This window comes from Acinetobacter sp. DL27, assembly GCF_055810995.1.
Window position 1 is genome coordinate 1,499,458 of sequence record NZ_CM147947.1, and the last position, 461,373, is coordinate 1,960,830.

The 461,373-nt window shown below is 40.3% G+C and carries 429 protein-coding genes, 4 tRNA genes, 3 rRNA genes, 25 pseudogenes and 2 riboswitches (2 of these 463 cut by a window edge); of the genes and pseudogenes, 248 read left to right on the plus strand and 213 right to left on the minus strand.

What is annotated here, in order from left to right; genetic code table 11:
- The 4 genes in view from AC0KVP_RS07235 to AC0KVP_RS07250 are tightly spaced (at most 21 nt apart) and all read left to right on the plus strand, a layout consistent with a single transcriptional unit that may run on beyond the window.
- Positions 1-649 carry the 3' portion of an efflux RND transporter periplasmic adaptor subunit gene (locus tag AC0KVP_RS07235; protein WP_473339961.1) on the plus strand. It extends 560 nt beyond the left edge of the window, so 649 of the gene's 1,209 nt are visible here — the last part of the coding sequence; the start codon falls outside the window, past its left edge; the stop codon is at positions 647-649.
- Between the two features lie 3 nt (positions 650-652).
- Entirely contained in the window at positions 653-3,766 is a 3,114-nt protein-coding gene (locus AC0KVP_RS07240) for a multidrug efflux RND transporter permease subunit (protein ID WP_473339965.1), read from the plus strand.
- Positions 3,763-6,870: an efflux RND transporter permease subunit gene (locus tag AC0KVP_RS07245; protein ID WP_473339967.1), complete on the plus strand. Its 3,108-nt coding sequence runs from the start codon at positions 3,763-3,765 to the stop codon at positions 6,868-6,870. The genes AC0KVP_RS07240 and AC0KVP_RS07245 overlap by 4 nt, the downstream gene beginning before the upstream one ends.
- Positions 6,871-6,891: 21 nt before the next feature.
- A complete protein-coding gene (locus AC0KVP_RS07250) occupies positions 6,892-8,289 on the plus strand; it encodes an efflux transporter outer membrane subunit (RefSeq protein ID WP_473339969.1) in 1,398 nt (465 codons plus the stop codon).
- A gap of 147 nt (positions 8,290-8,436) precedes the next feature.
- On the opposite strand, the gene AC0KVP_RS07255 is transcribed toward AC0KVP_RS07250, so the two are convergent.
- Positions 8,437-8,952: a chromate transporter gene (locus tag AC0KVP_RS07255; protein ID WP_126036202.1), complete on the minus strand. Its 516-nt coding sequence runs from the start codon at positions 8,950-8,952 to the stop codon at positions 8,437-8,439.
- Complete coding sequence (locus tag AC0KVP_RS07260) at positions 8,949-9,524, minus strand: chromate transporter (protein WP_473339972.1); 576 nt, start codon at positions 9,522-9,524, stop codon at positions 8,949-8,951. The genes AC0KVP_RS07255 and AC0KVP_RS07260 overlap by 4 nt, the downstream gene beginning before the upstream one ends.
- Before the next feature lie 108 nt (positions 9,525-9,632).
- Between AC0KVP_RS07260 and AC0KVP_RS07265 the strand changes: the two genes are divergently transcribed.
- Positions 9,633-10,517, plus strand: a complete 885-nt coding sequence (locus AC0KVP_RS07265; RefSeq protein WP_010326540.1) for a LysR family transcriptional regulator — start codon at positions 9,633-9,635, stop codon at positions 10,515-10,517.
- Between the two features lie 153 nt (positions 10,518-10,670).
- Positions 10,671-12,425, plus strand: coding sequence for an amidohydrolase (locus tag AC0KVP_RS07270; protein WP_473339975.1), 1,755 nt, complete (start codon positions 10,671-10,673; stop codon positions 12,423-12,425).
- Here AC0KVP_RS07270 and AC0KVP_RS07275 read toward each other — a convergent pair.
- Positions 12,416-13,051 carry a TetR/AcrR family transcriptional regulator gene (locus AC0KVP_RS07275; protein ID WP_004693547.1) on the minus strand — a complete coding sequence of 212 codons (636 nt, stop codon included), beginning with the start codon at positions 13,049-13,051 and terminating at the stop codon, positions 12,416-12,418. The two genes, AC0KVP_RS07270 and AC0KVP_RS07275, sit on opposite strands and share 10 nt — an antisense overlap.
- A 110-nt stretch (positions 13,052-13,161) precedes the next feature.
- On the opposite strand from AC0KVP_RS07275, the gene AC0KVP_RS07280 reads away from it, so the two are divergent.
- The 8 genes from AC0KVP_RS07280 (at position 13,162) to AC0KVP_RS07315 (ending at position 23,464) form a co-directional block, all read left to right on the plus strand.
- Positions 13,162-14,184 carry an HlyD family secretion protein gene (locus AC0KVP_RS07280; protein ID WP_473339980.1) on the plus strand — a complete coding sequence of 341 codons (1,023 nt, stop codon included), beginning with the start codon at positions 13,162-13,164 and terminating at the stop codon, positions 14,182-14,184.
- 17 nt (positions 14,185-14,201) lie between these two features.
- Positions 14,202-16,013, plus strand: coding sequence for an ATP-binding cassette domain-containing protein (locus AC0KVP_RS07285; RefSeq protein ID WP_473340455.1), 1,812 nt, complete (start codon positions 14,202-14,204; stop codon positions 16,011-16,013).
- 10 nt (positions 16,014-16,023) lie between these two features.
- Positions 16,024-17,154: an ABC transporter permease gene (locus AC0KVP_RS07290; RefSeq protein WP_473339983.1), complete on the plus strand. Its 1,131-nt coding sequence runs from the start codon at positions 16,024-16,026 to the stop codon at positions 17,152-17,154.
- A 19-nt stretch (positions 17,155-17,173) separates the two neighbouring features.
- Positions 17,174-18,289 carry an ABC transporter permease gene (locus AC0KVP_RS07295; protein ID WP_473339986.1) on the plus strand — a complete coding sequence of 372 codons (1,116 nt, stop codon included), beginning with the start codon at positions 17,174-17,176 and terminating at the stop codon, positions 18,287-18,289.
- Between the two features lie 174 nt (positions 18,290-18,463).
- Positions 18,464-19,108, plus strand: coding sequence for an RluA family pseudouridine synthase (locus AC0KVP_RS07300; protein WP_473339989.1), 645 nt, complete (start codon positions 18,464-18,466; stop codon positions 19,106-19,108).
- 136 nt (positions 19,109-19,244) lie between these two features.
- On the plus strand, positions 19,245-22,082 hold the full coding sequence (rapA, locus tag AC0KVP_RS07305) for an RNA polymerase-associated protein RapA (RefSeq protein WP_473339991.1): 2,838 nt from the start codon (positions 19,245-19,247) through the stop codon (positions 22,080-22,082).
- A gap of 160 nt (positions 22,083-22,242) precedes the next feature.
- Positions 22,243-22,509, plus strand: coding sequence for a PAAR domain-containing protein (locus AC0KVP_RS07310; protein WP_005399638.1), 267 nt, complete (start codon positions 22,243-22,245; stop codon positions 22,507-22,509).
- 139 nt (positions 22,510-22,648) lie between these two features.
- The gene (locus tag AC0KVP_RS07315) at positions 22,649-23,464 is read left to right on the plus strand and encodes an alpha/beta fold hydrolase (protein WP_126036218.1); all 816 of its coding nucleotides are present in this window, start codon (positions 22,649-22,651) and stop codon (positions 23,462-23,464) included.
- A 38-nt stretch (positions 23,465-23,502) separates the two neighbouring features.
- Here the strand turns inward: AC0KVP_RS07315 and fabR are convergent, their stop codons facing one another.
- The gene (gene fabR, locus AC0KVP_RS07320; RefSeq protein ID WP_473340457.1) at positions 23,503-24,198 is read right to left on the minus strand and encodes an HTH-type transcriptional repressor FabR; all 696 of its coding nucleotides are present in this window, start codon (positions 24,196-24,198) and stop codon (positions 23,503-23,505) included.
- A gap of 140 nt (positions 24,199-24,338) precedes the next feature.
- On the opposite strand from fabR, the gene AC0KVP_RS07325 reads away from it, so the two are divergent.
- A complete protein-coding gene (locus AC0KVP_RS07325; RefSeq protein ID WP_473339995.1) occupies positions 24,339-25,406 on the plus strand; it encodes a flavin reductase family protein in 1,068 nt (355 codons plus the stop codon).
- Positions 25,407-25,420: 14 nt separating this feature from the next.
- Positions 25,421-26,515 carry a fatty acid desaturase family protein gene (locus tag AC0KVP_RS07330; protein WP_078389684.1) on the plus strand — a complete coding sequence of 365 codons (1,095 nt, stop codon included), beginning with the start codon at positions 25,421-25,423 and terminating at the stop codon, positions 26,513-26,515.
- Positions 26,516-26,551: 36 nt separating this feature from the next.
- Here the strand turns inward: AC0KVP_RS07330 and AC0KVP_RS07335 are convergent, their stop codons facing one another.
- The 3 genes from AC0KVP_RS07335 to AC0KVP_RS07345 all read right to left on the minus strand — a co-directional run bounded on the left by AC0KVP_RS07335 (position 26,552) and on the right by AC0KVP_RS07345 (position 28,741).
- Positions 26,552-26,752, minus strand: a complete 201-nt coding sequence (locus AC0KVP_RS07335; RefSeq protein WP_004693524.1) for a hypothetical protein — start codon at positions 26,750-26,752, stop codon at positions 26,552-26,554.
- A 160-nt stretch (positions 26,753-26,912) separates the two neighbouring features.
- Complete coding sequence (locus AC0KVP_RS07340; protein WP_125273362.1) at positions 26,913-27,569, minus strand: HAD-IB family hydrolase; 657 nt, start codon at positions 27,567-27,569, stop codon at positions 26,913-26,915.
- Positions 27,536-28,741 carry a DUF1615 family protein gene (locus tag AC0KVP_RS07345; protein WP_473339998.1) on the minus strand — a complete coding sequence of 402 codons (1,206 nt, stop codon included), beginning with the start codon at positions 28,739-28,741 and terminating at the stop codon, positions 27,536-27,538. The genes AC0KVP_RS07340 and AC0KVP_RS07345 overlap by 34 nt, the downstream gene beginning before the upstream one ends.
- 409 nt (positions 28,742-29,150) lie before the next feature.
- Here AC0KVP_RS07345 and AC0KVP_RS07350 point away from each other — a divergent pair, with 409 nt between their 5' ends.
- From AC0KVP_RS07350 to AC0KVP_RS07375, 6 genes are all read left to right on the plus strand, one after another.
- Positions 29,151-30,320: a type I restriction endonuclease gene (locus AC0KVP_RS07350; protein WP_473340000.1), complete on the plus strand. Its 1,170-nt coding sequence runs from the start codon at positions 29,151-29,153 to the stop codon at positions 30,318-30,320.
- A 226-nt stretch (positions 30,321-30,546) separates the two neighbouring features.
- Positions 30,547-30,762 (plus strand): hypothetical protein, encoded by a 216-nt coding sequence (locus AC0KVP_RS07355; RefSeq protein WP_004693517.1) that lies wholly within the window; start codon positions 30,547-30,549, stop codon positions 30,760-30,762.
- Positions 30,763-31,039: 277 nt separating this feature from the next.
- Positions 31,040-31,249: a cold-shock protein gene (locus tag AC0KVP_RS07360; RefSeq protein ID WP_004693516.1), complete on the plus strand. Its 210-nt coding sequence runs from the start codon at positions 31,040-31,042 to the stop codon at positions 31,247-31,249.
- Between the two features lie 143 nt (positions 31,250-31,392).
- Positions 31,393-31,881 (plus strand): GNAT family N-acetyltransferase, encoded by a 489-nt coding sequence (locus AC0KVP_RS07365; protein ID WP_473340003.1) that lies wholly within the window; start codon positions 31,393-31,395, stop codon positions 31,879-31,881.
- Positions 31,882-32,061: 180 nt separating this feature from the next.
- Positions 32,062-32,355 carry a head-tail connector protein gene (locus AC0KVP_RS07370; RefSeq protein WP_473340005.1) on the plus strand — a complete coding sequence of 98 codons (294 nt, stop codon included), beginning with the start codon at positions 32,062-32,064 and terminating at the stop codon, positions 32,353-32,355.
- Between the two features lie 259 nt (positions 32,356-32,614).
- On the plus strand, positions 32,615-32,884 hold the full coding sequence (locus AC0KVP_RS07375; protein WP_473340007.1) for a hypothetical protein: 270 nt from the start codon (positions 32,615-32,617) through the stop codon (positions 32,882-32,884).
- A gap of 199 nt (positions 32,885-33,083) precedes the next feature.
- On the opposite strand, the gene AC0KVP_RS07380 is transcribed toward AC0KVP_RS07375, so the two are convergent.
- Positions 33,084-34,016, minus strand: coding sequence for an IS5 family transposase (locus AC0KVP_RS07380; RefSeq protein ID WP_473336427.1), 933 nt, complete (start codon positions 34,014-34,016; stop codon positions 33,084-33,086).
- 29 nt (positions 34,017-34,045) lie between these two features.
- Between AC0KVP_RS07380 and AC0KVP_RS07385 the strand changes: the two genes are divergently transcribed.
- The 3 genes from AC0KVP_RS07385 to AC0KVP_RS07395 all read left to right on the plus strand — a co-directional run bounded on the left by AC0KVP_RS07385 (position 34,046) and on the right by AC0KVP_RS07395 (position 34,701).
- Positions 34,046-34,162: a hypothetical protein gene (locus AC0KVP_RS07385; RefSeq protein WP_473340459.1), complete on the plus strand. Its 117-nt coding sequence runs from the start codon at positions 34,046-34,048 to the stop codon at positions 34,160-34,162.
- Positions 34,163-34,239: 77 nt separating this feature from the next.
- Positions 34,240-34,527, plus strand: coding sequence for a hypothetical protein (locus AC0KVP_RS07390; protein WP_473340009.1), 288 nt, complete (start codon positions 34,240-34,242; stop codon positions 34,525-34,527).
- 97 nt (positions 34,528-34,624) lie between these two features.
- Positions 34,625-34,701: transfer RNA gene (locus AC0KVP_RS07395), tRNA-Met, on the plus strand.
- Between the two features lie 191 nt (positions 34,702-34,892).
- Here the strand turns inward: AC0KVP_RS07395 and AC0KVP_RS07400 are convergent.
- Positions 34,893-35,264, minus strand: coding sequence for a winged helix-turn-helix transcriptional regulator (locus AC0KVP_RS07400; protein ID WP_004693511.1), 372 nt, complete (start codon positions 35,262-35,264; stop codon positions 34,893-34,895).
- Between the two features lie 99 nt (positions 35,265-35,363).
- Between AC0KVP_RS07400 and AC0KVP_RS07405 the strand changes: the two genes are divergently transcribed.
- Complete coding sequence (locus AC0KVP_RS07405) at positions 35,364-36,365, plus strand: zinc-binding alcohol dehydrogenase family protein (RefSeq protein ID WP_473340012.1); 1,002 nt, start codon at positions 35,364-35,366, stop codon at positions 36,363-36,365.
- Positions 36,366-36,764: 399 nt separating this feature from the next.
- Here the strand turns inward: AC0KVP_RS07405 and AC0KVP_RS07410 are convergent, their stop codons facing one another.
- Positions 36,765-37,346: a hypothetical protein gene (locus AC0KVP_RS07410; protein WP_473340014.1), complete on the minus strand. Its 582-nt coding sequence runs from the start codon at positions 37,344-37,346 to the stop codon at positions 36,765-36,767.
- A gap of 434 nt (positions 37,347-37,780) precedes the next feature.
- Between AC0KVP_RS07410 and AC0KVP_RS07415 the strand changes: the two genes are divergently transcribed.
- From AC0KVP_RS07415 to AC0KVP_RS07430, 4 genes are all read left to right on the plus strand, one after another.
- Positions 37,781-37,990 carry a cold-shock protein gene (locus tag AC0KVP_RS07415; protein WP_004693506.1) on the plus strand — a complete coding sequence of 70 codons (210 nt, stop codon included), beginning with the start codon at positions 37,781-37,783 and terminating at the stop codon, positions 37,988-37,990.
- A gap of 106 nt (positions 37,991-38,096) precedes the next feature.
- The gene (locus AC0KVP_RS07420; protein ID WP_004980159.1) at positions 38,097-38,324 is read left to right on the plus strand and encodes a hypothetical protein; all 228 of its coding nucleotides are present in this window, start codon (positions 38,097-38,099) and stop codon (positions 38,322-38,324) included.
- 56 nt (positions 38,325-38,380) lie between these two features.
- Positions 38,381-38,578 carry a hypothetical protein gene (locus AC0KVP_RS07425; protein WP_005399626.1) on the plus strand — a complete coding sequence of 66 codons (198 nt, stop codon included), beginning with the start codon at positions 38,381-38,383 and terminating at the stop codon, positions 38,576-38,578.
- 635 nt (positions 38,579-39,213) lie between these two features.
- On the plus strand, positions 39,214-41,403 hold the full coding sequence (locus AC0KVP_RS07430; protein WP_473340017.1) for a TonB-dependent receptor: 2,190 nt from the start codon (positions 39,214-39,216) through the stop codon (positions 41,401-41,403).
- 295 nt (positions 41,404-41,698) lie between these two features.
- On the opposite strand, the gene AC0KVP_RS07435 is transcribed toward AC0KVP_RS07430, so the two are convergent.
- The gene (locus AC0KVP_RS07435; protein ID WP_473340021.1) at positions 41,699-42,727 is read right to left on the minus strand and encodes a sensor domain-containing diguanylate cyclase; all 1,029 of its coding nucleotides are present in this window, start codon (positions 42,725-42,727) and stop codon (positions 41,699-41,701) included.
- A 2-nt stretch (positions 42,728-42,729) separates the two neighbouring features.
- A complete protein-coding gene (locus tag AC0KVP_RS07440; protein ID WP_473340025.1) occupies positions 42,730-42,960 on the minus strand; it encodes a PAS domain-containing protein in 231 nt (76 codons plus the stop codon).
- Between the two features lie 518 nt (positions 42,961-43,478).
- Between AC0KVP_RS07440 and AC0KVP_RS07445 the strand changes: the two genes are divergently transcribed.
- Together AC0KVP_RS07445 and dusB are read left to right on the plus strand one after the other, a co-directional pair.
- Positions 43,479-43,985 carry a cytochrome b gene (locus tag AC0KVP_RS07445; protein WP_473340028.1) on the plus strand — a complete coding sequence of 169 codons (507 nt, stop codon included), beginning with the start codon at positions 43,479-43,481 and terminating at the stop codon, positions 43,983-43,985.
- Between the two features lie 150 nt (positions 43,986-44,135).
- Positions 44,136-45,161 carry a tRNA dihydrouridine synthase DusB gene (gene dusB / locus AC0KVP_RS07450; protein WP_473340030.1) on the plus strand — a complete coding sequence of 342 codons (1,026 nt, stop codon included), beginning with the start codon at positions 44,136-44,138 and terminating at the stop codon, positions 45,159-45,161.
- A 40-nt stretch (positions 45,162-45,201) separates the two neighbouring features.
- Here dusB and AC0KVP_RS07455 read toward each other — a convergent pair whose 3' ends face one another.
- Positions 45,202-46,254, minus strand: coding sequence for an NAD(P)H-dependent flavin oxidoreductase (locus AC0KVP_RS07455; RefSeq protein ID WP_473340032.1), 1,053 nt, complete (start codon positions 46,252-46,254; stop codon positions 45,202-45,204).
- 206 nt (positions 46,255-46,460) lie between these two features.
- Here AC0KVP_RS07455 and AC0KVP_RS07460 point away from each other — a divergent pair, with 206 nt between their 5' ends.
- Both AC0KVP_RS07460 and AC0KVP_RS07465 read left to right on the plus strand, forming a co-directional pair.
- Positions 46,461-47,720 (plus strand): putative DNA modification/repair radical SAM protein, encoded by a 1,260-nt coding sequence (locus tag AC0KVP_RS07460; protein WP_473340034.1) that lies wholly within the window; start codon positions 46,461-46,463, stop codon positions 47,718-47,720.
- 1 nt (position 47,721) lies between these two features.
- Complete coding sequence (locus AC0KVP_RS07465) at positions 47,722-48,498, plus strand: TIGR03915 family putative DNA repair protein (protein WP_234966171.1); 777 nt, start codon at positions 47,722-47,724, stop codon at positions 48,496-48,498.
- 287 nt (positions 48,499-48,785) lie between these two features.
- Here AC0KVP_RS07465 and AC0KVP_RS07470 read toward each other — a convergent pair whose 3' ends face one another.
- The 3 genes from AC0KVP_RS07470 to ahpF form a co-directional block, all read right to left on the minus strand.
- The gene (locus tag AC0KVP_RS07470; RefSeq protein WP_062032668.1) at positions 48,786-49,484 is read right to left on the minus strand and encodes a VIT1/CCC1 transporter family protein; all 699 of its coding nucleotides are present in this window, start codon (positions 49,482-49,484) and stop codon (positions 48,786-48,788) included.
- 119 nt (positions 49,485-49,603) lie between these two features.
- Positions 49,604-49,945 (minus strand): hypothetical protein, encoded by a 342-nt coding sequence (locus tag AC0KVP_RS07475; protein ID WP_010326567.1) that lies wholly within the window; start codon positions 49,943-49,945, stop codon positions 49,604-49,606.
- Between the two features lie 180 nt (positions 49,946-50,125).
- A complete protein-coding gene (gene ahpF, locus AC0KVP_RS07480) occupies positions 50,126-51,691 on the minus strand; it encodes an alkyl hydroperoxide reductase subunit F (RefSeq protein ID WP_473340039.1) in 1,566 nt (521 codons plus the stop codon).
- Between the two features lie 238 nt (positions 51,692-51,929).
- On the opposite strand from ahpF, the gene AC0KVP_RS07485 reads away from it, so the two are divergent.
- Both AC0KVP_RS07485 and AC0KVP_RS07490 read left to right on the plus strand, forming a co-directional pair.
- Positions 51,930-52,148, plus strand: coding sequence for a DUF1653 domain-containing protein (locus tag AC0KVP_RS07485; RefSeq protein WP_010326569.1), 219 nt, complete (start codon positions 51,930-51,932; stop codon positions 52,146-52,148).
- A 30-nt stretch (positions 52,149-52,178) separates the two neighbouring features.
- Positions 52,179-52,784 carry an O-methyltransferase gene (locus tag AC0KVP_RS07490; RefSeq protein ID WP_473340042.1) on the plus strand — a complete coding sequence of 202 codons (606 nt, stop codon included), beginning with the start codon at positions 52,179-52,181 and terminating at the stop codon, positions 52,782-52,784.
- 25 nt (positions 52,785-52,809) lie between these two features.
- Here AC0KVP_RS07490 and AC0KVP_RS07495 read toward each other — a convergent pair whose 3' ends face one another.
- A complete protein-coding gene (locus AC0KVP_RS07495) occupies positions 52,810-53,013 on the minus strand; it encodes a KTSC domain-containing protein (protein ID WP_004980128.1) in 204 nt (67 codons plus the stop codon).
- 140 nt (positions 53,014-53,153) lie between these two features.
- A complete protein-coding gene (locus tag AC0KVP_RS07500) occupies positions 53,154-54,584 on the minus strand; it encodes a pyridoxal phosphate-dependent aminotransferase (protein ID WP_473340045.1) in 1,431 nt (476 codons plus the stop codon).
- A 227-nt stretch (positions 54,585-54,811) separates the two neighbouring features.
- Between AC0KVP_RS07500 and msrB the strand changes: the two genes are divergently transcribed.
- Genes msrB through AC0KVP_RS07520 form a run of 4 tightly spaced genes read left to right on the plus strand, consistent with a single transcriptional unit; the run spans position 54,812 to position 57,245 of the window.
- Positions 54,812-55,231 (plus strand): peptide-methionine (R)-S-oxide reductase MsrB, encoded by a 420-nt coding sequence (gene msrB, locus AC0KVP_RS07505; RefSeq protein WP_005399615.1) that lies wholly within the window; start codon positions 54,812-54,814, stop codon positions 55,229-55,231.
- Positions 55,228-55,710 (plus strand): glutathione peroxidase, encoded by a 483-nt coding sequence (locus AC0KVP_RS07510; protein WP_004980122.1) that lies wholly within the window; start codon positions 55,228-55,230, stop codon positions 55,708-55,710. The genes msrB and AC0KVP_RS07510 overlap by 4 nt, the downstream gene beginning before the upstream one ends.
- 21 nt (positions 55,711-55,731) lie before the next feature.
- Positions 55,732-56,583, plus strand: coding sequence for an AraC family transcriptional regulator (locus tag AC0KVP_RS07515; RefSeq protein ID WP_473340461.1), 852 nt, complete (start codon positions 55,732-55,734; stop codon positions 56,581-56,583).
- 47 nt (positions 56,584-56,630) lie between these two features.
- On the plus strand, positions 56,631-57,245 hold the full coding sequence (locus AC0KVP_RS07520; protein ID WP_473340048.1) for a LysE family translocator: 615 nt from the start codon (positions 56,631-56,633) through the stop codon (positions 57,243-57,245).
- Positions 57,246-57,341: 96 nt separating this feature from the next.
- Here AC0KVP_RS07520 and dapC read toward each other — a convergent pair whose 3' ends face one another.
- The 5 genes from dapC to AC0KVP_RS07545 form a co-directional block, all read right to left on the minus strand.
- A complete protein-coding gene (dapC, locus tag AC0KVP_RS07525; RefSeq protein ID WP_473340050.1) occupies positions 57,342-58,511 on the minus strand; it encodes a succinyldiaminopimelate transaminase in 1,170 nt (389 codons plus the stop codon).
- A gap of 24 nt (positions 58,512-58,535) precedes the next feature.
- Positions 58,536-61,202, minus strand: coding sequence for a [protein-PII] uridylyltransferase (glnD, locus tag AC0KVP_RS07530; protein WP_317113369.1), 2,667 nt, complete (start codon positions 61,200-61,202; stop codon positions 58,536-58,538).
- A gap of 28 nt (positions 61,203-61,230) precedes the next feature.
- A complete protein-coding gene (purT, locus tag AC0KVP_RS07535; protein WP_473340055.1) occupies positions 61,231-62,445 on the minus strand; it encodes a formate-dependent phosphoribosylglycinamide formyltransferase in 1,215 nt (404 codons plus the stop codon).
- A 221-nt stretch (positions 62,446-62,666) separates the two neighbouring features.
- Positions 62,667-63,014, minus strand: a complete 348-nt coding sequence (gene ygaH, locus AC0KVP_RS07540; RefSeq protein ID WP_473340057.1) for an L-valine transporter subunit YgaH — start codon at positions 63,012-63,014, stop codon at positions 62,667-62,669.
- Positions 63,011-63,763: an AzlC family ABC transporter permease gene (locus AC0KVP_RS07545; protein ID WP_004693451.1), complete on the minus strand. Its 753-nt coding sequence runs from the start codon at positions 63,761-63,763 to the stop codon at positions 63,011-63,013. The genes ygaH and AC0KVP_RS07545 overlap by 4 nt, the downstream gene beginning before the upstream one ends.
- A gap of 101 nt (positions 63,764-63,864) precedes the next feature.
- Here AC0KVP_RS07545 and AC0KVP_RS07550 point away from each other — a divergent pair, with 101 nt between their 5' ends.
- Positions 63,865-64,347, plus strand: coding sequence for a hypothetical protein (locus tag AC0KVP_RS07550; RefSeq protein ID WP_004693449.1), 483 nt, complete (start codon positions 63,865-63,867; stop codon positions 64,345-64,347).
- A gap of 174 nt (positions 64,348-64,521) precedes the next feature.
- On the opposite strand, the gene AC0KVP_RS07555 is transcribed toward AC0KVP_RS07550, so the two are convergent.
- The gene (locus AC0KVP_RS07555) at positions 64,522-65,217 is read right to left on the minus strand and encodes a Crp/Fnr family transcriptional regulator (RefSeq protein WP_473340060.1); all 696 of its coding nucleotides are present in this window, start codon (positions 65,215-65,217) and stop codon (positions 64,522-64,524) included.
- 117 nt (positions 65,218-65,334) lie between these two features.
- Between AC0KVP_RS07555 and AC0KVP_RS07560 the strand changes: the two genes are divergently transcribed.
- A complete protein-coding gene (locus AC0KVP_RS07560) occupies positions 65,335-65,874 on the plus strand; it encodes an Mpo1 family 2-hydroxy fatty acid dioxygenase (protein ID WP_473340063.1) in 540 nt (179 codons plus the stop codon).
- A gap of 58 nt (positions 65,875-65,932) precedes the next feature.
- On the opposite strand, the gene AC0KVP_RS07565 is transcribed toward AC0KVP_RS07560, so the two are convergent.
- The 10 genes and pseudogenes from AC0KVP_RS07565 to AC0KVP_RS07610 form a co-directional block, all read right to left on the minus strand.
- A complete protein-coding gene (locus tag AC0KVP_RS07565; RefSeq protein ID WP_473340065.1) occupies positions 65,933-66,271 on the minus strand; it encodes a hypothetical protein in 339 nt (112 codons plus the stop codon).
- A 190-nt stretch (positions 66,272-66,461) separates the two neighbouring features.
- Positions 66,462-67,553, minus strand: a complete 1,092-nt coding sequence (ychF, locus tag AC0KVP_RS07570; RefSeq protein WP_004693442.1) for a redox-regulated ATPase YchF — start codon at positions 67,551-67,553, stop codon at positions 66,462-66,464.
- A 145-nt stretch (positions 67,554-67,698) separates the two neighbouring features.
- Complete coding sequence (locus AC0KVP_RS07575) at positions 67,699-68,409, minus strand: haloacid dehalogenase type II (protein WP_473340069.1); 711 nt, start codon at positions 68,407-68,409, stop codon at positions 67,699-67,701.
- Positions 68,410-68,666: 257 nt separating this feature from the next.
- Complete coding sequence (locus tag AC0KVP_RS07580) at positions 68,667-69,326, minus strand: methionine ABC transporter permease (RefSeq protein WP_004693438.1); 660 nt, start codon at positions 69,324-69,326, stop codon at positions 68,667-68,669.
- Positions 69,307-70,377, minus strand: coding sequence for a methionine ABC transporter ATP-binding protein (locus AC0KVP_RS07585; RefSeq protein ID WP_473340073.1), 1,071 nt, complete (start codon positions 70,375-70,377; stop codon positions 69,307-69,309). The genes AC0KVP_RS07580 and AC0KVP_RS07585 overlap by 20 nt, the downstream gene beginning before the upstream one ends.
- Positions 70,378-70,388: 11 nt before the next feature.
- Positions 70,389-70,832, minus strand: a pseudogene (locus AC0KVP_RS07590) (MetQ/NlpA family ABC transporter substrate-binding protein); the annotation flags it as partial.
- Positions 70,831-71,505: pseudogene (locus tag AC0KVP_RS07595) on the minus strand (MetQ/NlpA family ABC transporter substrate-binding protein); the annotation flags it as partial. The pseudogenes AC0KVP_RS07595 and AC0KVP_RS07590, both read right to left, overlap by 2 nt.
- A 22-nt stretch (positions 71,506-71,527) precedes the next feature.
- Positions 71,528-72,946 carry an LLM class flavin-dependent oxidoreductase gene (locus AC0KVP_RS07600; RefSeq protein WP_473340076.1) on the minus strand — a complete coding sequence of 473 codons (1,419 nt, stop codon included), beginning with the start codon at positions 72,944-72,946 and terminating at the stop codon, positions 71,528-71,530.
- On the minus strand, positions 72,946-74,169 hold the full coding sequence (locus AC0KVP_RS07605; RefSeq protein ID WP_473340080.1) for an SfnB family sulfur acquisition oxidoreductase: 1,224 nt from the start codon (positions 74,167-74,169) through the stop codon (positions 72,946-72,948). Before AC0KVP_RS07605 ends, AC0KVP_RS07600 begins: the two co-directional genes overlap by 1 nt.
- 10 nt (positions 74,170-74,179) lie before the next feature.
- Positions 74,180-75,382 carry an SfnB family sulfur acquisition oxidoreductase gene (locus AC0KVP_RS07610; protein ID WP_473340082.1) on the minus strand — a complete coding sequence of 401 codons (1,203 nt, stop codon included), beginning with the start codon at positions 75,380-75,382 and terminating at the stop codon, positions 74,180-74,182.
- Between the two features lie 380 nt (positions 75,383-75,762).
- Here AC0KVP_RS07610 and AC0KVP_RS07615 point away from each other — a divergent pair, with 380 nt between their 5' ends.
- Positions 75,763-76,527, plus strand: a complete 765-nt coding sequence (locus AC0KVP_RS07615) for a glutathione S-transferase family protein (RefSeq protein WP_473340084.1) — start codon at positions 75,763-75,765, stop codon at positions 76,525-76,527.
- A 279-nt stretch (positions 76,528-76,806) separates the two neighbouring features.
- Positions 76,807-77,277 carry an Lrp/AsnC family transcriptional regulator gene (locus AC0KVP_RS07620; RefSeq protein ID WP_004693423.1) on the plus strand — a complete coding sequence of 157 codons (471 nt, stop codon included), beginning with the start codon at positions 76,807-76,809 and terminating at the stop codon, positions 77,275-77,277.
- Positions 77,278-77,654: 377 nt separating this feature from the next.
- Here AC0KVP_RS07620 and AC0KVP_RS07625 read toward each other — a convergent pair whose 3' ends face one another.
- From AC0KVP_RS07625 to AC0KVP_RS07635, 3 genes are all read right to left on the minus strand, one after another.
- Positions 77,655-78,404, minus strand: coding sequence for a YebC/PmpR family DNA-binding transcriptional regulator (locus AC0KVP_RS07625; protein ID WP_004980080.1), 750 nt, complete (start codon positions 78,402-78,404; stop codon positions 77,655-77,657).
- A 261-nt stretch (positions 78,405-78,665) separates the two neighbouring features.
- Positions 78,666-79,238 carry a 1-acyl-sn-glycerol-3-phosphate acyltransferase gene (locus AC0KVP_RS07630; RefSeq protein WP_473340088.1) on the minus strand — a complete coding sequence of 191 codons (573 nt, stop codon included), beginning with the start codon at positions 79,236-79,238 and terminating at the stop codon, positions 78,666-78,668.
- 664 nt (positions 79,239-79,902) lie between these two features.
- Positions 79,903-80,835, minus strand: a complete 933-nt coding sequence (locus AC0KVP_RS07635; protein ID WP_473336427.1) for an IS5 family transposase — start codon at positions 80,833-80,835, stop codon at positions 79,903-79,905.
- A 405-nt stretch (positions 80,836-81,240) separates the two neighbouring features.
- Between AC0KVP_RS07635 and AC0KVP_RS07640 the strand changes: the two genes are divergently transcribed.
- Positions 81,241-81,447 (plus strand): hypothetical protein, encoded by a 207-nt coding sequence (locus AC0KVP_RS07640; protein ID WP_473340090.1) that lies wholly within the window; start codon positions 81,241-81,243, stop codon positions 81,445-81,447.
- 571 nt (positions 81,448-82,018) lie between these two features.
- Complete coding sequence (locus AC0KVP_RS07645; protein ID WP_473340094.1) at positions 82,019-82,168, plus strand: hypothetical protein; 150 nt, start codon at positions 82,019-82,021, stop codon at positions 82,166-82,168.
- Between the two features lie 409 nt (positions 82,169-82,577).
- On the opposite strand, the gene AC0KVP_RS07650 is transcribed toward AC0KVP_RS07645, so the two are convergent.
- Complete coding sequence (locus tag AC0KVP_RS07650) at positions 82,578-83,849, minus strand: tyrosine-type recombinase/integrase (RefSeq protein WP_473340097.1); 1,272 nt, start codon at positions 83,847-83,849, stop codon at positions 82,578-82,580.
- A gap of 160 nt (positions 83,850-84,009) precedes the next feature.
- Between AC0KVP_RS07650 and AC0KVP_RS07655 the strand changes: the two genes are divergently transcribed.
- Positions 84,010-84,086, plus strand: a tRNA-Ile gene (locus tag AC0KVP_RS07655).
- A gap of 88 nt (positions 84,087-84,174) precedes the next feature.
- Here AC0KVP_RS07655 and AC0KVP_RS07660 read toward each other — a convergent pair.
- On the minus strand, positions 84,175-84,969 hold the full coding sequence (locus tag AC0KVP_RS07660) for a hypothetical protein (RefSeq protein WP_473340100.1): 795 nt from the start codon (positions 84,967-84,969) through the stop codon (positions 84,175-84,177).
- Between the two features lie 100 nt (positions 84,970-85,069).
- Here AC0KVP_RS07660 and AC0KVP_RS07665 point away from each other — a divergent pair, with 100 nt between their 5' ends.
- The 4 genes from AC0KVP_RS07665 to AC0KVP_RS07680 are packed head-to-tail and all read left to right on the plus strand — an operon-like array spanning position 85,070 to position 91,648.
- On the plus strand, positions 85,070-85,309 hold the full coding sequence (locus AC0KVP_RS07665; RefSeq protein ID WP_473340104.1) for a helix-turn-helix domain-containing protein: 240 nt from the start codon (positions 85,070-85,072) through the stop codon (positions 85,307-85,309).
- A 51-nt stretch (positions 85,310-85,360) separates the two neighbouring features.
- Positions 85,361-85,813, plus strand: a complete 453-nt coding sequence (locus AC0KVP_RS07670; protein ID WP_004638703.1) for a hypothetical protein — start codon at positions 85,361-85,363, stop codon at positions 85,811-85,813.
- Between the two features lie 4 nt (positions 85,814-85,817).
- Complete coding sequence (locus AC0KVP_RS07675) at positions 85,818-88,133, plus strand: hypothetical protein (protein ID WP_473340109.1); 2,316 nt, start codon at positions 85,818-85,820, stop codon at positions 88,131-88,133.
- A gap of 11 nt (positions 88,134-88,144) precedes the next feature.
- On the plus strand, positions 88,145-91,648 hold the full coding sequence (locus tag AC0KVP_RS07680) for a hypothetical protein (RefSeq protein ID WP_473340113.1): 3,504 nt from the start codon (positions 88,145-88,147) through the stop codon (positions 91,646-91,648).
- Positions 91,649-92,212: 564 nt separating this feature from the next.
- On the opposite strand, the pseudogene AC0KVP_RS07685 reads toward AC0KVP_RS07680, so the two are convergent.
- Positions 92,213-92,322, minus strand: a pseudogene (locus AC0KVP_RS07685) (IS5/IS1182 family transposase); the annotation flags it as partial.
- Positions 92,323-92,784: 462 nt separating this feature from the next.
- On the opposite strand from AC0KVP_RS07685, the gene AC0KVP_RS07690 reads away from it, so the two are divergent.
- The 3 genes from AC0KVP_RS07690 to AC0KVP_RS07700 all read left to right on the plus strand — a co-directional run bounded on the left by AC0KVP_RS07690 (position 92,785) and on the right by AC0KVP_RS07700 (position 94,069).
- Positions 92,785-93,075: a hypothetical protein gene (locus AC0KVP_RS07690; protein ID WP_104794884.1), complete on the plus strand. Its 291-nt coding sequence runs from the start codon at positions 92,785-92,787 to the stop codon at positions 93,073-93,075.
- Between the two features lie 88 nt (positions 93,076-93,163).
- A complete protein-coding gene (locus AC0KVP_RS07695) occupies positions 93,164-93,472 on the plus strand; it encodes a hypothetical protein (protein ID WP_130145268.1) in 309 nt (102 codons plus the stop codon).
- A 339-nt stretch (positions 93,473-93,811) separates the two neighbouring features.
- Positions 93,812-94,069, plus strand: coding sequence for a hypothetical protein (locus AC0KVP_RS07700; RefSeq protein ID WP_262579347.1), 258 nt, complete (start codon positions 93,812-93,814; stop codon positions 94,067-94,069).
- A gap of 42 nt (positions 94,070-94,111) precedes the next feature.
- On the opposite strand, the gene AC0KVP_RS07705 is transcribed toward AC0KVP_RS07700, so the two are convergent.
- Both AC0KVP_RS07705 and AC0KVP_RS07710 read right to left on the minus strand, forming a co-directional pair.
- Positions 94,112-94,294 carry a hypothetical protein gene (locus AC0KVP_RS07705; RefSeq protein ID WP_005236300.1) on the minus strand — a complete coding sequence of 61 codons (183 nt, stop codon included), beginning with the start codon at positions 94,292-94,294 and terminating at the stop codon, positions 94,112-94,114.
- Between the two features lie 99 nt (positions 94,295-94,393).
- Complete coding sequence (locus AC0KVP_RS07710; protein ID WP_473340120.1) at positions 94,394-95,143, minus strand: metallophosphoesterase family protein; 750 nt, start codon at positions 95,141-95,143, stop codon at positions 94,394-94,396.
- 598 nt (positions 95,144-95,741) lie between these two features.
- Here AC0KVP_RS07710 and AC0KVP_RS07715 point away from each other — a divergent pair.
- The 22 genes and pseudogenes from AC0KVP_RS07715 (at position 95,742) to AC0KVP_RS07820 (ending at position 115,514) form a co-directional block, all read left to right on the plus strand.
- On the plus strand, positions 95,742-97,376 hold the full coding sequence (locus AC0KVP_RS07715) for an HNH endonuclease (RefSeq protein ID WP_473340122.1): 1,635 nt from the start codon (positions 95,742-95,744) through the stop codon (positions 97,374-97,376).
- Positions 97,377-97,454: 78 nt separating this feature from the next.
- A complete protein-coding gene (locus tag AC0KVP_RS07720; protein WP_473340124.1) occupies positions 97,455-98,039 on the plus strand; it encodes a class I SAM-dependent methyltransferase in 585 nt (194 codons plus the stop codon).
- Positions 98,032-99,051, plus strand: coding sequence for an HNH endonuclease domain-containing protein (locus AC0KVP_RS07725; RefSeq protein WP_473340465.1), 1,020 nt, complete (start codon positions 98,032-98,034; stop codon positions 99,049-99,051). The genes AC0KVP_RS07720 and AC0KVP_RS07725 overlap by 8 nt, the downstream gene beginning before the upstream one ends.
- Before the next feature lie 120 nt (positions 99,052-99,171).
- Positions 99,172-100,038, plus strand: a complete 867-nt coding sequence (locus AC0KVP_RS07730; protein ID WP_473340126.1) for a BrxR family helix-turn-helix transcriptional regulator — start codon at positions 99,172-99,174, stop codon at positions 100,036-100,038.
- Between the two features lie 10 nt (positions 100,039-100,048).
- Positions 100,049-100,660 carry a DUF1819 family protein gene (locus AC0KVP_RS07735; RefSeq protein ID WP_473340129.1) on the plus strand — a complete coding sequence of 204 codons (612 nt, stop codon included), beginning with the start codon at positions 100,049-100,051 and terminating at the stop codon, positions 100,658-100,660.
- A gap of 16 nt (positions 100,661-100,676) precedes the next feature.
- The gene (locus tag AC0KVP_RS07740) at positions 100,677-101,252 is read left to right on the plus strand and encodes a DUF1788 domain-containing protein (protein WP_065184484.1); all 576 of its coding nucleotides are present in this window, start codon (positions 100,677-100,679) and stop codon (positions 101,250-101,252) included.
- Positions 101,253-101,292: 40 nt separating this feature from the next.
- Positions 101,293-104,010: pseudogene (gene brxC / locus AC0KVP_RS07745) on the plus strand (BREX system P-loop protein BrxC); the annotation flags it as partial.
- A 91-nt stretch (positions 104,011-104,101) separates the two neighbouring features.
- On the plus strand, positions 104,102-104,272 hold the full coding sequence (locus AC0KVP_RS07750; protein WP_473340132.1) for a hypothetical protein: 171 nt from the start codon (positions 104,102-104,104) through the stop codon (positions 104,270-104,272).
- Positions 104,273-104,561: 289 nt separating this feature from the next.
- On the plus strand, positions 104,562-105,044 hold the full coding sequence (gene ureE, locus AC0KVP_RS07755; protein WP_005090807.1) for an urease accessory protein UreE: 483 nt from the start codon (positions 104,562-104,564) through the stop codon (positions 105,042-105,044).
- Positions 105,031-105,696, plus strand: a complete 666-nt coding sequence (locus AC0KVP_RS07760; RefSeq protein ID WP_473340134.1) for an urease accessory protein UreF — start codon at positions 105,031-105,033, stop codon at positions 105,694-105,696. The genes ureE and AC0KVP_RS07760 overlap by 14 nt, the downstream gene beginning before the upstream one ends.
- An 18-nt stretch (positions 105,697-105,714) precedes the next feature.
- Positions 105,715-106,329 carry an urease accessory protein UreG gene (gene ureG / locus AC0KVP_RS07765; protein ID WP_004778085.1) on the plus strand — a complete coding sequence of 205 codons (615 nt, stop codon included), beginning with the start codon at positions 105,715-105,717 and terminating at the stop codon, positions 106,327-106,329.
- Positions 106,330-106,341: 12 nt separating this feature from the next.
- Positions 106,342-106,914, plus strand: coding sequence for a HupE/UreJ family protein (locus AC0KVP_RS07770; protein ID WP_004778083.1), 573 nt, complete (start codon positions 106,342-106,344; stop codon positions 106,912-106,914).
- A gap of 34 nt (positions 106,915-106,948) precedes the next feature.
- Positions 106,949-107,851, plus strand: coding sequence for an urease accessory protein UreD (locus AC0KVP_RS07775; protein ID WP_004778080.1), 903 nt, complete (start codon positions 106,949-106,951; stop codon positions 107,849-107,851).
- A 159-nt stretch (positions 107,852-108,010) separates the two neighbouring features.
- Positions 108,011-108,313, plus strand: a complete 303-nt coding sequence (gene ureA, locus AC0KVP_RS07780) for an urease subunit gamma (RefSeq protein WP_004778079.1) — start codon at positions 108,011-108,013, stop codon at positions 108,311-108,313.
- 19 nt (positions 108,314-108,332) lie between these two features.
- Entirely contained in the window at positions 108,333-108,641 is a 309-nt protein-coding gene (locus tag AC0KVP_RS07785) for an urease subunit beta (protein WP_004778077.1), read from the plus strand.
- A gap of 89 nt (positions 108,642-108,730) precedes the next feature.
- Entirely contained in the window at positions 108,731-109,192 is a 462-nt protein-coding gene (locus AC0KVP_RS07790) for a GNAT family N-acetyltransferase (RefSeq protein ID WP_004778076.1), read from the plus strand.
- Between the two features lie 11 nt (positions 109,193-109,203).
- Positions 109,204-110,904, plus strand: a complete 1,701-nt coding sequence (gene ureC, locus AC0KVP_RS07795; RefSeq protein WP_004778074.1) for an urease subunit alpha — start codon at positions 109,204-109,206, stop codon at positions 110,902-110,904.
- 443 nt (positions 110,905-111,347) lie between these two features.
- On the plus strand, positions 111,348-112,310 hold the full coding sequence (gene puuE, locus AC0KVP_RS07800) for an allantoinase PuuE (RefSeq protein WP_000127611.1): 963 nt from the start codon (positions 111,348-111,350) through the stop codon (positions 112,308-112,310).
- A gap of 143 nt (positions 112,311-112,453) precedes the next feature.
- Positions 112,454-112,957 carry a 2-oxo-4-hydroxy-4-carboxy-5-ureidoimidazoline decarboxylase gene (gene uraD, locus AC0KVP_RS07805; protein WP_005265718.1) on the plus strand — a complete coding sequence of 168 codons (504 nt, stop codon included), beginning with the start codon at positions 112,454-112,456 and terminating at the stop codon, positions 112,955-112,957.
- The gene (uraH, locus tag AC0KVP_RS07810; RefSeq protein WP_000625767.1) at positions 112,954-113,274 is read left to right on the plus strand and encodes a hydroxyisourate hydrolase; all 321 of its coding nucleotides are present in this window, start codon (positions 112,954-112,956) and stop codon (positions 113,272-113,274) included. Before uraD ends, uraH begins: the two co-directional genes overlap by 4 nt.
- A gap of 35 nt (positions 113,275-113,309) precedes the next feature.
- Positions 113,310-114,671, plus strand: coding sequence for a nucleobase:cation symporter-2 family protein (locus AC0KVP_RS07815; RefSeq protein ID WP_000139429.1), 1,362 nt, complete (start codon positions 113,310-113,312; stop codon positions 114,669-114,671).
- 126 nt (positions 114,672-114,797) lie between these two features.
- Positions 114,798-115,514: an outer membrane protein OmpK gene (locus AC0KVP_RS07820; RefSeq protein WP_004778009.1), complete on the plus strand. Its 717-nt coding sequence runs from the start codon at positions 114,798-114,800 to the stop codon at positions 115,512-115,514.
- 125 nt (positions 115,515-115,639) lie between these two features.
- Here the strand turns inward: AC0KVP_RS07820 and AC0KVP_RS07825 are convergent, their stop codons facing one another.
- Together AC0KVP_RS07825 and alc are read right to left on the minus strand one after the other, a co-directional pair.
- Positions 115,640-116,140: an ureidoglycolate lyase gene (locus tag AC0KVP_RS07825; RefSeq protein ID WP_000250866.1), complete on the minus strand. Its 501-nt coding sequence runs from the start codon at positions 116,138-116,140 to the stop codon at positions 115,640-115,642.
- A gap of 96 nt (positions 116,141-116,236) precedes the next feature.
- Positions 116,237-117,244 carry an allantoicase gene (gene alc, locus AC0KVP_RS07830; protein ID WP_000212598.1) on the minus strand — a complete coding sequence of 336 codons (1,008 nt, stop codon included), beginning with the start codon at positions 117,242-117,244 and terminating at the stop codon, positions 116,237-116,239.
- A 210-nt stretch (positions 117,245-117,454) separates the two neighbouring features.
- Between alc and hpxO the strand changes: the two genes are divergently transcribed.
- On the plus strand, positions 117,455-118,612 hold the full coding sequence (gene hpxO / locus AC0KVP_RS07835; protein WP_000406591.1) for an FAD-dependent urate hydroxylase HpxO: 1,158 nt from the start codon (positions 117,455-117,457) through the stop codon (positions 118,610-118,612).
- Between the two features lie 123 nt (positions 118,613-118,735).
- Here hpxO and AC0KVP_RS07840 read toward each other — a convergent pair whose 3' ends face one another.
- A complete protein-coding gene (locus AC0KVP_RS07840; protein WP_005265716.1) occupies positions 118,736-119,662 on the minus strand; it encodes a LysR family transcriptional regulator in 927 nt (308 codons plus the stop codon).
- 245 nt (positions 119,663-119,907) lie between these two features.
- On the opposite strand from AC0KVP_RS07840, the gene AC0KVP_RS07845 reads away from it, so the two are divergent.
- Positions 119,908-120,963, plus strand: coding sequence for an aromatic ring-hydroxylating oxygenase subunit alpha (locus tag AC0KVP_RS07845; protein WP_005090794.1), 1,056 nt, complete (start codon positions 119,908-119,910; stop codon positions 120,961-120,963).
- Positions 120,964-121,019: 56 nt separating this feature from the next.
- On the opposite strand, the pseudogene AC0KVP_RS07850 reads toward AC0KVP_RS07845, so the two are convergent.
- From AC0KVP_RS07850 to AC0KVP_RS07870, 5 genes and pseudogenes are all read right to left on the minus strand, one after another.
- Positions 121,020-121,772: pseudogene (locus AC0KVP_RS07850) on the minus strand (IS5-like element ISAha2 family transposase); the annotation flags it as partial.
- A gap of 96 nt (positions 121,773-121,868) precedes the next feature.
- A complete protein-coding gene (locus AC0KVP_RS07855; RefSeq protein WP_000185581.1) occupies positions 121,869-123,173 on the minus strand; it encodes a nucleobase:cation symporter-2 family protein in 1,305 nt (434 codons plus the stop codon).
- 20 nt (positions 123,174-123,193) lie between these two features.
- Positions 123,194-123,985, minus strand: a complete 792-nt coding sequence (locus tag AC0KVP_RS07860; protein ID WP_005265715.1) for an outer membrane protein OmpK — start codon at positions 123,983-123,985, stop codon at positions 123,194-123,196.
- A gap of 17 nt (positions 123,986-124,002) precedes the next feature.
- Entirely contained in the window at positions 124,003-124,956 is a 954-nt protein-coding gene (locus tag AC0KVP_RS07865) for an isopenicillin N synthase family dioxygenase (protein WP_005090792.1), read from the minus strand.
- Positions 124,957-124,972: 16 nt separating this feature from the next.
- Positions 124,973-125,947 carry an isopenicillin N synthase family dioxygenase gene (locus AC0KVP_RS07870; RefSeq protein ID WP_005090791.1) on the minus strand — a complete coding sequence of 325 codons (975 nt, stop codon included), beginning with the start codon at positions 125,945-125,947 and terminating at the stop codon, positions 124,973-124,975.
- A gap of 306 nt (positions 125,948-126,253) precedes the next feature.
- On the opposite strand from AC0KVP_RS07870, the gene AC0KVP_RS07875 reads away from it, so the two are divergent.
- Positions 126,254-127,186 (plus strand): LysR family transcriptional regulator, encoded by a 933-nt coding sequence (locus AC0KVP_RS07875; protein WP_473340160.1) that lies wholly within the window; start codon positions 126,254-126,256, stop codon positions 127,184-127,186.
- Between the two features lie 70 nt (positions 127,187-127,256).
- Here the strand turns inward: AC0KVP_RS07875 and AC0KVP_RS07880 are convergent.
- The 3 genes and pseudogenes from AC0KVP_RS07880 to AC0KVP_RS07890 all read right to left on the minus strand — a co-directional run bounded on the left by AC0KVP_RS07880 (position 127,257) and on the right by AC0KVP_RS07890 (position 130,433).
- Positions 127,257-128,344, minus strand: a pseudogene (locus AC0KVP_RS07880) (BMP family ABC transporter substrate-binding protein).
- On the minus strand, positions 128,341-129,417 hold the full coding sequence (locus tag AC0KVP_RS07885) for an apurinic/apyrimidinic endonuclease family protein (protein ID WP_000738084.1): 1,077 nt from the start codon (positions 129,415-129,417) through the stop codon (positions 128,341-128,343). Before AC0KVP_RS07885 ends, AC0KVP_RS07880 begins: the two are co-directional and overlap by 4 nt.
- A gap of 26 nt (positions 129,418-129,443) precedes the next feature.
- Positions 129,444-130,433: an isopenicillin N synthase family dioxygenase gene (locus AC0KVP_RS07890; RefSeq protein WP_005090782.1), complete on the minus strand. Its 990-nt coding sequence runs from the start codon at positions 130,431-130,433 to the stop codon at positions 129,444-129,446.
- 344 nt (positions 130,434-130,777) lie between these two features.
- On the opposite strand from AC0KVP_RS07890, the gene AC0KVP_RS07895 reads away from it, so the two are divergent.
- Positions 130,778-131,833 (plus strand): aromatic ring-hydroxylating oxygenase subunit alpha, encoded by a 1,056-nt coding sequence (locus tag AC0KVP_RS07895; RefSeq protein WP_000991568.1) that lies wholly within the window; start codon positions 130,778-130,780, stop codon positions 131,831-131,833.
- A gap of 197 nt (positions 131,834-132,030) precedes the next feature.
- Complete coding sequence (locus AC0KVP_RS07900; protein WP_005265709.1) at positions 132,031-132,264, plus strand: hypothetical protein; 234 nt, start codon at positions 132,031-132,033, stop codon at positions 132,262-132,264.
- Between the two features lies 1 nt (position 132,265).
- Here the strand turns inward: AC0KVP_RS07900 and AC0KVP_RS07905 are convergent.
- Positions 132,266-132,580: pseudogene (locus AC0KVP_RS07905) on the minus strand (integrase core domain-containing protein); the annotation flags it as partial.
- Between the two features lie 29 nt (positions 132,581-132,609).
- Positions 132,610-133,136: pseudogene (locus tag AC0KVP_RS07910) on the minus strand (IS3-like element ISAba29 family transposase); the annotation flags it as partial.
- Between AC0KVP_RS07910 and AC0KVP_RS07915 the strand changes: the two are divergent.
- Positions 133,115-133,267, plus strand: a pseudogene (locus AC0KVP_RS07915) (IS30 family transposase); the annotation flags it as partial. The pseudogenes AC0KVP_RS07910 and AC0KVP_RS07915 overlap by 22 nt on opposite strands.
- A gap of 190 nt (positions 133,268-133,457) precedes the next feature.
- On the opposite strand, the gene AC0KVP_RS07920 reads toward AC0KVP_RS07915, so the two are convergent.
- The 9 genes and pseudogenes from AC0KVP_RS07920 to AC0KVP_RS07960 form a co-directional block, all read right to left on the minus strand.
- Positions 133,458-133,676, minus strand: a complete 219-nt coding sequence (locus AC0KVP_RS07920) for a hypothetical protein (RefSeq protein ID WP_148826182.1) — start codon at positions 133,674-133,676, stop codon at positions 133,458-133,460.
- Positions 133,677-133,680: 4 nt separating this feature from the next.
- A complete protein-coding gene (locus tag AC0KVP_RS07925; RefSeq protein ID WP_148826181.1) occupies positions 133,681-134,976 on the minus strand; it encodes a Y-family DNA polymerase in 1,296 nt (431 codons plus the stop codon).
- Between the two features lie 14 nt (positions 134,977-134,990).
- Positions 134,991-135,617 (minus strand): LexA family protein, encoded by a 627-nt coding sequence (locus tag AC0KVP_RS07930; protein WP_004986501.1) that lies wholly within the window; start codon positions 135,615-135,617, stop codon positions 134,991-134,993.
- 111 nt (positions 135,618-135,728) lie between these two features.
- Entirely contained in the window at positions 135,729-136,370 is a 642-nt protein-coding gene (locus tag AC0KVP_RS07935; RefSeq protein ID WP_473340166.1) for an SOS response-associated peptidase, read from the minus strand.
- Positions 136,371-136,553: 183 nt separating this feature from the next.
- Positions 136,554-136,661 (minus strand): annotated as a pseudogene (locus AC0KVP_RS07940) (IS30 family transposase); the annotation flags it as partial.
- A 10-nt stretch (positions 136,662-136,671) separates the two neighbouring features.
- Positions 136,672-136,917 (minus strand): transposase family protein, encoded by a 246-nt coding sequence (locus AC0KVP_RS07945; protein WP_034707160.1) that lies wholly within the window; start codon positions 136,915-136,917, stop codon positions 136,672-136,674.
- Positions 136,918-136,960: 43 nt separating this feature from the next.
- Positions 136,961-137,083: pseudogene (locus tag AC0KVP_RS07950) on the minus strand (hypothetical protein); the annotation flags it as partial.
- A 37-nt stretch (positions 137,084-137,120) separates the two neighbouring features.
- Entirely contained in the window at positions 137,121-137,525 is a 405-nt protein-coding gene (locus AC0KVP_RS07955) for a transposase family protein (protein WP_152872730.1), read from the minus strand.
- A gap of 47 nt (positions 137,526-137,572) precedes the next feature.
- Positions 137,573-137,740, minus strand: a pseudogene (locus AC0KVP_RS07960) (IS30 family transposase); the annotation flags it as partial.
- 1 nt (position 137,741) lies between these two features.
- On the opposite strand from AC0KVP_RS07960, the pseudogene AC0KVP_RS07965 reads away from it, so the two are divergent.
- The 8 genes and pseudogenes from AC0KVP_RS07965 to AC0KVP_RS08000 form a co-directional block, all read left to right on the plus strand.
- Positions 137,742-138,399, plus strand: a pseudogene (locus tag AC0KVP_RS07965) (DUF4011 domain-containing protein); the annotation flags it as partial.
- Between the two features lie 288 nt (positions 138,400-138,687).
- Complete coding sequence (locus AC0KVP_RS07970; RefSeq protein WP_078390477.1) at positions 138,688-138,978, plus strand: type II toxin-antitoxin system HigB family toxin; 291 nt, start codon at positions 138,688-138,690, stop codon at positions 138,976-138,978.
- 1 nt (position 138,979) lies between these two features.
- Positions 138,980-139,381: a helix-turn-helix domain-containing protein gene (locus AC0KVP_RS07975; RefSeq protein WP_078390476.1), complete on the plus strand. Its 402-nt coding sequence runs from the start codon at positions 138,980-138,982 to the stop codon at positions 139,379-139,381.
- A 72-nt stretch (positions 139,382-139,453) separates the two neighbouring features.
- A pseudogene (locus AC0KVP_RS07980) lies at positions 139,454-139,606 on the plus strand (IS3 family transposase); the annotation flags it as partial.
- Positions 139,607-139,715: 109 nt separating this feature from the next.
- A pseudogene (locus AC0KVP_RS07985) lies at positions 139,716-140,833 on the plus strand (IS3-like element ISAba22 family transposase).
- A 38-nt stretch (positions 140,834-140,871) separates the two neighbouring features.
- Positions 140,872-141,282: a transposase gene (locus AC0KVP_RS07990; RefSeq protein ID WP_473340467.1), complete on the plus strand. Its 411-nt coding sequence runs from the start codon at positions 140,872-140,874 to the stop codon at positions 141,280-141,282.
- Positions 141,283-141,306: 24 nt separating this feature from the next.
- The gene (locus AC0KVP_RS07995) at positions 141,307-141,642 is read left to right on the plus strand and encodes a hypothetical protein (RefSeq protein WP_004679046.1); all 336 of its coding nucleotides are present in this window, start codon (positions 141,307-141,309) and stop codon (positions 141,640-141,642) included.
- Positions 141,643-141,691: 49 nt separating this feature from the next.
- Entirely contained in the window at positions 141,692-141,871 is a 180-nt protein-coding gene (locus tag AC0KVP_RS08000; RefSeq protein WP_473340171.1) for a hypothetical protein, read from the plus strand.
- 27 nt (positions 141,872-141,898) lie between these two features.
- Here AC0KVP_RS08000 and AC0KVP_RS08005 read toward each other — a convergent pair whose 3' ends face one another.
- The 4 genes from AC0KVP_RS08005 to AC0KVP_RS08020 form a co-directional block, all read right to left on the minus strand.
- Positions 141,899-142,450, minus strand: coding sequence for a macro domain-containing protein (locus tag AC0KVP_RS08005; protein ID WP_114238013.1), 552 nt, complete (start codon positions 142,448-142,450; stop codon positions 141,899-141,901).
- A gap of 5 nt (positions 142,451-142,455) precedes the next feature.
- Positions 142,456-143,139 carry a hypothetical protein gene (locus AC0KVP_RS08010; protein ID WP_419263915.1) on the minus strand — a complete coding sequence of 228 codons (684 nt, stop codon included), beginning with the start codon at positions 143,137-143,139 and terminating at the stop codon, positions 142,456-142,458.
- A gap of 137 nt (positions 143,140-143,276) precedes the next feature.
- A complete protein-coding gene (locus tag AC0KVP_RS08015) occupies positions 143,277-143,978 on the minus strand; it encodes an IS1 family transposase (protein ID WP_004841207.1) in 702 nt (233 codons plus the stop codon).
- A gap of 112 nt (positions 143,979-144,090) precedes the next feature.
- On the minus strand, positions 144,091-144,978 hold the full coding sequence (locus AC0KVP_RS08020; RefSeq protein WP_473340175.1) for a hypothetical protein: 888 nt from the start codon (positions 144,976-144,978) through the stop codon (positions 144,091-144,093).
- Between the two features lie 123 nt (positions 144,979-145,101).
- On the opposite strand from AC0KVP_RS08020, the gene AC0KVP_RS08025 reads away from it, so the two are divergent.
- Positions 145,102-145,578 (plus strand): helix-turn-helix domain-containing protein, encoded by a 477-nt coding sequence (locus AC0KVP_RS08025; RefSeq protein WP_419263917.1) that lies wholly within the window; start codon positions 145,102-145,104, stop codon positions 145,576-145,578.
- Positions 145,547-145,777: a hypothetical protein gene (locus tag AC0KVP_RS08030; RefSeq protein ID WP_419263919.1), complete on the plus strand. Its 231-nt coding sequence runs from the start codon at positions 145,547-145,549 to the stop codon at positions 145,775-145,777. Before AC0KVP_RS08025 ends, AC0KVP_RS08030 begins: the two co-directional genes overlap by 32 nt.
- Before the next feature lie 213 nt (positions 145,778-145,990).
- On the opposite strand, the pseudogene AC0KVP_RS08035 reads toward AC0KVP_RS08030, so the two are convergent.
- Positions 145,991-146,423: pseudogene (locus AC0KVP_RS08035) on the minus strand (transposase); the annotation flags it as partial.
- Between the two features lie 275 nt (positions 146,424-146,698).
- Here AC0KVP_RS08035 and AC0KVP_RS08040 point away from each other — a divergent pair.
- From AC0KVP_RS08040 to AC0KVP_RS08055, 4 genes are read left to right on the plus strand one after another with little or no spacing between them, the layout of a single operon-like run.
- Positions 146,699-147,166, plus strand: coding sequence for a Csu type fimbrial protein (locus AC0KVP_RS08040; RefSeq protein ID WP_234964374.1), 468 nt, complete (start codon positions 146,699-146,701; stop codon positions 147,164-147,166).
- A 35-nt stretch (positions 147,167-147,201) separates the two neighbouring features.
- Complete coding sequence (locus AC0KVP_RS08045; protein ID WP_473340178.1) at positions 147,202-147,927, plus strand: fimbrial biogenesis chaperone; 726 nt, start codon at positions 147,202-147,204, stop codon at positions 147,925-147,927.
- Positions 147,928-147,933: 6 nt separating this feature from the next.
- Complete coding sequence (locus AC0KVP_RS08050; protein WP_473340180.1) at positions 147,934-150,315, plus strand: fimbria/pilus outer membrane usher protein; 2,382 nt, start codon at positions 147,934-147,936, stop codon at positions 150,313-150,315.
- Positions 150,315-151,313 carry a Csu type fimbrial protein gene (locus tag AC0KVP_RS08055; RefSeq protein ID WP_473340182.1) on the plus strand — a complete coding sequence of 333 codons (999 nt, stop codon included), beginning with the start codon at positions 150,315-150,317 and terminating at the stop codon, positions 151,311-151,313. Before AC0KVP_RS08050 ends, AC0KVP_RS08055 begins: the two co-directional genes overlap by 1 nt.
- Here the strand turns inward: AC0KVP_RS08055 and AC0KVP_RS08060 are convergent.
- Positions 151,310-151,789, minus strand: a complete 480-nt coding sequence (locus AC0KVP_RS08060; protein ID WP_473340184.1) for a Csu type fimbrial protein — start codon at positions 151,787-151,789, stop codon at positions 151,310-151,312. The genes AC0KVP_RS08055 and AC0KVP_RS08060 overlap by 4 nt on opposite strands.
- Positions 151,790-152,021: 232 nt before the next feature.
- On the opposite strand from AC0KVP_RS08060, the pseudogene AC0KVP_RS08065 reads away from it, so the two are divergent.
- Positions 152,022-152,969, plus strand: a pseudogene (locus AC0KVP_RS08065) (IS481 family transposase).
- Between the two features lie 200 nt (positions 152,970-153,169).
- Positions 153,170-153,598, plus strand: coding sequence for a replication initiation protein (locus AC0KVP_RS08070; RefSeq protein ID WP_473340469.1), 429 nt, complete (start codon positions 153,170-153,172; stop codon positions 153,596-153,598).
- Between the two features lie 140 nt (positions 153,599-153,738).
- On the opposite strand, the gene xseB is transcribed toward AC0KVP_RS08070, so the two are convergent.
- The 4 genes and pseudogenes from xseB to AC0KVP_RS08090 all read right to left on the minus strand — a co-directional run.
- Positions 153,739-153,936, minus strand: coding sequence for an exodeoxyribonuclease VII small subunit (gene xseB / locus AC0KVP_RS08075; RefSeq protein ID WP_473340186.1), 198 nt, complete (start codon positions 153,934-153,936; stop codon positions 153,739-153,741).
- Entirely contained in the window at positions 153,929-155,191 is a 1,263-nt protein-coding gene (xseA, locus tag AC0KVP_RS08080; protein WP_473340188.1) for an exodeoxyribonuclease VII large subunit, read from the minus strand. The genes xseB and xseA overlap by 8 nt, the downstream gene beginning before the upstream one ends.
- Before the next feature lie 500 nt (positions 155,192-155,691).
- The gene (locus AC0KVP_RS08085) at positions 155,692-156,624 is read right to left on the minus strand and encodes an IS5 family transposase (protein WP_473336427.1); all 933 of its coding nucleotides are present in this window, start codon (positions 156,622-156,624) and stop codon (positions 155,692-155,694) included.
- A 506-nt stretch (positions 156,625-157,130) separates the two neighbouring features.
- Positions 157,131-158,165, minus strand: a pseudogene (locus AC0KVP_RS08090) (MFS transporter); the annotation flags it as partial.
- A gap of 116 nt (positions 158,166-158,281) precedes the next feature.
- On the opposite strand from AC0KVP_RS08090, the gene AC0KVP_RS08095 reads away from it, so the two are divergent.
- From AC0KVP_RS08095 to AC0KVP_RS08130, 8 genes are all read left to right on the plus strand, one after another.
- Entirely contained in the window at positions 158,282-158,875 is a 594-nt protein-coding gene (locus tag AC0KVP_RS08095) for a TetR family transcriptional regulator (protein WP_473340190.1), read from the plus strand.
- A gap of 522 nt (positions 158,876-159,397) precedes the next feature.
- The gene (locus AC0KVP_RS08100) at positions 159,398-160,384 is read left to right on the plus strand and encodes a quinone oxidoreductase family protein (RefSeq protein ID WP_473340193.1); all 987 of its coding nucleotides are present in this window, start codon (positions 159,398-159,400) and stop codon (positions 160,382-160,384) included.
- A 24-nt stretch (positions 160,385-160,408) separates the two neighbouring features.
- A complete protein-coding gene (locus tag AC0KVP_RS08105; RefSeq protein WP_473340197.1) occupies positions 160,409-161,257 on the plus strand; it encodes a TauD/TfdA dioxygenase family protein in 849 nt (282 codons plus the stop codon).
- 60 nt (positions 161,258-161,317) lie between these two features.
- Complete coding sequence (locus tag AC0KVP_RS08110; protein WP_473340200.1) at positions 161,318-162,421, plus strand: beta-keto acid cleavage family enzyme; 1,104 nt, start codon at positions 161,318-161,320, stop codon at positions 162,419-162,421.
- 150 nt (positions 162,422-162,571) lie between these two features.
- A complete protein-coding gene (locus AC0KVP_RS08115; RefSeq protein ID WP_473340203.1) occupies positions 162,572-163,912 on the plus strand; it encodes an MFS transporter in 1,341 nt (446 codons plus the stop codon).
- Positions 163,909-164,565: a DsbA family oxidoreductase gene (locus AC0KVP_RS08120; protein ID WP_473340206.1), complete on the plus strand. Its 657-nt coding sequence runs from the start codon at positions 163,909-163,911 to the stop codon at positions 164,563-164,565. Before AC0KVP_RS08115 ends, AC0KVP_RS08120 begins: the two co-directional genes overlap by 4 nt.
- Positions 164,562-164,888, plus strand: a complete 327-nt coding sequence (locus AC0KVP_RS08125; protein WP_087014957.1) for a Rieske (2Fe-2S) protein — start codon at positions 164,562-164,564, stop codon at positions 164,886-164,888. The genes AC0KVP_RS08120 and AC0KVP_RS08125 overlap by 4 nt, the downstream gene beginning before the upstream one ends.
- On the plus strand, positions 164,881-165,909 hold the full coding sequence (locus tag AC0KVP_RS08130) for a YeiH family protein (RefSeq protein ID WP_473340208.1): 1,029 nt from the start codon (positions 164,881-164,883) through the stop codon (positions 165,907-165,909). The genes AC0KVP_RS08125 and AC0KVP_RS08130 overlap by 8 nt, the downstream gene beginning before the upstream one ends.
- 165 nt (positions 165,910-166,074) lie before the next feature.
- Here the strand turns inward: AC0KVP_RS08130 and AC0KVP_RS08135 are convergent, their stop codons facing one another.
- Together AC0KVP_RS08135 and AC0KVP_RS08140 are read right to left on the minus strand one after the other, a co-directional pair.
- Positions 166,075-167,091 (minus strand): AraC family transcriptional regulator, encoded by a 1,017-nt coding sequence (locus AC0KVP_RS08135; protein ID WP_473340210.1) that lies wholly within the window; start codon positions 167,089-167,091, stop codon positions 166,075-166,077.
- Positions 167,092-167,412: 321 nt separating this feature from the next.
- Complete coding sequence (locus tag AC0KVP_RS08140) at positions 167,413-168,513, minus strand: OmpW/AlkL family protein (protein ID WP_473340212.1); 1,101 nt, start codon at positions 168,511-168,513, stop codon at positions 167,413-167,415.
- A 344-nt stretch (positions 168,514-168,857) separates the two neighbouring features.
- Between AC0KVP_RS08140 and AC0KVP_RS08145 the strand changes: the two genes are divergently transcribed.
- From AC0KVP_RS08145 to prpC, 6 genes are all read left to right on the plus strand, one after another.
- Complete coding sequence (locus tag AC0KVP_RS08145) at positions 168,858-169,445, plus strand: RBBP9/YdeN family alpha/beta hydrolase (protein ID WP_473340214.1); 588 nt, start codon at positions 168,858-168,860, stop codon at positions 169,443-169,445.
- Between the two features lie 291 nt (positions 169,446-169,736).
- Positions 169,737-171,572, plus strand: coding sequence for a DUF1302 domain-containing protein (locus AC0KVP_RS08150; protein ID WP_473340217.1), 1,836 nt, complete (start codon positions 169,737-169,739; stop codon positions 171,570-171,572).
- Between the two features lie 205 nt (positions 171,573-171,777).
- Entirely contained in the window at positions 171,778-172,803 is a 1,026-nt protein-coding gene (locus AC0KVP_RS08155) for an AraC family transcriptional regulator (RefSeq protein ID WP_473340220.1), read from the plus strand.
- A gap of 710 nt (positions 172,804-173,513) precedes the next feature.
- Entirely contained in the window at positions 173,514-175,145 is a 1,632-nt protein-coding gene (locus AC0KVP_RS08160; protein ID WP_473340224.1) for a long-chain-fatty-acid--CoA ligase, read from the plus strand.
- 42 nt (positions 175,146-175,187) lie between these two features.
- Positions 175,188-176,072 carry a methylisocitrate lyase gene (prpB, locus tag AC0KVP_RS08165; RefSeq protein WP_183175501.1) on the plus strand — a complete coding sequence of 295 codons (885 nt, stop codon included), beginning with the start codon at positions 175,188-175,190 and terminating at the stop codon, positions 176,070-176,072.
- A 2-nt stretch (positions 176,073-176,074) separates the two neighbouring features.
- Entirely contained in the window at positions 176,075-177,211 is a 1,137-nt protein-coding gene (gene prpC / locus AC0KVP_RS08170) for a bifunctional 2-methylcitrate synthase/citrate synthase (protein ID WP_473340226.1), read from the plus strand.
- 360 nt (positions 177,212-177,571) lie between these two features.
- Here prpC and AC0KVP_RS08175 read toward each other — a convergent pair whose 3' ends face one another.
- From AC0KVP_RS08175 to AC0KVP_RS08185, 3 genes are all read right to left on the minus strand, one after another.
- Positions 177,572-178,198, minus strand: a complete 627-nt coding sequence (locus AC0KVP_RS08175; protein WP_473340229.1) for an aminotransferase — start codon at positions 178,196-178,198, stop codon at positions 177,572-177,574.
- A 78-nt stretch (positions 178,199-178,276) separates the two neighbouring features.
- Positions 178,277-178,759 (minus strand): CinA family protein, encoded by a 483-nt coding sequence (locus tag AC0KVP_RS08180; RefSeq protein WP_473340231.1) that lies wholly within the window; start codon positions 178,757-178,759, stop codon positions 178,277-178,279.
- 44 nt (positions 178,760-178,803) lie between these two features.
- Positions 178,804-179,454, minus strand: a complete 651-nt coding sequence (locus tag AC0KVP_RS08185; RefSeq protein WP_473340233.1) for an A1S_1983 family putative colistin resistance protein — start codon at positions 179,452-179,454, stop codon at positions 178,804-178,806.
- Positions 179,455-179,555: 101 nt separating this feature from the next.
- On the opposite strand from AC0KVP_RS08185, the gene ispF reads away from it, so the two are divergent.
- Positions 179,556-180,044, plus strand: a complete 489-nt coding sequence (ispF, locus tag AC0KVP_RS08190) for a 2-C-methyl-D-erythritol 2,4-cyclodiphosphate synthase (protein WP_473340235.1) — start codon at positions 179,556-179,558, stop codon at positions 180,042-180,044.
- Here ispF and AC0KVP_RS08195 read toward each other — a convergent pair.
- From AC0KVP_RS08195 to AC0KVP_RS08215, 5 genes are all read right to left on the minus strand, one after another.
- Positions 180,032-180,556: a protein tyrosine phosphatase family protein gene (locus tag AC0KVP_RS08195; RefSeq protein WP_005399562.1), complete on the minus strand. Its 525-nt coding sequence runs from the start codon at positions 180,554-180,556 to the stop codon at positions 180,032-180,034. The two genes, ispF and AC0KVP_RS08195, sit on opposite strands and share 13 nt — an antisense overlap.
- Before the next feature lie 56 nt (positions 180,557-180,612).
- On the minus strand, positions 180,613-181,704 hold the full coding sequence (locus AC0KVP_RS08200) for a 3-deoxy-7-phosphoheptulonate synthase (RefSeq protein ID WP_010326598.1): 1,092 nt from the start codon (positions 181,702-181,704) through the stop codon (positions 180,613-180,615).
- Positions 181,705-181,843: 139 nt separating this feature from the next.
- Entirely contained in the window at positions 181,844-182,740 is an 897-nt protein-coding gene (locus tag AC0KVP_RS08205) for a sulfite exporter TauE/SafE family protein (RefSeq protein ID WP_062034869.1), read from the minus strand.
- 900 nt (positions 182,741-183,640) lie between these two features.
- The gene (locus AC0KVP_RS08210) at positions 183,641-183,937 is read right to left on the minus strand and encodes a hypothetical protein (protein ID WP_148826167.1); all 297 of its coding nucleotides are present in this window, start codon (positions 183,935-183,937) and stop codon (positions 183,641-183,643) included.
- Positions 183,934-185,493: a PepSY-associated TM helix domain-containing protein gene (locus AC0KVP_RS08215; RefSeq protein WP_148826166.1), complete on the minus strand. Its 1,560-nt coding sequence runs from the start codon at positions 185,491-185,493 to the stop codon at positions 183,934-183,936. The genes AC0KVP_RS08210 and AC0KVP_RS08215 overlap by 4 nt, the downstream gene beginning before the upstream one ends.
- Before the next feature lie 683 nt (positions 185,494-186,176).
- Here AC0KVP_RS08215 and lpxB point away from each other — a divergent pair.
- Positions 186,177-187,349: a lipid-A-disaccharide synthase gene (gene lpxB / locus AC0KVP_RS08220; RefSeq protein WP_473340244.1), complete on the plus strand. Its 1,173-nt coding sequence runs from the start codon at positions 186,177-186,179 to the stop codon at positions 187,347-187,349.
- A gap of 70 nt (positions 187,350-187,419) precedes the next feature.
- Here lpxB and AC0KVP_RS08225 read toward each other — a convergent pair whose 3' ends face one another.
- The gene (locus tag AC0KVP_RS08225; protein ID WP_148826163.1) at positions 187,420-189,624 is read right to left on the minus strand and encodes an OsmC domain/YcaO domain-containing protein; all 2,205 of its coding nucleotides are present in this window, start codon (positions 189,622-189,624) and stop codon (positions 187,420-187,422) included.
- Positions 189,625-189,906: 282 nt separating this feature from the next.
- Positions 189,907-190,839, minus strand: a complete 933-nt coding sequence (locus tag AC0KVP_RS08230; protein WP_148826162.1) for a helix-turn-helix transcriptional regulator — start codon at positions 190,837-190,839, stop codon at positions 189,907-189,909.
- A gap of 169 nt (positions 190,840-191,008) precedes the next feature.
- Between AC0KVP_RS08230 and AC0KVP_RS08235 the strand changes: the two genes are divergently transcribed.
- From AC0KVP_RS08235 to AC0KVP_RS08280, 10 genes are all read left to right on the plus strand, one after another.
- A complete protein-coding gene (locus AC0KVP_RS08235; protein ID WP_148826161.1) occupies positions 191,009-192,205 on the plus strand; it encodes an alkane 1-monooxygenase in 1,197 nt (398 codons plus the stop codon).
- 167 nt (positions 192,206-192,372) lie between these two features.
- A complete protein-coding gene (gene ybaK / locus AC0KVP_RS08240) occupies positions 192,373-192,840 on the plus strand; it encodes a Cys-tRNA(Pro) deacylase (RefSeq protein ID WP_473340249.1) in 468 nt (155 codons plus the stop codon).
- Between the two features lie 418 nt (positions 192,841-193,258).
- The gene (locus tag AC0KVP_RS08245) at positions 193,259-195,043 is read left to right on the plus strand and encodes an IucA/IucC family protein (RefSeq protein ID WP_473340251.1); all 1,785 of its coding nucleotides are present in this window, start codon (positions 193,259-193,261) and stop codon (positions 195,041-195,043) included.
- Positions 195,036-196,487 carry a lysine N(6)-hydroxylase/L-ornithine N(5)-oxygenase family protein gene (locus AC0KVP_RS08250; protein WP_473340254.1) on the plus strand — a complete coding sequence of 484 codons (1,452 nt, stop codon included), beginning with the start codon at positions 195,036-195,038 and terminating at the stop codon, positions 196,485-196,487. The genes AC0KVP_RS08245 and AC0KVP_RS08250 overlap by 8 nt, the downstream gene beginning before the upstream one ends.
- Entirely contained in the window at positions 196,484-198,319 is a 1,836-nt protein-coding gene (locus AC0KVP_RS08255; protein ID WP_473340256.1) for an IucA/IucC family protein, read from the plus strand. Before AC0KVP_RS08250 ends, AC0KVP_RS08255 begins: the two co-directional genes overlap by 4 nt.
- Positions 198,320-198,346: 27 nt before the next feature.
- A complete protein-coding gene (locus tag AC0KVP_RS08260) occupies positions 198,347-198,991 on the plus strand; it encodes a GNAT family N-acetyltransferase (RefSeq protein ID WP_125280181.1) in 645 nt (214 codons plus the stop codon).
- Positions 198,988-199,368, plus strand: coding sequence for a hypothetical protein (locus AC0KVP_RS08265; RefSeq protein ID WP_234304890.1), 381 nt, complete (start codon positions 198,988-198,990; stop codon positions 199,366-199,368). The genes AC0KVP_RS08260 and AC0KVP_RS08265 overlap by 4 nt, the downstream gene beginning before the upstream one ends.
- Positions 199,356-200,615 carry an MFS transporter gene (locus AC0KVP_RS08270; protein ID WP_473340261.1) on the plus strand — a complete coding sequence of 420 codons (1,260 nt, stop codon included), beginning with the start codon at positions 199,356-199,358 and terminating at the stop codon, positions 200,613-200,615. Before AC0KVP_RS08265 ends, AC0KVP_RS08270 begins: the two co-directional genes overlap by 13 nt.
- A 15-nt stretch (positions 200,616-200,630) precedes the next feature.
- Positions 200,631-202,997, plus strand: coding sequence for a TonB-dependent receptor (locus tag AC0KVP_RS08275; protein ID WP_473340264.1), 2,367 nt, complete (start codon positions 200,631-200,633; stop codon positions 202,995-202,997).
- Between the two features lie 75 nt (positions 202,998-203,072).
- Positions 203,073-204,299: an MFS transporter gene (locus tag AC0KVP_RS08280; protein ID WP_279043723.1), complete on the plus strand. Its 1,227-nt coding sequence runs from the start codon at positions 203,073-203,075 to the stop codon at positions 204,297-204,299.
- Between the two features lie 19 nt (positions 204,300-204,318).
- Here the strand turns inward: AC0KVP_RS08280 and AC0KVP_RS08285 are convergent, their stop codons facing one another.
- Both AC0KVP_RS08285 and AC0KVP_RS08290 read right to left on the minus strand, forming a co-directional pair.
- Positions 204,319-205,020, minus strand: coding sequence for an LrgB family protein (locus AC0KVP_RS08285; protein WP_004693320.1), 702 nt, complete (start codon positions 205,018-205,020; stop codon positions 204,319-204,321).
- Positions 205,021-205,029: 9 nt separating this feature from the next.
- Positions 205,030-205,446, minus strand: a complete 417-nt coding sequence (locus AC0KVP_RS08290; RefSeq protein ID WP_473340270.1) for a CidA/LrgA family protein — start codon at positions 205,444-205,446, stop codon at positions 205,030-205,032.
- A gap of 100 nt (positions 205,447-205,546) precedes the next feature.
- Between AC0KVP_RS08290 and AC0KVP_RS08295 the strand changes: the two genes are divergently transcribed.
- The 3 genes from AC0KVP_RS08295 (at position 205,547) to AC0KVP_RS08305 (ending at position 209,415) form a co-directional block, all read left to right on the plus strand.
- Positions 205,547-206,446, plus strand: coding sequence for a LysR family transcriptional regulator (locus AC0KVP_RS08295; protein WP_473340274.1), 900 nt, complete (start codon positions 205,547-205,549; stop codon positions 206,444-206,446).
- Between the two features lie 205 nt (positions 206,447-206,651).
- A complete protein-coding gene (mtlD, locus tag AC0KVP_RS08300) occupies positions 206,652-208,793 on the plus strand; it encodes a bifunctional mannitol-1-phosphate dehydrogenase/phosphatase (protein ID WP_473340277.1) in 2,142 nt (713 codons plus the stop codon).
- 133 nt (positions 208,794-208,926) lie between these two features.
- Positions 208,927-209,415: a winged helix-turn-helix transcriptional regulator gene (locus tag AC0KVP_RS08305; protein WP_473340281.1), complete on the plus strand. Its 489-nt coding sequence runs from the start codon at positions 208,927-208,929 to the stop codon at positions 209,413-209,415.
- A 2-nt stretch (positions 209,416-209,417) separates the two neighbouring features.
- Here the strand turns inward: AC0KVP_RS08305 and AC0KVP_RS08310 are convergent, their stop codons facing one another.
- From AC0KVP_RS08310 to tusD, 4 genes are read right to left on the minus strand one after another with little or no spacing between them, the layout of a single operon-like run.
- Positions 209,418-209,729 carry a TusE/DsrC/DsvC family sulfur relay protein gene (locus AC0KVP_RS08310; protein ID WP_473340284.1) on the minus strand — a complete coding sequence of 104 codons (312 nt, stop codon included), beginning with the start codon at positions 209,727-209,729 and terminating at the stop codon, positions 209,418-209,420.
- A gap of 14 nt (positions 209,730-209,743) precedes the next feature.
- Positions 209,744-210,025 carry a DsrH/TusB family sulfur metabolism protein gene (locus tag AC0KVP_RS08315; RefSeq protein ID WP_428869671.1) on the minus strand — a complete coding sequence of 94 codons (282 nt, stop codon included), beginning with the start codon at positions 210,023-210,025 and terminating at the stop codon, positions 209,744-209,746.
- A gap of 10 nt (positions 210,026-210,035) precedes the next feature.
- Positions 210,036-210,386: a hypothetical protein gene (locus tag AC0KVP_RS08320; RefSeq protein ID WP_473340288.1), complete on the minus strand. Its 351-nt coding sequence runs from the start codon at positions 210,384-210,386 to the stop codon at positions 210,036-210,038.
- Positions 210,387-210,430: 44 nt separating this feature from the next.
- Complete coding sequence (gene tusD / locus AC0KVP_RS08325) at positions 210,431-210,799, minus strand: sulfurtransferase complex subunit TusD (protein ID WP_010326624.1); 369 nt, start codon at positions 210,797-210,799, stop codon at positions 210,431-210,433.
- A 71-nt stretch (positions 210,800-210,870) separates the two neighbouring features.
- Here tusD and AC0KVP_RS08330 point away from each other — a divergent pair, with 71 nt between their 5' ends.
- The 4 genes from AC0KVP_RS08330 to AC0KVP_RS08345 all read left to right on the plus strand — a co-directional run bounded on the left by AC0KVP_RS08330 (position 210,871) and on the right by AC0KVP_RS08345 (position 214,773).
- A complete protein-coding gene (locus tag AC0KVP_RS08330) occupies positions 210,871-211,878 on the plus strand; it encodes an NAD-dependent epimerase/dehydratase family protein (protein WP_473340290.1) in 1,008 nt (335 codons plus the stop codon).
- Between the two features lie 111 nt (positions 211,879-211,989).
- Positions 211,990-213,384: a class II fumarate hydratase gene (gene fumC, locus AC0KVP_RS08335; RefSeq protein WP_473340293.1), complete on the plus strand. Its 1,395-nt coding sequence runs from the start codon at positions 211,990-211,992 to the stop codon at positions 213,382-213,384.
- Between the two features lie 107 nt (positions 213,385-213,491).
- A complete protein-coding gene (locus AC0KVP_RS08340; RefSeq protein ID WP_473340296.1) occupies positions 213,492-213,983 on the plus strand; it encodes a hypothetical protein in 492 nt (163 codons plus the stop codon).
- 187 nt (positions 213,984-214,170) lie between these two features.
- Positions 214,171-214,773 carry a nitroreductase family protein gene (locus AC0KVP_RS08345; protein WP_473340298.1) on the plus strand — a complete coding sequence of 201 codons (603 nt, stop codon included), beginning with the start codon at positions 214,171-214,173 and terminating at the stop codon, positions 214,771-214,773.
- A 58-nt stretch (positions 214,774-214,831) separates the two neighbouring features.
- Here the strand turns inward: AC0KVP_RS08345 and AC0KVP_RS08350 are convergent, their stop codons facing one another.
- Together AC0KVP_RS08350 and AC0KVP_RS08355 are read right to left on the minus strand one after the other, a co-directional pair.
- A complete protein-coding gene (locus AC0KVP_RS08350) occupies positions 214,832-215,386 on the minus strand; it encodes a thermonuclease family protein (protein WP_183173381.1) in 555 nt (184 codons plus the stop codon).
- A 215-nt stretch (positions 215,387-215,601) separates the two neighbouring features.
- Entirely contained in the window at positions 215,602-216,519 is a 918-nt protein-coding gene (locus tag AC0KVP_RS08355; protein ID WP_184118525.1) for a LysR family transcriptional regulator, read from the minus strand.
- A 94-nt stretch (positions 216,520-216,613) separates the two neighbouring features.
- On the opposite strand from AC0KVP_RS08355, the gene AC0KVP_RS08360 reads away from it, so the two are divergent.
- The 7 genes from AC0KVP_RS08360 to AC0KVP_RS08390 all read left to right on the plus strand — a co-directional run bounded on the left by AC0KVP_RS08360 (position 216,614) and on the right by AC0KVP_RS08390 (position 222,516).
- Positions 216,614-217,855, plus strand: coding sequence for an acyl-CoA dehydrogenase family protein (locus AC0KVP_RS08360; protein ID WP_473340302.1), 1,242 nt, complete (start codon positions 216,614-216,616; stop codon positions 217,853-217,855).
- Between the two features lie 96 nt (positions 217,856-217,951).
- Positions 217,952-219,073, plus strand: a complete 1,122-nt coding sequence (locus tag AC0KVP_RS08365) for a phosphotransferase family protein (protein WP_473340305.1) — start codon at positions 217,952-217,954, stop codon at positions 219,071-219,073.
- On the plus strand, positions 219,070-219,768 hold the full coding sequence (locus AC0KVP_RS08370; protein ID WP_473340307.1) for a histidine phosphatase family protein: 699 nt from the start codon (positions 219,070-219,072) through the stop codon (positions 219,766-219,768). Before AC0KVP_RS08365 ends, AC0KVP_RS08370 begins: the two co-directional genes overlap by 4 nt.
- Positions 219,769-219,783: 15 nt before the next feature.
- Positions 219,784-220,527, plus strand: coding sequence for an SDR family oxidoreductase (locus AC0KVP_RS08375; protein ID WP_005399526.1), 744 nt, complete (start codon positions 219,784-219,786; stop codon positions 220,525-220,527).
- 151 nt (positions 220,528-220,678) lie between these two features.
- On the plus strand, positions 220,679-221,002 hold the full coding sequence (locus AC0KVP_RS08380) for a pyrimidine/purine nucleoside phosphorylase (RefSeq protein WP_004693265.1): 324 nt from the start codon (positions 220,679-220,681) through the stop codon (positions 221,000-221,002).
- A gap of 179 nt (positions 221,003-221,181) precedes the next feature.
- A complete protein-coding gene (locus tag AC0KVP_RS08385; RefSeq protein WP_473340314.1) occupies positions 221,182-221,892 on the plus strand; it encodes an SGNH/GDSL hydrolase family protein in 711 nt (236 codons plus the stop codon).
- Positions 221,893-221,922: 30 nt separating this feature from the next.
- Positions 221,923-222,516, plus strand: coding sequence for a uracil-DNA glycosylase family protein (locus AC0KVP_RS08390; protein WP_473340317.1), 594 nt, complete (start codon positions 221,923-221,925; stop codon positions 222,514-222,516).
- A 62-nt stretch (positions 222,517-222,578) separates the two neighbouring features.
- Here AC0KVP_RS08390 and AC0KVP_RS08395 read toward each other — a convergent pair whose 3' ends face one another.
- Complete coding sequence (locus tag AC0KVP_RS08395; RefSeq protein WP_473340320.1) at positions 222,579-223,016, minus strand: hypothetical protein; 438 nt, start codon at positions 223,014-223,016, stop codon at positions 222,579-222,581.
- Positions 223,017-223,273: 257 nt separating this feature from the next.
- On the minus strand, positions 223,274-224,827 hold the full coding sequence (locus tag AC0KVP_RS08400; RefSeq protein ID WP_473340322.1) for a phospholipase D family protein: 1,554 nt from the start codon (positions 224,825-224,827) through the stop codon (positions 223,274-223,276).
- Positions 224,828-224,945: 118 nt separating this feature from the next.
- Here AC0KVP_RS08400 and AC0KVP_RS08405 point away from each other — a divergent pair, with 118 nt between their 5' ends.
- From AC0KVP_RS08405 to AC0KVP_RS08420, 4 genes are all read left to right on the plus strand, one after another.
- On the plus strand, positions 224,946-226,061 hold the full coding sequence (locus AC0KVP_RS08405; RefSeq protein ID WP_087013053.1) for an S-(hydroxymethyl)glutathione dehydrogenase/class III alcohol dehydrogenase: 1,116 nt from the start codon (positions 224,946-224,948) through the stop codon (positions 226,059-226,061).
- A gap of 226 nt (positions 226,062-226,287) precedes the next feature.
- Positions 226,288-227,316 carry a flavin reductase family protein gene (locus AC0KVP_RS08410; RefSeq protein ID WP_473340325.1) on the plus strand — a complete coding sequence of 343 codons (1,029 nt, stop codon included), beginning with the start codon at positions 226,288-226,290 and terminating at the stop codon, positions 227,314-227,316.
- Between the two features lie 12 nt (positions 227,317-227,328).
- Positions 227,329-228,498 carry a fatty acid desaturase family protein gene (locus tag AC0KVP_RS08415; RefSeq protein ID WP_473340327.1) on the plus strand — a complete coding sequence of 390 codons (1,170 nt, stop codon included), beginning with the start codon at positions 227,329-227,331 and terminating at the stop codon, positions 228,496-228,498.
- A 477-nt stretch (positions 228,499-228,975) separates the two neighbouring features.
- Complete coding sequence (locus AC0KVP_RS08420; RefSeq protein WP_473340329.1) at positions 228,976-231,075, plus strand: EAL domain-containing protein; 2,100 nt, start codon at positions 228,976-228,978, stop codon at positions 231,073-231,075.
- 392 nt (positions 231,076-231,467) lie between these two features.
- Here AC0KVP_RS08420 and AC0KVP_RS08425 read toward each other — a convergent pair whose 3' ends face one another.
- Positions 231,468-231,614 carry a hypothetical protein gene (locus AC0KVP_RS08425; RefSeq protein ID WP_171254088.1) on the minus strand — a complete coding sequence of 49 codons (147 nt, stop codon included), beginning with the start codon at positions 231,612-231,614 and terminating at the stop codon, positions 231,468-231,470.
- On the opposite strand from AC0KVP_RS08425, the gene AC0KVP_RS08430 reads away from it, so the two are divergent.
- Positions 231,560-232,621 (plus strand): 3-deoxy-7-phosphoheptulonate synthase, encoded by a 1,062-nt coding sequence (locus AC0KVP_RS08430; protein ID WP_279678095.1) that lies wholly within the window; start codon positions 231,560-231,562, stop codon positions 232,619-232,621. The genes AC0KVP_RS08425 and AC0KVP_RS08430 overlap by 55 nt on opposite strands.
- A 237-nt stretch (positions 232,622-232,858) precedes the next feature.
- Positions 232,859-234,051, plus strand: a pseudogene (locus tag AC0KVP_RS08435) (PilT/PilU family type 4a pilus ATPase).
- Positions 234,052-234,098: 47 nt separating this feature from the next.
- On the opposite strand, the pseudogene AC0KVP_RS08440 reads toward AC0KVP_RS08435, so the two are convergent.
- The 11 genes and pseudogenes from AC0KVP_RS08440 to AC0KVP_RS08490 all read right to left on the minus strand — a co-directional run bounded on the left by AC0KVP_RS08440 (position 234,099) and on the right by AC0KVP_RS08490 (position 246,215).
- Positions 234,099-235,279: pseudogene (locus AC0KVP_RS08440) on the minus strand (MFS transporter).
- A gap of 261 nt (positions 235,280-235,540) precedes the next feature.
- A complete protein-coding gene (gcvH, locus tag AC0KVP_RS08445) occupies positions 235,541-235,915 on the minus strand; it encodes a glycine cleavage system protein GcvH (protein WP_473340332.1) in 375 nt (124 codons plus the stop codon).
- A gap of 71 nt (positions 235,916-235,986) precedes the next feature.
- Positions 235,987-237,015 carry an AraC family transcriptional regulator gene (locus tag AC0KVP_RS08450; protein ID WP_004979806.1) on the minus strand — a complete coding sequence of 343 codons (1,029 nt, stop codon included), beginning with the start codon at positions 237,013-237,015 and terminating at the stop codon, positions 235,987-235,989.
- 303 nt (positions 237,016-237,318) lie between these two features.
- Positions 237,319-239,169 carry an ABC transporter ATP-binding protein gene (locus tag AC0KVP_RS08455; protein WP_062034826.1) on the minus strand — a complete coding sequence of 617 codons (1,851 nt, stop codon included), beginning with the start codon at positions 239,167-239,169 and terminating at the stop codon, positions 237,319-237,321.
- A gap of 238 nt (positions 239,170-239,407) precedes the next feature.
- Entirely contained in the window at positions 239,408-239,590 is a 183-nt protein-coding gene (locus tag AC0KVP_RS08460) for a hypothetical protein (RefSeq protein WP_234966388.1), read from the minus strand.
- A gap of 279 nt (positions 239,591-239,869) precedes the next feature.
- Positions 239,870-241,108 carry a mechanosensitive ion channel family protein gene (locus AC0KVP_RS08465; protein WP_473340341.1) on the minus strand — a complete coding sequence of 413 codons (1,239 nt, stop codon included), beginning with the start codon at positions 241,106-241,108 and terminating at the stop codon, positions 239,870-239,872.
- A 262-nt stretch (positions 241,109-241,370) separates the two neighbouring features.
- A complete protein-coding gene (locus AC0KVP_RS08470; RefSeq protein WP_005399509.1) occupies positions 241,371-241,907 on the minus strand; it encodes a DUF2058 domain-containing protein in 537 nt (178 codons plus the stop codon).
- A 20-nt stretch (positions 241,908-241,927) separates the two neighbouring features.
- The gene (locus tag AC0KVP_RS08475) at positions 241,928-242,596 is read right to left on the minus strand and encodes a YoaK family protein (RefSeq protein ID WP_004693233.1); all 669 of its coding nucleotides are present in this window, start codon (positions 242,594-242,596) and stop codon (positions 241,928-241,930) included.
- Positions 242,597-242,635: 39 nt separating this feature from the next.
- Positions 242,636-243,829, minus strand: coding sequence for a serine/threonine transporter SstT (gene sstT / locus AC0KVP_RS08480; RefSeq protein WP_004979798.1), 1,194 nt, complete (start codon positions 243,827-243,829; stop codon positions 242,636-242,638).
- A 233-nt stretch (positions 243,830-244,062) separates the two neighbouring features.
- On the minus strand, positions 244,063-245,796 hold the full coding sequence (locus AC0KVP_RS08485) for a SulP family inorganic anion transporter (RefSeq protein ID WP_473340346.1): 1,734 nt from the start codon (positions 245,794-245,796) through the stop codon (positions 244,063-244,065).
- A gap of 101 nt (positions 245,797-245,897) precedes the next feature.
- Positions 245,898-246,215 (minus strand): ArsR/SmtB family transcription factor, encoded by a 318-nt coding sequence (locus AC0KVP_RS08490; protein WP_473340349.1) that lies wholly within the window; start codon positions 246,213-246,215, stop codon positions 245,898-245,900.
- A gap of 629 nt (positions 246,216-246,844) precedes the next feature.
- Here AC0KVP_RS08490 and cysK point away from each other — a divergent pair.
- The gene (gene cysK, locus AC0KVP_RS08495; protein WP_473340352.1) at positions 246,845-247,843 is read left to right on the plus strand and encodes a cysteine synthase A; all 999 of its coding nucleotides are present in this window, start codon (positions 246,845-246,847) and stop codon (positions 247,841-247,843) included.
- A gap of 61 nt (positions 247,844-247,904) precedes the next feature.
- Here cysK and AC0KVP_RS08500 read toward each other — a convergent pair whose 3' ends face one another.
- On the minus strand, positions 247,905-248,516 hold the full coding sequence (locus tag AC0KVP_RS08500; RefSeq protein WP_004693224.1) for a TetR/AcrR family transcriptional regulator: 612 nt from the start codon (positions 248,514-248,516) through the stop codon (positions 247,905-247,907).
- 526 nt (positions 248,517-249,042) lie between these two features.
- Between AC0KVP_RS08500 and AC0KVP_RS08505 the strand changes: the two genes are divergently transcribed.
- From AC0KVP_RS08505 to AC0KVP_RS08530, 6 genes are all read left to right on the plus strand, one after another.
- A complete protein-coding gene (locus AC0KVP_RS08505; protein ID WP_473340357.1) occupies positions 249,043-250,215 on the plus strand; it encodes a thiolase family protein in 1,173 nt (390 codons plus the stop codon).
- A 321-nt stretch (positions 250,216-250,536) separates the two neighbouring features.
- Positions 250,537-251,430, plus strand: coding sequence for a LysR family transcriptional regulator (locus AC0KVP_RS08510; protein ID WP_004979763.1), 894 nt, complete (start codon positions 250,537-250,539; stop codon positions 251,428-251,430).
- Between the two features lie 144 nt (positions 251,431-251,574).
- A riboswitch (guanidine-I (ykkC/yxkD leader) is annotated at positions 251,575-251,678 on the plus strand.
- Positions 251,679-251,705: 27 nt separating this feature from the next.
- Positions 251,706-252,446: an urea amidolyase associated protein UAAP1 gene (locus AC0KVP_RS08515; protein WP_473335985.1), complete on the plus strand. Its 741-nt coding sequence runs from the start codon at positions 251,706-251,708 to the stop codon at positions 252,444-252,446.
- 17 nt (positions 252,447-252,463) lie between these two features.
- Positions 252,464-253,111, plus strand: coding sequence for an urea amidolyase associated protein UAAP2 (locus AC0KVP_RS08520; RefSeq protein WP_473335987.1), 648 nt, complete (start codon positions 252,464-252,466; stop codon positions 253,109-253,111).
- 5 nt (positions 253,112-253,116) lie between these two features.
- Positions 253,117-256,722, plus strand: a complete 3,606-nt coding sequence (uca, locus tag AC0KVP_RS08525) for an urea carboxylase (protein ID WP_473335989.1) — start codon at positions 253,117-253,119, stop codon at positions 256,720-256,722.
- A gap of 212 nt (positions 256,723-256,934) precedes the next feature.
- The gene (locus tag AC0KVP_RS08530; protein ID WP_010326667.1) at positions 256,935-257,402 is read left to right on the plus strand and encodes a hypothetical protein; all 468 of its coding nucleotides are present in this window, start codon (positions 256,935-256,937) and stop codon (positions 257,400-257,402) included.
- A gap of 65 nt (positions 257,403-257,467) precedes the next feature.
- Here the strand turns inward: AC0KVP_RS08530 and accC are convergent, their stop codons facing one another.
- From accC to AC0KVP_RS08605, 15 genes are all read right to left on the minus strand, one after another.
- A complete protein-coding gene (gene accC, locus AC0KVP_RS08535) occupies positions 257,468-258,829 on the minus strand; it encodes an acetyl-CoA carboxylase biotin carboxylase subunit (RefSeq protein ID WP_062034809.1) in 1,362 nt (453 codons plus the stop codon).
- 16 nt (positions 258,830-258,845) lie between these two features.
- Positions 258,846-259,265 (minus strand): acetyl-CoA carboxylase biotin carboxyl carrier protein, encoded by a 420-nt coding sequence (accB, locus tag AC0KVP_RS08540; RefSeq protein ID WP_004979753.1) that lies wholly within the window; start codon positions 259,263-259,265, stop codon positions 258,846-258,848.
- Between the two features lie 16 nt (positions 259,266-259,281).
- Positions 259,282-259,737 carry a type II 3-dehydroquinate dehydratase gene (gene aroQ, locus AC0KVP_RS08545; RefSeq protein ID WP_473335992.1) on the minus strand — a complete coding sequence of 152 codons (456 nt, stop codon included), beginning with the start codon at positions 259,735-259,737 and terminating at the stop codon, positions 259,282-259,284.
- Positions 259,738-260,819: 1,082 nt separating this feature from the next.
- Positions 260,820-261,596, minus strand: coding sequence for a 3-oxoadipate enol-lactonase (gene pcaD / locus AC0KVP_RS08550; RefSeq protein ID WP_151837213.1), 777 nt, complete (start codon positions 261,594-261,596; stop codon positions 260,820-260,822).
- A 99-nt stretch (positions 261,597-261,695) separates the two neighbouring features.
- Complete coding sequence (gene pcaF, locus AC0KVP_RS08555) at positions 261,696-262,901, minus strand: 3-oxoadipyl-CoA thiolase (RefSeq protein WP_473335996.1); 1,206 nt, start codon at positions 262,899-262,901, stop codon at positions 261,696-261,698.
- Positions 262,902-263,152: 251 nt separating this feature from the next.
- Complete coding sequence (locus tag AC0KVP_RS08560) at positions 263,153-263,803, minus strand: 3-oxoacid CoA-transferase subunit B (RefSeq protein WP_473335998.1); 651 nt, start codon at positions 263,801-263,803, stop codon at positions 263,153-263,155.
- 13 nt (positions 263,804-263,816) lie between these two features.
- Positions 263,817-264,497, minus strand: a complete 681-nt coding sequence (locus tag AC0KVP_RS08565) for a 3-oxoacid CoA-transferase subunit A (protein ID WP_473336000.1) — start codon at positions 264,495-264,497, stop codon at positions 263,817-263,819.
- A gap of 27 nt (positions 264,498-264,524) precedes the next feature.
- Positions 264,525-265,745 (minus strand): benzoate/H(+) symporter BenE, encoded by a 1,221-nt coding sequence (gene benE, locus AC0KVP_RS08570; protein ID WP_473336002.1) that lies wholly within the window; start codon positions 265,743-265,745, stop codon positions 264,525-264,527.
- Positions 265,746-265,799: 54 nt separating this feature from the next.
- Positions 265,800-266,585 carry a benzoate diol dehydrogenase BenD gene (gene benD / locus AC0KVP_RS08575; RefSeq protein WP_473336004.1) on the minus strand — a complete coding sequence of 262 codons (786 nt, stop codon included), beginning with the start codon at positions 266,583-266,585 and terminating at the stop codon, positions 265,800-265,802.
- A gap of 289 nt (positions 266,586-266,874) precedes the next feature.
- A complete protein-coding gene (gene benC / locus AC0KVP_RS08580) occupies positions 266,875-267,891 on the minus strand; it encodes a benzoate 1,2-dioxygenase electron transfer component BenC (RefSeq protein WP_473336006.1) in 1,017 nt (338 codons plus the stop codon).
- 88 nt (positions 267,892-267,979) lie between these two features.
- A complete protein-coding gene (gene benB / locus AC0KVP_RS08585; protein WP_010326678.1) occupies positions 267,980-268,489 on the minus strand; it encodes a benzoate 1,2-dioxygenase small subunit in 510 nt (169 codons plus the stop codon).
- Positions 268,486-269,883 (minus strand): benzoate 1,2-dioxygenase large subunit, encoded by a 1,398-nt coding sequence (gene benA, locus AC0KVP_RS08590; RefSeq protein ID WP_110975457.1) that lies wholly within the window; start codon positions 269,881-269,883, stop codon positions 268,486-268,488. Before benA ends, benB begins: the two co-directional genes overlap by 4 nt.
- A 78-nt stretch (positions 269,884-269,961) precedes the next feature.
- Entirely contained in the window at positions 269,962-270,882 is a 921-nt protein-coding gene (gene catA, locus AC0KVP_RS08595; RefSeq protein WP_473336009.1) for a catechol 1,2-dioxygenase, read from the minus strand.
- Between the two features lie 145 nt (positions 270,883-271,027).
- On the minus strand, positions 271,028-271,318 hold the full coding sequence (catC, locus tag AC0KVP_RS08600) for a muconolactone Delta-isomerase (protein ID WP_005399484.1): 291 nt from the start codon (positions 271,316-271,318) through the stop codon (positions 271,028-271,030).
- A gap of 29 nt (positions 271,319-271,347) precedes the next feature.
- Positions 271,348-272,457 carry a muconate/chloromuconate family cycloisomerase gene (locus AC0KVP_RS08605; protein WP_473336012.1) on the minus strand — a complete coding sequence of 370 codons (1,110 nt, stop codon included), beginning with the start codon at positions 272,455-272,457 and terminating at the stop codon, positions 271,348-271,350.
- Positions 272,458-272,572: 115 nt separating this feature from the next.
- Between AC0KVP_RS08605 and AC0KVP_RS08610 the strand changes: the two genes are divergently transcribed.
- From AC0KVP_RS08610 to AC0KVP_RS08660, 11 genes are all read left to right on the plus strand, one after another.
- On the plus strand, positions 272,573-273,487 hold the full coding sequence (locus tag AC0KVP_RS08610) for a LysR family transcriptional regulator (RefSeq protein WP_005399482.1): 915 nt from the start codon (positions 272,573-272,575) through the stop codon (positions 273,485-273,487).
- Between the two features lie 280 nt (positions 273,488-273,767).
- Positions 273,768-275,135 carry an aromatic acid/H+ symport family MFS transporter gene (locus AC0KVP_RS08615; protein WP_473336015.1) on the plus strand — a complete coding sequence of 456 codons (1,368 nt, stop codon included), beginning with the start codon at positions 273,768-273,770 and terminating at the stop codon, positions 275,133-275,135.
- Positions 275,136-275,375: 240 nt separating this feature from the next.
- Entirely contained in the window at positions 275,376-276,653 is a 1,278-nt protein-coding gene (locus tag AC0KVP_RS08620) for a DcaP family trimeric outer membrane transporter (RefSeq protein ID WP_473336017.1), read from the plus strand.
- Between the two features lie 238 nt (positions 276,654-276,891).
- The gene (locus AC0KVP_RS08625) at positions 276,892-277,779 is read left to right on the plus strand and encodes a DMT family transporter (RefSeq protein WP_473336019.1); all 888 of its coding nucleotides are present in this window, start codon (positions 276,892-276,894) and stop codon (positions 277,777-277,779) included.
- Between the two features lie 755 nt (positions 277,780-278,534).
- Positions 278,535-279,371 (plus strand): SDR family NAD(P)-dependent oxidoreductase, encoded by an 837-nt coding sequence (locus AC0KVP_RS08630; protein ID WP_419271996.1) that lies wholly within the window; start codon positions 278,535-278,537, stop codon positions 279,369-279,371.
- A gap of 130 nt (positions 279,372-279,501) precedes the next feature.
- A complete protein-coding gene (locus tag AC0KVP_RS08635) occupies positions 279,502-280,410 on the plus strand; it encodes a cation diffusion facilitator family transporter (protein ID WP_004693172.1) in 909 nt (302 codons plus the stop codon).
- Positions 280,411-280,475: 65 nt separating this feature from the next.
- Entirely contained in the window at positions 280,476-280,904 is a 429-nt protein-coding gene (locus AC0KVP_RS08640; protein WP_473336025.1) for a cation efflux protein, CzcI-like, read from the plus strand.
- 47 nt (positions 280,905-280,951) lie between these two features.
- A complete protein-coding gene (locus tag AC0KVP_RS08645; RefSeq protein ID WP_087012978.1) occupies positions 280,952-282,274 on the plus strand; it encodes a TolC family protein in 1,323 nt (440 codons plus the stop codon).
- 1 nt (position 282,275) lies between these two features.
- Entirely contained in the window at positions 282,276-283,502 is a 1,227-nt protein-coding gene (locus tag AC0KVP_RS08650) for an efflux RND transporter periplasmic adaptor subunit (RefSeq protein WP_473336028.1), read from the plus strand.
- Positions 283,492-286,638 carry an efflux RND transporter permease subunit gene (locus AC0KVP_RS08655; protein WP_029575020.1) on the plus strand — a complete coding sequence of 1,049 codons (3,147 nt, stop codon included), beginning with the start codon at positions 283,492-283,494 and terminating at the stop codon, positions 286,636-286,638. The genes AC0KVP_RS08650 and AC0KVP_RS08655 overlap by 11 nt, the downstream gene beginning before the upstream one ends.
- 205 nt (positions 286,639-286,843) lie before the next feature.
- A complete protein-coding gene (locus tag AC0KVP_RS08660; protein WP_010326689.1) occupies positions 286,844-286,957 on the plus strand; it encodes a hypothetical protein in 114 nt (37 codons plus the stop codon).
- Positions 286,958-287,133: 176 nt separating this feature from the next.
- Here the strand turns inward: AC0KVP_RS08660 and AC0KVP_RS08665 are convergent, their stop codons facing one another.
- The gene (locus AC0KVP_RS08665; RefSeq protein ID WP_473336031.1) at positions 287,134-288,051 is read right to left on the minus strand and encodes a LysR family transcriptional regulator; all 918 of its coding nucleotides are present in this window, start codon (positions 288,049-288,051) and stop codon (positions 287,134-287,136) included.
- 101 nt (positions 288,052-288,152) lie between these two features.
- On the opposite strand from AC0KVP_RS08665, the gene aptA reads away from it, so the two are divergent.
- The 4 genes and pseudogenes from aptA (at position 288,153) to AC0KVP_RS08685 (ending at position 295,111) form a co-directional block, all read left to right on the plus strand.
- On the plus strand, positions 288,153-289,529 hold the full coding sequence (aptA, locus tag AC0KVP_RS08670; RefSeq protein WP_473336033.1) for an omega-aminotransferase AptA: 1,377 nt from the start codon (positions 288,153-288,155) through the stop codon (positions 289,527-289,529).
- Positions 289,530-289,590: 61 nt separating this feature from the next.
- Positions 289,591-291,153: pseudogene (locus tag AC0KVP_RS08675) on the plus strand (CoA-acylating methylmalonate-semialdehyde dehydrogenase).
- Positions 291,154-291,256: 103 nt separating this feature from the next.
- Complete coding sequence (locus AC0KVP_RS08680) at positions 291,257-292,648, plus strand: amino acid permease (protein ID WP_473336035.1); 1,392 nt, start codon at positions 291,257-291,259, stop codon at positions 292,646-292,648.
- Between the two features lie 276 nt (positions 292,649-292,924).
- On the plus strand, positions 292,925-295,111 hold the full coding sequence (locus AC0KVP_RS08685) for a TonB-dependent siderophore receptor (protein ID WP_473336037.1): 2,187 nt from the start codon (positions 292,925-292,927) through the stop codon (positions 295,109-295,111).
- A 62-nt stretch (positions 295,112-295,173) separates the two neighbouring features.
- Here AC0KVP_RS08685 and AC0KVP_RS08690 read toward each other — a convergent pair whose 3' ends face one another.
- Both AC0KVP_RS08690 and AC0KVP_RS08695 read right to left on the minus strand, forming a co-directional pair.
- A complete protein-coding gene (locus AC0KVP_RS08690) occupies positions 295,174-295,488 on the minus strand; it encodes an AzlD domain-containing protein (RefSeq protein WP_183173337.1) in 315 nt (104 codons plus the stop codon).
- On the minus strand, positions 295,485-296,195 hold the full coding sequence (locus AC0KVP_RS08695) for an AzlC family ABC transporter permease (RefSeq protein WP_473336040.1): 711 nt from the start codon (positions 296,193-296,195) through the stop codon (positions 295,485-295,487). The genes AC0KVP_RS08690 and AC0KVP_RS08695 overlap by 4 nt, the downstream gene beginning before the upstream one ends.
- Positions 296,196-296,411: 216 nt before the next feature.
- On the opposite strand from AC0KVP_RS08695, the gene AC0KVP_RS08700 reads away from it, so the two are divergent.
- Positions 296,412-297,224 (plus strand): LysR family transcriptional regulator, encoded by an 813-nt coding sequence (locus AC0KVP_RS08700; protein ID WP_473340473.1) that lies wholly within the window; start codon positions 296,412-296,414, stop codon positions 297,222-297,224.
- Between the two features lie 243 nt (positions 297,225-297,467).
- Positions 297,468-298,526: an asparaginase gene (locus AC0KVP_RS08705; RefSeq protein ID WP_473336044.1), complete on the plus strand. Its 1,059-nt coding sequence runs from the start codon at positions 297,468-297,470 to the stop codon at positions 298,524-298,526.
- Positions 298,527-298,646: 120 nt separating this feature from the next.
- On the opposite strand, the gene AC0KVP_RS08710 is transcribed toward AC0KVP_RS08705, so the two are convergent.
- Positions 298,647-299,345, minus strand: coding sequence for a DUF1826 domain-containing protein (locus AC0KVP_RS08710; protein WP_473336046.1), 699 nt, complete (start codon positions 299,343-299,345; stop codon positions 298,647-298,649).
- 264 nt (positions 299,346-299,609) lie between these two features.
- Here AC0KVP_RS08710 and AC0KVP_RS08715 point away from each other — a divergent pair, with 264 nt between their 5' ends.
- A complete protein-coding gene (locus AC0KVP_RS08715; RefSeq protein WP_473336048.1) occupies positions 299,610-300,383 on the plus strand; it encodes a DUF4145 domain-containing protein in 774 nt (257 codons plus the stop codon).
- A 200-nt stretch (positions 300,384-300,583) separates the two neighbouring features.
- Here AC0KVP_RS08715 and AC0KVP_RS08720 read toward each other — a convergent pair whose 3' ends face one another.
- On the minus strand, positions 300,584-304,063 hold the full coding sequence (locus tag AC0KVP_RS08720) for an indolepyruvate ferredoxin oxidoreductase family protein (protein ID WP_473336050.1): 3,480 nt from the start codon (positions 304,061-304,063) through the stop codon (positions 300,584-300,586).
- A gap of 203 nt (positions 304,064-304,266) precedes the next feature.
- Here AC0KVP_RS08720 and AC0KVP_RS08725 point away from each other — a divergent pair, with 203 nt between their 5' ends.
- A complete protein-coding gene (locus AC0KVP_RS08725; protein ID WP_473336051.1) occupies positions 304,267-305,205 on the plus strand; it encodes a LysR substrate-binding domain-containing protein in 939 nt (312 codons plus the stop codon).
- A gap of 26 nt (positions 305,206-305,231) precedes the next feature.
- On the opposite strand, the gene AC0KVP_RS08730 is transcribed toward AC0KVP_RS08725, so the two are convergent.
- On the minus strand, positions 305,232-306,161 hold the full coding sequence (locus AC0KVP_RS08730; protein ID WP_473336053.1) for a LysR substrate-binding domain-containing protein: 930 nt from the start codon (positions 306,159-306,161) through the stop codon (positions 305,232-305,234).
- 242 nt (positions 306,162-306,403) lie between these two features.
- Between AC0KVP_RS08730 and AC0KVP_RS08735 the strand changes: the two genes are divergently transcribed.
- The 4 genes and pseudogenes from AC0KVP_RS08735 to AC0KVP_RS08750 all read left to right on the plus strand — a co-directional run.
- A complete protein-coding gene (locus AC0KVP_RS08735) occupies positions 306,404-307,627 on the plus strand; it encodes an acyl-CoA dehydrogenase (protein ID WP_473336055.1) in 1,224 nt (407 codons plus the stop codon).
- A gap of 289 nt (positions 307,628-307,916) precedes the next feature.
- A complete protein-coding gene (locus tag AC0KVP_RS08740) occupies positions 307,917-309,323 on the plus strand; it encodes an MFS transporter (protein ID WP_473336057.1) in 1,407 nt (468 codons plus the stop codon).
- A 44-nt stretch (positions 309,324-309,367) separates the two neighbouring features.
- Complete coding sequence (locus tag AC0KVP_RS08745; protein ID WP_473336060.1) at positions 309,368-310,621, plus strand: CaiB/BaiF CoA transferase family protein; 1,254 nt, start codon at positions 309,368-309,370, stop codon at positions 310,619-310,621.
- Positions 310,622-310,793: 172 nt separating this feature from the next.
- Positions 310,794-310,928 (plus strand): annotated as a pseudogene (locus AC0KVP_RS08750) (efflux RND transporter permease subunit); the annotation flags it as partial.
- A gap of 17 nt (positions 310,929-310,945) precedes the next feature.
- Here the strand turns inward: AC0KVP_RS08750 and AC0KVP_RS08755 are convergent.
- A pseudogene (locus AC0KVP_RS08755) lies at positions 310,946-311,143 on the minus strand (IS3 family transposase); the annotation flags it as partial.
- 426 nt (positions 311,144-311,569) lie between these two features.
- On the opposite strand from AC0KVP_RS08755, the gene AC0KVP_RS08760 reads away from it, so the two are divergent.
- Both AC0KVP_RS08760 and AC0KVP_RS08765 read left to right on the plus strand, forming a co-directional pair.
- A complete protein-coding gene (locus AC0KVP_RS08760; protein ID WP_473336062.1) occupies positions 311,570-312,901 on the plus strand; it encodes a type II toxin-antitoxin system HipA family toxin in 1,332 nt (443 codons plus the stop codon).
- The gene (locus AC0KVP_RS08765) at positions 312,886-313,209 is read left to right on the plus strand and encodes a helix-turn-helix domain-containing protein (RefSeq protein ID WP_473336064.1); all 324 of its coding nucleotides are present in this window, start codon (positions 312,886-312,888) and stop codon (positions 313,207-313,209) included. Before AC0KVP_RS08760 ends, AC0KVP_RS08765 begins: the two co-directional genes overlap by 16 nt.
- Positions 313,210-313,399: 190 nt before the next feature.
- On the opposite strand, the gene AC0KVP_RS08770 is transcribed toward AC0KVP_RS08765, so the two are convergent.
- Complete coding sequence (locus AC0KVP_RS08770; protein WP_224469242.1) at positions 313,400-313,849, minus strand: hypothetical protein; 450 nt, start codon at positions 313,847-313,849, stop codon at positions 313,400-313,402.
- Positions 313,849-314,046, minus strand: coding sequence for a hypothetical protein (locus tag AC0KVP_RS08775; protein ID WP_058869613.1), 198 nt, complete (start codon positions 314,044-314,046; stop codon positions 313,849-313,851). Before AC0KVP_RS08775 ends, AC0KVP_RS08770 begins: the two co-directional genes overlap by 1 nt.
- A gap of 115 nt (positions 314,047-314,161) precedes the next feature.
- On the opposite strand from AC0KVP_RS08775, the gene AC0KVP_RS08780 reads away from it, so the two are divergent.
- Together AC0KVP_RS08780 and AC0KVP_RS08785 are read left to right on the plus strand one after the other, a co-directional pair.
- On the plus strand, positions 314,162-314,407 hold the full coding sequence (locus tag AC0KVP_RS08780; RefSeq protein ID WP_473336067.1) for a hypothetical protein: 246 nt from the start codon (positions 314,162-314,164) through the stop codon (positions 314,405-314,407).
- A gap of 325 nt (positions 314,408-314,732) precedes the next feature.
- Complete coding sequence (locus tag AC0KVP_RS08785) at positions 314,733-314,894, plus strand: hypothetical protein (protein ID WP_279693984.1); 162 nt, start codon at positions 314,733-314,735, stop codon at positions 314,892-314,894.
- 287 nt (positions 314,895-315,181) lie between these two features.
- On the opposite strand, the pseudogene AC0KVP_RS08790 reads toward AC0KVP_RS08785, so the two are convergent.
- A pseudogene (locus tag AC0KVP_RS08790) lies at positions 315,182-315,632 on the minus strand (hypothetical protein).
- Complete coding sequence (locus AC0KVP_RS08795; RefSeq protein ID WP_058869613.1) at positions 315,632-315,829, minus strand: hypothetical protein; 198 nt, start codon at positions 315,827-315,829, stop codon at positions 315,632-315,634. The pseudogene AC0KVP_RS08790 and the gene AC0KVP_RS08795 overlap by 1 nt, the downstream one beginning before the upstream one ends.
- A gap of 115 nt (positions 315,830-315,944) precedes the next feature.
- Here AC0KVP_RS08795 and AC0KVP_RS08800 point away from each other — a divergent pair, with 115 nt between their 5' ends.
- The 11 genes from AC0KVP_RS08800 to AC0KVP_RS08850 all read left to right on the plus strand — a co-directional run bounded on the left by AC0KVP_RS08800 (position 315,945) and on the right by AC0KVP_RS08850 (position 322,283).
- A complete protein-coding gene (locus AC0KVP_RS08800; RefSeq protein ID WP_473336067.1) occupies positions 315,945-316,190 on the plus strand; it encodes a hypothetical protein in 246 nt (81 codons plus the stop codon).
- 325 nt (positions 316,191-316,515) lie between these two features.
- Entirely contained in the window at positions 316,516-316,848 is a 333-nt protein-coding gene (locus AC0KVP_RS08805) for a hypothetical protein (RefSeq protein ID WP_473336069.1), read from the plus strand.
- A gap of 21 nt (positions 316,849-316,869) precedes the next feature.
- Entirely contained in the window at positions 316,870-317,892 is a 1,023-nt protein-coding gene (locus AC0KVP_RS08810; RefSeq protein WP_473336071.1) for a replication initiation factor domain-containing protein, read from the plus strand.
- The gene (locus AC0KVP_RS08815) at positions 317,882-318,181 is read left to right on the plus strand and encodes a hypothetical protein (protein WP_473336073.1); all 300 of its coding nucleotides are present in this window, start codon (positions 317,882-317,884) and stop codon (positions 318,179-318,181) included. The genes AC0KVP_RS08810 and AC0KVP_RS08815 overlap by 11 nt, the downstream gene beginning before the upstream one ends.
- 12 nt (positions 318,182-318,193) lie before the next feature.
- Complete coding sequence (locus AC0KVP_RS08820) at positions 318,194-318,382, plus strand: hypothetical protein (protein WP_473336075.1); 189 nt, start codon at positions 318,194-318,196, stop codon at positions 318,380-318,382.
- A gap of 17 nt (positions 318,383-318,399) precedes the next feature.
- Positions 318,400-318,666, plus strand: a complete 267-nt coding sequence (locus AC0KVP_RS08825) for a major capsid protein (RefSeq protein ID WP_473336078.1) — start codon at positions 318,400-318,402, stop codon at positions 318,664-318,666.
- Between the two features lie 292 nt (positions 318,667-318,958).
- A complete protein-coding gene (locus AC0KVP_RS08830) occupies positions 318,959-320,032 on the plus strand; it encodes a virulence factor TspB C-terminal domain-related protein (RefSeq protein ID WP_473336080.1) in 1,074 nt (357 codons plus the stop codon).
- Positions 320,025-320,306, plus strand: a complete 282-nt coding sequence (locus AC0KVP_RS08835; RefSeq protein ID WP_473336082.1) for a DUF2523 family protein — start codon at positions 320,025-320,027, stop codon at positions 320,304-320,306. The genes AC0KVP_RS08830 and AC0KVP_RS08835 overlap by 8 nt, the downstream gene beginning before the upstream one ends.
- 46 nt (positions 320,307-320,352) lie before the next feature.
- Positions 320,353-321,465 (plus strand): zonular occludens toxin domain-containing protein, encoded by a 1,113-nt coding sequence (locus AC0KVP_RS08840; RefSeq protein ID WP_473336085.1) that lies wholly within the window; start codon positions 320,353-320,355, stop codon positions 321,463-321,465.
- Positions 321,428-321,811 (plus strand): hypothetical protein, encoded by a 384-nt coding sequence (locus AC0KVP_RS08845; RefSeq protein WP_473336088.1) that lies wholly within the window; start codon positions 321,428-321,430, stop codon positions 321,809-321,811. The genes AC0KVP_RS08840 and AC0KVP_RS08845 overlap by 38 nt, the downstream gene beginning before the upstream one ends.
- Positions 321,812-322,067: 256 nt before the next feature.
- A complete protein-coding gene (locus AC0KVP_RS08850) occupies positions 322,068-322,283 on the plus strand; it encodes a hypothetical protein (RefSeq protein ID WP_473336090.1) in 216 nt (71 codons plus the stop codon).
- Positions 322,284-323,159: 876 nt separating this feature from the next.
- Here AC0KVP_RS08850 and AC0KVP_RS08855 read toward each other — a convergent pair.
- Together AC0KVP_RS08855 and lipA are read right to left on the minus strand one after the other, a co-directional pair.
- The gene (locus tag AC0KVP_RS08855) at positions 323,160-324,251 is read right to left on the minus strand and encodes a transcriptional regulator (RefSeq protein ID WP_279687945.1); all 1,092 of its coding nucleotides are present in this window, start codon (positions 324,249-324,251) and stop codon (positions 323,160-323,162) included.
- 233 nt (positions 324,252-324,484) lie between these two features.
- Positions 324,485-325,459, minus strand: a complete 975-nt coding sequence (gene lipA, locus AC0KVP_RS08860; protein WP_411370709.1) for a lipoyl synthase — start codon at positions 325,457-325,459, stop codon at positions 324,485-324,487.
- A 342-nt stretch (positions 325,460-325,801) separates the two neighbouring features.
- Between lipA and AC0KVP_RS08865 the strand changes: the two genes are divergently transcribed.
- The 6 genes from AC0KVP_RS08865 to AC0KVP_RS08890 are packed head-to-tail and all read left to right on the plus strand — an operon-like array spanning position 325,802 to position 332,625.
- Positions 325,802-326,764 carry a thiamine pyrophosphate-dependent dehydrogenase E1 component subunit alpha gene (locus AC0KVP_RS08865; protein WP_010326708.1) on the plus strand — a complete coding sequence of 321 codons (963 nt, stop codon included), beginning with the start codon at positions 325,802-325,804 and terminating at the stop codon, positions 326,762-326,764.
- A 15-nt stretch (positions 326,765-326,779) separates the two neighbouring features.
- Positions 326,780-327,799, plus strand: a complete 1,020-nt coding sequence (locus AC0KVP_RS08870) for an alpha-ketoacid dehydrogenase subunit beta (protein ID WP_004979604.1) — start codon at positions 326,780-326,782, stop codon at positions 327,797-327,799.
- Between the two features lies 1 nt (position 327,800).
- Positions 327,801-329,336 (plus strand): 2-oxo acid dehydrogenase subunit E2, encoded by a 1,536-nt coding sequence (locus tag AC0KVP_RS08875; protein WP_473336097.1) that lies wholly within the window; start codon positions 327,801-327,803, stop codon positions 329,334-329,336.
- An 11-nt stretch (positions 329,337-329,347) separates the two neighbouring features.
- Positions 329,348-330,748 (plus strand): dihydrolipoyl dehydrogenase, encoded by a 1,401-nt coding sequence (lpdA, locus tag AC0KVP_RS08880; RefSeq protein WP_473336099.1) that lies wholly within the window; start codon positions 329,348-329,350, stop codon positions 330,746-330,748.
- 11 nt (positions 330,749-330,759) lie between these two features.
- Entirely contained in the window at positions 330,760-331,545 is a 786-nt protein-coding gene (locus AC0KVP_RS08885; RefSeq protein WP_473336101.1) for an acetoin reductase, read from the plus strand.
- Positions 331,546-331,566: 21 nt separating this feature from the next.
- A complete protein-coding gene (locus AC0KVP_RS08890; protein WP_473336103.1) occupies positions 331,567-332,625 on the plus strand; it encodes a 2,3-butanediol dehydrogenase in 1,059 nt (352 codons plus the stop codon).
- 310 nt (positions 332,626-332,935) lie between these two features.
- On the opposite strand, the gene AC0KVP_RS08895 is transcribed toward AC0KVP_RS08890, so the two are convergent.
- From AC0KVP_RS08895 to AC0KVP_RS08905, 3 genes are all read right to left on the minus strand, one after another.
- Positions 332,936-333,172 (minus strand): VF530 family protein, encoded by a 237-nt coding sequence (locus AC0KVP_RS08895; protein WP_003651786.1) that lies wholly within the window; start codon positions 333,170-333,172, stop codon positions 332,936-332,938.
- 476 nt (positions 333,173-333,648) lie between these two features.
- Entirely contained in the window at positions 333,649-333,960 is a 312-nt protein-coding gene (locus AC0KVP_RS08900) for a hypothetical protein (protein ID WP_473336106.1), read from the minus strand.
- A 26-nt stretch (positions 333,961-333,986) separates the two neighbouring features.
- Positions 333,987-335,213, minus strand: a complete 1,227-nt coding sequence (locus AC0KVP_RS08905; RefSeq protein ID WP_473336108.1) for a phage/plasmid replication protein, II/X family — start codon at positions 335,211-335,213, stop codon at positions 333,987-333,989.
- A 139-nt stretch (positions 335,214-335,352) separates the two neighbouring features.
- On the opposite strand from AC0KVP_RS08905, the gene AC0KVP_RS08910 reads away from it, so the two are divergent.
- Positions 335,353-335,676 (plus strand): helix-turn-helix domain-containing protein, encoded by a 324-nt coding sequence (locus tag AC0KVP_RS08910; RefSeq protein ID WP_438331000.1) that lies wholly within the window; start codon positions 335,353-335,355, stop codon positions 335,674-335,676.
- Between the two features lie 476 nt (positions 335,677-336,152).
- Here AC0KVP_RS08910 and AC0KVP_RS08915 read toward each other — a convergent pair whose 3' ends face one another.
- On the minus strand, positions 336,153-336,464 hold the full coding sequence (locus AC0KVP_RS08915) for a hypothetical protein (protein WP_473336106.1): 312 nt from the start codon (positions 336,462-336,464) through the stop codon (positions 336,153-336,155).
- A 26-nt stretch (positions 336,465-336,490) separates the two neighbouring features.
- On the minus strand, positions 336,491-337,717 hold the full coding sequence (locus tag AC0KVP_RS08920; RefSeq protein WP_473336108.1) for a phage/plasmid replication protein, II/X family: 1,227 nt from the start codon (positions 337,715-337,717) through the stop codon (positions 336,491-336,493).
- A gap of 139 nt (positions 337,718-337,856) precedes the next feature.
- On the opposite strand from AC0KVP_RS08920, the gene AC0KVP_RS08925 reads away from it, so the two are divergent.
- Complete coding sequence (locus AC0KVP_RS08925) at positions 337,857-338,180, plus strand: helix-turn-helix domain-containing protein (protein WP_438331000.1); 324 nt, start codon at positions 337,857-337,859, stop codon at positions 338,178-338,180.
- Between the two features lie 406 nt (positions 338,181-338,586).
- Here the strand turns inward: AC0KVP_RS08925 and AC0KVP_RS08930 are convergent, their stop codons facing one another.
- From AC0KVP_RS08930 to AC0KVP_RS08980, 11 genes are all read right to left on the minus strand, one after another.
- A complete protein-coding gene (locus tag AC0KVP_RS08930; protein ID WP_473336111.1) occupies positions 338,587-339,351 on the minus strand; it encodes an OmpA family protein in 765 nt (254 codons plus the stop codon).
- 6 nt (positions 339,352-339,357) lie between these two features.
- Positions 339,358-340,314 carry a type VI secretion system-associated protein TagF gene (tagF, locus tag AC0KVP_RS08935; RefSeq protein ID WP_473336114.1) on the minus strand — a complete coding sequence of 319 codons (957 nt, stop codon included), beginning with the start codon at positions 340,312-340,314 and terminating at the stop codon, positions 339,358-339,360.
- A 36-nt stretch (positions 340,315-340,350) separates the two neighbouring features.
- Positions 340,351-344,109, minus strand: coding sequence for a type VI secretion system membrane subunit TssM (gene tssM / locus AC0KVP_RS08940; RefSeq protein ID WP_473340476.1), 3,759 nt, complete (start codon positions 344,107-344,109; stop codon positions 340,351-340,353).
- A gap of 90 nt (positions 344,110-344,199) precedes the next feature.
- The gene (locus AC0KVP_RS08945) at positions 344,200-345,627 is read right to left on the minus strand and encodes a hypothetical protein (protein WP_473336116.1); all 1,428 of its coding nucleotides are present in this window, start codon (positions 345,625-345,627) and stop codon (positions 344,200-344,202) included.
- Positions 345,620-346,621 carry a type VI secretion system baseplate subunit TssG gene (tssG, locus tag AC0KVP_RS08950; RefSeq protein ID WP_473336118.1) on the minus strand — a complete coding sequence of 334 codons (1,002 nt, stop codon included), beginning with the start codon at positions 346,619-346,621 and terminating at the stop codon, positions 345,620-345,622. The genes AC0KVP_RS08945 and tssG overlap by 8 nt, the downstream gene beginning before the upstream one ends.
- Complete coding sequence (gene tssF / locus AC0KVP_RS08955; RefSeq protein ID WP_473336120.1) at positions 346,585-348,393, minus strand: type VI secretion system baseplate subunit TssF; 1,809 nt, start codon at positions 348,391-348,393, stop codon at positions 346,585-346,587. The genes tssG and tssF overlap by 37 nt, the downstream gene beginning before the upstream one ends.
- Before the next feature lie 12 nt (positions 348,394-348,405).
- A complete protein-coding gene (tssE, locus tag AC0KVP_RS08960) occupies positions 348,406-348,882 on the minus strand; it encodes a type VI secretion system baseplate subunit TssE (protein ID WP_010326723.1) in 477 nt (158 codons plus the stop codon).
- A gap of 66 nt (positions 348,883-348,948) precedes the next feature.
- Positions 348,949-349,452, minus strand: a complete 504-nt coding sequence (locus tag AC0KVP_RS08965; RefSeq protein ID WP_004693082.1) for an Hcp family type VI secretion system effector — start codon at positions 349,450-349,452, stop codon at positions 348,949-348,951.
- A gap of 46 nt (positions 349,453-349,498) precedes the next feature.
- Positions 349,499-350,980, minus strand: a complete 1,482-nt coding sequence (gene tssC, locus AC0KVP_RS08970; protein WP_005399430.1) for a type VI secretion system contractile sheath large subunit — start codon at positions 350,978-350,980, stop codon at positions 349,499-349,501.
- Positions 350,973-351,476: a type VI secretion system contractile sheath small subunit gene (tssB, locus tag AC0KVP_RS08975; protein WP_005399429.1), complete on the minus strand. Its 504-nt coding sequence runs from the start codon at positions 351,474-351,476 to the stop codon at positions 350,973-350,975. The genes tssC and tssB overlap by 8 nt, the downstream gene beginning before the upstream one ends.
- A 40-nt stretch (positions 351,477-351,516) precedes the next feature.
- Entirely contained in the window at positions 351,517-352,167 is a 651-nt protein-coding gene (locus tag AC0KVP_RS08980; RefSeq protein ID WP_473336124.1) for a hypothetical protein, read from the minus strand.
- Positions 352,168-352,526: 359 nt separating this feature from the next.
- Here AC0KVP_RS08980 and tssH point away from each other — a divergent pair, with 359 nt between their 5' ends.
- Genes tssH through AC0KVP_RS09010 form a run of 6 tightly spaced genes read left to right on the plus strand, consistent with a single transcriptional unit; the run spans position 352,527 to position 360,123 of the window.
- Positions 352,527-355,214 (plus strand): type VI secretion system ATPase TssH, encoded by a 2,688-nt coding sequence (tssH, locus tag AC0KVP_RS08985; protein ID WP_473336126.1) that lies wholly within the window; start codon positions 352,527-352,529, stop codon positions 355,212-355,214.
- A gap of 23 nt (positions 355,215-355,237) precedes the next feature.
- On the plus strand, positions 355,238-356,368 hold the full coding sequence (gene tssA / locus AC0KVP_RS08990) for a type VI secretion system protein TssA (RefSeq protein ID WP_473336128.1): 1,131 nt from the start codon (positions 355,238-355,240) through the stop codon (positions 356,366-356,368).
- A gap of 5 nt (positions 356,369-356,373) precedes the next feature.
- The gene (gene tssK, locus AC0KVP_RS08995) at positions 356,374-357,738 is read left to right on the plus strand and encodes a type VI secretion system baseplate subunit TssK (RefSeq protein ID WP_078389292.1); all 1,365 of its coding nucleotides are present in this window, start codon (positions 356,374-356,376) and stop codon (positions 357,736-357,738) included.
- A gap of 11 nt (positions 357,739-357,749) precedes the next feature.
- The gene (icmH, locus tag AC0KVP_RS09000; RefSeq protein ID WP_348929192.1) at positions 357,750-358,547 is read left to right on the plus strand and encodes a type IVB secretion system protein IcmH/DotU; all 798 of its coding nucleotides are present in this window, start codon (positions 357,750-357,752) and stop codon (positions 358,545-358,547) included.
- An 11-nt stretch (positions 358,548-358,558) separates the two neighbouring features.
- Positions 358,559-359,158 (plus strand): hypothetical protein, encoded by a 600-nt coding sequence (locus AC0KVP_RS09005; RefSeq protein ID WP_058951972.1) that lies wholly within the window; start codon positions 358,559-358,561, stop codon positions 359,156-359,158.
- On the plus strand, positions 359,155-360,123 hold the full coding sequence (locus AC0KVP_RS09010) for a M15 family metallopeptidase (protein ID WP_125273823.1): 969 nt from the start codon (positions 359,155-359,157) through the stop codon (positions 360,121-360,123). Before AC0KVP_RS09005 ends, AC0KVP_RS09010 begins: the two co-directional genes overlap by 4 nt.
- Here the strand turns inward: AC0KVP_RS09010 and AC0KVP_RS09015 are convergent, their stop codons facing one another.
- The 8 genes from AC0KVP_RS09015 to AC0KVP_RS09050 all read right to left on the minus strand — a co-directional run bounded on the left by AC0KVP_RS09015 (position 360,124) and on the right by AC0KVP_RS09050 (position 365,226).
- Positions 360,124-360,897: an alpha/beta fold hydrolase gene (locus tag AC0KVP_RS09015; protein ID WP_473336133.1), complete on the minus strand. Its 774-nt coding sequence runs from the start codon at positions 360,895-360,897 to the stop codon at positions 360,124-360,126. It abuts the gene before it with no gap.
- Between the two features lie 214 nt (positions 360,898-361,111).
- Positions 361,112-361,981: an MBL fold metallo-hydrolase gene (locus AC0KVP_RS09020; protein ID WP_473336136.1), complete on the minus strand. Its 870-nt coding sequence runs from the start codon at positions 361,979-361,981 to the stop codon at positions 361,112-361,114.
- Positions 361,978-362,400, minus strand: a complete 423-nt coding sequence (locus tag AC0KVP_RS09025; protein WP_473336139.1) for a DUF6691 family protein — start codon at positions 362,398-362,400, stop codon at positions 361,978-361,980. The genes AC0KVP_RS09020 and AC0KVP_RS09025 overlap by 4 nt, the downstream gene beginning before the upstream one ends.
- Position 362,401: 1 nt before the next feature.
- Positions 362,402-362,818, minus strand: a complete 417-nt coding sequence (locus tag AC0KVP_RS09030; RefSeq protein ID WP_473336141.1) for a YeeE/YedE family protein — start codon at positions 362,816-362,818, stop codon at positions 362,402-362,404.
- Positions 362,819-363,290: 472 nt separating this feature from the next.
- Positions 363,291-364,016 carry a zeta toxin gene (locus AC0KVP_RS09035; RefSeq protein WP_473340478.1) on the minus strand — a complete coding sequence of 242 codons (726 nt, stop codon included), beginning with the start codon at positions 364,014-364,016 and terminating at the stop codon, positions 363,291-363,293.
- Between the two features lie 33 nt (positions 364,017-364,049).
- Positions 364,050-364,301, minus strand: a complete 252-nt coding sequence (locus AC0KVP_RS09040) for a hypothetical protein (RefSeq protein ID WP_279666523.1) — start codon at positions 364,299-364,301, stop codon at positions 364,050-364,052.
- Between the two features lie 127 nt (positions 364,302-364,428).
- Entirely contained in the window at positions 364,429-364,854 is a 426-nt protein-coding gene (locus AC0KVP_RS09045) for a hypothetical protein (protein ID WP_473336143.1), read from the minus strand.
- Positions 364,855-364,857: 3 nt separating this feature from the next.
- Positions 364,858-365,226, minus strand: a complete 369-nt coding sequence (locus AC0KVP_RS09050; protein ID WP_004979554.1) for an immunity protein Imm33 domain-containing protein — start codon at positions 365,224-365,226, stop codon at positions 364,858-364,860.
- A gap of 185 nt (positions 365,227-365,411) precedes the next feature.
- On the opposite strand from AC0KVP_RS09050, the gene AC0KVP_RS09055 reads away from it, so the two are divergent.
- The 5 genes from AC0KVP_RS09055 (at position 365,412) to AC0KVP_RS09075 (ending at position 369,562) form a co-directional block, all read left to right on the plus strand.
- Positions 365,412-366,356: an ABC transporter permease gene (locus tag AC0KVP_RS09055; RefSeq protein WP_473336145.1), complete on the plus strand. Its 945-nt coding sequence runs from the start codon at positions 365,412-365,414 to the stop codon at positions 366,354-366,356.
- Entirely contained in the window at positions 366,356-367,252 is an 897-nt protein-coding gene (locus tag AC0KVP_RS09060) for an ABC transporter ATP-binding protein (protein WP_473336147.1), read from the plus strand. Before AC0KVP_RS09055 ends, AC0KVP_RS09060 begins: the two co-directional genes overlap by 1 nt.
- A 71-nt stretch (positions 367,253-367,323) precedes the next feature.
- Positions 367,324-368,334 (plus strand): isopenicillin N synthase family dioxygenase, encoded by a 1,011-nt coding sequence (locus AC0KVP_RS09065; protein ID WP_473336150.1) that lies wholly within the window; start codon positions 367,324-367,326, stop codon positions 368,332-368,334.
- Entirely contained in the window at positions 368,331-369,215 is an 885-nt protein-coding gene (locus AC0KVP_RS09070; protein WP_473336152.1) for a hypothetical protein, read from the plus strand. The genes AC0KVP_RS09065 and AC0KVP_RS09070 overlap by 4 nt, the downstream gene beginning before the upstream one ends.
- Positions 369,216-369,232: 17 nt before the next feature.
- Positions 369,233-369,562, plus strand: a complete 330-nt coding sequence (locus AC0KVP_RS09075; protein WP_159128315.1) for a DMT family transporter — start codon at positions 369,233-369,235, stop codon at positions 369,560-369,562.
- A 111-nt stretch (positions 369,563-369,673) separates the two neighbouring features.
- Here the strand turns inward: AC0KVP_RS09075 and AC0KVP_RS09080 are convergent, their stop codons facing one another.
- The 4 genes from AC0KVP_RS09080 to AC0KVP_RS09095 form a co-directional block, all read right to left on the minus strand.
- A complete protein-coding gene (locus AC0KVP_RS09080) occupies positions 369,674-370,696 on the minus strand; it encodes an ABC transporter substrate-binding protein (protein WP_473336155.1) in 1,023 nt (340 codons plus the stop codon).
- A gap of 75 nt (positions 370,697-370,771) precedes the next feature.
- Positions 370,772-371,227 (minus strand): transcriptional regulator, encoded by a 456-nt coding sequence (locus AC0KVP_RS09085; protein WP_183174338.1) that lies wholly within the window; start codon positions 371,225-371,227, stop codon positions 370,772-370,774.
- 4 nt (positions 371,228-371,231) lie between these two features.
- Positions 371,232-371,354, minus strand: a complete 123-nt coding sequence (locus AC0KVP_RS09090) for a hypothetical protein (RefSeq protein WP_473336158.1) — start codon at positions 371,352-371,354, stop codon at positions 371,232-371,234.
- Positions 371,355-371,673: 319 nt separating this feature from the next.
- The gene (locus AC0KVP_RS09095; RefSeq protein WP_183174339.1) at positions 371,674-372,165 is read right to left on the minus strand and encodes a hypothetical protein; all 492 of its coding nucleotides are present in this window, start codon (positions 372,163-372,165) and stop codon (positions 371,674-371,676) included.
- Positions 372,166-372,494: 329 nt separating this feature from the next.
- On the opposite strand from AC0KVP_RS09095, the gene AC0KVP_RS09100 reads away from it, so the two are divergent.
- The 4 genes from AC0KVP_RS09100 (at position 372,495) to AC0KVP_RS09115 (ending at position 377,877) form a co-directional block, all read left to right on the plus strand.
- Positions 372,495-373,574 carry a putative zinc-binding metallopeptidase gene (locus AC0KVP_RS09100; protein ID WP_183174340.1) on the plus strand — a complete coding sequence of 360 codons (1,080 nt, stop codon included), beginning with the start codon at positions 372,495-372,497 and terminating at the stop codon, positions 373,572-373,574.
- A gap of 133 nt (positions 373,575-373,707) precedes the next feature.
- Complete coding sequence (locus AC0KVP_RS09105; protein ID WP_473336161.1) at positions 373,708-375,648, plus strand: esterase/lipase family protein; 1,941 nt, start codon at positions 373,708-373,710, stop codon at positions 375,646-375,648.
- Between the two features lie 171 nt (positions 375,649-375,819).
- Positions 375,820-376,581 carry a 3-oxoacyl-ACP reductase gene (locus AC0KVP_RS09110; RefSeq protein WP_473336163.1) on the plus strand — a complete coding sequence of 254 codons (762 nt, stop codon included), beginning with the start codon at positions 375,820-375,822 and terminating at the stop codon, positions 376,579-376,581.
- Between the two features lie 141 nt (positions 376,582-376,722).
- Positions 376,723-377,877 carry an MFS transporter gene (locus AC0KVP_RS09115; protein ID WP_473336165.1) on the plus strand — a complete coding sequence of 385 codons (1,155 nt, stop codon included), beginning with the start codon at positions 376,723-376,725 and terminating at the stop codon, positions 377,875-377,877.
- A 55-nt stretch (positions 377,878-377,932) separates the two neighbouring features.
- Here AC0KVP_RS09115 and AC0KVP_RS09120 read toward each other — a convergent pair whose 3' ends face one another.
- The 8 genes from AC0KVP_RS09120 to AC0KVP_RS09155 all read right to left on the minus strand — a co-directional run bounded on the left by AC0KVP_RS09120 (position 377,933) and on the right by AC0KVP_RS09155 (position 386,957).
- Positions 377,933-379,423 carry an amidase gene (locus tag AC0KVP_RS09120; protein WP_010326752.1) on the minus strand — a complete coding sequence of 497 codons (1,491 nt, stop codon included), beginning with the start codon at positions 379,421-379,423 and terminating at the stop codon, positions 377,933-377,935.
- A gap of 52 nt (positions 379,424-379,475) precedes the next feature.
- Positions 379,476-380,906, minus strand: coding sequence for a GGDEF domain-containing protein (locus AC0KVP_RS09125; RefSeq protein ID WP_473336168.1), 1,431 nt, complete (start codon positions 380,904-380,906; stop codon positions 379,476-379,478).
- A gap of 255 nt (positions 380,907-381,161) precedes the next feature.
- Positions 381,162-381,389, minus strand: coding sequence for a hypothetical protein (locus tag AC0KVP_RS09130; RefSeq protein ID WP_004693026.1), 228 nt, complete (start codon positions 381,387-381,389; stop codon positions 381,162-381,164).
- A 182-nt stretch (positions 381,390-381,571) separates the two neighbouring features.
- Positions 381,572-382,816 (minus strand): D-amino acid dehydrogenase, encoded by a 1,245-nt coding sequence (locus AC0KVP_RS09135; protein WP_473336172.1) that lies wholly within the window; start codon positions 382,814-382,816, stop codon positions 381,572-381,574.
- Between the two features lie 132 nt (positions 382,817-382,948).
- Positions 382,949-383,035: riboswitch (glycine riboswitch) on the minus strand.
- A 250-nt stretch (positions 383,036-383,285) separates the two neighbouring features.
- Entirely contained in the window at positions 383,286-384,086 is an 801-nt protein-coding gene (locus tag AC0KVP_RS09140; RefSeq protein ID WP_473336174.1) for a hypothetical protein, read from the minus strand.
- A gap of 258 nt (positions 384,087-384,344) precedes the next feature.
- Positions 384,345-385,436 carry a chorismate synthase gene (aroC, locus tag AC0KVP_RS09145; RefSeq protein WP_004979510.1) on the minus strand — a complete coding sequence of 364 codons (1,092 nt, stop codon included), beginning with the start codon at positions 385,434-385,436 and terminating at the stop codon, positions 384,345-384,347.
- Positions 385,437-385,451: 15 nt separating this feature from the next.
- The gene (gene prmB / locus AC0KVP_RS09150) at positions 385,452-386,462 is read right to left on the minus strand and encodes a 50S ribosomal protein L3 N(5)-glutamine methyltransferase (RefSeq protein WP_473340480.1); all 1,011 of its coding nucleotides are present in this window, start codon (positions 386,460-386,462) and stop codon (positions 385,452-385,454) included.
- Positions 386,463-386,567: 105 nt separating this feature from the next.
- Entirely contained in the window at positions 386,568-386,957 is a 390-nt protein-coding gene (locus AC0KVP_RS09155) for a lysozyme inhibitor LprI family protein (RefSeq protein WP_228254625.1), read from the minus strand.
- Positions 386,958-387,183: 226 nt separating this feature from the next.
- Between AC0KVP_RS09155 and AC0KVP_RS09160 the strand changes: the two genes are divergently transcribed.
- The 5 genes from AC0KVP_RS09160 to AC0KVP_RS09180 all read left to right on the plus strand — a co-directional run bounded on the left by AC0KVP_RS09160 (position 387,184) and on the right by AC0KVP_RS09180 (position 393,017).
- The gene (locus AC0KVP_RS09160; RefSeq protein ID WP_428853735.1) at positions 387,184-387,489 is read left to right on the plus strand and encodes a hypothetical protein; all 306 of its coding nucleotides are present in this window, start codon (positions 387,184-387,186) and stop codon (positions 387,487-387,489) included.
- A gap of 157 nt (positions 387,490-387,646) precedes the next feature.
- Positions 387,647-389,020 (plus strand): ABC1 kinase family protein, encoded by a 1,374-nt coding sequence (locus tag AC0KVP_RS09165; RefSeq protein ID WP_473336177.1) that lies wholly within the window; start codon positions 387,647-387,649, stop codon positions 389,018-389,020.
- Between the two features lie 222 nt (positions 389,021-389,242).
- Positions 389,243-390,538 (plus strand): acyl-CoA dehydrogenase family protein, encoded by a 1,296-nt coding sequence (locus AC0KVP_RS09170; protein WP_473336179.1) that lies wholly within the window; start codon positions 389,243-389,245, stop codon positions 390,536-390,538.
- A 17-nt stretch (positions 390,539-390,555) separates the two neighbouring features.
- Positions 390,556-391,755, plus strand: coding sequence for an acyl-CoA dehydrogenase family protein (locus AC0KVP_RS09175; RefSeq protein WP_473336181.1), 1,200 nt, complete (start codon positions 390,556-390,558; stop codon positions 391,753-391,755).
- A gap of 701 nt (positions 391,756-392,456) precedes the next feature.
- A complete protein-coding gene (locus AC0KVP_RS09180) occupies positions 392,457-393,017 on the plus strand; it encodes a lytic transglycosylase domain-containing protein (protein ID WP_473336183.1) in 561 nt (186 codons plus the stop codon).
- 138 nt (positions 393,018-393,155) lie between these two features.
- Here the strand turns inward: AC0KVP_RS09180 and rrf are convergent.
- The 9 genes from rrf to ftsY all read right to left on the minus strand — a co-directional run bounded on the left by rrf (position 393,156) and on the right by ftsY (position 402,532).
- Positions 393,156-393,270: ribosomal RNA gene (gene rrf / locus AC0KVP_RS09185) — 5S ribosomal RNA — on the minus strand.
- A gap of 179 nt (positions 393,271-393,449) precedes the next feature.
- A 23S ribosomal RNA gene (locus tag AC0KVP_RS09190) occupies positions 393,450-396,343 on the minus strand.
- A gap of 338 nt (positions 396,344-396,681) precedes the next feature.
- A tRNA-Ala gene (locus AC0KVP_RS09195) sits at positions 396,682-396,757 on the minus strand.
- 68 nt (positions 396,758-396,825) lie between these two features.
- Positions 396,826-396,902: transfer RNA gene (locus tag AC0KVP_RS09200), tRNA-Ile, on the minus strand.
- 61 nt (positions 396,903-396,963) lie between these two features.
- A 16S ribosomal RNA gene (locus AC0KVP_RS09205) occupies positions 396,964-398,501 on the minus strand.
- Together the 16S, 23S and 5S rRNA genes with 2 tRNA genes alongside form the textbook arrangement of a ribosomal RNA operon.
- Before the next feature lie 417 nt (positions 398,502-398,918).
- The gene (locus AC0KVP_RS09210) at positions 398,919-399,581 is read right to left on the minus strand and encodes a DUF2057 family protein (RefSeq protein ID WP_473336185.1); all 663 of its coding nucleotides are present in this window, start codon (positions 399,579-399,581) and stop codon (positions 398,919-398,921) included.
- A gap of 197 nt (positions 399,582-399,778) precedes the next feature.
- The gene (locus AC0KVP_RS09215; RefSeq protein ID WP_058951943.1) at positions 399,779-400,372 is read right to left on the minus strand and encodes a nitroreductase family protein; all 594 of its coding nucleotides are present in this window, start codon (positions 400,370-400,372) and stop codon (positions 399,779-399,781) included.
- Positions 400,373-400,545: 173 nt separating this feature from the next.
- Positions 400,546-401,232 (minus strand): nitroreductase family protein, encoded by a 687-nt coding sequence (locus AC0KVP_RS09220; RefSeq protein WP_473340482.1) that lies wholly within the window; start codon positions 401,230-401,232, stop codon positions 400,546-400,548.
- 193 nt (positions 401,233-401,425) lie between these two features.
- The gene (ftsY, locus tag AC0KVP_RS09225; protein WP_126036255.1) at positions 401,426-402,532 is read right to left on the minus strand and encodes a signal recognition particle-docking protein FtsY; all 1,107 of its coding nucleotides are present in this window, start codon (positions 402,530-402,532) and stop codon (positions 401,426-401,428) included.
- A gap of 195 nt (positions 402,533-402,727) precedes the next feature.
- Here ftsY and AC0KVP_RS09230 point away from each other — a divergent pair, with 195 nt between their 5' ends.
- Positions 402,728-404,107, plus strand: a complete 1,380-nt coding sequence (locus AC0KVP_RS09230) for a M16 family metallopeptidase (RefSeq protein WP_473336190.1) — start codon at positions 402,728-402,730, stop codon at positions 404,105-404,107.
- A complete protein-coding gene (locus AC0KVP_RS09235; protein ID WP_473336194.1) occupies positions 404,107-405,699 on the plus strand; it encodes a M16 family metallopeptidase in 1,593 nt (530 codons plus the stop codon). The genes AC0KVP_RS09230 and AC0KVP_RS09235 overlap by 1 nt, the downstream gene beginning before the upstream one ends.
- On the opposite strand, the gene AC0KVP_RS09240 is transcribed toward AC0KVP_RS09235, so the two are convergent.
- Positions 405,623-405,946: a hypothetical protein gene (locus AC0KVP_RS09240; RefSeq protein WP_473336197.1), complete on the minus strand. Its 324-nt coding sequence runs from the start codon at positions 405,944-405,946 to the stop codon at positions 405,623-405,625. The two genes, AC0KVP_RS09235 and AC0KVP_RS09240, sit on opposite strands and share 77 nt — an antisense overlap.
- A 129-nt stretch (positions 405,947-406,075) precedes the next feature.
- The gene (locus AC0KVP_RS09245; protein WP_004984633.1) at positions 406,076-406,435 is read right to left on the minus strand and encodes a hypothetical protein; all 360 of its coding nucleotides are present in this window, start codon (positions 406,433-406,435) and stop codon (positions 406,076-406,078) included.
- A gap of 217 nt (positions 406,436-406,652) precedes the next feature.
- On the opposite strand from AC0KVP_RS09245, the gene AC0KVP_RS09250 reads away from it, so the two are divergent.
- The 3 genes from AC0KVP_RS09250 to AC0KVP_RS09260 all read left to right on the plus strand — a co-directional run bounded on the left by AC0KVP_RS09250 (position 406,653) and on the right by AC0KVP_RS09260 (position 407,970).
- A complete protein-coding gene (locus AC0KVP_RS09250) occupies positions 406,653-406,886 on the plus strand; it encodes an SEL1-like repeat protein (RefSeq protein ID WP_004697075.1) in 234 nt (77 codons plus the stop codon).
- A 140-nt stretch (positions 406,887-407,026) separates the two neighbouring features.
- Positions 407,027-407,407 carry a DUF2750 domain-containing protein gene (locus AC0KVP_RS09255; protein ID WP_004984635.1) on the plus strand — a complete coding sequence of 127 codons (381 nt, stop codon included), beginning with the start codon at positions 407,027-407,029 and terminating at the stop codon, positions 407,405-407,407.
- A 131-nt stretch (positions 407,408-407,538) separates the two neighbouring features.
- Positions 407,539-407,970: a CBS domain-containing protein gene (locus AC0KVP_RS09260; RefSeq protein WP_168159194.1), complete on the plus strand. Its 432-nt coding sequence runs from the start codon at positions 407,539-407,541 to the stop codon at positions 407,968-407,970.
- 122 nt (positions 407,971-408,092) lie between these two features.
- Here AC0KVP_RS09260 and trpB read toward each other — a convergent pair whose 3' ends face one another.
- From trpB to AC0KVP_RS09305, 9 genes are all read right to left on the minus strand, one after another.
- The gene (gene trpB / locus AC0KVP_RS09265) at positions 408,093-409,301 is read right to left on the minus strand and encodes a tryptophan synthase subunit beta (RefSeq protein WP_473336207.1); all 1,209 of its coding nucleotides are present in this window, start codon (positions 409,299-409,301) and stop codon (positions 408,093-408,095) included.
- Positions 409,302-409,343: 42 nt separating this feature from the next.
- Positions 409,344-410,531: a vWA domain-containing protein gene (locus AC0KVP_RS09270; RefSeq protein ID WP_004984640.1), complete on the minus strand. Its 1,188-nt coding sequence runs from the start codon at positions 410,529-410,531 to the stop codon at positions 409,344-409,346.
- Between the two features lie 13 nt (positions 410,532-410,544).
- On the minus strand, positions 410,545-411,396 hold the full coding sequence (locus tag AC0KVP_RS09275; RefSeq protein WP_004697065.1) for an AAA family ATPase: 852 nt from the start codon (positions 411,394-411,396) through the stop codon (positions 410,545-410,547).
- A gap of 22 nt (positions 411,397-411,418) precedes the next feature.
- Positions 411,419-411,802 (minus strand): hypothetical protein, encoded by a 384-nt coding sequence (locus AC0KVP_RS09280; protein ID WP_004697064.1) that lies wholly within the window; start codon positions 411,800-411,802, stop codon positions 411,419-411,421.
- A gap of 22 nt (positions 411,803-411,824) precedes the next feature.
- Entirely contained in the window at positions 411,825-412,133 is a 309-nt protein-coding gene (locus AC0KVP_RS09285; protein ID WP_004984643.1) for a YcgL domain-containing protein, read from the minus strand.
- A gap of 129 nt (positions 412,134-412,262) precedes the next feature.
- Positions 412,263-413,405 (minus strand): ribonuclease D, encoded by a 1,143-nt coding sequence (locus tag AC0KVP_RS09290; RefSeq protein WP_473336213.1) that lies wholly within the window; start codon positions 413,403-413,405, stop codon positions 412,263-412,265.
- A gap of 206 nt (positions 413,406-413,611) precedes the next feature.
- Positions 413,612-414,208 (minus strand): recombination mediator RecR, encoded by a 597-nt coding sequence (gene recR / locus AC0KVP_RS09295; protein ID WP_005401228.1) that lies wholly within the window; start codon positions 414,206-414,208, stop codon positions 413,612-413,614.
- A gap of 16 nt (positions 414,209-414,224) precedes the next feature.
- On the minus strand, positions 414,225-414,554 hold the full coding sequence (locus AC0KVP_RS09300; RefSeq protein ID WP_004984648.1) for a YbaB/EbfC family nucleoid-associated protein: 330 nt from the start codon (positions 414,552-414,554) through the stop codon (positions 414,225-414,227).
- Between the two features lie 28 nt (positions 414,555-414,582).
- Positions 414,583-415,770, minus strand: coding sequence for an O-succinylhomoserine sulfhydrylase (locus AC0KVP_RS09305; protein ID WP_473336220.1), 1,188 nt, complete (start codon positions 415,768-415,770; stop codon positions 414,583-414,585).
- Between the two features lie 142 nt (positions 415,771-415,912).
- Between AC0KVP_RS09305 and AC0KVP_RS09310 the strand changes: the two genes are divergently transcribed.
- Both AC0KVP_RS09310 and AC0KVP_RS09315 read left to right on the plus strand, forming a co-directional pair.
- Positions 415,913-417,004 carry an alpha/beta fold hydrolase gene (locus AC0KVP_RS09310; RefSeq protein WP_473336223.1) on the plus strand — a complete coding sequence of 364 codons (1,092 nt, stop codon included), beginning with the start codon at positions 415,913-415,915 and terminating at the stop codon, positions 417,002-417,004.
- A gap of 15 nt (positions 417,005-417,019) precedes the next feature.
- Positions 417,020-417,892: an NAD(P)-dependent oxidoreductase gene (locus AC0KVP_RS09315; RefSeq protein WP_010326781.1), complete on the plus strand. Its 873-nt coding sequence runs from the start codon at positions 417,020-417,022 to the stop codon at positions 417,890-417,892.
- Between the two features lie 71 nt (positions 417,893-417,963).
- Here AC0KVP_RS09315 and AC0KVP_RS09320 read toward each other — a convergent pair whose 3' ends face one another.
- Positions 417,964-418,677: a transglutaminase-like domain-containing protein gene (locus AC0KVP_RS09320; protein WP_473336228.1), complete on the minus strand. Its 714-nt coding sequence runs from the start codon at positions 418,675-418,677 to the stop codon at positions 417,964-417,966.
- Positions 418,678-419,057: 380 nt separating this feature from the next.
- On the opposite strand from AC0KVP_RS09320, the gene AC0KVP_RS09325 reads away from it, so the two are divergent.
- The 3 genes from AC0KVP_RS09325 (at position 419,058) to AC0KVP_RS09335 (ending at position 421,141) form a co-directional block, all read left to right on the plus strand.
- Positions 419,058-419,327 (plus strand): YARHG domain-containing protein, encoded by a 270-nt coding sequence (locus AC0KVP_RS09325; protein ID WP_279681781.1) that lies wholly within the window; start codon positions 419,058-419,060, stop codon positions 419,325-419,327.
- 30 nt (positions 419,328-419,357) lie between these two features.
- Positions 419,358-419,771, plus strand: a complete 414-nt coding sequence (locus AC0KVP_RS09330; protein ID WP_004697031.1) for an HIT family protein — start codon at positions 419,358-419,360, stop codon at positions 419,769-419,771.
- A 272-nt stretch (positions 419,772-420,043) separates the two neighbouring features.
- Positions 420,044-421,141 carry a porin gene (locus AC0KVP_RS09335; protein WP_473336237.1) on the plus strand — a complete coding sequence of 366 codons (1,098 nt, stop codon included), beginning with the start codon at positions 420,044-420,046 and terminating at the stop codon, positions 421,139-421,141.
- A gap of 104 nt (positions 421,142-421,245) precedes the next feature.
- Here AC0KVP_RS09335 and AC0KVP_RS09340 read toward each other — a convergent pair whose 3' ends face one another.
- Together AC0KVP_RS09340 and AC0KVP_RS09345 are read right to left on the minus strand one after the other, a co-directional pair.
- Positions 421,246-421,866 (minus strand): YidB family protein, encoded by a 621-nt coding sequence (locus AC0KVP_RS09340; protein WP_473336240.1) that lies wholly within the window; start codon positions 421,864-421,866, stop codon positions 421,246-421,248.
- 108 nt (positions 421,867-421,974) lie between these two features.
- Complete coding sequence (locus AC0KVP_RS09345; protein WP_473336243.1) at positions 421,975-422,442, minus strand: DUF6231 family protein; 468 nt, start codon at positions 422,440-422,442, stop codon at positions 421,975-421,977.
- Positions 422,443-422,476: 34 nt separating this feature from the next.
- On the opposite strand from AC0KVP_RS09345, the gene AC0KVP_RS09350 reads away from it, so the two are divergent.
- Positions 422,477-423,346, plus strand: a complete 870-nt coding sequence (locus AC0KVP_RS09350) for a DUF2797 domain-containing protein (protein ID WP_473336246.1) — start codon at positions 422,477-422,479, stop codon at positions 423,344-423,346.
- Positions 423,347-423,428: 82 nt separating this feature from the next.
- Here the strand turns inward: AC0KVP_RS09350 and AC0KVP_RS09355 are convergent, their stop codons facing one another.
- From AC0KVP_RS09355 to AC0KVP_RS09365, 3 genes are all read right to left on the minus strand, one after another.
- A complete protein-coding gene (locus tag AC0KVP_RS09355; RefSeq protein ID WP_473336248.1) occupies positions 423,429-425,294 on the minus strand; it encodes a SurA N-terminal domain-containing protein in 1,866 nt (621 codons plus the stop codon).
- A gap of 131 nt (positions 425,295-425,425) precedes the next feature.
- Positions 425,426-425,698 carry an HU family DNA-binding protein gene (locus AC0KVP_RS09360; RefSeq protein ID WP_004697018.1) on the minus strand — a complete coding sequence of 91 codons (273 nt, stop codon included), beginning with the start codon at positions 425,696-425,698 and terminating at the stop codon, positions 425,426-425,428.
- A 168-nt stretch (positions 425,699-425,866) separates the two neighbouring features.
- Positions 425,867-426,334 carry a phasin family protein gene (locus tag AC0KVP_RS09365; RefSeq protein ID WP_004984677.1) on the minus strand — a complete coding sequence of 156 codons (468 nt, stop codon included), beginning with the start codon at positions 426,332-426,334 and terminating at the stop codon, positions 425,867-425,869.
- Between the two features lie 193 nt (positions 426,335-426,527).
- Between AC0KVP_RS09365 and AC0KVP_RS09370 the strand changes: the two genes are divergently transcribed.
- The 8 genes from AC0KVP_RS09370 (at position 426,528) to fdx (ending at position 432,716) form a co-directional block, all read left to right on the plus strand.
- Complete coding sequence (locus AC0KVP_RS09370; protein ID WP_473336250.1) at positions 426,528-427,175, plus strand: hypothetical protein; 648 nt, start codon at positions 426,528-426,530, stop codon at positions 427,173-427,175.
- Positions 427,176-427,288: 113 nt separating this feature from the next.
- Positions 427,289-427,762, plus strand: coding sequence for an Rrf2 family transcriptional regulator (locus tag AC0KVP_RS09375; RefSeq protein WP_004697011.1), 474 nt, complete (start codon positions 427,289-427,291; stop codon positions 427,760-427,762).
- Between the two features lies 1 nt (position 427,763).
- The gene (locus tag AC0KVP_RS09380; RefSeq protein ID WP_148826000.1) at positions 427,764-428,981 is read left to right on the plus strand and encodes an IscS subfamily cysteine desulfurase; all 1,218 of its coding nucleotides are present in this window, start codon (positions 427,764-427,766) and stop codon (positions 428,979-428,981) included.
- A gap of 104 nt (positions 428,982-429,085) precedes the next feature.
- Positions 429,086-429,472: a Fe-S cluster assembly scaffold IscU gene (gene iscU / locus AC0KVP_RS09385; protein WP_004697007.1), complete on the plus strand. Its 387-nt coding sequence runs from the start codon at positions 429,086-429,088 to the stop codon at positions 429,470-429,472.
- A 36-nt stretch (positions 429,473-429,508) separates the two neighbouring features.
- The gene (iscA, locus tag AC0KVP_RS09390) at positions 429,509-429,829 is read left to right on the plus strand and encodes an iron-sulfur cluster assembly protein IscA (protein WP_004697006.1); all 321 of its coding nucleotides are present in this window, start codon (positions 429,509-429,511) and stop codon (positions 429,827-429,829) included.
- Between the two features lie 119 nt (positions 429,830-429,948).
- Complete coding sequence (hscB, locus tag AC0KVP_RS09395) at positions 429,949-430,464, plus strand: Fe-S protein assembly co-chaperone HscB (RefSeq protein ID WP_473336255.1); 516 nt, start codon at positions 429,949-429,951, stop codon at positions 430,462-430,464.
- 37 nt (positions 430,465-430,501) lie between these two features.
- Positions 430,502-432,361, plus strand: a complete 1,860-nt coding sequence (gene hscA / locus AC0KVP_RS09400; RefSeq protein WP_473336257.1) for a Fe-S protein assembly chaperone HscA — start codon at positions 430,502-430,504, stop codon at positions 432,359-432,361.
- Positions 432,362-432,377: 16 nt separating this feature from the next.
- A complete protein-coding gene (gene fdx, locus AC0KVP_RS09405) occupies positions 432,378-432,716 on the plus strand; it encodes an ISC system 2Fe-2S type ferredoxin (RefSeq protein WP_004697000.1) in 339 nt (112 codons plus the stop codon).
- A 78-nt stretch (positions 432,717-432,794) separates the two neighbouring features.
- On the opposite strand, the gene AC0KVP_RS09410 is transcribed toward fdx, so the two are convergent.
- From AC0KVP_RS09410 to aspA, 5 genes and pseudogenes are all read right to left on the minus strand, one after another.
- On the minus strand, positions 432,795-434,258 hold the full coding sequence (locus tag AC0KVP_RS09410; protein WP_004984691.1) for an adenylate/guanylate cyclase domain-containing protein: 1,464 nt from the start codon (positions 434,256-434,258) through the stop codon (positions 432,795-432,797).
- A gap of 58 nt (positions 434,259-434,316) precedes the next feature.
- Positions 434,317-434,751, minus strand: a complete 435-nt coding sequence (locus AC0KVP_RS09415) for an HIT domain-containing protein (protein WP_004696995.1) — start codon at positions 434,749-434,751, stop codon at positions 434,317-434,319.
- Between the two features lie 231 nt (positions 434,752-434,982).
- Entirely contained in the window at positions 434,983-438,441 is a 3,459-nt protein-coding gene (mfd, locus tag AC0KVP_RS09420; protein ID WP_473340484.1) for a transcription-repair coupling factor, read from the minus strand.
- Between the two features lie 140 nt (positions 438,442-438,581).
- Positions 438,582-438,947 (minus strand): hypothetical protein, encoded by a 366-nt coding sequence (locus tag AC0KVP_RS09425; protein ID WP_473336263.1) that lies wholly within the window; start codon positions 438,945-438,947, stop codon positions 438,582-438,584.
- 456 nt (positions 438,948-439,403) lie between these two features.
- Positions 439,404-439,612: pseudogene (gene aspA / locus AC0KVP_RS09430) on the minus strand (aspartate ammonia-lyase); the annotation flags it as partial.
- A gap of 559 nt (positions 439,613-440,171) precedes the next feature.
- On the opposite strand from aspA, the gene putP reads away from it, so the two are divergent.
- Positions 440,172-441,695, plus strand: a complete 1,524-nt coding sequence (gene putP / locus AC0KVP_RS09435) for a sodium/proline symporter PutP (protein WP_078388843.1) — start codon at positions 440,172-440,174, stop codon at positions 441,693-441,695.
- Positions 441,696-441,758: 63 nt separating this feature from the next.
- On the opposite strand, the gene AC0KVP_RS09440 is transcribed toward putP, so the two are convergent.
- Positions 441,759-442,253, minus strand: coding sequence for an Lrp/AsnC ligand binding domain-containing protein (locus tag AC0KVP_RS09440; RefSeq protein WP_087528326.1), 495 nt, complete (start codon positions 442,251-442,253; stop codon positions 441,759-441,761).
- 117 nt (positions 442,254-442,370) lie between these two features.
- Between AC0KVP_RS09440 and putA the strand changes: the two genes are divergently transcribed.
- From putA to AC0KVP_RS09465, 5 genes are all read left to right on the plus strand, one after another.
- Positions 442,371-446,126 (plus strand): trifunctional transcriptional regulator/proline dehydrogenase/L-glutamate gamma-semialdehyde dehydrogenase, encoded by a 3,756-nt coding sequence (putA, locus tag AC0KVP_RS09445; RefSeq protein ID WP_473336267.1) that lies wholly within the window; start codon positions 442,371-442,373, stop codon positions 446,124-446,126.
- A 267-nt stretch (positions 446,127-446,393) separates the two neighbouring features.
- Positions 446,394-447,476, plus strand: a complete 1,083-nt coding sequence (trmA, locus tag AC0KVP_RS09450) for a tRNA (uridine(54)-C5)-methyltransferase TrmA (RefSeq protein ID WP_473336269.1) — start codon at positions 446,394-446,396, stop codon at positions 447,474-447,476.
- Positions 447,477-447,718: 242 nt separating this feature from the next.
- Positions 447,719-447,943, plus strand: a complete 225-nt coding sequence (locus AC0KVP_RS09455) for a hypothetical protein (protein WP_004984703.1) — start codon at positions 447,719-447,721, stop codon at positions 447,941-447,943.
- Between the two features lie 209 nt (positions 447,944-448,152).
- Positions 448,153-448,401, plus strand: a complete 249-nt coding sequence (locus AC0KVP_RS09460) for a hypothetical protein (RefSeq protein WP_078426558.1) — start codon at positions 448,153-448,155, stop codon at positions 448,399-448,401.
- Between the two features lie 197 nt (positions 448,402-448,598).
- Positions 448,599-449,138, plus strand: coding sequence for a lecithin retinol acyltransferase family protein (locus AC0KVP_RS09465; protein ID WP_078426565.1), 540 nt, complete (start codon positions 448,599-448,601; stop codon positions 449,136-449,138).
- On the opposite strand, the gene AC0KVP_RS09470 is transcribed toward AC0KVP_RS09465, so the two are convergent.
- From AC0KVP_RS09470 to AC0KVP_RS09480, 3 genes are all read right to left on the minus strand, one after another.
- The gene (locus AC0KVP_RS09470; RefSeq protein ID WP_004696977.1) at positions 449,132-449,593 is read right to left on the minus strand and encodes an SRPBCC domain-containing protein; all 462 of its coding nucleotides are present in this window, start codon (positions 449,591-449,593) and stop codon (positions 449,132-449,134) included. The two genes, AC0KVP_RS09465 and AC0KVP_RS09470, sit on opposite strands and share 7 nt — an antisense overlap.
- A 119-nt stretch (positions 449,594-449,712) precedes the next feature.
- Positions 449,713-450,624: a bestrophin family protein gene (locus tag AC0KVP_RS09475; RefSeq protein WP_473336272.1), complete on the minus strand. Its 912-nt coding sequence runs from the start codon at positions 450,622-450,624 to the stop codon at positions 449,713-449,715.
- Positions 450,625-450,706: 82 nt separating this feature from the next.
- The gene (locus AC0KVP_RS09480; RefSeq protein ID WP_473336274.1) at positions 450,707-452,425 is read right to left on the minus strand and encodes a glutamine--tRNA ligase/YqeY domain fusion protein; all 1,719 of its coding nucleotides are present in this window, start codon (positions 452,423-452,425) and stop codon (positions 450,707-450,709) included.
- 235 nt (positions 452,426-452,660) lie between these two features.
- Here AC0KVP_RS09480 and AC0KVP_RS09485 point away from each other — a divergent pair, with 235 nt between their 5' ends.
- Together AC0KVP_RS09485 and AC0KVP_RS09490 are read left to right on the plus strand one after the other, a co-directional pair.
- Positions 452,661-453,170 carry a peptidylprolyl isomerase gene (locus tag AC0KVP_RS09485; protein WP_473336276.1) on the plus strand — a complete coding sequence of 170 codons (510 nt, stop codon included), beginning with the start codon at positions 452,661-452,663 and terminating at the stop codon, positions 453,168-453,170.
- 118 nt (positions 453,171-453,288) lie between these two features.
- Entirely contained in the window at positions 453,289-454,008 is a 720-nt protein-coding gene (locus AC0KVP_RS09490) for a UDP-2,3-diacylglucosamine diphosphatase (protein WP_473336281.1), read from the plus strand.
- A gap of 61 nt (positions 454,009-454,069) precedes the next feature.
- On the opposite strand, the gene AC0KVP_RS09495 is transcribed toward AC0KVP_RS09490, so the two are convergent.
- Complete coding sequence (locus AC0KVP_RS09495; RefSeq protein ID WP_004696967.1) at positions 454,070-454,297, minus strand: hypothetical protein; 228 nt, start codon at positions 454,295-454,297, stop codon at positions 454,070-454,072.
- 417 nt (positions 454,298-454,714) lie between these two features.
- On the opposite strand from AC0KVP_RS09495, the gene nfsB reads away from it, so the two are divergent.
- Complete coding sequence (nfsB, locus tag AC0KVP_RS09500) at positions 454,715-455,368, plus strand: oxygen-insensitive NAD(P)H nitroreductase (protein ID WP_473336284.1); 654 nt, start codon at positions 454,715-454,717, stop codon at positions 455,366-455,368.
- Between the two features lie 294 nt (positions 455,369-455,662).
- On the opposite strand, the gene AC0KVP_RS09505 is transcribed toward nfsB, so the two are convergent.
- The 4 genes from AC0KVP_RS09505 to AC0KVP_RS09520 all read right to left on the minus strand — a co-directional run bounded on the left by AC0KVP_RS09505 (position 455,663) and on the right by AC0KVP_RS09520 (position 459,388).
- Positions 455,663-456,520, minus strand: coding sequence for an EamA family transporter (locus tag AC0KVP_RS09505; protein WP_473336286.1), 858 nt, complete (start codon positions 456,518-456,520; stop codon positions 455,663-455,665).
- A 93-nt stretch (positions 456,521-456,613) separates the two neighbouring features.
- Positions 456,614-457,651 (minus strand): class II fructose-bisphosphate aldolase, encoded by a 1,038-nt coding sequence (gene fba / locus AC0KVP_RS09510; protein ID WP_004984718.1) that lies wholly within the window; start codon positions 457,649-457,651, stop codon positions 456,614-456,616.
- Between the two features lie 121 nt (positions 457,652-457,772).
- The gene (locus AC0KVP_RS09515; RefSeq protein WP_218288470.1) at positions 457,773-458,048 is read right to left on the minus strand and encodes a hypothetical protein; all 276 of its coding nucleotides are present in this window, start codon (positions 458,046-458,048) and stop codon (positions 457,773-457,775) included.
- 149 nt (positions 458,049-458,197) lie between these two features.
- Positions 458,198-459,388, minus strand: coding sequence for a phosphoglycerate kinase (locus AC0KVP_RS09520; protein WP_242760485.1), 1,191 nt, complete (start codon positions 459,386-459,388; stop codon positions 458,198-458,200).
- Positions 459,389-459,527: 139 nt separating this feature from the next.
- Between AC0KVP_RS09520 and AC0KVP_RS09525 the strand changes: the two genes are divergently transcribed.
- The 3 genes from AC0KVP_RS09525 to AC0KVP_RS09535 form a co-directional block, all read left to right on the plus strand.
- On the plus strand, positions 459,528-459,914 hold the full coding sequence (locus AC0KVP_RS09525; protein WP_004696950.1) for a DUF2237 family protein: 387 nt from the start codon (positions 459,528-459,530) through the stop codon (positions 459,912-459,914).
- A complete protein-coding gene (locus AC0KVP_RS09530) occupies positions 459,911-460,504 on the plus strand; it encodes a Maf family protein (protein WP_126036723.1) in 594 nt (197 codons plus the stop codon). Before AC0KVP_RS09525 ends, AC0KVP_RS09530 begins: the two co-directional genes overlap by 4 nt.
- A gap of 730 nt (positions 460,505-461,234) precedes the next feature.
- Positions 461,235-461,373, plus strand: the beginning of a protein-coding gene (locus AC0KVP_RS09535; protein ID WP_004984732.1) for a ribosomal protein uL16 3-hydroxylase. It continues 1,028 nt past the right edge of the window; 139 of the gene's 1,167 nt are visible here — the first part of the coding sequence; the start codon lies at positions 461,235-461,237; the stop codon falls past the right edge of the window.

The window sequence follows — 461,373 nt, forward strand, 5'->3', positions numbered from 1 at the left end:
ACAATTGTCTTATACCAAAATTTATTCACCGATTAATGGTCGAGTTGGTTTTCAGCAGAAAGATGCAGGCAATTTAATTCAGGCCAATGATACGACAGGTTTGGTCAGCATCACCCAAGTTCACCCTATCTATGTGCAGTTTTCAGTTGCTGAACATGATTTGGCTCATTTGCGTGAAAACATGAAACAGGGACATCAAGTACCCGTTAAGACATGGGATAAAGCAGAACAAAAGCAACTTGCGGTTGGGCATGTACAGGCTTTGGATAACCAGATTGACGCCAATACAGGCACATTAAAGATCAAGGCAGTTTTTGATAATCGTGATGATGTTTTATTTCCCAATCAGTTTGTCAATGTTCGTTTAAATGTACATACCGTTCAAGATGCCATCAGTATTCCAAGTGACGCCGTGCAACATGGGGCCAAAGGCACCTATGTGTATATCGTCAATCCGCAGAAAAAAGCAGAAATTCGGATGCTCACTTTGGGTTTAAGTTCTAATGGTCAGATTCAAGTTTTAACAGGCTTAAACGGTACGGAACAGGTGGTTTTAGAAGGGATTGACCGACTTGCAGAAGGCAAAGAAGTTCAAATTGTCTCGGATCAACCTCAAGCCATGGCCACATCAAAACCTGCTGTTGGATAAGACATGAATATTTCAAAGTTCTTTATTGTCCGTCCAGTCGCAACTACGTTGTTGATGCTGGCTTTGCTGTTTAGTGGGTTATTGGTTTGGAGGCTTTTGCCAGTGTCGGCTTTACCACAGGTCGACTACCCCATTATTCAGGTCTATACCTTTCAGCCTGGGGCAAACCCCGACACGGTACAACGGACTATCACCGCACCGCTTGAACGAGAAATGGGCAAAATTGCGGGCTTAAAGCAAATGTCTTCGCAGAGTTCTGTCGGGGCATCTGTCATTACCTTACAGTTTGAGTTAAGTGCTGAACTGGGCGTAGTGGAGCAAGAAGTACAATCTGCACTAAGTACTGCCAGCAGTAAATTGCCAAGTGATTTGCCAACGCCAGCTGTATATCGAAAGGTCAATCCAGCCGATGTGCCTGTCATTACATTAGCGATAAGTTCAGAGACTTTACCCCTCACCACGGTTTATGACATGGTAGATACTCGGGTGGCACAAAAGCTTTCTCAACTCACGGGTGTGGGTATGGTGAGCCTTGCTGGTGGGCAACGACCAGCAATACGGGTGCAAATGAATCCTGCTGCGCTTGCCGCTTATAAAATGAGTGCCGAAGATGTCCGCACCGCAATCAATGCTGCCAATGCCAGTCAACCCAAAGGCAGTTTTGATGGGCCCTATCGCAGTACCATGCTGGATGCCAATGATCAAATTCGTTCAATTGACGACTATGAAAGCCTCATATTACGCTGGAATAACGGTGCGCCGATTCGATTAAAAGATGTGGCACAGGTGATTGAAGGCAGTGAAGACCGCTATATGGCGGCATGGGCAGACAGTCAAGCCGCCATTTTGGTGAATGTACAGCGTCAACCGAATGCCAACGTGATTCAAGTGGCCGATCAGATTAAACAGCTGTTGCCTGAGCTGCAAAAGAACTTACCTGAAAATGTCAAAATTCGAGTCCTGACCGACCGTACAGAGAGTATTCGTAGTTCAATCCACGATGTGCAAAAGGAATTGGTTTTTGCGGTCTGTTTAGTAGTCATGGTGACTTTTCTCTTTTTAAGAAATTTATCTGCCACCATTATTCCGAGTATTGCTGTTCCACTGTCGATCATTGGTACCTTTGTACTGATGTATTTTTTAGGTTTTTCAGTCAATAACCTGACCTTAATGGCGCTGACCATTGCCACAGGTTTTGTGGTGGATGATGCGATTGTGATGTTGGAAAATATTGCACGACATCGTGAAGCTGGTGAAAGCCTGATGCAAGCGGCACTCAAAGGGTCGAAGGAAATAGGTTTTACGCTCATTTCTTTAACCATTTCATTGATTGCTGTTCTCATTCCACTGTTGTTTATGGGCGATGTAGTCGGACGGTTATTCCATGAGTTTGCAGTGACTTTGGCGGCTGCAATAGCAATTTCTCTAGTGGTCTCTTTAACCTTAACGCCGATGATGTGCGCTTATTTGCTCAAAGGCAAAGCGTCATTAAAAGAAGCAGAGCATCAAATTTCAGCGAATAGATGGAGTCTGGATGGCATCATTCAGCAGTATGGAAAAGCTTTGCAATGGATATTTCAGCATCAAACCCTGACACTGGCCGTTATGCTCAGTACAGTGTTATTCGCAGGGTTCTTGTATTGGATGATTCCTAAAGGTTTTTTCCCTGTGCAGGACAGTGGCGTTATCCAAGTAGTGACAGAAGCCCCAGATGATATTTCATTTCAAGCCATGAGTGAGCGTCAGCAAGCACTAACGGCTGAAATTTTAAAAGATCCAGCAGTTGAAAGCCTATCTTCGTTTATTGGTATTGATGCCAATAACCCGAAACTTAGTAATGGCCGAATTCTTATTAACTTAAAGTCACATGCTGAACGAGAAGGTGCAGATCAAGTCATGGCACGTCTGCGTGGAGAGTTGGGTCATGTTCAGGGTATTCGTGCTTGGATGCAACCTGTGCAAGAGCTGAGTATTGAAGATAAAGTTAGTCGTACTCAATATCAGCTCAGTTTGACGTCAGCAAAAAACACAGACTTAGCGTTATGGACACCTGTTTTGGTAGATGCTTTACGCCAACAACCTGAGTTTGCAGAAGTGAGTAGCGAAGACGGTGGGCAAGGTTTACAGGCGTATATTAATGTCAATCGAGATGCAGCAGCGAGATTCGGCTTAACGGTAGAAGACATTAGTTTGGCTTTGCAAAATCTATTTGCACAGCGGCAAATTGCGACTCTATATACCCAGTCAAATCAGTACCGCATTGTCTTAGAACTTGCGCCAGACTTAACTCAAGGTATTCAATCTTTAGAGCAAACCTATATCCATAATGCCAGTGGAGAGCCGATTTTACTCAGTTCTGTGGCAAGCATTGTGCAAAAACGAGTCCCGATTATTTTACAGCAACAAGCACAGTTTCCTGCCAATGCTATCTCTTTCAATCTTGCAACAGACGTGGCCTTGGGAGATGCTATCCAAGCCATTCAACGTGTAGAGCAGCAGCTCAATTTACCTGCAGAAGTTAAGCTTCAGCTACAAGGGGCTGCTGCTGCATTTGAAAACTCGCAAAAGCATACCTTTTGGTTGGTGATCGCAGCGATTGTGACCATGTATATCGTGCTTGGGATGTTGTATGAGAGCTTTATTCATCCCATCACTATTCTTTCAACCTTACCATCTGCGGCAATAGGGGCTTTATTGGCGCTGTTTATGGTAGATCGACCACTCGATATGATTGCTTTAATCGGCATTATTTTATTGATTGGTTTGGTGAAGAAAAACGGCATCATGATGGTGGACTTTGCCTTGGCAGCACAGCGCCAAGATGGTCTTTCACCTCAGCAAGCGATTTATCAGGCGGCGTTGATGCGATTCCGCCCCATTTTAATGACGACATTGGCGGCATTGGTCGGTGCTATTCCACTCATGTTAGCATCAGGTTCTGGAGCTGAATTACGTCAGCCTCTGGGGATTGTCATGGTTGGTGGTTTGATTTTAAGTCAGGTGCTGACCTTATTTACCACGCCTGTGGTTTATTTGTTTTTTGATCGTTTACAGCATGCTTTTCAAAAGCCGACGTTGCCTTTCGTTGAACTTGATGAAACAAGGAGCGAGTTTTGAAGTTACTCTCCGCTTTGGTTCATCGTCCTGTTACTAGTGTGTTATTGGGCCTAGCGATTGTATTGCTTGGCGTATTGGCGTATTTCCGCTTACCCGTGGCATCCTTACCTCAGGCAGATATTCCGACCATCGTGGTGCGGGCCAGTTTACCTGGGGCAAGTCCTGAGAGTATGTCGGCGACCGTTGCAACACCTTTAGAACGGGCCATGATGGGCGTTTCTGGGGTAAAAGCGATTAATTCATCTAGTAGTCAAAATGCAACGCAAGTGACTTTGCACTTTGACTTAGATACCGATATCAATGAAGCAGCACGAGAAGTACAGGCCGCTATTAATGTTGCAATGTCGCAACTTCCATCAGGAATGCCTAGTCCACCTGAATATTTCAAGGTTAATCCAAGCCAAAGCCCAATTTTTTATTTGGCATTGAGTTCAGAGCATTTATCTGCGGGTAAATTATATGAAATTGCCAGCAATCAACTCCAGCCTAATCTTGCGCAGATGAGTGGAGTTGGTGAGGTTGAAATTGATGGCGCATCTATGCCTGCGGTGCGAATCACTTTAAATCCAAATGGGCTCATTGCACAGGGCGTTTCATTGGAACAAGTCCGTACTGCAATTGAAAAAAGTAATACAGTACAAGCGTTGGGCGTGGTTGAAACCGATCAACTTCGTTGGCAAGTTGCACTGTCGAATGATTTAAAACAAGCGCAAGATTTTGCCAACTTGGTGATTCATAGTAATGCTCAAGCAATCGTACGTTTAAAAGATGTGGCGGAGGTGCAAGACTCTGTTGAAAACCGCTACGTCAGTGGTTTTCATAATGGTCAACCTGCGGTGATTATCAAAATCAGCCGTCAACCCAATGCCAATACCGTGGCGACCATTGATCAAATCAAAGAAAAACTGCCTGAATTAAAATCACTCATACCCGCAGATGCACAATTGACTACGGTAATGGATGGTTCTGAAATCATTCGCGCAGGCTTAGCGGAAGCCCGAGATACACTGTTGTTTTCCATGCTGTTGGTCATTATTGTCGTTGCTTTAATGTTAGGGCGTATGCAAAGTGCTCTTGTGCCGAGTATTGCCATGTTGGTGACTTTGGTCGGGGCTTGTAGTTTGGTGTATTTGGCAGGCTTCTCGCTCAATAATCTCTCCATTATGGCGGTGATTGTCGCTATAGGATTGGTGGTGGATGATGCGATTGTGGTGCTGGAAAACATTGAGCGTCATATTGAGCAGGGAGACTCTCCTGTACAGGCTGCCATTAAAGGGATTCAGGAGGTGGGGCTGACTTTAGTGGCCATGAATTTGGCTTTGGTGGTAATTTTCATTTCAGTGCTGTTTATGGGCGGTGTGATTGAGCGACTGTTCCGCGAATTTTCACTGACCTTAGTTTTTATTGTGGTGTTATCCGTTTTTGTTTCTTTGGTGCTGACACCAAGCTTATCTGCTCGTTGTTTAAAACCGCTAGATAGCTACCAACATCAGCCTTTATATCAATTTAGCCATCGTTGCATGCAGCAGTTCAATCTTGCTTATTTAACATCTTTAAAATGGATGTTAGCACATGGCTATGTTGTGATTTTATTTTGGTTGGGTGCGATTGGGGCTTCATTCTATGTTTATCAGCACCTCCCTAAACGGGTATTGCCTGAGCAGGATACAGGACGGATTGAGGCTTTTATTCGTGGTGATGACGGGTTTTCTTTTCAAATTATGCAACCCAAAATTGCAGCCTTTAGTCAAAGCTTGTTGAGTGACCCTGCTGTAAAAGATGTGGTTGGAACATCAGGGGGAGCAGGCGGAACCACCAATTCCTTTTTCATGGTGAGTTTAAGACCCAAAGCAGAGCGTGAGGGGCAAAGCTCGCATGCCATTGTTGAGCGTATGAAACAAAATGTGCCGTGGCAGGCTGGGGCAATTTTCTCAGCCCGTGTGGAACAAGAATTAGAACTGGATGATCCTTTTTCAAGTGGCAGTGGGCAAGACTACATGCTGTTACTACAGTCGGATGATGTTGCTGAGTTACGAAAATGGGTGCCGAAAGTCGCGCAGGCCATGCAAAAACTGCCTGAACTTGAGGAAGTGGAAACCATGGGGGATGAAGGTGCACAGCATGTCACACTAGATGTAGACCGTGAAGTGGCACGTCGTTTGGGCGTCGATATTGAAAGCATTTCGAGTGTACTGAATAACTCATTTTCACAGCGCCAGATTTCAACCATTTATGATCAGACCCAACAGTTTCATGTGGTCATGGAAGTAGATAAGCACTTCACGGAACATCCTGAATCCTTAGCCAATGTACAAGTTCCTAATAAAGATGGGCAGGCTGTGCCATTACGTAACTTTGCGTCATGGTCCTATGGAATTACCAATGATCGAGTGTATAGACGTAATCAATATGCCGCGATGGGTATTGGTTATGTGGTGAAACAGGGCTATAGCTATGAACAGGCCGATGCCGCGATCCGATCTGTCTTAACTGAAGTGATGTTGCCAAACAACGTTTTTATGACCACGGATAAAGATGTAGAAGCAGAAAGTTTACAAGCGGGCTTAAGTACACCGTTACTAATTCTTGCGGTAATTTTGTTGATTTATATCGTGCTTGGGGTGACCTATGAAAGTGTGGTGCATCCGTTAACGATTTTATCGACTATACCCGCTGTGGCTTTGGGCGCACTGTTGACCTTATGGATATTTAACTTTGAGTTTACCCTGATTGCATTGTTGGGCATGTTTTTACTTATTGGTATCGTAGTGAAAAATGCCATTTTATTGATTGATTTTGCTTTATACGAACGGCGTGCAGGAAAGTCGGCATATCAAGCTGTATTGTCTGCGGCGGCTCTGCGTTTTCGCCCGATCTTAATGACCAATACCGCAGCATTATTGGGTGCAATTCCGCTGGCTTGTAGTTGGGGTGAGGGGGCTGAGTTACGTCAGCCTTTGGGTGTGGTCATTGTGGGCGGCTTAGCGCTTGGGCAGCTCTTAACTTTGTACACAACGCCTGTTTTGTATTTGCTCTTTGAAAAATGGGCTGAATCTTGTTCGAGATTTAAACGTAAATTTGTGCTTCAAAGCTTAGGCAAATAGATAAAGAAATAGGAAAATAGAATGTCAGGTTTGGTTTATAAAAATGTCTTCAGCCTAAGTTGTGTGTTGTTGTTGACTGCATGTAGTTCTACGGCGGTCGTACGTCCTCCCGAATATAAAACACTGCTAATTCAGGCGGATGAGCAATATAAATATGCTGCGCTCAATTGGACAGAAACAGCAGGCTTAAAAGGAGCGACAATCGCATGGTGGAATATTTATCAAGACCCTGTTTTAAGCCAACTGCTGCAACAGTTAAATACAGAAAACTTAAATTTGAAACAGGCCGAGGCACGTTATAGACAAGCAAATGCTTTACTTGAACAGCAAAAAGCCAGTCGTTCTGTTAGTTTAAGTTTAGAAGGTGCTGCTAAACGTAATGGAGTAAAGCATACTTCTCCAAACAGCCAGTATAGTACAGGGGTTCAGGCCAGCTGGATTCCCGATGTCTGGGGACGTGTGGCGAAAGCCATAGAAGGACAACAGGCAAATTTAGAAGCGGTGCAGGCGGATTTAGCCGCAGTAAAATTGAATCAACAGTTATTGGCGACAGAGGCTTATTGGAACATTCGTGTTTTGGATGCGCAACTTAATGTATTGCAGCAAACCCAAAAAAGTTACCTACGTTCAGTGCAAATTTTAAAAAACCAATATACAGCAGGGATGATTGCGCGGGCAGATGTGATACAGGCAGAAACACAGTTGAAACAAGTGCAAATACAGCAGATCGAAATGCAGCGTGAACGCAATTTACAGGAAAATGTGCTGGCAGTCTTGCAGGGTAAAAGTGTGGCTCAGTTTCAATTGGTAAAACGACAGCAAGGTTTGAGTATTCCTACTGTACCCGCGCAGCTACCAAGTCGTTTACTCATGCAACGTCCCGACGTGATTCGTGCAGAGCGGGAGCTTGCGAGTACACATGCACAGTTGGGTTTAGCGCAAACAGCTTGGTTGCCAGATATTAATATTGGTCTTAATGCGAGTTTAAATAGTCAAGTGTTGGGTCAGTTGTTCCAAGCCCCTACATATTTATGGTCTACGGGACTAGAAGCGGCTTCGGTTATTTTTGATGGTGGAAAACGTCAAGCTGAAATTGCCCAAGCGCAGGCAAGTTATGACGAAAAATTAGCAGTCTATAAGCAAGCCGTACTTACGGGCTGGAAGGAAGTCGATGATGCCTTAATGCAAACTTCAAGTTTGAAACAACAGCAACTGGAACAAGCTCAGTTACTGCAACTAACTAAAGAAAATGAACAAGTGGTGATGCGACGTTATAACGCAGGTTTAGTCAGTTATTTGGAAGTGGTCACGGCGCAGAATTTAAGGCTGCAAGCTGAACAGAGCACATTAGAGTTGCAACAAATCCAATTAAAAAATACAGCGCAATTAATGACTGCTTTGGGTGGAAATATTTCCTAAACACTTGCTTTCTTTTCACATGATTATTTGCCCAAACGAAATTAAGCCTTACATCTTGGGCACCAGATGTAAGGCTTAATTTCGTTTGAAGGTAACAATAAAATAGAAAGTATGTGTTATTGAACACTGACTTTTATGACACACCGTTTATAAAAACAGTGCGCCTGACATTGCTCCAAAGAGCATGACCCACAGTGGATGAATTTTTTTCACTAAACTTAAACCAGTAGCGACGATAACGATCGCGATAAGTAACCAGTTCTGAGCAGATGCAGCGGCAATAATATAGGCACTGACTAAAACCAAGCCAACGGTAATTGGTTTCAACGCCTTTTCAAACATGCTACGTAGCGGGTGATCCTTAAACTGATTCCAAAACTTGAGTGCAAATATAGTCAGTACAGAAGAGGGCCCAAACTTCGCCAATGAAGTCACGAACAGTCCAGCAGGTCCAGCCACATGCCAGCCGACCAAAGGTACAATCATCATATTGGGGCCCGGTGCCGCTTGAGCCATGGCAAACATGGTACTGAACTCTGTGGCAGTAAGCCAACGATGCACTTCGACCACTTGATGTTGCATTTCAGGCAAAATTGCATTGCCGCCACCAAAGGCCAATATAGAAAGCTGGGTAAAAACGATGGCTAAGGTGAGTAAAATCATGCGTTTTTTCCTCTTTTTTTCAAGCTTAAGACTGCGACATTGATGCTGACTGAGATCAGTAACGTTAATGCCAAAGGAATCTTAATAATCAGCATAAAGACAATGGTCAGCGCAATGGTAAAGATCGTGAGGTAACTTTTCAGAATGGGTTTCAGCATTTTTAGCCCCATGGCAAACAGTAAACCTGCTGTTGCCGCTGCCAGTCCCTGTATCATGTGCTGAATCATGGGGATACTTTGAAATTGGCTATAGAGCTGATACAGCAAAATCACAATCACCGTCGGTGCAAAAATCAACCCGAGAACAGCACTAATAGCACCTTTAACCCCCTGAAACTCATAACCAATGGCAACGGCCATATTAATGATGTTTCCACCAGGGAGGATCTGACAAACACCCAATAAGTGCGTGAACTCTTCCGTGTTGAGCCATTTTTGGTCTTCTACAACCATTTGGTGTGCAAGTGGTAGTACGCCACCAAAGCCCATGAGTCCCAGCTTCATAAAGCCTGCAAAAAGTTCCCGAGAAGTCGGGTGGCTTATTTGTTCAGCAGGGAGCACTTCAGTGTTCATGTCTTTCACCTTTTGTTGAATGAGCTCAGTATGAACCTGTAGAGATATGTTGAAAAATGCTATTTTTGACGTTATATATACTGAAAAAGTATGTTTAATGGGGCAGACATGATTGATATCCATAAACTCAGAGCATTTGTTGCAGTGGTAGAAGAAAGTAATATTTCGCATGCTGCTGTTCGTTTGAATATGCAACAACCACCGTTGACACGGATTATCAAAAGCTTGGAAGAAGAGTTGAATACTCAACTGCTAAAGCGTTTGCCGCGTGGTGTTGAGGTGACAGAAGCGGGCAAGGTTTTGTACAAAGAAGCCCTTGCGATATTAGCGCATGCACAGTTGATTCCTAAACGTGTGCAGGATATTTCTTTAGGGGTCGAAGGTCAGATTAATATTGGCTTTACCAACTCGGTTGGCTTACATCCATTTTTGCCAGCTTTGCTGCGTAACTTTCGGGAAACTTTTCCACGTGTTTCAATTCATCTGGAAGAAGATGGTAGTAGCTCGCTGATTGACTCCATTAGTAATGAAAAAAATGACATTGTGTTCTTACGCAAACCTGCACCCATTGGCCTTGGTTTAACCAGTCTACATGTACTAGATGAGCCGCTCATTGTGGCTTTACCAAATAATCATCCTTTGGCTGAACAAGCCGAACCGATTCATTTGCTGGATCTTGAACCGCATGATTTTGTGTTGTACCGACGTTTAGCTGGGCAAGATTTATTTGATAATATTTTGGCCAGTTGTTACCAAGCTGGATTTAGTCCCAAAATTGTACAAGAAGCGCCACGTTTAACCTCAAGCTTAAACTTGATTGCCGCGGGGATTGGCCTATCCATCGTGCCTGAGGCCATCCGTGACTTTTGGAATAAGCAGATTGTTTATAAAACGCTTAAGGCCAATAACCCATGTATTGCGCCGATTTATGCAGTGTATAAAGAAAATATAGACAATGTCCGTTTGCAACACATCTTAAAGTTATTGCAATAATCTGTTGAATATTGAGCACCTTATTCTGCCTGACAAGAGCCGGCTTAAAGTGCTAAGGTAGAGTGATGATGTGTTGTATTTAAAGTTTTATACCTATAACGAATGCTCGTATGGAGCAAAATATAATATTTAGCAATATGAGGTGTTTAACCCATGCTTTTTAATAAAGTTTCTTTTGTACTTACGGCTCTACTTTCTTCCTCTGTAGTACTGATGAGTGGTTGTACAACCAGTCCGTCTAGCACCGCTTCAAACACACAACAACAGACGCAAAATGCCTTATTGGTCTATGGTGGCCCCATTTTAACCATGCAAGGCATGCAGCCCAGCTATGTCGATGCCATGTTAATTCAAGATGGAAAGATCCGTTATACAGGCACATTGTCTGAGGCTGAAAAGCTTGCGCCACAGGCTAAACGCTTGAACTTGAATCACAAGACCGTCATCCCTGGCATCATTGATGCCCATAGCCATTTAAACTCTGTCGGTATGCAGCAAACTGTGGCAAATTTATATCCGCCGCCAGATGGCAAGGTGGTGAGTATTGCCACACTTATCCAAGAAATGAAGGCGTGGGCAAAGCAAAATCCAACTTTTGTCCAAGCGACTTCTGGCTGGATTATTGGCAATGGTTATGATGATGCCCAGCTACAAGAGAAAGCCCATCCGACAGCCACAGATTTAGATCAGATTTCAACGACTCAACCGGTGCTGATTTTGCATCAGTCAGGGCATTTGGCCTCTGTAAATCATAAAGCGTTAGAGTTGTTAGGCATTAATGAAAAAAGTAGTAACCCTAGTGGTGGGGTGATTCGACGCCTAGTCGGGACCAATATTCCGAATGGTGTACTGGAAGAAAGTGTTGTGATTGAGGCCATGTTACAGGCTTTTAAAACGGTTCCACCTGAAATGATGCAGCAGATGGCATTGACTGCGGTACAGACCTATATGAAAAATGGTTACACCACGGTACAAGAAGGACGAGCTGATCGTGGTACTTCAGAACTTTGGCGCAGTTTGGCCAATCAAAACAAATTAGCCATCGATGTTGTCTCTTATCCTGATATCAGTTCAGAACAGGCGTATATGCTTGAAAAAGGAGTAAGCAAAAACTATGTCAATCACTTTAGAATTGGTGGCGTGAAAATTAGCTTAGATGGTTCACCCCAAGGTAAAACAGCATGGTTAACTGAACCCTATGTGGTTCCGCCTGAAGGGAAAGATAAGAACTATCGTGGCTATCCTGCATTTCCAGAGCAAAAAAAAGTCCAGCACATGATTGATTTGGCTTTCGAGCAACAATGGCCAATTTTGGCACATGCCAATGGTGATGCCGCGATTGATCAATACCTTAATGTGATTGCCAATGCGCAAAAGAAATATGATGCCCCACAGCGACGAGATGTGATTATTCATGCGCAAACCATGCGAGAGGATCAACTGGATCGGGCGAAACAGCTTCACCTGATCCCCTCATTTTTTTCTTTGCATACCTACTACTGGGGCGACTGGCATGTAGCACAAACTTTAGGTGAAAAGCGTGCTGAACACATCTCACCAACAGGTTCAGCCTTAAGAAAAGGCATGATTTTCACCGAGCATCATGATGCCCCTGTTATCCCACCGAAAAGTATGATGGTGCTGGATGCAACCGTTAATCGCACCACGCGAACAGGCAAAGTTTTGGGTGAGGCACAAAAAGTTAGTCCGTATATCGCACTTAAAACGATGACGGACTGGGCTGCATATCAGTATTTTGAAGAAGACATCAAAGGCACATTAAGTACTGGGAAATACGGTGACTTTGTTGTTTTAAGTGACAATCCAATCACAATTGATCCGTCTAAAATCAAAGATATCAAAGTCCTTGCAACCTATAAGCAAGGACAGTTGGTTTATCAAAGATAAAGTTGTTTAGCGGCTTGTAAACCTGCGACTGAAAAGGTCATGAGATGTTTGACCAAAAGCGCAGGTTCAAGCTTGGAGACATTTTTAAGTGGGCTTGGTCCATTTGCATCTGCCAAAATCAACATCATACAGGGCGCAACTGTGCTGAGTACACAAGGTAAAAGTGCAGGGTGATTTTCATCAATCCCTGAAACTTGGCTAATAATTTTTTTAACCAAAAGAAACTTTCGCGCACCATCATTTTGCATAAACGTGTATAGGTGGGTAGTCGGTGAAAAAAGTTCACGAACAAATACTTTGCTATGCCAGACATCGGTTTCAACCAGTTTACCGATTAGGCTTTCAAAAAAAGCTTCCAGTTTTTCAGTGGGCGTTTTAGAGCTGTTAAGCAAGGTCAAGAGTTCTTGTTCATCAATATAATGCGTATGTGCTTCGGCGAGTACGGCACGATATAAGCCATCACGACCATCGAAGTGATAGTTAATGGCAGCTAAATCGACTTCGGCCAGCTTGGCAATAGCTTTACTCGTGGTTTTTGCAAAACCATCCTGAGCAATTAGGCGGCCAGCAGCATCCAAAATTTTCGATTTGGTTAAATCACCATCGCTACGTCCAGCTCTAGACATTATTTACTCTGCATCAAAATTTAGACTTGAAGTATATCTTTCTTAACTGAATTGTTATAGTTTAAATTAAATTTAAACTTGTATTAAAACTAAGCGAAGGTTTGGTGTGCATGAACAAAAGTAAGTTCATACTGCTGGTTGGGGTGTTGCTCATTGCAGTAGCGGCTGCATTGTTGTGGTTCAGTCGAGACAAAGCCGATCCCGATCATCTGGTGTTATATGGCAATGTTGATATTCGACAAGTCTCGCTGGCATTTGAAACGGCTGGACGTATTCAAAGCTTGGCTGTTCAAGAAGGCGATCGCGTTCAAAAAGGTCAGGTTCTTGCCGAACTGAATACTGACTCGCTTACTATACAAGCACAGCAAGCCCAAGCGCAGTTACACGTTCAACAGCAAACCTTAAATGAGCAAGCTGCGGGCAATCGACCTGAAGAGATTACCCAAGCGAAAGCGAAAGTACAGTCTGCCCAAGCCCAATTTGAAAATGCCGATAAACAATACCAACGTTTAAATGTCTTAAATCGGAGTACTGCGGGTCAAGCGGTGAGTAAGCAAGAGGTTGATGCTGCAAAAAGCAATATGAAAATGGCGGAAGCGGCCGTCGGTGAAACAAAAGCCAACCTAGAGCTACTTTTGAAAGGTGCGCGCACAGAAGATCGTGAAGCGGCTAAAGCACAATATGAGTCGACCAAGGCCAATCTTGATTTGATTGATTATCAAATTACGCAAAGTAAGCTGCTGGCACCTGTTAATGGCGTAATTCGTGCACGTTTACAAGAAGTCGGTGATATGACGACTTCAAACAAGTCCGTCTATACCATTGCCCTGATCCATCCTAAGTGGGTGCGTGTCTATGCCAGTGAAACGGATCTTGGGCATATCAACATGGGCGCAGCAGCCCAAGTCATTCGTGACTCACAACCAGATCAGCCCATCACAGGAAAAATTGGTTATATCTCGTCTGTTGCTGAATTTACCCCAAAAACGGTACAGACCGAAGATATACGCACAACGTTGGTCTATGAAGTCCGAATTTATGTTGATGACCCAAATGACCAGTTAAAAATGGGACAACCTGTAACGGTGAACATAGCCAAATCATCTTGTTCAACTGTCACGAACAATCCTTAAGGCAGGGGAGTATGTCGATGTCAGTAGAGAGCATTGTGATTGCCACAGATTTAAACAAAATATTTAAAGCAGAACAAAAAGGTTTGGATGATGTGCAGGCTTTGCAAGGCATAAATATACAGATCAAGGCAGGACAACTAACGGCTTTGGTTGGGCCTGATGGTGCAGGTAAAACCACATTTTTAAGATTGATCGCAGGTTTATATAAGCCAACTGCTGGAATCTTAGAGGTTTTAGGAATGGATTTCGCCAAAGATCCACAATCTGTGCAAGATAGTATCAGTTACATGCCGCAAAAGTTTGGTTTGTATGAAGACCTCAGTATTCAAGAAAATTTAGACTTGTATGCGGATTTGCATGGCGTGCCAATGGATGTTCGCAAGGAGCGTTTTGCACGTTTGCTCAAGATTACCGACTTGGCGCGCTTTACAGAGCGTCCCGCAGGAAAACTCTCTGGAGGCATGAAGCAGAAGTTAGGTTTGGCCTGCACTTTAGTCCGTTCACCTGAACTATTGCTGTTGGATGAACCAAGTGTTGGTGTCGATCCACTCTCGCGCCGTGATTTGTGGATCATCATTGAACAGTTGGTGAGGGAGGAGAACTTGAGTGTCATCCTCAGTACTGCGTATATGGATGAAGCTGAGCGCTGTCATCAGGTTTATGTCATGTTGGATGGGCAAGTCTTAAAGCAAGGTACACCCGACGAATTGACGGCTCAGGCACAGGGACAAACATGGCAAGTAAAACCCAGTCCTGACATGAAGGCGCGGGTGTTACAAGCACATTTACTTGATCATAAACATTATATTGCCGATGCAGTTCCTAAAGGAGATGTAGTGCGTTTTATTACGCGAACTGAAAGCCTCATACTTCCAGTAGATCTCTTGCCCAAAGGTGTTGTTGCGGAACAGAGGCCAGCAGAGTTAGAAGATGCATTTATGTTGCTTTTACATGAGGCGAAGCATATTCAAAAAACGGTATTGGCACAGGAAAATTTAGCTTTAGACCCTTCAATAACTTTGATAGAAAACCCTGATCCACCACAAGTGAAAACAAAGCAGGATGTAAAACAACAGCTCGAGAAACCTGTGATTGTGGTGAAGGATTTGGTACGCACTTTTGGCGACTTTACCGCCGTAGCCAGTACCTCGTTTGATGTATCTCGAGGCGAAATTTTTGGTTTACTTGGCCCCAATGGTGCAGGTAAGACCACGACGTTTCGTATGCTCTGTGGCTTACTGCCCGCCAGCAGTGGTGTGTTGGAAGTGGCAGGCATGAATTTGCGCACAGCTCGTGCACAGGCAAGGGCAAAAATTGGTTATGTATCGCAGAAGTTTGCCCTGTATGGCAATTTGAGCGTACTGGATAATCTAAAGTTTTTTGGTGGCGCTTATGGCTTATCGGGCAAACAGTTAAAGCAGCAAATTGATAAAGCATTGCTTCAGTTTGAACTTAAGCCACATGCTAAAAGCGGTGATCTACCAAATGGTTTTAAACAGCGTTTGTCGATGGCAGCAGCACTGTTACATCAGCCTGAAATTGTATTTTTGGATGAACCGACCAGTGGTATTGATCCATTAGCAAGGCGCTCTTTTTGGTACACCATTGGAGAGCTAGCGAACCAAGGCATGACTATTATTGTGACTACACACTTTATGGAAGAAGCTGAATATTGTGATCGGATTGCGATTCAAGATGCAGGGAAGTTGCTGGCGATTGGCACACCTCAACAGATTCGTGGGATGGCACAGTTAGAGGGTGTAAACGATATGAATGGCGCTTTTATTGCCATCGTTGAACAGTCCCGTGCAGACATGCAGGCTCACTGAGGAGCGTCAGATGAATCATTTCTCAGCTTTCTGGACACGACTGTTTGCCTTGACACGTAAAGAATCCAAACAGCTGCTTCGTGATAAAAGTAGTATGGCGATCGGTTTCATTTTACCGATTATTTTAATTTTGTTGTTTGGTTATGGGCTGTCTTTCGACTTAACCAACGGACGCGTCGGGGTGGTGGAGCAACAACCCACACCACAGAGTCAGCAACTGATGAGTGGGCTAAACGGCTCTAAATACATTACTGTCAAGCACTATCCAAGTTTTAGCCAAGCTGAAGCTGCAATAGGCAATGCGGAAATTGATGCCATCGTCAATATACCCAGCAACTTTGCGGAGCAATATGCAAAGGGAGTGGGTGCTGTTCAGGTCATTACGAATGGCCGTTCGACCAGTATTGCTTCGGCTTTGCAGGGTTATATTACCAGTGCGCTCAATACCACCAGCTTGATACAAGCAGACCGAACCAATGCAGCTTCGGTGGGTGGCATTATCACGGTTGAACAACGTATGTGGTTTAACGAGTCCGCCAATAGTACGTGGTTTTTAGTGCCGGGTTTAATTGTCTTGATTTTGACCTTGGTCGGCGCATTTTTAACAGGTTTACTGATTGCACGTGAGCGCGAGCGTGGCACTTTAGAAGCATTATATGTTACGCCCGTACGTCCTCTAGAAATTGTACTTTCAAAACTGGCGCCCTATATCGTGATTGGGATGATCGATATTGTGATGTGCTTAGTTGCAGCACATGTTCTGTTTGATGTACCCATTCGCGCATCACTGCTCTCTGTTATGAGTGCCTCTTTTTTATATTTAATGGTGTCGTTACTGCTGGGTCTGATGATTTCAGGTCTATCAAAAAGTCAGTTTCAAGCCAGTCAGATGGCACTGCTTGCCAGCTTTATGCCTGCTTTAATGCTTTCAGGTTTTGTGTTTGATACACGGAACTTACCGCTAATTGTGCAAATCATCAGCAATGTTTTACCTGCAACGCACTATATGACTTTGATTAAAACTCTATTACTCGGTGGTGATGATTGGTCTTTATGGTTCAAAGAATGTGGCATTTTATTGATTTATATCGTGCTATTCACAGCAATGACCGCGCGTACACTGAAAAAGCGCTTGGGCTAACGAAAGGAAAAATGGTGTTATGGCAACGTTAATGCGCTGGTTTCTTTATCTTTGGGTGCTGATCCGAAAAGAGTTTTTAGCCATTTTAGTCGATCCTGCCAATCGGGTGACCTTAATCGCGCCTGTATTTATCCAAGCGGTCTTGTTTGGTTATGCCGCAAGTTATGATGTGAATCATGTTGATTATGCCGTGCTGGATCAAAGCCGAAGCCAAAGCTCACAACAAGTTTTAGCGCATTTAGATGGTTCAGGAATTTTTAAACGAACAGCAGATTTGCAAAATAATCAACAAATCCAACAGGTGATTAATGATCGAACAGCCTTGGCCGTTATCACCATTCCTGCTGATTTTGAAGATAAGCTCAATAATCAAGAGGCTTCGCCGATTCAAGTGATTCTAGATGGGAGAAACTCATCGACCGCAAGTATGGCGGGCTCTTACATCAGTAGTGTGGTGGGGCAGGTCAATCAAGAACGATTGGGAACTAGCTTAGCGATTATGGTACAAGCGCGGACATGGTATAACCCGAATGTCGAGTCGAGATGGGGCATCATGCCATCTCTGATTGCAACTTTAAGTATGATGCAGACACTGTTACTTTCGGCACTTTCAGTAGCACGCGAGCGTGAACAAGGGACTTTTGATCAGCTATTAGTTACACCTTATACCCCGACGCAGATTATGATTGGTAAGGCCATTCCGCCGATTATTATTGGGGTTATTCAATCTTCCATTATTTTGGCGATTATTCTGTTCTGGTTCCAGATCCCGATGAATGGCTCCTTGACCTTACTTTATTTTGGATTATTTGCCTTTAATATTGCCGTTGTGGGTGTGGGACTGTCGATTTCAGCAATTGCACTGAATATGCAACAAGCCATGCTGTATACTTTCTTTTTGATCATGCCTTTGACACTTTTATCTGGTTTACTAACTCCTGTGCAAAATATGCCTGAAGTATTGAATTGGCTGACTTATGCCAACCCGTTACGCTTTGGCATAGACTTGGTACAACGGGTGTATTTGGAAGGTGCGAGTTTTGCGCAAGTGAAATGGGACTTTGTACCGATGTTGGTATTAGCCATAATTACCTTGCCTTTGGCTGCGTGGTTATTTCGAAATCGTTTGTCATAATAGATTGATATCTCTATGTATCGCTTATCGATACAGACTGTGATCAGGCATTTGACGTTAAATAATGCAATCAATATCGGTTCATGATTAAAAAAAACGATTTTTGCATTGTATTTCTTGCTTAAGCTTTTTATTATTGCCCGCTTGTTTTCGCGATCAGCTTGGAATGGAACCTTGAGTAATTTTCTAACCGAACACCTGATTCATCGAGATGAAGACTTTATGGTCATCCATAAGCCTGCAGGTATACTCACCGTTCCGGGGAAGACAGAAGACTTACAAGATTGTATGATCAATCGTTTAGTCAAACTAGAACCTAAAACTCTACTAATCCACCGTCTTGATCGCGATACCTCGGGTATCTTGGTTTTTGGTCTCAGCCGTTGGGGACAAAAAAACATTTCTCGTCAGTTTCAAGAGCGCCAAACCGATAAAACCTATCAAGCGATTGTGGCTGGTCATCTAGAGGGTCAGGGCACTGTTGATGTGCCTGTGATTTATGATCCATCCCGTCCACCGTTACATATTGCAGAGCCCAGTCATAACAAGCCTGCTGTGACTGAGTGGAAAGCCATTGAACAATTTGAAATACAGGGTCAGCCCGTGACTCGTGTGGCGCTCACCCCTATTACAGGGCGTTCACATCAACTTCGTGTACATATGCAGTTTTTAGGTCATCCTATCGTGGGAGATACGCTCTATGCTGCGCCTGACCAGCAAGATTTGATGCCGCGTTTGTGTTTACACGCAGAGCGTTTGAGTTTTCATCATCCCCAAACCAATGAACGTATCGAATTTATTTGTCCAGTACCATTTTAAGTACGTGGAATCATCAAATTTGCTCACTTTTTTAGTGAGCTTTATGTCAAAATATATTGCTTAAAGGTGTATAATTTTGCTCAAATATCAAACAATGTTTGAGCATTAAATTTGCAGTCCTAACTTGTAGATGAAGGTGGAAAAATTGCAGCAGTTTGCTATTGGTCAACGTTGGTTATCAGATACTGAAACGGAACTCGGTTTAGGAGTTCTTATTGATGTAGATGAGCGATCTGTCAGCATCTTATTCCCTAAAAGTGATGAAACACGTGTATATGCACGGAATAATGCACCTTTATCACGTATCATTTTTAACGTGAACGATGAATTACAAGATCAAGAAGGCACCAAGTGGACGGTTGAATCACATGAAGACCGTCATGGTGTGGTGCGTTATAATGTTGTTCGTCGCTTAGAAGATAGTACGGAAGAACGTAAATCACTGAATGAGACTCGCATTGGCGCTCAAATTCAGCTGTCTAAACCGCTTGATCGCTTATTGGCAAGCCAAATTGACTATAAAGAATGGTACGACTTACGTATTGAAGCAATGCTGATGCAAGCCAATATGAAGTCGAGCCCTTTACGTGGCATGGTCGGTTCACGTGTCGGTTTGATTCCTCATCAGTTGTATATTGCACACGAAGTGGGTCAGCGTTTTGCTCCCCGTGTCCTTTTAGCCGATGAAGTGGGCTTAGGTAAAACCATTGAAGCTGGATTAATCATCCATCAACAGCTTAAAACGGGTCGTTCAGAACGTATCCTGATTTTGGTACCCGATTCACTGCAATATCAGTGGATGATTGAAATGCGTCGTCGTTTCAATTTGAACTTCTCATTATTTGATTTAACCCGTACGGCTTCAATCAAAGAACATGATCCTGAACTGAATCCATTCCTGACTGAACAATGCATTATTGCGTCAATCGATTTGATGATTGACCATGATGACTTGCGTGAACAAGCCCTAGAAGCTGGTTTCGATCTGTTGGTGGTCGATGAAGCACATCACTTGATGTGGAATGAAGAAGATGGTGGTAATGACCGCTATGACTTGATCGAAGAGTTAGCAGAAAAAACACCGGGTGTTTTGCTATTAACGGCAACTCCTGAACAGCTGGGTGTGGAAAGTCACTTTGCGCGTTTACGTTTACTTGACCCACAACGTTTTAGCTCATTGGATCGTTTCTTGGATGAAGAAACCCAGTATCAACAAACTGCAAAAATTGCGGAAGTACTGATGTCAGATATGCCACTTGAAGAAGGGCATTTAGCTGCATTAGAAGGTTTGCTAGGACATCGTATTGAAGATGCACCCGAACAACGTTTCCGTGCCATTCATGAGCTTTTAGACCGTCATGGTACAGGGCGTATTTTGTTCCGTAACACCCGTGAGGCCATTCAAGGTTTCCCAGGTCGTGACTGTCAACCTGCGCCTTTGCCTGCACCAGAAAATTGGTCTAAAGACGGTAAATTGCGTGAACAAATGTGGCCAGAAGAAGCACAGCTTGACGGTGCGTGGATGGAAGCTGACCCGCGTGTCATGTGGCTCATGGAAAAACTACGTACAGACTTAAAACACAAAAAAGTGTTGCTTATTGCACGTACTGGTCCCGTGGTTGAAGCACTTGAAAACGTACTCCGTTTACATGCGGGTATTCGTACTGCAATGTTCCATGAAGGCATGAGTTTACTTGAGCGTGACCAAGCGTCGGCTTACTTTGCTGAAGAATCTTATGGTGCACAAATTTTACTGTGCTCTGAAATTGGTTCTGAAGGTCGTAACTTCCAGTTTGCTTCAGATTTGATTTTATTTGACTTGCCTGCGAACCCAGATGTACTTGAACAACGTATTGGTCGTTTAGATCGTATTGGTCAAGAAAATCGGATTCAAATTCATGTGCCGTATCTGATTGGTACAGCACAAGAACGTATGTTCCGTTGGTATAACGAAGCATTAAATATTTTCAGTAATATCTCGCCAACTGCTCAAACTTTACAAGAAAACTTTATTGTTGAATTGAAAGATTGTTTACTGACAGATAAAGGTCAGCAGTTTGATGACTTACTCGAAGCAGTTAGCGTACAACGTGAAGCCTTAGAAGCAGAGTTACAATCAGGTCGTGACCGTTTACTTGAATACAACTCTTGTCGTCCAATTGTGGCGCAAGAAATTGTACAAGCGCTTGAGTCTTATGATGACAACACCACTTTGCCAATGTTTATGAAGCGCTTTATGGCGTCGACAAACATTGATTTTGACGAGCAAAGCAACGGTACAGTCATCATTAAACCAACCGATCAAATGCAAGTTCAAGGTTTAACCTTGGACGAAGAAGGTATGACTGCGACATTCTACCGCGATCAAGCTCAGATACGTGAAGATGCTCAGTATTTAACCCTTGAACATCCATTTACTGAAAGTGTGATGGAAATGATCAACACTCAAGGTTTTGGTAGTACCAACGTTGCAGTGTTGAAGTCAGCGGCTTTACCACAAGGTTCTGTGTTGTTAGAAGTGTGGTTTAAGGTCGATGTAGTTGCACCGAAAGCTTTGAATTTGCCTTCAAGCTTACCGCAGCAGCTGGTTCGCGTTTTGTTGAGTGAAAAGGGTCAAGACCTGTCGCAGAAAATTGCACCTGAAATTTTAAAACCGTACTTGCATCATTTGGATGGTAATAGCTGTCGTCAAGTCGTGAAAGCCCGCCGTGAAGTGATTGAACAGCGTTATGTACAAGCTTTAGAGCTTGCACGCGCGGCTTTACCGAGCTTTGTGCAACAAGCGAAAGAAGTCTACGGCAGTAAGTGGCAATACGAAATTGACCGCCTGACTTACTTAAAGCAGTTTAATCCGAGTATTCGTGAAGATGAAATTTCACGTCTACAAAAACTGCAAAAAGAAGGTCTAGGTTTGCTCGATGGCCTAACGGTCACACCAGAAGCAATTCAAGTGATGGTTGTGGTTAAACCATAATTGGAATTGCTGTATGAAAAGCACCTTTGGGTGCTTTTTTAATGGATCCTTAAAAAAGGGATGTCTAAGTTGTATTTGAAAAGTAATTCATTGAAATTTTAAGCGCTTGCTTATGCTAGAATTTTCGCCATTAAAACTCTAATGTATCGAACAATAAATTATGTCTAAAGCTCTAGTAACAATGGGTTCAAAAACAACACATGGTGGCATAGTCACTGAGTGTGAAAACAGTTTTGTGATCAATGGTATTGCTGTGCATTTAAATGGAATGAAGCACTTTTGTCCAAAGTGTCGAATGGTGGTTTCTGCGATTGCAGCAGATCAGAGTACAACGGTCTTGGGGCGTGCTGTGGTGATTGCAGGAGACAAAACCAACTGTGGCGCTACTTTCTTAGGCAATCAAAATCTAACTGTTTCTGCAAAGTGATCTCAGATCTATCCCAGAATATTTTTAAAAATTGGCCGAAGTGATCAAAGTCCATGACTTAGGATTCATCCTGCGCCATTTCGTTTAGTTTGAAAAACGATTATGGTAAATAGGCTATAAAACAATAGATCTGAATGACATGAGCAAACCAGCCTTACACTTTACCCATGCAAACGGCATTCCCTCGGGCAGCTATCAAAAATTCTTCCAATTTTTAAATCAAGATTTTGATGTCAAAGCGATCCCGATGATTGGTCTAGATCCTCACTATCCCGTGGAATACCGTTGGGAAGCGTTGGTGGATCAAGTTATTTCAGATATTGAACAGCAGTTTCCACGGCAACAAGTGATTGGTTTAGGGCATTCTTTTGGCTCTTTACTCACACTTATGGCGGCCTATAAAAAACCACAGTTGTTTTCGCAAGTGATTATCATGGACCCACCGTTTGTGATCGGTTCCAAGGCCTTTTTATTTGAAGCGTTACAAAAGCTGGGATCAAAGTCCATTGAAAAACTTACCCCAGCTGCGGTGACCGTCAAACGGCGTGATCATTGGGAAAGTATTGAGCAGGCCAGTCAGGTGCTCAGACCGAATCGTATTTTTAAAGACTTTGATGAACAGTGTTTTGCAGACTTTATAGCGTGTGGTTTAAAAAGTGATCCGACTCGAAATGGGGTGACGCTAACCATTCCCAAACATACTGAAGCTGAGATCTTCAGGACAGTGCCTGCATGGTGGTGGCGTACCCCACGCAAAGCACCTGATATGCCGATTCATGTGTTGACTGCAAAAGATAGCCATTTCTATAAGCAAGGTTTACCCCAAGGGATGAAAAAAACCTATGCGATCGACTATAGTGTGCTTGAAGGCGGGCATATGTTTCCGCTTGAACAACCGAAACAGACCGCCGAATTTGTGCACCAGCTCATTAAAGAGCAACAGCGAAACAAATAATCAGATATTTCAGCGAATCTGTTGGGTGTAATCACAGGTTAGCGAATCATCGCTTCATCCAAATGACGTGAACCTTCCAAAATCATGCGAATCATGATCATGGTTTGCTCAGCCATTTTTTTACGCTCTACACTTGGCATATCAATCACTTTGGCACCCATATTGAAAACCAATTGGGTGATTGCCATGGACACCAATTCAGGGTGGAAGAGTTTGCTATTATTTAAACGTTCTAAACGAATTAAATCATCTTTGAGTTCTTGTTGAAAATAATTCAACTGTCTTTCGACCGCATTTTTATAAGATGCCGAACCCGTATATGCTTCGCGTAATAGCAGGCTTAAGTTGCCATCATCAGCATCGAGTTGTTCAATAAAAACTTCGACTGAGCTACGAATAATACTTTCTTGGCGAATGGCCTTAATCCGTGCTTCATGCAAAATTTGGCGTAGCACAAAACCTGCACGTTCAATTAACTCGATAGCTAGTTCATCGGTATCTTTAAAATGACGATAAAAACTATTCGGCGCAATGCCTGCTTCACGTGCGACTTCACGCAAGCTCAGGGATGCAATACTTTTTTCAGGACCAATCAAATTTAAAGCAGCTTGAAACAGTTCATCTTTTGTAATCGTTGCTTTTCGACCAACACTACGTGCAAGCACTGGTGCATGTTTTTTTGAAGCTTCATGCTCTGTGTTGGTTGTATGGGTTTGAATGGTGGTCGGTGTCATATTTATCAAGCAATTAAATCAATCGGTTCATTATAGCTCCACTGGTCGGCATTGTGAAACGAAACGAAACAATCAGAATATATATACAAATATATATACATGTGTATAATAATTCAAAATCTATGGCGTGGTCCTTTACTATGCAGATCCTTGAAAAAACTAAATCCCCTTTAACTGAGTATGCTGAGAGTGTTATAGACCGACACACAGCTAACTTTTGGCTTCAAAAAATCAACCCACTTTGGTCGATACACCAAGCTTTGGGTAAAGTGGTAAAAAAAGAGCAAATTGCACACGATATGGTGAGTTTGATGCTACAAACCAACCGTCACTTTCAAATGGGGCAAGCGGGACAGCACCATCCTGTATATGTCGTGGTTCAAGGCATACGTTATGAACGTACCTATAGTTTGACCCAGATTGATGCGCAACATGTCTTACTGAATGTGAAAAAAGTAGACCAAGGCAAGGCAAGTCATTGGCTATGTGAACAGGCTCAAATCGGCGATGTTTTAGAATTCGGTCAGCCTTATGGTGATATACAATTGACTGTAAATGATCAACAGTTAATTTTACTCGCTGCGGGCAGTGGTATTACCCCCATGCTGAGTTTACTGAAACGTTTAGAGAAGACCGCCAAACTTAAAAAGCAGCCTGTACATTTGATGTATTGGGTGAAAAAACATACTGATGCTGCGTTCAAAGCATATTTTGAGCAGTTGGTAGCGCAATACTCAAACTTCACATTCAGCATGTTTTATACCCAAGAGTCAGATGAAGGTGAGCGTTTAAATCAAAACCATATGTCTGGGCTGGATCAGATTGAAAATGCAACGGTATATGCATGCGGCCCTTCAGGTTTTGTGGCTACGGTTGAGCAGCTTTTTGCTCATGCCAACACCTTAAAAACTGAAGCGTTTAGCATGAGTCCATTTGCAAATGATGATGTTGGTTTCGTGAATATTACCTTAACAAAGTCGAAAAAGATTTTAAGCATTCCAAAAGGTCAATCCATTCTTGCAAGTTTAGAACAGCAAAATGTGAAACCTCAACATGGCTGCCGTATGGGAATCTGTAATAAATGTGCCTGTAACAAAGTGGAAGGTTCGACCAAAAACTTGGTCAATGGTGCACAAAATTCTGAGCCTGGAAATTTTCTAAAAATTTGTGTCAATACTGCACAAACTGATCTTGTTGTTGATTTATAAGGGGAATAAATACAATGAATATGCCTGTTAAAGTTGAATATTTTAAAAACCCGAAGAATCGTGAGTTAACTACATTTGAGTTAGATGAACTTGCACGTGAGCTAGATGCCATCAAGCAAGAAGTACTGGATGATATTGGCGAAAAAGATGCGCAATATATTCGTCGTGTCTATGCAGCGGTGCGTTATGCATCTATTGCAGGTCGTGCATGTTTATTTGCAGGTTGGTTCCCGCCTGCATGGGTGCTGGGCACGGGCTTGCTGAGTTTTGCCAAAATCATGGAAAACATGGAATTAGGTCATAACGTAATGCACGGTCAATATGACTGGATGAATGACCCTAAGTTTAATGGTCAAAACTATGAGTGGGACATCGTAGGTACAGCAGATAACTGGCGTCAGACCCATAACTACAAGCATCATACCTATACCAACATTAAAGGGATGGATGATGACATTGGCTACGGTTTGCTGCGATTATTCCCAGAACAACGTTGGAAACCGGGCTTTTTATTGCAACCGATTTATAGCATTCCATTTTGTTTGTTGTTCCAATGGGGCGTTGCGATCCAAAACTTGGAATTAGGCAAATACTTCAAGGGGCGTAAAAGCAAAGCGCAGACTTTAGCCGAATGGAAACCTATGCAGCGCAAAATTGGTAAACAATTGTTTAAAGATTATGTGTTTTTCCCACTCATTGCAGGACCTGCGGCGTTGCCTGTCTTTACAGGAAATTTGGTTGCAAATGGTATTCGTAATATGTGGACATTTAGTGTGATTTTTTGTGGTCACTTCACCAAAGATGTTGAAGTTTTCCCGAAAAAAGTACTGGAAAATGAAAGCCGTGGTCACTGGTACATGCGCCAAATTCGTGGTTCGTCGAATTTAACGGGTTCAGAAGCATTCCATATTTTGACGGGGCACTTAAGTCATCAAATTGAGCATCACTTATACCCAGATGTACCTGCGCGTCGTTACCGTAAAATGGCGCCGAAAGTACAAGCAGTGTGTGAAAAGTATGGCATTAACTATAACAATGCCAGCTTAGTAAAACAGTATGGTAGTGTCATCAAACGTATTGTGAAATATGCATTTCCCTTTAAAAAGTAAGTAAAAAAGCCACTTCATTTGAAGTGGCTTTTTTTGTTATTTACTAAATTGACGTAAGGTCTTTACCAGATGATGGTAATCACCTTGTTTGGCGATATTGAGCACATGTTCGATTTCGTGTTTTAACCATTTTTGTTTTGAAGCATTAAAAGCGAACTGCGCCAATAATACAAAGGGACTTTCACCGAATTTGATCGAAAGACCTTTGACATACTTGGGTGGAGATAACTGTTCCATACTGATGCCTTTTTATAATTTAAGTGGAATGGTTCTCAAAATATTTTTATTAGGCAAAATTTATCATAAATATATTTTTTGGTAAATAAAACATACTGAATTTTAATAATAAATATTTTAAAAAATTCAACATGATTAATTATCAATCTATTCTTAATAATTAGCTTATTTGACGATGATTTGATGTTTTTGACAAGTCGGGAAGGCTTAAATCTGTCCCTACCAAATAGCTAAAATCAGCCAAAGACAACATTTGTTTATCTTCAATGCTATTTCCATAAGCATAAACGGCATGATAGCTATCTAGCTCATATTTTTCTTGGATACGTTGAGCTTTGTATTCACAGCTACAGTCCGCAGTCAGATAGCGCCCTGTATAGCGTTGTTGGTCTTGTTCAACTCTGGTACAGATCAGTTCAATTGAGAGTATTTCACACACATATTTTAAATAGATATCAATTGAAGCAGAGACCAAAACCACATCATCGCCCAAACTTTGGTGTTGCTTTAGTTGGCTATACAGTGCTGGGTTGAGTCCTTTGATTAAAAGTTCTGCATAGCGTTTTGCATAAGCGTCAATTTCGCTCACTTCAGCTTGCTTAAACATCGCATGGAAGAGTTTAGAGCGCATATGATGGGCAGGATAAAAACCCAAATAATAACTTTGAATATAAGGCAGGACTTTTAAGCCTTGTAGGGCAATATGCCGTTTTGAATGTACATAGAAGATGAACCCCGTAAAACTGTCTTTGTCATACAGGGTGCCATCAAAGTCAAATAAGGCTAGATTTTTATGCGCTTTGCACGTTGCATGCATGTTTGATAACGTCCATTGACACGAGTGGCAAACCAGTTGGTATTGTAGTCACGGCTGAGTTTTGGACCAGAAATGACAACTTCTGGCATCATGGCATAGAAAGGTTCTTTTTTAGTGACTTCTTGATAAAGCTTAGCCACAGCGCGATAGGTTGCTGTGTCTTCAAATTTTTTCTCTTTCTCTTTTTTCAGGTCAGAGCGAATTTGACGCGGAGTAACCAAAATATTGTGCTGAGCAAAAACGCTGATTAACTCACGCTCTGATTGACTCTTTGCAGATTTGGGTGAGCCATCTTTGCCATAAAGTAACAAGTCACCATCTAAATCAAGTTCTGCTTCGGTTAAGTCATTCAACATACTTTGGAAAGCGGCATTTCGACTTGAGTACATGCCCGAGTTATAATCGGCAAAACGGTAGAGCGGTTTGTCATAGTCAGCAGGGTACATCATCAGTCGGTGAATGCCGTAATACAGACCACCATATTGACTATAGAGGTCGGTACGAAGGTCAGCCATGCTGCCACCTTCACGTTTATTGTCTTTGGCATAGCCGATATGCACTTGCATTGAACCCAACGTGGTAATCGGGTTCATTTTTTCGCCGACGTCTTGACCGACAAGCTTGGCTGCACCTGTGAGTGCACTGACGTGATAGTGCTTTGACATATAGTCAAAAATTTCACGGTACAGTTCATCCAGTTCACGTTCTGTTTTAACGCGGCGCATTTGACTTAAATAGTTATCTTCAGGACTCGGCTGCTCTTTTAAAACCCGTTGGAAGTAACCTGCGATGGTGCCACCAATGGCATCGCCGAGCTTATCTTTAAATTTTTCATCTAAGCGATCTTGGACTTCTTTAACCGCTTTTTCACCCAAACCATAAACTTGTGGATCTGCAACAAAATTAGACTCTTGATCAACCACGGCAATGATCGAACACATATTCTCTTTATTTTGAGGAATACCAAACTGCTCTGAAATATCGTAAATATCTTCAGCCCATGAACGGCGGTCATTTACGCGTCCGGGAATGATACGTGCGATTTGTTCAGCATTGAGCTTAGGCTCATCATCTGTCCACCATGAACGATCACCGCAGGCGGTTAAGCCTATAGATATGGCCAAGACACTTAGTGTTTTTAAACCAGAAGAAAGAAACAGCTTTTTATTCATAAACAGAGAACACATGATAAAAGGTGAGCCGAAACAGCAGGTGCAGTATACTATGTCGGTCGAAAAAGTGATGAATTTATATGTATATTGGTCGGTATCAACTGTCAAATCATTTGATTGTTGTTCCGATGGTAGGTGGGTTGAGTTGTTAAGACGAATGAATAGTATTCAGTCTGTTATCGGTTTTATTGTGGTGCAAAATTCGTGCAATAGATTGAGGGGAGCTTAACTCATGACACTTCCATTTTTTTTAAATTCTTTTTTAATAAATCAAACAGAAAATAGTTCAATGAATAGACTGTAATGACACTCTAAAAACAAATTTAAATTAATATTTGAAAAATAAAGTAAAAGGGTTAAGATCTAAAATTAGATCAAAAAATATACTTGCAATAATAATGAGGGGAATATGGAAAATTTTATTAATAGACTAAGAAGCCATATTGAGCATGTGAAAAAAGTAGGGGGCCACTGTACTACAGAAGAAACAACTAAACAGGCTTTAATCCTTCCTTTATTAGATATTTTAGGTTTTAGCCCTTATGACCCGACCAAGGTACTTGCAGAATTTGCAGCTGATTTTCCAGGTGTGAAATCTACAGAAAGAGTTGATTATGCACTTTACTGCAATGGGCAACCTGTAATGTTTATTGAAGCAAAACCTTATGTTGCTAATTTAACGAATCATGCTCCGCAGCTGTCTAGATATTTTAACAGTAGTTTAGGGGTGACGATTGGCGCGATCACAAATGGTAAAGAATGGAGATTTTTTACTGATTTAATTAATCCAAATGTGATGGATGATAAGCCATTTTTAACAGTTGATTTTACGAAGAACAAAGCCGAGGATTTGACACAGCTAGCTGAGTTTAAACATGATAATTTTCATGTAGAAAAGCTACGCTTTTTTGCTGAAGAAAATCAATATATCCAGCAGTTTAAAACTGTAATAAAAAGAAGTATTAATGAAGTTGATATTGATTTTGTTCGCTATGTGGCTCAACAAGCAAGTATTCCTCGTCAATTAAACACTAAATTTTTAGAGTCAATTCAGCCTTTTGTAAAGCAAGCTGTTGAGCAGTCAATTAGTGACACCGTTGTTAAAGGACTATCTTCGCCTACAATTATTACTGCCCAGCCAGTTGAACAAAAAGTAGAGGAGACTATTGAGATTGTGTCCGAAAGCTCAGCGCTAGCTGACATTGTTAACTCTGAAAATGAAAGAATTGTGACTACTGTTGATGAACAGGAATTAAGTCGTATTGTGACAGAGCTCTTTCCTGAAGTTGAATTGGTTGCTAAAGATACAGAAAGCTATTTTAGCGTGCTGTTTCAGAATAAAAATAATCGCTGGTTATTTAGATATGATGTGAATCGTAAGAGACCAACCATTCAGTTTGCAGTAGCAATTGATGACTATCGAAAAAAAGAGTTAGAGCGAGCAGGATTGGAAGTGCAAAATAATGGTCAAGTTTTTTTAGATAAACCTGAACACATATATAGAGCCGTAGGCATTTTAAAAGATTGCTTGGATTACTGTAGTAATGATGACAACTTTAAAAGAGCATCTAATTCCTAATAGAAAAACTTCATACTTGAGAGATAGGATAGATCTTATTTTGTCATTACAAGTCATTCTTGGACGTGACCATCGTGCAAAGATATCAAACGATGTTTCTAATTTTCGATCAACTAAGGTTTGTTGTATACAGCCAGAGGCTCGATAACAAGCCTAAAAAGCTTATCAAAAATTAGGCTCTTTTATTTGTGCTATAGTTCAATTGTTACTTAGCAGGCAGAACAATATGAATATCTGTATTGGTGGCGACTTGGATGGTCAAGTAGTGATTTTAAATAAAATGCGATTTAATGCAAAAGAGATAGATCAAAATAAATCATCAAGCTATATCAAACAAAAGTATGTTAAGGGCGATCAAGTCTTTAATTTTTGGCGACATGCAGAAATGAAAATATGGGATGTTACTCATCAAGTTGAGTTGATTTTAGGAAAGAAAAACTAGCTTGAAGCGGGTAAATAAGCTTTATTCGCCTTTAGTGAAGATTTTCTTATCAATATGGATAAAAATGCATTTTATGTGGAGTTGGTGGGAGCAATAAAATAATATGTTAAGGTCTATCTATTACACGCCAAAAAGCTTATAGTGATAGTGTATCTGAATTATTTATTTTATTGTATTTACTGAAGTTATTTCGCAATTGTTTCAACTCTGCGGTTTATCCGATGTATATGATTTAAAAGATTAATTCTTATATTTTTCAAAATTTAAGAGAATATTTATGTCAAACATTACAACTGGTACCGTTAAGTGGTTTAATGAAACTAAAGGCTTTGGTTTTATTTCTAGCGATACTGGAGAAGACGTTTTTGCACACTTTAGCGAAATCCAATCAAACGGTTTCAAAGTGTTGAATGAAGGTCAACGTGTTCAGTTTACGATTGTAGCTGGCAAGAAGGGCCCTCAAGCAAGCTCTATCACAGTAATCTAAGAATATTGTGAATTAAAAAACCCGCTTCAGTTAGCGGGTTTTTTAATGGCAGCTTATTTACTACTCGGTTGTAAAGGCGTTGTAATTCCGCTGCCTTTAGGGATTGATAGAATCTTCAGTTAAACAGATAACGATATGAATTCATGGAAAAATTAGTTAGAAAAGCACATCAAAATGATTTAACAGACATCTCAGAAATTCATCACAAATCATTTATACGTCAAGCAGATTCTAAGCAATGGATAGCATCAACACTTGCGGCTTATCCTCGGTTTTTTTGTCACGTAATCGTGTCTGATAAAACGGTTGGCTATATTTTTTGGGCTCAAAAGTCTGGCTTTCGAGAGGAAGTGATACTGGAACTAGATCAAATAGCGATCCATCCAGATTTTCAAGGTTTGGGATTAAGCAAAAAACTAATTATAGAGTCGCTTAAGGATGTTGAGAATGAATTATTGCAAAGAAATCAGAAGATAAAAAACGTACTGGTGACGACAGGCGTGAATAACTTCGCGAGAAAAATTTATGAAGATTTATTAAGTGCTCAAGAAGTTGCAATCATCTCTGATTTATATAGTGCACCTGAAGTTTATTTAAAAGCAAATCGAAAAGATTTAGTTTTTTTAGGTTGAATGATTCATTAAGAATAGTAGAAAAATCCCTAGATAAAGGGATTTCAATGAGGATGTAATTGAGATGAAAATGGGACTGAGGGTGACATAGTGATATTCGTTATGACACGGTAAAAAAGACTCTAGGAACGAGTTTAGTGATGAGAACTTTTAAGCTAACTCGGAAAAATGGAGTGATCTATGAGTATTGTTGACTTACATGAAGTGAAGCGTCACTTACACTATGCCGATGATAGCAATGATGTTTCATTAAAAAGCTTTATTGTTGCTGCTGACGCTATAATTAAAAATTACATTACAGATAATTTTGGATCGGAATATCCATCTGCCATTAAACAAGCTGCTTTATTATTAATCGAATACTGGGAACAGCACAGAAAAGATGGGGGAGAGGTTTCTGTGAATGGTAACTACTTGCCGATACCCGTACTCTCTTTGCTTAATCTATATCGCAAGCCCACTGTTGATAGATGATGTAGATAATAACACGTATCAATGTTTACCTTTAAGGCTGCTATATTTGAAATTAATATAATTACAATTGAGAATCATTTGCATTAAATGATTTTGTACGTTAGAATAAATTTCAAGAATAAAATAAAATTTAACAATGATGTTTCATTAACCCAGCTCTCTTGATTCTCCAGAGGCTGGGTTTTTTATCTACTTTAACAAAGAAAAAAATTAGGTTAAATTATACCGATTGTTAAAATAAATATGAGAAGAATAGAGCATGAATAAAAAATTTGAATTACATGTACTCAGCCAAATCTATGACTTTCTAATGGAAAGAGAAGGGTTCACTGCTCTGAATCTTCATTTTAAGGTTATGGAATTCTTTAGGGAATTACATGTGGGGGATAAGAGGGATTTTCTTGTTTTGGCACCAAATAAAATCTCAGGTAATTTTGGTGAGGTTACTCATATTCATTTATTAAATATTCCGCATTTCCATGAAAAGGACAAATTCATTCATTGGGCACATAAAGTTTTAAATCGCTAAGCGCCTAATCTGTAAAGAAAGAGAATAATATTGCTTCATAAATTAAACATTGAAATCTTTAGATTTTGATAAGTTATATTTTTAAATCGTGCTAGGCAAAAATGATGAAAATATTTGCAATAGTAAGTTTAGTTTTAATGCTGGGATGGCTTTGTTGCACAAAGATTTAAAAATTAAGATTTCCCATATCTACTCAAATTTAAGTGGCAACTTGGGTGTGAGGTCGGCCTAACTCTGTGAATTTATTTAATACTGCTACACGTGCATGCATCTCATTGACTTGGCTTTGAAAGTTTCTCGAACTGAGTTTATCCCCCAATAATTTGATGCAATGCATCTTAGTTTCGACCAAACTTCGCCGATGATAGCCTGACCATTTTTTCCATAGTGTCCTGCCTAAACGTTTAACTGTTCGAAGTAATTCATTTCGCTCTAGCGAGCTGATCTTTGTATCTTTCCAAGGTTTCGCATTTTTTCTTGGCGGAATCACCGCATGCGCTTGCCGATCTGCAATGACCTGACGGCATTGCTTGGTGTCATAAGCTCCATCGGTATAAACAGAGTCAATCTGATCATCTTGTGGAATCTGATCGAGTAAATCACCAAGCACTTGTGAATCACTCACATTATTTGTAGTGAGTTGAATAGCGCGTATTTGAAGGGTTTCAGCATCTATACCAATATGAAGTTTACGCCATTGGCGACGATATTCAGGTTGGTGTTTCTTACGCTTCCATTCACCTTCGCCTAGAAACTTTAAGCCAGTAGAATCGACGAGTAGCTGGAGACCATTACTGCTTTTTTGATAGTTAATTGCAATATCAATATGCTTTTGTCTTCTGCAGATGGTGGAATAGTCTGGTGCTGTCCAATCTAATCTACAAAGATGAATGAGACTTTGCACAAAGCCAGTGACCATGCGTAAAGACAATCGAAATAGGGATTTGATCATCAGACAGCATTGGATGGCTGTATCTGAATAAGTTTGATTTCGACCATGTTTACCTTTGGGTTGAGCGTACCATTGAGTCTTGGGATCGAACCAAATTGAGAGATTTCCTCGATTTATTAATGCACTGTTATAAGAAGACCAATTGGTTGTACGATAGATTTTAGGTGTGGGCTTATTCATTTGCGAATTATATTGCCGAATAAGACTTTATCGGTAGGTTTGTGCAACAAAGCCTGCTGGGATTAACGGCATGCCAAAAAAGAGATACAGATAAGAAAGAGCAGGATAAAACTACAACGCCACATTCCATGGATAAAGATCAGTAAGAAAAAGCTCGCCAAATGGTGGGCTTTTTCAAGAGTTAAAATGGTATAGTAGTGCTGTCATTTAAGTACTTTTTTCTATGTCTGAAACCTATAAATACATTTACACTCAAATGAGTACATTTGGTTCATTGCCTACACATAAAGTTTTTATAAGTAGTGTAGGAAGGAAGACAAAATTAGTTTTTGCTGATAATACTTTTGCATATAGTACAGTTTCTGATTGGGCTTTAAGTCATTCGGGTCTTGATTCAAGGAAATCAATATGGTCTGAAGAGCCTAAGTCATTTTTAGACAGTGAAAAAAGAAGATTAAGCATTTATAGAGCCTCACATCCAGCTTTTATCACTGAAGCAAGCATTGGTTAAACACTTGTATTTTGGATGCTGCTTATGTAATAACTGCTTATATTGCAAATAAAGTTTGCTTTGTGGGTGTTAAGGGCGTATAAAGCTAACTCGTTGGTGCGGGATGGAGCAGTCTGGTAGCTCGTCGGGCTCATAACCCGAAGGTCGTTGGTTCAAATCCAGCTCCCGCTACCAACGAAAAAAGATTTAAAGTTTATAGCCTAGTCTCCACAGATTAGGCTTTTTTTATGGCTGGTTAATTTCATTCGTATCGGTTTATAAGAACGTACTTTTTATACAAGTCACTGGAATGGTGTGTAAGCATTGAAACTACAGTATTTCTAGAAAACGTCGGAGCTGTAAGTGACGTAAAACAGGTTTAAGTCTTATTCTGATTCTAAAGGCATAATGGGTTTCCCAAATAAACCAATATTTTTATCCCCCCATTGTTTTAATGCAACCAAAATAGGTGCTAAAGAAGTGCCGAGTGTAGATAATCGATATTCTACTTTCGGAGGAACAACGGCATAAACCTTTCGTAGAATCAGTTGATCCTCCTCAAGTTCACGTAATTGTCTAGTGAGCATTTTTTGAGTGACATTTGGAATTTTCTTCCTTAGTTCATTAAACCTTAAAACGTCGTCTTCTAATAAATGCCATAAGATAATACTCTTCCATTTACCATCAAGTAAGCCTATGGCAGCTTCAACAGAACATCCTGGTGTGCAATCAAAACGCGAATGTTTTAGCTTACCCATTTCAATAGTATCCTTTTGGTAACTATAAGACGAATTTGTCTGTATAACTTAAAAAAGAATATTAAGTAAACTCAAATAACAAAACAAGAGGACAAGTGAATGAAGGCTATTTCTTATATTGACGGCATGGATCATGGATTTCAAAATCCATTGGTTGATATTGAAAAAGTGATGCCGAGCTTAAAAGATCGGGATTTGTTGGTTAGAGTCAAAGCGATCTCGGTTAACCCTGTCGATACTAAGGTTAGACGAAATCCTGTCGCAGCAGGCAATACGCGTATTTTGGGGTGGGATGCAGTGGCTGAGGTTATTGAAGTCGGTTCTGGTGTACAACATTTTAAAGTTGGAGATCAGGTCTGGTATGCGGGTGATTTAACTCGAGACGGGAGTAATGCCGAGTATCAAGCAGTCGATGAGCGTATTGTTAGCTTAAAACCTCAAAGCCTTAGTAATGCTGAAGCTGCTGCACTGCCATTAACCGCTATTACAGCGTGGGAAATGTTATTTGATCGTTTCAATGTTGATTTAGACAAATCTGATAATATTTTAGTGATTGGAGGGGCTGGAGGTGTAGGATCTATTGCAATTCAATTACTCAAAGCGAAGACAAATTTAAAAGTTATTGCTACAGCATCTAGGGAAGAGACTAAAGCATGGGTTAAGTCTTTAGGGGCTGACTATGTCATCGATCATACAGAAGATTTAAACACGCAAATCAAAGCATTGGGTTTAGATGCACCTCGATATATTTTTTCAACCAATCAAACAGAAACGTATCTTCATCAAATTTCTAAGCTTATTGCTCCACAAGGAAAGTTTGGCTTAATCGATGATCCGAAATCACTAGATATCGGTGAGTTTAAGTCTAAGTCGGTTTCTGTACATTGGGAGTTCATGTTTACACGTTCAATGTTCAATACAACAGATATTGAACAACAATCTCAGCTATTACATCAGGTTGCAGAACTGGTGGATAACCATAAAATTAAAACCACGCTTAGTCAGACTTTAGGCAAAATTAATGCACAAAATTTAAAACTAGCTCATGAGCTGATTGAATCTGGTCGAGCGAAAGGAAAAATTGTTTTGGAAGGCTTTTAATTATTTTTAAGCTCAGCTTAAATAAGTGGGTTAATTTTTAAGTTAAATACTTGAAATTATACATTTAGGATCAATATTCTGAGCAAGGCCATTCTAGGGTTCAGCGCACTAGGATGGCTTTCCTCTTTTTGAAATCTGTTTCACTCTCTTACACATATAACAAAGAGCCTTTAGAATAATTTTTTCAATTCACTTTATGTTATAACATTTTTTTTTAATGGGGTGAAAAAATGAAACACACAACGCTGATTTAATATATTATCCTCAGTATAAGTCTAGATAGAGCGCCATGTGGCGCTTTATTTTTATTTGAGTTAAATCAAAACAGTATTTTGCGAGTATTAAAAATCTTAGATGCGTGGGATTTCGTATAATTGTGATTATTTGAATACCCAAGTGCTAATTCACTGTTCCTGCTTTTTGCATTTCTTGGTAAAGCTGATCAAGATAATTTTGTTGTTGGAGGTTATCTTTAAAGTATCGTTGATAATTCACACTACAACTATCGATATCGGCGATATTATTGAGATTGAATGTCCAATCATCCGTATTTTTAACACGGATGCCTAAGTCATCACTACATTTCTGCCAAAGTTGAGAAAAGCGTGTCTGCTTATTGCTTTGGAGTTGGTTGAAACGTGCATAAACGCTGAAGCCTTTCATTTCTGAGTTAAAATATTTGTGAATAAAACCAATGGGTACACCAGCCCAACTCATTGATTGATCTTCTGGGAAGGAAATCCTGATGAGTTTTTTTTCGTTCAGTAATGAATCTTGTTGGCCTGATTTAAAATGTTGTTCTTCATATTCTAGTTTTGTACCTATAGGTACATTGATCTTTTTCACGATCATTGGTTGTGTCGTGATGTAATAGGGATAATCAGGCCTACTATTGCCGCCTGTAGGGTTCATATTGCCAACACATGCTCCCAAATTTGAGAGTAGGGCGATGCAAAAGATTAATCTAACTTTGTTATTCATTATTGATCCTAAAAAACTTTATTTAAAGGCTATTTTATTTATCCAGAATGAACCCATAGTACACCTTATGCGAAACGTTTGAAATTTCACCTCTAGCCTCAATATTTTGGTTCAAGCTATTCTAAGGCTCAGCACACGACTAGGGCTTTTTTTAGATGCTACACTACTATTTTTAAGGACGTTTCAATTGATTGCAGGAAACACCTAATATAATTAAAATTTATGACAGCTATAAATAACTTGAATATTTATTTTTTTCATGTATACTTGGCGTAACTAGAAAAAAGTAATGTTTAGTAAATCTTCTTTAAGTATCGCAGTTTTAGTCATAATCCTCCGTTGTTTCAGATCTTAAGCTCCACTTTTATTATTTTCAAAGTTACATCTAGTCATTTATTTTTGACTAAAATTATTAAAATTCAGCAGGATATATTATGTCTACTACAGTTACCGGTACAGTTAAATGGTTTAATGAAACTAAAGGCTTTGGTTTCATTCAACAAGAATCTGGTCCAGATGTCTTTGCTCACTTTCGCGAAATCGCTAGTTCAGGCTTCAAAACATTGCATGAAGGGCAACAAGTGTCATTCAGCATAGAGCAAGGTCAAAAAGGCCCAAATGCTGTAAATATTGTTGCTTTATAAGAAGCATTAAATATAAAAAAGCACTGAACAGTGCTTTTTTAATGACTAAAAATTATTAATTAAATATTTATTTCTTGTTGGAATATATGAAAAAAACTGGTGAAAATTGAAAAAACTTAATACCTTAATTGCTAAATCTTCAAATGGTACTGAAATTATAGTCTCGTTAATTCCTCTAAATAAAATGCAAAATACCCGTGATGGCTTGAAATCTATTGAGGTGGGTAAGCGTGTGCTGCTTCAGTCTGGAATCGAAGTGGACTTAAATTTAGATGGTAGAACATTCTATACCGCTTTAAATCAATTATTTAAATTTAACTATAAAGTTGCCTAACTAAATATTTGATTATATTGTTTTTTAAATGAATTAATATTATAGGTATAGAAAAAATGTTAAAGAAAAATGTTACTGTCAAAGATCAATTCGGTACTGAATACTCTATTCAGGCAACTGTAGATAAAAACTCTTGCAGCACAATGTTGCATTCAAATTTAAGATATATCACTGTTGATGGCGAAGATATTCGTCCTGGTTTTGAAATGTTCTTCCAAAGTCTCAATAGCGATAAAATTTTCAAGTTGATCTGAACGTTATTAGTTTTAATTTGGTCGTGATGACTAATATTACATTATCTTAATCAACCCCAATCATTCCTCCTCAAATCTATTTGAATTATAGAGCAGTTATTTTAGATAATTTGAAGAGGGCTATGTATACAGAACACGTTTATTAATAAGTAGTTTAATGACATAGCTAAAATGTATTCTTAGCAAAGAATATTTTGTAAATATATGGATTTAGGTACTTTTGCTATATGAATGCTATTGATTTATGGATTGTTAGCTTGTTCACGAGGAATTCTTAATCTCTAAATTTCTTCCAATAATTGGTTCCTCGAAGCAGCCCTTTGCCTATTATTCGTTATATTTCTAGCTCAATTCGCTCCTAAATGAGTTCACAGAAAGTTTTCCGCAAATGAGTTTTTAAGAATCAAATTCATAATAGGTGTCTGCTGCGTGACAATATGACCTATGTCGTATTGGAGCTCATTGAAAGTAAGTATAGAAATGCTAGCGTATGACGATCAACACCTACTTGAAATGAAGGCTGCTTTTTCGTATTCAAGATAGAATTTACTGCATTAAAAATATAATAAAAAGTTTTACAATAAAGATAATAATAATTATCATTCTCGAAAATATTTTACAGTAGAGAAATAAAAATGCGCTTGTCACACTTTAGTCTTTGTCTACTTACGGCAGCTATTTGTACCCAACTGTATGCTGAAGACACAGCAACAAATGACTCTACAACACAAAATACTGAAGCTAAACTTCCAACTATCGTGATGACAGCAACACGTACACCGAAAAGCATTTCCGAAATTGCAGGAACTGTCCAAACCATTTCTGCTGATGAAATTGCGCAACAGGCTGGCCCAGGTCGTAAAGTTGCAGATGTTTTGGCGCAACTGGTTCCATCTTTAGCACCAAGCAGTGGAACGAGTAGTAATTATGGTCAAACTATGCGTGGACGTAATGTACTTGTAATGATTGATGGGGTATCACAAACGGGTTCACGTGATGTGTCACGTCAGTTAAATAGTATTAGCCCAAATATGATTGATCACATTGAAGTGGTTTCTGGTGCGACCAGTATTTATGGTTCAGGTGCGACAGGCGGGATTATTAATATTATTACCAAACGTGCCGATAAATCAGAACCAGTCAGTTTTCAAACCAAATTGGGTGTGACATCTGCCGATAATTTCCGCGGTGACAGCCTAGCTTATCAAGTGGGACAAACAGCTTCATTTGCAAATGACAAAGTCGACGGTTTTCTTGGCTTAGACTATACCAATCGAGGCTCCCAATTTGATGGTAATGGGGATCGTATTTCATTAAGTCCTTGGCAGGGCAGCACCATGGATACCGATACTATTGATGTGAATGGTCGTTTAAACTTTAATTTAACTGACAACCAAAGTTTAAGTTTTGGTGCTCAGTACTATAAAGATGAACAAGATACAGAATATGGGCCTGATTATTCTTATTTACTCACAAAAACAGATCCATCTTACAAAGCGGTCAAAGGTTGGAGCTTAGATAATCAGCCTTTTACTGAACGTTATGCTTTTAATACGCAGTACCAAAATCAGGATTTTTTAGGTCAAGTTTTGAATGTTGAAGCATACTATCGAAATGAGAAGTCTCGCTTTGTACCTTATGGCTATTCAGCAGATGGTGTGAATGTAAAGCAAAGTCAATCTAATGTGGACTATGCTGGGATTCGTTCAACTTTACAGTCTGCTCTTGTAGTTGCTGACCGTGATTTAAAACTAACTTATGGCTTAGACTATGATTGGGAAAAAGACCATCAGTGGGCAGACTACTACACGCCAAGCAATAATGGTTTAGTTTATACCCCAACTGGAGAAAAACAAGGCTCAGGACCAGATACTGAAATTCAGAATATTGGTACCTTTATACAAGGGGACTATGCCGTAACTGATCAGCTTAATATTCAAGCCGGTGTACGTTACCAATATGTTCAGGCAGACACAGACAGCTATTTAACTGCACGTAAGCCATATACATTAATGGCGGCAGACTCTACAGATTCAGACAAATTCCTGTTTAATCTAGGCGCTGTTTATAAGCTAAATGATGTACAACAAATTTATGCTAACTTCTCTCAAGGCTATAGTTATCCTGATGTACAACGTGTATTACGTGACGTTGCAGCATATACCTTAACTACGTCTGGTATTGCTCCGATCACTGTGAATAGCTATGAACTAGGCTGGCGTTTAAACCAAGATACAGGCTTAAATTTGGGCTTAACAGGTTTCTATAATACCTCTGATAAAGTCGTTCAATTTAACTCGGATCGTTCTGTAAATGTTGTCGACACAGATCAGCGAGTTTATGGTGCGGAGGCAACAGTAAGTTACCCATTTATGGAAAATTATAAGGTGGGTGGAACTTTAGGTTACACGCTCGGCCAGTATAAGGATGGAGCCAATAATTGGCATGAGTTAAATGCTTTTGCAGTTTCACCAATGAAAGGCACATTGTTTGCAGAATGGAATAATGAAGATGGCTATGGTGTGCGTGCTCAAATGCTTGCAATCAAAGGAACTGACAAAGCCTATAAAGATGACCTAGAGTTAAAAGCAGCTGGACTGAGTGATAGTAACAGTGCAGCAAAGATTAAAGGTTATACGACTATGGATGTATTAGCACATTTTCCAGTAGCGAAAGGCCGTATGGACTTTGGTGTTTATAATCTATGGGGTAATCAATATAAAACTGTATTCGCCCAACAAGCAGCAGTGACCAATGCTAACTCATTGTTAGCGATCCCAGCGGAAGGGCGTACTTTTGCACTAAGTTATACTATTAATTACTAATGGTGCCTGAAGCATGTTATGTAGAACTTTTTAATTCTATCTAAAATAATCGGGATAACATTTTTAGTTAAATTCCTAAGATTTAACATATAGCATTATTATTTTATACAAGGCCATTCTAGAGCTCATGGAACTAGAATGGCTTTCATGTAATTTTACTCATCTGAATTATTTTTATGATTAATACCTCAAACTAACTTCTCGTCGAATTACACGCGATTTAGTATCTAGATTTTTAATATCGTGCTTCGAAAATTTTAACTGGGGTAACTTATCGCTTTAAATGGATTTTAGCTCAAGGTACTGAGTGTGGAAATATACAGTTACGTCCATTTGCTTTAGCAAGATATAATTGCTCGTCTGCTCTTCGTAGAACACTTGTTTTAAGCTCTTTCCTTTTCCAAGTCACTACTCCAAAGGACATAGTGACTTCTTCAATCCTCGGAAACTTACAAGATTCAATGACTGTGCGTAGTCGATCAGCCATTTTCAAAGCTGAATCTAGTTTGATACTTGGTAATACGATTAATATTTCGTCTCCTCCCCAACGAATGAGAGTGTCCTTGCTACGCAAATTTTTGGAGAGCTCATACATGATTTGTTGTAAGACCTTATCTCCTAATGCATGACCATGAGTATCATTAATGGTTTTAAAGTAATCGATATCAGCCAATAACACGCAGCAAGAGTTATCTTCATTGCACATGTCTTTTTGAATGGTATCTAGAAGATGTTCACCATAGCGACGATTAAAAATGCTCGTCAAACTGTCGTAATTGGCCCACTCTTCAAGTTGACTCTTGATCTCGATATGATGATTAATATTTCTACCGATACTCACATTGTGTGTAATTGTGCCATTACGGTCTTTTAGAGGGGATGAAACGAGCTCTAAGAAATGCTTTTCATATACGTGGTCTTTATTTTCAATATCCTGATTTTTTATTCTTTGTAGTTCTATCAGCTTTTGATCATGTGGATATAATTTTGTGATAGGTTCATCTTTTAAATCTGCTAGGGTGTAGCCCGAGAGTTCCTCTGCGGCATGATTCATAAATTTAATTCTAGCTTGATCATCCGTGATCACTATCGTATCAGGTGTTGTATTTATCGCTGCAACCAACATCGCTTGATATTTAAGACTTTCGTTTTTTTCCGTGATATCTCGTTGAACGGATACAAAATGGGTGATTTTACCTGTTTCAGTTTTAATCGGGGAGATGTTCCACTCTACATCGTACGGTGTTTTATCTTTGCGATAATTAATCGTATTGTTATGGAAAAATAGTCCATTAGATATGCAATCTTTTAACTCCTGAATCACGGTTAGATCTGTTCAGGCCCCTGCAAGATACGAGGCGATTGTCCAATTAACTCTTCTTCGCTATAACCTGTCATTTCACAAAATGCTGGATTGCAGAAAAGGATGTGTGGGCCATTATTCTCAAAGCAGGCATTTGTAATGACGATCGCATTAAATGATTGTTGAATAGCCATAGTCATTAAACTATTGAATTCAGTCGCTGTTAATTTTTTGTTTTCAGAATATTGAGGCATATTGGAGTGAATCACTATGTTTCTTTATTGTTTTCCCTGTTCTTATTAATATCATAAATTAGGCTTTAAATTAATGAATAATGATGGTTTATGATTTATACAATATAATCAACAACCTATAAAATCACTTATATTGTGACGTTTGTCATGTACTGGAAGATTCAATTATCGATGAATTTATGAACGCTCTAAAAGATATTAGGGCTATTGCTACGGATATAATAATAAATTAAAGATAGCAGAATATTGTGATCAGAAAAGTTGATGTAGCACAAATGTTCGACCAGAAGTTTTACAAAGTATGTAAGGAATACTTGAAGGGATGAAGGATGTTGTACTTAAAAGTACTTTAATCTACAAGATGTTGGAAATGGTGGATAGGCAGGTAATTGATTTTTAAGGTTTAAGTAAAGCCTAGCCTGAATGAAAAGCTGAGCATTCTATTTTTCTTTACATTTTTCGTTTAAGCTTTTTTAACAGCTCCGTTTTATAAAAATATTTAAAACTTAGGAAAAGCGATGAAGAATAACTATCCAAAACCTATAATAATCGTGCATTGGATTACCTTTGCTTTAGTTGCAATGGTATATCTGACTGCAGGTGATCCCACAATAACATACTGGAAAGGCCAGATTCATGTTGCAGGTGGAATTTTAATATTTATTCTATTTTTCTTGAGATTGAGTTTTGTTTTTCTGTATAGAAAAAGTATTCCTAAAACTGAAATAATTAATTCTTACCAGATAATGTTATTTAAAATGGTCAGATTTTTCCTTTACTTAAGCCTATGTATTGTTCCAATTGCGGGTTGGATGACATTATCGAGTTTTACTGATAATTTCCAAGTTTTATCGTTAAATTTACCGCTTTTGAGCACTGTTTGGGGGAGTGACTATATTGCAGATGCACATCAATTTTTAGGGAGTCTCTTTATTACACTCGTGGGTTTACATGCCTGTGCGGCATTGATTCACCACTTCATTTTCAAAGATAATGTCTTAAAAAGTATACTTTTTAAAAAATGATGTGATTTAGAGGCTACCTGATGGTTACCTCTTAGATTCGTCTGGTTTTTTTATATTATGAGTATTTCATAGCCGCGGAACACATGATAAAAGATGAGCCGAAAGTGTAGATGCAGTATACTGTGCTGGTCGAAAAAGTGATGAATTCATATGTATATTGGTCCGTATCAACTGTCAAATAATTTGATTGTGGCTCCTATGGCAGGCGTAACTGACCGTCCATTTAGGTCTCTGTGCAAATACTTTGGTGCAGGGCATGCTGTCAGTGAAATGATGACATCAGACCAAACGTTACGGATGAGTAAAAAAAGCTTATATCGTGCTAATTTTGATGGTGAATTGGCGCCTATTTCAGCACAAATTGCAGGATCAGATCCCAAAGAGTTGGCGGAAGCTGCACGATATCAGGTCTCAAATGGTGCTCAAATAGTGGACATCAATATGGGGTGTCCTGCCAAGAAAGTCTGTAACAAACTGGCAGGTTCTGCACTTTTAAAAGACGAAGACTTGGTGGCTCGAATTTTGGATCAAGTTGTGGCTGCAGTTGATGTACCTGTCACACTTAAAACTCGTTTGGGTTTTTTGAATGGTCATGAAAATATCTTACGTGTAGCGAAACGTGCGGAAGAGGCAGGGATTGCGGCGTTGGCATTGCATGGCCGAACCCGTGAAGACATGTATTTGAACACGGCTCGTTATGATTTAATTAAAGAGGTTAAACAGCTCATTCATATACCAGTGGTTGCCAATGGAGATATTGATAGTCCAGAAAAAGCCAAATATGTACTCGATTATACCGGTGCAGATGCAATTATGATTGGTCGCGCTGCGCAAGGGCGTCCATGGATTTTTCGTGAGATCGCACATTATTTGGAGACAGGTGAACATTTGGCAGCGCCAAGCATTCAAGAAGTAAAAGAAGTTCTACTTGGACATCTTGCCGAACTGTACACATTTTACGGGGAATACTCCGGCTGCCGAATTGCACGTAAACATATTGCTTGGTACACCAAAGGTTTACGTTCAAGTAATGAGTTTCGCCAGAACATGTACAAAGTGGAAAGTACAACTGAACAATTTAAAGTGGTCGCGGACTACTTTGACCAATTACTCATTCATGGTGAAACCATGAATGACGTACAGGTTGAACAGGTCAATTTGTTGGAAACCAAATAAATAAAGCTCCATTTGTGGAGCTTTGAGTGAATAATATGACTTAATAACTGACTTGTTGCATTTCAACCAACAGTTGATTAATTAAGTCAGGTGCTTCCATGGCACGAATTTGAGAAACATTCGTGCCTGCCCAAAATGCACCAAAACCTTGATCGCCTTGTTTAGTCGCTGCGGCATGTAATTGTTTCCCTAGATCATAACAGTATGGGTATGCAGCAACAGCAGGGCGGTTCGGTAGATCAATCTGGGTATGCCAGTGACCGAGTAAACCGCGAGCAGGGCGACCTGAAATACTCGCACTTATTTGTGTGATGTGCTCATGGAAAAGTGCATGACGGTAGGCATCATTGGCTTTTGATGTTTTGCATTGTACGAAAGCTGTCCCCAACTGTACCGCACTCGCACCGAGGCTTAACATCTGCTGAGCCTGTGTACCATTCATAATGCCACCTGCAGCAATAATCGTGCACCGACAGTGCTGCGTCAGAAGTTGTACGAGGTCGATCGTACGTAATGCGCTATCAAAATGTTCATTAAAAATCCCGCGGTGTCCACCTGCTTCTATGCCTTGAGCAATAATAAAATCAATCCCTGCTGCTTCAATGGCCCGTGCTTCCGCTAAGTTGGTTGCAGAAACCATGGTTAAAATGCCAGCGTCTTTTAGCGCCTGTATTTGGTGCGGATGCGGAATACCGAAGTGAAAACTGACGGCCTTAGGGCGAGTTTCAAGTACGACATTTAAAAAGTCATCATTGTCCAAAAAGCTAGGATAAATACAGTGCAGTTGAGTAGGTGGTTCTGCATCGTATTGTTCAAAATGAGGTCTTACAAAATCAATCCATGTTTGTGCGATAGTTGGATCAAGTTCGATACTTTGATGACAGAAAAAATTAACTTGAAAAGGTTGTTCGGTCAGTGCTTGGGTTTTTAAAATTTGGCTACGTGCGGTTTCTGCGGTGTTTGCACCTAATCCAAGTGAGCCTAGCCCGCCTTGATTTGAAACCTCTGCCGCAAGCTCTGGTGTAGAAACACCAGCCATCGGTGCAAGGAAGATAGGATGTTTAATTTCAAGACGTTCTAATAATAAAGACATGTACTTGCTCCTTTTACATATAGACACTTTGCCCAAGCACTGCAAAATTGGCAAATAATATTCAGTATTTTCTCGAAAAATATCTAAAGCAATCACGTTTATTTTTCGATTTTTAGCGACAAGTCATGTCGTTGGGTATGTGTATTGGCAATGCTTTTAGTCTGGAATTTTTTATACTTTTATTTTAGATTTTACCGAGGATCGTCATGACCGATCGTATCCGTGAAAAGCTACAGATTCTAGCTGATGCAGCTAAATATGACGTGTCCTGTTCGTCCAGTGGTAGCAATCGTAAAAACAAAAACCAAGGTTTGGGAAATACAGGAAACGGTATCTGTCATAGTTATACAGAAGATGGTCGCTGTGTTTCATTGCTTAAAATTCTATTTTCAAATGTATGTATTTTTGATTGTTCCTACTGTGTTTCTAGACGCTCTAACGATGTCAAACGAGTCGCTTTTACTGTACAAGAAGTGGTGGATTTAACCATCAACTTTTACCGCCGCAATTATATTGAAGGGCTGTTTCTAAGTTCAGGTATTTTTAAATCAGCTGATTTCACTATGGAGCGAATGCTACAAGTGGTGAAAAAGTTACGCCTTGAAGAGAACTTTAATGGTTATATTCATCTAAAAACGATACCAGGTGCTTCCCAAGAGATTATTACTGAGGCGGGCTTATATGTAGACCGCATGAGTATTAACTTGGAAATGCCAACGGAAGTTGGTTTAAAACAGTTTGCACCTGAGAAATCACATGCAGAAGTACAAAAGGACTTAGGCATTGTACGCGATCGCTTAATTCAGTTGACGGATGAGCGGCGTGTGATTCAGCATGTACCGAAGTTTGTACCAGCGGGACAAACCACTCAGATGGTGGTGGGCGCACATCAAGAAACAGACAAAGATATTATTTTAATGGCAGATCATCATTACAAAGTGTATCAGCTCAAACGGGTGTATTTTTCAGGCTATATCCCAATCAATGAACAGGAAAAAATGCTTCCTGTTGTGGGTTCTGCTCCGCCATTATTAAGAGAAAATCGGCTGTACCAGTCGGATTGGCTCATGCGTTTCTATGGTTTTGATGCGAAGGAAATTGTGAATGATCAGCATCCGAATTTAGATTTGGACATTGACCCGAAGCTAAGTTGGGCACTACGTAACCCTGAGCATTTCCCTGTTGATATTCAACATGCAGACTATCGTATGATTTTACGTGTTCCGGGTATAGGTGTTCAATCGGCTAAAAAAATTGTGCAAGCTCGCCGTTTTGGGCAGATTCATATCGATCAACTAAAGCGTATGGGCATTGCTTACAATCGGGCACAGTATTTTATTCGCTGTGCAGATACGCCAAAGTTTAAAAAAGAACAGCAAGCAAGCCAGATTCGGCAGCACATTTTGCAATCAGGGCAATCTAAATATCAAAAACAGCTTTCGCCTCAGCTGGGCTTTGGTTTTTAGTATGTCGATATATCGCTTTGATCAAAGTATGACTGGACTACTGAGTTGTGTGTATAGGAGCTTTCAGTTTAAAGATTTTGACGTCAAGCTTGCATCTAACAATTCCCAAGCCAGCTTGTTTGATGAGTGTGTCGAGGTCGCTTCAAGTGACGAACACGCAGAGCGAGTTTGGCGAGGATTAAAGCAAAAAATCACGGCTGAAAGTCTGCGAAATTTTTATTATTGCTTTTTGTCTGAGCAGGAACAGGCACATCAACATCTTTTTAATTTCTGTATCTATGTATTTAAAAATACACATGCAGTAGATCATAACTATGCGCATGCGGATGTATTGGCTGTTTCGCAGTGGGCCAAGCAAGTGGGCAGGGAAAAGCATCGTATGGAAGCTTTTGTCCGCTTTAAAAAATGTCAGGATGGATTGTTTTTAAGCCTGGTACAGCCAGATTTTAATGTTTTACCGCTGATAGAACGGCATTTTAGAAACCGATATCAAGATCAAAGATGGTTGATTTATGATGAAAAAAGAAATTTTGGAATTTATTATGATTTGACAGCTGTGCATCAGGTAGAAATGGATGTAGATCAAATTGATCATGCGCACAAAGTCGGACACAGTCAGTCCTTTAGTGTTGAATTAGATGATGATGAGCTGTTGTATGACCAGTTATGGAAAGATTATTTTAAAAGTATCAACATCGAGGCAAGAGCAAATATCAAACTACATGTGCAATATGTTCCTAAACGCTACTGGCGTTATATGAATGAAAAAACAATCTAGCGAGATGTAAGTAAGGCGTTGACTCATCATTTTCTATGATGTTTTGCGCTGTTATGGGAAGGGGAGCAGACGTTAAGCAATTCATGCTAATTAAAAAATAAGCTGTTGCACCTGTAGAATGGAACCTCAACCATCAGTAATAGTGCATTTGAGTAGTGGCTCAGAGAAAAATGTGTAAGTTTAGAGTCGATGATGAATGATGCTGTAAATAGTAAAAAGCCCATTCAATCCATGGACTTTTTACATTTTAAATAGGTAGTCTGCTATCGCTTATCGTGTTGTTGACGTTAAACATGCACATTAAATAGGGAGCCAATCCAACTGGCAAACAGCATCGCGAAAATCCCCCATAGCGTCACACGAAATGCGCCTGTCCACATAGATGTCCCAGAAAAGTAGCTCGATAAAGCCCCTAAGCCAAATAACGATAGTACCCCTGTAAGAGCAACTGACTGAGTCAGATAACCTTGAGGGCTTAATAGAATGGCCAGCATAGGAAACAGAGCACCTAGTGAAAAGGCGAGGGCAGAAGAACCCGCGGCTTCAAGTGGTTTAGCACTGGTATTTTCATGGATGCCTATTTCATCACGAGCATGTGCAGACAGTGCATCATGTGCGCTGAGTTGTACTGCAACTTCATGCGCTAGTTCAGGTTCTAGTCCACGTTGTATATAAATTTGAGTCAGTTCTTTAAGTTCTAAGTGCGGGTTTTTATCTAATTCCCTAGCTTCATGTTTTAAGTCGGCTTCTTCAATATCTGATTGAGACTTCACCGAAATATACTCGCCCGCAGCCATAGAGCTCGCACCTGAAATGAGCCCTGCAATACATGTGATGAGTAAGGTATGGCTAGTTGCGCCACTGGCCGCCATCCCCATAATCAAACTGGTCACTGAAATGATGCCGTCATTGGCACCCAATACCGCTGCACGTAGCCAACCAGTACGATGAATTAAATGAGGTTCAACATGGTGAGAATAGGACATGACGATAGATCATCCTCAAATTTTAAAGTTATGATTTATTTAATAATGCACGTTTCATCTACTATAGCACAGCCCATAAAAAAGCCTCCGAGTGGGAGGCTTTTTAAAGCTTAGAAATATTATTGCGCTTTTTCTTTCACATCAGCAGCACCTTGTTCTACTGCACCAGCAACATGAGCGGTTGCTTCTTTAGAGGCATTTTTAACATCTTCAGCAGCAGCTTCAGTTTTCGCAGCAGCTTCGTCAGCGGCAGCACCAATTTTAGCCGATGCTTCATCTGCAGCTTTTTGAGTGTCAGATACGGCTTCACTTGCAGCTTGGTTAATATCATGACCTGCTTGTTCAGCAGCATTTTCAAGGTGTTCACCTGTCGTTGCACCTGTTTCAGGTGCTTTTTCTTTTGAACAACCCACTAAAACAACAGCAGCAGCAAGACCTAAAGCAATAAGTAATTTATTCATTTTCATATCCTTTTCGTTTTATACCCAAAAGTAGGGGTTGGGCAAAATATAATCTACTTTGAATGTAAAGCAGACTGCATTATTGTTAAAAAAATGTAATTTTTTATAAAAAACAGCGTGATAAAAAGGCTTATAAGCTGAGTTGCCTATAAGCCTTTAGCAGAGAAGCGTCTGAGAGGATTACACGCCAGAACGAATAATATAATCAAAAGCAGACAGAGATGCTTTTGCACCTTCACCTGTGGCAATGATGATTTGCTTGTAAGGCACAGTCGTACAGTCACCTGCGGCAAATACACCTTTGACATTGGTTTCATTGCGATCGTTAATCATAATCTCATTACGGTTTGAAAGCTCAACAGCAGTCTCTTTTAAGAAATCAGTGTTTGGTAATAAACCAATTTGCACAAAGATTCCTGCAAGCTCAACCGTATGTTCTACATCGGTTGCACGGTCTTTATATTTCAATGCTGTCACTTGCTGACCATCACCCACAACTTCAGTTGATAGTGCATTTAGGATTACTGTGGTATTAGGCAAGCTATGCAATTTATCTTGCAACACTTGGTCAGCACGTAGTTTGGTATCAAACTCAACCAAAGTCACATGTTCTACAATCCCCGCAAGATCAATTGCAGCTTCGACACCTGAGTTCCCTCCACCAATCACAGCAACACGTTTGCCTTTAAACAGTGGACCATCACAGTGTGGGCAGTAGGCAACACCACGAGTACGGTATTCTGCTTCACCCGGCACATTCATCTCTCTCCAACGTGCGCCTGTTGAAAGAATCACCGTTTTAGATTCAAGTTTTGCACCATTTTCTAAAGTGACTTCAACCAAGCCATTCGCTGTCTCATCCGCACCTTTGATGTTAGAGACACGTTGTAAGTTCATGATGTCCACACCGTACTCACGGACATGTGCTTCCATTTCAGCAGCAAACTTCGGCCCTTGGGTCTTTTGAATCGAGGTATAGTTTTCAATGTCCATGGTATCCATGACTTGACCACCCATACGTTCAGCCACAATCCCGGTTTTAATGCCTTTACGTGCGGCATAAATGGCAGAGGTATTTCCCGCAGGACCACCACCAACCACTAAAACATCAAAAGCCTCTTTGGCATTGAGTTTTTCAGCTTCTTTGGCTGCGGAATGGGTATCCAGTTTGGCAATAATCTCTTCCAAGGTCATACGGCCTTGACCGATATGCTTGTTGTCTTGGAACACCATTGGTACAGCCATGATTTTGCGTTCTTCAACTTCGTCTTGGAAGAATGCCCCATCAATCATGGTGGCTGTCGTGCCTGGATTGTAAATGGCAATCAGGTTCAACGCTTGCACCACGTCTGGGCAGTTATGACAGCTTAAAGAGACAAATACGTCAAAGTCAGCCTGGATGCCTAAACCTTTGATTGAAGCCAAAACTTCATCCGATACTTTGGGTGCATAACCTGAGGTTTGTAACAATGCCAAAATCAAAGAGGTAAACTCATGCCCCATTGGCAAACCAGCAAAGAAAACACGCGGCTCCTCACCGGCTTTTGCCACACCAAAGCTAGGTGCACGTGAGTTTTGACCATCAAAACGTGCAGTCACCAGTGGAGACAGTGCTGCAACCTCTTCAACCAATTCTTTGATTTTGTCTGATTTTTCAGAACCATTCAAAGTCGCAACCAATTCAATCGGACCTTCAAGGCGTTCAAGAAGTGTTTTTAATTGAGCTGAAGTATTTTGATCTAACATGGTTAAGCTCTCCAAAGCAGTCTATACATTTATTTGATAGAAGAATCATAGAGTAAATCTAAAAATAGATAAAACAGTTTGTTTTTATTTAAATAATCGGTTTTATAGATTTAATAATATTTTCTTCAATCTTTTCATAACGCTATATGGGGGATTTAAATGATTTTTCAAGTGATTTGCAGTTTAAGTAGTATAAATTAGGTATGATCGAGACAGTTAAAAAATAGGGAAGCAAGTGATGCAATTACAGCGCGGTATCTATCAGCATTATAAAGGGCAATTGTATCAAGTTTTACATGTAGCGACGCATAGTGAAACCGAAGAAAAACTGGTGGTTTATCAGTGTTTATATGGTGATTACTCGATTTGGGTACGTCCACTTGTCATGTTTACTGAAACGGTAATGCTAGAAGATGATCGTGAAGTTGAGCGCTTTAAACTGATTCAAGAAGTATAAACGAAGCTAAGTAAAGTAGAGGGGGATTTGATGATGCATGCAGAATTTTTGAGTAGAGTATCGGCCTTATATCATCGCTTTCAAGAACATGACAGTGCGCAAGCAGATCGTATTGCGCGCTTTCGCAATATTGAGCCTGAGTCTGCACAATTTTTGGCGCAACTGGTGCATATTCAACAGTCTCAGCAGATATTAGAAATAGGAACATCAACCGGTTACTCAACCTTATGGTTGGCATATGCAGCGCAACAAGTGAATGCTCGATTAACCACTTTGGAAATTGATGCTGAGAGAAGTCAACAAGCCGCGAGTCATCTTGAGGATTTCAAATTATCCAATGGCGTTGAGTTTTGGGTGGGGGACGCAGCTGAATATTTGAAGCAGTCGCAAGCCATCTTTGATTTTATCTTGCTAGATGCTGAGCGCGATGCTTATGTCGACTATTGGCCAGATTTGAAACGACTGATGTGTGTTTCACGCGGAGTTTTGGTGGTTGATAATGTTCTATCGCATGCAGATCAAGTCACGGACTTCATAGCGCTTATTCAGCAGGACGAGCGGTTTAACCTGTCTACATTGGCGATTGGTGCGGGCTTGTTGGTGGTGACATGGGATCATGAAAAACAATCAGGATAAATCCTGATTGTTTGAGCTTCAAAAATTAATGAATACTTAAGCGCGTAAAGTGCAAATCATATTCTAAATATTTATGAACAAAGGCTGTTTTATTATTACATCGAACTAAGTTGTTATAAATAAATTCAGGCACAGGGTGGTACAGCTCGCCTGAACCATCGGCATAGAAAATTTTTAAATAGCGTGTGGAAGCATTATATTTCCAAGATGTTACCGCAATTGTCCCCATAAGCGACTCCCCATCATTTACATGGAATCACAGCAATGTGGCTGCTTAATTTAAACTTATGCCAAACTTAAAAAGTGAAGTATTACAGTTTTGTAAATAAAAAAACCGTACATAAAGTACGGCTTCTTTTAAGTGATCAATTAACGCATTTTCGCAAGAAAACGTCCTACACGTGTAATGGCTTCACGTAGTTCATTTTCAGCAGGTAAGAACACTACACGGAAATGATCTGGTGTTGGCCAGTTAAAGCCTGTGCCCTGAACCAGAAGTACTTTTTCCGCACGAAGTAGATCAAGCATCAGTTTTTCGTCATCCTGAACTGGATAGATTTCTGGATCCAATTTCGGGAAGCAATACATTGCACCTTCAGGCTTAACACAAGATACACCCGGAATATCATTCAACATTTGCCAAGCAATATTACGCTGTTCGTATAAACGACCGCCTGGACGAATTAAATCATTGATTGACTGGTAGCCGCCTAAAGCAGTTTGAATGGCATACTGTGCTTGGTGGTTAGCGCATAAACGCATAGAAGCGAGCATGTCTAAACCTTCAATATAGTCGACTGCACGAGACTTATCGCCTGTGATTGCCATCCAGCCTGAACGGTAACCCGCAATACGGTATGCTTTAGATAAACCATTGAAAGAGATACAGAGTTGGTCGCCAGATAATGCGGCTACAGAAACATGTTCAATACCGTCATAAACAATTTTGTCGTAAATTTCATCTGCAAACAAAATCAAATCATGCTTTTTAGCCAATGCGACGATTTGCTCAAGTACATGGCGTGGATAAACTGCACCTGTTGGGTTGTTTGGATTAATAATCACGATACCGCGGGTACGTGGTGTGATTTTACTCTCCATATCTGCAATGTCGGGATACCAAAAGTTTTCTTCATCACATTTATAATGAATGGCAGTCCCACCTGAAAGGTTTACCGCAGCTGTCCAAAGGGGATAGTCAGGCATCGGCACGAGCATCTCGTCACCATCATCTAACAAGCCTTGCATGGCCATCACGATTAATTCAGAGACACCATTGCCGATATACACGTCATTGACATGCATATCTAAGATGCCTTTTTGCTGATAGTACTGACAGATGGCTTTACGCGCAGGGAAAATCCCTTTTGAGTCGGTATAGCCCACTGCATTTGGCAGGTTTAAAGCTACATCATTAATAATCTCTTGAGGAGCCTCAAAACCAAACGGTGCAGGGTTACCAATATTGAGTTTGATAATCTTATGGCCGGCTTCTTCCATTTCATTGGCCGCTCGTAACACTGGTCCACGGATGTCGTAGCATACATGCTCGAGCTTAGACGATTTTTTTATTTCGCGTGGGGTTTGGAGAGTGTTCGGCATTTTGATGTTCTCGGAAAGAGTGGAGGTCACTTTTGCATAACGGTATAAATAGCTTTTAAATGTTTCAGTTGTTACCAGATCGAGATCATGTTCATCTCTGAGTAAAGCAACAATTTTTTCATGCGTAAATCCCACCTGTTGATATTGTTTAATCACAGGCAGTAGATGTTTAAAAATAACGCTCTTTTTTTGCGACATTTTTTAATCCTGAGCAAGAATGTCAATAAGACTAACACTAAATTTGCTCACAAAAAAGCATTAAAGAAAATAAATTGCTTACCGTTTTTATAAATTGCTTTCTTTTTGCTTTTATTGGAATTATAGGTCTTTTGTAAATTGTGAACTAAACACTAGAAATTTTAAGATGAATCACGTAAATATAGGATTATCCTATTTTAAATAGCAAGATAGAAAGGGACGTAATCATGGGAAAACTCAATAAAACAGACCGAGAATGGCAAAGAGAGTTATCACCTGACGAATTTCGCATTACGCGACAAAAGGGGACGGAACCAGCCTTTACGGGGAAATATTGGAATACTAAACAAGCCGGCACTTATGTATGCCGTTGCTGTGGTACGCCATTATTTAATTCTGAAAATAAATATGACAGTGGTTGCGGCTGGCCAAGTTTTTATAAGCCACTCAATACGACTGTGATAGAAGAGCATCAAGATACAACACATGGCATGGTGCGTACTGAAATTGTATGTCATCACTGTGATGCTCATTTAGGCCATGTTTTTACAGATGGACCTGAGCCTACAGGTTTACGTTACTGTGTAAACTCGGCTTCATTAGAACTAGAAACACAAGAAAAAAGTGATGAGGATACTTATCCATGACCAACATTTATCAGTTTGAAGCGGAATTGTTAGATGGAAAAAATAAATCTTTTGCCGACTATGAGGGCGAAGTGTTGCTCATCGTCAATACGGCCAGTAAATGTGGTTTTACACCACAATTTGCTGGGTTAGAAAAAATTTATGAGCAATATCATGCACAAGGGTTTGAGGTGTTAGGCTTCCCTTGTAATCAGTTTGGGGGGCAAGATCCGGGAAGTAATGAGCAAATAGGAACGTATTGTCAGAAAAACTATGGGGTGACTTTTCCTATGTTTTCCAAAGTCGATGTTAAAGGCCCTGAAGCCCACGCCATATTCCGTTATTTAACCAATAACAGCAAAGGGATTCTCGGCAGCGGCATTAAGTGGAATTTTACAAAATTCTTGATTGGTAAAGATGGCAAAGTAATTAATCGTTATGCGCCAACCACCAAGCCTGAAGCGATTCAGGCAGATATTGAAAAAGCATTACAACAATAATCTGTTGATGTGTCGTCAGTGATGAAAGCGCAAGGTACTTCAGTTGAATTTTGGAGTGACCCGCACATGCCCTATGTGGAAACACGTCGGGCATGTGCGGGTCGTACTTGTTATAAAGCCCATAGTCATCCGACATTTTCAATTGGTGCGGTGGATCAAGGCAACAGTATTTTCACAAGCCACTTCGGTGGAACGCAACAAATAGACGCGGGTACCTTGGTATTGGTTCCTGCACATGTAGAACATGCGTGTAATCCTGTTCCAGATCAGGCTTGGAGCTACCAAATGATGCATTTAGATGCACATTGGTTGAACCAGTTATTACAAGAAACTGGACACGAATATACTTGTCATGACATTCCGCAGTTCAAACCTGTGTTGTATAAACAGTCAAAGATGTATCAGGACTTTAGTTATCTTAATAGTCAATTATTTGATGCTGCACTGTCGTATTGGGAAAAAGAACAAAGCTTAATTACAACACTTACTGAGCTTTTATTTCCATATATTCAGCTAGAATGGCTTGCTCCTCAACACTATGCACAGCAAGAGTTTAAGCAACTTTTATCGATGATTCAGGATGCTGACGTGTTTTTATCATTAGAGCAAATGTCGCAAGAAGTCCAATTGAGTCGGTATGCCATTATTCGGCTATTTAAATCATCTTTAGGCATGACGCCGCACGCTTATCAATTGAATCATAAAATTAATGATGCACGCATCTTTTTAAAACAAGGCATGGATATAGCGCAACTGAGTTATACGCTGGGCTTTAGTGACCAAAGTCATTTTCATCGTGTTTTTAAAAGTTTAACGGGTACCACGCCTAAGCTCTATCAAAAGCAACATCGCGCAATTTTATCCAAGAGTTGATCTTAATCAGTCGTTAGGCTTGTCTCACTTTTAAAGAGAGACAAGTGATGGAGCTTTTTATTGTTATTGCTGTGACGCATTTTGTGGCTTTGCTTTCTCCTGGCCCTGATTTTTTCTTGATTCTGATGACGGCATTAAACAGTGGTCAAAGAAGGGCACGATATACAGTTTTCGGTATTGTAGTTGGAAATGCTTTTATTCTAGCGCTGATTTTTACTTTACTGGGGTGGCTTGGGCATATTCATGCTTTTGTTCTGATGTTGCTACACGGATTAGGTGTTGCTTATTTGTTGTATTTGTCTATGGAGTGTTTTCGCTATAAGCATCATGAAAATGTTGAAGTTCAAGCGCATGACTCCACACCTCATCAAAATAGAATTCTATGTTTTACTCAAGGTTTACAGTCAAGTTTGCTGAATCCTAAAAATATGATGTTCTACAGTAGTTTGATATTGCTGGTTTATTCTAAATTTGATGTTTATACCTTGCTTTTAATGAGTCTCTGGATGGTGGTTGTGGTCTTGGTGTGGAATCTGTTGGTGCTTAAGTTATTTAGTTGGCAGCGCTGGAATCATTTTTTAAATCAGCGCCTGAATTGGCTTTATAAGATGTCAGGGGCTTGTTTTCTTGGGTTTGCAATCATACTCATGGTATCAGGATGATTAAAAATAAGGGACATAGATTAGGGCTCTTATTTTTTAGAATTGTTTAAAAGAAAACCTCCGTTATAGGAGGTTTTCTTTTTTAGATGAGCTTATTTATAAAACTTTTTTTAAGCGAGCAATGACTTGTTCACACTGTGCAAGATCGGCGACTAGAGCAAGACGCACATGGTTTTCGCCTGGATTCCCTTGCTCAGTATCGCGTGACAAATAACGTCCTGGAAGCACTTTGACATGTGCTTTTTCCATGAGCATTTTTGCAAAAGTTTCGTCATTATCTACTTTTAACCAGTAGTAAAAGCCTGCATCTGGTTTTTGTAGGGGCAGTATATGACCCAATTCCTTTTGAAATAAATCAAATTTTGCACGATATTGCACACGGTTTTCTTCAACATGCGCTTCGTCATCCCATGCTGCAATCGAAGCCAATTGGTGCTGTACAGGCATAGCTGCGCCATGATAGGTACGGTATTGTAAATAAGGATTGAGTAAAGCCGCATCACCTGCGACAAAGCCAGAGCGCATACCTGGTAAGTTTGAGCGTTTAGATAGTGAGTGGAATACGACGCAATTTTTGTAGTCGTCTCTGCCTATTTCAGCACAAACTTCGAGTAGGCCCACAGGTGCAGTATCAAACCAAAGCTCTGAATAGCATTCATCCGATGCAATCACAAAGCCATATTGGTCTGAAAGTGCGATTAACTTTTTAAACTGCTCTTTTGAGAGTACAGCACCCGTCGGGTTGCCCGGTGTACAGACAAATAACAGGGCTGTTTTCTCCCAGACTTCAGCAGGTACAGCATCAAAGTCACCGAGATAACCATTTTCTTCGGTGCAATTTACAAAATAAGGTTTTGCCCCAGCAAGTAAGGCTGCACCTTCATAAATTTGATAGAACGGATTAGGCATAACCACATACGGTGCATCTTCACGATTTACCAATGCCTGCACAAAAGAGAAAATTGCTTCACGTGTGCCCGAAACAGGCAATATATTGTTTTCTGCACTAATCTGATTGAGTTGAAAACGACGGGTTAGCCAGTTTGCAATACTGGTGCGTAACTCGGGTATACCTTTACCGTTTGGGTAGGTCGATAAATGCTGAAAATTATCGATAATGGCTTGTTTCACAAACTCGGGTGCAGGGTGCTTTGGCTCACCAATCGAGAGTGGAATGAGGGGTAAGTCTGCGGGAGTGATATCCTGAAATAGTTTATTCAACTTTTCAAAAGGATAAGGATGTAAAAGGGATAAACTCGAGTTCATGAAACAAAATACCAGTGTGTATTGTTAATGTTGACCACAGACCTGACTAGAGGCTTCATCTAAGGCTGATTTTAGTTGTGCAGCAAAAGTTTCAGCTTCAGTTTCGGTCATGGGTTGACCATCTTTTTTGGTGACAAAGAAAATATCTTCGGCACGCTCACCTAGGGTGGCAATTTTAGCAGAGTGAATATCTAGACCTTGCATCATAAACAGTCCGCCTACTTTGGCAAGTAATCCGGGATGGTCAAGTGTTGCAATTTCAACCATGTTTTGTTGCAGTGCTTCATTCAGCGTAATATCAACAGTGTTTTCTATGTCGAAATGGCGTAGCTGACGTGGGATGCGACGCTGCATGAGCCCAGGATATTTATCTGAATTCGCTAAGGCATCTTTTAACGCTGAAAGCACTTTGGCTTCACGTTCAGGGTCGGTTAGCAGCGTACCAAAACGGTCAAGCACGACATAAGTGTCTAAACTAAATGCTTTGGTTGCGGTAATAATACGCGCATCTTGTACATCCAAGTTCATACGATCGAGAATAGCAACCGTTGTTGCAAACAGGTTGGGCTGATCTTGGGTATAAATAAAGATTTGTACTGCATCTTGAGCAAATTTACGCTGTGCACGCATTAAAACCAGCGGTTCAGGGTTGTCACCGTGCTGTAAAATAGCACGTGTATGCCAAGCAATTTCATCGGCAGATTCTTTGAGGAAATATTCATCCCCCAGTTCTTGCCAGACTTTTTCGACATCATCTAGTGCAAACTCTTCGACCAGTTGTTCGCTGGCAGAAAATTTGGTGTCCTCGATGAGCATTTGATAGTCCACAGGACGGCCTAAACCTGAGCGGATCACGTCACGTGCATGGGTATAGAGCTGACGCATGAGAGAAGCGCGCCACGTATTCCAAAGAGAAGGATTGGTTGCATTGATATCTGAAACAGTCAACGTATATAGATAGTCGAGATGTTCCATGTCGCCCATTTTCTCAGCAAAAGCTTTAACCACATCGGGGTCAGAAATATCTTTCTTTTGAGAAGTGACAGACATGAGCAAATGGTTTTGGATTAACCATGCGACAAGGTTGCATTCACGTTCAGTAAAACCATGACTACGACAGAATTCAATCGCATCGGTTGCACCTAGCTCACTGTGGTCACCACCGCGGCCTTTAGCGATATCATGGAAAATGGCAGCCAAATAGACAATGTCCCGACGTGCTAGACGTTGGAACACCGAACTCACGACAGGGAAGTCTTTGGCAAACTCAGGTTCTTTGAAACGGTTTAAGTTCCGCAGTAATAATAAAGTATGTGCATCAACGGTATAGATATGGAACAAGTCATATTGCATCAACCCCATAATCTGTCCAAATGCAGGAATATAGTTACCTAAAACGCCATAACGTTTCATTGCTACCATGGTTTCGTACAAGCGATGGGGTGAGCGAATAATGGCCATAAAGAGGGCTTGATGCGCAGGATTATCTCTATATTTTTGGTCAATACGTTTAGCTGCCAAAATTAACAGACGTAGCGTACGTGCTCGGATGCCAGTAATTTCAGGTCGATTGGCCAATATATAGAAAATTTCTAAAATAGCACTTGGGTTTTCAGAGAAAATTTTATGGTGTTGAACTGCTAGTTTGCCATCAACCAGCTTAAAATTTTCATTGATTTCCTCAATGTTGCGCTCATAGTTCGGTAGGCGTGGGGTAATCACAGATTCATTGAAATAAGCCAACAGCATTTCATTCAGCGTGGTGACTTGTTGAGCGCTTCGATAATAACGCTTCATGAATTGTTCAATTGGATAATTCGGTGATTTACCTTCTTCACGGACATAGCCGAACATCGCGGCAATATCACGTTGATAGTCGAACAGTAAACGGTTTTCATCACGTTTGGCTAGGCGGTGTAGGTGATGACGAATTTCCCAGAGGAAGCTTTCGGCTTCTTCTAATACACCTAACTCAAACTCCGAAATAAAGCCTAAGTGCACCAAGTCATAAATACGGTTGACGCGGAAATGCCGTTTAGCAATCCAACCAATTTGGTTAATGTCCCGAATGCCACCCGGCGCGTTTTTAATATCGGGCTCTAGATTACTTTCCGTAAAGTTATGCTGTGCATAGCGTTTGGCCTGTTCTTCCATTTTTGCATCATAGAAGGTTTTGTCTGTCCATGTTTGTGAAACAATGCGTCGTGGCCATTTGGCTAAGTGTTCATTGCCTGTAATTAAACGAGATTCGATGAGGGCTGTGGCAACTGTTAAGTCGGAGGTTGCTTGTTCAACACAGTTGGCAATGGTACGTACACTAATACCGGGTTTGAAATTGCCGACATCCCAAAGTGAGGAAATAAAGACAGAAATGAGCTTTTCTTGTTCTTCGCTAAACTCATCTTCAGACAAGATCATGATGTCTACATCTGAGTAAGGCAGCATCTCTCGGCGACCATATCCACCGACAGCAAATAAACTTAAGTCTGTCTGATCGAGTTTTGCGTATTTCCATAAGAAAATAAGTGCTTCATCGATCATATTTGAACGCGTTAAAATGACATCACGGATGGATTGGCCATGATCAAAACTTTCTTGTAATTGATTTTCGACATCACTACGCCATTGATTAATCGCTTTGATGTCGTGATTACTGCTGACATAGTTAAGCAGTGGAGAAGTATTGATCATGAACCGTATCCGTATATTTTAACAACGCTTAATTTTGATGAACGCTCACCAGTCCAGCAGCTTGGGCCGCTAGTTCACGCGCTTGGTCGGTTGTTTCAGCACGTGCTGTTGCAACGCCCATACGGCGACGTGTAAAGCCTTCTGGTTTTCCAAAAATGCGTAAATCAGTATTTGGGTTTGCCAAAGCAAGATTTAAGCCAGAAAAAGATAAGTTATTTGCATCCACACCTGCATAGATCACGGCACTCGCAGCAACGCTATGACGTGCTGTATTGACAGGTAGACCCAAAATCGCACGTGCATGTAGTTCAAATTCACTTTGGAACTGAGAGGCGAGCGTCACAAGACCTGTGTCATGTGGGCGAGGCGATACTTCACTAAACCACACTTTATCGCCTTTGACAAAGAGTTCTACACCGAAAATACCACAGCCACCCAATGCGATGGTGACTTTATTGGCAATACGCTTTGCTTCGTCAAGGGCCGCTGGTGTCATGGCTTGAGGCTGCCAGCTTTCCACATAGTCGCCCGCGTCTTGGCGGTGACCAATTGGGTCGCAGTACGATGTTTCAATTTCACCTGTTTCAGGATTTTTTGAACGTACTGTTAATAGCGTAATTTCAAAATCAAAATCAATTTGAGATTCTACAATCACTGTCCCTTGATTTACACGACCGCCTGTTTGTGCATATTCCCAAGCAGCATCTACTTCTGAGAATTCTTTTACGCGGGATTGGCCTTTACCAGAAGAGGACATGACAGGTTTAACAAAGTTTGGATAACCAATGTCATCACATGCAGCACGAAAAGATTCTAAGGTATCTGCAAAACGGTAAGCCGATGTCGGTAAGCCCAGTTCTTCCGCAGCTAAACGACGGATACCTTCACGGTTCATGGTTAAATTGACCGCTTTTGCAGAGGGAATGACTGTTGCAATATTATCTTGTTCGATTTCAACTAATACTTGTGTCGCAATGGCTTCAATTTCGGGAACAATTAAATTCGGCTTAACGTCCTGAATAAGTTGTTTAAGCGCAGTCGCATCTGCCATATTTAAGGTATAGGCATAGTGTGCCACTTGCATTGCAGGAGCATGATCGTAACGGTCAGCAGCATGAACTTCTACACCTAAACGTTGTAAAGAAATCACAACTTCTTTCCCAAGCTCTCCAGAACCCAATAGCAGGACTTTAAATGCTGAAGGCTGGAGTGGAGTACCAATAGTAACGCTCATGTAAATCATCCATGCTTGATTTTATGGGCTTTTAGCATAGCAGAACTCTTAAAAGTGTTCAGGGTTCATTCACATAAATTAATGATATTGTCCAACAATTTTTTTTATAAAGCGGTGTATTCCAAAGTCAAAGTTTTTATGCAAAAGGATGCTAAATAACTTTTTCCAATCAAGCTGGAAATGACTTGCACAGCTCAGCACTTCAAGTTTTGATGAACGTAAGATATGGGTTAAAAAGGCATAGGAATATAGGTGTAAACCAAGCCGTAGCTAAGCGCTGCGGTGAGAGTAGCAGGGACAATTTGCTTAAACTTGAAATAAAGTCCAGCTAATACGATGAAGCCGACTAACATGGCAAAACTTTTATTGGGTGTATCTAACAGTGGTGGCAAAGTCGCAACCACGAGCATTGAACTGATCGCCGCAATACCAATCGAACCCAATGCAATCTTTAACCATAGAGCACCGCGCTTTTGTGAACCTTGCTGGAGTTTTTGAATGACGAAGAATGGGCCAAAGCGTGAAGCAAAATTTGCAATACCCACTACAATGCCGACCAAGATAATTTCAATATTCATGCTTGATCTCCCATATGTTCAGGGTCTGGTTTTTTCAGTACGTAGTGTTTAAACAAACCTGCAAATATACCCGAACTGATACCAATAAAAATTGCAGCAGATAAGTCAATAAAATAGCAGGCAATGGCAGATACAAGAATGGTCACAGCCACCACAAAAGTGTGTTTCTTTTCAAATGCTGCCAATAAGAAACTTAAGAACAGGGCAGGTAATAGAAAGTCTAGAGCGGCTTGTAAAAACTGGGGTAAATGACTGACTTGGTCTGCAAACATTCCACCTAGAAAAGAACCTGTAGCCCATGCGAGCCAACTAAACAGACTTAAACCGAGCATCCAAGACTCGGACCACTCTTGGCGACGCTGCGACAGTTTAATCATGCCTGAGGCAAAAACTTCGTCGGTTAGCCCCCATGACCATATAGCAGTTTTCTTTAGGTTTAGTTTATCTTGAATTAAGTTTTGTAGCGCAGGGCCATAGAGTAAGTGACGAATATCTAAGGCAATCACAGTGAGGGCAGTCATCCAAATAGACGTACCACTACCCAATAGGGCAACCACTAAAAATTGGCTTGCGCCTGCGTACATAGAGCAGGATAGAAATAAAGCCTCCCATGCACTAAAACCAAACTGGGTTGCAGAGACACCAAAGGCAAAAGAAACAGGCAGATAGGTAAAGATAATCGCTTGGCTATCCTTAGCCCCTTGCCAAAAGCCAGCAGCTTGCGCAGGAGTGGGATTAAGTTCGGACACAACACACCTTGAAGAAGACTTTATCAATAGGTCAAAATTGATTGTGTATTGTAACTGAATTCACTAGCATAGTGCCCAATTGTTTGTTGAGGCGTTTAACCATGTTGAAGCTCGAATTACGTACTTTAGGGCTGACTGCAATCATTGTAAGCAGTTTACTTTTGCAAGCTTGTGGGCAGTCAGAGCAGGCTCCTGAACAAAAAGTAGAAATTAAGGCTGCGCCAAAAATTACCAATGACGCTACGGAATATGCCCAGCGTGCTTGGGTGTTTATCAATGAAGTAGATGGCTTGGTATATAACAAGCAACTGGATCAGATTGAAGCTAAAGTCCGTCATCCTGCACGTAAACTCAGTACGGACTGGCGTATCAATGTCAAAATGACAGACTCAGTGACCGAAGGAAAATACGCACTGTGTCGTAAAGCCTTGACCAGCTTAGAAGTATGGGCACGTGAGACCTTAGATGGCTCTTCGAGTGTTGCACAGAAACAGAGCGATTATGAGCGTGATAAAGCACAATGTCGGGGCGCAATTGATAACCCAAGTTTAGGCAATACAGACCCTAAAAAAGTAGGTGTCTAAGACCGATATAGCATGACCAAAAGCGAGTTTTTAAAACTCGCTTTTTTATGGTTATAGCTTTAATGAATGACATAATAAAAATATTCCTATGCACTAAAATATAAGAATTGAGTAGCAATATTTTGATAAAGTCCTTCTATATGAATTGCGCTCTTAAGGAGCAAGCTTGATTGTCTATTCTGAGCTATGTGCCATTTTATGCAGCTTTGCATGATCTAAAATTTTTATTTTTTTAAAAGCAATTGCCAGTATCCCTTGTTTTTCTAAGTTTTGAAGTTCTTGGTTGATGGTTTGGCGTGAACACATCAGCATTTGAGCCAGTTGCTCCTGTGATAAATGAATTTCATCATTGGTAATCGCGAGATGGTTGCCATAACCGCTTAAAATAAACAGTAAGCGTTGAGCCAGTCGTTGACTGATATTTTGACTTTGGATTGCGATCAGTTCTAAAAAGGCGAGACGTAACTTCTGCGAAGCAAGTTGGGCAATATGAAACCAAAATTCTGGGGTGGCTTGGATAAATTCTTCAACATCGCGTTTAGGTAGATGGAGAAGGGTACTTTTTTGAATAGCAATCGCATCGTGCGAACGCGGTTGCTGATCTATTAATGAAATTTCTCCAAACCACATAATCGGTTCAGCAATTGCTGCAACTGCTTCTTTACCTTCAATGTCGACATGACCTAAGCGAATTGCACCGTTCAAGACTGCATAGATGCCATCAAATAAATCCCCAGAGCGAAAAACAGCTTGGTCTTTTTCAACCTCAATATATTTGGCATGTTGCACAATATACTGTTGATAGGCTTGTGGTAGTTTGGCAAACCAATTGTTATTGAGTAATTGTTGTTGATGTTGAACTTCCAGCATTCCGCGTCCTTTTGTGATTGATCGAGCAACTTGTCAGATCGACGACAACTTGATGGGCTGTTTTCCTTTAAAGTTATTCTATATCGTGATCAATATCATGCAATAAGGAAATACAGTATGAGTAAATTAGAAAAATTATTAAGTCAGTATGCAGCTTATCATCTTGATCATAAAAATATCGTGACTCACTTTGTGGGTATTCCGCTGATTGTGTTTTCAATTATGTGCTTAACCGCGAGAGCTGGTATGGCTGTGGGCAGTTTTGAAATTACCTTGGCGATGGTTTTGATATTAGCGAGTATTGTTTACTACTTAAGCCTAGATCGAATTTTCGGTGTGATCATGCTGGTGATCTATACCATAGCTTATCCATTGGCGTATAAACTTGCACAGTTTGATTTGGGTCTTTGGTTAGGTCTCAGTATTGGTATTTTTGTCGTCGGCTGGGCGTTCCAGTTTGTCGGGCATTTCTATGAGAAGAAAAAACCGGCCTTTATGGATGATGTGGTTGGCCTAGCCATAGGTCCATTATTTGTTTTGGCGGAAATGGTGTTTATGCTTGGTTTTAGAAAAGACATCGAACAACGCATGTTAGATGAAGCGCGTAAACAGCGTGCTGCAATGGATAATAAACATGCCTCTGTGACATCACATTAACTGAATTATTTTATCGATAAAAAAGCCAGTGAATTTCACTGGCTTTTTTTATGCTGTTTTAAGATGTCTTCGCGACTTTATGTATATCTGGTTGAGCTTTGGGTGTATTCGGGTTTGGAGCATGAGCATCTTTATGGGATTTATTGGTCATATCATTGGCTTTCATTGAATCATGTTTCACCATTTTATCTTGCTTCATGGCTGGATCATGTTTGGCTGTTTTGTCTTGTTTCATTGCCTGATCATGTTTCGTCACGTTCATGGTTGCGACGCACTTACCACCTTTATGATTTGCACTTGTACCACCCGACAGTGTTGTTCCTTGTGGGCATGCAAATGCTGTAGCGCTAAGCGTTGTGAATAAACCTGCTGCAATAAATGTGCTGATTTTTTTCATTTTCGTTTGTTCAATGAAGGCATTAGTGCCTGTGATTAAATTAGCGATAATGTAAAAGAATAGAAGTTAGAATATTGTGTGAGATCCAAACGGATCAGGTGTTCATATGTTATTTAATGCTATTTTTAAGCTTGATTTAAGCTTATAAAAAAACCCGATTGGTATCGGGTTTTTTTATACTCGGAACGACTTATACGTTAAAGCGGAAGTGTAGAACATCACCGTCTTGAACGATGTACGTTTTACCTTCTAAACGCCATTTACCTGCTTCTTTCGCGCCTGCTTCACCGTTGTATTGAACGAAGTCGTTATAAGCAACACATTCAGCACGGATAAAGCCTTTTTCGAAGTCAGTGTGGATCACGCCAGCCGCTTGTGGTGCGGTTGCACCCACTTTAACGGTCCAAGCACGAACTTCTTGTACACCTGCCGTGAAGTAAGTCTGTAAACCTAAAAGACCGTAGCCAGCGCGAATTACCACGTTTAGACCCGGCTCTTCCATGCCTAAAGCTTCAAGGAACTCAGCCCGGTCTTCATCTTCAAGCAGTGAAATTTCAGCTTCGATTTGGTTGCAAAGTGGAACTACGATTGCATTTTCTTCAGCTGCAAGTTTTTTAACAGCATCTAAATGTGGGTTGTTTTCAAAACCATCTTCTGCAACGTTTGCAATATACATGGTTGGTTTTAAAGTCATTAAGCCAAAACCGCGAACCAGTTTGCGTTCGTCGTCGTCTAGGTCAGCTGCGCGAGCAGGTTTACCTTCATCAAGTAAAGGTAAAATTTTGTCTAAAACCGCTTTGGTTGCTAGTGCTTCTTTGTCGCCACCTTTTGCAGATTTTGCTAAACGAGTCACTGCTTTTGTCACAGTTTCTAGGTCAGCAAGTGCAAGTTCCGTGTTGATGGTTGCGATGTCATCAAGCGGGTCAATTTTACCGTTAACGTGAATGACGTTTTCATCTTCAAAACAACGTACAACGTGAGCAATCGCATCCGTTTCACGGATGTTTGCAAGGAATTGGTTCCCCAAGCCTTCGCCTTTAGATGCACCAGCAACTAAACCTGCAATGTCCACAAATTCCATCGTTGTAGGAATGACACGCTGAGGTTTTACAATAGCGGTAAGTTTGTCTAAACGTGGATCTGGCACAGGAACGATGCCTGTGTTTGGTTCAATGGTACAGAATGGGAAGTTTTCAGCAGCAATAGCAGCTTTAGTCAATGCATTGAAAAGTGTAGATTTACCAACGTTCGGCAAGCCGACAATACCGCAATTAAAACCCATGAAATAACTCACAACGTGTTATATAAAAATTGCCAGTGATTTTACATGAAAGCCATGACAAAGTCAGGTGTCAGGGGAGAAGAATCAAAGTTGTAAATCATGTTGTGGGCAGAACTTCCTCATTTAAGCCCTATGTACGAGCCTTTTAAGCCTTTTCTTTTAATAAAGAAACCAGATTTAAGAGGTCAGTTGCATGTAGATCATTGTCTATACATCGGCTGGAGTTTTTTAATTGGGCCACACCATACTCAAAGGGGCGTTCAATATAAGCTGTCAGAAGTCCACAGCTACGCGCTGCGGCAAGATCATCTTGATGGGTGGCAACCATCATCATTTGACTTGGTGCAACATTAAGTAAGTCTGCGACACCTAAATAGGTTTGGGGAGAGGGTTTGTAAGCTTTGAAATTTTCAGCAGAGAAAATAGTGTCCCAAGGCAAATTTGCGTACTTTGCCAGATCGACCAATAAGCGAATGTTGCCATTTGAAAGGGTGCAAATAATATAATCTTGTTTTAATTGATTGAGTGCTGCGACTGTATCTGGCCAAGGGTTGAGACGATGCCAAATATAGTTTAAATCATTCTTTTGTGCTTCGGACAGTGTGGAGATTTGATATTTCGCTAAAAGCTCATCCAAAATGAGACGGTGAATATCATCAATGGAGATCCACGGCTGCTGACCTGACAAAACCTGATCCATTGCAGGTCGATAGCCTGCTCGCCAGTCTAATGCAAATTGGTTGGCATCGATGTTCAAGGCTAGACGTTCCACTTCTTGGACGATTGAAGAATGCCAGTCCACAACAGTTCCAAAGATGTCGAAAGCGAGTACTTTAATTTTTGGATAATGGTTCATAATGGAAAGATTTTCCTTAATCTTTTTTGGTTATGTTTTATAACCTATTCATTTCTATCTGTATATTGAGAGCCATATTTTTTATGTGAATTTGAAAGAAAAACAGTGTTGATTCAGTTGATTAGATTGCTGTCATAAATCAAAAGCCATTATAAATGGGTAGTGAACTTCATATTGAAACACCCTCCTTAGAAAAAGGAGGGAGCTAGAAAACGTGAGTGGACAGTATAGTGCTCTACTTTATGGGGGAGATGGGATTAAACTTTCCTCTTATCGAGTTGATTTGCCAGATTGTCTCCAATTGCTTGCACGCACATCACCAAAATCACGAGCACGACAATCACGGCCAACATGATTTGCATATCAAAACGCTGATAACCATAGCGATAGGCAATATCGCCTAAACCACCTGCACCAATGGCACCTGCAATGGCAGAGGAGTTAATCATGGTCACAATGGTCACGGTAAAACCTGCGACAATTCCTGGTAGAGCTTCAGGTAACAACACATGCCAAATGATTTGAGTGCGGTTACAGCCGATGGCTTGCGCAGCCTCAATCAACCCTTGATCCACTTCGCGTAAACTGACTTCTGCAATTCGTGCAAAAAAGGGTGTTGCTGCTAAGGTTAAAGGGACAACTGCTGCCCAAACACCATAACTGGTGCCTACAATCCAACGTGTGAGTGGAATCAGGGCCACCATCAAAATCAGGAAGGGAACGGAACGGGTGATATTCACCAACCAGCCTAAGCTATGGTTAATACTTTTAGAGGGATAAATGCCATGCTCAGAGGTGCTGACTAGAACTACTGCCATTGGCAGACCAATGAGTAAGGCAAAAAATGCAGATGCACCGACCATGATTAAGGTGTCGATAGTGCCTGTCAGTAATAAATCAATGAGTTGGTCGTGCATAGCCCAGTACCTCTACATGTGTCACATGCGCTTTTAGTTTTTGTAGTAGCGATTGAATTTCTAAGCCCAGTGTGGGGACAGCAATAACCAATGTTCCAATTAAATGGTTTTGGATGGTGTCGAACTGACTTTGATACAAATGCACAGTTTGTGGGAAATGATCCAAAATATGTTTTAAGTCAGGGGGATGATGCGCATCTGAAGTCGAGCGAATTTTGAAAATGGCATGTGTATCGAGCTGCGTAGGTTCAGCATTTAAGCGAAAGGGCAAATCGAGTTGTTCTAGATTCAGTAGTTCTTGGGTAATGCTTTGTTGGGGTTGAGAGAACACTGACCAAACTTCGCCTGATTCCACAATTTCACCAGCATCGATGACCACGACCTGATCGCAGATTTCCCGAATCACTTGCATTTCATGGGTAATCAATACAATGGTAATACCCAACTTTTGATTAATCTCTTTGAGTAAGGACAGCACCACAGAGGTGCTTTCTGGATCGAGAGCAGATGTCGCTTCATCACAGAGCAAAATTTCAGGATGGTGAACCAATGCACGAGCAATGCCCACGCGCTGCTTTTGACCGCCAGACAGTTGTGATGGGTAATGTTGAGTTTTATCGCTTAGCCCGACCAACTGGAGAACCTCGTTGACACGTTGTTCGATGTCTTGTTTGGGATAATTGGCCACTTTGAGGGGCAGTGCGACATTTTCATAAACTGTTTTGGCAGACATTAAATTAAAATGCTGGAAAATCATGCCAATGCGTTGGCGGAGCTGAATCAGCTCCGCATGGTTCAATGTTGCCAAGTCTTGCTGATGGATATGGATATGACCTTCACTAATACGTTCTAAACCATTTAATGTGCGGAGCAGGGAAGATTTACCTGCGCCACTTTTGCCAATAATGCCAAACACTTTACCTGTCGGGATGTCGAGGTCAATATTTTTGAGTGCATGTACAGTATGCCCTTGTACTGCATAGTGTTTGTTTAAGTTACGAATTTTGATATGTGGAATTGAAAAATCCACATGAGAACCAAAGCTGACCATTCTTTTTCTCCTTATTTCCAGCCTTCAAACCACAGACCTTGGCCAAAATCACGGTCTAAAATTTCTTGAACGTGTTTTGAGTTTTGGAATGCTTGCACAAAGGTCGCAAGTTTTTGGTTTTGGTCTGGATAGTCTTTACGTGTCACAAATAAGATGGCGTATTTTTTGTCTATAGGATCAAGAAAAAGGGCATGATGCGGATCTGTGACCTTGGCCATTTTTAAATAATGCGGGAAGCCAAAAATTAAATCGGCATCATTAAACGCATGGGCAGTTTGTGGGCCTTCTACTTCAATAAACTGAAGCTGTTTAGGATTGCTCACAATATCTTTTACGGTAGACAGTTCATTGTTAATGTCTTTGAGCTGAATCAAACCCGCACGATGCAGTAAAATCAGAGCACGTGCCGAATTCACTGGGTCATTGGGGATGACCACACGTGCTTGAGTGGGTATTGGTGTTGTCATCTAAGATCAGCGCATCATTTGGGTCGATGGTTTTTGCAAGACGTAAATAATGTGGATAGCTAAAGACCAAGTCAGCATCATCAATGGCACGTGCAGTTTGTGGACCTTCAACTTCAATAAACTGAAGCTTTTTAGGATTACTCACAATATCTTGCAGGTTAGATAGATGATTGTTTGGGTCTTTTAAGCTAATTAATTTAGCCTGTCGTAACAGTAAAAGCGCACGACCTTGATTCACTGGATCATTTGGAATAACTGTACGTGCATTTTCAGGAATCGCAGCAATCGAGTCATATTTTTTTGAATATAAACCGACGTGTGTAGTGACGCCTTTATCCAGTGCTTTGAGTTTAAATTGAGTTTCTTTGATGGCGTTATCTAAGAAGGGCTGATGCTGAAAATAGTTGGCATCAATATCACCATGGTTGAGAGTAATATTGGGGGTATTCCAATCCGAAAACTCGACTAGTTTGACGTTGATGCCTTGCTGTTTCGCTTCCTCCACAGCCACCTTTAATGGATTGGCAAAGGGTGGGCTGATGCCAATCACCAGTTCAGTGTTGCTCGATTTTTTATGATAAGACCAAGCCACTAGTGCAATGACGATAGCGGCGACAATTACCCCAATAACGGTAAATTTTGTTTTTGCAGTTTGAGCCATGATATTTCTCGTATTTTAAAATTTATGCGGTTTGTTTTTGCTGTGTTTTAGGATGAGAGCTCGAGCTTTGACATCGATACTGCTGTACAGGGTGGTCTGCGGCCAGTCGGTCACCTTGAGCGAATAATTTGTGGCGTAAACTACCTGTTTCATAGGCGGTTTTATAACGGCCACGCTCTTGTAATTCTGGGATAACCCAACGAATAAAGTCTTGATGTGACTCTGGGGCGACGGTTCGTGTGAGATTAAAGCCATCTATGCCAGTTTCATCTAAGAGCTGAATGAGTTTTTTTGCTACAGTTTTTCCACTCCCGGCGATCAGTGGATAGCGCCCACCGAGTACATGCTGGGCTTTTAAATCTGCTCGGGTAACTTTTTGCTCTTTAAATTTGTTATTGACCGAGGCAATGCTATTGGTTTGTTTATAAGGAATCGCTTCATCATCTGTGAACTGCGCTAAATCAATTCCGACTGAACTGGAAAAATGCGCCAAACCTGCTTCTGGACTGGCATAGCGAATATATTCGGCCAGTTTTTCTTGTGCGAGTTCGTCCGTTTCTGCCGTCACTACACTAATGCCAACAAAGAGTTTAATGGCCTGTTCATCACGTCCATGGCTTAATGCAAGCGCACGAATTTTATCGACTTGCTGTTTCAGTTTTTCAGGCGTGTCAGCACCAATAAACATGGCTTCAGCATGTTGAGTTGCAAAAGCTAAGCCTTTGCTTGAAGCGCCCGCTTGATAAAGCACAGGCGTCCGCTGAATAGATGGAGAAACTTGAAAAATGCCCTGACTTTGGAAAAATTTGCCTTGATGCTGGATGGCATGAACTTTTGAAGGATCGGTAAAGACACGGTTTAATTTATCTTTTTGTACGGCATCGTCTTCCCAAGAACCTTCCCAAAATTTATAGCAAAGTTCGAGAAACTCTTCAGCTTGTTCATAACGCAAGTCGTGATCTTTTAAACCTTTTTGACCAATTAACCGTTCTGCGCTGTCTAAGTAACCCGTGACAATGTTCCAACCAATACGACCGTGGGTTAAATGGTCGAGGCTCGCAAAGCGCCGTGCAAACTGATAAGGCGACTCATAACTCAAATTCACAGTGACGCCAAAACCTAAGTGCTGTGTTACAGCAGCCATAGCAGAAACGAGTGTACTAGGGTCATGGCTTGGAAGCTGAATCGACTCTTTTAGGGTTAAATCCAGACCGTTTTGATAAACATCGTAGACACCTGTAATGTCGGCGATAAACAAACCATCAAATAAACCTTGCTCTAAAGTTTGCGCCAAGTCTGTCCAATAGCTGAGCTCATTAAAACGATGTGATTCATCACGTGGGTGTGTCCACAAACCGTGATTGATATGACCTACGCTATTCATATCAAAAGCATTCAGAATGATATGTTTCGCGTTTTTATTTTGAGATGATAGTGTCATTACAATGTCCCTCTGCGTGGCGGAAGTACACCGTTAAGAAGATAATTGGCAATGAAGTAATATTTCCAACGTGACGCATCATGTAGCGTGTGAACACGGGCATTACGCCAAAAACGGTCTAAGCCATCTTCACGCTGACTACCACGACTGCCTGCTAGTTCAATTAATTTCGAAGCGGCTTTTAAAGCGGTTTCTGTGCTGTGTGCACGAACTTTCGCTACATCGAGAGAAGCTTTTGCAATGCTATCAATGGTTGGATTAGGACGTGCTGCATCGATTGAGCGAGCTGCTTGTTTGAGTAAGACTTCACTGGCGCGTACATCGGCAACCACGCGTCCTAGTTCAAACTGTGTTAAAGGATCATCGGTTGCCTGTTCAACAGCAGAGTCAATCCACGGACGAGCCTGACGCACACGAACCAGTGTTTCCTCAAAAGCAGCACGTGCAATGCCTGTTTCAATGGAGGCATGCATAATTTGGGCGAAAGGCCCAACCAGAGTCGGCCTAGAAAAAGCGGTATCGAAAGGAACAATATCTTCGGCATCTACAGCGACATGATTGAATTTGACTGTACCGCTGCCTGTGGTGCGTTGACCAAAACCAGACCAATCATCAATCAGTTCGAGTCCTGAGCTACTCCGTGGGATAAAGACCAGAAACTCTTTCTCATCGGCATCTTTGACTAAGGTGGGGATACGGTCTGCAAACAGACTGCCTGTGCAATAAAACTTTTCACCATTGACCACATAGCCTTGTTCAGTTTGGCTGAGTGCAGTTTGTTTTTGTGTTGCGTTTTTAGTTTTAAACTCTGCCAAGGCATTACCAAAGCGTGCCCCTTTGAGCACTTCTGCATAGAGTTTACGCTTTTGTTGTTCAGTACCGTTGTTACGTAAAACCTCTAAGGCATAGAAATGGTTCTGGGGAATTTGTCCAATCGAACCATCTACACCACTCATTAGTGCGATAATTTGCGCGACCGTATAACTGGAAACATCTGCGCCCCCGAATTCCTTCGGAACAGTAATAGCCCAAAGCCCAGATTGGCTATAGGCTTCGATTTCCTCAAAAGGCAAAATACGTTCCGCATCACGTTGGATGGCCTGATGTTTAAACTGCTCAGCTAAATTTTTGGCAATCTCTAAGGCTTCGGCATCGCTTTGAATAATATGTGCATATGCCGCGTTTTGGGATTGAAGTGGAAGAATAGGTTGAAATGAAGTCATGACGTTCTCCTTAAATCCAAGCGTGGCGAGCAGGGAAAGTGTTGTTCAAATAGTAGTTACCCAGTGCATGCAGCTTCCAGCGGATCGGGTCGTGTAAGGTATGCACACGTGCATTGCGCCAATGTTGATCTAAATTATGTTGGCTTAGGCTCGAACGACTGCCGCCAAGCTCTAGGAGTTTTTCAGAAATTTGTAGTGCAGCATCATTGGCATAGACCTTAGCTTCGGCGACTAGAATGGAAGCTTTAGCTGCTTGTTCGGCACTGACAACGCTCAGTCGGTCGAGCACATCTAAATATTCAGCAGCTTCATCGAGCAGTAGGATAGCGGCATCCAACAGGACAGCGGATTTGCCGACTTCTTGTAAGGTGTAATGTTCAAAACTGGCTTTCTCAACTTGTGCATCGACAATTGGTCGGGCTTTTTTAACTGCTGACAAAGTGTCTTCAAATGCGGCTTCTGCAATACCGACATCAATCGCAACTTGCATTAACTGCGAGAAAGCACCGCGATAATTGACGTCTTCAGCCAGTTTCCGCTCATCAAAGATAAGTAGTGGATCGACTTCAACCCGTTGTAATTTTACTGTGCCGCTTGAAGTTGTACGCTGACCAAAACCGTTCCAGTTATCGATGACTTCCACACCTTGTGCTGTGGCATCAACAAGCGTCAGTACCACATATCCTTCAGGGTGAATGGCTTTAATGGCTAACCAATGCGCAAAGCTACTGCCTGTAGAGTAGAACTTTTCACCATCGACATAGTAACGACCATTTTCAATGTTTAATGTTGTACTCAGAGTTTTAGTGTCTTTGGTATTTCGTTCAGGGCCGCCATTGGCCAAGCGCTTGCCGTTTAATATTTCATTAAAAATAAACTGTTTTTGTTGTTCGTTGCCCAAGATATCAATCATGTTGAGCAGCGCAATTTGGTTTTGTGGAATTTGGCCAACACTTGAGTCGGCTTTATTAATAATGCGAAAAACCTGAGCTAAGGTTTTGTTGGAAACAAATGCGCCTCCAAAAGCTTGAGGAATACGAATACCGCCTAATCCTTTTTGGCTAAATAACTCGACTTCAGCAAAAGGAAGCTGACGGTTCTGATCACGTTGATCCCGACCTTCTAAGGCAAAGTCAGCGACATGATAGGCTGCATTAATCGCATCCTGATCATTTTGTATCACGTGAATATTTTTAGAGAGTGTATGAGACATAAAAGCACCTTTACTTAATGCCTATACGCTACTTGGGATTGCTTGAATGATTAAATGAAGGATTTTGAATTACTTAGCAGCTAAAAAGTTAAAAATAAAATATGCTAAGTTTAATCATTTATAAGATATGTTAAGAATTTGAAAAATAAGGAATAACTAATTTAACGGTGGGGTAAATAGTATGATTAAAGTCTTACTTATCAAGATTTGAGATATTGTAGAGAAAAAAACGTATAAATTTGATAAAGGCTGTTGAACATTTGCTAGGCAGTTTTGAGTAAAAAGTACATTGTAAATCCTAAATACAGTGACTAAAGTATCCAACTGAAATAGATGGCTTTTCTGAAAAGCCAAAATAGAAAAATAAATGTGGAGCATTTATGAGAACTTTATACCAGTTTCCTTTATCTCATTTTTGTGAGAAAGCTCGCTGGTTGCTCGATCATAAAGAGCTAGATTTTGTCGCACAAAATGTGGTGCCTGGGGTTCACCGGGCTTTTGCACAGTTAAAGACCAGTCAAAATAAATTGCCTATTTTGCGTGATCAGGACAAATGGGTCGCTGATACCACTGAGATTGCGCTATATCTTGATGAGCGTTATCCAGAACATCGACTGTTACGTAATGAAGCACAGCTTCGTAAAGAGGCTTTAGATGTTAATGCGTTAGCCAATGACTTGGGATTGCATGTGCGTCGTTGGGGATTGGCACATGCATTGTCCGATAACGATCAATCGTTACAGATTATGTTGGGCGAAAAGGGGTATTTACGTAAATTTGAAAAATACACCAAACCTTTAATGAAAACATTGATGTCGAAAGGCTATGAGTTGAATGCAGAGAAAATAGAGCATTCCAAAGCTGAAATGCAGCGTTTAATTGAAGTATTGAATGATAAGTTAATTGCTAATCATGGACGTTACTTTGTCGGGGATCGTTTAGGTTTGGCGGATATTGCTGTGTGTTCGATGTTGGCGCCTGTGCTGGAGATTAAAGGGACACCTTGGGAAAAAGACCATGAGGAAAGTCTATCTGAAGAATTTAGTACTTATAAAACCTATTTAACCAATTTACCCTTGGGGCAGTATGTTTTAAGAGTCTATCAAACCGAGCGCAATGCTCGAGTCGACTGGCGCGGCGTTTAAAATAAGCTTAAGCCAAACAAGGCAAAGGTGATGTGTGACACAGACAGCCTTTGCCTTTCTTGTATTTTCAATATCATGATTTATATAAGCTAAATAGAAATTTTCTCAGTCTATTTATAACTTTGTAAAAGATCATGGCACTCTTTATCTAAAAAAGCTGATATCTTTTTATTAATCTGAAAATATATGAAAAAAATTGCAAATAAGCTTTATCTTTCATTTGAAATGCTTAATATGAAATAAACACCTATAAACATAAGTTGTCATGAGAGTTAAATAATGGAATTAGATCGTTTTGATAAGCAAATTTTAGAAATTTTAAGTAATGAAGATATCAATCTAAACGAATTATCAGAGCGTATTAATCTATCGGTTAGTTCAGTACATCGTCGTATTAAGCACCTCATTGATAACGACATTATGACCAAAGTTAAGCGTGATATTAACTATCAAAAGCTCGGTTTTAGTCTACATGTTTTGCTACAAGTATCTTTGAGCAAGCACGATACCGACACTTTTTCCAAGTTTTTAGAAGAGCTAGAAAATATTCCTGAAGTGACCAATGCCTTTTTAGTGACAGGGCAGTCGGCAGACTTTATTGTTGAAGTTGTGGCAAGAGATATGGAAAATTACAGTGATATTTTACTCAAACGCATTGGTAAAATCGAACATGTGGTGGCACTGCACTCAAGCTTTGTGATTAAAGAATATAACGTTTTTAACTGTAGTGGTTTGTTGAGCAAAGTCTAAGTCACGCTGAACTTATATGAGCCTAATGAGTATTAGGCTTCCTGCATTCAAAAGTTTGCATATTATCAGACATAACTTTTAGTCCTAATGAAGAGCACATGAGCTGTGTATGTTAGAGGTGCTAGCTACAGCAGGATGATGTTACTATTCAATTGGTCGTGAAAAACGCTCGGTGGTAAAGTTTTCTGATCTTTCGTGATCGCTTGTTGGGAAATCAAAAATTAGTGGCGGCGTGTAACCAATTAAAGCAAGACAGTCAACATTTAACGATGAATATCGATTTAAAAAAGCAAAATTTATTGAAAGTGTATTCAATCAGCCATAAAAAATGCGCTCTCAAAGTTATATTTGAGAACGCATTTTTTTAAAGCAGTAGATTAGGCGTCTAATTCTGCCAATACCGCGTCAGAGAATTCAACGTTGGTATATACGTTTTGTACATCATCTAAATCTTCAAGCATATCAATCATTTTCATAATCTTTTTCGCTTGATCGATATCGGTGATTTCGGCTTTAGTTGAAGGGCTCATGACCACTTCAGCATTGTCCGATTTTAAACCTGCAGCAGTCAAAGCATCTTGCACATCACCAAAAGATTCAGGTGTAGTAATGACTAAGATTTCATCTTCATCTACTTCGATATCTTCAGCACCTGCTTCAAGTGCCACGTCCATGATTTTATCTTCTAAAGATACATCTTCAAAAGTGATCTCACCACGTTTTGTGAACAAGAAAGCAACTGAACCGTTTGTGCCTAAGTTACCATCTGTTTTTGAGAAACAGTGACGGACATCCGGTACAGTACGGTTTAAGTTGTCAGTCATGGTTTCTACAATAACTGCAACTCCACCAACACCATAACCTTCGTAGGTAATTTCTTTTAAATCGTCGTTATCTTCACCACCAGCACCACGTTGGATTGCACGGTTGATGACGTCACGTGTCATATTCACAGAAAGTGCTTTTTCTACAACTGCACGAAGACGTGGGTTGCTTGCAGCATCACCACCGCCAAGCTTTGCAGCAGTTGTTAATTCACGAATAAATTTGGTAAAAAGTTTACCACGGCTAGCATCTTGTTTTGCTTTACGATGCTTAATATTGGCCCACTTGGAATGACCCGCCATGCGAAATATGCTCCTTGTAGATTGGCTTTGTGCCTATCAAATTGTGCAAATTCTACCATAAGCACTTTTTTATGCGAAAGTAGGTGTTTTTCTGAAAATCGCCTGAACAAACAAAAAAAGAATTAAAATTGTTTGAAATAAAGCCAGTTATTTAAAATTTACCGTGTGAGGCAGTTCACTTTAAAAATTAACTGTTGGGAAACTCTCACAGAGACCTAAAAGAATAGCGTCTTCAGATTCTTTTAGGTTAGTTAAACGACCTTATTGTGTAGCAGTTTTAGGTTCTGGAATTTCAATATCTAAACCAACATGCTCTTTATAAAGTGCTTTAATAAGCGCTAAGTCATGATCTAGGTCTGTTGGATAGATTTTTCCAAAAATACCGCCTTGCTTGGTTTTTGAGTTCGCGTACATCAGTACAATAGGGACATTTGCTGCTTTAGCAATATGCCAAAACCCAGTACGAATAGGTTTACGTACTTCACCTGTTTTGGCACGTGTTGCTTCAGGTGCAATGACTAAATTGAATTTTTCATTTTGGCTAAAGTGTTCAACCATTTGAGACACAATGTCTTTATTTGACTTACGATCGACCGCGATACCACCAATGGCTTCGAGTATGGGCTTCATTGGCCCTTTGAATAATTCTTTTTTAATCAGGGTGTGGATTTTCATATCGTAGATTTGAAAAATCGCCAGTGACAACACAGCATCCATCATAGAAGTATGTTCAAATCCAATAATGACTTGCTTGTCTTCCAAAACATTTGGTTCTACATGATATTTCCAGCCTGCGAGTTTAAACGCAGACTCACCAATGAATTTTTTTAACATAACCATAAAATACAAGTGTTTTTTAAAGAGGCTAATGTCTGCTTGTTTGCGGTTTGAGTCAAGTCCTACTTTATTGCACTTGCCGCTTTTATGAATGGGCTTGAATCCTAAGTAGTTGAAGAAGTGAAGGGTGGAAATGGAGCATTAAGATGTTTTAAATCTAATCGAATAGAAAATAAATATGATGAAAATGAAAATACCACTATTCATAAACGAAATGACAGATTAGACTTTGGTCTAAGACTAAAGTGTGCACTTTCACACTTTCACTTTGGTTTAACAAAGTTCAGGATTGTTAAAATGGCTTATCTTTCGACTTTTTTATGTGCAATAGGCCTCTTTGCTTTGGTTGTTGTATGGTCAATTATTGAGTTTTTTATTGAGTCACGAAAAAAAGAAGAAGCTGGTATTTAGTTTTTTATCCAATTGAATTAAATTTTATTATTCCAGTATTTATAAGCGTTTTTGAGTCTTAGTATGTGATTCAGCTTTTTGAGAGTTGGATTTTTGTTTAAATTGAAATATGTGACGATTTATCACAAGCTATGAAAATAATCATGCGCCTACTATACATCTACTTGTAGTCCAGATTTGTAGTTTTTAATGCTGAACGGCTTTGTTGCACAAAGATTTAAAAATTAAGATTTCCCATATCTACTCAAATTTAAGTGGCAACTTGGGTGTGAGGTCGGCCTAACTCTGTGAATTTATTTAATACTGCTACACGTGCATGCATCTCATTGACTTGGCTTTGAAAGTTTCTCGAACTGAGTTTATCCCCCAATAATTTGATGCAATGCATCTTAGTTTCGACCAAACTTCGCCGATGATAGCCTGACCATTTTTTCCATAGTGTCCTGCCTAAACGTTTAACTGTTCGAAGTAATTCATTTCGCTCTAGCGAGCTGATCTTTGTATCTTTCCAAGGTTTCGCATTTTTTCTTGGCGGAATCACCGCATGCGCTTGCCGATCTGCAATGACCTGACGGCATTGCTTGGTGTCATAAGCTCCATCGGTATAAACAGAGTCAATCTGATCATCTTGTGGAATCTGATCGAGTAAATCACCAAGCACTTGTGAATCACTCACATTATTTGTAGTGAGTTGAATAGCGCGTATTTGAAGGGTTTCAGCATCTATACCAATATGAAGTTTACGCCATTGGCGACGATATTCAGGTTGGTGTTTCTTACGCTTCCATTCACCTTCGCCTAGAAACTTTAAGCCAGTAGAATCGACGAGTAGCTGGAGACCATTACTGCTTTTTTGATAGTTAATTGCAATATCAATATGCTTTTGTCTTCTGCAGATGGTGGAATAGTCTGGTGCTGTCCAATCTAATCTACAAAGATGAATGAGACTTTGCACAAAGCCAGTGACCATGCGTAAAGACAATCGAAATAGGGATTTGATCATCAGACAGCATTGGATGGCTGTATCTGAATAAGTTTGATTTCGACCATGTTTACCTTTGGGTTGAGCGTACCATTGAGTCTTGGGATCGAACCAAATTGAGAGATTTCCTCGATTTATTAATGCACTGTTATAAGAAGACCAATTGGTTGTACGATAGATTTTAGGTGTGGGCTTATTCATTTGCGAATTATATTGCCGAATAAGACTTTATCGGTAGGTTTGTGCAACAAAGCCCTTTTTGTGTAAAACACAGTTTTAGCTGTTGACTTAGAGAAAGGAGTTCTATTTTCTTCACATCATTTCGTTTGTAGTCAAACTTGAGGTATATGAAAGGTTAGTGCAATGAACTCTGGGGAATTCAGTTTTGAGAGTGATGTCTTGCCATACTATTGAAACGAAATGTGAAAGCCGAAAAAATATTGTGTTTATCCAGCAGTTTTGTCAAGTCAGCAGAGTAGCGTTGAACAGCACGAGTGACATTTAAGCGAATATGGTTGTGCGAGAGCAAGCCTGAAAGGCTCACCATATAGTTGGCTATTTTGTTTGTGCTATAGTAAAGTCGTTACCCATAACAGGCAGAATAATATGAATATCTGTATTGGTGGCGACCTCGATGGTCAGGTAGTGGTTTCAGGTAAATTTCGGTTCAATGCGAGTGAGGTTGATAAGAATAAATCATCAAATTACATCAAACAAAAATACATTGTGGGCGATGAGCTTTTTGTTTACCTAATGAACAATAATCTATCAAAACAAGGTTGGATAGATACAAACCTAAGTGATATTTTTTAGTTAAATATTCTACTTGGATGGAATAAGCAATGAAGCTATTAACTTTGTTAGGTATTGGAGTTGTGGCGAGTTGTTGTTATAGAGCAAAACGGACTGCTACACAAAATTTATCACAATCAAATTTTGATAAAATTGTTCAAAAAGCTGTGCTACAGGCATTCTCCACCAGCTAGTATGTGTAAGAAATATTCAACAAATAAATGATGATAGGAGAACGTAATGCTCCGATTATTAATGTGTTTATTTAGATTTCATGGTGCAATTGAGTTTGATGGTGATGTAAAAGAGTGCCGTGATTGCTTGAAAAAAGTTGAATAGCTTGCCGAATGAATTACGACATATGAAACCTCGCTTAAGATGTATTATTAGTGGGGCTTTTATTATTTGGTTTTATAGGATAGACAAACTATAGCGAAATAATACTTGGATATGAAGTTTTCATAAATCAATAATTTATGCATGAAACCATGTGTAAGTTGAAATAACAAAACTAATAAAAAGCTGGGTTGGAATGTAACAGCTGAACGTGACCATAATATGGAGTTCTATTTTTAACTCAAAGGATAGTACTATGTTAAAAACCGTAGCTCTGATAGGAGCTGGTATAGCAATCGGATGCTGCTACCAGTCTTATAAAAAGGATCCACAAAAATCTAAATGTAAAAATTTAGTCAAATGTGGAAAATCAAATAAAGACAGCGATGAAGCTGTTAAGGAATAATTTCTTGCTTAGCATTATGAATTTAACAAAGGCCACTGTAATAGGTGGTTTTTTAATGGAAGTAATTTATGGATGTGAATGGGAAAGCACCCATCTAAAAGCCGTGCTCTAAACCGTTACCTAGAGCCAAAGAAAAGGATACAGCCCCAGCTCATGTAGTTATTGAGCATGGATAGGATATGTAGAAGAAACAGTCTAGTTGGGAGTGATGTTCAGTTATCCAAGAATATATGGCCGAATCTTGATGACCACGTTAATTATTTGTCTTTATTTGCTTTACATTAAAGTTGTAAAAAAGAAAAAATTATTTGGAAAATCTAATTAATCAGGTTTAGGACGGGGAAAGCAAGCACTGTTTCGAATTATTTTAAGCATACAATCTAAGAATAAAAAAGGCACATTTATCCTGTCATTTTTCTATGTGTGTTATGCAATATTTTTGATTATTAACAACTATTGATTTATATTCACCTAAAACAATGTCCTCAATAGCATTCATTGCTTCACGTAATTTTCTTTCGCTAACTTGCACATAACCTGCAGTTACATCGCGGTCATCTTCTTCTTTATGGTTGAGTAAGCGCTTAATTGTGTATCGACCATAATCCAAGTTTTCAGCGATAGAGCCAAATGTTCGACGTAGATCATGAAAACTAAATTCAATACCACAGGATTTATTGATTTTCTGACGTACTTTGGAAATATTAACAATATGACCAGAAGTCGATTTGGCAGAAGGGAATACCCATTCTGTAGTCGCTTGAGAGTGGCGTTTTTTCATTAATTGAAGTAGAAAATCACCCATCGGCAATGTGTGGGGTTCACCATTCTTAGGATCTATAGATGTAATGCGGCCATACTTTAAATCAACACTGGACCAAGGAAGTGACTCACATTCTTCGCGCCTAAATCCAGTCAAAACTAAAGTCAGTAAAAAATCACGGTTAGTTTCTAATTGTTGGCCACGATCTTTATACTGAAATACAGCTTTAATCCAATCAGGTATTTGGTCCTCATTGATATAAGTCTTACGTCGTCTAATTTTGTTCCAAGCATTTTTAGCATTTAAGGTTTTAATCGGATTGTGTGCATCAAGAATTGGCTTATCATTTTCATCCAGATAATGCTCAACTGAATAATTATAAATGGCACGAAAAACGCGCATTGCCATATTAGCTTGAGCCTTACTTCGTTGTGATAGCTCTATATGTTTGGCTTGAATCATAGTGCGAGAAATATCATCCAGCTTTAAATTATTCCAATCCTTTAAATAGTCATCAATCACGATGTTGTAATCTTTAATACTTCTTGGTTTTAAGGTTTTATGGAACAAATAATTATCAAAAGCTGCTTTTAATGTTGGTTTACTTCTTGATAGGTCTGTTTTAGCTTTCTCATCCGCGATTGCTTTGCGTTTCATTTCGTTTGGGTTGATGCCTTGCGTCATTTGAGCAAGCTTGTCCCGGGCAATGTCTCGCGCCTGTGCAAGTGTTAGATTGCCATGTAGACCAATTGTAGACCGTACTGTCTTACCAAGAACCTTCTTTTCAACAATATATGTTTTACAGGTTGAATTGACACGAATAGCAAAACCAATAAGTTCAATGTCACGATAAATGGCAGGAGTCATTTCGAGTTGGTCAATAAGTGTCTTTGTGAGCTTTACTCTGGATGATGACATCGCTAGAATCACTACCAATTGCAATACTTTGCAATATAGCACAATAATTTCTAGCGTCTACTATAGGACTACAAGTAAAAAATACTTGCTCAATAGTAAAATGTTAGATAGTATTGCTGCACTGCCAAGCTATTGAATATAATCGCTTTGCAATCTTATAGGGCCTATAGCTCAGTTGGTTAGAGCAGCGGACTCATAATCCGTTGGTCGACAGTTCAAGTCTGTCTGGGCCCACCATATAAAACAACCACTTACGTGTACTAATCGTAAGTGGTTTTTTTGTTTTTGCAAGCTAGTAAGCAAATGGTAAGCAGATGAAATCAACTTAAACAAACAGTTTTTTGTATAGTTCTTCTAGGTTTGGATCTGTGCTTGGAATGAAGTCTTGAAGTTTCGGGTGAATGCGGAAATCTGCTTCGGCTTTTGTAGATATCTCTTTAACTTCACTAGACCAGTTTTTCCTTCTGTATTCTCGCCAATTTAATTTAATTTTGAGTGGTCGACTGTATCCTTTTAATTCTATAAGGAAGATCTGATCACATAATTCATCAAATAAAAAGACATGTGAACGATGGAAGTGAGGATTTCTTTTTAGTAATAACTCTAATGAATTGATGAGGAGTGAACAGCAATCATTAGAAAGAGCGGTACTATTAATGGTTACTCCCCAGTGATGCAATAAATACAATGCACATAGGCTGTCGAGTGAGCCATAGCTTGCTATATGTTTTAAGCAACTCTTATCAAAGTCTTTAATACGTCCATTGGATGAAATGAATTCTACGATATGGTGAGGTAAAGTAGCTAATACTGATAATATAAGATCTTCATCAAATGTTTGATATTTAAAGATTTTCCATAGAGGATGGTTAATAATATTAGATGAGCCAGTACATTTAGATTCAACATTATTTATCTGGTATTTTTGTGGTGTGGATAACCCACATTTATACTTTGTAAATAAGTTCTGTACCTTGTAATCTTTGTGGTATCCATAAAAAAATTTCTCCATATCATAATCATTTTTATATTTCCCAAAGCTTACTAACTGATTATAAAAAAAGTCATACCAACTTATTGTTTTTGCAAAATCTAACCTAGTTCTTCGCGGGCGGCCCATGTATCACTCTGACTGACTAAAGTACAACTTATCTTAACTGAAAATTTAGAAAGAAAAACATTATTTTGCAAAGTATTATTCCAAATTGATTTGTGGTGTTATGACTCTAAATCAACAAGGACACAAAAAAATGTCATTTAAGCATAAACATAGGCCGATTACAGATGATCGACTTGTACTAACTACTAAAGAGACAGCTAGGCTCTTAGGGTATGCAGAACAAACTTTACGTAAGTGGGCTATATATGAAAATGGCCCAATTAATCCTATTAGATATGGACGTACTCTTCGCTGGAGTAAGGCAGAAGTCTATAAATTTGCCCGGGTGAAAGAAGACTAATTTTGAAGATGGTATGGACTAATTGCTCATACCTATTTACTAGGTTTCAACATGCAAAAAAAATCATTTGAAGTTCTGATCAAACTCAGAGCAGTTTTGATATTAGATTTACCAGACTTTATTCGAGGTTTTATCTTGAATCTTAAAAACAAGTTGGATGCTTACATCAAAAGAATTCTTAACACGGGGGCGAAATCGAATAAAGCCGTTGATGAATTTGAGGTCCTAAAATGGTTAGTCGATAAAACTTCTTTAGATTTGGAACAGATTCCAAAGCACAAACAGAAACATGTGCATGCTGTGCTGTTTACCTGTTTTTTTACTCAATTGTCCGAAGCCTTAGGTCTGCGGTTATCACAGCATATGCGATCGGATCCAAATCTGCAGCGTCATGTTCAATTGAGTGCCAGCACCTATAAAAAATACTTCAAGTTGCATAAAGACTTGAACCTCAAGTTAGAGCAAAACCAAATTTTCAATTTTTACCCTAAAAAATTATGGTGATTTTATGAGTCAAAATGATAAATCTTCAGTGTTAGACGAAGAAACCAAATTATTGGAAGAATGGGTCAATCAGTCCCTGAGCGAAAAAAAACAAATTTTGAATCAGCTCCTTGCGCAAGATCAGCAGGCACAGGAACTGTATGCTGCTGCTCACAAAATACATGTGGTGATTAAAAATAATCGGATAGTGACACAACAGAAATTATTAGCAGGCTTAACGCAATGGACTAAAAGTGCATCTATAGGACAACTAAGCGACCAACAAAAAGCAGCATTCATCTATTCCTATCTTTTGACTGCAGTCTTGTGCGAAATGCTGAAGGGAATCATCTTGTTAGAGCCTCAGATTACAAGGGATGAAAAGGATGAAAAGGATGAAAAAAAGGTTATTCTAAATAATTGTAAAAACAACAATAAAATCAATACAGTATCTTATAATTTAAAACTTCTTTTGCAAAAGCAGTTATCGAATACTGAGAAAAATAAACTGTTGTATAAAAAAGTTACACGAAAACTCCAAGCTATGGATGAATTTGATGCCAACGAGTTAAAAATTCTTTTAGAGCGTAAAACAATAAAAAATGATTTTGAACAGCTTAATCTTGGCCGCTATATTCAACAATTTATTATTGTTTTCAACGAGATTGCCAATAGTAGATTAAATTCAACAGTAATTAATGTTCAGGCTTTAATTAACGATATTAAAAAGGGTATGACCTATAAATCTGATTCAGGCACATCATCGTTGGATGTAGAGAATGAGGATACTGGACAAGATACAGACGTCAATATTTCTGATCCTGAACAGGATGAGATCGCCAAGCGGGTGAAGGGGAGTTTCGCTGATGACAAACAGAAACAGCTTGAAAAGCAAGCTAAGCGAATTCAGCGACGTGACTTAGCCTGTAAAACTAATCCGCTTTATCTGAAACCCAGTTTATTAACTGAGGTATATCAGCGATTGCACGAGAGTTATCAAGAAAATACGAGAAACGATGCATATCAATCGGCTTTAGCTGTGTGTGGTCTGATGTGTCTCTTGACCGGTCTGAGTCCAACGGTCTTTCAAAAGATCAAGTATTTGATTGGTATTGGTAGAATTAAAAAAAAATCAGTCAAAAAAGCCATCCGTTATTATTGGGTGATCGATCCCAAGCTGAATGCCAATCATTCCGGTGCCATGCAAGATAAAGCACAGCGTTATAATCGGGCCTTAACCCTGGAATGGCGCATACCAGCACCCTGGATCACCAGTTTAGAGGCTTTAGAGGAACCTGAATTTTGTGTGATTGAGTACAATAATTTTTTGCGGGAAGTCTTTAAAGAGCATCAGATTGGTGAAATCACCTGCGGGATGTTAGAGCGACAAATCTATTTCCATTTGGATATGGAGACTGGTGATAACCTAGTCGCACACTTGTTGGCTAATCGAGATACTCATCATATCGTGCAATGGAACTATGAAGGGCGTCAGATCGATCAAATCGACCAGCATTTTCAAGGCTATATTAATGTTCTATTAGACCGTAGAAAAGGTGATCCATGGATTGAGAATGAACACCCTGGTCATATTTTTCATCGTGAGGAACGTATTGGTAGTCAGCGATGCTGGACTGTAGAGGCCGCGAGTGAATTTTTTAATCAGCTTTATCATTTTGTCAAAAACACATTAGCCAATACTCAAGCGAATCTGATCGAGAAGCTAAATGCTTACAGCATTTGGATGTGGCATCTTTCCTTAATCTGCCTGACGGTACGTCCAATAGTCGGCATGCCGGGGTTACTCAAACATTACGATCCTAAGGCACAACTGCTTTATGTGCATGATAAAAAAACTGATTCACGAAAAGTAGGACGTCCTGTTCCTGTTACAGGCTACTGGCAGGATCATTTCAATGCATATCGAAAATATCTGACGCAAACCATCGAGACACTCGGGATAACTAGTTTTAAAGTGAAATTGGAAAATGATGGTTTTATGCTCTATGTCATCTCACATCCTCGGATCAAGTCCCAAAAAGGTCAGGTGAATCTTGCGGAAGTCGTGGAGCATTTGGAGTTACAGCCCATGTCTGCTGATTTTGTCACGAATTACCTTAAAGAGACCGTGCAGATTTATAAAAACTGGCCAAGGCATTTCACTAAAAATCATCTCGCCTTGAGTGGTGACATTCACAATACGCTATATACCCATGATAAGCAAAGCATGGGATTCAGTCACATTTCTGGATTAAGCCCTTATTTCTACAAACACGACATTCAGCAGCAAGTTAAAAGCTTGCTCAACAAACTAGAAATCGCAAAGCTTGAAGTGCTTTAAAGGACCATCTTGTGCTTGATACATCACTCGTTACGCAATTAGAAAATGCCATTAAAAGAGAAATCGCAGACATTTTTAAAGAAATTTCTCAGCTGATCACTGCTACATACACAAATGTAAATTCTGACCTTGCTCAAATTGATTTTAAGTGGCTTGATCAGCAAATTCTGGACAAGTTCAATATCCATAGAGCAGTTTTAGAGCAGCTCTGCCAAACATCCAAATTTAAGGACAATGCTGCAGATTACCTTCAATTCTGTTTTAAACAAGTGAAACAGATTTGTAAGGAGAAAAACCAGCAGTGGCAAAAGGATTACCCTTCCTATGCCGAGAGCTATGAGATTAAGTTGCCCGATTGGATCGTCTACACACCTAAACGTCTGGACAATATTTTTTCTGTTTACAAACTACAGCAGGGCACTATGCTCGCCAAGGTAAAAGAAGAACTTTATTTAAATTGGGGGGATTATCTCGCACAACAAACCCAAGGCATCCTTTTAGAATCTACAGATAAAGAGCAACAAAAATTAGTGAATACCTTGTTTGAATGTATGTGTATTTCATTAATTTTTGATCAAGGATGTATTCAATCTGAACGGTTGCTGGCGATTCATGATGCAATTTTTAAAATGAACCTGGATAGTGGCTTGCTTCCGATCTATTCAGGTGACGAAAAGGTTCAAAAAGCTTATGTCTTTTCATACACGTTGCCCTCGACAAAGTATGGCAACATCTATCGTCAGGATGGCGAAGAAGAGGCGGAGTTATGGCAAACCCAAAATATTTATTTCAATGCCTTTGCGATGCTATGTTATCGACGGATTCAGGAGCTAATCAATAGATCGCAAGGGCATCAATTACAAAGCACTTCGCCATTGCTGTGCTGGGAAAAAGAACAGAGTGAAATTGAAACGGGGAATCAGCCTGAAGCCTTACTGCTAGAAAAACTTAAAATCCATTTAAACATTGTACTGAATATGGCGGAGGAGGGGGACTCTAGAAAAGCACGTGAGGATCAGCAGCCATTTACACAGCTTAATCACGTGAAGCTATTTTTAAAAGGCTTGGAAAAGACCGGTTTTGCCATTTTTAAGCATATGGATTATGTCTTGTGGCAAGAGATTCCTAATCTGGATGTGTTAAGTACCAGTGTACTGAACAATCAGATCATCACTTCGCCTTTAATCTATGAGCAGTATACACAGCTCTATGATCAACCCGATTGCTGGAAAACTATTCAAGCTAGAATCAAAAATCTTGAAAAAAAGCCTCAAGTCTTAGACTTGGATATGCCTACAGTTACAGTCAAAACATTTCATGATCGACGAACCGGTCAACGTCATGAGCTGAAATCCTGGCTTTTATCTTTTCATCAGGATATCAAACCCAAACAGCTTGCGGATCAACTCCAAAAAAGCATCCAAAAATCTGAGGACTATAAATCTGCGTATGAGGCTGGAAATGGCGAGTACCTAGATTATGTAGTGGCTATTGCACATTTACGCGTGTGTCAGTGGTTAGAAAACGAATTTGCTTATCATGGGAAAGCAGCGATTAAAGTCTCAACAATCAAGCGTTACTATAGTAGTTTTGTGCTTGACCTACTTTGTTATGTTCTAGAACAGCAGATCAATCTAGATACAGCCACTGAAGAGCAGTTTGAGGAAATGTATCGCACGATTGTTGAAGAAAAACTGCTGAATGATCAGAAAAATCATAAAACGACCGCACAAACCAACAACAATAAAAAATACAATACCTCGGGTTATGCCTTTGATCGGCTGAAAGCCTTTCACCAATACTTAGTCAAGAATCATCGTGCACCGATTGTGCAATATTTATATGAACGTCAAAGTGACGGTTTATTTTTAAAAACCAGACTCATTAGTCCGCAGATGTTTCAATTGATGATACGGATTCTTAGAGAATACCCAGAAGCTTTGGGTCTGACTGAGCAGGATGCAACCTGTTTAGAATGGGTCTATACATTGGCATTTAGACTGGGCTTGCGTATTGATGAAGCTGCCGGGATCTGTATCGATGATTTTGTATCTCCGCAGTTACGAAAACATCCTGACAATCGACAGCTCTATTATGTGTTTGAATCCGCTTTAGATCAGCAGAAAGACGATCGATCTCACCATAAAATGAGAAAAACAATGGGTGATATTGATGATCTCACCCTTAGGATTCGTCTAAATTCTGAGCGTGATCTGAAAAGTGATAATGCCACGCGTCAGTTTGATTTAGCTTATTTTTTAGCACCGGACGAGTTCACAGGATTTTGTCGCTTTTATCAAAACCAGTTACCTGGCTCTAAAGCGACTGCAGCAGTCTGCAATAGAAAAATCAAACAGCTCTTTATGCTGGGTGAACAACCTTTATCCAGTACAAATTTATCAAAAATTACCCAGTTGCTGTTTAATACTGTATTAGGGACAAACGATCATCAATATACCTTTCACGCTTTCAGGCATAGTACAGCTTCACATTTGGCTATCCTTTTAAAAGGCAGCATAGCACTGGTACGTTGTTTTACTGACTATGATTCCGAGTTTGGGCGTAAGCTTAAAAAGCACATTTTACCCAATATGAAGGATGCTTCATCGCGTAGTGCCCAAGCCTGGTCTCGACTTGCGCATCTGATGGGGCATGAAGACATTCGGATCACTGCAAGACATTATCTGCATCATCTGAATATCCTGATTGCTGACATGTTTTATCAAGCAAACCGTGAATATTCACCTCAATTGATCAAGGCATTATTAGGCGATAGTCAGTTGATGCATCGCGATTTCAAGGTTAAATTTCAGTCGAATGAAAGAGATATTTTAAAATTGATGAAGAAGATTCATTCACACACAGAAAATAATTCTCAAACTGCTGCATTAAAGAGCAAGAAAAAGCAGAAGCAGCCTCAACAACAGGACGTATTTTTATACCGTGAAACGTTTCTAGACGAATACCGGAAGTGGCGGGAAAAAAAAGAAAAAGCAACGATCGATCCTGAAGTATTGAAATTCATTCAATCGATCAGCCAGCCGTTTTCTCTCTATACAAGTCACGTCAAAAATGATGCTAATCATGAGGATCTTATCGGTTTTACTTGGAATAAAATGGTGAAATGGTCTAATCTCTATGAGATTGAGCAACCTTTTAACTTAAATAAAAATGTAACCCAAAAAGATCTTAAACATTTTTTTGATTGTTTAGAAAATAAAATTTCACTTGAAAAAGATCGTCCTATTTTGAACTTTAAGGCATCATCTAAAAATGACTTGATTGACTATCAAAGATTCTTAGATTTTATCTATAAACTTTATTCAAAAGATTCAGATAATTTTTCAAAAGATTCAGATAATTTTGAATGGGATGAATATAATCCGAGTGAATTTAATAATGTAAAAAAGGGCGAGGTGAAAATAAAAAAATATAAAATATGGAATAAAAAAGATAATAATTTTATTCAAAAGATGCTGTTACAAAGCGTCTTTTACAAGATGAAAGAGTGCTGATGGTATCAAAAAAGAGTGCTGAGAGGTTCTATCAGAGGTTGACGATATCAACGGAAATTTATCAAAAAAAATACATTGAAAACATATGGATATTGTTTTTTAACTTTGCAAATTGGTTTTTGTTAGTATTTCTTAGCAGATAATCTGTTTTTGGTGTTCAAAAATAGGGACGTTTAGGGGGGGGATTTCACCCCTATTATTAGCTTTTTTGAGTGGTTTTAGACAGAAATGCAAATCTTTTTGAGAAATTTTTTAATATTTAATCTTTGTTAAAGTTAATAGAGGTATCTCGAAATTATTGTTCCTTTAAAAAAGTATTTTATTGGTTTTAATGTGATCAATTGGATTAAGTGTTAATTTATAGTAAATGGAGTTTTTATGGTTGTGAAAATCTATTTTAGGAGTTGATTTTAATTGATTGAAAATTTTTGGTATTTTTAAAAGGATGATTCTTGCTTTTAATTTATTTAGTAGGATGTTATTTAAAACCTAAGTGCTGTGGTTACATAAAGAATAGAATGATGGAATTACTCTAAAAAATATAAATTAGAGATATAACTCTTTCAATAATTTGATGCAACCCAACTTGGTTTCCATCAGACTTTTGCGATGATCACCTGACTACTTTTTCAGAATGTTCTTCCTAGAAGTTTGAATGTTTTTAAGAATTCATTTACTTATAAAGATCTCTATTTTTTATCTTTCCATGATTCTATATTTTTTTAGCAGAGTACAAGTATGTGCCAGTCGATCTAAAATGACTTGTCTGTAGCATTTCGTATCATAGACTCCCCATCGGTATATAAGGATTCAATGTGCTCCTCAGATGAAATGTGATTTAGTAAATCACCAGGGGGGAGTACCTGATATTATTTGTTGTGAGCAGTGCCTTTTAGGAAGGTTGTAGCAATATTCTAATGTGGAGCTTGCGCCATGGATATTGATATTCAGGTTGATGTTTATAACGTTTCCACTCAACTTACGTATTTTGAAATTTTGAATCAATCAATTTTTTGAATTTTTAGGTAGTATACAAGAGTTGTCAAATGGTGTGATGCAATTGAAATAGTAATCTCAGCGTTAAATAATTTAACAGATTTAGAAATCCCATTAATTGAAAAATGGAGGCGAACTAAATGAAGGATACGTATATAGAGGCAGATCATTGTATTCAAGAAGCTTTGCAAGGGAGTATTGTCCACTTAAACGATAATTTATATTTTCAAAGTGCTGAAACAGCCTTACAGCAAGTCCTTATACCTGAGCATGTTTGCTGTACAGCACCATACTGGATCATTGGATATGAGTTGCCTAAGCCGATTCAAAATAAACAGGAATTAGAGTCATTATTTGCATGGCATAACTTTTTTATTGAATTTGCTAGCAATGCTGATGAATTTAAAGATTTCAATCCTAGAGATGAGTGATTAACCCTTATAGTGTCTTATCCATTCTAATTTTTAAATTTATTAGTGTGAGTACACGATAACTTCAGTCTGAACTGGATATAAAAGGATGATTTGTGACACTAGAAGTGTAAAGAAGCAACTCAGTTTCTTTTTAATCGTACTTTTCGGAGTGATTAGCTATAATTATGTAGCTACTCGCCCAATAGAAAATACAGCGGTGAATTCCAACGTTCGAGAGCGTGAGCGAGCATTTATACAAAAACGCGCTGAATACATAAAAAGTCACGGCGAGACAAGTATAGCTGAGCAAGAAATTAATAAAGAATTGGCACTCAGAAGAGGGTATTCTTTAATTAATAGTTCGTCTTCATATCAGCGTGTTGAAGAGCAAGATCTTGAAAAATTTGTAAAGTGAGGTACATATTATGGTAGATCAAATTATTTCTAAAGATAATGCGAAAATATTCGCTAAATCCGCAGCAAAAAATTAGTAAGATGAAATAATAAAGTTTGACGATCTCAGGTCTATACTAAACGCAACTAATCAACCTCCTATGAAAATCGTCAGAACTGGTAAAGATGTCATGGATTTTTTAGAGGATTGATTTTTAAGACATTGTTTTGTTTTTATTTGATCGCTGTGATTTTAATGAAGTATTGCGGGATCATTACTCAATTTTAATTTATGTCATAATTTATTAATCTTAATTTCAGATAAAAATCAAGGAAAAAATTAATGTCGAGAAAGGTAATAATGACTACAAATGAAAGACGTCTTCAAGTATTAAATCAAATGCGTGCTAGCTACCGTGGTGTGCAGCTTTTAAAGCAAGATAGAACTAGATTTATACAGCATAGTACTACGGCTCAATCTAGCTTATTTTCCACAAGCGATAGTAGGTATCATGCATGTGATGAACTATCAATGGAAACGGATGAGAGTGATGTGTTGAAAGAAACTGCCGAAGCTATGTACGCATCTACAGGTGATACAATTTGGTTAAGCTTTTAAATATAAAATTCAAGCGCTTTATATCGTTTCAATGAGCAGAGTTCAAAATTGCTTGAGTACGTCGTCAATTGATATTTCCTCTTCCACATAGAAAATACCATTTTGATCTGCTTTCATTTTTTTTATAGTCATACCTTCAAGCTTGGCAATCTCGATTAAATCGTCAAGTATTTGATCTGCAATTTTATTTTTCCAATCATTTTCTGGGTCTAAAGGATTCGACATGAGTTTCTCCTAGTTCATGGTGTAGAAGCTAAATCAACAATACTATAGGATGTATGATATTAGAGTTGGTTTAAATTGCTTCAATACGAGTATGACTACTTAAACTTCGATGATCAAATTTTCTCTAAACCCATTTTTACCTTGCTCTGGTGGATAACCCAAAGGATTGATCACTAATCTACATCCATCGACTACAGTATCCACTGATGTATGCGTATGTCCTGCAATCCATAACTTAAAGCCTTTTACATCTAGGTCATTAATAAAATAGGGATTAAGGGCTGATGCGACAGGATGCGTACCCCAATATGGATCAAGACAAGCTAAATGAGGTGGAAAATGCGTAATAACGATCACATGATCTTGCCCTCTAAACTGCATAATATTTTGATGATATTTTTTAAATAGTTTTATGTAGTCATTAGTAGTTATAGTTCGGTTATCACTGCCAATCATTATTTGATCAAAATCGTAAATCGATTGTTCAGCATCTTTTTGGGACTGTAAAAGTACCTCAGGAGATGTAAGTGGTGAATTGGAGCGAAAGTTCGTAAACAGCGTGCCACCTACAAATATTTTATCTTGAATTTTGATATGGTTATCATCAAGTAGCGCATTTTCAGGGTAATTTTCTTTTAAAAAATCTACGACTGAATTGTAGTTAGAGTTGTAGTAATCATGATTGCCCAAAACAAAGATAAATTTTTTATTTAGAGATTTACATTTTTCGGCAAATTCAATTGCACCACTTAAGCGATTAGAAAAATCACCAGCGTGAATAATGACATCAGCTTGCTCTGATATTGAATATTTTGAATTGTGAGTATCCGATAAAATATGCAGTTTCAATCTACTTCCTTTATTAAAATACGCTGGTCAAATATACACGGCTTTATTCCAATCAGTTTACATCAACTAAATATTGTAGAAATTATAAGATACTTATCTGTATTCTTAAGCCTCTAAAAATATAGGGAATTATTTTTGAATTGATTGATCAAATATTGATCATAAAATTTGACCAATTGAATTTATGCACATAAGATAAAGATGTTACAGCAAAATCTGTGACCAGGCGTGGAAACCTGAATTTACTACAGAAGCAGTAAACCGCTTTGGCGGTTTTTTGCGTTAAATATGTTTAGTCTATCGTAATGGTAGGCCAAGCAGGGCAGTCTATGACTGGCCGTCTTCTGTAGTACGGTATTTCCACCCCTGTTTGGCTTGCCTCCATCTCGTGGAAAAGTTGGAAGCTTGTTTGTAATTAATTACTACAGGAACTAGACATGAACACTTTCTATAATATCCCTTATTTTCTCAAAGCTATTTCTTCTGTTCTTAAAGAATAAAATTTTCGAAATAAATTTTCGTCATGTTTAATTAATTCTACTTTTATAAATTTCGTAATCTTACGAGATATAGAGAAGTATTGCCTAGAGAAAATAAAATGGCCCGTACTAAGCTTTTAACCAATATTATTCAAAGAAAAATGATGGTGCCTGACGAAATGTCGCACTCAAATCTGCACCATAACTTTGAAATATCACTTTATGACTTCGCCAACCATGAGATCCTAAAAAAACTATATAAAGCAGACAATCAACGCTCCACAGAGTGCTGGAGCCCTGCTGAAATTCAGGAGTTTATTCTAAACTGTTTGAATGATCGTAATGTCAATTTATGCGTTCGCTATTGGAAAGATGCTGCTGGTAATATTTATATCATCGATGGTGGACACAGGATTTCAATTATCTATGCTTGGATCAAAAGATACTTTATTGATGAGCAAGTAATAGGAGCCCCAAAATTCACGGCACCACAAAAACGAGATATTCGTCAGATTCGTAATCGATTAGGTGGATTAGCTGATTTTCAAGAGTTATGTAGCGATTCTGAGTTTCAGCAAAAATTAAAATCAACCAAACTTAATTTTATTGAAGTGATTGGGACACCTGAGGAAGCTCGAAAAGCCTTTTGTTCAATCAATTCGGATACGAAACGATTAGATCCAGATGAAGAATATCATTTACAAAATAGGGGAAGTGATGCTTTTTATGTGATTTATGCGTGTTGTTATATAAACGATAATAAATCCAACTTGGCTGAACTGAATTACGAGCGGATAAATGAAGTGATCACTTTGGGTGAGCAAATTCATGATCATCTTTTTAAGATAATACTTTTAGAACCGGATTTAACACACGGTAAAAAAATCGGCTTGGTCAATGAACTCCTGAATATCATGTTTGGTGATACTAGTCAGAATACTGTGAATATAGACCAAGGTCAGCGTGTAGAAAATTTAATGCTAAAACTTAGAGTTGTGCTGTGTCGTATCGCTACACCACCAATTAGTATTCGGATTCCAAGTTTGGGCTTACACCCAAAACTATATTTTTATAAAGATAATCGTTTTCAAGTGACATCCTTTTTGGCCTGGTTCTCTATCGTCTGTGAAATTGAACAAGACTGTTTTGAAATACAGAATAAGAAGTTAGATTTTATTGGATTTACTCGAGCACGCCGTGGTGTTGAAAGTTTAATTGAAAAAATTCCTGTGGCGATTAAAGAAACTGTCGGTAAATTTGGTAGCGGGATCAAATCACATGAGCGATTGAAGAACGTGTATCAGGCCTTTATCTGTATTGGACTGAATATGGATTTAGATTTTGAAGATGAAGTTTGTTTGAACACCGTCATTCTTTCGATGAGTCAATCATTTGATTATATTAATTTTAATGATTTTTACCTTGACCGTTTTGGTGGTGATTATGATGAGAGTATTGTTGATGATGTTGTGAGCTTTGTGCAATCAGTAAGATCATCAAAGAAGAAAAAACCTCTAAATTTTTCACTAGCGGCCAAAAGAAACCTGTATCAACGTGAGGAAAGGAAAACTTGGAGCTATTGCGAAGTATGTGATAGTGCTTTATACCTTGAATCGACTGAAGTAGATCATCGTGAATCGAAAGCAGAAGGTGGTTACGGTGTCTTAGAAAATGGAGCAATTATTCACCCGATATGTAATCGTTTTAAGTCAGATCGTGCTTTGGAAGAAGTAAGAGCAGATTTATTTGACTAAAAAGATAAGGGAGCAAATGCTCCCTTATTTTTTTGTTTTTTAGTAGACTGGGGTTAGTATTTAGCCTAAGCAACCAATATGAAAACAATAGACTATTACAACCAATACGCAGATCAATTTTTACAAGCCACGTTGTATGTGGATATGGAAAGCCTATACCAACCATTTTTAGCTGAGTTGCCAGATTCAGCACGCATCCTGGATTTAGGCTGTGGCTCAGGGCGTGACAGTTTGGCTTTTAAAAATAAAGGCTATCAAGTTGATGCTATCGACTATTCTGAAGTATTGGTCGAACGAGCGACCCAATTGACAGGAGTACCTGTTAAGCAGCAAAGTTTTTATGAGCTTGATATGCACGATGTTTATGATGGGGTATGGGCATGTGCCTCTTTACTACATTGTGCTCGTAACAGTCTCCCTGATGTTTTAAAACGTATTCATGCTGCGTTACGCCGTGGCGGTGTGTGCTATATGTCTTTTAAATATGGAACAGCAGATAGAGTAAAAGGCGGTAGAGCATTTACTGACTTAAATGAAGAACAGGCTCAGGAATTGTTAGATCGGTTGAATGGGGTTAGGGTATTAAAACAGTGGATTACAGTAGATCAGCGACCTGATCGACAAGAAAAATGGCTGAATGTACTTTGGAAAAAACTTGCCTGACTTTATTCCTACTGCACAAGAACAACTTAAATTTCTAAAAAATATTCAGCTGATTTTACAGTCGGGTAGTTTTAGTAGCACCTATAAATTTGCATTGCTGATTAGCCTAAGTCGATTAGCTATTGAAAAAGGTGAAGATTCAGGTGAGAGTCTATCACTCGAATATACGGATATCGCTGAGAAGTTTATCGAGCTGTATTGGAAGCAAGCAGTACCCTATACCTTTAATGATGAAGGGCAGCTGATTTTAAATCAGAACAATGGTAAACAAGCTGCCATTGTGAATCGCATTATACAGCTTCGGCAAAGCTACTCTTCTTTGGGGTTATTGAGACGAGATTCATTGGTGTGGTTGAAGCTAGTTAAAGATGTCGCTCGCACTGTAAAAGACATGCCAGTCCGCTACTTGCAAAACATCAATGGTCAAAATTTTGAGTTTTTATATCAGCTTGATCGGTGTGGAAAGCAGCTCATCCTTTTGCCTCAAGTCATGTTTTGCTTACGACAGTTCAGTGAAATCATCGAAGAGCTTTGCCAGAAACGCTGGATTGACTATATCCGTAAGAACAGCAGCAATGCACCTATTTTGAATCAGTTGCCGAATCTTGAACAATTCATGTTTGAGCCGAGTAGAAACCAGTTGAATGCGGTAGCAAATGTATTGGTCGATCTACAGGACTGTAAATGCTTCTACTGCAATAAACCGATGCGCAATGGCAATTACGCCGTTGATCATTTCATTCCATGGTCTATGTACCCATCGGATACAGGTCATAACTTCGTATTGGCAGATTCAAGCTGTAATTCTAAGAAAAGTAATCTACTGGCATCTGATGAATTTTTGCATAAATGGCAGGAGCGTAATGAAGAACAGGATTTGATTATTGTGGATCGAATATCTGTGCTTGGTTTTTTAACAGATAAAGAGCGGTCACATAAAGTGGCGGAGTGGGCATATGCTCAAGGGAAAGAAAATAATTATTTAATGTGGATGGGTGAAAATAGCAAATAAATCATGGCTCCCCTGAGATTAGACTAAAAATCCAATTGCTTTAAAAATACCGTAAAAAATGTTTACTGTATATTTGCTATGGGGTAATCTTAAAACTACTATTTATTGACTGATTGGTATATGACGACAGATAAGCATGAAGTCCTTCTCAGAATGAGAGCCATTGAACTCCTTGCATACTGGGAAGGTCGTTTGGTTACCAATCGTTTGATGAGTTGGTTTGGACTGAGTCGACAGCAGGCTTCTGCGGATATCAAGCGCTATAATACTTTGTATAACCCCGATGCCTTGATTCATGATCCCTCAGTCAAGGGTTATGTGCCTAAAGCCAGCTTCCAGCCTGTACTGACTACAGCGCATATCAATGAATATCTCAATATGCTCTCGGGCTTGGTCAGTGAATCACATGCCCTGATTGCGACACCAGAACCGAATCTTGCAGCAGTTCAATTACCTGATCGCAGTGTACGTCCTGAAGTGATTCGGGAAGTTTTGCGTGCCTGCCGCAACCAAAGTACTTTAAAAATGATTTATGCCTCCATGCAGAATCCGCAGTGGCATGAACGCATGATTTCCCCACATACCCTGGTGTATACCGGTTTTCGCTGGCATGTCCGTGCCTATTGCCATCAGAGCAAGCAGTTTAAGGACTTTTTACTCTCCAGAATTGATCGCACACCTGTAGTGGTAGCGATTGAGTCAGTAGACCCTGCTCAGGATCAGCAATGGCATGAAGAAATTGTACTGACGCTGATCCCTAATCCAAAATTGAATGAAGCTCAAAAAGCGCTGGTCGAAAAAGACTTCGGCATGCCTGATGGCAGATTACAGATTTCGGTCAAAAAAGCCCTGGCTCACTATACCTTGCAGCGCTATCAGGCCGCGATCACGCTGGCTGAGGCGGAAGATGCCTTGAAATATCCCTTGGTGTTACAAGGTTCAGATATCGAAAAGCTGTCATCTTACCTGTTTGATCAAGCTTCATAGGAGATTGGCTATGTTAGAACAATTTCATTATGACAGTGACCTGATTGGCGGTTCCCTGATGGTGCGTGAAAGCCGGCTGATCGCGGATCTGTTATTAAGAGAAGCGACTCCAGAACATTGGCATCAGGCCATTCAGGTTGACAATATTCTGCAAAAAAGAACGCCTGCTTCAGCTCAACGCAATGCCACCGCTATTCGTAAGCGTCTGGAGCGCTTAGAGCCTGATTTCTGGAAAGCTTTGCGGGATGGGGATGATGAGCTGGCGACCCAGGTGGCTTTTTGTGGCGCATTGGAACGCAATCTCTTGCTACTTGAGTTTATGGAAACGGTGATGAGAGAGGCCTATATCTCTCAAGCTCAATACCTGGACAGTTATATCTGGTCAGATTTTCTGGAGGAGCGTTCGCAACGCGATCCGGATATCTGCGAATGGAAAGAGTCCAGCAAGAAAAAAATGGGGCAGGTGGTGTTTCGCATGCTGGCAGAAGCCGGTTACTTAAAAAGTACCCGTAAGCTGGAGTTGCAGCGTGTGATCGTCAGAGCAGAGCTGCGTAGCCTGTTGGAAGAACATTATAAACAACGCATTAAAAGATCTATGGAAGTGTCGCTATGGACGCGGTAGTTGTAGAGGGGCAGCAATGAGTCAAGCAATACATGAGCGTCTGAATCAGATTCCAGAGCGAATACTTTCAACCGAGTTTCTCACCGGTCAAGGATTGGGCAATGAAATTGGCTTCTGGATTTTTGATTATGCACCTGAAGATGAGTTGAAAGTGCGCGAATATCTGCATTTTCTAGACGGGATGCTGGAGAAAAAACACAGTCAGCTGAAGGTGGTGAATATCAACCTGCTGCAAGCCGTGGTGGATTATCTGGCTGAGCGTAACTTCATCGATAAAGCCATTCAAATGCAAAAAGCCAAAGGCGATGAGGCGCTGCTCAAAGCGCTGAAAGGCCCACTACATATGGATAAGTTCGCGCCCTATCTGGTGAGTAAATATGCCACCAATGCACAAGATATTGTGTTGATGACTGGGGTAGGGTCGGTTTGGCCACTGTTACGTGCCCATCACTTATTGAACAGTTTGCATTCGTTACTGGGGCATAAGCCAGTGGTGCTGTTTTACCCAGGTTATTACGACGGTCAAGCGATGAGTTTATTTGGAAAAATTCCAAGCAATAATTACTACAGAGCATTCAGATTAGTGCCTTAACATGGCAAATAGAAATAAGAATTCGGGGGAATTGATTGAGATGAACATTAAAGAGCTTTTTTACAAGCCATTAGATCGTGCGATTAACGGGGTGGTAAAAGCAGACCAGAATGACAATACCACGGTTTATCAGGAACTCGATGAGTATGTGGTGACCAATGAGCTGGAAAAGCATTTTCGGGACTTTTTCCAGTCTTATGGCACAGACCTGAGCGATCCTTCGATTGCCAACCGTGTAGGCGTCTGGATTTCAGGCTTCTTTGGTTCAGGTAAATCGCACTTTCTGAAAACCTTGTCGTATATTCTGGCCAATAAAGTGGCACGCGATGCTGAAGGTAATGAGCGCAGTGCAGCCGAATTCTTTGATGAAAGCAAAATTCGTGATGCGTTTATCCGTGCGGATATTGGCAAGGCGGTCAGCCATCATGCCGATGTCATCCTGTTTAACATCGACAGTAAAGCCAGTTCCAATGATGACGGCAATCCGATCCTGAATGTGTTTTTACGTGTGTTTAACGAGTATCAGGGGTTTAGCGCGGATCATCCACATATTGCCCATATGGAACGTCACCTGAGCCAGAAAGGGGTCTACGAACGCTTTAAACAGGCGTTTGAGGAATCCAGTGGCATGTCCTGGCTAGAGGAGCGTGACGGCTTTCAGTTTTATCAGGATGATGTCGAAACCGCGATTTCCCAAGCCCTCAACTTATCTGCTGAAGCTGCGCATAAATGGTTTGAGGATTCTGAGCAGACCTTTAGTGTTTCGGTCGAAAACTTCTGTCAGTGGGTGAAAGAATACCTGGACAGCAAAGGACCCCAGCAACGCATGTTGTTCTTGGTCGATGAAGTGGGGCAGTTTATTGGCAGCGATACCCGCTTGATGCTGACACTGCAAACCATTACTGAAAACCTGGGTACGATCTGTAAAGGCCGCGCTTGGATTATCGTGACCTCACAGGCAGACATCGATGCTGTTTTAGGTGAGATGTCTTCTTCCAAAGCCAATGACTTCTCCAAGATTGCTGGACGTTTTAAAACCCGTTTATCGCTGTCCAGTTCAAATACCGATGAAGTCATCCAGAAACGTTTATTACGTAAAACTCCGGAAGCTGAAGCACTGCTTAGATCAGTGTTTGAGCAAAAGGGTGATATCTTAAAAAATCAGATTACCTTTGACCGTTCAGGCCCAACCCTCAAGAACTATGAGGGTCCAGACAGCTTTATCCATAACTATCCTTTTGCGCCGTACCATTTCCAGCTGGTGCAAAAAGTATTTGAAGAAATTCGTAAGGTCGGTGCGACCGGTGCACACTTGGCCTATGGTGAGCGGTCCATGCTGGATGCGTTCCAGATGGCCGCCAATGCGATTGCCACAGATGAAGTCGGTGCCCTGGTTCCTTTCCACCGCTTCTATACTTCAGTGGAAGGATTTCTGGATACAGCAGTGAAGCGTACCATCGACCAGGCAGGGCAGAATAAGACCCTGGATGGTTTTGATGTGCAGATGCTGCGTACCCTGTTCATGATCCGCTATGTCGATATCATCAAAGGTACGCTGGATAACCTGGTGACTTTGTCGATTGAGAAAATTGATGAAGATAAGCTGGCATTGCGCAAGCGGATTGAAGAGAGCCTGCAGCGTCTGGAAAAAGAAAGCCTGATTACTAGGAATGGCGATGAGTTCCTGTTCCTGACTAATGAAGAGCGGGATATCACTCGAAAAATTAAAGCCACTGACTTAGCAGCTTCAGAAGAAAATAAAGAGTTAGCCAATCTGATCTTTAAAGATTTACTGCGCGATCAGAACAAATACCGCCATCAAGCCAACAAGATGGACTATCAGATTGGTCGTTTCCTGGATGGTCATAGCCTGGATGGCAAGTATGAGAGCGATTTAAAAGTTGAAATCATTTCTCCGCTGGATACGGAATACAACCTCTACAGTGAAGCTTACTGTATTGGTAAAAGTACTCAGGCCGAAGGACAAGTGCTGTTTAAACTGGCAGACGATAAACAGTTCTTTAATGAACTTCGCACCTGGCTGAAAACCAATAAATTCATCCGCTTAAATGATGATGGCACTCAGTCCGATATCACCCGTATTCTGGCAGACCGTGGCCGTGAGAACCAGGAACGTAAAAAACGTCTGCGTGTCCGGGTCGAAGAAATGTTGCTGGACGCGGAAAGTTATGCCTTGGGTCAACATCTACAACTTTCATCTTCAAGTCCAACCACCAAGCTGGATGAGGCTTGTCGTTATTTGCTGGAAAACACTTATACCAAACTGAGCTATCTGCAGGTCTATCAGCAGGATGCTTGGCGTGAACTGAACGCCGTCTTGACTGTGGATGATATGGCGCAGCTGGGCTTGTCTCTGGATGGCGGTCAGAGCAATCCGAAAGCCCTACAGGAAGTGGAGCAGTACATTGCACTGCGGGCCACTGGTACAGAGCGTATTCTAGTCTCAGATGTGATAGACCGTTTTGCCAAACGTCCTTATGGCTGGCCGGATGCCGAGATTTTACTGCTGGTGGGTCAGCTGGCGGCAATGGGGCGGATTTCACTGCAGTTAAATGGTGGCAGCTTACAGTTAAAAGATGCCTTTGAGCCTTTACAAAACAGTCGCCGTCGCCGTGATGTTTCCATTATTAAAAAGCGCCAGACTGATGATCAGGTGTTGAAACAGGCACGCCAACTCACCCAAGACCTATTCTCGGCCATGGGACCAGCGACAGAAAAAGAGCTGTTTGAGTTCTATACGGCTTTGTTGCATAAATATGTAAGCATCTGATTTAAATAAATTTAATTTTGGATCAAAAAATAATCAAAACTTTTAAAATCATATAGTTATGAAATCTTTGTGCAACAAAGCCCATTGGGTTGAACAAGGGGCATGTATTTATCTCTGTGGTAGTTTAAATATGGCCCAAGGTATTGATGATGCTTTAGTAGAAATTTTAGGTGCTAAACAAATTAATGCCTTACGTAAGGCCGGTCACTACCGACGAGATGTGTATTAATGCTTAGCTAGATTGGCATAAATTCTATTTCTACAATCCTCCATCGATGGGGGGATTTTTTTATGGCCATCTGAATAATTATCGGCAATCACATATTTTTTAATAATTAAGATGTCTTGCACGAAGCAAATTTCAAAATAATTAGATAGACACGGCAAAAATAAAACGCTTGGCAAAATAAGATTGGCATGAATAGTGCATTATTTTAATGCAAATCATTCATTTAATGCTGAATTTAGCATCAATTTAGTTCACGAATCACGATAAAAGAAATTGAGATTGGGTATTTATGAAAATCTATACGGAAAGACTTGAGGGTAATGTCGTACAAGAAAATGTTGAGATAGTTGAACTGACATTTGATACACGACAAAAGAGCCGTTTTCGTGCAACTTTAGCTAACGGGCACGATATTGGTGCAGATTTACCCCGTACCGGCATTTTAAGGCACGGTTCATATATCGCAACTCAAGAGGGTGATGTACTGCGTGTCGATGCCAAAGCAGAAAAACTCATGAAAGTAGAAGCACCAAGCAGCTTTGATTTATTAAAAGCAGCGTATCACTTAGGTAATCGTCACGTCCCTTTAATGCTCACACCAACGGCGCTGTATTTTGAGCCAGATCATGTATTGGCTGAAATGATAATTGGACTTGGTTTAACGGTATATGAAACCATGCATCCATTTGAGCCTGAAAGCGGTGCTTATGCACAGCATCAGCATGATCACAGATTAAGCCCAATTAAGGCTTTGCATCATGTTCACACCTAATGCTTCACAGCTTTTAAGTCTGTTGACTTTGTCCTCAACGGCACTACCAATTGGGGCGTACTGTTATTCTCAAGGGGTAGAAAGTGCGATTGATCAGAGCTTAATTTTTGATGAAACCTCGAGCATTACTTATTTTGAAGAAGTGCTTGAAATGCTTTTGGTACGGTTTGAGCTGCCCGTTTTGAAACGCCTAATAATATTTTTTGATCAGCCTGAGCAGTTTGAATACTGGGCGCAGTTATATAGAGCAAGTCGAGAAAGCAAAGAGTTATTGGCTGAATCACAGCAATTGGCATTTTCATTAAATGCGTGGATTCGTGATGTGCTGAAAAAGCCTGTGAAATTAAAAAAGCAGATCGGTTTCGTACCCATCTATGCGCATCTTTGTGGGCAACTCGAACTTGATGTTGCAGAGGTTTTGACTGCTTATACCTTTACCGTACTTGAAAATCAGGTGTTGGCTGCCGTGAAAACTGTACCACTTGGACAGATGAGTGGACAACGGATTTTATGGCATGTGCATGGGCTGATTCCAGAGGCAATTGAACGTGCTTTAGCACTGCAAGATGCTGAACTCAGTAGCGCCTTACCTAATTACGCCATGCTCAGTATGGCACACGAAACACAATATTCACGATTATTTAGATCTTAAAAATAAAGGACATTTCACATGACAGAACGTAGCCCATTACGCGTAGGTATTGGCGGTCCAGTTGGTTCAGGTAAAACAGCGCTTACTTTAAATTTATGTCAGGCACTGCGTGAAAAATACAATATGGCGGTGGTGACCAATGATATTTATACCAAAGAAGATTCCAACTTTTTAACACGCCATGAAGCTATGTCACCTGAGCGTATTGTTGGTGTAGAAACAGGTGGTTGCCCGCATACCGCAATTCGTGAGGACGCCTCCATTAACCTAGCGGCTATTGATGACCTGTGCGAAAAATTTGATGGCCTTGAACTGATCATTATTGAAAGTGGCGGTGATAATTTGGCAGCAACATTTAGCCCGGAACTTTCAGATTTAACCCTGTATGTAATTGATGTGGCGGGTGGGGAGAAAATTCCGCGTAAAGGTGGCCCCGGTATTACCAAATCTGATTTGTTAATCATAAACAAAACCGACCTTGCACCAATGGTTGGAGCAAATTTAGATGTGATGGATCAAGACGCGAAACGTATGCGCGGTGAAAAACCTTTTCTATTTTCCAATATGAAAACTAAAGATGGCTTAAATGACATCATCAGCTTTATTGAGAAACAAGGTTTGTTTAAAGCATAAGGGGCATCCACTATGAAGTTATTATTGCAAAGAATTACCTTCACATCGTTGGCATTCTTTCCCTTGGTAGCAATGGCGCATCCAGGCCATGAGCATAGCCATAATAGTTTTATCAGCGGTTTTGTGCATCCATTTACAGGGCTTGATCATCTAATGATGGCGTTAGCATTTGGCGTATTGATTTGGACTGCACACCAGCGCTGGAAATGGGCCGGATTATTCGGTTTATCTGCCGCAATGATTGTCGGTTTTATGATCGGTGCACAATTCAACTTAGCAACAGCAATTGCTGAAAACGGCATTATTGCGTCGTTAATTGTATTGGCTGTTGCTCTTTGGACCAAAACCAATAAAGCCGTTCCTTTTATTGCTGCACTTTTGGCCGGTTTTCATGGCATCGCACATGGTACGGAACTTGGCCAAAGCGGTCAGGCAGTTTTACTGGTCGTTGGTATGGTTACAGCGATGGCATCTATATACGTATTCGGTTTGCTCGTCGGCGCATTTATTCAAAAATATGTGCCTTATGGTAAGCAAATGATTGGTGCTTTGACAGCTATTGTTGCTGTAATTGGTTTAGCTTGATGCCTCATTCATCTCAAATAATAGGGAGATGCAAATGAATGATCTGGTATTAAGCGAAACAAAATTTATATCGACACAACAGCAGCATAACAGCCAACTGTGGTATGCCTGTTTGGAACTTGGTTTTGCCTATCAAGTACAGTCAAATCGAACCGTATTACAGCATCGCAAGCATCATGGGCCTGTACGCGTTCAGAAGATGTTGTGGCCTGAAAAAACTGGTATTTGCCATGCAATTATTGTGCATCCACCAGCAGGAATTGCTGGCGGAGACCATCTGACTTTTGATATGAAAGTTGAGGCGAATGCGCATGCGTTAGTTACCACGCCCGGTGCAGGAAAATGGTACAAAACCAATGGCAAGCAAGCCTATCAGCATATTCATATACATGTCGCAGCACAGGCGACATTTGAATGGTTACCGCAAGAAACCATGCTTTTTGATGGTGCCAATGCAGACTCTGAAACACATATTCATCTAGATGAAATGGCCAGTTTTATTGGGTGGGATATGTTGGTCATCGGTCGACAAGCACGTGGTGAAATTTTTCAGCAAGGGCAATACCAAAGCAAATTTAGGCTGTATCGTGCAGACAAATTATTGGTTGCAGATAGTTTAAATTTTAAGGGGCAGGATCGGTGGCTTACATCCTGTTTAGGTATGAATGGACATGCTGTGATGGGAAGTTTCTGGGCAGTAGCACCATCGCGTTTAAGGCAAACAACATTACTGGCTGAACATATCGAATTAATCCGTGAATTGATTATGCGGATGAATCTAGCGGTGACTTTAACCCTGTTAGATGATGTGATTTGTGCACGTTATTTAGGCGATGATGTACGTGAATGCCATGATGCTTTTGCAGCAGTCCGTGCCCGTTTAAGACGCTATTGGTATGACCTAGCAGAAGAATTCCCACGGATTTGGCGCACTTAAGTTTTGCCATCATTGGAAAGTAGATAGGTCTAGCAAGATTAATAGATTAAGTGTTCATTTTACCTTTGGGTTAGGACACTAAAAATCAAAACGTGCGAGAGCGAAAGAAGAATTTGCACGCATTTTGCATTCTACATTTTAGAAGATTAGGAAATTGTTATGGAACTTAATCCAACTGAAAAAGATAAATTATTAATTTTTACCGCAGGCCTTGTTGCTGAGCGTCGTAAAGCGCGTGGATTAAAATTGAATTATCCAGAATCAATTGCATTTATTTCAGCAGCACTGCTTGAGGGCGCACGCGATGGCATGTCCGTGAGCGAGTTAATGCATTACGGCACAACCTTGTTAAGTCGTGAAGATGTCATGGATGGTGTCGCGGAAATGATTGCAGAAGTGCAGGTCGAAGCTACTTTTCCAGATGGTTCAAAGTTAGTCACAGTTCATCAACCCATTGTCTAATAAAAATAAGGAGTAAGCCATGATTCCTGGTGAAATTATTACGCCTGATTCAGACATTGAAATGAATGTCGGACGAGAAACACTGAAAATGCGTGTTGCTAATGCAGGCGATCGACCAATTCAAGTCGGTTCTCATTTTCACTTTGCTGAAGCCAATGATGCTTTGCAATTTAATCGAGAGCAAGCTAGAGGCTATCGACTCAACATCGCTGCTGGAACAGCAGTTCGTTTTGAACCGGGCCAAAGTCGAGATATCGAATTGGTTGCACTTGCAGGTAAACGTGAGGTGTATGGGTTTGCAGGGCGTGTTATGGGTAAATTGGATTAACTATTTTTATGCTCAAGTGTCTTGTTGAACAATTAAATTATTGTTAGTAATAAGTTCAATAAGTACATGAAAAAGCATAAGAGAATTAAATGTTAATAATGAAAATACGCCCAGCAACTGTTGATGATGTTGAAGCCATCGCTGCTGTTATTGAACCTTTTGTCGATTATGTTGTCGTGACTGAAGAAGGACGTGAACGCTTTAAACCTGATATGTTGAAAAACATCTTCCAACAACCACTTATTCATTATTTTGTGGCAGAAATTAATGAAGAAATCGTTGGGAATTTGGCGTATATCGCTCCATCTCATGTCATGCATTATTTCTTAAAAGCTGAATATCACGGTCAAGGTTATGGTCGACAAATGTGGGACTTTTTAGAGCAAGAAATACTTAAAAATGATCCCGATATAATCACAATAAATTCAAGTCATTATGCACTCGATATTTATAAAAAATATGGATTTGAAGTGGTCGGTGCGCTAACGGAGAAATGGGGTATTCAATTTATTCCGATGCAAAAGCTGCTAAAGCCAAAAAATCTAGAATAGGAAATATATTAATGAAAATGTCTCGCCGTGCTTATGCGGAAATGTTTGGCCCTACAGTAGGTGATAGAGTTCGCTTAGCTGATACAGAATTGTTTATTCAAGTTGAACAAGACCTCACGACTTATGGTGAAGAAGTTAAATTTGGCGGTGGCAAGGTCATTCGCGATGGTATGGGACAGTCACAATTATTGTCTGATGAGGTCGCTGATACCGTCATTACCAATGCTTTAATTGTCGATTGGTGGGGTATTGTCAAAGCCGATGTTGGACTTAAAAATGGTCGTATCTGGAAAATAGGTAAAGCAGGTAACCCTGATATTCAACCTGACATTACAATTCCTTTAGGTGCAGCAACTGAAGTCATCGCAGGTGAAGGACAAATCTTAACGGCGGGAGGGATTGATACTCACATTCATTGGATTTGCCCACAACAAGTTGAAACAGCACTAATGTCAGGCACAACTACAATGATTGGTGGTGGTACAGGCCCCGCCGCAGGAACATCTGCAACCACAGTAACTCCAGGCCCATGGCATATTGCGACCATGCTACAAGCTATTGATGATTTACCTATGAATATTGGTCTGTTAGGTAAAGGCAACTTGAGTCAGCCAGAACCAATCGCTGAACAAATCAAAGCCGGTGTGGTGGGTTTAAAATTACATGAAGACTGGGGATCGACGCCAGCCGCGATTGATAACTGTCTAAGTGTGGCGGATCAATACGATGTACAAGTTGCCATTCACACAGACACACTAAATGAAAGTGGCTTTCTAGAAGAAACCTTAGCAGCATTTAATAACCGGACCATCCACACTTACCATACTGAGGGTGCGGGCGGTGGTCACGCACCAGATATTTTAAAAGCAATTGGTCAACCCAATGTTTTACCATCTTCAACCAATCCCACACGTCCATATACCGTCAATACCATTGATGAACATTTAGATATGTTGATGGTTTGCCACCATTTAGACCCTGCAATTTCTGAAGATGTTGCTTTTGCTGAAAGTCGGATTCGCCGTGAAACTATTGCTGCAGAAGATATCTTGCAGGATATGGGCGCAATTGCCATGATGTCTTCCGACTCGCAAGCGATGGGGCGTGTGGGTGAAGTAATATTACGTACTTGGCAGACAGCACATAAAATGAAAGTGCAACGCGGCCCACTCGAAGGTGATAATCAAAATCACGATAACAATCGTGTGAAGCGCTATATTGCTAAATATACGATTAATCCTGCCATTACCCATGGATTAAGCCATGAAGTTGGTTCGATTGAAGTGGGTAAATTAGCCGATATTGTTTTATGGAAGCCTGCATTTTTTGGTGTTAAGCCCTCGATGATTATTAAAGGCGGAATGATTGCAGCTGCGCCGATGGGTGATATTAATGCTTCAATTCCAACGCCACAGCCTGTGCATTATCGTCCGATGTTTGGCGCTTACCCTCGTGGCGTACATAACACCTGCATTACCTTTTTATCGCAAGTGGCAATAGAGCAAGGCGTACATGAACAATTGGCTTTAAAGAAGTTGATTAGTCCTTGTAAAGCCACGCGTAATATCTCGAAAGCAGATATGAAGTTAAATACTTATTGTCCTGTAATGGAGGTTGACCCTGAGATTTATGAAGTACGTGCAGATGGTGTGCATTTGACTTGTGAGCCTGCGGAAGTGTTACCAATGGCGCAGCGTTACTTCTTATTTTAATCATTTCCAAAACACTATTTCACAAAGCCTTTCTGAATATGAAAGGCTTCTCTTTTTTAAATTTTAGTATTTTTGAAAAGTAAATAATCTTTAAAATAGGCTTTGTTGCATAAATATGTAAGCATCTGATTTAAATAAATTTAATTTTGGATCAAAAAATAATCAAAACTTTTAAAATCATATAGTTATGAAATCGTTGTGCAACAAAGCCATTCTAAAGTAAAAATATTAATAATTTTTTTATGTTTTGTATTCATTAGACAGTCCAAAGAAAAAATATTTTTTAGATATTAAATTTATAAAGTTAGATGCTCAATATGCACGCGTCATCAGTTGTCGTTCCTTTAGAAAGGAAATAAAACTTGTATACTAAGTTTTGGCGCACTAATTGCTTAATTCATTCTATTTTTTGACTGTTTGATATAACAAATTAGGAAGTGGATGTGACAGCAACATATTTACGTGGGCAAGATCTGATAGACCAGATTCAACAACAAGACTATTCCAGAGATCTGATTGGCTATCATGGAGAACCACCCAAAGTGGAATGGCCAAATGGTGCTCGTGTCGCGGTTCAGTTTGTATTGAACTATGAAGAAGGCGGTGAAAACCATGTAGAACATGGTGATGCAGGTTCAGAACAGTTTTTGTCAGATATTATTGGCGCGGCCAGTTTTCCAGACAAACACATGTCGATGGATTCCATGTACGAATATGGCTCACGAGCGGGCTTTTGGCGCATTCACCAAGAGTTTAAAAAACGCCAACTCCCCATGACCATTTTCGGTGTGGGTATGGCTTTGGCACGCAATCCTTACATTGTGGAAGCGATTAAAGCAGCCAATTATGATGTCGTATCGCATGGTCAACGTTGGTTGCATTATCAAGATATGCCAATCGAACAAGAACGCCAACATATGGATCAAGCTATTAGCGTGCTTGAAACGCTATTTGGTAAAACACCAATCGGTTGGTATACCGGACGTGATAGCCCGAATACTCGAAAATTACTTGCTGAATTTCCTCAGATTCAATATGACTGTGACTATTATGGCGATGACTTACCATTTTGGAGCACAGTGACGAATGTAGATGGTGCAACACGTCCGCATTTAATCATTCCATATACACTTGAAAGTAATGATATGAAGTTTTGCTCGCCGGGTGGTTTTAATAGTGGTGAGCAATTTTATCAATACCTTAAAGATGCCTTTGATGTGTTATATGCCGAAGGTGAAACTGCGCCAAAAATGCTATCTATTGGTATGCACTGTCGTATTTTAGGGCGACCAGGACGCTTTAAAGCACTACAAAGATTCTTAGATTATGTGCAATCGCATGAAAAAGTATGGGTTTGTCGTCGTGCCGATATTGCAGAACATTGGATAAAACACCATGCACCGTAATAAAAAAAATAAAGAAGAAAGAGAGGCTTAGCGCCTCTTTTTTTGTGCCTATAAAAAGCAATTTGTCTAAGAAATAAGGGATTGGCATTGATATTGCAAAACATGTTTTGAACGAACATTAAATATTTTTAGGCGATTTAATAGTGCAACTTGTTGAATTTAATCAAGCATCCGAAGCCGATGTAAAAACATTTTTAAAGCACTGTGTGCAAATTGAAAGCTGGGCGAATGAGCTGCTCAGTCAGCGTCCGTATGCATCATTAGACAGTATTTTGGAATACGCGGCTCAAGCTGCTCGTACATGGTCGTGGGAAGAAATTAAATCTGCTTTAGATAATCACCCGCGTATTGGTGAAAAAAAAGCCCAAGCTGAACTTTCTGAATTAGAAAAGAATTTTTCCAACCGTGAACAATCCGCTATTTCAGCCGATGAAGAAACACAAATGGCATTGCTCAAAGGCAACATCGCTTATGAAAAAAAGTACGGCTATATCTTCTTAATTAAAGCTTCAGGCTTAAGCAGTGAAAATGTATTACAAGCATTGCAGTACCGTCTGCTGAATGATCCAGAAACTGAAAAGCGTATTGTCCATCATCAATTGGCTGAAATTGCCTTATTAAGATTAAAACAGGAGCTAAGTGCATGATCAGCTCACATATTTTAGATACAAATCTGGGGAAACCTGCTGCCAATGTCTTGATTAAATTATTCAATGCAGACGGTATGTTACTTGGTGAAGGGCAAACCAATGCAGATGGCCGTGTGACCGACTTTGGTTTAAGCGAATTTTCTACGGGTAGCTATAGCTTAGAGTTTGCCACAGCGGACTATTTTGAAAGTCTTAATACCGAAACTTTTTTCCCAAAAGCAGTGATTCATTTCTTAGTAAAAGATGCCTCACAGCATTTTCATATTCCTTTGTTGATTAGCCCTTTTGCCTATTCAACATATCGCGGTAGCTAAAAACAGCATCATAAAACGGATCGGGGGATATAAAAATGACAGAACAAAATCAAACAGTTTCACCAGAACATGAATATTTAGGTGCAGGGAAAAGCCTAGCTTATGGCTTACAACATGTATTGACGATGTATGGCGGTATTATTGCGCCGCCACTGATTATTGGTACAGCCGCAGGACTTGAACCTGCACAAATTGGTTTATTAATTGCAGCAGCATTATTTGTCGGTGGTTTAGCCACGATTTTACAAACGGTCGGTGTGAAATACATCGGTGCAAAATTACCCCTAGTTCAAGGCGTATCCTTTGCTGGTGTGGCAACGATGATTGCCATAGTCACTGCAGGTGGTGGGCTTTCGGCAGTATATGGTGCGGTTATTGTTGCTTCATTAATCGGTTTCTTTTTAGCACCATATTTTTCAAAAATTATTCGTTTTTTCCCGCCAATCGTGACCGGCTGCGTGATTACCGTGATTGGTTTGTCATTGCTACCTGTCGCAGTACGTTGGATGATGGGTGGAAATAGCAAAGCGCCTGATTGGGGCAGTGCTGAAAATATTAGTTTGGCTTTTCTAACTTTAGCCATTGTCATTGTGCTGAATATTACTCGAAACGCTACAATTCGTCGTTTATCCATCTTATTAGCAATTGTGCTAGGTACAGTGCTGGCATATGCGATGGGCTTTGGCGATTTCTCAAAAGTCGCAAATGGCAATTGGATTCAATTCCCAAGTTTCTTTGCCTTTGGTATGCCAACATTTGAACTGAGTGCCATTATTGCCATGCTAATTGTGACATTGGTGATTATGACTGAAACTACAGCTGATATTATCGCTGTTGGTGAAATTGTCGGTACCAAAGTCGACGCTGAACGTATTACCAATGGGCTACGTGCCGATATGCTTTCAAGTGCAGCAGCACCAATATTTGGCTCATTCATGCAAAGTGCCTTTGCACAAAATGTAGGCTTGGTCGCGATTACTGGTGTAAAAAGCCGTTTTGTTGTTGCAGCGGGTGGCTTAATTTTAGTTGTATTGGGTATTTTACCAATTATGGGCCGTTTGATTGCTGCAATTCCTGTACCGGTATTGGGTGGCGCAGGTTTGGTATTGTTCGGTACAGTGGCTGCAAGTGGTATTCGTACTTTAGCTAAAATTGATTATAGTGAGCAAAAGAACCTAATCATTGTTGCTACAGCAATTGCCGCAGGTATGATTCCAATTATTGATCACTCATTCTATGCGAACTTCCCAAAATGGGTACAAACCCTGTTCCATTCAGGTATTAGTTCAACGTGCCTCATGGCCATCGTATTAAATATTGTGTTTAACCATCTAAACTTTTTTAAAAGTAAAGAAGTGAATAAAACCAGCAATATTGTTATAGATAGTCATCACTAAGCTATTCAAAATAAATAAAAAAAGCTCACATTAATGTGGGTTTTTTTTATTAAAAAATCTAATATTGGCTTTGTTTTTGCTAAATAAATTACTCAAAACGTATTTATCGCTAGGAAAAACAATTTAATGAAATTTATGCCTCTTTCAGCTGCAATTCTATGCACTATTTCAGCCAACTCTATCTTTGCAGCCCCAATCTGGCAAGACTTCAGCATTACCGGTCTATATGGCACCGACTATCAGCTCATTGCAAAAGAAGACAAACAAACCACTGTGACATTTGAATACGCGTCAAAGCTTAAATATGGTGATTTCTTCATTTTTGCCGACCGTACACATAATGACGTCGGCGATCAAACCTATTTTGAAGCATCACCACGATTGAGTTTAGGCGCTGTAACGGGTAAAGAACTTAAATTTGGCCCTGTAAAAGATGTATTGCTTGCAACCACTTGGGAAGCGGGTAGCAACATGGATAATTTTCTCTATGGTATTGGCTTAGACTTTGATGTGCCATATTTTCAATATGCAAAATTAAATTTATATAAAGTGAATAATGATACTAAAGCTGATGACTATCAAATGACGCTTACCTATGCCATACCTTTTAAAATTGGCTCAGAATCTTTCTTAGCAGATGCTTTTCTGGATTGGTCAACTGCGGAAAAAGGCTCAGCCAGTGAGATGAACTGGACCAGTCAATATAAATGGAATGTGGGGCAACATATTTCCCCAGATACACGCCTGTATGTAGGCGTTGAGCATTCAGTTTGGAATAATAAATATAATATTAAAGGTAAAGATGAAAATAACGTCAGTGCGCTAGTGAAATATCACTTCTAATTGATTCGTTAAAACCGTACATCGTTACACAACATACTGCACAAGACTTAAAAGCCCCACGGATGGGGCTTTTAATTTCTGAGACAATTTTAAATTGAGGTTTCAATTTCAATGATAGTTTAAATTTATGCCACGATATTGAGTACTTCATTAAACTGATAAACATCACAATTATGTCCAATACCAATACGATCAACCACGGCAAAGTTACTTGGCGCCTCTAAAGTTAATAGAGGGTGATGCCATGTACCTGCATGGTAGTTAACACCTTGTGTACCATCTGAAATAAAAGCACAGAGTTTTGAAATATCAGGCGTTTGATCATCCAATGCAGGTGCCACCACAATTAAAAAAGCCTGACCTTGCATCGGGATAAAAGCTTGTGAGCCATTCGGATGTCGCTCAAGCATCGAAACCGAAAAAGGAATTTCTGTCTGTTTAATATTACGAAAAATACTAATACCTGCATGTGCTTCACCGAAGATTTCAGTGGTTACAAGGGCATGATAACGCTCGGTATGTGCATCATTGATATGAAAAAAATCCTGTCCTCCGCAGCAAATCACCTCACCAAAAGGGGCAAAGTTTTCAATGCTCAGGGGCTGTAGCTGAATTGTTTGAACCATGTGTAATTCTTTTATTGTCTATATCAAGTGTAGGAGAAGAAGGATAAAACCACAGTACTTATCCTTCTCGATGTAGAAAGTATTCAAGCTTTCAATTTAGCTTTTGGTTTTACCCCACAAACGAATACGGCTGATACCACCATCTGGAATCATATTAATGCGAATATGCGAGATCTTTTCATGTTGCAAAATTTCGTTTACAAAGCTATGAATATGATCCATTTGCATGTCTTGTGCTTCAAGCAAAAATGGCCAGAACATACTTTGTGGAATTAATTGTGGATCAGTTGCATCTTTAACATATACGGCTTGAATAGAGACTTGGGCTGGAAAGTTGCCTTTAAAGTGTGCCGTATCGATATCAATTTTTTCAATTGCACCAGTTTGACCCAAAGCCAAAATACACCAATCAAAGCCCGGTGCACGACGACGTTTGGTTTCCCAACCATCACCCATATTAATTCCGCGACCTGGGTTAATCAGATTACGTGGATGACCAAAATGTGCATCGCTATAAGCAATTACACGTCCACCATTTTCTAAAGCAACTAAATCAATTGTTGCAGTGTGATCTTGTTGTTGAACGCTCACTTCACCATACACTTTAAAACGAGCAACACCACCATCAGGAAAAATATTTAAACGCACATGAGTAAAAACTTGGTCAGCTGTAATCGGCAAAACATGATGCTGACTTGGGCCAAGTACGTTGTTCTCTAATATGTTCAACCATTCAGCTTGAGCAAGATCGCCATCAGGGGCGTAGCAGGCTTCAACTGAAGCTGAAGCAGGGTAATTCCCAGTGAAGAAGGTAGTGTCAATATCTAAAGCCTTAATATGCCCAGCTACGCCCAATTGAATAATTGCCCAGTCATAACCTGTGTGACGTTTACGGCGCGTTTCCCAACCATCCATCCATTTACCATGGTCATCGAATTTATCTTCAACAAAAATTGGCGCGTCAAATTGAAGCATACGTTTTGCTTCTGCGAAAAATTCATCTGAACATTCAATAATTTTTGCACCAATACGGTCATCTGCCAAATTGGTAAGTGTCTGTAATTGTGCAGGAATATCAAAATCGGGTGCTAATAAAGTCGCCATATATTAAATCCATTCGCTATTTTCTTTCAAAATTCATGCTTTGCGCTATCGTGCTACAAAAAATTTAACAAACGATAAAAACAAGCATTTACACGCGTTTAGATGCACAGCGTGTGCCAACTTTAGATTTTTTTCAGGGCGCTTTATAAAAAATGGCACGCTTTTAGCATTTTATGACTTAGAAACTTATAAAACACAGGGGAATTATAGATGGAAATTACAATTATTGGTGCAGGTATGGCGGGTCTAACTACAGGCATCGCACTAAAAAAATTCGGACACCAAGTAACCATCTATGAACAGGCAGAACAAATTTTACCGGTGGGTGCTGCTATTTCGTTATGGTCTAACGGTGTGAAATGTCTAAATTATTTGGGTTTGACAGAGCAAGTTGAAAAGCTTGGCGGCAAAATGGATAACCTTGCTTATATTGATGGTCTGACGGGCGATGTGATGACCCAGTTTAGCCTTTATCCATTGATTGAAGAAGTCGGGCAACGACCATATCCGGTATCACGTGCGGAACTTCAGAATATGTTAATGGATGAATTTGGTCGTGAAGATATTCATCTAGCTAAGAAAATGATTTCTTTTGTTGAAGAAGGCGAGCGTGTAAAAATTCAATTTGCAGATGGTAGCGAAATAGAATCTGATCTATTGGTGGGTGCAGACGGTACACACTCAATTACTCGTGCCTATGTTTTAGGTGAGCAAGTTGAGCGACGCTATGCAGGCTATGTCAATTGGAATGGTCTCGTTGATGTCTCAGACGATTATGCCGCAGCAGATCAATGGACAACGTTTGTAGGTGAAGGCAAACGTGTTTCACTGATGCCAGTGGCGAATAATCGTTTCTATTTCTTTTTTGATGTGCCGTTAGCTGTTGGTCTTGAAAATGATCGTAGCCAATACAAAGCTTTATTCAAACAATACTTTAAAGGATGGTGTGAGCCTGTCCAAAAGTTAATTGATGCAGTCGATGTGCAAAAGACCAATCGTGTAGAAATTCACGATATCGAACCATTTGCCAATTTTTACAAAGGTCGAGTGGTGATTGTAGGTGATGCAGCGCACAGTACAACACCTGATATTGGTCAAGGCGGCTGCCAAGCGATGGAAGATGCTATCTATTTGGCACGTTCATTGCAAATTAATACCTTAGGTTTACAAGATTCTTTACGTCGCTATCAGAACAAGCGTAATGAACGTGCCAATGAGTTGGTACTTCGTGCCCGTAAGCGCTGTGATGTGACACATATGAAAGATGAAGCGGTGACCCGAGAGTGGTATGAAGAGTTACGTAAAGAACAAGGCAATCATATTATGAAGGGAATTATTAGTAACATTGTCGGTAATCCACTCGACTAAGCTGTAAGACACAAAAAGAAATGTAAAACTAAAAGGTTAGCTTTCAGCAGCCAGTGTGAATATTCACACTGGCTTTTTTTAGCTATTTAGAAACATTAGATTGAAGAGCAAAGGATTAAATGTTTAAGGAAGTTGCTTTAATTGCAATTTGATTTCTTCCATTTTTTCGACCAATAAATTTACCATTATTTGTGAAAGACGAGATGTTTGACGTTTTGAAGCGACGCACAGTGCAATGGTTAAACGATGCATACCTTTTTCACGAATGGGCTTAAATACGATCTTTTTTGAGTTTAAAAGTGGTAATGCATCCATATATGACATTAAGCCAATGCCTAATTGTTGTTGAATTAATGATGTTATCATTCTAATGTCATTACATTCTATCTTTTGTATAGGATTAAATTTGTGATGTTTATAGAGTGTATGTACATAATCACTGATGACTAAGGGCTCACTTGGCATGATATGACGCTCATTTAAAGTGTCAGATAAATAGATTTTATCCATGCCGGCTAAGGTGTGATGTGGTGATAAAACATAGCCTAAAGGAATTTCAATAAAGGATAAGATTTCTAATTGATTGTGACTTTTAGGATTTAAGATAATGCCAAAATCTAATTCTGCATCAATGATTTTTCTCGATATTTCTTCACTGCTATTCATACTGATATTGAGATTAATCCATGGATAGCTTTCAGCCATGCGTTGAATACAATCCACGACAAAACCATCATTTAGGGCAGAAATAAAACCCATTTCAATATTGCCGCGACTTAATCCTTGAATTTCATCAAATCGAATTCGAGTCAGCTGATATTCTTTTTGCCATTTAAGCAAATCAGCATAAAGTAATTCACCTGCTAACGTTAGCTTCAGCCCCTGCGGTAAACGCTCAAATAAAGCAACGCCTAACTCTTCTTCAGCAAGAACAATTTGCCGATGCACTGCAGAGACTGAAATAAAAAGCTGTTCTGCGGCTTTACGTAAACTGCCAGTACGGGCAACAGCCATAAAATATTCAGAAAATCGGGAAAAGGTAATCGACATACAGCTATTCAATCTCACGGGCAGTTTACAAAGTACTTATCCATGCTTAAGCGATTTTCATGCCATAACTTTTGATTTTTTCAATTCATTCTGCTTTTGTGTTCTAAAAAGCAGAACATTGTATGCAAATCATTCTAATAGACAGAAATGCTATCCAAACGTATTTTTGACTTAGAAAAGAACGAATTAGCCCTAGTTACATGGCATAAAAGTTCTGCAAATAATGCGAATGTAGAGATTTAAAAATGAATGCGATTCCTGTACTGAATTTATTTACCCAACCACAATGCAGTTCATTTGATGCAAACGATTGGAATATTTTAGCGCAGCATTGGTACCCAGTTGCACGTACACAGGACGTTTCAGAACAACCGCAACAAGTACAATTACTTGATGTGAAAATGGCATTGTATAAAACTGAAAGTGGAAAAATTCATCTCGTGCGTGATATTTGCCCGCATCGTGGTGTGCCATTAACCAAAGGCTGGGTGAAAGGCGAAGAAATTATTTGCCCATACCACGGCCTACATTATAACGGTGAAGGAAAGTGTGTAAAAATTCCTGCACAGCCGGAACTTACACAAATTTCAGATCGTTTTTCACTGACCAAATTTCCAGTTGTAGAAAAATATGGACTTATTTGGACCAGTTTATTTAACCGCGATGTATCGAAAGCCAATTTTCCAGATTTAGACACGTGGGACAGTGAAGAACATCAGTCAATTCTCCCTCCATTTGTCGATATTGCTGGATCAAGTGGCCGTCAGCTTGAAGGCTTTATTGATGTTGCGCACTTTGCATGGGTACATAACCAAAGTTTTGCTGATCGTGAAAATCCTAAAGTACAAAAATATTCGACCGTTCGAACGGATTATGGCTTACATACAGAGTATGTGAGTGATGTCAGTAACTATCCGCATGGCTTACAACATTTAGCACCAGATGATTTTTTATGGAAACGTACTTTCGATGTCTATCCACCATTTTCAGCTATTTTGACTATCGACTTTCCTGAAAATGGCTTACTTAAAATTTTAAATGCGTGCTGTCCAGTTTCGCACAATAAAACGCGATTATTCGTTCCCTTAACTCGTAACTTTGATACTACAGGAGACTTACAGGCAGTTTATGATTTCAATGCACAAATCTTCGCTGAAGATCAGGACATGGTGGAAAGCCAAAAACCAGAAGAACTTCCTTTAGATATTTCAATGGAGGCACATTTTGAGGCAGATCGTTCATCAACCACTTACCGCCGAATTTTGGCAGAGTGGGGATTGAGCAAACGCTATACAGTTTAAAATGGCTTTGTTGCACAAAGATTTAAAAGATAACACTCTGCTCATTTGAACAGAATTCAAGTGACAACTTGGGTATGAGGACGACCTAATTCTGTAAATTTGTTCAATACGGCTATGCGTGCATGAATCTCATTCACCTGACTAGAAAAACTCCTTGCTGTTAATTTATCACCTAATAGTTTGATGCAATGCATCTTGGTTTCAACTAAACTTCGACGATGATAACCAGACCATTTTTTCCAAAGCGTTCTTCCTAAACGTTTAACTGTTTTCAGTAACTCATTCCGCTCTAAAGATCTCAATTTCTGATCTTTCCATGGTTTTGCATTTTTTCTTGGCGGAATGAGCGCATGTGCATCTCGATCTAGAATGACTTGTCTGCAGTGCTTCGTGTCATAAGCACCATCGGTATAGACCGAATCAATTCGTTCATCTAAGGGAATTTGAGCAAGTAAATCACCGAGTACTTGCGAATCGCTCACATTATTTGTAGTAAGCTGTACTGCACGTATTTGCAAGGTTTCAGCATCGATGCCAATATGAAGCTTACGCCATTGGCGACGATATTCAGGTCCATGTTTCTTACGTTTCCACTCACCTTCACCTAGAAACTTTAAGCCAGTTGAGTCGACGAGTAGATGTAGCCCATCACTACTTTTTTGATAGCTAATCGCAATATCAATATGTTTTTGTCTTCGACAAAGCGTACTGTAATCTGGTGCGGTCCAATTTAATCCACAAAGTTTAATCAGACTTTGAACAAAACCTGTGACCATGCGTAAAGAGAGTCTAAATAAAGATTTGATCATTTTGAAATTATAGGACTGAATAAACCTTATAGGCTAGGTTTGTGCAACAAAGCCCTGTGTATCTGATATTTATGCATCTTTCAATTTCTGAAGATACTATTCATCCAATATCCGCTGTTTTCGATTGAGAACAGCATTCAAAATCACAGCACAAAAAGCCGTTAGCAAAATTGGGCTGTTTAACAGAGGTGAAAGATAAGATGGTAGTTGTGAGAAAATAGTAGGTGAGAATACAGGCAACATACCTATGCCGGCACTGACTGCAATGATGTAGAGATTATTCACATTTTGAAAGTCGACACGCTGCAGTACTTTGATACCATTAGATGTCACCATCCCAAACATAAACAATGCGGCTCCACCTAGAACACATGAGGGTATAGACGCAACAAAGTAAGCTATTTTAGGAAATAGACCTAAAAGGATTAAAAACACACCAGCTAAAGCACATACACTGCGATTCTTAACACCTGTGATCGCTAGCAAACCGATGTTCTGAGCATAGGATGTATACGGGAAGATATTAAAAATCCCACCAATCATTGTGCCAAGGCTGTCAGCTCTAAAACCGCGAGTCAATTTTTCCTGATCCACCTCTTCTTCAACAATTTCACCTACAGCCATGAACATCCCAGCTGTTTCAATGAAAATAACCAGCATGACTACGCACATAGTCAAGACAGCCCAAAAGTTAAACTCTGGAATACCGAAGTGAAATGGCATCACCCAACCTAACCATGGGCTTTCATCTATCTTGTCTAAAGAGATGAGGCCAGAAAATGCAGCGATGATATAACCAATTCCCATCCCGATTAGAACTGAAATGTTGCCCAAAAAGCCTTTAACATAACGGCTGATGATAATAATGCTTAATAGAACACAGGCAGCGATAGATAAGTACAATGGATTTCCAAAGTCTTTTACCCCATATCCGCCAGCGGACCATGTGCCTGCAATACCAATGAGAGATAGACCAATCACAAGAATTTGAGTTCCTGTCACCACAGGAGGGAAGAATCGTATTAACTTTCCAATAAATGGTGAAATCAGGAAGCCAAAGATCCCTGCGATAATGATTGCCCCAAATACACTTAGTAGTCCCATATCTGGATTAGTCCCAATTGCAATCATTGGGCCTACTGCAGTAAAGGTAACTCCCATCATAATGGGAAAGCGAATACCTACATTTTTAAAACCAATAGTTTGAATGAGGGTGGCAATGCCACAAACAAATAGATCTGCAGTAATTAAGAAAGCAATTTCTGCAGTGCTTAACCCTAAAGCTCCTCCAACAATTAGGGGAATTGAAACAGCACCTGCATACATTACCAAGACGTGCTGGATACTGAGAAAAATCATGGAGCTTGGTTTTAAGTTATTGGCTGTGATTGTGTTAGTCATATATGTTTTTCTCCTTCAGCCTAAAAGGTATATTTGACGATGAAACTAGTAGCATTTTGATTAGTTTTAAAATATGGAGTGTCTTCGATTAAGAATTTGTTTTTCCAATAGTCGTATTCAATACCTGCTGCTAATTTTTTTGGGCTTAAGCCTAGATGAGGGCTAAGGTCATATTTGATTTGTGGGTTAAAGTGAAAGTCGGAAGAGTTATTACCTTTGGAATTGACTACCCAATCAATGTATCCATCAAAAATGATTGATGATTTAAGAAATGGGACGGTATATGACCAGGAAGGAGTGATTTGCCATTGTCCACTTGGGGTGTTTCCATCGTCTGGAATGCGATAGTAAAAATTAAGGGTGAAATAATCAAAGCCTTTGATATCTAGGTCAAAACCTGGACCAACTAAATAAGTCCACATATCGTCATAGCCAGGCTGATCTTGAATACTTAAGTCAAAACTCGTAGCTATTAGGACATCTTTCACTGGCCCAAAGCTCAAATTCGTATTGGTTAGTTTTCCTATTGAAAAGCGTGGGGCTATTTCTGTATAGACAGCATTATGTCCTTGGGAAGCAGTCTTTTCACCGTCAAACCAATAAGTGTCGACGAATAGAAAGAGATCTCCCCATCTCCAACTGCTCGCATGTTCAAAAGTAATCGTTTCATGTGTATCCGGCTCTACTTCGAAACCTTTACCATAAAGTGCAGAAATACTATTGGATTGCCAATATAACCAAGGTTTTTCTGCAAAAGAGTAAGTGCTGACTGCACAGGTACTTAATAGTAATGAAGTGATAATTTTTTTCATTTGAATGTCCCCGATATTTAAACGTCAGCACGATGTTTGTAAGTAGCATCAAAGCGTGACTGTAGATATTCCATGCTAGTAATTGGTGAATATTTAGGTGGATTGGATTCGCTGTAACAGTTAGGCAGGCAACGGATTACAGTTTTTGGGCTCGGCTGGATGAAGAATGGGAAAGAAAAACGTTGTTTGCCTTTAGGACTTGAAACACGATGTGGTGTAGATTTGTAGATGTCATTGGACCAACGGGCCATCATGTCGCCGATATTGATAACATAAGTATCAGGAATAGGCGGAGCATCGATCCAATTCCCATTCACATCCTGAACCTGCAATCCCCCTACATCGTCTTGAGCAAGAATAGTCACGCAGCCATAATCAGTGTGTGCTCCAGCATTGAAACTCTCTGATTGCGTATTGTCTAATGCAGGTGGGTAATGAATGAGGCGGAGTGCACACAGACTTTCTTGTAGGCAGTAATCAAAATAATTTTGTGGAAGACCAATGGCATGAGACATGGCATTTAGAAGAACTTTTCCTAAGTCCAACATCTCTTCAAAGTAGCCATCCATTACAGTTTTCCAGTCCTCGATATTCGGATATACATTAGGACCACGTAATGGTTCTTTATTGATTACATCAGGATGATCTGCTTCTAGGTGAACACCCATGTCATATACTTCTTTAAAGTCATTGGGCAGGTCAGGATTAAGTTGTTCAACACCCAATGCACCATATCCTCTGTGAGAGGCTTTGTGTTTTTGGATGTCTATTTCTAGTTTTTCAAGCAGTGGTTTACTAAAAAACTCTTTAGCTAAACTTTGAACTTCTGCAAGGTGATTCGGTTTATAACCACTGATATAGAAGAACCCCCATTCACGACATGCTTGGTCAATTTGGTTGCATATATCTGCATAATCAGGATGGTTAACGTCATAAAGAGGTGCAATGTCGATAACTGGTAATTTTTTCATGGGAAACTCCTTATTATTAGATATATGTTTTTTTGAACATGTCACGATAATGCTGTTCAACACTGATTGGTGGATATAGCGGTTCTGAGTTTTCCTCCAAACACTCTCGAATACATTCAATCTGATACTGGTGATTACCGCTGTAGAAGAATGGAACAGAATATCGTTCCCCACCTGAGATGTTGATGACGCGATGGAGGGTGGATCTATATGTATTGTTCGTCCACATAGAGATTAGGTCACCTAGGTTAACGACATAACTATCTTCAATTGGCTCTGCCCAAATCCATTGCTTTTGAGTTTGATCCCACACTTGTAAACCGCGGTTATGATCCTGAAGTAATAGGGTTAACCCTCCAAAATCAGTATGTGCCCCGCATCCTTTTTCATTTGGTTGAGCATTAGAGGGTTGTGGAGGATAGTGCAATAAACGCAAGGTGACTAAATCTGCATCCTTGCAGAACTCTGAGAAATAATCTTCTTCCAGACCTAGTGACGAACCGATAGCATGCATGAGCCTTTCTGAGACTTTGATCATTTCTAGTTGGTATTCCTCCATAACCTCTTTGAATCCATCAATATCTGGCCATTGGTTTGGGCCTTGGTTAAAAGCTTTATGGATGACAACAGGATCTGAAGCTGAGCGTTCCTTCCCGATATAAAAGCCTTCCTTGATATCAGGTGGAGAATCAGGTTCAAGGGTTTGTGCTCTTAATTGTTCATAACCTCGGTTTGCTTCAGAAAGCTCGATGGTCCATTGCATTTTCTGTTCTAGGGGAAGACTGAAAAATAATTTGGAATATTCAAAAACCTTATCTTGTAATGCTTTAGAAACTCCATGTCCCGTAATGTAAAAAAAACCTTTATCTAAGCATGCTTTCCGAATATTTGAAGCAATGTTTTGGTGCGTTTGTATGTCATTATCCAAAAGTCCAGAAATATCGATGATGGGTATAGAGGTAATGTTTTGATTGTTTTCCAGCGCAGTCATGTAGCAATCTCTCAAAAATAATGTTTTCTTTTTTTTATAAAATAATCATGAGACCGCATAGCAATGAATATCGATCAAGCTGATGCCAAAAAGAGAGCTATTCTTAATTAATTAAATAAAAACAATTGCTTAAACTTTTTTAATGAGTGATGATGCTGAAAAAGCAACGGGATGCACTGAAAATAATGCTTTAGGTCCAAAAAATGGCTGCTACTTAATGGCAAGTTTTTTGCTTCTATTTCAATAGCTCATTCAAATTTATAAATGGATTGGGGCTTTAAAATTGGAATAGGATGTGATGTTAAAATGAGTACACGTGGTCTTCGCTTTCACTCAGCAGCAATTCATTATTTTGATGCTGTACGCCGGTGCGGTTCAATCAGGGAAGCAGCCAGACAATTAAATGTCGTATCTTCTGCTGTAAACAGGCAAATTTTAAAACTCGAAGATGAAATTGGAGCACCATTATTCAATCGGGTGCCTTCGGGTATGGTGCTTACTCATGCAGGTGAGTTGTTTTCAAGACATATCAGTTTAGTACTGAGAGATACTAAGCGATTGCAGAATGAATTGGATGCACTGAAAGGGCTTTATAAAGGTCATGTTGAAATTGCGAGTGTTGAAACACTAGCGATTAATTTCCTGCCAGAGATTATTGAAAAATTCCAGGTCAAATATCCTAATATAACTGTAGGGGTTACAATTTTAGGCTCAAAAGATATCCCTAATGAAATCATTGAAAATCGGGTGGATCTAGGCTTGGCTTTTGCCTTGCCAAAGCATAATGATTTGCACCAAATAGCAATATCCCATTTTAAATTAGGTGCAATTGTATCGACTGACCATCCGCTGGCTTCTCAAAAGACGGTGTCATTCCATCAGTGCCTCGACTATGATGTGATTATGCCAAAACCTAATTTGTCTATTTATCAACAGTTGGCGCCATTATTTGCGGGTGCACAACATGCTATTCCAAATTTTAAAATGCAAACGAGTTCTTTGGAATTAATGAAACAGTTAATACTCAGGAATAAGGGAATTGGTTTTCAGACATTCTTTGGGTTGGAAAATGAAATAATTAATAATCGCCTTCGCTATATTCCGCTTAATGATAACAATGGTATCTACTGTGATTTAGGTCTGTATGCACGTAAAGGTCATTATCTTTCTACAGCAACAGACGCTCTCTCCAGGCTTATTACAGATGAAATCCTACAAAGAGGCGAAGCTGGACAATAAACATAACCTGAAAAGTACAACTAAAAAGCTAAGCCCTTATCGAAATCCCTCAATAAAGGCTTAGCTTTGTTTATTTTGGATAAGCAGCATCCACGCCTTTAACGAAATAATTCATACTCATCAATTGCGTATTTGAGAGATGTTTACCTTTTCCCAAAAGTAATGTTCCATCTTGTTTGTAAAGTGGTCCACTAAACACAATATATTGACCGTTACGAATTTTATCTCGGACTGCCAAAACCTTCATTTTTTCATTGTTAGAGACCATTGGACCAAAACCTGCTATATCGATGGCACCTTCCTTGACACCATACCATGTCGATCCCGACTTCCATATTTTGTTATGCACTTGCTGCAAAACAGGAGTATAGATTTTTTCCCAATATAACACTGATGCAGCTAGGTGACCTTTAGGAGCAAACTTACTCATATCTGAGTTCCAGCCAAAGCCAAATTTCCCTTTTTCCTGAGCAGCTTTAACTACAGCGGGTGAGTTGGTGACTTGTGATAATATATCAGCATTTTGCGATATTAATGCAAGTGCAGCCTCATGCTCTTTTCCTGAATCAAACCAAATGTTAATCCAGACTATCTTGGTCTTAATTTTTGGATTTACAGATTGAGCCCCAAGTGTATAGGCATTGATGTCTCTAATGACTTCAGGAATTGGGAATGGTGCTACAACACCCAAACATTACTTTTAGTCTTATAGCCTGCCAATACCCCTTGCAAGTAAGAGCCTTCATAGGTTCGGATATCATAGACTCCCACATTTTTTGCAGTTTTATATCCGTTCGCATGCATAAAAATGGTGTTCGGGAACTGTTTAGCTACCTTTTCAATGGCATTCATATACCCGAAGGTAGTAGCAAATATAACCTTATTTCCTTGTTGTGCGAGTCTCCGAAATGTACGTTCAGAGTCGGCATTATCTAGAATATTCTCGATATAAGAGGTCTTAAATTTACCCTGTAAGGACTTTTCTGCTTTCAGACGACCTATATCGTGTGAATAAGACCAACCATAATCGTTTTTATGAGCGACATAGACAAAAGCCGCTTGATCAGCGGCCAATGCTGGATTGGCCCCACTGATGAGTAAAAGTCCTAAAAGACTGGCATTTACGAAAATATTTTTTAAATTAAGTAGGTTATTCATGCTGATTCTCTTTGAAGAGTATCAGTTGAATTTTGTTTTGCCATAAATATTGCCAGTCGCTCCTCATAAATCTCACGAATATAATGGGCAACACTGCAACTGTCGGCAAACATGTTGTATTTCCAATTTAAACCATACGACTCTAAATTGATATTATCAACAGTCATAAGTTGAACTTTAGAATTTGGATTGTTCAAGTAGCTATCAATGATTTTACGAATGACTTCTTTGGTTGGTGCAAGCTTATATGCATGCCAGAAGTCTGTATGCCATTCACCTTCCGTAGGTTGATTAAATGGATACTGAATTCCTCGGCCAGGACGATTTGTTCCTAAGCCATTATATGGTCCTGTTTCAAATGCTAACCAGTTAACTGGATTATTCGGGACTGCAGGACGGATCTGCCCCCATGTAACTAAATTTCGATTCAGCCAATCATCTGCAAAACTATCATTATTAAAAGGATCTAACTTTCTGATAGCTTCAGGATCATCACGCATTTGTGATACAGCAAGCTCAATTTCATTTTCAATTTTAAAAATACAATGGCTGTAATCCATTGCAAACTCAAACGGCACACCTTCTTTTTCTATAAGATCTGCCACCGGAATTACTCGACGATAATCTTCAGACCAGTTATCAACGTGGCACTCTAAGGTAACCGTTATTCCTTTACTTTGAGCGTAGGTGTAGAAATCGATATAAGTTTTAGCAACTTCTTCGTTCGTTACATAATGACCATCTGCATGTTTTGCCCAAATCATCATGTTGTGGAATTTGGCCCCTACAGCGGCACTACGATTAATATCCTGTTTGAATGCTTCCTCATCCTTGCCAATGACATATAAGCCACAACCAGAATAAATAGGGATATTTGTTTTCTGACTTGCCTTGATGTAAGCATCTATTTGACTATCTTCAAGAGGGATACGATCCAGAAAATCAAAGACCTCCGCAGCTTTTAGCATTTCGAACTGTTCGAGAATAGTAGGCTCATTCAGGCTTACTGGTCGTTCTTTTGATGAGTTTTGAATGCCTAAACCAGCACAACCTAGAGGAAACATTTTTTTCATAATTTTGATACCAACTGTTGAATAAATTAAACGGCTTCTTTTTTCGATGCGTAAGTTTTTTGATACATATAGGCTAGGTACTCACCTACAGTCATTTCTTTAGGTTCAGCCTTAAATTGATCACCTAAATTTTGCAGCGTTTTGATTTTGTATTCGTAATCCAAGTCAAAGAAGGTTGGAACCGAATAACGTGAGACACCTGCTTTACTATTGAAAACACGGTGCATATTTGAGAGGTAGAGTCCATTAGTCATGAATTGGACTAAATCACCGAGGTTTACGATAAAAGTATCTGGTATGTGAGGTGCACGTATCCATTCACCCTCACTATTGCGTACTTCTAGTCCACCTACTTCATCTTGCAATAAGAGCGTCAGTAACCCCCAATCAGTGTGCGCACCGCACCCTAGCTGATTGTTTACAATTTTTTCAGATTGAGGAGGATAGTGAAGCATACGGGTAATAATGACAGTTTCATCATAGCCTGCCTCGAAGTAGTTTTCTTCAAGCCCAAGAGAAAGTGCCAATAGGCCAGCTAGATGCTTACCCAGTTTTAAAGTCTGTTGAATATAGGTTTCGGTCTGGGTCTTCATTTCAGGAAGATCTTCAGGCCACTGATTCTGCCCATGTTGTGGATAGCTTTTTTGGACATATGGGTGACTTGAATCTAGATTTTTCCCTGACATGAACCCTTCTTTTAAGTCAGGAGGAGAGCCTTCATCAAGTGTTTGAGCTGCCATTGGTTCATAACCACGAAGGCATTTGGAGTTTTTGAAATCAACTTCTAGTTTCTTTTCAATCGGAAGGTCAAAAAACTGTTTTGCAATGTCTAATTGTTTTTGGAGAACTTCAGAAGCGATACCATGATTTTTAATATAGAAGAAACCTGTTGTTCTGCATGCTTTATGGATTTCCCACGCAACAGATTTCCGGTTTTCCAGGTTATCGGAAAAACTGTCGCTTAAGTCGATTACTGGAATACTTTTAGCCGTAGAAGGTGGTGTGTATGTCAACATTTTTGTGGCTCTTTGAACTTTGTTGTTATCAACTTAATGACAATTTAATTCCGTGCATAGCAGAGAATCTCGCTCAACTCGTTGCCAAAAAGGCAACACTAAATAAAGTCAGAGTAGTAATAGGAGTCCAAGTAATTCAGCATCAATTAAGAATTGTGATGAGTTATAAAATGCTAGTTATTCGTTAAGTTTAGATAAGAAGAATAATAATAAGAAAAGTGTTCTAAAAATTAGAAATACCATTCCTAAAGTCTTTAATAGACAGATAGAAAAGAAAAAGTCATGATGCAGCAATGCTAAGAAGTTTGAATTAATCAATAACTTATAAGAGGGGCAGCGCTAAAATGAATGCAATACCAGTTCTCAATTTATTCACTCAGCCACAATGTAGTCAATTTGACCCAAATGACTGGAATATTCTAGCGCAGCATTGGTATCCGGTAGTTCAAATCCAGGATGTAACGACTCAACCGCAGCAAGTTCAGCTTCTTGATGTCAAAATGGCTATTTATAAAACTGAAAGTGGAGAAATTCATCTGGTAAGAGATATCTGTCCACATCGAGGAGTGCCATTAAGTAAAGGATGGGTAGAAGGTGAAAATATTGTTTGTCCCTATCATGGGCTCAACTATAACGCACAAGGTAAGTGCGTAAAAATCCCTGCTCAACCAGAACTTACCCAAATTTCAGATCGGTTCACCTTAACTAAATTCCCTGTAGTTGAGAAATATGGACTAGTTTGGACCAGCTTATTTAGCCGTGATGAAAGTGAAGCTAATTTTCCAGTTCTTGAAACTTGGGATTCAGATGAACATCAATCAATACTCCCACCATTTGTTGATATAGCAGGTTCTAGTGGTCGTCAGCTTGAAGGTTTTATCGATGTGGCACATTTTGCCTGGGTGCATAACAAGGCATTCGCTGATCGTGATAATCCAGTAGTGCCAAAATATGAAACTGAAAGAACAGATTATGGACTTAAAACGATTTATATCTCTACAGTAAGTAACTTTCCTCATAGTTTGAGACATTTAGAGCCAGAGAATTTCTTATGGAAACGAGAATTTGATGTATATCCTCCATTCTCGGCAACACTTACTGTCTATTTTCCTAACAATGGGATTTTAAAAATTTTGAATGCTTGTTGTCCTGTTTCGCATAATCAAACCAGGCTATTTGTTCCGTTGACACGTAATTTTGATACGACGGGTGACCTACAGGCTGTATATGACTTCAATGCACAAATTTTTGCAGAGGATCAGGATATTGTTGAGAGTCAAAAACCGGAAGAACTTCCATTAGATGTTTCAATGGAGGCGCACTTTGCAGCAGACAAATCTTCAACGACATATAGACGGATATTGGCAGAATGGGGATTAAGTAAAAGATATGTGGTCTAGGGATATAAGATAACCTGATTCTCACGATTGGTTGAAATATAAGGGAAATAGTTTCCCTTATATTTTTAGAGATTGATTTCGCAGAAATACTAATATAAAAGTGACTAACCATTTATCGTAATTTCATTGTCTTAGCTTCTTCTAATTAATAAACTTGATTTTGTTACAATATCAAGTTTATACAGGGAGAGACATAGATGGTAAACCAGTATGGTGGAAGTAGAGAAGGGGCAGGACGTAAAGCTCTTTATGATGAACCTACAAAAGTTTTGCGTGTTCCAGAATCTCGTGTAGTTGAAATCAAGAACTATCTCGCAAACTCAAAGAAAGCCAAGTTCGACGATGTAGCTTCTATTACCTTGGTCAATCCAAGTACCGTTATGCATATCCCCTTGAACCGTACCGGGTTTGTCGGAGACTTTTTTATTTAAGTTAGGCCACCTGACCTAACGGGTTAATCTTATCATAGTACATTGCTTCAAACTCAAAAGGCGATACATAACCCAGTGCACTGTGTACACGCTTTTTATTGAACCAATCTACCCAGTTTAGTGTCGCAAGTTGTACATCTGCTAAACCTTGCCAATCTGCTTTTAAATATTCAATCACCTCTGTTTTGTATAAGCCATTCACCGTTTCAGCCAGAGCATTATCGTATGAATCACCAGTTGTACCGACTGATGCTCGTAAATTTGCAGCTTCTAAACGATTGGTATAGCGAATAGAAAGATATTGAACACCTCTATCCGGGTTTGTCGGAGACTTTTTTATTTAAGTTAGGCCACCTGACCTAACGGGTTAATCTTATCATAGTACATTGCTTCAAACTCAAAAGGCGATACATAACCCAGTGCACTGTGTACACGCTTTTATTGAACCAATCTACCCAGTTTAGTGTCGCAAGTTGTACATCCGCTAAACCTTGCCAATCTGCTTTTAAATATTCAATCACCTCTGTTTTGTATAAGCCATTCACCGTTTCAGCCAAAGCATTATCGTATGAATCACCAGTCGTACCGACTGATGCTCGTAAATTTGCTGCTTCTAAACGATTGGTATAGCGAATAGAAAGATATTGCACACCTCTGTCGGAATGATGAATCACATTCTTTGGCATGCCTCGATCGTGCAATGCTTGCTCAAGTGCATCGAGCACCATATCTGTATTCATCCGTGTAGATACTTTCCATCCAACAATTGCTCGTGAGAACACATCAATAATAAAGGCGGTATAGACCCAGCCTGAGTGAGTTTGAATATACGTAAAGTCACTTACCCACAGTTGGTCAGGATGATCAGCATTATTTAAATCAAGTTGCCATGTCACTGAATACTCGTCCTAGAAAAGCGTTAGATTGGCTTACACCATTAGAGAAGTTTGCTCAGCTTGTTGATTATCATAAGGCTTTTGAAACTGTCGCACCTCATGTTTGAATTCGCCCTGGATTTTAGACAATAGTGTAAATTGGTAAATCGCTGAGCTAAAGTGTTGTAGTCCAAACTCGATATGACAGTTACCCATTTTATAATGTGTCTGTCAGATTAAATTTGAACTAAATTATTCTCAGCCCAAATCCGCTTCCAATCAAATAATGATTCAAGTGGCGTGCGGCCACTGCTGAATCTAATTCACAGTACCTAAAACAGGTATCAACTTCGGTCCAGCCATTCTCGCTTTGCTAATGATCTCCACCAGTTCAGCATAAGTCAGTTCAAACTTATCCTCGCTATCAAAAACATAAACCATGTTCTTTCCTTCATGTTCAACTGGAGTAGGTGGTACAAAACGTTTCGGGATAAGAAGCTGTGCGAGTTGTTCATCAGTTAATTTAAATAAGTGCATGTTTTTATCCTACTCTTGGTAAGTCTGACCATTTGGTTAAATACGATGGTGATCTAAGCTTTTGATTCATGTGCCATGAGGCTTCTTGATTGTTGGCAATTCCCAATGTGACGAGATTCTTCCCAAACCTTTCACTGATGGCTTCGATTGCATCTGAAAGTTTTTCGCGTTCATGCCTATGTGAATAGTCCGTGAATAGATCGGGTACAAATTTGGATTTATCTGTAATTTCGAGCAGCACGATTCCCGCCTTTTTATACTTAAAACCCTTCTTAAATATCTTATCGATACCCTTCATTGCTGCCTTGGTGATGAGTAATAAGTCGTCTGTATGCTCATGCATCTGAACCACGATATATGGCGAGTAGCGCTCGGACTTATCAAAGCGACTGGTTTGGATATAGACCCCAATCATTTTGCAGATTGAGCCATCTTCCCGCATTCGCTTTACGGCTCGAGCAACATAAAGCCGGACAGATGCTTTGATGTCATCCATTTCATAGACTGGGTTCCCATATGAACGACTGCTGATGATTTGCTTCTTCGCTACCGCATCATCACTCAGGTCAATACAAGAAAGGCCTTGTAGCTCAAGCACCGTCTTTTCCATCACGATACTGAACTGCTTTTTGATTTCTTTAGGATTGGCATTGATCAGATCTAGAACAGATTGAATACCCATGGCATTGAGCTTCTTGCAGTTCTGCCTGCCAACGCCCCAAACTTCGGATACATTCACTTGTGCGAGTAGCATCTCTGTAGAGCACGGGTCCATATGGGCCAGATTACAGACCCCATTGAAGAACTTGTTCTTTTTGGCGAGATGATTGGCAATCTTGGCTTCAGTTTTTGAGCGGCCGATTCCAATGCAGCAGGGTAGTCCTAACCAACGCCAAGCTTTAACTCTCATATCTTGCGCATAATCGGTCAGGTCAAATAGATGCTCATAAGCTGTGAGCTTTAGGAAACATTCATCAATGGAATAGACCTCTTGGTCTCCTGATGCAACATAGTCCCCAAGCAGCTCCATAAAGCGCTTGGACATTTCGCCATATAAGGAGAAATTACTTGATAGCACCTGAATGTCATGTTGCTTGATCAGGTCCTGAATTTGGAATACAGGAACACCCATCTTGATGCCGAGATCTTTCGCTTCCTGACTTCTGGCCACGGCACAGCCGTCATTGTTACTGAGCACAATAGTAGGGCGATCATTCAAGGCAGGATTAAACACACGTTCACACGAGACGTAGCAATTATTCACGTCGACTAACGCGAATATTTCATTTTCACTTTGCATGGTTATTCTTCTTTTTATGAGCGGTGATAAATACGTTTTAAATTAAAAGTCACCACACCCCAGATTGAGATGGTCTGACTGTCATCAGGGATGATGTGATTGTAGTTAGGATTTTCAGCCTTCAACCAAAGTTCTGGAAGCGGATAATCTTCATCGCCAAATATCTCTTTGGTTTCGGACTTTGACATCTTATTGGTGATCATCAGCCGCTTAATTGTCGAGGCATTGTTATCAATCAGGGCAATAACAATATCGTAATGCTTGGCTTCAATACTGCGATCAATAATGATTGGATCATTAATCTCTAGGCCAGCATCAAGCATGGATTCACTGTCTACATAAGCAATGAACGTAGAAATCGGGTTGTGAATCAGGAACTCATTCAGATCGAGCGCTTTGTCTTGCTCATCCTTGGTACTAAAGGCTGGACCTGCAGGGATGCGCTCTAGAGAGACGGGAATTGAGACTTTGGATTTGGGTAGAACTGCAGTAAGCCCTAACTGCGCAACCAGTTCATTTTGAACAGCGATTTGTTCAAGCACGGTATTGATGGTAGGGCTTGGCTTACCCTCTGGACCCATGAGCTCTTGTAAAGATGACCATGCGTCGTCAGAGAAGTAGATAGGCAACTTCTTAGACATGTGATACTCCTACGCTACGAGGCGTGTTTGGAAGTAGAATTTGTCTAAATAGGATATTACTAACAACGTTTGAAAATCAAATTTAAAAAGTTGTGGATAAACAAGGATGCGTCAGAATAAGACGTTTTGTTTCTGCTTATCGCGTGGAAAAGTGATGAATTCATCGGGCATTTGAAAAAAATATTCATGCGCGTGTTCATGATCTGCAGTCAGCCAGTCTTTTCTGTACTGCTCTGGAATAACGATGATGGAGCGTTTTTCATCCTTCGGTGCATGGAATTGCTTCATGAAGGGGTGATGATCCGAATTGATGGTCAACATTGAAAAGGAACGTACCTTATTGCCATCAATCACCACATCATCATAGATCCCTGCAACAGTGAAAGGCTGATCATCTTTACGCTTGATGGTGTACCAGTATGGCTTGCCATTGATGTATTTGGGTTCGTAGAACTCTTGCACAGGGACTAGGCAGAACTTGCTGTATTTCCATGCGTGTCGAAAGCTGGGCTTATCAGCTACAGACTCGGTACGTGCATTATAAGTGTGGCTGCTAAATTTCAATTCTTTCGCCCAACTCGGAAGTAATCCAAACTTTGCGATATCAAGTTCCAAATGTTCTGAGCCATTCAAGATGATTGGAGCGTGATAAGAAGGAAAGACATGATCCTTAAGCTCAAGATCGAACTGGCTAGTATCGACACCCAAAAGCATCAAATTTCTTTTACTTGGAAATAGGTAATTCGAGCACATGATTATCATACCTTTAAGTGTCACATTTCGAATTATTTGCCTTAAAATTCCATAACGGAATGTACCAATATTTGAATGATAGGTAAGAAAATACAATTAGACAGACTATAAGCAACAAATCAAGAGTCGTGAACTTTTGTCCTTCACGTACTAAAACTAATGAAAATGCACAAACAGGCGAATTCAAACATGAGGAGCGCCAGTTTCAAAAGCCTTATGATAATCAAAAATTTGAGCAAACTTCTCTAATGGTGTAAGCCAATCTAACTCTTTTCTAGGACGAGTATTCAGTAGACTTCCTTCATAAATCATTTTTCAACCAATTTAATTGTTTATCTTTCACCCAATCTAAATTGTATATGCCAGCAAGTAAATTAAACCGCAGGTTTAATCGTTTACGACGATTTCTATATACACAAGATAAAATCTTAAAACATTTCATCCTTCCAAATACATGCTCTACTTGAATTCGTCTACGACCAATCTCTTTATTTAACTTTTTTAATTCAGAATCTAGTTTTTCAGTTTTCTTTGCTTTAGATGGCATGAGGCATCCAAAACCCAATTTCTTTATCCCTAAATACCCCTTATCAACGATAAAAAAAGGGCTTAAATTTTAATTTCCTCATGCTTTTTTTAAATATTTTAAAATCATGCATGCTTCCATGACTTCCACATACACTCAGTATTTCACCTGTTGTATAGTGCATAGATAGCTGAAATTTAAAGGTATGTCGCTTTTTTTTACCGCTATACCATTTCTTCTGTTTTTTTTGGACGTTGAACTAATATTTCAGTTGCATCAATCACAACAACTTCCCAATCCACTTCATCTCGATTAGGAAGTTGTTTTGGCAAGTTAAATTTTCCAGAACGGATTAAGGTATCTTCAATAACGCGTGTGATACGAATTGCACTCGTTTCAGATACACCGTAACTCATACCAAGATGGAAAAATGTTCGATATTCTCTCCAATATTCTATACATAAGAGCAAACGATCTTCCAACGGTAATTTATGCGGTCGTCCTTTACCAATATGACAAGGTAACTCCTTATTTAGCTCGGCCAACATGAGGTTAAATGTAGCCCAACTAACACCGGTAAGCCTACGAAACTTAACGTCTGATAATTTTTGAATATCTTTGAATTTCATCCAAGGATTATCCCTTGGATTAAATAATTTTGCTGATTAATTTAAGATCAAATAAATTGTACGTTTTTTGATTTATGACGGAAGTCTAATGACATGGCAACTTGATTTAAATAATGCTGATCTGCCTGATTTAAATCAATCCCTTTAGGTAAATATTGCCTTATTAAACCATTCATATTTTCGCATGTGCCTTTCTGCCATGGTGAATGTGGGTCGACATTGAGTAAAGTAGGCATTGAGCATTTATTTGTTAAAAATTTAGAGAATGTGCAAGGGGTGAACGCGATATTATCGATTTCTCAATTACTTACGCAAAAGACCGTGATGGCCGCTTATCTATGAATTTTGGTACGCTTAACCGTCAAGGTGGTCAGCGCCGTCTAAATGTAGCAATTACTAGTGCTCGTCAAGGATTACATGTTGTCTCGGCCTTAATTCCAGAAGAAATTAATTTGGCACGCACCAATAGTGAGGGTGTAAGGGATCTAAAAGATTTCTTGGTTTTTGCTCGTAGTGGTCAGCTGCATTTAAATTATGCTGATCAAAGCAAACAGCAGACTAAAAAGAATTTGTAAAGTACTTACAAAATAGGCTTCAAGAAAAATATTGGAGCGTTGACCTCGGAATAGGTCAGGGCGATAGCTGTGTAGATCTTGCTATTAAAGATGACTTGCATGCAGATAGCTATATTGTAGGTATTCTAGTCGATGGTGAAAATTATGCAAAAGCAGCTACAGCAAGAGACTGTGATCAGCTCAGACCAACAGTATTAAATGGGTTAGGCTGGAAGGTATTATCAGTGTGGACAGTTGATTGGTGGCTGGATCCGGAGCATAACTTAACTAAATTGGTAACAGCATTAGAAGAGATCTAAATAAATCAACAGGTTGCTTAAGTTGTCTGAAACCTTTGAGATGGAAAGCATGCTTTAAATCAAGTCATTGACTTGGGTTGCATGGTCCATGTGAGTCGTAAATTCTATGAACTGCATGTGACGGGGAAAAGTCAGATTAATGAACAGGAATTTTTAAGGTCATCAGATTAAGTGTATTCTGATAATGAATAAAGCGCCGTTTGGCGCTTTATTCATCCTAGCTCTTCAATATTGCAAAATGCGATAATTGGTTTATACTTGATTTATAGCAAAATGCGATAAAATATTATGCATGTGATCACCCACGCTCGAATTATAGAAGCAATTCACAAGTGGCCACAGGCTGAAACGGCATTAGATGGTTGGTATCGAATCATAAAGGCAAACGATCCGAAAGATTTTGCTGAGATGAAACAGCTCTTTCCAGCGGTCGATAAAGTTAGAAAGTTCCATGTATTCGATATTGGCGGGAACAAGATCCGACTTATTGCCGTCGTGATGTATCACGCAAAACGTGTGTATATTCGTCATGTCTTGTCCCATAAAGAATATGACCAAGGTCATTGGAAGGAAGGTTAGTATGAACGCGATGATTAAACAGGCCGTAGACCACTGGCACTACGTTGCACCATTGCTTAGCAAGCCAGAAAATGAAGACGACTTTCATACACTTGTTGAAGCTTTAGATGAACTTTTAGATACCGTTGGTGATGACGAGTCTCATCCTTTAATGGGGCTTATTCATCAGCTTGGTGATTTGGTTGCTGATTATGAAAATGAGCATCTTCCTATGGTTAAAGGGGATGGCCGTGCTGCTTTGGCTTTTCTAATGGAGCAACATGGTTTAGGTCAGTCTGACTTATCAGAGGTTGCAACCCAATCTGTGATTTCTGAGATTTTAAGTGGAAAACGCCAACTGAATATTCGTCATATTAAGGCATTGTCTGAGCGGTTTAATGTATCGGCAGATACGTTTTTCTAAAAGATAGGGCGCCGTGAGGCGCTGAACCGTACCGGGTTTGTCGGAGAGTCAATATTCTGAGAGACTATCCCGATGACAAAATTAAAATATACCCCTGAAATCAGAGAAAGAGCGGTTCAATTATTGATTGAATCCGAGAAAGATTATCCTTCTACTTGGGCTGCAATCACAGCAATAGCTCCTAAGATTGGCTGTACTCCTGAAACACTACGTGTTTGGTTGATGTGTGCTGAAAAAACAGGAGGTTTTAACTTGGTAAACTAAACACACTCATCAGGAGTTTACCATGAGCAAGAAACACAAGACTTAGACCACAGAATTTAAAGCTGAAGCCATCAAATTAATTGAAGCCAATCAAGGCAATGTCTCGGAAACAGCTAGACAACTTAGCATTTCAATGCAAACTCTTTCAAATTGGAATACCAAAGCAAAGGCTGGAACTTTAGCAGGTACAAAACAGTATTCACCTGATCTAAACGCTCTACTCGAAGAAAATAAAAAACTCAAACAACAGCTCAAAATAGCTGAAATGGAACGTGAATTTTTAAAAAAGGCAGCAGCGTACTTTGCCAAAGAAAGTCAGTAAGGTACGCCTATATGAAACAAAAAAGATATTCTTTTCCAATTACCTTAATGGCTCGATTACTTCATGTTTCAGTTTCATGTTTTTATGATTGGCTCAAGAGAGGCGTGAGCAAAAGAACGATTCAACGAAATCAACAGACGATATTGGTGAAAATAGCCCATGAGGAGACAAGGCAGAGCTATGGTTATATTCGATTAACCAAATACTTACAAGCTCAGGGTATAAAAATGAGTATGTACGCTGTACGTCAGATAAAAGCGCTGAACCAGCTGTATTGTAAGCGACACAAGCGTTTTAAAAGGACTACGAATAGTGACCATAATCGAGCGATCTATGAAAACCTGCTGGAGCAACAATTCTCAATGACTAGACCAAATCAAGCATGGTCAAGTGATATTACGTACATATGGAGTGTTGAAGGATGGCTGTATTTAGCAGCGGTAAAAGACCTTTACACGAAGCAAGTGGTTGGCTAGAGCTTAAATGAGCGCATGACAGCACAGCTTGTTTGTAATGCGCTAAATATGGCTATTCACAATCAAAAACCAACCAAAGAACTGATTGTGCATTCAGACAGAGGAAGTCAATATTGCAGCCATGAATATCGAAATATACTTGAGCAATATGGTTTTCAAGGTTCAATGAGCAAGCGCGGAGACTGTTACGATAATGCACCGATTGAAAGCTTTTGGGGAATACTGAAAAATGAGTTAGTGCATCATTACAACTATCAAACCAGAGAAGAAGCCAAAGCAGATATTATAAAATACATTGAGTTATTTTATAATCATCGAAGAATTCAAAAGGGTTTGGGTTTTAAGACACCAAATCAAATGGCCGAAGACTTTTATAAGTTGGCTGCCTAGAATCTCCCAAGGGAAAGTCTCCTGATAATTCAGCGTATATCAGTTATTCAAAACAGGGAACTCCTTGTTATGGAAAATATAATTGGCAATTAAAAAATCAAACCAATGCAATAGGAGCAATCCATGAGGGTAAGTTATTTGCAGTGGGTTTATTTGATTGCAAAGTAAATTCTGATGTATTTCATTTTTGGGTAGATAAGTTTTTATTACCAGAGTTACCCTCGAATAGTGTAATTGTCATGGACAATGCAGCCTTCCATAAACGACAAGATATACAAGATCTATTAAGCCAACATGGGCATCAAATACTTTGGTTACCACCTTATAGCCCTGACCTTAATCCTATTGAAAAAATGTGGGCATGGGTGAAAGCAAAAAGGAAAAAATGGTTGGTTAACTCAATAGATAAGCTTTTTAGTCGTTTCTTTAACGAGTGTATGGGTAATTAAGCGGTTTGACTATAAAGGTTGATAATGAACATAGGAATTTTTTGGTATTGGAATAATAAAGTCATCGGTATAGCTCATGTGTTTAATTTAGGTGATGCTGATTCAATTGGCTTAATTGATAGTCCTTACACGCATATCGAGTATTGGAAAAATGTACAAAGTGAATATCCAGAGCTTAGAGCCTATGAATATGAGCAGATTCCACGAGGTCGGGTAATTTACGATATGAACAAAGATAAAGTAATTGTCTATATGGATAAGACATTATTTACTTCCCAAACCGCATCTAAGATTTATGATTTCTTTGATATAGACTCTGAGTCAGCTATTCCTAGAAAAGATCCTCACTATCGCACCTAATTGTAAAATTTGAGCTAAAATAGACATCTCTATTAATGGAGCTATAAATATGAGAAAACGCTTAAAAGACTATAGCCTTGATCAAGTTTCAAATCGCCAAAAGGTTTCAGGTCAAGTATTACCAATTCAATTTAGCAATGATGAAGCAACAAAACGTGTTGTGATGCACAGTGCTAAACCAGTTATTAATCAGCATAAAGCTGAACTTCAAGAGCTTGCTTATAAATGAGTTTGATTAGCTCAACATTGATTTAAACTAAGAAATTATGATTTGAATATTTGGATCCTCAATATTTAACAAAATATTTTTATAAATTATAAAGTTTTCTTCTTCACGACAAATAAAGAATACCTCTTCGACATACTCGTATTTATGTAATAAAGATAAGATTGTGCCTATGGCAATCTCAGAAGCTAATTGTCGAGGAAAACCATACACACCTGTACTAATATTGGGAAAAGAAACAGTAGATGCATGAAGTGCATTTGCCTTAAAAAGCGCATTACTATAAGCATCACAAAGTAACTGTGGCTCATTACGCTCACCATTAAACCATCTCGGACCAACTGCATGAATTAGATATTTTGCAGGTAAATTACCAGCGGTAGTTACCTCCGCTTGACCTGTTGGACACCCACCTTTTTCTTGATTCAGCTTGATACATTCAGCTTTCATCAATGGCCCTGCTTTCTTATGAATGACATAATCAAGCCCACTTCCACCAAGCAATGATTTGTTTGCTGAATTAACAATGGCGTGTACAGCAAAGGTTGTTATATCTGCTTGGGTGAGATGGACTTTTTTCATAAATTTTATGCAATACCGCGATCTTTTTTAAACTGAGAAATAATAGGATTTAATTCAGATCCACAGAATTCAATATACTCATTTGTAATTCCACGACCACTAGAAGGATGTGGCAACCCAACTACAGTGCAGTTTTCAAATTTATTGATATAAGCCAATGAGCCATGATAATCAGGCATTCTTAATGTTTGTAATTTTTCAATTTCATTGCCCATAATTGTAGTGAATTTATCCCTTACTTTATAAAATTTTAGTACCTTAGTTAAAAGCTCACTTCCCATAAACAGAATTACTTTAGGTCTAAGTTCTTCTATATGTGCTATGAAATTATCAACATTTTCATCTTGTTTGTAGAAAGAAATTGCAGAACGAGATTTTTTTGATTCTACAGCCCAATTAGTTTGTACAATCATTTTGTCGAAAGCATCGCCTAAGCCTTCCTCATTTAGAGGATGCCCCCACATAGAAAACCAAGTTCTAATTCTTTTATCGTATTTAATCCATGTCTTAGCAACATCACCATATCGCAATGATTTATTAGAAAAGGTACATTCTTTAGTCATATCTATTATAACTTCTTGCCCCTTACTTTGTGATTCTTCACCCCATTCATAACCACAAATCATTAATCCGTTTTTATCATTAAAGCCTGCGAAAATTGAATTTGCTAAATTTAGACTTTTTTCCATTTTATCTTCTCTGATATTTTTAAGATTCAAATTATCACATATATTTCATATAAATCATTTATATGGAAAGTTTTTTATAGATATAAAAATACACTTAACATAAAAACTCTGGTGGTGTTTTAAAAAGTATGCTGACATTAAATGAAGCCATTATTGATGTAAAAGAAGGTTAAGTCGAAGGCTTTAAAATGGTTTTCAAGCTTTTTGGAGAAATTGCAACTTCTTCTAAAACCACGCCTTATTCGATGCCTTATTTTGCAATTATTACCTTCAATTCCTACAGTAAAAAACTTACCAATACTTTGCTTGCAGTTTTTAAAAGCAGTGATGAAACTGTCCCAATGATCACTTGCAATTCGGGTGTAGTGAATACCTAATTGTTTAAGCTTTGTCTTCAACCTTTGGACTGTAGCTAAATCTCTCTTACCCCAAACATAAGCAACAATCTCACCTGTTTTTCGATGGTAGGCGTAAATAAGCCATTGTTTATTATTTTTATTTCCAACAAAAGTCCAGAATTCATCTACTTCGAGAGATTCATAATGACTTTGTTTAGGCTGAATTTGATAGGCCGATTCAGTTAAAGTCCGTAAGACTTTACCGATACTAATGCGCTCAACTTCAGCGATATCTCGTATACCGCTGCCTCTGACCATTAACTGTAATATTTTACGAGTAATGCCAGAATTACATCCTAGATAGCTCAGAGCATGGTCACCAATAAACTGACGTTTGCAGTCTTTGCATTGGTAGTTTTGTTTCCCATCTACTTTGATACCATTTTTCTTTATACTGTCACTGAGGCAGGTTGGACATTTGATTTCTAGAGTTATTTGCATTTCTCTATTTTATCAAAATTCAACCTGCTTTTTTTTAGCATACTTTTTGATACACCACCAAAACTCTTATGCGAAATTGGTGTGTAATATAGGTTTAAAGGGGTAAGTGCGTTTAATACGCGCACTTATACCAACCTTGTTTGTTATCCCAAATAACACGTCCAGATTCTAGTGGTGTTTGTTTATATATAACATTTGAGCCTGATGAAATTAAATTATGAGTATTTAACCAGCCTTTTATATTGATTTTTAAATTTTGACTATCATTAGAAAAGGCTTCTAAACTGGCTATCACTACTCCATTCACAGATCGATACGTAGGCTGTCCTAGAACAATAGTTCCAGTAAATTCGGATAATTCAGTTTGTTTGCAAAAAGTTTGTCCTATATCTCTAGGCTTCGGGGCATTCACTATTAAATTTCTTTCGTATTCATTTTTTACTCGTTGTTGTTCTAAATTATATTGTTCAATAGCTCGTTTTTCTTTGGTCTCTTCTGCATTTTTATAATTACTGTACGCTTTCATATTGTCATATGCTTCATTATCAGAAATAACAGAGGTTTTGAGCGTTACAAAATTTAAAGGGTCTCCCGGCATTCCACCTATACGGGATGAAACAGGTTCAATTGATACATCCCAACTATCGTATTTCACACATTTAAATGTACCTATAGCATCCATTAAATTTCTATTTTTTAATGCAGGTATTGCTGTACCTTTTATTTGATTTAATGTGCTTTTAGCAAATTGTACAAAATCTCCATCTTGGCTAGCACATAAATTTTTCATATAAGAATAAGGAATTAATGCCTCAGGTACAGAATATTCATGCAGATATTCTTTTCCATTTCCATCTTTTCCATTGAGACGTTTTGCTTCAATTAAACTTTGAGGTGTCTTATAAGACTTAACATCTTGTGGTTTAATCGATTGAGCTGTTACACATCCTATCAGTGATATAGTTGATCCCAATAAAATCACTAAATATAAGTTTTTCATATAAATTATGTTCCCATTTTCTCTTTTAAATTTTTCCAAAAATTAATTGTATAGATGATGCCATAAGTTGATTAATCAAACTAACCATGCGAAAAGGTATGTTTGATTAGCTGCTGCTCAACTATGCCACGTATCGTTTCAATCCCTCTCAACCCAGTTGAACAAAAACAACTTATTGATCTCACCAAACACGCTGCACATTGGCGAGAAAGACAATGCGCACAAACCATATTGTGGCTATCCGAAGGTAAAACTGTAGCAGAAGTAGCTAAACTTCAAAGTCGAATACCTGAAACTATACGGTTACAACGTCGCCATTGGCAACTCTACCAATTTGAATGTATTCAAGAAGGTCATCGTTCAGGTAGGCCAAGTGTTCTTACAAATGAACATGAACAACAGATTATAGAGTGGGTTAATGTCAACCCACTTAATGCAGAGCAGATCCGTGTTAAATTACATGAACTATTTGGTATATCAGTCAATGCCAACAGTATACGTAAATTTTTAAGACAATCAGGTATGGTATTTAAACGTACTCGCCATAGCTTGAAAAAAAAGAAACCAGATGGCATTTGGACAAGCCCAACAGGAGATTGAATTATTACGAGAGCAGGCTTCACGTGGTGAAATCGTATTGGGTTATGTTGATGAAACAGGTTTTTCAGCCAGTCCCGACAATCGTTATGCGTGGACGAAACAAGTTGATGCAGTGAGATCAAAAAGAGTTAATGTGATGGGTTGTCTACTGTCGACAGGTCAATTGATAACACTAAATATAAAAAAAGTGGAAGAATAAATTTCTAAGTTATTGTTTTAGCTTGATGCTTGTTTTATATGGAGATAAGAGTAACTTTTGATTACTAGTTTTTACCTTAAATATACCGATTGAACGATTCATTTAAATGCTATCAATACATGAGTTTTACAATTTGGCTAGGTCAGCATGAGTACTTTCCACAAGATGAACCGTACCCGGTTTGTCTGAGACTTTTTATTTAAGTTAGGCCACCTGAACTAATCGTTTATTCACACCTCGTTTTAGCCAATCATAAAAGCGTGAAACTGATACATGAAGTAATCGTGCTATCAAAATAATCGGAAATAAGTGTTTTGGGATTTCACATAGGCGTACCTTACTGACTTTATTTGGCAAAGTACGCTACTGCCTTTTTTAGAAATTCACTTTCCATTTCACCATTTCAGCGGATTTAAGCTGCTGTTTAAGTTGCTTATTTTCTTCGAGCAAAGCGTTTAGATCAGATGAATACTATTTAGTACCAGCTAAAGTCCCTGCCTTTGCCTTATTATTCTAATGCGAAAGGGTCTGCATGGAAATGCCGAGTTCTCTAGCTGTTTTTAGATACATTGCCTTGAATGGCTTCTATTGCTTTGATGGTTTCAGCTTTAAATTCTGCCGTATACGTCTTGTGTTTCTTGCTCATGGTAAACTCCTGATGAGTATGTATGGTTTACCAAGTTAAAACCTCCTGTTTTTTCAGCACACATCACCCAAGTTGTAACCTAAATTTTAGCAATTTAGGAAAACTCTGCCATCAAAGACTTTTTGCAACAAAGACATGTGAAAAAACGAGGAAAATATTTGGGTGAAATTTGTACTTATTTTTTATTAAAGTTCTTTACAAGATCAAAAAATAGGCTATAATCCACGCCATATTTTTATTTAGTGTGTAATCATTCACATTGTATGGGGCATTTCATGAAAAAAGTCATTGTTTCGGCGGTTTTAGGTTTTTCTTCTCTTTTTACTTTAGCTCATGCGGCAGGCACTGATTCTACTCAGTTTGAAGTTAAGCTTACAGTAAATGAATCATGTAAGTTTACTGCATTTCAAGACGTGGAGTTTGCTTCTGTTGATCGTTCTACTAAATCTGCAAGCAATGCAAAAGGTCAGTTAAATGTTACTTGTACTTTAAACACACCTTATAAAATTGCTTTAGCAGGTACAGGTGAAATGAGTAACACAAATACCTCTTCAACTAGTAAAGTTCCATATAAATTGTATCAGGACTCTACTCGTACAACTGAGTGGGATGCTGTCAACTTATTATCAAAAACAGGTAATGGTAAAGATCAAGCAATCCCTGTCTATGCTAAATTAGCGGGCAATACTAACGTTGAAGCTGGTACTTATGTGGATACAGTGGTTGCAACTGTAACTTACTAATTGATTAGAGCTATACGAATAGAGTGACGTAGAATATGAACAAATTGAGACAATTCATTTGTACTTCTATCGTTTCACTTTATTCGCTCAGCAGTTTGGCAGCCAGTCTACAAGTTGCTCCAATTTCTGTTGCATTCTCCCCGCAGGAAAAAGCCAAAGAAATATGGCTGACCAATACCAGTGAGCGACCTATTCGGGCACAAACTCGCGTGTTGATCTGGTCGCAAGTTGCAGGTCAGGATCAAGTAAATACTACACGAGACTTGGTTGCTAGCCCATCGATTACAGAAATTAAAGCGGGTGAGCAACAGCTGATCCGAATTATTCGTATTGCGCCACAAAATACAGCGGTAGAACAGACTTATCGCTTATTGATTGATGAACTGCCAAGTTCAGGACAAGCCGATGCACAAACTGGCTTGCAGTTATTATTACAGTATTCTATTCCAGTTTTTATCAAGCCTACTGATAGTATTGCTATGCGCAATGGTTTAACCCTGTTAAATCAAGTGAATTTTCAATATCAGGCTCATCAGTTGATTGTGAAGAACAATGCGAAAAGCCATATTCGGATCAGTGAATTAACCTATATCAATCCAAATGGTGAAAGATTACCGTTAATCAATGGCTTGGTAGGCTATGCGCTTGCTGGTCAGAGCATGCGTTGGGATATTCCCGAGTCTAAAAAAATACTCCCAAATGGCAAGTTTGAAGCCAGAATCAATAGTGATGGTTTAGCACAGCTGCTTCCCATTCAATAAGTATTAATGATAAAAAAGTTCGCTTACTGTGGCCCATTATTTCAAGCATTGCTGTGTACGTATTGTTTATCCAGTACTTTGGTCATTGCCAGCGAAACCGTCAGTTTAGAGGATGATGGTATTGAGCAGCAGGAGCTGTATTTAAGTATTGTGTTGAATCAGGCATCTAGCTCAACTTTTGGGCACTTTATTCAAACACCGCATGATTTACTGATTTCACGAACGACCCTACAAGAACTGCAATTAAAAGTTGGTGTACCTGATGCTCCTCAGCACGCAGGTTTTATCAGTTTGTCTCAAATTTCTGGTTTGAACTACGATTACAATGCCGCTGCGCAAAATATCCATCTGGATGTAGCCGTCTCTCTTTTGCAAAACAATACCGTTGCAGGATTTATTCCGATAGAGGCCGCTAAAGTGAATGCCCAGCAGATTAAGCCAGGTGTGCTTTTCAATTACGATTTTTATGCCCAAGCGACCGAAGATGCTTGGTCTTTAAGTGGTTGGAATGAGCTACGTCTTTTTGGTTTTGGGGCAGGTAGTGTTTTGAGTATTTCTGCCAACCATGCTTATACTAAGTCGAAGATATCGGAAGAACTGAATAGCCAGATTCTAGATACTTATTGGCAAAAGGATTTTGCCAATAGAGCGCTGACATTAACATTAGGCGATAGTCAGTCGCGTGCTCTAGATTGGAGCCGTTCGACACGAATTTCAGGCATTAAACTTGCAAAAAACTATAATTTACAGCCGTACCAAGTGACTTCACCGTTAGCCTCATTTAAAGATTCAGTATTATTGCCGTCAACGGTAGATCTATTAATTAATGGCATTCAGCAAAGCAGCAGTGAAGTGCTTCCGGGGCAGTTTAATATTCAGACTGCACCGTCAATTACAGGTGCAGGAACAGCGCAGCTATTAATTACCGATTTGAATGGGCAGCAACGGGTTGTCAATTTTTCCTTATTCGGTACTTCACAATTATTGCAGCAAGGTTTATCCGACTGGGACGTGAGTCTAGGAGTGAATAAACTGAATTATGCAGTCAAGTCATTTAGTTATGGGCATGATCTTTTAATGAATGCCACTTTCCGGCATGGTCTCAGCAATGACACGACATTGGAAAGCCATACTGAATATTCAAATAATGTGGCTTTAGTAGGATTCGGTATTGTACACCGCTTGCCAAACACTTTAGGGGTGCTGAATGGCTCTTATAGTTATAGCGAATTAAACCAACAGGCAGGGCAGGCTTTTTCAGCAGGTTATGAGTGGAATAACCGCTTGATCAACTTTTCTATGCACCATCAGCAAAGTGACGGTAATTTTGGTGATTTGGCTAGTGGTTTGGGTTATGCCTATATTGATCGCTCTGATCATGTTTTTTTAGGAGTGAATACGCCTCTTGGCCAATTTGGTAGTAGTTATGCAGCGCAGCAATATCAGGGAATTGATAATGAATATTTGATATTCAATTGGTCTTATTATTTTCCTTCGAAAAGCTATTTAACCTTGAATATGACCCGCGATTTAAATGAAAAAAGTAATACTTTTTTTATGTCATTGAATATTCCACTAGATCGTCAGACTAATGCCACCATGAATGCCCAAAAAAATAAAGAGCGCAATAAAGTGTCAGCAAGTGTGCGTAAAACAGCTTTGCAAAATCAAGCGGATTGGGGCTGGCAAAGCAACATCGAATATAGTGATCCAAGCAATTATAGTTTACAGGGACAGTTGCAGCGTGAAACTTCAGTGGGACAATGGGATCTAGGTTTTCAAAATGCTAAGATTAACGATGAGGATTATAATACTGTCATCGGTTCAGCACGTGGCAGTCTAGTGATGATGAACCGCAATCTTTTTGCTATGCGTCAATCATTGAATTCATTTGCAGTAGTGTCTACAGAAGGTGTGGCCGATATTCCTGTGCGGCTGGAAAATCGTCTCGTAGGTAAAACCAATCGCAAGGGCTTGTTGTTAATTGATTCACTGAATTCATATCAACATAATGCGGTTTCTATAGATACACTGGATTTACCACTAGAATATAAAATTGAGTCAACACAAATAGATGCGGTTCCCTATAGTTCCAGTGGCGTATATCTGAATTTTCCAGTGTATAAAATGCGTTCGGTACAATGGGCCGCGGTCGACGAGCAGAATCAACCTTTAAAAATGGGCAGTCGAGTGTGGGTACAGCAAACTACACCTCATTTAGAGAATGTTGAACATACGATTGTTGGGCGGGATGGTATGATTTATTTAGAAAATCCAGCTGCGTCAACAGTTTTTGTCGAGCAAATGGGGCGGGTGTGCCGTATGGACTTGCCTGATTTTTCAGCGCAATATGGTTTTCTAGACTTGGGGAATTTAAAGTGCCAATAATGATGAATATTCACCGTGTGCAACGTTCATGGTTGTTACTGGCGTATTGGATTTTTGCCCTAATGCTGCCTTTTGCTCTAATGGGTGTCAGCGCATCTGCTCAAGCATCTGGTTCATGCTGGCTGTCAGGCCCCGCTTTGAATTTCGGTTCGGTATCGGGTAAAGGAAAAACCAGCTACACCAATTGGCAAGTGACTTGTAACCAATATGGCCATACTAAAACGGTCAATGTCGCTTTGTGCCCTTATGCGACCGTGGGTGGTTTAAGCTTATCTAATAACCGTCGGCAAATGGTTTCTTATGGGGCAACACATTCTTACCTCACTTATGACTTGTTTTATGATCCCGCTTTGACCCAGCGAATTGATACGCAAGCCAATTTATCGACATTAAAATGTACCTATAAAACCTTTACCGTGAATGAAAACGAGAAAGTTTTCGATCTACCTATTTATGGTCATGTTTATGCGGGGCAAAATGTTCGAGCAGCAAGTTATGACAACAATAACAATACACAAGTAACTTTGCTGTATGCCTTTAGTCAGTATAAGCAGCCAAGTACAGAAGAGGTATTGGCATCTCAGTCAAGTAATCAAAGCAACAGTTTGAGTGTCACGACAAACTATGAAAACAGCTGTAATTTGATTTCTGCATATGATCTGAATTTTGGTCAAATGAATGATTTATCTCAGGCAGTGACCAGTTCGACAGCGGTAGCGTTGTCCTGTCCTTTGAATACGTCTTGGAAAGTGAATTTAGATCAGGGAATGAACTACGATGGTACGACGCGTCGTATGCGTAAAGGTGCGGACTATATTGCCTATGAATTATATCGTGATGCTCAGTACAGCCAGCTTTGGAACAATAGTGGCACATCACAGGGAATGGGCAACAATGGCACACAAACTATTCCTATTTATGGAAAGGCTGGGCCAAGTGCAACTGCTGTACCAGCAGGAGAATATCAGGATACCATTACTGTGACTCTAACCTATTAATAGGTAATCACAGCAGTTACTTTGTCGGTATATTGACCTGCAGGAACATTGGTATTTGCTTGGTTAACTTGTCCCCAAACGGGAATTTTTTGTGTGTTTCCAGTGCCCGTATTGCTGTATGCATTTTGAGTATCTGCACCCCAGGGCGTTGTACGATTGGCATCCTGATAGAGGGTGTAAGGGATTTTAGTGTTATTTAAAGCGACATTCGTCATTTCGCGTTGGCTTTGTAATGCAATACTATAAGGTGTTCCCTGTGTGCAATTGACTGCTAAATGGCTACTCTGATTGGATCCTGTTGAGGCACGATTAATGCTTCCAAAATCAAGATCTGAACTGTTTGCGGTCGTAATATTACAGGTTTCTTTAATGATAATGCTCACATTAAGCTGAGTCGATTGCTGATTCGCTGCATAAATAAATGCCGATGTACCCGCTAAAATAGAGGTAAAGAGAACAAAAAATCGTATTTTCATACCTTATCTTTTTTACTTAATTTATCATTAACAATAGGGTACTAATTTTTTATCAAAAAGTATACAGTGGTGTTTCAAAAAGTATGCTAACCATAATTTATATCTTATAAAGCATTAAAAATTTAGTCAATTTAATTTACTTCTTTTCAATTTCTCTATTAACAGAATTAACTAGGTGTTTAGTCCCAGATTTTAATGGTGCAATATTCTCAGATAAATGGAAGGAAGCACTATGGGACAAGTTCTACACAGCAGCGCCACAACGACACAGGCAGTGCGTCGAGCAATACAAAATAGTCAAGAGAGCTTAAGAACACTAGCCAAGCGTTACGGCATCAATCAAAAGACCGTCGCAAAATGGAAGAAACGTACTTCAGTAGATGATCTTACAACCGGGCCAAAGAATCCTTGCTCAAGCGTGTTATCGCCTGAAGATTAGGCGGCAATTGTTGCTTTTCGACGCACTTTGTTGCCACTAGACGATTGTCTTTATGCATTGCAGCCGAGTATTCCTTATCTGACACGCTCGTCGTTACACCGCTGCTTGCAGCGGCATCGTATTTCAAGACTGCCTGAGGTACAAGGTGATCGCCCTGTCAGGAAGCGCTTCAAGAGCTACCCCATTGGTTACTTTCATATCGACATCGCTGAGATGCAAACAGCACAGGGTAAGCTTTATCTCTTCGTTGCCATTGATCGCACTTCCAAGTTCGCGTTCACAGAATTGCATACTAAAGCCAGTAAGATGGCAGCCGCGGAGTTCCTGCGCAATCTGGTTAAGGCTGTGCCCTATAGAATCCATACGGTGCTGACAGATAACGGCATCCAGTTTACGAACCGCACCTGTGATCGCTACGCCTCTGAGCACATCTTTGATCGGGTTTGTACTGAATGTGGCATTGAACATCGTCTTACCAAGGTCAAGCATCCATGGACCAATGGACAGGTCGAGCGGATGAACCGAACGATTAAAGAAGCTACTGTCAAACGGTTCCATTACGACGATCAAACTCAGCTATGTATTCACCTTGCTGATTTTATTGCTGCATACAACTTCGGCCGCAGACTCAAAACACTCAGTGGCCTGACTCCCTACGAGTTCATCTGCAAACAGTGGACAGATGAACCTGAATTTTTTAAGATTGATCCGATCCATCAAATGCCGGGACTAAACACCTAGATAGTTTTACAAACAATTTACCTAAAAAACCATATTGCTCCAATGACCTTGGACAAGGACTTTTAATACGTCCCAAAGAAATAGATGTTAATTTCAAATATCTACAAGCCAATAGCCCATATTATCAACATTACTTAATTTTCGATTTAGATTACGAAGCAGCGATGGCTGAAATTATATATTCCAAAGTTTGAATTCCTCTGCCAAATCTTCTCGTTGAAAATCCTGAGAATGGTAAAGCTCATTTACTATTTCAATTAGAAACGCCTATCTATAAAACTGATGCAAGTCGGCCAAAACCGATTATCTACGCTAATGCGATTATTAAGCGCTTAGAGGAACTTTTTGATGCTGACGTAGGATACTCTGGCTTAATCACTAAGAATCCGTTCTCGAGCGAATGGCGTGTATATGTATATACGTTGCGTTCAAGACCATACTCCTTAAATGAACTTGCACTCAACTTAGATCTAAGCTGGAAAGAAGTAAATCAGCCAATTGCAAAAGATGAAGCAACAGGCTTAGGTCGCAATTGTTATATATTTCATACAGCACGACATTGGGCTTATGTTGAAATCAGAAAGTTCAGAGGGAGTACCTATAACGCATGGTTTGATCTTACAACTTAGTGGTAGACTCCTCCCAAAGGCAAACATGGTCGAAATTAAACTTATTCGAACAAATCCATCCAATGTTGTTTAATGATCAAATCCTTATTTCATCTAATGTAGACCAAAAAAGTAAAATCAAATTTTCCCATATTATTAACTTATTGTTCCTTAAATGTCTCATTCAAAGCCTGTTGAACTGCATCCACACGTGTTTTACAGGCTTTGTATGCAACCATAGACTCTTCAACGATTTTCATTAAATTGTCGATGTCTGGTTCTTCCTGCGACTCCAATAGCTCCGCATTCTTTTTAAGGACTTCATAGCCTTCCTTGAAAGAGAGTTCTTTTTTAATCATTACTAATTACCTTCGTTACATTTGCTTGAATGGTGCCATCCTGTAATTCTACTTGGACTTTATCACCTGAAATCTGTTGAATAGAGCGAATAGCTTTTCCTTCATTACGAACAATTCCGTAGCCTTTAGCCATCACGTTTCTTGGATTCTGAATTAAGGTTTCACGCAGCAGTGATTCGACTTGATTCGTTGCCAGTTTGATCTGTTGCTGGGCTAAGTAATGTAGGGTGCTTCTCATCAAATCTACGCTCTTATTTGCTTCATTGATTTGCCCATGCGCAAGCGTCTTAATCATCCTCATGTATTGATCATTTTGGCTTTGGTACGCTGTGATTTGATGTTGGGATAATAGCTTAATGGTTTGGAATGAATCTAAGACATCCTGAGTCCGATCAGCAATTAGATTACGAATCCCACCAATTACCTTACTAGGTGTGTCAAATGAACGGTTTGCAACTTCATCTAGTATCGTACGATCTTTTTCGTGACCAATACCGACCCAAATTGGAACAGTTCGTTTGGCCAACAATGCTGCCAGTTCATAATCATTTAAATAGGCAAGGTCGTTTACAGCACCACCGCCGCGGATAATCACAATGAGATCAGGTGGTGTATTGAAATCGGTAGCCCATTGTCTGAGGCCATTACTGAGAGAGGTGATAATGCTTTGCGCAGCTGTGTTCCCTTGGAATGTTGCTGAGTAGTACTTGAAATGACATACACCAGATTTTTCTAAAGCATCAGCATCTTTTTTGAAGTCACCTAGACCTGCAGCATTTTCAGGAGCAATTACCAGGACATTCTGAATATCAAAAGGGGTAGGGATGAGCTTGTTCTTGTTTAAAAGGCCTTCAGAGGTAAGTCTTTCTAAAATTTGTTGATAGCGCCGTGCAATGTCTCCAAGCGTATAGCTTGAATCAATATCTTCAACATTCACTGAAAAGCCATACTGAGGATCAAACTTGGCCCTGACTTTTACCAAGACATTTAAATCCTTTGAAAGCTCTACACCGCTTTCTCTTTCAAACTTAAGCACCATTTTCTGAGCTATAAATTTCCAGATGGTGCCTTTACAACTCGCTATAACTTTGTCGGTACTTTCATCCTTTTCAGCTAACTCAAGATAGTAATGTCCGCCCTTAATATTTAGATTACGGATCTCAGCTTTCACCCATACAGGCTCATTGAAAGTAATTTGAATTACTTCCTGTACTGTGGATAGATAATCACTAAGAGAAAACTGAGGTTCAGACATTAGGTCAATTATTTTAAGTGCTTAGATGAATAGTATTAAAGCAAAGCTATAAGTGCAAATTGAGAATATGCTCACTTGACCTTGATCAAGGTATATGGCATATTTCTTCTATAGTGGACGTACATATGGAAATTCACTTAATTACCGTAAAAAGCTCATCATTTGATGGGCTTTTTTTGTTACTAGATAATTTGATATAAAAAATGTGAATGAGATCTCAATATAAACCAAGTATATTATTTGGTATTAAGTTCTCCATGGTAGTTAATATCAGTTTATACCTGCACCTTCCCCAAGTTGCAGGTTTTTTTTCTTCATTTTTTATTCGATTAATGATTTAATTATTTTGTTGTAAATAAAAACAACGATTCCTTGTTTCGGCGCAAAAGACCAAGGGGAAAGCCTTACAGAAATGTAGGGCTTTTTTAATAGACTTCCGTCATAAATCGGCTTTGTTGCACAAAGATTTAAAAATTAAGATTTCCCATATCTACTCAAATTTAAGTGGCAACTTGGGTGTGAGGTCGGCCTAACTCTGTGAATTTATTTAATACTGCTACACGTGCATGCATCTCATTGACTTGGCTTTGAAAGTTTCTCGAACTGAGTTTATCCCCCAATAATTTGATGCAATGCATCTTAGTTTCGACCAAACTTCGCCGATGATAGCCTGACCATTTTTTCCATAGTGTCCTGCCTAAACGTTTAACTGTTCGAAGTAATTCATTTCGCTCTAGCGAGCTGATCTTTGTATCTTTCCAAGGTTTCGCATTTTTTCTTGGCGGAATCACCGCATGCGCTTGCCGATCTGCAATGACCTGACGGCATTGCTTGGTGTCATAAGCTCCATCGGTATAAACAGAGTCAATCTGATCATCTTGTGGAATCTGATCGAGTAAATCACCAAGCACTTGTGAATCACTCACATTATTTGTAGTGAGTTGAATAGCGCGTATTTGAAGGGTTTCAGCATCTATACCAATATGAAGTTTACGCCATTGGCGACGATATTCAGGTTGGTGTTTCTTACGCTTCCATTCACCTTCGCCTAGAAACTTTAAGCCAGTAGAATCGACGAGTAGCTGGAGACCATTACTGCTTTTTTGATAGTTAATTGCAATATCAATATGCTTTTGTCTTCTGCAGATGGTGGAATAGTCTGGTGCTGTCCAATCTAATCTACAAAGATGAATGAGACTTTGCACAAAGCCAGTGACCATGCGTAAAGACAATCGAAATAGGGATTTGATCATCAGACAGCATTGGATGGCTGTATCTGAATAAGTTTGATTTCGACCATGTTTACCTTTGGGTTGAGCGTACCATTGAGTCTTGGGATCGAACCAAATTGAGAGATTTCCTCGATTTATTAATGCACTGTTATAAGAAGACCAATTGGTTGTACGATAGATTTTAGGTGTGGGCTTATTCATTTGCGAATTATATTGCCGAATAAGACTTTATCGGTAGGTTTGTGCAACAAAGCCATTTCAAAGTATTTGAAGAAAAAATAAAGCAGTCATCCCAATATACAGTATTTCCGAAAGTTCTATATTTTAATAGGGAATATGTTTTTGTGGGCATTAGAATACGAAAGTATTGTTCATGTGATTATGTTGAAAGCTGTAACACTGAAGATATTTTAAATAATACAGTGAAATATATTAGTGACATTCAGGTATATGAGGGTAAAGAGCTACTTGGGTCTGTAAAACAAAAAGACACTAAAGAGGGGAGCTAAGCTCCCACCAAATTTCGAATATCAGTTAAACGCTATTTCCAGTCATAACTGGTTTTAAATCACTGTGATTGCATAAAGTCCCGTTATTTTTAAGTGTAAATAGTTGAATATTATTAATACTTTATAAATTAGCAGATTTCACTTTATCTGGTAAAGCTCGCCAAACAAAGATAGAGAGAATTAAAAACATCACGCCGGAAAATCGGTCATTGCTAAACCAAAGAAACTTACAGCACACATCAACATGCCCACTGTCGCTACAGGACGTAAACCATAATGATTCATCAGAACACTGGTGAAAGGCCCACCAATACTGATAGCAATCATAAACGGTAAAATAAAGAGACCCGCTTCAAGCGGTGTATAGCCATACACAAACTGTAATTCTTGAGAAAGCAATAATTCAAAACCTACCAGTGCAATCATGGCAACCATTGCCATCACAATACTGGTTGAGATGACTGGATTCTTAAATAAGCTAAAGTCAATCATCGGTTGAACTGCACGGAGTTGATGCCGAACAAAGCCTACCAATAAGCATAATCCAACAGCAAAAACCAACACCATCCAAAAACTAAAAGCGTAGATCGAGGTTTTAATCGAATAGATCAGCATTAAAATTGCGATCACTAAGATTAGTGCTTGTAACAGGTTCAAAGGCTGTTTGGTTTGTACTGTTTGTTTTGGGACCAGCCATATAGTCAATATAAGTACGAGAATAATAATAGGAACATTAATGAGGAATACCGTACCCCATGAAAAGTGTTCCAATATAAAGCCACCTAAAAGCGGACCAAAAGCAGCACCACCGCCGCCAACGGTTCCCCAAACTCCTAAAGCATAATTTCGCTGTTTTTCATCTAAGAAGGTGTTTCGAACACCAGCCAAAGTTGCTGGTAAAATCATGGCTGCCCCGACACCTAAAAAGGCTCTGGCTGCAATCAACATATAAGCTGAATTTGCACAGGCCGCCATCAATGAAGCCACACCAAAAATACTTGCACCAATTAACATCAGGCGTTTAAAGCCAATGCGATCTCCCAACGCGCCCATTGGCAGAATTAGACCAGCCATAATCAGCGAATAAATATCGATGACCCATAACATTTCATTGGCTGACAAAGAGAGTGTTGAACTCAATGTCGGGATCGCAACGTGGAGTACTGTTGCATCAATTGAAACAGGTAAATAAATGAGTACGATGATTGCCAAAATCACCCATTTGCGGGACATAAAACACCTAAATTAAAGTTGGACACTTGTTCAAGTCCGCTTATTATATCCACACTTGAACAAGTGTCCAACTTTGTTTAATATCTGTTTTGTAAACTCTGTTGAATACTAATCCAATGAACTATTTAAACCGTGAACAGCGTCGTACGATGATTTTAGATGCAGCAAAATGCGTAGCACTACTAGAAGGTCTTAATGGTTTAACTGTGCGTAGGATTGCCGCTGAAGCCCAAGTTTCGACTGGACAAGTGCATCATCATTTTCAATCAAGCTCACACTTAAAAGCTGAAGTATTTATTGAGTTGATGAATCAGCTCGATCAAGTAGAAGATCAAATCACAACCAATAGTAGTCTTGACCGCCTATTTTTATTGCTGGGTATTGAGAATATTGAACAAACACAACCTTATTTACGTTTATGGAATGAGGCTGAGATACTAATTGATCAAGATCTGGAAATTAAAAAAGCTTATAACGTGACAATGGAACAATGGCATAACTCTTTAGTGGCCACCATTGAGCAGGGGATTACTCAGCAAGAATTTAAAGTTTCGACAGCAAGTTCTAGTCAAGATATTGCATGGCGGCTGATAGCTTTTGTTTGTGGCTTAGAAGGGATCTATCAACTCGGCTTAAAGGGCTTAGATCAGCATTCCTTTAAGCACCATGTTGAAATGGTACTTAAAATGGAACTGTTTCAATACCAGTAGGTTCCAGCTCGATGTTTCATTGTTTAAAACATTCGGTCTTCGTATACCATGAGCTTTTGTTTAATCCACATTAGTCCAACACGTGGGAGAATCTGCACCTCGTGCATTGTCGAGAATCATACCTGTAAAATCATCTCATTCGTATCTCTATTTTTACTATTGAGATCTAAGAATATCTTTAAAATAAAAAGACAGGCGGAGTTTAGTGGTGACTTGCCGTTGCTCAAATTCGGTAAGCTGCTGGATACTTTAAAGTGCAGCATGAGTTAATAAATTTTTTCTACAAAGCATTCATTTCAAATGTAACCATATAAGTATTTAAATAAATAATGGTTATAACAAAAGTAATTGATTTTAAATTATTTATGTGTAAAAGGTCTTAAGCTGGTTGGATAGTCTAGCTACATAGCGATGTCGTAAAATGCTAAGTGAATGTCGTCTTATGTAAAGTGTTGCTCTATTGAGTGTTGTAGTTTTGATGTGTGGTTAATCACTGAATAAAAATATAGCATGGATAGAAAAATGACGTCGAATAAAGCAATACGATTCTATGGATCGGGTGTTCCTGAAGTAATGCGCTACGAAGATATCGAAGTAGGAAAGCCAGCCGCAGGGCAAGTTCTTCTACGTCATGTGGCAGTAGGGCTAAATTATGCTGACACTTATTTCCGTGACGGTACCTACCAAATTCCACTGCCAAATGGCATGGGCGTAGAGGCTTCTGGTGTGATTGAGGCCGTAGGTGAGGGGGTTGCCGACTTTCAAGTGGGCGACCGTGTCACTTATACCGGCTTTTTAAATACCTTGGGTGCTTACAGCACATCACGATTAATTGACGCAAATGTCCTGATCAAACTTCCTGAAGGCATCTCATGTGAAACTGCGGCTGCCATGACCATGCGTGGTTTGACGTCTGCCTATCTCATGCGTCGTATTTATGATTTTAAAAAAGGTGACACGATCTTATTACATGCCGCGGCAGGTGGTGTGGGCTTAATCGTTTCACAGTGGGCGAAGTTGCTGGGTTTAACCGTGATTGGTACAACGTCATCTGACGAAAAAGCGGCGATTGCAAAAGCTTATGGTTGTGACCATGTCATTAACTATAGCCATGAAAATGTAGCTGAGCGTGTGCGCGAATTAACGCATGGCATCGGTGTCAATGTGGTGTTTGATAGTGTGGGCAAAGACACCTTTATATCGTCATTAGATTCGTTAAAGCGTCGCGGTTTAATGGTATGCGTGGGTACGGCATCAGGGCCGATTCCAGATTTCAATCCAGTGTTGCTTGCCATGAAAGGCTCGCTTTATATCACTCGCCCAGCATTGGCCGATTACATTGCTGACCCTGCTGAAAAGCAAGCTTTGGCCAATGAGCTATTTGACCATGTCGCCAGTGGTCGAATCAAAATTGAAATTAATCAACGTTATGAACTTAAAGATGCCGTACAAGCACACCGTGATTTAGAGGCACGTAAAACAACAGGTTCATCTATTTTCGTTATTTAAGTTTGTTATTAGAAAGGATTTCTTATGCAAATTGAACAATTAAGCTGCAATATTGGCGCAGAGCTCAGCGGCATAAATTTGGCAGATGCGATTCACGATCAAGATTTATTTAGTGAAATTCGCTCGAACCTTCTTAAGCATCGAGTGTTGTTTTTTCGAGATCAAGATTTAACTCGAGCTGAACATGTGGCATTTGCAGAGCGTTTTGGGCAGTTGGAAGACCATCCTGCGGTAGGGAGTCATCCAGATCATCCGGGTTTGGTGCAAATTTATAAAAGCCCAGATAGTCCGATCGATCGTTATGAAAATGCGTGGCATAGCGATGCCAGCTGGCGTGAAATTCCCCCAATGGGTTGCGTATTACGTTGTGTCGAAGCGCCACAGGTCGGTGGAGACACCATGTGGACCAATATGATTTTGGCTTATGAAAACTTACCTGAAGAGATCAAAGCTAAAATTGAGGGTTTACGTGCACGTCATAGTATCGAAGCGAGCTTTGGTGCAGCAATGCCAATTGAAAAGCGTTTAGCATTGAAAGCGCAGTTCCCAGATGCCGAACATCCCGTGGTACGTACTCACCCAGAAACAGGTGAAAAAATCCTGTATGTGAATGCATTTACCACTCATTTTACCAATTACCACACCAAAGAGCGCGTTCGTTTTGGGCAAGATGCCAATCCAGGCGCAGCTGATTTACTACGCTACCTCATTTCACAAGCTTCAATTCCAGAATACCAAGTTCGTTGGCGCTGGAAGCCTAACAGCATTGCTATTTGGGATAACCGTAGCACACAGCATTATGCCGTGATGGACTATCCTGCATGCCATCGCAAAATGGAACGTGCAGGCATTATTGGCGACCAGACTTACTAAGTCTGAACATTAAAACATTTAATTAAATTCACAATTTGAACACTATAAAGGGAGATGCACATGCAATTCTTTGACGATTCTTTGCACCCAGAAAATATGGATAAAGTGGTTATTACGGTTGCGCCTTATGGCCCAGAGTGGATGCCAGAAGATTTTCCAGAAGACATCCCTGTCACGATGGACGAGCAAATTCAAAAAGCAGTGGAGTGCTATGAAGCGGGTGCAACTGTACTGCACTTGCATGTACGTGAACTGGATGGCAAAGGCTCAAAGCGTTTGTCTAAGTTCAATGAGCTAATCGCAGGCGTGCGTGAAGCTGTGCCTGATATGATTATTCAGGTCGGTGGTTCAATTTCATTTTCACCTGAAAGCGAAGGTGAAGCTGCGCTTTGGCTCAGTGATGATACCCGTCATATGTTGGCAGAACTGACTCCAAAACCTGATCAGGTGACGGTTGCAGTCAACACCACGCAAATGAATATTATGGAGCTGTTGTACCCAGAGTACTTAAAAGGCACGTCACTTGAGCATCCTGCAATTCAAGAAGCTTATGCAGAAATGACAGTACCCGCAGGACCTGCATGGTTGACTGAACACTTAAAGCGTCTCACTCAAAATGGCATTCAGCCACACTTTCAGCTAACTGGTATGCATGGTCTTGAAACCTTAGAGCGCATGGTGCGTAAAGGCTTATACATGGGGCCGCTGAACCTGACGTGGATTGGTATTGGTGGCGGTTTTGATGGTCCAAATCCATTTAACTTCTTTAACTTTATTCACCGTGTTCCAGACGGCTGCACCTTAACCTCAGAGTCATTACTGAAAAATGTATTGCCGTTCAACACCATGTCGATGGCCATGGGTTTGCATGCACGCGTGGGGAATGAAGATACGATTATTGATCACCGCGGTGAGCGTTTTGGTTCAGTGCAGCAAATTGAACAAACTGTTCGTATTGCCCATGAATTGGGTCGTGAAGTGGCGACTGGCAAAGAAGCGCGTGAGATCTACCGTATTGGTGTGCAGTACAACAGTATTGAAGAAACCTTGCTGGCAAATGGTATGGCGCCGAACCGTAAAGTGGGCCAAAAAGGTGTTCCGCAACGTATTCATGAAGTGACATCTGAGCAAAACTCATATGAAATGAATCGTAAAGTCGGTTAACAAGTCACGATTAAAACAAGTAAATGAACATAAGCCGAGTCAAATGGAATGTTGACTCGGACTGAGTCACAAAGATGATTGTGCTGCGGATCAAGTGCAATTTTTATGAAGAATGAGAATTAGAACGTATAAGAAACACAAGGAGGTCGTATGGGTGCGCATCAATATGCAAGTTCTACAGATGGTTTAGATACATCGATTGACGTACCACGTAAGTATGCGTGGTTGGTTTTTGCTTTAACTTTTGGCTTGCTCATTTCTGACTATATGTCACGCCAAGTGCTCAATGCGGTCTTTCCTTTGATCAAAAGTGAATGGACGCTAAGCGATAGCCAGCTGGGTTTACTCAGTGGCATTGTGGCTTTAATGGTGGGCTTATTAACGTTGCCTTTATCCATTTTGGCAGACCGATTTGGCAAGGTGAAAAGCTTAACTCTCATGGCTGTGCTATGGAGTTTGGCCACTTTAGGCTGCGCCGTTGCGGAAAACTATGAACAAATGTTCATGGCTCGTTTTATGGTGGGCGTGGGTGAAGCAGCGTATGGCAGCGTCGGTATTGCAGTCGTGGTTGCGGTTTTCCCTCGCGATATGCGTGCCACTTTAGCCAGTGCTTTTATGGCGGGTGGCGTGTTCGGGTCATTTCTAGGCATGGCGCTGGGTGGTGTGATGGCCGAGCATTTCGGTTGGCGCTGGGCATTTGCAGGCATGGCTGTATTTGGGCTGATTCTGGCCTTTTTATATCCAGTCATTGTGAAAGAAACAAAAATTGGCAAGACTTGCCGTCAACTTCGCGCAGAACAAAAACACGATAAATCGACCAATCCATTACGTTCTATTTATTCTAGCCGCTCAGTCATTGCGACTTATATTGGCAGTGGTTTGCAGTTGTTTGTGGGTGGAACGGTGATCGTTTGGTTCCCGAGTTATCTCAACCGTTACTACGGTATGAGCACCGATAAAGCTGGGTTAATTGCAGCCCTTATCGTACTCAGTAGTGCAGTTGGCACCATTCTTTGCGGCATGTTGTGTGACCGCCTAGGTCGAGATCGTCCCGTTCGCAAAGTGACTTTAGCCAGCGCATTTTGTTTGATTGGCTGTGTGTTGTTATCCATTGCATTTGCTATGCCTGCGGGTAATGCACAGTTACTCATGATCTGCCTTGGGATGTTTATTGCACTAGGTACCAATGGCCCATCAAGCGCTATGGTCGCAAACCTCACACATAACTCGGTTCATAGTACCGCTTTTGCAACATTAACCTTAGCCAACAATTTCCTCGGTCTAGCTTTGGGGCCTTTAGTGGTCGGCAAAGTTTCAGATCTGATTGGACTACATAGTGCGTTTCAACTGATGCCGCTGATGAGCATTGCAGCTGCGGCGGTATTTTTCTATGCAAAACAACATTATGTACGCGATGTTGCCCGTTTTAATGCGCAGGCAATACCGCTGAATATTCAACACAACCCAGCATTAGATACGGATGATAAGTGATGACTCGTGAAATCAATATTGAAGTTTTTTTTGATTTTATTTGCCCGTGGTGCATGATCGGGAAACGTCAGTTACAGGTCGCAATAGAAAAATTACGATACAGCCATCCCGATGTCATTGTGAAACTTCAGTGGAGGGGCGTGCAGCTTTTGCCACATATCCCTGTAGATGGCCTTCCTTTTAATGCATTTTATTTACAAAGACTGGGCAGTATGACTGCTGTCCGCATGCGCCAAGCACAAGTTCGTGAGGCGGCTAAAGCGGTTTCAATTGATCTCGACTTTGAGCGTATTCCACGTATGCCAAATACAGCCAAAGCACATAGTTTTTATGCAAATGCAAACAAAATATGTGATGCAGCCCAGAGTGATCGACTGCTCGAAGGGCTATATTCAGCCTATTTTCATCATTCAGAAAATATTAGTGACACTGAGGTGTTGCGTAAAATTGCCACTTATTGTGGTTTTTCTGAAGAGCTGATTGATGCACTTTTACAGAAACCGCATATGCCATTTTTTAATGGTGATACGGGCGGGAAAGGCGTGCCGTATTTTGTTTTTGATCGTAGCTTTGCCATGGTCGGTGCCCGTCCTGCGGATGAACTTTATCAAGCCATGCTCGATGCTCTGGTCGAACGGAGAGAAATAGCATGACAACACATTTTGAAGTCCCTCAAACCAAAGTCCCTGCTTTAGGTGAACGCTGCTTCTTGCAAGTTGGTGATAAGACATTGGCTTTGTTTAACGTTGCGCATCAGCTCTATGCCATTGATGACAGTTGCCCACACCAAGGTGCGTCCTTATGTGGCGGCAAGTTAGAAGGAAAAGTCATCCAATGTTGTGCGCACGGGCTGCGTTTTGACTTGGCCAGTGGCTATCTACTCAATTCCACGAAACTCCGTGTTGCATCTTATCCTGTACAGAAGGTTGGTGATCAGGTGTTGATCATGCTAGATAGCGGAGAACAGTATGAATAGTTCAAGCCAATTTAGCCTCAGCTATGCAGACAATATTCGTCAAAAAGTTCAAGCCTTGGCACCTGGTTTTAGTATCAGCTTGGTGGCAGCGGCAGCAGCAAGTTTTTTATCGGAACACTATGGTGCTCCTGTCATGTTGTTTGCCTTATTACTGGGTATGGGGTTGAGTTTTTTGTCGGTTGAAGGCCGTTGTAAAGCAGGCATTGAGTTCACCGCACGAACGGTAATGCGTATCGGCATTGCACTGCTCGGAATGCGGATCACTTTAGCGCAAATCACCGCACTGGGTTGGCAGCCTATTGCACTCGTGATCACCTTAATTATTGTCACGATTTCAGTCTCAATCGTTGTTGCCAAGTTAATAGGCTTTCAAAAACTGTTTGGTATGCTGACGGGTGGTGCAACAGCCATTTGTGGCGCTTCGGCTGCACTGGCTTTATCGGTTGCTTTACCGAACCATCCACAAAAAGAAAAGGCGACATTATTTACGGTGATTGGCGTTTCGGCGCTGTCGACCATTGCCATGATTGTGTATCCGATGATTGCAGAATGGTTGGCCTTGTCACCGACTGAAGCCGGAGTATTCTTGGGCGCAACCATTCATGATGTTGCTCAGGTGGTCGGTGCGGGCTATAGCATGTCGACTGAAACTGGCGATACCGCAACAGTGGTCAAACTGATGCGTGTAGCGATGTTATTGCCTGTGATTATTTGCGCAGCCATGATTACACGTATGCAAGGCGTAGAGTCTAGGGGGCCGCGTCCGCCACTATTACCATGGTTTGCTGTTGGTTTTTTAATTTTAGCCTGTGTAAACAGTACTGGCTGGGTACCTATGGTGGTTCAAGGTGGTATGAATGAGCTATCGCGTTGGTGTTTGATTATTTCCATCAGTGCGTTGGGCATGAAAACACAGTTTAAAGAACTCGCGACAGTGGGTATCAAACCGATCTTATTGATGGTGGGAGAGAGTATTTTCCTTGTGGTTTTGGTACTTTTACTGATGCATTGGATGTTCTAATGACGTTACAACATTGAGCTAAGCGGTATGTTATTTGCCAGTCAGTGATCAACGCACTGACTGGCAAAATGCTATGTATTACACGGACTTTTAAATGATTAAAGCTGATTCATTCAAATAGGATGAATCAGCTTTAATTTGAAGTAGATCTATTTCACGCGCTTATTAATGCGTAGAGCCCTTATGGTCATTTCTCCAAACTAGGGGTGAAACGCCAAACTGACCAATAAACCAACGGGTGAAAGAACTTGGCATGGAATAGCCCAAAATGTCTGAGACTTGCCCCAAAGAATAGTTCATATTTTGCAGATAGCGGAAGACTAAAGCCCGACGCACATCGTTGGTTAAAATACTAAAACTGGTTTGAGATGCTTCTAATCTGCGCTGTAAGGTCCGGACATTGATTCCATGTAGATTTGCCACTTGATCAATCGTGGCACGCCCCATAGGTAAAAGAAGATAAATACTTTTTCGAATATCGAAAATGATAGAGGATTCATTTTCATTTTGCAGCAGATCAATATCAAGATAGCGCTTCGCATGATCTGCCATGGCAGTGTTGGCTTGTGGATTGGCTTTATCTAGCTCTGCTACAGTACAAACAATGCCATTAAATTCGCTACCGAACTCCAAAGCACAACCAAAAACACGCTGATGAATAGCCAAGTTTTGTGGTGCGCTATGGGTGAAATGTACACCCAGAGGACGCCACTTTTGCGAAAGCAACATGGCACAAAAACGATGAGTCACACCCAAAGCCAATTCGATGGCTTGGCGGCTGTATTCGGTTGATGCGCCAACAACTTCCAAATGAATAATCACCGTATTCCCAGCTTCTTCGATATACATCTCAAGCGCATTGTTAATGAAGTTTCTATACATAACAATGGTTTGTAGTGCATCTCGCAAAGTGTGCTGATAACTTAACAGTAGGCTCAATTCACCAAAGTCGGCAATTTGGCGTTGTTCCGCCATAAGCAGTCCGAATACTTCACAGCCGCTTATTTCAGCAGATTGTTCTAACAGCGCGATGGCTTTGTCGACAGGGATACGTTGTTTCGGGTCATTGAGCTGCGCAGGATTAAGCCCTGCATTAGAAAGCAAATAATAAGGATTGAAGTTGAATTGTTGGCTAACATTCAAATAATTTTTGAGCACAGCTGTATGGGCAAGTGGAATCACTTTAAGCTCCCTATTTTTACTTCAGTCGTCCTGACTGAATTTATTTTTAAGCAATATCCAGTACTATAAAAGTATCAGTTTCTGCACTTAAGTAGTGCGGATTTTTGATTAAAATAGGCTTTATTTTATCAAGAAACAGTTCAGATTTAAAAATGACTAATTCCTATATCGAATAAGAATTAGCCTTTAAATAAAATGCGATAACTTAAGTCTCAAACGAGAGTATTTTCAGAGATTGCTTTGGGTGGGCAAAATACCTGCCTGAGCGGCTAAAAATCTGAGTTTGATGTTGCATTTGAGGTGTTCAGTATTTTCTACCACTTAGAAGCGATAGCCAACCCCGACATAAGTCACTAATGGATCGAGATCAATCTTGGTGGTGGACTTAATTAATTGTCGGCCCGTAGATGTGTCAGTGACAGTCACAGTTGCGACATTATTAAAGTTAGGCATATAGCTGAGTGAACCTGTACTAAACCAACGGTCGGTAAAGTCATAGGTAAAGCCCGCCGTTAACACAGGTGCAAAGGCATCACTGGTTTTGACTTTCACCTCAGGTGTCGCTGTAGAGCTGCCTTTGCCGCCATGTAGGGCTTCGCCTGCGCGACCATTCAAAATATTATCAATCATGTAGCCCGCTTGGATGAGATCATTTTCGACACCGCCATTGAGCTTTAATTTATTGAAATGTCCATACACCACGCCCGCGCCTACAAATGGGCGGAATTTATTTTTATCCGAAGTGCCGAAGTGATATTTTGCTGTCACCGCAGGTGTCCATGCAGTTACTTCAGCCACCGTGCCATGCGCGCCAAGGTCTGTAATTAAAGTGTCTTTGAGCAGCTCTAAACCATCAAAATAGGTGGGTGGTGTATGTGCAGGTAGGTGAGATGAATTCGACGTGGATAAAGCCGTTGCACGAATTTCACCCACACCTTTTACGTCGACTTTAGGAGGAATACCACCCACCAACTCTAAAGAGACATTGTCATTAACAAAATAGCTTAAAGTCAAACCCAGTGTGTCAGTATCATCAATTTCCATACCACCTTCGGCTGTATAGTCTGAAATACCCGTGATATCAGCTCTCGCACCATTCATAAAACCATCAGGCACTTTATAGTTTGGATCTTTCTGACTATTTCTGACAAAGGCATCAAACATGATTTTGCCCATTCCTGTCAGCTCTTTGCTGTTGATTGCATATTTGGCAAGATCAGTCCCATATAAAGATCCAACACCATAACTGCCGCCTTCTTCAACTGCGGTTGTGACATGGGTGGAATTGGCTTTCCCCTGAGGCATGACATGCATCCAACCTGCACTGACGGCCCAGCGTTTAAAGTTTGTAGAATCCGCATAAGCAAAATTTACTGACAATAGGCATGCAAAAGGCACGACTATTTTACAGATTTGACTCATTTTAATTTCCTTTTCATTTGCTATTTTTTTTATGGTTTCAGCGGATCCTTTCTGAAACGCAAGCGTATTATTGAGTCAGTTATTTTTTTAAGCAATCGGCAAAATTTGAAGAAAAACATGAAATGTGTTGCATAAATCAAACTAAAAGCTTCACTTATATTATTAAAATCAAATATTTAAATTATTTATTGAGCATATTCTAAAATGTTATAGATTTGATGATTTGTCATCAAATGATAAGCCATTGTCGTCCCATGTATATCGAATTGGTGACCATCCCTCTATGTTGGATACAACAATGCATCGCATTGATTAAAAAGCATCAGGCTTAAATAGGTGTATCCATGGAAAAAATATTTACACAGGCAACGGTTCTCATTATTCCGGGTTTGCGCGATCACGTTGCTGCACATTGGCAAACTTTGCTTGAGTCGAAGCTCATAAAAGTTCGCTCCGTCCCGCCAGCAGAAACAGATAAATTGAATTGTGCAAACCGCATTGCACGCATTGAAGCAGAGCTGAAAAAAATCGAAGGGCCGGTTATTTTGGTGGCTCATAGCGCGGGCGTGTTGATGACTGTGCATTGGGCTGCGTTGTATCAGCATGATATTCAAGGGGCATTGCTGGTTACACCACCTGACTTGGCGGAAAGCTGGCCTGAGCATTATCCAAGTCCTGAGATTCTTAAAAACGAAGGCTGGAGCCCATTACCGACTCAAAAACTGCCATTTCCAAGCATTGTGGTGGCGAGTACCAATGACCATTTAGCGCAATATCAAGCCGTTGAAGCGATGGCAGAGACATGGGGCAGTCAGTTGGTCAATGCGGGTGCTGTAGGGCATTTGAACCCAGCAGCGGGTTTTGGCGATTGGCCGCAGGCGGAACACTTGATCTTACAGTTGGATGCTTTGTCCATAGAGCAAGTTTCATAGTCGAGATACAGATTTCAGCTTTGAATTTCAATCTCAAAAAATCAATCCATGCAAATGACCTAATGACTAATTTGTATGACTAAAAGACAAATTTGAACATTTTAAAACAGTTAATTTAAATCCCGAGCCAAAGGATGGCTTTACAGAATAAATAGAGATGTGGAGAGAAAATGTTGAGTTTAAAGAAACATTCCTTGTGAAAGATGACGGTGTAAGCGCCAGAAATCTTCAGCGTTTGTATGGAAATAAAACACAGTATTTAAAAATAAATCATATCGATATGGAGATGATATGGTCGGTCAATTTGTGTCTTTAAACAGACAAAATCATCATATTTCATTGATGAAAAAAACGGTTCTTTGTTTAAGCCTTGCTTTGGTAATCTCGGAAGTTTCAGCAGCGAGTTTTGAATTAAACGATGAATGGAAGTTTGAAACCAAAACCGCACTTAGCTTTGGGACAAACTGGAGTACCCAAGAGGCGTCTCGTTCACTGGTGTATAAACCCGATGCAAACCATATTGGAAAAGAGGGTTCCAGTATCGATGTTAATGGTGATGATGGGCACGTCAACTTTAATAAAGGCGATGTGATTTCACAAGTGGTGAAAGGCTTTACCGAGCTGAACTTAAAAGGAAAACAGCAGGGAGCAGTGATCAGCGCAAAGTATTGGTATGACCATGCTTATGAAACAGGTGAAGGCGATTTAAAAGCTTTTGATGATTCGGCATGGCCCCGACTGGCGAAATTTAAAGGCATTGACCTGTGGGATGCCTATGTTTGGAAAAACTTTGCTTTAGATAATGGGCAAAGTGCCAATATTAAACTGGGCAAACATACCTTGCAGTGGGGAAAATCACAGTTCTTCCAAAATGGACTCAATAGTGTCAGTGCTTTGGATTATGCTGCGATGAATCGTCCTGGAGGTGATGCAAGAGAACGCGTGATCCCAACCGAAATGTTTTCCTTTGAAGCTGGAATCAATGAACATTTAAAATTTGAAGGTTTCTATCAGTTTAAGTTTAGACCGTCTGTGGTCGATGGCTGTGGGACATTCTTTGCAATTTCAGACTTTGTGCCAGAAAACTGTGGGCCGATCGTCATTACCGTGATGCCGGGCGATAAACTTACCGATACCGCTTTAGATGCCAAATCTTATATTCCGCGTAGTGAAAGTCGTTATGCCAAAGACAGCGGACAGTATGGTTTTTCCTTAAAGCAAACGTTGCCCAAGTTAAACAATGCTGAGCTCGGGCTGTATTTTGCAAATTATCATAATCGAACCGCGAATTTTGACGGGACGGCCGTCACTGCGGCAGGGCCGGCAAACTTTAGTACTGCACAGTTTTTTTCGATCTATCCTGAAGACATCAAAATGTATGGACTCAGCTTGGCAGGCAAAATCGGTATAACATCAGTGTTTAGTGAGTTAACTCATAAACCCAATCAGCCTTTGCAGTTTAATGGGACAGATATTGTCTATGCACAAGTCTTAGACAAAAATACCCCGCTGACAGATGTAGGAACATCGGCAAAGTTTGGGCAATATTTGCAAGGTTATGCACGTGCGCCTGTAACACAGTTTTCACTCGGTGCAGGTAATAGTCTAGCGAATGTCCTCGGAGCCAATACTTTTACTTGGGCTGCCGAATTGGCAGTGAATCATATTGGAGATATTGGCAATCACCGTTTTGGTCGTGTCGGTGCTTTTGGTCGTAGCGAGTTGTCATCGGGTGCTTATGATCCAGAAACAAAAGCAAACCAATGTACGCCTTATGGAACGGCACATCTGTCCAATGATGAAATTGACCGTTTAAATGAACGCTTTTGTAATACCGAAGGCTTTTTTACGGAATGGTCATACGGATACCGTTTACGCGGCGCTTTAACTTACACAGATTTACTGCCTGCAACTGTGATTACCCCGAGCGTGCTATTCCGTCATGATGTCGATGGCTTTAGCCAAAACTTTCAGCAAGGTCAAATGAGTGTTGCCGCAGCGGTGTCTGCGACATACCGCCAACGATATATCGCAGAAATGGCCTATACCAGTTTCTTTGGTTCAAATGATTTCAGTACTATTGATGACCGAGATTTTGCCTCGCTCGCGTTCAAAATGAATTTTTAAATTAACTTCGCGTTTTGCTAGCCAAATGTATCGCCTGTTCATTTGAATCATGGTCGAAACAGACCATGATTTCGTTACATTTGCACTGGATTGAAATGCAATGCAATTAGAATTTTGAAAGCATGTTTGAAGTATTAAATATTCAAAATGAAGAGGGATATCAGGCAGCCATGTGCTGAATATATCAATATATATAGAGGGAACTATGCAAAGCATCGATTTAACACGACAACCACAGTCCAATCCCATTGGTATTTTGAACCTGATTGCCAACTATTTAGAAGAACACAGTTTCGATGCACGTACCGTATTTGAACATTTTGGGATTCAGCGCGAAGACTTAAAAAACAATTTATTGCCCATTTCTCTACAAACACAGGGTAGTATTTTTCAAGCCGTTGAAGCATTAACGGACTGTGATCATTTGGGTTTAGTGATTGGAAAAAAAGCACAATTTTCAAATATTGGGCCATTACGTTTTCTGGTGCTGAATGCCGCAACCATGCGGGATGCCATGCAGAGCTTATTTCAATACGGCAGTATGTGGTACAGAGGGCAAAAGTTAGATTTGAAAGAAGATGATGGCTATGCACGTATTTGTATGCATATCGATGGTGACATTCCCGGGAAAGAACAATATCAAACCGCTTATTTGGTTGCGATGGTGTCTATTATCGAGCTGATTTTGGGGAAATCTTGGCGTCCAGCATTGGTGCGCATTTCTTATCCGAAGCCGAAGTGTGCGCATCTGTACGAAAAAGCATTTGGCTGTCCTGTGTGGTTTAGTCAGTCACAGCACGAAATTTTATTTCCGCAGGAACAACTGGATCAAAAAAGAGCAGGGCATGACTGTCAGTTGGATCAATTTCTACGTCAGCATTTGTCTGAACTGCAAAGCCATGATTGTGTCGATCTGATTGGTCAGATTTGTAAAATTATCGAGGAATTATTGCCGCACCGAAGTTGTAATATCGAGCGTGTGGCTGAATATTTTTCGATTCACCGTTTTACTTTGTACCGTTATTTAAATAAACATCAGACTAGCTTTGAAGCCTTGCTTGAAGCCACACGCAAGAAAATTGCAGCGGAGTTACTCAAAAACAAAAAACTTATGATTATTGAAGTGGCCAATCAAGTGGGTTATGACGACCAAGCTAATTTTACCCGCGCATTTAAGCGTTGGTATGGCATCACGCCTGGGCATTGGAGACGTATGAATCTGCATGCTTAAAGTGTGCAGATAAAACTCAGCCTGTATATCTCAAACCATATCTTTGTCATTTGATCAGTGTTTAAAATCATTCGATCCAGCTTATTTACCCTATTAAAAAATTAATCGTAGCACTGTTTTTCCATAATTTTGGTAAAGTCATTTACGTCTATTGCCTTAACTTTTCAATCAAAGCTGAAAAGACGCTTGTGTAGGCAGTACCTTAATTTGATAGGCCAAAAGTAAGCAAAAGCCTTTGTTACCCATACATAACGTCCCTGTTCTGATGGGTAACGTGTAGCATCCTTGCCACACTCGTGTATCCAAAGTTTAATAAATTAAACTTCAGGACAGTAATAGTAGTCACAACAATTTTCCGCCTCGTCTTTTCTATATTTTTACAGTTTTCTTTTTAAAGCCTGACCTTACTCAGCATATTTTTTCATTCAAGTTTTAAAAAATCATATGAAATCAGGTGCATGTCCCACATCTTCGCTTTGAGTTAATTATCACTTTTTATAATATTAAATATTTGTATAAATAATGAATTAAAACAATAAATTAGATGATTTAAATTTTTTGTGCATAAGTGACCAAATGACTAAATAACGCAACCAAATGACAAAATGAAGATAGAAAAAGACAGTATTTTAAAAAACAAATGACCAAGACCGATCATATGCGGATCTTAAACAATAAGTCTAAAAAGATTTGAAAAAAGGAAGTTTCTGATGATTGGAAATATGATGTTTCAACCTTTGTTGATTAGCAGCCTGATTGAACATGCCGCTCGTTATCATGCAGATACAGCCATTATCTCCAAAAATACTGATGGGTCGATGCTGCATACAGACTGGGGACAAATTGCCAAAAACTCAAAGCGCTTTGCCAATGTATTGCAGTCGTTTGGTTTTGCGGTCAGCGACCGTGTGGCCACCATTGCATGGAATAATCATCGTCACTTAGAAACATGGTACGGCATATCAGGCAGTGGGTTGGTTTGCCACACCATTAACCCACGACTTTTTCCTGAGCAGCTCAGTTATATTATCAATGATGCGAATGATAAGGCACTGATTTTTGATAAAACGTTTCTAAATTTAGTGTTGTCAATTAAACCATCCATTCCCTATGTAGAGCATTTTATCTGCCTCGATGCTTATGATGAAGACATTCAAAAAGCCTTACCTGAAGTGCTGTTTTATGATGAGTTAATCGCACAGCAAAGTGAACATTTTGAGTGGCCTGAACTGGATGAAACTAAAGCCAGTTCACTGTGTTATACCTCGGGTACGACTGGGAATCCTAAAGGGGTTTTATACAGCCATCGTTCAAGTATTTTGCATAGCTATGCCACCTGCTTGCCCGATTCATTTAATTTTTCTGCGCAAGATTGTATTTTGCCTGTTGTTCCTATGTTCCATGTTAACGCATGGGGCACGCCTTATGCAGCGGCCATGGTGGGTTGCAGTATGGTACTACCGGGGCCGATGTTAGATGGAGCAAGTTTGGTTCAACTGATTGATCAATACAAAGTGACGACAGCTTTAGGTGTACCAACCATTTGGCAAGGTTTGCTTACAGCAGCGAAGCAATCTGGCAGCAAACTCGTCAGCTTAAAATGTAATGTCGTCGGTGGCGCGGCTTGCCCACCGTCAATGCTGAAAACATTTAAAGATGATTTTCAGTGTGAAACCATTCATGCATGGGGCATGACGGAAACCAGTCCTTTGGGTGTAGTGAATCAACTCAAGGCCAAACATTTGCAGTTGGATGACACGGCGCAATCGAGCTTACGTTACGCACAAGGTCGCCCACCATTTGGGGTCAGCATTCGAATTTGTGACGCTGAAAAGTGTGGTACCGAATTGGCTACGGATGGACAAACTACAGGACATTTGCAAATTAAAGGGCACTGGATTGTAGAGTCTTATTTCGATCAATTTAGCAATGCACTCACCGCAGATGGCTGGTTCGATACGGGTGATATGGCAACGATTGATTCAGATGGCTATATGGTCATTAGTGACCGTTCTAAAGACTTGATCAAATCAGGCGGAGAGTGGATTTCCTCTGTTGAGCTGGAAAATATTGCCATCGCGCATCCTGAAATCGACATGGTGGCAGTCATTGCTGCGACCCATCCAAAATGGGATGAACGACCTATTCTCATCGCTAAAAAGGCAGCAGTCAGTCAGGTGTCTGAAGCTGAACTTTTAGATTATTACACGGGCAAAATTGCGAAATGGCAAATCCCTGATCGCGTGGTTTTTGTCGATAGCATACCTGTTGGCGGTACAGGCAAAGTCCTGAAAAAAGATTTACGAGCAACCTATGGCTCAATTTTACTTGCAGTGCAATAAACAGCACTTCACATTCATTCAAAACGCTTCAAGGAAAGGACGATGACAGAACAAAGATCTGCAGGCTTAAGATTTAGACAAGCACTGGAAGTGGAAAAACCATTACAAATTATCGGTACTGTCAATGCTTATGCAGCAATGATGGCGAAACAGGTGGGCTACAAGGCCATCTACCTTTCGGGTGCTGGTGTAGCCAACTACTCTTATGGATTGCCTGACTTAGGCATGACCAGTCTGGATAATGTTTTGGAAGATGTACGCCGCATTACCGAACGCGTAGACACCCCGTTACTGGTCGATATCGACACCGGTTGGGGTGGGGCATTTAACATTGCGCGTAGCGTTAAACAAATGATTGCCGCAGGCGCAGCCGCAGTGCACATCGAAGACCAAGTGGCCCAAAAGCGCTGTGGCCACCGCCCAAACAAAGAAATCGTCACCCAACAAGAAATGGTCGATCGCGTCAAAGCTGCAGTCGATGCTAAAACCGATGCAAATTTTGTGGTGATGGCACGTACCGATGCTCTACAAAAAGAAGGCCTACAAGCGGTGATTGACCGTGCCTGTGCTTGTGTAGAAGCCGGTGCTGATGCGATTTTTGCCGAAGCAATGACTGACATTACCATGTACAAAACCGTCTGTGATGCAGTCGGTGTCCCAGTATTGGCGAACATCACCGAATTTGGCGATACTCCATACTACACCAAAGAACAACTGGCAGAACAAGGCATCTCGATGGTGCTGTATCCACTGTCACCGACCCGTGCCATGCAAAAGGCAGCACTGGAAGTCATGCATGCCATTCGCAATGACGGCACCCAAGTCAACGTCCTCGACAAAATGCAACAGCGCAAAGAACTCTACGAATTTCTCGATTACCACACCTTTGAAAACACATTAGACAAGCTGTTTAAACAGGAGAATTAAAAATGGCTGAAGGAAAAGTCCTCACAGGCGCAGGATTGCGCGGACAAGTCGCAGGAAAGACAGCACTCTCAACCGTGGGCAAAAGCGGAGCAGGCTTAACTTATCGTGGTTATGATGTTCAAGACCTCGCTGAAAACTGCCAGTTTGAAGAAGTGGCTTACCTGATCTTCTTTGGTGAACTACCCACAGCAGAACAGCTCACCGCTTACAAAGCTAAACTTAAATCACTGCGCCAACTGCCACAAGCACTTAAAGAAGTACTTGAGCGTATCCCAGCAGACTCACACCCAATGGATGTGATGCGTACGGGCGTATCAATGCTGGGCAACCTAGAAACAGAACAATCTTTTGCAGAACAGCAAGATGTTGCAGACCGCATTCTCGCAACGCTTCCAGCAATCATTTGCTACTGGTACCGCTTTAGCCATGATGGCGTACGCATTGAAGAAAATACCGATGACGATTCAATCGGTGCTCAATTCCTACACCTGCTGCGTGGCGAAAAACCAAATGAACTGCATGAGCAAGTGATGAATGTATCACTGATCCTCTATGCAGAGCATGAATTCAACGCATCGACCTTCACCGCACGCGTATGCGCATCAACCTTATCCGATATGCATTCATGCATCACCGGTGCAATTGGTTCACTACGTGGCCCATTACACGGTGGAGCAAACGAAGCAGCGATGGAAATGATTGAAAACTGGACGTCACCTGAAGAAGCTGAACGTGAAATGTTGGGTAAACTGGAACGTAAAGAAAAGATCATGGGCTTTGGACATGCAATCTACAAAGACAATGACCCACGTAATGGCATCATTAAAATTTGGTCAGAGCGCTTAGCCAAAGATGTCGGTGACACGGTTCTTTATCCAGTTTCTGTACGTTGTGAAGAAGTGATGTGGCGCGAGAAGAAATTATTCTGTAACGCAGATTTCTTCCATGCATCGGCATACCACTTCATGGACATCGCGACCAAATTATTCACACCAATCTTCGTGATGAGCCGTGTCACAGGTTGGGCGGCGCATGTGATGGAACAACGTGCGGACAACCGTATCATTCGCCCAAGTGCGGAATATACGGGGCCTGAATTGCGTAAAGTGGTGCCGATTGAGGAGCGTTCAGCGGCTTAATATGAAGTTCTGATACATTATAAAAAAGCCTCTTCGGAGTAATGCCAGTCAGTTAAGGGTTTTTGAAATAAAGCCCTTAGCTTTTTAGTTATGCACGACGGAGTCTTATATTTTTAAATCATATACTTGGAGCTCATCTATTACTTTGGATTAGCCCAAAGTAATCAAAAGCATTTGTCATCCGCAAAACTCGCCAAATCCCTTTTATTGATTAATTAATCGCAGAAACCTTACTTTTTTAAAATAGTCTTGCTTCGAACAGTTGCGGATGACGTTTCCGTGTATCGAATAACATTATGAATTTAAAAAATAAAAAGCCAGGCAACTTCTTCACTGACTGGCATTACCTCTTCTGAGGTTTTATTTTTTAGGCATCAATAAAACAGGATCTTCAATGTTATAACCTGTTTCAAAAGGAATCCCGAGATATTGAACAGTCACCAGTGCTTTTTGTTGATTAGGAACTTTATAGCTTTGCGAAATGTGCAGCCCATTTTTATAGTCCACTGCCTTGTGAATTGGACTTTTCAAATTGCTGTATTTCACTTGATATTGATAACTAAACTTCGGGATGGAGACTTTAGGGTCATACCAAGAGGGTTCTTTTGAAGTCTTTTTACTGATGACTTGAATTTTAACCTGCTTGGGTGGAATCGGCGTTAAAGCTTTGAGTCGTTTTTTTATTTTTGCAATGTCACGGTCAAACTTTTGACTGTCTTGATCATAGTCAATTTTTTGAGTTTTTGGATTGATATATAAAGATTTTACTTCAATCAGTTTGGAGGGTGTTTTGCTGTTAAGTTGATAATAATACAATTGTGGCAAACGACCACGACCATCTAAATAATGTCGCATCACATAAATTTTTTGATCAGCTTGGTCGAGTCCTAAAACTTCAATATTTTGTGGTCCACCTACAGTTGCAAAACTGTGGCTTGAAAAAAATAAGGTGCTGAAAAGTAGAGGATGGATTATTTTCATTATCATAAAGAGCTTCACATTTTTATTGATTATGGTTCAGTTTAAGGGTTCTAAATGTAGAAAAATCAAATTTAGTGTAAAAATTTAAGCATTTTGAACACGTTGAATGACCATTTGAGCTACGTTATTCGTAAGTTGATCAAGTCGCTCGAGCGCACTGCCCAGTAGTAAATAATGGTAAGTGCTTAAAGTGTTTTGATAATGAATAGCAATATAAAAGGTGCCTTCAGGTTTCTCAGGTGTGGCACTTCCACCAGGTTTGAGCAGCCCTGTACACGAGACAATAATATCGGCGTGACGAAACAGTCGATGACCTTGAAGCGCCATAGCTTCAGTGACTTCAATCGACTCCGCTGTATATTGCTGAATAAGTGCAGGATCAATCTTTAAAATTTCACATTTGATACTGGGGTCATAACTGACCAGTCCGCCCAACAAAATGTCTGCTCCGCTATGTTTATAAATCGAAAACTGACTGGATAGATAACCTGAACTGGCACTTTCGATAAAGGCAATGGTCAATTTTTTCTGTTCTAGGAGGTTGCAGCATTGCTTGAGTACTTGCACGACTTTAGCCTCCCGATGTCCATTATTTTGATTTGTTTGACAGCTTAGTCATAAACACGGTACACACCGACAAAACGATTACATGCTTTACTTTCACTTTTTACAGAAAGAATGGCTTTTTGAAAGTTAAACTGGTAGTGACAGTTGTTTTCATTATCCGTAATGTTTTGCTTTTGATCGGGTGTAGTGTAGGCCAAAAATGAAATGGTTTGGGTTTCTATGCGGTTATTGGGGCTACGATATGCAATACCTTCGATCTTAATTTTATCTTTGGATAGCTGATGAACTTGTAGGTGCACAGGTTGCTTGGCAATGGTCCCATGTTCAAACTTTAAATAGTGTTGCGTCAAACTTTGATTTAACGATGTATAGAAGTTGAGATCATCAATTCTAAAATCCATCTGCTGCTGATAGCATGCTAAGGATTTACATTGCTGTAGGCGGTTTAACCATAGCTGATGGGTATCGACCAATAAACGCTGAGGCGCATCACTGATTAAAAAAGCAGTCATGGATTGCGTGTCTAATTTTTGTCGAATGTCTTTAAATTGATCGCTACAGATCTTTTTAAGGCTAGATGAAGTCGGATCATCACAGTCAATGACTTGAGCATAACTAAAGCTGGTACAAAGACAACTTAGACACACTAAAATACTAAATTTTTTCATAAGTTTTATGTCGGTTTTCAACAGCATGATCGCTTATACTTTCACTATGTTGCGCTGCTTGTAACTATAGCGAAAGAGAAAGCGTGAATACAAGATTTCAATCATTTATTTCTTAAAGGAAACTGAGCATGGTTGCACATATTCGAATTGGACAGGGACTTGATGTACATGCTTTTGAAGAGGGTGAATTTGTCACACTGGCAGGTATTCAAATTCCACATACACACGGCTTAAAAGCACATTCAGATGGTGATGTGGTTTTGCATGCTTTAACAGATGCATTATTGGGTGCGTTGGCTTTAGGGGATATTGGTCAGCATTTTCCCGATACCGATCCTCGCTTTAAAGGGGCAGACAGTCGTGTATTACTCAAACATATCTATCAACTCATATTAGATCGTGGTTATCAGTTAAATAATGCAGACATTACTGTGGCATGTGAACGTCCGAAGTTGGCACCGCATAATTTAGCGATGCGCCAAAGCATTGCAGACGTTCTTGATGTTGAAATCACGCAGATAAGCATTAAAGCAACGACCACGGAAAAACTGGGCTTTACGGGTCGTCAGGAAGGTATTTTATCTACAGCAACAGTGCTGATTTCTCATGCAAAATGATCAGGATTGATCATAGCCAGCTTTAATTCTTGTGTTGCTTTACGACCTTGAAGTTGTAAGGCAACAGCATGCGCCAAACCTGTCCAAGTGTCATTCGGTTCCCAAATTTGATGCATGGCTTCATGTGCGGTTGGCATATCGATATTCATATAATATTGACGATATAAATACATCAAACTACTGACGCGATAATTTTCTGAACAATGGACCCAAATGGTTTGTTCTTGCACCAAATGATCAATCATATCTAAGACCAATAAGCACTGATCATCAGAGGGTGTATCCCATGAAATCGGCACATGTATATAGTTCAAACCGAGCTCTAAACAGATTTGATCTTCATTCGCTAAATAGTTATTGCTATTACTGAGCGCAAGATTGATGACTGTGTTTACGCCATACTCTTTAATTTGCTGTAATTGCTCAGCAGTCGGTTGTCCAGAAGTAAACAAATGCTCGTGGATAAATTGAAAGTTAAGTGTTTGGCTTAAGTGTGTTTCAATAGCGTTCATAATTATTTCTTAATCTTAGAATGAAAAACGCCATCCGAAGATGGCGTTTTAAAAACTTAACGGTTCGGTAAAACGTCTTTGAGTGCTTCGTGCATCTCTAGTAATACCTTTTCTGTGGTATCCCAGTCAATACAACCATCGGTTACTGACTTGCCGTATTCAAGATCGCATAGGTTTTCAGGAATTTCCTGACGACCGCCTTTCAGGTGACTTTCAACCATGATGCCGATAATAGATTTATTTCCATCAATAATTTGTTCGGTAATATTTTTCAGAACAAGCGGTTGAAGGAACGGGTCTTTGTTTGAGTTTGCATGACTGGTGTCAATCATGATTTTGGTGCTGACTTTCGCTTTAGCCAATGCTGCTTCTGCTTCTGCTACAGAACCAGCGTCGTAGTTTGGCTTGCCATTACCACCACGAAGTACCACGTGTGCATACGGGTTACCCGAAGTACGAATCACAGAAACTTGGCCTTGGTTGTTTAAGCCCAAGAAGTGGTGACCATGTTTCACCGACTGCATGGCATTGGTTGCAACAGTTAAACCACCATCTGTACCATTTTTGAAACCGACTGGTGAAGAAAGACCAGAAGACATTTCACGGTGTGTTTGGCTTTCAGTGGTACGTGCGCCAATCGCTGACCAAGAGATTAAGTCTTGATAGTACTGTGGCGAGTTTGGATCGAGGGCTTCGGTCGCGCACGGTAAGCCTTTTTCATTTAACTCAACCAAAAGTTTACGGCCAATGCGTAAACCTTTTTCAATATTGAATGAGTCATTCATGTCAGGGTCATTGATCAGACCTTTCCAACCCACAGTGGTACGTGGTTTTTCAAAATAAACACGCATTACGATATAGATTGAGTCTTTAATTTTATCGCTTAAAACTTTTAAACGGTCTGCATATTCGTGAGCAGCGACAGGGTCATGAATTGAACATGGGCCAATCACCACAAAAATGCGTTTGTCTTTACCATCTAAAATATTGCGAATCGTTTCACGACCGTGAAGTACAGTTTGATATGCAGACTCAGTGAGAGGCAATTCAGTTTTTAATTCCGCTGGGGTAACTAGCGGATGAATGCTTTGTAAATTCACGTCATCGATGTCGTTTTGGGTAATAGAGTTTGACTGTAGAGTATTCATTGCCGTCACTGGTTCGATCGTATTAAGTTGCTTTATAAGCTGAATATAACACGGTTTAGCTGATAAAAGGTTATAAAAAAGTCGAATGAATCTTTGAAAAAAAAGTGATGAATCTTAGGTTTATTTTAAATCAGAATGCCTACACTGAGGCATTCTTAACTGTTGAAATTTGAACGACTTGAGCAGTTTCGGCAGGCTTCACAGGTTTGGCTTTGATCGGATTCAACATGAAGTTCACACCTAACGCAAACAGGGTAATACCCAACACTTTACGAATGATCTTTTCAGGAAGGCGTGAACTAATCAGTGTTCCAATAATAATTGCTGGAATAGATCCCACCAATAACCACATAAGGAGGTGGAAGTCCACGTTGCCTGAAGTCATATGGCCCATACCTGCAACAAACGTAAGTAACACCGCATGAACAACGTCAGAACCAATAATACGAATCATTGGTAGGTTGGGGAACATAATGACCAAAGCCATGATTCCGAAAGCACCTGCACCGACTGATGATAGTGTCACGAAGACCCCAAGAACTACACCCATCATCACAATGTACTTACGTTTATTGCTGGTTTGAAGCTGAACTTTTTCTAAGTCTTCAGTCATGTCTGGGAGTTCATCTTTACGTAATTTGTTGAAAAATTTTTCAATTTGATTACGGAAGACGATCGATAAACCTGTAATGGTCAACATGAAGCCTAAAACCATGGTGAGCACGGCTTTGTAGTGGGTAGACTGGCTCAAATAGTTGTCGAGTACCCAGTGTGTTGCAAAGGAAGCAGGAATACTGCCAATTGCAAGCCAAAGCACAATCGGCCACACAATATTTAGCTTTTTGGCATGTACAAATGAACCACAGAATTTTGAAATTGCGGCATAGAGCAAGTCTGTACCAATGGCAATGTGAGGTTCAATTCTGAAAAGGCTAATGAGGATCGGTGTCATTAATGAACCACCACCCACACCAGTAATTCCCACACAAAAACCGACTAAAACACCTGCGAGAATAAATTCGAGTGGACCAAACATTGTTATATGCCAAAATATCAAAAAACGTGCATATCTTATGACGTTTTTATATAAGTCGTTGTCTTGATTGTTGATTTACTTATTCTAAAAAGAGATATAGGAGCTATTGTTTGAACTGTATCCGTGCTTTTATTTTTAAGCCTACAATTGTCAGCAACCACCATAGATTGAAACCTATGAGTGTTCGTAGAACATAAAGAGGGGCTAGCTGATGCTTTTTCCATTGCTCAAAATTCGCTGCGGTCGAGCTATAGGTTATAGGTCATATCTAAGTGCTGCTGACGTGGATTAGCTAATGTGATCTGTTGAATAAACACCTCCTTTTTAGTATTTTTTGGTTCCAAAAAATACGCTCTAAATAGTAAACCTCGACCTGCTTTGCCGTAAATTGGTGACGATATGATGACTGGTCACATAGTGTTTGAACAGGTTCTCCCATCAATGCGCAGTTTGCGATCCATAAATGATGTTGTTGTTTAAATTTCAACGTGCTAATTCGTCCTTTACCAACTTCAATGGTGATTTCATCAAAGGTTTTACTCTGAATTTGAGTGGGGATCCAACTGCTCGGGAAACAAATAAATACAAGCAAATTGAAAATGAGGGAAATAAAAAGTGTCCAGCCAAAATGATGCTTCGACCAACTGCAGAGCTGTCGAAAGGGTATGATGATTTCTTGTTATGACCAATCTAAAGCTGAACGCAATGTTTGTCCCGAGAAATGATCTATAAAAGTGCTTATTATTAAGCGTGTTATAACTAAAAATCACGGTGTTTCAACTTAAATGATTTTGATCACTCGCTAAAATTCTGTTGAGATGGTTCTGGCTCTATATTTACACACCTTTTTATTTGGCTCATGATCGAAATAAAAAGGTGTGTGAGTTGTAGGGCAAATGCTTACTTAGATTGAGCTGTTTTTTTGGGTTTTAAGTCATTGATGCTCAGAATCAGTATAAAAAGTATCGGGGTTGCAAATACAAATAAACTGACACTTCCCACACCGCGACCCGTGTATTGAATCAATAAAATTAATGTCGCGGCCAGTACACCAAAAGCCAAATATCGGCAGATTTGATAATGTTCTGCACATTTGGCCCAACGTGACTTTTGAGTTTTTGGACGCTGCTTATCGCCCACCAGAAATAATACATAGCACGCGAAAGTGATGAGAAGTCCTGAAATCAGGTAGATCATGAATTGGACTCCTGAACTGTAGGGTTGGCATATTTTTTCTGAATTTTTTGTACTGCTTTTTGTTGAATGGGCTGGATTTTTTGATGTAAGAAAATAGCCAATATCGCAAGGATGAAGACCATAAGATCAACTCGCAAGAATAACCAATATTCATGTAAGTCATGCACATATTGGTGGCTGATTAAATAGTAAATATTGAAAATAGGCAAAGATACAGCCAGTAAAATGAAGACTTTCAGTTGAGTTTTCCAAAGGTGTTGCTGTGGAGTGAGCAATGCAATGACTAAGCTGAGTAACCAAGTGCCGAAAAATGCGTAGATTTCGTAGTTGGGTTGACCTACTTCTAACTGAAGTAAACGGTTTGTGCAAAGATAGCTGAGCATGGCAATCGGCAAGCCAATGATGGCAGCCGTATTTAGGCGGTTAACTACATAATGTCCAAAGTGGAAACTTTGTTTCTTATTTTGTAGCTGACGTTTTAAGCACCAGAGTAAAAGTCCAGACGCAATCATGGCACAGCCTAAAAGCCCTGAGAAGAATAAAGCAAAGCGTAATAAGGGCTGTGCAAAGTGTGCCATGTGTAAACCATAGACTCCATTATTGAGCGTGGCGATTGCACTCTTATTCCGAGTGTCACCGAGCAGGGCACCAGATTCACCGTTAAAGCTGAGTTGGGCTTGGTTTCGCGTGATGCTTCGGTCAGTTGACTCAACCAAGTTCACCTGAGCGATATTGGTATTGGGGTATTTGACCGTAATATTGTCAATTTCTGTTTTACCCCAACGCTGCTCAGATTGTTGTATGAAGTATTCAATTGGTCGCATCGTAGCAGGTGTCGGTTTAGCCTCAGAGCTGATACTAATATTTCTAATTTCATCAAAATATTGGAACGGTTGCTCTGGATAAAGTCTCTTCATGCCATTGGGAAGAATGAGATAAAAGAAAATGGCTAAACCAGTGAATGTAATGGTCAGGAAAAAAGGTAAAGCAATGACAGAGGTAACATTGTGAAAGTCTAGATACGAACGTTGCCCTTTGAAGGCTCTTAGGGTAAAGAATTCGGTGAATATCTTTTTGTGTGTGATGATGCCTGAAATGAGGATGATCAACATTAAGAAGGCAGCAATCGTGACTAAAAGCCTACCGATGAAATAGGGCACACCATACAGCTGATAGTGAAAGCCATAGAAAAACTCACCTCCTTGGGTTGCAGACAAGGTGACTTCTTTACCTGTGTTCGCATCCAAAGTCTTATTTTCGTAGCCACCATCGGCCTTTTGCCAGTAGATTTTATTAACAGGTGAACTAGGACTAGCTACGCCGATATACCAACTTTGCGCATCTGCAGCATTTTTTTGTAAGTATTGATATGCCGACTTCATCGCAGTGTCTTGTTTGACTTGTATGGTGGCAAATTGCGGTTGCATCCACAAATTTATTTCATGACGATAATAGGTCGCAGCACCTGTTAAAAAAATGGCAAATAATAACCATCCCAGTGTTAGCCCAAGCCAAGAGTGTAGCCATGCCATTGATTGGCGAACAGATTTTTGCATGGTTTAACCTACGAACTTCAGCAATAGAAAAAAGCAAAGGGAAAGAGAAATAGTTGAAGCGCTTAACTTTTTCAGGGATTGAACACAAAAGCTCAAAATGACAAAAATGATAAAGAAAATAAGAGATAGAAAAGCCGCCAAATAAATGGATTCTGCTTTAGCTAAGTGAGGGTAAAAACTAAGGGTAAGCAGTTCTGATAACATGAATGTACATAAATAGCCTAAGCCAAATGCGATCAAAAACCGGAACATAACAGTTATAGGGTATTTAAGCTGACTTAGGGACATAAAGATCACATGAATGAAGTCATAAAGGGGGGCTTAACGTTGTACTCACTAAGCATTGAACCTAAATTTAATATTTAAGTAAAACACAATCATCTCTATTCTGCGTATGAGCAATCTACGTAGCCAAAATACTGGGATTAGGCAGCGTGAGTTGAACAACAAAGTGCACATTAATTAACGATAATGATTCTCAGTAATTTTATGTTCTAATAGGCATCTTATGCAATATTTAAATGATCGAAAATTGAAATTAACTCGACTTTTTTTGTGCTCTTCATATGAATCAAATAAGTCACTCATTTTATATCTGCAGCATAAATAGAAAGACTCGACCAATACCCATCCCAAAAGACGCTATGTTATGATGCATGGGTTGAAAAATAAGGAATAATGCTTTGCAAAATCGGAAACTTAAAATTGGAATCGTAGTGGGTGAAGTATCAGGTGATACTTTAGGTGCTAAACTTATTCGCAGTTTTCGTGAGCAAGGAATTGATGCAGAATTTGAGGGTATTGGTGGCCCGCAAATGATTGCAGAGGGTTTCAAGAGCTTTTATCCGATGGATATTTTGTCTGTCATGGGGCTGGTTGAGGTTCTTAAAGACATTAAAAAGCTTTTTGCTGTGCGTGATGGATTGGTAGAGAAGTGGACAGCCCATCCTGTCGATGTGTTTATTGGGATTGATGCGCCAGACTTTAATCTGCGCCTTTCAAAAAGTTTAAAGCAAAAACAACTGCCCATAAAAACCGTGCAGTATGTTAGTCCTTCCGTTTGGGCATGGCGTCAGGGACGGGTTCATGGCATCAAAGCCTCAATTGATTTGGTACTGTGTTTATTTCCGTTTGAAAAAGCATTTTATAAAAAATGGTATGTTCCTGCTGCGTTTGTAGGACATCCCTTGGCGAGCCAATTGCCTTTGGAAAACCCAATTTTACAAGCCAAAGAAGAACTGGGTTTAGATCTGACCCAAAAGCATATTGCCTTATTGCCGGGAAGTCGACGTGGTGAAATTGAAAAGCTCGGTCCACTGGTTTTAGATGCTGCAAAATTGCTCTACGCCAAATATCCAAACTATCGCTTTGTGATACCAGCAATCAATGATGCACGTAAGCAACAAATCGAAGCTTTGCTTACTCAGTATCCAAAAGCATTGGTCGATCAAATAGACTTGCTTGAAAACTCAGGCACCGAGTCGAAGATTGGGCGTCAAGTTATGAACGCCGCTAATATTGTAGCTTTGGCTTCAGGTACAGCAACTTTGGAAGCTATGCTGTTACACCGACCAATGGTGACCTTCTATAAGTTGAATTGGCTCACCTATCATGTGGTGAAATTCTTGATCAAGATTCAATATTATTCATTGCCGAATATTATTGCGGGCAAGAAAGTGATACAAGAATTAATTCAAAAAGATGCAACACCTGAGAAATTGGCGGCTGAAATTGAAAAATTAATGAATATAGAAACAGCACAGATTCAGGCTATGCAGCACATTACCATGCATAAACAATTACTTGCAGGTAATAGTGAAAATCCTGTTGAGGCGATTTTAAATATTTTAGATTAATTCTCTTTAAGACATCGTGATAGGTGCAGTGAGAAACAACCCAAACGTATTTGGGTTGTTTCTTTTTATTTTAAGGTTTTAATCCAACGGCTTTAGCACGAGCAGCGTGTAACTTTTTATAACTGTCGATTAAACGTAAGTGACGGTCCAAACCTTCAAGTTTCATACTGGTTTCTGTTAAACCATAGAAACGAATACGACCTTCAACTGTGCCTATTACCGCATCCATACGTTCATCACCGAACATACGGCGGAAGTTGGCTTCATACTCTTCCAGTTCCATGTCGTCATCTAACATCACTTCGAGCACGACATTCATGCACTGGTAGAACAGACCACGTTCAACGGTATTGGTGTTGTATTGTAAGAATGTCTCAACCAAGTCTTTCGCTTCCTCAAACTGCTCTAATGCAAGATAGATGAGTAGTTTAAGTTCAAGCAGAGTCAATTGACCCCATTCGGTATTGTCATCAAACTCAATCCCGATCAAAGTCTTGATTTCAGTATAGTCATCTAGCTCACATTCTTCTAAACGTTCAACCAGCGTTTCGAGTTGTTCGTTGTCTAAACGGTGTAAGTTGAGGATGTCTTCACGGTAAAGCAGTGCTTTGTTGGTGTTGTCCCAAACCAAGTCTTCAACCAAGTAAATTTCTGAGTAACCCGGTACCAAGATACGGCACGCCGTTGCGCCTAAATGTTGGTAAATGGCCATATAGACTTCTTTGCCCATATTTTCCAAAATACTGAACAGTTCATCAGCTTCATCAGCATTTGAGTTTTGGCCTTGATTGGTAAAGTCCCACTCGACAAAGTCATAGTCCGATTTGGTACTAAAGAAACGCCATGACACTACACCACTTGAGTCAATGAAGTGCTCAACAAAGTTATTGGGTTCAGTGACCGCATTTGAGCTAAATGTTGGGCGAGGTAAGTCGTTCAGACCTTCAAAACTACGACCTTGCAGTAGCTCAGTTAAGCTACGCTCAAGCGCAACTTCAAAGCTTGGATGTGCACCGAAAGAGGCGAATACACCACCTGTACGTGGGTTCATTAACGTCACACACATTACAGGGTATTGACCGCCTAGAGAAGCATCCTTCACCAGTACAGGGAAACCTTGCTCTTCTAAACCTTGGATGCCCGCTAAAATACTTGGGTATTTCGCTAAAACCTCTTGCGGCACATCTGGCAGGGTCAGTTCACCTTCCAAAATTTCACGTTTTACGGCACGCTCAAAAATTTCAGACAAACACTGTACTTGTGCTTCAGCTAAGGTGTTTCCTGCACTCATCCCGTTACTAAGGTACAAGTTTTCAATCAAGTTTGATGGGAAGTAAACCACTTCAGCATCAGACTGGCGAACAAAAGGTAAAGCGCAAATACCGCGCTCAGTTTTCCCTGAGTTGGTGTCGTATAAATGCGTACCTAACAGTTCTTCTTCAGGGTCATAAATTTCAAGTGTATATTCATCCAGAACGCCTTCTGGCATTTCACCATTTGGACCTGGCATGAACCATTTTTCATCTGGATAATGCACAAACTTGGCATTGGCAATGTCTTCACCCCAGAACTGGTCGTTATAGAAGAAGTTACAGTTCAGACGTTCAATGAACTCACCCAGCGCAGAAGCCAAGGCGCTTTCTTTGCTTGACCCTTTACCGTTGGTAAAACACATTGGCGATTGAGCATCACGAATATGTAAAGACCATACATTTGGCACAATGTTACGCCAAGAGGCAATCTCAATTTTCATGCCTAGACCAGCCAAAATACCTGACATATTGGCAATGGTTTCTTCTAAAGGTAGGTCTTTACCCGGAATAATCGTGCTAGTTTCAGAAGCAAGGCTTGGAATAAGCAGGGCTTGAGCGTCAGCATCAATGCTTTCTACTTCTTCAATAATAAACTCAGGCCCTGTTTGAATTACTTTCTTAACCGTACAACGGTCGATAGAGCGCAAAATACCTTGGCGATCTTTTTCCGAAATGTCCGCTGGGAGTTCAACTTGAATTTTGAAAATTTGTTTATAGCGGTTTTCAGGGTCAACAATGTTGTTTTGAGACAAGCGAATGTTGTCGGTTGGAATGTCACGTGCTAAACAATACACTTTGACAAAATAAGCTGCACAAAGCGCAGAAGATGCTAAAAAGTAGTCAAATGGACCGGGTGCAGAGCCATCACCTTTGTAGCGAATCGGTTGATCGGCAATGACTGTAAAATCATCGAACTTCGCTTCTTGGCGAAGATTATCGAGATAATTAACCTTGATTTCCATGCTGGCACCTAAATTTTCTTATATGTCAGCATGGACATACAAGAGATAAAATATTGAAAAATAAGCCGAATCACGGATGAAAATTGGACTTAAAAAAGTGTGGCTAGAGCGAAAAAGAACAAACAAGCAGTGGTTTGAAGCCATCTCTAGCAAGGATGCGGGATATTATAGTGTGATTTTCACAAGATGCTAATCTTTGTCTGCAAGTTCAAGGTATTTATCTCGGTGCACAAAGACATAAGCAGAGTGAGGACTGCTATTAAACCATTACGGACGAGCATTTTAAGTTGGGTTTTGATTATTTCTATATTGGCTTGGGCTCATTTGATACTGTCGTTTAAAGCTTTGGCTAAAAGCCGTTTCTGAGTTGTATCCTACCCGATGTGCAATTTGCTGAATTGTACCTTGTCCATTACGCAGGTATTGGGCGGCTAAACGCAGACGGTGTTGTTGCAAATAAGCCAAAGGGCTAGTGCCTAAAATTTGGCTAAACAATGTGGCAAATTTAGACCGTGACATACAACACTGTTCTGCAAGGGACTCAACTGTCCAAGGTTGTGCAGGTTCCGCATGAATTTTTGCAAGTGCATTGGATAGTTCAGGATGAGATAAAGCACTCAGCCAATTGTTCGAGTCTTGCAGCGCATCAATATAATCACGCACACATTCAATTAATAAAATACTCACCAAATGATCCAAAATTTTGTCACGACCCGGGCGTATGCGTTGGACTTCTAGAGCGAGAAACTGCAGCCCAATTTGCAACCATTCAGGAACCGTGCTGAGATCTTTGTGTTGAAGGTGAATAAACGCGGGTAAGGCCTGTACCAACGGACGCGCCATAATTGGGTCCATATGTGCATGTAAGGCCAAGATCACGGTTTTTTGTTGTGTCGCATCACTACCAAAAGAGACTTCTTTGTGTTGGTTTTGGGCAAATAAGTCAGAAATATCGAATACTTCCAATAGTTGGTCGGTGGTTGATGAGCGACACTCATGACTTGGCCCCGAAGGGAGTAAGATCAAGTCTCCGACTTCAGCAACAATAATTTGTTTAGAATCTAAACAAATGGTGAATTGTCCTTGAAGTACCGCATAGGCCATCATGGTGGATTGCTCGGTGTAGCGAAAAGCCCACTCACCGTGCGGTTTAAGGTAGAGGTACTCAGATTGGTTGAGATGTATATCTTCAAAAATTTTACTTAAAGCATCCATACTTTACGATTTCTAGTCTTTATTTCTTGGGCTTAATATTTGATTTAGGGTCAATTTAAGTCATTTCAGGCCAAGGACGATTACGCTGTTTTCTTGGACGTTAGCAACTGTTCTTTATGTCCCATTTCTAGAAATATAAAGGCATAACAAGAAAATTGGAAGAATGGTAATGAATGCATCAGTGAAAATGACGAATGCTAGCGTGGTCGTCAAAAATGCAGCAGGGATCGATAAAAAGCGTTTTGGCTGGTTATTGAGTCCTGGGCTTCCTGTGATTGGTATGGGCATTTTAGCGGGCTATCATTTTGGTCCGAAACCCACTAAGAAAATCTTCGCTTTGGGTGGGCCGTTACTACTGCATGTCATTATTCCTGCGGTAGATGGTCTGGTCGGTGCAGATGAAAATAACCCTTCGGATGATGAAATTAAGGTCTTGGTGAATGACCCGTACTATGACCGTATTGTGAAATTATTCATTCCGCTACAAATGGCAGCCAATTTGTTTGCAGGTTATGTGGTGACCCGCAAAAATGTATCGATGCTCGACCAAATATTATTGGGTGTCTCCATGGGGGCAATTAATGGAGTAGCAGTAAATACAGCACATGAATTGTGCCATCGTCCTAAAAAATCAGATCATTATTGGTCGCATATGACTTTAGCTCCGTTGGTCTACAACCATTTCCGCATTGAGCACCCTTATGGGCATCATAAACGTGCTGCAACACCAGAAGATCCTGCTTCATCGAAAATGGGCGAGACTTTTTATGAGTTTTGGCCGCGTACCGTTTTCGGTGGGTTGAAGTCGGCTGTTGAAATTGAACATAAACGCCTAAAACGAAAAGGTCTGTCTTTCTTCTCCAAAGAAAATGAACTGTTTCATGGATGGGCGATGAGTGCTGGTTTTCATGCAACCATGTTGAAATTGTTTGGTAAAAAAGTGACGCCATATCTGGTGACACAAGCATTTTATGGCGTGAGTCTGTTTGAAATTATTAATTATATTGAACACTATGGTTTAAAGCGTAGCCAAAAAGAAGATGGAAGTTATGCGCGAACCATGCCTGAACACAGCTGGAATAATAACAACATTGTGACTAACTTATTCTTATACCAGCTACAACGCCATTCAGATCATCATGCCTATCCAACCCGCCCATTTCAGGCCTTAAGACATTTTGATGAAGCCCCAGAGCTACCGAGTGGTTATGCCACTATGTTGATTCCAGCGTTAATTCCAAAACTGTGGTTTAAAATGATGGATCAACGAGTGTTTGATCACTACGAAGGTGATTTGACCAAAGCCAATATTTTGCCAAAGCGCCGTGCTCAAATCTTCAAAAAATTTGGACTAAGTGCTGACTAAACTGGGATATTTCAGCGATAACAAGCTGAATACATAGTTGACATCGAACTTACAGCCATTGTTTCGTTGAGTGCCTGTAAGTTCGATGATCATGATAGGCGTACCGCTAAACTTTCTTTTTGAATAGGCATATAATGTTGGGTATGTAGTGAAAATATTGAACAGAAATGACACCTGCAACCAAACTTTTAAAAGCCAATAAAATCGATTTTTCTATTCATGAATATGAACATGATGCCAATACAAAAAGCTTTGGGCTTGAAGCCGCGGAAAAATTAAATCTACGTGTCGAAGAGGTGTTTAAAACACTGTTGGTGACCGACGAAAAAAACTATTTTGTTGCGATTCTTCCTGTACACCATCAGTTAAATTTGAAAAAAGTTGCACAGGCAGTGGGGGCAAAAAAACTAAAAATGTCCGACCCTAAAGATGCAGAACGACTGACCGGTTATTTGGTCGGTGGGATTAGTCCTGTTGGGCAGAAAAAAAGGTTAAAAACCGTGATTGACCAAAGCGCAGTACAGTTGGAAAAACTCTATGTCAGTGGGGGGAAGCGCGGCTTAGATATCGGTTTAAAACCGCAGGATTTAGCAAAAGTACTTTCAGCCACTTTTGCAGATGTACTGGATCAATAAAGAACAGTGATGTCTTCACTGTTTCATCCCTATTTGATTTAAGCCTTGAGCTCTTTTGAGTATTAATTCGAGCACAAATGAAAGCCCATTCAGGGGACTGAATGGGCTTTTCCTTATGAAATATAGGGAAATTTTATAGTTCGAATCAATTATAAATTCATAAACTATCATTTAAAGCTATGGTGTAATTTCGTATAGGCTTTATTAGAAAAACTGATTAATTTTTTAAAAGTATTAAAAAACAATAATATATGTTGGTGTGGTGCGTATTTTTTCAAAAGTAAACAAAATTGCAAAGATAAATGATAATAATTACCATTAACATGCTTTCTGCAGCGTTGGCCATCGTGAACATCTTTAAGAAACATAATTACATGAAATGAGCTTGGAATAAGCTTTAAAAAGAGGAAATGGTCAGATGAAAGAGCTAGCCAATCGCTTGGCGATGCAGCATCTTGTCAATGCATACTCGCAAGAAACAGGCAAGGCGAGCTTGTTTGAGAAGTATCAACAAAATTCAACTCAACTCGCGTTTAGCCAAGGTTTGACGCTGTTATCTTTGCCACTGAGTTTAATCCAGGCACAGCTTTTTGTTCCGTTAAGCTATGTCAGTCGTGTTGGGCGACATCGTATTGCGGCTTTACCGCAAATTTTTCAAAAAGGCCAAAAGCTTAACTTTAGCGCAGCAGCCATGGTCAGTCTGTTACTAGAAGAGTTAGTGCAACAATCCGAAGGCCATGTCGATGCTGCATCCTTAGTTGAGCGTTGGATTCAAAGTCGTGATGCATTACAACAGTTTTTAAATATTCGGGCAGTGGATTTTGATGTGCTCGTACAAGCTAAGCAAAGTTTTATAGAGTCTGAACAGGCTTTGATTTTAGGTCATAGCATGCATCCTGCACCGAAAAGCCGAACAGGTTTTGTCCATGAGGACTGGCAAAAATATTCACCTGAAGCTTGTGGTCAGACCCAGCTGCATTATTGGCTGGTGGCACCTGAATATATTGCAGAAGGAACAGCGCTAGAGCAGGCTTTTTCAATACAACTTAAACAAGAAATCAAATGGCATTTGTCTGAATCGGAACTTGAAACCTTAGCTGCATATGCACATTACAAACTGCTACCACTGCATCCGTGGCAAGCGCGCTATTTACAAAGCAAAGCGTGGTTTAAAAGTTTAAGAGCTAAACTGAAAATCATCGATTTGGGTGAAAAAGCATGGATATTTTCTCCAACAACTTCTGTACGTACTTTGGCGAGCTTTAACGCGCCGTGGATGTTAAAACCATCGCTTTCAGTGATGATTACCAACTCTATCCGCGTCAATTTAGCAAAAGAATGTCACCGCGGTGAAATGACCCATCGACTTTGGCACAGTGAGTTAGGGCAAAGTATTTTAAAACAATGTCCAACTCTAAAAGCGGTCAATGATCCTGCATGGATTGCTCTTCAGTTGGATGGTGAAATCATCGATGAAACGATTTGTATTGTACGTGATCAGCCGTTTACTCCTGAACAGCAGGTCACGTGTATTGCTTCATTGTGTCAGGATCATCCCGTAGAAGAACGGAATCGTTTTAATGCATTATTTGATCAGATTGCATCTCAACAAAATTTAGATGATAAAGCGAAAATTGCTCTTGATTGGTTTAAGACCTTTTTAAACATCAGTCTGACCCCGCTAATGTATGTTTACCATCGTTATGGTATGGCCTTTGAGTCGCATCAGCAAAATGTCTTGGTTGAGTTGAAAGATGGCTGGCCACAGTGGCTATGGCTACGGGACAATCAAGGTTTTTATTATATCGAAGAATTCGCAGATGAAATTTTACAACAATTTCCAGAACTGCATGATAAAGCCCATGCGGTAGGTTCAAAGACTTTTGTCGATGAACGTTTTAGTTATTATTTCTTTGGCAATACCTTGTTTGGCATCATCAATGCCATCGGTGCAACAGGTTTTGTAAGTGAGCAAGATTTACTGTCTGTTTTACAGCAACACCTCTTTGACCTGTTGAAGCAGTATCCAGACAGTAGTTTGATTCAAAGTCGGTTGTATCAACCGACGTTGCCTTATAAAGGTAATTTACTGACTCGTTTATATGAACTGGATGAATTGATTGCACCCGTTGAAAATCAGTCTGTCTATATTCAGTTAGCCAATCCGCTATATATCAAACAAGAGGATGCCCTCTATGCTTGATTTTATTGCGATTGGCCTTGGGCCATTTAACTTAAGCCTAGCCAGTTTGTTGCATGAAAAGACTGAACTGAACTATCTGTTTTTTGAAAAAAAAGCGCAGTTCGACTGGCATGCAGGTATGCAACTTCCCAATACGGTCTTGCAAGTTCCATTCATGGCGGATTTGGTATCGATGGTCGATCCGACCAGTCCGTTGAGTTTTTTGAATTACTTAAAATCACAGCAACGCTTATATAAATTCTACTTCCTTGAGCAGCCCCATATTCCACGCCGTGAATATAACCATTATTGCCAGTGGGTGGCAGATCAACTAGGTCATATACAGTACCAGTCAATGGTGAAGGCCATTTATGCCAAGAACGAAGGTTTTGAGGTGGTGGTTGAGCAAGGCGGCCGTTTTATTCGTTACTTGTGTCGAAACTTGGTGATTGGTTCGGGCAACCAGCCTTATTTGCCTGAATGTCTGCGTAAGTTACAACAACAAGTCCCTGAAAAATGTATTCATTCAGCTGATTACTTAATCCATAAAAAGGACAAGCTCAAAGGCAATGTCGTAGTTTTAGGCTCAGGACAGTCTTCGGCTGAAGTCTTTTTAGATTTGTTTGATCAGCAGTATCAACATGATGGTGTACCAACAGCTGAATTCAAGTTGCATTGGCTGACTCGTTCCAATGGCTTTTTCCCGATGGAATATGCACCATTGGGCTTGGAACATTTTAGTCCGAACTACACCCAACATTTTTATAGACTTTCAGAAACACAAAAAGCAGCGCAGTTAAAAAATCAAGCATTGCTATACAAAGGCATTAGTGCCAAAACCATACGTGAGATTTACCAAAAACTTTACCACCGTAGTATTGCCTCTGCTACACAAGCAACACATTTGCATGCACAAATCCAGTTGCTTGATGCTGAGTTAGTGGAAAGACAGCAGATTCGCTTGAGCCTTGAACATACGGTAACCAAGCAACGTTTTTATATGGATGTTGATTTTGTTGTGGCATCTACAGGTTATTACAGCCCTGAGTTTTCATTTTTTAAATACTTAAAACCCTTGATTGCAACAGATCAAGCTGGACGTTGGAAGGTGAGCCAAGACTATCGTTTGCAACATACAGCAATGGGGGAAATTTATGTGCAAAACCAAGAAATGCACAGTCATGGCGTAGGTACACCAGATTTAGGCCTAGGCGCATTTCGTGCTGCAACCATTGCCAATCAACTACTGGGTTATCAGCTCTATGAAATAGGAGGTAATGAACAGACGTTTCAACATTTCAGAGCTGAGCAGAACCCCGAAATGTATGTGCAGCATGACACATCCACTACACGAACAGCAGCTTTAACACCATTGAGTCCTAAATCAAAAAATATTGAGCAGCGCAAAATACAAACAGGGTCACATCCCTCTATGCAGCCTTATACATTCGAGAAAATCATATGAGCTTTGCACAACTTCAAGTGAATCAGAAACAGTGGCGTTTGGCAGGACAGCGCTTAATTGAAATGGCGATTGCTGAATTTTTATATGAAGAAATTATTCAAGTAACTCATTTAAAGGACAATCGTTACCAGCTGACGTTGGATGATCAAACCTATACTTTTAAAGCACAAAACTACTTATTGGGACATTGGCAGATTGAGGAGGGTTCAGTACGTGAGTTGAGCGCGGTTGAAGACCTGCCTGCATGGAACTTACATACTTTTATTCGTGCGTTTTCAAATCAAACCGAAGTTAAGCCCTTTACCAAGGCATATCTCATCAAAGAAATGAACAATACATGGTTAGCCGAGGCGCATTTATTTGATGAAAGTCGTTTAAGCAGTGAAGCAGCATTGACCGCATCGCATCATGAAATTGAAGGTATGCTCCGTGGTCATCCGTGGTTGATTATGAGCAAAGGTCGTATGGGTTTTGGTTATGACGACTACTTAAGTGCCGCTCCTGAACGCTCCCCAACGGTAAAAGTGCTGTGGCTCGCGGTGCATCGTGATTTGGCTGAGTTCCGTTCTACCGAGGAGTGGCAAGCAGGGAGACTTTATCAATATGAGTTGGATGCAGAAGAGTTAGAGAGCTTTGAACAACAGTTACATGAGAGAGGCTTCTCTTGTCGTGACTATTTCCTTATTCCAGTACATGCATGGCAGTGGCATCAATGGTTAGTGCCAACTTATGCCAATGAAATCGTGGATCAGCGCATTATTGAATTAGGCGTTGGGCAAGATGACTATGTACCTATGCAGTCGATTCGCACGCTTTGCAATATCAGTCAGCCTGAGCGTCATTATGTCAAATTACCTGTCAGTATCTTCAATACTGCGGTGTATCGTGGGTTGCCGTCTAAACGAAACTTAGCAGCTCCAGCCGTCACAGCTTGGTTAAAGCAGATTCAATCTCAAGATTCAGACTTGAAACAGTCAGGCGTTGCATTTTTAGGTGAAGTGGCAACTTTGACTATTCATCAGCCATGTTTTGATCAGATTGAAGGTGCGCCGTATCAGTTTAAAGAACTGTTTGGATGCTTATGGCGTGAAAGTGTAGATCCAGTGATTGGAACAGGTGAACAGGCACTTTCTCAAGCGGCTTTATTACATCGAGATATCAACGGACAGTCAATATTGGCTGTGTTGATTCAGGCCTCAGGTTTGAGTCCGTTGCAGTGGTTAAAACGCTTTGCCGAGGTATCGGTCACTCCACTCTTAATCTGCTTGTACAAATATGGCTTGGCTTTTTCTCCACATGGGGAAAATACCATGCTCATTCATGCCAATGGCGTACCGCAGAAAATGGTGCTGAAAGACTTTATTGATGATATCAATTTGGTTGATGAAGACTTTCCAGAATTGGCCAGTTTACCGATCGAAGGACAAATTTTACTGCGTCATCCTGCGCATGAACTCAGTCATTTTATTTTCACTGGGCTATTTATGGTGCATTACCGTTATATCTGTAATGTATTCCTACAAGACTACCCTGAGCATAGTGAAGTTGAATTTTGGCAAACCATTTCATCGGTCATTGATGCTTTTCATCAGGCACATCCAGAGTTGGCAGAACGCATTGAAAAATTTGCCATGTTTAGAGCCGAATTTGAAAAAATTTGTTTAAACCGAGTGCGTCTATTTACAACAAGTTATAACGATGAAGCAGAACGTCCTGTCCCTGTATTTTTAGATCCAATTGCCAATCCTGTCAGCCCTGAAACTTTAAAACGATGGTCAGAGCAGGTATCTAAGTCAACTGACGATACAACGACAAAGCGTATCGCATCATAAAAAACCAAAAAATTAGCAGGCTTCCACATGAAAACACTTTCACAACAACTTCCCGATTTTTACGAATACTATGAGAATGAGACGCAATTTTACTTGCGCCAAGTACAGTATCCGCAGGATTTAGCACTGTTACATAAATGGATGCATGAGCCTCATGTTATTCCACAGTGGCAACTGAATAAGTCTGAAATTGATCTCGCGGTGTATTTTGAAAAAATGCTGGCCGATGACCATCATCGTTTGTTGATCGTTGGGGTGGATGGGCAGGATGTGGGCTATACCGAAATCTATGAAGGCAAGCGTGACCGTCTAGGACGTTATTACGATGGTCATGATTTAGACCTCGGGTGGCACTTACTGTTTGGTGAAAAGTCGGCTTTTGGCAAAGGCTATTTGCGTCCAGTGATGCGGCTATTAGGGTTTTATATTTTTGAAAATGCACCCTCCGACAAAATTGTCGGGGAGCCTGACCACACTGTTAAACCCTATGCCGCAGTGGTCGAAGAAATGTGCTATGAGGCGCAGCGTTTGATCCCGATGCCTGAAAAAACGGCCATGTTGTATTACTGCTTTAAACAAAAATTCTATGAAAAATTTGGAGGGTATTTAACTGATTCAAATGCATTTATGCAAAACCATAACCCACTCAATAGGACTGAGGAACTTACATGAGCTATAGCTCAGAACATATACAAATCATGGACATGCGCTTTTCAGCGCATGTCACTGTTGCCGAATTTGAACAATGGCTCAGTCAAGTCGAACGTTTTTTCTTAAAAAAACAGCACTTTGTTTTGGTCATGCAAACCGAAGTCGGTACGGAATTTCCTGAGGAATACCGTCAACTGCAAGCGGTTTGGTACAAAAAATACAAACAACTTTTTTTTCAATACTGCTTGGGTTTGGTTCGAATTGCACAAGACCCAACCGATCAACAACGACTGAATACACCTTCACTGCATGCTGCATGGCGGGTGCCTTACTACGTCACACTTGATCATTCTGATGCACTGCAATGGGCAGTGCAGAGGTGGATATGCAAAACCTAAATACACAAAGAGCAACACGCCAAATCTCAGCTTTGAGCTTAGCCGTTGTCATTGTTTTATATCTGGCACATGCCTTGCCTTTGTATTTTTACAATGTGGCATTGCCCGCTATTTTGCGACATCAGGGGGTAGATTTACGTTGGATTGGAATGCTTTCGCTGCTTTATATTCCATGGGCGTTTAAGTTCTTATGGGCGCCACTCATTGACCGACTTTATATCAAGAAGTTAGGTAAACGAAAAACATGGCTGCTCTTTACACAAGTAGCCCTAGTACTTGGGGTATTGGCCTTGGCATTTACCCAGTTCTCTTACGGACTGGTGGTGTTTGTTGTGATTGGCTTGTGGATTTCAAGCTTTGCGGCGACTCAAGACATTGCCATAGATGGTTATACCGTAGAAACCTTTTCAGCGTCTGAATATCGTCTAGGCAGTATGGCTCAGAGTATAGGGGTCGCTTTGGGGAGTATGTTGGGGGGCGCAGCTACACTGTGGCTATACCAGTACTATGGCTGGGAAAGCGCATTGGTATGTTTAGCGCTCATGACCGCTTTAACGATGTTTGCTGTTTTTTATATTCAAGAAAATGCAAATGAACAGACAAATATTGCCAAACAAGCTCCAAGCTTAGTCCGTGCTTTTAAACGCCCTGAAATTTTATCTGCCTTGGCACTGATCCTGTGTTATCGCGTGGTAGAAGCACCGGCAATGGCGATGCTCAATCCAATGCTGATTGACCAGAAATGGACGCTTGCCCAAATTGGGGTGCTGATGTCTGTGATTGGAGCAGGTGTGGGGTTGCTCGCTGCTGTGAGTGCCGCATTTTTATTAAAAAAAATTCAGGCTACACAGTTGCTCATTTGGGCGGGGTGGTGCCGAACAGCATTGTATGGGGTGATTGGCGCAGCCATTATTTTGGGTTGGTTAAACCAGTGGCATCTGCTCTTGGGAGGATTTGTCATTGTCATGCTTGCGATTCGTTATGTCGCGATGACTTCGTTATATGCCTATTTCATGCAAAGCAGTTCCAAAGAACAGGCAGGCACTGATTTCACCATTTTAGTGTGCTTTGAGCTACTGGTTTATTTCATCGGGGGAGCCGCATCGGGCTTTTTAGCCAAAGCACTTGGCTATGGCAATTTTTATGTGGTGTTGGCGGTTGCGTCTGTAGTCAGTGTACTACTGAGCCAATACATCATTACACGTCATCAAAAAACTCAACAAAAACTGTTGAATCAAGAAGTTTAATAAAAGGAAAAAGAAATGAACCGTTTTATGTTACCTATGCAGTTGACTTGTTTAACACTGGCTGTATGTACACAGTTATATGCTCAAGATAACGTTCTAACAAATTCAGCAAGTCAGACAAGCGGTGTTGAAGCCCAACAAAAAGAAACCACACAACTTGCACCGATTGTGATGACAGCAACCCGCTCTGCAAAGAGTATTGCGGACATTGCAGGCACTGTTTATAGCATAGATCAAGCTGAAATTGAAAAACAGGCCAATGCTGGCAAGAGCATTGCCGATATTTTGGGAACACTGGTTCCATCCCTTACACCGAGTAGCGGAACAACCTCAAACTATGGCATGACCATGCGTGGTCGTGTGGTGCAGTATATGATTGATGGGGTGCCACAAACGGGTTCACGTGATGGTTCGCGCCAACTAAATAGCATTCAACCGTCTATGATTGAACGTATTGAGGTGGTTTCAGGGGCGACCAGTATTTATGGCTCTGGAGCAACAGGCGGGATTATTAATATTATTACTAAACGTGGTGGTCAAGACCCAATTAGCTTTGAAACTAAAATTGGGGTAACGGCGGGTAATAACTTTAAATCAGATGCTATGGCTTATGAAGCATCACAAAGTGTCTTATTTAATCAAGGTGCATTGCAAGGAGCTTTCGGTGCAAGTTACACCACTCGCGGTGAAATTCAGGATAGCCATGGCAATCGCATAGGACCTGAGGTTGCACAGACAGACCGCCAAGATACGGACACATTAGACCTCAATGGTCGTTTGACGTGGAATATTTCAGATAGTCAAAGCTTAAGTTTTGGTGCGCAATATTTTAAAGATGAACAAGACAGCGAATATGGGGCAGACTATGGTACATACGGTCCTTATAATTTAGCCAATCTTATTTTTAGAACAGCGCCGTCTTTAAAAGCAGTCAAAGGTCTAGAATTGTCTGAGCAGCCACAGACTGAAAGATGGGGTGTTAATACTCAATATCAAAATGAGGATATCTTGGGACATGCTTTAAATGCAGAGGCTTATTACCGTAAAGAAAAAGGCCGTTGGTTCCCAACAGTTTCACCACTTGGTAATAGCTCTTTAAATGGTGCATTAGCACAACTTTATCCGAACTATGCAGACCCAAGGTCACCAGATTTTCTAAATGCAATTCGTTATGGTTATGGTGTAGTGCAATCCTCTAATGAAATTGATGTTGCTGGTACACGTTTGATGTTGAGTAAAGACTTTACGCTCAATGACCGTATTTTAAACTTGAATTATGGTGTGGACTATGAAAATGAAAAAAACAAAGCGTATGTAACCCGTTATGACTTTGATGATTTCTATAATAGTAATGGTTTAAAGCATACCGCAGTCAAAGATTATAAATTTGGACCTGATTTTGAAAATAATAAACTCGGTTTCTACTTGCAAGGTGATTATAACCTGACAGATCGCTTCAACATGCAAGCGGGTATTCGCCATGAAAGAATTGATAGTGAAGTCTCTGATTCAACACCATATCGAGAAGCTATTCCTGCCGATATTTTGGCAGAATTAGGTTATGGCTATGATGCTAAGGCTCTAAAAGGTGGAAAGATTAAGCACGATGCAACTTTATTTAATATCGGTGGTGTTTTCCATTTAACCGATGCTCAGCAAGTCTTTGCGAATTTTTCACAGGGCTTTAGCTTACCAGATGTACAACGTATGCTTCGCGATGTACCAGCCAGTTTTGTAGTAACGAGCAATAATATTGAGCCGATTAAAGTCAATAACTATGAGTTGGGTTGGCGTTTGCAAGGTGAATCAGGTTCGAATTTGGGGCTAACAGCTTTCTATAATGATTCAGACAAGGTGGTTAAGTTCAACGGTATTCCAAACTACAACATTGAAGTAATTGATACGGACGAGCGCGTTTATGGGGTTGAAGGAAATATATCCTATCGACTACAACCGAATTGGACAGTGGGTGGAACCATGGCTTATACCCGCGGACAGTTTAAAAATACCGCAGGAAAGTGGCAAGAGCTAGACGCAATTCGTGTTGCACCACTGAAAGGCACGGCATTTTCTGAGTGGCAGTTTAACAACGATATGAGCCTGCGCGTTCAATCTCTTGCTATCGGTGGTACAGATAAAGCCAAAAAAGATGCGGTAAAGTATGGTTCAACGCTTCCTGCTGAAATCAAAGGTTTCGCAACAATGGACGTTATAGCCAATGCCAAAGCAGGTTCTGGTACTGTGGGCTTTGGTGTGTATAACGTATGGAATGCAGACTATAAAACTGTATTTAGTCAGGCTGTCGCACCAACCTATGGCGCCATTTCAAGCTTAGCAGCTCAAGGTCGAACCTATGGTCTGAGCTATACATTAAAATATTAATTGCACAACCAGAGGTAGCTTTCAGCTACCTCTTTGCTTTGTAATCTCGCTTTAAGAAATGGTTTAAATAATAAAATGAATAGCAATAACAAAATCTTTATTGCAGGCAGCCTTGCCAATGGCGCTTGTTTTTCGATGATTTTACCTTTACTTGCACCGTTTATTCGGCAACTGGGGCTGACTGAACTGCAAGGTGGAGCATTGGTTTCGGCTGGTGCTTTGGTGATGGCCATTTCAGCTATTTATATTTCTAAACAAACTCAAAAATTCAGCATTTATCAATTGTTAAGTATCGGTTTTATCGGTATGGCGATCACTTGGGGCTTATTTGCGGCGGTACTCAGCTATGGGCTGATTTATTCCATGTCGTTTATTGTTTTGTTTAGCTTACTGATATTGACCCGTGCCAGTACTGGCTTTTTTATGGCGATGCCACAAATTGCGCTGCAAAGTTATGTTATGACGGCTTTTCAAAGTGAGCAGGAACGTAGCCAAAACATGGCCAAGTTTGGCGCACTAAACAGCTTAGGCGTGGTGATTGGTCCTTTAGCGACGACATTATTGCTGACATGGAGTATGTTGACACCGTTATGGGGTGCGGTGGCTATTTTAACGGCTATGGCGGCTTGGATTGTACTAGGCTTTCAAGGTAAACAAGCATCACAGACACAAGAACGGGATGAAACCATAGCTAAATTACAAGACGTGCCTACGGAAAAGCTACAATGGTCAAAGTTAGGGATTTGGTTATTGCTGGGCTTTAGCTTATATGTCGCTATTGTTACCCTGAATTTAACTGCGGGTTTTTATATCCAAGATCGATTCCATTTTGATACCTACCAAAGTGCAATGTATTTTTCTCAGTGTTCATTGATTGTGGGGATAGCACTGGTTTTGATGCAACTGGCGATTTCAAAATGGTTTAAATGGTCAATTAAACAATTACTTTGGATCGGTCTTGTGACGATGGTTTTAGGTTTATTACTTTCACTGAGTGCCAGTCAGATTTGGACTTTCCAAGCAGCTTATATTTTTTATGGTATCGCCGTGGCCTGTTTAATTCCAGCTTTTACCACGGGGGCAGCGCAAACCGCACCAGCCACGCTACAAACTAAAATTGCCAGTTTATGCACAGCTACGCAAGCACTGAGTTTCGTTTTTGCACCTTTACTAAGTACAGGCTTATATCAATGGAATCAACATTTACCCTATTATTTTTTATTGGCGTTGATGACGGGGCTGATGATGTACTTTAGCTTTAAACATATACAAGCCAACAAGGATCTCAGTAGTGTGGTATGAGATTCTTTATTGAGAATGTTTAACCAAGAAGATAAACGACAGCGTGAATTAAACTTGGGCCAAACAGCACCATGAAAATACCGGCCAAAACCATACTGAGGCAGGCCGCGACACCTTCTTCTTTATGACGTTTGAACGCAGTACTGGTACCAAAACCATGTGCGGCACTACCCAAGGATGCACCTTGAGCAAATTTAGAATCCAATTTTAGAACAAGTAATACGGTGTTGGCCAAGAGTCCACCAACGATCCCCGTAATCACAGTGAATAAAATCACCAGCTCGACTGAGCCTCCGACGGCTTGAGTGACTTCCATGGCAAAAGGGGTAGAGATAGAGCGGCTCATCAAACTATAACTGGTTGCGGCATCGAAATGGAACAACCGTGCCAAGTAAAAAGAGCTGACTACGCCAACCAGCATACCCACGATAATCCCTAAAGCAATCGAAAAAGCATGCTGCTGAATGACTTTGCGATATTCATAGATCGGGATGGCAAACGCGACCGTTGCAGGGCCTAACATCCAGACTAACCATTTGCTGTAGTACATATAGTTGTCATACTGAATGTTGAAAAACACCAGACATAAAATAATCAGACAGGGAATAAAAACCGCTGGTGAGAGCAATACATAAGGATGTTTCTGATAAAACTTTTTACCCCAAAGATAGGCCAGTACAGTCCCGATAAAACAGATCAAGGCAACGAAATGAATATGCATGATCGTTCCTTAAATTTGACTTTTCAACTGATGTGACTGCTTGGGCTTTTTTTGAAACTTGGCTTCAAGCTTAAAGCCCAAGAAAACACAGTATGCAGTGCAGGTCATCACGCAAATGGTCCCAAGGACAATAGATAAAACGAGTTGCCAACCTTGGGTAAGAAAAAGATGTTTATATTTGATTAAGCCAATAATACAAGGAATAAAAAACAACAACAGTTCAGCTAAAAGTAAATCCGAACCCGACTTAATCCAGTCCAGCTTAAATAGACCCGCTAACAGAGAAATAAGTAAAAGCGTTAGACCCACGACTCCACCTGATATCGGTAAAGACAGGGCGACTTGTATCAGCGTTCCGATATACCAAATCCCAATCAGTAAACCTACTTGAAGAGTAGAACGATAAGGCAATTTGAACGAACGCATTGGAAGGCCACAGAGTATAAGTTGTTGGTGTTATTTTAAGTTTGACCTGATCATGTAATTATGAATAATAAAATAATAATTATGCTTAATTGGAATAATTTTGGATTTTAAAGCGCTAAAAATATTTGTGCAACTGGTGAAAAGTCACAGTTTTAGTCTTGCTGCGGAGGAACTATCTGTGACTCAACCCACTATTAGTAAATCTTTAAAACAGTTAGAAGACGAGATAGGGCTGCCTCTATTTCATAAAGGTGAAGCAGGGCGAAAGCGAGAAGTCAAACTGACCTATATGGGAGAACAAGTCTATCTGCATGCCCTGCAGATTTTGCAGCAGGAGCAACAGATCTTTGAAGCAGCAGACCAAATTCGTGGGTTGAAACAAGGTGTGTTGAGATTGGGTTTGCCACCTTTAGGCTCAGTATTGTTGAGTTCCTTAATCGTTAAATTTCACAAATTGTATCCCAACATTGAATTGAACTTTTTAGAAGTCGGTGCGACAGGCATTGAAGAAGCCATTTTGGCCAAAAAAATCGACGTTGGGATTTTATTGGGCGAGTTAAAACCCAGCATTCAAGGCATTCAAATTATCGATTCACCATTGTGTTTGCTTTCCAACTACGATTCACAGTGGAGAAAGCGCGATGTGGTGCAGTTTGCTGAACTTAAAGAAGAGTCGTTTTTACTGTATGCAGACACTTTTACTTTAAATCATGTGATTCTAGATGCGGCGATGGCGGCTGGTTTTGAACCCAAAGTGTTATGTAAAAGTAGCCAGTGGGACTTTATTGCCAAAATGGTTGAGTCAGGTGTCGGTATTGCTTTATTGCCGCAAATTTATTGTGAGCAGTTAGATCGCACGAAATTCAGTGTCAGTTTAGTGGAACAACCCAGCTTGCGTTGGAACTTAAATATGGCATGGAATTCAACCGTAGTGATGAATCCTGCAACTCGTGCATGGTTATCGATCATTGATGAATATAAAGATCAAATTCATTTTTAGATGTTTCATCTTCAGACACGCTTTATTAAAAAATGATCACTCTGGTTACGCTTTGATTACCTAGTGTTACCTTATGCTTACAAAAAAATGTCTAAATACCAATTTATTGGTTAATAAGCAAACAAAAATGTTTCATAAAATCAGATCAAAGTCTCTGTGCCCGATTTTTGTATAGTCTAAGTGCAAACATAAAAACGGAGGCTAAATGTTTAAATTTAAGAATGATATTGTGCATGGTGCGCTTTTTGACATGGATGGAACAATGTTTGATACCGAACGTTTACGGTTTCAAACCTTGAAACAGGCATCCAAAGAGCTGATTGGGGTTGAGTTTTCAGATGCTTATCTTATGGCATGTTTAGGCTTAAGCGCTCGAAGTGCGGAAGCCTTGGCACAAAAGCAGTATGGACAGGAAGTTCCTTATGCAGAGATTCGTAAGCGAGCAGACGAATTAGAATTAGAAATAGTGCGCCAATATGGTGTGCCGATTAAAAAAGGTTTGGTACAAGTTCTCGAACGCTTACGTAAAGCAGGATTACGTATGGCTGTGGCGACCTCTAGTCGAAGAGCGATTGCTGAAGAGTATTTAATCAATGCCAATGTTTATAAGTTTTTTGATGTTTTGGTCTGTGGTGATGAGGTTGAAAAAGGGAAACCACATCCTGAAATTTTTTTAAGTGCAGCGCAAAAACTGAACCTCGAACCTGCGCAGTGTTTCATGTTTGAAGACTCTGAAAATGGTATCCGCTCGGCACATGATGCTGGGGGCATCTGTGTACTGTTTAAAGATATTAAAGAACCCAATGCAAGCATGTTGGCACATGCCAATTATTATTTTGAAAATATGTATGACTATCTGACGGAATTAGATATCTATAGCTCGCATCTGGAAATGCCTAATTTACAAGAAAGCTTTCCTCAAACTTTAAATCAACTAACTGTGGGGATTCATGGATTTGGTGCCATTGGTGGAGGCTATATTGCACAAATCTTGTCGCATTGGGATGGTTATACGCGTCCTAAGAAAATCTATGCGTCTACACGAAACAGTTTGTACCGTTCAGCTGTAAATGCTTTTGGTGCGTATTGTATACGTTATGGGCAAGTGTCTTATGATGAACGTATTGAAAATATGCATATTATTGATACTGAAGACTTACAGCAAATGCATACCATGTACGTCGAGTCGAGTTTAATTGCGATTTGTTTAGCGGAAAATGCTTTAGTCAGTGAAGCAGCAACCATTGCACAGGGCCTCTATGCACGCTATCTGGCACAAGATGAGCAAGTTCAAACTCCACTGACGCTGTTAATTATCTTAAATAAAATAGGCGCTAAGCAGTTGGTTCTAGAGCAGGTACGTAAAGCCTTGGTGGAATTAACAGACCATGCTGTTGCTGATTTTATTTTAGAGCAGCACTATTTCTGCGATACTGTAGTGAACCGTATGGTGTCTAAGTTGAGCGATAAAAATCTATATCGTCAACTGTGCATTAAATACAATATTTTTAAGCAATATCAACTTGATGATGAGAGTAATCAAATTGAAGTTGAGGATGTCAGTAAACTCAGCGCTGAACAAGAGCGCCGTGCCAGCGAATATGTAGAAGATTTAAGACAAAATTTTCAAGCGAGTCATATTTTACAGCATATGGATTTAATTCTTTTCAATGCTGAAATGGATATGCCGATCTATGTGGAAAACAAAAGTCCCTTACTTTGTAAAATGCGTCAAATGATCTTGGTAGATCAAATTTCAGATATTCAGCTCATTAAAAACCGTTTATGGAATGGCGTACATGCCATGACTGCGTGGTATGCAAGCCTACTCGGGCATCAGACCATTGGTGTAGCGATGGGCGATCCGCGAGTGCAGTATTATGTTGAAAAACTGCTTACAGAAGTGATGCAGGGTCTGGCGCATTACCTGCCAAAACGCAAAAATGATTTAACGCGCTTAGCACGAAGTTTTGATCAATCTTGTCAGTATGCCTATAAAGACCCATGTCGTCGAGTTGGGCGTGATCCACTGCGTAAGTTGAGTGCATTTGAACGTGTATTTTCATCGGTAGCGTACAATGTTTCGAATGGATTTTCTTTTGAAGCGCTATTAAGTGGTGCGATCTTTGGCTATCTCTATTTGATGGAAGAAGAGAACCAGCCTGTGGATGTGTTGTTAGGGCATTTGAAGCAGCAACTTCAACAAATGAACCTGTCAAAAGCGCACAAAAAGGCGCTGTTTTATGTTATTCAAAAACGTCTCAATGAATATCAAAAAGGTGAGCTAGGAATGGAAGACTTTATGATCCCTGACCAACCTCAAAATACTGAAATGAGCTGTGCTTAAGACTTCATGACGTTCAAATGTCTTTGAGCCGTCTAAAATGTTAAAGCAACATAAGAAAAGCTGGATAAAAAGAGCTTTTCTTATGGTCTTAAATCTTTTAACGTTAGACCTAAGAGAGACTTGGTTTTTTACAATGAAATGGGATGAGATCGGGGAACAACCGTGTTCAATTGCACGAACGCTGTCGGTGATTGGCGATCGGTGGACGATGTTGATTTTACGAAATGCATTCTTGGGTGCACGCCGTTTTGAAAGTTTTCAACAAAACTTAGGTGTCACTCGCCATGTGCTTTCTGAGCGTTTAAAGCGCTTGGTTGAACATGATATTTTGGAGAAAAGACCCTATACAGACCGCCAAGAGCGCTTTGAATATTGTCTGACTGAAAAAGGTTTGGCTTTATACCCAGTGCTGATGTCCATGGCAACATGGGCCGATCAATGGATGGACGAAGGCTTAGGTCGTCCCGTGCAATTTATCCATAAAACCTGTGGGCATAGCATTCAGCCACATTTGGTTTGTAACGAATGCGGTGATGCGATACATGCGAAAGACATCAAAGCGATACCGACACAGGTTTATGTCGATGCTTTAGCAGCTCAATCAGACGTTAAAGAAGCTTAAGTTTATAAACAGTTTGCAGGTTTTGGCACACCTGCCAAACGGCTCAGATGGCGCGCTACAAGACCAGTATTAAACTTTTCTTGCAGTATGGCATTATTGATGTCTGCACTGACTGTTTTCATTAAAAACTTAATCAGCGGACGTGTTGCAGGTGAGTGTCCAAACTGTTGGTAAAACTGACGCACTGCCATGAGGATTTCAAAGTGCCAATCGGTCAATTCGAGCTCTAACGATTTTGCTAACTCTTTCGCAACCTCTCGATTCCAAATGGTGTAATCGACTAAATGGCCATCTTGGTCTAATTCTAAATTCATCTAAACACTCAAAATTATTTTAAACTGATACAACGACTATGGCTTAAGCATAGCTCAGCAAACCTAACATAGCTGATGGTTTCTAGGTTGCTCGGATGGGCAGCAGCTATATTTTCAGCATCCTGCTCAAGCACAAATATACAAGGCAACTGCTGAATAAAAGTATGCTCTATATAAAGGGCTGCATCTCCCATTAAAACCACATCATCCCCTGATTGATAGAGGTTTTGTAATTTACTCAGCGCTTGTTCCGTCGCGGAAAATGGAGACTGCACGAGATAAAGTGTTTTGCTCATAATTGTTTCCTTACCAATACAATACATGGTCAAACTGTTGTATTAAATTGGCATTGAGTTCAACACATTCTATTTCTTGCTCGGTTTGTTGAACAAAGGCAGAAGCTTGATTTTTGGTTTCAATCCAAATTGGGCTTAGGTCATAAAACTCAAAGCTATCAACCATATTTGAAGCCAGTTTAAACGCATGTTTTAAGGGTTTAAATGATTGAGTATTGTTTAATAAACTGAGGGCAGCATCTTGTAATAAGACTTTGACTTCACAGCCAAAAGTCGCAAGAACCATCGTTGCAGACAGGCTTTCATGCACTTGCAAAGAGTTCAAATTGGCTTGGGTTAAAATAACCAGTACAGATTTCACACAATATACCTTTTAAAAGCAACAAATTCTTGAAAACTTAGCACTTAGAATTGAATTAAGCGCTCTGCAGACTGAACAGCATCGGCCAGTTCCCCTAGGCCTACCAAGTCAAAACCTGTAGCAAGATTATGCTGTGCTAACTGATGACGCTGTGCGTTTTCGGCATCGGTAATTCCTCGGGCTAAGGCTGCACTTACACAAACGGGTAGGCGAATGGCGAGTTTTTGCCACTCAGAACATAGATTCCGTTGGTCGTCAGGTACCCATTGCAGGGCATTGGCAACTTGAACAGCATCTTGGTAGAAAAACACTCGAAAGGGTTCATTTTTCCCATGCAGTGCTTGCGCTAAACCTAGAGCATGCCATGCATGAATTGAACTCGGTGCGGAGGTAATTAGTAATAAAGTACTCATCAAACTTCACTAGAGGAATGTCCAAATCTTGCTTGGTACATTCGGACTTCATAATAAAAAGGTAGTATACAATGATTTTAGTGACTGGTGGTTTAGGCTTTATAGGCTCTCATATTGCTTTGAGCTTTATGGCGCATGGGCAAGAGGTCATTATTGTAGACAATTTATCCAATGCGAACTTACAAACTCTTGAACGATTAGAATTTATTAGTGGCATGTATGTGCCTTTTGTCAAAATTGATATACGAAATACGCCTGCTTTAAACAAAGTTTTTGAGCAGTATTCCATCGATGCGGTGGTGCATGCAGCAAGCTTTAAATCGCTTGAAGAATCTGTACTGAAGCCTTTGGAATACTATAATGACAATGTCAGTTGTATCATGAGTTTACTGCGTGCCATGCAGCGCACAGGTGTACGCACTTTGGTTCATCTTTCCAGTCTTGCGGTCTATGGTGAATCGAGCCTACATCTAGAAGAAGATTTAGAACTGAATTACGGCTATCCAAACCCGTATATCAAGTCGCAGCAAATGGTCGAAGAAATTATTCGGGATACAGCAAAAACGGATAATGAATGGAAAATTGCAATTTTAAGAATGGGCAATGTCGCAGGTGCATTTGAAAATGCGATGCTCGGAGAACTGTTCCCACCTTTACCGAAAAATATTATTCCACTGTTGATGCAAGTTGCTGCAAAACAGCGTGATCACCTTGAACTTAGAAAAAGTGCACAAACCACAGACCATACTGTAGAGCGTAGTTTTTTACATATCCTCGATGCCTGCGATGCGATTGCCGCTTCGTTACAATGGTTAAGTACTCAACAGTTTGCTTGTGAAGCTTTTAATATTGCAGGTCAAAGTGTGTCGATACAACAGTTGGTTGAAAAAGTTGAAAGCGTGACGCAAAGTGACATTGCTACAGTCGATGTTGTGGATTCGCACATCGTGGAATTAGATCAGGTCGCAGCAGAGTGTAGTAAAGCGAAAAACGTTTTACACTGGGAAGCGAAGCGCAGTTTAGAACAGACCCTTGAAGATGGATGGCGTTTCTACCGACAAAGTTTAGATGGCCGTTAAATAATTTACTGATAACAATTATCATTTACATATTTTTGCTTAATCATTAAGATAAGGAAAACAAGCGCAAAATAATCATTTTGCAATTCACTTAAAAAGGAAGAGGTTAAAATGCAAACACGTATTGAACATGACACGATGGGCGAAGTTGAAGTACCGAGCGAAGCACTTTGGGGTGCTCAAACTCAGCGTAGTTTGCAAAACTTTAAAATTGGCAGTGAACATCTACCACGTCCAATGATTCGTGCCATGGGCTTAGTGAAAAAAGCAGCAGCATTAACCAATGCTGAGCTCAACCAAATTCCACAAGAACTGGCGCAATACATCGTCGGTGCTGCGGATGAAGTGATTGCAGGGCAGTGGGATAGTCAGTTTCCTTTGGTGGTATGGCAAACTGGTTCAGGCACACAAAGCAACATGAACTGTAATGAAGTGATTGCCAATATTGCTAATCAGAAACTTGGCAATCCTTTAGGTGCACAAAAACCTGTACACCCGAACGATCACGTCAACCGTGCACAGTCGACCAATGACTCGTTCCCAACGGCGATTCATGTCGCAGCAAGTATTCAGATCAATGAATTATTGATTCCTGCGGTGACAAAGCTTCGAGAGACTTTAGAGGCAAAGTCTCAAGCATTTTCAGACATCGTCAAAATTGGCCGAACTCATTTACAAGATGCGACACCCTTAACCTTAGGTCAAGAATTTAGCGGTTATGTTTCTCAGCTCGATCACGGCTTAAAGCGGTTACAACAAGCACTTTCAGGTTTGTATGAACTACCTTTAGGTGGAACAGCTGTAGGAACAGGACTGAATGCTCATCCTGATTATGCAGAAAAATCAGCGGAGCAACTGGCACAGTTGACAGGATTACCTTTTGTGACTGCACCAAATAAATTTGAAGCATTGGCCGGGCGCGATGCAGCAGTGTTTGCCTCAGGTGCATTAAAAACACTTGCGGTAAGCTTGAATAAGATTGCCAATGACATTCGCTGGTTGGCCAGTGGCCCACGTTGTGGTTTTGGCGAGTTACGTATTCCAGAAAATGAGCCAGGTTCAAGTATTATGCCAGGGAAAGTGAACCCGACTCAAAGTGAAGCGATGACCATGGTGGTGGCTCAAGTCTTAGGCAATGACACCACGATTAATGTTGCGGGTGCATCGGGTAACTTTGAACTGAATGTATTCATGCCAGTGATTGCGTTTAATTTGTTGCAGTCGATTCAGCTTTTGGGTGATGCATGTAATAGCTTTAATGATCACTGTGCAGTAGGTATTGAGCCAAACCGTGAAAAAATTGACCACTTCTTACATGACTCATTGATGTTAGTTACGGCTTTAAACCCAGTGATTGGCTATGAAAATGCAGCGAAAGTTGCCAAAACAGCCTATAAAGAAGGGAAAACGTTAAAACAGGTGGCCGTAGAGTTGAACTTAGTCACTGCTGAGCAGTTTGATGAAGTGGTACGTCCAGAGCAAATGATTTCACCAAATGTAAAATAGCCCTTGGTTCAGATGCTCAACTAAAGAGCAAATGAACATCAGCGGTTTTTATCTTTGGGCGAAGTCGGTACAATGGTCGACTAAAGATAAACTGCTGATGAGTTACCATGCTTGATATTTATTTGACAGATGTTCAGAAAAACGTGCAATTTAACGATTATCCGGGTGAACATCCTGTTAAATTTGTTTTAAATTTCAAAAAGATTTTTCCAAGTGTTATGGAGTTATTACTTCCTGTTCTACCTGAAAATGAAAATCTTGAAGAAATGACATGGGAATCAACCACGACTGACTTTGAACTTTTTAAACTGTTATTGAGTGGCTGGGGCGTGATTGAATTACGCTTAAACGCGATCAAACAGTTTAAAGATAAAGATTTTGCAGATACTCTAGTGAAACGTGCACAACAAAAGCGCAAAGACTTTGCAAAAGCACAGCAACAGTTGAAAACAGTTGAACTCGATTATTTATTTATGCATGAGATTCATGCATTGATCGATGCAGAATTGGTTGAACTGGGTGAAAAGTTCTATTTACCTATTCTTCGCGACTTATGGAAAAATAAAATTCCAACTCAAGTCTTAGAAGCCAAATTTTAAGTCATTCAAAAAATCCTCCAAATGGAGGATTTTTTATATCGATAGCAAAACTATGTATTTACGAGCACAAGAAAGTATTTAAACTGCATCTAAAGCACTAAATTTTATTGTTTGGTCAAATATTGGAATTAATATTGCTTGATACATTGCGTCATCATTCACAGTATAACCGTAAGGATTTTATAATATGTCAAATCAGTTCATCGACTTAATCACAAAGCGTCGTACCATTTATGCCATTGGTAAAAAGGTCGAGCACAGCCCTGAATTTTTAACTGATTTGATTCAAACTGCCATTAAACAAAGCCCATCATCGTTCAACTCACAGTCATCTCGGGCAGTGATTTTGTTTAATGCGGAACATGAAAAGTTCTGGACTTTTGTGGCTGAAAAACTGAAGTCTTATGCTAAAGATGAAGAAAGCGCGGCTAAAACAACGGCAAAAATGGCCAGTTTTGCAGAAGGTATAGGTACAGTTTTATTTTTTGAAGATTTAGATGTAATTCAGAACTTACAAGAGCAATTTCCATCTTATGCTGAAAATTTCCCAGTATGGGCAGAGCATTCAACTGCAATAGCGCAGTTTGCAACTTGGACTGCATTACATACCTTAGGTTTAGGTGCATCTTTACAGCATTACAATCCAATTGTAGATGAAGAAGTCCATGCTGAGTGGGATGTGCCTGCAAGTTGGAAACTGCGTGCACAACTGGTCTTTGGTTCGGTTGAGGGCGAAGCTAAAGAAAAAGGCTTTGTGGATGATGCTGTACGCTTTAAAGTCTTCAAATAATTAATGAAAAAGCCGCTTTATATGGAGCGGCTTTTTAGACTTAGTCTTTACAGATCGACTACTTCTTCATTTTGCGGTAGTCACTCGGGCGAATAGGGCGGGTGCCGCGCCATAAACCTTTCTTGTGCTTTTTCGCATGACTTTGTAAAGCATTCATATGTTTCAAATGCTTTTTATCTTTAATATAGTCCTCATAGACCCATGCCGCACCACGTTTGACCATCTCCTCATTCATACTTCTCCGAAAACGATAGATTTCACCTACACAGCGACCATAACGGTCAATGTCTGTAATGCGAACACGAACCACTTTCCGATAAACCATTTTTTTGATTAAGCGTTTGGACTCAGGCCCATAGCTTTGAGTCGACTCAGGCGCATCAATATAGGCAAAGCGTAATTTGGTTTCAGAGCGTCGAAAGTTAAACCGATAGCATGTTAGTGTATCACCATCACTTATAGCTGTAATTCGGCACCAATAGGTTTTACCTTTTTTAAAGGGATGGAGAAATTGGCTGAGAGCATTTTGTATTTTATAAAAAGTAAATACCAGTATCAGGCAAAGGGCGAAGCCAATACCGATGAGCCAGCTATTGGGCAGGTGATCAAACATAGAGGGAGCAATGGACAATAAAAATATCAAAAAAGCCATTGTATGGCAGATACACTATTTAAAATGCTTTAAGTGATCTCAAGTGTTTATTTTTCATAACAAAATAGATGTTTAATTAAACAAGTAAACAGGAACAAAGTTTTAGCGAAATAAAAAAGTAAATAGCTAGTTTATTTAGAAATAGCCTAAGCAAATTTATGAGATATCAAAATAGCCTAAGCAAAAATTTTATAAATTTCACTCCTTAAGAAAAGATGTCTTTTATTTTCCATTAAATTTTTATGCCAATAAATTCCAATATTCATTTGCGGCAGTTTCACAGGAACATCAAAAATATTGAGTAGAGGGGAAACATGCAAATGGCTCAAAATATTTTGAGGAATCGTTAAAATTGCATTTGGATATTGCTCTAAAATTTGTAGCGCAGTGGAATAGTGCTGACAACGCAAAAAAACCTGCCTAGACAGTTGCTTACGATTTAAATGAACATCCTCAACCAAAACACCAGTACGCCGCGAAGACACACCAATATGCGGTGCAGCCAAATACAATTCAGCATTGATTTGCTGGAGCTGAGTACAAGCCACAAACTGGTCTTTGACCAAGCTCTCAAATTGAATTTTATCGCCAAAGTTTTGTTCCAAATCAATCACAAAATCAATTTGTTGAGAAACTAAATCAGCATCTACTGTTTTACGGTCCAGCTTACTACTCATAAACTGAATACTTAATCCAAGTTTCTGAAAGTGAGCGACTAACTTTGGGAAAACAATCGGTTCGATTTCATCATGAATCGCAATTTTTAGGCTTTGAACCATGTTCGGGTCGAAGCTTTGCTGCTGCATGGAAATACTTTGAATTGCAATTAAAGCATTTTTAATAATCAGGTAATTTTGTTCTGCAAAAGGTGTCGGTAACATTTGACTGCCTGAACGAACGAAAAGATCGTCTTTTAAATGGCTGCGTAGACGCTGCAAGGCATGACTGGCAGCAGACTGCGTAATCGACAAGATTTGAGCTGCTTTAGAAATACTTTTTTGCTCATAAATTGCAATAAAAAGCGGGTATAAATTGATATCGATGCGATGAAAAAGCCCCATATCAATGGGTGACTTACTATGAATACTGTTCATGCTAATATATAAAATAAAATCATTTTGTTCATATTAGTTTTCAGGTTATGTTGATGTAAAGCGAAAATATCAAAATAGATCGAAGGAAGCAGCCATGTTTGAACTTTCAGCACGTGCTCAAGATTATGTAGAACGTACCAAACAATTTATTCAAAACGAAATTGAGCCGATCGAAACCGACTTTTGGCATGAGGTACATGAACTGAACCAAGGTGGTGACTGGACCAAATGGCAGTGGCCCGCACAACTTGAAGGCTTAAAAGCCAAAGCAAAAGCTGCGGGTTTATGGAATATGTTTTTGCCTTGTCCTGAATTGGGTCAAGGTCTATCGGTTCAAGAGTATGCTCATATTGCAGAACTTACAGGTCGGAGTCTCATTGCGCCGACCGTGTTTAACTGTAATGCGCCTGACAGTGGCAATATGGAAGTATTGTGGCGTTATGGCTCTGAAGCTCAAAAGCAAGAGTGGCTTACGCAGCTTTTAGATGGAAAAATTCGCTCTGTTTTCTGCATGACAGAACCAGCTGTTGCTTCATCCGATGCGACCAATATGCAAGCAACAGCCGTGATCGAAGGCGATGAAATTGTGCTAAATGGCCGTAAATGGTGGTCTTCAGGCTTAGGCGACCCCAATGCCAAAATTATTATTTTTATGGCACATACACCAGATGAAACCAAAGATCGTCATCATCAACACTCGATGGTTCTAGTACCTGTTGAAACGGCTGGAGTCAAAATAGAACGAATGTTACCAGTCTTTGGTGACTACGATGCACCACATGGTCACGGCGAAATTAGCTTTAGTAATGTTCGTGTTCCTGTTTCCAACTTTATTGGTGGTTCAGGTCAAGGTTTTGAAATTGCCCAAGGTCGTTTAGGCCCGGGTCGTATTCATCACTGTATGCGCTGTATTGGTGCTGCGGAAAAATCTTTAGAGTTGATGATCGATCGTGGTATGAGTCGTACTGCATTTGGCAAAGAAATTTTAAAATTAGGTGGAAACCTAGAGCGCGTGGCTGATGCACGTGTTGCAATTGATCAAGCACGTTTATTAACCTTGTATGCTGCGTATAAAATGGATACTTTAGGGAATATGGCAGCGTTAACTGAAATCTCTGCCATTAAAGTTGTTGCGCCAAGTGTGCTTGAAAAAGTGGTCGATATGGCGATTCAAATTCACGGCGGAGCAGGTGTGTCGCGTGATACACCTTTGACAGGTTTCTTCGCTCAAGCACGTTCACTGCGTTTGGCCGATGGACCAGATGAAGTCCATAAAGGCATGATTGCAAAATTAGAACTGGCAAAACGCGGCTATAGTACGCGTCGTAAAAAATAATAGAGGAGAAGATCATCTCTTTAATTCATCGTGTTGAAATAAGAATAGATGATCTTCTAAGTTATAAAGAAAAGATTGATAGTTTGGGAAAAAAGAATGTCAGCGATTGATGTAGGTGGAACAGTTCGGGCGGGTGAAGAACTGGATGCTGTAGCCGTAGAAAACTGGCTCAAAGCACAAGGTGTCGATCTACAAGGGCAGGTTGAAGTCACGCAATATTCAGGCGGTGCATCTAACTGGACGTATAGATTGAAATACGACAATGTCGATCTAATTCTACGCCGCCCACCCAAAGGTACCAAAGCTAAATCTGCACATGACATGGCACGTGAATATCGAGTGCAAAAGAATTTAACCCCTTTTTATCCTGTACTTCCCGAAATGGTTGCATTGTGTCAGGACGAAACTGTTCTTGGCTGTGACTTCTACGTGATGAAACGTGTAGAAGGCATTATTCCACGTGCCAATTTACCGAGAGAGCTAGATTTTAAAGAAGCCCAAGTTCGTGAGTTGTGTATCAATGTGATTGATAAACTGATCGAACTTCATCAAGTCCCATACCAAGGCACAGAACTTGAGAACCTTGGTAAAGGTGATGGTTACTGCCGTCGTCAAGTGGAAGGTTGGGACGCTCGTTTTGAAAAAGCCAAAACCATTAATGTCCCTTCATTTAAATATGTGCGAAAGTGGTTGAAGGATAACATTCCAGCAGACTCAAAAACCTGTGTGATTCATAACGATTGGCGTTTTGATAATGTCATTTTAGATCCGAATCATCCGACGCAAATTATTGGCGTTTTAGATTGGGAAATGGCAACGCTTGGCGATCCACTCATGGACTTAGGTTCGGCTTTGGCATATTGGGTTGAAGAGTCGGATAGTGCACTCTTTAAAGCGACACGTCGCCAACCGACAAATCTTAAAGGCATGTTCACACGTAAAGAAGTGGTCGATTATTATTTAGAAAAAACGGGTTTAGAAGTAGAGAATTGGACCTTTTATGAAGTCTTTGGTATTTTCCGTTTAGCCGTGATTGCCCAGCAAATTTATTATCGCTATCACCATAAACAGACCAATAACCCTGCCTTCAAAGATTTTTGGATTTTAATTCATGCTCTCCATATTCGCGCACTTAAATTGATTGGTTTGCAGAAAATTGAAGCCAATGAAGTTGCTCAAAAATACATTGTTAAAATGAAGGAAATATTAGGCAAATGACCACTATTTATTTCATTCGCCACGGGCAAGCATCTTTTGGTGCAGAAAGTTATGATCAACTTTCTCCCAATGGTGAACTCCAAGCCAAAATTTTGGGTCAATATTTTGATCAGATCTTAAAAGAAGCGCCTGTGGTGGTGTCAGGCTCCATGCAGCGGCATCAGCAAACGGCATGTATTTCTTTGGCTGAGTGCTTTCCTGAAGTAAATGTCTTAACAAATTCTGCATGGAATGAGTTCAATCATCAGCAAGTCTTTGCTCATTACGAACCGCGTTTTAATGAGCCACATTTACTCAAAGCTGATGTGGCTAAAGAATCCAATCCACGTGCATATTTGGCCAAGATATTTGAAGGGGCAATTGAACGCTGGACAGGTGGAGATTATCACCATGAATACGATGAATCATGGCCTGAATTTAAAAGCCGAATTGAAAGTGCTTTACAAGATTTGTGTGATGAACTGGCTCAAAGCAAACCGCGTTATGCTGTGGTATTTACTTCAGGCGGTGTGATTTCAGTGGTTGCAGGCAAACTCTTGGGTTTAAGTCCAAATAAAACCTTTGCGCTTAATTGGGCCATTGCCAACAGTAGTATGACCACATTACGACTGGTGGGGAATGAACCTCAGCTTTTAAGTCTAAATGAACATCATTTTATTAAAGCCGAAAACTCAAACTTACTGACATGGATCTAAGGACAGGATTAAGACATGGCTAAAACAATTTTAATTACAGGGGCAAGTTCTGGCATTGGTGCAGGTATGGCGCGCGAATTTGCACAAAAAGGCTATAATTTGGCAATTTGTGCACGACGCTTAGATCGCCTCGAAAGCCTAAAACAGGAACTTGAGAGCAAGTACGGAATAAAAGTCATCCCTAAAGTTTTAGATGTGACCAATTACGATCAAGTGTTTGAAGTCTTTCGTGCATTTAAACAAGAGTTTGGTCATTTAGACCGTGTGATTGTGAATGCTGGAATTGGAGATGGGCGTCGAATTGGCAAAGGCAGTTTTGCGATTAATAAAGCTACAGTTGAAACCAACTTTATTTCGGCTCTAGCGCAGTGTGAAGCCGCAGTCGAAATTTTCCGTGAACAAAATGCAGGACATTTGGTTGTTATCTCTTCTATGAGTGCAGTTCGCGGGATGCCAAAACATTTGACAGCGTACGGTGCAAGTAAAGCGGGCGTTGCACATTTGGCCGAAGGTATTCGTGCAGAACTTCTTAATACCCCAATCAAAGTTACCACGATTTTCCCTGGCTATATTCGTACAGAAATCAATGAGGGTGCAAAACCACTACCTTTTGAAGTGGATGAAAAAACAGGTTCACGACTGTTGGCAGCAGAAATTGAAAAAGCCCCTGTAAAAGCCTATGTCCCTAAATGGCCGTGGTTACCACTAGGTTTAGCAATGAAAATTTTACCGCTGAAATTGGTCAATAAACTGGGCTAATGATTGAAATAAAAAGGCTATCAATCAGCCTTTTTATTTTTAACTATGTGAGTGCCTTCTAAACATATGTTGCTATTTCCAGATGATCATTTGAGTGCATTCATGAGTTGGTCACAAAACCGAGGTAGCATTGAAGAAAAAGGTGATTAAGATGTCCACACAATTCGACTTTGTTTCAGTTAGAAAAAAGCCCAATGTCCATTTTGGTGGGCGCTCAATTAGCCATGTTATTCAATGTGAAGATGGTTCACAAAAGACCCTTGGCGTTATTTTGCCTACAGATCAACCACTGACTTTTGAAACGCATGTCGCGGAGCATATTGAAATTGTTTCAGGTCAATGCCAAGTTAAAATTGGGCTACAGACTGAAATGAGGCTATATCATGCAGGTGAAAGTTTTGATGTTCCTGCCAACAGCCGCTTTAGTATGATGGCAAGTGAAGTCGTAGATTATATTTGTCACTTGGAAAAATAGCCGAAGACAAAGACTTAAAATGGCTAGAATAACATTAACTCTTGTAACTTTATGATTATATGTATTTTTTATCATTAACTTTGAAGCAATATTTCTGAAGACTATTTAAGTCAGTGTATAGACGCAATTCAACGTATACTATTTTCATCTCTCAGCTAGCTTAGACCCAGTCACTGAATATGCGATTAAAAATTTATACGCTGGCTTTGATTCCAGTCATTCTTTTTCAAGGTTATGCCGTCAAAAAAAATACACCAAGATTGGCTGAACCTGAAGGAGAGCGCATTGGACAAAAGGGCGTGGGTAAGTCGCTTGCTTTGCTCATTTTGGGGGATTCAGCAGCGGCAGGTGTCGGTGTAAATGCTCAAGATGATGCGTTATTGGGTTCAATTTTAAAAGAACTGTCATCTGAATTTAGTATTCAATTTTATTTACACGCAACGACGGGATTCACCACAGATCAGGTCATTCAGTCCATCCAAACGCTTGAGACACAGCATTTTGATGTCATCATTACTTCTGTGGGCGTAAATGACATTACAAAATTCACATCGCCGCAGGCTTGGATCGCAAAACAGAAGCAGCTTTATCACATACTCAAACATAAGTTTAGTCCACAACTAACGATTGCATCTGGTGTCCCCCCGATGGATCAGTTTCCCGCACTTCCAAACCCACTTGCATGGTTGTTCGGTCAATATGCTAAAGCGATGAACTTAGAATTAGGCCAATTTGTCGCACAGCAAAATCAGATGGAGTGGATAGAGTACGATCTAAAGAAGTTTTTGGCTTTAAACTTAGCTATGGCCAAAGACGGTTTCCACCCCAGCAAAGAAATTTATCAGTATTGGGGTAAACAAGTGGCTGAAAAAATACGCCAATCTTTTTAAAATGCAATAAAGACAAATTTTTTATAGCTTATGACACATTCAGTTGAAATTGAAAAACATCCACTTGAACCGTTCCTGCCATCTAATGCCAAATTATTGATGCTGGGCAGCTTTCCACCGCCCAAGGCCCGCTGGAAAATGGACTTTTACTATCCAAATTTTCAAAATGATATGTGGAAAATATTTGGCTTGTGTTTTTTCCAAGATAAAAATTATTTTCTCAATATCGAGCAGAAGACATTTAAAGAACAACAGATCCGTACATTTTTAAATGAACGGGGCATTGCGATTTTTGATACGGCCTATGAAGTGATTCGCCAAAAAGGCAATGCTTCAGATAAGTTTTTGCACATTATTAACCCAACCAATGTGCAACATTTACTTGAAAAAATGCCCGAATGTCATAGTGTGATGACCACTGGCGATAAAGCCACTGATACGCTTATGCTGTCTATGCCTACAGGTACGTTAAAACCACAAATTGGCATGAAGTCCGAGACACATTTTGCTGGGCGAGACCTGATGCTTTATCGGATGCCATCTTCTTCTCGTGCCTATCCTTTAGCTTTAGAGAAAAAAGCCGAAGCTTATTACAACTTATTTTCTGAAATAGGCTTACTTTAGGTAACTATTTGGATTATCCACATGACTGAATGTTCCAGCCATTTGTAGATAGTTGGTCTGCTTTAGCCTTCGTACTCAACATAGTCCCAGAGATTAAGCCGTACTTTAATCTGTTTACGTAGTTGTGGCAGCATAGGAAATAATGTTCCATCAATCCATAGACTGAGTGCACCTGCCGAAAGTGGCTGTAGCGATTCATCGATCAATTGTGCACCTTTAACCAAAACAAAAGTCTCTTCGCTTGCAGCTGTTTCGATCCCTTTAAACTGAACCAAAAGTTCATGGCCTGTATCTTGGATCAGCCACTCCAGTTCAATTTGGATATTTTGATTGGATTTTAAAACGACTTGCCCTTCAACCATGTCACTGTCACTCAAGCAGTCATGTTCAACACGCACTTTACTTAGAAACCATTCTTGTCGAGCAAGATCTTCTAGTGTTTTGTAGGGGGTTAAAATATTGCTGAGATTAAACTGACGACTTAAATCAAAAAATTGCATTACTAAACTTTATAGAGGAGAGATAAAAAAGAAGGGCTGCATGTTAAATCAAAGTGTGTACTGAGTAAAACCTTTCAAGCCCTTGAATGAAGTTAGGTATCAGATCTAATTATTCTGTTTTAAGTCTTATATTCAACGGTGTTTATTAAGAATAGCAATAGATAAAGCATTTTTAAGCTGAGCCTTAAAAAAACAACTCAGCCTAAACAGAAAGCTATCATACATTAGGGAATATGGATAACGTCATTCACCTGTAATTACATCATCCATTCAATTGGTAGGCATGATACGGCTTTCATCATGAAACGCTGAAATTTTGTAGTTTCGGGTTCTTTTTGATGTTCAATGACACTGCCATTTTTTTGATGTTCAAGCCAAATGATATCGCCTTGAGGATTAAGTTTTAACTCATATGCAATATGCGGTAGAAATTCATCTAACTTATGTGAGATTGCATTTTGCAATTGATCTGACTCTACCACTAAGCCTACTTCTGTATTTAAATGGGCTGAGCGCGGGTCAAAGTTAAACGAACCGACAAAGACTTTTCCATCTATATCAAAAAATTTGGCATGGAGCCGTGAGGAACTTCGACCTTTAGCTGGAATCACATGACCAGTTGCTACTTCATACCATGTGTATTTTTCTCGTTCGATATAGGGTTTAAATTCATATAATTTGACGCCATTTTCGAGTAAGCCACGGCGATATTTTTTATAAAATGCATGCACAATGGCAACATCATTAGCCAATAACGAATTGGTTAAGACCCGAACTCGAGTTCCATTTTTTGCTAAATTGGAAAGGTAGTCCGCACCTGCTGTGGTTGGAACAAAATATGCGGAGACCAACTCCATATGCTTTTCAGGCTTGCCCATCAAATCGAACATTTGTTTGACAATGATTTCATCAGGCTTTGCTTCGCCGCGAATTTTATTGGGAGAATCGGCAATGAAATGAGCCTTTGCCCAGTTAACAGGATGTTTAGTTAGTTCTGAATCGACTTGTATCCGAGCCAAATCAATTTTCTGTTCAATCACATTTTTATCTAAGGCATCCGCTTCATAGTGCTGTTTTAATTGAGCCAGTTCTTCTTTTGTTCCTCGACCCACCAATTGGGGAATTGTATAACTGAGATCATCATTCCAGAAATTTAGAAATACGCTATTCGCATGTTCTACAGCTTGCCCATAAAACAAAATGTCCAAATCGGTAAATTGGAATTTTTCACTGGCATCAAAGTATTCACTGCTGATGTTACGACCACCAGTTACCGCAATTGCACCATCAGCAATGATCAGTTTGTTATGCATACGATGGTTAATATGATTGAAGCGGAAAGCATAATCAATCACACGTAAATGACGGTATTTGTAAGGATTAAACAATTTGATTTCAAAGTTGGGATGAGCGGCTAGCTTTTTGAAGGTTTCATCAAGTGCAGTACCATTTTGGTCATCAATCAATAAGCGTACTTTCACACCACGATCTGCAGCATTTAACAGTTCATGCAACATCATATGGCCTATAAAGTCATCTCCCCAAATATAGTATTGAACATCTAGACTATGCTTGGCTTCTCGGATCAAGTGCAGACGTGAGGCAATGCTCATAAACGCTTCGTCTAGCGTCAAATAAGCCGTAAGACCCTGTTTTTGCTGTGCAGATACATCTTGACCATCAAGCCAATGCTCTGCATATACTCCTACAGGGGCTGAAGGCTTAGCCTGATTGGGGGCGAGTTGGCATCCCGCGAGTGTCAATACGGTGCTCAGCAAAATCAGCGGTCGACAATGAGTTAGTATCGCCATATTTCTTTTAAAGACCTAATTTTTATAAGTTATATATTTCACATGTTATAGGTTGAAACAGAGAATAAAAAGCGGTTACTGTAGCGCATCTGTTAAAGACCTGTTAAGGATAGCGAAAATGAAATCACGTGCAGCTGTTGCCTTTGGACCTGGACAACCTCTAGAAATTGTAGAAATTGATGTTGCTCCACCGCAAAAAGGTGAAGTCTTAGTCAAGATTACCCATACAGGTGTATGCCATACCGACGCATTTACTCTATCTGGTGATGATCCCGAAGGTGTTTTTCCAGCAGTTTTAGGCCATGAAGGTGCGGGTATCGTAGTTCAGGTCGGTGAAGGCGTAACTAGCGTTCAGCCAGGTGATCATGTTATTCCACTGTATACGGCTGAGTGTGGCGAGTGTTTATTCTGTCAGTCAGGAAAGACCAATCTATGTGTTGCAGTTCGAGCTACGCAGGGCAAAGGTCTGATGCCCGATGGTACAACGCGTTTTTCTTATAATGGACAACCGATTTATCACTACATGGGCTGTTCAACATTTTCTGAATATACCGTTGTCGCAGAAGTGTCTTTGGCTAAAATCAATCCAGATGCTAACCCTGAACACGTCTGTCTATTGGGTTGCGGCGTGACCACTGGTTTAGGTGCAGTCAAAAATACAGCCAAAGTACAAGAGGGTGATACTGTTGCAGTCTTTGGTTTAGGTGGTATTGGTCTAGCTGTTGTACAAGGTGCAAAAAAAGCCAAAGCCAGCCGTATTATTGCGGTTGATACGAACCCTGACAAATATAAATTAGCAGCAGAATTCGGAGCAACTGATTTTGTAAATCCAAAAGACCATGACCGTCCTGTACAAGAAGTCATTGTTGAAATGACGGGTTGGGGGGTTGATCACTCATTTGAATGTATTGGTAACACTAATGTCATGCGCTCAGCACTTGAATGTGCACACCGTGGTTGGGGACAGTCTGTGATTATTGGCGTGGCGGGTGCAGGCCAAGAGATTTCAACACGTCCATTTCAACTGGTCACTGGCCGTACCTGGAAAGGGACAGCTTTTGGGGGCGTAAAAGGTCGTTCACAACTGCCAGGTATGGTTGAAGAAGCCATGACTGGTGACATTCGTTTAGCCCCATTTGTCACCCATACCATGGGTCTCGATAAAATCAATGAAGCCTTTGACTTAATGCATGATGGAAAATCAATCCGTACAGTGATTCATTTTGAAGACTAATTTTCTGTAATATGTTTAAAAAACCAAGCTTCGGCTTGGTTTTTTGTTTTTGGCTTGAAGAAAAATGAATTGGCAGAACTGTTCATGTTGTTAGACAAAAATGATAAAAAATGTCAATTCGTTAGATTTTGTCCCTTTATGACATAGTCGAAAATAGGTTCTCACCTTATCTTGATGGCTCAATAATGCACACTTGTATAAAAATAAACTAAAGCAGAGGGTGACTATGGGAAAGCATGTTGAATACCGTCCTGAATGGGTACGTGAAGATTTCATTGATTTTCTGGCTGAAAAAGTAAATCCGCTATGGGCATGGAAAAAAGCCAAAGCGCGGATTGTTGCAAAGCATCATTTGTCAGATGACTTCGTGCACATGCAGTTACAGCCAAATCATCATTTTAAAGCAACTGACTATCAAGCTGGGCAAAGCATTTTAGTGACGGTGCTCATTGGTGGTGTACGTTGGCAGCGCAGCTATTCGATTGTCGAGATTATAGAAAATGGCAATCTTGTGATTGCTGTCAAACAACAGGGCAAAGTCTCAAATGCACTTACTCAACAGTCTGTAAAAAGTATAGTTGAAATTTCCCAAACGCAGGGCGAATTTGTTTTAAAAAGTCAGTCTCACTCTGCATTGATGATTGCCTCGGGGAGTGGTATTACCGCAATTTACGCATTGATTAATGCTGCATTAAAACAACCACAAACAGTTTCCAATATCGATTTAATTTACTTTACGCGGGATGATAGCTTTCATGCAGAACTACAACTTCTGACGGAACATTATCCGCAGTTTAAATACCACCATTTCAATACATTGACCCATAAACAACATTTGAGCCTAGAGTTGCTTAGCCAAAAGATTGAAGGTTTTGAACAACGTGAATGCTATGCCTGTGGTGCTGCCAATATGATGCAAAGCCTGACAGAAATTTATCAGGCTTTAGACCTAGTTGACCATCTCCATACCGAATACTTTCAAATTGTTATCGATCGCACTCAGAGCGCTCAAGTGGTCACGTTTCAACGTTCGCAGCAACAGTTTCAAGCTCAAAGTAATTTATTAGACAGTGCAGAACAGGCGGGTTTACGTCCCGCGCATGGCTGCCGTATGGGCATTTGTAATACTTGTTCATGTACCAAAGTTCAAGGTGTGGTGCGGAATCTGCTCACAGGCGAGCTTGATCAAAACAATAACACGCAAATTAAATTATGCATTTCACAGGCCGTCAGTCCTGTTGTAATCAACCTTTAAGAAGGTATAGATATGAATCTTCCAGTTTATTTTAGTGAAAGTAGTAAATCCAAATATTTAAGTCCTGCACAAGTCGAAGAGTTTGGTGCGAAAGTTGAAGCGATCCGTCGTGAAGTGATGGAAAGTCTTAATGAAAAAGATGCTCAATATATTTACAAAATCCGAAATTTTGTGCGTTATAGCGAAATAAGCGCACGTGCAATGCTCATGTTTGCAGGATGGCTGCCTCCAGTATGGCTCTTGGGCACAAGTTTATTGGGGGTATCTAAAATCGTAGAAAATATGGAGCTTGGGCATAATGTCATGCATGGTCAGTTTGACTGGTTAAATGACCCGAGTCTCAATGGGGCAAATTATGACTGGGATACTATGGCCACAGGCCCTGACTGGAAACATACGCATAATTATATCCACCATACCTACACCAATATTGTTGGTATGGACCATGATGTCGGCTATGGCTTAGTCCGTGTGAGCGATGCACAGGTCTGGGAACCGCGCTTTTTGTTGAATCTGCCTTTAGCTGCACAATTGATGGTGTTTTTTGAGTGGTATGTTGGTATACAAAATCTGCATATAGAAGATGTGGTGGCCTATAAAACAAAAACTTGGCGCGAGGTTTGGGTAGAGTCATATGATTTTAGACAGAAAATGAAACGCCAAGTGATTAAGGACTATATCTTTTTCCCCATCATTGCTGGGCCAAATGCACTGCCAGTCTTTGCAGGAAATACAGTAGCCAATGTTATTCGTAGTTTATGGGCATCTGCGGTGATTTTTAATGGTCACTTTACCGAAGACGCTGAAAACTTTGAAATGGACAATATCGACAATGAAACACGGGCCGAGTGGTATCTGCGTCAAATTCGAGGCTCAAGTAATTTTAGTGGGACACAGGGCTTACATATCTTAAGCGGGAACTTGAGTCATCAAATCGAACATCATCTTTTCCCGGACATGCCAGCCAATCGCTACGCACAAGTCGCACCCAAAATTAAAGCACTGTGTGCAGAGTATGGAATTCATTACAATGAAGCGAGCTTTATCAAACAGTTTTCATCTGTTTGGGTGAAGTTGGCTAAATACTCGCTGCCAAATGAATGTTATGAAAAAAGTGACCCTACACAGTCTTTTCTGAAACACAATTTGAGTTTATTGAAGAAAAAAATCTTTAAATCATAGCTCACAAGCATGTACCAGAGCTGAAGCCTAATAGGATAATATTGACCAATCAGGCTTCAGCTTTTTTTGCACAAAAGTAGGGCGCAAAATTTCTCTAAATGATGTCTTTATGTAAGTAGGATTAAATATGATTATTATGTGAATAGTCGATATTTACTTAAAATAAATTATTGTTATTATTAGTTTTTCATTGAAAATAGTTTAGCTTCTTTGTGTTGCTCAAATGAATACTCATTTGCTATTGAAAACAGTTCTCAGTTATTTGTCTAATTTGTGTAATAGTTGCAATTTTTCATTGGTATACGCTTATATAAGTTGTATATGATGCATATTGTGATGGTAATCACGCAGCGTCATTATACTTATTATTTACTTTTTGTTTTTTTTATTGTTTTTCATGACTTTGCTTGATTTCTTTTTTAAACAATATGTCTGGTTATGGACTAAACCAGCAAGTTTAAGTTGCAGATAATTATTATGTCGCGAATCCATTCACAGCCTAAGAATAAATCTAAAAATATTGCTTATGATCAACAGGCAGGAAAGCGTTCTACTTTAAAAAAAGACCACCATCTGATTGATACTATTCCTCAGCTTTTTTGGATTCATAATGACGTCTGCAAATATATAAATTTACCCTTACGTCAGTATGTGGGAGGAATGGATTTATCCGCAGATAGCTTCAATTTGGTCGAATATATTCATCCAGAAGATGTGCCAGCATTAGATGAATTTTTGCATCAACCGATAATTGTTGAGCTCACATTTGAAAAAACCTGCCGTATTCGTAATCATCAGGGCCAGTATCATTGGTTCTTAGTCCAAGGTGAAATGGATCGCTCTACCGCTGGATTTCAACTGAGTTGCACTGATATTCATCAGGGCATGAAAATTTATATCGAGTCTTTGGCGCTGTTACGTGCCCATTCGGATATGTTAAATGCCAGTGTAGACTGCATTATTGTGGTTGAGCCAGATGGTACGGTCACACATATGAATAAGTCGGCATGTGTCATACTATTAGGAAGTGCAGATGTTAAAGGCTTCAGCATGTCTTGGGTCGAACTTTTACCTCCTGCGGTGCGTAAAAAAGCCAAAAAAGCATTGCATGATGCGGGCCAAGGCCAAATTTCGCGTTTTAATGGCATGAGTTTATCGGATGGAAAAGTTTATTATTGGGATAATGTTCTGACGCCTGTACTTGATGTTGACGGAAAGACCCAGAGCATTTTATGTGTTTCACGTGATATCACGCTGCAATATTTGACTGAACAAAAATTAAAACAAGGCAGCGAACGTGATGAATTAACCGGTTTAAATAACCGACGTGCGTTTAAAGAAAAAATCAGAAAGCTGTATAGTAGTGCGCGAGATAAAAAACAAAAGTTAGCCGTGATGCTGATGGATTTAGACCACTTTAAAACCATTAATGACACACTCGGTTATGCCGCAGGCGACCACCTTTTAAGAATTTTATCAAAACGCTTAAAACAAATTTTAGAAGGACGTGCTTTCTTGGCGCGTCTTGGTGGGGATGAGTTTGGTGTGATTATTCCGCACGTGCAGGATATAGGCGAGCTCAATCAAATTGCTCAACAGATTTTGCAACAACTAGAAATCCCCATTACGTTTTCGGGTAACTACATCAATGGTGGCATGAGCATTGGATGTGGCCTCTATCCAGATGATGCCAATGACCTCAGTGAGTTACTCAAGTGTGCTGACACAGCACTCAATGATGTTAAAGCACAAGGCCGCGGTGGTATGCGCATGTTTGATCAGGATATGTTTAATGCGGTACGGGAGCAATCTGAACAACTTAATTGTGCGCATCAAATTATTCGTAATGTTGCAATCGAGGCTTTCTTTCAACCGAAAGTCTGTTTAGACTCAGAACGAATTATTGGTTATGAAGCGCTATTACGCTGGCGTGATGATCAAAATAACATTCAAAGCCCTGCACGAATCGCAGCAGCTTTTAATGATTATGAGTTATCCAGCCGTATTGGTGAGATTATGCAGCATCAGGTTTTCAAGCAGATTACTGAATGGCGGGAAAAAGGCTTACAGATTGTGCCTATTTCAATTAATGCAGCACCTGTTGAGTTTATGCGTGATAATTTTGCAGAGATCTTTTTAAAACGTCTCAAAGCTTACCGCATACCCTCGAAATTTGTTGAAATTGAGGTTACTGAATATCATTTGGCTGAACGTGGCTATGAATACGTGGTTCGCGCCTTAAAAAAACTCAAAGCAAATGGTGTGCGAATAGCGTTGGATGATTTTGGTACTGGGCATTCTTCGCTTACTCATTTACGTGACTATCCAGTTGATATTATTAAAGTTGACTGCTCTTTTGTGCAACGATTAAGTGATGATAAATCGATTTACGCCATTGTCGAAGGGTTAGCCAAACTTGGCCCGATTTTATCAATGGATATCGTTGCTGAAGGGATTGAAACTGAAACGCAATTGCAGCTTTTAAGAGATATGGGCTGTCATATTGGGCAAGGTTATCTGTTTAGTCCACCTGTTTGTGCTCAGCAGGCAGAAATGCAGTTGCTAAAACTACACTAGGCTTCATAGCGACTGTTCTCATGAACTCAAACATGATTAGGCCATTGAGTTAAAGGCGAAGGCAGTAGCTTAAACGGAATAGAACTGAATTTTTGCATAAAAAAGTGTTGTAAAAGCAAAAAAATCAGCGTATTTTAAATTTCAGATAACATATTTTTTGAAGATATAAAAATGTTAAAGCAACCTGTAATCTCTAACGCAAATTATTACTTCTGGCAATTTAGATAATTGCCTGAACGCGTTCGGGCATCAAAAGGTTGCCCACCTAGTTAATACCTGATCGGCAACCCTGGTCAGGTTTTTTTATATCTGCTGTTTTAATAAATTTTGGAGTACTTCATGAAAACAACTAATTATTCATACTTTAGCAACTTTTATTGGTTTTACTTTAGTCAATTTATGACTTTAGCCCAGCAATCCATTAGACCCATAACGCTCAAATAAAAGATCGGACTGAAGACCACAGTCCAAAGGATACAAACCAATGAATGCTCTAAATACTGCACTACAAAGTACTCAAACGACAGTTCAAGAAACACTTTTAAGTTTGCCGCAGCAACTCAAAGCGCAGTTGCCACTTTCAACGCCATTAAAACTACAAATTGCTGAACAGCGTCAAACCATTCAAAATATATTAGAAGGCAAAGACCATCGTTTAATGGTTATTACTGGCCCATGTTCCATCCATGACCCTATTGCAGTTTTAGAATACGCTGAAAAGTTAAAACAATTACAAACCAAAGTTTCAGATCAGATTTTCTTCGTAATGCGTGCTTATATTGAAAAACCACGGACTACAGTGGGTTGGAAAGGTTTTTTATACGATCCTTTACTTGATGGATCTTCCAATATGCAGTTGGGATTAGAGCAGTCTCGAGCATTGTATTTAGCGATTATTGAAATGGGTTTACCGATTGCTACAGAAATTTTAAGCCCGATGGCGACTGCTTATTTCGATGATTTGTTGGCGTGGGGAGCTATTGGTGCGCGTACCAGCGAGTCGCAGATTCATCGTGAAATTTCGAGTCATATGCCATTCAGCATTGGTTTCAAAAATGGCACAGATGGTTCAATTCAAATTGCTCTGGATGCGATTCAGTCTGCATCAAACCCTCACCAGTTCATGGGAATTGGGCAGCAAGGCATGGCATGTATGCTTCAGTCCCAAGGAAATCCGAAGCCACACTTGATTTTACGTGGTGCAAACTCGGGGCCTAACTATGCTTTAGCCGATATTCGTCATATGCAAGATAAAGTCAAAGGTGAATTACCTGCTTTGGTGATTGACTGTAGTCATGGTAACAGTAGTAAAAATCCACTCAATCAACCTGATGTACTGCGTCGAATTGTTGCGGAACGCACGCAAAGCAATGTGTGTGGTGTCATGCTTGAGAGTCACTTGGTTGATGGTAACCAGAAAATTTCAGATGACATGGTCTATGGTCAGTCTGTTACCGATGGTTGTTTAGGCTGGGAAAAAACCGAGCAAGTCCTTTTAGAGGTTGCCGACACATTACGTAGCCACGCCGTTCAACGTAGTGCTTAATCAACGCAGCCAAAAAGACCTTTCATTGAAAGGTCTTTTTTTGTGATGTAGTTCAATAAATGAAGATAATAAATTGAAAAATAAGCTAAAAGTTATTTATCAAACGATAAATTAGGTTGAGCTAGAGCATAAACTTATGCAAAATCAGAAGCCTGAAAGAACACGATAAAAAATTGTATTTTGAATAAAAGAAATGCTTTTTAAAGTCAGCTATTTGCACTAATTTTAGAGAACACTATGTATTCTGCAGAACTTTTAGAAGAAGCCCGTCGGATGATGTTTCACATGCTCAGCAAAGTGGTTGAGTATGGTGGTTCAGACTTATTTATATCTGCAGACTTTCCGCCAAGTATTAAGCATCAGGGCCTTATGAAGCCATTGGGTCAACAAAATTTGCCATCTGATCAGACCAAACTCTTTGCTTATAGTTTAATGAACGAAAAGCAACGATTGGAGTTCGAAACCGAGCTGGAGTGTAATTTTGCAATTAGCGTTCCCAATGTTTCGCGTTTTCGTGTCAATGTTTTCAGCAGCAACTGCATGTGGGGATGGTGATTCGTACGATTACCGCGGAAATTCCCAACTTCACTAAGTTACAACTTCCAACGTCTTTAAAAGACGTGATTATGGAAAAACGTGGTTTGGTACTTGTTGTCGGTGGTACAGGGTCGGGTAAATCGACGTCTTTGGCAGCCATGATTGATCATCGAAATGAAAACTCGGCAGGGCACATTATTACGGTTGAAGATCCTGTGGAGTATGTACATAAACATAAGAAATCGATGATTACTCATCGGGAAGTGGGTGTGGACTGTCATTCTTGGCACAATGCTTTGAAAAATACTCTGCGCCAAGCACCCGATGTCATTTTAATTGGTGAGATTCGTGACACGGAGACGATGGAGCATGCCATAGCTTTTGCAGAAACAGGTCATTTATGTCTAGGGACATTGCATGCCAATAATGCAAATCAGGCTTTAGATCGAATTATTAACTTTTTCCCGGACGAACGTCGCAATCAACTTTTGATGGACTTATCTTCCAATATGAAGGCGATTATTTCACAGCGTTTGGTGCGAACTGAAGATGGGCGTAGTCGCCGAGCAGCAGTAGAAATCATGCTTAGTACACCGTTGATGTCAGACTTGATCCTTAAAGGGAATTTCCACGAACTCAAAGAAGTGATGTCAAAATCACGAGAGCTCGGTATGCAGACCTTTGATCAGGCTTTGTTTGATTTATACAATCAAGGTGCAATTGCTTACGAAGAAGCGCTACGAAATGCAGACTCGGTCAATGAATTACGTCTACAGATTAAATTAAAGAGTAGTCGTGCTAACTCACAGTTAAACTCAAGTAGTGCTTTGTCTTTTGATCAAGCGGTTGCCGAAAAGGCCAAAGAAGCTGAAGAAGAGAAGGCGGACGCCTAATTTTTTGAGTCCGTATGTTCATTGCTATGCACATACGGACTGATGTTTTAAGCGGTTTTCTTTCTATTCGTGATAAAGGCATAGAAAAATAAACTTAAAACGGTTGTCAGTGCACAGAATAAATAGGTAAAGCTATAACCTTGCTTAGAAATGAGTATGCCCAACAATACAGAACCAAGTGCAATACCCAAGTCATACATGGTAAAGAATGTAGAGGTCGAATGGCCAATCCGATGCTTTTCGGCACCTTGAATAGCTAAAGTTTGTAGACAAGGCTGTGCAGAACCAAAGCCCATGCCAACGCATATACTGCCGCAACCAATAAACCGCTCAGAGATTGAATCTGACTGAGAATCACAAGCCCTAAGCTAAATAATATAATCGCTGGGTAAATCACATAACTTGCCCCACGACGGTCATAAACTTTGCCTGTAATCGGGCGTAGACTCATCATGGAAATCGCAAAGACGATAAAAAACAAGCTCGCGTAGTTCAGCAGATGTTTAGACTCTGCATAAGTTGAAATGAACGACATGATACTGGCATAGGAAAAAGAAATGATCATGCCCATAATTGAAATATTCAAGGCTTTAGTTTCAACAAAGTCATGGATACTGAGCTTGCGCTTCACGGCGGGTGTCAATTTTTGAGTGGTCTGCTGAATTGGGATAAAGAAGCAAAACAAGAAACCGAGACAGACACTAAACGCTAAAATCCCTGCGACCATTGGATAGGATACAGACTGGATCAGGGTTAAACCGAGGAATGGCCCAAGTACAATCCCCAGATTAATGGACATGACGAAATAGCCCATGCCTTCACCTTTACGTTTTTCTGGAATAAACTCATTGACGATAGGTACGGCAACTGTGGTGACGATGCTGAACCAAATGCCATGTAGAAAACGAATTAGTAGTAACAGTTGTAAATTATCAGCAAACAAATAGGCCAAGGAAAACAAACAAAATAGGGCTTCTGCGATAAAAAGCGTTTTCTTATTGCCAAACTTCTCAATAATGAGTCCGCTAAAAGGACGAACTGCGATAGACGATGCCATGAACAAAGTCATGGCTAAGCCTACTTGTGTAAGGTTACCACCCAAATCATTCAAAATATAGATTGGGAGGATTGAGGTCTGTGCAAAGTAAAAGATGAACAAAAACAGATTGTTCGCTAAACAAAGAATAAAAGACTTATTCCATAGCGATGATGTATTAAGAGCAGACATGCAGAACCTTTGGTTCGAAGATGAGGCCACAAGGCGTGAACTGTTGCTATTATTTTATGCAGAAGCTAGGTCACGGCTGTGAAATTTTAAACAATCAAATTATAAGATAATGCACGTGAAAAGTATAATTATAGTAATAAATGCTGGTGTTTAAGCGAGATGAATATGTAAATATCGAGTTAATTTATCAGAATAAGAGTATAGGTGTAAAAAATCAGTCCGCAGACTGATTTTTTTGAGCCGTAAATATGAATACTAGGCTTATAGACCCGCTTCATAGGCTGTGCTTGAAAGGAGTTGTTCTACATCTGCGATATTGTCTGGTTTGATTTTATAAATCCAACCTTTACCATAAGGGTCATCATTGACGAAGTCAGGATCATCTTCCAGATTGTCATTGATTTCTACTACAGTGCCAGAAACTGGTGCATGAATATCAGAAGCCGTTTTTACAGATTCAACCACACCCGCTTGTTCGCCCGCAGTGATTTGTTGACCAACTTTTGGTGTTTCAACGTAGACTAAATCGCCTAAGGCATCCTGTGCATGGTCTGAAATACCCGTTACAACAAGATCACCTTCAATACGCACCCATTCATGTGTACTTGCATACTTCAACTCTGAAGGATGATTCATGAATAACTCCTTAAAATACAAAAATCATTTTTCGCATGATTTATACATGTTTTTCTATCAAAACAAAAGATCTATAAATACGGATCTTTACGCCAATTACTCGGGCTGCGTCCACTCCAACGCTTAAAGGCTCGGCTGAAATTTGCCACATCACTATATCCCAGTTCATCCGCAATTTGCTCTAAGCTATAGTCTGTACGTGACAAAAGTGACGTGGCATGACGGTAACGCACTTCATCCACAATGGTGGAAAAAGATGTGCTTTCAGCAGCCAGTTGGCGTTTCAGTGTGCGATCAGACATGTGTAAGAGGTCAGCCACGTGCTCGATGCTCAAATAGTGTTGTTCTGAGCGCGTTAAAATGTCACGAACACGCATCGATAATCTTCGGCGTTCGCCCATGGCTGAGAGCTCAGCTTCACATTGATTAATGGCTATTTGGCTTGCAAGTGGGTCAGCATTGACCATTTTAAAGCCAAGATAATGCTTATCAAAACTCAAAAGTAAATGTGGTTGATCAAAGCGAACACTATGGTTTGGCAGCTTTGCTCGATAGCGATCAAAACCTTCTGGTTCTGGAAAATCGAAATCAATTTCCCCAGCCAAATTTTCAATGCCAGTGAGCGCCTTACTCATAGAAACAATACCAAAAATAATACTGATCGCAATATCGGTACGCAACGGTTCTATATCGACATCACAGCGTAATTGTAAAGTCGCTTTTTCGCCAAAGGTGGAAAAGAAAAGCTGCAAAAAAGGCATGCGCAGTTGAATAAAGCGGTTAGCAAGTACCAAGGCTTCGCCAATATCATGGGTGGTCATAATGGCATAGCCAATGAAGCCATGAATTGAAATACGCATTTGCGTGCCTAGATGGTAGCCAAGCGTGGGCTCACCAGTGAGACGGCTGGCCAACTTCACAAGTTCATTGGCAGTATGAACAGGTATGCGAAAGTCAGGCTCTGCGAGTTGTTCGCTCGTGAGTTGAAAAGGGGAAAATAGCGTCTCTGCGTTATAGCCCCAACGAGACACAACATCTAACAACAATAAGCCATAAACACCAGGAATTCCTTGATCTTGGCGAAGTGAAACTGTTTTCATGCGCGATCCATTGCATTTTTCTTTCTTTTCTGACTGAAGTTATATTGGCATGAATATTTCAAATTCATGGAGCATATTGTTGGACAATATGTTCCGAGCCTATATCAATTCAGTATCCTTTACATTTTTGATTTAGTGGAACGATATTATAAATATCATAAATTTCTGAGCAAAAATATAAGACTCTCGATAAAAATACAGGCTCAGCAAATGATGCTAAAAGTTAAGTAAAATCTTTTCAAAATCAGCACACTAAAATCATTGATGATAATGATCTATGCGTGCTGAAAATGGAAAGTAAAATTAGGCTTCTTTCTTTTTAATCGGATGTTGTTCCGTTAAAAATCCACCTGTTTGACGCTGCCAAAGGTGGGCATAGATACCATTTTTTTGAATCAGTTCTTCATGTGTCCCTTGTTCTGCAATACGACCTTCATCAAGCACAATCAAACGATCCATTTGAGCAATGGTTGAAAGACGGTGAGCAATCGCAATCACCGTTTTATCTTGCATTAAGTCATCAAGGCTAGATTGAATTGCAGCTTCAACTTCTGAGTCTAGGGCACTGGTGGCTTCATCTAAAATTAAGATTGGTGCATCTTTCAAGAATACACGAGCAATGGCGATACGCTGGCGTTGGCCACCTGAAAGTTTCACCCCACGTTCACCGACATAGGCTTCATAACCTGATTTACCACGTAAGTCAGTCAGCTGAGGAATAAACTCTTCGGCTTTGGCTTTACGTACAGCAGCATACATTTCTTCATCACTAGCATTTGGACGGCCATATTTAATATTTTCTGCAACACTACGGTGTAGCAGGGAGGTGTCTTGAGTCACTAAGGCAATATTACGACGTAAACTGTCTTGGGTGACATCTTCAATATTTTGTCCATCAATTAAAATTTCACCCTGTTTCAATTGATAAAAATGTAGCAATAGTTGAATCAGTGTTGATTTTCCTGCACCAGAGCGACCCACGATCCCAATTTTTTCACCAGCTCGGATGCGTAAGTTTAAATTGTCGATGACATTTTTACTGTTATACGCAAAAGTGACGTCTTTAAATTCAATCACGCCTTGTTTAACCTCAAGGTCTTTGGCATCAGGTTTGTCTTGAATCGTGATCGAACGACCTAAAGTTTTCATGCCGTCTTGAATGGTACCGACACTTTCAAAAAGTGCTGAGGTTTGCCACATGATAAATTCTGCGATACTGCTCAGTTTTAAAATCATAGCCGTTGCAGCAGCAATAACACCGAGTTCAACTCGCCCATTCATCCACAACCAAACTGCAGTACCCAATACACCCGCATAAAGCACTATGTTTAAAAACAGGATGCTGATTTCATACTTAGCGCCTAAACGCATTTGTTTATAGACGGTGACCATGAACTCTTGCATCGAGGATTTGGCATATAAGCTTTCTCGACCTGCATGGGCAAAAAGCTTCACTGTTTGAATATTGGTATAAGCATCGGTAACACGGCCAGTCATCACAGCTCGGGCATCGGCTTGTTCATTTGAAACTTTGCTCAAACGTGGGATGAAGTAATACGCTGCGCAGATGAACAAAGCTAACCAGACCAGTAAAGGTAATATTAGGAGCGGGGAGATAGCGGCAAGCACCAAATTGACCGTGACAAAATAAATCAGCACATAAGCCAACATGTCACCCAAAATAACCCAGAACTCACGTATTGCCAGTGCGGTTTGCATGACTTTTGCGGAGAGTCTTCCTGCAAAATCATTGTGAAAAAAGTCGAGGCTTTGCTTCAGCAGTAAATTATGAAAGCGCCAGCGCAGACGCATCGGAAAAGTGCTAAATAATATTTGGTGTTTAATAATCGACTGTAAACTGGCAAATAAAATATTGGCCAATAAAATACAGAATAACAGGACTAAATTTGAACCATGTTCTGCTAAAAATGTTTCTGGCTGGCTTTTACTGAGCCAGTTTACTAAGTCACCAATTTTGGCATAAAACAAGGCTTCAAAACTGGCAGCACCAGCCGTGAATAAAACCAAAATCAGCAAATAGCCACGCACACCTTTAGCGGCCTGCCATACAAACGGAAAGAACGTGGTCGGTAAAGGTTGGTTTAAACCTTCTTCTGGATAGGGATCAACACGTTTTTCAAACCATTTGAACATGAATAAAACCTTCTAAAAATAAGCCATTTATAATGGTAATGGCTTGTTTTATAAATAAGCAGAATTTGAAAATTTTAGCATGAAAAGACCTCAGTGGTCTGTGTAAATTGCGAGAGACTAAACGATGTTGTAGCAGTATGGATAGCAAGAAATGTAGATGAATAGATATAAAAAGTCTGAGAGAGATGGTTGATGAAAGGGAACCCAACCAAATGAATCCCCCAAGATACTTAAAGCATTAGTTTGCTTGAGCTTCTGATGTCGCAACCGCATCAGATGCAGCAGCTTCTGAAGCAGGTGCTGCATTTTCAGTTGCAACAGCAGCTTGAGTGGTTTCTACAGCTTGAGTTTCTGCTGCAAAAGAAGATGTCGCTGCTACAGCTAAAAGGGCAGTACATAAAGATTTATTTAAAGTATTCATTTTAGAAAGTCTTACAAAGTGAAAAGGAGTGGCTAATTTAATGAAGAGAAAAGGCTGGTATTGTGATATTGCGGTATATTTCATGTAAATAATCACATAATTAACTTACATAATACGCAACGTAAATAACACAGTTGTTGAAAAACTAATGCTATGTATTTTCATAATTTTTATTCTTAAGTAGGTAGTTTTGAATATATATTAAAATGCTTATTTTGCATTTTTAAGACTTTGGGTATGCCAAAACTGGAGTAGTTTTAGCATACCCAAGTGAAAAAATTACGTGTTTGACATTGCGATTTGCATGTCATATCCCGATGGTGCTTGGTAAATTTTGAGACCAAATTCGGGAAGAATGGCAATTAAATGATCGAAAATATCCGACTGAATTGCTTCATAATCTTTCCATGCAATTTGATTGCTAAATGCATAAATTTCCAGTGGCAAGCCTTTTTCAGTCGGTTGTAGCTGACGTACGATTAAAGATTGATGTTTTGAAATGTTCGGATGCTGATTAAGGTACAGCTCAACATACGCACGGAAGGTCCCGATATTGGTTAAACGTCGCTGATTACAAGGAGATGTATTGCTCAGTTTTTGATTAAACTCAACCAGCTCTGTGCTTTTGTGATCCAAATATTGGTCTAATAATAAAAACTCTTTAAGTTTGCTTTGCTCTGCTTCAGACATAAAGTGAACGCTACTTTGGTCAATATAAAGTGAGCGTTTGATACGACGTACGCCTGCCTGTGACATACCCCGCCAGTTTTTAAAAGTATCTGTGACCAATTTGTTGGTTGGAATTGTGGTAAAGGTTTTATCAAAGTTCTGTACAGTGATGGTATGTAATGACATATCAATGACATCACCGTCTGCATTCAGGGATGGCATTTCAATCCAATCTCCAATGCGGACCATGTCATAGGATGAAATCTGAACAGAAGCCACCAAAGACAAAATGGTGTTTTGGAAGACCAACATCAGCACTGCCGCCATAGCACCGAAACCCGCTAGCAAGGTGAAGACATCTTTTTTCAGGAAAGTCCCTAAGATCATCAAGCCACAAACGATGAAAATAATCAGTTTGATTAGCTGTAAATAGCCTTTGATGGGTTTATTTCTAGACTTCGGATTGCGTTGATAAACTAAATTGAAGATATTCAGTAATTCACCAATCGCGAGCGCAATGGTTAAGAAAATAAAGGCCTGTGCCGCCATTTGGACAAAGCTGACCATTTTCGCAGACAGGTGAGGAACGGTAACGATACCATTCATAACGACGATTGCTGGGACAATGTTCGCAATTCGACGAATCACACTATGCTGCGACATGATGTCGTGATTGGCAAATTTTAGCTTAGTGATGAGATGCCGAATACCACGAACGACAACATGCTTGGCAATAATATATGCCAGTATAGCCACTAGAATGAGTATGCAGAATCCTGTCAGCATTTCGATCCAAGGATACTGATCCGACCAGTCTTTTAAACTCTGTATAAAATGAAAATTATCCAAAATGCGATCTTCTTTTGATTAAAACACTGCAAATAGTGTAATCAGCTATACGAATTAAGCAAATTGTGTCACTAAGTTTATACATGTTTTCAACGACTTGTTTATTTACTCTCTTAGATTCGGCTTTTAAGTCGTGATTTGGATGTCGTGAAATATAGCTCGTTGATGGTTGGGATATGTCAGGTTAGTGGAATGGTAAATTAGTTTTATAATGAATTAGGAAAAAAGAAGCTTCCAATATGGAAGCTTCTGATGGTTCAAATTACCACATGAGATCATCAGGGATCACGTACGCAGCGTATGGATCTTCCTCATCTGTGACTGCCTCATTTTTCTCTGAGGTATTTACGATAATAAAGCCTTCAAGTTTGGCATTAATACGATCAGCTAAAGCTTTAGGTAAGAAGGCATAACTTTCATGATCCCGTGCAATCACGAGGCTACCAGCAACCAAGGCATTATAAATTTGTTGATTGATATATTGTTTTTTGATTTTGCCATCGTCAATAAACTGATAGGCCACGTCACCATCGGTATCCCTGATTTTATGCTGCGTGATCATTTGAATGATCGTCGCTTTGAGCTCTTTTTCTTGCAATATCGCTTTCTTCTCAAGTTCAATAGCTTGATCTTTGGCCTGTTTTTGCTGTTTGTCTTGTGCAATTTTTGCCTTGATCTCAGCTTCACTGCTTTGACCTGTTCTTTGCTCATGCACTGCTTGTTTAGAAAGTTTTTTGGCCTTTTTGTTGTCAACTAAACCGGCTTTGAGTAACTGAGCCTGTAATGCATTTTTTACCATAGCGAATTCCACAACTGCGTTTAAAAACGACGATAACGAAAGTAAATGATCCAATATACAACACTAAGGATCAAGCTTAATGCTGTTGGAACTAAAAAAGAATTGAGTTTTAAATAGGGATACATCCAACTTGCACAGAGTCCGCCGATCAAAAAGCCACTTAAAATCAAAAGATGTAAAACTACACGCCGACGCTCAACCACGAGTCCGCGCACACGATAACCAAGCGCTAAGCCGAGATCGGTAAGAACACCCGATAAATGTGTAGTGCGAATGATGGTGCCTTTATAATGGCTCACCATGGCATTTTGCACACCCATTGCGACACAGGCCCAGAGTAAAGCATAGCGTGGAAAATAAGGCAGAAAGAACCAACACAGAAAAATAAAAAAAGCCACTAACGTGAGTGGTACGCCATAGCGGCGTCCCAATCGAAAGTGACTATTTCCCAGAATTACACCGCTATAAAATGAACCGATGACATAGCAGACAGTTACTAATAGCAAATATAAAATGCTTTCGGGTTGCCAGTGTACAAGCGACATCGCCAAAACACTTACATTACCAGTCATATGGGAAACAGACTGGTGTAAAACAGTCACCAGTCCTAAGACATTAATCATTCCTGCATTGACTGCAAGAAAGAATGCCCCCAGTTGAATCCAAAGTGGTAAGTGTTGAAATGGCATAACTTCAAAAAAGAAATAATATACTGATTCTACAATATATTATTTTGAAGCGCGGTCAACTGCTGCAGTAAATAATACGTCAGTTGATGAGTTCAATGCGGTTTCAGTAGAGTCTTGTAGTACGCTAATCACCATACCAATTGCAACCACTTGCATTGAAATATCAGATGAAATACCAAACAGTCCACACGCAACAGGGATCAACAGCAAAGAACCACCTGCGACACCAGAAGCACCACAAGCTGAAACTGTTGCAAGCACAGATAAAATCATCATGGTGGTAAAGTCAACATTAAGACCTAGTGTATTGACTGCTGCCAGTGTAAGCACGGTAATAGTCACTGAGGCGCCGGCCATGTTAATGGTCGCACCGAGTGGAATGGCTACACTCGCTGTAGATTCAGCAACACCCAAACGTTTTGCAAGATCTAAGTTCACAGGAATGTTCGCAGCAGAACTTCGCGTGAAGAAAGCAGTGATACCACTTTCACGTAAACACTGAAATACCAAAGGATATGGATTGCTACGTGTTACCACAGCAACCATAAGCGGGTTGATGACTAAGGCAACGAAAGCCATTGTGCCGAGTAAGACCGCCAATAAGTGTGCATAGCTTGCTAATGTGCTTAAACCTGTTTCTGCAAAGGTTACCGCCACTAGACCGAAAATACCGATAGGCGCAAAGTTAATCACCAAACGAATCACGCTATTTACTGCGTGTGCAGTATCATTGAGTAAGTCTTTGGTTGAGTCTTTGGCATGACGGAATGCAGCACCCAAGGCCACAGCCCACGCTAAAATACCAATGAAGTTTGCTTCACTAATGGCAGTTACAGGGTTAGCAATAAAGCTCAGCAGTAGGTTCTTAAAGATTTCAATCAAGCTACTTGGTGGTTGTAAGTCAGTATTCGCAGGTAAGTTTAAGAACAAAGTACTTGGGAAAGCGATGCTGACAGCAACTGCTGAAAAAGCAGCCAGTAGCATACCCACGGCATACATGATGATGATAGGACGTAAATTCGCACTATGACCTACTTTAAAATTTGCAATAGAAGCAAGAACCAAGACAAATACAAGTACAGGCGCGACAGATTTTAACGCTTTAATAAATAAGTCGCCTAGCAGGCTCAAATAAGGTGCAACGCCTGGGAAAACAAGGGCTACACCAATACCCAAAATAATGGCAATAATAATTCGAGTAACTAGACTCATTCGCGCTAAAACAGAAAACATAGAGGCGCCTTGTTGAAATTACGAGGACAAAATACGGATTTTAAGTGCGCCATTTTATACCTAATTTGCTAACTGACTGAAAAATATTTAAATATAAAAATTAAGTTATTGTAATTCCAGTTTTTATTATTCATTTTAATTCATTAAAATGACATATTTAACGGATTTTTATCATAAATGCCTGCTTGATATTTCTCACTAAATTGAAAAAGTACAAGCATGCATTCAGTCTCTTATGAAGTTTTAAGCAGCTGAGGTGAAAGGGTCTGAATGGCTTGATAGTGAGTTAAAAAGACATTCCCACTCAAATGTTTCAATAGCTTTGAGCTTTGCAGTCTATCCATCACAGGGCCTTTAACTTCGGACAAATGCAGCTGAATGTTTTGCTTGGCCAATTCTAGATTAATATCTTCCAGCATTTCTAAAGCACTCAAGTCGATACTGCTCACACTGGAACAATTAATCACGACATGAGCTAACTCAGGTTGTTGGCTCACGGCATTGATCAGCTCGCCTTTCAATATGTTGGCATTTAAGAAGGTTAGGCTTTCATCTATACGCATTGACAGTACTTGTGCCGTCGTCTGAACTTGATGGCGTTCAACATTGCGAAAATGTTGAGTCCCCTCGACCAAGCCAATCACAGCAATATGTGGTCGGCTAATCCGCCAAAGCAACAAAATAAAGGTTGAGATCATGCCAATGATCAGGCCAGTTGAAATATCGATACAGACAACACCAAAAAAGGTAATCCACATCGCGATACCATCTGCTTTGGAATACTTCCATGCTTCGATGAAGGGTTTAAAGTCCACAAGTTTCCATATGGAGACGATAATTGTTGCAGCCAAAATAGCTAAAGGAAGATCCTGAAAGAAACCTGTAAAGTATAAGCTCACTACAATAATCAACAGCGAAGAGAGGACGCCAGCCATAGGGGTCTGAGCGCCTGCATCTGCATTAACGACAGTACGAGAAAGGCTGCCTGTTACAGGAAAGGCCGAACTGAAACCTGCACTGATATTGGCTAACCCCAAAGCGATAAGTTCTTGGTTGCTATTGAGTTGACTTCGGTTTTGTAACGCCGTAGCTTGAGCAATGGAAAGCGATTCAACAAAACTGATCATGGCGATCATGGTTGCACCTGGCAAAAGTTGCAGAACTAAAGTCCAGTTCCAATATGGCATATCGAGTGGAGGCATACCAGATGGAATGATTCCGACGGTTTTGATTCCAAGCGTTTGCAGTTGGAAAAAATAGACCAAGGCAATCGAGGCAACCACTAAAAATAAAGGAATAGTACGCGAAAGTAATACGGTCGATCCGAACCAACCTTTTAAGGCATTAGTATTCAGCAACTTTGGTACATAAATTAAAAATGCGATTGCACACAGTCCAAACAACAGCGTACCTATGTGAGTTAAACTGATGTATTGCCAAACACTTACCACAAACTCGGGAATGTTATTAGCTTTTAAAGGCAGATCGACAATAAACTTCAACTGCCCCAAAGCAATCAGCAAAGCAGACGCAATAATGAAACTTTGGATGACGGGGTGGCTAATCAGTTGGATGAGAAAACCAAAGCGAAATAAACCCAACAGCAGGGAAATGATACCAACCATCAGGGCCAATAAACATGCCGCTTGTATATACACAGGTGAACCAACTTCAAACATCGAGTTCAAAGTCGCAAAGGTCATCATCGAAATGATGGCAACAGGACCAATAGAAAGCGTCGGACTGCCACCAATGATGGCATAAATAATCATTGGGATAATGCTGGCATATAACCCGGTGATTGGCGGTAAGCCTGCCAACATGGCATAGGCCATGCCTTGAGGAACCAACATGGCAATGACGATAAAAGATGCAAGTAAATCTGACTTAAACGTAGGCGTGTCATAGTGCTTGAGCCATTGCCATGCGGGTAGATAATGGCTTAGACGACGATTCCAATCAGACATAAAAAAAATCTAAATCACAAATTTAGATATATTATGCATAAAAAATGCTAAGAAGTCTTAGCATTCGTTTTCATAGCACAGAAAATATAGCAGTGATTGGTTTAGAGACGTGGTTTTGGGCAGTACAAGCTATACAAAGTATTTAAAACTTCAATCATGCGTTCATCTTTAATGGAGTAATAAATTTGCTTACCATCACGGCGCGTATTTACCACATCACTTTTACGTAACATCATTAATTGTTGAGAAAGAGTCGGCTGTTTGATGTCGGTAATTTCTTCAATTTGAGAAACATTAAGTTCTTGTTGCGACAAATGACACAAAATTAATAAACGATCAGTATTGGCTAGAGATTTTAAAATACTTACAACAACTTCAGCAGAGTCATGCATAGACGTTATTTCAAGTCCTGTGTTCATTTAAAACCTACTCATAAAACAAAACAACTGTGCGCTTAGTATAAAACCAAGCCGTTCATAATGCTGTCTTTTCAAGTCCAATATGCATGGCTTTTAGTGAAATAAAATATTAGCTAAAGTTATATATACTTAATATTTACATCAAAATTAGTTATTCGAAAACCAGCTTAAGTTCCAGATATTTATATAAATTAAGCAAAAAAATGAATTAAAAATAGTTTTCTTTATGAATATTTATAATAAGCTTTGAATATTTTATCATATAGTGTTTTTTTAAATCATAATTGCACAGCTATTTTAAGATAGCATTATAAAAATAAAAAATATACACATTTACTAAAGGAATAATTGTTACTGGATAATATTTTTGAACAAAAAGCAAACTTTGAGATGAGTGTATAAATTTTTCCACCTCCTACAAAAGATGCTGATTATGTGGTTTTATCGCCTGGCTTCTTGGTAAAAGCGGCTATTTTCTTCAAGTAAAAATATGAGAAAACTCATGCTTTTTCTGTTTAAGTGATTTATTTATCAAATAAAAACATAAGCCTGACCAAATGTCAGTTTGCATTTAAAAATCAGGGTATGATAATGAGTGGATCATTAAAAACAACATAGGAAACATTGGTATGAGTACTGACTCAGCTTTTCCAACGCCTAATAATTTAGGGATAGCGGTTTATAGTAATAATGCAGAAGCGATTGGTAACACACCATTGGTTCGTATTAACCGAATTATACAAAGTCCAGCCACCGTTTTAGCCAAAGTTGAAAGCCGTAATCCTGCATTTTCAGTAAAATGTCGTATTGGGGCTGCGCTGATTGCGGATGCGGAAGCACGCGGTGTGCTGAAAGCGGGAATGCACATTGTCGAACCAACCAGTGGCAATACAGGTATTGCTTTGGCATTTGTTGCTGCTGCAAAAGGTTATGCGTTAACCCTGACTATGCCATCAAGCATGAGTATCGAACGCCGTAAAGTAATGAAAGCCTTGGGTGCGAACTTGGTTCTCACCGACCCTGCAAAAGGGATGCGTGGTGCAGTAGAAGAAGCACAGCGTTTGTTAGATGAAAACCCAGAAACCTATTTCTTGCCACAACAGTTTGAAAACCCAGCAAACCCAGCTATTCATGAAGCAACCACTGGCCCAGAAATTTGGGAAGCAACAGGTGGTAAAGTTGATATTTTAGTTGCAGGTGTGGGGACAGGTGGTACGATTTCAGGGATTTCAAGCTATTTTGAAAAAGTAAAAAAACAAGCCTTGTATTCAGTTGCGGTAGAACCTGCTGAGTCGCCGATTATTGGTCAAACCAAACGTGGTGAAGCTTTGACGCCTGGACCACATAAGATTCAGGGGATTGGTGCTAACTTTATTCCTAAAAACTTAGACCTCGACTTGGTCGATGAAGTGATGCCAATTGATGCAGCAACAGCAATTGATTGGGCACGTAAAACAGCAAGTCAAGAGGGTATTTTAGTGGGTATTTCAAGTGGTGCAGCGATGGCAGCAGCAGCTGAACTTGCTGTACGTCCTGAAAATGCAGGTAAAACCATTGTGGTGATTTTACCTGATGGTGGTGAACGTTATTTATCTTCGGTTTTGTTTGAAGATATTTCTACTGATTAATTTACTGTATGAAAAAAAGCTAAACATAAAATGTTTAGCTTTTTTTATGCCGTTTAGAAGTTTAAAGGGCTGCGTGTGAAATTTTATCAGGTGTCATGAGGGCTTGGTTGACATATAGTTTAATCAGACGCTCACGTGAACCGATTGATTTTTGATAATGCGTTGAATTGAGTAACAATGACGCACCGTAGGTCACTGTCCATACATAAGATAAATAATCACGAATGGACATTGCGCTGTCTAAAGACTTTAAGTAGTCAGAAGTCATGTCTTTAATTTCGATAATACGTTGCTCACGTATTTGATAGAGCTTCTCAAAAAGTTCTTTGAGTTTACGTTCGTTATTGGTTAAACGTTCTTCAATAACGTGCAGTAAAATCGTACGGTTCGAGTTCAACATATTATAAAGCATGTATTCGGAAACATACGTTTTAATATCATTGTTATGCTTTTGAGAAATTTCTAGCAGGCGAGTTTCATTCAAGATAATCAGCTCTAAATAAAGTTGATTTTTACTTTTGAAATGCTTGTAGATCGTACCCTTCGCAATATCGAGTTCCGTTGCTAATTCGCTTAAGGTGATGTCTTGATTATTGTCTAATAATAAAGTCTCAGCCATGGCTAAAATTTTCTCTTTGCGTAATAGAAAATTTTGTTGGCGTACTGAAGTCATTGGCTTATTCCAGTGTATTCCATGAGAACTATAGAGAGGCTATTGAACTTGGTTGAAAATGAAAATTCAACTAAGGTCTTGGATATTACTACAATCGTTTTAAAAATATCCACTTGTTCAACAATAGAAATAAATACAGGTGCATTTTCGCACTTGGTTGTCAATAAATTTGATCTCTAGAGATCACATTTGGGCCATTGCATTCCTTTTTCGTGATTTTTACACTATTGTCAGTATAGCCACTGTGTTCCTATAGACGAGAGCCGTTAGTGCTCAAGCCTCGAATGCAGTGCGGGTTGATAAAAATGAATCATCTGTCGTATGAATAGATGTCTTATTATTCATGTGTGTTTATTTTAATGTCTTTATAGATGACTCGCTTTGAGACGTTAGCACTATAAAAAACACTAAAATAAGATCTGAAATGATTAACCCGTTTGTAATATGAAAAAACAGATAGGGAATGTCTTTAAGTCTCTTAATTGGGCTTAAAGCAAATAAACCGCAAAAAAGGATGAAATAGAAAATGATTTTTATTGTAGACGGTGTACGTACAGCAATGGGTGGTTTTCAAGGTTCACTATCGAGCTGTACCGCGCCTGAACTGGGTGCGGTGACAATTAAAGAAGTGTTAAACCGTTCTGGCTTACAACCGACCGATGTGGATGAAGTGATCTTTGGTTGTGTACTTCCAGCAGGTTTAAAACAAGGCCCTGCACGTCAAGCAATGCGTATGGCAGGCCTACCTGACTCAACGGGTGCAACAACCATCAATAAAATTTGTGGCTCTGGTATGAAAGCCGTCATGCAAGCGGCGGATGCGATTAAAGCGGGTTCAGCTGAGATTGTGGTGGCCGGTGGTATGGAGTCAATGTCAAATGCGCCGTACTTACTTGAAAAAGCACGCGCGGGTTACCGTATGGGACATGGTAAAACCACCGATCACATGTTCCAAGAAGGTTTAGAGGATGCTGAAACAGGTCTGTCGATGGGTGTACTTGCTCAAGAAATGGCAGATAAAAAAGGCTATACCCGTGAACAGCAAGATCAGTATGCCATTGGTTCTTTAAATAAAGCCGTTGCTGCGATTCAAGGTGGTTTCTTTAAAGATGAAATCGTGCCTGTGACGGTGAGTAGCCGTAAAGGCGATGTTGTGGTTGATCAGGATGAACAGCCGCTTAATGCCAAAGTTGATAAAATTCCAACTTTACGTCCGGCATTTAAAAAAGATGGCACGATTACTGCGGCAAATTCGAGCTCTATTTCGGATGGTGCTTCGGCATTGGTTGTAACTTCATCCGAAGTTGCTGATGCACGTGGTCTCAAACCATTGGCAAAAGTTGTGGCTTATGCAAGCAACTCTCAGCATCCATCTGAGTTCACCATTGCTCCTGTAGGTGCCATTGAGAAAGTTTTAGCCAAAGCAGGCTGGTCTGCGGATGATGTTGATCTGTGGGAAGTCAATGAAGCATTTGCGATGGTCACAATGCTTGCAATTGATGGTTTTCATTTAGACCCTGCAAAAGTCAATGTGAATGGTGGCGCTTGTGCACTTGGTCATCCATTGGGTTCATCTGGTTCACGTATTATCGTGACTTTACTGCATGCCTTGAAACGTACTGGTGGGAAAAAGGGTGTAGCTGCTTTATGTATTGGTGGTGGTGAGGCGACTGCTATTGCCGTCGAGCTGCTGGACTAAAACTGTAAATATTCTTAGCTATGCCTGTGAAGAAAATGATTTAAATAGCTATAATTCGGCATGGTTGATTTCATCAAAGGTTCGATTGATTCGGGCCTTTTTTATTTTGTAAAATACATGCAGATCATGCGACATAACTTTCTCAGGGAAAGCATCGATTGTTCAGTACAGCTAAAGGTATAATTAATGTGCTTTTATTGCTGAAATGTCTGATATTAGACCTAGATGCCTGTAAAAGTAAGTTTTGAGCATTGGATCATCGCTATAATGGGTAGATGATGGATCGTCTACCATCACATACATATAAGGAACATTTTTTTCGTGTTTGAACTGGACTGTAAATTACTCAGTATCTTTTTTTACGTTTATAAGTTTAAAAGTGTGTCACTGGCGGCTGATCATTTAGAAATGAGTCAACCGACGGTGAGTAACATTCTGAATAAAATTCGCCAACATTATAATGATCCGCTATTTTTGCGGATTGGCAATGAAATGGTGCCAACTGAGTTGTCGAAACAGTTATTTCCATTGGTCAGTGAGGCTTTAAACAAGGTTGAAATCATCAATAACTTTACGATTGATTTTGACCAAGCCACTTCGCAGCAACAGTTTAGTTTGGCCATGACCGATGTATCACATTTGGTGTTGTTGCCGAAAATTTCGCAATACTTAAAGAAACATGCGCCGCATATTCGTCTGAATATCCGTCCAATCACCTCTGAAACCAGTTATCAGATGGCAAATGGTGAGATTGATTTGGCGCTGGGTTTTTTACCACAATTGGAAAATGGCTTTTATCAACAGCAACTGTTCGAGCAGTATTATGTGGTGATTGCCGCCAAAGATCATCCACGTTTGACAGGTGACAGTATCAGCACAGCGCAGTATTTGGCTGAGTCACATATCGATATTGATGCGGGCATGGGACATTACCATATTGAAAACGAACTGCTTAATTTAGAACTAAAACGTGACATTTTGATGCGTTTACCGAGCTATTTGGGCGTCGGCTTGGTGGTACAAGAAACCGACGCGATTGCGACAGTGCCGTATTATTTGAGTGAAGTGCTGCTTTCACGTGGCAATTTAAAAATCTTTAATGCGCCAATTGCCTTCCCAAGTTATGGTGTGAAACAGTATTGGCATATGTCTTGTCATCACAAAACCAGTCATCAGTGGCTGCGTCACATGTTCCATGAAATTTTAATGAAGTAATTCTTAAAGTTTGATGCTTTTTAGTGCGCATAGCAAAAATATGCGTGCTTGAAATCTAAAGTGCCCATTTATTGCTCATAAATAGTATTACGAAGTTTAAAAATCGTAATACTAAATTGGCACAGCCTTTGCATCGTCTAATCTGAAAGAGTGATCTAGGGTTCCGATACATATCTATTTTATGTATGTCTGCGACCGAGAGTTCACGGTTCGAAAGAGCTACACGGAGGGATAAAAGCCCGGGAGGTAAACAGTTACGATTTAGGCAGAGGCGCATGAGCACAATAACTTATCACGACGATAACGCACTATGGACTGAACTTTTACCGGGTGGGCACCACTGGTCTGGGCGTATTCAACGCGGCACAGTGTTACAGTTCAAAGCATTGGGAGCACAAGCCAACGTTTCACTTTTCTGTGTCAACAGCGAAGACAAGCTCGAGCGCTTTAATATGCCCGATAGCTTAAAGGCACAGCACACGGCATTTCTAAGTACAGGACATGTGTTGTATTCGGACTTAGGTCGGATTATGGCCTCAATTGTTCACGATGATCATGGTTGGAATGATGCCTTGTGTGGTCCAAGTCGCACAGAACAAATTCAAAAACAATTCGGCACTCATACTTTTCAAGATACACGAAATGAGATGTATCGGAGTGGACGCGACAGCCTGTTAATTGAAATGACCAAGTTCTCATTAGGTCAAGCCGACCTGTCAGCTACGGTCAACCTATTCTCTAAAGTTAGCCCTAATGATGCAGGCAACTTATCTTATATCGATGTCGATAATACCCATCAAACTATTGAACTGCGTTTTGAGATGGACTGTCTAGTGTTCTTATCTGCCGCGCCACATGGTTTAAGCCAAGCAGCAAAGTATCAGCCAGCCGATATTCAAATGCGCTTATTCAAAGCCTCCGCTTTAGCAACACACGATATTTGTCGTGATTCATGCCCACAAAACCAACGCGGTTTTCAAAACAACGCACGTTATTACGCATTTGATGCTGCTTAAGCCCGAGGAGAATACATATGACCAGTTTAGCATTTGATCAAACCGTTTTAAATGAAGTCTGTCCAGCGGGTGAGGCATGGATGTGTGAAGTCCAGAAAGGGCAGTATTTCCGCATTATTGACCTCGAAGGCAACCAAGCAGTCGATACTTTATTGATTTCTGCGAACAATCCTGAAGAACGTTACAGCGCAACCGATACTCTAGCCATTAATCAGCAGATCTATCTAGAAAAAGGCACAGCTTTATATACCAACTATGGCAACAAAATCGCCACGATCCATGATGATAACTGTGGTCGCCATGACACCTTAGGCGGTGCTTGTTCATGTGAGAGTAACACCGTACGTTATGCACATGACACATTTCCGATGCACAGTTGCCGTAATAACTTTATGACAGCTTTAGCTTTGCACCCAATCGCGAAAAAGCATGGACTGAATAGCCGTCATATTGGGCCGAATATTAACTTCTTTATGAATGTACCCGTGAGCAGTGATGGGCATCTCAAGTTTGACGATGGAATATCGGCGCCGGGTAAATATGTTGAAATTCAAGCGGAGATGGATCTCATCGTGCTGATTTCTAACTGCCCACAGTTGAACAATCCATGTAATGCTTATAACCCGACCCAAATTCAACTGATTGTACGTGAAGGCAAGGAGTAATCAGCATGTTTAAAAAAGTTCTCATTGCCAACCGTGGTGCAATTGCCTGCCGAGTAATTCGGACATTAAAGAATTTAGGCATTCAGTCTGTTGCGGTGTATTCAGAAGCAGATCGTGATTCCTTACATGTAACTTTAGCCGATGAAGCGATATTTATTGGTGATAGTCCAGCCAGTCAAAGTTATTTAAATATTGAAAAAATTTTACAGGTCGCGAAAGAAGTAGGTGCTGAAGCTATTCATCCGGGCTATGGTTTCTTGTCTGAAAATGCGGAGTTTTGTGATTTATGCGAGTCACAGGGCATTGTGTTTTTGGGGCCGAACTCTGCACAAATGCGTAGTTTTGGCTTAAAGCATACTGCACGTGAATTAGCCATTCAGGCGAACGTACCCTTGTTACCCGGTAGCCAACTTTTAGTAGACGAAGCTGAAGCATTGATTGAAGCAAATCGTATCGGCTATCCCGTCATGTTGAAAAGTACCGCAGGTGGCGGTGGTATTGGTATGCGTTTGGTGTGGAACGAAGCAGAGCTTAAAGATGCTTATGCAACGGTATCTTATTTGGCCCAAGCGAATTTTAAAGATGCAGGTTTGTATTTAGAAAAGTTTGTGGAGAATGCGCGTCATATTGAAGTCCAAATTTTTGGTGATGGCCAAGGTTTGGTTCTGGCTTTGGGAGAGCGGGATTGTTCAGTACAACGCCGTAACCAGAAAGTAATCGAGGAAACTCCAGCACCACATTTAAATGATGAACAACGTGCTTATATTCAAGGTGTCGCGGTTCAATTGATGCAGTCAGTGAATTACCGTTCGGCAGGCACGGTTGAATTTGTGATGGATACTGACACTCAGAACTTCTATTTCTTAGAGGTGAATACACGGTTGCAAGTTGAACATGGCGTGACCGAGCAAGTATTTGGTGTAGACCTTGTGGAATGGATGGTCACTTTAGGTAGTGGTGACTGGACTGTACCAACAGAGGCGCATAGATCTAAAGGCCATTCGATCCAAGTCCGTTTATATGCTGAAGATCCAATTAAAAACTTTCAACCCAGTGCTGGCTTACTGACTTATGTTGACTTTGACCCGCAGGCCCGCAATGAAACATGGGTAGAAACAGGTTCAAATGTATCTTCTTTTTATGACCCGATGATTGCCAAAATCATTGTGACCCGCGAAAACCGAGAAAGTGCAATTCAAGCCATGAGCGATACTTTGGCAAAAACCTCAGTGGCAGGAATTGAAACCAACCTTGAGTATTTACAAAACATTATTGACTGTGAAGTGTTTAAAGCAGGGACACAGACTACACGTTTCTTAAATACATTTGAGTGGAAAACCCAAAAAATTGAGGTGTTACAGTCCGGTATTCAAACGTCAATACAAGACGTCACAGGTCGTTTGGGTTACTGGGACGTTGGAGTGCCACCATCGGGTGCGATTGATCCTTTATCTTTAAATGTAGCCAATCAACTATTGGGGAATCCATTTAATACCGCAGGGCTAGAATGTACATTACAAGGCCCAACTTTAAAGTTTCATTGTGATAGCCAAATCGTGATTACGGGTGGCGACATGCTTGCGACATTGGATGGTGTCGACGTTGCTATGTGGCAGACCCTTAATGTTAAAAAAGGGCAAATTCTTAAAACAGGTAAAATCACCACAGGTTGTCGCAGTTATATTGGCATTAAAGGCGGATTTAATGTACCTAGATACTTAGGCTCACAAGCAACTTTTACTTTAGGTCAGTTTGGTGGTCATGCAGGACGCAATTTACTCATTGGAGATATGTTACCTATTACGGCTTATAGCTCGGTAGAAACTGTTGCACTCAGTGCAGCACAGGTGCCAAGCTTTAGCCATACTTGGAACATTGCAGTGATGTATGGACCGCATGGTGCGCCTGACTTTTTCACCAAACGAGATATTGAGCGCTTCTTTGAGCAAGAATTTGAAATTCACTTTAACTCAAGTCGTACAGGCATTCGTTTAGTCGGTGAAAAACCTGAATGGGCGCGTACCGATGGTGGTGAAGCAGGACTACATCCTTCGAATATTCATGATAATGCTTATGCCATTGGCGCGATTGACTTCACTGGAGATATGCCAATTATTTTAGGACCCGATGGTCCAAGCTTGGGCGGTTTCGTTTGCCCGGCGGTGGTGGTTAGCTCGGAACTTTGGAAAATTGGTCAGCTTAAAGCGGGCGATAAAGTTAAATTTGTCCCGATTTCTTATGATCAAGCGCAAGTATTGAATCAAAAATATAGCGCAGCATTAACAGCGGGTACGACTGAAAATGTAGACTTTTCCCCAAGCTTTCATGCTGAAATGGAAACCCTCACAGACACAGTTTTAGCGACATTAAAAGGTGAGAACGCTAGACCTGATGTGACTTATCGTCCTGCAGGTAATAGTTATCTGTTGGTTGAATATGGAGAGTTGGTTTTAGACCTCAACTTACGCTTCCGTATTCATGCTTTAATGCAATGGGTTAAAGATCAAAATATCGAAGGGGTTATAGACTTAACGCCGGGTATTCGTTCACTGCAAATTCATTTTGATTCATTAGTGCTAGATCAAAAACATTTATTGTGCCTTTTACAGCAAGCGGAAAGTGAATTGCCTGATGTGACCGCAATGGAAGTCCCGTCGCGCACAGTCTATTTGCCTTTGGCTTGGGAGGATTCTCAAACTCAGTTGGCGACTGAACGTTATATGCAAACAGTACGTCCAGATGCGCCGTGGTGTCCTGACAATGTTGAATTTATTCGTCGTATCAATGGTCTAGACTCAAAGCAAGCAGTGAAGGATATCGTATTCAGCACCAATTATTTGGTGATGGGTTTGGGAGATGTGTACTTGGGGGCACCTGTGGCAACGCCGCTGGATCCACGTCATCGTTTAGTAACTACCAAATATAATCCTGCACGCACTTGGACGCCTGAAAATGCAGTCGGTATTGGTGGCGCATATATGTGTGTCTATGGCATGGAAGGCCCGGGTGGTTATCAGTTTGTTGGGCGTACAACCCAAATGTGGAGTCGTTACCGCAAAAATCCAGACTTTGAACAAGGAAAACCATGGCTACTGCGCTTCTTTGATCAAATTAAATTTTATGAAGTGTCTGAAACAGAACTGATGCAAATGCGGGAAGACTTTAAAGCGGGACGCTTAAAGCTTCGTGTAGAAGATGGGGTTTTAAACCTAAAAGAATATAATGACTTCCTCATTGAAAATGCAGCATCCATTTCAAGTTTTAAAGCGGTACAGCAAGCGAACTTTGAGGGTGAACGCCGTCGCTGGCATGAGGCTGGTTTGGCTGAATATGTTTCTGAAAGTCTAGATGCGGTTTTAGATGACAGTAAAATTCAAATTCCTGAAGGTGGTTGTGCAGTAGAGTCGCATATGCCGGGTTCTATTTGGAAAATTGAATGTACCTCTGGAGACATTGTGGAAGAAGGGGCAACTTTGGCCGTGATTGAAGCCATGAAAATTGAAATTCCCATTATTGCACCTGAGCGAATGAAGGTTGAAGCCATTACCATTGAAAAAGGGCAAACGGTAAAAACAGGTCAGGTGCTGTTTACACTGGCACCTGTAGCTTAAATTCAAATATCACGACATACAAAAAAAGACTGCTTAAGCGGTCTTTTTTCGATTCTGAAAGGAGAATTTATCTAGTGCTGACAATAAATCGTTTTGTTAAATCGAGATTGCAACCCATAACAAAAAATAGATTGTTATGAAATGGTTATAAAATGATGTTTTGAATCAAAATATGCTAATTTAGTGAGACGCTTAAAAACATTATGGCTTGTATGAAAAAAACATTACTCGGCATGTTATTCATGTTAACTTCATCAGTGCTTATGGCAAATACGCCAAGTCAGGCTGAGGATACTCAAGCATCAAATCAAAATAATATTCGTGTAACGACTCGCCCTGAAATTGTGGGCTTATGGGGAATGGAAATTCCAAATAATCGTAAATGCGTTGAATACTATAATTTTAAAAGTAATAGTGATGTTGTGATTAAAAGTGGGGAAGAATGGTCCACGGGAATTTATGATTACCAGCCATCTACCGATAAAAATGTGCAACTGCCTGCTTTGATTTTACAAGTCAAATTTGATAATAACCAAGTGGATTGCTCTGGATCTCAAGAAGATCAGACAGGTGAAATGTCTCAGTATTTTGTGAAATGGCAAAGTCCATCGACCATTAATTTTTGTGCCAATGATAAAGCACAACAATGCTTTGCAACGCTACGTCGTGTACTTCCTTAATTAATTGTTTTATAAATAAAAAAACCGCGATTTATCGCGGTTTTTTTATTTAAGGATCAAGACAATTATTTATCTTGATTGCCTTCAATTTGCTTTAACAAGTGCTTTTCAAGGTAGTGAATATCCATTGCTTGTTCACAGAATTTTTCATCTTGAAGAATCAAATCTTTATGCAATGGAATATTGGTTTTAATACCTGTCAAAATCATTTCATCAAGTGCTTGGCGCATGCGAGCAAGTGATGTTTTACGATCCTTACCGTGTGCAATCAGCTTTGCAATCATCGAGTCATAGTATGGCGGAATGCTATAGCCTTGATAGATATGTGAATCAAGACGAATACCTGCACCACCTGGCACATAAAAATTCTCAATTTTACCCGGTGAAGGTAAGAAGGTCGTTGGATCTTCAGCATTGATACGGCATTCAATCGCATGGCCTTTGACTTCAACTTGATTTTGTTCAATTTCAAGACCTAAGCCACCAGCAATGCGGAGCTGTTGTTCAATAATGTCGATACCTGTCACCATTTCAGTTACAGGGTGCTCAACTTGAACACGTGTATTCATCTCAATAAAGAAGAATTCACCATCTTCAAACAAGAACTCGAATGTACCAGCACCACGGTACTGCATTAATTTACAAGCATTTACGCAAGCTTCTAAAATGTCAGCACGTGCTTGTTCAGGTAAATTTGGCGCTGGCGCTTCTTCTAACACTTTCTGATGGCGACGCTGTAAAGAGCAGTCACGGTCATAGAGGTGAATTGCGTGGCCATTACCGTCGGCAAGAACTTGGACTTCAACGTGACGAGGTGTTTGTAGGAAACGCTCCATATACACCGTGTCATCGCCAAACCACATTTCAGCATCACGCTGTGCGGCTTGAACAGATTCAAGTAGAGTATCGACGCGTTCCACAATACGCATACCACGACCACCACCACCAGAAGCAGCTTTCACGATCAATGGGAAACCAATTTCTTTAGCTTCAGCCAGCGCATTTTGCGGTGTAACCGCATTTGCAGAACCGGGTACGGTTGGAACACCTGCTTTACGCATTGCAGTAATTGCAGAAACTTTGTTACCCATCAAACGGATGTGTTCAGGGCGCGGTCCAATAAAAATGAAACCAGAATTTTCTACAATTTCAGCAAATTCAGCATTTTCTGATAAGAAGCCATAACCTGGGTGAATGGCATCTGCACCTGAAATTTCAGCTGCTGTAATAATGGCAGGAATATTCAAGTAGCTTTCGCTGCTTGCACCCGGTCCAATACATACTGCTTCATCTACAAAACGTAGGTGCATTAAGTCTTTGTCGGCATCTGAATAGATCCCTACAGTCTTAATCCCTAAAGTTTTGCAGGCACGGGTGATGCGCAGGGCAATTTCACCACGGTTTGCAATTAAAACTTTTTGCAACATTATAAGTCCCCGTCTATTACGCGCGGTAGCGGAATAATGGTTGACCGAATTGGATCACTTCGCCGTTTTTCACTAAAATTTCTTCAACCACGCCGCTTTGCGTTGCTTCAATCGGGTTCATGATTTTCATTGCTTCGATAATACCAAGTGTTTCACCAGCAGTGATGGTTTGACCGACTTTAACAAATGGCGCTTCACCTGGGCTTGGAGCAGCGTAGAACACACCAACCATTGGAGATGTTTCTACAGCACCACGTGGTGTTTTAGCCGCTGGTGCTTGAGCAACAGGAGCTGCCATAGCAACGGGAGCACCAGCTGCAACAACTGGACTACGACGAGTCAATGCAATCGATTGATCGCCTTCTTTAACTTCAATCGCTTGTAAGTCAGATTCAATCATCAGGTCGATGAGTTTCTTGATTTTACGAATATCCATGTGACAGTATTCCTAATTATGATTGCGTAGAGGGTTGAATTTTAGTGAGAGCGTAATTGAGCGCAGCGCTATAACCTTGAGCACCTAAGCCACAAATAACGCCAACGGCTTTATCTGATAAATATGAATGATGTCTAAATGCTTCGCGTGCATGAACATTTGATAAATGAACTTCAATAAATGGGATGGCTACACCAAGCAGGGCATCACGTAGAGCAACAGAGGTATGCGTGAGTGCAGCTGGATTAATAATAATAAATTGGACGCCATCCGCTTGAGCTTGATGAATACGGTCGACAATGGCACCTTCCCAATTACTTTGGAAAGCGTCGATAGAAATTGAAGCATTTTCAGCTTGTACAATGAGTTGCTGATTGATATCGTTCAGCGTTAGAGAACCATAGACTTCTGGTTCGCGCATTCCTAGCAAATTTAGATTCGGTCCATGAATAACCAAAATGGTCGAACTCATTTAGCTTGCTCCATTTATAAATTGCAATAAATCTTTGCAAGATGGCTGCAAAGTTTGCGTATTATGACATAAAGTTCTACATTTTTTTTATAGTTTGTTTGAATTGACGTAGATGCTTAGTGCCAAACTTCGGCAATATAATGTAAATTTTGCAAGGAATTGACAATGTTAAAAGATTACAAATTTTCGGATTATTACTCTTTTTTACATTGTAAGCCAAATTGACTAAAAGCAGCAGATTTGTTTTCGTTTTGTGCCACAGGTGCAACTCAAGTCTTGAAAAGAGGATAACTCAGACTTCTGAGTCGATAGCTCACTCTGCATCAGATCTAGATCAATTCTTATATGGCTAAACTGTATATCAAAATAAAACTGAAGTCTGATATGGTTTGTATCTGGAGATGATCTGATCAATTTATTCTATCTATTTTGGCTGGCTTGACGACCATGATCAATTCAGTTGCTAAGCTTTATTGGATCAACATTGAACTGGAAAATATCACTTTCATCAATTAAAACATCAACTTGTTACATTGAAATGTAGATGGAGGCTTTTGTCTGTTGTTAAAGTCTATCTAGCTGATGCCATGATCTTTTAGAAAAAAACTGAAAAACTTGGAACAGTAAGAGGAAAATTCAGGTTTCTAACGGTGCTTTTCAGCATCCTCTTGGTTGAGAAATTTTGCCGTTAAATAAGCAAAAGACTGTAGAAAAATTGCTGAGTAGCAGAATGTATTGAAAAAATATCCTCCTATTGCGTCAGGGCTTTTGCTGTGCGAGAAAATTTATAAAAGAAAAGAATTGGCTATTTTGCTCATTTTAACTGGGTAGATTCGGCTTTACATGGTGGGATCTAGTGAGTTTAGGATTGGCAATAAGTGAAATTCCGAAGATATGATTTTGAAATCATAATAATTTTCAGTTTGTTTTATATACAATTTTTGAGTTTTAAGATGGAAGTAGAATGAGCCAAAGCCAGCATATTTCTAATACTGAGTTTTACGCATTCCTATCTCTTTCTTTAAATAGGTAAGAAAAAAAAACAGCCCATGTTGGGCTGTTATTGGATCAGATCTAGAGTATTAAGCAATAAAGTCTAAGATGGCCTGATTGAAGGCTTTGGGCTGTTCGATATTTGAAATATGAGAGGCATCGATTTCAAATAGGGCACTACTTCGGATGTGATTCACCATGTACTGTGCATCTGAGACTGTTGTTACGGGGTCTTTACGCCCTGCAATAACAAGTAAAGGTACGTGAATGCTTTCGAGTTTTTCACGTAAATCCGCTTTAGCCAAAGCTTCACAACAACTCGCATAACCTTCTGGGCTGCCAGCACCTAAGTCGTTTGAAAGCGCTGCTACAGTTGCTGCGTTGCTTTGGATAAAGGGTTCGGTAAACCAACGGCTCGCAGCCGTTGATGCAATTGGTTCTAAACCATGGGTACGTACAAGTGATGCGCGATCATTCCATGCCTGTTCATTGCCAATTTTGGCAGAGGTATTACATACAATGGCACGGTGAAAACGTTCAGGTTTATGAATGACTAACCACTGACCTGTAAGTCCGCCCATTGAGATACCGCAAAAAATGGCTTTCTCAATGTTTAAATGATCCAGTAAATGGATCAGGTCTAGACCAAGTTGTTCAATATCGTAAGGCCCTTGAGGCGAAGAAGACTGACCATGCCCGCGAGTGTCATAGCAAATCACAAAATAGTTTTTCTGGAAAAAAGTAATTTGTGGTTTCCACATGTTGAAGTTTGTGCCTAGCGAGTTTGAAAAAACGATCGCGGGATTTTGGGGGTCACCAAAGGTCTGATAGTGAATTTCGGCATTATTTGAAGTAAAACTTGGCATATGCTTTTCCTTAATTCATTAAAAATTTTGAGTGTTTCCACTGTTATTCTCAGCAAAAAGCGTTATGAGCAGAAACACCACGTCAGATTAGAAGGAGGATTAAACGCGCTGAATAATCATTGCAATGCCTTGACCGACACCAATACACATTGAACATAGCGCATAGGTTCCACCCGTTTGTTCTAATTGGTTTAAGGCCGTGGTGACTAAACGTGCACCCGATGCACCCAGTGGATGACCAATCGCAATCGCACCGCCATTTGGATTCACTTGTGTGGTGTCATCTGCCAGACCTAAATCACGGGTAACCGCCAGTGCCTGTGCCGCAAAGGCTTCATTCAGCTCAATTACATCCATCTGTTCGATGTTGAGATTTGCTTGTTTGAGGAGCTTCTTAATCGCTGGCGCTGGGGCAAAGCCCATGATGCGAGGTTCAACCCCCACTGCTGTTGAGGCAATAATTTTGGCACGTGGTTTAAGTTGGTACTGCTCAACGGCTTGTTCTGAAGCAATCAGTACAGCAGCCGCACCGTCATTGATGCCTGATGCATTCCCCGCAGTGACGGTGCCTTCAGCTGTGACGACTGGCTTGAGTTTTGCCAAAGCTTCCAAGGTGGTCGATGCACGTGGATGTTCATCCGTGTCGATCACCATCGGATCACCCTTACGCTGTGGAATATTCACAGGGATGATTTCATGTGTAAAAAAGCCTTGAGCTTGCGCGGTTGCGGTGCGCTGTTGACTCGCCAAGGCAAACTGGTCTTGATCTGCGCGATCAATATTAAATTGTTGTGCCACGTTCTCAGCGGTCTGCGGCATGGTGTCTACACCATACATCGCTTTGAGCTTAGGATTGATAAAACGCCAACCCATGGTGGTGTCTTCAATCTTCTGGCTACGGCCATAAGCGCTTTCTGATTTGCCCATCACAAAAGGTGCACGAGACATACTTTCGACGCCACCTGCGATGATTAAATCTGCTTCGCCGGCTTTAATTGCACGGGCTGCCATCGCAATGGCATCTAGGGATGAACCACATAAGCGATTCACTGTCGTGGCAGGAACTTCAACGGGTAAACCTGCAAGCAGTGCAGACATACGACCGACATTACGGTTGTCTTCACCTGCTTGGTTGGCGCAGCCATAGATCACGTCATCGACTTGGGTCCAATCCACACTGGGATTACGTTGCATTAAGGCTTGAATCGGCACGGCGCCCAAGTCATCGGCACGCACTGGAGCGAGTCCACCGGCATAACGTCCGAATGGGGTACGGATGGCATCAATAATGTAAGCGTTTTTCATTTTTAATCTTGTCCTTTTAAACGGGACTCTGCTGATAGATCAACTGTATCTATTCACGACGGAGTCTTATCGTGTTCAGTCAAATAGCAGTAGCTCGTTCTCGTCACTTTTTTAAAAAAGTGACCAAAAACTTTGTCATCAACAAAACCTGTTCACTCACAGCAATTATCCACTGCTGTTGCAAAAACAATACTTTTAAAGCACTCGACAGGTTGTTGATGACTATAAGCTCTAGCAAATTTTTCTGAAATTTACTGTGTCGCATCCACCAACGGAGCACCCGTCATCGCCTGCAATTCTGCAAAGCTTAAGCCGTCGACTTTTTCAATCACTTTTAAACCCTCTGCAGTGACATCAATCACACACAGGTCGGTGTAAATACGATCCACACATTTCAAACCTGTCGCGGGATAGCTCAGTTCAGCCACGATCTTTGGTTCACCTTGTTTCGTGGTATGGTCAGTGGTGATAAAGACTTTCTTGGCACCAACAGCTAAGTCCATCGCACCACCGACAGCAGGAATCGCATCGGGTGCGCCAGTATGCCAGTTGGCTAAGTCACCATTGGCTGCAATCTGGAACGCACCAAGAACCGCAATATCTAAGTGACCGCCACGCATCATGGCAAAAGAGTCCCCATGATGGAAAAAGCTGCCACCTTGCAGCATGGTCACATATTCTTTACCCGCATTGATCAACTCAGGATCTTCCTGACCTTTTTCAGGCGGTGGACCAAAAGCCAATAAACCATTTTCAGAATGTAAGAACACGTCTTTGTCTGAAGGCAGGTAGCTGGCAATTTTAGTTGGTAAGCCAATCCCAAGATTCACATAAGCACCATCTGGAATATCTTGTGCGACACGTTCTGCAATTTGGTTACGGCTGAGTTTTTGATAGCTCATGATGTTCTCCCGATTACACAGCAATAGGTTCAGGTTGAACCTGCACCACGTGTTGAACAAAAATACCTGCGGTGATGATGTGTTCAGGGTCTAAAGCCCCTAAGTCCACCACTTCAGACACTTGGGCAATGGTTACACCTGCGGCCATCGCCATAATCGGGCCGAAGTTACGTGCAGATTTACGGTAAACCAAGTTACCCCAACGGTCGCCTTGCTGGGCTTTAATCAAAGCAAAGTCAGCTTTGATTGGATATTCCAGTACATAATCTTTACCGTCGATGTGACGGGTTTCTTTGCCTTCAGCCAATAAGGTACCGTAACCAGTGGGGGTGAAAACTGCACCAAGTCCCATACCTGCTGCTTGAATACGACAAGCCAAATTGCCTTGAGGCACCAATTCCAATTCGATTTTGCCTGCACGATAGAGTTCATCGAAGACCCAAGAGTCGGACTGACGCGGAAACGAACAGATGACTTTTTTCACGGCACCTGCTTTCAGCAGCTTGGCTAAACCATAGTCGCCATTGCCTGCATTGTTGCTGACGATGGTGAGGTCTTTGATGCCAAGTTGAATTAAGCCATCGATCAGTTCAGCAGGCTGTCCTGCGGTACCAAAACCACCTATCATGATGGTTGAGCCATCCTTTATTTGCGAAAGTGCTTCTGTTAAAGAAGCTGAACTTTTATCAATCATAATATTGTCCTAGGCACAGCGTACCTATTAACTTTTGGAACTTGGAGTTGAAGCTAAAGCTGAAACGTCAGGGCTGCGTTTGGTTAAAATCAGATGCGCAGTTAAACCAATTACGATACCCCAAAAAACGGAACTTAGACCTAAAAAGTGCATACCTGAAGCCGTGGCTAAGAAGGTAATGAGTGCGGAATCTCGTTGAGATTCATCTTTCATGGCTACAGCGATATTGGTTGAAATCGCACCCAATAAAGCCAAGCCAGCTAAAGCGGCAACAAGCTCTTTTGGCAGCAAGCTGAAGAGCAGAACGATACTGCCTGCAAACAAACCACCTAAAATATAGAAAATACCGTTAGCAACGCCTGCGATATAACGTTTTTCTTTTAACTCATGCGCATCTTTGCCCATACACAGTGCAGCCGTAATCGACGCCAAAACAATGGTGATACCGCCCACACATGCAACAGCTAAAGACGCAATACTGGTGGTGGTGATAATCGGCTTGGCAGGCATGTCATAACCACTCAGTTTCATGATAGCCATGCCCGGTAAAAACTGTCCCGTTAGACTGACTAAAATCAAAGGCAGGGCAAGGTTTAAGGTGGAGTGCCAAGTCCATTCAGGGCTGATGAACTGAGGAACAGCAAGTTGGACATCTAAACTCACTGCATTCATTTCACCAAGCCCAAAGCTCAAGGCTACACCTGAAAGCAGTACCCAAAGCATGCTATAGCGCGGTGAAATTCGTTTTGCGACTAAAAAGACAAACAGCATGCTAAACACAATAATCGGCATACTGTCCGTTGCACTAAAAAGACCTAACCCAAACTGAAATAGAATACCTGCCATCATCCCTGCGGCTACCGACTGCGGAATCCATTTCAATAATTTATCGAAGTAACCACTGATCCCGATCAGAAAAATCACCACAGCTGAGGTGATATAAGCGGCTACAGCTTCATTCAGACTAATATTCGGGAACAGGGTGACCAATAAAGCCGTACCTGGTGCAGACCATGCTGTAATCACAGGGACTTTGAACTTAATGGAAAGAAAGATTCCTGCCACTGCTGCCCCAATAGAAATACCCCAAATCCACGAAATCATCATGGTCGGGGAAACCTGAGCTTGTTGCGCAGCCTGAAAGAAGATAATGAGTGGTCCTGAATAGGAAATCAGCACCGCCAAAAATCCTGCGACAGTGGCTGAAATAGACCAATCTTCTTTCAAAGTTTTAAACAGGGTAGCCATTCATTTGCCTCCATGCAGACATGATCCTGTATATAAAAGTAATGTAACGATCAATTAGCCTTGATCGCCACCGCCGACAGGAACAACTGTACCTGTCATATATGACGAATCATCTGAAGCAAGGAATACAATCGCATTCACTTGTTCCTGAATCGTGCCATAACGGTTCATAAAACTACGCTCAATGGTTTGATCGACCACTTGTTGCATCCACGCTTTTTCATTTTCAGACAGTGGATTTGCATTACGTGGCACTTTGCGTGGTGGCGCTTCGGTTCCACCTGTCGCAACTGCATTCACCCGGATCCCATCTTTGGCATGCTCAAAAGCCAATGATGCAGTAAGGGCATTTACCCCACCTTTGGAAGCCGAATAGGGCACACGGTTAATACCACGAGTCGCAATAGAAGACACATTTACAATCGTACCTTTCTGATTTTTAATCATTTCAGGTAAAACAGCACGACAACACCACAGCGTTGGGAATAATGAGCGATTCACTTCTTTGATGATTTCTTCTTCAGAAAACTCTTGAAAAGGTTTCATCCAAATTGCACCGCCGACGTTGTTGATGAGCACATCGACACGGCCATAGACTTCAAGTGCCTTGTCTACAACACTTTGAGCACCTGCGAAGGTTTCAAGGTTAGCTTTGACTGTTATTGCATCGCCTTGATGCGCTTCAATTTCTGCTAATGTTTCATCGACATAGTCAGATAAGTCGGCTAAGACAACTTGTGCGCCTTCATCAGCCACTTGGAGTGCAACCCCACGACCGATGCCTTGAGCGGCACCAGTCACAATCACTACTTTGTTTAAAAATCTTTGATTCGACGCCATTTTTGATCTCGCTCATCATCAAATATAAAGATGAAGTTTTAAATTTATAAATTTGGCACGCCGGAGTCTTAACATCTGAACATCACTTACCGGATTAACCTTCGGTTGGACTTACTTTTCTTTTGGGAAAAGTAAGCAAAACCATTGTCATTCGCAAAACTCGTCAGAAACCGATTACTTGATATCTTTCTCACAGAAAAGGCTTTTTACCAAGTTGTCCTGCCTCGAACACTTGCGAATGACATTTTCGCGTATCATTTTTTCTATGACTTAAATATTGGGCTATCTATTAGTTTGCAGAGAATTTTTCAAACAGGAAGTTCGCAGGTTTTACGCCTTCGCTATCTAACCAACCACGAACAGCATCAACCATAGGGACAGGACCACAAAGGTAGACATCAACATCACCACCATTAAGCCATTCATTGTCGATATGACCTGTCACATAACCTTTACGCTCATGTGCAGAGTCTGGGCTTGCAACCACTGTACGATATTCAAACCATGGAAGTTTAGCTTGAAGTGCATCCAGTTGTTCTAAAGCCACTAAATCAAAATCATTGGTAACACCAAACACCAAACGAACAGGGTGTTCAGCGCCTTTTTCTTCTAAAATCTGTAGCATAGACATAAAAGGGGCAATACCTGTACCGCCTGCAAGCATGACAACAGGACGAACCACATTACGCAGGTAAAAGCTACCAAATGGGCCAGTAAAAGTCATTTTGTCGCCCGCTTTGGCAGCACCACTTAAAAAGCTACTCATTTTGCCATTCGGCACATTACGGACCACAAAGCCCGTTAAACGGTTGCCCGGTTTTGAGCTAAATGAATAGGAGCGAGTTTCTGCTGTCTCTGGAATTCCGACGTTGACATATTGACCAGCAAGGAAGTGAATATCGGGTTGACCTTCATCCAACTGAATATCAAAAGTAATAGTTGATTCTGATAAGTTTTCAACAGCGACTAAAGTGCCTTGATACTGATGAATTTCGGTTTTGCAGACTTCAGATGAAGCTTGAATTTGGAATACGGCATCCGAGCTTGGACGGCACTGACACGCTAAAATATAGCCTTGTTCCGCTTCTTCTGGAGTTAATGCATCTTCAATATACGTCTCTTCAGGCATGTCATAACTACCAGATTCGCAAAAAGCGCGGCAAGTCCCACATGCACCATCACGGCAGTCTAGCGGAATGTTAATTTTTTGGCGGTAAGCGGCATCTGATAAAGACTCACCTTGAGTCACTGTAATAAAACGTGTTACGCCATCTTCAAATTGAAGTGCAACATTGTGGTTTGACATGGCTGAATATCCTTTAAAAACGTTGAAACTTGGAACTTTCAGCCAAAACTCCATTTGGCTGAAAGCATACTAAGGATGTGTGGCTAACTTAGAGGTGATAAACATCAATCACTTGGTTGATATAATCGTTTTTCAGTACCACATATTTACTTAGAATTTGTGGTTTTTCACCTGAAAAGTCGATTTCATAACGCGACATACCAAAGTAGCTATAACTGGTTTTGTAGCGGAAGCTCAGCGTATTCCAGTTAAAACGGACAGTAACTTTATCGCCATCACGCTCAATCACTTCGATATTGTTCACATTGTGACAAGTACGTGTGTCTGGCATGGTCGCAGAAGAGCGTTCAGTTTTAATGCGGAACACACGGTCTTCTAAACCTTGGCGGTCTGGGTAGTAAATCAGTGAAATTTCAGACTGCGGATCCGTAGTCAGGGTATCGTCGTCATCCCATGCAGGCATCCAAAACGATGCTGAAGGGGCATAACATGCAAGCCAATCGTCCCATTGCTCATCATCTAAAAAGCGCGCTTCTTGATATAGAAACTGACTCACTTGTTCGATACTAACGGTATTGAGTGTTGTAGGAGCATTCATGCCACTTCTCCTTGTTCATTTGCAGTTTCAACAGCCAGTGCCTTTTCATTGGCAATTGCAATTTTCATCATGTCTAACCAGTGTTGGTGCTGTGCAAGGTAGAGGCCTTCATCTTCAGTTTTTACACCTGAAAGTTTTGGTTTTAGACCAATTTCATTAGCAGCATCATCTGGGCCATGAATCCAATGTTTTGAACCGCGGCACATATCATTCCATTCCAGTTCAATGCCTGCGTAGCCCGCTTGACATGCACGGAATTCTTCTAAATCATCTGGTGTTGCCATACCTGAGGCATTGAAGAAGTCTTCGTACTGGCGAATACGGCGCGTACGTGCTTCTGTGTCTTCACCTACAGGCGCGATACAGTAAATGGTGACTTCGGTTTTATTGACTGAAATCGGGCGCAGTACACGAATTTGTGAACCGAACTGATCCATCAAATAGACGTTTGGATAAAGACAAAGGTTACGTGAGCGCTCAATCATCCACTTCGACATTGCTTCGCCAAATTTTTCAGAATATTCGTCGGCTTTCGGGAAGTTTGGACGGTCTTCTGGGTTCGCCCATTGTGTCCAAAGCAGCATGTGACCATTGTCAAAACCGTATGAACCACCGCCTTGTTTACCCCAAGCGCCTGCGCTCATGGCACGGATGTTGTCACCCGCTTGTTTTTCTTTACGTTGTTGAGTGGTCGCTGCATAGTTCCAGTGCACCGCAGAAACGTGATAACCATCTGCGCCATTTTCTGCAGTGAGTTTCCAGTTGCCTTCATAAGTGTAGGTAGATGCGCCACGTAAAACTTCAAGACCTTGTTCAGACTGATCCACAATCATGTCAATGATTTTGCTGGTTTCGCCTAAGTACTCTTCTAAAGAGGGAACATCCGGATTTAAGCTACCAAACAAGAAACCTTTATAGTTGCCGAAACGTGCAACTTTTTTCAGATCATGTGAACCTTCATGGTTAAAACAGTCTGAATAACCTGCATCTGCTGGATCTTTCACTTTTAAAAGTTTGCCAGAGTTGTTAAATGTCCAACCGTGGAAAGGGCATGTATAGGTTGCTTTATTGCCACGTTTATTACGACAAAGCTGTGCACCACGGTGTGAACAGGCATTGATCATGGCATTGAGTTCACCATTACGGTTACGTGCAATCAGAATAGGCTGACGGCCAATATACGTCGTGTAATAGTCATTGTTATTTGGAATTTGGCTTTCATGTGCCAAGTAAACCCAGTTACCCTCGAAGATATACTTCATTTCTAGGTCAAAAAGGGCTTGATCAGTAAACACTGAACGATGAAGTTTGAATTCGCCTGTTTCAAAGTTGTCGACAAGTAATTCATCGATACGATCGAGATGGCTAGTATTAATAACTGGGATACGTGGCATGTCCGTTCTCCGACTTTCCAAAAGTGAGGAAGTCCCCGAAATGCGACTTTGCAGTGGCTATTTCGGTTCCAAGGGTAATTAAGCGCTAGCGCGACGACGCTCAACTTCAGTTGATGGTGCAGCCGCTTGGTCTTTCACCAGTTCAACATTGAATTGAATGTGTTTGAATGGACCACTTAAACCACGGCGTGCGATTTCGGCTTCATCGGTAATGTCGACAGCGGTAGCCACTAAGCCTTCACGTGTTGCAAATGCAAAGTCATCCCACAGGTATTGGTCACCTTCAATGTTAAATTGGGTGGTTAACTTACGGTAGCCAGGCGCAGAGACAAAATAATGTACATGTGAAGGGCGGTTGCCATGACGACCTAGCTTGTTCAAAACAAATTGAGTTGTCCCTTCTGGTGGGCAACCATAACCGACAGGCATCGTAGTGAGAGCAACGTATTTACCATCTTGGTCACTCATGATTGAACGACGTAGATTGAAGTCTGATTGTGACTTATCGAAGAAAGAGTAGTTGCCTAAGCTATTGGCATGCCACACTTCAACTTTTGCACCTTCAATAATCTGACCATCAGTGTCAGTTACTGTCCCTTCAATAATCAGAGTCGGAATTTTGCCTTCTTCAGAACCATCGTCCATACGCGCAAAACCAACCGATTCAGGTGCGCCAGCTACGTATAAAGGACCCTCGATGGTACGTGGCGTTCCGCCTGTAATGCCTGCTTTGGCATCGGCTTCATCTGCACGTAAATCGAGGTAGTGCTCAAGACCCAGCCCTGCCGCAAGTAAACCAAGTTCGTTGGCTTGGCCTGCATCGGTAAAGTATTCAAGACCTTTCCAAACTTCAGTTTGGCTCAAATCTAAGTCTTCAATCGCTTGGAATAAGTCACCCAATAGGCGAACCACAATTTGTTGAGTACGCGCGTCTACAGAACCTGTTGCTGTATCCACATTCATTGTTTTGATTAATGCATCAATCTGTTGACGATTCATACTATTGCTCCTTAAGTATGTTTGCTGTGTGGTGGCTAGCTTTATGGATCGATTTAAAAGCTTAGCTGCCACGTTCCTTGTTAATTTCTTTCACTAGATCATTCATTAGGTTCCAGTGATTAAATTGCATAAAATCTTTTTTCAATTAACGATCATCTTCGCGAATAGACGATGGATGTCGGTTTAAAGGCATCACTTCAATGTTCATATACGGGTACAGGGGTAAACCTTGCAAAATGTTGTGTAGCTCTTCATTGCTGTCTACATCAAAAATACTGATGTTTGAGTACTGACCTGTAATACGCCAAATATGTCGCCATTTGCCTTGAGCTTGTAGCTCTTGCGAATATGCTTTTTCGACTGCTTTAATTTCACTGGCAGTTTCAGCAGGCATATCCAGTGGAATGTTTACATCCATACGTACGTGAAAAAGCATGTATAACTCCTAAACGGTTAAGACGTCGCTTAAGCGCGGCGCAGCTGATCAATCTTGTTTTCATCCAGTTCAATACCGAGTCCTTTGCCTTGAGGTAGATGCAAAGCGAAGTTAGTGTATTGAAGTGGGGTTTTTAAAATTTCTTGGGTTAACAGCAGTGGGCCGAATAGCTCGGTGCCATAAGCTAAATTTTCAAAGGTCGAGAACAAATGTGCCGAAGCAATCGTGCCGACTGCACCTTCAAGCATGGTTCCGCCATATAAATCAATGCCTGCTAAGTTGGCAATCTTCGCGACTTCATGACCTTCGATTAGTCCACCAGACTGAGCCACTTTCACTGCAAAAACAGAGGCCGCATTGGTTTTGGCTAAACGGTAGGCTGAGCTTGGTCCCATGAGCGATTCATCTGCCATGATGGCAAGATCAAAACGTCGTGTTAAACGCTGCATCGCATCAATGTTGTCGATTGCACAGGGTTGTTCAATCAGGTCAACGCCACCATTTTGTAGCAGTTGAATACCTTTAATCGCATCTAGCTCAGACCAGGCACGGTTCACATCAACACGGATGGAAATGTCTGAACCCAGTGCTTGTTTAATCGCAAGAACATGTTCAACATCTTCTTCTACACGGCGTGAACCAATTTTAAGTTTGAAAATATTGTGGCGTTTTGCCTCAATCATTTTTTGAGCTTCAGCAATATCTTTTTCAGTATCACCAGATGCCAATACCCAGAGCACAGATAAGCTGTCACGCAAACGCCCGCCCAATACTTCAGACAGGGGTAAATCTAAACGTTGTGCTTGGATATCTAGCAGGGCGGTTTGAATTGCGCATTTGGCAAAACGGTTACCATTAATGCTCTTTTTCAAAGCACGCATGGTTTGTGCGATGTTTGGAGCTTTAAGGGATTTCAATAAAGGTGCAAAATAAGTTTCAATATTGGTCTTAATGCTTTCTGGACTTTCTTCACCGTAGCCAAGTCCACCAATCGTTGTCGCTTCACCCCAACCGACAAAGCCATCTTCAGTGCTGATTTTCACCAAGACAAGCGTTTGCGTTTGCATAGTCGCTACCGCCATTTTGTGTGGGCGAATAGTGGGGATTTCGACGAGTAAGGTTTCTATAGATTTATACATCTTAACTCTGCGCAGCCTTGCGTTGTGTACCTGATGTGATATACCTTAAAAGAATAAATATGAACTGTCGAAGATCAAATTAGCATTTTAATATATCTTAAAGGTATAAATAGTCATGGAATTGAGACACCTCCGCTACTACGTAGCTGTTGTAGAAGAGCAGAGTTTTACCAAAGCTGCTGAAAAATTATTCATTGCGCAGCCTCCTTTAAGCCGCCAGATACAAAATCTAGAGGCTGAATTGGGGGTACAATTATTTGAACGTGGCAGCCGTCCACTCAAGACCACAGAAGCAGGGCAGTTCTTCTATCAGCACGCGGTTAAACTTTTGTCTAATGCCGAAGAAGTCAAAGCCATGACACAGCGTGTAGGCTTGGTTGAAAAAACGGTGACCATGGGCTTTGTGGGATCGTTGTTATATGGATTATTGCCTAAAATTGTGTATTTATTTCGCCAACAGCAGCCACATTTAAAAATAGAATTGATTGAAATGAGTACCAAAGACCAAATTCAGGCCTTAAAAGAAGGGCGGATTGATGTTGGTTTTGGACGCTTACGTATTTCAGATCCTGCTGTGCGTCGGGTTTTACTGCGTGAAGAGCCGTTGATGTTGGCGGCACATTCTAGTCATCCTTTGACAGCGCAAAAACAAGGTGTGTACCTGTCGGACTTGGTCGATCAGAACTTATTTCTTTATCCAAGTCATCCCAAGCCAAACTTTTCTACTCAAGTCCAAGGGCTGTTTTCAGAATATGGACTGGAACCCAAACATTTAAAAGAAGTTCGTGAAATACAGTTGGCACTGGGGTTAGTTGCCGCTGGAGAAGGAATTTGTGTGGTTCCAGAAAGTGCACGAACTATTCAACTGCCGCATTTGAACTATATTCCAATCTTAGATGATGCAGCGACTAGCCCCATTTTTCTGGCGATTCGTTCCATGGATGAAAGCGAAGATATTCGTTCATTATTTGATTGTATTTATCAGGTCTATGACCTTGAAGCGATCAAATATGACCGCGCATTTATCTAAACTTGGGGATTTAAATTCCACGATACTTTTAACGTCTACACTTTAAAACGAGCCATTTCAGCCATCCTTGGGGATGGCTTTTTTTATAGTCATTTTCGCTTGGTTTTGCTTATTTTTTGTCTCTCGCTGCAATCATTGGTTATATAAGCTATTTATTTAAAACAATAAAAACCTTAACCGACCTTAAAGGTATAAATATAGAGTTATTCGGTTTTGGACAAGAAAGCTACTTTTGCTGCAATGTGCACAGCAACAAACATTCGCAAGCAGGAGGCTTAAAGTGAATACAAATCCAGTTAACATCAACACGGTGGTCGATGAAGCCAAATTTACGCCCTTTCATTGGAGTGTACTCATTTGGTGTCTACTGATTATTATTTTTGACGGTTATGATTTAGTCATCTATGGCGTGGCATTGCCACTTCTGATGCAAGAGTGGGGACTCAGTGCAGTACAAGCAGGCTTACTTGCGAGTACAGCATTGTTTGGCATGATGTTCGGTGCGATGAGCTTTGGTACGTTGTCCGACAAATTAGGCCGTAAAAAGACCATTATGATTTGTGTGGCTATTTTTAGTGGCTTCACCTTTTTAGGCGCATTTGCAAGCAATCCTATCGAGTTTGGTATTTTACGTTTTCTTGCGGGACTTGGCATTGGAGGAGTGATGCCAAACGTGGTCGCACTCATGACTGAATATGCTCCGAAGCGTATTCGTAGCACACTCGTTGCGGTTATGTTCAGTGGTTATGCTATTGGTGGCATGACATCAGCTTTATTGGGTGCATGGTTGGTAACAGACTATGGTTGGAAAATCATGTTCTATATCGCCATCATTCCATTTTTGGCTTTGCCGATTCTTTGGAAGTTTTTACCTGAGTCTTTAATGTTCCTGACTAAAAAGGGTGAAACTGAAAAAGTCCGTGAAATTGTGCAAAAAATTGCACCTGAGCAAGCGATTCAGCCTGACACGACATTTAAGCTCAACGAACCTGTTGCTGGTGATGACGCTCCATTAAAGGCATTGTTCCAACAAGGTCGTACCTTTAGCACCATGATGTTTTGGGTGGCATTCTTTATGTGCTTACTCATGGTCTATGCGCTTGGAAGCTGGCTACCAAAACTAATGATTCAAGCGGGCTATTCGCTTGGTGCAAGTATGATTTTCTTATTTGCTTTAAATATTGGCGGTATGGTTGGAGCGATTGGCGGTGGTGCGCTCGCAGACCGTTTCCACTTAAAACCAGTTTTAACGACGATGTTCACCTTGGGCGCAATTGCACTGATTCTACTCGGTTTCAACAGTCCACAAATGGTGCTGTACGGTTTAATTGCGATTGCAGGCGCAGCAACTATTGGTTCACAAATTCTACTGTATACCTTTGTCGCACAGTTCTATCCAACTGCTGTGCGCTCTACAGGTATGGGCTGGGCTTCAGGCATTGGACGCATTGGCGCAATTGTTGGGCCTGTACTGACAGGTGCATTGTTAACTTTTGAGTTGCCACATCAAATGAATTTTCTCGTGATTGCGATACCTGGTGTGATTGCAGCTTTGGCAGTGTTTATGGTCAACTTAAAAGTATCCGTGGATGGTGAAAAAACCAAATCAAAACAAGTGTTTGATGCGGTTAAATCGACAGCGAATTAAATAATAGTGAACCCATGAGTCTAGTGCATTAGTAGTAGGCTCATTTCAAAAACTGTATGAACTGTTAAAATCAATTTGCTTTTTATAAGTTGTTTTTTAACGCGATTTTTAATGCGATAAAAAGTTTCATTTTAAAGTATTAAAAAAAATGCATTGCGTTAGAAAACAGCGATGAAAAAGAGAGCTAAATATTAAAGAGTAAAAGTCAGGACAGACTTAAATACACAGGACCCGTGTTAAATGAAACAATTTAAGAAGAACGTTTTAGTTGTCACTTTATCCATGTTAAGTAGTGCAGCATTACATGCACAAAGCAATACGACGGCAGAGATTGAACAACTTAGAAATGAAATTAATGCGTTAAAACAAATGCTTCAACAGAATACTCAGCAACAACAGCAGCAAGCTGTTCAATTGAGCGCTGTTGAACGTCAAGTGTTGACGACGCCAAAAACGGTTGAAAAAACGGGGTTAGGTTTGACCAAAGGTGGGGCAGAGTTCAACTTATACGGTAATGTTCGCGCGGACGCATCGTATCAGGCTGAAGGTGGTGCTCGTGATATGCCCTATAACCAAATCAATAGCGTACCTTTAGAAGGAAATGCTGAAAATAGCGATCGTTTAAGATCAACTCTTTCAGCAACGCGATTAGGTTTGGACTTTAAAGCGCCAGTCGCCGATCAGAACTTAAATGCTAAAATTGAGGTCGACTTTTTAGGCGGTGCAAACCTTGATAATTTACGTATTCGTCATGCGTATTTAAACTATGGTAACTGGCTAATTGGTCAAACGTGGTCAAACTTTGCGACTCCAGACTACATCCCTGAAACGATTGATGCTTTGGCTTATGTGGGTGCTTCAATTAAACGTACCCCTCAAGTGCGTTATACCCATAAATTCACGCCAAATACCAACTTAGTCGCGGCAGTGGAAGACCCGAAAGATGCCAGCATGAGCCAACGTATGCCTGCATTTACGGGACGACTGAATCATAAGTTTAATGATGCCCTTTCAGTCAGTGGACGTGCAATGGCGCATGAAAAACGTATTCAAAATCAAGAAGAGTGGGCGTATGGCGTAGGTGTTGGTGCCAAATTTGACATCACCCCTGTGACTTCTGTGAAAGCGGACTACTACCATGTCAAAGGTGATAGCAGCTTTGTATCCTTTACAAACCCTGGTGTAGTTGCAACAAGCACAAGTATTGAACAAAATGAATTTGACTCAATTACTGTCGGTTTAACACAAAAGTTTAATGACAAATTACGCGGTACTTTAGCTTATGGTTATATGACTTTTGATAAAAATCAGGACTACCTTGATGCTGTAGCTGATGATACCAAAATCAATAAAAACTTATGGCAGGCATGGGGTAATTTATTCTATAGCCCAGTTCAGCCTGTTAGCCTTGGCGTAGAGTATGTCTACGGTGAGCGTGAAGCGTTTGCACCTGCGGCAAATGGTAGTAAAAAAGGTGAAGATAACCGTGTGAACTTGGTTGCGATTTATAACTTCTAATACTTTAAGTGAAATTTCACATAGAAGCCGAAGGATAACTCCTTCGGCTTCTATGTATTGCCGTTTAATTTACTCGATACTCAGTTTTGAAAAGATGTTGCACATGTAATGCAATAGTAGAAGTTTCATCAGAACTTAAGTTATTTATCACATAAGAATAAGTCATGAAAATAAAGCACATGTGTTGTCATCAACGGGTTACATTAGGTGAGGTAAGTAACGGTATATAGAGTACTTGATGACAATAACATGGATTCTTTTTACGCTTATGGCCGCTTTCATGCAGGCTTGGCGCAACGCTTTTCAAAAGCAACTCAGTACTACTGTAGATGTTTATGGAGTGACTCTAGCGCGGTTCATCTTTGCTTTACCTTTAGCACTGATTTACATCAGTTGCCTTTACCATTTCAAACCTGTGACAGAGTCCGTCCATTTCAATCTCCGTTTTGCTATCTATGTGCTTATTGCGGCGTTGAGCCAAATTGCAGCAACAGCATTGATGGTTCAGCTTTTTAAGCAAAAAAATTATGCGATTGGGGTGGGTCTTGCTAAAAGTGAAGCAGTACTTGCTGCGATTATTGCTGTAGTCTTTTTATCTGATCATTTAAGCCTTTTAGGCTGGTTAGGGGTTGCTGTCGGAGGCTTCGCAGTATTTTTAATGTCCAAAGGGCGGGACTTTTCTGATTTTTCCGTACAAACCTTATGTATAGGTATCGGTAGTGGTTTATGTTTTGCCATTACCTCGCTCTTGGTACGTGAGGCCAGTTTAGAACTAGATAATTTACCGTTTATTCACCGTGCAGCTTGGGTGCTTTTAATGGTGATTGCGACACAGTGCTGTTTACTTTTAATGTATTTGGGTATATTTCGCCGCGCAACATTATGGGCCATGTGGCAACGTATTGGACTTACATTTCGTGTCAGCCTCTGTAGTTTTTTGGCGTCACTGGGTTGGTTTAGTGCCATGAGTATGCAGTCCGTGCCCATTGTAAAAACTTTGGGGCAGGTTGAGATTATCTTTAGTATGTTGATTTCAGCCTACTTCTTTAAAGAAAAACTGGCACGTGCTGAACATCTCGGTATCGTATTAGTGGTGATTGCTGCATTTTTAGTGATTTGGGCTTGAAGTCTGATCTTTACACAGCCTATGTCATTCACTTGTAATGACATTAACCATTCAAAACATAATTTAACTGCCGTTTTACTAGTATTCAACTCAAAAAAATAGAGATTAAACCCATGTCTAGGTTTAATCTCCAAAGTGTGTTTTTCTCGTGAGATTTAATTCTGTGGCCAAAATTTAGATGTCTATATCAGTGCAACAAGCTTCAGATTTTTACTAAAGAAGGTAGTTTTGATCTGCACCGACAAAGAAAATCACACCTATACAAAAAAGCCCACAGTAAATCGCGAACCAGATAATCATGTTTTTAAATGCTTTATCTGAAATTGAACTATCTGCATATTTTGCTGGTTTTTTTGAGTCTAGATCTTTCATGGTTACTGCACTCAACTGAGGTGATGAGTACATTATGCAAAGCAAAGGACTGATGAAACAGATACAAAAACAAGATTAAAAAAATATAACAGATGAAGCAGAATTGCTTAGGGCTGTTATAGTCTAAAGCCTGTGTGACACACTATGTAGATATCAGTAACTTGTTTTCAGAGTCCTATCACTTGAAAATACAAGAAAATTAAAAATGATCTTATATTTAAAATACCACTCATGAATTTTATACATACTGAATCATTAGAAATGATCATTTCATTCATGACTGTAATTTTTGTACATTAACTAAAATAGGCTTTGTCTATGTAGAACAAAGTACTTGAACCTTCACCAGGCGTTTAAGTTTAAAACGATATTTAGAGAGTATTATGAAAAATTTTGAAAATAAAGTGGCTGCGATCACAGGTGCAGGTTCAGGCATTGGGCAGCAATTGGCGATTCAACTGGCAAGGCAAGGTACACATTTGGCACTCAGTGATCTCAATGAACAAGGTTTAGCGGAAACCTTAAACCACGTCAAAGATTATCCTATTTCAGTCACGCTCACAAAACTAGATGTTTCAGACCGTAAGGCAGTAGAGGATTGGGCAAAGCAGTGTCAGCAAGACTTTGGACAGGTCAATTTAGTTTTTAATAATGCAGGGGTCGCGTTAGCGAGTACTGTTGAAGGCTTAAGCTATGAAGATGCCGAGTGGATTTTCAACATAAACTTTTGGGGAGTGGTGTATGGAACCAAAGCTTTTTTACCCTACTTAAAACAAAGTGGCTCTGGGCATATTGTGAATATTTCAAGCTTATTTGGACTCACGGCTCAACCCACTCAGAGTGCCTATAATGCGACAAAATTTGCTGTCCGTGGTTTTACCGAGGCACTACGTCAAGAGTTAGATTTACAAGACTGTGGCGTTAGTTCAACTTGTGTTCATCCTGGTGGTATACGTACTAATATTGCCAATAGTGCTCGAATGAGTGACAGTATTCGTGCGCTGGGTATGAACCCAGAGCGTGCCAGCCGTTCTTTCAATAAAATGCTTAAAACCCCGCCAGATGTAGCAGCACAGGCCATTTTAAAGGCTGTAAAAAAAGACGAGCGCCGTGTCTTAATTGGAACAGATGCCAAAATTATCGATCTGGTACAGCGTATTACACCAACAGGCTATACGCAGGCCATGAGCTTTTTGACAGGGAAAAAACGCCGTAAATAAAGACGTATTCACATGAAAGATGATTTTATTGTTTTAACCGAGTATACTAAATCGAGTAATTTTTAAATTAAAAAAAGCTTCGATTTCAATGCTAAAGCATTCCGTTAAATAAAATGATAAGGAGTCCTACATGAGTGGTTCTCATAACCATGATCACAGTCATGTTGAAGTGACTGCAAAAAATGCCAAGAAATTAACCATCGCACTTGCCCTGACGTTTACCTTCTTAATTGTAGAAGTGGTCGCAGGATTTATCACGCAAAGCTTGGCCTTACTGTCCGATGCAGCGCATATGTTTACCGATGCCGCTGCTTTAGCGATTGCTTTAGCAGCCATCAAAATTGGGCAAAAACCTGCCGATGATAAACGTACTTTTGGCTATCAACGGTTTGAAATCTTGGCAGCTTTGTTTAATGCCATGATGTTGTTTGTGGTAGCCATTTACATTTTATATGAAGCCTATCAGCGTTTTAGTCAGCCACCTGAAATTCAAAGCTTGGGTATGTTGGTTGTTGCGGTTCTGGGTTTAATCATTAACCTGATTTCAATGAAGATTTTGGTGTCGAGCAGTCAAGACAGCTTAAATGTGAAAGGGGCTTATCTTGAAGTGCTCAGTGATGCCTTGGGCTCTGTGGGTGTGATCATTGGCGCACTGGTGATTTATTTCACAGGTTGGATGTGGGTAGATACCGTTATTGCGGTGTTGATTGGCTTTTGGGTCTTACCTAGAACTTGGGTGCTACTGAAACAAAGTATCAATATTTTGCTCGAAGGTGTACCAAGTGAAATTGATATCGAATCTTTACGCAATGATTTGCTGGCTTTAGAGGGTGTACAAGGTATTCACCAGCTTAAAGTTTGGGCCATTACCTCTAAGAATGTGCATTTAACAGCGCATTTGATTGCACCTGATGTAGATCAGAGAGCTTTATACCACCAAGCTGTGGAGTTATTGGGGCATGAGCATGGGATTACGCAAGTGACTTTGCAGATTGAAGAAGATGAATGCCATCCACACCAACATGAACATAGTCATTAAAAAAGACTTGACCTTAGACTTAGTCTAGGCTTTACAATAGCGTCACTTTATTTCAGTACGACATTATGCGTTCTACCACGTGGCTTAGCGTCTTAGTTGCTTTATTCATGTTCCAAAGTCTTTGGAACGTGGCGGCAGCTTTTTGCGTCCATGAAGAACAAAAAACTCAAGTCGTGACGCAACAAAATTTTCATTTTGGCCACCATCAAACCACCTTGTGTGTGTCTGATGATAAGGCACACCAGCAAAGCAGTGCCGATAGCCATACTCAAACGGCAAATGATCAGTTTGAATTGGGTGAAGACCATCAAGACCATCAAGATCATTTGCCTTCAATGGCACATTTGATTATTCCGAAAGAAATAAACTATCAAATGCCGCTCGCGTTTGAAGTTCGTGAGCGTCCGCAGTTTTTTTGGCACAATGCCTATCAAGCCCCTGATTTATTGGGGCAACATCCTCCTCCTGAACTTTCCCCGCTAATGGTGGGGTAGCCTAAAACATTTCCCACCACTTCTTCTAAAAATTAGTGGGAAAAAACATGTCGAATCAATTTAAGGCGTTTATACGCCAAGCCCTTGCTGTGGGCATAACAACAGCCGCGATGCAATGGAGTTTTGCCGAACCGATCAAGACTTTGGATGAAGCTTTAGCAAAAGTAGAGCGCTATCAAAACCAAAGCGACATTGGGCAACAGCGTCAAAGCATTTCAGAGCTGAACATCAAAAACAGTGGCCTATGGCAAAATCCTAGCTTAAATATCAATCAAGATGGTTTGGGTTCAAATACCAATCAAGAGCTCAGTATTGCCATCAGTCAGCCCTTAGATGTTTTTGGACAGCGTAAGCTTAATCAAAAACTCGCAGAAACAGCGCAGCAACAAGGACAGTTACAACAACAACTGTGGACAGCACAAAGCCAATTGGTGGTGAAATTTGCATGGTCTCAGTTGGCTTTGGCACAAGTTGAAAAATCGCTGTACGCAGCACAACTCAAAGTGAGTCAAAACAATTTAGACAGTGCCAAAAAACGTTATCAGGCGGGCAGTATTGCTTTGGTTGACTATGAACGTGCGCAAATCGAAAGTTTGGATATGCAGCGCTTATACCAACAAGCGGTACTGTCAGAACAAGTAGCACAGCGTCAACTCTCAAACCTTTGGGGCGAAACCAAAGCCGATATTCAACTCAATGCGACCTCAATGCCATGGCCAGATCAAAGCGATGCCACAGTACAGCGCTATATTGCTGAAGGTTGGTTGGAAAAGCTATATGCACTGAACATTCAACAGTCCAATTTAAACATTGAAAGTTTAAAAGTGCAGGCACGTCCCAATCCGACCTTAAATGTCGGCATGAAACGGAGCCAAGCACCGAATGAAAGTAGCGATACCACATTAGGTGTCGGCGTGGATATTCCGCTGAATATTTTTAACCGTCAGCAATACAGCATTCCGATGGCCCAGCGTCAGCAAAGCCTGTTGAATCAGCAGCAACAGCGTGAGTTAAAACAGCAGATTTTAGATATCGCCAATGCCATGCATGAACTCAAAGGACTAAATAAACAGTTTAGTTCGATGAGTCAACAAACGTCTTTGGCAGAACAAGTGCAAGTCCGCACGCTGCAAGGTTTTAAAGCGGGAAAGCTGTCCATTACCGACATTCAACAAGCCAACTTACAGCTGCAAAGCATACGCCTTGGGCAGTTGCAGTTATTACGTCAAGCTTGGCAGACTGCATTGAGCGCAGAAGCACTCAGCCTCGGTACCAGCTATGAACAGATCAGTAGTTCAGATGCTTATAGCCAAATCAATAAAAATTCAATCGCACAAATACAAGACCTCATCCTTGGCGGAGCACAATAATATGCAACTAAAAAACCAATTTGGAAAAATATCACAGCCATTGATGATTGGGCTTTTGCTCCTCATTACATTTCTCATCGCTGTTGGAATTTGGTTTAGCTCGAAAGATACAACCACTGATGAACATGCGCATGAAGAATCTGAACATTCGGATGAGCCCGAGGCCGAAAAAGGACATGCTGAAGAAGGCGAAATTCAACTAACAGCGCAGCAACTGACAGAGCAAGGCATTCAAATCGCTTCAGCTCAACAAGGTGTGGTGTCTCAAGTTACCGTTCTACCCGGAAAGCTTGTGGTCAATACCGATCAGCAAGCACACATTTCGCCAAACTTTGGTGGGCATGTGGAACAGGTGAATGTTGAACTTGGTCAAAACGTACAAAAAGGACAAACCTTAGCTGTACTGTCTGTCCCTGAACTGATTGATCAACAAGCCAATTTGCGGATGGCTCAAGCCAGTTTGGATTTGGCACGTCAAGATTATCAACGTGAACAGCAGTTATGGTCACAGGGCATTTCTGCCAAGCAAGACTACCAACGGGCAGAAAATGCTTACCGACAAGCGCAGATTACTGTGCAATCGGTGCAAAGCCGTTTAAACGCCCTAGGGGCAACAGGTGGGGTAAATGGTCGTTTTGCCATTAAAGCACCCATTTCAGGTGTGATTAGCCAAAAAGATATCGTAGTGGGTGAAAACGTACAATTGGCCGATCAACTTTTTGTGATTGAACAATTTAAAGAGTTATGGCTTGAGTTTAATCTGCCTGCTCAGTACTCAGGTCAGTTAGAAGCCAATCAGAGTTTAACATTTAAGCCGAATGCTTCTGAACAAAAATATGAAGCCATTATCCAAAGCTTAACCTCTCAAGCCGATGCACAAACAGGACGCTTGGTGGTACGTGCTAAATTAAAAAGCCAAGCGGCTGAACTACGTCCAAATGTTTTAGTGAATATCTTTTTAGACAATACCAGTTCAAAAACAGCACTTCGCGTCCATAAAAGTGCTATTCAAAACATTGAAGGTCAAACTTCGGTATTTGTGGTCGACGCTGAACAAAAAGGACAAGTGCATTTGAAAGCGCAGCCCGTTCAACTTGGGCAAGCTTCAAATGATGTTCAATGGGTGGAAGTGATTTCAGGCCTAACAGCAGGACAACGCTATGTCAGTCAAGGCAGCTTTGTTCTTAAGTCTGAACTCGAAAAAGGCGAGGCTGATCATGCACACTAATCATGATTTACCCAAGCCTGAGGGTTTGTTTGAACGAATTATTCAGTTCTCTATTCAAAATGCAATTTGGGTCATGCTCTTTGTCTGTACATGGATTGCGGTCGGGGTTTATAGCTATCAAAAACTGCCGATTGATGCAGTGCCCGATATTACCAATACGCAAGTACAAATTAATACCCAAGCCAATGGTTTTACCGCATTGGAGGTTGAGCAGCGGATTACCTATCCAATTGAAACTGCAATGGCGGGTATTCCAGATTTACAGCTGACTCGATCTATTTCACGCTATGGTTTGTCCCAAGTCACTATTGTATTTGAGGATGGCACAGACATCTATTGGGCACGTCAGCAGATTAATCAACGGGTGCAAGAGGTCAAAGCGGACTTACCTAGCGATGTTTCCCCAACCATGTCACCAGTTTCGACGGGTTTAGGTGAAATTTATCAATGGGTCATTAAAGCTGAACCGAATGCCAAAAAAGTGGATGGTACGGCTTATAGCGCGATGGACTTGCGGGAGATCCAAGATTGGATCGTTCGTCCACAATTGCAACGTGTTGCGGGGGTTGCCGAGGTCAACAGTATTGGTGGGTTTAACAAAACCTATGTGGTTGCTCCCGACTTAAACCGTATGCAACAGTTGAATATTTCCTTAAGCCAACTACAAACTGCTTTACAGGAAAATAATGAAAACCGTGGCGCTGGTTATATTGAGGAAAATGGTCAGCAGCTCACAGTCCGTGTTCCGGGGACACTCAACAGTCTTGCAGACATTGAAAATACAACGGTTGCCAGCCCAAATGGGAACCCCATTCGTGTCGCGGATATTGCGCAGGTTTCAATTGACCATGACCTCCGAACAGGAGGAGCAACCTATAACGGCGAAGAAACTGTACTCGGCATCGCTATGATGATGATGGGGGAAAATAGTCGAACGGTGTCTAAAGCTGTAGATGCCAAAATTCAGGAGGTGCAAAGCAGTTTACCGCAAGGTGTCACAATAGAAACGGTTTATGACCGCACGACTTTGGTGGAAAAAGCCATTAAAACGGTGCAAAAGAACTTGGTTGAAGGCGCAATCTTGGTGATTGTGATCCTCTTTTTATTCTTAGGTAATATTCGTGCGGCGTTAATTACAGCCTGTGTGATTCCACTGTCTATGCTGTTTACTTTAACGGGTATGGCACAGCAGAACATCAGTGCCAACCTGATGAGTTTAGGGGCATTGGATTTCGGGATTATTGTCGACGGTGCAGTGGTAATTGTTGAAAACTGTATTCGCCGTTTAGCCCATGCCCAGCAGTTACTCAAACGACCGTTGACTCAGTCGGAACGTTTTAAAGAAGTGTTTTTGGCAGCGCGTCAAGCCCGCCGTCCACTCATTTTTGGTCAGCTGATTATTTTAGTGGTGTATTTACCGATTTTTGCACTGACTGGTGTAGAGGCAAAAATGTTCCACCCAATGGCTTTGACTGTTGTACTTGCACTCGTTGCAGCCATTATTTTGTCGATCAGCTTTGTACCTGCGGCTGTCGCACTTTTTGTCAAAGGTGACATTAAAGAAACTGAAAGCCGTTGGATGCTGTGGCTAAAAGAGCGATATCAGCGAGTATTGGACTGTACCTATCAGTATAAAGCGGTGGTTTTGACCTTCGCACTGTGCTTATTGGTGTTGACGGGATTACTTGCAACACGTATCGGCAGTGAGTTTGCACCGCAACTGAGTGAAGGTGACTTTGCTGTACAGCAACTGCGCTCTCCAAGCACAGGCTTAGAAGAATCACTTCGTATTCAGGAAAATACGGAAAAGCTACTTCTGAAGAAATTCCCTGAAATACAGGCTATTTTTGCGCGAACAGGCACGGCTGAAGTGGCGACCGATGTGATGCCACCGAATATTTCAGATGGTTACGTCATGCTGAAACCCCGTGATGCATGGCCAAATCCAAAAGAAACACTCGATGAACTGCGTAGCCGTATGCAGGCCTATTTAGCAACATTGCCCGGTAACAACAGTGAGTTTTCTCAGCCAATTGAACTGCGTTTCAATGAGTTAATATCGGGTGTACGTAGCGATGTCGGTGTCAAAATCTTTGGCGATGACATGCAAGTATTAAATACGGAAGCTGAAAAAATCAGTAAATTGATTCAACAGGTTTCAGGCAGTACCGCCGTTAAAGTTGAACAAACGTCGGGTTTACCTTTGCTCAATGTGGAAATTGATAAAAGCTTGGCGGCGCAATACGGCCTAAGTGTCAAAACCATACAAGACTATGTATCAGCAAGCATTGGCGGACAAAATGTTGGTGAAATTTTACAGGGTGACCGCCGTTTTGACTTTGTGATTCGACTTAGTGAACAAGACCGTAGTGTCAGTGGGATCGCGCAACTGCCAATACAGCTTCCGAATGGTGGCAGTATTTTACTCACCGATATTGCCACTGTAAAAATGATGGATGGCATCAACCAAGTCAGCCGTGAAAATGGCAAACGTCGTGTGATTGTCACAGCGAATGTGGAAGGGCGCGATTTAGGTTCTTTTGTCACAGAAGTACAAAGTCAGCTTAAACAATACCCACTTCCAAGTGGCTACTGGATTGAATATGGTGGTCAGTTTGAAAATTTGGCCTCGGCACAGGCTCGAATGCAGATTGTGATTCCACTGGCATTATTGACGATCTTTATTTTGCTGATGGCCGTTTTCCATAACATCAAAGAAAGCTTGCTGGTGTTCACGGGTGTTCCATTTGCCCTAACTGGTGGTGTGCTTTTCTTGTGGTTAAGAGACATTCCTTTGTCAATGTCGGCGGGCATTGGTTTCATTGCCTTGTCTGGCGTTGCCGTTTTAAATGGTTTGGTCATGCTGACCTTCATTAAAGAGTTAAGAGGGCAATACCGCTTACATGAAGCCGTTTGGCAGGGAGCGATTTTGCGATTAAGGCCTGTTTTAATGACCGCTTGTGTGGCGTCCTTAGGTTTTGTGCCGATGGCGCTTGCCACAGGCACAGGAGCAGAGGTTCAACGTCCACTGGCGACCGTGGTGATTGGTGGAATTATTTCTTCGACGTTATTGACCTTGGTGCTATTACCAGTGTTGTATCGTTGGATGAATGCAAAAAAAGAAACGAAAGTTTAATCCCTTAATCAGTTGAAGCATGGGGAGGCAAAATAGTCTCCTCATACTTTTTTATACTACTTGATATCAGTCTGATCGCTTTGGAGAGTTAAAAATGGCAAATCTGTTATAGTCTGTTATATTTTTTTCACAAAGAACTGTATCTGTCCTTTCGTATAGGAAACCTTAGAATAATGAATATAGATAGAGCGTTGAGGTATTGGAAATGAACTTTTTACTGAAGAAAAATAGAGCTTGGTTTGTATTCTTTATCATTACTTTATATTCGTTTCTTGGATTTTTTCTTGGATTTATCATTTGGGAATACTTTTTAAAGTAGCAAATGACTTCGCTTAGAACTGCATAGCATTTGTAAAACCTATCGATAGAATAGAAAGAGCTAAAAACGATTTTTAGCTCTTTTCAGTTTTTCCAATAGATTATGTAAAATACTAACTCCACAAATTTACCAAAGATTAAATGTCTCAACCTGCATTTAAATATTTTTGAACAGACTTATGCTGCACTTACTTTATTATTCAACATATCCATAAACGTTTTTAAAATAATATTGGGATTTTTCCCTTTTTTCGTAATTAAGCAAATAGGGGTACTGTACTGTAAAGTATCGTGTAAAATAGGTTTCATCAAACCTTCGCTCACCCATTTTTTTGCATAATGATCGGGGAGAAAACCGACAAATTTTCCAGTAAGTATCAGAAAAGAAATGCCTTCTCGGTCACTTGCGGTTGCAGAGCAATCTAGAAATTGATGGAATTGGGTCGCTTCAGGAGTCATAGCATAATTCGGCTGCACAGCATGCCAATTTTTTAAGTCTTCTAATTTAATATCATTCAAATGTTCAAATATTGGATGTTCATTGCCACAGAATAAAAGTGAACTTTCACTATATAAATTATAGTACTCCAACCCAGATAAAGGAGTAACCAGTGGAATTGCACCTGCATGTAAACGGTTATCTAACACTCTGCATTCAATATCGGATAGAGTACTCATACTAATATTAATCACGACCTCCGAATTTTCTTCGGACAATTGCGCCAAAGTCTTGGTGATATAGCCGCGCGGCATGGTCACTAGGTTGTTAATGATTCCAATATTAAATTCACCTTTAAGGTAATTATGCATTTTATTAATTTTGGCTCGAAAATCTTCAATCGAAGCATTAAGGACTTCGATATATTCTAAAATTTCACGCCCTTCATCTGTCAAGGCAAAACCAGCACGTCCTCGCTGGCAAAGGCGGATCCCCAGTCGATTCTCTAGATCACTCATATGTAAACTAATGGCTGAACGACTAATACCTAAAATGCTTTCGGCAGATGTAAAACTATGACAATCGCATACTGTTTTAAATATTTTTAGAAGTTTTATATCAAAATCAGTCACTTGATTTAATTTTTTGGGTTTCATTCAGTTTTTCTTTTTTAAATCTAAACACAAGATAATTTGAATTTATCAAAACTATGCTGCTCTGTACACTCAAAATATAACTCATGATAAGCAGGCTAATAATGTTTGATTTAGACACTATAAATGATAACGAATGCGCATCGGAAGCTGCTCAATTAGATACGAAAATGAACTTAAACTATCAAGCGCATTGGATGCCATTTACTTCAAATCGCAACTTTCAAAAAGATCCAAGAATTATTGTAGGTGCGAAAGGTTCACACCTGATTGACAGTACTGGACGCGAAATTTACGACTCTTTATCTGGGCTTTGGACTTGCGGTGCAGGACATACATTGCCTGAAATACAGCAGACGGTGAGTCGACAATTATCCACGCTAGACTATTCTCCGGCATTTCAATTTGGCCATCCGCTATCCTTTCAATTGGCTGAAAAAATTGTGCAGCACATGCCTGAAAATTTGCAGCATGTATTTTTTACAGACTCTGGTTCTGAATCTGCCGATACCGCAATTAAGATGGCGCGAGCATATTGGCGCATAAAAGGTAAGCCAAGCAAAACAAAATTGATTGGTCGAGCACGCGGTTACCATGGAGTAAACGTTGCAGGAACCAGTTTAGGCGGAATTGGTGGTAACCGTAAAATGTTTGGTCAGTTGATGGATGTAGATCATCTACCACATACTTTACAGCCAGACCTCAGCTTTACCAAAGGCTGTGCAGAAACGGGCGGTATTGAATTGGCCAATGAAATGCTCAAGCTTATTGAATTGCATGATGCATCGAATATTGCCGCCGTGATTATCGAGCCTGTTTCAGGTTCGGCTGGCTGTATTGTTCCGCCAGTTGGCTATTTAAAGCGCTTAAGAGAAATCTGTAATCAGCATGATATTTTACTTATTTTTGATGAAGTCATTACTGGTTTTGGCCGTATGGGCAAATGGACCGCTGCCGAATACTTTGGTGTGTCACCTGATATTTTGAATTTTGCCAAACAGATTACCAATGGTGCTATTCCACTGGGTGGGGTTGTTGCTAGCCGTGAAATTTACACTGCCTTCATGCAGCAAGATTTACCCGAGCATGCTGTTGAATTCACTCATGGCTACACCTATTCGGCACATCCCGTAGCGTGTTCGGCAGCTTTGGCGACACTAGATGTACTCGAAAATAAACATCTGCTTGATCAATCTGCCGCTTTAGCACCAACTTTTGAGAAGCTTTTGCATCAGTTAAAAAGTGCACCAAATATTGTAGATATTCGCAACTGTGGACTGATTGGTGCAATTCAATTAGCACCGCGTGATGGCGATGCAACAATTCGCAGTTTTGAAATAGGCATGCATTTATGGAAGGCGGGTTTCTATGTTCGCTTTGGCAGCGACACACTTCAGTTTGGACCTATGTTCAATAGTACGCCAGCTGAGCTAGAACGCTTGATGAATGCTGTAGGTGAAGCACTTTATCAAGTGAAATAGGCTTAACTCACATTTAAATCAAATTGGACTGATGACGAATTAATAAATAAAGGATAGATACATGAACAATTTAGAACATTTCAGCCATGGTGAACCGACTAGAACTGCATCTGAAATAGCACCTGCTCATCAAGTGTTAGGGCACTATATAGATGGCAACCTTGTGGTCAAGGGAACGAGAACAGTACCTGTTTATAACCCAGCCACAGGAGAAAAAACCAAAGAAGTCATAATCGCTGATACGCAAACAGTCAATGATGTTATTCAAATGGCCAATGATGTCTTTCCTGCATGGCGTGATGCTCCAGTCATTAAGCGCGCTAGAATTATGTTCAAATTTAAGCAGCTGCTAGAGGAAAATGCCGAAAAAGTTTGTGAGTTGATTGGTCAAGAACATGGCAAAATTGGGCACGATGCAAAAGGTGAACTGCAGCGCGGTATCGAAAACGTAGAATATGCATGTGGCGCACCTGAATTTCTAAAAGGGGAATATTCTAAAAACGTTGGTCCTGACATAGACTCGTGGAGTGAATTTCAGCCTTTAGGTGTGGTTGCAGGCATTACGCCCTTTAACTTCCCCGCAATGGTGCCATTGTGGATGTTCCCAATGGCAATCGTTTGTGGCAACTGCTTTATTCTCAAACCATCAGAAAAGACTCCATCCGCTGCATTATATCTAGCAGAATTGTTAAAACAGGCAGGCTTGCCAGATGGAGTTTTTAATGTGGTAAATGGCGATAAAGAAACGGTTGATGCGCTGTTGCATCATCCTAAAATTCAAGCCGTTAACTTTGTTGGTTCGACACCGATTGCAGAATATATTTACAGCACGGCCACATCGAAAGGTAAACGATGCCAAGCTTTAGGTGGTGCTAAAAATCACGCCATTATCATGCCAGATGCAGACTTAGATAATGTCGTAAATTCACTATTGGGTGCTGCATTTGGTTCATCCGGTGAACGCTGTATGGCGCTATCTGTTGCAGTCGCTATTGGTGATGAAATTGCTGATGCGGTGGTGGAAAAACTCAAACAAGAAATGCAGCAGTTGAAATTTGGTCATTATGCAGATAATAGCAATGATTTTGGTCCGCTGATTAGTCAAGCACATAAAGATAAAGTGCAAGCTTATATCTACAGTGCAGAGCAGCAAGGTGCTAAAATTATTGTCGATGGGCGGAATGTTCAACCTACAGGCTATGAAAAGGGTTTCTTTGTTGGTCCAACCTTAATTGACCATGTATCACCTGATATGACTAGCTACCAGTAGGAAATTTTTGGCCCTGTGTTGCAAGTGATACGCGTGGAGACAATGCAAGAAGCGATGCAGCTGATTAATGACCATGAATATGGTAATGGGACCTGCATCTATACACGTGATGGTGAAGCTTCTCGTTATTTTACCAATAATATTCAGGTTGGTATGGTTGGCGTTAATGTACCATTGCCTGTACCAGTTGCTTATCATAGTTTTGGTGGTTGGAAGCGCTCGTTATTTGGTGATCTGTATGCTTATGGGCCAGATGGTGTTCGTTTTTATACACGTCGTAAAACGGTCACTCAGCGTTGGCCATCTACGCAAGTTCGCGAAGCAAAACAATTTGCTATGCCTACACTCAATTGATATACAGTAAGGGAAAACATCATGTTTTCCCTTTTTATTTTCGTGATGTTGGAGATGTTTATTTTTAATTTTTAGAGCTAATTAAAAAAGGGAATTATAAGATATGAACAGTGACAAAATAGAAAAATTGGGTGAAGGACTTTCCAATAGACATATCACAATGATTAGTATTGGTGGGGTCATTGGTGCAGGATTATTCGTCGGGTCATCTGCAGCAATTGCTAAAGCAGGGCCAGCAGCGGTGCTTGCATATATAATTACAAGTATTTTAGTTTTTTTAGTTATGCGAATGCTTGGTGAGATGGCTGTGGTACAGCCAGACACAGGCTCTTTTTCAACCTATGCGCGCAAAGCGATTGGGCCATGGGCTGGTTTTACCATCGGATGGTTGTATTGGTGGTTTTGGGTTTTGGTTATTCCAATTGAAGCCATTGCTGGTGCTGAAATTTTACATGCATGGTTTCCAGAAGTTTCAAGTGGCATATTTGCGTTTGCCTTTATCATATTACTGAGTCTAGCGAATTTTTTCAGTACCAAAAGTTTCGGTGAGTTTGAGTTCTGGTTTTCATTAATTAAAGTGGTTGCGATTGTTGTCTTTATTGCTATAGGGACATTGGCTGTTTTCGGTGTTTGGCCGCTAGCAAAAGATGTGAGTGGCGTTGGCAATTTGTTCTCCAATGGTGGATTTATGCCACATGGTATGGGTGGTGTTTTATCTGCCATTTTAATCTCAGCATTTTCCTTTTTTGGGATTGAAATTCTTTCAATTGCAGCGGCAGAATCTAAAAATCCAGAAGAAAAAATTAAACGTGCCACTAATTTAGTGCTATATCGCATTATTCTATTTTTCGTGGTTTCGATTTTTCTAGCCGTTGCTTTGGTGGATTGGCGCTCGCCAGATTTACAAAAATTAGGCACTTTCCAATATGTATTGGCGAGTTTAAATGTTCCTCAAACGAAGCTGATTATCGATTCTGTGGTGTTTATTGCCGTTGCAAGCTGTATGAATGCAGCCGTATATACTTCTTCACGGATGCTATTTGCTTTGGCTTCTCGTCAAGAAGCACCTAGAATTGCGACAAAAATCAATACATCTGGTGTACCAGCAATCTCTGTATTTGCATCGACAGTAGTTGGTTTGATCTGTTGTGCAGTCAATTACATGTTCCCAGGTCAAGTATTTGGTTTCTTGCTCTCTACAACAGGATCAATTGCACTGTTGGTGTATTTGGTGATTGCATTTTCTCAACTGCGGTTAAGAACACAGTTAGAAAAATCAGGGGCGGTACTTTCATTTAAAATGTGGCTATTTCCTTGGCTCACATGGTTTGTGATTATCGTGATCATGAGTGTTTTAGCTTATATGTTCTTATCACCAACTTATAGCTATGAAACATCTTTATCACTAGGTGTAACCTTGGTGGTTGTATTCTGCAGCTTAATTGTTACTAGAAAGCGTCGCAAAAACCATACTATGGCTATGAATCTAGAGTAATTTTTAAAACAATGCAGCAAACTATGTATAGTGAAAAATCTTTCATATATCTATACATGGTTTGCTTCAGTCTTTGTAGCATCACCCCACGCTTTCATTTAAATGTGAATGATCTGCAATAAATGAACCCCCAATATCTTTAGGTACAGTCTGTATCGAAATAATTAAAAAAACTGAGATATGTTGAATAATGTGCTTGTTCATTCTACGAAAATTGTGAATACTCATGCCGCAAAATTCAGGCTGTAAAATTATCTTTTGGGGTTAGCAACGACAGTGAAAACGTATCCATTTTCTCGTTTACAAAAAGCATTATTGGCGGTTGGTTCATTTTCATGTCTAGGGCTGAACTCGGTATGGGTACATGCGGCAGAAGAGAGTGATGTAGAACAACTCGCAACCATTACAGCCACGGCTCAAACTGAACAACTGGCTTATTATCAGCCCAAAGTTAATTTGTCTGGGTTTGGCCAGCAAAACCTTGTAGCAATTCCTGCATCGATTCACACCGTTACCGCTGAACTGATCGCAGATCAACATGCGAAAACACTGGGCGATGTGGTAAAGAACGATGCGTCCGTTGGGGAGGGCTATGCACCCATTGGTTACTATGCCAACTTTGTGATGCGTGGGTTTAGCTTAAATGCGGGATCCAGTTATTTACTGAACGGTAATTTGCTACGCGGTGAGCAAAATGTAGCGCTTGAAAACAAAGAGCAAGTTGAAATCCTAAAAGGCATGAGTGCGATTCAAAGTGGGATGTCAACGCCGGGCGGAGTCGTGAACTATGTGAGCAAACGTCCCAAAGATGTCCAGTCTTTAACCCTTGAAGCAGACAGTCATGGCGGTAGTCGTGTGGCAACTGACCTTGGTGGATGGCTTGGAGACAATCAACAATTTGGATATCGACTGAATGCAGCTTATGAAGACATTCACCCCTATGTTGAACATGCCGATGGAAAACGTTTGTTTGGTTCCTTGGCTTTAGACTGGAAAATTTCAGATCGTTCAAAACTTGAATTTGATCTTGAATCACAGCATCAAAAACAGCGTTCGGTACCCGGTTATCAGCTACTTGATGGTAAAACTGTACCGACAGGAGTGAAATGGGATCGTTTACTGGGCTATCAAAGCTGGAGCAAACCGATCACCAATGAAAGTCTAAATACGAGTCTGAAATATAGCTATCAAATCAATGATAACTGGAGTGGCAATCTGTCTGCTTCACAGAGCCGTGTAGTCGTAGATGATTACTCAGCCTTTGCTTGGGGGTGTTACAGCAGTGTGTGTCAAACTTCTGGTCTAGGTAATAGTTTTGACCAAAATGGGAACTATGACATTTATGATTTCCGCAGTCCAGATGACAGTTATTTAACCAATCAATTTAAAACAGGCTTAAACGGAAAATTTAACACTGGAGCATGGCAACATAACCTGAGTTTAGAGCTATCCCATGCTTATAAACGCCATACTCAATATGATGCTATATACTTACCAGTAGTTAAGGACTCTGAATCTACAGGAAATATTTATAATGATCCTATTACCTATACGCCTACGGATAAAGCCTTAGGTAATCATTACAAATCTTTAGATAGTCAACAAACGGCTCTCAATGTGTTGGATCAAATTGAATTTAATGATGCTTGGTCAGTTTTGTTGGGTGGTAAGCTTTTACATTTAAATGAAAGTGCCTATGCTGCGGATGGCAACAGTATCCGTGACACCGACTTTAATCGCTTCTTGCCACAGCTCGCGCTGATGTATCAGCCTTGGCAGAACACTCATCTGTATGCTTCGTATGCCAAAGGAATCAGCGACGGCAGTCAAGCACCTGCATATACAGATAACGCTTATGTTACCTTAGCACCAAGACATTCAACCCAGTATGAGTTAGGTCTTAAACAACAATGGCAAGAGCTACTGTTTACTGCCGCATTGTTTGACTTAACACAAGACCATCAATATACCAACTTAGACAATTACTATGTCACCGATGGTGAACAGCATAATCTAGGTTTGGAATTGGGCTTGCAAGGTCGCGTTGCTGAAAATCTAGATATGACATCGACTTTGGCACTGACCCGTTCACGTTTGGAAGATATACAGGTAGATGCTTATAAAGGGCATCAAACTCAAAACGTACCGACGGTTCGTTTTGCCAGTCATGTGTCTTATCAAATGCCTCAAGTAGAAGGTTTATGTTTACTCGCAGGTATGCAATACAGCAGCAGTAAATATGCCAACAAAACGGGGACGGTTAAAGTTTCAGGCTATACCGTATTCGATGCGGGTGCAGCTTATAACTTCCGTGCTTATGGTTATGACAATATGCTTCGCCTGAATGTGGACAACCTGTTCAATAAAAAATACTGGCGAGATGCAGGAAGCTTTTTCGGGGATGACTATTTATTTCTGGGTACACCACGTACAGCACAATTTTCATGGACTGTGAACTTCTAATAAATAGTTTTAAATAAAAAAGGCATATTGAAGAATATGCCTTTTTTATTTTTACTAGCTTGTTATGAAAAATAGTGACGGAATAACGCAGCTGAAATAATACCAGCAGCAATTGCAACTAACGGCTTTTTCACAAATAACATGACCAATAAAGTAGTCCCTAAAGCCAAACGTGCACCGTTATCTCCCTCAACTGCAATAGGTGCTAAAAGTGCAACCAATACGGAACCAGACATAGCGGTAATAAACCGTTGAACCGTATCACTGATAGGGACATACGACATAATAAACACGCCGCCCCAACGGGTCACAAGAGTGACTATGGTCATAATTAGAATAATGGTCAATGGGTATGCGGTACTTAGCTCGATATTCATATTTTTTTCTCTTTCCAAAGTAGGCCAATCACGCCCCCAGCAAGTGCACCGATAACAACATGGCTATTTTTGGGTAGATACCAATATGCCAATAATGAAATACAGGCCGATGCGATCCAAATTAAAACAATACGAATATCCTTTTTCCCACCAATCACCATCGCTAATAAAAAGCAAGACATAACCATATCGAGGCCAAAAGCATTCGGGTTTTGAATGGTATTGCCAAAATATAACCCAAGCCATGTGCCAATAATCCATGCTACCCAAAGGGCCAAACCGCCGCCGAATAACAACCCAAAGCCAGATTGACCACGGTTAAAGGCTTGCAAAGATAACGCCCAGTTTGCATCGGAAATCACCAGAAGGATGCTATATCTTTTCATTGGGGAAAGATGGCGCAACCAAGGGTAAAGCGAAGCGCCCATTAATAAGTGACGTGCATTAATAAAAAAGACGGTAATGATGAGAGGAAATAGAGAAATTTTTTCTCCCCATAACTCTAAAGTGGCAAACTGAGATGCTCCCGCAAAGACCAAAGTACTCATTAACAGACTAGAGTCATTACTTAGGCCTGTATGCGTCGAAGCAAGTCCAAAGGCAGCACCAAAAATAACAACGAAAAGTGAAATTGGTAGTAGGCTTTTAAAACCAGACCAAATATCTGAAGAATTGAGGCTATAAAGCGCTTGAGTTGTATTACTCAAAAGAATTTCCCTTTCGTTATTGGTTGAGTATTCACACGAAATTATTATTTGCAAAGTAAAATAAATACGTTGTAGCATATGTAAGATATAAATTATGCGCTCAATAACAAAAAATGAAAAACGCATAAAACTCAAGTATACTATTCGAAAAACGAATACAAGTAGACTGACTTGAACCTCATAGATTGGTTAAAATGCTTTGTGACTGTGGTAGACATGGGAACTTTGTCGCAGGCAGCTCCTGAACTTTATCGCTCACAGTCTGCGGTCAGCATGCAACTCAAAAAATTAGAAGAAGCGCTACAGTGCCAACTTTTAATTCGATCACATAGACAAATTGAGTTAACCGCAGAAGGGCAACTTCTTTTAGGTTATGCCAGACGAATTTTAGATTTACATCATGAAACACAACAAGCTTTTCATAAAGATGAACTGGTGGGCCGAATTCGACTTGGTGTACCCGATGAGTATGCTGCTCAATACCTCACACCAGTTTTGAAACGTTTCGCTCCACGCTATGGTGGCGTTGAAATTGAACTCTATTGCGAGCAATCTACGTCTTTGATTCCACGTATAGAAAGAGGTGACTTAGATTTAGCGCTTATTTCACGTGATGATTCACGGCAGGGCACATTATTGTTCCATGAGCCAATGGTTTGGGTGGGTTCAGCCCAATTTGATATTTGGAAAAATGACCCTTTGCCTGTAGCCGTTTATGAAAGTACCAGTTTGGCAAAACGTAGTGCGATTCACTCTCTGGCTTTACAAGGACGCCGTTACAAAGTTGTGTACCATAGTTCAAGTTTAGTCGGGCAAATTGCGGCTGTTGAAAGCGGCCTCGCTGTGGCTGTGCTGGCCAAATGTAGTGTACCTGCTCATTTGGACATTTTAGGCGCTGAACATGGTTTAGGTCCTTTAGAACCAATGGAAGTTGCTATCTTTCGTAGTCGCTCCTCACAGGGTTCAAAAGCTGTCGATCATCTTTATGAGCTATTGATCAAAACCTTAAGACAAGCAACGATTTATTAAAAGATAAAACCTCAAATTTTGTAGATTAAAGTCTGTGTTTTACTCAGCCGCTAATATCAGCCATTCATAGCTGCTGAGTGATTGCATAGGTCAGATCATTCATGATGAACCTGATGGATCGTATTTAAGAAATGTGATCGACACAAAATACAATTTCTAGATCTATACAATCCGATCTTTTTCCAGTAATTTTACTATGGTATGAAAAATGCTAAGAATAAGATGACTCAAAAAGGATGACCTATGAAAAAAACGATTTCAGCTTTAACACTCAGTTTAAGCCTATTACTCCCATGTGCAGCATTTGCCAAAAATAATGTTTTTGTTGTCGCTACTGGCGGAACGATTGCAGGTGCTGGTGCAAGCTCTACCAATAGTGCAACCTATACTGCGGCAAAAGTTCCTGTAGATGCATTATTAAATGCGGTTCCCCAGATTCAAAACCTAGCCAATGTAACTGGTGTGCAGGCAATGCAAGTTGCATCAGAAAGTATTACGGATAAAGAATTATTATCCCTTGCACGTCAAGTCAATGATTTGCTTAAAAAGCCTGATGTGAATGGTGTCGTGATTACACATGGAACAGACACCCTAGAAGAAACAGCTTTCTTTTTAAATTTAGTGATTCATTCAGACAAGCCGATTGTATTGGTCGGGTCAATGCGTCCAAGTACTGCACTTTCTGCTGATGGCCCGTTGAACCTTTATAGTGCGGTTGCACTTGCTGCCGATGACAGCGCAAAAGGTAAAGGGACTTTTGTGCTCATGAATGACGACATTTTTGCAGCACGAGATGTTTCAAAAACAATTAATATCCATACCAATGCATTTATGAGCCAATGGGGAGCACTTGGAACCTTAGTCGAAGGAAAACCATACTGGTTCAGAAATACAGCGAAACGTCATAATAAGAGCTCCGAATTTAATATTGAAAATATTAAAGGCGATAGCTTACCGCTGGTACAAATTGTTTATGGTTCAGGCAATATGTTGCCTGATGCATACACGGCTTATGCTAAAGCAGGAGCAAAAGCTATTATTCATGCAGGTACAGGGAATGGCTCGGTAGCCAATTATATTGTCCCAACATTAACTGACTTACAAAAACAAGGTGTGCAAATTATTCGTTCATCTCGCGTACCTCAAGGTTTTGTTCTTAGAAATGCAGAACAACCAGATGACAAATATGGGTGGGTCGTCGCACATGATCTTAACCCGCAAAAAGCCAAATTACTTGCTGCACTTGCTTTAACAAAAACCAAAGATGCCAAGGAAATTCAACGCATTTTTTGGGATTACTAAACTCAATAACTGTGAACTCGCATAGTAACGCTTTTCACCTAAGCACCTTAAAAATTTAAGGTGCTTATTTAACGTCTATAAATAGATCAAATTCATCGACTCTATATATCGAATCAATATTTAACAAATCAATAGCAACCTATACTCACCATCCTTTTCAACTGGTGCTCTATGCACACAGGGCAAGGCTTGTTGCGTAGGATGATCTACAGCCAAACGCCAAAGATGGCCTAAGCCCAAATTGACAGGTTTTGCATTCGGTTTAGGCTGATAATGTAAATCAAAAAAATATTCTTCTAGGAAAGTTTCAAACTCTGCTTCTGGGCCGTCATGTAGTTCTTTGAGTTTTTCTCTGATTTCAGGAATCAAAATCTTTTGCTCTACCTGATCATTGGCCACGATATCACTCGCAGCACCGTGATAGGTACATAAGAAAGTATCTGTTTCTATGGGTGAGCGATCAATATGAAACGAATATACATCCGTTGAAATAAAATCTAGCTCCTCATCACGCTCATAATATTTTAGTAAATTAAGCGTAGGGGATGCTCCAAAATCAGTTAATAGCTGAATATCTTTTAAAATAATTTCCCTTGCTAAATTTCCTTGTTCTGAAAGATGTAGCCCTAAAAGATCTTCAATAGAAACTTCTTTAATATTCTCTTTTAACTCAAGTTTAGCCACAATTTCTTTAAAATCACCAATCAAATCTCTATGCCAGCAAAGTGCATTCATCTCTCCTTGAAATTTGGAGTTTACAAGTTCAGAGAAAGAAGAAACTACACTAATTTGGGCGTTGTCAGAAAACGGGTTTTTCATATCAGAAGTAAGTATTAAAGCATGTCCAATATTATACGTTTAGTTTGATCATAGAAATGCTGAATAATTCACGACAAAGATAGATTTTTCAAAGCTAATATTATGTTACTTGGAATACTCAGCAACGTGAATTATGATCGTAGAGATTAACGTTGCTGAGCTGTGGCAACAAGCAGTGTCGTGTAGGCTACACAGTCTCAGATATTCTATTTAACATAAAATGAAGTTATGCGACTTCAGAATGACTTTTGAAATTAAATTAATATGGATAGACAGCTTTATAAAAGATATTTTAAACAGACAGATAACGTCACTTTTCCTTGCCCTAGTTGCACTAATCTAAGTTTAAAATTAAATAAGGATAAATTTTTTGCAGAAGATACTGCATCGTCAAAAAAAATGAAGGCAGATGATGACTATTGGGAACCGGAATGGTTAACTTCTGTTTTTACTACTGTACTTATTTGCAATAATTCAGATTGTGCTGAATCAGTTATATGTTCTGGTATTGGATCCGTGGATTGGGAGCCAGAACCTAATGAACATGGCGAAATGGAACAACAATACTATTCGTACTATCTTCCAAAAATATTTATCCCTACAATACATTTTTTCAATATTCCAGAAAAATGCCCTGATAACGTTAAATCATTATTAATTGAAGCTTTTTCCTTGACACTTCAATCCCCAGGCTCAGCAGCAAATAAAGTTAGAGCCGCCATTGAAAATATTCTAACAGAATATGGTGTTCCTAGATATTCTAGAAAAAATGGGAAAAATAACAGGTTAACTTTAGATTCTAGAATTGCGAAAGCAAAGGATAAAAATGCAGTTTTAGGTGAGCTTGAAAATATTCTATATGCCATTAAATGGCTTGGTAATGCAGGAAGTCATGCTAATTCTGAAATATTACAGGATGATGTCTTTGATGCCTATGAGTTAATGAGTCATTTATTGAGTGAATTATATCATTCTAAAGCTGATATAAATAAACTAGCAAAAGCTATTAGAAAGAAAAAAGGACCTATCAAAAAATAATTTGCAAAAGAGCCCACATTATCTAATGGTGGATTCTAGTCTCAAATTTGAGATTTTTACCTTAATTCAAAAAAATTGAACCATTATCAACAGTTCATCGTAAAGAAACAGAAGTAGCTGAACCTGATCTATAACCTGAGTATCAATACAACTTCAGTTTAATCCTGTATCAGCTACTTATTTAGATCAATTGACTTCCTTTATTCATGTTCTCTACGAAGACTCAATGAAAGCTCATCCCAACGTTGTATTGCTGCATCCATCGCTTGCATTTTGACATGACCAAAACCTCGTACATCTGCTGGTAATTTAGCAATTTGCTCAGCTACAGATAAGTCATAGCTTTCAGGTGCAGAACTAATGGCTTTCACAAATGCGATATAACGATCACGCCAAGCATGTTCTTTTTGACGTTCTTGCTGTAAAGCAAATGGATCAAGAAAAGTTTCTCTGAGCCACTGTAGGCGAGCAAGAATCATCATCGGAATGCGCATCCAATATCCGAAAGCACGTTTGCGTATGGTGCCATGAGCACCCAAAGCAGGAGGGGCTAAGTGATAGGTTAAACGTAGACCTTGACCAAATTGGGTTTCAATCGATTGTTTAAAACTTTTTCCTGTGAGTAAGCGTGCAACTTCATATTCATCTTTATACGCCATGACTCTATATAACTGTGTCGCAATGGTTCCAGTTAATTCTTCGGGCAATACTTTGGCAGCTTGTTCCACCAGAGTTCGATACTGCGTTGCATAATCTTGATTCCAATACTCGACCAGACGCGCAGAACGATCTTCAATGAGTTCAGCCAACGTGGTTGGTTTAGGCATCGTTGGGATCGTTGCAATAATGCGTTTGGCTAAGTCAGGATCACTCATCAGATGGCAACCGATGCGGAAAGCTTCAAGGTTTTTTTCAGTAGCCGTACCGTTGAGGTGAATTGCCTTTTCAATACTTTCGCGTTTAAGCGGAATCTGACCTGCTTGCCAAGCCATGCCAAGTAAGATTTGATTTGCAAAGATTGCATCACCTAAAACCTGTGTGGCAATACGTGTTACAGATAAAGATGTGAGTTTTCCTTGAGTCGTTTTACCACGAAGTCGATGAATCAAATCTGCAATTGGCGCATACCAATCACGAGATTGAAGGAAATCAGAAGTAGGGGAACCATCTTCATTGACGATGACAACAGCATCAGCTTTTAAACGAGACAGTGCCGCATTACTGCCTGCAACAATCGCATCTGCACCAATTAAAACATCACATTGACCCGCAGGGATTTTGGTTGCCGAGATTTGATCATCTTCAGTCGCGAGTTGTATATAGGAATAAACCGTACCACCTTTTTGAGCCAGCCCAGCCATATCCATAATACGTGCTGCTTTTCCTTCTAAATGGGCAGCCATTCCTAATAAAGCACCTGCTGTAACCACACCTGTACCGCCAACACCACCAACCATGATCCGGATGGGTTGTTGATCCAATTCAGGAAGGATTGGTTTTTCTGGCCAGCCAGCTTCTATTCCTTTGAATATTTCTGGACGTTTCATATCACGGGTATGAACGGTGACAAAACTTGGACAGAAACCATCCACACAAGAGAAGTCTTTGTTGCAACTGCTTTGATTGATTTGACGTTTCGTTCCTAATGCCGTTTCAACAGGTTCGATAGATAAGCAGTTCGATTGTTTAGAACAGTCACCGCAACCTTCACAAATATCACTATTGATAAAAACTCGCTCTGCAACATCAGGATATGCATTGCGTTTACGACGACGACGTTTTTCACTGGCACAGGTTTGAACATAAATTAACGCCGTAACGCCAGAAATCTCTCGTAATTTGCGTTGGACATCATCTAATTCATTTCTATGGTAAATCTCGACATGAGACGCAATACCTTCTTCGGCATGAATCAGCTCAGGTTCATCCGTGACGATGACTTGTTTTGTGATTCCTTCAGCATCCAATTGTCGTGTTAACTGTGCCACGCTCAGATGACCATCGACATGCTGTCCACCCGTCATTGCCACTGCATCGTTATAGAGAATTTTGTAGGTCATATTGAGTTTTGCAGCAATCGCTTGGCGGATAGCCAGATAACCTGAATGAAAATAGGTTCCATCGCCTAGATTGGCAAAAATATGCTTTTCATTGGTGAAATGGGAAGCACCAGCCCAACTTACGCCTTCGCCACCCATTTGCGTGAACGTTTCTGTGCCATGATTCTGTAACACGGCAATATAATGACAACCGATCCCGCCCAGTGCACGACTGCCTTCGGGTAATGCTGTTGATGAATTGTGAGGGCAACCGCTACAAAAGAAAGGTTTGCGTTCTGCAATATCCAGAACATGCCGTGACTCGTACTCTGCTTTTTGCAATAGCTCAAGTCTATTTTGAATTTGTGTTTTTAAACTTTCTGGAAGATCTAATTTTAAGAATCGAGCGGCCAACATTTTTGCAATCGGTTCAGGTTGGAATTCATAGTGACCAATCAAAGGCGCTTCATCAATCGATGTACTCCATTCACCTTTTCCATCACTCGCTTTACCAATGATACGAGGGCGTTTGCCATCTGGAAGCGCATAGAGTTCATCTTTAATCTGTGCTTCAAGAATCGGGCGTTTTTCTTCAACAACAATCAGTTCTTCTAAACCTTCGGCAAATTCACGCAGACCTTGCGGTTCTAAGGGCCAAATTAAAGCAACTTGATACACTCTCAATCCGAGCTGTTGAGCTGTTTCACCTTCAATTCCGAGAATACGTAACGCTTCAATCGTATCTAAATAACCTTTACCACTTGCTGCAATGCCAATACGCGCATCAGCACAATGCCATGTCACTTGATTCAGTTCATTTTCACGTGCATAAGCCAATACAGCGGGTAAGCGATATTGATAAAGACGTTGTTCTTGTTGAATGCCGTGATCAGGCCAACGAATATTAACACCATCTTCAGGCATTTGAATATTTTGGGGTAAAACAGGAGTGACTCGATCTAAATCCACATGAACAGAAGCCGAGGTTTCGACGATTTCACTGACTAACTTCATCGAAGTCCATACACCCGAAAAGCGTGACATGGCGACCGCATGTACACCTAAATCAAGAATTTGCTGTATTGAAGTCGGGTAAAAAATTGGAATGCCACAACCGATCATCACGTGTTCTGACTGGTGTGGAATACTTGACGATTTACAAGAGTGGTCATCACCAAAAAAGGCAACCACACCACCTCGTTCTGATGTTCCTGCAAGATTGGCATGACGGAGAACATCTCCAGAACGATCTACCCCTGGGCCTTTGCCATACCACCATGCGGTCACACCATCATATTTACCTTGACCTGCGAGATTGGCTTGTTGGGTACCCCAAATTGCAGTAGCAGCGAGATCTTCATTTACACCGGGTTGAAAAACAACATGATGGTCTTTGAGTATGCCTTCAACTTGCCAGAGAAAATTATCATAGTTTCCTACAGGGGAACCACGATAACCCGAAATAAAGCCAGCAGTATGATAACCGTTTAAAGTATCCCGCCGTGTTTGTGCGAGTGGTAAACGCACCATAGCCTGAATACCAGTCATGTAAGCAGTACCGTCATCACTGAGATATTTATCTTCAAGTGACACATCCTTGGTTGGAATTTTATTTGGGGTAAATTTTGTCGCTATATTCATTTATATCTCCTTTGAATTTTGTAGATCGAGCTACTTTCTTTTCTCAACATCCCGTTGAATATTTGGAGTAAATGACATACTCGAAAAAAGATTGATCAGTTCAACTTAAGACAATGAAACTGTTCAATGTATGTACATTAATGTCATTGTGGGTGATCCAGACTGGTGCAACAATGCGTAATTAAGAAAAACATATTTACGTTATGCGCAAAAATCTTGAGGGTGGATTACTCCACGCAATGCATGCTTTCCTAAAAGTCATTGATAGTGGAAGCTTTACGGCTGCCGCAGAGCAGATGGAACTGACAACAGCGCAAGTGTCTCGACTGATTAGCGAGTTAGAAGGGCGTTTAGGTACAAAATTACTACAACGATCGACCAGACAGCATGCATTGACCGATATTGGTGCAACTTATGCAGAGCAATGCCGTCAAGTGCTTGCAATGGTGGAAGAAGCCGAAGCTCAAGCCATGGGAATGGCAAGCAAACCGCAGGGCAGATTACGTGTTTTGAGTATGGGTAGTTTTGGCCATCATTATGTTTCTCCGATGCTGGCCGAGTTCTGTCAAACTTATCCAGACCTTACGGTTGAATACCGTACTTCGCAGAATGTACCAGACCTCTTAGCCAAAGGAATTGATGTCAGTTTATATCTCACTGAATCTTTGGCCGACTCAAGATTTGTTGCTCGCCGAATTGGAACAATATTTTCATTACTTTGCGCATCGCCAGCCTATTTAGAAAAATATGGCGAACCAAAATCATTAGATGATCTACAAAAACATGCCTGTTTAAGATTGGTGAATCCATCTATTACACCGCAATGGCATCTAGTCAGTGAAAATAGTTGTTCATATCAAATCGATATTACAGGCCAATTGATTGCAGATACACCAGAACTATTATTAGACATGGTGCAGCAAGATATGGGCATAGCATTACTTCCAACTTTTGCTGTGATTGAGGCTATACGTACTGGGCGATTGCGCCGTGTTTTAGCAGATTGGAGATCACCTGATATTGGTGTTTATACTTTACTCCCATCGCGTCATTTTATTGATGCTAAAACAAGAGCATGGTTAACCTGGGTTGAGCAGCATATTTCACCTAAAATTCAGAGTGATACAGAGTATTTTTTATAATGCATGCAGTTTCCATAATCTTCAATTTATTCTTTCACTTCTTGTTGTATCCATCCAACAAATTTTTCAATAAGTGGTGAGTTTTCCTGACTGGAATGTATTAAATAATATGCTCGCTTTTTTTCTAGTTTTTTAGTCGAAACTATAACTAATTCCTTCTTTTGTAATTCTTTTTTGATAAGCATTTGTGGAATTAACGCCATTCCCATACCATGATTAGCAGCAACAGCTAACATTGAAAATAATTCATGACGTTGACCATGGTTAGGGTTAGGGTGCTTTATTGGATGGAGATTAAACCATTCCTCCCAAATATGAGGTCTTGTTGTTTGTTGTAACAACGGAAGTTCTATTAATTGTTGTGCACTTAAATCAAAGCTATTGATATTAATCATAGTAGCATCAGGAAAATAGCGTGTAATTAAGCTAGGTGCGCATACGGCAACCACATCTTCATGCATTAAAAAGTGGCTACATGTGCCAGGCCATTGTTCAACTTGTTGAGGTGTACCTGCATAAATAGCAGCATCTAGAATATGGTCATTAAATAAAAAAGGTCGTGTACTAGTTTCTAAATGGACAGTAATTTCAGGATAGAGCTGATTAAAGGTTTGTAACTTTGGCAACAACCAGCGTGTAGCAAATGTAGGCACTACCCCGAGTTTTAAAGTACCTCCTTGTCCTTTGTGCGCAATAACATCTAGTGTGGTCTGTTCTAATCCCTTTAGATAGGGCGTAATACTCTTGAAATATTGTTGGCCTACATATGTTAATTCTACGCCATGCCGTGTTCGGGTAAATAAGGGAACATCTAAATAGTTTTCTAATTGTTGTATTTGTCTAGAAACAGCACTTTGAGTTAAAAACAGTTCTTGGGATGCATGCGTATAGCTAGCATGACGTGCTGCCGATTCAAAACATAAAAGTGCTTGCAAAGAAGGAATTTTACGGCGCATATTTCATCCTTGAAAATATTAAGATATCAATAAATTAAATATCATTATGTTATGACTATACAACTTAAGTGTAAAAACCTTCAATCATCCTGATAATTTCAGTTTAAGAATTTTAAATTAAATAAAGTATGCCGAAAACGCATAACTGCATGCATATTTATTGTTTGAAAGAAAGACGATTCACGCATACAGTCAATCCAAGAATAATACAACACATGGACTTAAAGGCTGGTGAGGACACTATGAATCAAATGGTAAATTCTAAGAAAGTAAGTAAATCAAATTTTAACTGGCAAGACCCGTTCCTGATAGAACAGCAACTCAGTTCAGAAGAGCGCATGATTCGTGATGCAGCAGCTGCTTACTGTCAAGACAAGTTGATGCCACGGGTTTTAGAGCAGTTCCGCCATGAAAAAACCGATCCAGCTATTTTTCGTGAAATGGGTGAATTAGGATTGCTGGGTCCAACCATTCCTGAACAGTACGGTGGTGCTGGTTTGAATTATGTCAGCTATGGCCTGATTGCACGTGAAATTGAGCGAGTCGATTCAGGTTATCGTTCAATGGCCAGCGTACAAAGTTCACTGGTCATGGTCCCGATTCATGAATTTGGTTCTGAAGAACAAAAACAGAAGTATTTACCAAAATTAGCCACAGGGGAATATATTGGCTGTTTCGGCTTGACTGAACCAGATCATGGTTCTGATCCGGGCAGCATGATTACCCGTGCCAAAAAAGTCGATGGCGGTTACCGCTTAACTGGCGCAAAAATGTGGATTACCAATAGTCCGATAGCAGATGTATTCGTGGTCTGGGCCAAGGAAGTATCCGCTGAGGGAAATGTCGGTGACATTCGCGGGTTTATTTTGGAAAAAGGCTGGGAAGGGCTTTCAGCGCCTGTGATTCATGGCAAGGTCGGCCTACGTGCATCGATCACCGGTGAAATTGTGATGGATAACGTGTTTGTACCGGAAGAGAATGCATTTCCAGAAGTACGTGGCTTAAAAGGTCCATTTACCTGTCTGAACAGTGCGCGTTACGGGATTGCTTGGGGGGCCATGGGCGCAGCAGAATTCTGCTGGCATACGGCACATCAATACACCATGGATCGTAAACAGTTTGGCCGGCCACTTGCTGCCAATCAGTTGATTCAGAAGAAACTGGCCGATATGCAAACTGAAATTGCACTCGGTTTACAGGTGGCTTTACGTTTTGGTCGTATGAAAGATGAAGGTATCGCATCAGTTGAAGGTACGTCTTTAATTAAGCGTAATAACTGTGGTAAAGCTCTAGATATTGCACGTCTGGCACGTGACATGATGGGTGGTAACGGGATCTCTGATGAATTTGGCGTAGCACGCCATCTGGTTAATCTGGAAGTAGTCAATACCTATGAAGGTACCCATGATGTTCATGCGTTAATTTTAGGACGCTCACAAACTGGAATTGCCGCATTCGGTAACTAATTTAGTTCTTCAATTCAGGATGTTTATTTATAGGCATCCTTGAGACTTTTTTGTCTCAAAAATCAAAAATCAAAAATCAAAAATCAAAAATCAAAAATCAAAAATCAAAAATCAAAAATCAACAATTAACTTAAATTAAAGGATTCATCGTGAAACATTCTTGTAAATCTGTGCGTTTTCAAGCTTAAAGTTCAAATGGAACGATAGAAAAATAATAAAGAACCTAAGGCAAATGTAGAGAAATAATAGGACTGCCGATGACTCATTTGGGAAAATGAGGGATATGGAAATGAATAATGATATACAAGCTGAAGCAGGAACGCTCAGCAGAAAATTACCATCCAATATAGGTACAGTGCACCGTATTCATAAAAACACCTGGAAAATTGCATTTGTTTTTGCATTTATTTCTCTGGTAATTGATGGTGTCGACATCATGCTGTTGTCATTCAGCTTGACCAGTTTAAAGGCTGAGTTCGGTCTAACTTCATTTCAAGCCGGTATGCTGGGAAGTTCATCACTAGCAGGGATGGCACTTGGTGGAATTACAGGTGGATGGGCATGTGACAAATTCGGTCGTGTCAAAACCATCGCCTGGTCTGTGGTTTTCTTTTCAATTATGACCTGTATTTTGGGCTTCACTCAAACTTATGAGCAGTTCATGATTTTGCGGTTTATTGGCGCATTTGGATTAGGTTCGTTATACATGGCGTGTAATACGCTGATGGCTGAATATGTACCAACAAAATATCGCACCACCGTTTTAGGCACATTACAGACAGGTCAAACCATTGGTTATATCGTGGCGACGTTGTTGGCGGGCGCAATTATCCCTGACCATGGCTGGCGTATGCTGTTTTATGTCACGATTGTTCCAGCAGCATTTGCACTTATTTTCATGCGTTTTGTACCTGAACCTGCATCTTGGCAGGAAGCAAAAATAGAACAATTTAAACGTAAAGAATTGAAAATTGAGCCTACAACTGAAGTAATCACTGCAAAAGCTCCCTCTGAAAGTGTGTATAAACGTATTTTTGGCCATACTCAACACCGCAAAATGTTTTTGCTGTGGATGACCACGGCTGCCTTCTTACAGTTTGGTTACTACGGTGTCAATAACTGGATGCCAACCTATTTAGAAACAGAACTGAATATGAACTTCAAAGCTTTAACAGGCTATATGGTGGGTGCATATACAGCAATGATTCTAGGGAAAATTATTGCAGGCTATGCCGCAGATAAATTGGGTCGTCGGGTAACTTTTGTCTTTGGTACAGTTGCGACAGCCGCATTTTTACCAGTGATTATTTTCTACAATACACCAAACAATATTGCTTATTTATTAATTACCTTTGGTTTCCTCTATGGAATTCCATACGGTGTAAATGCAACTTATATGGCGGAAACCTTCGCGACCGATGTTCGTGGTACAGCCATTGGCGGTGCGTATAACATGGGACGTTTAGGTGCTGCGATTGCGCCTGCTACCATCGGGATTATTGCGGCAGGTGGTTCATTCACTATGGCATTTATTGTAATGGGTACAGCCTACTTTATTGCGGGTGTTATTCCAGGCCTGTTTATCCGTGAACGTCAGTATGATCCACAGCAATCTTCATTAGTGACGGCCACAAATACGGAAGAGAAAACGCCGAGTAGTGTGGAAGTAATCAACAAAACAATTACCGCTAAATAATAAAAATGGCCAGCAGCTTTCTCTGCTGGCTTTTGGAGTAGAACATGGGTGCATTACAAGGAATACGGGTACTGGATTTAAGCCGCGTACTGGCAGGTCCATGGTGCGGACAGATTTTGGCAGATCTAGGTGCTGAAGTGATTAAAATTGAACGTCCAAAAGTGGGAGATGACACCCGTATGTGGGGACCACCGTGGATGCTGGATAATCAGGGTGCTGCCACCCGTGAATCGGGCTATTACCAGTGTACCAACCGCAACAAATATTCAGTTGCTATCGATATTGCAACTGAACAAGGGCAGGAACTGATTCGTGAAATTGCTAAAACTGCCGATGTAGTGATTGAAAACTATAAAGCAGGCTCATTGGAAAAATACGGTTTAGATTATGCATCTTTAAATCAGCTTAATCCGAACTTGGTCTATTGCTCGATTACCGGATTCGGTCAAACTGGACCGCGTGCAGAAGAGTTGGGGTATGACTTTATTATTCAAGGTATGTCCGGATTAATGAGTATTACAGGTGAAAAAGATGAGTTACCCGGTGGCGGTGCACAAAAAGTCGGTGTAGCTGTGGTCGATATTCAAACGGGGCTGTATGCAACCGTTGCCATTCAGGCGGCTTTACTGGCTCGCCAACACACTGGTTGTGGGCAATATATCGATTTATCCTTATTAGACGTACAGGTGGCTACACTGGCCAATCAGGGCATGAATTATTTAACTTCTGGTGTTGCTCCAAAGCGCATGGGGAATAATCATCCGAATATTGTTCCCTATCAGACATTTAGAGCCAAGGATAAAGAATTTATTATCGCTTGTGGCAATGATAAGCAGTTTAAAGATTTGTGCATTGCCATTGAGCTTCCTAAATTATTAGAAGATAAAAAGTTCCAACATAATCAGGATCGGGTTAAGCATCGTGATGAATTGATTCCATTGCTGTCAGAGTACTTCTTGACTAAAAATGCACAAGATTGGGTAGCGGCAATTCATGCAGTAAAAGTGCCGGTCGGGGTGATTAACTCGATAGAAGATGCACTGCATGAACCACAAATTCAGTCTCGGAATATGGTGGTGGATGTTGCACATCCGTTGAATGATCAATTTAAAATGATTGGTTCACCGATAAAGTTATCCAATACGCCGGTTGAATATAAGCATGCTGCGCCACAGTTGGGTGAACATACGCTAAAGATTTTATTACAGTATAAAACCCGAGAAGAACTCGCTTCTTTACAAGCTAAAGGTATTATTGATAGCTCAATAAATATTTTAAATGACGGTTCGGTTGCTTGAATGTGTATCCAATAGATAAATGTACCCATTAAATTTGGGCTGCTCCAAGTATCCTGACATGAGGCAGCCAGATGTTGAAGTTGCTTCAAAGGCTTCAATTTTAGAGAAGTCTATACCGATGAAGCATTGATTTAAGTAAATAACAGTAATGGAGCAATTAACAGAGGAAATGGGTTATGTGTGGACTGGACAATCGTTACAAGAAAAGCAGTCATAAGCCCAAGCTAGTTTCTTATTGGCATTGTCAATGTTGGTCGTACTTTTAGTCTTTACTGCTTTTTATGAAACTTGGTCGATTCCATTATCTGAATAGCCACCAAAAAATTAGACACACAGAGCCGGATTGAAATAGGATTTTTCATACTCTAATGGAGAACGTTGACCATTAGAACCATGTCTGCGTTTTGAATTGTAGAACATCTCAATATATTCAAAGATATCCGTCCTCGCTTCAGACCTAGTTGTGTAAATTTTCTTTTTAATTCGTTCCCGCTTTAATAACTGGAAGAAACTTTCTGCGACATTAACTGCTTCAATTTTGAATTCTTCAGGATATCTTTTACTGCTCATAAGCACCTCGTTTATTAGTCATTTTATCTAACTTCAAGGTGTCTATAAAATTGGTAACTATTCAGTTCATTCACAATTGAAGCCAAGAATGGTTACTTCACAGAATAGCTCGCCAGCAACGTGGCTTCATTTTTCATCTGGAATCGCACTCGTATAAACCATTACCAGATCAAGTCTACTATTAGAGATCTTAAGGCACATGTTTTGTTTACTGTCTGATGTGGACGAGCTCTATATTTGTAGTATTGGAAGAAGCTGCAGTTATTGATCGAGCAAATATTTGCTCATTTAATTTAAATTACCATGAGAATGCGCAAATATATTCTCATTTTTTTTATTTTATGATATTTTTGAGAAAATATTTGCTCACTTCTATCTATGGAAAAATTAACGATCCAAGCTCTTCTCGGTACAGAATGGCTAGATATAGCAGAACTCAAGGTATTAGAACCACATAAAGGTTCTGCAAGTGCGAGTGAGTTATCCTACGAATTAGAATATGCCATTTCTTATCTAGATAAGAGAGATGAACATGCCTGTAGCTTAGCACTTCCTGTTCAGATTCTTATTCAACATGAATCGAAAGTCTGGTTTAGTTTTTTAGATGATATTGTTCCATCTGGTGCTGCTCGACGTTATTTAGTGCAATATCTAGGTCTGCAAAAACTTTCACTAGCAGAACAAGATTTTACTTTATTAGAAAAAGGCACAATTGCTCCTGTAGGGAATCTAAGAGTTAAGGAATCAGTTCCACCAATAAATCTAGAATCAACATTACACTTACGCAAGTTCACTACTGATGATGTTACAGAACGAAATATTGATTTTCTCGAATACGCACAACAAATGGGTGCAATTAGTGGCGGTGCAACTGGTGCAGGAGGTGAGGCTCCAAAACTACTAATTCGCGTGTCAAAGGATCAGCAAGTTTGGATTGATACCTATCAAAATTCTTTTGATGAACCAGATCAGCATTATCTAGTTAAATTCCCTCGAAATAAGCGTAGTGCAATAGATTGCGACATATTGAGAGCAGAATATCATTTTTATCTTGTCCTGAATGAACTTGGATTTACAACAATTGAAACTTCTCAGATGAAGCTGATTGAAGGTCAGAAATACCCTTCGTTATGGCTGCCGAGATTTGACACAGAGTGGCGTAATCAACAATGGCATCGACTCGGGCTTGAGTCGGTTTATTCAGTATTGAATAAAGCATCAGGGAGCCATTTGAATCATTTTGAAGTCATAGACGCGCTTTGTACTTTATTAAAATCGGTGGACAAAAACTTTGATTCTTCGCAGTTCGTTTGTGAGTGGTTACAAAGGGATCTGCTTAATATCATTTTTGGTAACTCAGATAATCACGGTCGTAATACGTCTTTCTTAAAAAAATCAGGACGAATATTTCTTGCTCCAATTTACGACTTTGCCCCAATGAAAGCCGATCCAGAAGTTGTAACGAGATCAACAACATGGGGAAGTCCGTATGAAGAAGGAGGGGAATACCGCTGGGAAAGTATTAGCCGAAATCTTGCACATTGGTGTGAACCACAAATATCTTTAAGTACATTGAAAACATTGGCGAGCAAACTTCTTGGTCTCAAACAGCAATTAATCAATAGAGGTGTTCCCCAAACGATTATAGATATGCCAGGTCTAGGATATGACTTTATTGAAGCCAAATTGAGTCGATGGGAACTATTATGAAAAAGGAAAATCAGCCACTTGACCGTCAGCAATTGCTCATTGATTTATATACGCAATATTTATTCGGTAAAATTACCTTGGGGCAACTGCTGAGCCACTTGCGCAAAAATGTATTGGGGCTATCTCAAGAAAAATATGCAGCAATTGTCGGAATCAGTCGGCGTACTTTAACAGACATTGAACAGGATAAAGGTCAACTGACTCAGGTCGTGTTAGATAAGGTGTTTAAACCACTTGGCTTAAAAGCCGGCCTCGTACCGACACATGAGCATATCGTTCACAAGATTATTCAGCCATCTAGTGATTAAAAACTTAAGATTGAAGCTATTTTTATCATCACATCAATAGGCTGCGCGCGTAGATTTCGGCATAACGTATATTATGTTCATTAGCGTACTCGGCATCGTGAATATAATTTTACTGGGATTCACGATGTCGAGCTGTAGCAACAACTGTGTTGTGTAGGCTACAGTCTTGGATATGCTATTTAACATAATCCTACGTTATGCGACATTCGGCTCTGAGCTTTGCTTTATCTTCTAAAATTGCTTCGCTAGATAAAATTGCTTTGTATAGAAACACTGGTGTTCCTTCTTCGGCATCTTCTACTTTTAGCTGCTTTGTTCCATCTCGATATTCAAATATAGCAACAGGGTAGTTGTCCCGATCTGCTATATAAAAACGTCTGTCTTTTACAATCAGTTTATGGTCTTCAAATTGGTGTTGAAGCAATCTCATGAATTTACTTTCGTTTGGCGAAAGTAAATTTAGTTGTCTGATTCTGTCCGCATCATTGTGATAGCGGATTTTTTCGCGCTGCCTTTCATTGTAGTTCAGGTACACATTTCTTGTTTTTTGTGGGGTCTCTTTTGGTTTTTCTTGCCTAGAATCCCTAAGCAAATAACCAACAATAAATCCCAGAATAAGACAAAAGATTGCTAATCCCATTATTCGTCTTTCCCTAGAATCTTTCGGCGATATTCCAACACTTCGTCTTCAGTCAGATTTTTTAAGTGATGGTAAATGAGCGCATTCAATACATCGGTGTTTTGTATTTCCAATCTGAGCTTGTATTTAATTTCCCATTTAGCATTCTCAATTTTGTCTGCTAAATCTTCCTGAACTCTAATCTGTACTGAAGCCATGTCTGCCCCACTGTCATACCGTGTCAATGAGGCATTATTATATAACCTGTTGCATTGACACAGTGTTTCATGGTAACTTTCGCTAAATTATGTTTCCCTGTGTCAGGGTGTCAATATGCTAATAACTTTTAATAATCCTCAAGACTTCACCCAAGCAGCATTTAACAGGGTGGCAGAGCTTGTTTCTCAACATGGCCAATGTGCATTAGATAACTTTGTACCTGCTTTCTCCACAGAGCAGTGTTTAGAGCACTTGGCATTTGTTGCGTCTGAAATGGCTTATGACTATTCGCTGATTGATGTTCATGCAGATTTATACAAAAAAACAAACGCTGAATTAAAAGAAATGGGGGATTGCTAGATGGATCATATTCTCGCAGGTTTATTTATCCTCGGGTTTTTTGGATTTATCTGCTTTCTGATTATTGCAGTTGTTTTTTATGACGGGCCAGCAAGATGAAAATTCAAAGCATCGTTCTAGGATCTGTTGATGTTGAGTGCCCAAAGTGCTTCTCAAGATTTCATCACCAGTATTTGCCATTTCATATGTCTAAGTGTGAGGGCTGATTCATGTTTGAGCCTCAAGATCAAATACCTTGGTACGTTTGGATTTTCGTAGCTTTCATCTTTGTGTCTTATGTCTATTTTGTTCACCGTCTTACTAATTATTATGGGGTACAGCTCTAATGACTAATAAAACTAATCAGAAAAAACCTGTACAAAAAACAACCCAAACCCGTAAAAACACGGTGGAAAGCCCTAAATCTGCACAATTCTTCTCAGCAGAATCTAGTCGCCTGACTGATTTTTCTACCCCCGTTTATAACATGCGGGTTACGATTGACTAAATTTGAATCACAATAGGGCTTTTATAGGCATTTTATTACACAGCTGGTTAATCCAGCGGAGTTTTCCCTGGCTAACACTAATTACATAAAACAATAACTTAGTATTTTTAGATAAAAAACCTGATTGGCAAAATATATCAAGCTCACGGATTTCGGCATAACGTATATTATGTTCATTAGCGTACTCGGCATCGTGAATATAATTTTACTGAGATTCACGATGTCGAGCTGTAGCACCAACTGAAGTTGCGTAGGCTACAGTCTTGGATATGCTATTTAACATAATCCTACGTTATGCGACATTCGGCTCTGAGCTTTGCTTTATCTTCTAAAATTGCTTCGCTAGATAAAATTGCTTTGTATAGAAACACTGGTGTTCCTTCTTCGGCATCTTCTACTTTTAGCTGCTTTGTTCCATCTCGATATTCAAATATAGCAACAGGGTAGTTGTCCCGATCTGCTATATAAAAACGTCTGTCTTTTACAATCAGTTTATGGTCTTCAAATTAGTGTTGAAGCAATCTCATGAATTTACTTTCGTTTGGCGAAAGTAAATTTAGTTGTCTGATTCTGTCCGCATCATTGTGATAGCGGATTTTTTCGCGCTGCCTTTCCATTGTAGTTCAGGTACACATTTCTTGTTTTTTGTGGGGTCTCTTTTGGTTTTTCTTGCCTAGAATCCCTAAGCAAATAACCAACAATAAATCCCAGAATAAGACAAAAGATTGCTAATCCCATTATTCGTCTTTCCCTAGAATCTTTCGGCGATATTCCAACACTTCGTCTTCAGTCAGATTTTTTAAGTGATGGTAAATGAGCGCATTCAATACATCGGTGTTTTGTATTTCCAATCTGAGCTTGTATTTAATTTCCCATTTAGCATTCTCAATTTTGTCTGCTAAATCTTCCTGAACTCTAATCTGTACTGAAGCCATGTCTGTCCCACTGTCATACCGTGTCAATGAGGCATTATTATATAACCTGTTGCATTGACACAGTGTTTCATGGTAACTTTCGCTAAATTATGTTTCCCTGTGTCAGGGTGTCAATATGCTAATAACTTTTAATAATCCTCAAGACTTCACCCAAGCAGCATTTAACAGGGTGGCAGAGCTTGTTTCTCAACATGGCCAATGTGCATTAGATAACTTTGTACCTGCTTTCTCCACAGAGCAGTGTTTAGAGCACTTGGCATTTGTTGCGTCTGAAATGGCTTATGACTATTCGCTGATTGATGTTCATGCAGATTTATACAAAAAAACAAACGCTGAATTAAAAGAAATGGGGGATTGCTAGATGGATCATATTCTCGCAGGTTTATTTATCCTCGGGTTTTTTGGATTTATCTGCTTTCTGATTATTGCAGTTGTTTTTTATGACGGGCCAGCAAGATGAAAATTCAAAGCATCGTTCTAGGATCTGTTGATGTTGAGTGCCCAAAGTGCTTCTCAAGATTTCATCACCAGTATTTGCCATTTCATATGTCTAAGTGTGAGGGCTGATTCATGTTTGAGCCTCAAGATCAAATACCTTGGTACGTTTGGATTTTCGTAGCTTTCATCTTTGTGTCTTATGTCTATTTTGTTCACCGTCTTACTAATTATTATGGGGTACAGCTCTAATGACTAATAAAACTAATCAGAAAAAACCTGTACAAAAAACAACCCAAACCCGTAAAAACACGGTGGAAAGCCCTAAATCTGCACAATTCTTCTCAGCAGAATCTAGTCGCCTGACTGATTTTTCTACCCCCGTTTATAATATGGGGGTTACGACATTGGATTCTCGTCTCCAATACGATGAATTCACCTTTCCTCGTCGCCTAGACAATTTGAAAATGGTTCTCACGGAGAAAGGGAATGTTCCAGTTTTACATTCTGTACCATGTGATGAATATGGGATTGCATCGCACGATTGGGTTACTTTTGGATTTTGTCAGTCAACTTTAGGATAAGAATATTACTCACTTGATCCTATGACCGCTGATTCAGAGCTAACCTACGGAATAGAAACGTTTTTAGATCACCATTTGCATGAAATATTCGGCTTCGGTCTTGGTGAAAAACGTCAAAACGGTATGCATAACTACAAGTTTGCATACGAATTACAAGACAAAATGGGCATGGTTTTATACGGTCATAGCTCTCGTCGTATCTCAATTCAAATCAATGGTACTGGGTGTGCTCTAGCCCGCAAAGGTTGGGAAGTCCGTTTATATCAATACCTGACCTCTTACCAAAAATTCTATGATCCTCAAACGGGTTTCTTAAGAGAAACTGGCCCACGTGAACCTAAATTAACCCGTGTAGACCTTGCCTATGATGACTTTGAGGGGCAATACATCACTGTAGATCAGGCAGATGAATGGGATGATGTAGGCGGATTTTGGTGTGGTGGTCGTCAACCTAAAATTGAAAAGATTGGCCCTTGGAAACGTCCAAACGGTAAAGGCCGTACCTTTGCTGTCGGTGATCGTACCAGTGGAAAATATTGCCGTTTCTATGAACGCGGTAAAAAAGAGGGTAGTCCTTTAAGCCCTTGGGTACGTGCTGAAGTCGAATTTAAGTCTAAAGACCGCTATATCCCGCTTGATATTTTGCTCTCACCGTCACAGTACTTTTTAGGCGCTTACCCTTGCTTTGAGTGGCTTGCCAAGCAACTAGAAAAAGATTTTTGCACCCCTGAAAAGACAAAAGTTGTTAAAAAACAGTCTGAAATTAGTTGGGATAAAGCAATCGACGTTCTTAAAGTGCAATTCGGAAAATACATCCGTCAATTTGCCAAAGTGGTCGAACCTCAAGAATTAATCACCATGATTTCATCAGATAAAGATGAAGTCCCAAAACGTCTCAAGTTTTCACACGCTGCTGTCATGCAGTCAATTCGTTTAAATCAACACTTTGAAACTAAACCAACATCACTGGAAGAGATGCCGCTTTTTGTCGGTAAACCACTGGTGAACATGTCTGCTTATAAGGAATTTGTCCATGCAATATGAATCACAAATCATCGTATTAGGTGCTAAAGCGTCAAAAGGCGAATTTAACGGTCGTCCTTTCGATTCGACCAAAGTCTTTGCACAAGCTGAGTTACAGCGAGGTGAAAACTTTGCTGGGTTTGTCTCTACGGAATACACGTGGGGCACATCGTTCAACTTTGAACGTATTAAAGGGCTTGATTTCCCATTTTCAGCAAAAGCAAAGATGCAAGTTGTATCGAATGGTAAGAGTTCGACAACCGTTATGCTTGACCTAGTCCCTGAAAAAACATTGCCTAAACAATCTTAAGGAATTCAAGCAATGCATGTCTGTAAAACACTTACCACTGCAAATGAACAAGGTTTACAGACATGCCTTGAATGGGTCGAGTATTCACACCCTTTAGCTATTACAAAAGCTGAAATGGTGCAAATAGGAGGCTCTTTACTAGCAGTCGCTGCGGTTTTCATTGCGTACGCAATTATTGCCAAAGCGGTGAACTCACTCTAACCAATGGGGATATTACCATGGAAAAAAATGTAATCGATTTAGTACAAAAAAAGCCATCACTTTGGCAACGTACTAAAACATATGCAAAACAAGCTCTAGGTCTTGCAACTGCAACTGTAGTTGTAACTCATGCATCTGCTGCTTCTTCAATTGATGCTACAGGTTTGACTGGTGAAATTGATGGCGGTAAAGCAACCATCATTGCTCTATTCGGTACCGCATTAGTGATTTTAGGTATCTTTGCGGGTTGGCGTTACCTAAAACGTGGTGCAAATTCAGCTTAATTTACACTTACAAATAAGCCCCCTAAGTGGGGCTTACTTCATAGGGGTATACACAATGGAAGAAGCCAGTATTTTAAATTGGATTCCAATTTTGATTCTCTTGGGGGCAGCATGGTTAGTTATTCGAAGTTTTTAAAAGTCTTACTATCGTTTTCTATTGCACTGTCTCCAGTGATGTTTATTAATTCTGCGAATGCATCCACTTTGGCAGGCGGATCGGGATGGCGTGTTACATCGACTATCACAAATGGTATCGGAGTTACAGTAAACGGTGCTAAAGATGTTTTGATCAATGGCGCAAAAAAAAACTGTTACTGGTGTGGCGAATGTAACGCCTACCGCTGGTCAAGTTGGAAAATTCATTGGGAAAAATGTAGGTACTGCTGCTGTTATTGGAGCAATGGATTTACTGCTCGATGGTGTTGATTGGGTCATTGATGAAGGTGGTAAGGTCACAAAGCATCCTACGGACGATGGTACTGTTTATCCATCGCATCAATATGTTTTTCAGGTTTCTGGTTCAGTTCAGAGATCCACTCCCGAAGCTGCATGCCTTGCTACAACTATGCCAGATTGGGCGGGTCGTGCTTATTATGATTCTTCTTTTGGGGATTATGGACATTGTCGTGCTACGAATTTTTATAACGGGTGGTCTATTAATCGTGTAAATAACTCTACTTATAATCCATCAGCTCCACTTCCTCCAACAGTTCCAGTTTATGATAAGGAAGGTAAACCTTTAACTTTAACCTCTCTTGGTCAAATGGTAATAGATCAAGCTGAAACAGAAGTCAAAACAGGTAATCCTGCTGTTCCAATTGCAACACCAGTAACGCAAGCTGCTGCTGCTGCCGTAGTTGGTGAAGCTGCAAAAGATGAACCTCAAGCACGTCCGATCGTTGCTGAATTAGATAAATCTGCTGCTATCCCAACTGATGAAACTGCGGTAGGTGAAATTGCTCCTCCAACGACTAATCCTGATACTGGAGAAGTCAAGCCAGGCTCTATTTCATTAGACTTTCCAGTGTTCTGTTCATGGGCACCGTCTATGTGTGTTTTAGCAGATAAGGTTCAGGAAGCAATTACAGATGCTCGCGAATGGGTAAAAGAATCAGAAGAAACAGATACAGAGCTAGAATTTCCAGAACAAGAACAACAAGAAACAGATACAAATATTAGTTTTAATAATTCCTGCCCTGCAAAAATTACACTTGTAAATTTCAACTATCACGGTAATCAACAAAATTGGGAAGTTGATTTTCAAGATTGGTGTGATTCTGTTACGACCTATATCAGACCGATTGTTATATCAATGGGTGCACTTTCTGCTGTTCTGATTGTGAGTGGAGTGCGTATTAATGAGTAGTCTTTCTACGCTTCTTTCTAGCCTACAAAAAGGTTTCTTAAAAAATGTCCTCACTGGTGGGGGTGTCACACTGTCAACAGCGGGTATTACTTTAACTGCTTTAAATACAGCGATAGATCAGTTTAAAAGTTCACTTGGAGACATGGCTACAACCTTGGTTCAGTTTGCTGGCCTTGCTGGTTTTGACGTTGCTTTTAGTTTGGTGTTAGGCGCTATTACAGCTCGTTATGTCCAAAATTCATCAAAACTTTTCTTATCAAAAGCGACTCGGTGACGGAGCGAGGAGCTTCGACGAGCGACGGAACAAAGGAGCGTAAAAAATGCTGAACTGTGTTACTGGTGTACCGGGTGCATCCAAAACCGCCTATGTTGTTACCCAATTATTGAATGTTGAACGAAAAAACAAAGTCAATTTAAAAAAGAATATTGTTGTATTCGAGCATAACAAAGCATGTTTTGATAAATTTAAAGATGACTTTTCATATTATGAATATGAAACTGGTTCAGGTCATGAATTAAAAAAACATCTTGAGGTTTTACCCCCTGAATATTTCTATATCTTGGGTCAGGATTATGATGATTTACGTCCAGATGATTATTATCTTCGTTCTGTTCGATACAATGAAATTATTGAACGTATCCGTGATCGCGGTGAATCTGAGAGTTTTGAGTTTTTTCAGCCTGTTAGAACCATCTATTCCAACATTAAAGCCTTAAAAATTGACTATGTGCGTAATTTAGTCATTGATTGGCGAGCTTGTCCTGATGGCTCAATTATCGCCATTGATGAAGTTCAATTAGTCCCGCCATACAATGAGAACAAAAATAAGAATGATGACATTGTTCAGGAATTGACAATTCACCGTCATAGAGGCTTTGATTTTTGGTTCATTACCCAAAGTCCGAGTTATTTGCATCCTACGATTAAAGAATTAATTAGCTGTCATTTGCATATCACACGTCCTTACTGGCGAACTCCAAAAGTTTATCAATTTGGTTCATTGCGTGCATATCCAAATACGTTAGTGAATAAACTGAATTGCGAATCTAAGTTTTCTTTTAAGCCTGCTGATTCTATATTTAAGCTATATAAATCAACATCAATTGATACCAGTAAAAAACGTACACCCAAAGGTTTAATTGGCTTTGCACTATTCATCATGTTTGGTGTTTTTGTTTTCGGCTATGGTGCTTCGGGTGGTCCAGGTTTTTTAGGACATTTCTTCGGTTCAGACGAAAAGGACGTTAAAACGCAAACGTCCAATCATCAAGATGTAAACAAACAAGCTTCAAATCTAAACGCTACTCAAACAAATTTAGATCAAGATTGTCGTAAAGCAGTCAATGTTGAAAAGCCTGAATGTGTCCAGTGGTTCAAAAAGCGTAAATCCATCTGTGCAAACTGTTTCATACAATCCGAGCAGTCCTTATGACGATTTAAGCCAAAATTTGACCTATGAGATAACGTCAAAGCCTGTATTTTCAGGATGTGCCAAATTTGATGGTAAGTATTACGGATATACGGAACAAGGTACAAAGCTACCTGTTTCAAAATCTGATTGTGTAAAGCTCATTGAGGATGGTGATCGTCCTTACAACTATTTCAAAACAGAACAATCATATGAACAAGTTAAACAAGATTCTCCAGCTCCTGAACAACATATTCAGGCTAATCAGCAACCTGAGACGATTCCTGAAGTAGATGCACAAATCAAAGCTGAACCAATCCCTTTAAATGTCAAACAGCCTAATGCGATTACTGGAGCGCATTCGCTATGAGAAAACATGATGCTCATGTAAGAGAATATTTGTGGCGAATGCGATTAAAGAGCCGTTATCCATGGCCTATAGATGCTGTTTTCGTTTTTATATTCTTTATCTTTGTTATGGGGATTTACCTTGGATATTCCTATGCATTTTATGCAGATCGATTATTTACCTGCATTAAATGATTTAGGTAATTAAAATTTAAAAACCTTCTTTCCCTGATTACAGGCTCCCATTTAAACTTGATCGGTAGGGGTAGAGCGTCCGTATGGCGCGAACTGATATGACAAATAGACATATGTACGGCACTGTTTTCTACAATAGAAATAAAGGTGTTTTACGCAAAGAAGACTATATTTTTATGCGTGAATGCCTAGAAAAGCATTTAGAAAACATGCAGTTATCAGATTTTGACTATTCACAGCAAATTTATGATTTAAAACAGCTTTTTATTAAGTTAGATCATACAATAAACAGGCTGTAATGCCGAACTAGCGGCTTATAACATGCGGGTTACGATTGACTAAATTTGAATCACAATAGGGCTTTTATAGGCATTTTATTACACAGCTGGTTAATCCAGCGGAGTTTTCCCTGGCTAACACTAATTACATAAAAACAATAACTTAGTATTTTTAGATAAAAAACCTGATTGGCAAAATATATCAAGCTCACGGATTTCGGCATAACGTATATTATGTTCATTAGCGTACTCGGCATCGTGAATATAATTTTACTGAGATTCACGATGTCGAGCTGTAGCACCAACTGAAGTTGCGTAGGCTACAGTCTTGGATATGCTATTTAACTTATGTTCACCTATAATATAGTTCACAATTAAATTTATGTTTAATAAACAACAAATTTAATTACTTAGAGTACTAAAGTTATAACTTGTAAAATATTTGGTTCATGAACCTAGCTATGAATAGATATTTTCCTACTAAAAAGGTCTTAAGAATAGACTAAATTTGTCTAGAAGAGTGGGGGCTATTCACACCTCATTGAAACCCCTTTAAGAAAGGGGATGCCGATCCTCTATATCACCAACGGTGGATGAAGCTTGTCAGCATTCTTAAATATTTATCGTCACCATCACGGCATAGACGTGCGCTTATGGTAAGTCACACTTACATAACTTAGACTTAGAAGATTTGGTGGCTTTAACTATTAAAGCTGTAGTAATGGCATGGGTACACCATCCAGCGACAAACTGGGTGTCAAAGCTAGGTAAGTGAATTACTAGACTTCACTGTAGTTAGTTCTCAATTTTAAATTTTATTAAAGGAAGTATGAAAGTCATACTTCCTTTTCAATCTTCTACACAATAAAACTTTAGAGTTGAAGCCAAAAATAATATTTAAATTAGGTTTGAAAAATAATTACGGTGGGCGCTATCTTGTGGTAAGAGTTCTAATAAGCGTTGTATTGCATCAATTCGATCATGTGTTTGCCCAATAATTCGTAATAATTGATCGATATCCTTTATTTGATAGATCAACTGGCTTAAACGGGCATCAAAACAATGTCTCCATGTGCTGAGTAATGGGCTTTCTGATTTAGATAAAAAGCTACCTTTATATAGCGAGAATGTACTGGATATAAGATTTGCATTTAATGATTGTTCAGCACGTAAAAAATCACATTGAACTTCACAGCTAAGCCTATAAATGCGAGCCTCAATTGAATGGGGTAATAAGCTACGAAGTTGTGAAAGCTCAGCCTTTAGGGTTTTTAGGCTGACACTACGCTCACCATAAAGGGCATAGTGTAACTCTTCTAAACAAATGCCATGGGGATACAAAGCTAAAATGCATAGTATTTCAATTTGACGGTGAGTCAAGTTCAATGTATGCCCATTAAATTGAACCCAAGGCGAGCCTAGTGCCTTAATGTATAAAAAATTTTGCTGTTCAAGTTTTATGGCGCGTTGTATTAAATCTGCACAGCGTTCAACTGCAAGCAGCCCTAAAGGCGTATGTTTTTTATATTTTGTGGAAAGGTTAATAATGCCATGAAATTGACCTGATGCTGGATCCCAGATCGGTGCGGCATAACAAACCCAATCACGAACACTGTCCATTTGGTTTTCATGAGAATAGACGCAACTTGAAATTTGGCTGTTCAAGGTCATACCAATCGCATTGGTTCCAACTGCCTGTGTAGACCAATGTCCGCCCTCAATAAAATGTACCTGTTCAGCAGAAGAAAGCATGGCTGAACTACTCCATGTCCATAAGAGAGTCCCGTGATGATCTGTAAGACCAATCGCCATATCTGAATCATCCGCTATTTTGAGTAAGTCAGCATAATTATGCTGAATAGAGCGGCGGAATAAAGACGTTTGATCTTCTTGAGGCAATGCTAAAACAGGGGCAGCATGTACAGTAGTTTGATTAATTAAATGCGTCGTTTGCAGCTGTTTTGCAGATGCGGTATTGAACAGGTTCATATCATATTCCTTTATGATGAGACTGTAATATTTTTAAACTTTAGAAATGAGCTTCAAAATTTATGGTCATTTACGTCATTTCTTCTTGCTTCGATTTTAAATGCTTTTTTCTTTGCTTGGTTAAATTAGATCTTTTGGCTTTACCAGTCCTTGAGCTACTTTAAAAGTGTTCTTATGAGCTGAAAATGACTATTTCCATCTGAAATGTTAATAAACGTAAATAGGATGAAAAGTCATTCGCTCATGTAAGGGTTAGGCACAGCTTCACCATGATACTGACGGTCTGCAAAATAACTTGATCGTACTAATGGCGCACTCCAAATATTTTTAAACGCTAAGCGCTCTCCATGTGTTTGATAATGCTTAAACTCTTGCAACGTAACAAAACGATGAATTGGCGCATGAGATTTAGATGGCTGTAAGTATTGACCGATTGTGACATAGTCTACTTGATAATCTTTCAAATCATTTAATAAGACAATAACCTCAGCCTCGACTTCTCCTAAACCGACCATCAAACCACATTTCGTTGGAATTTCAGAACAGTAGTGTTTAAATTTTTTGAGTAAATCCAATGAGTGCTTATAGTCAGCGCCTGGTCGCATGGCTTTATACAGACGTGGAACGGTTTCAATATTATGATTAAAAACATCGGGTGGGTTTTGGCTCAGAATCTTCAGGGCAATATCTGCACGACCACGAAAATCAGGAACTAAAATTTCTATCAGAGTCTCTGGACTGGTTTGACGAATTTCTCGAATGCAATCTGCAAAATGCTGTGCACCACCATCTTTTAAGTCGTCTCGATCAACAGAAGTAATCACGACATACTTTAAGTTTAGATTCTTGACTGTTTCAGCCAGATGCTTTGGCTCATTAGGATCTAGGATATTAGGACGACCATGTGCGACATCACAGAATGGGCAGCGTCGAGTACAAATATCTCCCATGATCATAAACGTTGCAGTCCCTCCGCTAAAGCATTGTGGCAAATTGGGGCAGGCCGCTTCTTCACAAACCGTATGTAGTTTCTGTTGTCGTAATAAGTCCTTAATGATTTGAACTTCCTCAGGTTGACTAATTTTAGTCCGAATCCATTCTGGCTTTTTCGGTGTTGTTTCCGTTGGAACAACTTTAATTGGAATACGCGCCATTTTTTCAGCGCCACGTAGCTTCTTTCCAGTTAATACTGTGTTATTTAAATCCATTACAAACACTCCATCGTTTAAAATAATTAATATAGATCCCGATATTAAATAAGCTCTTTTAGGTGCTTTAATAAAATTAAAACAGTGCAAAAAACTTATCATATAAAATAAAGGTTGGTTAAAGGTTTGTTTTCATATGTGATTGAACTACTGTAAAATTTTTAAAAATTTTTTAAGTTCTCAACCTTCTGTTTTTAATATTTTTCTCATCTTTTTATGCATTATTTTTTTTTAGTCTAATATGAAATTAAATAAAAATATATTTATATAAATATACGGTTTAAAAATTCAACCATTAATTTTTGGATTTTCTTTTAAGCGTAGTTAATAAGGAACAAAGATATGCAATTAACGGAAGAGCAATTGCTAGCAGCATACAAAAGAATGCGCGACATTCGTGAATTTGAGGATCGACTTCACGATGAAAATAATACAGGTGATATTCCCGGTTTCATCCATTTATATAGCGGCGAGGAAGCTGTTGCCGTAGGGATCTGTGAAAATTTAACAGACAAGGACTTCATTACATCAACGCATCGTGGTCATGGACATTGTATTGCCAAGGGCTGTGACATTCATGCCATGATGTTAGAAATTTTTGGCAAAGATGATGGTTTGTGTCGTGGTAAAGGCGGCTCAATGCACATTGCGGACTTAGATAAAGGCATGCTCGGTGCAAACGGTATTGTGGGTGGTGGTCCACCTTTGGCTATTGGGGCAGCTTTAAGTGCTAAAACACTGAAAAATGGTGGGATTGGTCTATCTTTTACCGGTGATGGCGGATCAAATCAGGGCTTAACTTTTGAAGCCATTAATATGGCTGTCGTGTTAAAGCTCCCTGTCATTTTTGTTTTTGAAAACAACGGTTTTGGTGAAGGCACTGCACACGACTATGCCGTAGGCAGTAAAGACATTGCAGGCCGAGCAGCAGGTTTTGGCTTACCCGCTGAAAAAGTAGATGGAACAGACTTTTTTGCTGTGTATGAAGTTGCACAAAAAGCCATTGAACGTGCCCGCTGTGGTGAAGGTCCGAGTGTGATTGAAACGGTAACAAACCGTTTTTATGGACATTTTGAAGGTGATCCGGGGCTTATCCGTTCCAAAGAAGAACTGGATTATGTCAAAGAACATAAAGACCCATTGAAAATATTCCGTGAAAAAATCAAAGGCAAAATTGACGAAGCCAAGCTAGATGCGATTGATGCCCAGTCTAAAGCCAATGTAGACGATGCCGTTGCAAAAGCACGTGCAGCTAAGTACCCAGAAGTCTCTCAGTTACTTACTGATGTTTATGTCTCTTACTAAAGGAATAGTAGAAAAATGCCAAATAAAAGTTATCGAAACGCAATTAAAGAAGCAATTGAATTAGAAATGCGCCGAGACCCAAGTGTCATTGTGGTTGGTGAAGATGTTCGTGGTGGGCATGGTGGCAAAAATACCGATGACAATAAACTGGAAGGTTTTGGCGGTGTGCTTGGCGTGACCAAAGGCTTATGGACTGAATTTGGTTCTGAGCGAGTCATTGATACTCCAATTACAGAATCTGCGATTATTGGTATGGCGGCAGGTGCTGCTGCAACGGGTTTAAGACCTGTGGCAGATTTAATGTTCATGGATTTTTACGGCGTGTGTTATGACATGCTGTATAACCAAGCGGCTAAATTCCGCTATATGTTTGGTGGCAAAGCCAAAGCGCCACTCGTTGTACGTGGCATGATTGGTGCAGGTTTTTCTGCAGCAGCACAGCATTCTCAGTCGCCATATAACGTATTTGCCTCAGTGCCTGGTTTAAAAGTGGTGGTGCCTTCGAGCGCCTATGATGTGAAAGGGTTGTTGATTCAAGCCATTCGAGATGATGACCCAGTAGTCTTTTGTGAACACAAGTTGTTATATGACATTAAGGGCGAAGTACCAGATGAGGCCTACACCATTCCTTTTGGTGTCGCAAATTACACCCGTGAAGGCACAGATATCACCATTATTGCTTTAAGCCTGATGGTGCATCGTGCTAATGAAGTTGCTGACAAGCTCGCAAAAGAAGGCATTTCGGTTGAAGTAGTTGACCCTCGAACTATTTCTCCATTAGACGAAGATGGCATTTTAGAGTCCGTGGCTTCAACAGGTCGCGTAGTGATTGTAGATGAATCTGCAGCGCGTTGCGGTTTCGGGCATGATGTAGCTGCACTCATTGCCCAGAAAGGCTTTCATTATCTTAAAGCACCAATCGAGTTAGTCACTCCACCACACTCACCCGTACCATTTTCGCCAGTATTAGAAAAAGAATGGCTACCCAGTGTAGAACGCATCGAACAGGCTGTACGTAAGACGTTGGAGGCTTAGGATGAGCGAAATTAAAACCTTAGAAATCCCAAAATGGGGTTTGTCCATGGAAGAGGGCACGATTGCCCAATGGCTGATTCAGGAAGGTACGCAATTTAGTAAAGGACAGGAAATTTGTGAAATTGAAACCACAAAAATCGTCAATGTTCTAGAAGCGCCTTTCGATGGCTTGCTACGAAAAATTATTGCTAAAGATGGTGATACCCTTGTCGTAGGAGGAGTCATTGCAATTTGTGCAGACGCTCAAGTTTCCGATGGAGAAGTTGAAGCATTTGCACAGTCCTTAGGTGGAACACCTGCTGTAACTGAAAATAAAGCGGTAGCTGCGGTTCCTGAAAAAGTAGCTGTGGCTCAAGTTGAAACCAAAGTACAAGCTGCTCCTAAACAGAACAGTGTTGGTAATGGATCAAAAGCGGTGACTCAGGGCGGATATTCTATTCCTGCTGCGTTACAAGGCTACCAACAAAGCGATGATATTTTTGCAACGCCACATGCCTTGAAATTGGCTGAAAAGCATAATGTAAACTTGTCTCAGATTAAGGGTTCTGGACGTGAAGGTCGTATTAGTGTTCAAGATGTTCAGGCCGCAGTTCACGCTGCTGGTGGTTCTTGGCCAGATGTGCGTCATCAAGCCAGTACGAAAGCTGCGAAATCTAAAGCAGATGATAGTCAGGTTCTAGCCACACCTGTTGCCCGCCGTTTGGCAAAACAATGGGGCATTAATTTGCATGATTGTCGTGCATCGGGTTCACGTGGACGAGTCTGTAAGGAAGATGTTGAGGCTGTATATCAACGTGAAAGCCCTGTACAAGCTCAACATACTGAGCATGCACATCCAGCAGAGTCAGCAAAATTCACCACTGTGGCTATGAATGGTATGCGTAAAGCAATCGCTTCAAGGCTACAAGTAGCAAAACGCAATGCACCACATTTTCGCTTAACGATAGACTTAAATGTTGAGTCGGTTCAGGCTTTGCGTCAGCAAATTAACAGTACCGTACCGCAAGTCAAGCTGTCCATTAACGATATGCTGATTAAAGCTGCTGCTGCCGCACTGATCAAAGTTCCACAGGTCAATGTTCAGTTTGATGAAGAAAATCAGCAGATTTTACAGTTTGAACAGGCTGATATTTCGGTTGCTGTGGCCATCGAAAATGGACTGATCACGCCAATTATTAAATCAGCGAACCGTAAATCTTTGGCGCAAATTTCCAATGATATGCGCGATCTGGCGACACGTGCCAAAACTGGAAAACTAGCACCTGATGAGTTTCAAGGTGGCAGTTTCAGTATTTCCAATTTGGGAATGCTGGGTATTCAACAGTTTGATGCCATTATTAACCCACCTCAAGGTGCAATTCTGGCCTTAGGTGCAGCAGAGAAACGTGCTGTCATCGAAAATGATGAGATTGTTGTTCGTGAAATGGTGACTGCAACATTGTCTTGTGATCATCGTGTCATTGATGGTGCGTTGGGTGCTCAATTCTTATCGGCATTGAAGCAGTTTGTCGAAAATCCTGCATTAATTTTGGTGTAGGAGGAATAGCCATGTCAGATACACAATTTGATCTTGTGGTTATTGGTGCTGGTCCTGGAGGATATGTCGCTGCGATTCGCGCAGCGCAACTGGGATTAAAAACGGCAATTGTTGAAAAACAACACTTAGGCGGAGTGTGTCTTAATTGGGGATGCATTCCAACCAAGGCATTATTGAGCGGGGCTGCGCTTGCGCAGCAGTTCAAACATGCAGAGCAGTTTGGCTTTACTCTTAACGCGGTTGATTTTGACATTCAAAAACTGGTCCATCATAGCAGACAGGTTTCTGAGCAACTGGTACAAGGTATCGGTCAATTATTGAAAAAGAATCAAATCACTGTTTTTAATGCAGCAGCCCAATTTATTGCCAAAGAGCATTTAGAGCTTACAGATGCGAATGGTCAAAAACAGCAGATTTCTGCACTGCATATTATTGTCGCAACAGGTGCACGTGCGGCCAATTTGCCTCATATTCCTGTAGATGGCCATCAGGTCTGGAGTTATAAAGAGGCTTTAGTTCCAGACCAATTACCAAAATCTTTACTGGTCATTGGTTCGGGTGCTATAGGCAGTGAGTTTGCAAGTCTATACCAAGACTTAGGCTGCCAAGTCACCTTGGTTGATATTGCAAAGCAGATTATCCCTAGCGAAGACATTGAAGTTGCGAAGTATGTACAAAAGCAATTTGAACAGCAGGGTATGCAGGTTTTAACCGAAGCGACTGTAAAAAAAATAGAAACTGATCAGGCTCAAGTACATTGTCATATTGAAACTGCCACAGGTGTGCAAATAATTACTGTTGAAAAGGTGCTTTCAGCTATTGGCGTGAAACCGAATGCTGAAAATCTTGGCCTAGAAGCTTTGGGAATTGAATTTGAGAATGGTTTTATTAAAGTCGACTCATGGTGTAAAACCAATGTAGTGGGCATTTATGCAATTGGTGATGTCGCAGGCGCACCGTGTTTGGCACACAAAGCCAGTCATGAAGCCATTCTTTGTGTGGAGAAAATTGCAGGCCTAAGTCATGTACATGCTTTAGATCGTTCACAAATTCCGGGCTGTATCTTTACCCATCCGCAAGTGGCCAGTATTGGTTTGACAGAACAGAAAGCGAAAGCTGCGGGCTTGAATATCAATGTGGGTAAGTTTCCTTTACAAGCGAATGGTAAAGCATTGGCTTTGGGCGATAGCGCAGGATTTGTTAAAACCATTTTTAGTCAGGAAACAGGTGAATTGTTGGGTGCTCACATGGTTGGATATGAAGTCACCGAACACATTCAAGGGTTTGCCATCGCGAAATACCTAGAAGCTACAGATGAAAGCTTAGCGCAGGTCATTTTCCCTCATCCTACTTTGTCTGAGGCGATGCATGAGTCGGTCTTGTCGGCGATGCAACGTGCAATCCATATTTAAGGAGTCGCAACATGCCTAGAGGTTTAAACAATAAAGTTGCATTAATTACGGGTGCGGCACAAGGTATTGGACGCGGTATTGCCTTACGTTTAGCACAAGAAGGTGTTCATATTGGATTGGTCGATCTTCACCAAGAAAAGTTAAATACTGTTCAACAAGAGGTTGAAGCCTTTGGCGTAAAAGCCACCACATTTATTGCGGATATTTCAGATCCAATACAAATCAGTGACGCTATTAATCATGCAGAATCGACACTTAATGGTTTTGATATCATTATTAATAATGCAGGTATTGCACAAGTCAAAGCTTTGGCAGAAGTAACGCCGAGTGAATTTAACCAAATTATGAACATCAATGTCGGTGGTGTACTTTGGGGGATTCAAGCCGCAGCAAATAAATTTAAACAACGCCAACAGGCTGGAAAAATTATTAATGCATGCTCAATAGCAGGTCATGAAGGCTTTGCTTTACTCGGTGTTTATTCGGCAACTAAATTTGCAGTTCGTGCATTGACGCAAGCTGCGGCTAAAGAATATGCCAGTGTTGAAATTACTGTAAATAGTTATTGTCCGGGTGTTGTTGGTACAGACATGTGGGTCGAAATAGATCAGCGGTTCTCTGAAATTACAGGTGCACCAATTGGTCAAACGTATAAAAAATATGTAGATGGTATTGCTTTAGGACGTGCTGAAACACCAGATGACGTGGCTGCATTAGTTGCATTTTTAGCCAGCGAGGATGCAAACTATATTACAGGTCAGTCTATTTTGACAGATGGTGGAATGGTTTACCGTTAATATCAACATAAGGAATACACAATGAAAGCAGCTCGTTTTTATGATCGAGGGGATATTCGAATTGAAGATATCCCTGAACCGAAAGTACTTCCAGGCACAGTTGGAATTCAAGTTGCATGGTGCGGTATTTGCGGTACAGATTTACATGAATTCATGGAAGGCCCTATTTTTATTCCACCTTGTGGTCATCCACATCCAATTTCGGGAGAATCTGCACCTGTAACAATGGGACATGAATTTTCAGGCGTAGTTTATGCAGTTGGTGAGGGTGTAGACGATATCCAAATTGGACAACATGTCGTAGTTGAACCCTATATTATTGCGGATGATGTCCCGACTGGCCCCAATGATAAGTATCATTTATCAAAAAATATGAACTTTATTGGTTTAGGCGGACGCGGTGGTGGTCTTTCTGAAAAAATTGCAGTTCAGCGGCGTTGGGTACATCCTATTTCAAATGATATTCCTTTAGACCAAGCAGCGTTGATAGAACCTTTATCTGTCGGTCATCATGCCTATGTCAGAAGTGGCGCAAAAGCTGGCGATATCGCACTGGTTGGTGGAGCAGGCCCAATAGGCTTACTTTTATCTGCTATTTTAAAGGCTAAAGGTCTCACGGTCATCATTACTGAACTGAGTGCAAAACGTAAAGAAAAAGCGATAGAAGCGGGTGTTGCCGATTATGTACTAGACCCATCTAAGGTTGATGTAGTTGCTGAGGTAATGAAAATTACAGAAGACCGCGGTGTAGATGTCGCTTTTGAATGTAGTAGTGTCAATAAAGTCATGGATACACTCGTTGCAGCAATGAAACCAACTGGTGTAGTCGTTATCGTTTCTATTTGGAGCCATCCTGCCACAATTAATGTGCATAGTGTGGTGATGAAAGAGCTAGATATTCGTGGCACGATTGCTTATGTAAATGATCATAAGGAAACTATCCGTTTAGTCGAGCAAGGTAAGATTAATCTAGAACCTTTTATTACCCAACGTATTGCATTAGATGATCTTGTTTCTAAAGGCTTTGAAACGTTGATTCATAATAATGAATCGGCTGTAAAAATTATTGTGCATCCATAGTAAAGCCTAATTTGAATAAGCTAGAAATAAACTCTATGTAGCTATTTCTAATATCTTTATAGATAGGGAATGAGTCTGTACGTACAGATTCATTCTCAAATTTACAGTGTTGAGTGCCAGTATGATTTTGATCATACAGCCTAGTAAAGATAGAAAATAAGTTTTTAAATAAACCATAGGGATATAGACTAAATTTTGCCAGGAGAGTGGTGGCAGTCCACCACTAATTAAAAGGTGTCTACAAAATCATTGGCTATTCAATAAGTTTAGTTTACTGTTTGGTATAAAATATTATGCTGAGTTTTGATAGCTACGATTTTTGTTTGGCTTTTTGACGTAAGACATACAAATATAAGCTTTCAACTTTTTCACGTGCCCATGGTGTGGTACGTAAAAACCGTAATGATGACTTAACACTTGGATCTATACAAAAACATCTAATTTCAATTTTACGACTTAAGCCTTCAAAGCCACCATAGTAATCCAATAACTCATCCAAAATGTCAGCAAGTTTTTTGCCGTGTAGAGGGTCATTGGAGGCATTCATAATAGATAAACCATATTTTTGGAGGCCATCATTATAACCTGAGCTAGTTGAAAAATGGGAGGGTTGAAATTTAAACATAATTAACATTGATGTGTGCTGAAATAGCAGGAGACATTCACTTGTGAGATTCTAGTCAGCCGACTTGTAAAAATCTTCTGCCATTTGATTTAGTGTCTTAAAATGTAGACCTTTCTTTTTATAGAATAAGACCTTAAAGAAAACCTATTTAACTGAAGCAAACATAAAAGTGCATTACTAATTTGACAGATAATAAAACCTGATTTAATCTATATCAGAAATAATGAACAAATTAGCAGGTGTTATTTATTTAACATAATATACATTATACGCAATTAAGTATATTAAGCCTTTGATTTACAATAAGTATTTGTCATACCACCATTCACAGCCAAGATTTTCCCAATAGCTTTCAGTAAATGGCACATCTACAAATTCATAAGGCATGTATACGAATCTCATGGATTTTTCTTCGGTACTGGCTTAACTGAATAAATCGAATACTTTGGACGTCCTTTGCCATCCTTACCATCTGCTGAATATTCAATTTCTACTTCTTGGCTGTTTTGAGCACATTGATGCAAAACAGCAATAATTTGCTCTTTAGGCATAGATCCAACAGAACTCGGAGCAAGTACATGTACTTGTGGCACAAGCATCGTTGTTTGAAACCAGTGACCAATACCTTTTTCTTTTGTTTTTGGGTCTTCAGTTTCAAATGAACCGGCTGTAGGCATAATGGTCATTGTATTTAGAGCAACTTTTAACATGATGTTTTCCTTAATTAATCAGGCAATTAAGCCACTAGATATAAACCCGACTGTGGGCTGTGATACTGCGAAACTGGAATTTGATAATCAGATGGCATTTGATCGCACATCTTGAGTTCGAACATACGTACGAATGGAATGACTTTGCCGTTTGGATTTTTATTGAGGTTTTGTAGGTGTGATTTACTTACACCACACTCTAAAAGTGAATTTAGACATTTATAAAATTGAGCTTCGCTATAAAGCTTTTTTGTAGCGTCTAATCCCACTTGACGCATTAATGAATAAAACTTAAAAGCATTGTTAGCCTTGGTATAACTAGGCTTATTAGTCTTTGTATAAGTTACTAACTTGGATTTGAGTAAATCCAAGATTTCTCCATCAGATGAAAAATTCATATATTTACCCTTCATTGTGTCTAAGATAGGATCGAAAGCTACACGCCAGAGATGTAGCAATAAGTCTGGCCGTTCATGTTGGAGCTTGATTAGCTCAAATAAATTCGATGGGATGCCATTTTTAGTCATATAGGTTTTACAAATACGACCCTCAAGACGTAAAACAGCATTCGCAAAAGGCAAAGCATTAGTCATAGCAATGACGAGTGATCTAGAGCGTTGACAGCCCTTGTCAGCCTGTTTTTGGATTTTATTTAACTGGCTTTTTACTTCTTCAAATTTGCCATAAGCTTTAGGGCGGACACTGGCAGCATCGTTACCCCACGTAATGTAATTTTCGTATTTAACTTGACGTGCTTTACGGTGACCTGATGCAAGATTTGCCATGTAATCTAAAACTGGTTGAACCATGTTTTGGTGAGGCAATCTAAATAAATATGTGGTATCGAGACAAAGGACTTCTGTCTTATCTACATCGAGAATACCTGAAAGCTTTGGAAATGCTTCAAAGAACATACCAAGCATGTGAAATGCGCCAAGTTCTATAGACTCGAAACCAAAAACATTGTGCCCTTGCAAAAGCTTAAGTGGAGATGCTTTCAATTCAACATAAGGCACAGTGTTCATAGTATTGGTATAAAACTTTACCGCCATGTCGGTGTAATCACTTGGGAGGGCTTCATAAGGGTGATACAAATCCCCTGTTATGGTCTGCCCGTCATCTGTCTTACTTACATGTCGAGTTGCAGCAGGAATTCCGAAGTCACGAATATCACCATTAAATGTATGGTGATTATCAAAACTGCGTACATACGCAAGATTGATTGGAATCGCTAAACGGAGGAAATCGAGCATGTTATTTTTATCTCATTTAATAGAGCTAAAATCTAATATACGAGATGTTAATCTATTAAATGAGACAGGTAAACAAAAATAATCTATTAAATGAGAGATATTCGAATAAGATATTGATAATTAGGAAGAGATTTTTGAAATGAACACATTAGGTCAAAGAATTGATCAAAAATGCAAGGAGTTAAAAATAAACATTACTGATTTAGCAAAAATATCAGGAATCAACTACAAAACATTGCATAGAACAATGACGATAGAGAATCCAAATCCAACTTTGGAACAGTTGAAAAAGTTAAGTATTGCTCTTGGAATGAGCATTGATAGTATTGTATTTGGGGAAAAGGAAAATATAGATGAAGAAATGACAATAATATTAAATGATGTAAGAAGTTTAGAAAAAGAAGATAAAAAAAGAATTCTATACATGGTCAGAATGATGGTTGCTGAAAGTAAAAATAGATGAATATTTAATCAAAATAGAGTATTAATGCGAACCATTCTCAATAAGTCTAAAACCCTTGATATATATAGCTCATAGAGCAAATTACTAAAAACTTTCGAGAGTCAGGCACACTATTAGACAGTAGTGTGCCACCTCTTAAAAATCAGATCAGGCTACGTCCTTGCGTCGTCGTCCCCTCCTCCTCAGTCCTCGCCAGACTGATTTCGTATAATGCAGATTGATGTTAAATCGCCCTCTGTGCATCTACGATTATCGCAAATTTGACAAATAAAAAGCCTTAAGTTATTGATACATAAGGCTTTTTGTTTATAAAATTGAGGGCGAAGTAACATAATCACGTAAATTATACGCAATTAAGTATATTAAGCCTTTGATTTACAATAAGTATTTGTCATACCACCATTCACAGCCAAGATTTTCCCAATAGCTTTCAGTAAATGGCACATCTACAAATTCATAAGGCATGTATACGAATCTCATGGATTTTTCTTCGGTACTGGCTTAACTGAATAAATCGAATACTTTGGACGTCCTTTGCCATCCTTACCATCTGCTGAATATTCAATTTCTACTTCTTGGCTGTTTTGAGCACATTGATGCAAAACAGCAATAATTTGCTCTTTAGGCATAGATCCAACAGAACTCGGAGCAAGTACATGTACTTGTGGCACAAGCATCGTTGTTTGAAACCAGTGACCAATACCTTTTTCTTTTGTTTTTGGGTCTTCAGTTTCAAATGAACCGGCTGTAGGCATAATGGTCATTGTATTTAGAGCAACTTTTAACATGATGTTTTCCTTAATTAATCAGGCAATTAAGCCACTAGATATAAACCCGACTGTGGGCTGTGATACTGCGAAACTGGAATTTGATAATCAGATGGCATTTGATCGCACATCTTGAGTTCGAACATACGTACGAATGGAATGACTTTGCCGTTTGGATTTTTATTGAGGTTTTGTAGGTGTGATTTACTTACACCACACTCTAAAAGTGAATTTAGACATTTATAAAATTGAGCTTCGCTATAAAGCTTTTTTGTAGCGTCTAATCCCACTTGACGCATTAATGAATAAAACTTAAAAGCATTGTTAGCCTTGGTATAACTAGGCTTATTAGTCTTTGTATAAGTTACTAACTTGGATTTGAGTAAATCCAAGATTTCTCCATCAGATGAAAAATTCATATATTTACCCTTCATTGTGTCTAAGATAGGATCGAAAGCTACACGCCAGAGATGTAGCAATAAGTCTGGCCGTTCATGTTGGAGCTTGATTAGCTCAAATAAATTCGATGGGATGCCATTTTTAGTCATATAGGTTTTACAAATACGACCCTCAAGACGTAAAACAGCATTCGCAAAAGGCAAAGCATTAGTCATAGCAATGACGAGTGATCTAGAGCGTTGACAGCCCTTGTCAGCCTGTTTTTGGATTTTATTTAACTGGCTTTTTACTTCTTCAAATTTGCCATAAGCTTTAGGGCGGACACTGGCAGCATCGTTACCCCACGTAATGTAATTTTCGTATTTAACTTGACGTGCTTTACGGTGACCTGATGCAAGATTTGCCATGTAATCTAAAACTGGTTGAACCATGTTTTGGTGAGGCAATCTAAATAAATATGTGGTATCGAGACAAAGGACTTCTGTCTTATCTACATCGAGAATACCTGAAAGCTTTGGAAATGCTTCAAAGAACATACCAAGCATGTGAAATGCGCCAAGTTCTATAGACTCGAAACCAAAAACATTGTGCCCTTGCAAAAGCTTAAGTGGAGATGCTTTCAATTCAACATAAGGCACAGTGTTCATAGTATTGGTATAAAACTTTACCGCCATGTCGGTGTAATCACTTGGGAGGGCTTCATAAGGGTGATACAAATCCCCTGTTATGGTCTGCCCGTCATCTGTCTTACTTACATGTCGAGTTGCAGCAGGAATTCCGAAGTCACGAATATCACCATTAAATGTATGGTGATTATCAAAACTGCGTACATACGCAAGATTGATTGGAATCGCTAAACGGAGGAAATCGAGCATGTTATTTTTATCTCATTTAATAGAGCTAAAATCTAATATACGAGATGTTAATCTATTAAATGAGACAGGTAAACAAAAATAATCTATTAAATGAGAGATATTCGAATAAGATATTGATAATTAGGAAGAGATTTTTGAAATGAACACATTAGGTCAAAGAATTGATCAAAAATGCAAGGAGTTAAAAATAAACATTACTGATTTAGCAAAAATATCAGGAATCAACTACAAAACATTGCATAGAACAATGACGATAGAGAATCCAAATCCAACTTTGGAACAGTTGAAAAAGTTAAGTATTGCTCTTGGAATGAGCATTGATAGTATTGTATTTGGGGAAAAGGAAAATATAGATGAAGAAATGACAATAATATTAAATGATGTAAGAAGTTTAGAAAAAGAAGATAAAAAAAGAATTCTATACATGGTCAGAATGATGGTTGCTGAAAGTAAAAATAGATGAATATTTAATCAAAATAGAGTATTAATGCGAACCATTCTCAATAAGTCTAAAACCCTTGATATATATAGCTCATAGAGCAAATTACTAAAAACTTTCGAGAGTCAGGCACACTATTAGACAGTAGTGTGCCACCTCTTAAAAATCAGATCAGGCTACGTCCTTGCGTCGTCGTCCCCTCCTCCTCAGTCCTCGCCAGACTGATTTCGTATAATGCAGATTGATGTTAAATCGCCCTCTGTGCATCTACGATTATCGCAAATTTGACAAATAAAAAGCCTTAAGTTATTGATACATAAGGCTTTTTGTTTATAAAATTGAGGGCGAAGTAACATAATCACGTAAATTATACGAACTTTAAGTTGTTTATAAAAAGCTACAATTGATTATGTAGCTTCTCATAAATAACTTAAATCACATCAAATTCAATTCTACGGTTTTTCTTACGGCCATCTGCAGTCGCATTATCAGCAACAGGTTTGTTCGAGCCTAATCCTTCGACGCTTAAACGTTCTGCAGAAATACTTTTATTGATCAAGTAGTTTTTAACAGCTACAGCACGCTCTTTACTTAAAGCAAGATTTTTTGCAGCGTCACCTGAGCTGTCTGTGTGTCCAATAATTTTAACCTTTTTTCCACCGACCTTATTTAGAGCCACTGCCATTTCATCTAAGATCTGAGTTCCACTCATAGCCAAAACTGCACTGCCAGATTCAAATTCTATAATTCTGTTTTTAAGTGCTTCATCTACAATTTGCTGTTCAGCCTGATTGACAGAAAGCTGCGCATTCAAGCGATATGGTGGCGTTACTAAACTTTGGAATAAGCTTGTTGTAGGCTGAACTTCATTTGAACTCGATATTTTTCCATTAAGTTCCATTTGCGTACCACGTACAGAAAGTTTACCTTGGTGAACTTTTTTTAACTCTGGAACCACCATATTCGCAACAGATTCACTCCAACCATTTGGAGCATTAACCGCTTTAACCTTTATTTTATCAATCACTTGGTCAGCGCCATAAACACTATACATCTTGTTTAAAATGATTTGCTTACTGGTATCATTTGGAACAACACCTTCAACAATAATCGGTTCAGCCCAGACATTCACGCTCAAAACCAACGTTAAAGTCAGCAGCCATTTATTCGACTTAAATCTATGATTTATTTTCATATTTTACTAATCTATAAAAGTTTTTTTAAAAAGTTTCACAGCTTGTATTAAGCTCAATTGCCGCTCACACAAAGCTTGCTCCAGCGTTGCCAAACCGGCATTTTGCTCTAAATATGCATCAATCCAATTGGCTTGAACCAATGAAACCCAGTGATCTGAATCTAACTTTTGCGTGAAAATTTCACTTAAGGTCATAATATCTGCCCCTTGAAAGCCAAAAAGAAGTACTGGTTTTTCGCTATGTAAAATCCCTATCAGAAGCTCAGCATTTTGATTTTGAATAAAAAAACTGATTAGATTGACCCAAAAAGCTGCAATTTCATAGCAGTAGCTAGAGTTATTAATAGGTAAAATCAACACTTTAGTTAAGCGACTAGTACCATGTTGAATGACGGGCTGTAACAATAATCCGAGTCCAATCATGCTTTGTGCAAGCTCGTAACTGCTCATTCTTAGTAATTGAGCAAATGAATGTATCGTATGGTGTTCATAAAATGCCGAAACTTCGCTGTTATTAAAAACTTGTATCTCATTATTTAATTTAGATAATTTATCAAACACGATATTGGGGTCACGTATCGAACGTACCACACGATTCTTTTGGAATAAATCGATTAAAGTTTGCTTATAGCGATATGGCGCATAAATAAGATTATCAAAACTATTTTCAACCTCTAATAAGTGGCTCAAAACCATTGGAAATTGACGACCAGAACTATCGTGACTGGCTATCAAATTTGCCACAAGAAAATTATTTTCTTGTGGATTGGCAATAAAAAAGTCTAATGAAGGTAGATTTTCATACGCTTGACTAAATCCCTCTGATTGCATGGCATGTTCTAATGCTTCAGTAATCCACTGATCAATCAGTTGAATTAAGGCATACTGGCCGCGTGTTTTTAAGAAATCACCACGTGCAGGACATTTTCCATAATATAAAGCTAAGGTCCGCAGTTCATCCATCGCAATACTCCTTACAACCTAGCCACTTTCGAGAAATCATAAACGAGACTCCTGTATCCCCGGTGTTGGAGCTTTAGGACTTGAAACTGTTGCTGAAGGTGTGGTTTGCGCTGCCACCACACGTACGGATTTATTGGTGACAATTTGATCGACCAGTTGCATGCCATTGTAACTGCGCTGCCCGCCTACTCCACCATTTGCGTCGCCGCTGATTAAACGGAAATTGACTTTTACTGCAAGCTCTGGATTTTGCTGATTTCTCCAAATCATTTCATAGCTTCCGCCACGTTGCGTTCGTTCAGCACCGTCAATTAAACGGTTAATGCCATATTCACCGGGCGCCTCAAAAATCGTATGGGTTTTCCCATCTAAATCAATGGCTGTAATACGTGCGCCTGGAATTGCTCCAGCATTTGGCCATACAAAATTCACCCATTGTTGAATGCCGTTTTCATAAAGCATTCTTTGTCCATCAATATCAATGGTATAGGATAAAAACTTAGGATTTTCAATTGGGTAAAATTGAAAATTGGATTGAGCCGTAGCAACAGGTGCAGATGAAGATTGATTTAGCGCTCCAGTTGCCATGCCATTACTTGGCGCAACATAGCTTTGAAAATTCATAACAAACTGTGGATTTAAGCTAATCCCTAAATCTTTCCACGTCTTAGAGGTCAAGGTATAACCACGACGAATGACCAGTGGATCAAGATACTCTTTGACATAACGCGCAATACTGCCATTTTCTCCAAGAATCTGGCTAATTTCATTGCTGGTTGCTTGCAATGTCGCTGAAGAATTAAATGGATATTTTTTACTCAGATTCGTGTTAAAAGGTTGGTAGACTTGCATAACCCATAGCTTATTCATCTCATCTTGTGCGGGGAGAATTAAACTTTCAAATGATTGTGTCAGTGGCGACATCAACAGCTTTTGGAGCAGTTTCTGATCAACCTCAGACAAACCAACGGACATTTTTTCATCGACCAGCTTCTGCGTTGTATTAAAAACAGAGTTTTGCTCATTAATGGTCGACTTAACCAAATTCATCGCAGATGGTCCAATATCCCCTGAGCTTTTCAAGTCATTGAATTTACTTCGGACTTGCGCTAAAGATAGCATGTATTCATCAAGCAAAGACTTATTTTGTTGATCATCACGCTTACGCACCAGCTGATAAAACATCTGGAATTCTTTAGAAATCGGGCCTTGCGCTTGATTCATGACTTTGGCATCAAGCTGAGTTTCATCTCGTCTTAATACTTTGCGTTTGAACCAAGCCACAAAACCTGTTTGTGGCGCTGCCAACTCCGCCATTACGACTGGATTGTCCCAACTGGTTTCTTTCGCAACGCGATCAAAAACACTTCGAATGGGTGAGTTTTCAGGCTCACCTAAAACTTGAACGAAACTCGCCTGTTGTCCATAATCCTTAGCTTTTGCATAATGTATCGCACCTAAAAATTTTCGCCACTCTGCAATATATTCTTTTTTATAGAGTTCTGTGAGTTGTTTACGGATTTGATCTGGACTACCACTAAATGATAAGTCATCTGACTGTGTGCTGTTGAGCACCCAGTCTTTGGTATCCGTAGGACGTTTTGCAACTTCATCGATGGCTTGTTCAACATATTCTGACCATGCAGCATGTGTAAACATACCCGGTAAGGCATAACTGCCTAAGATTGCATTTTGATTGGCATCGCCAAGCATTTGCTTTATGGTTAATGCTGGATAACGGACAGCCGCACGCATTTTTAATTCATTATAAACACGGTCTCGTGCAGGCATTCCACGAACAACAGACAAGAGAACTTGACGCGTTTGATCCACCACCAAGCTGTCTGAGCTGAGTACAGGAAATTTAGGATCACCAGCTAAAGTCATGCTATACGACAAAATTTGCTCTGCCTTTTGGATCATTTCTCCACGTGGCATTTGACCACGATTATTATCCAACCATGAACGCCAGAAACGTGTGACTTGATCACTTAAATGGCTTGCATCCATATATTGAGTATTACCCATCATTAAATAGGCTTTTAAAGCATTGTATGCATCTTGTGGATTTGCATCATTAGGCTCTAAATATTGCTGTGTTTTTGCAACAGGTGTCAGCTCTACATTTGCATGGTTTGTGCGCAATTTTTCTTCATTGCTTTTCACCCGCTGTAGATATTGGGCAATATTTTGTTGTGTTGGAATCAAGACGATTTGCTCAACACCTTTTAAATATTCTGTTTTTAACTTCTCCCGCAGCTCATCTCCCTGATATAAACCAAAACCTAGCTTTAAAGGACGATCTTCTTCAAATTGGTCCAACTGCTGCATGCGTTCCTGTAAAATCAAGAGTGCACTCAGTTGTGTAGACAACTCTTGGCCCGATTGCTTTTCAAGTAAAACGACTTTGTCTAAATCGGCTTGTACGTCTGCAATCAATTGCTGATTATTCCGATAAGACCACACCCATAGACTTAAAATGATGGCTACACCAAATAAAGCGGCAACAAAGGCAATATAACGCTGACGCTTTCGGCTAGGGTTAATATGCTGTTTAACGAGGTTCTTGTCTTTCAGAATAATGTCTGAGAATAAACCTTTTAAAAAATAACCATGGTTTTGCGAAACAGAGCGTGTTGGAATGCCATTTTCATTGTCTAAACCTTTTTGCAATAAAAAGTCTTGAGCAATTTGCTCGGTCATTGGACTTTCAATAATGCCTTCTTGAAGTGCGCTGGAGAAATAAAAGCCACGGAAAACAGGTTTAAATTGATAAGGGTTATCTTCAAACAGCGTGCCAATAAATGTCTTTAATGCAGGCTTTAAGCTTTTAAACTCTAAAGGAAATGTCATGACACTTGGAGAAATATTCTGCGAGTGTCGGCGGCTGAGATGTGTAGTACTAACGCCTTTTAAACCGTCATATAAGATGGAATAGTGTTTTTCAAACAATTCAACAGCATTATTGGCCCCATCGGTTGTATAAGGCAGTGTTGCCCCCCAAACCTGATCAAACTCACTGACCTCATAGCATTCAAAAAACTCAGTAAAGCCTGCAATCAGATCCATTTTAGAGAAGACCAAATAAACAGGCGAAAAAACCTCTAAGCGCTCAGTGAGATCTTGAATCCGTGCACGTAAATTCTTTGCCAATTTGATCGACTTTTCTGGGCTGTTACTGACCAACTCAGCAATACTGACAATCACAATCAAGCCATTGATTGGTGCTTTTGAGCGGTTTTTTTTCAAAATATTTAAAAAACCTAACCATTCAAAATGATCTTCCGCATAAACGGAATAACGACCCGCAGTATCTAATAACACACCTTCTGTTGAAAAAAACCAGTCGCAATGACGCGTTCCGCTGAGTCCAGCAGAAACTGATTTTTGATGGGTTTCTTCAAAAGGAAACTTTAAACCTGAGTTATAAATGGCCGAACTTTTACCCGCAGCAGGATTACCAATCACCATATACCATGGCAACTCGTAGAGTGCAGCATTGCCTTTTTTATCCCCCAGTTTTGATTTTCGAATCAACTGAATAGATTCTTTCATTTGTTGCTGAATCAAATAAAGTTCATCTTTGTTTTTTTGTTTGCCATATTCTGCATTGGTGTCATGTGCAATGGCATCGGCAAGAGCTTCACCTTGTGCTGCATGTCGACGACGTACAATGAGTAAATAAATCCCCCACAGCATCAACCCGAATACATAACAAATCATCAATGGCCAAAAGATTTTGGCTGGAATGACGTTATACATGGCCATTAGTGCGACAAAACCCGATATAGCCATAATGGCTTTAGGATTGCTCACATACTGCCAAACATAACCTAAGACGTTATAAAATAAAGAATTCACAGTACTCTCTTATTCTTTTTTAATTTAAATGGTTGGTTCTACAGGGATATTACTGTCTTCACACGCATGTAGAAAACAATGTGTAGACAATTGATCAGTGCTATAAATCATCGCCATCAACTCATCAGGCAAATGCATACTCAACATAAATCCAAATACTTTGGCCAAATGCTGCGTATGTCCAAAGCTTTGTTTGGTATGAATGAAGTGATGCGATTCAATTCCACTTTGATCGAAAATTTGGTTAAGTTTTTTCATGGTTTGAATGTCTGTAATATCATCGAGCATCAGTACAAAAGGTTGAATATCCTTAAATTGTTCTAATTGCTTCATCGCTGAGGATGCAAACTGATTGGCAAGATTGGCCTCGTTTAGCGCAATCTTGAGTTGTTTTAAGGGTTTGATATCAAGTAATGGTAAAGAAGATGATGCTAAGCACCAACTAGAGGCATATTCAGCAGGCAAGTAATGGTCGGTTAACCATGTTTTTTCATCGAGCAGTTCTTGGTCAATTTCAGAATCTACATTCAGGATGAACGTAATTTCCTCTGACTGCTGAGAAATTTGCTCCAATAACAGCATCCAATCTTTATAGGCTGTTTCTTGACTGAAATAATGGTGCTCAAGATGAATTTGCTGCGTAATCACGCCCAGTGAACTTAAATAATCCTGTACGACGCCACTGCTTTGTTCTTCATTCCAAACATGTAACATCGATTCAGGCAGCAGCATATGTATATTGATACGGTTTAATTTAGCAACCTGCTTCACATCAGGTTGTTCCTCTGGTTCATTGCTATCATATTCACTCGTAGGATCAATCCATGCCGGATGCATACGATACTCATAGGCCAATTCACTGTCATAAAATAAGGCCGATTGCTTTAAATGCTGTGAGATTTGCCACAATGTTTCTGCATGTTGCTCTAGTTGATGCTCGATCAGGGCTTGAATTCGCAGATGGCGCGGATGATCAATGACTTCATTATCATCCTGATTTGTAATGACATGGTCTAGTGCATGTATGCGATAAGACAGCATCGGTAAGCCATAGGCATTTTGTAATTGCGTATCGAGCTCTGGGCTTTTAAATTTTTTAATCTCGTCAAGAATCTCGTCATTTTCCCCAAAGGCACTATATGCAGAAGATGAATAAATATTCAGGTTCAACCACTGAATTTCAACAGGTTCAGCCTGTTGGTTGTCATCATCCTGATGTTGTTCTACTTGCGCTTGTTTTTGCTGCTCTTTGCGCTTTTGGTGGGCTTTAATTGCATGATAAATAAATACTGGAGACCATAAAATTACGCACAGAATCAGAGGAAATAGAAGTAAATAATTAAGCAGGTCTGCCCCAGTTGGGTCATACTGAATGTCACGCCAGTAAAAAATGACGATTCCTGCGACAAGCAACAATAAGCTGCTCACAGTACCAATAAAGAGCTTAAGCATGCCCCATCCCCATCAATGTATAACAGGTTTCATGATTGTGTTCGGTCGGCATCGGCATTAAAAAAGCACCTTGTGATAAACCAATGGTCATCGTTGAACTCAGCTGAATCGGTTGAATATCCTCTTTTCTCAGGATGATTCTTAAATCCACCCCAAGCGTTGGACTGAGCCAGCTTGCAAGTAATCGTTTAAGTTTTATACTCTCAGCTTGATCGGGTAAAAATTTTAAATATTCGGCGTATGAGATGGGACCAACTTCTATTTCAATTTTTCCATCTATTTGACGGATATTTTCTCCACAAAAGGTATTAATGCCCAATTGGTTAGCACTACCCCCAAGTGTGCTTCTTTGTTCAGGGGACAAGTGAAAGATCTCTTCCACAAATTCTTTAATTATAAACGGTTGCTTAAACACGCAACTCAGCATGGTTTTTAGCGCATGTGATGTGTTATTTTGCCCCTGCATTAATCCAGCGAATTCAGCAAAATAATGATCTAAGTCTTGTTGCTCATGTTGAGCACTCACATAACCATTTAATGCATGCAAAATATCGAGGTAATGATTTTCTTGCTCAATCTCATAGCGAATCGGTAAATGGTAAGCTAAAGATGCATCCACATATTGCGCCGTGAGCTTGTGATTAAATAAACCTAAAAAATGAAGTGTTTCATTCCTTTGTATACGCGCACTTTGTTTAATTTTATTGGTATAGCTATACGGTAAGGTGCCCTGAATCCCAGTTAAACCAATCATTAAGTTGATTAAGTGAATTTTTTCTTCGTCAAGAGTCAAACTCTCAATTTCTGCATTCGGAAAATTGAGATTCAGTGAACTATAAAACTTAAACTGCTTTGCCCAATCCTCTTCTTTTTGAGCATCGGGAGCTTCCGCATGACGTAATAATCGCGTCGCCTGAATAAACTCAAAAGCGTTCGGTTGTTCAACCAGTACGTCAACTATAGAAGTGTCTTGCCACCAACGTTCTGCACGCATTGGTATAACTCCTGTTGAGATTGAGCATCTGAAATAACAACATCGACAAAACTATTCATCTGGACTTTTAAATTAAAGACATGCGACAACAACTGGCTAAAAATATACAAGCTATGTCCTCGAAACACTTTCGAATCAATCCCTAGATTTACTTTCAACCCTCGTATAAAAAGTGGGAATGGTTTTGCATCCACCATCTTTTGCTTTAATTCAAAATTAACCGACTGGATCGCATTAATAATAAGGTGGTTTTCTTTAAGCTGAGGCAGATTGTAGAGTTCAAGTAGTTCTTGAATATGGCTTAAAGCATCGCCCTTTGTGAGAGATAAAGTATTTAATGATAAATGCGAAATGATCCGCCATTGCTCTTTTTTATTTTGTTCAAAATAATAGGGTTTATTCGGTCTTTTTAAAACCACAGCTCGCCGTGCCAGACTACTATCATTCAAATTTAATATATTGTTGGCTTGGCTCAATGCCTCATGCGGTAAATCACGATTGGAGCATAATAATTGCATACTGATAAAATCAGATTTTGTTGTTTCAGGCGATAAATTTTTTGAAATAATACTATAACCTGTTTCAACATATTTATTTTGTAGCTGTGCCGAATTCAAACTATAAAAAAACTGAGTCTCATCCTTTTGATAATGACTCATCGCAAAGAATGGATAAATTTCAAAGGTAGTTTGATCTTTATTCGATTTTTCACGAATCATTTGCATTTTAGTAATCGAATAAGTTTGATAAAACTCAGGATGATGAGCATCTGTAATTAAAGGATATTCGAGTTGTTGATGATTAATTTTTTGAGGTTCAGCCTGTTTTTTAAATAAATTGATAACTGGCACGACATATAATTTAAAATTTGCGATATTCAACTCAGAATAATTTCGAATATTGACCTGATCATTTAAATTTAATTTAAGATGAATCAAAATTTCAAACTGATTTTGCTCTTTTTCTAAATGTTTTAACAAACCTAAGTTCATATTGAGGAAATTAAATTTTTCAGAAAAACAGAAATATTCCATCAACAGCCGGTATGCATGATGTGTATGTTGATCTAAGGGCAACAAACTTTCACTTTCAGCAAAACCCATGATACTAAACGGATTTGGGATGTCGATGACGCGATGACCAACCTTTAATGAAAATCCTGTACTCGACTGGAAAACAGCATCCAAAACTTGTAGTGGAAAATTGGATATCGCATCCAAATAAATAGGCAAATTTTCTTTTTCTAAAATTTGATGTGCCTGATTAAAAATATTAAATCCTAAGCTAAGCGTTGCATTTTGATTTAAATGCATATGAGCACTAGGATTCGTTTTAAAATTGAGATGACTCAGTTCAATGGGTAATAACTTTAGTTCTTGTGTGGTGCTAAATTCACACTGTACACCTTTAAAACTTCTTGATTTTATTACAGTATTTTTAGGAATGAGATGAGCTTCAGTTAATTGTTTACACTTATTTAAGTCTTCAAAACTGACCACAGTACATGCAGGAAAAGGTTTGAGATATTGAGGAAACATTACCTCAAACAAAGACCGAGTAAAAATGTCGTAACTGTCAGCCAGCTTCTTATCGATTCTTGCTGCAATTAAAGAAAAGGACTGAATTAAGCGTTCTATATGTGGATCATCTACTTGCTCTTGGTTTAAGGATAAACGCTGAGCGATTTTTGGGTATTTTTGCGAAAATTCACGAGACTGCTGCCCAAATTCTTGTAATTGTTTTTCGTAGTACGGTAATAATTCTTCAATCACAAATCAGCCCCATTAAGCTCTTGCAGAAATAACATATTGTTGTGTTGTCGGTTTGAGCAAAGCATCAAAAATCACGGGTTCATATAAAGGATGAATATTTAAATAGGCTTGAATGCTCAAACACAGAGCCCCCATATTTTGTCCATCGAGCAACATTTCGACTTTGATTTGTTTTAGTCTCGGTTCATGCGCTGTAATAGACGCAGCAATCGATTGGCAAATTTTATCGCGATCGGTCGGATTCGCAGTCGATAATCCAACAAAATCAATGATTCCAAACTGAACAATGGACTTTTTTACCAACGGAAAAGCATCAATTGAATCATTAAAATTGGCCATACGACTGTTCAACAAATCTTCTAAGTCGGTCGCGACGGATTCACGTAGCTCCTGAAGAGACATGCCCAATCGGTCCTGTTCAGTGGTCGGTAATAATCGGTCAAATAGCGTTTTTCTAAACCCATAGGGATAAAGCTGATCTAGATTCATGTTGATTAAAATCATCTCGCATAAATAAAGGCCAACGTTGGTTAGCCTTTATTTTTTCAGTTATTTTTATGCAGCGTATGATGCAGTATTGTTTGATAGAGACCATTTTTTGGTCACAGCACCTTTTTGCGTGCCATTAATATCTTGCTGATTATATGTCCATTCCACAGCAGCATATTTCAAACCAAACCCTTCAAGCGGAACACCTTCCTCACTGACTGTTGGCGTAACACTTGAAACTAAAACATGCTTCAATTTAATTTGTAGATACTTGATGCGCTTATCGCCATTTGCGCGATAAAAATCAATTTGTACTTCATCAAAGGTATAACCGGCTGAACATGCTTCCCAAAGTTTTGGACTGGTTGCATCCAAATCTTTAACAAATAGCATATCTGAATGTTCAACACGTTCCGCTGTATGACCACCAACACTTGATGATGTTGCAGACTTTGGCTGACGAATATTGTGCGACCAAGAGTTCACTTCTAACCAGCCTTGGTGCTCTGTATCGCGTGACTCGCCATCGACCTTATATTTACCTCTGAACTGTACATATATGTCTTTCATTTGTAATCTTTTCCTATTCTAAAGTTATTATGTGTTGGCACTCAAATTAGTTTGAGGACTGAGGTAACTCAGTAACAAGTCGCAGTGATACTGACAATTCATCCAACTGGAAATGTGGTCTCAAGAAAACCACAGATTTGTAGTGCCCCGGTTGTGCTGGGTTCTCTACAACTTTGACAGATGCTTCACGCAGCGGATATTGCGCTTTCGCCTCTTGTGAAGCCCCGTCATCAAGCAAAATATATTGAGCCAACCACTCATTTAAAAATGTTTCAATGTTTCCAGCCGAAGCAAAGCTTCCGACTTTATCTCGCATCATGGCTTTTAAATAATGTGCAATACGTGAAACGGCCATAATGTACTGAATTTGGCTAGATAAAGCAGAGTTTGCATTGGCAGAATCGCTATTATACTTTTTAGGCTTCTGCGTCGATTGCGCACCAAAAAATGCTGCATAATCTGTATTTTTACAGTGTACTAAAGGAATAAAGCCAAGATCACTGAGCTCTTTTTCACGACGGTCAGTAATCGCAATTTCAGTTGGACATTTAAAGACCACTTCACCATCACTGGTTTTAAAGGTATGAACAGGTAATCCCTCTACCAAACCACCACCTTCAACCCCACGAATAGCAGCACACCAACCATGCATATCAAAAGCATTGGTCAAACGCGTGCCAAAAGCATAGGCTGCATTCATCCATAAATATTCATCATGATTTTGCCCAGAGACTTCTTCCACAAAATTAAAGCCTTCAGTCGCTGTACCTTCCTTAGGGTGATAAGGCAGACGACCCAATACACGCGGCATTGTTAATGCAACATAGCGCGCATCATCACTTTCTCGGAAAGAACGCCACTGGACATATTCAGCGGTTTCAAAAATTTTAGATACTTCACGCGGACGGTCAATATCTGTAAAGGATTCCAATCCGAGGATGTTGGCATCTGCTGCAGAAATAAAAGGTGCATGTGCAGCTGCAGCAACATGTGAAATTTGTTCCAGCAAATACATGTCTGAAGGTGTACGATCAAACTCAAAATCGCCAATTAATGTGGCATATGGCGCACCACCAAATGACCCATATTCTTCTTCATAGATCTTTTTAAACAATGTACTTTGATCAAAGTCCGTTGCGCCTTGAAAATCCTTGATTAATTCTTTCTTCGTTGTATTCAACATACGAATCTTAATCAATGGATTAGATGGCGTTTCTTGGCAAAAGTAATATAAACCGCGCCAGGTCGATTCAATTTTTTGAAATTGTTCGTCATGGATAATTCTACTGAGCTGCGTCGAAATGAGCGCATCAATTTCAGCAATACGCTTATCAATCGATAATGTCATATTTTCTGAAACAGTAATCGTTCCCGCCATCACTTCTTTAGCAAGTTCGCCAATTAAACTTTTCGCTCGATCATGCTCTTCTTCATTTCGAGCAATTCGACTACGTTCAACAATTGAATCTAATAACGTAAATTCTTCAGTGGTATCTTGAGCAACTGCTGCAGATTGGGCATTATTCATTTTCAGCCTCCACACTCATTTTGCGTACTTGATCTGTATTTTGCAGAACTTGATCAAGTAGATCTTCTAATCGCTCATTATTCGAAATTTTGTTACGCAAATCAGTCAAACGTTCACGAGCTTCCACCAATTTTCTCAAAGGATCCACTTGCTGAACCACATTTTCAGGACGAAAATCTTCCATCGACTTAAAGGTCAAATCAACAGACATACGTCCACCATCTTCAGTCAATGTATTTTCAACTTGATAGGCAGCACGTGGTGCTAAGGACTCCATGACTTCATCAATGTTTTCTAAATCAACATTAATAAATTTTTTGTCTTTGAGCTTGGTTTTTTCTATTTCAGATGCCGCTGAGAAATCACCTAAAACACCAACAACAAATGGTAATTCTTTGATTTCTTTAGCATCACCAACTTCAACATCATAAGTCAGTTGTACCCGAGGTGGTCGAATACGCTGTAACTTTTTTTGGACGCTTTCACGTTTAGCCATATGAAAATCCTGTTTTTTATTATTTCAAAAATGAAAGTTTTTAAAGTGAATTAAAGGGATTTGTATTCGGCTTGCTCGCCACTTCAGTTGATTGTGCTTTCTCAACTTTTTTGGGTTTTGCCACCTGAGCCGTTGTTTTCTTTGTGGTTTGTTTGGTTGAACTCGCAGTCTTACGCGTGGTTTTCTTTGGTGCTTTGATCACCACGGCCTTTGCATCACTCGTATCTGGCGCAGGCAAAGAATTACGAACGAGATTAGACAGCTCTTTAGCAGGTGGATAAGTTAAATCTGCAGATAAATAGCGCACTTCTTCTTGACGCATATGGTTTAACGCCGTATTTGCAATCGAAACGCCAGCTAAAAACCGAGTATCTGTTAATGATGTATGATTAATATTTCGCGCATTTAACTCTTCAACCAGTTGAAGTGCTTTATAACTTTTCCCAAGTTCTTGATATCGACTAGCAGCTTGAACCAATAATTTATTTTTTAGCTCATCATTTTTTTTATTTTTACTATCGCAAATCTGTGCATATAAACTTAGTAAATCGTGATCAGTTTCACCATTTACCAATGGGTAATTTTTAATACATTTCTTTTTTAAACTAATACCCTCTTCTGCCGCTGCAAAAGCAAATGGTGTCACCGTTAATAAAACGAATGTAGGTAAAATTAAATAATATTTTTTCAAAACTTGCCTCAAATCTTTATGAATAAAAAATTAAAATTATTATCAGTAACTTCGATTTAAAATATACACACCCTAGGTAAATATTTCTGCTTATATAATGCGCTTGGATTTAACAAAAATATGGTACCTAAAGTCAAGGAAAGAAATGTTACTCAAAAGTAACTATGTTTGTTTTTTGTAATATATCTTCTTTTTTATCTAAATTTCATTTGTGTATTATGATGGCATATATATAAAATACTCGCCAAATAGCATTTATAATGACTTGTAAAATGCTAATTTATAAATAATTTTATATTTACACTAAAAACACAGATAGCCATTGGCATATTTGTCTTGTAAAAACTTTGCTATAAAGCATGACTGAGTTACATATGAATAACCTTAAAATATTAATTAAGAAGCTATCTAATCATGCGCGTGTTGCTCTAGAGAAGTCTGCAAATAGTTGTATTAATCAACAAAATTATGAAATCGAAATTGAGCATTTTTTTCTTGAATTATTAGAACAATCAGAACCAAATGATCTCCACTTATTAGTTGAAAAATATAAAATTTCCCATGATTTCTTAGTTAAGGATTTGCAACTCAGTCTTTCCCAGTTACCTAAAGGAAATACCCGTACCCCGATATTTGCTCAATCCATTATTCGTTTATTGGAGCAAGCGTGGTTACTTGCTTCAGCCGAACAAAATCCTGTCATTCGAACAGGTCATATTTTGGTAGCACTTTTAACAGCACCAGATTTGCATCAAATGGCATTACGCGCTTCGAGCCAATTTGAACTGTTCCCGATCGATACAATGAAGCATAAATTTTTAGACCTATGCTCAAACAGTATCGAACAAGACGTTTTACAGGAAACAGCGCCAAGTGAAAGCACTGAGCCTGCACAGCATTTGGCTAAAAACAAAACGCCAGCACTTGATCAATATACAATTAACCTAACCCAAAAGGCACAAAGTGGCCTTATCGACCCTGTTATTGGTCGTGAGTTTGAAATACGTTTAATGCTCGATATTTTGATGCGTCGACGCCAAAATAACCCCATTTTAACTGGTGAGCCGGGTGTAGGAAAAACGGCTGTCGTTGAAGGTTTGGCATTAAAAATTGTGAACAACCAAGTGCCTGATGCTTTAAAAAATGTTCAGCTGCATACGCTTGATATGGGACTATTACAAGCAGGTGCCAGTGTAAAAGGTGAATTTGAAAATCGCCTGAAACAAGTGATTCAAGAGGTTCAGTCTGCCACTCATCCTATAATTTTATTTATTGATGAAGCACATACTTTGATTGGTGCGGGAGGTCAAGCAGGCCAAAATGATGCTGCCAATCTATTAAAACCCGCACTGGCTCGTGGTGAGTTACGTACCATTGCAGCAACCACATGGGCTGAATATAAACAATATTTTGAGAAAGATGCAGCGCTCAGTCGACGCTTTCAAGTCGTTAACGTTGAAGAACCAACCGAAGATGTCGCCATCGATATGTTACGTGCCATGCTACCAGTCATGGCCAATCATTTTAATTTAAATATTGATGATGAAGCTATCATCACAGCCGTACACTCTTCACATCGTTATATTAGTGGTCGTCAACTCCCAGACAAAGCAATTAGTGTACTGGATACAGCCGCAGCGCGTGTAGCACTCACTCAGAATGCAAAACCTGTAAAGTTAGATCAGATACTTGCTCAACAACATAATCTCAAACTTGAATATGAGATTTTAGAAAATGAACATAAAAATTTACCGATTCATCATGAGCGCTTGCACGATTTGAAGCAAAAACTAGCGCAGCTTGAGCGCGAAATTGAATACACTCAAACGCAGTGGCAAAAAGAAAGAGCGCTTGTTGAACAGATAAAACAACTCCAACAAGATACAACGGCTAACAATGCTCAAGAAGAGATTACTGCGCTTCGTGAAGAATTAAGCAATGTACAAGGCCAGAATCCCTTAGTGTTTGAGCGCGTTAATGCACAAATCATTAATGAAATTATTTCAGACTGGACCGGTATTCCTGTGGGCAATATGGTGAACGATGAAATAAAACAGATTCTCAGCCTAGAAAGCAAACTGGCTGAGCGTGTTATGGGACAAGACTCTGCCCTACATCAACTGGTTCAGGGGATTAAAACATCTAAAGCAAAATTGGATGATCCTAATAAACCGCAAGGCGTGTTCATGTTGGTGGGGCCAAGTGGTGTCGGTAAAACCGAAACCGCACTTGCGCTGGCGAGTGAGCTTTATGGTGGAGAATCCCACCTGATCACCATTAATATGTCTGAATATCAAGAAGCACATACCGTTTCTTCTTTAAAAGGTGCTCCACCTGGATATGTGGGATATGGTCAAGGTGGTGTGCTGACTGAAGCGGTTCGCCGCAATCCTTATAGCGTGGTTTTACTGGATGAAATTGAAAAAGCACACAACGATGTTCAAGAACTCTTTTATCAAGTTTTTGACAAAGGTACGCTTGAAGATGGTGAAGGACGAATCATCGACTTTAAGAATACCACCATTATTTTGACCTCGAATGTAGGTTCGAATGCCATTATGCAGGCGTGTTTGAATCAACCGATTGAGGAGTGGCCAACAGCAGAAAGCCTAGCTGAGCAGTTAAAACCAAGTTTATATAAACAATTTAAACCTGCTTTTTTAGGGCGCATGCGTATCGTTCCCTATTTCCCACTGCATGATGATTTACTGGTTCAAATTATCCATCATAAAATCAAGAAAATAACCGCTCGCCTTGAGAAGCAGTACCAAAGCAAAGTTCAATATTCAGAGGAACTGGTAGAACTGTTATTAAGTCGCTGCACGGAAGTCGATAGCGGCGCACGGAATGTTGATCACATTTTGAATGCCAGTATATTGCCTGCTTTAGCCACAGAAATATTGATGGCTCTGGCAGCCGGTCATTTTCCCAAAGTTATTCAGATCGATGTCAAAGATGATGAAATTACTTATATTTTAGACCCCTGCGAAAAAACCACGGCTAAAAAGAAACGACATCCTGCTAAAAATAAAGCGAATCAAGTTTAATAAAATATATAGAGTGTAAAATTATGAGCTTAGAAATCGAGCCTTTATTGTCTCCTATCTCAAGCGATCAACCATGTGGACAAGACTTATCTTTTTCCAATGAATTCCACGCTATCAAAATTGCAAAAACTCAGGATGATCCATTACTTGATCAAGGCGACTGGGTCGCTGAACCTAAGCAAGCAGACTGGCAGTTCGTTGAACAAAAATCTATCGAGCTCCTCACGGGAAAATCGAAGGATTTACGCTTATTGGGCTGGTTACTTGAAGCGTGGTCAAATTTATACGGATTCGAAGGCACTGCAAAAGCCCTAGAGCTTATGCACCGGACACTAAATGAGTATTGGACACAACTTCATCCTGAAATTGAAGAAGAAGATTTAGATCAACGTCTAGGTTTATTACAAGGTTCAATTAATCATTTGATTCCACTGATAAAACAAGTCGCTATCGTGAATGTTCCTGCATTTTCACTCAGTGATTATGAAGCCTTACTGAGACAAAAAAACCATTTGTTGAAACAAGTAGAAAGTTATACAGATGATGCCAATAGCTCTCAGATTTTGGAACAATTTGAGCAGAGCCTGTTCAACACATCAAAATCATTTCAATATCAGAACTATCAACATTTTTCGGCGATTCTGGCTGAATGGTCAATTTTGAAAAGTGTGTTAGATACCTTAATGGGCTTAGACGCACCAAGCTTTGCTGCGATTGATACTCAGCTTGAAAACATCCACACCAGTTTAAAAAAGCTCTACAAAACCGATGTTTTTACCCAACCTGTAATGGCGACACAAACATCTGAGTCTTCTGCTGCCGCAACGATAACAACACAGGCACTTTCATTTACCCAGCACAAAGAACAAGAGATTGACATGAACACCGTCCATCCATCCAAAGGCTTTCAGGTTCAACCGCAAAATCACTTAGCAAACCGTGAACAAGCCATGCGGGTATTACAAGAAATTTCTGACTATTTCCAAGCCAATGAACCGCATAGTCCCGTAAGTTATATGTTACAGAAAACTATCAAGTGGAGTCAGATGCCACTACATGAATGGTTAAATCAAGTGATTAAAAACGAAAATCCACTGCATAACGTCCAAGAACTACTGGGCGTACAACAAGCAAATGAATCAAGCGACTGGTAATCTAAATGTTTAAAGCAGAAAAAATACTTTGGGGTGAAGGTCTATTTTTACGTCCTCAACATTTTCAATTACAAGATGCGTATCATGAACAACGTCTGAATCATACCATTCGTTCCACGATTCCATTTGCCTATGGCATTCAAAATATTCAATTTGATGAGGCCCAGTTACACACGCATATCTTGGCACTTGAAAGTATTAGTATGATTTGGCAAGATGGTGAAATCTATCAAGCGCCGACACGTGATTTACTGCCTGAGCCAGTGTTATTAGATGAACTGAATTTACGTGGCGAAATCCTGGTTTATTTAGCCTTGCCGATTGTACAAGCCAATAAGAAAAATGTGAGCGCTGAAAATAGTGCACAGTTCGGTCGCTATCATTCTTATCTAACCTCAACTCATGATTTATTTACAGATGCTACTGCGGCAGATATCACCTTATTGCGCCGCCGTGCAGAGTTTCGCTTGTTAGAGGTCAACGCAGAACCGAATCAAGAGCTTGATGGCTTTTTGTATTTAGCTTTAGCAAAAATTAAACGTCAAAGCTCAGGTCAATTTGAATTTGATCGTCATTTTATTCCGCCTATCTTGCATATTGAATCTTCTGAAAATCTTATCTCGAGTTTGAAACGCAGCTTAAATGTTATCAAAGCGAAAATTAAAACTATTCAAAGTAATAATCGAGAAAACGAGCAAAAACTGATTGAATTTCGCTCTGGCGACATTGTGTCATTTTGGCTGGTTAATGCACTCAACACAGCACACGCGACGTTGAATCATTTATTGCAATACCCGCATATCCATCCAGAGCGGCTATTCTTTGAATTATTACGTTTGACTGGCTCATTGCTGACTTTTTCAACGGCTCATGAGGTTGATCATTTACCTCGCTACCAACATCATAATTTACAAGAAAGTTTTAGTCAGCTTGATGTCATTCTACGTGAGTTATTAGATACGATTATTTCAAACCGCTACATCAGTATCCAATTAAAAGAAACGCGACCATCTTATTGGTTAGGCAGTTTAGAGTCAGACAAAATTACTCGAGATTCAAGACTTTACTTGGCTGTTTCTAGCAGCATGATGCAAAGTCACGAACTAATTCAATTGGTTCCATTGAGATTTAAAGTCGGCAACACCGTAGATGTTGAACAACGCGTCATTGCAGCACTTCCTGCAGTTCCTTTGCATCATTTAATGCAGGTTCCAACCGCTATTCCAGTGCGATCTGGTGTGAGTTACTTTGAAATTGAACCAAATAATGACTTATACCAACGCATGTTGGATGCCGAGTCGATTTGTATTTATATTCCGGCAGGTTTCCAAGATATTGCTGTTGAATTGATTGCTGTGATGAATGGCTAAGGAAATGAATCATGAATAATGCCCCTTCACTTTTTGATGATGGACAAATTGGAACTGGTTCAATTTCTCAGCCCATGACCACCAAAGTCACCAGTACAACCAACTTGGTCGACTTACTCCATGATGGTTTTTATATTGTATTTTTATTAAAAAACAAATATATACCGAGTAGTTCGACTGAATTTCGCGAAAAAATCATTGCCCTACTCAACCGTTTTGAAAACCAAGCCCGAAAATTACAATTTTCATCAGATGATATTCAAGATGCTAAATATGCTTACTGTGCATTATTAGATGAAACCATTGTGACTCAGCAAGATGCACAATTTTTCGAGCTACAAAATAGTTGGTTAATCAGTCCCTTACAGCTTAGTTTATTTGGCTCGCAACTTGCGGGTTATCGTTTTTTCGAAATCTTAGAAGAGCTACGTCGTAAAGGAAATAGTCGATTAGCCGCACTTGAAGTTTATCATTACTGCATGCTTCTGGGTTTTCATGGTAGATATCGTATTGAATCTATAGAAAATTTAAACCATTTGGTCGCACGTGTGGGCGATGAAATTGACTATTTGAAAGGGAAAAAGGCGGCCTTTTCTCCTTTTGCATCGCTCCCCGATCAAATTAAACACATGATTCACCGTGAGCTTCCTTTTTACTGGATTTTACTTTTTCTAATCGTATTCGCGCTCTTATCCTTTGCAGGCTTGCGTTATATGTTATCAAAGCAAAGTACGAATTCTTTGGCCACATATGAAAATGTCATTTCTACGCCAACAGAACAGGCACATATTACTATTCATTTACCCTAAGAACTAACTCCATGGCTCATGAAAAACGGACTTCAGTCAAAATTTTGACGTCTACAAAAAAGAAAAATATTTCACCTATGCTCTATGCGTTTGGTGGTTTTTTGAGTGGTGTCTTATTAATGGCTACTCTTGGTTTTACTTACTTTTTTACACAACAAAAAAATGATTTAATACAGGTTAGTCAAAGTTCTAGCGTCGATGTCACTGAACCCTCAGTCGATAATGAAGCCCCGACGCGGGAACCCGAAGCTATTTTTGAAACGACTAAAGTCATCCCTTCTAAAAGTGTTCAACCTTCAAATGTAACTGAGCCGCCTTCTGATTTTCCTCAACCCAAAGAAGATGAATTAAGCAAAGCATTTCTTCGTCCAGCTGAAACAGTTTCTGCACCATCGATGAAGAGTGCTAGTTCGCAGCCCTTACCAAAAGAAAATAAGAAACAAAACTCGTCAACGCAAAGTTCGGCCGCACCGAAAGATAAAAATCACGACAAAGTAGCCAAAGCAGAACAGGCAGTGGAAAAATCCGAAGAATCTCCCACAGGGAGTGTACAAACCAAGATTACAACTCGTACCGTCGAAGCCCCAATTCCAGCTACTATCAGACTATGATTTATGCTCTTTTTTCGCTTTTTCTAATCTTGTCACTAGGGCTAGGTTTAGCACTGTCCTATGAACTCAGAGTAAAATTAGCAGGCTTTTTTGTCGGGTTAATTCCTCAAGGAAAAAAAAGATTTCAATCCGCTCGTCATTTTGCACAGCATATAAATCATGCTGCTGCGCCCGAGCAATTGCAGTCGCATTGGCATATTCAGCAGTGGTGGATATTGGTTGCAGGTCTATTTCTATTTGCCAGCATCTTAATGTTTGCTTTTACCAGTCCAGTCACACCCACTAAAATCGAAGCCGATTATTTAAAACAATCGGATCCACAAATTTATGCCCTACTTGATGGACAAATTTTGTCCCCACCACCAGAGATCGAAGAATCCTTAGTTGCGGCGGCCATAGTTGAAGCAAGTCTGCTTGAGCAAGCGGATCTTAATAATAATTCTATTCAAGCCAGTGCTTTGAATTACGATCCAAGTATTCAGGATGTACATTCAACTCATTCACATGACAATTTAGCAACGGCTGATCGTAAGTGGCACAAAATGAACCCACGCTATAAACAACGTTTACTGATGGTATTTAAAATAATGCGTGAGCAGCATGGATATGAACTGGTTTTACTTGAAGGCTATCGTAGCCCGCAGCGTCAGAATTCTTTAGCCAGCAATAAAAATACGACTTTGGCACGGGGTTATCAGAGTTATCACCAATTTGGATTGGCGGCGGATGTCGCATTTAAGCGGGATGGAAAAGTCGTTATTTCTGAACGAGATCCATGGGCGATGCGTGGCTATCAGCTCTATGGTGAAGTTGCAGAATCTGTAGGTTTAACTTGGGGCGGGCGTTGGAAGTCGATCCAAGACTATGGCCATACTGAATATCGAATGCCGAATTTAAAGAAAACTGCGGAAATGGCTGAAAAGCTGACCTCTGAAGGACAACTTTCAGCTGCAAATTTGAGTTAATCAGGTTGAAGGCTGACTCAAATATTGAGTAATGATTTGCAGAACTTGCTCAGTTTTCTCTGCATGTAACCAGTGTCCAGCATCTGCCACCGTCTGAATCTGGGCTTGAGAAAACTGCGATTGGATAGCTTCTATATATTCTGGCTTTTTTACATATGGTGAGTTTCCACCACGTATAAATAATGCAGGCTTATGCCATGTTTCTATATTTTCCCATGACAGAATTTGGGTATAGTTCTGATACAGTGCGTCTACATTAAACAACCACTTCCTTTTGCTAAAAGATTTCAAGAGAAACTGAATCACCATTTCTTCTTTGAGATATTCACGCATGATTTCTATGGCTTGTTGACGTGTTTCAATATCTGCTTTTTGTACCGCAAAGAGCGCTTTAAAAATCTGCTCATGATGATTTTCTTTATAAGCAATAGGCGTAATATCCAATACCACCAGTTGATCTAGTCGATCTCCTGCGAGTTCGGTCACTTTTATCACCAGCTTTCCCCCCATCGAATGCCCGATCAAAGAAAAGTACTCGATATTGAGTTCATCTAAAGTTTCAATTAGATCGGTTGCCATAGCCTTATAATTCATCACATTTGAATGTGCAGATAACCCATGATTACGTACATCTACCTGTAATACATGGTGGCTTGAATAAAACTCCCGAGCCAACATCCCTAAATTACTTAAACTGCCAAATAAACCGTGAACAAAGACCAGTGTTTTTGCAGCTGACTGCTCATTTTGATGAAATTGATGATTTAGGATCATATGAAACTTACTTTATTTGATTTCTATAGATATTGAATTTTTAATGGGAATAAATCAAAAGACTTTTTAGATTAAGTTCAATTATGCTTAGGCTATTTTGAGTGAAATACTTGCTTAGGCTAAATTTAAAGGCATGATGTACATGCCTGTTTAAGATCAGATTTTAAGCAAGTGAAAAGATGCCGAATGCTTTAAGTCTTGCTACTTTTCTGTTTTAAAAATAATTCAGCGGAATTTTTAAATAAGAAATACCATTGTCTTCTGGTTGAGGGAACTTGCCTGCAAACATATTGATTTGAATTGCGGGTAATATCAATTTTGGCATGCTTAACGTTGCATCACGGCGGTTTCGCATCTCGACAAAATCGACCCTTTCCGTTGTAGTATTGATATGAATGTTTTCATGCTTTTGCGAATAAACCGATGTCTCATATTGGTATTGATCACGACTTTCGGGTAAGTAGTCATGGCATAAAAACATCCTCGTTTGATCTGGCAATGTGTACAAAGTCTTCACTGAGTCAAATAAAGCCGCCGCACTCCCATTTGGAAAATCACAACGTGCCGTCCCATAGTCAGGCATAAACAACGTGTCCCCCACGAAAACAGCATCACCAATGACATAACTGAGACACGCAGGTGTATGCCCTGGTGTCGGAATATTATATGCTTTTATGTTGCCTATCAAAAATGTCTCGTGATCTGCAAAAAGATAATCAAATGACTGCGTAGCGTTTAAACTTTTAATATCTAAGTGATAAATCTCACCAAAAGTTTGTTGTACGATCTCGATCTTATGACTAATCGCAATTTTTCCACCTAGTTTTTGCTTTAAGTACTGAGCAGCACTTAAATGATCTGCATGCACATGTGTTTCTAAAATCCAGTCTACGCTTAGGCTATTTTTCTGAATATAAGCAATGATTAAATCGGTCTGCTCTGTTTTGGTCGTTGCCGATGCTGCATCATAATCCAACACACTATCAATCACGGCGCAGCGCTGAGTTTCAGGATCGCTCACTACATAACTAAACGTATTGGTCTGTGTATCAAAAAATGCTTTTACTTGCGCGGTTTGCTTCATGGCATTTTCTCCATCACTTTACGATGTAGCAGCACACCGACGAACATCGCAATTATAAAATAGATCGCTTGATAATAGCCCAGTCCAATCAAAGTAAAACTCGGCGCAGGGCAAATTCCCGCAATTCCCCAGCCTATACCAAATAGCAGACTTCCCAAGATCAGTTTTCTGTCGATTTTCGTATTTTTAGGCAGTTGTATAGCTTCACCATAAACCGTTTTTGGATGTGTATGACGTACAGCTTTTTGAAAAGGAATAAATGCAACCGCAATTGCACCCATCATTACAAAAGCCAAACTGGCATCCCACTGCCCGAAAATATCTAAAAAGCCAATCACTTTCGCAGGATTCGACATTCCTGAAAGCATGAGACCAATTGAAAATAATCCACCCCAAATGAATGCCCAAACATTTTTCATTTTAGATTGCTCCAAGCATATGACGGACAACATACACAGTAAAAAAGCCTGCGAACATAAAACTCATTGTAGCGATGATTGAACGTTTGGATAAACGACTGATACCACAAATACCATGCCCGCTGGTACAACCAGAGCCTAAGCGAGTTCCAAAGCCTACTAATACGCCCGCAATAATTAACATGAAAGGTGTAGCTTCAATATAGATCTCTGGCTGAACAAAAGCGGCATATATAAACGGAACAATGAACAGGCCCAATAAAAACCACAGTGCAGGCGTATTTATGATCCCTTTTAAGTTTAAAACTTGAGAGACCAGACCACTGATTCCTGCAATTCGTCCATTGGTATATAAATATCCAACGGCGGAGATGCCGAGTAATATTCCACCTATAAAAGACCACGCAAAATCATGCATTGGTAAGCACCTTAAAACAATATATGTTTTTATAATATATCTAATTAAAAAATAATCAAGCACCCTTTGTATCTATCGATGCTATACATGTCTATGACCAGTGTTTACGGGCCCTTTCATCTAGGTTTAGATATTTGAATAGACACTACCTGTTCGTTCTCGAAGCTTTTAGTCGTTTAGGCAACACCTTAAAGCATTTTTTACATAGTTATTCTTCACAATCATGCAAAAATATTGAATATATTCCCGAGGAATTTTGTATTCAGCTCTTTTTTAGATTAGAAATACTTAACTTATCTCATTTTATTTCATTATAGTTTGCATTTAAAGAACCTGAATAGAGTTAGAGGTACATCTCTACATCATGATCATTATTCTCAGTTTATGAAACACATTTACAACTTTTGAATATATTTTTATGCAGGTAGACACTTGAAAAGTGATGAAATAGCCAGCTCTTTTTCTGAGCAGTTTATTGGAATTCTGATAATACACGCTCTGCAAACCATCTTGGGAGCTTAGACACGGCGGCATTCATTTTTAAGGTTTCAGCTACTTCTATTTCTGCAAGAAAAGACGCTTGTATACCATCGGAAGAGTTATCAAACAAGTAGGCTCGATCACAGCACTCTATAGCTTGCATGAGCAGATCCATACTTCGGTAATAACGCTCGATAATTTTCTGCTCTGGAACAGGATGGCCGCCCACACTGACGCGATACTTGACCCGAGCAATATTGATTTGTGGATCGACTGTTGAGACATAATATAGATAGGTTTTATAACCCTGTCGTTTCGCTTCTCGGAGAAACTCAACTTTAGAGATATGTGACATTACCGTCTCAAAAGTAAAACTGACTTTTAAGCGCAGAAACTCAAGCCGGATATAATCAATAATGCGTGCACAGAGATAAGAATCGATTTCATTGGTTTTAAACTCGATCTTCCATTCATCTAGTACCATCGGCTCATGCGTAAGTAGGGCCACGAACTGTCCCGCTTGAGGACGCTTCTTACTTTTTAGAAAAGTGACCAACTCTGAAGCTTTTAAGGAAGGATGATAATGTAATAAATCAAGGCATTGACTCTGTCTTAAGTTTTGTTCCAGTTCATCTGCATTTAAATATGCCCCAATATGTTGGGGCAAAAGGTAATCTTTAACAGTGCTTTTACCAGAACCATTCGGCCCTGCAAACATTCTTATTCTAGGTTGTCGAGGTGGCATATCAATCTATACGGTTGCGTGTTTCTTTTTACGTGTCAGTGTCGGTAAAACGCCTACATCGATATAAGCATGACTTAAGTCTTGTAAAACAGTTTCATTGCCATGAATATCGCGTTCAACCAACTGTTCAGCTTTTGCATAAACCACAGACGAACGAGTGGTTGCTTTTTGAAAAGCATCATGAAAAGCATGAATGGCAAGTTTAGGAATCATATCATCCTCATATTTGCCTACTTTAATGTCGGTATAAGCTGCCATACACCAACTCCTACTCAAACGATGGTTGATTTTTATTTATCTTAACACAATCGAGGACATTGTCTATTTATACAGCATCCTGAAACAATAAATTAGATCTTAAGGCCTACTCTAAATCCGTACTGTCTTATTGGGTTACTTTACTGTTTACTCGATTCGTATCTTCAACTTTTAAAGCTTTCGCCGTTGGGCAGAAGGCACTTTCATTCATCCCTGCATCGGTCAGACTTTTTTCTTGCTGATCAAGATAACGGTTGGCCACCATCAGCATCACGGAAGCGGTACTTAATTCAATATTGGCCTTAGATAGCGCAGCAATTTGATGATATGCAGCCATACGCTGACAAAATGCGGTTTTCATTTCTGTTGCTGTCGCTGGATTATCTTTTGCATCTAAAACGGTTTTAGTTGAATTCACAGTTGCTGTATATTCAGCCATCTTCTGATCATACTGTGCCTGAGTTAGCTTCGTTGTTTCTGCATAACTCAGGGTTGATAGAAATGATGATAAAAATAACGAAAGGCTAAGCAACGTCCATGTTTGTTTTTTCATGTATTAAGACTCATCGCCTTCTTTCCATACGTCTTCATAGTCATCGCCATCAATCATAAAACGATAACCTTCACTTAAAGCCAAATATGGAAGTACATCAGGTAAGATATCTTGTAATTCACGTACAGTCATGGTTGTAAAAAAGTCTTGGCCCTCACCCAATTCACCACCATAAATAAACCAAGCGACATTCTCTTCAGTTTCTGGCTTTTTACGTAAACCGACAATGGGTTCTTGATTTAAAGTCTGTACAGCAACAGCAACGACATCATCACCTTTTACTTCAACATAAGCCGAGTCAAATTCTTCACACAGTAGTTTTTGTTCTGCAATCAATTCATTCAATGCAGATTGTTGTGACTTTTGTGCCATGCGATGCTGCCCCTTTTGAGCGTCAATCTATCGATAACGCATTTTAAAACATATTTAGGTCAAAGGCTGTTTTTATTTAAACAATTAGCACACAGGTGAACACTCAATATCATTACAAATGTGGCATTCATTTTGCTTAACAGTATTACGTTTTATAAAAAAAGTAATATCGGGGCTAAGCAACTATGGGTTATGTCGCGCGAGAACTCAGTCCTCAAAGCAAAATATTGCTGGGCTTTGGATCATTTCTAATACCAATCCTCATTTGGTGTGCTGTGAGTTATTTGCCCTTTATTTGGCATCCGCAGGTACAAATCACCAACTCTGGCAGTGTTTCTTTTTTACAAGTCGGTAGCCGTGTAGACAAAAGTGTGTTCTATGCAGAAGCACAAAATGCCGTCAATGCAGGCACAGAACCACCACAAGGTCATTTGGTCAATCCAATTTATTTACCAGCACCCCACCAAGTTGCGACAGCCTTAGTGACGGCATTTACTACACCACCAGCTCAAGCCGATGCACCATGGTTTCATCAAAGTCTTTGGCACAGTATCAAGATTGTATTTAGTGCTTTCTTTATTGCATCACTCGTTGGTATTCCATTGGGGATTTTATGTGGTTTTTCCAACAAAATTTCCCAGCTCACTGAACCCTTTGTTGAGTTCTTTCGCTACTTACCTGCGCCTGCCTTTGGTGCATTGGCTGTTGCCATATTAGGCATTAATGATGCACCAAAGATTGCCATCATCGTGATTGGGACGCTGTTTCAGCAAATTCTGATTATTGCCAATACTACGCGTATGGTGGACCGCGGGCTGATTGAAGCGGGTTATACCCTAGGGACGAATAAAGCAAAAAGTCTGTTTCACGTGGTCATTCCAGCGGCGTTACCCGATATTTACCGTGATTTACGTGTTTTGCTGGGCTGGGCTTGGACCTACTTAATTGTCTCTGAACTAATTGGCACCACCACAGGGATCACTTGGTTTATTACCCAGCAAGCACGCTACCAGAACTTTGACAATGTCTATGCTGCGATTTTAATTATTGGCGTGATTGGCTTGGTCTGTGATGTGATTTTAATGAAGCTCGGACAACATCTGTTTAAATGGAAAGCGGGAGCAAAATAATGAAAACCACAGATATAAGAACGACGGAATTCAATGCTCGTCAGTATTTTGATCACATTTATCAACGTCCTGTCATTTTAGAGGCCAAACAACTTAGTCAAGTTTTTCAGCATGGTAAAAGCTCTCGTACGATTTTAAATCAGCTCGATTTGAAAATTCATAAGCGGGAGTTTATTTGTGTGATTGGTCCATCTGGTTGCGGAAAATCGACCTTTAGTCGTGTTGTTGCGGGTCTAGACCCATATAGCAGTGGCGAATTGCTAGTAGATGGACAGCCCATTTTAGGCCCTAGTCCAGAGCGAGGCATGGTGTTTCAAGGCTATACCTTATTTCCTTGGAAATCGGTTAAAGAAAATGTGATGTTTGGTCCACTGATGAAAGGTGCAAGTCATGCCTCAGCCGAAGCGGCTGCACGAGAATGGATCAATATTATTGGCTTAGAGAAGTATGAAAACCAATATCCGCATCAACTGTCTGGCGGGATGAAGCAACGTGTTGCGATTGCCCGTGCTTTAGTCAATGAACCGAAAATTTTACTGATGGATGAACCTTTCGGTGCGCTTGACCCGCATACCCGTCAGAAAATGCAAAAACACCTGATGGACTTATGGCAAAACATTGATATCACCATCATCTTTGTAACCCATGATATGGATGAGGCTATTTTACTGGCTGATCGTATCGTAGCGCTGAAAGCCAATCCGGGTGAAATTAAAGAAATTATTGAGGTGGATTTACCCCGCCCACGAAGCGCTGAACTGATGTCCAGCCCTGCCTTTAAGCAACTTCGAGAGCGAGTCGATTTCTTAGTACATACACAAGAAGAAGAGCTTGACCCAGCACTGGAAGATTTACCCAAAATTCCACGGATGACCCAAGTTAGTACGCATAAATAATTCATTGATCTAGCCTGAGGGACGACCCTTAGGTTTTATGCACTGTTGGACGGCCAACACGAGGATTTACCATGCAAGATAAATATGTCCTTCCACTGGTGGATATCAGCCTTTTAAATAGCCCAAATCTAGATGACCGTATGCAAGTTGCTCAAGCGCTTGATCAGGCTTGTAAAGAAGTTGGTTTTCTCTACCTCAAAGGTGATCAATTTCAACCTGCATTATTTGCACAGTTATGTGACATCGCGGAGCATTATTTTGCCCAAGATGACACACTCAAAATGCAAAATTATATTGGCAAATCGGTCAACCATAGTGGCTATGTGCCTATAGGTGAAGAACAGTTTTCGAGTAACAGCTACGATGTAAAAGAATCTTATGATGTGAATTATGACTATCAAGGGTCTGCATTAAATTATCCCTTACTAGGCCCGACGCAATGGCCGGATGATCCTGCATTTAAACGCCATGTATCACAGTACTATCAACACTTAAAAGCCATTGGTCATCAACTATTTCGCTGTTTTGCACTGGCTTTAGAGCAGAAAGAAGACTTTTTTGATGTCCATATTCAACATGCACCAAGCCAGTTACGCCTCATTCACTATCCATATAACCCTCAAGCGACGGATGCAGAAGGCATCGGGGCGCATACCGACTATGAGTGCTTTACTTTATTATTGCCGACAGCACCCGGTTTACAAGTCCTCACTAAGCAAGGTGAATGGATTGATATTCCCCTACTTGAAAATACGTTGGTGATGAACATTGGTGACATGATGGAGATATTGTCCAATGGCAAATATTTAGCCACCAAGCATCGGGTCAAAAAAGTCCAACAAGAACGCTACTCCTTTCCTTTATTTTTTTCTTGTGACTATGACTATGTCATCCAACCGATTAATACAAATGAGCCACCTAAATATGCGCCACTGGCAGGTGGAGAACATTTGTTTAATCAAACAGCTCAAACCTTTCATTATTTAAAACAACGTGTAGCCAGTGGTGAACTGGTCTTAAAGAACGCCGTTCCGCTTTATTCTTTTGGTCTGACTGAGTCAAACATGGAGTACACCCCATGAATTTATTCGAAACTTTAGGTCAGTTAAAACCTATCGCAGCTGCTTCAGGCAATGTACCAACCTATTTAATGGGTGCATTTCGGCGTAAGAGTATTAGCTTTTACAATGGCCTGACAGATGAAAATACGATTGTGTATTGGTTTCAGTCCAAGAGCTTCACCATCGACTTACGTCTCAAATCAGCAACAGATACCCCCATCACAGAGCGTCAAGCATGGGTCGGTTATACGCATTGGGATACACAAATTGCATCACTGTCATGGGTGTTAAGTAGTAATTATCAGAACCATACCCAGTGGCCTGAGCCTGCAACCCTACATAGCATTGGCAATTGTATTTTGGAGTTTTCACCCAGTAATGCCTATGTTGAAGACTGGCGTCAACACGCCAGTACGGGTTTATTTTTAGGACTCCGCTTAGTCAAAGCCGTACATGTTGCCACGCAGCAAGAAATTTCGCTTGATGGCGGTCTCATCATCTGCGGTGAGTATATGGCATATGCACAGTCACGTTTACCCCATATTCAACAGAATATAGACGCGTTAGGGGTTCTTTCTTATGTGGAGCAAAGTCCTTCTGACTTAAATCAAATTGAAAGCTATGAAGTATCAGTTTCAACTCAGGATCAGCTCATTCAATATTCAAGCTGCACCCAAATGACTCAACAACAACTCATTCTAGATGGTTTTGAAGTCGTTGATACTGAAACCCTCATACAGCATAAATTGATCGGTGGAGAAGCGTATCAGTTGGTGTTTGTCTTGGATGTGTATGAACCTGAATACACTTTTCAAAATGTAACACCTACCACGGCGGACAGTCAGCATTGGCTGAAACAAGAACAACATCACCTCATGCATCATGCAACTGTGGTTGCGTAAGGGAGCTTTAATAAGCTATGGCTTTTCTCTATTTATTGATTGCCGTGATTGCAGAAGTCCTCGCAACTTCTGCATTAAAAGCGACCAATGGTTTCACTGCACCTTTACCTATTGTTTTAACTATTATTGGTTATGCAATTGCGCTCTTTTTCTTAGGTCTAACGTTTAAATCCATCCCTATGGGGCTAGCTTACGCACTGTGGTCAGGTGCAGGCATTATCCTGATCTCTACAGTCGGTTGGATTTACTTTAAACAGCAACTCGATTTTGCGGCGGTTGTTGGTTTAAGTTTTATGATTATCGGCATCGTGATTATTCATGTGTTTTCTAAAAGTACTCATTTATAAATACATACCTTAAAATCTACTCTTTATTTAACATTAGATCTTTCTTTGCTTTTTAAACACACTCATACAAAAAAGCCCAAGTTAACTTGGGCTTTTAGTTTCTACGGAGTCTTACTTTAACTCTTCAACCAAAGCTGGGTAAATTGCGCCATCAACATCCATTTCTTTTTTATAAATGCCATTTTCAACGTTGAATTTGTTTACGTGGTAGCTTGAGCCATAAATCGAGTCAAAACCTGAACCTTTTTTAAAGACGGTTTTATTGGCTGCCAAATCGAGTAAATGCGTCCCGCCAATAAATTGTTCATATTGTTTCGGATCAACTCCAACACGGTTAGACATAATTTTCACGGCGTCTTCATGTGTTGCAGGGTCATTAATATATTTGACTGTTTTATCCCACACTTGGATCATCTTTTTCCAATCTTCTTTATTGGCAGAAAGATGGCTCATATTCACGGTCAGCGTGTCATAAATTAAACCAGGCTTATCTTTAGAACTATAAATAATTTTAGACCCTGCAACAGACTTCAACGCTTGATTGGCTACAGGTTGCCAGACCGCAATTGCAGCAATGTCTGGACTGGCAAAAACTTGTGGAAGCTCATTGGTCATGGAATTGACCAATTTAATGTCACTGGTCTTAATTTTTGCATCTGTTAGTGCTGTACTTAGCAATAAATGGTCAACCAAGCCTTTTTCAGTGGCAATACTTTTGCCTTTTAAATCGGCAATGCTGTTAATTCCATCTTTTGCAATGATCACATCATTACCTGCGGAGTAGTCCGTCGCCATAATCATGACACCTTGAGTGCCACCAGAAGCTGTAACTAGATTATCTCCATTGGTCACCAGTACTGCATCTAGCTGATTGGCTGCAAAAGCCGAAAGCGATGATGAATAATCAAACCATTTAAATTCAACATTCAACCCCGCTTCTTTGAGCCAACCTTTTTCAATTGCCACCTGCCATGCAACAAAACCCGGCCAATCACTATAGCCAATCGTGATGGTTTTGGTGGCTGAGCTCTCAGATACACTGTCTTTTGTTTCAGGAATTTTGGCGGTGTTATCACAACCTGCCAATAAAATAGTCGAAACAATAGAGACTGATAAGAACGCTTTTTTAATCATGATGCAATTTTCCCGATGCTGTAAATGTTTAAACTTGCTATGTATGGAGTGAGTCATTGAGGACGGTGAACATGGTCACGATTTCAACGCTCTCTGTTTTTCATTTTGTGGAATCGGCGGCATCACCGCATCCATCAGCTCCAAATGCCCTTTGATCACACCTTTCAAAGCAATAAATTGCTGGCTCAACGCTTTTAACTCTGTAGTTAAGCCCTGCAAAATCATCACTTCTAGAATTTTTTGCTCATCTAACTGAATATGCAGTGAACTGACCACTTGTTCTAAAAACTGTTGCTGTAAGTCCAGCAATTGGACTCTAAGTGGCGTAACACTGGCGTCATAGAGCAAGGTAAACGTCCCCACCATCACGGCGTTACGTTGCTCCTGATCCGCAATCAAATGTTTATTGATCATGTCGACAATGGCTTGAGAACGGCTTTCATAGTGCTGATCGACAATTTTCTGATCCAATGCATCGACAGTTAGTTCGGGCACAGTGATGCTGATCCGTGCCAATTTATATTTCGGCACGCGCTTATCCTTTTTTGGATGGATCTTGCTTGATATAAATGCCCGCTCTAGCGCTTAAGATGGCGACCACGAACTGTTTAAATACGGTGAAGAATACATTTAAGTCATCTTTGAATTGTTTAGACATTTGCTGCTCCTTTCGGTATTACCAAAAAAGGTTTTTGTAATACCTAGAACTAAGCAGAATACATGCCAATTTTTTTGATTAGATTGACAGCAACAGCGCATTAAAAAGTTTATTTTTTGTGCAAAATTTATTTATATTTTTAAAATTGATACATCAAAGTGCATTTCGGGCTATTCAGCTTGACTTTTCATCCGTCAAAGGCCGAATGTTTACATCCCTAGAAGCAAAACACCTTATAGACATAAGATCGTATGTCCTCACAACTTTTAGTTTTCTCTCACTTATAAGCAAAAAAAATCGCCAGATGGCGATTTTTCTTTTATTGATAAGCTTTTTGGAACTCACCCAAAATTGGAGCTGAGACGCCATCTTTATACACATATCGAGAGATAATACCTTGATCTGTATAAATATTCATCTTGATCGAATCTGTACCTTTTAACTTACTCATCAAATTTACAGGCGCTAAAATATAATTGGTCGAACGGTTGGTGCCTAACACATGATCATGCTCTGTTGGTCCAGTGACAGCAAAAGTTTGGCTTTTTTGTCCATTGGTAAACACGACCTTTTGAATGTCGTATTTATTATAAGTGCTGCTCAAATGCATTTTTAACTTAAGCAACTCTTTGTTCGATTCATTCCAGCTCACAGTAACCACTGGACAAAGCTCATTCTGCGCACAAATGAGTAAACCTGTGGTACCCACATTTTGACGACTTGGGTCTGTAGAGGTTGTCGCACAACCTGAAAGCAACATCGCCCCCAAACTCATGAGTAGCCATTTTTTTGGCGATACGTTCGTTATCATTATATTTACTCCCAGAAACTTAAAAGGCTTTGAAATTCTAAAATGAAGCTTTGATTTTTCCCAGTCCCTATTTTTGACGAATCTGCACCTAAATCAAGCTTTTTCGTTCATTCAGGTTATAAATTTTAAAATTTATATCTCTTTATACAAATATGAAAGAAAAGAACCCACTGAAAAGTTCGCTACTAACCAAGCACATGTATTCTTTCTAATATGCTCTCAATGAATACTCAACTTTGCAAGCCTATCAAAACAGATGACAGAACATGACGAAGGGAATCAACATCCTTTATACTGATTTTAAAAGCTCACCAAAGACATAGCCGCCGATGAAATTCTTTAGTTGCGCATCCTGTCAAAACCAAGTCTTTTTTGCCAACTCACAATGTGTGAGCTGCCAAACTACACTCGGTTATATTGCATCAGAAAAAGATATGGGGAGCTTTGAACAGCATAGCCCTGTTCTTTGGTTAGCGCTAAATGAAAAATACCAGACGAAGCGCTATAAGCCTTGTTATAACTATCAGCATCATCAAGTCTGTAATTGGGTTATTCCCGCAGAGAGCAACGACATCTACTGTGAGTCTTGTGTACTCACATATACCATTCCTACTCTCGATAACCCAGATCATATCGTCTATTGGTCACGGCTCGAACATGCTAAACGGCGTTTTCTGTATTTAATGCAACGCCTGAATATTATGCCAAGGCCCAAATATAACGATGATGATCGCTACGGACTCCGTTTTAATTTTCTCATGCCTGAACCAGAGCACCCTGTGCTGACAGGACATGCTAATGGCGTCATTACACTCAATGCTAGTGAAGCAGATGTCATCTATAGAGAAACGACCCGTATTAAAATGGGTGAAAACTACCGTACGCTTTTGGGACATTTCCGTCATGAAAGTGGTCATTATTATTTTGACCTCATTAAATCGCTACATCCTGAGCTGGTCGACGAATTCCGTCAGTATTTTGGAGATGAACGTCAAGATTATAGCGCAGCACTACAACGTCACTATGAAGATGGCGCACCACAAAACTGGGACCAATTTTATGTCAGCTCTTACGCCAGTACACATCCTTGGGAAGACTGGGCAGAAACATGGGCACACTATTTACACATGATGGACACATTGGAAACCGCTTACTATGCAGGATTAATTGTGCGTAATAATCGAAAAGATACGCATGACTTAAGCTTTTACGAAAATCCAATCGGCGCTCAAGATTTTGATGTACTACTCAAACAGTGGATGACACTGACTTTTAACTTAAATGCGTTAAATCGCAGTATGGGTTTAGAAGATGCTTATCCGTTTACGCTCTCAGGACCAGTCCTCGATAAATTACGATTTATACATAAACATGTTTTGGGCAAAGCCTTTGCTCGCCAAATTGCTTGAGCTGAATATAAGTGTTCTTAAGTTATGTCTAGGGACACAAAAGATCAGACCGAATTTGGATGTAACTCGTTAGAAATTATCTTAAAATGAAAGACATCTTTAGCCTATATAGATAACGTCCGTGCTAAAAACTATGCTTTTAACGAGACATCATACTTTCACGCGACCAATCATTTTAGGGCTAACGATTGTTTTACTGCCGGCCTGCCAGTTGGTCAAAGTTAAAGAAAATAATATCCATCAGGCTATTCGTAGCAAGTCCGAAAATATCTTAACCCACGACCAATTGAGTGCGGAAACCACCAGCTTACTCAAATTACTCAGCCTGACGCCACAGCAATGCACCGCTGAATTTGAAACATGTTTGCAACGCTTAAACACACAAACGGATATTGCTGCAGATGAACGCTATGCCGCGTTAAGTGAACTGTATTTAGCTCAAGCTTTAGAGCTCTCAAAACAACGCAACTGTACCCACGCACAGCCACATAGTGAAAATAATCACTGCTTAGAACAAAGCCTTGAGGCCTTCGACCAGAGTTTACGTTATAGCTATGTGTATTTATTTAAAATGCAAGAAAGCCCAAGTACCCGGGTTTTTGATCAAAGACAAATGCATGTCCGCACTTTTTACAATGTTGCTTTGTCACGTTTAATTACCACGGCGTACCGTACGCAGCCTTTTCAACAAGTTCCCGCGCAACTCAACGTTCAACAACGTCAATATATTGTAAATTTAGAACACTATCCTGAACTGAAAAGTAAAACCATTGACCGAGTTCAATCCAGTTATAATTTAAACTTCTCGGGTTTTTATCAAGTCAACCGTCAAGACGGTCTGGGCGCAGAGTTTGTGGTTGTGGCTGAAGCGGATCCTATTCATAAAAATGATTTTATCCTTGACCCGATATCGTTTTATCAAAATCAAACCAATCCCAATATCCATCCTGCACGCTATTTGTCCGTAACCGCAGCGGCACAGCCATTAAACCCTGAAAGCAGCATTGAAGATGTGCTTAATGGCAAAGCCATTTTTGAGATTGAGCTGTTTAATCCTTATACGCAAAAGTATGTAGACATACATCAACAAAAATATATCCTCACGGCGAATTATTCTGTGCCTTTTGCCTACTGGCTGGCAGAAAATAAACTGGGCTCTACAGGCTACTTAACCTTGCTCGATAAAACTGAGCGATTGCGTATGCCACATGTCTATATGCTTGAACCCTACCAACCACATAAAAAAGTGATTGTACTTATTCATGGTCTCGCCAGCAGCCCTGAAACTTGGGTCAATCTGACCAATAACATTTTGGGGGATAAAGTTTTACGGGAAAACTTTCAAGTATGGCAGGTATTCTATTCAACCAATATGCCGATTGTTGAAAGCCGCTATCAGATTCATACACTACTTAAACAAGCCTTTGCACAAGTTCAACCCAACTCTCGCTCGGCCAGTGACGCCGTGCTGATTGGACATAGTATGGGCGGCGTCATAAGTCGCTTACTGATTAGTGAGCACGATATTTCTGAGCAAGTGATTCCACTGTTAAACTATGAGCAATACACCCGATTACAACAATACCCCGTAATCAAAGAACGTTTTCAATTTCATTCTGATTTACCCATTGGACGTGCCATTTTTATTGCCGCGCCTCACCGTGGCAGTGAACTATCTGACCGCTGGTACATGGAATTAGTGAAGAAAATGGTGAAGTTGCCGATCACTTTCTTTAACCAAGTGGATATACAGCTCAATGGTAGCTCTAGCACTAAAGGCATGGTGCAATCAGGCCCAGATGACTTAAGTCCAAAGTCGCGCTTTATGGCTTTGACCAGTAACATCATGCCTGTATCCAGAGTTCCTTATCATTCTATTATTGGCAATCACCGTCAGACCAATGACACACATGACATGAGCGATGGTATTGTGCCCTATTCAAGTTCACATTTAGAACAGGCTGTCTCTGAAAAAATCATTAAAGGCAATCACTCGGTGCATGAGGAAGCAGAAACATTATTAGAATTGCGCCGTATTTTGAGGCTACATCTTGAGCAAACTCAGGCTCAATGATCAACAGTACTAAAAATGTTTACTACTTGGAGATTTTTATCCGAATACTCTAACCCAGCTAAATGAGCATCGAAAACTTGAAAAGCAGTGGTTGTAAAGCCTAAGGTACGGAAAGGTTTTGATATACTTGTTTTATCTAAGAATACATGCATTTATCTGCTCGGAAACATCATGCACATTAAAAATCAAGTTGTACTGGTCACAGGTGGCGCACGTGGTTTAGGTCTTGCAATTACACACGCCTTAATCAATGAGGGTGCTCGTGTAGTCGTGAACTATTTGAACAGCCACGTTGCAGCTCAAGCCTTAGTCCAGCAGTATCCAAAGCAGGTTTTTATCTACCAAGCTGATGTTACAGACAGTGCACAAGTCACAAGTATGTTTGACGCAAGCTTTCAGCATTTTGGACAGCATATCAACGCCGTGGTTAATAATGCGCTGATTCAGTTCGAGTTTAATGGTGAGGCCCGCCCAAAAGTTCATGAGCTACGCTGGGAAACCATGCAACAACAATTTGAAGGTGCTGTTAAAGCCGCTTTGAATACAACCCAAGCGGCGCTTGACGGTATGAAACAAGGTCAGTTTGGACGCATTGTAAACATCGGAACCAATCTGGTGCAGAACCCTGTGGTACCTTATCATGACTACACCACGGCGAAGGCAGCACTGTTGGCGTTTACGCGTACCTCAGCGCATGAACTTGGTCAATACGGCATTAATATCAATATGCTCTCTGGCGGTCTACTGCAAACCACTGATGCTAGTAAAAGCACGCCCAATGAAGTTTTTGATTACATCGCGAGTGCAACACCACTGCGTCGTGTAGTTACACCTGAGGAATTTGCTTCAGCCATTTTAATGTTCTTATCACCATATTCTTGTGCTGTGACAGGTCAAAACTTGATTGTAGATGGTGGTTTAGTCAAAGGCTAATTGACCTTAATCCCTGAGCACTAAATAAGCATGATTAAACAATTCCATTTTTAAAATTCTCGAAGCTTCATCGACTTGAAGCTTTATTTAGATTCAAGTCTTCTTCAAAATTTGCTCACCTTAACCAAGGAATACAGTACGATGCTTTCTTTCCCCATTCGGCACCGACTGGCAGTTTTTTACTTTTTCTATTATTCCATTGTGGGCACCTTCATGCCGTTTTGGAGCCTGTATCTCGAAGATCAAGGCTTTAACTACAGTGAAATCGGTATTCTTTCCTCAATTGCGATCATTACCCGCTTTTTTGCTCCTTTTATTTGGGGCTGGATTGCAGATAAATCAGGGAAACGTATGCTCTTGGTCAGAGTCGCAACGTGGATGGAAGCCTGTATTTGGTTCATGATTTTTATCATTCCAAACTCATTTCAGGCGATCGCCCTGCTCATGCTGATCTTTAGCTTTTTTCAAAATGCCATTCTGGCTCAGTTCGAAGGCGTAACTCTATTTTGGCTCGCGGAACAACGCAGTGCTTTGTATGGAAAAGTTCGAAAATGGGGCTCTGTCGGTTTTATTGTCGGGGTTTTTGGTATCGGAGCCTTATTAGAGATTTTACCCATCTCTATGCTGCCAGTTTTATTGCTGTGTATTTCTTTTTTGGCCTTTATTTGGTCATTTAGCATCAAAGAACCGACCACTGCACCCAATTCACAAGGGCAGCTCGAGCCATTATTACCTATTTTAAAAAAACCCGTTGTCGCTGCATTTTTCGGTATCGAGTTTATTCTACTTTTTTCACATGCGCCCTTTTATAGTTTTTATAGCAACTTCTTAAAACAAGCTGGTTACTCAACCACAGAAATTGGTTTTTTGTGGGCTGTCGGTGTCATAGCTGAAATTATTATGTTTGCCATTGCGCACATTTTTTTCAAACGCTTTTCATGGCGACTAATGGTGTCTATTTGTCTGATCCTCACGGCGCTACGCTGGTTTATGGTGGGTTCTTTTCCACAAATTTTCGCGATCCAGTTCTTCGCACAAACCATCCATGCCTTTAGCTTTGGTTTATTTCATCTCATCGCCATGCGTATCATTTTCCAAAACTTTAGCTTAGGACAACAAGGACGCGGTCAAGCCTTATATAGCACTATGTGGGGACTGGGTGTAGCGTCTGGAAGTATTCTTGCAGGACATTATTGGCACAGCCTGTCAGGCGAACATATTTTTATTCTGGCAGGCTGTGCTGTGCTACTGGGCTTGGGTTTTATTCGCTACTTACCCAAAGAAGTTCAAGCTTAAAAAGTTCTCTTCTGATCTGCGCGCATAAATTGCAGCAGTTTCATTAATCAGCTTTCTAAACTTTGATTTCACTATATTTATGAAACCATGGCTGGGCCTGTTCAAGCTGACTAGCCAACTGTAAGAGCCGATCTTCACGGGCAAAAGGCGCAATAAACTGTGAACCAAGCGGAAGATTGTCAGCATTCCAATACAAAGGTACAGACATCGCGGGTAAGCCTGTGATATTGGCTAACTGGGTAAAAGGCACCCAACGCAAATTATCTTTCACAATTTTATCGACCAGTTTTCCTTGTGCCAGCAAATGTGCTTTGCCGACTTTTAGTAAGCTTTTTAAAATTGGTTTTTGCCATGATGGGGTAGAAATTTGCCCATTTTTGGGCGCGACTGAAGCTGTAGCAGGAGTCAGATAAAGATCATAATGATCAAAGAATTGGTTCATTTTAGTGACATACACGCCCCAATTATTCAGATTATGAATATATTCTAACGCAGTCGTTTTCGCACCAAAGGCAGCCAAAGCTAAAGAATCTAGCTCAAAGTCTCCTGCTGTGGTCGGAACGTGTTGCTTGATCTGCTCTAACATATAAGAAAATTGACTAAACCACGTCGTGATAAAGTCTCTGGCCAAAGACATACCATCTATCTCAGGTTGTGCTTCAACCACTGTATGTCCTAGAGACTCCAACAAACGTGCAGTATGGTGCACAGCATCAATTGCATCTTTAGACACTGTGGTTCCGATAGGTGACTGAGTACTAAATGCAATTTTAAGTTTTTTTACAGGCTGCTGTAGACAGGCCAAATAGCTTTGGCTGGGTAGTTCAATTTTAAACAATGAACTATGCTCTGCACCCTGCGTTGCATCTAACATCGCTGCACTGTCTCTTACACTTTTACTCAATACATGCTGTATCGCAGCGCCATGCATTGCTTCACTCATATCTGGGCCCCACGGCGTACGTCCACGACTTGGCTTTAAACCAAATAAACCGCAATACGATGCAGGAATTCGGATCGACCCGCCGCCGTCACCCGCACCTGCAATCGGAACAATCCCTGCGGCCACTGCAGAAGCGGAACCACCCGATGAGCCACCACTGTTATGTTTTAAATTCCAAGGATTATGACAGGCTCCCCAAGCATCTGATTCCGTAATGCCTTTGATTCCAAACTCAGGAGTATTGGTACGGCCAAAGGTTAAAATGCCTGTGTTTTCCCAACGGTTTACAATTTCTGCATTATGTTCTGCAATATGGCCCGTACGTTTAAATGCTTGGCATCCATAAGAAGTTGGATAACCTGCATATTCTTGAAATAAATCTTTTACTAAAAATGGCACCCCTGCAAATGGACCAGACAATGCATTTTGTGCTCTGTTCTTGGCATAATCATGCATAGGAATAATAATCGCATTTAAAGCAGGATTGGTTTGCTGACTACGCTCAATTGCAATTTGTAATAATTCAGCGGGATGGATTTGTTTTTGTGCAACCAACTCAGCCAAACCCAGCCCATCATAACGAAGGTATTCAGAAAAATTCATTTTTATCCAAGTATATAGTTTTTATTGTTTTATACTTTTACTAAATTTTAACCTATGAGGCAAGTTGTACTTGATTACGTCCTAAAGTTTTGGCTTGATATAACGCCCGATCAGCACGATTTAACAAGCTCTGTAGGCTATTTTGCGTTGGTAAAACTTGATGCACCACCCCAAGACTCACCGTCATGCTCAAAACAGCATGTGCCACTTGAGTTTTTGAAGTAGCGACAGCACAGCAGATACGTTCTGCAATGATTTGCGATTCAATTTCAGTGGTATTATTTAACACCACCACAAATTCCTCCCCCCCCATACGCGCAAATAAATCCTGTTCACGCAAATTACTTTTCACCGTCGTGGCAAAGCTTTGTAGCAATACATCACCAATATAGTGACCATATTGATCGTTCATTTTCTTAAAGTGATCAATATCTAGCACAATGATACTCATCGATTTAACCAAATTTTCCTTCAATAAGTTTTCAGTTTGAGTGAAGAAAAAACGGCGATTTCCCACATGAGTTAAGGGATCGTGGTTGGCCAGATAAAGCACTTCTTTATACAGATCATGACGATTACGACTCACAATACATAAAAGCAAAGGTGCAATCATCAACATGCACAGCCCTATACGCACCGAAATAGAAGTGGCCAAGAAGTTATCTGCTGTACGTGAAATATAATAGGTCGTTAAACTATGGTAAGTCACAAAACAAACCAAGCTGTTAATAATACTCACATAAAATAAGTTGTAACTTAAAGCCGCCCAAATGAGCCCTGCTAGAGGGAAAAGTAAGGCGCCTGGACCAAAGAAAAGATGAGTACATGCCACAGAAATTAAAACTGAGAGTAAGGGTAAAACATCGACAAACTGGGTTTCGCACTGTCTACGATTATTCCAAAGATACTTTAATTTCTTCGCTGCCGGAAAGGTTAAAATGAGGGGTAAAAGTGAAATACAATTTAGTACTTCCCCTGTCCACCAAATATAAAAATCAGCCCACAAGTCTTGCGTGCTCATGAAGGTGTGTGGCACATACGGAACGACCGCAACGGCAAATATCGCACTGGAAAAACATCCAAGAAAAGCACAAACCAAGAAAAGATAAAGAAAATTTAAGCCTTTGTTATATGCACGATAATCAATTTGTAAATAATGGATAAAAAATAACGAAACGCCTACCGTCATAAAATTGGCGATCGTTAAAGCCAAAGTCAGCTCAATATGATTCCCTGTGACTAAGTCTGCCAACATATAACCAAGAAAAGCGCCCAACCAACCGCCGACATTTCTAAGTGGCCTAAACCGTAAAAATAAGCCGATCAGTACAGCATTAGCTGGCCAAAAATAAGCGAAATATGCAATCGGTCGAGTGAATATCCCAAGCAAGCAGCAGACAAAAATCACCGCAGCAACAATCAAACATGCTCGGCCATGCTGTTTAAAATTCAACGATACTTCTGTGAGCTTAACTGCGTACAAAATATTCCCTCATTTTTACATGAGTTATGATTAAACATCATGTTTTCTACTGTCTATTTGCTTGCAAACGATGCGTTGATGAAAACCATCACAGATTGACAATATTTACTAAATAAACTCTATCGATTGTTCGTTATGGTTTCAATATGATTTTTTGATTTATATCCTGAATCTAGATATTTACGATTAAATGCTGATTTCACTCTCATCCATAAAAAAAGCCTCCGCATCGGGAGGCTTTTATCATCTTTGGACTTATTTTGCTTCAGACGCTGCCGCTGGTGCTGATGCACCTGCTTCTTCAGACTCTAAAGGTGCAGCATCAATCATCTCTGGACTAACTTCAATATTGGTTACTGGTGTTTCAGCCGCTGAACTTTCCACTGGCGTTTGTTCAGTCTCTTGTTTTTTGTCACTACACGCAGCAAGCGACAGCATTGTTGCAGAAGCTAAAACCACCAAAGCCATTTTCATGTTAATCATTATTCACCTTCACATTAGTCATCAATTGCTTGAAACAATACTACTTATTTTTGCTCAAGTTTAAAGTATTCATTTGTGAGCAATCTTTTGAAATTAAGGCAGAATTATAACATCATTAAACAGAAATAATAAAAACAAGCTCGAAGCAAACTTGTTTTTATCTATCCAAGAATGCACTCGAATTAAACAGGATACGCTGTCGCGACTTCCTGACTAATCATTGCCGCAGTTGCTGCAGATAGCGTCCAACCTAAGTGCCCATGTCCTGTATTAAAGAACACACGTTCTAGCTTTCCACGGCGAACTACAGGCATCATATTCGGCATCATGGGGCGAAGACCTGCCCAAGGCACAACATGCTCTGTCGAGACTTTAAAGTTGCGGTTGGTCCAATCTACAAGAGGTTGAATCCGATCTGCACGGATATCACGGTTATAGCCATTAAACTCAGCAGTGCCCGCAACACGGAAACGATCTTTGCCTAAGCGTGAAGTTACAATTTTCGCACTTTCATCCAGCAAACTCACCCATGGCGCATTTTGCTGACTCTCTTCATCATTCAGCATGACAGTAATCGAATATCCCTTTACAGGATAAACATTGACGCGCTCTTGAACCAATTCGGCCAATTGATAACTACCCACCCCTGCACACACCACAACAGCATCGGCAGCGAGCATTTCAACTTCCGCTGGTGCAAGCTCTACATTCTCAGAACTAGGTTGTAACTTCACTTCAACGCCTGAGGCTAAATGCTGAATATCTGTCACATCCATACCAAAACGATACTTCACACCTAACTTTTTGGTGACTTCAGCCAAACCTGTGGTGTATTTATGAATATCACCGGTCGCATCGCCTTCACAATAAAATCCAGCATAATAGTCGCCGGTCAATGTCGGCTCAATTTGCTTAATTTCTTCATTGCTTACGCCGCAACGTTCAAGTCCACCTTTATTCAACATATCATTGACGCGAATAGCAACGTCATAGTCTTGTTTATTATAATAAAAATGTAAAATGCCACGTTTTTCTAAATTAAAGTCGATTGACTCTTTATCCGCAATTTCGAACAAGCGTTGACGAGCCAATAAAGCCAAACGTACTGTTTCGTGGGTATTGGCCTCATAATGTTTAATATTGCCCAGAAATTCCATCAGCCATGCATATTTATGCACACTAAACGCAGGATTGAGCAATAAAGGAGCAGATTTTTGAGACATCCATTTCATGCCTTTCAGCACTGTCGATTTTTGGTTCCAAACTTCAGCATTACATGCAGACAGTTGTCCACCATTTGCAAAAGAAGTTTCCATGGCTGGAAATAAATGCCGATCCACAACTGTCACTTGATAACCCAGTTGACTTAATTCATACGCAGTTGTGACGCCTGTAATTCCAGCACCAATGACAACGACATGACACATAGACACCTCCTTTTTATTGTTTGATGTCAACCCCATCTGTCATGTGTACCTGAGAGCTTCGACCTAAAACATCCCATGATGTTTTAAACCATCCCCTTCGGTGAGTGATTGAACACTTCTCTCCAGAGTTTTTTCATTATTACAGTCCTTTTGCCTGAGAGTTTCCGGGGTCGTTGCTCCTTCGGCGAATGCAGAACATTTCTCTCCTGCAATAATGCTTATTATTCTATGAGCAATTTATATACCATGTAATCACCCGATTGGAAACTGCTCTTAAAGTATTATCTTTCGTTTATTTTTATAGAGCACAACCTCAGCTTAGGGCAAGCGTTGCACTATACTGGCTAACATGACTATCTTTTGCTTCAAAAGAGGACGCATGCTGTCCGACATTAGCGCTATCCTGAGGTCATCTAAACATCTTTGAGCATGGGTACGGTCTATACTCTTCGGATGTTTCATTTTATTTTTACTCAACCTTAAAAGAATGAATGAGTTGTTCTGCATTTTGATAAATTTCTTGCCAATGCGGTAGTAACTCACTGTGAAAGCTTATAGTGATATAACTCGTATTAAACCCATAATTGGGCTGATGTGTATTAAATTCACAACTTGTTGCCCCACTCTTAAAATAAAGACATACAATAGTGAGACTTACCCCTTTACCTTTACGCTCTTGCCAATACACCTTTTTTCTAACACCGTCATCACTTTTTACCTCTATTTCATAGAGCCCTAAATCTGAGTTAAATGTTTTTGTTTCATCTACCCATATTTCACTCACCTCTTCTCCACTAGAAGAAAACATTCCTTTTCTTAATTTTCTTTTTAACTGACCAAAATAATTAAAGAAGTCTTTACTTCCCCACTCCTCTTTCCAAACGGAACGTTGGTTTAATGCGATTTTGATATCATTTTTAAACTCAGAATCTAGTTTAAAGCCTTCTCTAGATGCTTTCATTTCAGGCCATTTCACTTTCAAAGCAATACTTTGAATTTGATCATCACAGCCTTTAGCCTCGTGTTCTTCTTCGATATTTTTCCCCCAATAATTCACACCTTGATAAGTCACTCTGCCATAATATAAATACTGCTTATCAATGAGCATGTGCCGATCACCAAATTTTCCACAAGCATATAAGCGCGCTTTAACTTTTTCAGGGTCATGCATACTGTCATAGCCGTATATCAACAATGAAATAACCAAAACTGTGAGTAATGATAAAAATATAATGGTGCCTCGTCTGACTGTGCTTATCTTTTTATTCATATCCCCCTTCCTTTTTTCTTTTAAAAATGAACTCTCTAAATTTTCTTACTCAGTAAGACCGAATGAAGATTCATCAACGGTTGACCTACATTGGCACTAAATAGGTAAGATGCCGTTTGATGAGTATCGTGATAGCCATAGCGCACATAATATGCCAACAACTCTTTTCTTACATTTAAGATTAGCTTTCATACGCAAATAAAAAAGTCAGACCGAAGTCTGACTTTAATGTACTCTCTTAAATATAAAGAGAATTTTTTAGTATTCAATCGGTGCAAATGGTGCAACGACATCTGCATTTTGAGCACGATGACGCAGAAAGTGATCCATTAAAACAATCGCAAGCATTGCTTCTGCAATCGGAGCCGCACGTACACCTACACAAGGGTCATGACGACCTTTGGTTAATACGTCAGTATCTTCACGATTAATATTAATCGTTTTACCTGGTGTGGTAATAGATGCTGTCGGTTTCAACGCAATTGCAACACGAATAGTTTGACCACTCGAAATACCGCCCAAGATACCCCCTGCATGGTTCGCAAGGAAGCCATCAGTAGTTAACTCATCACGGCTTTCATGTCCAAACTGACCAGCAACGGCAAAACCATCACCAATCTCAACCCCTTTGACCGCGTTAATAGACATCATGGCATGGGCAATGTCAGCATCTAGACGGTCAAAAACAGGCTCACCCCAACCTACAGGCACTTTTTCCGCCAAAATTTCAAGCTTTGCACCGCAACTGGTACCTTGTTCACGCAATGAAGTCACCAGTGCTTCAAAACGCGGTACGGCATCGACATCGCCACAAAAAAATGGATTATTAGGTACTTCGTTCCAATCCAATTTTTCCGCAATTTCAGTCCCAATTTGGGTCACATGACCACGAATTAAAATACCAAACTTTTCAGCCAAGTATTTTTTCGCAATTGCACCCGCAGCCACACGCATAGCCGTTTCACGCGCACTTGAACGGCCACCACCACGGTAATCACGGAAACCGTACTTTTGTGTATAAGTATAATCTGCATGTCCCGGACGGAAGCTTTGTGCAATGTTACCGTAATCTTTGGATTTTTGATCGGTGTTACGAATCAATAAACCAATTGGTGTGCCTGTTGTTTTACCTTCAAACACACCTGAAATGATTTCAACTTCATCAGGTTCTTTGCGCTGCGTGGCAAATTTAGAGGTTCCCGGCTTACGACGGTCTAAATCTTTTTGTAAATCGTCTGCTGTAAGCTCAAGGCCCGGTGGAACACCATCCACAATCGCCATTAAGCCTACACCATGAGATTCACCACAAGTCGTTACACGGAAGAGTTGCCCTATACTATTACCTGCCATGTCTAACGACTCCTTTTATGCTTGAACAGATTGAATGAATAAATCACGGAATTGACGGCATTGAGCAGCGGTCAATGCAAAGATTCCTGTACCGCCTTTTTGGAACTGTAACCAGTAAAAATCAACAGTATTAAAGTTTTGGCGCATTGCCCATTCAGAATTACCCACTTCAATCACGATGAGGCCATCTTCAGTTAAGTAATCTGGCGCTTGAGCTAACATTTTACGAACCAAATCTAAGCCATCTTGACCTGCCGCCAATGCCAATTCTGGCTCATGGTGGAATTCTTCAGGTAAATCTGCCATGTCTTCAGCATCCACATAAGGTGGATTAGACACGATAAGATCGTATTGATTTTCAGCAGGAATTTTGGAGAACAGGTCAGACTCAAGTAGAGCGACTTGATACTGCTTGTCGTGGTGTTCTGAGTTAATTTGAGCCACTTCTAAGGCTTCTTTAGAAATATCCGTTGCATCTACTTCGGCATCTGGGTAGGCATAAGCCAAAGCAATCGCGATACAACCTGAGCCCGTACACATATCTAAAATACGTTGTGGCGTTTTTGGATTCGGGTTTTCTGGCAAGTTATTGACTGCTTCACCCATTTGGCCATTTTCACCTAAGCAATAAGGCGCAAAACGGTTTTGAATCAATTCTGCAATCGGTGAACGTGGAATCAGTACACGTTCATCGACATAATATGGCTTGCCATCAAAATATGCCAAATTAAGCAAATATGAAGTCGGTACTTTTTCATTAATACGACGTTCTAATAAGCTTAAAACTTCTGTCTTTTCGCTTGGTAGTAGCTTCGACTCTAAGATTTCAACATCCGCATTCCAATCTAAAGATAAAGTTTGTAAAACCAAAGCTGAACTTTCAGCAAAATAGTCTTCTGTACCTTGACCTAAATGTGCATCGTATTGACGTAATGCTGTCACTCCAAAACGGATAAAATCACGAATTGTGCTTAAGTTTTCAGCGGCTTCCTGTATATGTTCAGGGCTAATAGTCGGGCGATCCACTAAAGGCGTCTCCAAGGTCATAATAAAAACGCCTTATGATACCCTGTTTTTCTATGATTTATAATGTTTTGATGCACAGCAAATACATTTTCATGCGCTTTGCTCTTATTTGCTTATACGGCCTGTACGTGCTTCGTACATATCTGCACGGGTTTGTGTCATTTGCATCAGACACGAAATACGCTGTAATTCAGTCTTTTCATTTTTCACGATAGGTTTGTTATTACAAATCTGATCACGCTGCGCCAGCCATTGCTGATGAGACTGTTTAACCAATCCTTGCTCTTCTGCAGGAGCCTTGGCTAAATACGGCTTAAAAACTTTCTTTAAGCGTTTCTTTTGTACTTTATATTCTTTACTCATGCATGCATCAATTTCACTCAACACATTGCCAGTTTGTTTCATGCATGCTTCATATTTTTTAGTTGGGCCCATTGCATAGGCTGAACCACTGAATAATCCCACAACAAGCAACGCACTGAATATTTGTTTCAATTCCTTTCCCCAAAGCAAATTTTCTTCATTGATTTTTTAGTCTAATCATTCACAGCATCTACGTGCTGCAGCGCTTTAATATAACATCCTATTTTGTATGAACATACTAGCCTCTTATAAAATTTCCACCTCACAGCTTTTTACATGAACTCACAGGCTTGGCATTGAAACCTGATCAAACAGCCTTATTATAAAGTGAGTTCTTCTGCCAATTTTCCCCAAACTTATGAGTTATAAACACAACAACTTAATGGCGATGCGTGAACGCTATTGGAATGACACTGAAAACAATCATGTCGACACTGAAAAAGCTTTCTTTCAGAAACTGTTACAGCAGCAAGGGATCTATGAATGTGCAACCCTTGAAGATGCTCGATACTTCTTTTTTAGTCTACCAAGCATCATCATTGTTAAAGGTTATGCACATGGATTTATGCACCAACCGGTACAAGAGATGATCCTGCAACACATACAAACGCATAAAGATGAATTGATTCAGAAAAATACGCTTAAAGTAAAATTTCGCATGTAACAATCCCGATTAGGCTATATTTAGATGGTTGCTTAACACTTATGGCCTTTTTTAACTCGAGATTCAGTAAGTTGAACTTTTTTAATACGTGAATACACGATATTATCCGTTACAATCTAAAATGCTGCCCTTGCTGATGAAAGGATTTTACTGAATTATGTCAGATCACAACGATAAGCTTAAACAACTGAAAACCTCCTCTATGGATCGTCGTTTATCGATTGCCAAAGCTTCGTTGCTTGCTGGAACACGTTGGGCTGCTTCTAATGCGACAACTATGTTTTCTAGCGAAGAAGAAAAAGAAAAGAAACGCAAAAAAGCAATGAAAGAACAGGCCGATTATCTTGTTTCTGAAATAGGCAAACTTAAAGGTTCTATCGTCAAAATTGGCCAAATGATGGCGCTTTATGGTGAACACTTTCTACCTGAAGAAATCACGCAAGCCTTAAATACTTTAAATAATCAAACGGTCGCTTTAGCGTGGCCTGCGATTAAACAGCAACTGCACAGCCAGTTGGGTTCTAAACTGGATGATTTGACCATCGATCATGAACCACTGGGCACTGCATCACTGGCACAAGTCCACCGTGCAACGCGCAAGTCTGATGGTTTAGAGATGGTATTGAAAATTCAATATCCAGGCGTTGCTGAAGCTATTGACTCAGACATGAGCCTGTTTAAAAACATGCTTAAACTGACACGAATGGTGCCGCAAACACGCGAGTTCGACCAATGGTTCGATGAAGTTCGTGAGATGATGCACCGTGAAGTCAATTATAAAATTGAGGCTGCAACCACACGCCGCTTTGCTGCTCGCTTAAAAGAAGACCCACGCTACATCGTGCCGCAAATTATAGATGGCTACTGCACAGACCAAGTATTGTGTATGACATTTGAGCGTGGCGTGCCGATTAACAGCCCTGTCATGCTATCTTTGCCGCAAGAACGTCGCAACAAACTTGGTGAAGCATCACTTGAAATTGCGGTACGCGAGATTTTTGAATGGGGTGAAATGCAGACCGACCCGAACTTTGGTAATTACCTCGTTCGCTTAGGTAATGGTAATGACATCTTGGACAAAATCGTTCTGCTTGATTTTGGTGCAATACGACAGTTTGATGAACATTTACTTGGCGTTGCACGTAAGCTCATTCATGCTGGGTTTAATCATAGTAGTGAAGAAATGGTTCAAGCAATGACAGGCTATGAATTTTTTGACTCTATCCCTCAAAGCATTAAACCCGATATGGCTAAAGTCTTCTTACTTGCAACTGAAGCATTCAGCAGTCCAAGCAATAACTCAGACTTACCTGCTGGTGTTATGGATGAACACTTTGCTTATGACTGGAAAGCAAGCCAGCTTCATAGCCGTGTAATGCAGCAAGCTTCAAAGTCAATGGCATCTCGATATTTCAGTGTTCCTCCGAAAGAGTTTATGTTTATCAGCCGTAAATTCATCGGTGCTTATACCTTTATGACTGTGATTGAAGCGAAAACCAATGTTCGTGCAATGGTGAAAAAATTTATCTAAAAGTACATTGACCAAAATGACGCGATGTCATTTTGGTCAATTGATCAATCATTTCAATTCCAAACGATTCAATAAAAAACTTAAAAAACAAAATATTAGAATAATTTAAAATACACCACATACCGTTTATCTTTGACAATACATCATGTCAGTCATGACATAGTTATTCGTGTGCCGCTATGTCAGCATAAAACCACAGAATAATTCTGCTGGATGAAAATAATGACAAATATGGTAAATAAGGCTCAGGGATTTGGCTTATCACTGATCACAAAAATGGCAAGTAGCGACGTACTTGACCAATTAAAACTTAGAAAATTTATCGAGAAATCGCTATATCAAGGCTCAAAAGCGGGCTATAAGACTCTATCAAAAACACAAAAAGCCTTTAAAACCAACAAAGATTTGCATAAACAACGACTCAATAATCAAGAAAAATCATTGTTTGATCTGAGCTATTCAGAAGATCAGCAAATGACCATCGACACCATGTCACAGTTTGCCGCCGATATACTTTACCCATTAGCCGCAAGTGCCGATCAAAATGAAACTTTTCCAACAGAACTTTGGCAATATATTGAAGAGCTAGGTCTGAACTTTTATGCTTTACCTGAGGCGCTTGGTGGTGTCGCTACTGAGAAAAATATTCTGAGTAATGTACTTATTGCAGAACATCTGGCCAAAGGTGATTTTAGTTTAGCCGCGGGTATGCTCTCTACCTTTAGTGTGATTAATGCCGTTACACAATGGGGTGCTGAGCAAGTACAAGCTTTATATTTAAATAGTTTTGCGCAAGACAGTAGCATTCGCGCTAGCTTTGCAATTCAAGAAGTTACGCCTGCTTTTAATCCTTACCAGTTAAAAACCAAAGCCATTTCACGTGATGGTCAATATTTTATTCAAGGTGAAAAGACACTAGTACTATTGGCTGAAAGTGCAGATATTTTCCTTGTCAGTGCTGAACTTAATGGCCAAGCTGAAGTTTTTATTCTCAGACGCGATGAAAGTATTCAGTTTAAAAAATCTCCCGCTATGGGGCTCAAAGCAACGGAAACAGCAAGTTTAATTTTTAATCAAACCCCTGCTTTACGCTTAGGTGATGAAGATTTCAACTACACGGCATTTTTAGACCTCGGCAATTTAATGTGGTGTTCAATGGCGGTTGGCACATGTGAAGCGGTCAAAAAATATTGTATTGAATATGCCAATGAACGCACCGCCTTTGGTGAACCAATTTCACATCGCCAAAGTGTTGCTTTTATGATTGCCGATATGGCCATCGAAATTGATGCCATGCGTATGCTCATTCTAAATGCCGCAAGTCTAGCTGAATCTGGGCAGACATTTCACCGTGAAGCCTATTTAGCACGCTTACTTTGTGCCGAAAAATCCATGAAAATTGGCACCGATGGTGTACAGATTTTAGGTGGGCACGGATTCACCAAAGAACATCCTGTTGAGCGTTGGTATCGTGATTTACGTGCAACAGCGATTGTTCACTCTGGTCTACATGCATAATAAAAAGGAAAACTGGCATGAATTTACAAAACCCTAAAAAATTTAAATTACTGATTGATCAAGCCCACCAAGTGGCCATCAATGTACTTCGCCCTATCTCCCGAAAATACGACAAAGCTGAACACAGCTATCCTAAAGAACTGGATATGTTGGCATCTTTGGTCGATGGTATGAATGAAGGCGGTGAAGGTATGAACGCGGGTGCTGCTGTCGGTAAGCGGGGCACCAATGAACAAGGCAATAAAAATGGTGTGAATCTCTCTACCACTTTAAGTGTAATTGAGATGTGTTATGGAGACACAGCTTTACTCCTATCAATGCCTCGTCAAGGGCTGGGAAACTCAGCGATAGCAGCTGTTGCCAATGAAGAGCAGTTAGAGAGATTCAAAAATACATGGGCAGCTATGGCAATCACTGAACCAAACTGTGGCTCGGACTCTGCCGCTATTCGCACCACAGCAACAAAAGATGATGATGATTACATCATAAATGGTGAAAAGATTTTCGTGACTTCAGGTGAACGTGCCGATGCTATCGTCGTTTGGGCAACTCTGGATAAAAAATTAGGTCGTTCAGCGATCAAATCTTTTGTGATTCCTAAAGGAACTGCTGGTATGACAGTAGAACGTTTAGAACATAAGCTAGGAATCAAAGCCTCTGATACCGCAGTTATTCGTTTAATCGACTGCCGTGTGCCAGCCAATAACTTACTAGGAAATGCGGAAATTAACATTGCTAAAGGCTTTGCTGGCGTGATGGAAACTTTTGATAATACTCGTCCGCTCGTTGCAGCGATGGCTATAGGCTGTGCCAAGGCCTCACTAGAACGCATTAAAAAGATCTTCAGCGATTGTTTGGATCCTCAATATATAACCCCATACTTACAAACGACTCATATTGCAAGCCAAATTTATCGTATGGAAGCCGAATGGGAAGCGGCTCGTTTACTGACCTTAAAAGCCGCATGGATGGCAGATAACAAGAAACCGAACTCAAAAGAAGCTTCCATCTCCAAAGCCAAAGCTGGTCGAATTTGTAATGAAATTACCCTTAAGTGCGTCGAACTTGCATCAACAGTCGGCTACAACGAAGATGAACTTTTAGAAAAATGGGCAAGAGATTCGAAAATTCTAGATATTTTTGAAGGTACGCAACAAATTCAGCAACTCATTATCGCACGCCGTGAACTCGGAAAGTCATCGAGCGAATTGAAATAATATAAAACGTCCCATTCAGATATGTTGAAGCTATGGTTTCTCTAAATAAAGAATTATGGCTTCACATTGAAAGTAATACAAAATAAGAAATCGCTCGACTTAAATTAATGTTAACTAACAACGGCTTAAATTGTTTCCTACACTTCAAAAGTGTACCACAATTACAGAACTTAATTTTATTGAGTAAGCTTAATATTAAACGCTTTTAATTTTTCACATATCCGTGCTCTGTTCTCTAATAGAGTTGATAATTATCATCATAAAAATAAATATTCAATGCTGTTTTCTGTTATATGTAAATCACTTTTTTTTGAAATTTAAAAGTTTTTATAAGTCGTCAACCATGTCTTTACATTAGGCCTTATATCCTCCTAATTTCCACCATAATATTTGGAGAATAGCTAGTCTTACCAACTAGGATGCTACTTAGGCTCTTTACTATAAGCAAGAGGAATTTCTTTGACTTGTCCATGCAATTACCTATAAAAAAGCTAAATACGGTGGGTTTATATGACAAAACTGTATTTACAAGTAGCTCTACTCACCGCATAAAAATCTAGACTTTTGGTTCGTCGCCTCTATTTCGCTTAAATAAAGTACGGATTTAACAAAACCATAAAATAGTACCTTCTGTCTCAGCTTGACTGTAATTGCACAGCTCAATATGATCTTCTCAGACATTATACCAATGGATATACAGTTTGCTGAATTATCAACGATACTTGCCAACATCTCATATTAAAGCTAAATCTGTTTTAATTTTAACAACAACTTTAATATTTACTGGTTGTTCATCACTTGGTGGCGGTTCCGTTGAAAAGCGTTCAGCAAAATTAGCCAATGGCATTCAAAAAGCATATGCTGTTGAACCAACTACAGCACTACGTATTGCACCTATGATTGTACAAAGTGCAGATCGTTATAATGTGGATCCATTACTAGTTGCAGCAGTCATAAGACAAGAGTCTAGCTATAGAAATTATGCTGTTTCCCCTGCTGGTGCTATTGGACTTACTCAAGTTATCCCACGCTATTGGCAACAAACCTGCCCTGGCGATTTATTTGAAGAAATTAATAATATTAATTGTGGTACGTATATTCTTGCCAACTATAACCAGAAAGCAGAAAGTTGGCCCAAAGCTTTGGCTTATTATAATGTCGGTCCAACAGGCTATCATTCGAGCTGGAAAATGAAGCGTCAAGGTAAGAAATACGCCAAACAGGTTAAAGAACATCAAGAAACGTTAAAAGGTGCTCTGTAGCATCTTTAGATAAGACATAAAAGCCAGCAAATGCTGGCTTTTTACCATCTAGCCACTTATAGATAGCTTATTCTTCTCTAGTATTTAAGCATAAAAAAATCCCCCTCTGCATTAAGCGGAGGGGGATTTGAATTAATGAGCTGGCGATGACTTACTCTCACATGGATAACTCCACACTACCATCAGCGCTAAGAGGTTTCACTTCTGAGTTCGGGAAGGGATCAGGTGGTTCACTCTTGCTATTGTCGCCAGCACAACTGTTTATGACTATTCGTTTGGTCTTATTTACACATTGTGTATGCCTAACTTTCATCAAATGAGTTATTAACAGAATATCTGAGTTAATTTAATTTGCACATTGTACTTAGCTTTATAACTAAATCAAGTTGTTTGCAGTGATTTGAACCACAACACCAACTGTTTGGGTGTTGTATAGTCAAGCCTCACGAGCAATTAGTATTGGTCAGCTTCACATATCACTATGCTTCCACATCCAACCTATCAACGTCGTAGTCTTCAACGGCTCTTTAGAGGACATAAAGTCCTAGGGAAATCTTATCTTGAGGTAGGCTTCCCGCTTAGATGCTTTCAGCGGTTATCCCTTCCGAACATAGCTACCCGGCGATGCGACTGGCGTCACAACCGGTACACCAGAGGTTCGTCCACTCTGGTCCTCTCGTACTAGGAGCAGATCCTCTCAAATTTCCAACGCCCACGGTAGATAGGGACCGAACTGTCTCACGACGTTCTAAACCCAGCTCGCGTACCTCTTTAAATGGCGAACAGCCATACCCTTGGGACCTGCTTCAGCCCCAGGATGAGATGAGCCGACATCGAGGTGCCAAACACCGCCGTCGATATGAACTCTTGGGCGGTATCAGCCTGTTATCCCCAGAGTACCTTTTATCCGTTGAGCGATGGCCCTTCCATACAGAACCACCGGATCACTAAGACCTACTTTCGTACCTGCTCGACTTGTGGGTCTCGCAGTTAAGCGCGCTTTTGCCTTTATACTCTACGCGTGATTTCCGACCACGCTGAGCGCACCTTCGTACTCCTCCGTTACTCTTTAGGAGGAGACCGCCCCAGTCAAACTACCCACCAGACATGGTCCTCGTCCCGGATAACGGGACAGAGTTAGAACCTCAATATTACCAGGGTGGTATTTCAAGATTGGCTCCACCGAAACTAGCGTCTCGGTTTCAAAGCCTCCCACCTATCCTACACAAGTAAGATCAAAGTTCAATGTCAAGCTGCAGTAAAGGTTCACGGGGTCTTTCCGTCTAGCCGCGGGTACACCGCATCTTCACGGCGAATTCGATTTCACTGAGTCTCTGCTGGAGACAGCGCCCCCATCATTATGCCATTCGTGCAGGTCGGAACTTACCCGACAAGGAATTTCGCTACCTTAGGACCGTTATAGTTACGGCCGCCGTTTACTGGGGCTTCGATCAAGAGCTTCGCTTACGCTAACCCCATCAATTAACCTTCCAGCACCGGGCAGGCATCACACCCTATACGTCCACTTTCGTGTTTGCAGAGTGCTATGTTTTTAATAAACAGTTGCAGGGGCCTGGTTTCTGTGGCTGCCAATAGCTCAAGGAGTAAATCCTATCACCGTCGGCAGCGTACCTTCTCCCGAAGTTACGGTACCATTTTGCCTAGTTCCTTCAGCAGAGTTCTCTCAAGCGCTTTGGTCTACTCGACCTGACCACCTGTGTCGGTTTCGGGTACGATTCCTATGTAACTGAAGCTTAGAGACTTTTCCTGGAAGCATGGTATCAGCCACTTCACTGTACAAGTACAGCTTGCTATCAGTTCTCAGCATAGAGTACCCCGGATTTGCCTAAGATACATGCCTACAACCTTCCACCTGGACAACCAACGCCAGGCTGACTTAACCTTCTCCGTCCTCTCATCGCATTACATAGAAGTATTGGAATATTAACCAATTTCCCATCGACTACGCCTCTCGGCCTCGCCTTAGGGGTCGACTCACCCAGCCCCGATTAACGTTGGACTGGAACCCTTGGTCTTTCAGCGTGCGAGTTTTTCACTCGCATTGTCGTTACTCACGTCAGCATTCGCACTTCTGATACCTCCAGCATACTTCTCAATACACCTTCATCGGCTTACAGAACGCTCCCCTACCACTTGCAATAAATTGCAAATCCGCAGCTTCGGCATATAGTTTTAGCCCCGTTACATCTTCCGCGCAGGCCGACTCGACTAGTGAGCTATTACGCTTTCTTTAAAGGGTGGCTGCTTCTAAGCCAACCTCCTAGCTGTCTATGCCTTCCCACATCGTTTCCCACTTAACTATAATTTTGGGGCCTTAGCTGGCGGTCTGGATTGTTTTCCTCTTGACTACGGACGTTAGCACCCGCAGTCTGTCTCCCGGATAGTACTCATTGGTATTCGGAGTTTGCATCGGTTTGGTAAGTCGGGATGACCCCCTAGCCGAAACAGTGCTCTACCCCCAATGGTATTCGTCCGAGGCGCTACCTAAATAGCTTTCGGGGAGAACCAGCTATCACCGAGTTTGATTAGCCTTTCACCCCTATCCACAAGTCATCCCCTGGCTTTTCAACGACAGTGGGTTCGGTCCTCCAGTTAGTGTTACCCAACCTTCAACCTGCTCATGGATAGATCACCCGGTTTCGGGTCTACACCCAGCAACTAAACGCCCTATTAAGACTCGATTTCTCTACGGCTCCCCTATGCGGTTAACCTCGCTACTGAATGTAAGTCGCTGACCCATTATACAAAAGGTACGCAGTCACCGAACAAGTCGGCTCCCACTGCTTGTATGCATGCGGTTTCAGGATCTATTTCACTCCCCTCACAGGGGTTCTTTTCGCCTTTCCCTCACGGTACTGGTTCACTATCGGTCAGTCAGGAGTATTTAGCCTTGGAGGATGGTCCCCCCATATTCAGACAAGGTTTCACGTGCCCCGCCCTACTCGACATCATCATATAAGCCCTTTCGTGTACAGGACTATCACCCACTATGGTTGCACTTCCCAGAGCATTCCACTAGAACTTATATGACTTAATGGGCTTTTCCCCGTTCGCTCGCCGCTACTGAGGGAATCTCAATTGATTTCTTTTCCTAAGGGTACTGAGATGTTTCACTTCCCCTCGTTCGCCTCGTATGACTATGTATTCATCATACGATACCTGCCTTATGACAGGTGGGTTTCCCCATTCAGAAATCTCCGGATCACAGGATATTTGCCGCCTCCCCGGAGCTTATCGCAGGCTATTACGTCTTTCATCGCCTCTGACTGCCAAGGCATCCACCACATGCACTTAATTACTTGACTATACAACCCCAAACAGTCGTAGTACCTACAAGTAGTACTAGGACAGATCGATTGCTCGATCATACAGTTTGTTGTTCTGTGTACTTAAACACTGTACAGCTTCAATTCAATTCACATACCAAAACGCTTGATTCAGTTAATTTCGCTAGTAACTCATTTCTTCAATCTTCATCAATCAGTAATAAATCACTGTTAATGTCGATCTTAAAAACGAGTATGAACAAATTATTTCAACTCAAATATATTCTGTTAATGATTTTTCCAGCCTTCGTCAGGTCAGGAAACTGCGATAAATCACAGAAGTTAATAAGCTTTAACTTACTAAGTTCTATAATCTATGGTGGAGACTAGGAGAGTCGAACTCCTGACCTCCTGCGTGCAAAGCAGGCGCTCTACCAACTAAGCTAAGTCCCCAGCTTATCAATAAGTCAATGTTTCTGGTTTTCTGTATTCAGCATTTAACAATGCTTGTTAGTCAGATTTGGTGGGTCTGACAAGACTTGAACTTGTGACCCCACGCTTATCAAGCGTGTGCTCTAACCAACTGAGCTACAGACCCTCAGATACATCGTCATGAAGAACAACTTGTTGTGGATTCTTACCAATCGTCAATCTTTCGTTAAGGAGGTGATCCAGCCGCAGGTTCCCCTACGGCTACCTTGTTACGACTTCACCCCAGTCATCGGCCACACCGTGGTAAGCGTCCTCCTTGCGGTTAGACTACCTACTTCTGGTGCAACAAATTCCCATGGTGTGACGGGCGGTGTGTACAAGGCCCGGGAACGTATTCACCGCGGCATTCTGATCCGCGATTACTAGCGATTCCGACTTCATGGAGTCGAGTTGCAGACTCCAATCCGGACTACGATCGGCTTTTTGAGATTAGCATCCTATCGCTAGGTAGCAACCCTTTGTACCGACCATTGTAGCACGTGTGTAGCCCTGGTCGTAAGGGCCATGATGACTTGACGTCGTCCCCGCCTTCCTCCAGTTTGTCACTGGCAGTATCCTTAAAGTTCCCGGCTTAACCCGCTGGCAAATAAGGAAAAGGGTTGCGCTCGTTGCGGGACTTAACCCAACATCTCACGACACGAGCTGACGACAGCCATGCAGCACCTGTATGTAAGTTCCCGAAGGCACCAATCCATCTCTGGAAAGTTCTTACTATGTCAAGACCAGGTAAGGTTCTTCGCGTTGCATCGAATTAAACCACATGCTCCACCGCTTGTGCGGGCCCCCGTCAATTCATTTGAGTTTTAGTCTTGCGACCGTACTCCCCAGGCGGTCTACTTATCGCGTTAGCTGCGCCACTAAAGCCTCAAAGGCCCCAACGGCTAGTAGACATCGTTTACGGCATGGACTACCAGGGTATCTAATCCTGTTTGCTCCCCATGCTTTCGTACCTCAGCGTCAGTATTAGGCCAGATGGCTGCCTTCGCCATCGGTATTCCTCCAGATCTCTACGCATTTCACCGCTACACCTGGAATTCTACCATCCTCTCCCATACTCTAGCTTCCCAGTATCGAATGCAATTCCTAAGTTAAGCTCAGGGATTTCACATCCGACTTAAAAAGCCGCCTACGCACGCTTTACGCCCAGTAAATCCGATTAACGCTCGCACCCTCTGTATTACCGCGGCTGCTGGCACAGAGTTAGCCGGTGCTTATTCTGCGAGTAACGTCCACTATCCAAGAGTATTAATCTCAGTAGCCTCCTCCTCGCTTAAAGTGCTTTACAACCAAAAGGCCTTCTTCACACACGCGGCATGGCTGGATCAGGCTTGCGCCCATTGTCCAATATTCCCCACTGCTGCCTCCCGTAGGAGTCTGGGCCGTGTCTCAGTCCCAGTGTGGCGGATCATCCTCTCAGACCCGCTACAGATCGTCGCCTTGGTAGGCCTTTACCCCACCAACTAGCTAATCTGACTTAGGCTCATCTATTAGCGCAAGGTCCGAAGATCCCCTGCTTTCCCCCGTAGGGCGTATGCGGTATTAGCATTCCTTTCGGAATGTTGTCCCCCACTAATAGGCAGATTCCTAAGCATTACTCACCCGTCCGCCGCTAGGTCAGGTAGCAAGCTACCCTTCCCCGCTCGACTTGCATGTGTTAAGCCTGCCGCCAGCGTTCAATCTGAGCCATGATCAAACTCTTCAGTTAAAATCATTAGTAGCTTATGGCTACAAATCTTGGCTCATCAATTTTCTGACAAATATTTCTCAAATAAACTTCGAGTAATTTTTACCATTCAATCAATGAAATATTTTCGATCGATCAATCAGTAAAAATCCACACAAGTTGTTCTTCATAATCTCTTAATGATCTTCTTGCTGATTCGTCATCAGCAAGACCTTCGCTTTAAGCTATTCACTACATTGCGTTGGTGTGCTGCGTATTCTATACAATTTTATTTGCAGCGCAAGTGCATTTAAATAAATAATTCAAAAAACCCATTCGACTGGTTATTTTTAAAGCAAAACATACGTTTTAGGTTAAATTATAGTCAAGTTATCTACCATATAAATGCGCTATCTAAATAAAAAAAACAGCTAACGCTGTTTTTTCAGAATGTACCAGCTACTGTGCTTGTTCAGCAAGCCAAGCCATAAAGGCTTGGCGTTCAGATTTAGATGCACTTTTCCAAGTATTAATTAATTGTTGAGCATTGCCAGAACTTGTTAAATCTTTTTGTTTATCTGTCCCAGCTTTCGCAACAACAGCTTGTGACGTATAGACCGGTGCAGGTTGTACCACTGTCGTTGCTTTTTGTGTTAGATCGGTTGGTGCATCAGTAAATAGATTTTGAAGAATACCTGCATTTTGAGTTTTACTGCCCTTTTGCTCAACCAGTAACTGATTTTTGGCATTATATAGACCAAAGATCGGCTGCTTGGCATAAGCCTTGGCATCATCATGGTTTTGCGGAGGATTGATCAGTGCCAAACGGTAAGTCTGTTGGTCTTGTAAAATTGGGGTCTTAATATTTACAATTCCTGAGCGAACGATATCGTGTGAGCCAATACCCGGATGCTCTTCAAAAAACTGAGTGTAGCGAACACTGATAATATTTTCACCAGCATCAATATTATATTTGTTGTCAGAACTGAATAAACGACTCTTAACCTCTTGCCCATTTAAGCCTTCAATTTTTATTTCCTCTGGAGCAGTAATAGTCACTGCTGAAAATACTGAAGTACTCAACATCAATGCTGCTGTTGCAAGGGTTATGCGTAAGGTCATTTTTACACTCTATCGATGGTTTATTAAAGTTTAGTTGCACTATGCAGTGTATAAATGACAATTTTATGACAATTTCTGAGCTTAGAACCAACTCAGCACTACAATATATAGTGCTAAGCTTTGATATTTTAAAGATAAATCTCAAAACAAAAAAAGAGCAGACTTACTCTGCTCTTTCTCATTTTAAAAACCAGTTATTAATTAAATGTTTTAAAGCGGTCCGCTTCCGCCATAAATGTTTTCTCACCCGCAGGTGCTTCAATCGAACCAAAAACAAGTTGTGCACGAAGTTTCCAATTCGCAGGGATATCGAAGATCTCTGCAATCTCAGCATCTACGATTGGATTATAATGCTGTAATGACGCACCAATATTTTGCTCAGATAACGCAGTCCATACGGCAAATTGAGCAATTGCAGAAGAATGTTCAGACCACACTGGGAAATTATCTGCATAAAGCGCAAATTGTTCCTGCAATGATTTTACAACATCTTGGTCTTCATAAAATAAAACCGTACCATAGCCTGCAGCAAAGCTATTAATTTTTGCATTTGTGCCTTCAAAAGCAGCTTCTGGAACAATTTTACGTAAAGTTTCACGCACCACATTCCAAAACTGTAAATGCGACTCACCAAACAAAGTCACAATACGAGAAGTCTGTGAGTTAAATGCAGAAGGACTGTGATTTACCGCTTCTTTAATTACAGATTCAATTTGTTCTGGTGTTAATGCTACGTTCTTACCAACAGCATAAATGGTACGACGTTGTTTGATGTGGTCTAAAAATGACATGTTATTTTCCTCAGCGATCTCACGATCTTGTTATATACAGATTCATATTCATCATAGCTAATATTTTGAATTTGAACATGCTTAGTTCAGCGACATAGTGTCTTAAAAATAGAACAATATGCCATAACATTACAAAACTTGACCTAGAAACTACTAAAGATTATCTCGTGTCATTATGCATAGATCATAAAGCGCTCTTCATCCTTATAATGTTCTTTTTCAGCGGCTTTTTCCTCTATCGAACCAAAGACCAATTGCGCACGTAACAGCCAATGTTTTGGAATCTCAAAAACCTTTGAGATGTCAGCGTCAATACTCGGGTTATAATGTTGTAATGAAGCACCCAAACCAGCATCTGCTAAACAGGTCCATACAGCATATTGGGCCATACCTGAAACTTGCTCTGACCAAACTGGAAATTCTGCCGCATCAAAAGGAATTTTCTTTTGTAATTGTTGAATGATCTGCTGATCTTCATAGAATAGAACTGTACCAAACCCTGCCGAGCATTGATCAACCTTCAGTTCTGCACCAGCAAAAATATGCGCGGGGACTAACTTGCGCTGCACTTCTTTTACGACATTCCAAAAGTGATGATGCGAATCGCCCATTAAAATCACAATACAAGTACTTTGTGAATTATGTGCCGAAGGACAACTTCGCACAGCCTCTTGGATCAATTCAGCTAAATACACCTGACTTAAATGCACACGCTTCCCTAAAACATAAATACTACGTCGCTTTTTTAGTTGATCGATAAATGTGATTTGTTTTAGGTCTTCTTCGTGATTTTTTTTAAATTTTAAATCTTTGGTTAAATCCGTTGTTAGAACTTGTCCAATTTTATGTAATAAAGCCATACCGTTTTCCCCAAAATGTACAGTGATGCCTATTGTGTTAGGCGTTAGTGTAATCTCAGGAGAATCACTTATATTCATTAAGTGATTCCTAAATGTTTGTTTTTAAAACAAACAAATTGAATAAAAAAATAAACTCCGCATTTAGCGGAGTTTATGTGACTGATCTAACACTTTAAAACAATGCTGTTCAATCTTATTTCTCTGTTTCGAACAAAGCAGCAACAAAGGATTTTGCAGAGAAAGGACGTAAATCGTCAATTTTCTCACCAACACCAATGAAGCGAATTGGAACATGCGTACGACTGGCAATATTAAATAGTACACCACCTTTCGCAGTGCCATCGAGTTTGGTAATCGTCAGGCCTGTCAAACCAACTGCCTCATCAAACATTTCTACTTGATTAATCGCATTTTGACCTGTTCCTGCATCGACCACCAACATAACTTCGTGTGGCGCAGTCGCATCGATTTTTTGCATGACACGTTTTACTTTGGTCAACTCTTGCATGAGATGACCTTTGTTATGTAAACGACCTGCGGTATCTGCGATCAAGACATCAACACCTTTCGCGCGTGCACTTTCAAACGCATCGAAAATTACGGAAGCGCTGTCAGCACCATGACCTTGTGCAACTACGGCAATATTATTACGTTCACCCCAAATTTGAAGCTGCTCAGTCGCTGCCGCACGGAAAGTATCCCCCGCAGCAAGCATTACTTTCTTGCCTTCACCTTGTAAACGTTTTGCCAATTTACCAATGGTTGTGGTTTTACCCACACCGTTTACACCCACCACCAAAATTACATAAGGCGTTTTGTTCGGATCGATGTGTAAAGGTTTCACACGTGGTGCTAGTAAAGCCACCAACTCTTCCTGAAGCGCTTTATATAGTGAGTGCGAATAAATTAAATCGCCACGTGCAGTACGTTCAGTTAAGTTGGTAATAATGGTTTTCGTTGCATCAACACCGATGTCTGCGACTAAAAGCTGCTCTTCAACTTCTTCAAGCAGTTCATCATCAATTTCCTTACCACCGATCAAAATATTGACCATACCATCGGCAAGGTTTTTACGGGTTTTGGTTAACCCTTCTTTCATGCGGCTAAAGAAACCACCTTTTGCAGATGCATCTGCTTCTTCTGCGCTTGTTTCAGCAACCACAACTGGACTAACAACTGTTTGCTCTTTTGTTTCAACGATTGGCACATTGACCACAGGTAAACTTGGTAGTGTGACATCGTCATCCCCGATATCAGCATCAATCAAAAATTTGTTCTGCTCATTAGATTGCTGTTGCATGCCGAATCCTTGAAAAGCACTGCGTTAAAAAAGACGGATTCTACCATAAAAGATAGGCTTTCGCTTAGCAACAATACTTTATGTAAACACTTAACAAATCAATACTTCTGGCGCTTGATCTACTTCGCATTTTTCTTAAGAATGGTTATTTATTGAAATGCTTTAACTTCACTTCAACCTGAGCCCAAATTTTATATGCATCACTTATTAGTCACGCATTCTTATAAAAAAAGTTTAGTTGCACTGGGTTTAACTCTACTTTGTTTACCTATAACTACCCATGCACAAATACGCAGTGAACTTACCCGCAGTAGTTTTGAAACCACTTTAAGCAATGGCTTACAGGTGATTATCCGTGAAGATCACCGCTCCCCAATGGTCATGACCCAAATTTGGTACAAAGTCGGTAGCACTGATGAGTCTGGGAATATAACGGGTATTTCGCACGTACTGGAACATATGATGTTTAAAGGCACATCCAAGGTTCCCAATGACGAATTCAGTCGCTTAAGTCGAATCTATGGCGGTACAGTAAATGCTGCAACATTTACCAATTACACCAATTACTATCAGCTTTATCCCAAAACTTACTTTCCGATGGCTTTAGAACTTGAAGCCGATCGTATGCGCAATCTCTTACTACGGAAACAAGACTTTGACCCTGAAATTAAAGTGGTGATGGAGGAGCGACGCCTGCGTACCGATGACAACCCCCGCTCACTCGCTTTCGAACGCTTCAAATGGATTTCTTATCCCACGAGTCACTATCGTCAACCCGTCATTGGGCACATGAAACACTTGCAAAATATAAGTCTAGATGACGTGAAACAGTGGTATCAAAAATGGTATAGCCCAAACAATGCGATCTTGGTGATTGTGGGTGATGTCAATGCAGAATCAGCCCTAAGACAAGTTCAAAAATACTTTGGCGACATCAAAAGTCATCCAACACCTGTACGCAATGATGTGACTGAGTTTGAGAACATTGGTTACCGTCACATGGAACAAAATACCAATGTTGAAGTGCCAAATTTATATATGGCTTGGAATGTGAAATCACTTGCAACAACAGCCAATCCAGAAGATGTTTACGCGCTTACACTTATTCGAAGCTTGTTAGATAGCGGGATCAGCTCTCGATTACAACAGCACCTTGTACGCGACAAAAAATTAGCGACCGCACTGAGTGTCAGTTATGACCCTTATAACCGTGGAGACAGTTTGTTTAGTATCTCTGCACTTCCAGTCACTGGCGTGGAACTTCCTGAGCTACAAAAAGCCATTGAATATGAAATTGAGCGACTCAAAACAGAACTTGTTCAACCACAAGAGCTTGAACGGATTAGCACACGCTTTGTTGCAAACTTAATTTATGGCCAAGATGACATTATCGGGCAAGCAAAGATGATTGGAAACTTAGCCGTGAATGGCTTGAATTATCGACTAATGGATCAGCTTCCACAGCATTTTGAAGCGGTTACACCTGAAGATATTCAGCACGTTGCTCAAACTGCTTTTATCAGAGATAACTTAAGTACGTTGTACCTTCAACCAGAAAAGAAGGCCGCAAAATAATGAAAAATCAAAAGACCGCCTTTCGCCTGCTATTTATTACCATGTCTGCTTTTTGCACTACCAATGTAATTGCAGATGTAAGTACAAGTAGTGTTAGCAATGATGACCCACGTACATTACAGTCTATTGCTTCTCTACAAAGCTTAAAACAAGTTCAAACTAGCGACCTTTATACAGCACCACATGTACATGAACTTAAGAACAAATACAAAGTTCGAAGTCTATTTGTTGAGTCACCCGCCTTACCTATGGTGGATATTCAACTTACCTTTAATGCAGGCTCTGCACGAGATATAGAAGTAGAAAAAGGACTATATGGCGTTGCCAATATGGCGGCACAACTCATCGATGAAGGCACTACGCAACATGATGCAGTTGAAATCGCGAATGCCTTTGAACAAGTCGGGGCTCGTTTTAGTGTAGCTGCACACCGTGACATGTTTGTGGTTCGACTGCGTTCGTTGTCTGACCCTAAAAAACTAGATGCTGCGGTAAGTACGATGCTTGAAGTATTAAAAGACTCTACTTTTAAAAATAACAGTATTAGTTTGATGGTAAGTAATACCCAAGTGGGTCAGAAACAGTTGAAAGAAAGCCCGAGTCGATTGATGAGTATTCGCTTTTATCGCGCGCTCTACGGTTCGCACCCTTATGCGGAACCGATTACAGGCACCAATGGCAGTATTAAAAAAATTACGACTCAGCACTTAAAAAAATTCAGAGATGAATTTCTAGTTAGTCAAAATATGAATATTGCACTGACAGGCCAACTCAGTGTGAAACAAGCACAAAAACTGGCTGAACGAATAAGTGCAGCCCTCCCAGAAGGTGAAACGGCAAAGCCACTTGCTCTACCACAAGATAAACCCAACTTTGATATTCAACACATTCTGTTTAATTCAACTCAAGCCCATGTCACCATGGGACATCTATCAACCACACGGGATGATCCGGATCGTTTAGCGCTCGAACTGGCTAACCGTATGTTGGGTGGTGGTGGATTTAGCTCCATTTTAATGAAAGAACTGCGCGTTAAACGTGGATACACCTATGGAGCAAACAGTGCTTTTACATTTAGCCAAGCGGCTGGAAGTTTTAGTCTAAGTTATTCAACCCAGCAAGATCAGCTCATGGACAGCATACAAGTGGCGCATAAAGCCCTAGTTGACTTTGTCCATCAACCAATTGATGCACAGCAGTTAGAAGAAACTAAAGCCGGTATGTTACGCAGCCTACCTAACAGCTATAGCAGCAATGCAAACATCAATGCACAACTCGGATCTATAGGGTTTTATCAACAAGATGCGAATTATTTAGCCGACTACCCAAAACGTTTAGCTGAGATCACACCTTTAGATGTCCAAAATGCGATACGTAAACACATTCACCCTGAAAGTCTTACCCTTGTGATTGTCAGTAACGCTTTAGATAAAGAGCAACTTCGACATATTCTAGAATTAAATCTTGATCCGAATATTAAGCAAAGCATACCTCATCCTGATCAAATTCCTGCGATTATTGAACCTCCGGAGCCAATGCCGGAAGCTGCTTCGCCCGATTTTGCTCAAACTGATGAGCCTGCATTAATCTAAAATAATCAATATAGGAAATCTGGTTTTCCAAAACCAGATCTTGTGCCATTACTTGTGTTTCTGGGAAAGTCGCTTGATGAGATAAGCGACTTACATTTTCAAATTGGTTTGGAGAAATGGGCTGAGATAAAGCAATACTCGATAAAATGACAATAAGTATAATGATCGATGCCATCAGACCATTATAAATTTGTACAAGCGTAATCTGTGATTTTAATTTAAGAATTTTTTGGATCGCAATGTGCATAACCTACCTCTAGTGAAACTAGTGTAAGTAGCGAATTGCATAATCACAAGTTGAAATGCTGAAAAATGTCCCCATTAATGCTAAAGAGGACATAATTTCAGCAAGTCAGATTGTTTGTAAAGCAGAAGTCTAACCAACAATGCTACGAATAACTGCAAAATAGAGCACCAAGGCAATTACCCCCAATGCAATCATAATGGCGAAAGCCCCAACACCATTTTCTGCATCTGCAGGGTGTGCAGGATCGTCATCTGCAATACGTCTTAGCTCCCCATTGTATGTTTCATAAAAATCAACCCGTTGATTTTCATCAAGCTGACGTGTGAAATCATAAACTCGTTTACGTTGTGCCAAACAAAAATCCCCAAGATGAATTTCTTGATGGAAAACTGCTTCATCTAATAGTGTTCGGTGATATTGCGCCAACGCTACAATTTGAGAAACAGTTGGAGGCATATCAAAATCAAAACCGTCTAATGTATTTGTCATGTTATTCTCCTTATAAAATACAGTTTCCTGTTTTATTATCATATTCAATCTTTTGATTGTTCATTGTTTAATCATGTAAACGAAATAAGATGAAGAATACTCGACAATATATTTGACAATTCCAGCAATTTGTAATAAATATTTAACATTAGCGTGATATTTATATCTAAAGGTAAAATTACCTTTAAGTGATCATAATTAGAATAAGGAGCTTAATATGATTCAACAAATCTCTCATCATGACTTAGAACATGCGTATGCGGATGCAGTAAACACCATTCAATCACAAATGAACTTCGTAGAAGCAGTACAACAGTTAGAAAGCGTTGCACGTGCAGGCCACGGTAAAGCAGCACTGTTTTTAGCAGAACTTTATTATCAAGGTTTCCGCGTAGAACGCGACTCGCTTAAAGCACAATACTGGCAACAGCTTGCCACCATGAAAGCATAATAAAACGTCACCTAGGTGGCGTTTTTTTTGAGCCTAACATTTTGATATGACATATTTATTTACATAGTTATGCAAAGCTTACACTGAACTTTCATCTTAATTATTTAAAATAGCGTCATGTTCCTTAATGACATAACGCTATGTACAAAATTTTGAAACTACAACCGATTTCAAATCATTTATATTTAAAAATCAATATTCTAAGAGGCATGATGTACTGCGGTATTCTTTGGGGGCTTTACAACGCTGAACAGCAAGGCTGGGCGATGACCTCAGATCACGATGACTATGTTTTCCCTTTTTGGCTCAATGGTTTACACGCACACCAATATGCTCAATTGCACTGGCCAAACTATATTCCTAAAAAAATCACGCCACAAGATTTCCAAAGCGCATTACTGCCTACTCTGTCACGCTTAAAAGTCACCCCTGCGCTATGTAATGGCACAAAGCGTATGAAGCTCAGTACGTCTCAAATGCGTCACTTTTTTTTCAATGACCGTATTCTGTCGCCAGCTTAAGGCTCATTAAGAACAATAAGACGTAATTAACTTATTATTTTATTGAGAGCTATGACTGTAAAGTATTTGCTTTTTTTTAAAATCGCGCTAATTTAAATATAAAACAATAACCACAACCGAGGATATGCCCTATGACCAATGTTGCTCAAGTATTAAAAGATAAAGTACATCAAGCAATTTACACCATCAGCCCTGAAGCCACGGTTCTTGAAGCAATTTCACTTATGGCAGATAAAGGCATTGGTGCACTTGTGGTCACACACGAAGAACGCGTTGTAGGTATATTGTCCGAACGTGACTATATGCGCAAAGTCATGTTGATGGAACGTAGTTCGAAGCAAACCACAGTCAATGAAATTATGACAGCCAAAGTACTGACAGTCACAACAGCCGTTACGGTTGAAGAATGTTTAGACCTGATGACAGACCGCCACCTACGTCACTTGCCTGTGGTTGAACAAGATAAATTATTGGGACTCATTTCTATTGGTGACTTGGTGAAAGCGGCAATGGATGATCAAAAGAAACTGATTGAGCAACTACAACAGTATATTTCAGGTTAAGTTTTAATGTTTAGGTGTTTAAACATATACTCAGCATTGGCTATTAATGATAAAAACAAGATCATAAAAAATCCCTGCTCTAAACAGGGATTTTTTATATGTAAATATGAAAAACTTAAACCTTAATTCAGACCTAATTTTTCAGCGACATAGTCTGCATCTTTGTCGCCACGTCCAGATACATTCACCACAATTTTAATATCTTTGGCCAACTTTGGAGCTTCACGAAGCGCCCATGCTACGGCATGTGAACTTTCAAGTGCAGGGACAATCCCTTCAACACGTGACAACCGCATAAACGCATCCAAGCACTCTTGATCAGTCGCAGTGGTATATTCGACACGACCCAAGTCTTTCAGCAGACTGTGCTGAGGCCCGACGCCAGGATAATCTAGACCTGAAGCAATCGAGTGTACTGGTAACGGTTCACCCTGATCATTTTCAAGTACATAACACGCCATACCATGAATCTGACTTGGTTTACCTAAAGTTAAGGTTGCCGAGTGCATGTCGGTATCTAGACCATGACCTGCTGGTTCGACACCAATCAATTTCACATCTGCATCGTTCAAAAATGCGGTAAAAGCCCCCATAGCATTTGAACCGCCACCGACACATGCAACCACATAATCTGGGTTCGCACCAAAGCGCTCATGGGTTTGTTCTTTAATTTCTTTACCAATAATCGACTGGAAGTCGCGCACCATCATTGGAAATGGATGTGGCCCAACAACCGAACCAATAGCATAGATATAATGGGTTGGATCTTTTAAATACTCTTCAAAAGCACTGTCCACAGCATCTTTCAATGTTGCAGTACCACGTGTCACTGAAATGAGTGTTGCTCCAAGGATTTTCATTTTGACGACATTGGGATGTTCTTTTTCAATATCCACCTGCCCCATATGAATTTCACACGGAATTCCGACCAAAGCACAGGCTGTTGCTAATGCAACGCCGTGTTGACCTGCACCCGTTTCTGCAATCACTTTGGTTTTACCCATATATTTTGCAAGCAGCGCTTCACCCAAACAGTGATTAATTTTATGTGCGCCTGTGTGGTTTAAGTCTTCACGCTTTAGATAGATCTTTGCCCCGCCCAACTGTTCAGATAACCGTTTTGCATAAAACAACGGACTTGGACGACCAACATAGTGTGCAAACAGTTCAGCAAGTTCAGTTTGAAATTCTTCTGTTACACGAATTTGCTCGTAAGCGACTTTAATGTCATCCATTGCCGCTTTTAAGTGAGGTGGAATAAACTGACCACCATATTTCCCAAAAAAGCCCGCTTCATTAGGCAAAGCAATACCATTAATTTGATGATCCATTTTTTATGATCCTTATTCTTAAAATGTGCTTTCTTTCCAGCTTTATCGTGCTAAATACTTAGTCATATCCTCAACGCCTTTGAGGGTCATTGGGTACATATGGTCTTCAAAAATTTGCTTAATCAAACCAATCGTATGAGTGTAATGCCAATAACGGTCTTCTTCTGGGTTCAACCATGCTGTTTTTTCAAAATGGTTGCGTAAACGCTGTAGCCAAACATTGCCTGCTTCATCATTCATATATTCAACCGAACCACCCACAGAATTGAGCTCATAAGGTGCCATAGACGCATCTCCAACCACAATTACACGATAGTCGCGTCCGTAGGTATTGAATAAATCCCATGTATTCATCCGGGTGCTTGAGCGACGTACATTGTCTTTCCAAACATAGTCATATAAACAATTATGGAAATAGAAATACTCTAAAGTTTTAAACTCAGTTTTCGCCGCGCTAAAAAGTTTTTCACATTGCGCAATGTGTGAATCCATCGATCCACCCACATCGAACAACATCAGCACCTTAATGCGATTACGACGTTCAGGCACGAGCTGCACATCGAGTATGCCTTGCTTCGCGGTTTCACGAATTGTACCGTCGATGTCTAACTCTTCAGCCGCACCTTGTCTGGCAAACTTACGCAAACGACGCAATGCCATTTGCATTTGGCGCGTTCCGAGAATTTGATCATCATCCAAATTCTGATATTTACGTTGTTCCCAAACTTTTACAGCAGAACGTTTACGTCCCGGCCCACCAATACGCACCCCTTCAGGATGATCACCATAAGCACCAAATGGAGACGTTCCTCCAGTGCCGATCATCTTGTTTCCACCCTGATGTTTCTTATGCTGTTCGCGTAATCGTTCTTCCAGCATTTTCATGAGTTCTTCTAATGAACCGGCTTTCTTTAATTCTTCACGCTGCTCAGGAGTTAGATGCTTTTCTAAGAGTTCTAAATCGAACCAGTCTTTCGGTAACTTTTGAACTTTATTGAGTAGATCATCCAAATCAAAAGTTGAAATCCCATCAAAGTAGTCTTTCATCCCTCGGTCAAATTTGTCAAAGAAGCGTTCATCTTTCACCATAATCGTTTTGGCGAGTTGATAGAACTCTTCTTGATCGGCAAAGACCAAACCTGAAGCAACAGCTTCATTCAGATCGATCAGTTCACGCGTCGAGACGGGAACACCGTATTTGCGTAAGGTATAAAACAAGCGCACAAACATGCGTGTTTCTCCTTTAGCGACGAGACATGAAGGCTAAACGTTCAAGCAACTGTACATCTTGTTCGTTTTTAATGAGTGCGCCATATAAAGGTGGAATGGCTTTAGACTTATCATGATTACGCAGTACATCTTCTGGCATATCATCGGCCATCAGCAAGCTTAACCAGTCAATCAACTCAGAGGTTGATGGTGGTTTTTTTAGACCCGGAACTTGACGTAATTTGAAGAAAACTTGTAATGCTTCATTGACCAATGCCGTTGAAATTTGCGGAAAATGAACATCAATAATTTCACGCATGGTTGCATCATCTGGAAATTCAATATAATGGAAGAAACAACGACGCAAGAATGCATCTGGAAGTTCTTTTTCATTATTTGAAGTAATAATCACAATAGGACGTTGTGATGCAGTAATGGTTTCGCCCGTCTCATATACATAGAAAGACATCTTATCCAATTCATGCAACAAGTCGTTTGGAAACTCAATGTCCGCCTTATCAATTTCATCAATCAATAAAACACAACGTTCTTCACTGGTGAATGCTTCCCACAATTTACCCGGTTTAATATAGTTTTTAATGTCATAAACACGGTCGTCACCCAGTTGGCTGTCACGTAGACGTGAAACCGCATCATACTCATATAAACCTTGCTGGGCTTTTGTGGTTGACTTGATGTGCCAAGTCAATAATTTTAAGCCTAAGCTCTCAGCAACTTGTTCAGCCAGTAAAGTTTTACCCGTACCCGGCTCACCTTTGACCAATAAAGGCTTTTGTAAGCTACGTGCAGCTTTTACAGCAAGTTTTAAACTATCGGTAGCGATGTACTGATCTGTACCCGTAAATTGTTGTGTTTCAACAGACATGATTAAACCTTATTTTTATTAATTACAGCGGTGAATGATTGTTACTGACAACTGCTTTGGTTTTATTAGCCACATATTTTGACCAAAAGAAACCGATCACAAGCCCCACCCCCATGACAAAGAGAATCAGTGACAAATTTGACCAAATGAGTGCTGATTCTTTCGTTAACACACCGAAAAGCAAGCCAAAAATAGCGGGTGCAATCGATGAGTTTGGACCTTCGGAAACCGTTGGTGTCAATAAAATGGCAAAGATCATCATCCATGTGATGCCACCCAATAGCTTCGGCAGGCGTGTGGCAATCGAATACCAACACCACAAAATTAGCAAACTGCCCAAAAGGTAAACTGTGACAGCAATACTGTCTTCAGGAATTGAATCGAGCATTGAAAGAAAACTATCCACGGTGCAACTCCTGAATTATGCTTTATGCGCCACGAAGGCCTTCTGGTGCCGCAGCGTTCGGATTGATTAATCCTTCTGGCGGCATTTGTAGGAAGAAGCCCTGAGTTTGAATCGAATCCATGACATGCAATACATTTACACGGGCCAATTTACGCGCTTCACTCAGCTCTAACGACATCACAAAAGTCGCTCGACCAAATGCAACACGAACAGCTTCAGGTAAAACATTCAATGGGCTAAAATCTTCAGCGGCTTGATCAGCTTCAGTTGGACAAGCAATATAAAGATACATTTCATCTTTTTTGCTTGATTTATAAATAGAACATTGCATATCTAAAACAGCACTCAAATAACTCAAGCCACAGGATACATCAAATAAAAGCAGCTGACATTAGTCATGATTAACGCATCAGTCGTGATTTTGTATAAATATTCAAACTTCAGACCAATTGACTAATTATTAATCCATGACTTTCATTTGCGTCGAAAGATAGCTTTCATCACGGCGTAGGAGTTGAATTAAAGGTTGGGTTAACAAATCATAGCGCCAACCTAATAAATAATCAGGCAAGTCTTGCTCATCATTATGAAAAACTACATGTTGATGCAGCGCATTCATCCACTTTTTGCGCATCAACACTTCTTTAGGAATGCTGGTTTCATTGACCACATTTTGAATTAAGTGATCAATCTTCTCCCCTACATCTTTTGAAGAATGACGGATGGGACGTGCCATGCGTAGCGGCCAATCTGCTTGCTCAGGCAAGAACTTCACTAAATCTAAAATAGTTTTGCCATGCTCGCGGACAACGTTTTGACGTATGTCTTTTACACCCGATAACTGAAAAGCATTTTTTGGATTTTTCTCAACCAAATCAATCATACTTGAGTTTTTCAAAATGAAACTACGTGGCGTATTAAGCGCTTTTACCATCTGTTCACGCCACACTGCCAACTGCTGTAACTGCATTAACTGACGACGTGAATGTCGATAGTTACCAATATCTTGATAGAGTAAATGCAAAGGCGTTTCTATCGCGATTTCTTGCGTCAGATGCTGACAGTCTTCAAGAGCAAAGTTTAGGAGTGACTTTGAATCTAATTCTTGTTTAACTTTTTCTGAAAGATTCATCAAGTACAGCACATCGTTTGCCGCATAGCTCAGTTGTGCAGGGCTTAATGGTCGCGCCAACCAGTTTGAGCGCGTTTCCCCTTTATCGATATCGACATCCAACATTTGTTTCAGGGCATTTTGATAGCTCACTTGTAGACCATGTCCTAAAAAAGACATGCCCACTTGGGTATCAAATACATTGTTTAAGGTTTTATGCTGTGCATAGTGATAAATCAGGTCGATATCTTCGCTACATGCATGAAAGACATTTTGCTGTGCACGAAAAAGTTTATTCCAAAATTCAGATAAATCGAGTGTCGTACCATCGAGTAAATAGACATTGTTTTCGACATTGATTTGAAATACGCCTAACTTTGGCCATAAGGTATCGACTTTGATGAATTCTGTATCGAGTCCATAGACTTCGTTACGATCCATTTTTTCTAAGACTGGTGTTAAGTCTTGTTGCTGCTGAATAAACTGAAACATATCCTACTGCGTCTAATGCTAGATGCTCTTTGGGCTATCTTACCTGAATAAGATGATTTAGCTATCAAGATTTCTAAGGGTTTTTTAATTATTTGCCGTTTTTTGTGATTTTTTTATACAACTAGATTCAAATTAATATTTTTTTTATCTTACTCAAGATTTCAATCTTGTAGCTCAACTAAAAAATGAAACAAGTATCGAAATACTTATTTCATTCGCATTCTATTATGTACAGCTTGGCTTAAGGTATGACTATCGACATATTCAAGTTCACCACCCTGTGGTACGCCTTGTGCAATACGCGTCATTTGGATCGGTAAATGTTTCGTTGCCTCAACCAAATAATGCGCTGTGGCTTGACCTTCTACCGTTGCATTGGTCGCCAAGATCACTTCTGTTACTTTACCGTCGCCTAAACGCTGGATTAGATAAGGAATGCCGATCTCTTCAGGCCCAACACCATCAAGTGGAGATAAATGCCCACCCAATACATGGTACTTACCACGGAAACTGCCACTTTGCTCAATCGCCATCACATCTGCGGGTGACTCAACCACACAGAGAAGTTGATCATCACGTTCATGCGAGATGCAAATATCACAAACTTCGTTTTCAGTCAGTGAGTGACACAAACTGCATTCGTGAATATAGCTGGTGGCTTCGTTCAAAGCATGTGCAAGACCCACAGCCCCTTCACGATTTTTCATAATCAGATGAAGCGCCATGCGCTGAGCCGATTTCGGCCCAACACTTGGCAAAATACGTAAAGCTTGTACCAATTGATCAAAACGATCGCTAAACACTATACGTATTCCTTAATTAGAATAAACCAGCAAGACCCGGTGGTAAGCCTGCACCTGAGTTCGCAGCTTTCATACGTTCTTCAGTGATTGCTTCTGCTTGACGTGCAGCATCATTCATTGCCGCAGCAATTAAGTCTTCAATCATATCTGCATCATCTTGCAATAATTCAGGATTGATTTCGATACGTTTTACCACATTGCGGCAAGTCATCGTCACTTTAACCAAACCACCACCAGCTTCAGCATGCACTTCAGTTTGCGCAAGCTCTTCTTTAGCTTTTTTAATGTTGCTTTCCATGTCTTTTTGCATGCGTTGAGCTTGCTGCATTAACATATTAATGTTCATTAAAATCTCCGAACATAAAATTAAAAAATTAGATTAAGTCTAAACCACGTGTGATATCGCGAATAATATCATCAATATCTTCTAAACCAACAGAAACACGAATTAAACCTTCACGAATTCCTGCGGCTTGTTTCGCTTCTGGTGAAAGTTTGCCATGGGTAGTCGTTGCAGGATGGGTAATGGTCGATTTCGCATCGCCCAAGTTGCCTGTAATTGAAATAAATTGGGTATTATCAATAACAGTCCAAGCCCCTTCACGCTCGCCTTTCACTTCAAAAGAAACGATCCCACCAAAGCCTGTTTGTTGCTTCGCTGCAAGCTCATGCCCAATATGCTCAGGTAAGCCTGCGTAATACACTTTTTCGACTTTCGGGTGTGTATTTAAGAATTCTGCTAGCTTTTGCGCACTTGCTGAATGCTCACGCATACGTAAACGTAAAGTCTCTAAGCCTTTTAAGAATACCCATGCATTGAAAGGACTCATTGAAGGCCCTGTAGTACGCACATAACCAAACACTTCTTCGAGTAGTTTATGACTACCCACTACTGCACCACCAAGAGCACGACCTTGACCATCCAAATACTTCGTCGCTGAATAAATCACCAAGTCCGCACCAAACTCAATTGGACGCTGTAATACTGGCGTACAGAAACTATTATCAATTGCTAAAAGTGCGCCATTGGCATGTGCGATATCAGCAAGTACTTGAACGTCTGCCACTTCAGCCAAAGGATTCGACGGAGACTCAACAAAGAGCAATTTAGTTTCAGGCTTAACGGCATTTTTCCATGCATCTAAATCTGTTAAATCAACAAAGTCGACAGTTACACCAAACTTAGCCACATATTTTTCAAACAAAGATACGGTCGAACCAAATACCGCACGTGAACAAATCACATGATCGCCCAGTTTTAAAAATGACATTGCCACGGCCATAATTGCGGCCATACCTGAACTGGTTGCCACTGCACGTTCTGCACCTTCTAAAGCAGCAAGGCGTTTTTCAAACATTGCAACAGTTGGGTTGGTAAAACGCGAGTAGATGTTCCCTGGCTCTTGACCTGAAAATTTTGCTGCGGCCTCTGCTGCATTTTCATAGACAAATGATGAAGTTAGAAAGATAGGTTCGCCATGTTCTCCCTCGAAACTACGCGTATGCCCAGTACGAATGGCTAAGGTATCTAATTGGTATTCAAATTCGTCTTGTAGGCTCATGGCTCTGGTTCAGTCGACAGACTGCCTTTGTAAAGAATTGCCAACATTTTGAGCGTCTAGGCTATTTAAGGTCAAGGTAAAATACGCGAATATTGATTAGACTTCGATCAAACTTTCTGCTTATTTGAGATCTAAGACCTATATGCACTCTTTAAAAACTAAAATTTCAACGCATCAAAATAAATTAAAGAATCTTTCTACGCGCATTTTTAATGGAAAGTCACTCATTTTGTCACAAAGCACAGCTTATGAAGTGATTGAAACATTTGATCTGACCCAAATTCGCTATTACGCACCTGAAGTGCGTAAGTATAAAGAGCCCTTAGTTTTTGTGGTCCCGCTAGCCATCAATATGTCTATTTACGACCTTTATCCTTATCGCTCACTGGTGAAGTACTTCCAACAGCAAGGTTTTGCCGTATATGTGATTGATTGGGGGAAATTAAATATTCATAACCGTCATTTTAACTTTCTGACGTTTATTGATCATTATATTCCACTCTGTATACAAAGCATTTTAAAACATAGTGATAGCGAGCGAATTTCTCTGCATGGCTGGAGTATGGCTGGCATTTTCGTGACCTTGTATACCGCCCTGCATCAACCTAATTTTGTGAAAAATTTAATGGTTTTGGGGAGTCCAATTGACAGTTATAAATCTGGTCGAAATGGACAGTTCTTTGCATATCTCAATCGAATCATTTCAAAAAGCAAAGCATTACAACAACAAATTTATCAGGGTAAAATACCGAAGCGTCTGCTTCATACCTCTGGGGGCTTAAATACTTTTGGTTTTAAAATCATTGATCCTATCGGTTGGTTTCAAAGTCATAAGAACCTACTGCTTAATTTAGATGACCATGAAGCCTTGTATGAACATGCCACCATTGGCGGTTTTCTGAATCGTATGATTGATTATCCCGGCGGCATCAACCAAGACATGCTTTTTAATGTTTGGCTGCGTAATCCACTCAAAACTGGACTAATCACATTAAATGAGAAAAGCATAGCTTTAAAAAATATACAGTGCTCGTTGCTTGTGGCTGCGGGCACAACAGACCAACTTGTTACTGCAGAGGCAGCTCAGCCATTAACCCAATTGACAAGTAGCACCGATGTCACGTTTACTCTTATCCCAGGGGGACATTTAGGACTGATGTCAAGTAAGCGTAGTGCCGATGAATTTTGGCCACAGTTGGCTCAGTGGTTAAGTGAACGTTCAAGTAAAATTTAAATACTAAGGTTTGACATGATTCAGTCAGTTGCATTTATCGGTCTAGGCGCCATGGGTTATCGCATGGCATCACACTTACCTAAACACTTTGAACACGTGTGGGTATGGAATCGCAATTTTGATAAAGCAAAACAACATGCAGAAGCCTATGGCACGCAGGCAGTGGAACTTGCGCAAGCAGTTCAGGCCGATGTAGTCTTCTCTTGCCTTCCAACCAGTCAAGATATTGAAGACTTACTTGCGCAAGTTGAGCTTAAAGCAGGCAGTATTTGGGTCGATTGCACCAGCGGTGTACCCTCTTCTGCAAAAAAAGTAGCTGAACAGCTTAAACAACACGGTGTGGACTTTTTAGATGCACCTGTGAGTGGTCAAACTATTGGCGCTGATAATGCAACCCTTACGGTTATGATCGGTGGTGATACAGCTGCTTTTGAACGCGCATTACCAGCCATTCAAGCGTTTGGTAAACTGATTAAACACGTGGGCGAATCGGGTGCTGGTTTTGCAGTTAAAGCCGTAAACAATATGCTTTTGGCTGTGAACCTCTGTGCTGTTGCCGAAGGGTTTACCACCCTAAAAGCCCATGGCGTAAACTTAAATGAAGCATTAGATTGCATTAATGCGTCGAGTGGTAAAAGTGGCGTAACTGAAACTGTTTTACCACAGCGTATTCTGAACCGCAGCTTCCCGCTTACTTTTGCACTCCCTCTATTAGCAAAAGATACAGGCATTGCCGTTGATTTAGTCCGCGAAGCAAAACTATCCGCACCTGTGATTGGACTGGCTCAAAGTTTAATTCAAACTGCCAGTGATTTATCTGAAGCAGACAGCGATTTTTCTTCCGCAGTTAAACTATATGAGTCATGGAGCAAAATTACTTTAGAGTAATGCTTATCATAGTCAGTCATACTTTAACTTCAATTATAAGTTAAGCTATTTCTATGGCCGAACAAAAAGCCTCATAAAGAGGCTTTTTGTATATTTCTAATTTTATTGACATTTTGATTCATTAAGTGTCTGACTACATATTTAAAAGCCATACGTTGTATCGGACTAAGTTCTTGTTGGTGCATATTATAAAAATCATCTGGGCTATCAAATAAACCGAAATTTTGGTTAATCCCCTTGTCTTGGATAAAAGTATCATTCAAATTCCAATCGATAGGTGGATTTTCAAAGTTCTCGGTAAACACCCCAAAACCACAAAAAGTTTTTGTTTGATGCTTATTTATACTTTGTAATTTTTCTAGATAAAGTCGATCAAGAATTACACCCTCCAAAATATACCATTGTCCACTCACATGAACTTCGACCCAACTATGCAAAATATTCTTGGGCGATAACTTATACCAAATGCCTTTGATTGCACCTTTTTGTAAGGCTTTATCGATGGTAAACCCATGTATCCGAGTGGCTACAACCACCGCTCGGAGTAACGCCATCAATAACGTTGCTTTGGTATTACACTGACCATAACCGTCGCTTAAGACTTGAGATGCCTGTATCGTATCTCCCGTGTCATAGCCAAATTGAACTTCATCACGAACAAAGTTATAAATATTCCTCACCTTATTAACTTCATCAAGATCTCTCCATTTGCGTTGTTCAATCAAATTTTTAATCGATGGATGGTAATAATCTAAAATCGGCGTCTGTTCTAATAGTCTTTGCATACTCAGCTCTCCAATAATGAATAACTTAAAAAAATTCATTGCTAATCGTAAAAAATTCCTGAAATAGAATTTGAGATGAGGCGAATATTAAAGGTTAAAAAAGCTGACGCACCGAAGCACTGTGGCCCTCTCAATGAAATCTAAAAATGTTAGAGCCTAAAAAAAGTTGTAAAAAATAGACTAAATTACATAAAAAACTTAAATATCCATTTCTATCTACCATCTTAAAAGCTATTGATATATATAAATTTTATGTATTATATGCAGCAATTATGAAGTAAAATTACAATTGAGTAAGAACTCACCATTGAATAAACAGAACAAACCCCTATAAAGTAATAGCGTGACTACATACAATGTTACAAACTGAGGAAATTCTCATGAAAAAGTTGACTGTAGCGGTTTTTACCAGTCTTGCAACATTAATCGGGGCGCAAAGTTTTGCGGCATCGCCTGAGCAAGAGTGTCAAAAATTAAAAGATGATCATGATGTCATTTATGCATCTAAAGGTTTCTGTTTTAAGGACCCTGAAGCGAAAGCAAAATTTGGCAATGATAATTGCTACACCACTAAACCGAAATTCTCTGAAAAAGAGCAACAACGTCTTGACGCGATTAAAGAACGTCAAAAAGAATTAAACTGTAAGTAAATCAGTTTAAGCGAAACTTAAGGAATAGACATGGCTTACGATGAGCAAAACATTTTTGCACGAATTTTACGTGGTGAACTTCCAGCCATTAAAGTATATGAAGATGACCAAGTTCTTGCATTCATGGATATTATGCCTCAAGCAGACGGTCATACTTTAGTCATACCCAAAACACCTGCGGTGACTTTACTCGACCTCCCTGCCGATGCTGCTGCCTACACCATTCAAGTGGTACAAAAAGTAGCAAAAGCCATTGAAGTCGGTTTGGATGCCCAAGGCATTGTCCTCATGCAACTGTCTGGAGCTGCTGCTGGGCAAACCGTTCCCCATGTACATTTCCACCTCATTCCGAGTTCGGTACATGAGCTAGGTAAGCATGCCTTGCAAATGGGTGATCAAGAAAAAATCAAAGCACAAGCAGAAAAAATTCGTGCTGCTTTGTAATTCCATCCATTCAATCAAGGAGCTTCGGCTCCTTTTTTTAGGCCTAAAAATAAATAAGATCAATAATATAAGTTCTCAAAATCAAGCTTAACAATTTATCGCGGAAATGCATTTGACATTGAGTTGTTTAATATTTTTGTAATATTCCCTTAATATTAGTGACTTATTTGTAATCAATAATGAGCGCCAAGAGACAGAAGTCTGATGAATAAAAAGACGACTGAATAACCTTTTATAGACGAATCAACAAAAAGTCTTTCTTGGAGCTACACATGAAAAAAACACTTTGCGCATTAGCAGTTGGGGCAACTTTACTTACACCAGCTTTAGCGATGGCTGCTGACGTAAAAATTTATGGCCGTGCGCATATTTCTTTAGACTATCTGGATGATGGCGCTGACTATAACGAAGTTGGAATCTCTTCAAACTCTTCACGCTTAGGTTTCAAAGTAGAGCAAGAACTTGAAAATGGCATGACTGTATTTGGTCAAATTGAGCAAGAAGTTAACTTCGCAAGCGGCTCTGCTGATGATAAAGGCGTAGATTTTGCAACACGTGATACTTTCGTAGGTTTAAAAGGTGACTTCGGTCAAGCACGTGTAGGTCGTTTTGACAGCCCATTCAAGGCTGCACGCGGTCCAATCAACTTCTTTGGTGACATGGTTGGTGACGTACGTAACGTAACACGTGTTGGTGATTTGAAGTTTGATGAGCGTAATGACAACACTATTGAATATAAATCACCTAAATTTGGTGGTGGCTTCAATGTACTTGCAGCACTTTCAATGCACAAGGGTACATCTATCGCTAAAGATGGAACAACAAAAGAAGGCGTTGAAGACAATAAAGCTTACGATCTAGCTTTAACCTATAAAGAAGGTAACATCGACTTTGCAGCAGCATATGAGAAATATGAAGATAACTCTGCAACGACATCGCAAAATGTTTCATCAACAGGAATTAAAGCTGAACGCGATGCTTTCCGACTAGCTGGTTCATACAAAATCACACCTGATTTCAACCTAGGTGCGATGTATCAAATTGCTCAATACGATCATGATGATCTAAGTGATTTTGATGCTCAAGTATTCGGTATTGCAGGTGAATACAAACTTACGCCAAAAACAGCTCTACGTGGTGAATACTTCTACCGTGATGTCGATGCTGATGATGCAAATTCAAGTTTAGTTGCAATTGGTGTTGAGCACCGTTTGGATAAAGCAGTACGTGTTTATGCCAACCTTGCAACCATGCTAAATGATAAGAATGCTAATCTTACGCCATGGAAAGAAGGTCGCTCATACTCTATTAGTGGTGAAAAAGACGAAAATGCTACAGCACTTTCTTTAGGTTTCCGTTACGACTTCTAAGTTGACGCTCCCCTAAAAATTAAAAAACACGCTTCGGCGTGTTTTTTAATTTAGAATTTTAAGTAATAAAACAGCCATTCTAGAACGGCTGTTTTATTGTGAATTTAGCGTTTTAAGAAACCCGAAACTAAGTTCAATACCTGTTGAATATCCGCGTTGGCTTCTTGAGGGTTGGTTTGTCCGGCTTGCGGGGTGAGTGAGTCAATAATTTGCGGTAATACTTGTGAAATAGCACTATATACATCTTGTTTAGGTGCATTCGCTTGCTCTGCAACTTGCTCCACCGCGGCATCATCAAACAAGTTTTGCACTTGCTCTGGATTTACACTGGCGTTTTCTCCTGGTCCTGTAGAAACCCAGTCCTCAACCTGACTGCTTAAACCTTGCCCTTTGAGTTTATCTAAAGCTGCCTGCAAACCACCTTGCTGTTGAATCCATGCCAAAATCAAAGGCAATACTGCAATCAATAAACTTTTTCCACCGCCTGCGAATCCTGAGTTCTGCGAGTTTGGCGCCTGCTGCGACTGCCCACCAGTCAAACCACCCAACACCGAGCCTAAAATATCACCCAGACCACCCTGTTGTGTTTGGCCTGTACCACCCACTCCGAGTTGTCCAAGCACCGAACCCAAAATTCCACCCAAACCACTTTGTTGGTTTGACTGTTGCTGACCGCCCATGGCCTGCTTTGCTAAAATTTCTATAATATTATTCAGGTTCGTCATCACTTTATCCTTTTTAGGTTTTTTAAACAGCATACGATGTTTAAAAAAACCCTATAGAGATAAATTGTTAATTTTTGCTATGAATGGAAAAATACAGTCGCAGTCAAATCACCAACGGAATTTATTCCAGTTTTCAGGATTCGCCCAAAACTTTGAATTAAACCAGTCAGGCACATGCTTATAGGTCAAAATATTAAATTGCCATAAAGCAAAGTCTTTACCATGCGTCGTTTTATCGATTAGTTGAGTAAAACCTAAAGCACGAAGTAGTTGTTCATCCTGCAATTGACTCACCACCACAATACGCTTTGCCATCAAATCTCTTAAACGCACCAATAGTTGTGATTTTTGTTGTGAGCTTATATTTTGCATTTCTGCCGTGTCAAAAAGCACAAAACCTAAATCATAGCGCTGGGTAAAAGGCAGACTTAAAAAGTCAGATACGCTAAAATATTGCCATTGAATAGATTGATGATGATTTGGGCTGAGATCCTGCCCAATGCACAATGCAGTTGTAATAGGCTGTTCTTGAGATAAATCGTCTAGCATAGAAGTAATGACGTTCAGTTCAGCCATAACCGCATCCTTAATATTGAGTGAGTAATTCTGTATGGAACTTCAAGGCATTTGCCATAAAATGCATGCAGGTCTTAAGGACCTTAGTGTAACTGATCAACATACACACAAGGCAAATGTTGAATATAAATTTATCCTAGATCGTTCAGAAGTTGACCTTCCTTTTAACTTGGGTCAAGAAATCGAGATTGAATGGACTGGTAAAATCTTCTGTGTTTCATGTGGTGCGAAAACATCTAAATCGTTTTCACAAGGCCATTGCTTCAAGTGCTTTAAAACCAAAGCCTCTTGTGACATGTGCATTATGAAACCTGAAACCTGTCACTACCACTTAGGCACTTGCCGAGAAGACAGCTTCGCGCATGAAGTTTGTTTCCAGCCACATATTGTTTATTTAGCCAACTCAAGTGCTCTAAAGGTTGGGATTACACGGATTAGCCAAATGCCAACCCGTTGGCTCGATCAAGGTGCAACCCAAGCCCTTCCAATTATGAAAGTCGGTTCGCGTCGTCTTTCAGGCCAGCTCGAAATTATGTTTGGCACACAAGTGGCAGACAAAACCGATTGGCGCAAATTACTCAAAGGCGAAGCTGAACCACTCGACTTGATTGAAGTTCGCGAACAACTCATCGAAGAGTTTGCACCTAAAATCCAAACCATTCGTGAGGAATTTAGTCAAAACCTTGAGTTCAATGAAACGGTTGAGCTTTTGGAAACTGTACTGCCGCGCGAGTTTGTTTATCCAGTTGAGCAATATCCTGAGAAAATTAAATCCCACAATCTGGATAAAACTCCCGTGATTCGCGGCAAGTTACAAGGGATTAAAGGTCAGTACCTGATTTTAGATACAGGCGTGATTAATATTCGTAAATATTCAGGTTATGAACTCAAAATTCGTGCCTAAGCCTGTTTATCCTTAAATAAAATTTGTTTATCTACACACATAAAAAAACCTGCACGAATGCAGGTTTTTTTATGACATGCGATTATTTAATTTTTGCATGTGCTTTTAAGTATTGCACATAATCTTCAGCTTCTTGCTGACCACGAAGTTGTTGATATAACTTCGAAAGCTCAGCCAATTGCTCATCCGTCAATGCACTAGACGTCGTCTTGTTTACGTTTGATACCGCGACCACCACCATTTCTGTTGGCAATAATGCTGTTGTTACAGACCACAGTCCTGCTTTTGGTGCCGCTTGGCTAAACGCCGCACGCTCAACTGCACGTGGTAAGCCTTGTGAACGAATAAACACTTGCGGTGCAGTAAAGGTCAAACCGCTCTTGGCAACAACTGATACTGCTGGTTGAGTTTTAAAGTCTTTTAAACTTTGAGCAATTTTGGCTTTAGCAGCATCATAAGCTTTTTGTTCAACCAATTTTGCTTTCACACGTGGTGTTGCTTCTTGGAGCGTTTGGACACCTGCCGCATGATAATCACGTACTTTTGCCCAAACCACATCCCCATTCGGAAGTTGAATACTGCTGGTCGCGTTACGATCACCGTTTTTAACGTCATCGTTAAACAGTTTCACTTTTACCGCAGCATTACTTAAGACAGGGTGTTGTGTAGATAAGGTCATACCTTTCACAGTTTGAACTTGTACACCTTTAACTTCTTGCGACACCACGTCTAAAGCATCTGAGTCTACAACCAGTTCATTTAGACTGTTTACAGTGTCAGAAAATGCATTGGCTGTTTTATTCTTTTGAACTTCCACAGTCAAACGTGCTTTTTCATTTTCAAAAGATGGCAACTTCACAGCTGGCGCATCAGTTTCAATGACATGGTAACCAAATTCAGTTTTTACAGGCACTGACACTTGACCTGATTTAAGCGATGCTACAGCTTGGTCAAAAGCATCACCAAAAGTGCCTTTGTTATAAACGGCTAAAGCACCACCATTCGCTTTAGATGCAGTATCTTCAGAGTATTGAGCCGCAGCTGTTGCAAAGCTTGTGCCTGATTTAATTTTTGCAACAACTTCTTCTGCACGTTTTTTCGCTTCAGCATCTGTACGTGCATCGGTTGTAATCAGAATATGTTTAACCAAAGGCGCAACATTATCTTTTTGTGCTTCAACAAACTGTGTATAGGCTTGCTGCAACTCAGCATCAGTTACAGGTGAAGCAGCAGCAGGTACATTGGCTGGCGTTAACAACACATAGTCAACATCTACACTTGCCACTTGTTTAAACATGGTTGGGTGTTGCTTGTAATAGTTTTCAATCTCTTGTGCTGAAACCCTGACGTTCTTTTTATATTCATCAAGATTTACATTGGCAAACTGCACAGTACGCTGTTCTGTTTGTAAGTTAGCAATTTGTTGAATATCTAGTTTACTCACCAATGCATAATCAACAAAAGTCGAACGCATCATTTTTAATGCATGGTCTTGACGTAAGTTTGCAACGAGCGCATCACTACTCATACCCACAGACTGCAAATAGCTTGAATAACGCGTTTCTGAAAATTTTCCATTTTCTTGAAAACTTGGCTGTTGAGCAATCATCTGTTCAATTTGAGTATCACTGAGTGAAATGCCCAGCTTTTCAGCCTGTTGTAATAACAAAGTATTTGCGATCAGTTGGTCCATCGCTTTATCTTTAATAAAGCTTTGGTTGAGTAAAGTTTCATCCCCATTGGCATAAGCTAAGAATTGTTCTTTAAAGGAAGCGGTTAAGGTCTCTAATTCCTTTTCAGAAATATCTTGGCCATTGACTGATTTCACAGCGTCTTTTGATCCGCTACTAAAATATCCTTCAATACCTACAAGTGCTAAAGGGGTCAAAAACAAAATGAGCAAAGCTTTGCCCAACCAACCCTTAATAACTTTACGAAAAGATTCCATAAGTATTCCAATATTTTATTTGCCCGAGATTTTAACTGAAAAGCAGCAATGAATGAATGTGTTATCGACACATTTTCTAATGTTTAATAAAAAACGCGCCGAAAAGGCGCGTTTAGTATTTATTTAAAAGATTAAGCAACAGAATCTTTTAAACCTTTACCAGCTTTGAAGCTTGGTACTTTGCTTGCTTTAATTTCTAAAGTAGCACCAGTTTGTGGGTTACGGCCAGTACGTGCAGCACGTTCTTTCACGTTGAAAGTACCAAAACCAACAAGTGTAACTGTATCACCAGACTTAAGCGCTTCAGTGATTGAAGCAATTGTAGCGTCTAAGGCCTTACCAGCATCAGTCTTAGACAATCCCCCTTTCTCTGCAATTGCATCAATTAATTCTGATTTATTCATGTGGATCGCGTCCTCTTAATATCGTTTATTTAAGGTCCAAAAATTTAGTATAAATTACCGTAACGCCTTTATAGCAATGCTTTAGGTGAAAACGCAATACTCTGTATATGCTTTTTTGGAAAATAAATCACAAAAAAACGTTGAAAAAGGTACAAAAGCACAACCAGATCACTTTTTATTCACTTTTTCGTTTAACTTCTTATTTTCTTCAATCAAAACATCGATTTTATCATTAAGTTGAAGAATCAGGTTTTCTAAGTACTGAATATCTTTAACCGTGACCAATCCAATCCGGTTTAAGGAGTGATTTACCCCGCGATCTACAATCTTCTCAACCTTGTCTTTAGTATCCGTCACCGATTCACGCGCTTTTTCAGATACCTTTTCAACCGTTTGGTCAGCAATCTCAGTGGTTTTAGATTCTAACTCTTCGCCGACTTGGACCAACGAGTCAAATAATTTATTCCCCTCTTCCTCTGCACGTGAAAAAGCGCCCAAACCAGCTAACCAGATTTGCTTGGTATACTTTCTAAAATCCAAACTATTTTTACGGTGAAAATGATGCTTAGTTTTTGTTTTCTTTAGTGTTTCATCTTCTTGCGAAATATCATCTAACTCTATATCTGCTTTTTCCATTAGCACCATCTCCTGCATGATTTATGTGCAAAAACATCCAAAAAATCTTATAGATTGCACTATACTAGCAAATATTAGACTTGATCGATTTGTAAAACTGTTCTACAAAGCATCTTTATTACATTTTTATTTTTAAGTCTGAAGTTTTTGCGAGCAGGATGCTCATTTCAGGTCAGGATTTAGGTTACTACTTATGAGTGATTCTCAAAAAGAACACAATCAAACACATATGCTACTCACTATGGTGATGATTGTTCTTGAGACGATCTTTTCTCTTATTTTAAAACACGACCGCGTGGTTGCACTTCACTGTAAAAAGTTTGTTGAGCAAAATATTGCGATTAAAATAAATAGCTACCTGCCTTATTTTGACTTCTATATCACCTTTACCGCTCAAGGTGTTTTATTTGACGCCAAAGCACCTGAAAAACCGGTCGACCTAGATGTACGCACCACATTGATGGATTTAATTAAAATTTTCGTCTTTGGAAACCGTCGTAGTATTAAAACCATGCGTATTGATGGTGACATCACCTTAAAAGATGAGTTCCGAGATTTAATTTTACATTTTAGTGCACCTAAAGTTCTTGCCGATTGGAAAAACTGGTTAACTGAACCAACTGATCCACAAAATGTGGTTGCATCTAAAAAGCGCATTGCGCCACTTTTAGAGAAAATTGAAGAACAACGTTCTAAAATCAACACTCTACAGATTGAAGTAAAACAATATAAAAATCGTATTCGCCGTATCGAGCAACGTCAAAAACGTATAAATGTCACATTTTTTGTGTTTTCTATACTTTTGATTAGCTTATTGGTATATAATATTTGGCTTGCATAACTACATAATATTTCAAGCAAATTAAATACGCACAATCCCTATTAAAAAAACTTGACTATTTTAGTCAGGATTCTTAAAATCGGCACATCTAGTCTAATCATGTGTATCGAATCATGCGCTTAACAACTCGCGGACGCTACGCAGTGACTGCTCTACTTGATTTAGCTTTGCAGCCAACTGAACAAACGATCACGCTTGCAGAAATTGCAGCTCGTCAAACTATCTCTGTTGCTTATCTTGAGCAGTTATTTGCGAAATTAAAGCGCCATGGCTTAGTTTCTAGTATTCGTGGTGCCAATGGTGGTTACCACTTAGCTCGTCGCGCTGATGAAATCACGGTATTAGCAGTTATTGAAGCTGTAAACGAAACAGTTGATGCCACTCGCTGTGACCATAAAGGCAACTGCCAAAATGGCGCAATGTGCTTAACTCACGATTTATGGCAAGAACTCTCCCATCACATTGCCGACTATCTCGCTAAAATCACTCTTGCTGACCTTGTAGCACGTGACAACGTTCAAAAAGTTGCCATTCGCCAAAATACAGCACCTTCAGATTCAGCCCTTTTATCGGTAACAGGTATTTGACATGAAACGTCCAATTTATCTTGATTATGCAGCAACAACTCCTGTAGACCCGCAAGTCGCTGAACGCATGATGGAATGTCTGACATTTGACGGCACATTTGGCAACCCAGCATCTCGCTCTCATGCTTACGGTTGGCAGGCAGAAGAGAAAGTAGAATATGCACGTGAACAAGTTGCGAACTTGATCAAAGCAGATCCACGCGAAATCGTTTGGACTTCTGGTGCAACTGAATCAGATAACTTAGCTCTTAAAGGCGTAGCACAATTCTATGCGTCTAAAGGCAAGCACATTATTACAAGTAAAATTGAACACAAAGCTATTTTAGATACTTGCCGTGAGCTTGAGTCTGAAGGTTTTGAAATCACTTACCTTGAGCCACTTCCAAACACGGGTTTAATTACTCCTGAAATGGTTGAAGCAGCTATTCGCCCAGACACTATTCTTGTTTCACTTATGATGGTAAACAACGAAATTGGTTCTGTGACTGATGTTGCGGCAATTGGTGAAATTACTCGTGCACACAAGATCTTCTTCCATGTCGATGCGGCGCAAGCTGCAGGTAAAGTTGAAATTGACCTTTCAACCATGAAGATTGACCTTATGAGCTTCTCTGCTCATAAAATTTATGGCCCTAAAGGTATTGGCGCACTCTATGTACGTCGTACTCCACGTGTTCGTTTAAAAGCGCAAATGCATGGTGGCGGTCATGAACGCGGTATGCGTTCTGGTACACTTGCAACACACCAAATCGTTGGTATGGGTGAAGCATTTGAACTTGCAGGTAAAAACTTAGCTTCTGAACAAGCACGCATTCGCGTACTTCGTGACAAGCTTTGGAATGGCTTACAAGACTTAGAACAAATTTTCTTAAACGGCCACCCAACACAAAACGTTGCGAACTACTTAAACGTAAGTTTCAACTTTGTTGAAGGTGAATCGTTAATGATGTCGTTGAAAGACGCTGCTGTATCTTCGGGTTCAGCTTGTACTTCAGCAACATTAGAACCTTCTTATGTATTACGTGCACTAGGTTTGTCTGACGAACTTGCGCACAGTTCAATTCGTTTCAGTTTTGGTAAATACACCACTGAAGCAGACATTGACCATGTACTTACAGTGACGCGTTCCGCGGTTGAAAAACTTCGTGAACTTTCTCCACTTTGGGACATGTACAAAGACGGTATCGACCTTTCTACAGTTGAGTGGGCTGAACACTAATTTTTCCCATTGAAGTCATTCACATACTGGATGGCTTCATTGAAAAATCAAGTTTTGACCCCATATTTAATATTAACGCTGACCCCGAGGTTTGGAGACGCATCATGGCTTATAGCGAAAAAGTAATTGACCATTACGAAAACCCTCGTAATGTAGGTGTATTAGACAAAAATGCTGAAAACGTAGGTACAGGTATGGTCGGAGCACCTGCATGTGGCGACGTTATGCGTTTACAGATTCAAGTAGATGACAACGGTGTGATTGAAGAAGCACGTTTTAAAACTTATGGTTGTGGCTCTGCTATTGCATCAAGCTCTTTAGTGACTGAATGGCTAAAAGGCAAAACTTTAGATCAAGCTCAAGCGATCAAAAACATTGATATCGCAACTGAACTTGCTCTTCCTCCAGTAAAAGTACACTGTTCTGTACTGGCTGAAGATGCTATTAAAGCTGCTGTTGAAGACTACCGCAGCAAAAAATCTAAAGCTTAATTGCTTCGCATTTTAAAGAAAGATTAGGGAGTTTTCATGATCAACTTAACTGAAAATGCTGCAACTCATATCAGCAATTATTTAAAAAATCGCGGTAAGGGTGAAGGTATTCGCGTTGGCGTGAAAACTTCAGGCTGTTCTGGTTTGGCTTATGTGCTTGAATTTGTCGATTCAATTGATGCACATGACACCACCTTTGAGCAGTTTGGGGTGAAAGTATTTGTAGACCCAAAAAGCTTGGTTTATCTCGATGGTATGGAGATGGACTACGTGAAAAATGGTTTAAACGAAGGCTTTGAGTTTAACAACCCAAACAAAAAAGGCGAATGTGGCTGTGGTGAATCTTTCACCGTATAACAGTTCATTAACTTGCTTTTCAACATTAAAACAGTGTGTATCACACTGTTTTAATTGCATTTACATAGAGTGTTTTTGCTTTCGCAATGACCCCCAATTTAGCGCGGAATCCCTCTCCTATGAATCATTTTGAGTTGTTTAACCTCCCAGTAGCACTCGATATTGATTTAGCAACCTTAAAATCAGAATTTTTAAAGTTGCAGCAACAATATCACCCAGATAAAGCTCTCGATAAAGATCAAGCCCTCATAAAATCAAGCGAGATCAATCAAGCATTTAAAGTTTTATCTCAGGTTGATAGCCGTGCAGGATATTTATTAGGATTAAAAAAACAAGATTATCATCTTGATCAATCCATCAATGATTTTGAATTTCTCCAGTCTGCCTTAGAAATCCGTGAACAACTTGATGAAGCTCGTTCAGCAGATGAATTACAATCACTCAAATTAGACGTTCAACAATGGATTGATGGTTTAGTCCGCGAATTCAAAATTGATTTTGAAGAGGAAGATTGGGCTGAGGCACGTGATGATGTCCGGAAACTTCGCTTCTTTGTAAAAGTCATGCATGACATTGATAAAACTGAAGATCGTTTTGAAGATGACGATAGCTTTGATTTAGATGATGAATTTTAACTTATTTTTAATTTTTGACGCTCAAAGGATGTAACACATGGCTCTCTTGCAAATTGCAGAACCTGGACAATCAAGTGCGCCACATGAACACCGTATTGCCATTGGTATCGACTTAGGTACAACTCACTCTCTAGTTGCAACTGTACTTTCAGGCAAAGCAAAGGTTTTGCATGATGAACAAGGTCGTGTCTTACTCCCATCGATCGCGCATTATGGTGTAAACCAAACCCAATATGGCGACGAAGCGAAACCATTTTTGACTGCCGATCCTAAAAACACCATCGTTTCAGTCAAACGTTTTATGGGACGCTCTAAAGCCGACATTAAGTTTCAACACCCCTACACTTTAGTGGGTGAAGATAATCAAATGCCTGCTTTTGAAACTGCTCAGGGCCGCAAAACTCCTGTCGAAGTGTCCGCTGAAATTTTAAAGCAACTGAAAGATCGTGCTGAAGTGAGCTTAAAAAATGAAGTCAATGGTGCAGTGATTACTGTTCCTGCATACTTCGATGAGGCTCAGCGTCAAGCGACACGTGATGCTGCGCAACTTGCGGGTTTAAACGTATTGCGTCTTTTAAATGAGCCTACTGCTGCTGCGGTTGCGTATGGTCTGGACCAAGAAACCAATCTTGCGCATGATCACAACTATGTGATTTATGACTTGGGTGGCGGTACGTTTGACGTTTCAATTTTACGCTTTTCACAAGGCGTATTTGAAGTGTTAGCAACGGGTGGCCATACCGCATTAGGTGGCGATGATCTCGACCGTTTAATCGTAAAATGGTCAAAAAAAGAACTCAACATCGAACAGTTCGATGACACTGAATATGCACACGTTTTAGTTGCTGCACGTAAAGCCAAAGAAGCTTTAACCGATGCAGAAAGCGCTCATTTACAAGTCCTAGAGCACAGTTTGACTCTTGATCGCACGACATTTGAAAGCATTATCAAAGTTGCTTTAGATAAAACGATTAGTGTCTGCAAACGCGTCCTCCGCGATGCCAAACTTGAACTCAGCGACATTCAAAACGTGGTTTTGGTCGGTGGCTCAACTCGTTCTTATGCTGTACAAAACGCTGTACGTGATGTGTTTGCTCAAGAGCCATTGTGTACCATCAACCCAGATGAAGTTGTTGCTATTGGTGCGTCGATTACAGCCAATCAGTTGATTGGAAACACAGCCGATGGCGCATTACTGCTTGATGTAACTCCGCTTTCTCTCGGTCTAGAAACCATGGGCGGCTTGGTTGAGCGTCTTATTTCACGTAATACCGCAATCCCAGTTGCACGTCGCCAAGAGTTCACCACCTACCAAGATGGCCAAACCGCGATGCTGATTCATGTGGTTCAAGGTGAGCGTGATTTGGTTGAGCATTGCCGTAGCTTAGGTCGTTTTGTCCTTCGCGGCATTCCACCCATGACTGCGGGTCAAGCACGTATTGAAGTGACCTTCCAAGTGGATGCCGATGGCCTACTGACGGTTTCAGCTAAAGAAACAACCTCTGGCGTACATGCAAAAATTGACATCAAACCATCATATGGTTTGGCTGATAGTGACATGGAACGCTTACTGCTCGATGGTTATAAGTTTGCTGAAGAAGATAAAAATCTTCGTCACTTACAAGAAACTAAAGTTGAAGCAAAACGCGAACTCGAAGCTTTAGAGCAAGCCCTAAAAGTGGATGCTCACCTGCTCACGAATGAACAACAAGTTGCATTAAATGCAGCCAAAACTTCATTAGAAGCAACACTTGAAACAACAGAAATCAAAGCAATTGAATCTGCTGTTGAACAGCTTAAAATACACAGTGATGCTTTTGCAGCAGCACGTATGAATCAGCATATCGATGCAGCGCTGAAAGGCACAAAACTCGACGACTGGTCAAACTCAAACTAATTGATAGGTAAAGACTATGCCACGTATTAAAGTTCTCCCACATGCGCAAATCTGCCCAGAAGGTGCTGAGTTTGAAGTTGAACAGAATGCGAATCTTTGTGAAAGCTTACTGAAAAATGGAATCAAAATTGAACATGCGTGTGATATGTCCGCTGCATGTACAACGTGTCACGTTGTGGTACGTAAAGGCTTTGACAGTTTAGAAGAAATGAATGATGTTGAAGCTGATCTACTGGATCGTGCTTGGGGCTTAGAACCTGACTCTCGTTTGTCTTGCCAAGTAAAGTTAGTGGATGAAGACTTAGAAGTTGAAATTCCTAAATACACGATTAACCACGCATCTGAAAATCACTAATTTTTTCAAAGTGTAAAAAAGCCACTCATTGTAGTGGCTTTTTTTATGACTCTCGTTTTTATATCTCATACCATTAAATTAATGATATTCATTTTTCTGAACAGGCTCTATTACTTCATCTTCAAGATTGAGTTTGACGATACCTTGCGAGTTGGTCATCTTCTGTTGAGTTTGAATGCGTTGAATCATTTTTTCCAAGACTTGAATCAACTGCGGATATTCAAAATTCTGCACTTCATCTAAGTTCAGCAGTAAATGAAACCCTTTATATTCATAATCAAACCAGCGCTGATAGTCTGATTTTTGCGAGGTATATTTTTCAACGACTTGCCACGTCTTCACAGCACCTTTAATCCCTTTGAGGAAAATTGGTGCTTTCGGTGCACAAAGATAGTCATTTTTTACTAAATTATGCGTATCGTCCGAAATCAATATTTCATCCACTTGTGCTGCACTTTGTAAGCGTGCAGCAAGGTTTGCATCACGACCAACAATAGTATAAGCCATACGGTGCGATGCGCCATAATTCCCTACGTGACAATAACCTGTAGAAATCCCCATACGAATATGCAATGGTGGATAACCCATTTTCACCCAACGCTCGCGCAGGATTTTCATTTGCTGACGCATTGCCATGGCCATTTCCAAACAGTTTTGAGCATCACGCTCCACACCTTCGGAATTAGGGTCACCAAAGAACACTAAAATTGCATCGCCCATGAATTTATCTACAGTACCTTCATATTGCTTGGCAATCTCGGTCATGTGTTTTAAATAATCATTGAGTAGGAATGCTAAATCATCCGGAATTAAGCTTTCAGAAAGCTCGGTGAAACCCTGAATATCTGAAAAGAAAACTGTCAGTTTTTTACGTTTGTATTCAATTTTCGCTTCAGACTCACCTTTCATGATCGATTGCCACAACTGAACTGGTGCATAGCGACTCAACTGATTGGCAAACTCCATATAACGGTTCATCTGATCAAAATAGTGATTTTTCCGGCGGTATATGTCTTGCATTTGGTTGCGCTGATAATAGCTACCCACGCCAAAATAAGTGGTGAGGCACAAAAAGCCCAATACGATCAGTTCGGTACTGGTAGCCTCGAAATACTCACCAAAACCAAAGACAAAGATAATCGAGATATAAAAGACAACCACCCCAATCAGGCTGGCCAAAGACACCATCAAAAAAGAAATTTTATTGCTAATAGCCGTGTAAAGCATAGCAAAAATGGTTAAAAATGTGAGGACAATACTGAGATGTACAGCGGCTAAAATGATCGCTGTAATGACAATATCTATAACAAACATCACGCCGCGTCGCATCGTATTATTGAAGCGATAACCTAACCACCTTGAAAATGGTGGTGTGATCAATAACACAATGAGCAACAGCAGCGGCACATAAATCTGATATTGCGTATCTGCCATCGTATAATGGTAAACGATGGTTATTAAAGACAGCATGCCATATCCCATCACACGATGGAAATACTCAAATTGTTTGGGCTCTTTAGATAACCAATCGTCTAATGGCACTGCTCGTTCCCCACTATGCGCACGATCAAATCATCCCTGATTTGATTTCTCACGTGTATTAGTCCATACGCCAATCAAATGGCATATCACCTTGACCACGTAGTGCAAGCATTAAAGTTTGACGCATATGCGCAAGCACTTCATTGCTATAAGGAACAGCGGGTGTACCCCAAACTGGTTTTGGCCATGCGACGTCGTTTTGATAACGCACAACATGGTGGAAATGGAGCTGCGGAACCATGTTACCTAAAGCAGCAACATTCATTTTGTCAGCACGGAATACACGAGCCAATTGGCTTGATAACCAGCTTGACTCACGTAAAAACTGTTCTTGGTCGGCTTGACTGAGTTCATATAACTCAGTGATGCCTGGCACGCGTGGAATTAAAATTAGCCACGGGAATTGCATATCATTCATTAAGCGACATGTTGAAAGTGGAAAGTCGCCTACAAAAAACGTATCTTGAGCAAGTTGTGGATGCAAACTAAACATATCTTTATAAATGATGCAAATTAGAATAATGGCTAATACTATCACATCCAATCAGAGGTGAATATTGCAAGCAATGTGTTTCAACACAAATAAACTACGTTTTACTTTGAACTACATCACATTTATTACTTTAATAAATTTCATCAAAAAATCAAGTCTTTCTTTTTATAGCGCAAGTCGGCAAGAAAGACCTGATATCTGTATGAAATCACAGCAAATTAAAGATAAATTTTAATGCAATTCTTTCAACAAACTTTCCAATAAGTCATTGATAAATTGAATCCGTTTTTCATATTCCTCTAGCATTACCATCACCTTTAAGCGCTGACCACCCTCCATCCTAAAAAAGGTCGGATGTTTCTGCATCATCTGAATAATACTAATCGCCTGAACGGGAGTATCTGGTGAGAATTCAATCGCACCACCATTGGCAGCAATATCGACTTTGGTAATGCCCAGTGTTTCCGCTTTCAAACGCATCTGATGCACAGCAAAAAGCTGCTTCACAGGTTGTGGTGGTATCCCAAAACGGTCAATCAACTCCATACGAATGTTATCGAGTTTTTCCTGACTGTCCGTATTACTAATGCGCTTATAGAACAATAAACGCTGATGGACATCTCCCAGATATTCATCTGGAATCAAAGCCGGCATATGTAAATTGATTTCTGCGGTCAGTGAGAGTGGCGCATCGAAATTCGGTGTTTTGCCCTTTTGAATGGCTTTGGTCGCCTTTTCAAGCATCTCCATATATAAACTATAGCCAATCGCTTGCATGGATCCACTTTGTTGCTCGCCGAGTAACTCACCCGCTCCACGAATTTCCAAGTCTTCCGTCGCTAACATAAAACCCGCGCCTAATGTCGATGCCCGCTGAATCGCATCTAGACGTTTTTCAGCATCGCCTTTTAATCCTTTGATGGATGGCACCAACAGATAGGCATAGGCTTGGTGATGCGAGCGCCCTACACGCCCACGTAGTTGATGCAACTGCGCTAAACCTAGCTTATCTGCCCGCTCAATTAAAATGGTATTGGCATTCGGAACATCAATCCCTGTTTCAATAATGGTTGAGCAGACCAGCACGTTATATTCTTTATGGTAAAACTGCTGCATGACTTGTTCTAACTCGCGTTCACGCATTTGACCATGTGCAACAGCCACACGTGCCTCAGGGACCAGCTCTCGAAGAGTCTCCGCTGCACGCTCAATAGTTTCTACTTCATTATGTAGGAAATAAACTTGTCCACCACGCAGTAACTCACGCAAGATGGCTTCTTTAACTGAATCACCCGTATGTTCTTGCACAAAAGTTTTTACCGCTAAACGTCGTGCAGGTGGTGTGGCAATAATCGATAGATCGCGCATGCCACTAAAGGCCATATTTAAAGTCCGTGGAATTGGAGTTGCAGTCAGAGTCAACATGTCCACATCTGCACGCATGGCTTTAATCCGCTCTTTATCACGTACACCGAAGCGGTGTTCTTCATCCACAATCATCAAGCCTAAGTCTTTAAACTGGACACTTTCTTGTAAAATTTTATGCGTACCAATCACGATGTCGACTTTGCCCTCAGCTAAATCCTCAATCGTTTTCGTATGTGATTTACTACTGCCAAAACGTGATAAAACTTCGATACGAATAGGCCAGTCTGCAAAACGGTCTTTAAAAGACTCATAATGCTGTTGGGCCAGCAACGTCGTCGGCACCAAAACAGCCACTTGTTTGTTGTTCTGTACCGCTAAAAATGCTGCGCGCATCGCAACTTCGGTTTTACCAAAGCCCACATCGCCACAGACCAAGCGATCCATCGGTTTAGCCAATTGCATATCATACAAAGTCGCTTCAATGGCATTGGCTTGATCGAGTGTTTCCTCATAGGCAAAGCCACTAGCAAACTGCATATATTGACCTTGATCTAGCTCAAAACCAAAACCTGGTTTGGCTTGGCGACGGGCTTGGATATGCAATAACTCCGCTGCTACATCATGGATTTGCTCCAACGCTTTACGCTTTGCTTTGCTCCAAGCATCAGTACCCAGTTTATGCAAGGGTGCTAGGTCTGGGTCGCCGCCACTATAACGGCTGATCAAATGTAAATTGGTGACAGGAACATAAACTTTGGCAGCATCCGCATAATCGAGCTGCAAGAACTCGTAGTCTTGATCATCAATGCTTAAAGTAACTAAGCCCGCATAACGCCCCACACCATAGTCGATGTGCACCACTGGCGCGCCCATACTCAACTCAGTCAAGCTTCGGATGAGAAACTCTTCGGAAACCTCTTGCTGACGTTTACGACGACGCTGTACAACACGATGTTCATACAACTGATTTTCAGAAATGATACTAATGCTGTCTTTTAATACCAAGCCACGCTCTAATGGCGCACTGGTAATTGCAATGGCATGCAAGGATTTTTGAAATTCAGCAAAATTCTCAACATTAGGAATCTCTCCCAATGTGGCGCGCAAGGCATCTTTTAAAGTTTCACGACGTCCCGCGCTTTCAGCAACCAGTAATACTGGATGGTTAGCAGCATCAATATACTGTTTAACCGCATGAAAGGGCTTTTCATGTTTAGGATCGACCGCTAAACGTGGTGGAAGCTCAGTGTTTAAATTGGTCACACCCGCTTTTAGATCAAAAGCCTCGACTGAGGCAATAATGCGGGGAAAGGTATTGAGCTGTTCTAAAACTTGATTGGTCGAAATAAAAAGCTGGTTAGGGGCTAAAATTGGCTGGTCAACATTATGACGACGGTCTTCATAACGTCGATCGATTTCTTTCCAAAAACTGTCTAAACCATCATCAACTTGCTTATCTGTAATGACAATGGAATGACTTGGTAAATACGAAAGCAGTGTACTTTGAGCTTCCATCTGCGCAGCACTGAAAAAGAGTGGGAAATAGAATTCGATACCTGGTGATGCAATCCCTTCTAACACATCCTGATAAATTGGATTTTTCTTTGGATTTGCCGTCGGAAACATTTCTGCATAACGATCACGAAAGATGCTGCGTGCCTCTTTTAAAGGAAACTCTTTAGCCGGTAATACGGAAAATTGTTTTAAGTTTTGCGTAGTACGCTGCGTTTCAGGATCAAAAAATTTGAGGGTTTCAATTTCATCATCAAACAAATCTATGCGAATTGGGGCAGCTTGACCTGAGGCATAGATATCCATAATGCTACCCCGAACCGCAAATTCACCATGGTCATATACTGTATCGACCAAATGATAGCCTGCTTGAATCAAACGCTTCTTTTGCTGTTCCAATTCAAACTTTTGACCAACGTGAATATCAAAGTGTTCTCCCAACACCCACGAAGTCGGCGCTACACGCTGCGCCAAGGTCGAAGCCGAAATCAGTAAGACGCCTGTTTGCGGCATATTGGATAAAATTGCGAGACGCTCAGATACAATATCTTGATGAGGAGATAAACGATCATAAGGCAGAATTTCCCAGTCTGGAAAAATGGTCGGTCGAATACCGTAAAATTCAAATTCACTTTCGAGTTGTGCTAAGTGTTGATTATTTTTTGCCACAACTACAAAGAGCTTTTTATTTTGTGTACTTAACGTTTGAATAAATAATGCAGCTGAAGAGCCGAGCAAATTTCCCAGCCAACGTTTTTCGCCTGCTTTTAGTTGTTGCACATTCAGTTGGGAGATTTCTTCTTGGAACATGGACATGACTTTAGCGTTTAAAAACATGCGTCATATACTAGCATGATGTCCTCTCGCCGCATGTTATTTTTCACGACAAGAACAACATCAATCTAGCGCTAAGTCCTTTTTACAACTCGAATTTATAGTTTTTAAAAGACTTATTTTTTGTCACGTATAAACTGGTAATAATAGTCATTGAGTAGCTTAATCATTCGCTTAAACTCAGTTAAGTTTTCTAGAGTATTACCTAAACGTGCGACAAATCGCTCATTGGCAATTTCCAAGTCAATTTTTTCATTGATTAACATCGCACTATAAAAAAGTGCATTGAGGTCATCAAACTGACTAATTCTACGATTTGAAAAATAGGTTAAGCGTTCAGCATGTATGGCATTTAGCACGATACCCTCAATAATAAAGCCTTTTTCATCATCATATTCAATCTGGTGCTGCTGCAAGAAAAGTTGTTCTGGTGCATCTTTCTTTAATTTAAATAATTGGCTCAATTTATTCAGCATAGACATCTACAGGGTTCTTCACTCAGGCTTATTGTAATTCTAACTGCCACATTTTGTTAGCACGGATTGGTTTAAAAGTATAAAAGCAACTGACTGACTGCTTTTATACTTATATATAGTTATAAATGTTCTAGCTAACTTATGCTAAAGGTACAACCGTAGGCGTCACCTCAGCAGCCAAGTTTCAAATGAGAAAATGCGACCTAACGGTTCTTGAGTAAGTAACCCTTACTCCAATACCGCTTACTGATTTTTTTATTTTCCACGATACACTGTTTACCCATTTCACCACATTTCGCATGACCTAAAATAGCTCAAACAAAGTCACAATACTAGCCATAACTGCATCAAAGCATACTTGTTCATTGGCTTTAATGCATTTGGTATTTAAGGCTGCAATACCATTAATAAGTGACTAAAACGCAGCGCCGTTGGATAGACATCATTATTCGATTGAGATTAAGTGATATGATCGTTTTGAAATATAAAATCATATTTACCTTGAGGAAGTGATAGATGTTCCAATGCAAGATTGGCCTGCACTTCGTTGCTATTCATTTAATTGAAGTACCCGCTCCACCTTGATAGGCATCTATGGTTAGATGCAAGGGAAAAGCGTATAACCAACTTTCAGGTGGTTGGCTCAATTGCTCACATGCCACTGCAATGGCCTACATAATTTCAGGAGAGATTTTTGCCCAATGTGCAGTTAATTTATGCCGACTCTATTTTTATTTACGCCAAAGCATGCAGAAAATGCCATTGAATTCTTATTTTCTAATTAGAAATTTAAAAGTTTTCCAATGCTCTCAAAGCAAGAATGCTCTAACCGAATTAGGTTAATGGTGAAATATTCGTCTTTTTCACCTATTTTATTGCTGTAAATACATTTCATAAATGAAACATTTTATATGGAAATGTGCCTATTCTGCAGGCAATGTAATTTTGCGTAAGTAATAAAAAATCAAAAATTATAACTAGTCTGCTGATTTTACGAAATAAAAGCTTAGAATCTCATTTACCCTATAAAAAAAGAATAATAATTAACCAATAAACAGCATATTTTCAACAACTTATTGTTTAATTTTAAAAAACAATTAATAATTACACAAAATATACAAAAACACCTCACAACTGTTACAGAGTGTAATTTTATTTTTATGCTTGAATCGCCGTCTCAAACAAAGCGATTAAAAAATCTCCCAAGTCGGATTTTGCCAAGGAATGCCTATGAGTCAAATTAACCCCACCCTCGTCACATTTTTAGTTTATATCATTGCCATGGTTGGCATCGGTTTGTATGCATACAAGTCCACAAACAACTTTGATGATTACATCTTAGGTGGTCGTAGCTTAGGAAGTGTAGTTACTGCGCTTTCTGCAGGTGCATCAGACATGAGTGGCTGGTTACTGATGGGCTTACCGGGTGCAATTTATTTGTCTGGTTTGTCTGAAGCGTGGATTGCCGTAGGTCTAATAATTGGTGCATGGCTCAACTGGTTATTGGTTGCAGGACGTTTACGTGTGCATACTGAAGTCCAAAACAATGCCCTCACCCTGCCTGATTATTTCACAGGTCGTTTCGCAGATCGCAAACGTATCTTACGTATGATCTCAGCTGTCGTTATTTTAGTATTCTTTGCGATTTACTGTGCTTCAGGCATGGTCGCAGGCGCACGTCTATTTGAAAGTATCTTTGGTTGGAACTACACCACTGCACTTTGGATTAGCGCAATTGCAACCATCAGTTATGTGTGTATCGGCGGCTTCCTTGCAATTAGCTGGACAGATACCTTCCAAGCAGGCCTAATGATTTTTGCTCTGCTGCTTACCCCAATCATGACTTACCTTGCGATTGATGGTAATGCTGCACAGTTCACCGTCTTACTTGAAACGGCTCGCCCACAAGCGATGCATATTGTCTCTGAACTCAGCACTGTTGCCATCCTGTCATCATTGGCATGGGGCTTAGGCTATTTTGGTCAGCCACACATTTTAGTGCGCTTCATGGCTGCGGATTCTGTGAAAACGATTCCTGCTGCGCGTCGCATTGGTATGACATGGATGATTTTATGTCTAGGTGGTGCGGTAGGTGCTGGTTTTATTGCCATCGCGTACTTCCAACAACACCCTGAACTAGCGGCTGTGGTTTCTCAAAACCCTGAAACTGTGTTCATGGAACTGACTAAACTCTTATTCAACCCTTGGATTGCGGGTATCATTTTAGCTGCAATTTTAGCTGCAGTGATGAGTACATTAAGCTGTCAGTTACTGGTTTGTTCTACAACATTGACAGAAGACATGTACAAAGCCTTCATCCGTAAAACCGCTTCTCAAAAAGAATTGGTTTGGGTGGGTCGCTTCATGGTTATTGCTGTTGCTGTTCTTGCAATTTGTTTAGCAAGCAACCCTGACAGTAAAGTTCTAGGCCTTGTCGCTTATGCATGGGCAGGCTTTGGTGCGGCATTTGGTCCACTGATTATCTTGTCTTTGTTCTGGAAGCGCATGACCTTGAATGGTGCTATTGCAGGTATTATTGTTGGTGCGGTAACCGTGATTGTGTGGAAAAATGCATTAGGACACTTAGGTCTATATGAAATTATTCCAGGCTTCATCTTCTCTTGGATCAGCATTGTAGTTGTAAGCTTAATGGGTAAAGCCCCTGAAGCAGAAGTGGTACAACGCTTTGAACAAGCAGACAGCATGTACAAACAAGCCATGGCTGAAATGAAAGAAGAATCTACTCAACGTTAATTGAACGTGTAGACCAACAAAAAAGGGGCTTAAAAGCCCCTTTTTTGTATCTCATGCACTCAATTATTTCGACAATGGTTTGTACTTAAGTTGAATACGTGAGCTTTCTTTGATGACTTCCATCACGGGATAACTGCGCGTTTCTTTAACGCCCGGCAGTTGCCACAAGACTTGACCTGAGATTTTTCGGAACTCATCCATACTGGCACAACGAATCTTCACCACAAAATCAAAGCCCCCACTGGTCATATGACACTCCACAATTTCATCATGCTGTAGCACGGCATGGCGAAAATCATCCAAGACATGTGGTGTGGTTTTATCCAAAAGTATCTCAACAAAAACTACAAAACTGGCATTTAGCATGTTTGGATTTAAGCGTGCCTCATAACTCAGAATAAAGCCTTCCTTGGTTAATTTTTGCACCCGAGCCAAAGCAGCCGTCGCTGATAAGTTCACTTCTTCGGCAAGTTTAATATTCGATATTTTTCCATCTCTTTGAAGAATATCTAATATTTTGATATCTGTTCGGTCCAAGCTAAAAATTGGGCTCGTCATCTGAATTAATCTCTAAATAGCATACAAATTATAGTGAGTTATTCGGCATTCTTTCTGTAATCATAAATTAATTACTATAGATCTCTCAACACATTATTGTATGCACAGGATGTAGGCATGAATATGATGGAAAGCAATACGCATTTCAACGACGCTCAAACTCAATTTGAATATATTACCGAATTCAAAGAAAAAAGTGAGCTTGAAGTTGAAATCAATACCGCTTGGCGACGTGCCGAAACTGACTGTGTTCAAAATTTATTAGACCACAGCAAAATCTCTGATGAGATGAATCAACGCATTCATGAACTTGCGTTTGATTTGGCTCATACTTTACGTGAACGTAAAAGCGGCAGCGGTAAAGCAGGTATTGTACAGGGTCTCTTACAAGAATTTGCACTGTCTTCTCAAGAAGGCATCGCGTTGATGTGTTTAGCTGAAGCTTTGCTTCGTATTCCAGACATGGCGACACGTGACCTATTGATTAAAGACAAAATCAACCAAGGCAACTGGAAAGAGCACGTTGGTCAAAGTAACTTGATGTTTGTCAATGCGGCAGCATGGGGTCTCATGCTGACTGGCAAACTGATGGAAACACCAAAACAAAATAGCTTATCAGGCACTTTAACAGGCTTATTGGCACGTAGTGGGCGTGGCATCATCCGTAAAGCAGTTGATGTGGCTATGCGTATGATGGGCGAACAGTTTGTGACTGGCGAAACCATTGGTGAAGCATTACAACACGCTGAACGTCTTGAAGAAAAAGGCTTCCGTTATTCATACGACATGTTGGGTGAAGCAGCACTGACCGATCATGATGCTGATCGTTATATGAAAGACTATACCGATGCCATTCATGCCATTGGTCAAGCGTCAAAAGACAAAGATGTTTATGACGGCCCAGGTATTTCAATTAAATTATCTGCTCTACACCCTCGCTACCAACGCGCGCAAGTTGCACGTATGCATGAAGAGTTGTACGGCAAAGTCTTTACTCTTGCTAAATTAGCACGCGGCTATAACATCGGTTTAAATATCGATGCAGAAGAATCTGAGCGTTTAGAAATTTCTTTAGAAATGCTCGAACGCCTATGCTTTGAACCAGAACTCAAAGACTGGAAAGGCATTGGTTTCGTTATCCAAGCGTATCAAAAACGTTGTTTCTACGTGGTTGACTACATCGTAGACTTGGCTAAACGTAGCGAAAAACGCTTAATGATTCGTTTAGTGAAAGGCGCGTACTGGGACAGCGAAATCAAGAAAGCACAAATCGAAGGGATGACTGACTACCCTGTATTTACCCGTAAAGTACATACAGACTTGTCGTATATCGCTTGTGCGAAGAAATTATTAGCTGCACCAGAACAAATCTACCCACAGTTTGCAACACATAATGCGCAAACCTTGGCAACCATTTATGAAATGGCTAACCCAGAGAAATACTATGTGGGTCAGTATGAGTTCCAATGCTTACATGGCATGGGCGAGCCACTTTATGAACAAGTAGTCGGTGAAAAGCAAGATAAAAAACTGGGTGTACCTTGCCGTATTTATGCGCCAGTGGGCAACCATGAAACACTATTGGCTTACCTTGTACGTCGTTTACTTGAAAATGGTGCAAACACCTCTTTTGTAAACCGTATTGCAGACAAGTCACTCGCAATTGATGATTTGATTGAAAACCCAACTCAAACCATTTTAAGCAGTGCAAAACGTGAAAATATCGTAGGTCAAAAACACCTTTCGATTCCACTTCCTGCAGAGCTTTACGGCCAACTGCGTGCAAACTCTAAAGGTTTAGACCTTGCAAATGACTCTGCCCTAGTTCAGCTGAACCAAACAGCTCAACAGTTTGCTAAGCATCAATGGTCTGCTGCACCAATGGGTGAGCACATCACGGCTGATGAAAGCGCTGTACAAGTTAATATTATCAACCCTGCGCTAAGCACAGATGTTGTGGGTTCTGTACAAGAAGCGACATCAGCGCAAGTTGAGCAAGCACTAAACAATGCACAGGCTGTTCAAGACATTTGGGCACGTACAGCTAAAGACACCCGTGCAAGTTACCTACTTCGTGCTGCAGACTTAATGGAAGCTCGCTTAGAAGAGCTAATGGTTTTACTTTGCCGTGAAAGTGGTAAAACGTATGCCAATGCCATTGCAGAAGTTCGCGAAGCTGTAGATTTCTTACGCTACTATGCAACGCAAATGATTGATCTAGATGCAAACGCAGAAGTTGAGCCTTTAGGCACTATGCTATGCATTAGCCCATGGAACTTCCCACTGGCCATCTTCACAGGTCAAGTCGCTGCTGCATTGGTTGCGGGTAATACCGTGATTGCTAAACCAGCTGAACAAACACCATTGATCGCAGCTCAAGCAATTCAAATCTTATGGCAAGCGGGTGTGCCTCAAGCGGCTGTACAGCTGATGCCAGGTCGCGGTGAAACTGTGGGTGCACAACTCAGTGCAGCCGAGCAAGTTCAAGGCATCATGTTCACAGGTTCTACTGAAGTTGCTAAGATTTTGCAAAAAACTGTGGCAAAACGTTTGAGCAAAACTGGTGAAAGCATTCCTCTGATTGCTGAAACAGGCGGTCAAAATGCCATGATCGTTGACTCATCAGCACTAACTGAGCAAGTTGTACTCGACGTTGTAAGTTCGGCTTATGACAGCGCAGGTCAACGTTGTTCTGCTCTTCGCGTACTATGTGTACAAGAAGATAATGCCGATGCTGTGATTCAAATGCTTAAAGGTGCAATGCAGCAGCTTCAAGTGGGCAACCCATATCTACTTAAAACAGATATTGGTCCTGTGATTGATGCTGAAGCGCAAGAAAATATTCAAAAGCACATCGACAAGATGCGCCAAAAAGGTCATCGCGTACATCAGTTGATGCGTAATGATGCTCAAGACACTGAACTAAATGCAGGCACGTTCATTACACCAACATTAATTGAACTGCCAAATCTCAATGATTTAGAGCGCGAAGTGTTTGGTCCTGTGCTGCACGTGATTCGCTTTAACCAAGGTTCACTCAAACAGTTACTTGAGCACATCAACAGCAAAGGCTATGGCCTGACGATGGGTCTACATACCCGTATTGATGAAACCATTCAAACTGTCATGACCCATGCTGAAGTAGGTAACCTCTACATCAACCGTAACATCGTGGGTGCAGTTGTCGGTGTACAACCTTTTGGTGGCGAAGGTTTATCAGGTACAGGCCCTAAAGCGGGTGGTCCAATTTATCTATATCGCCTAATGCAAAACTGTTCTGCGAAAAATTTGAATAAACCATTTGCAACAGGTGCTGATTTGAACCCTCAAGTCGAGTTCAGCAACTCTGCATTGTTCCTTGAGTGGGCAGCTAAAACCTTCCCAGCAGTGAAATTGGCAAAAATTGAGAACTTCTGTTCAGGTCATCATTACGAGCTGCAAGGTCCGACAGGTGAAAGCAACCAATACATGGTGATTCCGCGTCATGCAGTGTTGTCATTAGCTGAACAAGAAGCGGATCAGTTACAACAGTTGAATGCGATTTTTGCAGTTGGTAGCCGTCCAGCGGTGCTTGCAGATAACAGCTTTGTGTTAAAACACATGCCAAGCATGCCTAAAGCATTGGCGCAAGCGTTCCATGTCATTAAAGACATCAAAACTGATGTTTTTGATGCGGTATTGCATCATGGTACAACGGCGCAGCTTGTAGCGCTGCAACAACAGATTGCTGAGCGTCAAGGTGCGATTGTAGGTATTACTCACCTTAGCCCATCACAAACTGCCATTCCTTTGGAACGTTTTGTAATTGAGCGCGCGATCAGTGTTAACACTGCAGCTGCAGGTGGTAATGCAAGTCTCATGACTTTGAATTAAGCCCAATTTAAACCTGTAGTCCTCATCGGGACTGCAGGTTTATTACTGTGTTTCCTCTATTGCCAAGTCAACATCTCCTGGTCTGTTTACTTGGCATTTTTTATGCGACTCGGTTTGACTTAATCTGCTCAAAAATTTCCGATGTAGCACAGCATCAAACCATCTGTAACATGAATAAACCCCACGCTTTTGCTGAATATCTTTAGGCTAATTCGGCAAACTTTGTTACCATCTCTTTTTTCAATATGTTTGCGATTTTTACTGCATATGACTTCTTCTTATCAACAACAACTTGACGCCAAAATTGAACGAATTACAGCTCAATTTGCTGAATTCACTCCACCTTCGCTTGAAGTTTTTCAATCTCCTGAAAAAAACTTTCGCATGCGTGCAGAATTCCGTATTTGGCATACCGAAGATGATATGTTTTATGCCATGTTTGAACGCGATGAAGACAATCAAAAAAAAGTCATTCGTATTGATGACTTCCCAATCGCTGATGCCAGTATTAATCAGCTCATGCCTGTTTTATTGGCAGAATTGAAAAGCAATGATCTCCTCTCAAAACGCCTATTTGAAGTGCATTTTTTAGCAACCTTAAAGGGTGAAATGCTGGTTTCCCTGATTTATCGCTGCCCACTCGATGAACAATGGCAGGTTTTAGCCAAACAACTGTCAGAAAAATTAAATATTAAGTTGATTGGTCGTAGCCGTGGTCAAAAAGTGGTACTCACCGATGAATTTGTGGTGGAAGAACTACAAGTTTTTGAGCGCAAATATCAGTACAAACAAATTGAAAGCAGCTTTACGCAACCCAATGCGCAAGTCTGCCAAAAAATGCTCGAATGGGCCTGCAATGCTGCACAACAGTCCAACAAAGATTTGTTAGAACTTTACTGTGGTAATGGTAACTTTACCCTACCGCTTTCAACCCGTTTCAACCGTGTTTTAGCCACTGAGCTGGCTAAGTCCTCGGTGTATGCAGCACAGTGGAATATCGAACAAAACCACATCGATAATATTCAAGTCGCGCGTTTATCAGCAGAAGACTTCACACAAGCCTATAACGGCGAACGCGAATTCCGTCGCTTACAAGAGGCAAATATCGATATGAGCAGCTATGAGTTCGATACGGTGTTTGTTGACCCACCGCGTGCGGGTATTGATGATGAAACATTAAAGTTAATTCAACGTTTTGAACGGATTATCTATATTTCGTGTAATCCGGATACCTTGCATGACAACTTAAAAGCACTCAGCCAAACCCATAAAATTTCACAGTTTGCGCTGTTTGACCAATTCCCCTATACCCACCATGTCGAGTCGGGTGTTTTGCTGGAAAAAATTTAAACAATTTGTTGCAACTTAAACCGTATAAAAAAGAAGCTCAAATGAGCTTCTTTTTTAATTTTCATGAAAAAAGATAAGCTTATATAAAATGCAAGTATTTCAACTGTCATAATAACGTAAATACCTTGCGCTATAATCGGAATTTTTCGACATCGATCGCTGCTTTTATCTCTCACGCTGACTTGCATTATTTTACAGATTGGTTATATTTCACCCTATGTTAGGTTGTAAATGAAGTCTATATGAGTTTTTGGCAAAAGCTGTTTTCAAATGAACAGCAAAACGAGCATAAAAATCAAATTGCTTGTGTTGAAAATGACTGCTCTTGTAAAACCAATGAACAGCTCATCGAAAAGCTTAAAACAGCGACCGATGAAGACGTGATTGTTGGGATTAAAAAAGTATTAGCTTCTCGTGGCTATGGCCGTAAGGAGTTAAATGAACTTCAGCATCGACCTCTACAGTAGTAGAGTCACTGAATATTCATCAAAAAGGCACTTAGATCAATCTAAGTGCCTTTTTTAATGTCTGTACGTCACTCTGCCTATAAAAAAACCAAAGCATATGAAGCACAGTACACTTTGCACGTTTAAATATTATACAAAGTCTAATTTTTTTGTTACCTTACAGGCTCAATATAAAAATCAATAATGTTTGAAAATTAAAGGTTTAAGCAATGAAAAAATTACTTATGGTCAGCACATGTATTACCCTTTTATCTTTAACAGCATGTAGCAAGATGCCGAAAGCTTGTGTTGAGTCTTGGGAAAAAATGGAAAAACTTGCCGAGCAGATGGGTTTACCTGAAGAACAACTCAAAGAACAAAAAAAGAAATTTGAAGAAGACGTGAAAGCGATGAACACTGAAGAAGCAACACGCATGTGCAGTACCCAAAACTCACTTTTAGGCCTAGTGGATCAATAAACATCGCTTCTAAAAAAAGGATGCTTGCATCCTTTTTAATGCGATCACAAAAGCTAGACACTCCTTTTCAATCGGTCTCTTTTATTTCTATCATCGTAAACTCAAATAACCGAAAGCCACTAAACAGTCGCTAATTCCCAGCAGAAGCTTTAAAATACAGATAAAAGACAACTGTAATGAATTAGCACGTATTAGGCATGCAACAACAAAAAGTCCACTACCCCTTGGGGGCTCATCTTATAGTCAAACATTTTGGCTATACGCATCACGGCATATATGCTGGGCGTGGACGTGTGATTCATTATTCAGGTTTTGCACATCTTTTTAAAAAGCATCCGATTGAAATAACTTCCATCGAGAACTTTAGCCATGGACGTAAGATTACAGTCAATCAGTACCAAGACCCCAAATATAAAGGCCGTAAAGTGGTTCGCCGTATGCGCTCACGCATGCATGAAAATAACTACCATCTTATTATCAATAACTGTGAACACTTGTGTACGTGGGCCATTACAGGCGTTGAAAGTAGCCCACAAGTCATCAAGATGATGAACCGACTCACCACCATTGGCTATGTCAGCTCTATGATGAGTTTTATGAACAGTCTCATGTTAACCCTAACCACCACCTGTTTTGCCTTGGTGCTGTATATCAAAAAGAAATTACGTGATAAGGCCAAACAGCAGCTTGGGAACTATTTTGAGTTTAAAGAAGAGCGCTCTAAAAAAGATCACTGATGTGAACGTAATTGAAAAGGTGGGAATTTATCTTCCACCAAGTTGAGCTGGATATCGTATTCAAGCCACGCCTTGGCACCATCTAGCACTGTAGTAAAGCCACCTGTTGCATCCATCACATAATGAATCAGCTCATTACCTTGTAACTCAATATCATAGTTTCGAATGATCACATAGGTATTCATGCTGTCGATTTTTTCAAATACAAAATCAACTTTAGTTTTAGGCGTGCCCCATTCGATGCAGATCAGCTCATTTTCAACGACTTGTAGGACATGAGTCGAATGTGTAATTTGGTATTTATCCCATGTCCAATCGACCATTGCGCCTTTTTCTAAATAGCCGGAAGACTGACTAAACCAAAACTTGGTGGTTATGAGTGGATCAACAAAAGCGTTAAACACAATATTGACAGAACGCCGAATCAACATCTGAGTTTCGATCACGGTAGTCATTGTTATATCCCTATCACTTTTAAACTTAGTGATAGCACATCTCAATAAACCAATCATATCGAAAATTTGTTATGGCTCAGGCAATACGCTGATTTTCTGTTATGGATTTGTTCACTGCTTTAACTTAAATTGGCTCTATGCGCACTCACTGGTTCTGGCAAAGATTCATTTAAAGAACTGAGCATTTCGCGCTCTATGCCTCGTACAATAGCATCTAAAGGCAAGTCGTTTTCTTGAAGTCCGAAGGGTTCTTCTAACTCTGCACTTAGCGCATCTAAACCCAATAAGAGATAGGCAATTAAGGCCACGATTACCGGTGACCAAAAACCAAGACTGGAACTTAAACTAAAAGGTAAAATGAGGCAGAAAGAATACACGGCACGGTGTAACAAAACCGAATAAGAAAATGGCAGAGGTGTAGATGAAATACGGTCACAACCTGCGTGAATATCGCCCATTGCCACCGTATGCTTAGTCAACATACTGTAAATAATATCGCTAATCTCACCACGCTTATACAACGCCGCCAGATCTTTCTGCGTAAGCTCTAATAGATATTGCGGTGGATTAATATGCGTAGCCAATACCTCCCACTGCTCTACTGTCAGTTGTACTTTGGCTTGATAGTGGTCATAGGTATGACTTTGCCGCCGTAAACGATCTCGAAGCAAGTGGCTAAATAACATGACGCGATACATCAAAACTGTACGCTCTGCATCATTTAAGACATAACTGTCACGAATCATATGCCGTGCGTTGGCAATCATTGCGCCCCATAGCTTACGCCCTTCCCACCAGCGGTCATAACACGCTGTATTTCGAAAGCTTAAGAAAATCGAAAGAATCACACCAAATACAGTAAAACCAATGACAGGCACTGCAGGAGCAGTCACGTAATGTTGAGTCGCTAGATAAACCAACAGAGTTGAAATTAAAACACCGACCATCAGCGCAGGAAACACTTTCGGTAAAATGGTGCCACGCCAAGCAAAGAGTAATGCAAAGCTATTGGTTTTATCTCGAACGATCACAGTGTATTCCTATTGGTTTCGCTACGAAAAGGCTCAACCGAGGTTGAGCCTTATATCTATATCCACATCAAGCAAACAGCGCTTATTTAGGCTTAAAACTGTCTTTTAAGTCTAAAATACGGTTAAACACAGGCTTCTCTGCTGTATGGTCGTATTGATCTGCAACAAAATAACCTTCACGTTCAAATTGGAAACGGTCTTCAGGCTGTGCTTGCGCCAATGCAGGCTCAATCACCGCGTGTACAATTTTCAACGAATCAGGGTTCAAGTTCGCTAAGAAATCATCTCCCACTTCAGGGTCCGACTCTGTAAACAGGCGATCATAAATACGGACTTCTGCAGGAATACCTTTGGTCGCAGATACCCAGTGAATCACCCCTTTAACTTTACGACCTTCTGGATTTTTGCCCAAAGTTTCAGGGTCGATTGAACATTTCAACTCAACAACTTCACCGTTTTCATCTTTAATTACTTCATCACACTTAATGACATAAGCATGACGCAAACGCACTTCACCACCAGGAATTAAACGTTTGAAGCCTTTTGGTGGCTCTTCTTCAAAGTCTTTACGGTCAATGTAAATTTCAGATGTTAACGGAATCACACGCTCACCCATATCTACATTTGGATGACGTGAATGGGTTAAATCCATATCATTAGGCAAGTTGGTGAGCGTAACTTTAAGTGGGTTCAACACCGCCATACCACGCGCCGCAACATTTTCTAGAGACTGACGGATGCAATATTCAAGCATTGCAACATCAACAATACCGTCTGACTTCGACACACCAACACGCTTACAGAAGTCGCGTAGGCCTTCTGGGGTAAAACCACGACGGCGCATACCTACAACAGTTGGCATACGCGGGTCATCCCACCCATTAACATAACCACCTTCAACCAATTTACGCAATTTACGCTTAGAGGTAATGGTGTAGTCGATATTTAAACGGCTAGATTCATACTGACGTGGTACTGCTTCCGAGTGTACTTTCTCAACCACCCAGTCATAAAACGGACGGTGATCTTGGAATTCCAAAGTACATAATGAGTGAGTAATGCCTTCGATTGCATCGGATAATGGATGCGCATAGTCGTACATTGGGTACATTTTCCATTTATCACCTGTTTGGTGATGCTCTGAATGGAGTACACGGTACAAAATAGGATCACGCATATGCACATTTGGAGATGCCATATCAATTTTGGCACGCAGAACAGCTTCGCCTTCTGCAAACTCGCCATTGTTCATTTTTTCAAAACGCGCAAGGTTTTCTTCAACTGAAGTATCACGGTAAGGCGAGTTTTTACCCGGCTCAATAAAGTTACCACGGTTCAAACGAATTTCTTCAGGTGACTGCAAATCAACATAAGCATCACCCTGTTTAATCAGTTGAACCGCCCATGCATGGAGTTGATCGAAATAGCTTGACGCATAGCGTGGTTCGCCATTCCACTCAAAACCTAACCATTTAACGTCATTGGCGATCCCATCTACATATTCTTGTTCTTCTGCATCTGGGTTAGTGTCATCAAAACGTAGGTTGCAAAAACCATCAAACTCGTTGGCAATACCAAAGTTCAAGCAAATTGCTTTCACGTGACCAATGTGTAAATAACCATTCGGCTCTGGCGGGAAACGCGTGACTACTTTTTGCGTACGACCTTCAGCCAAATCTTCGGTAATCACTTGGCGAACAAAATCTAAGCCTGGCTGTTGTTCTTGCTGCGCTGCGACAGAGGCATTGTTACTTGGTGTCGGGTTATTTGGCAGTGTTGAAACAACATCATTCGGCTTCATAGTTTAAAAATCACTTTGATGAAAAAAATTAAGGAAAAATAGGGTCCTGCTATACGAGCATAATTCTAACTGATCTATCAGTCGATTTATGAATATTTTACAGCCCCTTAAACGATATTTGATCTATTTTACAAAGAAAATAACGTTTTTACTTGCCTTGTAGTTTACAGTTTGCTTATGCTTCTCACAACCAAAAAACCCATGGCTTTGATGTCCATGATTAGGAGATTACACAATGAGTTTTCCTCAAGTCGAATTAAACACCAATAAAGGTCGTATTGTTCTTGAACTTAACAACGAAAAAGCACCAATCACTGTTGCTAACTTCTTAGAATACGTACGTGACGGTTTCTATGACGGCGTAATTTTCCACCGCGTGATCGATGGCTTCATGATCCAAGGTGGTGGTATGGATGAAAACTTCAAAGAAAAAGCAACACGTGATGCAATTGAAAACGAAGCTGATAACGGCTTAACCAATGACCTTGGTACAATTGCAATGGCGCGTACACAAGCACCTCACTCTGCATCTGCTCAGTTCTTTATTAACGTGGGTAACAACTCGTTCCTTAACCACTCTGGCAAAAATGCACAAGGTTGGGGTTATGCAGTTTTCGGTAAAGTAACTGAAGGTCTAGACGTAGTAAACGAAATTAAAGGCGTTCGTACTGGCAACCGTGGCTACCACGCTGACGTTCCACTAGAAAACGTTGTTATTGAATCTGCTAAGATCATTGCTGAGTAATTTTAAATCCTCCCCAGCTCTCCTTTGATAAAGGAGGGAGCTAGACTCTCATTCGAACATGAGATTATCCTCCCTTTTAAAGGGAGGTCGCGGGAGGGATTTTTAAAAGGAAACTTCCGTGACGTATTTGTTTATCGCTGATTTACACTTGTCACCCGATCACCCTCGACTCGTTCGGGGGTTTTTAGATTTATTAGATGCTTATAAAAACAAGAATACCCAGCTATATATTTTAGGCGACTGGTTCAATGCATGGATTGGCGACGACTACACAGCCCCTTGGCTAGATGAAATCATTCGCGCCTTAAAACAATTTTCAAATGCAGGCAATCACATCTATTTCTTAACAGGTAACCGTGATTTTGCCCTAGGACAGCAGTTCCTCGATCAATTTAACGGTCAACTGTTAGCTGAAGTTTGCACACTCAATCTTTCAAATCACACCATTCGTATTGAACATGGTGATCTGCTCTGCACGGACGACGTATCCTATCAGCGTTTTCGTAAAATTATTCGTAATCCACTTCTGCTGAAGTTTTTAAAAAGTACACCTCTTGGTTTTAGACAAAAACTGGCCAATGGTTTCCGTAAAAAAAGCCGTCAAGCTCAACAGTTTAAAAGCTATGAAGTGATGGATGTGAATCAAGATGCTGTTCAAGCAGCACTAAAAAATGTCGATTTACTCATCCATGGACACACCCACCGCGCCAATATTCATGATGTCGATGGGAAAAAGAGAATTGTACTTGGTGACTGGAAAGAAGATTCAGCTAAGATTTTAGAAATTAATGCGAATGATCATCTACAAAATTTGGCATTAAAAAAATGGCAGTATTAATGCCATTTTTTTTCTATACCAATCAATATTATACATAATGCTAACTCAAGTACTTACCGCCTTAATTCAACTCATTTAGACGATACAATTGATTAACACCTGTATAAAAGCTCAAACCATCTAAGTTCATTGGAAGAGTTTCGCCAGATTCAAGTTGAATCATATGCCCCACTTCAACCCAAATTAAACCGTGATTTGTATTCTGTTGACGTTTAAGTGGCACCAATTTTACATTGATTTCACTACCATTTACGGCTGTAGCAACACGCCATGTATTTAAAGTTGTCAAAATTTTAACTCACTAAGTGAGCTTTTTGTGATGGAACAAAGAGATTAATAAAACGGGTTTTGAATAATAATTCTGTAGTTACAATGATGATATTCAAGTCACATGCTTGAACTCAGATAGATCACAATCAGCTATATCATAGAAAAATAGGAACAATACCTACTCGTAGTCTGCATTATACTAGGTTGTCAAGATTTAAGCAAAAGTAGCCCATTTTTTAATAGAATGACTTTTTTATTATTTTATCTGTTTGAAATAAAAAACTTTTCATATAAATACTTTATTCACAGGCGCTTAAATGCGTGTTCACCCGGCACACATATTCAACTAAAATCTAAGTCTGTTCGAGTTGTAGCGTGATCACAAGTCTCCTTTCATCGGTTAGAATGAAACATCAACAATAAATCGAGTGCGATTATGGATCTGCTAAATATTTCAAAAAGTCGTTATACCACCAAAGCTTATGACCCGAATAGAAAGATCCCTCATGAACAGTTTGCTCGATTATTAGAAATTCTCCGCTTAACGCCATCGTCTATCAACATCCAACCTTGGCATTTTTTCATTGCAGAAAACACAAACGCCAAAGAACGAATTGCAAAAGCACTGGTGGGTAAATACGCATACAATGCTCCCAAAGTACTAGATTCATCACATACGATTTTATTCTGCACCAAAGCCGATATTTCTGAGCAACATTTGGAAAATTTATTGCATCAAGATGACCTACATGGTCGTTTTAAAGATGAGGCAACTAAGCAGGGCCAAAAAGACAGCCGTTCAGGTTATGTCAACTATTACCGCAATGAAAAAGGTGATGTGCAGCGTTGGGCTGAAAACCAAACTTTTATTGCTTTAGGTCAAATCTTATTGGCTGCAGGTATTGAAAAAATTGATGCGACGCCAATTGGTGGTTTTGATGAATCCATTATTAGTGAAGAGCTAGGTTTAGCCGAACAAGGTCTAATCCCTTCTGTATTGCTCACACTAGGCTATCGGAGTGATGCCGACTTCAATGCAAAATTGCCAAAGTCTCGCTTAAGCAAAGAAGATATTTTCACGCAGCTGTAATGCTATTTTTATATAAAAGGGACTTCAGTCCCTTTTATATTTTGGGCCTGAAAATTGCTTCATCATGTTCAATGTCAAAAACAAAAAAAGTGAGGTTGCTGATGTCTATTAAGCCCAATATACCGATGAAATTTGAATGTACACGCTGCAATAAAATCTATTTAGGTCAGTATCAACATATCATGCGCCCTCACTATCCCGATTGCCCCAGATGTGAGCAACCAGGGCTGTTATTAGGAATTGCAGTGATTAAAGATCTGCTCAAACACCCTTTTTCCTTTGTGCAGAACTATTTTAAACAGACATTGCATAAGCTAAACAAGCCACGCTTGTAATACCCAACACCAATCCGATTGCTGTTGCGAGTTTGAGCTTCTCTTTAAAGAACAGTAGTCCGCTGAATACGCCTAGCAGCACCACCATAATGTTCATGCCTGCAAAGACTACCGCTGGGCTATCCTTGAGTAGCAGATGAGCTTTGACATAAAGTGCAATATTGGCAAAGTTCAACACACCAAGACATAAACCTGCCACGACGTTCTTGGTTAAGCCGATATTTTTCGTAGTCACGGCAACATAACTGACTGACAGCAAAAATGCACAAATAAACATCAGGTTTAACGCAACGGAAAACTGCACACCCAACCCTGTTGTATATTTGAGTAAGACATCAATCAGCGCATAACCAAACCAGACTAGTGCTAAATACCACACAGCCTGTTTTTGACCTTCTCCACCACCAGAGGCATTGGTAAATAAAATGCACATCACAGCGGAAAGCCCCAAGACTACCCCGACAATTTTGAGCTGATTAAACTGTTCTTGAAAAATAAAATAAGCCGCCAATAAAGATAAAATCACCGACAAACGCTGTGCGATTTCTGTTTTGACAATGCCTGCATATTGTAAAGATTTAGCTAAAAATAAAAATACACTCGGCAACAAAACACCAAGCGCGACAATCAGCCACCACGGGGTATTTGAAATAGAAACGTGACTTAGATCAGGTTTAAACCAGAAGTAACACAGTAAACTGGCTGAAGCATAGTTCCAGCTGATCATCTGGATCGGATCAAATCCTTTGTTTTTGCCCCATTTTAAAAGAATGGAGACCACCACACTACAACAGGCCGCAGCAAATATCAGTTCCATAGCACACTCTTATTATTGTCGCCTCGAATATAAACACACATAGAAAAGCCCACATCAGGGTGGGCTTTTCCAATATAAATTATTCAAAAAGAATTATTTATAACGATCAACCATTTTCTCTAAAGAAATTGGACGAATCTTGTCGGCATTGCCCGCTGTACCAAATGCTTCATAACGGTCAACACAAATTTGTTTCATTGCGTCTACAGTTTTCGCGAAGAATTTACGTGGGTCAAATTCGCTTGGTTGTTCAGCCATCATACGACGCATTGCACCAGTCGATGCTAAACGCAAGTCTGTATCGATGTTGATTTTACGAACACCGTGCTTAATTGCTTCAACCAATTGCTCAACAGGAACACCATAAGTTTCTTTGATGTCGCCGCCGTACTGGTTAATGATCGCTAACCATTCTTGAGGAACAGAGCTTGAACCGTGCATCACAAGGTGGGTATTTGGCAGCGCCGCATGAATTTCTTTAATGCGGTCAATTGCCAAAATATCGCCTGTAGGTGGACGCGTGAACTTGTATGCACCGTGTGAAGTACCTACTGCAATTGCAAGCGCATCTACATTGGTATCTGCAACAAACTGACGTGCTTCTTCAACTGAAGTTAAAAGTTGAGAATGATCGAGAACACCTTCAGCGCCCACACCATCTTCTTCACCCGCCATACCTGTTTCAAGGCTACCCAAACAACCGATTTCACCTTCTACAGAAACACCGCATGCATGCGCCATTTGTACTGTACGACGTGTTACATCAACGTTGTATTCATAAGTCGTCGGTGTTTTACCGTCTGCACCTAATGAACCATCCATCATGACTGATGAGAAGCCCAATTGAATTGAACGTTGGCAAACATCTGGATCTGTACCATGGTCTTGATGCATTACCACTGGAATGTGTGGCCATTCTTCAATTGCAGCCAAAATAAGATGACGTAAGAATGGAGCACCTGCATATTTACGCGCACCCGCTGATGCTTGTACGATAACAGGTGAATTTGTCGCATCTGCTGCAAGCATGATTGCGCGCATTTGTTCTAAGTTGTTTACGTTGAATGCTGGTACGCCGTAAGCATGTTCGCCGGCGTGATCCAAGAGCTGGCGCAATGAAATAAGAGCCATAATGTCCTCCCAGTTGATGCGACATATTCTACATGCTCAAAGGTTTCAATTCAGCAACAAATAACACTATTTAAAAAAAATCCCCGCAATTGCAGGGACTTTTTACGAAATTCGCGTGTATTTAGTGCGCTGTAGCTGCCGAAGCCTCTACCGCAGGATCTGCTGTTGCAGCATCTGCTGGTGCATTTGCAACTTCAGCAGGAATGTCTTTGTTCTTTTCATCCAATTCTGGCTGATCAATCGCATCAATTGCCGCTTGTTGTTCAGCCGTTACAGCTTCTTCAACTGCTGCTGTTTCAGATGCCGCAGCAGTTTGCTCTTGTGCTTCATTTTTCTTACAAGCAGTCAGTGCCAATGGTGCTAACAAAAGTGCAGCAAGGGTCATTTTTAAATTCATAATGTTTTCCTAGAACAGATGATTTAATGCCCTGTAGTTTATTTCAGCATTATTTCATTTTCATGACTGAATGATGAATAGATTTGTTAAGCTCATAAAAAAAGGTTGACCGAAGTCAACCTTTTTACAACAGCATGAGCACACAATAATTATTGTGCACGCTCTATCAGCGCTGCAACTGCTGGAAGCGTTTTACCTTCGACAAACTCAAGGAAAGCACCACCACCGGTTGAGATATAACCAATTTTATCTGCAACTTCGTATTTATCAATAGCAGCTAAAGTGTCACCACCACCTGCAATAGAGAAGCCAGCCGACTCTGCAATTGCTAAAGATAAAGTTTTTGTGCCTTCGCCGAATTGATCAACTTCAAATACGCCCACTGGACCATTCCAAAGAATCGTTTTTGACGTTTTTAAAATGTCTGCAAATGCTTTTGCTGTTTCTGGACCTACATCCAAAATCATGTCATTGTCAGTCACATCTTCAACTTTTTTCACGACAGCTTTAGCAGCAGCCAATGAACCTAAGAAGTCTGCAAAATCGATTTCAGAAGCATCTGCTACTACAACATCCGTTGGAAGCGGTACAGAAACTTTTGCCGCAATTGCTTTTGCGGTGTCAATCAAATCATTTTCACACAATGATTTACCTACATTGAAGCCTGCTGCTGCCAAGAACGTATTGGCAATACCACCACCCACGATCAATTGATCACAAATATCAGAAAGTGATGTCAACACATCTAACTTAGTCGATACTTTGGAACCCGCAACAATAGCAACCATTGGTTTTTCAGGGGTTTGTAATGCACGGCCAAGTGCATCTAACTCAGCCGCCAATAAAGGACCAGCCGCTGCAACTTTTGCTAAACGTGCCACGCCTTCAGTTGATGCTTCTGCGCGGTGCGCTGTACCGAATGCATCCATCACAAATACATCACAAAGCGCCGCATATTTTGCTGCAAGTTCTGGGTTGTTTTTCTTTTCACCTGCGTTAAAACGGCAGTTTTCAAGGAGTACCACTTGACCTGCTGTAACGTCAACGCCATCGAGATAGTCCGTCACTAATTGAACGTCTTGGCCCAATGCTTCAGTCAAATATGCAGCAACAGGTGCTAATGATTGTTCTGGTTTTGGCTCACCTTCAACTGGACGACCAAGGTGAGAATAAACCATTAGGGCTGCGCCTTGTGCTAACGCTGCTTTAATTGTTGGTAAAGCGGCACGTAAACGTGCATCACTTGTAATCACACCATTTTTAACAGGAACGTTTAAATCTTCGCGAATAAGAACACGTTTACCCGTTAAATCGAGGTCAGTCATACGCTGAAAATTCATGTAGAGCTCTCTTTCTATATATAAAAATCGCGTAGATTTTAAATGATTATGCAGAAAAAGGTTAGCTTCTTTTGCAGAAAAGCAAACGAAAGGCAAAGTTTTGCTATCATAGTGAAAAGTCTCACTAGATTTAGCATTTATGTCTATTCATCCTGATCCAAATCTAAACCGTTTAAACGTTTTGGGTGAACCTTTATCCAGCTGTTGTTATTCCCCAATCACGGGATATTTCCGTAATGGTTTTTGTCATACAGCACCTTCCGATTTGGGACAACACACGATCTGTGTCGAAATGACCTCTGAGTTTTTAAATTTTTCGCAGCGTGTAGGTAATGATCTCATTACCCCTGTGCCTGAAGTTGACTTTCCAGGTCTACAACCTGGTGATTTTTGGTGTATCTGTGTGACCCGTTGGGTAGAAGCTTATCAGGCCGGTTTTGCGCCTCCTGTTAAAGTTCAAGCTTGCCATCAAGCTGTACTGTCCTATGTCCCGCTGAATGTGCTTATGGAATATGCAGTCGAATGAATACTTCAGAAATTATCTTGGCATCAAGCAGTCAAACTCGTAAAGACCTCATGAACCGTTTACGTCTAGACTACCGCTGCGTTGTCCCTGATATAGACGAATCGCCTCGTGGTGAAAGCCATGCCGATGATTTAGCCAAGCGACTTGCTTTTGAAAAAGCGCATGTCATTGCGTCACAAAATCCTGAAGCAATCGTGATTGGTTCAGATCAAGTGGCATGGCGTGAAGGTGCACCCGATATTTTTATTGGTAAGCCATTGAGTACTGAAAAAGCCATTAAACAGCTACAGGCCAATTCGGACAAAATTGTCTACTTCAGTACCGCACTCAGCGTGCAGCAACACTCAACAGGTTTTGAGCGTAGTCTGGTTGAACATTATAAAGTTAAGTTCCGTAAATTGGGACTACCTGAAATTCAGCGTTATGTTGAAATTGAACAGCCACTGATGTGTGCAGGAAGCTTCAAGTGTGAAAGCCTTGGTATCAGCTTATTTGAACAAATGATTGGACAAGATCAAACTACGTTGATGGGTATGCCTATGATTCAGTTGTGTCATATTCTGCGTGAATTAAAAGTGCTTGTGCCATAATTATTAGAAGTATTTTTAGTTGGTTCCTCAATAAATTGAACAGCAGCAGATGTTGCTGTTCAATTTTGAGCATTAAATGTAACAACAGCATTAATATAATATATGACCAATCGCTCAAAGCTTTTTAAACGAATTTGCTGAGAGATAAGCTTGAATGAGTCGTTTAAAGTACATTCGAATTAATAAACTACGGTTAGCGTAATGACCATAAAAAGAATAAGAAATGAAAATAGACCAATATTATTAGGGTCAAAGCTACTCACACTTTCCCTCTGTCTAAAGAGATATTTGACAAATAACAATGCCAATACCAAATAGCCATACCACATTTTATTATATAGCGGATGATCTTCAGCAAGACTTTTGGCTTGTCTAAAAAGTAAGATATGCTGATATTGCGGCACCTTAGCCAAATCTTTTGTTTTGTATATCCTATCGATTGAGGATGATTTTTTCGCTAATTTGGACTGACTTTTCTCTCTTTCTTTTTTGCAATATCTCATTCGCCATTTTCTCGGCATCTTCTTTACTTAACATTATTTTTCTTCACTATATTTTAGACCTATTATGCTGTAAAAATTTTGATGCCTGCAATCATAACGACTCAGACAAACTCAATTTATTTAAATCAACCAAGCACATTTAAATAAATCTAACGGTACTTGCGCATAGGCCTTCGATCATAAGACAATAGTCACAATATTGTTTTAAATTTGCTTAGGCTATTTTCATGTCCCAATCTCTTGATGTTCTTGGCGGTATTACAGCTGAACAATTCCTTGCCGAATATTGGCAAAAAAAACCATTATTGGTCCGCAACGCGCTGCCTGAAATTATCAATATTTTAGAACCTAGCGATATTATGGAAC

Coding starts and splice junctions, on each gene's coding strand:
- AC0KVP_RS09070 (WP_473336152.1), top strand. CDS start 368,331: ATGAATTTATTCGAAACTTTAGGTCAGTTAAAACCTATCGCAGCTGCT.
- tagF (WP_473336114.1), bottom strand. CDS start 340,314: ATGGATGAACTGCGGACCTTAGCTTTATATTATGGAAAATGTCCTGCA.
- AC0KVP_RS09020 (WP_473336136.1), bottom strand. CDS start 361,981: ATGAAGCAAACCGCGCAAGTAAAAGCATTTTTTGATACACAGACCAAT.
- AC0KVP_RS07490 (WP_473340042.1), top strand. CDS start 52,179: ATGATGCATGCAGAATTTTTGAGTAGAGTATCGGCCTTATATCATCGC.
- AC0KVP_RS07510 (WP_004980122.1), top strand. CDS start 55,228: ATGACCAACATTTATCAGTTTGAAGCGGAATTGTTAGATGGAAAAAAT.
- AC0KVP_RS08820 (WP_473336075.1), top strand. CDS start 318,194: ATGCATGTCTGTAAAACACTTACCACTGCAAATGAACAAGGTTTACAG.
- AC0KVP_RS07900 (WP_005265709.1), top strand. CDS start 132,031: ATGGTAAACCAGTATGGTGGAAGTAGAGAAGGGGCAGGACGTAAAGCT.
- AC0KVP_RS09325 (WP_279681781.1), top strand. CDS start 419,058: ATGAAAAAGTTGACTGTAGCGGTTTTTACCAGTCTTGCAACATTAATC.
- AC0KVP_RS07860 (WP_005265715.1), bottom strand. CDS start 123,985: ATGAAAAAAATTATCACTTCATTACTATTAAGTACCTGTGCAGTCAGC.
- AC0KVP_RS08825 (WP_473336078.1), top strand. CDS start 318,400: ATGGAAAAAAATGTAATCGATTTAGTACAAAAAAAGCCATCACTTTGG.
- AC0KVP_RS09165 (WP_473336177.1), top strand. CDS start 387,647: ATGTCAGATCACAACGATAAGCTTAAACAACTGAAAACCTCCTCTATG.
- AC0KVP_RS09525 (WP_004696950.1), top strand. CDS start 459,528: ATGTCTATTCATCCTGATCCAAATCTAAACCGTTTAAACGTTTTGGGT.
- AC0KVP_RS08330 (WP_473340290.1), top strand. CDS start 210,871: ATGATTTTAGTGACTGGTGGTTTAGGCTTTATAGGCTCTCATATTGCT.
- AC0KVP_RS08865 (WP_010326708.1), top strand. CDS start 325,802: ATGCAATTAACGGAAGAGCAATTGCTAGCAGCATACAAAAGAATGCGC.
- AC0KVP_RS08200 (WP_010326598.1), bottom strand. CDS start 181,704: ATGAATACTCTACAGTCAAACTCTATTACCCAAAACGACATCGATGAC.
- AC0KVP_RS07345 (WP_473339998.1), bottom strand. CDS start 28,741: ATGAATAAAAAGCTGTTTCTTTCTTCTGGTTTAAAAACACTAAGTGTC.
- AC0KVP_RS09485 (WP_473336276.1), top strand. CDS start 452,661: ATGAGTTTTCCTCAAGTCGAATTAAACACCAATAAAGGTCGTATTGTT.
- AC0KVP_RS09355 (WP_473336248.1), bottom strand. CDS start 425,294: ATGGAATCTTTTCGTAAAGTTATTAAGGGTTGGTTGGGCAAAGCTTTG.
- AC0KVP_RS08630 (WP_419271996.1), top strand. CDS start 278,535: ATGAAAAATTTTGAAAATAAAGTGGCTGCGATCACAGGTGCAGGTTCA.
- AC0KVP_RS07270 (WP_473339975.1), top strand. CDS start 10,671: ATGCTTTTTAATAAAGTTTCTTTTGTACTTACGGCTCTACTTTCTTCC.
- AC0KVP_RS09305 (WP_473336220.1), bottom strand. CDS start 415,770: ATGAGCCTACAAGACGAATTTGAATACCAATTAGATACCTTAGCCATT.
- AC0KVP_RS07265 (WP_010326540.1), top strand. CDS start 9,633: ATGATTGATATCCATAAACTCAGAGCATTTGTTGCAGTGGTAGAAGAA.
- xseB (WP_473340186.1), bottom strand. CDS start 153,936: ATGATTAAAAAAGAACTCTCTTTCAAGGAAGGCTATGAAGTCCTTAAA.
- AC0KVP_RS09455 (WP_004984703.1), top strand. CDS start 447,719: ATGAGTTTTTGGCAAAAGCTGTTTTCAAATGAACAGCAAAACGAGCAT.
- AC0KVP_RS08770 (WP_224469242.1), bottom strand. CDS start 313,849: ATGGGATTAGCAATCTTTTGTCTTATTCTGGGATTTATTGTTGGTTAT.
- AC0KVP_RS07290 (WP_473339983.1), top strand. CDS start 16,024: ATGAATCATTTCTCAGCTTTCTGGACACGACTGTTTGCCTTGACACGT.
- AC0KVP_RS08690 (WP_183173337.1), bottom strand. CDS start 295,488: ATGAATATCGAGCTAAGTACCGCATACCCATTGACCATTATTCTAATT.
- AC0KVP_RS09260 (WP_168159194.1), top strand. CDS start 407,539: ATGACCAATGTTGCTCAAGTATTAAAAGATAAAGTACATCAAGCAATT.
- AC0KVP_RS08140 (WP_473340212.1), bottom strand. CDS start 168,513: ATGAGTCAAATCTGTAAAATAGTCGTGCCTTTTGCATGCCTATTGTCA.
- pcaD (WP_151837213.1), bottom strand. CDS start 261,596: ATGCCAAGTTTTACTTCAAATAATGCCGAAATTCACTATCAGACCTTT.
- AC0KVP_RS09105 (WP_473336161.1), top strand. CDS start 373,708: ATGCTTTTAACGAGACATCATACTTTCACGCGACCAATCATTTTAGGG.
- AC0KVP_RS08885 (WP_473336101.1), top strand. CDS start 330,760: ATGCCTAGAGGTTTAAACAATAAAGTTGCATTAATTACGGGTGCGGCA.
- AC0KVP_RS07930 (WP_004986501.1), bottom strand. CDS start 135,617: ATGTCTAAGAAGTTGCCTATCTACTTCTCTGACGACGCATGGTCATCT.
- AC0KVP_RS07465 (WP_234966171.1), top strand. CDS start 47,722: ATGTCGATATATCGCTTTGATCAAAGTATGACTGGACTACTGAGTTGT.
- AC0KVP_RS07600 (WP_473340076.1), bottom strand. CDS start 72,946: ATGACACTATCATCTCAAAATAAAAACGCGAAACATATCATTCTGAAT.
- AC0KVP_RS08085 (WP_473336427.1), bottom strand. CDS start 156,624: ATGAATAAGCCCACACCTAAAATCTATCGTACAACCAATTGGTCTTCT.
- AC0KVP_RS08485 (WP_473340346.1), bottom strand. CDS start 245,796: ATGTCTGATTGGAATCGTCGTCTAAGCCATTATCTACCCGCATGGCAA.
- AC0KVP_RS07390 (WP_473340009.1), top strand. CDS start 34,240: ATGTCTGAAACCTATAAATACATTTACACTCAAATGAGTACATTTGGT.
- AC0KVP_RS09120 (WP_010326752.1), bottom strand. CDS start 379,423: ATGAATTTTTCTGAATACCTTCGTTATGATGGGCTGGGTTTGGCTGAG.
- benB (WP_010326678.1), bottom strand. CDS start 268,489: ATGAATGCTCCTACAACACTCAATACCGTTAGTATCGAACAAGTGAGT.
- benA (WP_110975457.1), bottom strand. CDS start 269,883: ATGCCACGTATCCCAGTTATTAATACTAGCCATCTCGATCGTATCGAT.
- AC0KVP_RS09460 (WP_078426558.1), top strand. CDS start 448,153: ATGAAAAAATTACTTATGGTCAGCACATGTATTACCCTTTTATCTTTA.
- AC0KVP_RS08625 (WP_473336019.1), top strand. CDS start 276,892: ATGACAATAACATGGATTCTTTTTACGCTTATGGCCGCTTTCATGCAG.
- AC0KVP_RS08520 (WP_473335987.1), top strand. CDS start 252,464: ATGACCAGTTTAGCATTTGATCAAACCGTTTTAAATGAAGTCTGTCCA.
- AC0KVP_RS07945 (WP_034707160.1), bottom strand. CDS start 136,917: ATGCCATCTAAAGCAAAGAAAACTGAAAAACTAGATTCTGAATTAAAA.
- mfd (WP_473340484.1), bottom strand. CDS start 438,441: ATGTTCCAAGAAGAAATCTCCCAACTGAATGTGCAACAACTAAAAGCA.
- AC0KVP_RS08235 (WP_148826161.1), top strand. CDS start 191,009: ATGAATGCATCAGTGAAAATGACGAATGCTAGCGTGGTCGTCAAAAAT.
- AC0KVP_RS08095 (WP_473340190.1), top strand. CDS start 158,282: ATGAACTATTTAAACCGTGAACAGCGTCGTACGATGATTTTAGATGCA.
- AC0KVP_RS07315 (WP_126036218.1), top strand. CDS start 22,649: ATGAGCAAACCAGCCTTACACTTTACCCATGCAAACGGCATTCCCTCG.
- AC0KVP_RS08930 (WP_473336111.1), bottom strand. CDS start 339,351: ATGAAAATAAATCATAGATTTAAGTCGAATAAATGGCTGCTGACTTTA.
- AC0KVP_RS08255 (WP_473340256.1), top strand. CDS start 196,484: ATGAGCTTTGCACAACTTCAAGTGAATCAGAAACAGTGGCGTTTGGCA.
- AC0KVP_RS07260 (WP_473339972.1), bottom strand. CDS start 9,524: ATGAACACTGAAGTGCTCCCTGCTGAACAAATAAGCCACCCGACTTCT.
- ychF (WP_004693442.1), bottom strand. CDS start 67,553: ATGGGTTTTAATTGCGGTATTGTCGGCTTGCCGAACGTTGGTAAATCT.
- AC0KVP_RS09290 (WP_473336213.1), bottom strand. CDS start 413,405: ATGTTTCAGTTTATTCAGCAGCAACAAGACTTAACACCAGTCTTAGAA.
- fdx (WP_004697000.1), top strand. CDS start 432,378: ATGCCACGTATTAAAGTTCTCCCACATGCGCAAATCTGCCCAGAAGGT.
- AC0KVP_RS08965 (WP_004693082.1), bottom strand. CDS start 349,452: ATGAAAGACATATATGTACAGTTCAGAGGTAAATATAAGGTCGATGGC.
- AC0KVP_RS08925 (WP_438331000.1), top strand. CDS start 337,857: ATGAACACATTAGGTCAAAGAATTGATCAAAAATGCAAGGAGTTAAAA.
- AC0KVP_RS08710 (WP_473336046.1), bottom strand. CDS start 299,345: ATGAAAAACCCGTTTTCTGACAACGCCCAAATTAGTGTAGTTTCTTCT.
- AC0KVP_RS09090 (WP_473336158.1), bottom strand. CDS start 371,354: ATGTCTAAACAATTCAAAGATGACTTAAATGTATTCTTCACCGTATTT.
- AC0KVP_RS08040 (WP_234964374.1), top strand. CDS start 146,699: ATGAAAAAAGTCATTGTTTCGGCGGTTTTAGGTTTTTCTTCTCTTTTT.
- AC0KVP_RS08680 (WP_473336035.1), top strand. CDS start 291,257: ATGAACAGTGACAAAATAGAAAAATTGGGTGAAGGACTTTCCAATAGA.
- ureE (WP_005090807.1), top strand. CDS start 104,562: ATGAAAATCTATACGGAAAGACTTGAGGGTAATGTCGTACAAGAAAAT.
- AC0KVP_RS08795 (WP_058869613.1), bottom strand. CDS start 315,829: ATGGCTTCAGTACAGATTAGAGTTCAGGAAGATTTAGCAGACAAAATT.
- AC0KVP_RS08130 (WP_473340208.1), top strand. CDS start 164,881: ATGAATAGTTCAAGCCAATTTAGCCTCAGCTATGCAGACAATATTCGT.
- AC0KVP_RS08715 (WP_473336048.1), top strand. CDS start 299,610: ATGGATAGACAGCTTTATAAAAGATATTTTAAACAGACAGATAACGTC.
- AC0KVP_RS07735 (WP_473340129.1), top strand. CDS start 100,049: ATGTTAGAACAATTTCATTATGACAGTGACCTGATTGGCGGTTCCCTG.
- AC0KVP_RS09470 (WP_004696977.1), bottom strand. CDS start 449,593: ATGACTACCGTGATCGAAACTCAGATGTTGATTCGGCGTTCTGTCAAT.
- AC0KVP_RS07875 (WP_473340160.1), top strand. CDS start 126,254: ATGAGTACACGTGGTCTTCGCTTTCACTCAGCAGCAATTCATTATTTT.
- AC0KVP_RS08665 (WP_473336031.1), bottom strand. CDS start 288,051: ATGAAACCCAAAAAATTAAATCAAGTGACTGATTTTGATATAAAACTT.
- AC0KVP_RS09300 (WP_004984648.1), bottom strand. CDS start 414,554: ATGAACATTAATATGTTAATGCAGCAAGCTCAACGCATGCAAAAAGAC.
- AC0KVP_RS09015 (WP_473336133.1), bottom strand. CDS start 360,897: ATGATCCTAAATCATCAATTTCATCAAAATGAGCAGTCAGCTGCAAAA.
- AC0KVP_RS07650 (WP_473340097.1), bottom strand. CDS start 83,849: ATGTCATCATCCAGAGTAAAGCTCACAAAGACACTTATTGACCAACTC.
- AC0KVP_RS08530 (WP_010326667.1), top strand. CDS start 256,935: ATGAAAAAAACATTACTCGGCATGTTATTCATGTTAACTTCATCAGTG.
- AC0KVP_RS07645 (WP_473340094.1), top strand. CDS start 82,019: ATGTTAAAAACCGTAGCTCTGATAGGAGCTGGTATAGCAATCGGATGC.
- AC0KVP_RS07335 (WP_004693524.1), bottom strand. CDS start 26,752: ATGGAACAGTTATCTCCACCCAAGTATGTCAAAGGTCTTTCGATCAAA.
- AC0KVP_RS08720 (WP_473336050.1), bottom strand. CDS start 304,063: ATGAATATAGCGACAAAATTTACCCCAAATAAAATTCCAACCAAGGAT.
- fba (WP_004984718.1), bottom strand. CDS start 457,651: ATGGCTCTTATTTCATTGCGCCAGCTCTTGGATCACGCCGGCGAACAT.
- AC0KVP_RS07460 (WP_473340034.1), top strand. CDS start 46,461: ATGACCGATCGTATCCGTGAAAAGCTACAGATTCTAGCTGATGCAGCT.
- AC0KVP_RS07370 (WP_473340005.1), top strand. CDS start 32,062: ATGAGTATTGTTGACTTACATGAAGTGAAGCGTCACTTACACTATGCC.
- AC0KVP_RS09330 (WP_004697031.1), top strand. CDS start 419,358: ATGGCTTACGATGAGCAAAACATTTTTGCACGAATTTTACGTGGTGAA.
- AC0KVP_RS07365 (WP_473340003.1), top strand. CDS start 31,393: ATGGAAAAATTAGTTAGAAAAGCACATCAAAATGATTTAACAGACATC.
- AC0KVP_RS09350 (WP_473336246.1), top strand. CDS start 422,477: ATGGAACTTCAAGGCATTTGCCATAAAATGCATGCAGGTCTTAAGGAC.
- AC0KVP_RS07445 (WP_473340028.1), top strand. CDS start 43,479: ATGAAGAATAACTATCCAAAACCTATAATAATCGTGCATTGGATTACC.
- AC0KVP_RS07380 (WP_473336427.1), bottom strand. CDS start 34,016: ATGAATAAGCCCACACCTAAAATCTATCGTACAACCAATTGGTCTTCT.
- AC0KVP_RS07340 (WP_125273362.1), bottom strand. CDS start 27,569: ATGCATGCAACGTGCAAAGCGCATAAAAATCTAGCCTTATTTGACTTT.
- AC0KVP_RS08030 (WP_419263919.1), top strand. CDS start 145,547: ATGGCATTTGGACAAGCCCAACAGGAGATTGAATTATTACGAGAGCAG.
- aptA (WP_473336033.1), top strand. CDS start 288,153: ATGTTTGATTTAGACACTATAAATGATAACGAATGCGCATCGGAAGCT.
- hscB (WP_473336255.1), top strand. CDS start 429,949: ATGAATCATTTTGAGTTGTTTAACCTCCCAGTAGCACTCGATATTGAT.
- AC0KVP_RS08430 (WP_279678095.1), top strand. CDS start 231,560: ATGAATGCTCTAAATACTGCACTACAAAGTACTCAAACGACAGTTCAA.
- AC0KVP_RS09065 (WP_473336150.1), top strand. CDS start 367,324: ATGCAAGATAAATATGTCCTTCCACTGGTGGATATCAGCCTTTTAAAT.
- AC0KVP_RS08730 (WP_473336053.1), bottom strand. CDS start 306,161: ATGCGCCGTAAAATTCCTTCTTTGCAAGCACTTTTATGTTTTGAATCG.
- AC0KVP_RS08315 (WP_428869671.1), bottom strand. CDS start 210,025: ATGAGCAAAACACTTTATCTCGTGCAGTCTCCATTTTCCGCGACGGAA.
- trmA (WP_473336269.1), top strand. CDS start 446,394: ATGACTTCTTCTTATCAACAACAACTTGACGCCAAAATTGAACGAATT.
- AC0KVP_RS08285 (WP_004693320.1), bottom strand. CDS start 205,020: ATGCATATTCATTTCGTTGCCTTGATCTGTTTTATCGGGACTGTACTG.
- tssG (WP_473336118.1), bottom strand. CDS start 346,621: ATGCGTGCAGAACGTTGGTGGCAAGACACTTCTATAGTTGACGTACTG.
- AC0KVP_RS07610 (WP_473340082.1), bottom strand. CDS start 75,382: ATGTCTCATACACTCTCTAAAAATATTCACGTGATACAAAATGATCAG.
- AC0KVP_RS07815 (WP_000139429.1), top strand. CDS start 113,310: ATGACAGAACAAAATCAAACAGTTTCACCAGAACATGAATATTTAGGT.
- AC0KVP_RS08175 (WP_473340229.1), bottom strand. CDS start 178,198: ATGATAATGAAAATAATCCATCCTCTACTTTTCAGCACCTTATTTTTT.
- AC0KVP_RS07585 (WP_473340073.1), bottom strand. CDS start 70,377: ATGGTCAGCTTTGGTTCTCATGTGGATTTTTCAATTCCACATATCAAA.
- uraH (WP_000625767.1), top strand. CDS start 112,954: ATGATCAGCTCACATATTTTAGATACAAATCTGGGGAAACCTGCTGCC.
- accC (WP_062034809.1), bottom strand. CDS start 258,829: ATGTTGCAAAAAGTTTTAATTGCAAACCGTGGTGAAATTGCCCTGCGC.
- AC0KVP_RS08290 (WP_473340270.1), bottom strand. CDS start 205,446: ATGCGTTCGTTCAAATTGCCTTATCGTTCTACTCTTCAAGTAGGTTTA.
- AC0KVP_RS07240 (WP_473339965.1), top strand. CDS start 653: ATGAATATTTCAAAGTTCTTTATTGTCCGTCCAGTCGCAACTACGTTG.
- AC0KVP_RS07925 (WP_148826181.1), bottom strand. CDS start 134,976: ATGCAAAGTGAAAATGAAATATTCGCGTTAGTCGACGTGAATAATTGC.
- AC0KVP_RS09080 (WP_473336155.1), bottom strand. CDS start 370,696: ATGATTAAAAAAGCGTTCTTATCAGTCTCTATTGTTTCGACTATTTTA.
- AC0KVP_RS09005 (WP_058951972.1), top strand. CDS start 358,559: ATGGCTCATGAAAAACGGACTTCAGTCAAAATTTTGACGTCTACAAAA.
- AC0KVP_RS08905 (WP_473336108.1), bottom strand. CDS start 335,213: ATGCTCGATTTCCTCCGTTTAGCGATTCCAATCAATCTTGCGTATGTA.
- AC0KVP_RS09220 (WP_473340482.1), bottom strand. CDS start 401,232: ATGGCTTTATTACATAAAATTGGACAAGTTCTAACAACGGATTTAACC.
- AC0KVP_RS08020 (WP_473340175.1), bottom strand. CDS start 144,978: ATGAAAAACTTATATTTAGTGATTTTATTGGGATCAACTATATCACTG.
- iscA (WP_004697006.1), top strand. CDS start 429,509: ATGATCAACTTAACTGAAAATGCTGCAACTCATATCAGCAATTATTTA.
- AC0KVP_RS09270 (WP_004984640.1), bottom strand. CDS start 410,531: ATGTTTGTGCGCTTGTTTTATACCTTACGCAAATACGGTGTTCCCGTC.
- putP (WP_078388843.1), top strand. CDS start 440,172: ATGAGTCAAATTAACCCCACCCTCGTCACATTTTTAGTTTATATCATT.
- AC0KVP_RS08875 (WP_473336097.1), top strand. CDS start 327,801: ATGAGCGAAATTAAAACCTTAGAAATCCCAAAATGGGGTTTGTCCATG.
- AC0KVP_RS08100 (WP_473340193.1), top strand. CDS start 159,398: ATGACGTCGAATAAAGCAATACGATTCTATGGATCGGGTGTTCCTGAA.
- AC0KVP_RS09130 (WP_004693026.1), bottom strand. CDS start 381,389: ATGATTAACATGAAAATGGCTTTGGTGGTTTTAGCTTCTGCAACAATG.
- AC0KVP_RS09025 (WP_473336139.1), bottom strand. CDS start 362,400: ATGAAAAATGTTTGGGCATTCATTTGGGGTGGATTATTTTCAATTGGT.
- AC0KVP_RS07410 (WP_473340014.1), bottom strand. CDS start 37,346: ATGAATAACAAAGTTAGATTAATCTTTTGCATCGCCCTACTCTCAAAT.
- AC0KVP_RS09100 (WP_183174340.1), top strand. CDS start 372,495: ATGAAATTCTTTAGTTGCGCATCCTGTCAAAACCAAGTCTTTTTTGCC.
- AC0KVP_RS08345 (WP_473340298.1), top strand. CDS start 214,171: ATGTCAAATCAGTTCATCGACTTAATCACAAAGCGTCGTACCATTTAT.
- lpdA (WP_473336099.1), top strand. CDS start 329,348: ATGTCAGATACACAATTTGATCTTGTGGTTATTGGTGCTGGTCCTGGA.
- AC0KVP_RS08850 (WP_473336090.1), top strand. CDS start 322,068: ATGGCGCGAACTGATATGACAAATAGACATATGTACGGCACTGTTTTC.
- AC0KVP_RS07970 (WP_078390477.1), top strand. CDS start 138,688: ATGCATGTGATCACCCACGCTCGAATTATAGAAGCAATTCACAAGTGG.
- AC0KVP_RS08310 (WP_473340284.1), bottom strand. CDS start 209,729: ATGAATTTAGAATTAGACCAAGATGGCCATTTAGTCGATTACACCATT.
- tusD (WP_010326624.1), bottom strand. CDS start 210,799: ATGAGTACTTTATTACTAATTACCTCCGCACCGAGTTCAATTCATGCA.
- AC0KVP_RS08765 (WP_473336064.1), top strand. CDS start 312,886: ATGGGAACTATTATGAAAAAGGAAAATCAGCCACTTGACCGTCAGCAA.
- AC0KVP_RS07665 (WP_473340104.1), top strand. CDS start 85,070: ATGACTCTAAATCAACAAGGACACAAAAAAATGTCATTTAAGCATAAA.
- AC0KVP_RS08870 (WP_004979604.1), top strand. CDS start 326,780: ATGCCAAATAAAAGTTATCGAAACGCAATTAAAGAAGCAATTGAATTA.
- AC0KVP_RS08395 (WP_473340320.1), bottom strand. CDS start 223,016: ATGCAATTTTTTGATTTAAGTCGTCAGTTTAATCTCAGCAATATTTTA.
- AC0KVP_RS08645 (WP_087012978.1), top strand. CDS start 280,952: ATGTCGAATCAATTTAAGGCGTTTATACGCCAAGCCCTTGCTGTGGGC.
- ureA (WP_004778079.1), top strand. CDS start 108,011: ATGGAACTTAATCCAACTGAAAAAGATAAATTATTAATTTTTACCGCA.
- AC0KVP_RS08025 (WP_419263917.1), top strand. CDS start 145,102: ATGCCACGTATCGTTTCAATCCCTCTCAACCCAGTTGAACAAAAACAA.
- AC0KVP_RS08005 (WP_114238013.1), bottom strand. CDS start 142,450: ATGAAAAAAGTCCATCTCACCCAAGCAGATATAACAACCTTTGCTGTA.
- AC0KVP_RS09365 (WP_004984677.1), bottom strand. CDS start 426,334: ATGGAAAAAGCAGATATAGAGTTAGATGATATTTCGCAAGAAGATGAA.
- AC0KVP_RS07620 (WP_004693423.1), top strand. CDS start 76,807: ATGGAATTAGATCGTTTTGATAAGCAAATTTTAGAAATTTTAAGTAAT.
- AC0KVP_RS08000 (WP_473340171.1), top strand. CDS start 141,692: ATGAGAAAACGCTTAAAAGACTATAGCCTTGATCAAGTTTCAAATCGC.
- AC0KVP_RS08245 (WP_473340251.1), top strand. CDS start 193,259: ATGAAAGAGCTAGCCAATCGCTTGGCGATGCAGCATCTTGTCAATGCA.
- ybaK (WP_473340249.1), top strand. CDS start 192,373: ATGACACCTGCAACCAAACTTTTAAAAGCCAATAAAATCGATTTTTCT.
- AC0KVP_RS09415 (WP_004696995.1), bottom strand. CDS start 434,751: ATGTTTAGTTTGCATCCACAACTTGCTCAAGATACGTTTTTTGTAGGC.
- ahpF (WP_473340039.1), bottom strand. CDS start 51,691: ATGTTAGATCAAAATACTTCAGCTCAATTAAAAACACTTCTTGAACGC.
- trpB (WP_473336207.1), bottom strand. CDS start 409,301: ATGGATCATCAAATTAATGGTATTGCTTTGCCTAATGAAGCGGGCTTT.
- AC0KVP_RS08635 (WP_004693172.1), top strand. CDS start 279,502: ATGAGTGGTTCTCATAACCATGATCACAGTCATGTTGAAGTGACTGCA.
- icmH (WP_348929192.1), top strand. CDS start 357,750: ATGAATAATGCCCCTTCACTTTTTGATGATGGACAAATTGGAACTGGT.
- AC0KVP_RS07425 (WP_005399626.1), top strand. CDS start 38,381: ATGTTAAAGAAAAATGTTACTGTCAAAGATCAATTCGGTACTGAATAC.
- AC0KVP_RS07790 (WP_004778076.1), top strand. CDS start 108,731: ATGTTAATAATGAAAATACGCCCAGCAACTGTTGATGATGTTGAAGCC.
- AC0KVP_RS08780 (WP_473336067.1), top strand. CDS start 314,162: ATGCTAATAACTTTTAATAATCCTCAAGACTTCACCCAAGCAGCATTT.
- fabR (WP_473340457.1), bottom strand. CDS start 24,198: ATGACACCGACCACCATTCAAACCCATACAACCAACACAGAGCATGAA.
- AC0KVP_RS09255 (WP_004984635.1), top strand. CDS start 407,027: ATGTACAAAATTTTGAAACTACAACCGATTTCAAATCATTTATATTTA.
- AC0KVP_RS09310 (WP_473336223.1), top strand. CDS start 415,913: ATGCACTCTTTAAAAACTAAAATTTCAACGCATCAAAATAAATTAAAG.
- AC0KVP_RS09230 (WP_473336190.1), top strand. CDS start 402,728: ATGCATCACTTATTAGTCACGCATTCTTATAAAAAAAGTTTAGTTGCA.
- AC0KVP_RS08280 (WP_279043723.1), top strand. CDS start 203,073: ATGAATAGCAATAACAAAATCTTTATTGCAGGCAGCCTTGCCAATGGC.
- AC0KVP_RS07625 (WP_004980080.1), bottom strand. CDS start 78,404: ATGGCGGGTCATTCCAAGTGGGCCAATATTAAGCATCGTAAAGCAAAA.
- AC0KVP_RS08835 (WP_473336082.1), top strand. CDS start 320,025: ATGAGTAGTCTTTCTACGCTTCTTTCTAGCCTACAAAAAGGTTTCTTA.
- AC0KVP_RS07890 (WP_005090782.1), bottom strand. CDS start 130,433: ATGTTGACATACACACCACCTTCTACGGCTAAAAGTATTCCAGTAATC.
- AC0KVP_RS08620 (WP_473336017.1), top strand. CDS start 275,376: ATGAAACAATTTAAGAAGAACGTTTTAGTTGTCACTTTATCCATGTTA.
- AC0KVP_RS07275 (WP_004693547.1), bottom strand. CDS start 13,051: ATGTCTAGAGCTGGACGTAGCGATGGTGATTTAACCAAATCGAAAATT.
- hpxO (WP_000406591.1), top strand. CDS start 117,455: ATGGAAATTACAATTATTGGTGCAGGTATGGCGGGTCTAACTACAGGC.
- gcvH (WP_473340332.1), bottom strand. CDS start 235,915: ATGAATCATCCTTCAGAGTTGAAGTATGCAAGTACACATGAATGGGTG.
- AC0KVP_RS07770 (WP_004778083.1), top strand. CDS start 106,342: ATGAAGTTATTATTGCAAAGAATTACCTTCACATCGTTGGCATTCTTT.
- AC0KVP_RS08055 (WP_473340182.1), top strand. CDS start 150,315: ATGATGAATATTCACCGTGTGCAACGTTCATGGTTGTTACTGGCGTAT.
- tssE (WP_010326723.1), bottom strand. CDS start 348,882: ATGAATCTAGATCAGCTTTATCCCTATGGGTTTAGAAAAACGCTATTT.
- AC0KVP_RS08225 (WP_148826163.1), bottom strand. CDS start 189,624: ATGGAAATCAAGGTTAATTATCTCGATAATCTTCGCCAAGAAGCGAAG.
- dapC (WP_473340050.1), bottom strand. CDS start 58,511: ATGAACTCGAGTTTATCCCTTTTACATCCTTATCCTTTTGAAAAGTTG.
- AC0KVP_RS07520 (WP_473340048.1), top strand. CDS start 56,631: ATGGAGCTTTTTATTGTTATTGCTGTGACGCATTTTGTGGCTTTGCTT.
- AC0KVP_RS07400 (WP_004693511.1), bottom strand. CDS start 35,264: ATGGGTAAGCTAAAACATTCGCGTTTTGATTGCACACCAGGATGTTCT.
- AC0KVP_RS09285 (WP_004984643.1), bottom strand. CDS start 412,133: ATGCAATGTTCTATTTATAAATCAAGCAAAAAAGATGAAATGTATCTT.
- AC0KVP_RS08380 (WP_004693265.1), top strand. CDS start 220,679: ATGTCCACACAATTCGACTTTGTTTCAGTTAGAAAAAAGCCCAATGTC.
- AC0KVP_RS08270 (WP_473340261.1), top strand. CDS start 199,356: ATGCAAAACCTAAATACACAAAGAGCAACACGCCAAATCTCAGCTTTG.
- AC0KVP_RS08260 (WP_125280181.1), top strand. CDS start 198,347: ATGAAAACACTTTCACAACAACTTCCCGATTTTTACGAATACTATGAG.
- AC0KVP_RS09240 (WP_473336197.1), bottom strand. CDS start 405,946: ATGCACATTGCGATCCAAAAAATTCTTAAATTAAAATCACAGATTACG.
- AC0KVP_RS08470 (WP_005399509.1), bottom strand. CDS start 241,907: ATGGTAAAAAATGCATTACAGGCTCAGTTACTCAAAGCCGGTTTAGTT.
- benD (WP_473336004.1), bottom strand. CDS start 266,585: ATGGCGTCGAATCAAAGATTTTTAAACAAAGTAGTGATTGTGACTGGT.
- AC0KVP_RS09210 (WP_473336185.1), bottom strand. CDS start 399,581: ATGACCTTACGCATAACCCTTGCAACAGCAGCATTGATGTTGAGTACT.
- AC0KVP_RS07605 (WP_473340080.1), bottom strand. CDS start 74,169: ATGACTTCATTTCAACCTATTCTTCCACTTCAATCCCAAAACGCGGCA.
- AC0KVP_RS08775 (WP_058869613.1), bottom strand. CDS start 314,046: ATGGCTTCAGTACAGATTAGAGTTCAGGAAGATTTAGCAGACAAAATT.
- iscU (WP_004697007.1), top strand. CDS start 429,086: ATGGCTTATAGCGAAAAAGTAATTGACCATTACGAAAACCCTCGTAAT.
- AC0KVP_RS09505 (WP_473336286.1), bottom strand. CDS start 456,520: ATGGAACTGATATTTGCTGCGGCCTGTTGTAGTGTGGTGGTCTCCATT.
- AC0KVP_RS08185 (WP_473340233.1), bottom strand. CDS start 179,454: ATGCTGTTGAAAACCGACATAAAACTTATGAAAAAATTTAGTATTTTA.
- AC0KVP_RS07715 (WP_473340122.1), top strand. CDS start 95,742: ATGGCCCGTACTAAGCTTTTAACCAATATTATTCAAAGAAAAATGATG.
- AC0KVP_RS08735 (WP_473336055.1), top strand. CDS start 306,404: ATGAATCAAATGGTAAATTCTAAGAAAGTAAGTAAATCAAATTTTAAC.
- AC0KVP_RS07695 (WP_130145268.1), top strand. CDS start 93,164: ATGATTTGTGACACTAGAAGTGTAAAGAAGCAACTCAGTTTCTTTTTA.
- AC0KVP_RS08475 (WP_004693233.1), bottom strand. CDS start 242,596: ATGCCATTTCAACACTTACCACTTTGGATTCAACTGGGGGCATTCTTT.
- AC0KVP_RS08405 (WP_087013053.1), top strand. CDS start 224,946: ATGAAATCACGTGCAGCTGTTGCCTTTGGACCTGGACAACCTCTAGAA.
- AC0KVP_RS08490 (WP_473340349.1), bottom strand. CDS start 246,215: ATGAACACAGGACTTGAAATAACGTCTATGCATGACTCTGCTGAAGTT.
- purT (WP_473340055.1), bottom strand. CDS start 62,445: ATGATTTACATGAGCGTTACTATTGGTACTCCACTCCAGCCTTCAGCA.
- AC0KVP_RS07360 (WP_004693516.1), top strand. CDS start 31,040: ATGTCAAACATTACAACTGGTACCGTTAAGTGGTTTAATGAAACTAAA.
- AC0KVP_RS07775 (WP_004778080.1), top strand. CDS start 106,949: ATGAATGATCTGGTATTAAGCGAAACAAAATTTATATCGACACAACAG.
- AC0KVP_RS08305 (WP_473340281.1), top strand. CDS start 208,927: ATGAAATGGGATGAGATCGGGGAACAACCGTGTTCAATTGCACGAACG.
- AC0KVP_RS08385 (WP_473340314.1), top strand. CDS start 221,182: ATGCGATTAAAAATTTATACGCTGGCTTTGATTCCAGTCATTCTTTTT.
- AC0KVP_RS08805 (WP_473336069.1), top strand. CDS start 316,516: ATGACTAATAAAACTAATCAGAAAAAACCTGTACAAAAAACAACCCAA.
- AC0KVP_RS07580 (WP_004693438.1), bottom strand. CDS start 69,326: ATGCACGACCAACTCATTGATTTATTACTGACAGGCACTATCGACACC.
- AC0KVP_RS08415 (WP_473340327.1), top strand. CDS start 227,329: ATGAATCTTCCAGTTTATTTTAGTGAAAGTAGTAAATCCAAATATTTA.
- AC0KVP_RS07500 (WP_473340045.1), bottom strand. CDS start 54,584: ATGTCGCAAAAAAAGAGCGTTATTTTTAAACATCTACTGCCTGTGATT.
- AC0KVP_RS09370 (WP_473336250.1), top strand. CDS start 426,528: ATGAGTGATTCTCAAAAAGAACACAATCAAACACATATGCTACTCACT.
- AC0KVP_RS08785 (WP_279693984.1), top strand. CDS start 314,733: ATGACTAATAAAACTAATCAGAAAAAACCTGTACAAAAAACAACCCAA.
- AC0KVP_RS07285 (WP_473340455.1), top strand. CDS start 14,202: ATGTCAGTAGAGAGCATTGTGATTGCCACAGATTTAAACAAAATATTT.
- AC0KVP_RS08505 (WP_473340357.1), top strand. CDS start 249,043: ATGATTTTTATTGTAGACGGTGTACGTACAGCAATGGGTGGTTTTCAA.
- AC0KVP_RS09075 (WP_159128315.1), top strand. CDS start 369,233: ATGGCTTTTCTCTATTTATTGATTGCCGTGATTGCAGAAGTCCTCGCA.
- AC0KVP_RS07555 (WP_473340060.1), bottom strand. CDS start 65,217: ATGCTGGAAGTTCAACATCAACAACAATTACTCAATAACAATTGGTTT.
- AC0KVP_RS08125 (WP_087014957.1), top strand. CDS start 164,562: ATGACAACACATTTTGAAGTCCCTCAAACCAAAGTCCCTGCTTTAGGT.
- AC0KVP_RS09530 (WP_126036723.1), top strand. CDS start 459,911: ATGAATACTTCAGAAATTATCTTGGCATCAAGCAGTCAAACTCGTAAA.
- AC0KVP_RS07670 (WP_004638703.1), top strand. CDS start 85,361: ATGCAAAAAAAATCATTTGAAGTTCTGATCAAACTCAGAGCAGTTTTG.
- AC0KVP_RS07975 (WP_078390476.1), top strand. CDS start 138,980: ATGAACGCGATGATTAAACAGGCCGTAGACCACTGGCACTACGTTGCA.
- tssC (WP_005399430.1), bottom strand. CDS start 350,980: ATGAATAATGCCCAATCTGCAGCAGTTGCTCAAGATACCACTGAAGAA.
- AC0KVP_RS07955 (WP_152872730.1), bottom strand. CDS start 137,525: ATGAAATTCAAAGATATTCAAAAATTATCAGACGTTAAGTTTCGTAGG.
- AC0KVP_RS08355 (WP_184118525.1), bottom strand. CDS start 216,519: ATGAACAGTATTCATAGTAAGTCACCCATTGATATGGGGCTTTTTCAT.
- AC0KVP_RS08365 (WP_473340305.1), top strand. CDS start 217,952: ATGTCAGCGATTGATGTAGGTGGAACAGTTCGGGCGGGTGAAGAACTG.
- ureC (WP_004778074.1), top strand. CDS start 109,204: ATGAAAATGTCTCGCCGTGCTTATGCGGAAATGTTTGGCCCTACAGTA.
- lipA (WP_411370709.1), bottom strand. CDS start 325,459: ATGGATTTAAATAACACAGTATTAACTGGAAAGAAGCTACGTGGCGCT.
- AC0KVP_RS08145 (WP_473340214.1), top strand. CDS start 168,858: ATGGAAAAAATATTTACACAGGCAACGGTTCTCATTATTCCGGGTTTG.
- AC0KVP_RS09520 (WP_242760485.1), bottom strand. CDS start 459,388: ATGAATTTTCAGCGTATGACTGACCTCGATTTAACGGGTAAACGTGTT.
- benE (WP_473336002.1), bottom strand. CDS start 265,745: ATGGCTACCCTGTTTAAAACTTTGAAAGAAGATTGGTCTATTTCAGCC.
- AC0KVP_RS09425 (WP_473336263.1), bottom strand. CDS start 438,947: ATGTCTATGCTGAATAAATTGAGCCAATTATTTAAATTAAAGAAAGAT.
- AC0KVP_RS07885 (WP_000738084.1), bottom strand. CDS start 129,417: ATGAAAAAAATGTTTCCTCTAGGTTGTGCTGGTTTAGGCATTCAAAAC.
- AC0KVP_RS09135 (WP_473336172.1), bottom strand. CDS start 382,816: ATGTGTCATGTCGTTGTCATTGGTGCTGGAATTACAGGCGTCACAACT.
- uca (WP_473335989.1), top strand. CDS start 253,117: ATGTTTAAAAAAGTTCTCATTGCCAACCGTGGTGCAATTGCCTGCCGA.
- AC0KVP_RS07920 (WP_148826182.1), bottom strand. CDS start 133,676: ATGCACTTATTTAAATTAACTGATGAACAACTCGCACAGCTTCTTATC.
- AC0KVP_RS08420 (WP_473340329.1), top strand. CDS start 228,976: ATGTCGCGAATCCATTCACAGCCTAAGAATAAATCTAAAAATATTGCT.
- AC0KVP_RS09245 (WP_004984633.1), bottom strand. CDS start 406,435: ATGACAAATACATTAGACGGTTTTGATTTTGATATGCCTCCAACTGTT.
- hscA (WP_473336257.1), top strand. CDS start 430,502: ATGGCTCTCTTGCAAATTGCAGAACCTGGACAATCAAGTGCGCCACAT.
- fumC (WP_473340293.1), top strand. CDS start 211,990: ATGCAAACACGTATTGAACATGACACGATGGGCGAAGTTGAAGTACCG.
- AC0KVP_RS08900 (WP_473336106.1), bottom strand. CDS start 333,960: ATGTTAAAAGTTGCTCTAAATACAATGACCATTATGCCTACAGCCGGT.
- prpB (WP_183175501.1), top strand. CDS start 175,188: ATGACAGAACAAAGATCTGCAGGCTTAAGATTTAGACAAGCACTGGAA.
- AC0KVP_RS08230 (WP_148826162.1), bottom strand. CDS start 190,839: ATGGATGCTTTAAGTAAAATTTTTGAAGATATACATCTCAACCAATCT.
- AC0KVP_RS08745 (WP_473336060.1), top strand. CDS start 309,368: ATGGGTGCATTACAAGGAATACGGGTACTGGATTTAAGCCGCGTACTG.
- AC0KVP_RS09340 (WP_473336240.1), bottom strand. CDS start 421,866: ATGACGAACCTGAATAATATTATAGAAATTTTAGCAAAGCAGGCCATG.
- AC0KVP_RS07330 (WP_078389684.1), top strand. CDS start 25,421: ATGAATATGCCTGTTAAAGTTGAATATTTTAAAAACCCGAAGAATCGT.
- AC0KVP_RS07840 (WP_005265716.1), bottom strand. CDS start 119,662: ATGTCGATTACCTTTTCCCGATTTTCTGAATATTTTATGGCTGTTGCC.
- alc (WP_000212598.1), bottom strand. CDS start 117,244: ATGGCGACTTTATTAGCACCCGATTTTGATATTCCTGCACAATTACAG.
- tssM (WP_473340476.1), bottom strand. CDS start 344,109: ATGGCTATATCGGGTTTTGTCGCACTAATGGCCATGTATAACGTCATT.
- AC0KVP_RS08060 (WP_473340184.1), bottom strand. CDS start 151,789: ATGAAAATACGATTTTTTGTTCTCTTTACCTCTATTTTAGCGGGTACA.
- AC0KVP_RS08400 (WP_473340322.1), bottom strand. CDS start 224,827: ATGGCGATACTAACTCATTGTCGACCGCTGATTTTGCTGAGCACCGTA.
- AC0KVP_RS07700 (WP_262579347.1), top strand. CDS start 93,812: ATGACTACAAATGAAAGACGTCTTCAAGTATTAAATCAAATGCGTGCT.
- ygaH (WP_473340057.1), bottom strand. CDS start 63,014: ATGAATATTGAAATTATCTTGGTCGGCATTGTAGTGGGTATTGCAAAT.
- AC0KVP_RS08655 (WP_029575020.1), top strand. CDS start 283,492: ATGCACACTAATCATGATTTACCCAAGCCTGAGGGTTTGTTTGAACGA.
- AC0KVP_RS09110 (WP_473336163.1), top strand. CDS start 375,820: ATGCACATTAAAAATCAAGTTGTACTGGTCACAGGTGGCGCACGTGGT.
- AC0KVP_RS08895 (WP_003651786.1), bottom strand. CDS start 333,172: ATGAATGCCTCCAATGACCCTCTACACGGCAAAAAACTTGCTGACATT.
- AC0KVP_RS08560 (WP_473335998.1), bottom strand. CDS start 263,803: ATGAGCTATCAAAAACTCAGCCGTAACCAAATTGCAGAACGTGTCGCA.
- AC0KVP_RS08740 (WP_473336057.1), top strand. CDS start 307,917: ATGAATAATGATATACAAGCTGAAGCAGGAACGCTCAGCAGAAAATTA.
- AC0KVP_RS07575 (WP_473340069.1), bottom strand. CDS start 68,409: ATGAACCATTATCCAAAAATTAAAGTACTCGCTTTCGACATCTTTGGA.
- AC0KVP_RS09035 (WP_473340478.1), bottom strand. CDS start 364,016: ATGTTTGCAGGGCCGAATGGTTCTGGTAAAAGCACTGTTAAAGATTAC.
- AC0KVP_RS09380 (WP_148826000.1), top strand. CDS start 427,764: ATGAAACGTCCAATTTATCTTGATTATGCAGCAACAACTCCTGTAGAC.
- benC (WP_473336006.1), bottom strand. CDS start 267,891: ATGTCAAACCACAATGTTGCACTTCAATTTGAAGATGGCGTAACACGT.
- AC0KVP_RS08605 (WP_473336012.1), bottom strand. CDS start 272,457: ATGTATAAATCTATAGAAACCTTACTCGTCGAAATCCCCACTATTCGC.
- glnD (WP_317113369.1), bottom strand. CDS start 61,202: ATGATCAATACTTCTCCACTGCTTAACTATGTCAGCAGTAATCACGAC.
- AC0KVP_RS07350 (WP_473340000.1), top strand. CDS start 29,151: ATGGAAAATTTTATTAATAGACTAAGAAGCCATATTGAGCATGTGAAA.
- AC0KVP_RS07870 (WP_005090791.1), bottom strand. CDS start 125,947: ATGACTGCGCTGGAAAACAATCAAAACATTACCTCTATACCCATCATC.
- AC0KVP_RS08840 (WP_473336085.1), top strand. CDS start 320,353: ATGCTGAACTGTGTTACTGGTGTACCGGGTGCATCCAAAACCGCCTAT.
- AC0KVP_RS07730 (WP_473340126.1), top strand. CDS start 99,172: ATGACGACAGATAAGCATGAAGTCCTTCTCAGAATGAGAGCCATTGAA.
- AC0KVP_RS08205 (WP_062034869.1), bottom strand. CDS start 182,740: ATGTTTGGTCCACTCGAATTTATTCTCGCAGGTGTTTTAGTCGGTTTT.
- AC0KVP_RS07750 (WP_473340132.1), top strand. CDS start 104,102: ATGAAATCTTTGTGCAACAAAGCCCATTGGGTTGAACAAGGGGCATGT.
- AC0KVP_RS09060 (WP_473336147.1), top strand. CDS start 366,356: ATGAAAACCACAGATATAAGAACGACGGAATTCAATGCTCGTCAGTAT.
- AC0KVP_RS08920 (WP_473336108.1), bottom strand. CDS start 337,717: ATGCTCGATTTCCTCCGTTTAGCGATTCCAATCAATCTTGCGTATGTA.
- AC0KVP_RS07475 (WP_010326567.1), bottom strand. CDS start 49,945: ATGAATAAATTACTTATTGCTTTAGGTCTTGCTGCTGCTGTTGTTTTA.
- nfsB (WP_473336284.1), top strand. CDS start 454,715: ATGGATCTGCTAAATATTTCAAAAAGTCGTTATACCACCAAAGCTTAT.
- AC0KVP_RS09375 (WP_004697011.1), top strand. CDS start 427,289: ATGCGCTTAACAACTCGCGGACGCTACGCAGTGACTGCTCTACTTGAT.
- AC0KVP_RS09095 (WP_183174339.1), bottom strand. CDS start 372,165: ATGATAACGAACGTATCGCCAAAAAAATGGCTACTCATGAGTTTGGGG.
- AC0KVP_RS07250 (WP_473339969.1), top strand. CDS start 6,892: ATGTCAGGTTTGGTTTATAAAAATGTCTTCAGCCTAAGTTGTGTGTTG.
- AC0KVP_RS07415 (WP_004693506.1), top strand. CDS start 37,781: ATGTCTACTACAGTTACCGGTACAGTTAAATGGTTTAATGAAACTAAA.
- AC0KVP_RS09050 (WP_004979554.1), bottom strand. CDS start 365,226: ATGGCACAAAAGTCACAACAATCTGCATTGAATGAATTGATTGCAGAA.
- AC0KVP_RS08195 (WP_005399562.1), bottom strand. CDS start 180,556: ATGAACGCTATTGAAACACACTTAAGCCAAACACTTAACTTTCAATTT.
- dusB (WP_473340030.1), top strand. CDS start 44,136: ATGTATATTGGTCCGTATCAACTGTCAAATAATTTGATTGTGGCTCCT.
- ftsY (WP_126036255.1), bottom strand. CDS start 402,532: ATGCAACAGCAATCTAATGAGCAGAACAAATTTTTGATTGATGCTGAT.
- cysK (WP_473340352.1), top strand. CDS start 246,845: ATGAGTACTGACTCAGCTTTTCCAACGCCTAATAATTTAGGGATAGCG.
- AC0KVP_RS08810 (WP_473336071.1), top strand. CDS start 316,870: ATGACCGCTGATTCAGAGCTAACCTACGGAATAGAAACGTTTTTAGAT.
- AC0KVP_RS07855 (WP_000185581.1), bottom strand. CDS start 123,173: ATGACTAACACAATCACAGCCAATAACTTAAAACCAAGCTCCATGATT.
- AC0KVP_RS07495 (WP_004980128.1), bottom strand. CDS start 53,013: ATGGGGACAATTGCGGTAACATCTTGGAAATATAATGCTTCCACACGC.
- AC0KVP_RS09335 (WP_473336237.1), top strand. CDS start 420,044: ATGAAAAAAACACTTTGCGCATTAGCAGTTGGGGCAACTTTACTTACA.
- AC0KVP_RS07825 (WP_000250866.1), bottom strand. CDS start 116,140: ATGGTTCAAACAATTCAGCTACAGCCCCTGAGCATTGAAAACTTTGCC.
- catC (WP_005399484.1), bottom strand. CDS start 271,318: ATGCTTTTTCACGTACGTATGGATGTAAACATTCCACTGGATATGCCT.
- AC0KVP_RS08455 (WP_062034826.1), bottom strand. CDS start 239,169: ATGTTCAAATGGTTTGAAAAACGTGTTGATCCCTATCCAGAAGAAGGT.
- aroC (WP_004979510.1), bottom strand. CDS start 385,436: ATGGCAGGTAATAGTATAGGGCAACTCTTCCGTGTAACGACTTGTGGT.
- AC0KVP_RS07550 (WP_004693449.1), top strand. CDS start 63,865: ATGTTGAAGCTCGAATTACGTACTTTAGGGCTGACTGCAATCATTGTA.
- ispF (WP_473340235.1), top strand. CDS start 179,556: ATGGTTGCACATATTCGAATTGGACAGGGACTTGATGTACATGCTTTT.
- AC0KVP_RS09040 (WP_279666523.1), bottom strand. CDS start 364,301: ATGGCAGCTTATACCGACATTAAAGTAGGCAAATATGAGGATGATATG.
- AC0KVP_RS07785 (WP_004778077.1), top strand. CDS start 108,333: ATGATTCCTGGTGAAATTATTACGCCTGATTCAGACATTGAAATGAAT.
- AC0KVP_RS09275 (WP_004697065.1), bottom strand. CDS start 411,396: ATGTCTGTTGAAACACAACAATTTACGGGTACAGATCAGTACATCGCT.
- AC0KVP_RS08760 (WP_473336062.1), top strand. CDS start 311,570: ATGGAAAAATTAACGATCCAAGCTCTTCTCGGTACAGAATGGCTAGAT.
- xseA (WP_473340188.1), bottom strand. CDS start 155,191: ATGTCTGAACCTCAGTTTTCTCTTAGTGATTATCTATCCACAGTACAG.
- AC0KVP_RS08725 (WP_473336051.1), top strand. CDS start 304,267: ATGCGCAAAAATCTTGAGGGTGGATTACTCCACGCAATGCATGCTTTC.
- AC0KVP_RS07895 (WP_000991568.1), top strand. CDS start 130,778: ATGAATGCAATACCAGTTCTCAATTTATTCACTCAGCCACAATGTAGT.
- prpC (WP_473340226.1), top strand. CDS start 176,075: ATGGCTGAAGGAAAAGTCCTCACAGGCGCAGGATTGCGCGGACAAGTC.
- AC0KVP_RS09515 (WP_218288470.1), bottom strand. CDS start 458,048: ATGAATTTAAAAATGACCCTTGCTGCACTTTTGTTAGCACCATTGGCA.
- AC0KVP_RS08010 (WP_419263915.1), bottom strand. CDS start 143,139: ATGGAAAAAAGTCTAAATTTAGCAAATTCAATTTTCGCAGGCTTTAAT.
- AC0KVP_RS09160 (WP_428853735.1), top strand. CDS start 387,184: ATGAGTTATAAACACAACAACTTAATGGCGATGCGTGAACGCTATTGG.
- AC0KVP_RS07705 (WP_005236300.1), bottom strand. CDS start 94,294: ATGTCGAATCCTTTAGACCCAGAAAATGATTGGAAAAATAAAATTGCA.
- AC0KVP_RS09315 (WP_010326781.1), top strand. CDS start 417,020: ATGATTCAGTCAGTTGCATTTATCGGTCTAGGCGCCATGGGTTATCGC.
- AC0KVP_RS07865 (WP_005090792.1), bottom strand. CDS start 124,956: ATGAAAAAATTACCAGTTATCGACATTGCACCTCTTTATGACGTTAAC.
- AC0KVP_RS07280 (WP_473339980.1), top strand. CDS start 13,162: ATGAACAAAAGTAAGTTCATACTGCTGGTTGGGGTGTTGCTCATTGCA.
- AC0KVP_RS07565 (WP_473340065.1), bottom strand. CDS start 66,271: ATGAAAAAAATCAGCACATTTATTGCAGCAGGTTTATTCACAACGCTT.
- AC0KVP_RS08350 (WP_183173381.1), bottom strand. CDS start 215,386: ATGTTTGATCACCTGCCCAATAGCTGGCTCATCGGTATTGGCTTCGCC.
- AC0KVP_RS08250 (WP_473340254.1), top strand. CDS start 195,036: ATGCTTGATTTTATTGCGATTGGCCTTGGGCCATTTAACTTAAGCCTA.
- AC0KVP_RS09465 (WP_078426565.1), top strand. CDS start 448,599: ATGCAACAACAAAAAGTCCACTACCCCTTGGGGGCTCATCTTATAGTC.
- AC0KVP_RS09480 (WP_473336274.1), bottom strand. CDS start 452,425: ATGAAGCCGAATGATGTTGTTTCAACACTGCCAAATAACCCGACACCA.
- tssK (WP_078389292.1), top strand. CDS start 356,374: ATGTTTAAAGCAGAAAAAATACTTTGGGGTGAAGGTCTATTTTTACGT.
- AC0KVP_RS07635 (WP_473336427.1), bottom strand. CDS start 80,835: ATGAATAAGCCCACACCTAAAATCTATCGTACAACCAATTGGTCTTCT.
- AC0KVP_RS08340 (WP_473340296.1), top strand. CDS start 213,492: ATGCTTGATATTTATTTGACAGATGTTCAGAAAAACGTGCAATTTAAC.
- AC0KVP_RS08640 (WP_473336025.1), top strand. CDS start 280,476: ATGCGTTCTACCACGTGGCTTAGCGTCTTAGTTGCTTTATTCATGTTC.
- AC0KVP_RS09360 (WP_004697018.1), bottom strand. CDS start 425,698: ATGAATAAATCAGAATTAATTGATGCAATTGCAGAGAAAGGGGGATTG.
- AC0KVP_RS08815 (WP_473336073.1), top strand. CDS start 317,882: ATGCAATATGAATCACAAATCATCGTATTAGGTGCTAAAGCGTCAAAA.
- AC0KVP_RS08375 (WP_005399526.1), top strand. CDS start 219,784: ATGGCTAAAACAATTTTAATTACAGGGGCAAGTTCTGGCATTGGTGCA.
- AC0KVP_RS08105 (WP_473340197.1), top strand. CDS start 160,409: ATGCAAATTGAACAATTAAGCTGCAATATTGGCGCAGAGCTCAGCGGC.
- AC0KVP_RS07470 (WP_062032668.1), bottom strand. CDS start 49,484: ATGTCCTATTCTCACCATGTTGAACCTCATTTAATTCATCGTACTGGT.
- msrB (WP_005399615.1), top strand. CDS start 54,812: ATGGGAAAACTCAATAAAACAGACCGAGAATGGCAAAGAGAGTTATCA.
- AC0KVP_RS09175 (WP_473336181.1), top strand. CDS start 390,556: ATGAATTTACAAAACCCTAAAAAATTTAAATTACTGATTGATCAAGCC.
- AC0KVP_RS08115 (WP_473340203.1), top strand. CDS start 162,572: ATGGGTGCGCATCAATATGCAAGTTCTACAGATGGTTTAGATACATCG.
- AC0KVP_RS09030 (WP_473336141.1), bottom strand. CDS start 362,818: ATGCATGATTTTGCGTGGTCTTTTATAGGTGGAATATTACTCGGCATC.
- tssA (WP_473336128.1), top strand. CDS start 355,238: ATGAGCTTAGAAATCGAGCCTTTATTGTCTCCTATCTCAAGCGATCAA.
- AC0KVP_RS07820 (WP_004778009.1), top strand. CDS start 114,798: ATGAAATTTATGCCTCTTTCAGCTGCAATTCTATGCACTATTTCAGCC.
- AC0KVP_RS07675 (WP_473340109.1), top strand. CDS start 85,818: ATGAGTCAAAATGATAAATCTTCAGTGTTAGACGAAGAAACCAAATTA.
- AC0KVP_RS07740 (WP_065184484.1), top strand. CDS start 100,677: ATGAGTCAAGCAATACATGAGCGTCTGAATCAGATTCCAGAGCGAATA.
- AC0KVP_RS07515 (WP_473340461.1), top strand. CDS start 55,732: ATGAAAGCGCAAGGTACTTCAGTTGAATTTTGGAGTGACCCGCACATG.
- AC0KVP_RS09010 (WP_125273823.1), top strand. CDS start 359,155: ATGATTTATGCTCTTTTTTCGCTTTTTCTAATCTTGTCACTAGGGCTA.
- aroQ (WP_473335992.1), bottom strand. CDS start 259,737: ATGAGTTCGACCATTTTGGTTATTCATGGACCGAATCTAAATTTGCTA.
- AC0KVP_RS09320 (WP_473336228.1), bottom strand. CDS start 418,677: ATGCAAAGACTATTAGAACAGACGCCGATTTTAGATTATTACCATCCA.
- AC0KVP_RS07430 (WP_473340017.1), top strand. CDS start 39,214: ATGCGCTTGTCACACTTTAGTCTTTGTCTACTTACGGCAGCTATTTGT.
- putA (WP_473336267.1), top strand. CDS start 442,371: ATGAATATGATGGAAAGCAATACGCATTTCAACGACGCTCAAACTCAA.
- AC0KVP_RS08015 (WP_004841207.1), bottom strand. CDS start 143,978: ATGCAAATAACTCTAGAAATCAAATGTCCAACCTGCCTCAGTGACAGT.
- AC0KVP_RS08705 (WP_473336044.1), top strand. CDS start 297,468: ATGAAAAAAACGATTTCAGCTTTAACACTCAGTTTAAGCCTATTACTC.
- AC0KVP_RS09440 (WP_087528326.1), bottom strand. CDS start 442,253: ATGACGAGCCCAATTTTTAGCTTGGACCGAACAGATATCAAAATATTA.
- AC0KVP_RS08450 (WP_004979806.1), bottom strand. CDS start 237,015: ATGAAAACAGTTTCACTTCGCCAAGATCAAGGAATTCCTGGTGTTTAT.
- AC0KVP_RS08660 (WP_010326689.1), top strand. CDS start 286,844: ATGAACTTTTTACTGAAGAAAAATAGAGCTTGGTTTGTATTCTTTATC.
- AC0KVP_RS07405 (WP_473340012.1), top strand. CDS start 35,364: ATGAAGGCTATTTCTTATATTGACGGCATGGATCATGGATTTCAAAAT.
- AC0KVP_RS08155 (WP_473340220.1), top strand. CDS start 171,778: ATGCAAAGCATCGATTTAACACGACAACCACAGTCCAATCCCATTGGT.
- AC0KVP_RS08700 (WP_473340473.1), top strand. CDS start 296,412: ATGGGAACTTTGTCGCAGGCAGCTCCTGAACTTTATCGCTCACAGTCT.
- AC0KVP_RS09140 (WP_473336174.1), bottom strand. CDS start 384,086: ATGAATAAAAAGATAAGCACAGTCAGACGAGGCACCATTATATTTTTA.
- AC0KVP_RS08390 (WP_473340317.1), top strand. CDS start 221,923: ATGACACATTCAGTTGAAATTGAAAAACATCCACTTGAACCGTTCCTG.
- AC0KVP_RS08460 (WP_234966388.1), bottom strand. CDS start 239,590: ATGAATACTTTAAATAAATCTTTATGTACTGCCCTTTTAGCTGTAGCA.
- AC0KVP_RS09115 (WP_473336165.1), top strand. CDS start 376,723: ATGCTTTCTTTCCCCATTCGGCACCGACTGGCAGTTTTTTACTTTTTC.
- AC0KVP_RS08945 (WP_473336116.1), bottom strand. CDS start 345,627: ATGCTTAAGCTCTTTATTGGTACTGTGAGCAGCTTATTGTTGCTTGTC.
- AC0KVP_RS08160 (WP_473340224.1), top strand. CDS start 173,514: ATGATTGGAAATATGATGTTTCAACCTTTGTTGATTAGCAGCCTGATT.
- AC0KVP_RS07440 (WP_473340025.1), bottom strand. CDS start 42,960: ATGCCTCAATATTCTGAAAACAAAAAATTAACAGCGACTGAATTCAAT.
- AC0KVP_RS08830 (WP_473336080.1), top strand. CDS start 318,959: ATGGCGCAAAAAAAAACTGTTACTGGTGTGGCGAATGTAACGCCTACC.
- pcaF (WP_473335996.1), bottom strand. CDS start 262,901: ATGAAAAACGCTTACATTATTGATGCCATCCGTACCCCATTCGGACGT.
- AC0KVP_RS07255 (WP_126036202.1), bottom strand. CDS start 8,952: ATGATTTTACTCACCTTAGCCATCGTTTTTACCCAGCTTTCTATATTG.
- AC0KVP_RS07310 (WP_005399638.1), top strand. CDS start 22,243: ATGTCTAAAGCTCTAGTAACAATGGGTTCAAAAACAACACATGGTGGC.
- AC0KVP_RS07720 (WP_473340124.1), top strand. CDS start 97,455: ATGAAAACAATAGACTATTACAACCAATACGCAGATCAATTTTTACAA.
- AC0KVP_RS08265 (WP_234304890.1), top strand. CDS start 198,988: ATGAGCTATAGCTCAGAACATATACAAATCATGGACATGCGCTTTTCA.
- AC0KVP_RS09055 (WP_473336145.1), top strand. CDS start 365,412: ATGGGTTATGTCGCGCGAGAACTCAGTCCTCAAAGCAAAATATTGCTG.
- AC0KVP_RS08515 (WP_473335985.1), top strand. CDS start 251,706: ATGAGCACAATAACTTATCACGACGATAACGCACTATGGACTGAACTT.
- AC0KVP_RS08650 (WP_473336028.1), top strand. CDS start 282,276: ATGCAACTAAAAAACCAATTTGGAAAAATATCACAGCCATTGATGATT.
- AC0KVP_RS08410 (WP_473340325.1), top strand. CDS start 226,288: ATGGGAAAGCATGTTGAATACCGTCCTGAATGGGTACGTGAAGATTTC.
- AC0KVP_RS07455 (WP_473340032.1), bottom strand. CDS start 46,254: ATGTCTTTATTATTAGAACGTCTTGAAATTAAACATCCTATCTTCCTT.
- AC0KVP_RS07615 (WP_473340084.1), top strand. CDS start 75,763: ATGAGAACTTTATACCAGTTTCCTTTATCTCATTTTTGTGAGAAAGCT.
- AC0KVP_RS08210 (WP_148826167.1), bottom strand. CDS start 183,937: ATGATCTACCTGATTTCAGGACTTCTCATCACTTTCGCGTGCTATGTA.
- sstT (WP_004979798.1), bottom strand. CDS start 243,829: ATGTTTTCTGTTTTAGCGCGAATGAGTCTAGTTACTCGAATTATTATT.
- AC0KVP_RS08370 (WP_473340307.1), top strand. CDS start 219,070: ATGACCACTATTTATTTCATTCGCCACGGGCAAGCATCTTTTGGTGCA.
- AC0KVP_RS07660 (WP_473340100.1), bottom strand. CDS start 84,969: ATGGGCCGCCCGCGAAGAACTAGGTTAGATTTTGCAAAAACAATAAGT.
- AC0KVP_RS08800 (WP_473336067.1), top strand. CDS start 315,945: ATGCTAATAACTTTTAATAATCCTCAAGACTTCACCCAAGCAGCATTT.
- AC0KVP_RS07935 (WP_473340166.1), bottom strand. CDS start 136,370: ATGTGCTCGAATTACCTATTTCCAAGTAAAAGAAATTTGATGCTTTTG.
- AC0KVP_RS07485 (WP_010326569.1), top strand. CDS start 51,930: ATGCAATTACAGCGCGGTATCTATCAGCATTATAAAGGGCAATTGTAT.
- AC0KVP_RS07295 (WP_473339986.1), top strand. CDS start 17,174: ATGGCAACGTTAATGCGCTGGTTTCTTTATCTTTGGGTGCTGATCCGA.
- tssB (WP_005399429.1), bottom strand. CDS start 351,476: ATGGCTAAACGTGAAAGCGTCCAAAAAAAGTTACAGCGTATTCGACCA.
- AC0KVP_RS07355 (WP_004693517.1), top strand. CDS start 30,547: ATGAATATCTGTATTGGTGGCGACTTGGATGGTCAAGTAGTGATTTTA.
- AC0KVP_RS08565 (WP_473336000.1), bottom strand. CDS start 264,497: ATGATTGATAAAAGTTCAGCTTCTTTAACAGAAGCACTTTCGCAAATA.
- AC0KVP_RS08110 (WP_473340200.1), top strand. CDS start 161,318: ATGCAATTCTTTGACGATTCTTTGCACCCAGAAAATATGGATAAAGTG.
- AC0KVP_RS09345 (WP_473336243.1), bottom strand. CDS start 422,442: ATGGCTGAACTGAACGTCATTACTTCTATGCTAGACGATTTATCTCAA.
- AC0KVP_RS08150 (WP_473340217.1), top strand. CDS start 169,737: ATGGTCGGTCAATTTGTGTCTTTAAACAGACAAAATCATCATATTTCA.
- AC0KVP_RS08500 (WP_004693224.1), bottom strand. CDS start 248,516: ATGACTTCAGTACGCCAACAAAATTTTCTATTACGCAAAGAGAAAATT.
- tssH (WP_473336126.1), top strand. CDS start 352,527: ATGACTGAGTTACATATGAATAACCTTAAAATATTAATTAAGAAGCTA.
- AC0KVP_RS07845 (WP_005090794.1), top strand. CDS start 119,908: ATGAATGCGATTCCTGTACTGAATTTATTTACCCAACCACAATGCAGT.
- accB (WP_004979753.1), bottom strand. CDS start 259,265: ATGGATATTCGTAAAATCAAGAAACTCATCGACCTGATGATTGAATCT.
- AC0KVP_RS08890 (WP_473336103.1), top strand. CDS start 331,567: ATGAAAGCAGCTCGTTTTTATGATCGAGGGGATATTCGAATTGAAGAT.
- ureG (WP_004778085.1), top strand. CDS start 105,715: ATGACAGAACGTAGCCCATTACGCGTAGGTATTGGCGGTCCAGTTGGT.
- AC0KVP_RS07995 (WP_004679046.1), top strand. CDS start 141,307: ATGAACATAGGAATTTTTTGGTATTGGAATAATAAAGTCATCGGTATA.
- catA (WP_473336009.1), bottom strand. CDS start 270,882: ATGAATCGTCAACAGATTGATGCATTAATCAAAACAATGAATGTGGAT.
- AC0KVP_RS08275 (WP_473340264.1), top strand. CDS start 200,631: ATGAACCGTTTTATGTTACCTATGCAGTTGACTTGTTTAACACTGGCT.
- AC0KVP_RS07690 (WP_104794884.1), top strand. CDS start 92,785: ATGAAGGATACGTATATAGAGGCAGATCATTGTATTCAAGAAGCTTTG.
- AC0KVP_RS09170 (WP_473336179.1), top strand. CDS start 389,243: ATGACAAATATGGTAAATAAGGCTCAGGGATTTGGCTTATCACTGATC.
- AC0KVP_RS08915 (WP_473336106.1), bottom strand. CDS start 336,464: ATGTTAAAAGTTGCTCTAAATACAATGACCATTATGCCTACAGCCGGT.
- AC0KVP_RS07630 (WP_473340088.1), bottom strand. CDS start 79,238: ATGTTAAAAAAATTCATTGGTGAGTCTGCGTTTAAACTCGCAGGCTGG.
- AC0KVP_RS07640 (WP_473340090.1), top strand. CDS start 81,241: ATGAATATCTGTATTGGTGGCGACCTCGATGGTCAGGTAGTGGTTTCA.
- AC0KVP_RS08045 (WP_473340178.1), top strand. CDS start 147,202: ATGAACAAATTGAGACAATTCATTTGTACTTCTATCGTTTCACTTTAT.
- AC0KVP_RS09235 (WP_473336194.1), top strand. CDS start 404,107: ATGAAAAATCAAAAGACCGCCTTTCGCCTGCTATTTATTACCATGTCT.
- AC0KVP_RS08610 (WP_005399482.1), top strand. CDS start 272,573: ATGGAATTGAGACACCTCCGCTACTACGTAGCTGTTGTAGAAGAGCAG.
- AC0KVP_RS08855 (WP_279687945.1), bottom strand. CDS start 324,251: ATGAACCTGTTCAATACCGCATCTGCAAAACAGCTGCAAACGACGCAT.
- AC0KVP_RS07325 (WP_473339995.1), top strand. CDS start 24,339: ATGCAGATCCTTGAAAAAACTAAATCCCCTTTAACTGAGTATGCTGAG.
- AC0KVP_RS07560 (WP_473340063.1), top strand. CDS start 65,335: ATGAGTAAATTAGAAAAATTATTAAGTCAGTATGCAGCTTATCATCTT.
- AC0KVP_RS08360 (WP_473340302.1), top strand. CDS start 216,614: ATGTTTGAACTTTCAGCACGTGCTCAAGATTATGTAGAACGTACCAAA.
- AC0KVP_RS09215 (WP_058951943.1), bottom strand. CDS start 400,372: ATGTCATTTTTAGACCACATCAAACAACGTCGTACCATTTATGCTGTT.
- AC0KVP_RS08910 (WP_438331000.1), top strand. CDS start 335,353: ATGAACACATTAGGTCAAAGAATTGATCAAAAATGCAAGGAGTTAAAA.
- mtlD (WP_473340277.1), top strand. CDS start 206,652: ATGTTTAAATTTAAGAATGATATTGTGCATGGTGCGCTTTTTGACATG.
- AC0KVP_RS09250 (WP_004697075.1), top strand. CDS start 406,653: ATGATTCAACAAATCTCTCATCATGACTTAGAACATGCGTATGCGGAT.
- AC0KVP_RS07760 (WP_473340134.1), top strand. CDS start 105,031: ATGTTCACACCTAATGCTTCACAGCTTTTAAGTCTGTTGACTTTGTCC.
- AC0KVP_RS08215 (WP_148826166.1), bottom strand. CDS start 185,493: ATGCAAAAATCTGTTCGCCAATCAATGGCATGGCTACACTCTTGGCTT.
- AC0KVP_RS08050 (WP_473340180.1), top strand. CDS start 147,934: ATGATAAAAAAGTTCGCTTACTGTGGCCCATTATTTCAAGCATTGCTG.
- AC0KVP_RS09045 (WP_473336143.1), bottom strand. CDS start 364,854: ATGAAAAAACAAACATGGACGTTGCTTAGCCTTTCGTTATTTTTATCA.
- AC0KVP_RS07375 (WP_473340007.1), top strand. CDS start 32,615: ATGAATAAAAAATTTGAATTACATGTACTCAGCCAAATCTATGACTTT.